Genomic DNA, 456008 nt, shown 5'->3' with positions numbered 1-456008 from the left:
GGAGCGGCGCGTACTTGATCGTCGCCTGGTTGACCGACAGTCGCGGATGCGGCGCAGCACCGGCGGACCGCACCGGCGCGACGGCGTCCGCCGCGGTCGTCACGCGACCACCTCGGCGACGGTGCGGTCGACGGCGGGTGATCCGGGCCTCCCGGTCGGCCCTGTCTCCACGCCGGCCACCGCGAGCAGCGCGTGCCAGCGCGAGGCGGCGAGGTCCGGGTGTTCGAGGGCGCCGCAGGCGTTCGCGAGCCGGACGGTCTCGGACAGGTGCGGCAGGGAGCGGCCGGCGTGCTGGCCGCCGACCATCTGGAAGGCGGGCTGGTGGCCGTTCAGCCAGGCGAGGAACGCGATGCCGGTCTTGTAGTGCCATGTCGGGGCGCTGAAGACCTGGCGGGAGAGCGCCTCGGTGGGGGCGAGGAGGGCGCGGTAGGCGGTCTCGTCGGGCAGGGCCCGGACGGCGGCGGAGGCGATGGGGGCGACGGCGGCGAAGGCGCCGAGGAGGGCGTCGGAGTGGGCTCGGCCGTCTCCCGCTACGAGGTCCACGTAGTGGAAGTCGTCGCCGGTGAACATGCGGGCGGTCGCGGGCAGCTGGGAGCGGAGGGCGACCTCGGCACGGGCGTTCAGCAGGCTCATCTTGATGCCGGAGACCTTCGGCCCGGCGTCGCGCATGATGTCGAGCACGGTGTCGGGGCCCTGCTGCCCGCCGAAGTAGCCGGCGAGGGCGGGGTCGAAGGCCTCCCCCAGCCAGTGCAGGACGACGGGGGCGCTCGCCTGCTCGATGACCCGGCCGTAGATGCGGCGGTAGGTGCTGGCGGCAGCGTTGCTGCTGGGGCTGTCGCTGTCTGCGCGCTGCGCGAGTCGCGCCAGGTGGCGGCTCGCCATGAGGACGACACCCGCGCCGGCGTCCTCGGCGTGGTGGAGCTGGGCGACGTACGCGTCGACGACCTGCTGCTCGGTGGGCAGGTCGTCCCCGTCGTCCGGCAGGTCGTCGGTGTTCACGCCGACGACGATGCGACCGCCGACGGACTGCGCCTCGCGGGCGCTGCGGGTGATGAGTTCGCGCGTCGCGGCCGGGTCGAGGCCCATGTTCCGCTGCGCGGTGTCCATCGCGTCGGCGACGCCGAGCCCCCACGACCACAGGTGGTGGCGGAACGCGAGGGTGGCGTCCCAGTCGAGGTCGGCCGGGGCACCGGGGGTGTTGTCGGCGGCGGCGCGCGGGACGACGTGGGCGGCCGCGTAGACGAGGCGCTCGGTCAGGGGCGCGGTCGGCTTGGCGGCGGCCGTGACTGCCGGAGGGTTCAGGGTCGCCCGGCTGGTCGAGCCGTCGGCGGCGAGGAGGGTGAGGCCGGTCATGCGCGTGCGCCGACCGTCCCGGTGTGCTGGGCGACCTCCGGTGTCTCGACCTGGAGGCGCGGCTCGGCCCCCGTGGGCAGGTGCAGCTCCGGCAGGTCCACGCGTCGACCCTCGGTGCTGGACCGCAGGCCGGCCTCCGCCAGCGCCACGCCGCGGGCACCGGACAGCAGGTCGTAGGGGTGCGGGCGGCCGGCGACCAGGTCCTGCAGGAAGTCCTCCCACTGGGCGCGGAACCCGTTGCCGAACACCTCGTTGTCGGGGACCTCGAGCCACTGTGCCTTGTAGTCGCGGTCGTCCTTCAGGTCCGGGTTCCACACCGGCTTCGGCGTGGCCGTTCGTGGCTGGATCCGGCAGCCGAACAGTCCCGCGACGGCGCTGCCGTCGGTGCCGTCGACCTGGAACTCGACGAGTTCGTCACGGTCGACCCGGACCGCCCAGCTCGAGTTGATCTGCGCCGTGATGCCGCCGGCGAGGTCGAAGACCCCGTAGGCGGCGTCGTCCGCGGTCGCCGGGTACTCGTGGCCCTGCTCGTCGGTGCGCTGCTCGATGTGGGTGACGGCGCGGGCGTACACGGACTCGACGCGGCCGAACAGCTGCTCGAGCACGTAGTTCCAGTGCGGGAACATGTCGACGACGATCCCGCCGCCGTCCTGCTGCCGGTAGTTCCAGCTCGGGCGCTGGGCACTCTGCCAGTCCCCCTCGAACACCCAGTAGCCGAACTCGCCGCGCACGCTGAGGACCTTCCCGAAGAACCCGGAGTCGATCAGGCGGCGCAGTTTCCGCAGGCCCGGCAGGTAGAGCTTGTCGTGCACGACGCCGTTCGGCACCCCGGCCTCGGCGGCCAGTCGGGCGAGCTCGAGCGCTTCGGCGGAGGTCTCGGCGGTCGGCTTCTCGGTGTAGACCGCCTTGCCGGCGGCGATCGCCTTGCGCAGGGCGTCGGCACGGGCGCTCGTGACGGCGAAGTCGGCGAAGACGTCCCAGCGCGGGTCCGCGAGGGCGGCGTCGAGGTCGGTCGTCCAGTGCTCGAGGCCGTGGCGGGTGGCGATCTCCTCGAGCTTCGCGGCGTTGCGGCCGACCAGGATCGGTTCGAGCTGCACGCGGGAGCCGTCCGGCAGCCGGAGTCCGCCGTCCTGTCGGATGGCCAGGATCGACCGGACGAGGTGCTGGCGGTAGCCCATGCGTCCGGTGACGCCGTTCATGATGATGCCGATGGTGCGCGTGGTGGTCAACGCGTGCTCCCTTGCTCGCTGTGGCCTGCTCTCCGCGTGGTGGAAAGCGCTTGCCCGGAACGGTACACCACGGTCGGCGCGCTGCAGTAGTACCCGAACACGAACGCACACGCGCGGCTGGGGTCCGGCTCCGGCGGCCCGCGCCCGAGGTTCCGAAATCTTGGAGTCTCGGGGCTCTGGGCGGCACTCCGTGGAACCTCGGCGCCGGACCCGCGGCGTGTTGTGGAACCTCGACGACCGGCCGACGGCGTGTCGCACCCCTCGAGCGCTACAGCCCGCGCCGCGCCCGCGCCGCGCTACCGCGCCGTGCTCGCGCGCAGCACGACCTCGCCGTCGATGGCACCGTCGGCCTCGAGACCCAGCGCCCGCCGCACCGCCCGCTCCCCGATCTCCTCCAACGGGAGCCGCACCGTGCTGAGCGCCGGCACGACGTCGGCGAGCATCTGCACGTCGTCGAACCCCGCGACGCCGACGTCCACCCCGGGGACGAGCCCACGCTCCCGGATCGCCGCGACCGCCCCCACCGCCATCAGGTCGGTGACCGCGAACACGCACCGCGGCAACGTCCACGCGCCTCCCGCCGCCCGGTCGAGCAGGGTCACCATCGCGTGGTACCCGCCGTCGCGCGTGAACGCCGACGGCACCACCGAGTCGTCCGGCACCCGGATGCCGTGGGCGGCGAGCCCTGCGACGAAACCCTCGACCCGCGCGTGCGCCGTGGCCAGGTCCGGGTCGCCGGACAGGACGGCGAACGAGTCGTGCCCCTGTTCGACGAGCGCTCCTGCCAGGGCCGCGGCACCACTGAGGTTCCGGATGACGACCCCGTGCACGCCGGGCACTCCGGCCGCGGCACCGTCGAGGTCGGACACGAGCGCGGACACCCCGGCACCGGCGGCGACGAGCGCGCCGACGGCAGCTGCGGAGTCCGACGCTCCCGACGTCTGCCGGGCACCGAGTCGACGACTCACGGCGAGCACCACGGCCCGCGGTCGGAGTCCGGCGACCACCCCGAGCACCGCGGCCTCGCGCGAGGGGTCCCCGCCGGTCGAGGTGATCGTCACCACGAGCCCGGCGTCGTCGGCAGCCCGGATCGCCCCGGCGGCGATCGCGGCGAAGTAGGGGTCGGCGATGTCGCCGACGACGAGCGCCAGGGTCGTGGTGGTCCCGCGAGCGACCGCCTGCGCCTGCACGTTGGCGGTGTACCGGAGCTCGTGGGCGGCGGCCTGCACCCGGTCCACCGACTCCGGTCGAACCTTCCGCGTGCTGCCGTTCAGCGCCCGCGAGGCGGTCGCGAGCGACACGCCTGCGAGCTCGGCCACGTCGGCCAGGGTGACGGTGCCTCGCTCGGGCATGTCGTGCCTCCAGTCCGGTCCGCGCCGTGCGCGGTCTGTGGTGAGGATAGCGATTTCCCGGGAGGCCCGACCAGCGTCCGCGCCGCCGGCGCGGCCTTCCGAGACGGCTGGTCACATTGTCAGAACATCGCGCAGGAAAGCGCTTGCCATGAGCGCTCACGTCGTGTAGACCTGGGGTCCTCGGCCGAGACACCCCGAACGCTCGCCCACGGCAGACGCCAGTGGTCCCGAACGAAAGCAGTGACGATGAAGTCATCCAAGAGAATGCTCGCGCTCGCCGGCGGCATCGCCGCACTGGCCCTGTTGAGCGGCTGTGCCTCCGGCAGCTCCGGCGACGGCGGCAAGGTCGATCAGCTGACCTTCTGGCTCTCCACCTCCACCGCGCAGGAGAAGGGCTACCAGGACCTCGCCACCGCGTACGAGAAGAAGACCGGCGTCACGGTCAAGATCGTGAACCTGCCGTACGACGGGCTGCAGACCAAGCTCCGCGAGTCCGCCCAGGCGAACTCGCTGCCCGACGTCGTGCGCGCCGCCGGCATCGACCCGATCTGGACCGGCAAGACCGTCGACCTGGCCTCGATCGTCGACGACGACGCGAACAAGATCGACCAGGACATCATCGCGAAGGACGACGACGGCAAGGTCACTTCGATCCCGTCCGACGTCACCGCTGCCGGCCTGTTCGTGAACAAGTCGCTGTTCGAGAAGGCCGGCGTCGACTACCCGACCGACCCCGCGAAGGCGTGGACCTGGGACGAGTTCCTCACGGCCGCCGACAAGGTGAAGGCGAAGACCGGCGCGAAGTACGACATGGTGTTCGACTCGTCGCCGTCGCGTCTGCGTGCCTACATGTTCACCAAGGGCACCGACTTCATGCAGCAGGAGAAGGACGGCTCCTTCCCGACCGACGCGAAGACCGTGGACGCGCTGCAGGACTTCGCCGACATGAACGACGACTCGGTCATGCCGAAGTCGGTGTGGACGAGCGGCCAGGACCCGAACGCCCTGTTCAAGAGCGGTCAGGTCGTCGCGTACTTCTCGGGTGTCTGGCAGTCGTCGGACTTCGCGTCGAACATCACCGACTTCGACTGGGCGAGCGCCGCCACCCCGGCCGACCCGACCCACGCCACCGAGATCAACTACGGCGGCAACATCGTCGGCTTCGACAACTCGGACGCCCGCGGTGCCGCGGCGAAGAAGTTCATCGACTACATGTACGACCCGACGAACTACGCCGAGCTCGTGACGACGAACGGCTTCCTGCCGGTCGAGACCGGGCTGGACATCCAGTACCCGTTCGAGTCGCAGGCGGCGAAGGACTCCTTCGCGCTCTACCAGAAGGAGATCGACGCAGCCGACCCGATCTCGAGCTCCTACGCCAAGGAGAGCGCGAAGTGGGCGGTCGAGGGCAAGGAGCTCGGCACCGATCCCACCACCGCCGAGGTCGGCAAGCTCATCAACGGGCAGCAGTCGGCGAAGAAGACCCTCGAGACGATCACGAAGTACTACGAGGAGCACGTCGGCTGACGGAACGGGGCCGGACGCACGCGTCCGGCCCCGCCCTGTCCGGCGTCCCGCGCCCTGTCCGCTCCCCAGCAAGCGACGAACGAAGAGGATCACCGTGAGCATCCCCACCGCAGCCGGTGACGTGCAGACCGCCGTCCCCACCCCGGTGCCGCCCCGCCGGCCCGGAGCCGCGAAGACGACGAAGCGCCGACGCTCCGGCGTCAGCAAGCCCGTCCTCGCCCCGATCCTGTTCGTGAGCGTCAACGCCGTCCTGTTCGTCGTGTTCTTCGTGTGGCCCGCCGTCATCGGTCTCGGCTACTCGTTCACCGACTACAACGGCGTCGTCGACCCGAAGTTCATCGGGTTGGCGAACTACTTCGAGCTGTTCGCCGACGACACCTTCTACGCAGCCCTCGGGCGCACCTTCCTCTACGCGATCGTCGCCGTCCCGCTCGGCTTCGTGCTCGCACTGTCGATGGCGCTGATGCTGACGAGCCCGGCGGCGAAGGGCCGCAGCGTCGCCCGCATCGTGTTCTTCGTGCCGTGGCTCATCTCCCCGATCGTCACCGGTGTCATCTGGCGGTGGATGTTCGGCGAGAACTTCGGCCTGGCGAACTTCGTCATCGAGTCCCTCGGTGGCAAGGCCGTGCCGTGGCAGTCGAACGCCGACCTGTCGCTGCTCGTGGTGGTGTTCGCCACCGCGTGGGCCGGAGCCGCCTTCAACATGCTGCTGTTCGTCGCTGCGATCCGGAACGTGCCGCAGTCGTACTACGAGGCGGCGTCCCTCGACGGGGCCGGCGCGTGGCACCAGTTCCGGTACATCACGCTGCCGAGCATCGCGCCGACGTCGTTCATCGTGATCCTGCTGTCGTCGCTCGGTGCGTTCAAGGAGTTCGCCACCATCCAGGCGCTCAACGGCGGCGGACCCGGCACCGACAACAACCTGCTCGTGCAGTACATCTACACGAACGGGTTCCAGAACGCCCACATCGGCTACGCGAGCGCGGCGTCGATGGTCCTCATGCTCATCCTCATGGCCATCGCGCTCATCCAGCTGGCCGTGAACCGTCGGACGGAGGCCCGTCGATGACCGCCACCCTGCCCAGCGCCCCCGGCGCACCCGCAACCGACAACACGACCAAGAGCAAGAGCAAGAGCACGCGCAAGAGCACGACCAAGCGCCTCGACGGCCCGCCCCGTCCGAAGGCCATCGCCGCCACCGCCCTGCTCTGGGTCTTCATCATCGCCTTCGGCTTCCCGGTCCTCTGGTTCGTGCTGAGCGCCTTCAAGCCCGGCGGCGAACTGTTCTCGTACCCGCTGACCCTGCTGCCGAAGAACTGGTCGGTGAGCGGCTTCACCGAGGCGTGGGCGAGCTACGACTTCGCCCGCTACTTCGGCAACACCGTCATCGTCGCGCTGGTCACCACCGTGCTCACCGTGCTGGCGAGCGCCGCCACCGGCTACGCCCTGGCGAAGTACGACAACAAGTGGCTGAAGGTCTTCTTCGTCTGCATCCTGGCGACGACGATGCTGCCGACCGAGGTCATCCTCGCGCCGACGTTCATCGTCATCCGCGACCTCGGCATGTACGACTCGTTGGCCGGCATCATCGTGCCGTCGGTCATCACCGCCACCGGCATCTTCATGTTCCGGCAGTTCTTCATCACGGTGCCCGACGACCTGGTCGAGGCCGCGCGCATCGACGGTGCGAGCGAGTTCGGGATCTTCTGGCGGATCATGCTGCCGATCTCCCGGCCGATCATGCTGACGCTCGCGATCTTCTCGTTCCAGTGGCGGTGGAACGACTACATCTGGCCGCTCCTGGTGCTCAACGACCCGCACCAGTTCACGATCCAGATCGCGCTGCAGAGCATCGTCGGTGCCGAGAACGTCAACTGGACCGTCCTGCTCGGCGCCTCGGTGATCTCGATCATCCCGCTCGTGCTCATCTACCTGGTGTTCCAGAAGTACGTGAACGGCGCGGACCTCAACGCGGGACTCAAGGACTGATGGGGTTCCACGAGGCGATCGGCCCGGCCGCGGACGCCGCCGTCGCGCGCCTCCGGCTCGCCGACGACGATCCGGCTGCGCTGCAGCACCGGGAACTGATGGCGCGTGCCCTCACGCTGGTCGGGGCGTGGGTCCGGAACGAGCGGACGGGAGGCTGGGCCCACGCCGCCGGTCCCCGGACGACGTGCCAGCGGCGTCCGGGCCGTGCCGGTGGGGAGGATCACCTTCCCGACGACGACCTTGCGACCGCGCACCGCTGGGTCCGGCACCTCGCGGCCCGGCAGTCCCCCGGCGGCACGTTCGTCGGCGGCGACAACGTGCTCTCCCCGCCGGACTCGGCGTTCACCGTGAACGACGTCTGCGACGCCCTCGAGCTGCTCGCGCCGTACCGGGCGTCGGTGCCGGCGGCCGCGGTGCTGGCCGACGACCTCGACCGGATCGTGCACCGTGCGACGCCGGCGCTGCTGACGGGTGGCGTGCACACGCCGAACCACCGGTGGGAGGTCTCGGCCGCCCTTGCCCGGATCCACCGGCTGCACCCGGCACCGGCGCTGGTCGAACGGATCGACGAGTGGCTCGCCGAGGGCGCAGACATCGACGACGACGGGCTGTGGTCCGAGCGCAGCCCGAACTACGCCGCGGCCGTCTCGTGCCCGTCGTTCGTCGTCCTCGCCTCGGTGCTGCAGCGGCCGGAGCTGCTCGACCCCGTCCGCCGGTCCCTCGACGCCACCCTCGCACTGCTGCTGCCCGACGACACCGTCGAGACCGTCCAGTCCCGTCGCCAGGACCAGTCGCAGGCGTTCGGCATCGGCGCGTTCGCTCCCCTGCTCTGGCACGTGGCCGTGCTCGACGATCGTGCCGACCTCGCCGCCGTCGCTGCACGAGCTGCCGTCGCCGAGATGTGGCAGCCCGGTGCGGTCGCCGCCCGCGCGATGACGGATCCGCTGCTCGCCCGTCCGTTGCCCGTCGGTGCGCCGCTGGAACCGGCCGAGCACACCTTCGCCGAGGCCCGGCTCGTGCACGTCCGCGAACAGGACCGCAGCGTCGTGCTGTTCGCCGGCTCGGACGTGCCGTCGCAGGGCCACGTCCGATCGGGCCTGGCGAACAGCCCCACGTTCCTGCGGGTGTTCGCCAGCGCAGGTTCGGTCGTGCTGTCCGACGTCCGGCTGTCGCGGGAGTTCTTCGGGCTCGGACCGTTCCGTCCGACCTCGCTGGAGTCCCTCGGCGACGGGCGGTACCGCCTCTCCGAGACCGTGTCCGCCGGCTACCACCAGCCCCTGCCCGCCGCGGCTCGACGCACCGACGGCGCCTACGCGCTCGGTGACGAAGGCCGGTTCTCGGCGTCGATGTCCTTCGGTGCGCGTGCGGCGGACACCGTCTCCCTCACCACCACGGTCGACGTGACCGTCACGCCGGACGCGGTCTCGCTCGACGTGACGACCGAGGGCGCCGACGTGCCGTGGTCGCTCCAGCTGACGTTCCGCGGCGGGGGTACGTTCACCGGTGTGAGCACCGACGCCGCGACCGGGGAGACCGTCCTCGCCGACCGGACCGGCACCTACCGTGTCGTCGACGACGCCGTGTCCTTCGGGGCAGGCAACGGCAGCGGCCCGGCCCAGCCGGCGTTCTACGCGCCCGGACAGGACTACGCGTTCCTCGGCGGCACCGACCGACCGGACGGCGAGCACGTCCACGTGACCGGGCGCTCCCCCGGCACGACGCGCATCGTGATCGGCACCGCTCGATGACCCTGCCCGGAGTGGTGCTCGTCGGTGCGCGTGGGTACGGCCTGCACCACCGCGCGAACATCGACCGGCTCGTCGCCGCGGGGGTCTGCACGCTGACCGCCGTCGTCGACCCCACACTGGGCACCACCTCCGACGACGGGGCGGTCGTCGTGGCCGACGTCGTGGCAGCGCTCGACCACGGCCCGGTCGACGTCGTCGTCATCGCTGCCCCGATCGCCGCGCACCTGCCGCTGGCGCTCGCTGCCCTCGAGGCCGGGGCAGACGTCCTGCTCGAGAAGCCCCCCGTGACCACCCGCGACGCGCTCGACACCCTGCTCGACGCCGAGCAGCGCACCGGCCGCGTCGTGCAGGTCGGGTTCCAGAGCCTCGGGTCCGAGGCGCTGCCGGCGTTCCGTGACGGGTCGCTCGTCGGTCCGGTCCGCTCCGCCGCGGCCGTCGGCACGTGGACGAGGAACCAGGCGTACTGGGACCGTTCCGGGTGGGCCGGACGGCGTCGGGTCCAGGGCGTCGACGTCCTCGACGGCGTCGTGACGAACCCGCTCGCCCACGCGGTCGCGACGGCCCTGGCGCTCGTCGGCTGCCGTCGGGCGTCCGACGTCAGGCGCGTCGAGGTCGAGCTGTTCCGGGCGAACGACATCGAGGGCGACGACACCTCGGCCGTCCGGGTCACGACCAGCGCCGGACGCGAAGCCACCGCGGCCCTGACCCTCTGCGGTCCGTCCGAGGTCCTGCCGACCGTTCGGGTCCGCGGCACCGCCGGGAGCGCCGTGCTGCACTACACGGCTGACGAGGTCACCGTCGGCGACACCACCCGGACGCTCGGCCGGACGGACCTGCTCGAGAACCTGCTCGCCCACCGGTCCCGCGGGGACGATCTGCTCGTCCCCCTGGTCTCCACGGGTGCGTTCGTCGAGGTGCTCGAGGCCGTTCGTGCCGCCGAGCCCGTCCGCATCGACCACCCCTGGGTGACGTGGCAGGGCGAGGGGACTGCCCGTCGTCCGCTCGTCGCCGACGTCGAAGCGATCGTCGACCGCGCCGCCGACGCACGTGCGTTGTTCTCCGAGGTCGGTGCGCCCTGGGCCCACACCACCCGCGACGAGGTGCTGCAGGTCCTGCGCGTCGACGGGGCCCCGGTGGCCACGGAACTCGACGGCTCCGGGACCATCGCGACGTCGTCGCCGCGACCGTACCTGCACCCGGTGCGGGCCCTCGGCGGCACCCTCCTGAGCGCCCACCACCCGGCCGACCACGACTGGCACTGCGGCGTCGGGGTCGCGATCCCGGACGTCGACGGCGTGAACTGCTGGGGCGGCCGCACCTACGTGCACGGTCCGGGCTACGTCTGGCGCGACGACCACGGCCGCGTCGACGTCGCGCGCTCCGAGCAACACCCCGCTCCGCACGGTGGCGGCACGGTCCAGGAACTCGTCTGGCGCGCGCCCGACCACACGGTCGTCCTGCACGAGGACCGTACACTCGCCTGGCGCGCCGTCGACTCCGGGTGGGAGCTGACCTGGTCGTCCTCGTTCCGAACCCCCGGCGACGCCGTCGTGCACCTCGGCGGTCCGGGCAGCAACGGCCGGGTCGGTGCCGGGTACGGCGGCTTCTTCTGGCGCTTCGCCGACTGCACCGACGTGCTCGTCCGGACCGCTGACGCACAGGGCGAAGCGGCCGTGCACGGCTCGGTCACACCGTGGGTCGAGTGGTCGGCGGTGTTCGAGGGAGCGCCGGCCACGATCCGGCTCGAAGCGCTCGACCACCGCGATCCCTGGTTCGTCCGGGCCGCCGAGTACCCGGCGATCGGTTCGGCCCTCGCCTGGCGTGCGCCGGCGCTCGTGCACCCCGGCGTCCCGCTCGTCCGGTCCTTCCGCGCGACGATCACCGACGGTGCGACGATCGCCGACGGTGCGACGCCGGGCGGCAATACGCTGGACCGATGAGCACCGCAGACTGGGAAGCCCGCGTCGCCGCACTCTGGGCCGACGACACGATCGACGACCAGGAGCGCATCGACCGCATGCGCGAACTCGCCGACGCTGCGCCGCACCCGGCCCTCGGCGCGTTCGAACTCGGCGGCGCGAACGACTCCGGCGGCCACGAGGCCGAGGCCGACGTCCACTACGCAGCCGCCACCGCCACGGGACTCGCCGACGTCGATCCTGCCCGGGCTGCGCAGATGGTCGTACAACACGCCTCGACCCTGCGGAACCTCGACCGCGTCGACGAGGCCATCGCGATGCTCCGCGACGCCCCGGAGCACCCGTCCACCGGTGCCGCGCCGAAGGTGTTCCTCGCGCTCGCCCTGCACAGTGCAGGCCGTCACGACGAGGCTCTCCGTGTCGCGATCGAGGCCGTCGAACCGACACTCCCCCGCTACCACCGGTCCGTCCGCGCCTACGCGGCTGCCCTCACCGAGTGAACTGCACGAGCCGGGCGACGGTGACGACCCGGCTCGCGGGGACGCGGACGTCCCTCCCGTCCGGTCGCGACACCCGAATCGCGGCGGGACGAGCTCCGGAACAGGACAGGAAGGAAGCGTCGACGCTCGACTGAGGCCCAGAGAGGCGCTCCCTCCCCGCGGGCCGATCGCGCTTCGACCACTTGCGGATTCGGGTTCCGTTACCTCGCACAGCATGCGCTTGCGCCGCCTGAACCGATAGGGGCAGTGCCCGATCAGCCGGGATCGGCATCGCGCCCCGCCGACCCCGTGCCCGCGCCCGCCGGCACCCGATCCCGCCGTCCGAACCCGCGAACGGGCGAAACATCCGGGTCAGCTCGGCTACACACGTCGGCATTTCGCCCGCTCGCGCGAGCGAGCGCTCGTATTCCAACGGATGCATGTGAGTTGCGGCATGCGCCCACGAACGGGCGAAATGCCCGGGTCGCGGGGCGCGCAACCCCGGTATATCGCCCGCTCGGCGTCCGGTGCTCGGCGTCCAGCGTGCACCGAGAGCGCGCGAGCAAGCAGGCCGGCGGGAGGCGCGCGGGCAGGCGGCCGTCCGTGGGCGGGACCGACGCACGGGACGCGACCGCGGGGCGGACGGGAGGCGCGGGGCGGGCCCGCACCGGGCCTCCCGTCCGCCCCGCGGCGACCGTCTAGGGCCGCGCGCCCTCCTGCTGCCTCGTCACCTGCGCGACGGGCAGCGAGTCGCTCGTCGTGCGGAGCGACTCCTGCCGGATCTCGAGCTGCGTCACGGCGAGGGCGGCCAGGTCGTGCAGGTTGGCGAGGTCGGCCTCGGTCGCCTGCCGCGGCTTCGTGTCGAGCACCGCGAGGGTGCCGATCGGGACGCCGTCGTGCCGTACGAGCGGCACGCTCACGTAGAACCGGATGCCGAGCGCGCCGGTGACGAGCGGGCTGTGCTGCATGTCGGGGTGGATCGACCCGTCCGGGATCACGACGGGGACCGCGACGGGCGCGAAACCGTTGCCGAAGTTGATGTTGCGCGCTGCCTCGTCGACTCCCTCGGCGATGTACGACTGCGACCAGGCGCGGTCCTCGTCGAGCACTTCGACCAGGGCGATGGGCGCGTCGAACAGGCGGGCGGCCATGGCGGTGGTGCGGTGCAGGGCCTCGTCCGGCAGGGTGTCGAGCGTCGCCGGGCGGGCCGTGTCGGCGTCGGCTCGCGGTGCTCCGGCTGACGCGGCCGGAGCCGCCGTGGTGTCCACGACGTGGTCGGTGCCGGCGGTCTCGGCGATGACGACGTCGCGCAGCATCGTGACCAGCTCGGCGCCGGCGGGGCGCGCGGCCGGGTCCTGCGCGGTCATCGCACGGAGCAGTTGCTTCCAGTGCTCGGGCAGGGGCTCGGGCACGACGGGGTCGCGGGACAGCCGGGCGACCGCGGACTCGACGAGCGAGCCGGGGAACTCGCGGCGGCGGGTGAAGCACTGCAGCAGCACGAGGCCGAGCGAGTAGACGTCGCTCGGGCTCCCGACGTCACCGCCGCGGGCCTGCTCGGGGCTGAGGTAGGCGGCGGTGCCGGTGGTGACGCCGTCGGCGGTCATGCGTTCGACGCCCGCGGCGAGCGCGATGCCGAAGTCGGTGAGCCGCGCGCGGGCACGGTCGGAGTCGTGGCCGTAGTCGACGAGCAGGATGTTCGACGGCTTGATGTCGCGGTGCACGACGCCGTGGCTGTGGATGTAGTGCAGCGCCTCGGCCATGTCGTAGCCGATCTCGGCGATGTGGCGGGAGGCGAGCGGGCCGACGGACAGGCGTTCCTCGAGGTCCTGGCCGACGACGAGCGCCATCACGAGGTACCGCTGGGGGGTGCCGTCGTGGCCGGTGACGACGCCGGTGTCGAGCAGGCTGACGAGGTTGTGGTGCTCGAGCGAGGCGAGCACGCCGAGTTCGGCCTCCTGCCGGGCGATGTCGACGGTGCCGGCGTGGAACACCTTGACCGCGACGGGGCGGTGCAGGCTCTCGTCGATGCCGCGGTAGACGACGGACATGCCGCCCTGGCCGATGGCGTGTTCGAGTCGGTAGCGCCCGTCGAGCAGTGGGGCCGCGGACTGGGGGTCCTCGGTCGGACTCATCGAACCTCGTTCTCGGTGCGGGCAGGCGTCGGTGCATCCTCCCATCCCGACGGGGATCGTGGGGGCTCGCGGCGTTCTCCGGATGGACGGCGCCGGCGTGCGCGGCGCGTCAGACCGTCACCGCCGGTGCGTCGCCACCGTGCTCACCCGCAGGTCCTCGAACGTGCTGGTGAACCCGGCACCGCCGAGCGAGATGAGCCCGATCCTCGGCGCGCTCCCGAGGCCCGCCGTCCAGGTCCCGCCTCGGACGAAGTGCCGCCCGTCGACACTCGTGTACGCCGTGTACCGGTGCTCGCCGCCGACGACCCGGTGCACGATCCGGAGCGTGGTGGTGTCCCCGACCGGTCCGACGACCGTGTTGCCGTAGCTCGGCGCCCCGGCCGGTTGCCCGGACACCTGCTTGCCGAACTCCGTCTGCCGGGTGTTGAAGATCGAGTTCGACGTCAGCCGGACGTAGTTCCCGTCGTCGCCCCACACGATCAGTCCGCCCTGCACGTAGTTCACGCCGTCGCCGGTGGCGGGGGTGTCCACCGCGACGGTCGTCTGCAGCACGTAGTCGCCCCGCGGCGCCGGTTCGGACAGGACCGAGGCGAGTGGTGTCGCCGGTGGGTGGATGTCGGCGTCCTGCGTCTGCCATCGGAACGTACCGCCGCCGACGGTCCAGGTCGAGCGGTCGGGTTCGCGGGTCCAGCGGAGCGCCGTGGGGAGCGTGGTCCCGTCGAACGACGTCGACAGCGCACGGATGGTCCGTCCGGGAACGTCGACCGGTGCAGTGGTCGCCCGGTAGGTCGCACGCTGCCCCGGCTGCGCGACCGGCCCCGGCTGCACCGTGTCGGACGGTCCCGCCCCGCCCCGTACGACGGGCCAGCCGTGCCGCCAGTCGAGCGGGTCGATGAGCGCCGGCCGCTTCGTGTACGTCGGTTGCCCGGCGTAGTACGGGTCGCCGCGGTCGACCGCGTGGTAGATGATCCAGTCCTGGCCGGCGAGGTCGGTGACCACGGTGTTGTGCCCGGTGCCGACCCAGCGGTTGCCGTTCTGCGCGAGCAGGGGTGTCCCGCCGACCCGCGTGCTCGTGATCGCGACACCGTCCTGGTCGGTGAAGGGTCCGAGTGGGCTGCGCGACCGGGCGACGAAGACGCCGTACCCGGTGAGTGCGCCGTTGCAGCAGTTCGTGGCGGAGCCCGTGAAGTACCACCAGCCGTCGTGGCGCATCAGGTACGCACCCTCGTACCGGTTGTCGATCGCGATCTGCCGTTCGCTCGCGGGGTCCGACCGGAGTCCGTCGGCGCTGAGCGTGCGGACGTTGACGCCGCCGAAGTAGCTGCCGAAGTACAGGTACGTGGTGCCCTCGTCGGTGATGACCTCGGGATCGAACGCCCAGCGCGCCCCGGTGCCGTTCGCGGCGGTCTGCGGTGCCACGACCGGGCCACCGGAGTCCGTCCACGGTCCGGTCGGGCTCGAGCTCGTCGCGACGCCGACCGCGGATCCCCCGCCGGTCGGTGCCGATGCCGATGGTGTGTCCGACGCGGCGTAGTACAGGTACCAGGTACCCGGCCGACCACGGTCGCCGGCGCGGTACACGACGTCCGGCGCCCAGATCCCGTTGGCGGACCCCACCCACGCCGGTCGCGTCGGGAACGCGTCGTTCACGTACGTCCAGTGCGTCAGGTCCGTCGACCGGTAGGTCGGCACCCCGTGCTGCACGAGCGATCCGTCGGCGTTCTGCTCCGTCGCCGTCAGCGCGTCGGTCGTGCAGTACAGGTACCAGTCGCGGTCGCGCCCGACGCCGCGGATCGCGGTCGGGTCGGCGCAGCTCGCCGCCGTCTCGCCGTCGGGCAGGCTGAGCGCGACCGGGTTCCGGTGGGTCGGCGCAGACGCGCCGTGTCCCGAGCCGCTGTGTCCGGTGGTCCGGTCCGCCGCGGGCGTGGACGCTGCGGCGGGGCCGACCGGGAGGCCCGTGGTCGCGACCGCCGTGAGCGTCGCGACGGCGAGGATGGTTGCGACTGTTCGGCGCACGGGGTCCTGCTCTCATCGTCGAGGAAGGGCTGCGTGCGCGAGCGTACGCTCGCGGGCAGCGGACCGGGACGGTTCCGTCCGGTTCCGCGTGACGAGGGAGTCAGCGATGCCCGCGAGGTTCGTGTACTGGATGAACGTGTCGATCGACGGCTTCGTCGAGCGCGACGCCGGAGAACTCGGCGACGTCGAAGGGCCCGAGTGGATGCGGATCGACGAGCCGCTGCACCGCGAGTTCAACGCCCGCGCCGCCGCGATGACCCTGTCCGTCGAGGGGCGGGTCGTCCGCGACATGATGGACCCGTTCTGGCCGGACGCCCGCGCCGACGAGTCGATGCCGGCGTTCATGCGCGAGTACGGCGAGGTCTGGACCGACCAGCCGAAGGTCCTGGTCTCGCGCACCCGGACCAGCGCCGACCACAACACCCGGGTCATCGGGGGCGACGACGCCATCGCGCAGCTCGCCGTCCTGCGCGAGGAGTCCGAGGGCGACATCGGCGTCGGCGGCCCGAACCTCGCGACGCAGTTGCTCGACGCGGGGCTGCTCGACGAGCTGTTGCTCTACACGCACCCCGCGGTGCTCGGCGCCGGTCGGCCGCTGTTCGACCCGCCGGAGACGGGCGTGCGACCGCCGTTGCTGCTGGACCTGCTCGAGCAGCGGGAGTACCACAACGGGGTCACGCTCCACCGCTACCAGGTGCTGCGGTAGTCACTCCCCCGAGGGGCCTGGACCGACGATGACCAGGCGCCACGCGCTCGGCCGGTCGCTGTCGAAGTCGTTGAAGCCGATCGCATCGACGTCCTTGCTCGCCATCTCGGTCAGGTCGATGCGGTGCGGACTGTCCCGGCACGCCATCGCGGCCAGTTCGAAGCTCCCCGACGCCTCTGCGGCCGTCGTCCGCACGATGCCGCGCATGTGTCCGTTGCCGTAGCAGGAGAACTCGAGGTGGTCGATCGTCCGCGAGTCCGGGAACTGCAGCCGGACGCCCGGCTCCACGTCCTCCGGATCCTCGTTGCCGGGGGCGGCATCGGCGCTCAGCACCCCGAGGACGGCGTCGTCGGTCTCGGTCGCCGCTTCCTGCTTCGCCTGCCACGCACTGAGGGCCTCTTCGTCGACGGGCGGCGCCGACGTGCAGCCGGCGAGCAGGGCCACGACGGCGAGCGCCGGCAGGGCCAGCGCGGAGAAGCGGCGGCCGCGTGACATCAGTCGGTGTCCGTGCCGGCGCTGACGACGAGCACCTGCCATGCGCTGTCGCGGTCGCTGTCGAAGGCGTTGAACGAGATGCTGTGCACGTCACGCTTCCAGGTGCGCGGGAGGTCGACGCGCTGCTGCCCATCGCTGCACCGCATCGGGTCGGTCGACGTGGTCCGGGACGTCGCCTCGGAGGTCGTCGTCACTTGGCCGCTCATCCGGGCGCCGCCGAAGCAGGAGAACTCGAGGTGGTCGATCTGCTCGGGGTGCTCGAAGGTGATCGTGATGCCGCGCTGGAGCTCGCCAGAAGCATCGGTCTGTCCCTCGCCGGTGTCGACCCGGGAGTACAGCGTGGCGAGCGCGTCGTCGCCAGCCCCGGACTTCTCCTGTGTGTGCTGCCACGCGCTGAGGGCCTCTTCGTCGACGGGCGGCGCCGAGGTGCAGCCGGCGAGCAGGGCCACGACGGCGAGCGCCGGCAGGACCAGGGCGGGGAGGTGTCGCACGGTGCGAGCCTAGCGATGCCGCGGGTTGGTCGATGCGTGCACAACGAGCGACGTCCCACCCGTCGATCGACAGGTGGGACGTCGCAGAACGCGTGCGCAGTCGGTCGGGTCAGACGTCGCGTCGACGTGCGACCGTCAGCGCGAGTGCACCCACGACGAGCACCTCAGCCGCCAGGACACCGAAGCCGCCCCAGCCGTTCAGGACGATGTCGTCCTGGCTGGCTTCCTGTCCGTCGTAGGAGTACGCGAAGAGCTGGCTGCCGGCCTGGTCGGGCAGGAACTTCATGATGTTGACCGGCCACTCGAGGTTCATCAGCCCCGCCATCAGCGACAGGACCACCGGCAGCACCAGCAGGATCCCGAGCGTGATCGCGATGCCGCCGGCGCTCGACCGGACCAGCAGGCCGATCCCGTACGCGAGCAGCGCGAGCAGCGTCAGGTAGACGGACGACCCGAGGATCGGCAGGAACACCGACGGGTTGCCGATCTCCGGCTCCACCCCGTTGCCGGCCAGCAGCGGCAGCGAGATGAGCACACCGATCCAGGTCGCGACGGCACTGACGACGAACGTCGTGACCGCCAGCACCACGGCCTTCGCGAGGATCACACCGGTGCGCCGGGGGTCGGCCGTGAACGTCGAGCGGACCTGACCGGTGCCGTACTCGCCGGTGATGATGAGCACGCCGAGCACGCCCACGACGAGCGACGAGAGCAGGACGCCCACGGTGTTGACGTTCACGAGCGTGCCGTTGGCGATGTCCGTCGGCATCTGGTCGCCACCACTGTTGGTGTTCGCACCGACGAGTGCGGCCATGCCGATCGTCACCAGCACCAGGATCGCGTAGCACCAGAACGTGGACCGGATGCTGCGCAGTTTGATCCACTCGCTCCGCACCAAGTGCGGGAACGACAGACGGGTCGCGCCGTGCATGCGGGTCGACGGCGTGGTGGGCGAGGTGGTGGCGCTCATCGGGTGCCCTCCGATCGGTACTCGACGTCGTCGCGGGTGAGAGCCATGTAGGCCTCCTCCAGGCTCGCGCCGGTCGGGGTGAGTTCGTGCAGTGCAACGCCGGCCTGGGCCGCGATGTTGCCGACCGTCGGTGCGTCGGGACCGACGACCAGGAAGGTGCCGTCCTCGCGCGGGGTGACGGTCGCGTTCGGGCCGATGGCCTGGAACAGCTGCTCGGGCGACGGCGTCCGGACGATGACCCGGCTGCCACCGCCAGCGGCGCCCGGTGCGGCTCCCCCACCGGCGACGAACTCGGCGATCGGGGCGTCGGCCAGGACCTTGCCGCGGCCGAGCACGACCACGCGGTCGGCGGTCTGCGCCATCTCGCTCATCAGGTGGCTGGACAGGAACACGGTGCGACCGTCGGCGGCCATGCGTCGGGCGAGCTGCCTGACCCACAGCACGCCGTCGGGGTCGAGGCCGTTGACGGGCTCGTCGAGGATCAGGGTCTTCGGGTCGCCGAGCAGTGCGGCAGCGATTCCCAGGCGCTGCCCCATGCCGAGCGAGAAGCCGCCGACGCGCTTCTTCGCCACGGACTCGAGGCCGGTCATGTCGATGACCTCGTGCACGCGGGCCTTCGGGATGCCGTGGGTCGCCGCGAGCGAGAGCAGGTGGTTGTAGGCGCTGCGGCCCGAGTGGACCGCCTTCGCCTCGAGCAGGGCGCCGACCTGTCGGAGCGGGTCGCGGAACGTCGTGTACGGCTGGCCGTTCACCGTCGCGCTCCCCGCGGTGGGCCGGTCGAGGCCCATGATCATGCGCATCGTGGTGGACTTCCCGGCGCCGTTCGGCCCCAGGAAGCCGGTCACACTGCCGGGTCGGACGACGAACGAGACGTCGTCCACGGCGGTCTTCGGACCGTACTGTTTGGTGAGGTGGCTGACTTCGATCACGGCGGCCACGCTATTGCAGCGGTGTCCGGCGGCGCGTCCGTCGGAAGGGGGATGTGTCAGGTGCGCGGCGGCCGGATCCGCCCGACCCGGCGACGGGTCCGGTCGGTGAGCTCGAGCCTGCCACTACTGTGCAGCACGAGCAGGAGCAGTCCCAGCGCGACCGGAGCGGCGATGACGCCCGCGGAGCCGCTCTCGGAGAGGATCCCGCGGATCTCGTTGCCGACGACCGTGAGAATGTACGGGGTGAGGCCGAGCGTGATCGTGAAGACGACGGTCCACATCCGCGCCACCGCGAACCCGACGGCCACGACCTCGAGCACCCCGACGGCGTACCACGCCCACAGGTTGCCGTCCCACAGGCTCCGGCTGATCATCCACTCCCCCGTGAGGTGCCGGACGCTGCCGTAGCTCGCGACGCCGAGCAGGAACCACCCGACCGCGGCCGCAGCGGTGTGGTGACTGCGGATCGGCCGACCGACGAGGGCGATGAGCGCGCAGGCCGCGAAGAGGGCGAGGGTGCCGCGGTCGACACTCCAAACCCCCGGGAACCGGACGAACCAGTACGGGGTCACGACGGCCGCGAGGATGCAGACGACCAGGGCAACCCGCCCGACCGCCCACCGACCCGCGAGCGCCGCGACGAGTGCGACGAGCCAGAGCGCGGCGAACACGAATCCGGTGTCGCGGAACGGCCCGACCTGCACCAGCGACTCCGGCACCGGGTTGCCGTGGATCCACGGCGCCCAGCTGCTGACGAGGAACTCGGCGAGCGCGAAGCCGGTGCCCATGGTGAGAGCGATCGTGCTGCCCGCGTCGCGGACGTGCGGCACGACGATCCGGTCCAACCGTGCGGAGACCGCGTGCCCGACGATGTCCAGCCGCTCCTGTCGCGTCGGAGCGGCACGGCCCTCGGCGTCCGCGACGTCGAGGAGCGTCCCGACGAAGGCGTCTTCGTTCGCTGCTCGCCACGTGCGCGGGTACCACCTCGTGAGCCGGCGGTACCGGGCTTCGAGCGGTGGGCGGCTCCGCTCGGCGGTCACGCCGCTCCCCCGGACGTCGCCGTCGACGCACGCCCGAGTCGGGTGCGGAGGACGCGGAGCTTCGCGTCGAGCCGTGCTGCCTCGTCGGCCAGACGCTGCTCGCCCTCGCTCGTGATCGCGAAGTAGCGCCGGAGTCGACCGCTGACGACCTCGTCACCGTCGCCCTGGACCAGCCCGTCCTTCTGGAGACGCTCGAGCGACGCGTACAACGTGGTGACCGCGAGTGCGACGCGTCCTTCGGAGAGGTCGGCCACCGCTTGGATGATCGCGTACCCGTGCTGTCGACCGCCCGTCAGACTGGTCAGGATCCAGAAGACGGGTTCGCGGAGTTCCCCACTGCTCATGACCGGAAGCATATACCCGCAGTGGGAGTATTCCCAGAACAGGACGTGCAGGAGGGATGCTCGTGCACGCGACGCACCGGGGGCTAGCCTGTCGCCGTGAAGCAGGCACAGGACGACGGACCGTTCTTCCACGGCACGAAGGCCGACCTCGAGCCGGGCGACCTGCTCACCGCGGGGTTCCGGTCGAACTACCGGCCCGAGGTGGTCATGAACCACGTCTACTTCACGGCGGTCTCCGACGGCGCCGGGCTCGCGGCCGAGCTCGCCGCCGGTGACGCCGAACCGCGGGTCTACGAGGTCGCGCCGATCGGCCCGTACGAGGACGACCCCAACGTCACCGACAAGAAGTTCCCCGGCAACCCGACCCGGTCCTACCGCAGCACCGAACCAGTACGGATCGTCCGCGAGGTCACCGACTGGCCCCGACTCACGCCCGACGCGCTCCGCCTCTGGCGCGAGCGCCTGGCCGCACTCCGCGCGGACGAGCGCGGCGAGATCATCAACTGAGCGCCTGACGGACGGGAGGCCCGGGGCGGGGCCGCCACGGGCCTCCCGACCGCTTCGCCCCATCTCAGGGCCCCGAACACGCCCTGCGGACGTCAGCGGCTCAGCGCGTCGCTCGTCGTGACGGTCGCGAAGCTGCCGTCGAGCGCCGCCATGAAGGCGGCGTGGACGCTCGCACCCGGGACGGTGACGCCCCCGAGCGCCAGGTCCGGCGCGGCACACGCGTCGGCGACGACGGTCGCGGTGAAGCCGAGTTCGTGCGCGGCCCGGGTCGTCGAGTCGATGCACATGCTGCTCATCATCCCGACGATGGTCACCTCGTCGACTCCGGCGTCGGTCAGCAGTTCCTGGAGTCCGGTGCCGATGAAGCTGTTCGGCGCGTGCTTCTCGAGGACCGGCTCGCCGTCGACGGGCGCGACCGCCGGGTGGAAGTCGAGGCCCGGCGTGCCCGGTACGAAGAACGTGGCGTCGGGGTCGGTGGACACGTGGAAGACGTGCACCACCAGGTCGCCGGCAGCGCGGAAGGAGTCGAGCACGGTGCGCGCTGCGGTGGCAGCGGCCTCGGGTTCGACGAGGGGGAAGGCCCCGCCCGGGAAGTAGTCCAGCTGGATGTCGACGAGGAGCAGCGCGCGGGTCATCGGTTCAGTATGGCGGGCGGCGGGCTCCAGGCCGGGCCGTGTCCGGGCTGTTCGTCGCCGGGATCGCGGGCGAAGGCGAGGCTCTCCGCGATGATCGAGAGCACGACGTCCACCTCGTGGTCGTAGCGCGGCCCGTAGACGAGGAACTCGGTGCCGTGGTCCTCGTACTGGTGCGGGGTCGCCCACCCGAGAGCGGTGAGCTCGACGCCGCGAGCCGCCGGCAGGCACAGGTGCACCGAGGTGTCGTCGACACCGTGCAGGTGCACGGGTTCGAGGCGCCCATCGGGAGCGAGCGACGTCCACGGCACGACGTGCTCGGCACGGTCGCGGAGGAACAGTGCGCGCGACGACGCCGGCGAGACCTGACTGTGCCCCTCGACCACGTCCGGCAGTGCCAGTGCGTCCGCGACGAGTCGTCCCCACCGCTCCGGGGTCGCGCGGTCAGTGAGCTGACGCTGTGGCCCGTCGTCGGACACGGACGGGCGGACACCGGGGCGAGGTGTGGAGATCACCGTTCGACGCTACCGGCGCGCTCCGCCGCCGCGGGTCACGGTTTGGCGCCGTTGCCGAACGAGCCGTGCAGGGTCGTGTCCGCGAAGGCCGTCGCGTCGATCACGGCGCGGACGCGGTCGAGGACGCCCTGGTCCTCCGAGTCCACGCCGATGACGAGCGAGCCGTAGTCGACGCGCATCGTGTACGGGATCGAGGCCTCGAGCCCGGTCACGTGCGGGGTCGCAGCGAGGGTCGCCAGTCCCTGCGCCACCGCAGTGGACGTCGACGTCGGGATCTGCTGGTCGAACGTGCCGTCGTAGTGGACAGTGCTGGCGATGTGCCCCTCGTCCGCCGGCACGGTCAGCGTCAGGGAGACGCCGGTCCACGCCAGCTCGGTGGCCATCGTCGTCGGCACGGCTCCGGCCTGAGCCGGGGTCGCGCCGGCGTCCATCGTGACCGTGAACCGCGATGCGAAGTGGTTCGACGTGACCCACCGGGTGGAGCAGGTCGGGTCCGGGGCGGAACTGGGGGTGTTCGTGGTCGTCTGCGTCGCCTCGGCGACGGCCGGGAGCGCGCGGACCTGCCGGAGTGCGGTGCGCACCTGGCTCGCGACGGCGGGGTCGAGCGTCGGCGCCGGGGTGACGAGACGAGAGAGCTGCCCGTCCGGTGCCTGACCCGAACAGGGCCGGACGGACAACTCCTGATCCCGTTACTGCGAGTTGTTCGGAACCGGGCGCCGGATCGATTGCCCGGACGTACGAACGCGCCCACGTCGAAGTTCGGGTCGACGACGAGGGCGCGTCCTGTAACGGGTCATGAACGACCGAACTCCTTCGGAGCCCCCGTTCGAGGGGTTTGGTCCGGACCGATCTCCGGCTCAGCGCTGCTGGTCGTCCAGGTCGAGTGATGAGGTCAGTTCCGGGAACGCCCGCGCCTGTTCGACGAGCTGCTGCGCCTTCCGCACGACCCCCTCGACGCTGTCCGCACCGGCGACGAGGCGCACCGGCGGTGCGGACATCTCCGTCAGGGCAAGGAGCGTCCGGGCGAGCTTCGCCGGATCGCCACTCTGCTTGCCCTCCATGCCGCGGAAGAACTCCTTGGTCTGGTCCGACGAGGACCGGTAGTCGTCGAGGTGGACGTCGCCCCAGAACGTGGAGCTGCCCTCGGCGAGCAGGTCGGTCCGGAAGAAGCCGGGCTCGACGACCGTGGTGTGGATGCCGAACGGCAGGACCTCGTCGTACAACGCCTCCATCCACCCCTCGAGCGCGAACTTCGACGCGGCGTACGCGCTCCCACCGGCACCGGCGACGATGCCCGCGGTCGAGCTGATGCTGATGACCCGACCGGAGCCCTGTGCCCGCATGACGGGGAGCACCGCGCGGGTGACGTTCATCGCACCGAAGAAGTTCGTCTCCATCTGCGCGCGGAACTGCTCCGGGGAGACCTCTTCGAAGAACCCGCCCTGGAAGCTGCCGGCGTTGTTCACGAGCACGTCGATGCGGCCGAACCGTTCGATCGCGGCGTCGACCGCGCTCCGGACGGTGCGCTCGTCCGTGACGTCCAGCGCGACGGCGAGCAGCTCATCGTGCGTGCCCACCGCTGCGACGACGCGTTCCGGATCCCGCCCCGTCGCGACGACGTGGTGTCCGGCGTCCAGGGCTGCGCGCGCGAACTCGGTGCCCATGCCGCGGCTGGTCCCGGTGATGAAGAAGGTCTGGGGTTCGGTCATGTGCCCAGCGAAGACCACTTTCGTGCAGAGAGTGAGGCTCTGCCGAAACGGGGTCGAGCAGAACCTCCCTTCCGACGCTCGAGCCGCCCTAGCGTCAGGGACATGGACCCCCTCGTGACCACGACCCCGTCGAACCACCCGACGGCCGCACCCGCTGCCGACGACCGACTTCCGTGGTTCCCGCTCGCACTGCTCGCGGCGATCGGGTTCGTGCTCGTCGCCATGGAGACCATGCCCGCGGGGCTCCTGCCGGTCATCGCGGACGGCATGGGGACGTCCGAGGGCACGGTCGGACTGTTCGTCAGCGCCTACGCGATCGGCACCGTCATCGCCACGGTGCCGGCGATCGCACTCACGCGGGGCCTACGCCGCAAGCCGTTGCTCATGACGGCCATCGCCGTGCTGGTCATCGCGAACACCCTCACCGCGTTCGCGCCGAACGTGACCGTCGCGCTCGTGACACGGTTCGTCGCCGGCGCGGCGTCCGGCGTCATCTGGGGCATGTTCGCCACCTACGCGCGGCGCATCAGTCCCGCGCGGTTCGCAGGCGTGTCCCTCGCCATCGTCTCCACGGGCGCGCCCGTCGGCTTCGCGCTCGGCACGCCGCTCGGGTCGTTCATCGGCACCGCCCTGGACTGGCGCTGGTCGTTCATCGGCCTCAGCCTCGTCGGGGTCGTCATCCTCGCGTTGATCGCCGTGTTCGTGCCGGACGCACCCGGCCAGACGGGCACCGCGAAGCTGTCCGTGGTCAAGGTGTTCCGCATCCGTGGGATCGCGATCATCCTCGCTGTCATCGCCGCGTGGATGGTCGCGCACAACACGATCTACACCTACATCTCGCCGTACCTGCGGGTGACCGGCACCGACCTCAGCGCCGGATTCGTCCTCCTCGTCTACGGCATCGCGGCGATCCTCGGCGTCGTCGTCACGGGCGCCCTCCTCGATCGACATCCCCGGCCGCTGCTGCACCTGAGCGTCGGACTGTTCGTCGTCACCGGCGTCGTGCTGCTCGTCGGCCACGCATCGCCGGTCGCCGTCCTCGTCGCCGCCGTCCTGTGGGGTGTCAGCTTCGGTGGTGCCTCGACGCAGCTGCAGGCGGCGCTCACCACGGCCGGCGGGGAGAACGCCGACGTCGCCAGCGCGTTCCTACCGGTCGCGTTCAACATCGCGATCTTCGTCGCCGGGATCTTCGGAGCCGCGCTGTTGACCGTGTTCGACGGACTGGTCCTGGCCGTGGTGATGATCGTCTTCGGGGCGATCGCGGCGGTGCTCACCCTGGTCGGTCGGCGATCGGCGTTCCCCGCGCGTCTCTAGTCGGAGACCTGTAGCAGCGGTCGAGGCCGCCGGCACCGCCACGGTTCACCCGTTGACGGGATCGCCGCCCCACGTCAGGTCGCTGTCCTCGTCGACCGGGAAGGCCTCGAACCGGTCGTCGGCCAGGACCGCGTCGACCAGGGCACGTGACCCGGCGACGATCGTCGAGTCCCAGTCGATCTCCGACGCGAGCACCCATGAGTGGTCTTCCGGCCAGAGCATCTGCGGGGTGTGGTGCAGGTCCGCGACCGTCCCGATCCGGGCACGGTCCAGCCACGCCGGGTCGGCGAGCTGCAGCAGGGTCATCGAGAGGAGGAGGCACTCGCGGTAGGGCCAGTCGAAGCGTTCGACCGCGAGGGCAGCACGGATCGCGGCCTGCGCATCGTCGTGCTGCGCCTGGATCTCGAGCGCGTAGCGGCGCATCACCTCGATCTCCTCCGCAGTCGCCTGATCGGCGCCCTGCCACCCGACAGCAAGCGTCGAACCCCCGCTCAGTTCGCTCCACCCGCTCCAGATCGCCGCGACCAGGTCGTCCGATGTCGAGGTCGATGCCGCGAGGTGCTCGGTGAGCGCAGCAAGCAGGATCGGCTCGAACCAGCCTTCCTCGGGCGGGTGGACGCGCCAGCCGTCCTCGAACACCAGGTCGGACTCGTCGGTCCGGCCGGTCAGGCTCCGCCACTGGACGAGTGGGTGCACGATGCCGCCCGTTCGCGATGCGACGTCGGACCACCGCCACCGGGCGGACTCGAGGACGGGGTGGTCCTCCCATTCGTCCACGGTCGAACGGTCCTCGCGGTCCGCCGACACCGGGTGGAGGATGCGCGCAGAGGCCTCGAACCCGGTTCCGGCTGTCCCGCCCACGGTGCCGAACGTTCCCGCCCGGGCGAGCAGCCAGGCGCCGCGGGACACGTCGGTGATCAGTTCCACGTGCCGAGCCTAGGACGAGCCCCGACCGACACCGTCCGCGTGCACCGGCAGCGTCGGCAGAGCCGGGGCCGGATCCGTCGCGAGCCGAGCGTGGGTCTCCACGTCGAAGCGTTCGACGCCGTACCGCAGCTTCTGTCGCTCGGTGCCCTCCGCGGCGAACCCGGCGGCACTGGCGACCCGGCAGGACGCGGGGTTGTTCACCCGGTGCCCGAGCTCCAGGCGGAACAGCCCGACGCCGAACGCCCAGGACGAGACACTCGCCAGCGCCGCCGTCGCCAGTCCGCGTCCGCGTCCCCCACGCGCCAGCCAGTAGGACGCCCAAGCCGTCCCGTGCCGGAACTCGATCGCGGTGAGCCCGACGTTCCCGATCGCGACACCGTCGTCCACGACCGCCCAGTTCTTTGCGCGGTCGCCGAATCCGAGGGAACGGCTGATGTGCTCGCGCGACTGCGCCTCGTCGCGCAGATCGGCGTCGGGGAACTGCGTGTCCAGGTCCGGCGTCGTCCGCCGGGCGAGGAGCAGCGCGGGTGCGTCGTCGACCGACCACGGGCGCAGGGCGACCACCTTGTGATCAGCCGACGGCGGGCGGCCGCGGACGGGACGCGCGCAGTGCCGGGAACTGCTCGTCGCGCCACTCACCGTCGATCGGCGTGCCACTTGCGGCCGCACGTTCTTCGCGCTCCCGCAGCTCCACGCGTCGGATCTTGCCCGAGATGGTCTTCGGCAGCTCCGCGAACTCGACCCGACGCACGCGTGCGTACGCCGGAAGCGCAGTCCGCGCGTACGCGAGCACCTGCTCGGCGGTGTCCGCCGTCGCCTCGAACCCGGCGGCGAGGGTGACGTACGCCTTCACGACGTTGAGCCGGGCGTCGTCCGGGGCGGGAACGACGGCGCTCTCGGCCACGGCAGGGTGCTGCAGCAGGGCGCTCTCGACCTCGAACGGTGACACCTTGTAGTCGGACGACTTGAACACGTCGTCGGTCCGGCCGATGAACGTCAACTCCCCGTCGGCGTTCCGGACCGCGATGTCGCCGGTGTGGAAGAAGCCGTCGCGCATCGATGCCGCAGTCCGGTCGGGGTCACCGAGGTACTCGGCCATCAGGTTGACCGGCCGCTCGTCGAGGTCGAGGCAGACCTCGCCCTCGTCGCCGGGCTGCCCGGTGACCGGGTCCAACAGCGTCACGGTGACACCGGGCAACGCGCGGCCCATCGCACCGGGGGTGACGGTACTGCCCGGGGCGTTGCCGATGATCGCGGTGGTCTCGGTCTGCCCGTAGCCGTCGCGGATGGTCAGACCCCACGCGCGTTCGACCCGGTCGATGACCTCGGGGTTCAGTGGTTCTCCGGCCGACACGACCTCGCGCAGTGCCCGTGGGCGCGCACCGAGGTCGGACTGGAGCATCATCCGCCAGGCGGTGGGCGGTGCGCAGAACGTGCTCACCTCGGCGGCGTCCAGCTGCGCGAGGAGCGCGGCCGGATCGAACCGCGGGGTGTCGTGGACGAAGACGGTCGCCTCGGCGATCCACGGCGCGAAGAAGCAGCTCCAGGCGTGCTTGCCCCAGCCGGGCGAGCTGATCGCCAGGTGCACGTCCCCAGGCCGCAGGCCGAGCCAGTGCATCGTGCTGAGGTGTCCGACGGGGTACGACGTCTGGGTGTGCACGACCATCTTCGGCTTCGAGGTCGTGCCCGACGTGAAGTAGACGAGGCAGGCATCGGTGGTCTTGGTGACGACGACCGGTCGTGACTCCCCCGCGGGCGCTGGTTCGCCGAGGTCCGAGGGGTACTCCGTCCAGCCGTCCACAGCGCCGCCGATCACGATGCGGGAGAAGCCCCCGCGGACGTCGTCGTACTTCGCCGTCTCACTGCGGTTCGTGACGACGTGCGCCACGGCTCCGCGGTCGACGCGGTCCTGCAGGTCGGCGGTGTCGAGCATCGTCGACGTCGGCAGGATCACCGCCCCGAGCTTGATCACCGCGAGCATCGTCTCCCACAGCTCGAGCTGGTTGCCGAGCATGACCAGCACGTGGTCGCCCTTCCGGACGCCGTGCTCGTGCAGGCGCACGGCCAAGCGGTCGGACCGGGCGGCCATCTCCGCGTAGCTGAGCCGCTGTTCCGAGCCGGCCGCGTCGACGATCCAGAGCGCGATGCGATCGTTGCCGGCCGCGATGACGTCGAACCAGTCGTCGGCCCAGTTGAAGGTGTCGCCGAGGTCCGGCCACCGGAAGGCGGCGCGGGCGGCTTCGGCGGACTCTGCGGAGAGCAACTGGTCACGGGCAGCGCGGTACGCGGCGGTCACGTTCGGGTTGGGCACGGACCGATCATGCCGCATCCGTCTGGTGGCCGATCCCGAACAGCCGGCGTGCGTTCCCCGACGTGAACGCATCGCGGGCCGTGTCCGAGGGGAACTCCCGCAGGAACGCCTCGATCTCGTCCGCGGAGGGCCGCCGGAACGGGTGGTCGGTGGAGAACAGCAGCCGGTCGGGCGTCGTGACGTCGAGCGCGTGCCGGAGCAGCGTGGGGTTGAGCATGCCCGAGCTGGTGATGTGGACGTTGGAGCGGACGGTGTCGGAGACCTTCCGCTCGAGTCCGGCGATCCGCGAGAGGCTGTCCGCGCGGTCGAGCCAGAAGAGCAACAGCTCGCCCCAGTGGCCCAGCACGATCTGCAGGTCCGGGTGCCGGTCGAAGGTGCCACCGACGATGAGGCGAAGTGCCGCGCGTGCCGCCTCGAGGTGCCACCCCCACCCGAAGGTCGCCAATCCGAGCTCGACCATCGGGTCGAACCCCTCGTACGCCGCTTCGCGCAAACGCTTCGACGGGACCTGCGGGTGGATGAAGACCGGCTGCCCCAGCGACGCTGCGGCGGCGAAGAGGTCGTCGTACCGGCGATCGTCGAGCGGCACCTCGCCGGTCCGCCCGTAGACCATCGCCCCCACGCAGCCGAGGCCGGCGGTGCGCTCCAGTTCGGCGACGGCAGCGCCCGGTTCGGCCATCGGCAGGGTCGAGAACGCGCGGAACCGGTCCGGGTGGTCCGCAACCGCGGCGATCGCGATGTCGTTCGCCTGCCGACTGAGCGGGATCGCGTCCGCGGCATCGAGCGGCTGCGCTCCGGGCGGCGCAAGGGACAGCACCTGCACGTCGATCCCCTGCTCGTCCATCGCGGCGAGCCGGGCGTCGCCGAGGTCACGGAGCAGCTCGCCGTTGTCGCCGAGTTCGTCCAGCGCCGTGCTCGGGTCGCGGCGGTCCTCGGGCAGGGCGTTGACGGCGTCCGTCAGGGCCGGGTGGTTCCAGTGCTCTTCGATCGCGATCAGGGTCATCGGGGTTCCTCCGTCAGGTCTCGCACCGACGCGTTCACTCATCGGCGTTGAGTGAACCGTACACCTCGCTCAACGCCGTAGAGTCAGACGCATGGCCGAGACCTCACGCGACGCGAAACGCGCACAGACCGCCGAGCGCATCCGCGCGGCTGCTCGTCAGCAGTTCGGTGCGAACGGGTACGAGGGCACGACGATCCGGAGCATCGCCGCAGCGGCCGGCATCGATCCGTCGCTCGTCATGCAGCACTTCGGGTCGAAGGCAGCGCTGTTCGCGACCGCCGTGCAGCTGCCGACCACGTCAGACGGTGGGAACCAGCGTGCGGCCGCTGACCACCTGCTCGACGTCCTGGGGATCCGTTTCGACGCGCTCCCTGCCGAGACGGCCGCGCTCGTCCGGTCGATGCTGACGGTGCCCGAGGCGGCGGACACCATGCGCGGCTACCTCGACGAGCGGGTCGAGAACCTGGCGCGCTCACTCGACGGCGACGACGCCCGGCTACGGGCGTTGCTCACCGTGAGCGGCATCCTCGGCATCACGATCACGCAGCACTTCCTGCGCCTCAGCGCGTTCGAAGGCGCGTCACGTGACGACCTGCTCCGCGCGGCGCAGGGCTGGGTCGAGTCGCTCACGACGGAGGCCGGGTCACCCACTCGCTGAGCCGGGTCCGCCCAGACTGTTCAGCCACCCCTCGAGCCACGGCACGACGTCCGACAGGTCCGCCGTGTCGATCGCGGTCGATGCTGCCGCCCTGGCCGCTCCGGTCGCATTGAGAGCCAGCGCCGCGGGGACCACCTCGAAGAGTGGAATGTCCGACCGACTGTCCCCGATCGCACAGCACCGCTCGATCGGCACGCCACGGGCCAGCGCGTACCGGAGCGCACGGTCTCGCTTGTCGAACTCGTCGAAGTGCTCCGCCACCGCCCCGTCGTAGGTGCCACCCGTGACCCCGACCCGCGGTCCGCCGTGCGCGACGAATCCGAACCGCCGCGCGAGCGACCGAGTGACCGGCTGCCACGCGAGCGACGCCAACACGGGGACGACCTGGTGCGTGCGGCACCACGCCACCACGAGCTCCACACCGGGGAGCACCGGTAGGTCGTCGAGCCAGCGGTCCACGGTCGTCGTCGATGCGCCGCGCCAGCCCGCGGCATCGATCTCGCTCACCTGTCGATTCGTGAGCGAGCCGTCGGCGTACCGACGCTCGGCCTCGTCCAGTGCGTCCCGGTGCCCGAATCGCTCCGCGAGATGACTGCTGCTCGAACCGGTCGACACGAGCGTCCCGTCGACGTCGAAGAAGACGATGCCGCGCACCGGCTCCGTCACTGCTCCCGATCCTCCGGCATCGCGGCGCGGATCGCTGCGATCGTGTCCGCAGTCTCGACGTGCAGGTGCGCCCGGATCCCCATCGCCCGCGCAGCCTCGATGTTCTCCGGTACGTCGTCGATGAACAGGACATCCGCGGGTGCGGCGTCGAGCCGGTCGAGTGCGATCCGGAACGCCTCGGGTTCCGGCTTCGTGACGCCGATCTCGTGGCTGTAGCAGATCGGGTCGAACACGGCCGCGAACCCGAACCGTCGCTCCTCTTCCTGACGGGCGCCGTCACCAGAATTGGACAGGATTGCGAGCCCGACCGTCCCGCGCAGACCGGCGACGAAGTCGAAGAGCGGCTCGTTCAAGGAGCCGCAGTACGCGTCCCAGAAGTCGGCTCGCATCGACGCGAGCACCTCGGCCGAGGCGCCGAGTGCGGCGCCGATCTTCCCCCAGTACTCGTCGTCGACCCCGGTCCTCCGCGCGGCATCGGGCAGGTCGGCGTCCGACAACCGCGTCGAGAACTCCTCGTCGGTCAGACCGAACGCAGCCGCCCACCTCGTGCGGAACTGTCCGGGCCATGCCGCGTCGTCGACCATCTCGAGCACGCCACCGACGTCGAGCAGCAGCCACCGCACCCCATCGCCCGTCATGCGGAGACCCCGCCGAGTCGGCGAATCATCTCGAGCTCCCGCTCGTCGGGCGCGAGGACGTACGGCTCGGTCACCCCGGTCGGCTCGTACCCGCGCCGGGCGTAGAAGGCCTGAGCCCGCAGGTTGCGCTCGTGCACGTGGAGTCGGAGCGTGGTCCCGTGGCCGGAAGCCCATGACTCGATGGCGTCGAGCAACGCATCGGTCACGCCGGCCGCACGGCCGCGGTGCGACGGCGCGACGTACACCCCGACCAGCAATGGCCCGGTCGCGGCGTCGGGTATGAACGACCCCATCGCACCGGCCCAGCGTCCGTCGGTGTCGATCGCCACGAGCGAGGTGCCCCCGGTGTCCTGACCTCGGCGGCCCCGCGCACGCCACTCCGTCTCGTCGAGCTGCTCGGCGTCCGCCAGGTGCTCCGCGTAGGCCATCGGGGTGTCCCGGAGCATCTCCAGGCGGAGCGCTCGGACGGCCTCCCAATCGGCTTCGGTCGTCGGTCGGATGGTGATCCCCTGCATGGACCGAGCCTAGGACAGCGGGCGGTCGGCGAAACTCGTCCGAACTGGTTCCAATCGACTTCGGGCATGGCACCGAATCACCTGCACAGACCGGGAACCACCCGGAGCGCTCACCAGCCGCACATTGCTGGTTCTCCACCCTGCACCAGGGTGTGTTCGGCGCGCACACAGCAGCCGCGCCGAGCGCGACACCTCAGCAAAGGACAGATCACCATGCGCAAGAGCCTGAAGACCTCCATCACCCTCGCCACGACCGGCGCCCTCGTGCTCGGCGGTGCCGCGTTCGGCATCTCCTCCGCCCAGGCCTCCACCCCGACCATCCACACGGTCTCGTCGTCGTCGTCGAAGATCCCCGCACCGGTCGCCTCCGTCCCCGAGGTCCTCGGCGGGTCCACCGCCGTGAAGCTCGACTCCGGCTTCACCGACGCCCTCACCGCCCTCAAGCTCACCCCCGGCGTCTCGGGAGATGCGACCCTCGCTGACGGGTCGGTGTCGTTCCCGATCACCGCCGGGTCGGTCACCTACTGGTCGCCGGACGGCAACTACAAGCCCTACGTGCAGGGCCTGCTCAACCACGACGACTCCGGCCTCACCCTGAAGGCCGGCGACACCACCGTCACGCTCGAGAACTTCGTCGTGAACCCGGGCTCCTCCAAGCTCTACGGTGACGTCCTGGTCAACGGCAAGGTCGCCGCGTCCAACGCGTTCCTGTTCGAGCTCTGGGGCGGCTCCCTCAAGCCCCTCCAGCTCGAGGGCGACAACGCCATCCTGACCGGCACCACCGTCCACGTCTCCGAAGACGCCGCCGGCCTGCTGAACAAGACCTTCGGCACCGACGCCGTCAAGCGCGGCCTCCTCGTCGGCACCGCCACCATCACCGCACAGATCAAGTAACACCCCACGTACTCCGGCTGTGCATGGCAGACCGGAACGGCCAACGCCCCGTCGCTCGCGACGGGGCGTTGCTCGTGCGTGGAGACACCGGGTCAGCGAGCCCGTGCCCGGTACGCTCCCGGCGCAGTCCCGCAGGCACGGGTGAAGTGCGCGTAGAAGCTCGACTGCGACCCGAAGCCCGCGGCGTGCGCGATCTCCGAGGTCGTCATCGACGTCGTCGCGAGCAACCGCTGCGCCTCGGCCACCCGGCACCGTGTCAGGTACTCGACGATCGTGGTGCCGACGTCCTGTCGGAACACCGACATCGCGTAGTGCGGGTGCAGGTGTGCGGCCGCTGCGACGTCAGCGACCTCGATCGGTTCGCGGAACCGGTCGACCACGAACCGCACCATGTCGATCACCCGGTGCATGGCATCCGCGGTGCCGTGCCCGCCGCCGGGCCGCAGGTCCACGGCGTCGCGGTGGTGCCGGAGCAGGCGACGCACGAGCGCCTGCGCCTCGAGGTTGGCGATGATCTCCGCACCGTCGTCCGCGAAGTCCCGCTGCCACGACCCGAGCATCGACTCGACGTCACGGCCGGCAGCTGCGGTCGGCACGACGACCGGGCGGTTCAGGAGCATCGCTCCGAGGTCGTGGTCGGGTAGTCCCCACGCCAGCACCTCGGCCAGGGGGATGTGCACCCAGCGGAACTCGCCGGTACCGGTGCCGTCGCCCACGAGCTGGTGCGGGGTCCAGCCCCAGAACAGTGCGATCTCGCCCGCGTGCACACTGACCGGCGCCCCGCCGAACCGGTAGTCCAGGTGCCCGTCGAGCACCAGGTTCATCTCGAGGTCGTCGTGCCGGTGGGAGGACGCCATGAGCGGGGCCGGGCCGCGGTGGCTCCAGTACGCCGCTTCCATCGTCTCCACGTCGAGCACGTTGCTGAGCCTACGTCAGCGAGCAGCCTCCCCACACAGGACCTCCGTCAGGGGGTCGCTTCACGAGACCAGTAGTCGGCCCTGATGATCAGCAGTTCTCCGTCCACTTCTGCGCTCAGGTTGACGGTCCGCGGGTCCCACAGTGTCCCGCGCTGACGAGCTTGCGGAGTCATCCCCAAGCTCGTTGCGAGATCCTGCGGACTCACTCCCTCGGGCGGTCGGACCGAGAGCACGGCCCAGCACCCACCTGAAGCGCACTCCTTCTCCTCCGCGATCAGCTCGCTGCCCGCGGGTAGCGAGACCGAGGAAGCGGGTGGCACATCCCCCTCGGTTGCGAACGCGAACAGGGACACGAGGCGAACACCGGCGAGCAACGCGACGACCGCGAGCGTCACCACGACCGTCACCACGACCGATCGCTTCCGTCTCCCTGTGGCCGTCACGAGCGCCACCCTACGGCTTCGGCGCAGCAGCCTGTCCTGGTACTCACTCGACGGTGTGGAGCACTTCGATGCTGACGGGCACGTTCCCAGAGCACGTCGTACTCCTCACGACTTGCCACAGGCTCCGCCGCCTACTTGTCCCACGCCGTCACGGACGCGAGACCTCGGGCGGCACGTTCCTCATCGAGGAGCTGCTGCACCACCCGGCTCTTCGCGGCCGTGTACGCACGACCATCCGACGATCGCGCTGCTCGGGTCTTGACCTCCCGGTACCGCGCAACGGCGGTGGGGTCGCGCAGCAGTTTGTCCCGGAAGAGCCGTTGGTTGCATTCGTCCCACTGGTCCGAGGCGAAGACGTGGAGGATGTGGGTTCTCGCCCCGTCGTCCCGCTCGCGGGTGTACACCCCGTGGTTCTCCGGACCGGCACGGTGCTGCGTGTAGCCAGTCGCAGCGAGCAACGGGCCGAGCGCCAACGGATCCGTGTCGACTGCGACCCGGACCGCGATGTCGATGACCGGCTTCGCTTCGAGACCCGGGATGGCCGTGCTGCCGATGTGTTCGACCGCGAGGACGCGGTCTCCGAGCGCGGTGACGAGCCGCGACGCCTCACGCTGGTAGTCGGTCTCCCAGGAGTCGCGGTGTGCTTCCAGCTGCACCGCGGCAGGCGCTCCCACGGACCGGATCGTGGCCATCGCCGCTGGCCACAGCGCGTCCAACCGCGGTCCCCACGGATCCGCCATCACGCCGCTGTGACGGAGTTCGACCACCTCGGACGCGGGGAGCCACTTCCAGGCCATCACCTCGGCCGGAGCTGGCCGCACGGTCGAGCCGGCAGGTTCCCGGACGATGAAGAGATCCACCAGCGCAGAGTCCTCGGTGAAGCGACCGACCCACTGCAGCGCGTCGGGCGCGACGTCGAGGGAGGTCTCCTCGCGGAGTTCACGGCAGGCCGCCGCTGTCCCCGACTCGCCGGCGAGCGCGCTGCCACCGGGGAACTCCCACCCGTACGCGAACTCCTTCGTCGGAGCTCGCTGCGTGACGAGGACGGTCCCGTCGGCGCGGTGGACGCAGACCGTGACCACGAGGTGGAAGGACCCGACGGGCCAACCGCTGTCGCCTCGCCGGAACGTCGTGCCCGTCGCTCCACCGCCCGCATCGACCACGTCCCACCACTCGTCCACGACCGCCAGCGTACGACGACCGTCGCGACCCGGGTCGTGCCACCGCACGAGTCGTGATCGTCGAGACCCCAGACGCCTAGGGGCGCGCAGCGACGACGGCGACCAGACCGCGCCAGTCGGGGTGGTAGTCCTCGTCGACGGCCGCACGGCTCTCCGAGTAGAAGGAGGCGACGCGCAACGCGAGGGACGGACTCAGCGCTCCGGACAGAGCCGTCAGGCTCTCGGCCGCGGCGAGGTCCGTGGCGGAGCCGAACCGGTGGTGCACCGTCCCCTCCCGCTGGTCGGCGAGGACCATGCTGTGCACGAGCGCCCCGCGGACCACCCCGAGCACGAGGTGCAGCCCGATGACGTCCGCTCCGCGTCCGAGCCGCGTGGCGGCCAACGCGAGGTCGAACCGCTGACTGTTGTCCGGAGGCTCCGGAGGAAGCTCGAGCGTCGCGCCTCGCGTCGCGAGGTCCACGCGGCGGCCGTCCGCGAGCACTGTCCGAACGTGCTGCACACCGTCGTCGAGGGTGCTCTGCCACGCCCACGGCTCACCTCCGAGGAGTGTCCGCGCGTCGACGTCCGCAACGAGATCGAGCTCGACGTCGAGGTCGCTCCACCGGTCCAGCTCGTCGGGCGTGAGGACGGAGCCGTACGGACGGACCGCGCCGACCGCCGGTGCCGTGCGGAGCCGCTCGAGGAGTGACTGCTGCCAGCGCATCACCGAACCCTCCGAGCGTCGGCGACCGCGAGGTGACGGACCAGGTCGGCCGGATCAGTGCACATGGCCTCGAACAGTCGGTAGAGCGTCTCCGAACGGTCAGCCGGCCCCACGGCGTAGCAGGACTTGCCGAGACCGTAGGCGATCCCGGTCTCGATGTGCGCCGCTGCTCCGGCAGGGAGGACGAGCACGAACCGGTCGGCGGAACGGAGCGCTGCGAGGTCCTGTTCGAAGAGACTCCGGATGCCAGGTTCACCGAGCCGTGCTGCGTCAGCGCCACCGGGCACTGCGAAGGCCAACGCCTCGTCGTCGTACTGCGCTCGAACGAAGCTGTAGCACTGCGCGCCTGCACCGTCGAGCGCATCCACGACCTCGGCGACCGCGTCCCGGTTCCGCCAACTCCCTGCGACGAAGAAGTCCATCAGGCGAAAGTACTCGTCGGTAGCGTGGTGGGATGGTGTACACCCCGCACGAGCCGTACCGGACGAGCATGATCGCCGTGGACGGTGGGGCATCCATCTTCCGCGAGGAATCGGGCACCGCGGACGGCGTTCCCGCGCTATGGCTCCACGGCGGGCCCGGAGGATCACTCGGCAGTGGCTGGTACCGCACGCACTTCGACCCCGCCCGCTACCGACTCGTGGGGATCGATCAGCGCGGAGCCGGGCGCAGCCGCACCCCGGAGGACGACCTCGCCGAGGCGCTGGTCCGGCAGACCACGCAGCAGCTCATCGACGACATCGAGGCGGTCCGCACCGCGCTCGGGATCGACACCTGGGTCGTCGCGGGCATCTCGTGGGGAACCACACTCGCCCTCGCGTACGCGCAACGGCACCCCGAACGTGTTCGCGCGCTCACGCTCGTGGCCGTCACCACGACCAGTCGCAGCGAGGTCGACTGGATCACGGAGGGCATCGGCCGCCTGTTCCCCGCGGAGTGGGACGAGTTCGAACGTGCGAGCCACCGGCGCCCCGACGAGCGCGTCGTGGACGCGTACGCCCGGCAACTCGCGTCGCCGGACGCCCGGGTCCGCGAAGCCGCGGCGGCGGCTTGGGATCATTGGGAGAACGTGCACGTCTCGCTCGACCATCCCGAGCTCCGTGGGCACGGACACCTCGGGCCGGCGCGACGCGAGTCGTTCGCACGGCTGGTGACGCACTACTGGAGCAACGATGCCTTCCTGCCCGGCGACCAAGCGGTCCTGGCACGCCTCGACCGGATCCGTCACATCCCCACCACGCTCGTGCACGGACGGCGCGACGTCAGCGGTCCTGTCGTGACGGCCTGGCGTCTCCACGCTGGCCTCCCGGAGAGCACGCTGACGATCGTGGAAGACGAAGGACACGGCGGTCCGGAGCAGAGCGACGTGCTCAGCCGAGCGCTCGACCAGCACGCCGACAGGACCTCGACCGCTCCGGAGGCGTCCGCCGTGATCTGACGACCGATCCGAGGATCCTGGAACCCCACCATCCGAAGCCGGAGGACCGCACACCCCCGCGCTTCCTACCGTCGACACATGACCAAGATCACCATCATCGGCGCCGGCGGCTTCGTCTTCCCCTTCCGCCTCATCGGCGACCTCGTCTCCTTCCCCGCCCTGCAGGACGCGACGTTGCACCTCATGGACCTCGACGCGGGCCGGGTCGCCCGCACCGCGACGGCCGCCCGCGAGCTCGTCGCCCACCACGGCCTCGGCGTCGAGGTCCTCGAGACCACGGACCGGCGTGCGGCCCTGGCGGGTGCGGACGTCGTCATCATCACGTTCCAGGTCGGCGGCGTCGAGTCGTACAAGTGGGATGTCGAGATCCCCCGCAAGTACGGCATCGACCAGGCGGTCGGCGACACCGTCGGCCCGGGTGGTGTCTTCCGCTTCCTGCGGTCGGTCCGCGCGTACGAGGACATCGCCCGCGACGCCCTCGAGCTCTGCCCGGACGCCCAGTTCATCAACTACGCGAACCCGATGGCGATGGCCACGGCGTTCCTCAACGCGAAGGGGCTCCGGACGGTGGGGCTCTGCCACAGCGTGCAGGGCACGACCCGCATGCTGGCGCGCACGCTCGGCGTGCCGTACGACGAGGTCGAGTTCGTCAGCGCCGGCATCAACCACCAGGCGTGGATCCTCGAGTTCACGCGCCGCAACGGCGAGGACCTGTACCCGCGTCTGCGCGAGGTGATGACGGCGAAGCACCAGCGGGGCGTCGCGGCGTCCGACCTGCACGACGACGACGGCGACCACAGCGAGGCGGCTGCCGCGGCGAGCAACTACGAGGGCGGCAACGAGCAGGTCCGCACCCAGTTGATGCGCTCGTTCGGGTACTTCGAGACCGAGTCGAGCCACCACGCCAGCGAGTACGTGCCGTACTTCCGCAAGGACCCGGAGACGGTGCTCGAGTACATCCCGGAGCGCTGGGACTACTACGAGATCTGCCTGGCGCACGACGAGCAGGGCGACGTGGACACGCAGCTCGAGAAGCTCAAGGCCGACCTGACGCCGAGCGTCGAGTACGGCGCGAGCATCGTGAACGCGATCGTGACGGGTGTGCCCGCGGTGGTCTACGGCAACGTGCCGAACGCCACGGGCGTCATCCAGAACCTGCCGTCCGACGCCTGCGTCGAGGTCGCGTGCCTGGTCGACGGCAAGGGGGTGCAGCCGACGTCGTTCGGTGAACTCCCGCCACAGCTCGCCGCGATCAACCGCACGAACACGAACGTGCAGACCCTGGCGGTGCGCGCTGCGCTGACGGGCGACGTCGAGCACGTCCACCACGCGGTGGCGCTCGACCCGCTGACGGCGGCGCACCTGACGCTCGACCGCATCGCCGAGATGACCGACGAGCTCCTGCACGCCCACGCGGCGCTGCTCCCCGAGTCGCTGCGTCCGGCGGACGCGGTCACCGCAGCACCGGTGGCCGACCGGGAGGCCCGCCCCGCGCTCGTCTGAACCGTCGCGCCCGACGTGGGGTCGGGTCCAGGACGCGACCCCCCGTCGGACGCGAGGCACGCCGTGTGCGCACCCCGCGCCTCCCGGCCGACCTGAACGGCACCACGACCTCAAAGGAGAGGACCATGCCGACCCGACCATCCCCCCAGCTCGCCAGACGGGGGTTCCTCGCCCTCGCCGGCATCTCGCTGACCGGCGCGCTGGCTGCGTGCGCCGGCGGCGGCACGACCGGCCGCGGCGGGACGAAACACATCCGCCTGTCCACCTGGAACATCCCGACGGACATCACGAGCTACCAGGCGATCGCCGACGAGTTCGTCGCGGCGCACCCCGGCACGAGCGTCGCCGTCGAGGTGACCACCGGGCAGTTCCACCAGTGGTTCATCACCCGGCTCGCCGCCGACCTGGCGCCAGACGTCATCCGGATCACCCCGCAGCAGATCGGCCGGTACGCCGCGAACGGCAGCCTCGTCGACATCTCGGGGTCCGTCCCGGCGGACTACCGGCAGGACTACAGCGACCCGTTCTGGGCGATCGGCGCGCGGGACGACGGCGTGTACGGCGTGTTCCAGCACACCGACAACTTCATCACCTACTACAACCGCGACGTCATGGAGCAGATCGGCGTCACGCCACCGCAGGCGCTGGCCGACGCGTGGACGTGGGACGAGTTCCTCGACGTCGCGAAGGAGGTCAAGCAGGTCACCGGCAAGTACGCGTTCGGGTACGGCTGGTCGTCGCCCGAGACGGCGTACCGGTGGCTGCCGCTGGTCCACCAGAACGGCGGCGCGTTCCTCGGCGAGGACGGCGCAACCCCGTCGATGGACACCCCGGAGGCGATCGACGCCTTGGCCTTCGGCCGGAAGTGGTACGCCGAGGGACTCGCCACCACGGGCAACCTCAGCAAGAGCGGCGGCGGTGACGTCTCGCGGAACCTGTTCCTGACCGGGCAGATCGGCATGATGCTCAACAACCCGGAGTCGATCACGCAGCTCGACACCGACATGCCGGACAACTGGGGTACTGCCCCGATGATCCGGAACGTCGGCGAGGCGAGCGACCTGGGCGGCAACGCCCTGGCCGTCACGAAGTCGAGCAAGCACCCGGAGCTCGCGGCCGAGCTCGTGGCGATGATCACGTCACGGTCGAAGATGCAGCAGTTCTGCCACGACGGCAACTGGCTGCCCGCCCGGAAGTCCCTCGACGCGAAGGACATCGGGTACGCCGCGAACACCGACACGATGCAGCGGTTCATCGACCAGGGGACGACGATCCCGCTCTCGATGGTGAAGGCCGAGAGCGGCGAGTACTTCAGCTCGCTCAACGCGGTGTTCGCCGACTACCTCGACCTCTGCCTGCTCGGGCAGCTGAGCCCGAAAGAGGCCTCGAACCAGATGATGGAGGCGATGCGCAGTGTCACTGCGAACTGAGACCGCGCCGGTCCGCACGACGGCGTCCACCGCCCCTCCGACCGGCGGACTCCCCGCGGGCGGCGGTGCCCGCCGAAGCCGGGGCCGCTTCGTCCCGTACGTGTTCATCGGCCCCGCGGCGCTGCTGTTCCTCGGCTTCTCGCTCGTCCCGATCATCACGGCGATCGCGCTGAGCTTCCAGGACTCCAGCACCTCGCTCGGCGACGGCACCTGGGTCGGCGGGAAGAACTTCGTCGACATGGGCACCGACCCACTCATCGGCACGGCGCTGCGGAACACGCTCGTGTTCACGCTCGGCACCGTGCCGACCTCGATGGCGATCGGGCTCGCCTTGGCGGTCGCCCTGAACCGACCGCTGCCCGGGCGCTCGGTGTTCCGCGCCCTGTTCTTCGTGCCGATGGTCGCCGCCGGCGTCGTGGTGGGCGTCATCATGTCGTGGATCTTCAACGGCGACTACGGCGTCGTGAACAACCTGCTCGAGGCGCTCGGGATGGGGCGCGTGCCCTGGCTCACTGCTCCGGGGTGGGCGATGGCGACCCTGGTGGTCGTCGTGGTCTGGACCCGGATCGGCTTCTGCATGGTGATCTACCTCGGCGCGCTGCAGTCCGTGCCCGCCGAGCTCAAGGAGGCCGCCGCGATCGACGGCGCCTCGCGCTGGGTGCGGTTCCGGACCATCACGTGGCCGCTGCTCCGCCCGACGACGTCGATCCTGCTCATCCTGAACGTCGTGTTCTCGTTGCAGGCTTTCGACGTCATCTACGTGATGACCGGCGGTGGACCCGGCTTCTCGACGACCGTGCTGATCCAGTACGTGTTCCGGTCCGCGTTCATCGATGCCCGGATGGGCTACGCCGCGGCGCTCGGACTGGTGCTCGTCGCGATCCTGCTCGTGTTCACGCTGCTCCGGCAGCGCGCCAACCGCAAGGCGGAGGAGATGCTCTGATGGCCGTACTCGATGTCCGTGGTCCCCGCCGCCGTCCGGCTGGAGCCCGCTCCCGGCGCCGGCCTGGTCGCTGGGTGCTCGTCGCCGGGCTCACCGCCCTGGCCATCCTGATGGTGTTCCCGCTGTACTGGATGGTCGTCTCGGCACTCACCCCCGGCGGGCAGTCGCAGAGCGGGACGTTCTCGCTGTTCCCGACCCGGCCGACGTTCGAGAACTACACGCAGGTGTTCAGCACGCAGCCGGTCTGGCGGTGGCTCGGCAACTCGGCGCTCATCACCAGCGTCGGCACCGCGTTGAGCGTCGTCGTCTCGCTGATGGCCGGGTACGCCCTCGCCAAGTTCCGGTTCATGGGCCGGGGGCTGCTCTACTCGGCGTTCCTCGTCACGATCATGATCCCGATCCAAGTCACCCTGGTGCCGAGCTTCCTGGTCGTCGCGAAGATCGGCCTGGTCGACTCCCCCTGGGCGGTGATCCTGCCGACCGTGTTCGACGTCGTCGGGATCTTCATCGCCCGGCAGTTCATGCTCGGGGTGCCGGACGCCCTGATGGAGGCCGCTCGGCTCGACGGCGCCGGCGAGTTCCAGACGTTCTTCCGGGTGGTGCTGCCCTCGTGCGGCCCCCTGGTCGGTGTGCTCGTGATCCTCGGCTTCATGACCCGGTGGAACGACTTCCTCTGGCCGCTCGTCGTGCTGCAGGGCAACGAGAACCTGACCGTGCCGGTGGCCCTGTCGACGCTGACGAACAACCCCGCGTTCAGTTCGCCGTGGGGTGCCGTGATGGCCATCGCGACCGTGACCGTGCTGCCGCTGCTCGTGGTGTTCCTGGCGTTCCAACGACAGTTCGTGCAGGGCATCGCGTCGACCGGCATCAAGTAGCGCGGCGACGGCGGCGCGGGCGGGCGGGCGGCGTACCTGGCCGAATCGGGCGTACCTGGTCGGTTCTTTCGACCAGCTACGCCCGGTTCCGCGTACCAGCGCAGTGGCCATGGGAAAGAAACGACGGGAGGCACGGTGCCAGCTGGCACCGTGCCTCCCGTCCGTCGTCCGCGTCAGCGGATGATCGAGATGTTGTCCGCCTGCGGGCCCTTCTTGCCGGGGCCCACGTCGTACTGCACGTGGTCGTTCTCCTCGAGCGACCGGTAGCCGGTCGTCGCGATGATGCTGGAGAAGTGGGCGAACAGGTCCTCGGACCCGTCGTCGGGGTGGATGAAGCCGTACCCCTTGGCGTGGTCGAACCACTTCACGGTGCCGGTCGGCATGGTCGACAGCACGGCGTCAGTGGATGCGCAGTTGCGCGACCATCGGGCAGGCGAACGGGTCACGGGCAGCGAGCCCGACCCGGTTCAGGTACCGGACGACGATGCCGTAGGAGCGCAGCAGGGTGGTCTCGGTGTAGGGCACGTCGAGCGTGTCGCAGTGGTCGCGGACGAGCAGGCGGGCCTGCTTCAGCGCCGGACGGGGCATCGACGGGAACAGGTGGTGCTCGACCTGGTAGTTCAGGCCGCCCATCAGGAACGAGACCCACCAGCCGCCGCGGATGTTGCGCGACGTCCGGACCTGACGCGAGAAGAAGTCGACCTTGGCGTCGTGCGCGATGGTCGGCATGCCCTTGTGGTTCGGGGCGAACGAGGCACCCATCATGACGCCGAACACGGCGAGCTGCACACCGAGGAACGCGCAGGCCATGCCGAACGGCAGGAACCAGAACACGACCGTCAGGTAGATGCCGAAGCGGGCGACGAGCAGCGCGGCCTCGAGCCAGCGGTGCTTCACGTCGGCCTTGGTGCCGTTGCCGGTGACGATGCTCTGCACGGCGTACCGGTGCAGGTTCAGGCCCTCGAGCGTCAGCAGGGGGAAGAACAGCCAGCCCTGGAACCGCATGAACGTCGTCATGAGCGGCCCCTTCACCGCGGCGGCGTCCTCCGGCAGGAACCGGATGCCGTCGGGCGAGATGTCGGGGTCCTTGCCGACGGTGTTCGGGTTGCCGTGGTGGCGGGTGTGCTTGTTCATCCACCACGAGTAGCTGAGGCCGACCATGAACGTGCCGAGCCAGCGGCCGGCGTGGTCGTTCCACTTCTGCGAGGCGAAGACCTGACGGTGCGCGGCTTCGTGCGACAGGAATGCGAACTGCGTGAACAGCACACCGAGCGCGCCGGCCACGATGAGCTGGAACCAGGTGTCGCCGAGGAACGCGAACGCGACCCACGCGAGGGCGAAGGTGACGATGAGTGTGCCGAACAGCGACCAGTAGAACCCGGTGCGGCGGCGGAGGAGTCCGTTCTCCTTCACCTGCGCGAGCAGAGCGGAGTAGGTCGAGGTGCCCTTGGGGCTTCCTGTTCCTGGACAAGTACGTGTGTAGCCCGGAGCGAGCGGAGTGGTGGTCAAGTGGACCGACCTTCCTGACGGACCGGCCCTTCAGCCGGTTCGAGAGAGTTCACGCGATTGCGCTTGTCGCGACCCTAGGGCCTGAAGTTGCGTTTCCACCTGACAATCAGCCGCCCGCTACGGTGATCGGATGGGCAAGGTCACGCTGCAGGACGTCGCCGTGCACGCCGGCGTCTCGATGAAGACCGTGTCCAACGTCGTGCGCGGCTACCAGCACGTCAGTCCGCCGATGCGCGACCGGGTGCAGGCCGCCATCGACGAGCTCGGGTACCGCCCGAACGTCTCCGGTCGGTCGCTCGCCACCGGCCGGTCGAACATGCTCGCCTTCGCGTTCCCCGACCTGCGTCGGCCCTACTTCGCCGAACTCGCGCACGTGTTCTCCCGCGTCTGTGCGCAACGCGGCTACCAGCTGCTGCTCGAGGAGACGCTCGGCGAGGCCGACGGCGAGCGCTCCGCCGTGCGCGGTCGCGAGGCCGGGGTGGTCGACGGCGTCGTCATCCACCCCCAGGTGATGACCCCGGAGGCGATCGACCGGATCCGCGGCGACACCGCCGTGGTGTTCCTCGGCGAGGACGTCCGTCCCCAGCACTCCGACCAGGTGGTCATCGACAACGCGGCCGCGGCGGCGCAGGCGGTCGCCCACCTGGTCGCGCTCGGCCGCCGACGCATCGGTTTCTTCGGGCACGAGACCGGGCCGGAGTCCAGCACCTCCGGCCTGCGGCTCGACGGCTACCGGGCCGGACTCGCAGCCGCCGGCCTGCCGGTCGACGACGCGCTCCTGGTTCCCCGCGAGGTCGGTGACGCCGCAGGTGCCGAGACCGCGTTCGGTCGAGCGCTCGACGCCGGACTCCGGGTCGACGCACTGCTCTGCCGCGACGACCTCGCCGCCCTCGGGGTCCTGCGCGCGATGCGGTTGCGCGGACTCGACGCCCCGCGGGACATCGCGGTGGTCGGGTGGGACGCGATGGGACTCGGGTCGAGCCTGGTGCCGAGCCTGACGTCGGTCGCGCCGGACACCGTCGCGCTGGCGGACACCGCCCTCGACCTGCTGCTCGAGCGGATGGACGGCTCTGAGGTGCCGGGCCGCCTGGTCACGGTCGGGCACCGGCTGCTGGTGGGCGAGAGCGCGCCGTTCCCGGATGGTTCGGTCGACCGCGGGCAGGCGCAGGGCCGAGTCTCGGCCTGAGCGACACTCCTCGTGGCGATCCGCCCGAGAAGTGTCGCCCAGCGCGAGTCTCGAGGCCGCTCAGCGCTCGCCCGGGTGCACGCTTCCCAGCAGCTCGACGACGACGGCACGCAGCGTCTCGGGCAGGTCGACGGTCCCGAGCTCGACGATCCGGTCGGCGCGCGGCAGGTCCTTCGACACGATCTCCCACGCGGTGAGCTTCTCCGCGTTGCCGGCCTGCGCGCGTTCGAGGGCTCGCCGGACGGCCTCGCGGGGGTCGACGCCGACCACCGGCGATCCGGTCAACGTGACCGCTCCGCCCGCAGTCGAGTCCACGGTCAGGTCGACCGAGAACCGGTCCTCGCCACGAGCGGACACGATCTGCCCGTCCGCGGGGGCGGCGAGGAACGTGATCCGCCAGTCGCGACGGGCCGGGACGACGTCGACCGCGCCCGTGGTGGCGTGCACGCGGAACTCGGCGAGCGCCGCGTCCCACGTCAGTCGGGTCTCGGCACCGCGGCCGGCGTCGCTGGCGGGGTCCTCCTGGTCCTCGACCAGGGTGAACGAGCCGGAGGCACCGGGGGCGACGAGGACCTCGAACGCGGTCGGGTTCGCGGTGGCGTCGAGTTGGTCTTCGGCGGCGAGGGGCAGCAACCCGCCCTCGCGCAGCAGCACGGGCACGGTGTCGAGGGTGCGGTGCAGGTCGACGAACCGGTCGCCGGAGTACACGGTGCCGGTGAACACGTCGGTCCAGGTCCCCGGCGGCAACCAGGACCGTGCGGTCCCGTGCAAGGTGACGGGGTCGCGCGGTTCGACGATCGGGGCAACGAGCAGTTCTGACCCGAAGGCGTACGTGTTCGGCACCCGGTACGCCTCGTCGCGCCGTGGTTCCAGGTGGTACAGCGGGCGGACGAGCGCGGTGCCCTCGGCGGTCCGGTGGTTCATGGTGTGCAGGTACGGCACCAGGCGGTGGCGGAAGCGCAGGGCCTCCCCCATCGCGGTGCGTGCCTCGGCCGGGAACACCCACGGTTCCTTGCGGATGAACGGGTTGTTGGCGGAGTGCAGGCGCATGATCGGTGAGAACACCCCGAACTGCACCCAGCGCGTGGCGAGTTCGTCGTCGCGGACGCCGCGGGTGTGGCCGCCGATGTCGTGGCTCCACCAGGGGTAGCCGATGTTCGCGGAGGTGGCGGTGAACTCGGGCTGGAACGCCAGCGACGCCCAGGACACGACGGCGTCGCCGGAGAACCCGACGGCGTAGCGCTGGCTGCCGGGGCCGGCGTAGCGCGAGAAGGTCATCCCCTGGTCCCCCGAGCGCGCCGAGTCGAGCAGGTGGAAGTGGTTGAGCAGCCAGAGCGGGTCGACGCCGGGCAGACCGCTCTCGCTGCCCTGCTGCCAGTCGATCCACCAGAAGTCGACGCCCTGCGCTTCGAGCGGTCGGTGCAGCTGGTCGAAGTACACCTGCAGGAACCGCCGGTCGGTCGGGTCGAACGGGATCGGCTGCTCGGTCGCCGGGTCGATCCCCATCGCCTCGGCCACCGCGGGGTAGGCGTCCTCGAACGCCCGGACGCCGTCGGCGGGGTGCAGGTTGAGCGTCGTGTGCATCCCCCGCCGGTGCAGTTCAGCCAGGAAGGCCTGCGGGTCGGGGAAGAGCGACGGCTCCCACGAGTAGCCGGTCCAGCCGTCACCGAACTGCGGCGGTACGGAGTCGACGCGGTGCCAGTCCATGTCGATGACCGCGACCGAGAACGGCAGGCGTTCCGCGGCGAACCGGTCCATGAGCTCCAGGTACGAGGTGTCGCTGTACGGGTGGTAGCGGCTCCACCAGTTGCCGAGCGCCCACCGGGGCAGGCGCGTGGGGGCGCCGGACACCTGGTGGAAGGCGCGGAGGGCTGCGGCGAAGTCGCGGCCGTGGGCGAACACCGTGACGTCGCGGCGGCCGGGGACGCGCGTGCCGATCCAGCCGTCGTCCTCGAACAGGAACGACTCGCTGTCGTCCAGCGCGGTGATGCCGTCGCGGGCCAGGATGCCGGGTTCGAGCACCATCCGGCCGTCGACGTCGTCGAGGGTGCGGCCGGTGCCGCCGAGGTCGCGAGGCTCCTGCCCCCAGCGCCAGCGGTTCGCGTCCGGGCCGATGGTCTCGACGACCAGGCCGCTCGGGCTGAACGGACGGCCGTCGTACCGGAGCCGGGCCCGTTCGGTGGTGACGACGAGGCCACCTTCGCCGACGCGCTCCACGGTGAACCCCGGCACCGGCAACCGCCGCCGGATCGCGAACGTCGAGGCGCGGTCCTCGAACCCGCCGTCGTCGCTCCACTCGATGCGGTACGTGCCGGCGTCCAGCACCGTGATCCGCCAGTGCTCGCCGGTGACGACGGCGGCCGGGTCGGCGACCGGGTCGGATCCGGGGAACGGCCGGATGGTCGGGAGTGTGGTGGTCGTCATGGTCACGTCGTACCCCTCAGCTCTTGACCGCGCCCTGCGTCACGCCGCTGATGACCCAGCGCTGCGCGAACAGGTAGACGATGATCGTCGGCGCCATGGCCATCAGGTACGAGGCGAAGGCGACGTTGTAGTTCGTGCCGAACTGGCTCTGGAAGATGTTCTGCACCACGGGCAGGGTCTGCAGGGTCGGGTCGGCGGTGATGAGCGACGGCATCATGAAGTCGTTCCACGACGCCAGGAACGCGAAGATCCCGACGGTGGCGTTCATCGGTCCGAGCAGCGGCAGGATGATCCGCCAGAAGATCTGCCACGTCGAGGCGCCGTCGATGCGGGCGCTCTCCTCGAGCTCGACCGGGATCGACCGCAGGTACGCCGAGTAGAGCAGCACGCTGAACGACAGTTGGAACATGGCGTGCAGGATGCCGACGCCGATCGGGTTGTCGAGGCCCATCTGGGCGGTCAGCTTGATCTGCGGCAGTGCGACGACCGGGAACGGCAGGAACATCGCCGCCAGCAGGTAGACGAACGACCACCGGAAGAACCGCTTGTGCCAGTTCCGGACGATCGCGTACGAGGCGAACGAGCTGAGCAGCAGGGTCGCGACGACGGTGAGCGCTGCGACGCCGAGCGACACCGAGAACGAGACGGGGAAGCGCGTGAGCTCCCAGGCGGACGCGAACGAGCCGGGGTTGAACGGGAACGGCAACGACAGGGCGTTGCCGTCGACGGACTGTTCGCTCGTCTTGAACGCCATGGCGACGGTGACGTACAGCGGGATGAGGACCGTCAGCGCGGCCAGTCCGAGCACGACGGTCAGGGTCCAGTTCGTGCCGCCGAGGCGTCGCCGGTGCCCGCGGCCCGGTCGTCGCGCGTCGCCGGTGGTCACCGCGCGGGTGTCGGTGGGTGGGCGGGTGTCGATGGCGGTCATGCGAGTCGCAGGTTCCTTCCGCGGGTCGCCGCGAGCTGCAGCACGGAGATGAGGACGGTGATGATGAAGAACACGGTCGCGTTCGCCATCTGGTAGGCGTAGTCGCCCCCGGTGAAGCCGCCGAAGATGGTCATCGCGACGCTGCTCGTCGCGCTGCCCGGGCCGCCGTTCGTCAGGCCGACGATGACGTCGTAGGCGCCGAGGTAGCCCTTCACACCGAGCACGGTGTTGATGACGATGAAGCCGCCGAGCAGCGGGAGCGTGATCGCGCGGAGCTGCTTCCAGCCGGTCGCGCCGTCGAGGGAGCTCGCTTCGTACAGCTCCTCGGGGATCGAGGTGAGCCCGGCGGTGTAGATGAGGAGGGCGCCGGGCACGGTCTGCCAGGCGGAGACGATCACGATCGCGACCCAGGCCAGGTTCGGGTCGCCGAGGATGCTCTGCTCCAGCGGTCCGAACCCGACGCTCGTGGCCAGTGCCGGCACGGTGTTCGAGAACAGGAAGTTGAACACGTAGGCGACGATGATCCCGGAGATCACCATCGGGATCACGAAGATCGACCGGAGTCCGGCGGCGAACCGGATCTTCTTCGCCAGCGCGATCGCCAGTGCCAGCGCGATGACCTGCGTGACGATCACGGTGACGACGGCGAACCCGAGGGTGAAGCCGTACGAGGCGAGGATCGCCGGGTCGGACACGAGCGCGCGGTAGTTCTCGAGCCCGAGGAAGTCCCACCGCCCGAAGCCGAGGTAGTCGGTGAAGCTGTAGAAGATGCCGACGCAGGCGGGTGCGACGACGAAGGCCGTGAACGCGATGAGGGCGGGCACGAGGAACAGGTAGTACATGCCCTCGGTCCGACGGAGGGAACCCGGGCGACGCGAACGGGCGACGGACGTCGCCGGGTCGGTGTCGCGGGAGAGCGGGGTCTGCATGGTCATGGTGGCTCCTGGAGTCCTGGTCCGGCTCAGACCGTCGCCGAACGGCCGGCGAGACGCCGCCAGTCCGAGTCGAGCCGCTGCAGCATCGAGGTGAAGTCCCCGCTCCGGATCGCCGACTGCAGGTAGTTGCCGAGCGGGATCGAGGTGGGGATGAAGGTGCCGGCGCCCTGGTAGAACGCGGCGTCGTCGACGTACTGCTGCAGCCCGGCGAGTCGCTCGTCCTGCTGCGGTGGCGCGTCCTTGGTCGGCGAGTACGCCAGGTTGTCGCGGTTGTACGCGTCGATGACCTCGGGCTGCATGAGGAACTCGACGAGCTCCTTCGCCTCGTCCGGGTGCTGCGACGCGGTCGGGATCCACAGGCCGAGGTCGATGTTCACCCGCGCCTGCCGGTCGCCGGGATCGTTCGACACCGGCAGCGCGAACGTCCCGACCTCGAGGTCCTCGTCGACCAGCGCGATCTGTCCGAGCGCCCACGGCCCCTGCAGGTACATCGCGGCCTCGCCCTTGCCGAACGCCAGGTTCCCGTCGGCGTAGGCACGGGTGGCGTGGTCGGGGTTGAAGAACGTCGAGATGGTCTTCGCACGCTCCATCGGCACCGCGAAGTCCTTCTCGAACGACACCGCGGAGTCCGGGCCGACGTCGGTGCCGAGTGCCTTCATCTTCGTGAAGAACGACCCGGTGTCGACCAGGCTGCCCACGGAGTAGTCGAACAGCCCCTGCCACAGCGTCCAGGTGTCGCGGTCCGTCGCGTAGATCGGGGTGATGTCGGCCTTCCGGAGTGTCCGGCACACCTCGACGAACTCGTCCCACGTCGTCGGTACGGGCAGGTCGTGGTCGGCGAAGATCCGCTTGTTGTAGATGACCCCGGCGGCGGCGAGCGAGTACGGCAGCACGCTCGTGCGGTCCTCGAACTTCGCGTACTGGTTCGTCAGGGTGTCGATGTCCGGTCGGACCCGTGCCGCCGACGGCAGGTCTCCGAGGTCGCTGAGCACGCCGCGGGAGATGTAGCGCGCGAGTTCCAGGTTGTCGTTGAAGCAGCCGACGTCGGCCGGCTCACCGCGGACGAACTGCGGCGCGATGGCCGTCGTGCTGTCGTGCACCACGGACAGCCCGGAGTGCCCCTTCTCGAAGCGCCGCAGGAGCGCGTCGAAGTAGGCGATGACCTCCTGCTTCTGCTCGTAGAAGCGCAGCGTCGTCGCACCCCCTGCGGCTGCGCGCGGTGCTGCGCACCCCGCGAGCGCCATCGTGCCGAGCGCAATCCCGCCAGCGGCTCCGGCGAGAAACCCCCGCCGGCTCACGGCCGCGCCGATCGTTCCGGTCCTGCTTCCCACCATCGGGCAACTCCCTCGTGCGCGTCGTCGCGCACGTCCTGTTTACAGCGCTGTAAAACAGAAGTCAACGTTGTAATCGCACCTGACGGGGTGAACGCGACCACAAAGCGGACGGGAGGCGCGGGTCGACCCCGCCCCGCGCCTCCCGTCCGATCGCGGCCGACGCCACCACCGCGCGCACCGCGCGCACGCCGCCATCCGGTGCGACACGCCTGAGCGAACGCACAGAGCCGCCGCCGGGCACCATGGAATGCATGCCAAGCACCACCTCCGCTCCCCCGCCCAGCCCAGGAACGACGACCTCGGAGGTCCGGCGGTGGGTGTTCTGGCCCGCCGCCGTCCTCGTGCTCGGGTTCGTGGCGTTCACGCTGGTCTCGCCGTCGAGTGCCGAGGCGATGTTCGTCGGCCTGCAGGACGGCATCGTCCGGAACTTCAGCTGGTACTACGTGCTCATCGCGGCGTTCTTCGTCGGCTTCTCGGTGTTCGTCGGCTTCAGCAAGTTCGGCGACATCAAGCTCGGCAAGGACCAGGACGAACCGGAGTTCACGACGGGCTCGTGGTTCTCGTTGCTCTTCGCCGCCGGCATGGGCATCGGCCTCGTCTTCTACGGCGTCTCCGAGCCCCTCAGTCACTTCGCCTCACCGCGCCCCGGCGTCACCGGCACCGAGAGCGAGCTCGCGCAGCAGGCCCTCACCCAGACGTTCCTGCACTGGGGACTCCACGCCTGGGCGATCTACGTGGTGCTCGGGCTCGCGCTCGCGTACGCCATCCACCGCCGAGGGCGTCCGGTGTCGATCCGCTGGGCGCTCGAGCCGCTGCTCGGCAACCGTGTGCGCGGCGGGTGGGGCAACCTCATCGACGTCCTCGCCCTGGTCGGCACGGTCTTCGGCGTCGCGACCTCGCTCGGCCTCGGGGTGATCCAGATCGGCGCCGGGCTCGAGAACGCGGGCATCGCCGACAGCGGCATCGTCAGCCAGATCGTCATCATCGCCGCGATCACCGCCGTCACCATCGTCTCGCTCGTCACCGGGGTGGCGAAGGGCATGAAGATCCTGTCGAACTTCAACCTGCTGCTCGCCGCCGCGCTGCTGCTGTTCGTGCTCATCGTCGGCCCGACCCAGTTCCTGCTCCGCGACTTCGTGCAGTCGATCGGTTCGTACCTGCAGAACGTCGTCGGTCTGTCCTTCAACGTCACCGCGCAGCAGGGTGCCGAGGGTGAGGCCTGGCAGGGCGCCTGGACCACCTTCTACTGGGGCTGGTGGATGTCGTGGGCGCCGTTCGTCGGTGTCTTCATCGCGCGCATCTCGAAGGGCCGCACGGTCCGCCAGTTCGTCTTCGGTGTCCTGCTCGTGCCGACCGTGCTCACGTTCCTGTGGTTCGCGGTCCTCGGCGGAGCGGCGATCCACCGCGAGACCGACGGCTCCGGCGGCCTGGTCGGCGCGGACGGTTCCGTCGACGTCGAGGGCTCGCTCTTCACGTTGCTCGGTGACCTGCCCGCCGGCACCGTCCTGGTGTTCGGCGCGATCCTGCTCATCGGCGTGTTCTTCGTCACCTCGTCGGACTCCGGCGCCCTGGTCATGGCGATGATCGCGTCCGGCGGCGACATCGAGCCGAAGAACTGGCTGCGGGTGTTCTTCGCGTTCGTCTCCGCCCTGCTCGCCGTCGCACTGCTGCTGAGCGGCGGACTGGACGCCCTGAAGACCGCGGCCATCACCACGGCGTTGCCCTTCAGCGTCGTGCTGCTGCTCACCTGCTGGTCGACGATCATCGCCTTCACCCGCGAGCGGCGGGCGTACGACAAGGCCGAGCGCGAGGTCCTGCTCGAACACGTCGGCGCCTACTACGGGCTCGAGGTCGAAGGGCCGTCGGAGCGCGCACCGCGGTCGGCCTTCGGTCGGCCTTGGGCAGCCGTCAAGAAGCGCGTGCGCGGCGGGCAGGTGCCACACTCCGCCACGACGGCCGTCGACGACTTCCCGATCCGGACGCAGACGGTGGCACCCGACCCCGCGGTCGACGCGAGCCTCGATGACGCGCCGGCTGCGGAGAGCGCGTCGCGCCCGACGGACGGATGACGACCGAGTCAGAGGTGCTTCTCCATGCAGTAGCTCGTCGGGTCGTCGGCGTACGGCCCGAACCGCGGGATCTGCCGGTACCCGAGCTTCTCGTACAGGGCGATCGCCGCGACCTGCGGCAAGCCCGTCTCCAGTTGCATCGTCGAGATGCCCCCGGCCAGCGCATGCGCTTCGAGCGCCTGGAGCAGGGCACGGCCGACGCCGAGTCCTCGAGCCTCGTCGGTGACGAACATGCGCTTGACCTCGCCGGATCCGTCGCGCCGATCGACCAGTGCCGCCGTACCGACGGCCACGTCACCGACGCGAGCGACGAACAACGAGACCCCGTCGGACTCCAGAGCGTCGACGTCCAGGCCGTGGTAGTTCTCGGCCGGGTACAGAGCCAGGGCGAAGGCGTCCCCCTGGCGGAGCAGGCTGAGGACGTCGTCGCTGCGAGGGCTCTCGATCTGGATGGAAGGCACGGCCGATTGTACGAGTTCAGTCGGCCACTGGGCGTCGTCCCGCCGAGGATTGGAACCGCACCAGGTACCCGTCCGGGTCCTGCACGAGGAACTGGTCCACGCCGGCCTGCTCGCTCCCGACGTCGTACCACTTCGTCTCGGGCTGCATGAAGAGTTCGATCCCGGCACGGAGCAGGGTGGCGGCCAGTGCGCGGCTGTCGGGCACGGTGACCTGGAAGTTCACGCCTCGGCCGAGCGGGCGCTCGAGCGGACCGGTGATCCAGTTCCGACCGACCCCGGCTTGTTCGAACATGATGTGGGCGGGGCCGAGGGCGACGTACGCGAAGCGCTCCTCGGGCCGCGAGTAGCGGATCTCGAAGCCGCACCGGCCGCACCAGAACACGAGGCTCCGGTCCAGGTCGGCGACGAGGAGTTCGGGGACGAGTGCGGGCTCGGGGACGAGTGCGGGCTCGGGAGGCATGCTCACCGGAACAGGTCGAGGTGCGGTGTTGCACCGGGATCGGCCATCTGCGCTTCGGTCTCGCGTACCAGCTCGTCCACGCGAGCTCCCCACTTGCGCATGAAGACCACGCGGACGATGCCGATGACGGCCCACAACGCTGCCACGACCCCGCGCCCGATGCCCGCCGGGTCTCCCTGCAAGACCTCCGGCACGGCGAGCGCGGCCCACAGGATGCCCAGGCTGATCCAGACCCACCCGGTGACCGCGCCCTGCGACGTCTGGCGGCGCAGGAAGCGCCTCCGGATCACGACCGGGACACCGGTCGGGTCGGCTCCACCGCGCAGCCACCGGTTCATCGCCCGGTACGAGCCGTAGCCGCCGAAGCGCGACCAGCTGCCCAGGATGAGCGCGAAGCCACCTGCGGCGAGGACGGCCACGACGACGAGGACGACCGTCTGGGACATCTCCGGGAAGTGGAGGCCGACCAGCATGAGCCACAGCCCCACGAACACAGCAGGGGTGCCGAGGAGCTGCGCCCACCCGATGGCGTCGAGTTGTCTGATGCTCACCATTGCACTCTACGCACGCCCACTACCGCCGTCAGATGCCGGGACAGGAATACGTCGATGCGGCGTCGTGCGAGGATTCGTCGACCACGTCGACGAAGGGCCAGATCATGACCACCGCGCGCACGTTCCACCTGATCAGCACGCTGCTGCTGGCCGTCGGGTTCCTCGGCGTCGGCGCGCTGATGTTCGACGTCTACTACGGACCGGAGGGTGGGGGTGCCAACATCGGCCTCGGGCTCGTGATGCCACTGTGCCTCGGCTCCGGCGTGGTCGGCATCGCGATGGGGATCGCGGCCCTCGTGACGACTTGGCGGACCACCCGCGCCGCACGCTCGCACCAGCCACGCCCGGGGCACCTCCCCGAGGTTCCATGACATGCCGCGTGGACGTCGCCGAGGTTCCACGGGCAGGCTCCGCGGCGCGTGAGATGCCCGGATTTTGGAACCTCGAGCGCGCTCACCAGCCCGGCACGGCCACCCGCACCGCGCTGATCCGCCCCGCACGCGTCTGCGCCGTCGTCGCCGGGTCGCAGCTGTCCGCCGTCGCCAGGTAGAGCGTGCGGCCGTCCTCGCCCCCGAGCGCGCAGTCGATCGCGCACAGCCCGGGTGCGTCGATCCGGTCCGTGACCTCGCCGCCCTCGAGGACCCGGAGGAACTCGCCCGTGTCGACGGAGCAGACCCAGACGGCGCCGTCGCGGTCGACCGTGCTGCCGTCCGGCGTCACGCCCCCGGGCAGCGCTGCCCACTCGCGCCGTCCGGTCAGCGAACCATCGGGCTCGATGTCGAACGCGGTGAGCCGGCCGCCCCACGTCTCACTCACCACCAGGGTCCGGGTGCCGGGCAGGACGTTCGCGCTGTTCGGGAACACCAGCCCCTCGGCGGCGAGACGGAACGAGCCGTCCTGCTCGATCACGTACAGCGGTCCGGGGCGGAGCTCCTCGCCGCCGTAGAGGTCGTAGCCGAAGGCCCCGATGTAGGTCCGACCGGTCGCCTCGTCGACGACCAGGTCGTTCAGGAGCGACGACTCCTGGACGGACAGGTCAGCGAACACCGACGCCTCTCCACGGTCGTCGACGGCGACGACCGTGCGGGACTCCATCGAACTGACGATGAGCCGGCCGTCGGCGAGCCACCCGAGCCCCGACGACTGCCCGTCGACCGTGGCCTCGAGTCGGGGACCGTCGGTCGAGCCGGGGTCCACCGAGAAGACCTCGCCGGTGTGCATGTCCGAGTACCAGAGCCGCCCGTCGTGCCAGCGGTTGCCCTCCGGGAAGCGGATGCCGGAGATGACGATGTCGGTCGCAGAATCCAGGGTGATGTGCACGGATCCACCCTGCCAGCCGGACCCCCGCGCCACCCGATGGTCTGGCACGATCGACCCATGCCCCTCGACGGAACTCCCCTGGAACGGCTCGGCTTCCTGACGATCGGGTCGTTCGACCCCGGCCGGCCATCGCAGGGCCACGAGGACACGCTCCGGGTCATCGAGCGCGCGGAGGCGCTCGGCTTCGACAGCGCGTGGCTGCGCCACCGGCACCTGCAGCACGGCATCTCCTCCCCCGTCGCGGTGATGGCCGCCGCGTCGCAACGGACCTCGCGGATCGACCTCGGCACCGCCGTCACGCCGATCGGCGCCGAGAACCCGTTCCGGCTCGCCGAGGACCTCGGCACCGTCGACGTGCTGCTGGGTGGGCGGCTGAACCCCGGCTTCTCGGTCGGCACCCCGATGAACTTCGACCTGTACCGCGAGGCGCTCTACCCCGACACCGCCGAGCACGAGGACCTCGGCAACGACCGACTCCTGCGCTTCCGTGACCTCGTGCGCGGAGAAGCGGTGACCGGAACCGGGACCGGAACCGGCACCGTCGAACGCCGCGGGATCGAGGAGTTCGCGAGCACCGTCCAGCCCCACAGCGCTGGCCTGTCCGACCGCATCTGGTACGGCACCGGCAGCACGAAGTCGGCGGTCTGGGCCGGCGAGAACGGCTTCCACCTGCTGACGTCGAGCGTCACCCGCAGCGAGAACGGCACGGACTTCGCCACCAACCAGCGGGCCCAGATCGACGCCTACCTGGACGTCCACCCTGACCGCAGCGCTGCGCGCGTCTCGCAGGGGCTGGTCGTCATCCCGACCGACACGGCGACCCGCGAGCAAGAGGCCCGCTACCGCGCCTACGTCGACAGCCGCTCGGGGCGCGTGGGCAAGCCGATGGGGCCCGCCGGGATGCTCTTCGCCGCCGACCTCGTGGGGACCTCGGCCGAGATCGCGGACCGGTTGCGCGCCGACGCCGGCTACCAGGCGGTCACCGAGGTCGCCTTCGCGCTGCCGTTCTCGTTCGAGCCGGACGACTACGCGCAGATCACCACGGACATCGCGGAGCACCTGGGACCGCAACTCGGCTGGGCGCCGCGCCCCGCGGCCTGAGAGCGGCGCCAGACCACCGGACGGGAGGCACATGGCCAGCTCTCGCCGTGCCTCCCGTCCGCCTCGGGGTCGCGCCCAGGGCGCGTGATCAGTCCTGCTGGTCCGCCTCCACCGCATCCCGCAACCGGTCGAGCACGTCCGGCACGGCCGAGCGCACCCGGCTCCAGCTCGGGATGAACGGCTTGTCGTCCGGGCGCGCGCTGAAGGCGCCGCCGGCGTCGAGGATCGCCTTGGTGAAGAGCTCGACCGCCGCTTCCTCGGCGTGCTGGTCGAAGCCGAGGCCGCTCATCTCCGCTTCGTGCCGGTAGACCTCGACGATGTCCAAGGCGTTCCGGTAGTACGTCGCCTTGAGCACTCGGAACGAGTCCGAGGTGAGCGGCACGCCCATCGTCGCGAGCTTCCGCAGCAGCGACTGCACGATGTCGTTGCCCATCCGTGCGAGTCCGCCGGTGCCGTCGGCCTCGGCGAGGGGCTGGTGCTTGTGGTCGTACGCGTCGGCGATCTCCACCTGGCACACCTGCCGCGTGGCGTAGTCGCGGTAGACCTCGGACAGCATGCCGATCTCGAGGCCCCAGTCCCCCGGGATCTTCAACCCGTTCAGCACGTGCGCGCGCATCGCGAACTCGCCGGACAGCGGGTAGCGGAAGCTGCTGAGGTACTCCAGGTACTCGGACTCCCCGTAGACCTGGCGGAGCGACCGGAGCAGCGGGCCGACGAGCAGCCGCCCCACGCGACCGTTGATCCGGCCGTCCGCGACGCGGGCGTAGAAGCCCTTCGAGAACTCGTAGTCGAACGCCGGGTTCGCCACCGGGTAGAACAGCCGCGCGAGCATGCCCCGCTCGTACGTGGTGATGTCGCAGTCGTGCAGCGCGATGCACTCCGCCCGCTCCGACGCGAGCGCGTAACCGGTGCAGTACCAGACGTTCCGGCCCTTGCCCGGCTCCCCCGGTGCCAGCCCCTCGCGCTCCAGCTCGGCGTCGAGTTCCCGCAGGCGCGGCCCGTCGTTCCACAGGATGCGGTGCCGCTGCGGCAGCCGAGCGAAGAACTCCCGCGCGTGCTCGAACTGCGAGCGGTCGGCGCGGTCCAGGCCGATCACGATCTCGCTGAGCCAGTCGGCCTCGGCCAGCTCGTCGACGATCCGCGACAGCGCCGGACGCTCGAGCTCCGAGTACAGCGCCGGCAGGATCAGGCTCATCGGCCGCTTCTCGGCGAACCCTCGCAGGTCCTCCTCGATGCTCGCGGTGCTGCGGCGGCCGAGGTCGTGGAACGTCGTGATGACGCCGTTCTGGTGGAAGTCGCTCATCGGTGGCTCCTGACGGACGGGGTGGTGAATCGGGTGAGGCCCTCGGCCCAGCCCTGCGGGCCGGGGGCGGTCGTGCGGTGGACACGCTCGGGGCGGTCGTCGGCGAGCGGCCCGGGTGCCGGGCCGTGGCCGCGCACGACGACCGCCAGGTCGACGGCGTCGAGCAGCGCGGTGTCGTTCGGGCCGTCGCCGAGCCCGATGGTGCGCGGGACGGTGCCGGTGCGGCGTGTGTGGTCGGCGACGAGCAGGCGGACCGCGGTGCCCTTGTCGCGCCCGGCCGGCAGCACGTGCCAGAAGCGGCCACCGCGGACGAGCTCGAGGCCGGCTGCGGCGAGCGCCGTGCGGAACGCGTCCGCCCGGTCGTCGTCCTCGGCGTGCCAGAGCAGGACCTCGGAGGCTTCGCGCCGCCGGGCATCACCGGCTGCATCGAGGTCGAGGCCGGTCCAGGCGGCGACGACCTCGTCGGTCACACCGCCGAAGGTCGCGAAGTGCAGGTCCAGGTCCGCACGGGTGCGGTCGAGGGCTGCGCGGAGACGCGCGAGATCGGCGCCCGCCGCTCCGGCGCCGGCGTCGGCGATCCCGTTGCCGTCGGGTCCCACGACGATCGCGCCGTTCTCCGCGACGAACGCCTGCCCGTCCAGACCGGTCCGCCGCTGCAGGGCGGTGATCTCGGCCCGGGTCTTGCTGCTGCAGAACACCACCGGCACACCGTCCGCGCGCAGCCGCTCGAGCATCGGCAGGGCAGCGTCGAACGAGTAGTCGTGGTGGTCGAGGAACGTCCCGTCGAGGTCCGTGACGACCATCAGGTCGGGTGGTGGCATCGTGCTCCGCTCGCGGCTGGCTGGGCTGCGGGCGACTATGCCCCGGACCACCCTGCCATGTGCGGGAGTCCGGTTGGTGAACAGGGGCGGCTCGGTTCCGTGGTGCGCGCTACGCGCCCGGTCGCTACAGTCGTGGTGGGGCGCCGGGGACCAGGCGCAAGGGGGAACACCGTGGGGGAAGTCCAGTACGACGACGCGGCAGCCGATCTGCTCGCGCAGGCAGTGTCCAACGCTGCTTCAACTCTGCGTGTCCAAGGCGGCGCTCCGCGCGCCGCCGCTCCGATCGAACGAATGCAGCAGGGCGACCTACACGCCTGGCAGGTCCGCCACGACGAACGCACCCGAGCAGCCGCCCCGTCGGACTTCCTCCGGCGGCCGGGACTCCGAGGCGTCGCCCGCCCCAGCATCGGTGTCGGCGTCATGCTGACTGCGGCGCTCCTCGTGTCCGGTTGCAGCAACGCCCCTGGAGGCAACGCAGTGGACCCGTCCGAGGCGAAGAAGTCGATCGTCGACGCCGTCAAGGAGTCGACCGACGCCGTCGGCGGCGAGTGGACGGTGTACCGCGGCCCCGCTGCCGAGGTGTGCACCCAGTCGGGCGGTGGGGACGGCGCCCGTTTTGTGTACGTCCTGGAGCGGAGCCGCACCGACGGCACCGATCCTGCGGCCGACATCCGTACGGTCGAGGAGCTTTGGAAGTCCAAGGGGATCACGACGAAGCGGTTCGAGAGCGGCGGTTCAGACCCGCTCACCGGCATCCGGGGCGCGGACGGGCCCGTCACCTCCATCGGATTCAACGCGTACCCGCAGCGGTACAGCATCACCGGAGTCTCGGAGTGCTCCGACGGGGATGTGCAGGACCTGCGGAGTGCGGAGTGAGGCCGGCGTCATGATGATCCGGCACGCGACCGTTGACGACGCGGAGTCCATCGCCCACGTCCACACCACGTCCTGGCGTGAGACGTACGGCCGGTTCGTGGACGACCCGGCCACCAACCCGTGGTTCGACGTCGAGCGACGGATCACGATGTGGCGATCGAACCTGGAACACGAGACCTTCGCGACCCTGATCGCCGAGGGCGAGATCGGGATCATCGGCTTCGCCGCGGCACACGTCGTGACCGAACCCGATGCGGTCCGGCCGGAAGAGCTCAGCATGCTCTACGTGCTGGCGTGCGCTCACGGGAGCGGTGCTGGCCAGGCACTCCTGGACGCCGTCCTCGAGGGCCGTCCGGCTTCGCTCTGGGTCGCGGCCGACAACCCGCGAGCGCACTCGTTCTACCGCCGGAACGGCTTCGTCGCCGACGGCGCGACGTCGAGCTTCGGCCCGATCGGGACGACCGTCCGGCTCGTCCGCTGATCGCCTGGTGACACCGGCCGGGACGGGAGGCCCGGTGCCAGGTAGCACCGGGCCTCCTGTCCCGCTCGTGGGGACGTCTACCGAGACACGCCGTCCAGAGATCCGTCCTGGCGCCCGGCTGCGCGTTCGATCGGCGAAGGATCGCCGAGCAGTCGTCGGGTCCAGTCCGCGAGGGCCGCGGTCGCGGTCCTCGAGATGGCGGCGTCGGGCACCATGCTCGTGAACCCGTGGAAGGCACCGGGCCAGACGTGGAGCTCCGCGTCGACCCCCGCTGCCCAGAGGCGGCTCGCGAAGGCGACGTCCTCGTCGCGGAAGACCTCAGCACTGCCGCAGTCGATGTAGGTGCGCGGCAGCGCCGACAGGTCTGCAGCACGAGCCGGAGCGGCGTACTCCGAGACGTCAGGGGTGGCGCGGCGTGGTCCGAGGTACGCGTCCCACGCGAAACGGTTCATCTGGCGGTCGGCGACCCCGACGCCGTCGATCTGCTGGGTCGAGACGGTGTCGTCACGGTCGTCGAGCATGGGTGACACCAGGATCTGCGCCATCAGGTCGGGACCCTGCCGGTCACGGGCGAGCAGGGCCGTCCCCACGGCGAGTCCACCGCCGGCGCTCTGCCCCGCGATGACGATCCGTGCCGGGTCGATGCCGAGCTCGTCGGCGTGCGCCGCCACCCAGACGAGACCGGCGTAGCAGTCCTCCACCGGGTACGGATCGGGGTACTCGGGTGCGAGGCGGTAGTCGACGCTGACGAGGACCACGTCGTGGTCGAGCAGCCAGTCGTCGAACGATTCGAGGTTCCCGAGGTGGTGGCCGAACATCATGCCGCCGCCGTGGATCGAGTAGACGGCCGCGGTCGCACCGGTCGCACCGGTGCGCTCGACGCGGTCGATGATCGCGAGGTCGATGGGATCGCCGTGGTACCCCGGAACCGTGACGTTCCGCCGCTGGTACCCGCGGGAACGCAGGCGCTCGTCGACCACGTCCTCGGGCACATCGAGCTGCCGCATGCGGGGCAACATCTCAGCGGTGAGGGTGAACGGACCGCGGGCCTCGAGCGCCGCCAGGAAGGTCGCGAGTTCGGGGTCGAACGGAGGACGGATGATGGTGTCGGACACGGGCACACTCCTTCGATGAAGAAGTGACGACTCCCGTGAGACGCGTGTGCGGTCCCGTCTGCCGGAGCAGCGCGGGATTTTTTCCCTCTGCCGACGACAGTAGTGCACGCGACGCTCCGGAGCGCGCACCGCACTGTGCAAGAAGCCGCGGAAACGAGGTACTGAACGCCGACGTTCCTGGTGCGCAACCGGGACGCCGTCCTTCCCCACCACTCGCACGACGCGTACAGTCCCCCGCAAGGTACGACTGGTGGGCGGGGAACGCGATGCGACTGATGACGGGAACGACACTGGTCGTGGCGCTTGCCGCAGCAGCGATGGTCGGCCTGGCGCCGCCAGCGGCCGCGGCCGGGTCGGGGACGATCGCTGTGCAGCTCGCGACGCCGGACGGCACCCCGATCAGGTTGGCCGACGTCGAACTGGCTGCGATCGGCATCGACGCCGTCGTCGGGACCGCCACCACCGATGCCGACGGCACCGCGACGTTCACCGGCATCCCCGCCCCGGACACCGTGACGGTCACCACACGGCAACTCCCGCCGCGCGGAACGCAGACCTACGCCCCCGGACTCCGCTCGGCCATCGTGGTCCGCGGCGGCACGACGGTCGCGGTCACCGTGCCGCTCGTGATCGGCGCCACCGTGCAGGGCGGGGTGGTCGGCCCCTCGGGTCCCGCTGCTGGACGCTTGATGTACGCCTGGAACGAGGACACCTCGCAGGTGTTCCGAACGACCTCGGACAGCGCGGGCCAGTACCGGTTCGTCGGGTTGAGCACCGGGAAGTACCGCATCGAGGCGTACGCCAGCGGCACGGCGTCGCCCGCCGTCTGGAAGACCCGGGTCTACCAGCAGCGCGGGACCCTCCCGGCGTCGCAGGTGACGTTGTCGCAGCACTACGCGCACAGCGACTACGACCTGGTCGTCTACGCCGACACGGCGTCCCGCACCCCGTCGCCGCTGCTCAGTGGCGCGCGCGTCACGGTGACGAACGCGACGACCGGTGCGTCGTTCTCGACCCGGTTCTCGACGCTGCTCGACAGCGAGCAGACGGCGCAGTTCCAGATCCCCTCCGGGCAGTACGTGGTCGAGCTCCGGACAGTGGCGACGACCGCGACGCCGGCGCGTGTGCTGTGGCTCGGACGCCCCGGCGGCGTGTACCGGTACGTGACCGACCGGGCGCAGGCCGTCCCGGTGCGGGTCGTGTTCGGTGGGTTCAACGGCTGGGGTGGGGCGGTGCCGGAAACGTCCGTGGCCGTGGCCGCTTCGACCGCAGCAACGTCGTGATCCACAGGACGGCGCTCCGGGTGACCGAAGCGGAAACGAGCGGAAGCGGCGACGCCGGGCGCGTGGCTGAGTCTGGCTGAGCGGCGCATCGCGCCAGCGGGGCGACGGCCGTGACGGGAGGTGGGCCCCACCCGCCGGTACCAGCGCACCGCGCCAGCGGGGCGACGGCCGTGACGGGAGGTGGGCCCCACCCGCCGGTACCAGCGCACCGCGCCAGCGGGGCGACGGCCGTGACGGGAGGGACGGTGTCAGCTGGCACCGGGCCTCCTGTCCGTCTGGAACACGTACCGGCGCAGCGTTGCGAGGGGGCGGGGACTAGCCGAGGGTGGTCCGTCCGGCGAGGACGGCGAGGGCGACCTCGGCGAGCGGGAGCTGGTTCCGCCGCGCGTGGTCGCGCAGCAGGGAGAACGCGGTCGCGGTGTCCACCCCGTTCCGGTTCGCGATCCACCCCTTCGCCTGCTCGATGACGGTACGGCTGTCGAGTGCTGCTTGCAGTTGCCCCTGCGTCGTCACCGCGTCGTCGATGGTGCGCTGCTGCATGAGCGAGACCGCTGCGATGTCGGCCAGTGCCCGCGCAGCGATGAGGTCGTCCTCGTCGAACGCGCCGGCGGACTCGCCGAACAGGTTGAGCGATCCGATGACGGTGGTCCGGAGCCGCAGCGGGATCGAGTGGACGGCTGTGTACCCGGCGTCAGCCGCGGCCCGGCAGAAGTGCGGCCATCGCGGCTCGGCCACTCGGACGTCGGGGATCGAGACCACGCTCCCCGTCCGCGCTGCCTCGAGACAGGGCCCGTCGCCGACTTCGAGCTGCAGGAGCTCGAGCAGTCCGCTGTGGTGTCCCACCGAGGCGGTGATCTGCAACCGGTGATCCGAGCCGAACAGCATCAGCCCGGCAGCGTGGACGTCGAACAACGCCGCCGACTCGTCCACCAGGTGCTGCAGTCGGCCGGTGAGGTCCTCTGAGCTGGTGGCACTGCCGACCAGCGCGATGATGGTCTGCAACAGTCTTCGTTCGCGGTCGGCGCCCACGGGGGTCACTCCAGATGCTGTGATCAGAAGTGGCCGGTCGTGCCCTGCTCCAGCAGTCGAAGACCGCGTGCCGCCACACTACGGCCCGGGGATGCGAACACGCCTGGCGCCACGGTGACTCCCCGCCGCGACTCTGTGTCAGATCGTGCCGGCGTCGAGGACGAATCGGCACCGGACGTCGCTCCTGAGATCCGGGAACGCTGCCACAGCATCCAGCAACTCGACCACCCCGCGGTCGGCCAGCTCGAGCTGCAGGTCGAGTCGTTCCGCGTCGCAGGGGAAGAGGACAAGAGCCTCGTCACCTAGCGAGCCACGCCAGGATCATCGACGCACGTGGCCCTGCAACAGCTGCGCGCGGCAACCGGAGCGTGAGTCCGGCCACCTCGACGACGTGCTCCAAGTGGAGGTGGAAGTAGAGGTCAACCCATCGACGGACGGGAGGCCCGGCGCGAGCTGGCACCGGGCCTCCCGTCCGACCGTGGTCGCGCTGCAGATCCCCGACCGCGTATCCGGGGCTCGGTCACGACCGAACACGTTGCTCGACAAAGCGTTCCACCTCTGACATGTTAACCACTGACCGGTTGGACTTCACCGTTCATGGAGGGAGCAGTCAATGAGCAAGATCGGTCAGCAGGCTCGTCGAGTTGCTGCAGGCTTCGCCGCAGTAGTTGTCGGTGGGACGGTGTTCCTCGGCGCGATCCCTGCGCATGCGCAGGGTGAGGGAGAGGGGGTCGTCGGCGGGTGGTCCGAGAGCGCCGGGACCATCGATGGTGCAGACACCGGGATGTCGGTGTTCGCGGTGAACCACCGTGGTGCAGCGGAGCGGAAGACGATCAACGGGACGACGCACAAGCGCTCGCACGGTTGGACGACCTGGGCAGGCGTGCAGCACTACACCCGTGCGCGGCTCGAGCACGGCAGCCGCATCATCGCGGACTCCGGCCGGAAGTGGGGCAAGTCCGTCACCGAAGCAGTGACCGTGTGGAAGCCGTTCCGGCCGAACCAGCCGGGCAGCGGTGTCGGCACCGCGAAGACCTACTACGGCAAGTGACACATCGCAGCGGGTGCGAGCCGACAGCTCTCACCCGCTGCGGCGTGAGGAGACGACGTGACGAAGCGACAGCTCACGGTGACAGCTGGCCTGGTCTTGCTGGCCATGCTCCTGACCGTGCTGATCGGAGTGTTCGACGCTCGTCGACGTGTCGTCGCCGTGGAAGGCAACGACCTCCGCGCTGGCCAGAGCGCGTGGGTGACCGCGACGCTCGACGAACTCCGGCGTGCCAGGAGCGCGTTCGAACCGGGAACGAAGGTGTTCGTGGACCTCGAGGAGAAGGTCCGCGCCGTTGCGGTCCTGTCGGGACGGTGGGTGGATGTTCCGCTGCATGACGGGCACTCATTGTCGGGGCGTCCCGGCGAAGCTCTCGTCGGCGCTGACGTCGCCGTCCGCGGTGACGACCTCGCTGTCGGTGGCAAGACGTACACCGTGGTGGGACGCCTTGGCGTGCGGGCGGACAGTCTGCTGTCCGGTGATGTGGTCCTCGCCGATCCGTCGCAGTTCTCGGGGTCACCACAGCGGCTGCTCCTGGACGGCCCGAACAGTGTCCGCCACTACAACGCACAGTTCCCTGGCCGAAGCGTCGAGATCATCGACGACGGCACGAACCGCAGGACGAACGTCGACGCCGTGTCGCCGGTCCTGGTCGCGCTCAGCGCGCTCGTCGTCGTGCTCATCGCCGTGGTCGCAGGTCTGCAGGCTGGACGATGGGAACTCCGCACCGCCGCCGTCCGCTTCACCACCGGGTTCCGACCGCTGAACACCCTTCGCAGCGCTGCCGCCAGAGTCGCTGTGATCGGCACCGCCGCCTGTACGACCGCTCTCGCGGGCGCGGCGGTCGTCAGGCAGACCATCACCCTCGACCTCGACGTCACCACCGCCGTCATCGCGGTCGGAAGCGTCGTGTTTGCCGTGTCCGTCGCTTCGTTCTGGCAGGGAAGCCGTCGATGGAACTGCTGAACGACCTCCGGTCCAACTGGCCGATCATCGTCGCCAAGATCGTCCTGCTCGTGCTGCTCGCACTCTGCTGGTACAACGTGGCGTCGTTCACCCAGTCCGCATCGCAGGCCGTGGCCCAGGGACTGTCCGCTGATGCCGACGTCGACCTCTACACGGTGGTCGACGATCTCGACCCGGACGCTTTCGAAGCGATCCGGCAAGACCAGCACGCGCTCGACGAAGTCGCCTCGTTCGTCGACCGCATCGACGACGAGCCCGGATTCGACCTCATCTCCTCGTACGACCAACCCGTCACCGTGCAGGACTTCCGCGGCGACGACCGCTTCGACGTCGGTTACGGCACCGAGTACACACTCAACGGGAAGTACCAGGACGAATCGGGGCGAAGTGTTCAGGACATCAAGTCAATCCAACTCAACGAGACCGCGTACGAGTTCGCGGGGCTCTCCGTGCAGGACGGCGAGCCGATCGAGTGGGATGCCGTCGACTGGGGGTCCGGCCAGATGCCGGTGCTCCTGGGCGCTGAGTACCGCGGCGTGTACGAGCTCGGACAGCGACTCACCGGCTCGGTCATCCTGCAGGAGCAGGAGCTTGAGGTCGTCGGTTTCCTCGAACCGAACAGTGCGATGTACTTCCGCGGTGATGCCAACCACTACCTCGACGACACCGCCATCGTGCCCTACCCGCCGACACTCGCCGGACTCGACCGAGTAGCACTCGACCGGCTGGATCCCGAGCTGTTCGGACGCCTGGTGTTCCAGGTACTCAACGCCGACCTCGCCGTCGATCGCAGCCTCGATTTCGGTGGCGTCGTCGCGCGACTCGACGCGATCGGAGACGACACCGGTTTCCGGTCGTACAGGTTGCTCGGAGTACCGACCTACCTCGTGCAGCTCTCCCTCGTCCGCCAGCTCATCCAGGACAACCTGGTGCTCGTCACCGCGCTGCTCGTCTCGCTCACCGCGGGAGTGGGCATCATCACGGCGTTCCTCAACCGGCTCCTGCATCACCGTCGAGCGCCAGTCGCGCGGGTGCACCATCTCCTCGGCAAGAGTCCGGACCGCACGAACCGACTGTTCCGCGCGAGCCGCCTCACGGAGTTCACCGCCGCGATCGGGCTGTTCCTCGCGACGAGCGCGGTGCTCCCCAACGACAGTGCGCTGGCTCGATTCGGCGCGGGTGCCGCCCTGCTCCTCTGGTGCGTGGTGGACGGCGCATTCAGCCGACGAGCCGTCCGCATCGAACTGACCACCCGACATCGAAGAGGTACCCCACGATGATCACGCTGCGCGACGTCTCGAAGACGATCACCGAGCCTGACGGATCGACCAGAACGCTGTTCGACCGACTGAACTTCGCCCTTCGCGAGGACGATCGCTCAGTCGCGATCACTGGGCGGAGCGGATCCGGCAAGAGCACGCTGCTCCGGATCCTCGCCGGTCTCGACACCGACTTCACGGGGACCTACGAGCACGACGGGCGCGTGCTCGAGCGCACCGCACGCAGGATGGCGGAACACCGGCTCCGACACATCGGCATCGTCACACAGGACCACAGCCTGCTCGGCGACCGCAGTGTGCTCGACAACGTCCGACTCGGAGCCCCTGCTCGTGCTGACTCGGCAGACCGAGCGCGTGACGCCCTCGAGGCAGTCGGCATCAGTCACCTCGCTGGCAAGCGCCCACGGCGGCTTTCGGGAGGAGAAGCGCAGCGCGTCGCGATCGCTCGAGCCATCGCGAAGCGCCCCGCCGTCGTCCTCGCCGATGAGCCCACCGGCGCACTGGACGAGACGACCGAAGACGACGTGCTCGCCCTCTTCGATCAGCTGCAGCAAGCCGGCACCAAGTTCGTGATCGTCACCCACAGTGCGCGCGTTGCGCAGCGATGCGGACGGCAACTCCACCTGCAACACGAACAGCTCATCGAGTGCGGTGTCTGATCGAAGCAGGAGCCAACCATCACGGGCGCAGTCATCACGAGGGGCAGCATTGTGTTCGTTCGATCGGGGCCGCTTCCGAGTCCCCACGCAGCGAGCGCAGACCGTCAACGAGCTCTTCCGGATACGCCTGAGCACCGTCCGGTCACCCCCGGGTCAATCGCTGTTCACCCGCTGCCGCTAACTCTGTTTGTCGGACCGCCGCCCGAGGGTCCCGATACCGGAGAGCCCATGAACACCCGCACTGCACTGTCCTGCGTCGCCGTCGCTACCCTCGCCTCGCTGATGCTCGCGGAACCGGCGCACGCCGCCGACGACGCCGCCAGCTTCTACAGCAGCAAGCAGCCCTACATCGCCCCCAGCCAGTCGGACATCGACGCCTATTCGCCGGCACCGACGGGCTACGCACCCGTCGCTACGGAGTCGGTCTCCCGGCACGGATCTCGGGGGCTCTCCGCGTACAAGTACGACGCGCTGCTACACCGTCTCGCCGCGACCGCGCAGGCCGAGAACGGGTTCCTGACTCCTGAGATCGGGAGGGAGTTCTCCGCGAACCTCGACGCCATCACCGCGGCGAACGTCGCGAACGGCTACGGCATGCTCACCGGTCAGGGCGCCGCTCAGCACCAGGGCATCGGAGCGCGAGCCGCACAGCGCAACAAGCAGCTGTTCGCAGCTGCGGCCAAGACGGGCGGGCGCGTCGTCGCCGAGACCTCGGGTGAGTCTCGCGCCACGGAGTCGGGCGAGAACTTCTTGCGGGGCTTCGGGGCCGCGGGCGTCAAGCTCGAACCGCGCCCCGACCTGCTCTACTTCCACGAGGTCGAGAACCCGGACGGCACCGACAAGGCCGAGGGGTCACCCGAGCGCAAGCGCGCACAGGCGTACGAGGACTACATCGCCCAACAGACCGGTGACGGCGGCACGATCGCGGCGGCCTTGCAGTACATCGAGGCGAAGCCGCGATCGGTCGAGGCGGCGAAGGACCTGCTCTCCGGCATCTTCACGCCCGAGTTCATCTCCGCGATCGGCACGGACAAGGCACACATCTGGTACAACACCGCCGACGGCTCGAAGGGCGGCGCGGTGGCGTGCGCGCCCGGCGCCGACACGAAGGCCGATCCCGATGCCTGCGGCGATCCGAAGAAGTCGATCAAGAGCACCGTCGATGCGGCGATGGCGCTGTACAACCTGTACATCATCGCTGCCGACATGCACGAGGAGAACGTCGCTCCGCACGAGTTCGACTTCGCGCAGTACTTCGCTGGCCGACCGGCGGATGCCGAGTGGTTCGCGTACTTGCTCGACGCCGAGGACTTCTACGAGAAGGGCCCGAGCCTCACCGGTCACGACGAGACCTACTCGATCGCCAAGCCCCTGCTCGACGACTTCTTCGCCACGATCGACGCCCGCGTCGCCGGCGGCGACGTGGTCGGGACCTTCCGCTTCGCACACGCCGAGACGATCATCCCGTTCGCTGCGCTGTTGCGTCTGCCAGGATTGACCGTTGCTGCGCCCGACAACGCCGCTCCGGCATCGGACGCGGACATCTACGACTACGCCACCAACCCGTGGCGAGGTTCTGCGGTGACGCCGATGGCTGCGAACGTGCAGTGGGACGTCGTGTCGCGAGCGGGCATCGACCCCGCTACCGGAGCGGCCTACACGCCGCTCGTGCGCATGCTCTACAACGAGCGGGAGATCGCGTTCGCCTCCGGGTGCCGTGCAGTCGCCGCAGGGTCGAACTGGGTCAAGGAGACCGAGCTCAAGCACTGCCTCACCGGCACGGCGATGACCGAGAGCCCGCTGATCGCCGCAGCCACGCCGGGACCGACCGCGACACCCACTGCGGAGTCCACGCAGACCCCGACCGTGACACCAGCGACGCAGGGCACCGGCACACCGACGGCCCGGGCGACGGGCACGCTGGCCGCGACCGGAGCGCAGTCGCCCGTTGGACCGGCGTTGCTCGCGACACTACTCCTCCTGGCCGGTGCCGGGACGCTGGCACTGCGTCGCCGGCGTCGTCAGACCGAGTGACACCGATGCGGAGTGGCGGCTTCCCTCGGTGACCGAGCCACTACCGGTCACCGTGGACGAGGGGTGGTCATCGGGGTGCCCCTGCGAGACTCGCCAGATGGACCTCGACGACCTCGGCCAGCGGATCTGCATCCTGGGGCCATCGAACAGCGGCAAGTCAACCCTCGCGGCAGCCATCGGCCGAGCCCGCTCGCTCCCTGTGATCCACCTCGACCAGTACCGCCACCTGCCCGGAACACAGTGGGTCGAGCGCCCGGACACCGATTTTGAGCGCATGCACAACGAGGCGATGAACAGCGATCAGTGGGTCATCGACGGCAACTACTCGCGCTGGCTCCCCGGCCGGTTACGGCGAGCGACTGGTCTGGTGCTCCTGGACGCCTCGACGGCAGCAAGCATCGTCCGTTACTTCCGTCGCAGTCTCTTCGAGCCCGACCGTGCTGGGAGCTTGGGCGGTACTCGCGACCGTGTCCGCATCGAGATGGTCCGGTTCTTGCTCGGACCCGCCAGGAAGCACCGTCCCCGGTATCGGCATGTCTTCGACGAGTTCGATCGGCCGAAAGTGTCCCTGCCGAACCGTGCGGCCTTGGAGGAGTACTACCGCCGGAACAACCTGGCTCGGCGAAGTCCATGACCACTGACCCCTCCGATAGACGATCGGGTACCGAGACAGAAACGGGTGGTGTGCGAACTGTCTTGCTCGCAGCGTTGCGCTCTGCCAGCGTTGGCGCATGGGCGACGACGTGACCACGCTGCGTCGAGTGCCCGGGTTCCGCGCGTACTGGTCTGCCGCGACCGTCTCGTCGTTCGGATCGGCAGTGAGCGCGGTCGCCGTACCGGTTCTCGTGGTGACGGTTCTGCACGCCAGCCCCCTCGAGGTGGGGCTGGTGAACGCTGCCCAGTTCCTGCCGTACGCGTTGTTCGGTCTGATCATCGGCGCGTACGTCGATCGGTTCCGGCGCAAGCCACTTCTGATCTGGGCGAGCGTCGGTCGTGGCGTGTGCCTGGGCGCGATCCCGGTGCTCTGGTCGACCGGGCTCTTGAACCTCTGGGTGACCGCGGCGGCCTTGTTCGTGTTCGGCATCTTGTCCGTTGTGGGATTCGCCGCGACGCAGTCCCTCCTCCCCCGGATCGTGCCTCGCTCTCTCCTCCTGGCGGCGAATGCACGGGTGGATCAGAGTGACGCGGCAGCGCAGACGGCGGGTCCGGCTCTCGGAGGTGTCCTGGTCAGCATCGCGACCGCGCCGTTCGCGATCGCTCTCGACGCGGTCAGCTACTTCGTCGATGCCGTCCTCATCGCGCGAGTCCGCGTCATCGAGCAGCAGCCAGCGCGTCCCGCGGGTACGAGGTTGCGGAGGGACATCGCTGAAGGCCTGCGGTGGACGTACGGCCATCCGATGCTCGCACCGCTGGCGCTGTCGACACATCTCTGGTTCCTGGCCAACGCCGCCGGGTTGACGGTGTTCGCGACACTCGCGCTCCGCACCCTCGCGCTCCCAGCGGCCGTGTACGGGGGCATCCTCGCCCTCAGCGGCGTCGCGATGCTCCTCGGCGCCACTGCGGCGCCGCGCCTCGGCATCCGCTTCGGTGCCGGCCGGACGATCATCGCCGCTCGAGCCGCGTACCCGATCGCGTGGGCGGCCATCGCGCTCGCGACCGTTGGCATCGCCGTCGCAGCACCGCCGGCGACCGTCGTGGTCTTGTTCGCCGCCTTCGCCGTCCACGGCCTCGCGGCGGGGTGCGAGAACGCGAACGAGATGAGCCTCCGGCAGACCGTCACACCCGATGCGCTCCTCGGTCGGGTGAACGGCACGATGCGCAGCGCGAACAGAACCCTTGCGGCTGCGGGAGCAGTGAGCGGCGGCGCTCTGATGACCGTCGCTGGGGATGGCGTCGCGCTGTTCGCGGTGGCCATCGTGTTCGCTGGCGCCGTCGTCGTGGCGATGTCCTCACCGCTCAGGACGAACTCCGGTCGATAGAGAATCGACTATCGAACGGCAGGCACTCGACTGTCCTTTTTTCGTGCGCCGGTACCGGCGCACCGCGCCAGCGGGGCGACCGCCGTGCCGGGAGGGACGGTGCCAGCTGGCACCGGGCCTCCCGTCCGCAGTTTCAGCCTTCAGACCCCGCGACCGGTGGCGATCACCGGTCACCTTCTGATCGCTCCATCGCGCGGCGTTCACGACTGAAGAACTCGGCGAACATCTCCCGTTTCGCCGCGTGCGAATCGGGCTCGAGTTCGAGTCCCTCCATGTTGAGGCCGGTCCCGAAGAGTCGCAGGATTCCCGGACCATTCCGACCCGTGGTCTCGAGGGACACCGAGAACAGCGTCGGCGACATCGCCGGTACCCTCTCGCAATGGCTGGTCGCCACCAGGGACAGCGTCGTCGAGTGGGCATTGGTCTGTCTCGCTGCGACCCGCCGCGGTGATGTCCTCGCCCTCCTGCGACCCGTCGAGCAGGCTCACGGCTCGTCTGGAGACGCGGGCACCGTCGTCCTGTCCGCCCTTCGTGGGAGACCTGCAATGTAGGCGGTCAGGACGGCGACTGGGTCGAGCGGTGCAACCGCGGCCGTGCGGTACAGCAACATCGCGTCGATGAGGCCGACGAGATCGACCGCCGCGCGGTCAGGGTCAGCCACTCGGAGCGCGTCGAGGAGCGATCGAGCTGCTTCGTTCAGCCGGGCGCGCACCGGGTCGGCCCCGGTGAGCGGCGTGCGGAGTTCCTCGTCCTCTCGGAGGTCGAGCAGGAGTGCGAGGCGAGCCGCCTGCGCTTCTGCTCGTGCTGCGAGTTGTTCGAGGAACGCGGCCGCGATGTGCACGACAGCAGCGTCGTCGAGGTCGTCGGGGATCTGCAGTGCGCCGAGCTCGGCGGAGAGTTGCGCTGTGACGCGGGCGACCACGAGGGCTGTCAGCTCACGGCGCGTGCGGGCGTAGTACGACGTCGACCCCGCGGCAAGCCCGGCCTCGGCGTCGACTGCGCGATGTGTGAGCGCGCGGACACCTCCGCGCGCTGTGAGCCTGATTCCCGCATCTGCGAGCAGTTCCCGCCGATCCATACCTGTCCCTTCGGCCTCTACTATCGTAGTGTTCTCTACGGACGTAGAGGATGGGTGGGCTCATGCGAGTAGTAGTTGTCGGCGGCGGGATCTCCGGTGCCGCGATCAGCCGGGCGGTGGAAGCACGAGGATGTTCGGTCACGCAGCTGTCCCGGTCGACGGGTTTCGACGTGTTGCGCGACGACGCAACCGCTGCGCTTGCCGGTGCGGACGTGATCATCGAGACGACTGGACAGTTCACGACGAGCAGGAGAGCGGCCACGCAGTTCTTCACGGGGTCGACCCGCGCGATCGGCACGGCAGCCGGTGCGATCGGGGCGCACCACGTGCTGCTCTCCATCGTCAACTGCATGCGTCCCGAGGTGCAGGGGTACGGCTACTTCGCCGGCAAGACCGCGCAGGAAGCAGTCGGGCGTTCCGTGAGCCCGCACCTCACGATCGTGCGCTCCACGCAGTGGTTCGAGTTCGCCCGGCAGAACCTCGAGCGGATGCGCGTCGGACCCATCGCCCTGGTCCCGAGCATGATGATCGCTCCGGTTGCACTCGATGCCGTGGCAGCGGTGGTCGCCGACGTCGTGGTCGGCGAACGCTCCGCGCGAGAGGTCGAGGTCGCTGGTCCCGACACCACGACGCTGTGGACGATGACGAAGGCGCTGCCCGACCCCGGGGTGATCCCGGTGCCCCTGCCGATCCCGGGCCGGATGGGGCGAGCGTTCCGCGGTGGCGTCCTCCTGCCGGCTCGCGAAATCGAGATCGTCGGCCCGGGCTTCCGCGACTGGATCACCGAGACGTGAATCTCGACGACGGACCGGCCGGTTCGGCATTGACCACCGGACCGCTGACCATCTCGCTGCGCATTCGGGAACAGCGGATCAGAACGGTCGCTCCTCAGACCGGGTCGGCCTGCCGCGGGAAAGCGCTCCGAGGTGGGATTCCAGTGTGTGAAACGATCGACGGGTGGAAGATCGGCAGCTGACCCAGGAACTTGCTTGGCGTGGAAGAACTGTCCGATGGGACCGCATCGGGTCAGGGCCGGCGCTGGTGTTCCTGCACGGGACGCCGTGGTCATCCTGGCTCTGGCGTCCGATCGCGCTCGCGATGGCCGGGCGGTTCACGGTCTACCTCTGGGACATGCCGGGGTACGGCGCGTCGTCCAAGGATCCGTCGCATGCTGTCGACCTCGGGACGCAAGGCGAACTGTTCGCAGCGCTCCTCGAACACTGGGGACTCGATCGGCCGCACGTCGTCGCGCATGACTTCGGCGGCGCCGTCGCGCTCCGAGCGCGTCTCCTCCACGGAGCCAAATTCGCCTCGCTGTGCCTCGTCGACGTGGTGGCGCTCGCTCCCTGGGGATCGCCCTTCTTCAAGCTCGTCCAAGAGCACGCTCGGGTCTTCGAACAACTTCCTTCAGCGGTGCACCGAGGTGCCGTAGAGGCCTACATCAGCGGCGCCAGTCACAAGGGCCTCCGTGTCGACGAGCTGCGGATGCTCGTCGATCCCTGGTCGGACGAGGAAGGTCAGCCGGCGTTCTACCGTCAGATAGCGCAAGCGGACGAGCGCTTCACGACCGAGATCGAAACGGAGTTGGGCAGGCTCACCGAGCCCGTGCACATCGTCTGGGGGACGGAGGACACCTGGATACCCGCGGACCGAGCTCGTCGACTCAACGACGCCATCCCGCACGCCTCGGTCACGCTCATCCCGGAAGCAGGACACCTCATCCAGCTCGATGCGCCAGCAGCGCTGTCCGCCGAGCTCACCAACTGGATGGCCACCACCGACGCTCGCACCGCGATGCGCGAAGCTGCCGTTCCCATCGCGGAGTAGCGACGAAGAGGTGTCCCGGCGCGCCATCATCACACGGACGGAGTCCGTGCTCGGCTCAGATCGGCGTGACCTCGTGAGCGCGGAAGAAGTAGCCGTCCTGCCCCGGTGGGTACGGCTCGACGTCGAACCGAACGCGATCCCCGGGCTGGAGCGTGTGATTCCCGCCCGTGCTCAGGTTCGCGAAGTGCACGAACACCTCAGACGCGACATCGTCCGAACGGAGCGCACCCCACCCGTTCTCATCACTCCACCAGACACACTCGCCCCCGACGTTCCGCATGAGCAGACGCTATCGCTCGGTGCGATCCGGTGAACGATCGGTCAGCGATCAGAACTGTCGTACGGTCCGCACGACGTTGGGCAACGTGATCGGATCGAGCACCCCGTGGTGGACTGCCCACACCACCCACAGCATCTGGGCGGGCAGGGCGACGACGACCAACACCGTCATCGCGGCCATCACTCTGACGGTCCATCGCAGGACAGCTTGCGGGCCGAACCGTGCGGACGGATCGAGCCGCTCGGAAAGTTGCCACCCGATCACCGCGGCCGCGCCGGTGATCGCAACCAGCCACCATGTCGGATGCGACTGGAAGTCGAACTCGCTGTCTGGCACACCGGGCTGTGTCGCCGAGACCTGCCATGCCGACGCGACGGCCTGCACGACCACGAACATCACGGCCCATCCGGCCAGGCGAGGCCCGTCGATCGCCACCGGACCGATTCGGCGTCTGCCGCCGTGCCGCGCATCGGTCGTCGTCGTCGTGGACATGAGATGAGCATGGCAGAACGACCACCCGTTGCAACGACCCATTCGAGCCGAAGAGTCGGCGTCAGATGGGTCGGTGCTGAGCTGCTCCGCGGGTTAGCATCGCCCTGGGGCGGATGGTCTGCCACCAAGGGGGACACAGTGTCGGACATCATCGCGGTCGGGGAACACAAGAAACGGGTGCAGTTCAAGCTCCGCATCCAGATGGTCGCGTTCATCGCAGCGGTCGTCGGCGGCGGAGCATTCGGCATCAACGGCGCCGCTCACCTGAACAGTGCCGCGCTCGGGGCCATCGGCCTCGTGGGACTGGGCGTGGCGATCATCGCGTACGTGTGGTCACGCATCTACGGGCTCGTCATCATCGCGAAGCACCAGGGACCGCCGAACCTGCGCTGACCGCGGTCCGGGTGCCGCACTGCAACGTGCTCAGTGACAGGCCGTGTCGAGGGCGACGATCCGGCTGGTCGAGCCGATGCCGTCCCCCCACGTGAAGCTTCCGTGCAAGTCCGGAGACCCGGACACGTCGTCCGTGAACTCCAGCCGGCCCGAGCTGGCATCGACCTTCTGCTGCTGCAGATCAGCACCCGGCACGGTCGCCTCGACCGCTGCCCGGACCGCCGCAGCGGCGCGGACTGGGTCGACGGAATCATCGAGGAAGAGGTCCCACCGGTAGAACACGCCCGCCTTCGGACCGTATCCCGCATCGCATTGCCCCGTGGACGGGGTGACGCGGACAGACCGCGCCGCGGCCGACCCCGTCGGCAATGGCTGCCCCGCCGGGACGATGTCGTCCGGTGTGATCGCCAGCGCATCCAGTAGGGCCTGGCTCACCGCGTCGAGTCGCTGCTTCGTCGCGGCCCGGCGTGCGGGAGCGTCGCGCTCCGCAGCCCGACCCGCCGGCGAGGCCGCGCTCTCCGATGCTCGGGCCTCGGCTCTCGCCGTCGCCAGCACCTCTGACCGCGGGTTCTCCCGCTCGTACGCCGCCTGCAGCCGCACCGAGGTCCGGATGATCGTCACCGACCCGGGGACGATCGTGCAGAGAGCGATACCCAGCGCCACAGCTCCGACCAGGAGCGCTGCACCCGGTGTCCCACGAGTCCGCCGCACGTCGACGATGCCCCAAACCAGCGCCCACCCGGGGATCCCGACACCGAGCACGATCGCGACGATTCCGTAGCCAGCGAACCCACCGGGACCGCCGCCGTCACCACCGTCGCCGCCGTCCTGCCCGTAGCCGGCCAGGAGACCGCCGAGGAAGTACGGCACGAACGCCACCAACAAGGCCACCGGAGCCGCGATCGCGAGGACGACGGAAACCCCGCTCACCCGTCGTCTTGCTCCCGGCCCACTGCCCGACACTTCGGTCACACCACTCCCCCGTCACTCTCTCCCGTCGCCAATCATGATGGGTGTTTCCGAGCGCGTACAGCGCTACCCCTCGACCCGTTCGCCGATCGACCTACGGACGCGCGAACGCATCGGGACCTGATTCTCAATCGTCGTCGCGCTCCGCGCGAAGCGCTCGCTGGCCTGCGATCCGCTGGATCAGCTTCCTCAAGAAGACGAGCTCGAGCGCCACTATGACGGCCAGGCCGAAACTCGCGAATGCGATTCGTGCGGAGCTGATGCCTCCGCTGAGCACGACTGCTGGCAGACCGATCATCAATGCAGCACCGGCGATGACGTTCCACCACGACTCGATGATTCCGGCCGGAGTGCGGTTCGTCAGATCCGCGCGATCCGATGGATCGGTGCGATCCCACCATGACGTCATGCGTGCACGTTACCTGCGCCCTTGCCCCCAGAACTGAGCCACGGTCAATGCGGCGACCAGCGAAACGGACATCGCCGCAAGCGCACTCCGCGATGACCCGTCAGCGGATCCTCTACCGGCCGTGCTTCGCCTTCCGAAGCGCGAAGCGCCACAACCAGGCGCCAGCGCCGAGCCAGAAGAGGCCGAGCGCGATCGAGCCCAGAACCTTTGCGCTCAAGACGTCCATTGGGTCAAACTCACTCGCGACGGCGTCAGTTGGGCGATCTTCTACCGGGCGACTGTCAACCTGATCGCTCGAGGATGTTCCGGGACGACCCGTGCGCAGCCGCCTGGTCGGCGTACCAGTCCCGGAGCTCGTGGTCATCGAGCCGGTCGAGGAGCACGGTGATGTGTCCCCAGGGCAGTTGTCCAAAAGCCTGTTGGAAAACCGAACCCGCCGACCACTCCCCCGCGAACCGGCGCATGTACAACAGCTTCGTCCGTGCTCCCCCACTCCTCATCGCCCTGGCGCTGCAAGATCGTCGCGCCGATCCCCCAGTACAGGCGAATGAGTTCCGTCACGGTCCAGGCTGCCCGACCAACGAAGCGTTCTACGGGACCAGATTTGCCAGGGTGGAGATCCCCCCTCCCCCGAGCGAAGGGCGCCCCCCCCCCCCCCCCCCCCCCCCCCTGGCGCAGAAATTCAGCACGCACCTCGTCGACGATCTCACCGGCAACACCATCGAACGGCAAGGGCTGCACAGTCACGTTCGGTTTCGACGGCGCTTGGGAACTCGCGAACATCCGCGAGTGGGCGAACGCGAACGGCCACGAAGTCTCCTCCCGCGGCCGCATCAGCCAGACTGTCCGCGACGCGTACGAGGCCGCGCACTGACCCCGCTCCCCTTTACGAAACAGCCGCCCCCTCGTGATGACCGGCTCTTCTCATTCACGCCGATACGGCGAATTTCTGTGAAAGCAGCAAGGGTGCGCGTCAGCGGGTGGAACCCGATAATCTCCAGCCGAGACGAAAGTTCATGCCGAGGGGCGGTATGACTCGTCCGTGAAATGGGGAAAAGTGAATACTCCGTTTGTGCTGCCCAGATCGAGAAATCTCTGGCGGACACTCGTCCTGATCGTCATGATTACGGCGCTTGCACTCGCCTCAATCGTGGCGATGTCACCGCCTCGAGCGGAAGCAGCTGGCGCTTGCGGCACCGCCTGCGACGACATCTCTGCCGACCCAGCAACGCTCGCGAAGCAGCTCGGAGGGTTCGTCACAGCAGGGAGCTTCACCGCGACAGCCGGTGGCGCGGGGAACACCAACGACCTGTACCGGAACGAGATCCTGCCGATCGCGAACGGTAACCCGGCGCCGGGCTGCCAGCTCGACACTCGTGTCCTGCAGACACTCGTCATCGTGACCAAGAAGTTCGGGTCGTTGCGGGTGAACGACCTCAACCGTCGCTGCCCAACGATGACGCACCCGTACACCTGCGCGCAGAACGAGGGCTCGCTGCACTGCGTTGATCCGAGTGTCGCGATCGACTTCGGATCCGTCGGCGGATCGACCGTCGAGGGTTCCAATTCGCGAACACGTGAGTTGCTGACGTTCCTCGACACCTTCGTCCCGTCAGGCACGCAGGCCGGTCAGTCACAATGCAGGTCCACATGGTCCTTCACGAACATCACCCGTCAGTTCGACGACACCTGCAACCACCAGCACGTCGACTTCAGCAACGTGACCAGCCCGCTCGCGATCGCGCCATCGTCGTACTCGAACGGCACCGCCGTTGCGGTCCGTGCGAACACCGGCACGCTGTGGACGTGGACCGGCAGCGCCGGCACCCCGGGCTTCGCCGCGAACTCCGGCCGACAGATCCAGGACGGCACCTCCCCCGCACTCGCACGGGACGGCTCCAACGCCGCAGCCGCCTACGTCGACCCCAGCGGGACGCTCTGGACCTGGAAGGGCAAGGCCGGTACGACCGGCACCGCCGCTTCTGCTGGAGTCGGCGTCAAAGCAGGCACCAGCCCGGACATCATCTCGCTCGGCGATGGGAACTTCGCTGTCGCGTTCCAAGCGAACACCGGCGATCTCTGGACCTGGACGGGTACTGCAGGATCGACGGGCTACGCGAAGTCCACCGGCCGAGGCATGAAGGACGGCACCAACCCATCCATCACCGCCGTCGGTAGCGGCGTCTCCGTCGCCTACCAAGCCGACAGCGGAAGCCTCTGGACCTGGTACGGAACCCCCGCAACCGCCGGCACTGCCGCGAACGCAGGCCTCGGCATGAAGGACGGCACAAGCCCGGCGATCACGCGAGTCAACGGATCCACCGTTGCAGTGTCCGCGCAGGCCAACACCGGCAAGCTCTGGGTCTGGAGCGGAACCCCGCGCACCTCCGGGGTCGCCATCCAGACCGCTCTCGGGATGAAGGCCGGCACGAGTCCTTCGATCACGCTCGTCGGGTCGCAGCTCGCCGTGGCCGCGCAAGCGAACACCGGAGACCTCTGGACGTGGCGCGGAGCCCCCGGAGACTCCGGGTTCGCTCACTCCGCCGACGTCGGCATGAAGACGGACACCAGCCCATCAGCGGTCACCGAGGGCGACCACCTCGCCGTCGCCGTCCAGGCGAACACTGGCTCGCTCTGGACATGGACCGGCGACGCAGGCACCGACGGCTTCGCTTCCGCCGGCAACCTCGGCATGCGGAACGACCCCGGAATCGGCTAAACCCCAAACATCGGAGCCCGTTCCACTCCGACAACCGATGAAACGCCCTGTCTCCGCTCGCTCGGAGACAGGGCGTTTCCCATCAAGCCCTGACCCAGCGGCTCTTGCGCCGATACGGCGCTCTTATGTCAGTTTTGAACGGCACGTACGGCTTCAGAAGCCATACATGTAGCGGCGAGAGTTGAATGCATCACGTCCGCCTTCAAGGAGCTCTTCCACCCAACCTTCCAGTTCAGGGTGGTCAATTGACCCGAGGCCGCCAGGGGCAATCTTTCCTATGACTTCGCTGCCGTTATCTTCCGCTTGAAGAACTACAAGTTGGTCGGCGTCGCCTAGGACAGGGATATTCGCATTGTGACTCGAGAAGATGATTTGCCTGCCAGTTTTCTCGCGAAGTTGAGGAACAATATCGGCGTTGATGAATCGATTATCCAGGTCATCTTCGGGCTGATCAATCAGCAGTGGACCCGCCCCCCTCTTAAGAAGCAGGAGGAGAAGAGCAGTGGCCCGTTGCCCTGTTGAGAGATGATCAAGGCTACGCCAAATCGGCGAATCCTTCGAGCCAACATTCAGCTGCAAGTCCGTCGTGAGTGGGAATTCCAGCTCCTCCATTTCCATGAATACACCCTCACCCGCGGATGCCAACTCGCCAGCTTGCTTAGTAGTCACGTTAGGGTAGACCTCCCGAATTCGATCGGCGCCGCTTCTACATACCGACGCAAAGGCGGCAACGCTGAGAGTCTCCGCGGTGTCAATAGCAGCTCGAATCAGATCAAAGCGCCCGCCCAGCGAACGAATGAGGTCAGTCAAGGGAGTACGGTCCGCACCGTCATGAAGAGTGGCCTGCAACGTCGCCGGCAAAGCGCGGCGTACTTTCTTTGCCGCCGCCTTCAGATTCCGAATACGAGCAGCACGAGCATCGGCCACTGCGGCCAACAGGTCGGTTCGTTCATCTCGGAGCTTTTCCAAGGTCACGCGCGCGGCTTGCAACTGTTCGGGGTAGCCGCTGAGCGCCTGTTCTTCTCGCTTGAGCGTGAGATACTCGTTCCCGTCAATCCCGTCGGGCTGTAACTCGCGTAGCACCTTGTCAAGCTCCGCTACAATACTCCCCGTTTCGCCCGACCATCGCGACCTAATGGCAGCAAGCTGGGTTTCTGCCGATGCCTTCGCTTCCGATAGCTCTAATTCGGCCACACGAATGGCGTCATTGAATCCAGCGATCACGGCTTCAGCTTCAACCAAAAGATCATCACGAGTCGAGCCCGGCTCCCGCGCAACCGCGGTCAATTGCAATTTGGGAATGACGCTGACTTTGGCACCCGTTAGCGCGTCGCGAGCGCTGTTGAAGAAGTCCTCTTCTCGTTTTACGGTGTTTTGCGATTCGAGCCGCTCCCCAACACCAGCCGCCTCAAATCTGGCGAGCCGCTCAGCGATGATGGGCAACCGCGCAGTCTGACTTGAGAGTTTATCTATTACGTCGAGTTGTTCGACGATTGCTTCACGCGATTTTTTGAGGGCATCACTTGGGGTGGCACTTTCCTCCAACGTCCCCGAGGGCAGAAAAAGTGCTAGAAGACGGGTGAGTTGCTCTCCATCACGCGCGAGGTCGGCAAGTTCCCGTTGGCCGTATATAGCGACATCTCCAAGGACGTCCAATGGTGTCGAATGTAGTGTCTTTCCTTGCTCATCGCGAACCCGTGGCTCCTCCCCATACACGCGACTGATTGTGTAAATGGCCCTCGTGGGAGTTCGAACCTCGATCTCGAGCGTAATCTCGGTTCCGGCGCCGAGAACTTGCTTTGTCATTGAGTCGTGTTCGGTCACAGATCTGGACGCAGTGGGTCGCGCGCCGAGGCAGTAGCGAATGCTTTCTAAGACGGTTGATTTACCCGTTCCTCGCCCTCCAATAAGAACATTGAGTGAATTATTGAAGCGTATCCGCGTATTGCCAAGAAAGCCGCCCTTCCACTCGATCCCGAGGATCCTAGGGTGATCCTGCCTATCGGGATCTTCTCGCGACACTCGAGTCGACGGTGTCCGGAAAGCCAGGTCCAGCCCGCCGGCAGTTCGGCTAGAGAGCTTCACCCAGCTACTCGATCCGGGCTTTGCAACGTCACTCGGGGAGCTGATGTCGGCTGCGCTCAACACTGCAAGTCTATTTTGGCGCTTGTACCCGGCATCCTTGTTAGCCAGAATTGCCGCCTGCCCTTGGGATGGCTTTGCCCCTCCCGGCGCCACCGCATGCAGTAGATCATTTGTCCAAGCCGTGACGGCCGATTGTCCGGTCAACTTGAGAAGGAGGCCTCCCCCCGTAGTCACGTGCGGCGCGATCACGACGGCACTCCACTGCCGCGCTCGTTCTAGGAGATCGACGGCAGAGAATTTACATGGGACCGACTCGTGGCAATCATCCGGAATGCCACACTCCCCTAATCGGCGGTTGATTGCACTTGCCGTCGTCGCCGGGTCGAAGAGAATCAGTAGATGGACACCCTCGGAACTGGTGGCTTCAAATCCCGGAAAGACCAAGAGGCCCGCGGCTTCAGCCTCCGTACGAAGGTCGGCGCCCGTATCAACTGACCAGTGGTCCGTGATCCCAATGGCTTCAATGCCAGCGTCAGTGAGAGCACTCACCATCGCCTTGTTGTATTCAGCCTCGGTTTGGAGGTCCGGTTGGACCTTGCCATTTGCCTTCAGATAGGCGTAGGGGTTCACTTGGAAAGCGCAACGCACCCACTCCGTTCCCCCTGCAAGCTTCGAAAAACGCGACGTCATGACAGTCATCCCCACGGCTAATCGGGACCCGACAGCGGCGTCGGATCCTCAGTAGATATTCTGTCGGACCAACCGGAGCAAAGTGAGGGTTCCGCGTGCCGCGTTCGGGGGGCTTCGCTCGTCGGCACTGGTGGACCCACCGTGGCGGAGCATCCGCGCAGGGCCGCGTATCGCGAATATGGCACCGAGCGTTGACCACTCACATCGAGTAGGTACGGCAAGCGAAGGCGCGGAGGCGAAAGACCGCAGGCCCTAAGCGCCCCGTCGCACGGGGTATGCCTCAGCACCACAGCGCTGATCAACGAGATCTGCGTGGCGTTGGGGTTGAGGTCGCGATTTCCGCTACAGATCTGAGCATGGGTCTGGACCCATCCGCATCAGCCGAGCTGCGCGGCGGCCTTCCGGTACGCGGCGTCAACGATTTGCTGCACCTCGGCGTCCTTTGGGACATCGAACGAGAACGCGGCACCAACGACCACCATGACGCCGAACCCGTCCCCGGCGATCATGCAGGTCGTTCCCGCGACCGTTGTGGCTCCGCGCGCTTCAAATCCGCCGCAGTACGTGGCGGAGCCCCAGGAGCCGAGGTCCTTCACCGTGGTGACGATGGTTTCCTCGGCACCGTCAATGGTGAAGGTGCTTCCCTCGGTTGGGCACCCTCGCACAGCATTCGTGATCGCTTGTACATGCTCGGCGGCGGCTGGGTCGGCGAACGTACCGACGTTGAGGTATGCACCGGTGGACTCTCGGGTCCAGTCCCGACCGCTCTGTGCAGTGTTCTCGAGATCCTCGCCGAGTTCATCGGAGAAGTCGGCGCCACATGCACCGGGCCCCTCCGCGTCGGTCGACGTCGCACCGTCACTGGCGGAGGCACTGCTGGGTTTTTCGGCCCAGCCGCCAACCGGTAGTTCCGCTGTGGTGAGCACCGCCTCAGAGAGCACGCTCTCCGTCATACTGGCATGTGCGGACGGCGTTGCAGTCGCCGTCTTCGTTCCCTCGCCCCGGTCAGTGTCGGCGTTGCCGCTCGAGGCACATCCGCTGAGTGCGCATCCCACCGTGATGGTGATGGCGGCTCCGATGGCCCACGTTCGCTGCTTAATATCCCCCATGGGCCCATCCTGCCAGCGTGAGGGGAACCAGGACAGGTTGCACCGTCCGAACAATTCGCACGTGCGAAGCGGCTACCGCACTCGCCGTACATCTCACGACCCCAACAGGTAGCAGCCTCGGTGCTGAATAGCAGCCCAGTCCGGTAGCCGATCGTCAACCGGGCGGTTCGCACTCCGCTGTCGCAGTGCTCACGGTGACGGTGCGAGCATTCCACTGCACCGCGGGTTCTGGCATTGTCGAGCCGTGCGCCCGTCGACGATCCTCCTCGCCGCCATCACCGTCGTCTTCGGCGCCGCGACGATCGTCCTCGCGGTCTTGATCGGCAACGACGAGGGACGAGCCCTGACCACCGAGCTCCGTCTCGGCATCCTCATCACGTTCGGGTTCGGCGTCGCCTGCGTCACCACCGAGATCAACCACCGCCGGCGGGCGCGCCTACAGCAGAAGGCCGAGATCCATCCAGGTACCGCGTTCGTCACCGCGCACGCGACAGATACGACGGCCGCCGACCTCGCGGCTTGGAGCCCGAGGCTGCGCATCTGGTTTCCGTGCGACCTCGGCTTCGACCGGACGGGCATCACGAGCTGGTCGACGCGCAACGACGGGCAGGGGACACCGATCGCCCTCCGCTCGGAGGTGCTCGGCTTCGATGTGTTCAGCGAGCCCACACCGCGCGGCGTCGCGTACAGATGGGGGATCGTGGTCCACCTTGCAGCCAGAACATCGGGGCCCGGAGCAGTCCACTTGTGGGTGGCCGACGACCAGCCGGCGCAGGACGAGTACGCGATGCGCCGGACGATCAGCCGGATCGAGTCCGCGCTCGGCAGAGGCCGCTGACCAAGCCCGTGCGGTACCGGCGGCTCCGAGCCATGGGGGTCTACCGCTCGAGGCGGTCAGCCCGTCTGGTTGACGATCCCCTTCAGGACAGGATCGTGAGGAGGCGATTCCCGAAGAGTGCTGCGTAGCGTCCCTGCCTCTGAAGAATCTGCTGCACGGAGTCGGCGGTCCGTGGGAGTCGTTGAGCGAAGTGGTCGAAGCCGGAGAGGATCAGGACGAGGCCAGTCTCGGATGCATCCCATCCGTAGTCCGCCTCGGCGACGTCTGACATGCAGTCGTTGAGCGCGTCCAAGTTCTTCCCGAAGTGGCGAGGGAACTGAAGGCCCTTCGCGAAGGCCATGAGCATCTGCTCGTCGTCACTCCAGGCCCCGGCGTCCATCGCTATGACCCGGTAGCCCTCGCGCCGAAGCCACGTCTCAGCGTTACGCAACACAGCATCGTTTCGCAGCCTGCCGACGAACCCGTCCCGGGCGATCTCGAAGTCCAGCCTGTTGCCGAGGATGTTGTCAGTGGAGAATGCTGGCACGCTCGAACCGTAGTACGCCAACAGGTCGCAGTAGGGCCGTGCACGAGGCGCAGAGAGTGGCCGTCGCTGCCCGTCCGCGTCTCTGATGGAGGTCCCGATGGACGTCCGCCAGCCGGTCCCGTCGCGGAACGCGGTGCGTCGATCACGTGAATCCGAGGGGCGCCATGTGACTGCCTTGCACAGCTGCCACCCAACAACGAAGAAGCCCACCGAGATCCTCGGTGGGCTTCTGTCGTCGTGTCAGACACGTTTCGGTCGGGCTGACAGGATTTGAACCTGCGACCCCTTGACCCCCAGTCAAGTGCGCTACCAAGCTGCGCCACAGCCCGCGAGTTCCGGAGAACTCAGGATCCCGGAGGATCCTCGCCCGCTTCCGACCGGAGCGCGAGCGACCGGTCCAGCATAGCGGACGTCAGACCCCCTCCGTGCCACGGCGAGTCGGTCGCACCACCTCACGCCGCGCCGCCAACCACGGCAACCCGAGCCCGACGAGCAACCCCCCGGCCCCGTCTGCCGCCAGGTCCCCGATGGTGTCGTCGTACCCGACGTAGATCGCCGAGTCGACGAAGTTGTGCCCGAGCCACTCCCCCATCTCCCACGCGGCCCCGATGGCGAGCCCCGCGCACAGTCCGAGGACCGCGACGACCACCCGCCGCTCCCCGTCCGGCGCCGGCACCGCGCGCAGGTCAGCGCCGATGACGTAGAGCACGGCGGCGAGCAGCCCGGTGAGCACGACGTGCATGAACTTGTCCCACAGGAACACGCTCGTGTACCACTCGAGCACGCTCGACCACCCCGCGAGGAGCACGAGCACGCACACCGCCAGGTCGAACGCGGGCCGGAGCCCGAGCATCCGCGGCACCACGACCCCGAGCAACGACAGTGCCATCACCGGCAGCGCGGTCCCGCCCCACCCGATGCTCGCGACGACCAGGCTGACGAGCGTCAGGGCACGCACGACGTCGGCCACCAGGAACTTCGGCCGCAGGAACGTCGGCCCGAGCGTGGCGATCACGACGCCCACCGCACGACCGCGTGCACGGCCGCGTGGTCAGAGGGCCACACCCCGCCCGGCCGCCGGTTCGACACGGCGACCCGCTCGACGGTCGCGTCCGGCGTCACGAGGACGCCGTCGATGCGCCGGCCTCCGACGCGTGGACTCCCGTAGTGCGGGTACGTCCCGTACGGCTCACCCATCTGCCGGGAGGCCCGCCCCCAGCTGTCGACGACACCAGCGTCCGCCAGTGCTCGCCAGGGTGCAGACCCTGCCGGACTGTTCCAGTCGGCCATCACGACGGCGGGCAGGCCGCGCTGTCGCACGATCCGGCCGAGGAGTTCGGCGGACCGCAGTCGGGCCCACGGCGAGGCGACGTCGAGGTGCGTCGCGATGGCCAGGAACCGGGCGCCGGTCGCGCGGTCGTCGACGACGGCTCCGACGGCGTGCCGGGGGAAGGACGTGGCCCACGAGCGGGATCCTGGACGGTGCGGCGTGCGGGAAAGAGCCCACGTGCGGCGCTCGACGATGTCGAGGCGCGAGCGGTCGAGGAAGAGCCCGACCTGTTCGCCACCGCCGCGCGCGCCGCGCCCGGCCAGGACGGGCTCCCAACCGGATCCGAGGCCGGCCGTGAGGTCGTCTGCCTGCGTGGGGAGGGCCTCCTGGACGGCGAGGACGGTGGGCGCTTCGGAGGTGACGAGCGCGGTGATGGCATCACGGCGACGCTCCCAGGCGTCCGGGTGTGCGGACGGTCGCGGCACGCGGCGCCGCACGTTGAGGGTCATGCAGTGGACCTCGGGCGACCGGACGGCTCCGATGAGCGGGTGGTCGTCGGGGTGGTGGGGCATGCCTCCCTTCTACGAGACGACACCCGTCGGATTCCCAGGGACCTCTCCGCGTGGCTCGTAGGGTGGCCCGATGCGTTCTCGTCCCACCCCTCGTGTCCTCGTCGCGATCGCGGTCTCCGGACTGCTGCTCGGAGCCGCCGGGTGTACCTCGAGCGGGCCGGACACGAGCCGCCCGAGGTTGGCGAAGGCGTCGGCCGACACCGTCACGGTGGCCGATGCCTCGGACGCCGCAGCCCGGTCCGTCCGCGTCAGCAAGGCCCTGTTCGCGAGTGCTCCGGGAGCGGTCGTCGCCCGGGCCGGCGACACCGACGGGGTCCGTGATGCCGCCAAGGCTGCGGCGAGCGCCCACGTCCCGGTGCTGCTGACGACCAAGAACAAGAGCGCTGCCGTCGCCCGCGAGCTCGATCGGCTCGGGGCTGACTGGTACCAGGCCGAGGGCGATGTGTCGGTCGACACGGACGTCGAACAGCGGAAGGCGTCTGAGGGCGGCGACGCGCCGGAGTCGAACCGGGCCTCCCGGCAGGCCACCGTGGTGGTGGCGGACGCGAGTGCGGACGCTGCCGCCGTGGCGACCGCCAAGGCCGCAGGAGCGAAGCTCGTGACCATGCCGGAGGGCGTGACCGACCCGGCTGCCGCACCCGACGTGGTGACGGCGCTGCACGAGCGGAGGCAGCACCAGACGGTCCTGGTCGGTGCGGCGTTCGACGCGCTGCAGGACCCGGAGTGGACGGTACGGGCGGCCGAGGGCGGCTTCCAGCTGCGGAACGGCGGCCAGCGGCCGTTCGACGGGCACCGCTACGTGGCGCTCTACGGGGCTCCCGGCGCGCCGGCGCTGGGCGTGCTCGGCGAACAGGGGCCGGAGGCCACCGTCCAGCGCGCCGAGCAGGTCGCGAAGCCGTACCGGGCCGAGTCCGACGAGCTCGTGACGCCCGCGATGGAGGTCATCGCGACCGTCGCCGCGGGTGACGCCGGGGCGGACGGCGACTACTCGACGGAGCTGCCGGTGTCGACGCTCGAGCCCTACGTCGACGCCGCACACGACGCCGACATGCCCGTGATCATCGACCTGCAGCCGGGCCGCTCGGACTTCCTGTCGCAGGCGAAGAAGTACGAGTCGCTGCTGAAGAAGCCCGGGGTCTGGCTCGCGCTCGACCCGGAGTGGCGGCTGACGGAGGACCAGGTGCCGCTCGAGCAGATCGGCAGCGTGTCGGCGTCCGAGGTGAACGAGGTGTCCTCGTGGCTGGCGTCGCTCGTCGAGAAGGAGGGGCTGCCGCCGAAGGCGCTCGTGCTGCACCAGTTCCGGCTCTCGATGATCCAGGACCGTGATGCGCTCAAGACGCACCCGGAGCTCGACATGCTCGTGCACGTCGACGGGCAGGGCTCGCAGCCGGACAAGCAGGCGACGTGGAAGGCGCTGCACCAGGGCGCGCCCGAGGGCCTGCACTGGGGCTGGAAGAACTTCACCGATGAGGACACGCCCATGCTGACGCCGTCGCAGACCATGCAGGACGTGCAGCCGACGCCGTCGTTGGTCACCTACCAGTAGCGGCTCGCCTGTCAGCGTTGTCCACAGACGGGAGGCGGTGCCTCCGTTTCGTCGGATGCTCCTGACAGCATGGGGGTATGGAAACCACCGCCCCGCCTTCTGCAGACATCGCCGCCGAGGCACAGCAGGCGCTCGCTGCGCTCACGGGGCGCCCCGACGCGGTCTTCCATCCCGGCCAGCTCGAGGCGATCTCCGCCCTGGTCGAGCACCGGCAGCGCGCCCTGGTCGTGCAGCGCACCGGGTGGGGCAAGTCCGCCGTGTACTTCCTCGCGACCCTGCTGCTCCGTCGCCGTGGTGGCGGCCCGACCGTCCTGGTCTCGCCGCTGCTCGCCCTGATGCGCGACCAGGTGGCTGCGGCTGCCCGCGCGGGGGTCCGTGCGGTGTCGATCAACTCGGCGAACGCACACGAGTGGGGCGAGACTCAGGCGGCGCTCGCCCGTGACGAGGTCGACGTGCTCCTCGTCTCCCCCGAGCGCTTGAACAACCCGAAGTTCCGCGACGAGCAGATGCCGACCCTGATCGCCCGGATGGGCATGCTCGTGGTCGACGAGGCGCACTGCATCTCGGACTGGGGCCACGACTTCCGACCGGACTACCGGCGGTTGGCCGAACTCATCCGGTCCCTCCCCCACGGGGTCCCCGTCCTGGCGACCACCGCGACGGCGAACGAGCGCGTGGTCGAGGACGTCGCCGAGCAGCTCACCGCCGGCCCGGCCGACCCGGTGTTCACGATCCGCGGGTCGCTCGCCCGGGCGTCCCTGCGGCTCGGGGTGCTGACGCTGCCCGACGCACGGCAGCGGCTCGGCTGGCTGCTCGCGCACCTCGGCGACCTGCCCGGCAGCGGCATCATCTACACGCTCACGGTCTCGGCTGCCGAGGACATCGCCCGCCTGCTCCGCGACAACGGGTACGCCGTCCGGGCCTACACGGGGCGCACCGACACCGACGAGCGGGAGCAGCTCGAGCAGCAGCTCAAGGGCAACGAACTGAAGGCCCTGGTCGCCACGAGTGCGCTCGGCATGGGGTTCGACAAGCCGGACCTCGGGTTCGTCGTGCACGTCGGTGCTCCGTCGTCGCCCGTCGCCTACTACCAGCAGATCGGTCGTGCGGGTCGTGCCACCGACAACGCCGACGTGCTGCTGCTGCCCGGGCGTGAGGACCGCGAGATCTGGCAGTACTTCGCCAGCGCGTCGATGCCGACCGAGGCCCGCGCGTCGGCCGTGCTCGGCGCCCTGTCCACCGACACCGCGATGTCGACGGTCGCCCTCGAGGGCCTGGTCGACATCAAGCGTTCCACACTCGAGCTGCTGCTCAAGGTGCTCGACGTCGACGGGGCGGTCCGGCGCGTCACCGGCGGCTGGGTCTCCACCGGGCAGCCGTGGCAGTACGACGCCCCGCGGTACGAGCGGGTCGCTGCGGCACGCGCTGCCGAGGCAGCGTCGATGCTCGACTACGAGTCCACCTCGGCCTGCCGCATGCAGCTGCTGCAGCAGGACCTCGACGACCCCTCCGCGGAGCCCTGCGGCCGCTGCGACAACTGTGCCGGGGCGTGGTTCCCGACCTCGGTCTCCGACTCGGACTCGTCCGGTGCGGCTGCTGCGCTCGACAAGGTCGGCGTCGAGATCGCCCCGCGTGCCCAGTGGCCCTCGGGGATGTCGTCGCTCGGGGTCTCGGTGCGGGGCAAGATCGGCGCCGACGAGCTCGTGCAGCCCGGCCGCGCGGTGGCGCGGCTGACCGACCTCGGCTGGGGCGGACCGCTGCGTGCACTGTTCTCGCCGTCCACACCCGACGCCTCGATCTCCCGCGAGCTCGTCGACGGCTGTGTCCGGGCGCTCAAGGACTGGCCGTGGGAGACCCGGCCGACCGGGGTCGTGGCGATGTCCTCGCGGTCACGGCCGCAGCTCGTGGGGTCGCTGGCCCAGGCGCTGTCGACGATCGGACGGCTGCAGTTCCTCGGCACGCTCGACCGGAACGGCGGCACACCCCGCGGCGACGGTGCGACGAACAGCGCGTACCGGTTGTCGGGCGTGTGGGACACGTTCCAGGTCGGACCCGAGCTCGCTGCGGCGTTGCAGTCCCACGAGGGTCCGGTGCTGCTCGTCGACGACCTGGTCGACAGCCGGTGGACGGTGACCGTCGCGGGCCGCGAACTCCGGCGTGCCGGGGCCGCCGCCGTGCTGCCCTTCGCGCTGGCCACGGTCGCGTAGCCGCCGCGGGCGCTAGCGGTGGGCGGGCTTGGGGAACGTGGCGCGCATGTGGTCGGTGGTGAGCACGTCGCCGATGCCGATCATGAGCAGTGAGAACACGATCTGCTCGATCACCATCCAGAACGGGTACAGCCCGGGGATCGCCGCCACGATGAGCGTCACGATCGGGAAGATCCGGCTGAACAACCGCACCCGCTGGTACGCCCAGTAGTACCCGAGCTGCGCCCGCCACGCGAACACGTAGAGCGTCAGGGTGATGAGCAGCACGACCGTCGCCCGGAACCACACCGCCCACGGCACGGTCTCCCCCGCGCGCGTCAGCAGCACGGCCACGACGATGGCGGCGAGTCCGACGATCGTCTCCGCGACGAGCAGCCACCGGATCCACCGGAAGGAGCGCACGGTGTCGGGGTGCTCGAGCATGTCCTGGCGGATGACGTACCCGCCCTGACGGCCTCCGGCCAACCGGTCGAGCCGCAGCCGGCACCACAGACGGTCGGCGAGGCCACCGAGTCCGTCGTTGCGCTGCGTCACCAGTACATCGTGCCGCATCGAGCGACCGTCGGAGTACCGCGCCGTCGCCGACCCCGAACGACGTCCTCGAGGTCGCACGACGTCGACGACGTCGTTCCGGGTCGGCGCAGGAACGCTGACCCCGAACGCTCAGTCGCTCGGCACGAGCGCCGCGCCGCCCAGCACGGTGCCGGTCGCCGCATCGAGCAGGACGAGAGAGCGGACCTCGTCGGGCAGCGTCCACGGCTCGCCGAGCACGACGGTCAGCCCCTCTTCGAGACCCGCGGCCTGGAACACGTCGAAGGACTCCCCCGCCGGCGTCCACTCCGGGTCCTTGCCTCCGGTGACCGTCCCACCGGACAACACGACGTCGACCGGACCCGTCGTTCCCGTCTTCAGGTGCGCGATCTCGACCGCGAGGGTGGAGTCACCCGTGTTCCCCGCGATGTGGACGTGGCCCGAGGCAGCGGCGCCGTCGATGCCGACGATGTCCCCGGAGACCGGCGGGACACGGCGCCACCACGGCTCGATCGGCGACGAATCGACGGGTTGCACGGCCGGGGACTCCTCGGGCAAGGGTTCGCCGAGGCCGTTGGACGGTCGCAGCCCCTCCGCGGGCGACTGCGCGGGTTCGGGGACGGCTCGATCGGAGCGGGTGACTGCGTCGTCCTCGGCTGGTGCGTGCGAGACCGTCCAGAGTGACACCGAGCCGACGACGACCACGGCGACGAGGGCACCCACCAGGGTGAGCCGACGTCGATCCGTTCCCCACCGCCCGATGCGCACGCTCCCATGATGCCGCGCCGACGCTGCGGACGCGCTCCGGGCCTCCCGGCCGAACGCGCCGGACAGTGCGACGAACGCACAACGCGCCCCGTGCAGACGGGACGCGTTGTGCGTGATGGAGCTGCGACTCAGCGCTTCCGGCGCTCGCGCACGCGCATGTTGACGTTGATCGGGGTGCCGGAGAAGCCCCAGACCTCGCGGAGTCGACGGGTGATGAACCGTCGGTACTGCGGGTCGAGGAACGCCGACGTGAAGAGCACGAACGTCGGCGGCTGGCTCGACGCCTGGGTCCCGAACAGGATGCGGGGCTGCTTGCCGCCGCGCACGGGGTGGGGGTGTTCCTGGACGAGCTCGGCGATGAAGGCGTTGACCTTGCCCGTCGGGATGCGGGTGTCCCACGACGCGAGGGCGGTCTCGAGCGCCGGCACGAGCTTCTCGAGGTGGCGGCCGGTGCGGGCGGAGATGTTCACGCGCGGGGCCCAGGCGACGTGCGCCAGGTCCTGCTCGATCTCGCGCTCGAGGTAGCGGCGGCGTTCGTCGTCGAGCAGGTCCCACTTGTTGTAGGCGAGGACGAGCGCACGGCCCGACTCGAGCACCAGGTCGATGATCCGCAGGTCCTGCACGGAGACGGGCTCGGTGACGTCGAGGACGACGACGGCGACCTCGGCCTTCTCGAGCGCGGCGGTGGTGCGGAGCGAGGCGTAGAAGTCGGCGCCCTGCTGCATGTGGACGCGCTTCCGGATGCCGGCGGTGTCGACGAACCGCCACACCTTGCCGCCGAGCTCGATCTGCTCGTCCACCGGGTCGCGGGTGGTGCCGGCGATGTCGTTCACGACGACGCGCTCTTCACCGGCGGCCTTGTTGAGCAGCGAGCTCTTGCCGACGTTCGGGCGGCCGAGGATCGCGACGCGGCGGGGGCCACCGACCTCCTGCTTGGCGACGGCCGAGGTGTCGGGCAGCGTCTTGATGATCAGGTCGAGCAGGTCCGCGACGCCACGGCCGTGCAGGGCCGACACGGGGTGCGGCTCGCCGAGCCCCAGGTTCCAGAGCTCGTAGGCGTCGAGTTCGCGGCGCTCGTCGTCGGCCTTGTTCGCGACGACGATGACGGGGCGGTCGGTGCCGCGGAGCATCTTGACGACGTGCTCGTCGGTGGCGGTGATGCCGACTGTGACGTCGACGACGAACAGCACGGCGTCGGCGAGGTCGATCGCGACCTCGGCCTGCGCGGCGACCGAGGCGTTGATGCCCTCGGCGCCGGGCTCCCAGCCGCCGGTGTCGACGAGCGTGAAGCGCTTGTCGTTCCAGTCGGCCTTGTAGCTGACGCGGTCGCGCGTGACGCCGGGGACGTCCTGCACGACGGCCTCGCGACGACCGAGGATGCGGTTGACGAGCGCGGACTTGCCGACGTTCGGGCGGCCGACGATCGCGAGCACCGGGTAGGCGGGCAGGTAGTGGACGCCGTCCTCGCCGACCTGACCGGCCTCGAGCAGGGCGAGGTCCTCGTCCTCGAGGTCGTACTCCTCGAGTCCGGCGCGGAGCGCGGTCGCGCGCTGCTCGGCCTCGGCCTCGTCGAGTCCGGCGAGCCGCTCGCCGAGGGCGTCGTCGTACTGGGGGAAGTCGTCGTTGTCCGGGTTGTCCAACTGAGCCATGGTGGGTTCCTCGCGAGCGGCCGGAGCCGCGGTGTCGGTGGCCGTTCCCGGCCGGGCCGGAGATCCGGCCGTGGTGTGACCAGGCGGCCGAGGCCGTCCGGTCGTGCGTCAGTGCGTGGCCGCGCGGGCCAGGTCGACGACCGCCTGCACGGTCTGGTCGAAGTCGAGGTCGGTGGAGTCGAGCGTCGTGACGCCGTCTGCGGCGTTCATGAAGTCGACGACCTTCGCGTCCGCCGCGTCTCGACGAGCGAGTGCGGCGGAGGTCTCTGCGGCCGACTGGGTCGTGACCTCCGCCGAGCGCCGGGCCATTCTAACGGACTCGTCGGCCGTCAGCAGGATCCGGACCTCGGCGTCGGGTGCGACCACCGTGGTGATGTCCCGACCCTCGGTGATGATGCCCGGTGCGTCGGTCTTCCGCATGACGTTCCGGAACAGCTGCACGAGGCGGTGTCGGACGTCGGGGAGCTTCGCGATGTGGGCCACCGCGCCCGTCACGTCCGGGGTGCGGATCGCGTCGGTGACGTCGGTCTCCCCCACGCGCACGTAGTAGTCGTCGGGGTCGGTGCCGATGGCGTAGTCGAAGGTGTCCCAGCTCGCCAGGATCGCCGCCGCGTCGTCGAGGTCGACCCGCTGCTGCAGGGCGTGCCAGGCGAGGGCGCGGTAGGCGGCGCCGGTGTCCTGGTAGCCGTAGCCGAGGGCACGGGCGGCCGCGCGGGAGACGCTCGACTTGCCGCTGCCCGCGGGGCCGTCGACCGCGATGACGATCTTCGCGACGTAGGCACCGTCGGTGAGACCGGCCGGCACCGGAGCGCTGGTCGAACCGGGCTCGCCGCCGGGTTCGCCGAGGCCACCGGCCGGTCCGCCGAGTGCGCCGCCGTCGCCGCTGCCGCTGAGCGGGCCGCCGGCACCACCCTGGCCCGGCGTCGGCAGACCGGTGTCGGGCCCGTCGGGTCCGCCGGTCACACCGGAGTCGTTCGTCGCTGCGTTCGTGTCGTTCAGGCCCATGCTGCTGCGATCCTCCATCCGCGACCCTCGAGTTCCTCGACGAGTCGCTGTTCCTGCTCGGGCAGGACCGACACCTCGACGATGCCGATCTGCGCGCCCGGTGAGTGCTCGAGGCGCATGTCCTCGAGGTTGATGCCGATCTCCCCGATGAACGTCAGGAGCGCGGCGATCTGCCCGGGGGTGTCGTCGACGAGGACGACCACCTGGGCGAAGCGCTTGGTGGTGCCGTGCTTGCCGGGCAGCCGTTCGACCCCACGGTTGCCGGCGGCGATCGTCTCGGCCAGGGTCCTCGGTGCCCCGGCGGCGGCGGGGTCGTCGAGCGCCCCGATCACTCCGCTCAGCTCGTCGCGCAGGTCGGCCAGGACCCGCCGGACGTTGGCCGCGTTCGCGCCGATGATCTGCACCCACAGGCCGGGGTCGCTCGCGGCGACACGGGTGACGTCGCGGACGCCACCGCCCGCCAGCCCGAGGGAGCCGTCCGGGGCGTCACGCAGCCGCGAGGCCATCAACGTCGACACGAGCTGCGGCACGTGCGAGACGTAGGCCACGGCCAGGTCGTGCGACGCCGGGTCCATCGGCACGACGGTCGCGCCGACGTCGAGCGCCAGGTCCTCGACCACCGCGGCGCGCTGGTAGCTGATGGCGTCGTGCCCGGCGATCACCCACGGGCTGCCGACGAACAGGTCGGCGCGGGCGGCACTTGGTCCGCTGCGTTCACGTCCGGCCATCGGGTGCGACCCGACGTAGCGGCTGACGTCAGCACCGGCGGCCACGAGCTCGGCCAACGGTCCGGCCTTGACGCTCGCGACGTCGGTCACGATGGCGTCCGGGTACGCCGACAGTTCGCGGGCGACGACCGTCGCCACGACGTCCGGCGGGACCGCCACCACCACGAGTTCCGGCTGGTCGCCGGGATCGGGCCGGCGGCCGGCCCCGTAGTCGACGGCGAGCGCCAGCGCACCGGGTGAGACGTCGTCGAGGACGACGTCGACCCCCTTCTCGCGCAGCGCCAGACCGATCGAGGTGCCGAGCAGCCCGGTGCCGACGACCCGCACCGGGCCGCGCACGCGGCGGTCGATGTCGGGTGGGGTCAGGTCGGTCACCGGGCAAGCCTACCGACCGACACCCGGGCGTCGGTCGACGCCCGGGTGTCGGTCACGGCCCGTGTGTCGGTCAGGGCCCGAGGGCCTGCGGCGGTCAGTCCGCGGTCTCGTCGTCCCATTCGTCGTCCTCGCCTTGGTCGAGGGCGACGTCGCGGTCGTCACGAGCGGAGGGCTTCGCGTCACGGACGGTGCCGAGCAGCTTCCCGACCTCGACCGTGCCCAGCTCACGCATCTTGCCCGGCGGCAGGCTGCCGAGGTGCAGCGGCCCGAACGAGCGCCGGACGAGTTCGAGGACCGGGTGGTCGACGGCCTCGAGCATGCGACGGACGATCCGGTTGCGGCCGGAGTGCAGCGTGATCTCGACGAGCGATTCACCCCGCGAGGACTCGAGCAACCGCACCTTGTCGGCCTTGATCGGACCGTCCTCGAGCTCGACGCCCTCGGTCAGACGCTGCACCACGGCGGGGTTCACGTTGCCGTGCACCTTCGCGATGTAGGTCTTCTGCACGCCGAACGACGGGTGCGCCAGCACGTGCGCCAGGTCGCCGTCGTTCGTCAGCACGAGCAGCCCCGAGGTTTCGGTGTCCAGGCGGCCGACGTTGAACAGGCGCTCTTCGTAGCGGTCCACGAACTCGGTCAGGTCGCGGCGACCGCGCTCGTCCTGCAGGCTCGAGACGACACCGGTCGGCTTGTTCAGCACGATGTACCGCCGCGAGGAGTCGATCTGCACCGGCACACCGTCGACCGAGATCGCGTCCGTCGCGGGGTCGACACGACGCCCGAGGGCGTCCACCACCTGGCCGTTGACCGTCACGCGGCCCTCGACGATCAGGTTCTCCGCGACGCGGCGAGATGCCACGCCCGCAGCGGCGATCACCTTCTGCAGGCGCTCCCCCTCTGCCTGGAGGCCCGGCTCGGCCCCGGCAGACGTCGTCCCGTCCGCCGCGTCCCAGTCCTCGATGATCGGGCGTTCGGGCGTGCCCTCCACCGGGGCGCCGTGGCTGTCGCGCTCACCGCTCGGCTTCGGCGTGGTGCGGCCGTTGGCGGCGTTGCTGCTCTTGCCGGGGCGGTCGCTGTTGCGGACGCTCGTGGTGCCGCCGACGTACCGGCGGCCGTTGTGCCACACGCGGCTCTGCTGGCCGTCGGGGCCGCGGCGGTCGTCGCGGCGGTCGTCACGGTTGTCGCGGGGTGCCGAACCGCGGTCATCGCGACCCCGGTACCCACCACGGTCGTCACGCGGAGCAGAGCTGCGGTCATCGCGACCCCGGTACCCACCACGGTCGTCACGCGGGGCCGAGTTCCCGCGGTAGCCACCACGGTCATCGCGCGGAGCCGGGCTGCGGTCGTCGCGGCCGCGGTACCCACCACGGTCATCGCGAGGCGCGGAGCTGCGGTCGTCGCGACCCCGGTACCCGCCACGGTCATCACGCGGCGCAGAGTTCCCGCGGTACCCGCCACGGTCATCACGCGGGGCCGAGCTGCGGTCATCGCGACCCCGGTACCCCCCACGGTCGTCACGCGGAGCCGAGTTGCCGCGGTAGCCGCCGCGATCGTCACGCGGCGCAGAGTTCCCGCGGTAGCCACCACGGTCATCGCGCGGAGCCGAGCTGCGGTCGTCGCGCCCGCGGTAGCCGCCGCGGTCATCGCGCGGAGCCGAGTTGCCGCGGTATCCACCCCGGTCGCCGCCGGCGCGGTCATCGCGCCCGCGGTAGCCACCACGGTCATCGCGCGGAGCCGAGTTGCCCCGGTACCCGCCACGGTCGTCACGCGGCGCCGAGCTGCGGTCGTCACGACCCCGGTACCCCCCACGGTCATCACGCGGCGCCGAGCTGCGGTCGTCGCGACCCCGGTAGCCACCACGGTCATCACGCGGAGCCGAGTTGCCCCGGTAGCCACCACGGTCGCCCCCGCGGTCGTCGCGCGGCGGGTAGCCGCCACGACGGTCGTCGTCACGCGGCGGACGTGCGCCCCCGCGGTCGTCGCGACCGTACCCGCCGGAGCGGCCACCGGCACTGGAGCCGGCCCCGCCGCGGCCGGGAGCCGAACGCCCGGGGCGATCCGGGCCTCCTGAGCGTCCGTTGCGGTCGTCTCGGTCTCGGGGCGCGCCGCGCCCCCGGTCGTCAAACCCGGCCATCGGGGATCCCTTCGTTCTGCCCGAAGCCGTCCGCACCGTCGTCCAGGAGGGGCGAGATGAGCGGCAGCTCGTCGAGCGAGTTGATGCCGAGCTGCTGCAGGAGCAGATCGGACGTGACGTAGTTGATGGCGCCGGTCTCGGAGTCGGTGAACGACTCCTCGATGAGACCGCGCGCGACCAGCGTTCGGACGACGCCGTCGACGTTGACGGCGCGGATCGACGCGATCTGGGATCGCGTGATCGGTTGCTTGTAGGCGACGACCGCGAGGGTCTCGAGTGCGGCCTGCGACAGGCGCGAGGGACGCTCGGCCTCGACGAACTGCTCGACGACGGCGTCCAGGTCCTGGCGGACGTAGAAGCGCCAGCCGCCGCCGACCTCGCGGAGTTCGAACCCGCGGCGGGTGGTGCCGTCGACGCCGTCGAAGTCCGCGACGAGGCGCTCGACGGCCTGCCGGACGGCGGGGACGGGGGCGTTCACGGCGGCGCCGAGTGCGACGAGCGACTGGGGCTCGTCCGCGATCATCAGGATCGCCTCGAGCTGGCGGTCGATCGGGATCGCCGGGTGCGCCTGCGGGGCGTGGTCGTGGTCGTGGTCGGCACGCGCGTGGATCTCGTGCTCGATCGCGCGGGCGTCGGCCATCTCGTCGGCGCCGCCGGGTTCGGCGCTGGACGTGTCGTGCACGTCATCCGTCATAGTCGGCTCCCAGGTTGGCGAGGCTCTCGTCGGACCAGTCCTCGGCGGTCCATCGGAGCGTGAGTTCCCCGAGCGGCTCGAGTTGTTCGAACGAGATCGATGCGTTCCGGTACAGCTCCAGGATCGCGAGGAAGCGAGCCACCACGATACCCGTCTGGTCGACGCCCGCGACCAGTTCGCGGAACGAGACGCCCTCGCCGTCGCGTGTCCGCAGGATCGAGACGACGATCGCGGCCTGTTCGCGGATGCTGATGAGCGGCGCGTGCAGGTGGTCGAGTCCGACCGTCGGGATCTCCCGCGGGGCGAACGCCAGCGCAGCCAGAGCGGCGAAGTCCTGCACCGAGAGCGTCCACACGAGCTCGGGCGTGCGGGCGCGGAACCGTTCCTCGAGCCGGACGCTCCGGACGTGCCGACGCGACTCCACACCCCAGCGTTCGCCGAACCAGTCGGCGGCCTGCTTGAACGCCCGGTACTGCAGCAGCCGCGCGAACAGCAGGTCGCGGGCCTCGAGCAGGGCGACGTCCTCGGCGTCGACGAGCTCGCCCTGCGGCAGCAGCCCGACGATCTTCAGGTCGAGCAGTGTCGCGGCGACGACGAGGAACTCGCTCGCCTCGTCGAGCTCGTCCGCCGACTCGGCCTGACGCACGTACTGGATGAACTCCCCCGTGACCGCGCCGAGCGAGACCTCGGTGATGTCGAGCTCGTGCTTCGTGATGAGCGACAGCAGGAGGTCGAACGGGCCGTCGAAGTTGGTGAGTCGGACCCGGAACCCCGACTCAGGCGACGGCGCCACGCTGGACGAGCTCTCGTGCGAGCTGCCGGTAGGCGTGGGCGGCGGCGTGGTCCGGCGCCGTCTGGGTGATCGGCCGAGCGGAGACGGTGGCGTCCGGGAACTTCACGGTGCGCCCGATGACGGTGTCGAGGACCCGGTCGTCGAAGGTGTCGACGACGCGCTCCATGACCTCGCGCGAGTGCAGGGTGCGCGAGTCGTACATGGTCGGCAGGATGCCGTCGAGCGTCAGCGCCGGGTTGAGGCGGTCACGCACCTTGTCGATCGTCTCGATGAGCAGGGCGACACCGCGCAGGGCGAAGAACTCGCACTCGAGCGGGATCAGCACGCCGTGCGCCGCGGTCAGGGCGTTGACGGTGAGCAGCCCGAGCGACGGCTGGCAGTCGACCAGGATCACGTCGTAGTCGTTCGCGACCTTGCGGAGCACGCTCGCCAGGATCTGCTCACGGGCGACCTCGTTGACCAGGTGCACCTCGGCCGCGGACAGGTCGATGTTCGCGGGGATCACGTCGAGCCCCGGGGTGTTCGTCGGCTGGATGACCTGGATCGGGTCCTTCACGGCACCCATGAGCAGGTCGTAGACGGTGTGGATGTCGTGGGTGCGGACACCGAGGCCCGCGGAGAGCGCACCCTGCGGGTCGAAGTCGACGGCCAGCACCTTGCGGCCGTACTCCGCCAGCGCCGCACCGAGGTTGATCGCCGTGGTGGTCTTGCCGACGCCGCCCTTCTGGTTGCAGAGGGCGATGATGCGCGCGGGGCCGGTGCTGTCGAGTTCCTCGGGCACGGGGAACTCCCGGACAGGACGACCCGTCGGACCGATGGAGGTCGCGCCGGTGGGGTTGGTCGTCGGGTTCGTGCTCACCCGGCCATCGTACCGGCGACGTCGGCCAGCCCGGGGCCGCACCGCCGTGCGCGGCCGGGTCTGCGTTGCTCGTGGCAGGGCGGACCCGGCCGCCGCGCGCGGCTCAGGCTGCCCGCAGGGCCACGCGCATGCTGTCGACGCGTTCGGCGATGACGGCGTCCGTCGACCACCGCTGCTGCAGGCGTCCGACGAGCTCGCCGACCTGCTCACGGTCGAGCCCCGGGTGCAACGCCAGTCCGACGGTCAGCTCCGGGCCGGCGAAGCGTCCGACCGGGTCACCGGGGGTCAGTTCGACGCGGGCGACGCTGCGCTCCCCAACGACCGAGTCGGCGAACGCCTGGGCGACCTCGGGGTCCTCGAAGCACGGGGTCCACGGCAGGTCCTGGCCGAGCGCCCACACCGCGGGACGGCGCAGCACGAACTCGGTCGCCGACTTCGGGTCGAGCACGACGAGCTGCGTCTCCTCGCTCGCCGCGGCCATCGCCACCCGGCGTGACTCCACGGGCACGGGCCGGGCAGCGGCGTCCCAGGCGTGCATCGCGTCGACCGAGGTGAACGCGGGCATCACGCTCCGCCCGTCGGGCCCGGCGACCGTCACGATCGAGAGCTCCTGGGTCTTGTCCACGAGCTTGCCGGCGTCGGTCTCACCGAGGTCGCCGGCCTCGGCGATGAGCGGGATGAGCAGGCGGGCGGTGCGCAGTGCCGCGACGACCGCCGCCTGCGATGCACCGGCGGCCACGCCCGCGATCGCCGCGGTCAGCGCAGGGTCGGCCAGCCCGTCGTCCTCGGCGAAGGCGGTGTCGTGGTGGTCGAACGTGCGGCCTTCCCACGCGAAGCCGGCCGAATCCGCCGCGCCACCCGGGGTGTGCGCGTCGTCGGGACCGGTTGCCGCGTCCGGACCGGTTCCGCGCCCGTTCGAGATCCCCGCCACGCCGCTACTCCGAGGCGATGTCGAGTGCGGCCGGCAGCGTGAACGCCCCGGAGTACAGCGCCTTGCCGATGATCGCGCCCTCGAGCCCGAACGGCACGAGCTCGCGCAGCGCCCGCAGGTCGTCGAGCGTCGAGATCCCGCCAGAAGCCACGACGGGCTGGTCGGTCCGGTCGCACACCTGGCGCAGCAGCTCGACGTTCGGGCCCTGCAGCGTGCCGTCCTTCGTGACGTCGGTGACGACGTACCGGGCGCACCCCGCGGCCTCGAGCCGGTCGAGGACCTCCCACAGGTCGCCGGCGTCCTCGGTCCAGCCACGGCTGGCGAGGGTCGTGCCACGCACGTCGAGCCCGACGGCGATCTGCTCGCCGTACTCGCCGATCACCCGAGCGGCCCAGTCCGGGTTCTCGAGCGCCGCCGTGCCGAGGTTGACCCGTGCGGCCCCCGTGGCGAGCGCGGCTTCGAGCGAGGCGTCGTCGCGGATGCCACCAGACAGCTCGACGGAGACGCCGTCGACCTCGCGGATCGCGTGCGCGATGACCTTGCGGTTGTCGCCCCGACCGAACGCCGCGTCGAGGTCCACCAGGTGGATCCACTCCGCGCCCTGGTCACGCCAGGTGCGCGCGGCGGCGACGGGGTCGCCGTAGCCGGTCTCGCTCCCCGCCTCGCCCTGGGTCAACCGGACGGCCTGGCCGTCGACGACGTCGACGGCAGGCAGCAGGACGAGGGGCGAGGTGTCGGTGAGGTCGGTCATGGTCCTGTCGGTTTCGTCACGGTGGAGAAGGTGCGGTGGAGAAGGTGCGGGGTTCGGCCTGGAGGCCCGTGGCGCGTCCGGCGGCGCCGTCGCGCCCGTCGCGGGCCGGGTTCAGAGCGAGCGCACCCAGTTGGTCAGCAGGCGGATGCCCGGCTCGCCGGACTTCTCGGGGTGGAACTGGGTCGCGGTGAGCGGCCCGTTCTCGACCGCGGCGATGAACCGCTGCCCGTGTTCGGCCCACGTCAGGCCGGGAGCACGGAACGGCCCGTAGGCGTCGAGCGGGAAGTCGGTCACGCCGTACGAGTGCACGAAGTAGAACCGCTCGTCGTGCAGCCCGTCGAACAGCACGGAGTTCTCCGGTGCCTGGACGGTGTTCCAGCCCATGTGCGGCAGGACCTCGGCCTGGAGCTGCTCGACGGTGCCGGGCCACTGTCCGAGCCCCTCGACGTCGGCTCCGCGCTCGATGCCGCGGGAGAACAGCACCTGCATGCCCACGCAGATGCCGAGCACCGGGCGGCCGCCGGCCAGACGGTGGTCGACGATCTCGCCACCCTGGACGCCCTCGAGCTGGTCGATGACCGCGGCGAACGCCCCGACCCCGGGCACGAGCAGGCCGTCGGCACGCAGCGCCGCCTGCTTGTCCGAGGTCAGCGTGACCTGGGCTCCGGCACGCTCGAGTGCCTTGGCGGCGGAGTGGACGTTGCCCGACCCGTAGTCGAGGACGACGACGTTCGGCTTCGCGGTCACAGTGCGCCCTTGGTGGAGGGGATGCCGTCGACGCGCGGGTCGAGCTCGACCGCCTTGCGCATCGCACGCGCGAACGCCTTGAACTCGGCTTCGGCGATGTGGTGCGGGTCGCGGCCACCAAGCACCCGGACGTGCACGGTGATGCCCGCGTTGAACGTGATCGCCTCGAACACATGGCGGATCATCGACCCGGTGAAGTGACCGCCGATGCGGTGGAACTCGAACCCTTCGGGCTCACCCGAGTGCACGAGGAACGGACGCCCGGAGACGTCGACGACCGCCTGGGCCAGCGCTTCGTCGAGGGGCACGAGGGCGTCGCCGTACCGGCCGATGCCGGACCGGTCGCCGAGGGCCTGCTTGAGCGCCTGCCCGAGCACGATGCCGGTGTCCTCCACCGTGTGGTGCACGTCGATGTCGGTGTCACCGGTCGAGCGCACGCGCAGGTCGATGAGCGAGTGCTTGCTGAACGCGGTGAGCATGTGGTCGAAGAACGGCACGCTCGTCGAGATGTCGGACGAGCCGGTGCCGTCGAGGTCGAGCTCGAGTTCGACACTCGATTCGCTCGTGCTGCGGCTGATCGAGGCGGTACGGGCGGTCATGCCCCAACCCTAACCGGCGGCTGCTCGGCGGCGACCTGCCGCATGGCGTCGAGGAACGCGGTGGTCTCCTCTTCGGTGCCGGCACTCACCCGCAGGTGGTTCGGGATCCCGAGGTCGCGCACGATGACGTCCCGCTCGAGCAGTGACTCGAACGCGGCGTGCGGGTCGGCGACCCCGCCGAACAGGACGAAGTTCGACCAGGTCTCGTACGTCCGGTAGCCCATGGCCTGCAGCTCGGTCACCATCCGGTCGCGCTGTTCCTTGATGTCGTCGACCATCGCGAGCATCTCGGGCGCGTGGCGCAGTGCTGCGACGGCGGCTGCCTGCGTCAGGACGGACAGGTGGTACGGCAGCCGCACGAGCCGTACGGCGTCGATCACGGCGGGGTGCGCCGCCATGTAGCCGACCCGTGCGCCGGCGAACGCGAACGCCTTGCTCATGGTCCGGGAGACCACGAGTCGCTCCCGCCCGGGCAGCAGCGTGAGGGCGCTCGGCACGTCGGCCGGCATGAACTCGGCGTAGGCCTCGTCCACCATCACGATGCCGTCGGTCGCGGCGTACGCGGCCTCGATCGTCTCGATCGGCAGCGGTGTGCCCGTGGGGTTGTTCGGCCCGCACAGGAACACGATGTCCGGTCGGTGCTGCTCGATCGCCGCCACGACGGTCTCGGGTGCGATGCGGAACTCGTCGTCGCGCTCCGCCGGGATCCAGGTCGTGCCGGTGCCGGAGGCCAGTATCGAGTGCATCGAGTAGGTGGGCGGGAACCCGAGGACGGAACGCCCCGGGCCACCGAAGGCCTGCAACAGCTGCTGGAGGACCTCGTTCGAGCCGTTCGCCGCCCACAGCTGTTCTGCAGTGAGGCCGTGGCCGAGGTACCCGGCCAGCGACTCGCGGAGCTCCGTGAACTCGCGGTCCGGGTAGCGGTTCACCGTCGCGAGCGCCTGTCGGATCGAGGCGACGATGTCGTCAGCCACGTCGTCCGGTACGGGATGCGTGTTCTCGTTGACGTTCAGCTGGACGCGGACGTGCTTCTGCGGAGCGCCGTAGGGGCTCTGACCGCGCAGGTCGTCTCGGATCGGGAGGTCTTCCAGCGTGAATGCCACCGATCCATCGTAGGCCGCTGTGGCCACCGGACGACCAGCCGTCCGGACGGGACTGCCCTCGACCACTCGCAGCGGCTACTGGCCGGAGGTGTACTTCGTCGGGATGGCGATCTGCTCGCCGGCCTGCAGCCCGGAGCCGTCGAGGGCGTTGAGGCTGATGACGTCCTGCACGAAGTCGCGCGGGTCGGCGTTCGGCGCGGTGTCCTCCGCCAGCTGCCAGAGCGTCTCGCCCGGCTGGATCGTGACCGTGTCGAACTGCGTCCGGGCGCCACCAGCGGCGGCGTCACCGGCGGACGCCTGGCCGCCGTTCAGGACGAAGAAGGCGACGACGATGAGGAGGGGGAGCGCGGCGAGCGTCGTGAAGACGATGCGGCCGCGGCGCGTCAGGCGCAGGCGGACGCGCACGGCGGGGGCCGCGGTGCGCTGGATGTCAGCGATGGCGATGGTGCTCATGTCGTTCTTGCCTTCCCGTTCGGGTGAACCGAAGTCGCGTACCGAACATAGTTTCGAATCTGACGACGCACAAGTCCTGGGAGCGGATTTCTGCGGGGTTTTCTTGCGACACGCTCGAACAGGTGTTTGTCCGGGGTTGACCGGTCGGATACTGTTTCGATCGACTGGGACAAGTCAAACGGGGACCACCGACATTCCCGCCACGGCCGCTCAGCATCGACGAAAGCGAGACGACGTGGTGGACGAACTGCGGGGCCAGAAGCCGCTGACCGCGAAGCAGCAGACGATCCTCGACGCCATCCGCGCGTCCATCGCCTCACGGGGCTACCCGCCGAGCATGCGCGAGATCGGCGACGCAGCCGGGCTCTCCTCGCTGTCGAGCGTCTCCCACCAGCTCGGCCAGCTCGAGCTCGGCGGCTGGATCCGCCGCGACCCGAACCGTCCCCGTGCACTCGAGGTCCTGGTCGACGAGCCCACGCCGGACGTCACCGGGCCCGACGTCGACGCCACCACGCTCGTGCCCCTGGTCGGCCGGATCGCCGCCGGTGTCCCGATCACGGCGGAGCAGCACGTCGACGAGATCGTCCCCCTGCCCCGGCAGCTCGTCGGTACCGGCGACCTCTTCATGCTCAAGGTCGTCGGCGAGTCGATGATCGACGCCGCGATCTGCGACGGCGACTGGGTGGTCGTCCGCTCGCAGCAGACCGCCGAGAACGGTGACATCGTCGCCGCCATGCTCGATGAAGAGGCCACCGTCAAGGTCTTCCGTCAGCGCGACGGTCACACGTGGCTGCTCCCCCGCAACACCGCGTTCGAGCCGATCCTCGGCGACGCGGCGTCGGTGCTCGGCAAGGTCGTCGCGGTCCTCCGCTCGCTCTGAAGCACGACGGCCACTGACCCGCGTTGAACGGAACCGCGGCCGGAGCGACACCCGCGCGACGGACGCGGGGCGGGCCTCCCGGCCGTCAGTCGGTGCCGACCGTCAGGACGTGACGGGGGCGACCACGTACGGATCGAGCTCCGCGACCTGGCGCTGGAAGACGCGCACGCGCAGGCGCGTGCCGTCCTCGACGTAGTCGACCGAGTCGACCGCGCCGGCGTCGTGCAGCGTGGAGACGAGGTCACCGCGGTCGTAGGGCACGACCACCGTGAGCTCGACGTCGGGCTCCGGCAGGCGCTCCTCGATGGTGCGGAGGAGCTCCGGGATGCCCTCGCCCGTGCGGGCCGACACGAAGACGGCGTCCGACGCGAGCCCGATCAGGACCAGGCGCTGTGCGTCGTCGATCAGGTCGGCCTTGTTGAACACGACGATCTCGGGGATGTCGTGCGCGCCGACGTCGCCGATGACCTCGCGCACGGTCGCGAGCTGCGCCCCGGGGTCGGGGTGCGAGCCGTCGACCACGTGCACGATGACGTCGGCCTCGCCGACCTCCTCGAGGGTGGAGCGGAAGGCCTCGACCAGCTGGTGCGGCAGGTTCCGGACGAAGCCGACCGTGTCCACGAACGTGAACTCGCGGCCCTTGGTGCTCTCGGTCCGGCGGACCGTGGCGTCCAGCGTCGCGAACAACTGGTTCTGCACCAGCACGCCGGCGCTCGTCAGACGGTTCAGGAGCGAGGACTTGCCGGCGTTCGTGTAGCCGGCGATGGCGACGCTCGGCACCTCGTTGCGGTGGCGGTCGGCACGCTTCGCCTCGCGCGCGGGACGGAACCCGGCGATCTGGCGGCGGAGCTTCGACATGCGGGTGTGGATGCGACGTCGATCGAGCTCGATCTTCGTCTCACCGGGACCACGCGAACCCATGCCCGCACCGCCGGAGACCTGACCACCGGCCTGCCGGGACATCGAGTCACCCCAGCCGCGCAGTCGGGGCAGCAGGTACTGGAGCTGCGCGAGCTCGACCTGGGCCTTGCCCTCTCGGGTCTTCGCGTGCTGGCTGAAGATGTCGAGGATCACAGCCGTGCGGTCGATGACCTTGACCTTCACCACGTCCTCGAGCGCACGGCGCTGCGACGGGGCGAGCTCGGTGTCCGCGATCACCGTGTCGGCGCCGGTGGCCTTGACGACCATCGCGAGCTCTTCCGCCTTGCCCTTGCCGAGGTAGGTCGCCGGGTCGGGGTTCGGTCGACGCTGGAGGAGCCCGTCGAGGACCACCGCGCCGGCCGTCTCGGCCAGGGCGGACAACTCCCGCAGGGAGTTCTCGGCGTCCTGCGCGTCACCGTGCGGGTACACGCCGATCAGGACGACCTGCTCGAGCCGCAGCTGGCGGTACTCGACCTCGGTGACGTCCTCGAGCTCGGTGGAGAGGCCGGCGACGCGGCGCAGGGCCGCCCGGTCCTCACGGTCGTACTGGTCGCCGTCGCCGTCCCAACCGTGCTCGTCGACCGAGCGGGTCTGGATCGCCTGGGCGGGGGCGAAGATGGACGATGCTGCGCGGCGGTCGGCGTTGCGCAACACCCGTTCGACGACACCGTCTGCGCTGTCGTCGTTGGTCTGGTCGTTCTGCTGATGGGTATCCGTCATCCTGTCCACAGGGTACCTCCGGCGGGCCTCGGACACACCGGGTTCCCGCTACGGTTCATCCATGGCGAACGACCACTACTTCTCCGCGAACCCGTCATCGGACACCCGCGAACGCCAGATCGACGTCACCCTCGACGGCCGGTCGCTCACGCTGACCACGGCAGCAGGGGTCTTCAGCCCGGACGGCCTCGACCGCGGCACCCGCGTGCTGCTCGGTTCCGTCCCGCCGCCCGCGCACGACGGCGCGCTGCTCGACATCGGCTGCGGCTGGGGCCCGATCGCGATCACGATGGCGCTGCACTCCCCCGACGCGTCGGTGTGGGGCGTCGACGTCAACGAACGGGTGCTCGGCCTGGCGCGGGCCAATGCCGAGGCCGCCGGTGCGTCGAACGTCACGATCGCCCTGCCCGACGACGTCCCGGACGACCTGCGCTTCCGGACGATCTGGTCGAACCCGCCGATCCGCGTCGGCAAGGACGAACTGCACGAGATCCTGCTGACGTGGCTGCCCCGGCTCGAGGTCGACGGCGACGCCTGGCTCGTCGTGTCGAAGGACCTCGGGGGCGACTCGTTGCAGAAGTGGCTCGTCGGTGCGCTCGGGGCCGGGTTCCACGTCGCGCGGGCGTCCACCGACAAGGGGTTCCGCGTCATCCGCGTGCACCGCACGGCGTAGGCTGCCCGGGCGCGCGCCGCGCCGGGCGCCCGGGCCGCGCGCCCGGGCCGCTTCCACGCGCGCCTCCCTGCGTCAGACCGTCAGGTCCCCGGAGAACACCAGCTCGGCCGGCCCGGACAGCGACACGTGCTCGCCGTCCTCCGCCGCGAACATCCGCACCGTCACGACGCCGCCCGGAACCCGCACGCGCCAGGTGTCCGGCGCACCGGAGCCGACCCAGTACCGCGTCGCCAGGGCAGCAGCCACCGCGCCGGTGCCGCACGACAGCGTCTCGCCGCTGCCCCGCTCGTGCACCCGCATCGTGATCTCGCCGACGCCGTCGTTGATCAGGGGGTCGCCGGGCAGCACGAACTCGACGTTGGCGCCGTGCTCGGGCGCCGGGTCGAGCACGGGCAGGAAGGTCAGGTCGAGGTCGGCGAGTTCGTCCTCGGTCGCGACGGCGACGACCACGTGGGGGTTGCCGACGTCGATGCCGATGCCTGGCCGGGCGCCGTCGAGGTTCTTGGCGCGCACCATGACGTCGTCGGAGCCGCCGTCCTCGATGCCCAGCCCCCACCGGCCGAGGTCGGCAGCGAAGCCGTTGGTGGTCCGCTGGATGTCGACCAGGCCCTTGCGGCTGCCGACGGTCAGGGTCTCACCGGGTGCGAGCTCGACCAGGCCGGACTCGGTCAGGTACCGCGCGAACACCCGGATCCCGTTGCCGCACATCTCGGCGACGGTGCCGTCGGCGTTGTGGTAGTCCATGAACCACGTCGCCGCGGGTTCGACGGCCACCAGCGCGCGTCCTTCGGGGATCGCTTCGGACCGCACCGCACGGATCACGCCGTCGCCGCCCACGCCGAAGCGTCGGTCCGCGATCGCGCGGATCCGCTCGGGGGTCAGGTCGACGGTGGCGTCGGGGTCGGCGAACAGGACGAAGTCGTTGCCGGTCCCCTGGCCCTTGGTGAAGTGCAGCTCGGTCACGGGACGATCCTACGGGCCAGTTCCGCCAGGTCCCCGCGGTCGGCTCCGGTGACGTCGAGGGTCTCGGCGTCGGCGTAGCGCCGGAACCACGACACCTGCCGTCGGGCGTACTTGCGCGTCGCGATGCCGGTCGCCTCGACCGCGGCCTCGATCGTCGAGGTCCCCCGCAGCACGTCGAGCGCCTGCGAGTACCCGATCGCGGCCCGCGCGGTCTTCCCGTCTTCGATGCCCTGCTCGCGCAGCGCTGCGACCTCGTCGACGAGCCCGGCGGCGAACATGCCCGCCGCACGCGCGTGCAGCGCCGCGACGAGCTGCTCGCGGTCACGCCGCAGGTGCAGGATCCGGGACGGTCGCCAGGCGCGGGGCGCGGACGGGAGGCTCGGGGTCACGACCTCGGATCGGCTCGCGATCTCGAGTGCTCGGATCAACCGCCGTGGGTTGCGTGCATCGATCGTCGCTGCGGCCGCCGGGTCCATGCCGCGGAGCCGCTCGAGCAGGGTGCCCGGACCGAGCTCGTCGTGCTCGCGCTCGAGCTGCGCGCGGAGTTCCGGGTCGGTGCCGGGGAACGCCAGGTCGAACAGGACGGAGGACACGTAGAGCCCACTGCCGCCGACGAGCACGGCGACGCCGCCGTCCGCCTGGATCCGGTCCACGTCGGCTCGGGCGGCCACCTGGTACGCGGCGACGCTGGCCTCGTCGGTGACGTCGAGCACGTCGAGTTGGTGGTGCGGGATGCCGTGCCGTTCGTCGAACGACAGCTTCGCGGTGCCGATGTCCATGCCGCGGTACAGCTGCATGGCGTCGGCGTTGACGATCTCGGCGTTCCGGCCGGCGGCGCGGAGGCGTTCGGCGATCGCGATCCCGAGGTCGGACTTGCCCGTCCCCGTCGCACCGACGACGGCGATCAGGTCAGCGGCCGACACGGAGCGTCGGCAGCCCGAGCGACACCGGGCGCGGACCGTCGCCGGGCGCCGCCGCGGTCGGCACGCCGCAGCTCTCGGCCTCGGCGCGGTCCCAGGCGTCGCCCGCTCGGGTGCGTCGGATGCGCAGCGGAGCATCGTCGTCGGCGATCAGGAAGTGCGGGGCCGCTCGGGTGATCTCGACCGTCACGACGTCGCCGGGTCGCGGGACCGCGGAGCCCTCCGGCACGGCGAAGTGCACGAGCCGCGAGTCTTCCGCGCGTCCGGACAACCGGCGGGTCGCGTCGTCCTTCCGTCCCTCGCCCGTCGCGACCAGGACCTCGACGCTCCGGCCGACCTGCGCGGCGTTCTCTTCAGCGGTGATGCGTTCCTGCAGCGCGACGAGCCGCTCGTACCGCTCCTGCACGACGTGCTTCGGCAGCTGGTCGTCCATCGTCGCCGCCGGGGTGCCGGGGCGGATCGAGTACTGGAACGTGAAGGCGCTGGCGAACCGTGCCTGCTCGACGACGCGGAGGGTGTCCGCGAAGTCCTCTTCCGTCTCGCCGGGGAAACCGACGATGATGTCGGTCGAGATCGCCGCGTTCGGGATCCCGGCGCGCACCCGGTCGAGGATGCCGAGGAACCGCTCGCTCCGGTAGCTCCGGCGCATGGCCTTGAGGACCCGGTCGGACCCGGACTGCAACGGCATGTGCAGCTGCGGCATGACGTTCGGGGTCTCGGCCATGGCGTCGATGACGTCGTCGGTGAAGGCCGCCGGGTGCGGGCTCGTGAAGCGGATGCGCTCGAGGCCGTCGATGGTGCCGGCCGCGCGCAGCAACTTGCCGAACGCCTGCCGGTCGCCGAACTCGACCCCGTACGAGTTCACGTTCTGCCCGAGCAGCGTGACCTCGATCGCGCCGTCGTCGACGAGCGCCTGGATCTCGGCGAGCACGTCACCCGGTCGGCGGTCCTTCTCCTTGCCACGGAGCGACGGGACGATGCAGAACGTGCACGTGTTGTTGCACCCGACCGAGATCGACACCCACCCACTGTGGGTCGAGTCGCGCTTGGTCGGCAGTGTCGACGGGAACACGTCGAGCGCTTCGAGGATCTCGATCTGCGCCTCGTCGTTGTGCCGCGCACGTTCGAGCAGCGTCGGCAACGACCCCATGTTGTGCGTGCCGAAGACCACGTCCACCCACGGCGCCTTCTCGAGGATGACGTTCTTGTCCTTCTGCGCCAGGCACCCACCGACGGCGATCTGCATGCCGGGGTGGTCGCGCTTGATGCCCGCGAGCTGCCCGAGGTTGCCGTACAGCCGGTTGTCGGCGTTCTCGCGCACCGCGCAGGTGTTGATCACGACGACGTCGGCCTGCTCGCCGTCCGCCGCCGTGTAGCCCGCCGCCTGCAGCGACCCGCTCAGCCGCTCGGAGTCGTGCACGTTCATCTGGCACCCGTAGGTGCGGACTTCGTAGGTGCGCTGGCGCGCTGCGACGGTGGCCATGGTCGTCCCAGTGTAGGTCGGGGCGACTACTCGAAGCGCACGGTCCCGCGGCCCGTCGGAGGCCGGCGACCGCCGCCGTCGAGGGCCCGCTGGACGGCGATCCGCACCACGCCCGAGCCGTAGCCCTTGCGCATCAGGAACCCCGACAACCGACGCTCGGCGGTCGCACGGTCGAGGCCACGCATCTGCGGCGCACGCTTGTCGGCGAGCTCCTGGGCGCGGATGAACTCGTCGTCCTCGTCGTCGGCGGCCTCATCGAGCGCGGTGTCGATCGCGATCTGGTCGATGCCACGACGACGCAGCTCGGTGACCACGCCCTGCCGCCCCAGACCCTTGCGGGCGTGCAGGCGGTCCACCAGGTCGGTGGCGAGGGCGACGTCGTCGAGCAGCCCGACGCGGGTCAGGCGTTCGATCTCGTGCTCGACCACGTCGGGGTCGAGGTCCTGCTGGGTGAGCAGTGTCCGCATCTCGGACTCGCTCACGCCCTTTCGTCCGAGCGCCCGCATGCTGAGCCGCTCGGCGTCGGCGCGCTGCTCGTCCAGGGGGCGCGGAGCGTCCGCAGGGTCGAGTTCTTCGCCACCGGCGATCGAGAAGACCGACGCCGTCGTGGCGTCTGCCCCGTCGTCGTCGTAGCCGTCCTGCTCGGCCCGCATGCTCCGACCGGAACCGTCGCCGATGACCGGCGAGACCCAGTCGGCCTGTGCGCGTGGCCCGCGGATGGGCAGCGGGACGGGCGTGTCCGCATCGTCCTCGAGCACGGGCTCCGGAACGCTGGGCACCGTCTGCTCGGGCTCGGGGGTGGGCTCCGCAGCTGCCGGGGCCCGACGACGGGACCTCGCACCGAACAGGTCGGTGACCGGTGCGAGGCCGTCGTCGTCGTGGTCGGTGCTCACGCGCCCTTGCGCTCCGCGAGCTTCGGCGCGATCGACTCGACCGGGGCCTCTTCCGCCTTGGCACCACCGACGCCGAGCTTGGCGAGGATCTTGCCCTCGATCTCAGCCGCGGTGTCGGGGTTCTGGATCAGGAAGGAACGCGAGTTCTCCTTGCCCTGCCCGAGCTGGTCGCCGTCGTAGGTGTACCAGGCACCCGACTTCTTGACGATGCCGTGGTCGACACCGAAGTCGAGCAGCGAGCCTTCGCGCGAGATGCCGACGCCGTACAGGATGTCGAACTCGGCCTGCTTGAAGGGCGGCGCCATCTTGTTCTTGACGACCTTGACACGCGTGCGGTTGCCCACCGCGTCGGTGCCGCTCTTGAGCGTCTCGATGCGACGGATGTCGAGGCGGACGGACGCGTAGAACTTCAGCGCCTTACCGCCCGAGGTGGTCTCCGGGGAGCCGAAGAACACACCGATCTTCTCGCGCAGCTGGTTGATGAAGATCATCGTGGTCTGCGTCTGGTTCAGCCCACCGGCGAGCTTGCGCAGCGCCTGGGACATGAGGCGGGCCTGCAGACCGACGTGGGAGTCACCCATCTCGCCCTCGATCTCGGCGCGCGGCACCAGTGCTGCGACCGAGTCGATCACGATGAGGTCGATCGAGCCGGAGCGGACGAGCATGTCCGCGATCTCGAGCGCCTGCTCGGCGGTGTCCGGCTGCGACACGAGCAGGGCGTCGATGTCGACACCGAGCTTCTTGGCGTACTCCGGGTCGAGCGCGTGCTCGGCGTCGATGAAGGCCGCGATGCCACCGGCGCGCTGGGCGTTGGCGATGGCGTGGATGGTGAGGGTCGTCTTACCCGAGGACTCCGGGCCGTAGATCTCGACGATGCGGCCGCGGGGCAGTCCGCCGATGCCGAGCGCGACGTCGAGCGCCACCGACCCGGTCTGGATGACGTTGACGGGTGCGCGTTCGTCCGAACCGAGGCGCATGATCGCACCCTTGCCGAACTGCCTGTCGATCTGTGCGAGTGCGGTCTCGAGGGCCTTTTCGCGGTCTGCCGGTGATGGCATGGAGTGCTCCTTCGTGCTCGTGTTCGGCCGCCTGTAGGCTGTCGCGTCCACGCCGGCCGGTGGTGCAAGGCCGATGGTTCTGCGACAAGGCTTCGGGCTGTTCCCGATGTCCATCAACCTATGGCTGGCCACCGACATCTCTGCCGACGATCACGCGATCTGTGGATGGAACACCTGGGCGATGCCGCTGTGGAGGAACGTACCACCGATCGAACACCCGTTCGAGCAACACGCCGAACACAGTTTCGGGTGGTCGAGGCAGCGCGACTGAGGGCTGCCGCCTCAGTTCTGCGGCTCGGCCAGCCCCTTGCCGTGCCGCCGGTCGAGCGGGACGTCCTGCGAGTCGCAGAGGGCATCCCACACCCGGCGGGCGTCGATGCCGGCGGCGAGGGCGTCCACGGCAGAGCGGCCTCCGAGGTCCTCGAGCACGACGTCACGGCTGACCACGGACCCGTAGGCCTCGCCGAACACCTGGTCGACGGCACGCCAGAATTCACTCACCCGCATCCGACAAGCCTAAAGCGTCCCCGAACGCAGAACGCCCCCGCCGGGAGGTTCCGGCGGGGGCGTTCAGTGCGAGGCGCTCAGCGCACCGCGAGGTCGTTGTCGAACTCGGCGACGAGGTCGTCCGGGAGCGTGTCGGGGACGGGAGTGAGTCCCTCGACGATCGCGAGGCGGTCGCCCACCTCGCGCATGATCGTGGAGATGGGGGTGTCCAGCGCGTCCGCGACGGACGCGAGGATCTCCGAGCTGGCCTCTTTCTGACCACGCTCGACCTCACTGAGGTACCCGAGAGCCACACTGGCCTTGGACGCGACCTGACGGAGGGTCCGGCCCTTCTGCAAGCGGAAGTCCCGAAGCACATCGCCGATTTCCTGACGAACGAGAACCATGAGAACTCCTCCTCTCTGTCGTCTCCGCGCCCGCCCGATCCGGAGGATCGAGTTCGGGTTCAGCAACTTTAGCGTTGCCGGTTGAAGCATGCTAACCAGGCTGGCTGCCGTCCTGCTGGAGATTGCGTGAGATGTAACCCAGTGGAAACGGGACCTATTCCCGGCCCCGGACCACGGACGACATCCGTGTCAGGAGTTCGGAGACGGACGCCATGCGGATTGCACCGCGGTCCCCGTCGAGGTGGAGTTCCCAGGCAGTGGCGCCGTCCGCTGACGCGATGCCGACGTAGACGGTGCCGACCGGCTTGCCGTCCTGCGGGTCCGGCCCGGCGACCCCGGTCGTGCTGATCCCCCACGTCGCCGGCTCACCGTCGACGGACAGCGCGATCCGGACACCGGCCGCCATCTGCCGCGCGACCTCGGGATCGACGGCCCCGTTGGCCGCCAGCAACGCCGACGACACCCCGAGCACGGTGTGCTTGACGGGCGTCGCGTAGGCCACGACTCCCCCGCGCACCACGGCGCTCGCCCCCGGAACACCGACGAGCGTCGACACCACCAACCCGCCGGTGAGCGACTCCGCCACGGCGACGGTCGCACCGCGACGCGTCAGGTCGGCGACCAGGTCCTGCGCGATCGCGTCGACCGTGTCGGCAGGGCCGGGAGGCACGGCGCCGGTCGCGTCGTCGACCTGCGTCACGCGGTGGTCCGGTTGTGCTTCCACGCCTGGTACAGGTAGTCGATGCCGCTGAGCACGGTCGCCAGGAAGGCGGCGCTCATCAGCACCACGTTCACCCAGTGCGCCCAGTCACCGACGAGCTCCCACCACGGGAACAGAGCCGACGTCAGGGCGACGGCCTGCAGCACGGTCTTGATCTTGCCACCGCGACTGGCCGGGATCACCCGGTCCGACAGCACCGCGAAGCGGAACACCGTGATGCCGATCTCGCGCACCATGATGAGCACCGTCACGTACCAGGGCAGTTCATGCAGGATCGACAGGGCGACGAGCGCGCCGCCGATCAGGACCTTGTCGGCGATCGGGTCGACGAGCTTGCCGAAGTCGGTGACCAGGTTCTGCCGCCGGGCGATGATGCCGTCGGCGCTGTCGGTCACGATCGCGACGACGAAGACGATCGCCGCCCAGATGCGCAGCGGGCCGTCGTCGCCGGCGTCGGCGAGGAGCAGCACGAAGAACAGCGGCGCCATGAGGATGCGCACCACGGTGATGATGTTCGCGACGTTCGCCGTCGATGCGGGGCCGGGACCCTTGCGGAGCAGTCGCCCGCGCCAGGGGAACTTCGCGCCGTGTGTCGTGTCCGTGCCGTCCGAGGCGGTCATCGCCTTCACTCCCTGCCCGTCAGTCCCCACGCGTCCTCATCGGGCTCGTCGTGCACTTCATCGTACCCGCGGGTCATGTCGCCCACGGGGTTGGCGCCGTAGCGGTCGCCGTCGTCACTCGGGCCGGGCACGGGGACCACGGGCGCCGGAGCAGCCGGCGGCTCCTCGCCGCGGAGCTTCGCGAGCACCGCGGGCAGCTGGTCGGTGGTGACGAGCACGTCGCGGGCCTTCGAGCCCTCGGACGGCCCGACGATGTCGCGGGACTCCATCAGGTCCATCAGGCGACCGGCCTTGGCGAAGCCGACCCGGAGCTTGCGCTGCAGCATCGAGGTCGAGCCGAACTGCGTCGAGACGACCTGTTCGACCGCCGCGAGCAGCAGTTCGAGGTCGTCGCCGATGTCGGCGTCGATCTCCTTGCGCTCGACCACGGCCTGGACGTCCTGGCGGTACTCGGGCTGGGCCTGGCGGGTGACGTGCTGGACGACCTCGGCGACCTCGCCCTCCTGCACCCACGCTCCCTGCACGCGCAGGGACTTCGACGACCCCATCGGCAGGAAGAGCGCGTCGCCCTGGCCGATGAGCTTGTCCGCGCCGGGCTGGTCGAGGATGACACGGGAGTCCGTGACGCTCGTCACCGCGAAGGCGATGCGGGACGGCACGTTCGCCTTGATCAGGCCGGTGATGACGTCCACCGACGGGCGCTGCGTCGCGAGCACCAGGTGGATGCCGGCAGCACGGGCGAGCTGGGTGATGCGGACGATGGACTCCTCGACGTCGCGCGGGGCGACGAGCATGAGGTCCGCGAGCTCGTCGACGACGACGAGCAGGTACGGGTACGGCTTGAGCTTCCGCTCGCTGCCCGCGGGCAGGACGATCTCGTTGTTCTCGATCGCCTTGTTGAAGTCGTCGACGTGGCGGAACCCGAACGACGCCAGGTCGTCGTACCGCATGTCCATCTCCTTCACGACCCACTGCAGCGCTTCGGCCGCCTTCTTCGGGTTCGTGATGATGGGCGTGATGAGGTGCGGGACACCCGCGTAGATCGAGAGCTCGACGCGCTTCGGGTCGACCAGGACCATGCGGACCTCGGACGGCTTCGCCCGCATGAGCAGCGACGTGATCATCGAGTTGATGAAGACCGACTTGCCGGAACCGGTCGAACCGGCGACGAGCAGGTGCGGCATCTTCGCCAGGTTCGCGACGACGAAGCCGCCCTCGACGTCCTTGCCGACGCCGATCGTCATCGGGTGCTTCGACTTCCGCGCCGCGTTCGACCGCAGCACGTCGCCGAGGGACACGATCTCTCGGTCGGAGTTCGGGATCTCGACGCCGATGGCGCTCTTGCCTGGGATCGGCGAGAGGATCCGGACCTCGTTGGACGCCACCGCGTAGGACAGGTTCTTCGACAGTGCCGTGACGCGCTCGACCTTGACGCCCGGGCCGAGCTCGATCTCGTAGCGGGTGACCGTCGGGCCGCGGGAGAACCCGGTGACCTTCGCGTCGACCTTGAACTCCGTCAGCACACCGGTGATGGCGGCGACGATGTCGTCGTTCGCCTGGCTGCGGGCGACCGAGGGGGTGCCGGAGCTCAGGGTGGTGGCGGCCGGCAGGCGGTACGGCTTCGACGGGTCGTCGTCGGTCGCCGCCGCGGAGAGTTCCTCGGGCTCGTCGACGACGGGGTCCTCGACGAGGGGGGCCGCGACCACGTCGGGCACCGCGGGGCGGATCGCCGCGGTCGGCTCCGGACGCGCGGGGACGTCGGTGCCGAAGTCCCGCAGGGCCTGCTCGGCGACCTGCAGGTCCTGTTCGACGGAGTCGTTGAGGTTGACCGAGGCGGGTTCGGCCGGTGTCAGGTCCACGAGACCGGCAGCAGCGCCCGCGTTGGGGTTGCCCACCGGGGCAGCGGGTGCAGCCGCCGCGGCGGGCGGCGCCGTCGGTGCGACACCGGTGGCCGGGGGCAGGACGGGGCTGTCGTACGCCGGGTCCTCTTCGCGCCCGGACTTGTTCCGCCGCCACCACGGCACGTTGTCGCCCCCGGTGTCACCGTCGGCGGCGGCCTGCTCCTCGCCGAAGCCGAGGTCGTCGAACAGCTGGAAGTCGGTGTCGCCCTTCTTGCCGCGCTTGGCCGTCTTGGTGCGGGTGGCGGGCGCAGCTGCTGCCGCTTCGACCTCGGGTTCGGCGGCCGGGGCAGGGGCGCCGAACAGGTACGCGTACAGCTCGTGCAGCCGACGGCCGACCTTGTTCGGCGGCGTCTTGGTGATGATGAAGAGGGAGAGCACGAGCAGCACGATCGCCACCGGGACCGCGACCCACGCGGTCGCGATCGTGACGAGCCAGCCGATCACGACCCAGCCGAGCACACCGCCGGCCGCAGCCAGGGCGGGCATGCCGTCCGCTGCGCTCGGCTGCCCGCCGAAGACGTGGCAGAGCGAAGCGATCGCGACGAGCAGGATCCCGAGGCCGATGCCGATCCGGGTGTTGTCGTGCACCGAGGCCGGGTGCCGGAACAGCCATCCGGCGAAGACGATCATGATCACCGGCAGGGCGAACGCCAGCCGGCCGAACAGCCCGCCGAACGTGTACGCGTCGAGTGCGACCGACACGCCGTTCGTCGGGTTGAGCCACTCGACGACCGCACCGGCGATGGCCAGCACGAACAGCAGGAACGGGAACCCGTCACGCCGCTGGTCCTTCTCGAGGGACTCCTTGCCGAGCAGTCGGAACATCGCGCCGACGCCGTGCGCCATCGCGAGCCAGAACGTCACGAGCGGGTTCTGCTCGCGGAACACCGGGGTCGGTGCCGCCTGCGGCAGCTTCTTCGTCGTGGCCTGGGTGCGCGACGAACCGCGCGTCCCGTTCCCACGGGACGACGTGGACGCGCGCGAGCGCGTGGTCGACTTGGTGCCTCCGGCCATGGGCAGAACCCTAATCCCCTCCCAGGACAAACCAAGGGAGGCCCGCCGCAGCATCCGTGACGGACGCTGGACGGGCCTCCCGGTCGACCGCGATGAACGCGACTGACGCGACGGACGCGCTACGCCTCGATGACCACCGGGACGATCATCGGACGACGGCGGTGCTTGGTGTTGACCCAGCGGCCGACCGTGCGGCGGACGACCTGCGCGAACGCGTGCGAGTCGCGCGTGCCGTTGGCGGCCGCCTCGGCGATCGCCTTGGCGATCTGCGGACGGACGTCGTCGAACACCGAGTCGTCCTCGGCGAAGCCGCGCGACTGGATCTCCGGGCCGATGACGCACTGGCCGGTGGTGAAGTCCACCGCGGCGAAGACCGAGATGAAGCCCTCTTCGGACAGCACGCGGCGGTCCTTGAGGTCGGCGTCGGTGATCTCGCCCACGGTCGATCCGTCGACGTACACGTAGCCGATGTCGAGCTGCCCGGCGACCGTCGCGACGCCGTCCTTCAGGTCGACGACGATGCCGTCCTGCCCGAGGATCACGTTGCGCGGCGGCACACCCGTCTGGATCGCCAGGTCGGCGTTCGCGTAGAGGTGACGGTGTTCGCCGTGCACGGGCAGGACGTTGCGCGGGCGCAGGATGTTGTAGCAGTAGAGCAGTTCGCCAGCCGAGGCGTGTCCGGAGACGTGCACCTTCGCGTTGCCCTTGTGCACGACCTTCGCGCCGAGCTTCGTCAGCCCGTCGATGACGCGGTACACGGCGTTCTCGTTGCCCGGGATCAGCGACGAGGCGAGGATGACGGTGTCGCCCTCGCCGATCTCGATCTGGTGCTCGAGGTTCGCCATCCGCGCGAGCACGGCCATCGGCTCGCCCTGCGACCCCGTCGACATGTAGACGATCTGGTCGTCGGGGACGTTCTTCGCCTTCTTCGTGTCGATGAGCACGTTCTCCGGCACCCGCAGGTACCCGAGGTCGGCGGCGATGGTCATGTTGCGGATCATCGAGCGCCCCATGAACGCGACCTTGCGGTTCGCGGCCGCGGCGGCGTCGAGGACCTGCTGCACGCGGTGCACGTGCGACGAGAAGCTCGCCACGACGACCTTCTTGCGGGCGCGCGTGATGATGTTCTCGAGCACCGGGCCGATGTCGCGCTCGGGAGCGGTGAAGCCCGGCACGTCGGCGTTCGTGGAGTCCGGCAGGAACAGGTCGACGCCCTGCTCCCCCAGACGCGCGAACGCACGGAGGTCGGTGATGCGGTCGTCCAGCGGGAGCTGGTCCATCTTGAAGTCACCCGTGTGCAGGACACGACCGGCGGGGGTCGTGATCGACACGGCGAGGGCGTCCGGGATGGAGTGGTTCACGGCCACGAACTCGAGGTGGAACGGGCCGAGCTGCTCGGTCTGGTCCTCGGCCACGACGAGCGTGTAGGGCTTGATCCGGTGTTCCTTGAGCTTCGCCTCGACGAGCGCCAGGGTCAGCGTGGAGCCGATCAGCGGGATGTCGTCGCGGAGCTTCAGCAGGTACGGGACGGCACCGATGTGGTCCTCGTGGCCGTGCGTGAGCACGACACCGAGGACGTCGTCGAGACGGTCACGGATCGGCGCGAAGTCCGGCAGGATCAGGTCGACCCCGGGCTGGTGCTCCTCGGGGAAGAGCACGCCGGCGTCGACGATGAGCAGCTTGCCCTCGTACTCGTAGACGGTCATGTTGCGACCGATCTCGCCGAGTCCCCCGATGGGGATGACGCGGAGGGTGCCGGGTTCGAGCGGCTGCGGTGTGGAGACTTGTGTGGGCATTCGGTCCTACGGATTCAGGCGACGCGCGAGGAGCGCGCCGCGGTGTTCGCTAGCGGGTGGTGCCTGGCACCTTTGGCAGTGCGCCGCCGGCCGCAGCGTTGCGGTCGGGGCGGAAGTTCGAGAAGTCGGCGCCGGGCACGTCGCGCACGGCTTCGAGCGAGGTCTCGATGGCGTACGCCTCGGAGTCCTCGGGGCCGACGAGCGGCAGACGGACGCGCGGGCTGCCGATGCGGCCGAGCCCGTGCAGGATGTACTTCGCCGCGACCGTGCCGGGCACGTGGGTCATCACGGCGCGGACGAGCGGCTCGACGCGCTTGTGCTCGGCGGTGGCGGTCGCCAGGTCGCCGCGGTTCACGGCGTCGATGATGGTGCGGTACGGCGTGCTCGTGATGTTCGCGGTGACGCCGATCAGACCCGTCGCGCCGATCGACAGGTGCGGGAGCACGTTGGTGTCGTCGCCGGAGAAGTACATGAGGTCGGTGTTGTTGAGCACGCGGGACACCTCGGCGAAGTCGCCCTTGGCGTCCTTCACGGCGAGGATGTTCGGGTGGTGCGACGCCCGCACGATCGTCTCGTACGTGATCGGGATGCCGGTGCGCCCCGGGATGTCGTACAGGATCACCGGCAGGTCGGTGGCGTCGGCGATCATCCGGAAGTGGGTGAGCACACCCGACTGGGTCGGCTTGTTGTAGTACGGCGTGACGATCATCACGCCGTCCGCGCCGGCCTTCTCGCTCTGCTTGTACAGGTGGATCGCGTGCGCGGTCTCGTTCGACCCGCCCCCCGTGATGATCTTCGCGCGGCCCGCGGCGACGGACTTGCCGACCTCGACCAGACGGAGCTTCTCGGGGTCGGTCAGGGTGCTGGTCTCGCCGGTCGTTCCGGTGACGACGATGCCGTCGGCGCCGGCGGTGATGCAGTCGTCGATGTGCTGCTCGACGCCGGGCCAGTCGACCTCGCCGTCGGCCGTGAACGGGGTCACGAGGGCGACGAGGACCTGACCGAAGGGATTCTCACGCGGGGACACGGGCACCAGCGTACCGGGGATGGGCGCGATGGCCGCCGTCCGGGTGGACGGTCGCCTGCCTGCGGCGCGGACGGGAGGCCCGGATCACGTCCGTCCCGCCGCTCACGCCCGGTGGGAACCAGGTTCCGGACTCACGCGCTGCGGCGCTGCCACTCGAGGAAGCGGTAGCGGGTCCCCGTGCGCGACACCTGCCAGGGGCCCTCGTCGGTGAGCGTCCAGCCAGCCGGTTCGCCGAGCGTCGGTGCGACGGTGTCGCCGGGCACGTCGACGTCGATCACGGTCTCGGACACGCGCTCGGCACGGTCCAGCGCCGCGGCGTAGACCTGGCCGCCGCCGATGACCCAGACGGGGCCGTCGGCACCCTCGAGCGCGGTCGCGAGGTCGTGCTCGACCTCGGCGCCGTCGGCGGTCCAGGACGCGTCGCGGGTGAGCACCACGTTGCGCCGACCGGGCAACGGGCGGAAGCGCTCCGGCAGGGACTCCCAGGTGCGACGGCCCATGAGCACCGTCGCGTCGCCGGTGACCTGCTTGAAGTGCGCGAGGTCCTCGGGCACGTGCCAGGGCATGCCGCCGTCGGCCCCGATGACCCCGTCGGTCGACCGGGCCCAGACCATGCCGATCATCAGACGGCGACCGCGGCCTTGATCGCCGGGTGGTGGTGGTAGCCGACGACGGTGAAGTCCTCGTACTCGTAGTCGTCGATCGAGTCGCGCGGCGCGAGCTCGAGCGTCGGCAGGGCGTACGCCGTGCGGGACAGCTGCTCCTCGACCTGCTCGACGTGGTTGTCGTAGACGTGGCAGTCGCCGCCGGTCCAGACGAAGTCGCCGACCTCGAGCCCGGTCTGCGCGGCGATCATGTGGGTCAGCAGGGCGTAGGACGCGATGTTGAACGGGACGCCGAGGAACATGTCGGCGCTCCGCTGGTAGAGCTGGCACGAGAGCTTGCCGTCGTTGACGTAGAACTGGAAGAACGCGTGGCACGGTGCGAGCGCCATGTCCGGGATGTCGGCGACGTTCCACGCCGAGACGATGAGCCGGCGGCTGTCCGGGTTCGTGCGGATCTGGTCGATGACCTGGGCGATCTGGTCGACGTGCTCGCCGGACGGGGTCGGCCACGAGCGCCACTGCACGCCGTAGACGGGGCCGAGGTCGCCGTCCTCGTCCGCCCACTCGTTCCAGATCCGGACACCGTGCTCCTGCAGCCAGGTGGCGTTGCCGTCGCCGCGCAGGAACCAGAGCAGCTCGTACGCGATCGACTTGAAGTGCACGCGCTTCGTGGAAACGAGCGGGAAGCCCTTCGACAGGTCGTAGCGGAGCTGCGCGCCGAACAGGCTGCGGGTCCCGGTGCCGGTGCGGTCACCCTTCGGCGTGCCCTCGGTCAGGACCCGGCGGAGCAGGTCCTCGTACGGGGTCGGCACGGTGGGGTCGGGCTGCACGGTCTCGCTGTCGCTCACACACAGAAGCCTACGTCGGCGAAAGCCGACGGCAGCATGAGTAGCGTTGCCGGCATGGCAGACACGGCGGCAGAGCCCCTCTCGATCCTGATCGCCGGTGCGTCCGGTTTCATCGGCACCCCGCTCGTCCGCGCGCTGCGCGAGGCGGGCCACCACGTGACCACGCTCGTCCGACGCGAGCCGCACACGGCCACCGAGTTCCGATGGGCTCCGGGTCGCCGGCCGCTCGACCCGGCCATCGTCGACGGTGCGGACGTGGTGATCAACCTGGCGGGGGCGAACATCGGCAAGCTGCCCTGGACCGCGAAGTACCGCGAGGAGATCCGGCGCTCCCGCGTCGACGCGACCGACACCCTGGTCGAGGCGATGCGGCACGCCAGCACTCCCCCGGCACTGTTCCTGTCCGGATCGGCGTCCGGCGTGTACGGCGACCGACCGGCGGACGTCCTGCAGGACGACGCGGCGCCCGGCACCGGGTTCCTCGCCGAGGTCTGCACCGCGTGGGAGGCCGCGGCGAACGCTGCCCCGGACGGCGTCCGTGTGGTGACCCTCCGCACGGGCATCGTGATCGGCGAGGGCGGCGGCGCGCTCGCACCCCTGATCCCGCTCACCCGGGCAGGGCTCGGCGGTCGCCTCGGAACCGGCGGGCAGCACTGGCCGTGGATCGCGCTCGAGGACGAGGTCGGGGCGATCGTGCACCTGGCGACGAGCCCGTCGGCGTCCGGGGTCAGCGGGCCGGTGAACCTGGCCGGACCGGAAGCCGTCGTCGCCGACCGCATCACCAAGCGCGTCGCCGAGGACCTGCACCGGCCGTACCTGTTCCGGATCCCGGAGTTCGCGCTGCGCCTGGCGCTGCAGGACGCCGCCGACGAGATGCTGCTGTCGAGTCAGCGGATGGTGCCGATGAAGCTGCTCGAGTCCGGCTACGTGTTCCGGTACACGCGTGCGGTGGACGCGGTCGACGCGGTCCTCTGACCAGGTCTCAGGCGCTCGACCGCGAGAGGGCCGTCCGCATCGCGGCTCGAGCGCGCTTGCGGTCCCCCGCGGCGTCGTAGACGACCCCGAGCCGGTACCAGGCGCGCCAGTTCGCCGGGTCCTGCTCGACGGCGGCCTTGTACTGCGGGAAGAGTTCGTCGGCGGCCTCGCGCGTCGGACGGCCGGACGGACGCACGGGCACGACGTCCTCCGGTGCACCGCCCTCGGCCTCGAGCCGGGATCCGAGCCGGGTGATCCGGATGCCGAAGCGGAACTCGAGCACGAGCAGCAGCGCCCCGATCGCGGCGACGACGAACAGTGCGACGCCGATGCCGATCCCGATCGGGATGCCGGTGGCGATGAAGGCCACGGCCCGCTGCCCGACGAGCGCGATGTAGAGCGCCAACAGCAGGGTCATCAGCGCTGCGCCCCAGAACGGCGACCGGATCGCGCGGCCGGCCCGCGCTGCACGTCCCACCGGGTCAGCCGATGCCGAGGACGCTGCCGAGGCCCACGGTGAGCCCGCGGGCGGATCCGAGCGCCGACAGCGCCGCACGGATCCCGGCGACGTAGGCGACGTCGTCGTTGGTGTCGTGCCGGATCGTCAGGGTCTCGCCGGGGCCGCTGAGCAGGACGTCCTGCACGGCCTTCACCCCGGGCAGCCGGAGCGAGTGGATCGGCACGCTCGCCACCTGCTGGCCGCGGGCGCGCTGGTCGACGTGCGGAGCCTCGACCGGGCCGACGTCGCGACGGGCCTCGGCGATCAGCTCGGCGGTGCGCACCGCGGTGCCGGACGGCGAGTCGATCTTGCCGGCGTGGTGCGTCTCGACGATCTCGACGGAGGGGAACCACGGCGCCGCGATGGTGGCGAGGTGGGTGCCGAGCACCGACCCGATCGAGAAGTTCGGGACCACGAGGACGCCCTGGTCGGGACGCTCCTGCAGGGCGGTGCGGAGCTTCGCGAGACGGTCGGCGGACCATCCGGACGTGCCGACGAGGACGTTCGCCCCGCTCGACAGCGCGTTCTCGACGATCGCGGGGCTGAGCGCCGGCACCGTCACGTCCACGACGAGCGCGGCACCGCCGAACACCGACGGCGGTGCTTCGTGGGCACCGTCCTTCGACGACAGACGGGCGACGAGCTCGAACTCCGGGAGTTCCTCGACGACGGAGGCCACGAGGCCCCCGAGACGACCGGTGGCGCCGACGACGGCGACGGGAGTGACCATGCGGTCCATCCTAGGATCGACGCATGTCAGTCGAGGTCAGGACCGTGCCGGCCGATCTGCCCGAGGTCGACGTCCTGCTCGGCGCGTACCTCGACGAGCGCGAGGCGACGTTCCCCAGTGCGCAGGGCGCGTACTCGCGGAAGCGCACCCCGGCGGCGGAGTTCACGCCGCCGAACGGGGTCTTCGCTGTGGCGTACGACGGCGGGGTCGCTGTCGGCTGCGGCGGCCTGCGGCGGATCGCGGACGACCCCGACGCGACCATCACGGACGTCCGGTTCGAGGTCAAGCACGTCTTCGTCACCCCGGCGGGACGGGGCAAGGGCGTGGCCACGGCGCTGATGGACGCGCTCGAACAGGACGGCGCCGCGCTGGGCGCGACGAGCATCGTGCTCGACACGAACGACTCGCTCGTCGCTGCGGGCGCGATGTACCGCAGCCGGGGCTACGAGCGCGTCGCGCCGTTCAACGAGAACCCGAACGCGACCGCCTGGTACCGCAAGCCGGTCTCCCGCTAGACGGGCTGGTCGACCGGCAGCCCGGTGCGGAGCTCCACCGGCAGGTGGGCCAGGTCGTTCAGGGCGACCACCTCGGCCGGCTTCGCGGAACGGATCCGGATGATCGTGAGCGCGGTGTGCGCGACGTTCGTGCCCATCCAGCGCCACTCGGGCGCCTGGAACGCCTCGCGCACGAACCAGCCGATCACGGCGTTGTGGGTGATGAGCAGGTCGTGCCGGTCCTCGCGCGCCGGGGTGAACCACTCGGAGACGGCGTCGCCCATCTGCGCCTGGCCGGCGATGATCTCCTCTTCCGTGACGCCGCCGTACCAGCCCTGGTAGGCATGCGGCATGTCCGGGGTCGGGCCGGAGGGGACGCAGTCGAACAGCAGCGTCGACGGTTCGGGCTGGATCGACGGCAGTCGCTGCGCCAGGAACGCGGCGGTCTCGCTCGGGGCCTCCAACGGGGAGTGGTACACGCCGTCGAACGGCAGCCCGCCGAGGCGATCGGCGACGAGCATGGCCTGGCGCTTGCCGCGTTCCGACAGCTTGCCGTCGCGGAGGCCGTGCTCGGCGTCCTGGTGTTCGCCGTGCCGGACGAGGTACAGGTAGTGCGACATGTCGGTGCTCAGCTGCCCATCCCGATCGCTGCGGCGAGCTCGCCCTGCTGCACCGCCCCGACCACCGACGTGATCGTCGGGCGGGTCAGGAGATCGCGGGCGAGTTCGAGCACGCCGTCGGTGGTGACGCGGTCGACCCGCTCCAGTGCGGTCGACAGGTCGGTGTACTCCCCGGTGCCGAGCTCGGACCGGCCGAGGCGGGTCATCCGGGCGTCGGAGTCCTCGAGCGAGAGCGTCAGGGCCCCTTCGATCTGGCCCTTCGCACGGCGGAGCTCGTCGTCCGTGATGCCGTCGTCCACCATGCGGCGGAACTCGGCGTCGATGATCTCGATGACGCCGGGGACGTTGTCGGGCGCACAGCCCGCGTAGACGCCGAAGGCGCCGTTGTCGAGGTAGGCGGGCGCGAAGGACGACACCGCGTAGGCGAGGCCGCGTCGCTCGCGGACCTCTTGGAAGAGCCGGGAGCTCATGCCCCCGCCGAGCACGGCGTTCAGGACGCTGAGGGACGGTCGGCGGTCGTCGCGCAGGTCGAGCCCCTGCGAGCCGCGCAGCATGCTGACCTGCTCCGTCGGACGGTGGACCACCGACAGCTTCGGTTCGATGGGGTCGGCGACGGTCTGGGGCGTCCGGCGCGCGAGCGGCTCGGCGTGCGGGGCGTCGTGGAACACGGCAGCCACCGTGTCGCAGAACCGGTCGTGGTCGACGGCACCGGCGGCGGTCACGACGATGCCGTTCGGTGCGTAGTGCTCGCGGTAGTGGGCCAGGACCTCGTCCCGCTGGACCGCGCGGATGCTGTCCGGGGTCCCGCCGATCGGGCGACCGAGCGGGTGTCCGCCGAAGGCCGCGGCGAAGAACGCTTCGCCCGCGACGTCGGCCGGGTCGTCGGCGGCCATCGCGAGTTCTTCGAGGATGACACCGCGCTCGACCGCGAACGCCTCGGGGTCGAGCACCGAGCCGGTCACCATGTCACCGATCACCTGCACGGCCATCGGGACGTCGGCGTCCCGCACCCGTGCGTAGTAGCAGGTGTACTCCTTGGCCGTCGCGGCGTTGTGCTCGCCGCCGACCGAGTCGAACGCGATCGCGATGTCGAGCGCCGACCGGGTCTCGGTGCCCTTGAACAGCAGGTGCTCGAGGAAGTGGGTCGATCCGAACTGGCCGTCGCGTTCGTCGCGCGAACCGACGCCGACCCAGAACCCGATGCTCGTCGAAGCGGCACCGGGCACGGCTTCGGTCAGCACACGGACACCCGACGGCAGCACGGTGCGGCGGACGAAGGCCCCTCCGGACGTCAGGAAGGACGTGTCCGGGGCCCCGAGCGGCAGTGGCACTGGCTGGTTCATCGCAGACGAGCCTACTGATGCTCCGGAGCCCACCGCCCAGTTTCCACAGGCCCACGGACTGTCACTCGAAGAGGGGTACAGAAATTGCGGACAGACCGACTCGTCTGTCTGTCCTCCTTGTGGTACAGTCGTTCACGCCGGATCGAAAGCCCCCCTAAGTTCCGATCCGGCGGCTCGGGACATCAGTCCTCGCGGCCACGAGTCCCCCCACTTGTCCGCGGAGCCGATGAACCAAGGAGCCACGCTGTGACGGTCGATTCCCCCCAACCGGCCGTCCAGCGTCTCCCTGGTCCGAGCACGAACCTCGCGTCGCCGGACGGGTCGAGCGTCCCCCCGACTCCCCGCTCCGGCGGCGCGAAGGTCCGCATCCTCGAGACGGCCACGCGACTCTTCTACGAAGAGGGCATCCACAGCGTCGGCGTCGACCGCCTCATCTCCGAGGCGAGCGTCACGAAGGCGACGTTCTACAAGCACTACGGGTCGAAGGACAACCTGATCCTCGCCTACATCCGCACGCAGCACGAGCGGGTGCAGGAACGCCTGGAACAGCTCGTCACCGACGCCGGCTCCCCCGCCGCAGCGGTCCGCGCCTGGGTCACCGCCCTGGCGGACGAGGTCAACGACCCCGACTTCCGCGGGTGCGCGTTCCTCAACGCCGCCGCCGAGTACCACGACCCCCGCGACCCCGTGCGCGAGGTGGTCGCCACCCACCGCGACTGGTACACCGACCGGCTCGCCACCCTGCTGCAGGAGTCCGGCCACCAGCTGCCGGGCGACGGCGCCGACGAGCTCATGCTCGCGCGCGACGGCGCGATGGCCGGCGCCTACGCCGGTGACGCCATCGCGGCGACGGCAGCGCTCGGTCGCGTCGTCGACCGCGTCCTCGCCGCCTGACGCCCGGCTGCCGCCGACGCACAACGACACCCCCGATGTCGCACGACGTCGGCTCTGTCGCTCCACCGCGGCCGCACCAGTTGCAGGCGCGCACGAACGACGGAGCCGACGTCGTACGACGTCGACCTTGTCGCGTCAGCCGTCGGCGCCAGCCCGGCGCGACCATCTGAGCGACGGGAGGCCCGTGCCGGCCTGACACCGCGCCTCCCGTCCGCCCGTGCGCACCCGCGCACCCGCGCACCCCGCGCGACCTTCCGCGCACCGAGCGCAGGCCGAGGCTGCGGGTGTTGGCTGGGGACATGGCCAACGACCCCAACTGGAACCTCCCCGAGGTCCCCTCGTTCACCCTGACCAGCCCCGACTTCACCGACGGCGGCGCACTGCCGACCTCGGCGCGCGGCACCGACGCGGGTGGCGAGGACCGCTCCCCCGCACTCGAGTGGTCCGGCGCTCCCGAGGGCACGAAGAGCTTCGTGCTCACCGTGTACGACCCCGACGCCCCGACCGGTTCGGGCTTCTGGCACTGGAGCCTGACCGACATCCCGGGCTCGGCGACCTCGCTGCCCGCCGGCGCCGGAACCGACGACGCCCTGCTGCCAGCAGAGGCACTCCGCCGCCGCAACGAGTTCGGTACCGACACGTTCCTCGGCGCCGCTCCGCCCGCCGGCCACGGCGTGCACCGTTACTTCTTCACGCTGAGCGCCCTCGACGTGCCGCTGCTCGAGGCACCGGCCGACGCGACCCCCGCGGTCGTCGGGTTCGTGCTGCGCGAGCACCTGCTCGGTCGCGCGCAGCTCGTCGGCACGCAGGAGACCCCCGCCGCCTGACCCCGCGCCAGGCGCCGGTCCGAGTCTCGCGCTCGGCGACACTTCTCGCGCTCCGGCGCCCGATAAGTGTCGCTCAGGCCGAGACTCGGGCCAGCGCAAGACCCCGCAACGACGAACGGCCGCCGCCCCGGAAGGGACGACGGCCGTTCGTGTGCCAGGGGTGGATCAGACGGTGGCGTCCGTCGACTCCTCGCGGGCACCGCTGGAGTCGGTGTCCGACTCCTCGGCGACGACCGGCGCGAGCGACAGCTTGCCACGGTCGTCCACCTTGGTGACCTCGACCAGGACCTTCTGGCCGACGCCCAGGACGTCCTCGACGTTCTCCACACGCTTGCCACCGGCGAGCTTGCGCACCTCGGAGACGTGGAGCAGACCGTCACGGCCCGGGAGCAGCGACACGAAGGCGCCGAACGTGGCGATCTTCACGACGGTGCCGAGGAACTGGTCCCCGATCTCCGGGTTGGTCGGGTTCGCGATCGCGTTGACCGACGCACGAGCGGCCTCGGCCGACGGTCCGTCGACGGCACCGATGTAGACGGTGCCGTTGTCCTCGATCGAGATGTCGGCACCGGTCTCGTCCTGGATGCCGTTGATCGTCTTGCCCTTCGGGCCGATCAGCTCGCCGATCTTGTCGACGGGGATCTGCACCGAGATGACGCGAGGAGCGGTGTCCGCCATCTCGTCGGGGGCGTCGATCGCCTCGTTCAGCACACCGAGGATGGCCGAGCGGGCCTCCTTGGCCTGCTTCAGCGCCGCGTCGAGCACCGTCGACGGGATGCCGTCGAGCTTGGTGTCGAGCTGGATCGCGGTGACGAACTCCGAGGTACCGGCGACCTTGAAGTCCATGTCGCCGAGGGCGTCCTCGGCACCGAGGATGTCGGTCAGTGCCGCGTAGCGGGTCTGGCCGTCGACGGTGTCGGACACCAGGCCCATCGCGATGCCGGCGACCGGGGCCTTGAGGGGCACACCGGCGTTGAGCAGCGAGAGGGTCGAGGCGCAGACGGACCCCATCGAGGTCGAACCGTTGGAGCTGAGCGCCTCGGAGACCTGACGGATGGCGTACGGGAACTCCTCACGCGTCGGCAGCACCGGCACGAGGGCGCGCTCAGCGAGGAAGCCGTGCCCGATCTCGCGACGCTTCGGCGAACCCACACGGCCGGTCTCACCGGTCGAGTAGGGCGGGAAGTTGTAGTGGTGCAGGTAGCGCTTCTTCGTGACGGGCGACAGCGAGTCGATCTGCTGCTCCATCTTGAGCATGTTCAGCGTGGTGACGCCGAGGATCTGCGTCTCGCCGCGCTGGAAGATCGCCGAACCGTGGACGCGCGGGATCACGGCGACTTCGGCGTCGAGCGGACGGATGTCGGCCAGGCCGCGGCCGTCCATGCGGACCTGCTCGGTCAGGATGCGGCCGCGGACGACCTTCTTCGTGACCGACTTGTACGCGGCACTGACCTGCGAGTTGGCGACCTCGGGCAGTTCGCCCGCCGACACCTTCGACGCGATGGCCTCCTTGACGCGCGACTTGAGTGCGTCGTCGGCGTCCTGGCGCTCGGTCTTGGCGGCGATCTTGTAGACGTCACCGAGCTCGGAGAGCGCGAGGGCCTCGACCGCGGAGTAGACCTCGGGCGCGTACGGCGGGAAGACCGGGTAGTCCTGGATCTCCTTGGCCGACTGCGCGGCGAGCTTCGCCTGGGCGTCGACGAGGGACTTGAGGAACGGCTTGGCCGCCTCGAGACCCTGCGCGACGACGGCCTCGTCGGGCTTGGTGGCGCCGCCCTGGATGAGTTCCCAGCTGTGTTCGGTGGCCTCGGCCTCGACCATCATGATGGCGACGTCCTCGTTGCCCGCCTCGTCGGTGACGACACGGCCGGCGACGGTGAGGTCGAAGACCGCGTCGGCGAGCTGCGATGCCTTCGGGAACGCGACCCACTGGCCGTCGATGAGCGCGAGGCGCACACCGGCGATCGGGCCGGAGAACGGCAGGCCGGAGATCTGCGTCGACGCGGACGCGGCGTTGATCGCCAGCGCGTCGTAGAACTCGTCCGGAGCGATGCTCAGGACGGTGATGACGATCTGGACCTCGTTGCGCAGGCCGTCGACGAACGACGGGCGCAGCGGCCGGTCGATGAGTCGGCAGACCAGGATGGCCTCGGTCGACGGACGGCCTTCGCGGCGGAAGAACGAGCCGGGGATCTTGCCGGCGGCGTAGGAGCGCTCCTCGACGTCGACGGTCAGCGGGAAGAAGTCGAATCCTTCACGCGGGTGCTTGCCGGCGCTGGTGGCCGAGAGGAGCATCGTTTCCTCGTCGAGGTACGCGGCGACCGCGCCCTGCGCCTGCTGTGCGAGCCGACCGGTCTCGAACCGGACGGTGCGCTTGCCGTACTTGCCGTTGTCGATGACGGCTTCGGCGAACTTGATCTCGGGACCCTCCAAAAGGGTGCCTCCTTGATGTGTGTTCGGCAGGCCGTGGCGACGGCACTCGATGGTGCGTGCGCGCCGATCGTTCCGGACGCATGTCTGGCCAGCAGTAGAAGCACTCGGGAAACCGTTCCGGCCCGCGAGCCACCACCGATGACCAGCTCCGTGCCCGGCCTGCGCAGTGTTGTGTCGAACATCCGGGGAAACGGTCCTCGGACACGATGGACTTTACCAGTCCACAGGGAATCGGCGGCGCGGCTCGCTGACGGCCGGGCGAGCCTCGGTAACCTGCTGCCATGCGTCTCACCCCCTCGCGGGGCGTGCTCGTCGCGGCCGCCGTGGTCGTCGGCGCGCTCGTCGCCCCGGTCCTCACCGCTGTCCCGGCGTCCGCGACGGAGTACCCGACCTGGCAGGACGTGCAGCAGGCCAAGGGGAACGAGACCGCCAAGCGCGCCGAGGTCACCAAGGTGCAGGCCGCGCTGCAGTCGGCGCAGGACGAGGCCGCGGCGAAGTCGCAGGCCGCGCTGACGGCCTCGTCGAAGGCGGACGCGGCCGAGGCGGAGCTGGCGGAGGCCACCCAGGCCGCCACGAGCCTCCAGGCCCAGGCGCACCGCGCGTCCGAGACGGCCGAGCGCGCGCAGACACGCGCCGGGCAGCTGGCGGCGAACCTGTACCGCGACGGCAGCACGAACCAGATGACCACCCGGATCGCGACCGCGGGCAACCCCGACCAGCTGCTCTACCAGCTGGGCGCCCTCGACCAGCTGTCGTCCACGTGGTCCGGCGTGATGGACGAGGCGTCCGTCGCGGCCGGCACGGCATCGTCACTGCACGAACAGGCCGAACGTGCCGAGACCGAACGCGCGACGCGTGCGCAGGCGGCCGAGGAACGGTCCGCGGCGGCGGAGTCCGCCGAGGCCGTGGCGAACGCCGCGGTCGAGTCGACCGAGCAGCACAGCGACGAGCTGTACGCGCAGCTCGCGTCACTCCGGGACACCACCGCCGAGCAGGCCGCCGGGTACGAGCTCGGGCAGAAGGTCGCGGCGCAGAAGGCCGAACAGCAGCGCAAGCGTGCGGCGGCCGCCGCGGCACAGGCGGCGGCATCAGCCTCGGCGAGCGCCGACACCGGCAGCGGCGGGAGCACCAGCGCCAGTGGCGGCGGGGGCACGAGCTACCCGAGCACCGGCGGTGTCGTGGTGGACCCCGCGGCCGCACAGGCGTACGCGCGGAGCGCCCTGGGCTCGTACGGTTGGGGCGACGACCAGTTCTCCTGCCTGGTGTCGCTGTGGACGCAGGAGTCCGGCTGGCGGGCGAACGCGCTGAACGCCTCGAGCGGCGCCTACGGCATCCCGCAGTCGCTGCCCGCTGACAAGATGTCGGCGGCCGGGGCGGACTGGCGGACGAACGCGAACACGCAGATCAACTGGGGACTCGCCTACATCAAGAGCGCCTACGGGTCGCCGTGCGGTGCGTGGGGCCACGAGATGAGCGTCAACCCGCACTGGTACTGAGAACCCCGGCTCACCGCTCCACCAGTCGCAATGCCTGCAGCGGGCACATGGCCACCGCGTCCGCAGCGGCGGCGCGTTCGTCCGGCCGCACCGGCACGTCGCGGGTGCCGCCGCCGTCCCGCGCGATCGGGTAGCCCCACTCGTCGCGCGCCAGCCGCTCGGCGAAGAGTTCGGTGCACAGGCCGCGTCCCCGGCAGCGGGTCCAGTCGACGTGCAGTGCGACGGGACCGACGGCGGTGGCACCGCTCGGTGCGCCGCTCACCGTCGTCCCCCGACCAGGCACGCGCCCCGCAGGTGCGCCTGCACGTCGTCGTGGAACACGTCGAGGGCGCTCCGCACCATCCGCGCGACGCCGTCCGGGTGGTGGCAGGCCCCGCGTCCGTCGACCAGGGCAGCGATCCGCCGGACCTCGCCGGCCAGGTCGCCCGCCCGACGCCCGGAGGCCAGGTCGGCGACCACGTCGGCGATCCGCGGCAACCCGTTCACGCACGGCCCGCAGCGGCCTGCGGACGCCCCGGCGAGCGCTGCGGCGAGGCCTGCGGTGACCCCGACCGGGCAGGTCCGGTCGTCGAGCACGGCCAGCATGCCCGCCCCGGGCGCCGCACCCCACGGTGCGAGCCCGTCGACGTCGAAGGGCGCGTCGAGCGCTGCGGCCGGCACCCAGGTGCCGCCCCACCCGCCGAGCAGGACGGCTCGCGTCCGTCGCGGGTCGGCCGCCGGCAGCCGGGAGGCCCCCAGCAGCTGCCCGAGCGGCGCACCCCCGGCGGTCTCCAGCACCACGGCACCACCCGGGTCGGTCACGTCGCTGACCGTCACGAGACGGGTGCCGGGAGCACTCGCGCTGCCGACGCTCCGCGCCCACGCCGCCCCGTACCGTGCGACGAGTGCCGCCTGGGCGAGGGTCTCGACGTTCGACACGAGGGTCGGGTGACCGCTCGGTCCACGGTCGGCGAGCCGTACGACACGGTCCTCCGGCAGGCCTCGTCTTCCGGCGACGGCCGAGGCGAGCGCCGTGGCCTGCCCGGCGACGAAGGTGGTGTGGGTTAGTGCCCGGACCTCGATGGCGACCGGGTCGGTGCCGGTGGCGCGCCGGCCGTCGGTGCGTTCGGCGAGTGCCTGCCGGACCCGGTCGGCGAGCCGCGCACTCGTGGCGACCACGGCCTCGGTCGCACCGATCGCGAGCGCCGCGACGACGATGCCGTCGAGCACCAGGTGCGGTGCGCGTTCGAGCAGGACGGCGTCCTTGCGGCTGGCGGGCTCCCCCTCGGCGCCGTTCGCGATGACGATCGGGGCACCGCGGCTGCCGCGCCGGGTCCGGCCCGCCACGGCGTCGAGCTTGCGGGCGAGCGGGAACCCGGCTCCGCCGCGGCCGTCGACCCCGGCGAGACCGATCTCGTCGATGATCCCGGGTCCCACGTGCGGCAGCGGCCCGTGCGTGCGGTGGTGGGCGTCGAGGCCTGGGCCGGGGGCGGCGAGGAGTCGCTGCGTGCCGGTCGGAGGTGACACGGTGAGCGGGTGGGTCAGGGTCATCGGAGGGCCTCCTTCGGGGTCGGACGGAACGTGGTGACGCCGGCCGTGCAGCGCCAGGCGATGGCTCCGAGGACGGCGGCGGCGCAGACCCCGGCGACCACCAGGAACCAGGCGGAGGTGCCGTCGGTCCCGGTGCCGATCGCGTGCGCCATCGCGATCGGCCACATGGCGTAGGCGGCCCAGTGCACGGCGCGGAACACCCGCGGACCGATCACGCGGCGGAGCATCGCCGTGACGACGAGCACCACGAGCAGGTCCACCGCCAGGGTGCCGAGCCCGAGCCAGAACCAGCGGTACGCACCGACGAACGGCACGACGGCGTCCAGCAGGCGGAGTTCGGCCTCGGTGTCGAGCAACAGCGTCACCACGTGCACGGCCACGAACACGGTGGACGCCAGGGCGACGTCCCGGTGCACGAGCTGCACGCCGAACCGCGGCAGGCCGGGGAGCGGTCGTCCGCCACGGGTCACAATGCCGAGCAGGACCGTCAGGGTCAGGAGCACGACGGCGGCGACACCCGTCCCGCGGCCGATCACCCAGAGCGCGGTGTCCATCAGGCGGCGTCCGCCCCGTCGACGGTGACGGCACCGTCGGCAGCCTGGTCCTCCGGCCAGCCGCCGAGCCGCAGCACCGAACCGTCGGCGGCGACGAGTCGGGCCGCACGGCCGCTCTGCCGGAGCCACTCGACCGCGCCGTGCCCCCGGACGACCGCGGCGGTGGTCATCGTGTTGGCGGCGGTGCACGACGGGGCGACGACCGTCACCGACCGCCACACCGGGTCGGCGGGCAGGCCCCACCGCGGATCGAGGATGTGGTGCCGCGCCGTCCCGTCCTGCTCCCAGCGGCGCTTCTGCGTGCTCGAGGTCGCGACGGACCACCCGGAGGCGATGCGGACGTCGTCGACGGGGTCGTCCGCCAGGTCCTGCACACGCACCTGCCAGCCGCCGGAGGGGTCCGGGCCGGCCGTGGCGACGTCCCCGCCGAGCGAGACGAGGGCACCGACGCCGAGCCGCGCGGTGATGCTCGCGGCCGCCATGTCCGCGGCGGCGGCCTTCGCCGTGGCACCGAGGTCGAGCGTGACGCCCTCGGGGACCCGCAGGAACGTGCCGGACAGCAGGATCCGCTGCCACGCGGGGCGGTCGTCGAGCGCGCGGGCCACGGCGTCGGGCGACGGGACCGGTGGCGCGTCGGCGAACGCGGCGTCGTACCCGAGGGACACCATCCGTCGGCCGAGCGTCGGGTCGACGTCCCCGTCGGACAGCCGTGCGGCGTCGACGGCCTGGTGCACGAGCGTCGCCAGCAACGGCGAGACCTCGGTGCCGCGCAGCAGCTCGTCGGCGCGGGACAGCAGCTCGGAGTCGTCGCGGAACCGGCTGCACGCGGCGTCGACGGCGGCCGTGACGTCGCGCACGCAGGACTCGGCGGCGGCGAGGTGGCGGCGGTCGCGGTGGTCGAGGACGACCCGGGCGGTCGTGGTCCAGAGGTCCCACTCGGCGGCGGCGCGCACGGTCACGATCCCGTCGTCGTCGTGTCGGACGACCCACCGGTGGTGCCCTGCGAGACGCCGGTGTCGCTGCTGCTCGTGCCGCTGTCGGTCGACGAGTCGGTCGACGAGTCGGTCGACGTGTCGTTCGATGTACCGGTCGACGTGTCGTTCGACGACGAGGAGGACGAGGACCCGGAGCCGGTGGTGGCGTCGCTCGACGTCCCGGTACCCGAACCGGAGTCCGTCGTGGTGCTCGTGCTCGTGGACGTGTCGGTCGTCGTCGTGCTGGCCTGCTCGTGCCCGAACCACAGCCCTGCACCCGTGACCGTCGCGACCGCGAGTCCGCCCAGGCTCACGAGCGCACTCGTCACCCGTGCGGATCGCTTGCCGTTGCCTCTGGTGTCCATCGGTCCTCCTCGTCGTCATGACGAGGTTCCCGAGCCCACCGATGAGCGAGCCGCCAGCCGGCCGCACTCCGACCCCACGAACCCTGTGGTCCGCCTAAGAGCGGGCCACGGGGTCAGCGGTCCGCGTCAGTGGCCGAGGCCACCGAGCAGGCTCGCGAAGTCCGCGGTCGCGGGGAGCGCGTCGGCTTCCTGCGGGGCCCGCCGGGAGGCCCGGATCGCCCAGGCCAGGTCCGCTCCGGCCCGGCGGATGCGTCCGTCCAGGGCCGCGGCGTCGCCGTCGCTCCCCCAGTCGTCGGTCGCGGCGAACACGCCGGTCGGCACCACCGCGGCGCGGAGGTACGCGAAGACCGGACGCAGGGCGTGGTCGATGGCGAGCGAGTGTCGCGAGGTCCCGCCCGTTGCGCCGAGCAGGACGGGCAGGTCGGCGAGCGCGTCCTTGTCGAGGACGTCGAGGAACGACTTCGCGAGACCGCTGACGCCGGCCGTGAAGATCGGCGTGACGAACACGACGGCGTCGGCCTCGACCACCGCGGCGATGGCGGCGGACAGCGCGGGCGCCGCGAAGCCGGTGAGCATCGCGTCGGTGATCTCGTGCGCGAGCGGCCGGAGCTCGACGTGCAGGACGTGCGCGGGCGTGCCCTCGGCGATGAGCGCGGCGACGGCGGCTTCGCCCAGGCGGTCGGCGAGCAGGCGGGTGGAGCTGGGCTCGGAGAGTCCGGCGGAGACGACGGCGATGGTGGTCATGGTGGTTCCCGACTTTCGATGCGTTTGCATGAACATCGTACCGAACCGTGCGCCGCGCGCAACCATTCCCGCAGAACGGAGAACGCCCCGGTCCTCGCGAGGAGGACCGGGGCGTTCCGTCAAGCCGTGAGGCGTCGACTAGCGGCGCAGGCCGAGGCGCTCGATGAGCGCACGGTAACGAGCGATGTCGACGTCGGAGAGGTAACCGAGGAGACGGCGACGCTGACCGACCATGAGCAGCAGACCACGACGCGAGTGGTGGTCGTGCTTGTGCTCCTTGAGGTGCTCGTTCAGGTCGTTGATACGACGCGTCAGAACGGCGACCTGGACCTCGGGGGAACCGGTGTCGCCCGGGTGGGTCGCGTACTCTTCGATGATCTCCTGCTTGACCTTCGCGTCAAGTGCCATGCGTAGATCCCCTTTCAGTCCGTTGCGCGGTGCCCGTGCCTGATGCACGAGCGCTCTTTGTCCGCGGCCGTTCGACGGCAACCGCGCAAGACTACCAGAGTCCTAGGCGGTCCTGGCGCGCAGGCGACGACGACGCGGCGCCGGCAGCAGACTGCGGACGAGTCCGACGAGCGTCGCGCCGAGCAGTCCACCCAGGCCGTTCGACAGCACGTCGCGGGGGTCGGCGACGCGGTAGGGCAGGTAGGTGGCCTGCGCGAACTCGATGCCGGTCGACAGGGCGACCGCGACCAGGGCCCCGAGGATCCACCAGCGCCGAGGCAACCAGAGTGCGGCGAGCATGCCGACCGGGACGAACATCGCGATGTTCGCCAGGAACTCGGTGCGCTCGTACGTGAACCAGGCACCGTGCGGCAGCTGCTGCACCCAGGCGATCGCGTGCAGCACGAACGAGTTCTGTGCCGAGGTGAACACCTGTGGGGTCAGCGTCATCCGCCAGATCACCCAGGCGTACGCCGCGGTCACGGCGAGGAGGAGGAGTCGACGGAACATCCGGGTATTGTGCAACACCGTCCTGCGGGGTCGCTGGAGCGCTCCTGGCAGAAGCCGTCGGCAGACCTGAACGAACACCCCGGTGTCCTGGTCAGGACTCCCCCGCACCTGTCAGCATGGGTGCGAACAGGGAGGACCGCCGGATGCCGGAGCACCAGGGGAAGCGTGCGTCCGCGCGACGTCAGTGGCTGTGGATCGCGGCAGCGGTCGTCGGTGTCGCGGCGGTCGTGACGACGCTCGTGGTCGTCGTGCCGCACGGCGGCGGGCCGGATGCCGACCCGCCGAAGAGCGGACGGGACGTCGTGACGCGGAAGACCGTGGAGCAGGCGTTCCCCGGCGGCCTCGCGCACCAGCCGTCGGACGTGAACCAGCCGGGCATCCGCGAGCGCCAGGCCCGCGCCGCCGGGCACGACGACACCGCGGCGCAGATCGCCCGCATCGCCGACCAGCCGATCGCGACCTGGCTCACGAACACCTCGCGGTCCGAGACGCGCGCGACGATCCGCACCGTCGTCCGGAACGCCGAGCAGCAGCGGGCCACCCCGGTGTTCGTGCTGTACACCGTGCCGGACCGCGACTGCGGCAGCTACTCGAAGGGCGGCACCGCCGACGACGCGTACCTGCCGTGGGTCCGCTCCGCCGTCCGCGCGATGGCTGGCTCGAAGGCCGTCGTGATCGTCGAACCGGACGCGATCGCACAGATCCAGAACTGCGAGCGCCTCCGCGACTCCAGGCTCCCGCTGCTCCGCAAGGCCGTGGACGCCCTGACCGGGCACGGACTGACGGTGTACCTCGACGGCGGCAACGAGAACCGTGTCCCGACCGCGACGATGGCCGACTGGCTGCGTCAGGCGGGTGTCGACGAGGTGCAGGGCTTCTTCACGAACGTGTCGAACTTCTACCGCGTCGACCAGGAACGCGCCTACGCCGACGAACTCGCCGACGCGATCGGTGGTGATCCGCACTTCGTCATCGACGTCTCCCGGAACGGGCAGGGCTGGCGCGGGACGTGGTGCAACCCCGAGGGTGCGGGTCTCGGCCAGGCGCCGCACGTCACCGGCGGATCGAGCCGGCTCGACGCCCTGCTCTGGGTCAAGACGCCGGGGCTCAGCGACGGCACGTGCAACGGTGGACCGGCCGCCGGGCAGTGGTGGGAGTCCTACGCGCTCGGGCTGGTCGAGAACCGCAAGCGCGACTGACCCGCGGCCGGGGTGTCGGTGCCCGGTGGTTGCATGAGCGCATGACCCCGACCGACAGCCGGCGCTCCGTCGTCCCGCCCTACCTGCTCCACGCCGTGGCCCAGGCGGCTGAGTTCCCCCGTGCGGCGTCTGCCGCGCGCACCGCACTGGCGTCGCTCGAGCTCGTGCAGAGCCCGAAGCACCAGCACCTGGTCGCCCCGCGCCGTGTCAGCGGCACGGTCGACCGGTCGCCCCAGCGCACGATCGCCGACGCCCGCGGCACGACGACCCTGCCCGGCACGGTCGTCCGGAGGGAAGGCGACCCCGACACCGGCGACGCGGCCGTCGACGAGGCGTACGCGGGCCTCGGTGCGACCCACGCCTTCTGGCTCGACGTCTTCGGCCGGGTGTCGATCGACGGTGCCGGACTCCCCCTCGACGCCACGGTCCACTTCGGGCAGGACTACGACAACGCCTACTGGGACGGCAGCCGGATGGTGTTCGGCGACGGCGACGACGAGGTCTTCCGGCGCTTCACGATCGCGCTCGACGTCATCGGGCACGAGCTGGCGCACGGCGTCACGCAGTACACCGCCGACCTGACCTACCAGGGGCAGTCCGGGGCGCTCAACGAGTCGATCAGCGACGTGTTCGGCTCCCTCGTCGCCCAGTACGCGGCCGGGCAGACCGCCGAGCAGGCGAGCTGGCTCATCGGCCAGGGGCTCTTCACCGATGCCGTGCACGGCGACGCCCTGCGCTCGATGCGGGCCCCGGGCACCGCCTACGACGACCCGGTGCTCGGCAAGGACCCGCAGCCCGCGACGATGGCCGACTTCGTCGTCACGACCGACGACGCCGGTGGGGTGCACACGAACTCCGGCATCCCGAACCACGCGTTCTTCCTGGCGGCGACCGCGATCGGCGGGTACGCCTGGCAGGGCGCCGGTGCCGTGTGGTGGGACGCCCTGACCTCGGACGCCGTCACCGCCTCGATCGACTTCGCCGGGTTCGCCGCCGTGACGGTCGACGCCGCTGGGTCCCGGTTCGGCGCCGGTTCCGCGGAGCACACCGCGGTGCAGGATGCCTGGCGGACGGTGGGCGTCCTCGACTGAGACGATCGAGCGCCACGCACCGGCGTACGGTCGGGAGCATGCGCATCGAGGTCCGTCGTTCCGGGGGCTTCGCCGGTACCACGCGGCACTGGCGGGTCGACACCGACACGAGCGCCGACCCCGCGGCGTGGTCCGAGGTCGTCGACGCGCTCCCCCGGACCCCTGCGACGGCGACGGCCGGGCCGCCGGTCCCCGACGACTTCACGTGGACGATCACCGTCGAGCGCACGACCGTGACGATCCCCGGTCGCCGCCTCGACGGCGCGTGGGCCGACCTCGTCGCGCGCGTCCGCTCTGCAGGCGACCCGTCCTGAGCCAGCAGGCACGTGCCGGAGCCGCCACGGGCCTCCCGTCTCAGGCCACGTCGATGACCGTCAGCCGACGTCGATGACCGTCAGGCGCCGCGTCGGACGGGTCATCGCGACGTAGACCGCGGCCGCCGGGCGCGCAGCGTCGGCACCGACCCGGTCGGGGTCGACGAGCAGCACGCCGTCGAACTCGAGGCCCTTGGCGTCCGCCCCGGTCAGCACCGTGAGCGACCCGGCGTGCGGCGAGGCGAGCCCGCGGACGTCGGCCTCGGTGCGGGCAAGGCGCTGCCGGACCGCGTCGACCTCGGACTCGGGGACGATCACGCCGATGGTGCCGGCACCGATCCGCGACCGTTCGGCATCGGCGACCGACACGACGGTGTCGAGCAGGTCGGCGCGGGCGACGCGGACGCGCTCGACGGGGTCGCCGTCGCGCACGGCCTCGTTGCGGGTGACGGTCAGGCCAGCACCGTCGGCGAACACGCCGGCGGCCTCGACGATCGACCGCGGGGTGCGGTAGTTCACGGTGAGCTGCTCGATGCGGTGGTCGAGCGGCACGAGCGGTGCCCGGCCACGGCGTCGGCGGGCGAGCGCGCCGAGCACGTCGTCCCAGGTGCGCGCGGCCCCGGGCGAGGAACCCTGCGCCATGTCGCCGACGATCGTGAAGGAGCGCAGCGGGTTGCGGCGGGCGAGCACGCGCCACTGCATCGGCGAGAGCTCCTGCGCTTCGTCGACCACGATGTGCCCGTAGGTCCACTCGCGGTCGTCGGCAGCGCGCTCCGCGGTCGAGCGGGGGTCGCCGCCCTCGACGAACGAGCCGGCGACCTGTTCGGCGGTGACGATGCCCTCGACGCCCATGTTCTCGATCGCCTGCCGCGCGTTCTCGATGTCGCGGTTCCGGCTGGCCTTCGCCGCGCGCTTGGCGGCGCCGCCGGTCGGGTCGAACGGGCCGAGCAGTTCGGCGGCCTCGTCGAGCAGGGGGACGTCCTCGACCGTCCAGGCACCACCGCGTGCGCGCTGCAGCAGGGCACGGCGCTCCGGGGTCCAGTCCGGGGTCAGCGAGGCGAGCCAGTTCGGACGGGCGTACAGGTCCTCGAGGAACTTCTCCGGGGGCAGCGGCAGCCAGGCGGTGTTGAGCAGCACCCGGGCGTCGTACGAGCTCCGGATGTCCTCGCGCAGGACCTTCTCGTCGGCCTCGTCCACCGTCGTCCCACGCTCGCGCAGCTGTTCGGCGAGCAGCCGGGTCATCGCGTCGAGCGCGAGCTTGTTGAACGTCACGCGCGCGGCGTTGTGGGGCTTGCCGCGGTCCTGTGCGCGCTTCATCGCGTCGGCCACGAGCTGCGGCGGCACCACGAGCCGCTCGCCCTCGACGTCGAGCGTCACCGACTCGGTGGGCACCACCTGGCGGGAGCGCACGGCGCGGCGCAGGAGCGCAGCCATCTGCGCGGAGCCCTTCACGGCGGCGACGTCGCGGGAGTCGTGCGTCGTCGCGTGCACGCCCGGGTAGAGCGAACCGAGCGACGCCATCACGACGCCGGTCTCACCGAGCGACGGCAGCACCTGCTCGATGTACGTCAGGAACGCCGGGGACGGCCCGACCATGAGCACGCCGGAGCCCCGCAGCCGCTCGCGGTACGAGTACAGCAGGTACGCGGCACGGTGCAGCGCCACGGCGGTCTTGCCGGTGCCGGGGCCGCCCTGCACGATGAGGACGCCCTCGAGCGGTGAGCGGATGATCCGGTCCTGCTCGCCCTGGATGGTGGCGACGATGTCGGTCATCCGGCCGGTGCGCTCGGCGGTCACCGCGGCCAGCAGCGCCCCCTCGCCCTGCAGGTGGGTGCGCTCGTCGTCGTAGAGCGAGGCGTCGAACACCTCGTCCTCGACACCGACGACCCGACGGCCCTCGAGCGACAGGTGGCGACGCGAGCGCATGCCCATCGGGTGCGCCGCGGTGGCCTGGTAGAACGCGCTGGCACCGGGCACACGCCAGTCGAGCAGCAGCGGGCGGTGGTCGGCGTCGCGGAGCCCCACCCGGCCGATGTAGCGGAAGGCGTCCTCGGAGCTGTCGGGCTCGGAGACCTCGAGCCGGCCGAAGACCAGACGGTCCCCCACGCGCTGCAGGGTGGCCACGGTGTCTTCGTAGAGTCGGGCGTACGCGTCGCGCTCGCTGCGGCTCTGGTGGTTCCCGCCGACCGCCTGACGACGGGTCTCGGCGAGACGCTGCTCGGCCTCGGCGGTCAGCTCGTCGAGACGGCGGAAGAGGCCGTCCACGTAGCCGCGCTCGCGGTCGATCTCGGTCGGTTCGGACACACGCAACCCTTCGGGAAGAGGGGAATCCAGTGTACTGCCCGCTGGAGCCCCGCAGTTCCCGAAGGGTCGTCGATCACATCTCCTCGTGCGTGTCCGGGTCCGCGTCCCAGAGCCGGCCGCGCTCGAGGCCGGAGATGGCCTGCACCTCGGCGTCGGTCAGCTCGAAGCCGAACACGTCGAGGTTCTCGCGCTGCCGGGTGGCGTCGGCCGACTTCGGCACCGGCACGGCACCGAGCTGGACGTGCCACCGCAGCACGACCTGGCCCGGGGTCACGCCGTGGGCCGCTGCGGCGTCCGTGATCGGCTGCTCGGTGAGGAGCTCCGACCGGACGGCGAGCGGGCTCCAGCTCTCGGTCACGATGCCGAGCTCCTGGTGCACCTTCCGCAGTTCTGCCTGCGGGAAGTACGGGTGCAGTTCGACCTGGTTCACGGCCGGGGCGACACCGGTCGCGTCGATGATGCGACGCAGGTGCTCCGGGGTGAAGTTCGAGACACCGATCGAGCGGACCTTGCCGCTGTCACGCAGGTCGACGAACGCCTTCCAGGTGTCGACGAACCTGTCCACCGACGGGTTCGGCCAGTGGATCAGGTACAGGTCGACGTGGTCGAGCCCGAGGTTGCCCAGGGTCTCGTCGATCGAACGGTGCGCCTCGTCGTAGCCGTGGTGGCGGCCGGGGAGCTTCGACGTGACGACGAGGTCCTCGCGCGCGACGTCGGACTCGCGGACGGCGCGGCCGACGGCGTCCTCGTTGCCGTAGTTCAGCGCCGTGTCGAGCAGCCGGTAGCCGCTGGCGATGGCGGTGCCGACAGCAGCCGCACCCTCGTCGCCGTTCAGGCCGTAGGTGCCGAGGCCGAGCTCCGGGAACCGGTGGCCGTCGTTCAGCTCGATGGTCGGGGCACCGACCTGCATCAGCGCACCCCGAGCAGGTCGATCACGAAGATCAGGGTCTTGCCGGACAGGAAGTGGCCACCACCGGCGGGACCGTAGGCGAGCTCCGGCGGGACGACGAGCTTGCGGCGACCGCCGACCTTCATGCCGGGGATGCCCTCCTGCCAGCCGCGCACGAGCGCCGCGAGCGGGAAGTCGATGGGCTCACCGCGGTTCCACGAGCTGTCGAACTCCTCGCCGGTCTCGTACTCGACGCCGGCGTAGTGCACCTTGACGGTCGACCCGGCGCTCGCGACGTCGCCGTCACCCTCGACGATGTCGGTGATGACGAGATCGGTGGGGGCCGGGCCCTCGGGCGCGTCGAACTCGGGCTTGCTGTTGAGGTCAGTCATGCGATCCAGTCAACCAGAGCGCGGCAACGGCAGACGCAACGGCCGCCCAGGCCGCAGAATGGTTCCACCGTGACACGACCCACTCCCGCACCGCCGCGCCGCCGCCTGCTCGCCGACCTCACCCCGCTCCGCCGATCCCCCGCCTTCGCCCGGCTCTGGGCGGGCACCGCCATCGCCGGCATCGGCACGCAGATGACCACGGTGGCGGTCGGGCTCGAGGTGTACGAGATCACGCACTCCACCTTCGCGGTGGCGCTCGTGGGGGTCATCGCCCTGCTGCCGATGGTGGTCGCCGGCCTGTACGGCGGCATGCTCGCCGACGCCTTCGACCGCCGCACGGTCGCGCTCGTGTCGTCGATCATCGCCTGGGTCGCGGTCGCCCTCATCGCCACCCACTCGTGGCTCGGGCTGCACAGCGTCGCCCTGCTCTACGTCCTGGCGACCGTGAACGCCGTCGCAGCGACCGTCAGCAACGCCTCGCGCTCGGCGATCGTCCCGCGACTCGTCGGCACCGACCTGCTGCCCGCGGCGAGCGCCCTGGGCGGCATCGCCTCGGGGTTCCAGGTCACCGTCGGACCGGCCGTCGCCGGCGTCCTGATCGCGAGCGTCGGCTTCGCGCCGACCTACACGATCGACGTCGTCCTGTTCACCTTCGCGTTCCTCGGGGTGTTCACGCTGCCGCGGATGGCGGCCGACCACGGTGCCCTCCGCCCGGGGCTGAGCTCCCTGGTCGAGGGCGCGCGGTTCCTGCGGAGGTCGCGCAACATCACCATGACGTTCGTGCTCGACATCGTCGCGATGACGTTCGGCCAGCCCCGCGTCCTGTTCCCCGCGATCGGGGCGCTCGTGATCGGCGGCGGATCGATCACCGTCGGTACGCTCACGGCCGCCTACGCGATCGGCGCGCTGCTGTCGAGCGTCTTCTCCGGGCCCCTCGGGCACGTGCGCCGCCAGGGCGAGGCGGTCGGCTGGGCCATCACCGCGTACGGCGGCGCGATCGCGGCGTTCGGCGTCGTCATCGCGCTCGCGCACGTGCTCGGCGGACGCTCGGGCGAGTCGTTCTCCGTCGGGATCCTGCCCGCGCTCGGGTTGGCGGCGCTGTTCCTGGCGGCGGCCGGCGGTGCGGACAACGTCAGCTCGGTCTTCCGGAACACGATCCTGCAGGCGGCGTCGCCGGACGGGATGCGCGGGCGGCTGCAGGGCATCTTCATCGTCGTGGTCACCGGTGGACCGCGGCTCGGAGACCTCTACGCGGGCCTGGTCGTCGCGGCCGGCATCGCGTACCCGCCGATCATCGGCGGCGTGCTCATCGTGGCGCTCGTCGCGCTGCTCCTCCGCCTCGTCCCCTCCTTCCGCCGCTACGACGCCCTGCACCCCCACGCCAACTGACCCGCCGAGACTCGGGCCCACTGCGCCGAGTCTCGGCCTGAGCGACAGTGCTCGGCCCGCGGAGCGCGTGACCTGTCGCTCAGCCCGAGTCTCGGCAGCGGCCACCGGACGCGACCACGGGCCGGCCTGGAGGCGCGGGGCGGCGCCGCCCCGCGCCTCCAGGCCGTCACGTGTCGGGTACCGTACAACGCATGCCGGACAGCGCATCGCGCGATCTCCAGCGGACGGGAGTCCGCGCCGTCGTCCGGCGCACCTACCACTCGGTCATCCGGCACCGCGTCGTCGACGCGGCCGCGTCGCTGACGTTCTTCGCACTGCTGACCGTGTTCCCGACGGCGCTGACGGTGGTGTCCGCGCTGTCGATCGTGGACCGCGAGGGCGACAGCCTGTCCGACATCATCGGCGTGCTCGGGTTCATCCTGCGACCGGAGACGGCGGAGCACCTCGAGACCCCGCTGCGGCAGCTGCTGACCCTCGACAACCCGTGGCTCGGCTTCGCGATCGGTGTCGTGCTGACGCTGTGGTCGTTGTCCGGGTACGCGACGGCGTTCGGGCGCGCCATGAACACCTCGTACGAGGTCGAGGAAGGGCGGCGGATCTGGAAGTTCCGCAGCATGATGCTGCTCGTCACGCTGCTCGTGATGGTGGGCGGGGCGATCGCGATCGTCATCCTGCTCGGCACCCCGACGATCTCGGCGGCGATCGTCGCGTCGTTCGGTTGGGCGCCGTGGATCGACGACGTGTGGAACGTCGTGAAGTGGCCCGTGCTCGCCGCCGACCTGGTCGTGATGGTCGCGGTCCTGTACTACGCGACCCCGAACGTGAAGACGCCGCAGCTGCGGTGGGTGTCCGCCGGTGCCGCGTTCGCCATCGTCACGTGGGCCCTGGCGACGGTCGGCTTCGCGGTCTACGTCGAGACGATCGGCGGCGGCAACCGTGCGTACGGGTGGCTCGGCGGCGGGATCCTGCTGCTCGTCTACCTGTACATCTCGAACTTCGTGCTCGTGGTCGGCGGCGAACTCGACTCCGAGGTGATCCGGATGCGGCAGCTCCTGGCCGGCATCGAGGCCGACGAGTCGATCCGGTTGCCGCTGCGCGACGTGACGCGGAACTTCACGCTGGCCCGCTGGCGCGACGCCGACATCGCCGCGGCGCGGAACGTCCGGACCGCCGCGGCCCAGGTCGCCGCCGACGAGGACGCCGAGCCGACCCCGGCGCAGGAACACCTGCGCGACGTGGCCCAGCAGGTGCGCGTCGGCGAGGCACCGATGCCTTGAGGTGGTTGCGCTGGTTGCGCGGGTTGCGCGGGTTGCGCGGGTTGCGCGTCAGCGCTCGCGTGCCGCTTGGTCCAGCATCTCCTCGGTGACCACCGGGATCGCGCCGGTCGCGAGCTCGATGCCGGACAGCCGCGCCGGGCTCAGCACGCGCTGCACCTGGTCCTCGTCCATCAGGCCGGCCGCGACGACGAGCGTCGAGATCGGCGTCGACGTCGTCAGTGCCGTGTGCGCGATCGACGCCGCAGCCGCGTAGCCGATGTACGGGGTCAGTGCCGTGACCACCCCGACGTTCGTGTCGACCTGCGCCGCGAGCTTCGCCTCGTTCGCCTCGATGCCCGTCACGCAGTGCTCGCGCAACGTCGCACAACCCCGTGACATCCACTGCAGCGACTGCAGGATCGAGTGCGCGATGATCGGCTCGAACGCGTTGAGCTGGAGCTGGCCGCCCTCGGCCGCCATCGTCACGGTGGTGTCGGCGCCGACCACGGCGAACGCGATCTGGTTCACGACCTCGGGGATCACCGGGTTCACCTTGCCCGGCATGATCGACGAGCCCGCCTGGCGCGCCGGCAGGGTGATCTCGCCGAGACCCGCCTGCGGCCCGGACGCGAGCAGCCGCAGGTCGTTGCAGATCTTCGAGAGCTTCGCGGCACTGCGCTTCACCGTGCCGGACAGCGTCATGAAGGCGCCGGCGTCGCTCGTCGCCTCGATCAGGTCCGGCGCCGTCACGACGTCGATGCCACTGGCGTCCTGCAGCTGCCGGCGGACCTCGTCGCGGTAGAGCGGGTCCGCGGTGATCCCGGTGCCGATCGCCGTCGCACCGAGGTTCATCTCGGCCAGCAGCGGCAGGACCTTGCGGAGCAGGTCGGCGTCCTCCTGGATCGTGTGCGAGAAGCCGGTGAACTCCTGCCCGAGGGTCATCGGCACGGCGTCCTGCAGCTGCGTCCGGCCGACCTTGAGCACGTCGGCGAAGGCGTTCCCCCGCTCGGCGAACGCCGCGGAGAGCTGCTCGAGCTGCTCGATGAGCCGCCGGGCGGAGAAGATCATCGCGATCTTGATGCTCGTCGGGTACGTGTCGTTCGTCGACTGGCTGCGGTTCACGTGGTCGATCGGGTGCAGGTACCCGTAGTCGCCCCGTTCGCGGCCGAGGAGCTCGAGTGCCCGGTTCGCCAGGACCTCGTTCGTGTTCATGTTCGTGCTCGTGCCGGCACCGCCCTGCACGATGTCGACGACGAACTGCTCACGCAGGGCACCGTCCCGCACCTCCTGCGCAGCGCGGTCGATGGCGTCGGCGCGCTCGTCGTCGAGGACCCCGATCGCCCGGTTCGCCCGCGCCGCCGCCTGCTTCACGGTGGCGAGCGCCTCGATGAGGTCCGGGTACACCGAGATCGGCACCGACGTGATCGGGAAGTTCTCCAGGGCCCGCAGGGTGTTGATGCCCCAGTACGCGTCGATCGGGACCTCGCGCGACCCCAGCGAGTCGCTCTCGGTACGGGTCTGCGCCCCGGTGGGGGCCTGTGCTGCTTCGTTGCCGGTCACACGTCGAGGCTAACCCAGTCCGTCCGGCCGGTCCGGGAACGAACTCGGGGTGTGCCGGGGGCGTGCCGGGCGGAAGCGCGCGCATGGTGAGCAGGAATGGTCGGGTCGCCGGACGGCACTCGACCGTTTCTGCTCACGAAGCGTCGACCGCGTCAGCGGGCGACCGCCCGCGTCAGTGGAACTGGGGGACGATGAGGTAGATGCCGTACAGCACGACGGCACCGCAGACCGCGTAGCAGAGGATCGCGAGCGCACGGAAGGCACGCACCGCGGTCGTCGCTCCGGCGGGGTTCGGGAACCCGGCGGTCGCCGGACCGATCGTGCCGTCGTCCTTCACGGTGAACTTGCCGGCGCGGGTGTCCGCGGCGCTCCAGAACCGGAGACCGACGGAGTACACGGCGACGACGAAGCACGACGAGACCACGGCGACGAGCGCCACGGTGAGGAACGCGAACCAGTCAATTCCCATCAGCGACGGCCTCCCTTGCGTGCGGCCATGCGGCGGAGCGTGCGCTCGCGGCTCAGCGCTGCGCGGCGGTCCGCGACGGCGTCGGCGCGCTTCTTGCGCTGCAGGTCGCGCAGTTCCTTGCGGGTGTACACGGCGTTCGCGGCGACGTCGACCTCGATGGCCGAGGCCTGCTCGTGCGGCTTCCGGAGCGACCACAGGTACAGGCCGAGGATCACGGCGGCACCGACGATCGCGTCGATGACGAGCCCGATGACACCCAGGCGTGCGATGCCCGAGGCCACCGCGCCCACGGCTGCGGCGGCGGGCAGCGTGATGAACCAGGCGATGACGATCTTGCCGGCGGTGGACCACTGGATCTTCGAGCCGCGGCGGCCGAGCCCGGCACCGATGATCGAGCCGGAGGACACCTGCGTGGTCGAGAGCGCGAAGCCGAGGTGGCTGGACGCCAGGATCGTCGCGGCGGTCGAGGCCTCGGCAGCGAAGCCCTGGGTAGCACGGATCTCGGTGATGCCGGACCCGAGCGTGCGGATGATGCGCCACCCGCCCGTGTAGGTACCGAGGGCGATCGCCAGGGCACAGGCGACGACGACCCAGAACTGCACGCCCTGGTTCGACGACTGCGCCCCCGAGGCGATCAGCGTCAGCGTGATGACACCCATCGTCTTCTGGGCGTCGTTCGTGCCGTGGGCGAGCGACACCATCGACGAGGTGAAGATCTGCCCGACGCGGAAGCCGCCGCGCTCGTTCGGGAAGACCGGGCGCTTCGTGATCCGGTACGCGATGCGTGTCGACAGGAACGACACCAGCGACGCGATCACCGGGGACGCGAACGCCGGGATGATGACGACCGTCAGCAGCGCGACGTAGTTCACGGACTGGAACCCGGCACCGACGATCGCGGCTCCGATCAGTCCACCGAACAGCGCGTGCGACGACGACGAGGGCAGCCCGCGGAGCCACGTGATCATGTTCCACACGACCGCTCCGATGAGCCCCGCGAAGATCATCTCCGGTGAGATCGCGACGCCGCCCGGGCCCTCGTTGATGAGGCCGTGCGAGATCGAGGTCGCCACCGCGGTGCTGAGGAACGCACCGACGAGGTTGAGCACCGCGGCGACCGTGACCGCGACCTTGGGCTTCATGGCCCCGGTCGCGATCGGAGTCGCCATCGCGTTGGCGGTGTCGTGAAAACCGTTTGTGAAGTCGAAGAAGAGGGCCAACGCGATGACCAGGACGACTATGAGTGTGATGTCCACCGCGGGCCAGTGTTCCCCATCGACGGCCTCCGGAGCAAACCTGATCGGCAACCTGCTGTTCACCGGAGCTTCAGACTCGTTCAGATTCGGGACCATGCCGATGCGAGAATGAGTCCCATGGACACCGTCGAGCTCCTCATCCTGTTGGTCGGATCGCTCGCGGTGACCGGGTTCGCACGGGCGAAGGGCCTCCCCGCTCCCCTGCTCGTGACGGCGGTCGCGCTCGCAGCGTCGTTCCTGCCGGGGCTGCCCGCGATGGAGATCGACTCCGAGGTGATCCTGACGGTGATCCTGCCGCCGCTGCTCTACTCGGCGGCGCTCGACGTGTCGTGGCAGAGCTTCCGCACGTCGATCAAGCAGATCCGGCGTCTCGGCATCTTCCTGGTCATCGTGACGGCACTCGTGGTCGGCGCGGTGGCGTACTTCCTGATCCCGGACATGACCCTGCCCGCGGCGATCCTGCTCGGTGCGATCGTGGCCCCGCCGGACGCCGTGTCCGCCGCCGCGATCGGTCGCAAGCTCGGGCTCCCCCGCCGGGTGATGACGGTGCTGTCCGGCGAGAGCCTGATCAACGACGCTGCCTCCCTGACCCTGGTGCGCGTGTTCACCCTGATCATCGCGGGGACGTCGCTGACCATCTGGCAGGACCTCGGCATCTTCGGCCTGGCGATCGGCGTCGGCCTGGCCGTCGGCATCGTGCTCGGTGTCGTCGTGCACTGGATCCGGATGCGGCTCAACGACCCCGTGGTCGAGACGATCATGAGCATCCTGCTGCCCTTCGTCGCCTACATCCTGGCCGAGGACCTCTCCGGTTCCGGCGTGATCGCGGTCGTCACGGCCGGCCTGTACATCGGCTACAACTCGCCGAAGGAGGGCTACGCCACCCGCCTGCAGGAGCGCCCGCTGTGGACCAGCATCGACGTCATCCTCGAGGGCTTCGTCTTCGCCCTGATCGGCCTGCAGCTCAACACCGTGGTGCAGGACCTGGTCGAGAGCGAGCGGAGTCTCGGCCAGACGCTCACCGCCGCCGCCGTGGTGCTCGGCGTCGTGATCCTGGTGCGGCCCCTCTTCATCTTCGAGTCGTACGTGCGCAACCGCTTCAACGGGCGATGGCTCCGTCCGCTGCGCATCAAGCTCTCCCGCGGCCACCCGTCACTGCGGTGGATGCGCGGGACGGCCGAGCCGAAGCTCAACTGGCGCGAGCTCACCGTCATCTCGTGGACGGGCATGCGCGGCGTGGTGACCCTCGCCGCAGCGGTGTCCGTGGTCGCGAGCCCGACGCAGATCCCCGCGCAGGACACGATCTTCATCATCGCGTTCTTCGTGACCGTCGGCACCCTGCTGTTGCAGGGCCTGACCCTGCCCTTCGTCATCCGCGCGCTCAAGGTGCAGGACCCGGCCGAGGGCGAGGAGGACGTCCGCAGCGAGATGCGGCTGAACCAGCGCACGACCGAGGCCGCGATCGAGCTGCTCGAGAAGCGACGGCCGGACTGGTCGAAGCAGTACGGCGCCGTCGCCGTGGACTCCGTGGTGAACCGGCTGAAGGCACGGCTCGAGCGGCAGGTCGAGACCTTCCGGCAGGACGCCGAGGAAGAAGAGGTCGAGGAGCGCAACGCCCCGATGCGCCTGCGTGGCTCGCAGATCCAGGACATCCGGCGCGAACTGCTCGACCGACGGCGCGAGATCGTGCTCGAGGAACGCGAGAAGGGCAACCTCGACGAAGAGGTCATGCGTCGCGTGCTCGTGACCCTCGACGCCGAAGAACTCGCGATGGACTCGGCGCAGGCGTCACGCAGTCGCTCCTGAGCGGCTCGGCGTATCCTGGCGCTCCGTCCGAGAACAGGAGCACAGCGCGAACGTGAGCACGCCGCGGAACGACGTCAACAGGAACGACGACACCCCGGAACGTCCCGGAGCGTCCCGGCCGACGTCGGCCCCGAAGCCACGCAGCACCCGCCCCTCGGCCCGTGGCACGAAGCCCCGTCGCGGCGCGAAGGTCGCCGGTTCCACCCGACCGACACCGCGTCGCCAGGCCCCCGTTCCGGAGCCGCAGCAGCACGGCGCGTACCGCCGCTGGTACTCGACGTTGCACCCGTCGCTCCAGCTCATCGGGTTGCAGCTCTGGATGCCGCTGTTCTTCATCGTCGGCTTCTGCCTCTGCTACGTCTTCGCGTTCCACGCCCCGCACCCGCACGACGTCCCGATCGCGCTGATCGGCAGTGACCCGACCCTCGTCGCCGCGGTGCAGAAGGCCTTGCCGGGCGAGTTCGTGTTCCACACCTACGACTCCCTGGCTGCGGCGAAGCGGGACGTGCTCGCCGGCTCGATGGCGGTCGCGTACGACCCGTCCACGAACGAGTTCTTCAAGGCGAGCGCGCACCAGTTCCAGGTCGCGAGCCTCGTGCCGGCGACACTGAGCGCGGTGCTCACGGGCATCGGCGTCGCGACCCCGAAGACCACCGAGCTCGCTCCCCTGCCCGCGTGGGACGAGTACGGCACCGTCCCGATGTACGTGATGCTCGCCTGGTGCATCGGCGGCTACATGGTCGCGATGTTCATCGGGATCATGGGCGGTCCGCTCCGGCACCGCACCCGCATGACCGTCATCGTCGTCGGCGGCCTCGTCATCTCCCTCATCACGAACACGCTCGCCGGTCCGGTCGTCGGCGCCATCCACGGCCACTGGATCCAGCTCGTGCTCATCGCGTGGGGGTGGATCGTCGCGATCGGTCTCGCCGTCAACGGGCTGAGCTACTTCGTCGGCCGGTTCATCGCCGCCCCCGCCATGATCTGCTTCGTGTTCCTGTCGATGCCGTCGTCCGGCGGGGCGTACCCGAAGTGGTTCATGCCGGAGCCGTTCGCCTGGCTGAACAACGTCGTCGTCGGGTCGAGCATGGTCGACATGATCAAGCACCAGATCTACGGCGTCGGCCCCGGCCCCGCCCGCGGTCTGATCACGATGGGCTGCTACGCCGCGGTCGGCCTCGTGCTCATGTACTTCGGCAAGAAGTGGTGGGAGCGGCGACGCATCCGCGCCATCGTCACGGGCCGGACCACGATGTTCCAGGACGCCAACACCGCGAACCGTGAGTTCCTGGGCAAGGAACGCGACGCCGAGCTCGAGCGCCACGGCCTCGAGTCCACCGAGACGGGCACCCTGAGCGTCCTGAGCGACGACGACTGGGAGGACGCCCGCGTCGGCGGTGACGTCTTCACGGGTGGCCGCGACGGCCTCGAGACCGAGACCACCCCCACCGGCCGCATCCCCGTGGTGCGGACCGGGGAGCGGGCGGGAGGCGCGGGGACCGGACCGCGCACGCGTCCCGTCCCACGCACCGGGGGCTCCAGGGCACCGGCTCGGTCCGACACGTCGGCCCGAGTCGACACGTCGGACGGGCCGCCGCACGGCCGCCACGCGGACCGGTGAGGCGTCGGCGGCGCGTATCCTGGGGGGCATGAACCCCCGCATCACCTGGCACCGCGTCCTCGTCACCGTCGTCGTCGTGCTCCTCGTGCTGACGGTCGGCTTCTACGTCGCGAGCATCGTGCTCGCGCCCGCCGACGGCCGGAACACCGCCGGGCTCTTCGTCGGCTGGGCGATGTTCGCCATGGTCGGCGCCATCGTGTTCGGGATCATCGACTTCTTCGTCCGGCCCCTCGGTGGTCGCAGCGGAGACGCCGAGGTCATCGCCGCCGCCGAGGAAGCACGCACCGGCAGCACCCGCACCCAGCAGACCCGCTGACCGGCTCTACGCGGGTGTCTCGACACCCGTCCCGGTGAAGCCCGCGACCGTCGCGTCGTCGTCGGCGAACGTGAAGCGTGCACGCACCGAGCCCCCACGGAGCACCCCCGGCAGCCAGTACTTCGCGTCGTCCCACATCGCCTCGTAGGGGACGTCGGCGACGGGGATCCACCGCGGCTCGAGCTCGTCGGAGCCCGACGGGATGCCCTGCCAACGGCGGCACACGAAGACGTCCGAGACCTGGGACCAGGACGGCCGGTACGGGAACCGGTAGTCCAACGTGCCACGGGCCTCCAGGTCGACCGTCTCGAGACGCAGGCCGACCTCTTCGCGCACCTCGCGCACGGCGGTCTCGACCGCCGTCTCACCGGGCTCGCGCTTGCCGCCCGGGCCGACCAGCCGGCCGGTACCGAGGCCGCGGCGCTTCTCCCCGAGCAGGACCTCCGGCCCGCCGTCGCCGTCGCGCAGCAGGTAGACGACGACCACTCGGGGGTGCTGGGACTTGCTCTCGTCGCGCGGGGTCACCCGTCCAGTCTGGCCGAAGATGTGTCGTACGCTCTTCCCATGGCAGGCGTGCTGCGGGGGCACCATGGCTGAGCCCCGCAGGACCGGGCGCAGCCTCGAAGTGCTGCGCGCCGAGGCTGCCGAGGAGATCTCGATGCTCGTCGAGCACCGGAGCCGCCAGGGCGAGGACCCGTGGGAGTTCATGCCGACGCTCCCCACGGTGGACGAGCAGGTCGTGCTCATCCTGCGGGCCGACGCGGTCGACCTCGACGCCGCGATCGGCAAGCGGCATGCCCAGTGGTCGATGCACCCCGCGTCCGGTCAGGGCACCGTCCTCGGCGAGGAGTACCACCGGTTGCGCCGCATCGCGCTGCAGCACCCCGAGTTGACGCCGGCGGTGTGGAAGCTCATGGGTGCCCTGCCCGACGCGAGCTGACGTCCACGCACAACGTGCGCGGACGCGCGTGCGGTTGGATGGACGCATGACCGAAACCGTGCTCGCGATCCTCAACCAGCCCTCCCGCGACGCCGCGCCGCACGACCCCGCAGCGGACGCCTTCACCTGGGCGAAGCCGCTCGAGGAGCACCTGCAGGTGCAGGACCTCGGCGTCACCCGGGGCGACGGCGTGTTCGAGACGATCACGGTGGTCGACGGTCGTCCGCAGGCCCTGGAGGCGCACCTCGCCCGGTTCGGCCGCTCCGCCGCGTTGCTCGACCTGCCCGCGCCGGACCCCGACGCCTGGCGGCAGGCGATCGAGGCCGTCTGCGCCCGGCTCGACCCGGTCCGCGAGGCCTTCGCGAAGACCGTCCTGACCCGTGGCGTCGAGGGCACCGACCGTCCGACCGGCTGGGTCTACGCCGCGCCGTCCGCCGACTCGACCGCCGCACGCACCGAGGGCATCTCCGTCGTCGTGCTGGACCGCGGCTACCGCCATGACGTCGAGCGCACCTCGCCGTGGCTGCTGCAGGGCGCGAAGACCCTGTCGTACGCCGTCAACATGGCCGCCCTGCGCGAGGCCGCCCGGCGCGGTGCCGACGACGCCCTGTTCGTGTCGAGCGACGGCTACGTGCTCGAGGGCACGCGCGCGAACCTGATCCTGAAGGTCGGCGACCGGCTCGTCACGCCGCGCACCGACATCGGGATCCTGGCCGGCACCACGCAGGCCGACGTCTTCCGCTTCGCCGAGCAGGAGGGCATCGAGACCGCCTACGAACTCGTCACGCTCGCCGACCTGCAGGCCGCCGACGCACTCTGGCTCGTGTCGAGCGTCCGGCAGGCGGCACCGATCCGCTCCGTGAACGGCGACGCCCGTGCGATCGACGCGGACCTGACGGACCGCATCAACGAGTTCCTGCTCGCTCGCGAGGTCTGAGCCGGCCGGGTCCGCCGGCCGTCACCACCCAGCGCCCCCGGCGCCACGGACGGGAGGCCCGGATCGCGACGTGCAGGCACGTCGCGATCCGGGCCTCCCGGCTCTCCCCCGCTACCAGCGCGGGGTGGTGACGCCGACGCCGTCCGCCCACTCGAAGACCTGACGGCCGTCGATCCAGACGCGCGTCGCGCGACTGGTCGCGTCGAGCGGATCGCCGTCCCAGAGCACGAGGTCCGCGTCGTGGCCCACGGCCAGCCGACCGACGCGGTCACCGAAGCCCAGGAACTCGGCCGGGTTGACGGTGAGCGCCTCGAGCGCGGTCTGCGCGGGCAGACCCTCCTTCACCGCGGCCGTGGCCTGGTCGACGAGCATGCCGATCGGCACGACGGGGGCGTCGGTGGTGATCGCGACCCGGACGCCGGCGGCGGCGATGGTGGCGAGGTTCGGGATGCCTCGGTCACGGAGCTCCACCTTCGAGCGGCTCGTGAACAGCGGGCCGTAGATGACCGGGATGTCCTTCTCGGCGAGCAGGCTGGCGATCTTGTGCGCCTCGGTGCCGTGGTTCACGACGAGTCGGTACCCGAACTCCTCGGACAGCCGGATGGCGGTCGCGATGTCGTCGTGGCGGTGGGTGTGCTGGTCCCAGACGAGTTCGCCGTCGAGGACCCGGACCAGTGCCTCCTTCGTCAGGTCACGCGCGAACGGCTCACCCTTCGCGGCGGCGGCGTCACGGGCGGCACGGTAGTTCTGGGCCTCGACGAAGGCGTCACGGATGATCTTCGCGACGCCGAGGCGCGTCGACGGCGTCTGGCCCTTGCCGCCGTACACCCGCTTCGGGTTCTCGCCGAGCGCGCTCTTGATGCTCACCGAGTCCGAGATGAGCTGTTCGTCGACGGTGCGCCCGCCCCAGGTCTTGATGGCGACGGTCTGGCCGCCGATCGGGTTGCCGGACCCCGGCTTCACGACGATGCTCGTGATGCCCCCGGCGAGCGCGTCGCGGAAGCCCTCGTCGTCGATGTCGATCGCGTCGATCGCGCGGACCCCGGCCATGTTCGGGCCGGTCATCTCGTTCGTGTCGTTGCCGGCCTCACCGTTCGCCTCCTCGTGGATGCCGACGTGGCCGTGCGACTCGACGAACCCGGGGACGAGCCACGCACCGGCTGCGTCCACCACGGTGATCCCCGGGGGCGGTGTGACGTCCGGGCCGATCGCGGTGATGCGGCCGTCCTCGACGACGACCGCGCCGCCGTCGAAGGCGGGAGCGGAGACGGGGACGACGTGGGCACCGGTGATCGCGAAGGAGTTGCTCATGCCACCAACGCTACGCGGACGGCACGCACGCGAAATACGAACTCCTGGCGTCGGGCATCCGGAGGTCCCTACGCTCGCGGCATGGCACATCGGATCGAGCCCGCGCACCTCCTCGGCACGTCGCCCGCACCCGGCAGCTGGCCCGTGCACGGCAGTGCCGAGCGTCCGTGGCGCAGTTCCCGTCGGGGCTCCCGTGCCGACCGGATGACCACGTCGGTCCGGGTGTCGCTGCCGCCGCGGATCGCCCACGCCCGGTGGGTCCCCTGCGCCGACGACGAGGCGCTCCTCGACCGCGCCGCGGCGGCCCTGCGGTCGCTCGACGTCCACCACGGTTCCCGGCTCGCGCCCCTCGGGTCGGTGATCGGTCGGACCGAGGCCGTCGCTTCGTCGCGGATCGAGGACGAGTCCGCGTCGCTCGACGACTGCGCCCGAGCACTCGTGGGCATCCGCGCGAGCCCGACTGCGACCATCGTCGTCCGCGCCGCCGGTGCGATCGAGGGGTTGGTCGCGGCAGCGGACACGGGCGTGATCACCGAGGCCGCGCTGCTCGAGGCGCACCGGCTGCTCATGCGCGACGACCCGGTCGACGGGCCGGACGCCGGGCGCTACCGCAGCGTCCAGAACTGGATCGGTGGCGGTGACACCCCGCGGCTGGCGACGTACGTCCCGCCGCCGCCGGAGCTCGTCGCGCCGCTCATGACCGACCTCTTCGCGTTCCTGCACCGGACGGACCTGCACCCGATCGCCCAGGCTGCGATCGGGCACGCTCAGTTCGAGTCGATCCACCCGTTCACCGACGGCAACGGCCGGATCGGACGGGCGATGATCAGCGCCGTGCTGCGACGCCGGGGCGTCACGACGACGGTGACCGCACCGATCGCCACCGCGCTCGCAGCGGATCGGAGCCGGTACTTCCGGCACCTCGAGCGGTACCGCGACGGGGTCGTGGACGCCCTCGTGGCAGACGTCGCGATCGCCATCGGCACCGTGTGCGACGAGGCGACCGTGACCGCCCTGCTGCTCGACGAGCACGCGGCCGACCGGATGGCGGGTCCGTGTGCCACGAGAGCCCACGCAGTCGTCGGGCGGGCGCTGTCCGACGACCCGGTCCTGACCGAGACCCGGCTGCAAGGCCTCCTCGCCGGTGTCGCCGGCGGACCGGTCGACGACGACCTGGCCGGCACCGTGGCCACAGACCTCGTCCGCGCCGGAGTGCTGCGTCCGGTCACCGAACGGCGGCGTGACCGTGCTTGGGTCGCACCGGCCGTCGTGGACGAGCTCGAGGCCTTCGAGCAGCGGGTCCGCGCGGGGATGGCCGGGCGGACGCGGTCCGACCGGTTCCGGGCGGGGCGGCCGGGCGGACGCGGTGCGACCGGTTCCGGGCGGCGGCGTGACGCCCTGCTCGCCACGGGGCCGTGCGCATAGGGTGGGACGGTGAGCACCGAGCACTCCCAGGCCACCCCGCCCACCGCCGCCAAGCGGCCCGTGACGCGGACCCACCATGGCATCGACTTCGTCGACGACTACGAGTGGCTGCGTGACAAGGAGTCGCCGGACACCCTCGCCTACCTCGAGGCCGAGAACGCCTACACCGACGCTGCCACCGACCACCTCGCCCCGCTGCGCGACCGCGTCTTCGCCGAGGTCAAGAACCGGGTGCAGGAGACGGACCTCTCGGTGCCGGTGCGCATGGGCGACTGGTGGTACTTCACCCGCACGGCCGAGGGCAGCCAGTACGGCGTGCATTGCCGCGCGCCGATCGCCGGTCCGGACGACTGGACCCCGCCGGCCGTCGTCGAGGGCGAGTCGACCCTCCCCGGTGAGCAGGTCGTCCTCGACGGCAACGCCCTGGCCGACGGCCGCGAGTTCTTCTCCCTCGGCACCTACGACATCAGCGACGACGGCACCCGCCTGGTCTACGGCATCGACGTCGAGGGCGACGAGCGGTACACCCTGCACGTGCGCGACCTGGCCTCCGGCACCGACCTCGGCGACGCCATCCCGAACACCGGGGCCGGCGCGACGTTCGACCCGGCCGGCCGCTACGTCTTCTACCCGACGGTCGACGAGTCGTGGCGTCCGGACAAGATCTGGCGGCACGCAGTCGGCACGGCAGCGTCCGACGACGTCCTGGTCTTCGAGGAACCCGACGACCGCTACTGGGTCGGCGTCGGCGTCACCCGGTCGTCGCAGTACATCGTCATCGAGCTCGGGTCGAAGATCACGTCCGAGGCCCTGGTGCTCGACGCCGCCGACCCGACCGGCGAGTTCCAGGTCGTGTGGCCGCGACGCGACGGCGTCGAGTACGAGATCGAGCACGCCATCGTCGGCGGCAGCGACCGGTTCCTGGTGCTGCACAACGACGGTGCCGAGAACTTCGAGCTCGTCGACGTCCCCGCCGACGACCCCACGTCCGAGCGCGACCGCCGGGTCGTGGTGGCGCACCACACCGAGCGCCGCATCGAGTCCGTCGACGCCTTCGCCGGGCACCTCGCGCTCGAGTACCGCTCCGAGGCGCTCCCCCGCATCGCGATCATCCCCATCGAGGGCGACGGGTACGGCGACGCGCACGAGGTCCCCTTCGACGAAGCACTGTTCTCGGCCGGGCTCGGCGGCAACCCCGAGTGGGACCAGCCGACGCTCCGCATCGGGTTCACGTCCTTCGTGACCCCGTCCGAGGTCAGCGACCTGGACCTGGCGACCGGCCAGGTGACGGTCCTGAAGCGCCAGCCGGTGCTCGGCGGCTACGACCCCGCCGACTACGCGCAGGAGCGCGACTGGGCCACCGCGTCGGACGGCACCCGCGTGCCGATCTCGCTCGTCTGGCGCCGCGACGCCGTCGACGCGGACGCCCCCTCGCCGCTCCACCTGTACGGCTACGGCTCGTACGAGCACTCCATCGACCCGGGCTTCAGCGTCATGCGCCTGTCGATGCTCGACCGCGGCGTCGTCTTCGCGGTCGCCCACGTGCGCGGTGGCGGCGAGATGGGCCGGCACTGGTACGAGAACGGCAAGACCCTGACGAAGAAGAACACGTTCACCGACTTCGTCGCGGTCGCCGACCACCTGATCGAGTCCGGCCGCACCACGGCGGACCGGCTCGTGGCCGAGGGCGGCAGCGCCGGCGGGCTCCTGATGGGTGCGGTGGCGAACATCGCACCGGACCGGTTCGCCGGCATCGTCGCCGCCGTGCCGTTCGTCGATGCGCTCACGAGCATCCTCGACCCCGATCTGCCCCTGACCGTCATCGAGTGGGACGAGTGGGGTGACCCGCTGCACGACGCCGAGGTCTACCGCTACATGAGCGAGTACACCCCGTACGAGAACGTCCGCGACGACGTGCAGTACCCGCGGATCCTCGCCGTGACGTCGATCAACGACACCCGTGTGCTCTACGTCGAGCCGGCGAAGTGGACCGCGAAGCTGCGCGAGGTCGGGGCGCCGGTGCTGCTGAAGACCGAGATGTCCGCGGGTCACGGTGGTGTGAGCGGTCGGTACGCCTCGTGGAAGGAGCGGGCGTTCGAACTGGCTTGGCTGCTCGACGTGCTCGGGCTCGCAGACGAAGAGCCCGCGCCCGCGAGCGGCGCGCCCCTCGCACTCGGATGAGCACTGCCCTGCTGGTGATCGACGTCCAGGCCGGGGTGGTCCGCTCCTGCCTCGACGCCGACGCCGTGGTTGCACGTATCCATGCCCTCGTGACGCGAGCTCGCTCCGAGGGGGTCCCCGTCGTCTGGGTGCAGGACGAACAGGACTTCCCGTACGGCACCGACGACTGGCAGCTCGCGGGCCCGCTCGTCCGCGATGCCGTCGAACCGCTCGTGCGCAAGACCTACCGGGACTCGTTCGTCGACACGGACCTGCGCGCTGTCCTCGACCGGCTCGACGTCACGCACCTCGTGATCGTGGGGGCGCAGACGGACTACTGCGTCCGCACCACCGCGGGGCGAGCGGCGGCTGAAGGGTACGACGTCTCACTCGTCGCCGACGCCCACACGACGACCGATGCCGAACACGACGGCGTCACGGTGCCGGCGGCGCACGTCATCGCCCACACCAACATGTACTGGTCGGGGCTGCGCTACCCGGGTCGGCGGTTCCGGGTGCCGGAGTCGGCGTCGGTCGACTTCGGCGACTGAGCGCCACGCTCTTCGTGAGCAGGGATGGTCCGCTGCCCACAGGCAACCGACCATTTCTGCTCACCGAGCGAACGCCCGCGGCGAAGCGCAGCGCGCGGCTCACACGCGGTTGAGCGCGTGCACCGCCTCGTCGTAGGACTCCTCGGCCAGGCGTACCCGGTCCCCCGCGAGCACGCCGTACCCGAACGTCCCCTCGCCACCGCGTTCGGCGATCGCCGCGTTGGTCCGCAGCGCATCGAGGGCGTGCAGCGACCGGACGCGCTCGGTCAGTACATCGGCCGCGCTGCCGATCCGCTTCCAGAGCGCGTGCGGGAACGCGTCGTCGCCGAGGACGTCCATCGCCATCCGCGCCCGCATCGTGCCCTGCCAGGCGGCTTCGGTGGTCGCACGGTCGGCGGCCTCACGCTCGGCGGCGGTGTCCGAGGTGTCATCGGCGACCGCGGCCCGGACGAGCTCGCGGATGTGCGGCTTCACGACGGCGCCGACGTCCTGTGCGACCTTCTTCGGCGAACGGAGCGACCACTCGGTCGGGGTCGGTCGTTCGACGGCGTCGTCGAGCGCGTCGAGCAGTTCGAGGAACGGCTCGCCGTGCACGAACGCGACGACGTCCCGCACCGACTGGTCGCGACGCTCACGGGTCGACGCCAGGATGCGTTCGCGGGTCATCGAGTCGACCAGGTCGTCCTGCGCCGGGGTCGACGCTCGCGGCAGCCGGTCGATCAGGTACTCGTTGAGTGCTGCGCGCGCGGTCACGGCAGCCAGTCCGTCGGCCGCTTCGGCGGCACGGTCGACGGCGGCGCTGGCGGCGAACGCCGGACGGTACGCACCGAGGATCGAGGCGATCTCGAGGGCGGTCTCAGCCGTTTGCCGGAGGTCGGCCGCATCGCCGGCGCGGAGGCGCGATTCCTGGCCGAGCAGCGCAGCGCGCAGCTTCCGCAGCCGCTTCGCGAGGACGCGCGCGGTCGTGCCCTTGTCCGGCTTCTCCTCGGTCTGGAGGCGCGGTGCCGGTGCTCCTGCCAGCCCGCGTGCCAGCTTGGACGCGACGGCGGCGGGGCCGGCGCCGACGGCCGCGAAGCGCCCGTCGAGGGCCGCGAAGAGCTCGTGCGCGACCTGCGGGTCGACGTCGGCGACGGCCTCGACCTCGACCTCGCGCCAGGTGCGCGGCGTTTCGGGAGCGTCGTCGTCGAGGCGCTGCGCGGTCACCTGGTCGTCGGCGAGTTCGGCGACCTGGTCGCCGTCCTCGTCGAGCAGGCGGGTGACGGTGCGAGTGGTCGTGATGCGGACCACGGGGCGCAGGCCACGGCCACGGCGCTCGGTGAAGAGCGCCGCGAGGACCTCGGTCGGAACCGTGTCGGCGTCGTCGGTCAGCGGGAAGTGCTGCTCGTGGCGGACCGTGTCCGATTCGGAGCGCTTGATGTGCCACCCGGCATCGGGACCGCCGGTCCGGCGCCGGACCGTGACGCGCGCCGCCACCAGGTCGTACCGCTCGGTGTCCCAGTACGTCGCATCGAGCTCGAACGGCTCCTGGTGCTCGGTGCGGAGGATGCCACCGGCGCCGACGAGGTCGGGCAGGGCACCGCCCTCTGGCAGGTCGTAGGTGCGCTCGATCTCGAGGTGGGTGTCACTCACACGGTCTTGTCTACCAGGGCTTCGCCGTGCGCCTCGACCACCGCTGGCGCATCTGTGGAGAACCGTGACGCCACCACGGCTCCGACGACGGCGACCAGGAACGGGACGAGCTGCCCGATCCACGACACCAGCGCCATGGCGGAGTACGGGATCCCCGAGCCGTTCGCTGCTTCCGCGAGCGGGAACACCAGCACGGCAGCGACGACGGGCAGGACGAGGAGCGAGTACGTCCATACCGGTCGGTGGAGCACCACGAGCCAGACCGCGAGCAGCCCAGCCGCGATGACGCCGACCTGGACCGGGGCGTACACGGGGACGTTGAGCGAACCGGTCGTGATCGCCCACCACACGGCGGCGATGGCGAACACGGCAACAGCGCCGAGGACCCGGCGGCGGCGTGCGACGTCCGACACCAGGAGGACGCTCGTTGCGACAGCGGCGCCCGGCACCACCGCGAGCCCGATCCCGACCATGTCGAAGACCGGACGCGCCTCGGGCAGGCCGTTGTACCGCTGCAGGAGCGCGAGGACGCCCACCGAGACGACGAAGGACAGGACCGCGAGCGCGATGAGGACCGGGATCGTGCGGATGGTGTGCGGTGCAGAACGGACGGGTGTCGGCAGTGCGGTCATGGTGTCCCCCCAGGTGGAACGGTGGCCGGCACGTCGGTGGAACAGCGCCGTGGTGAAGGCGCCGAACGCGAGTGCGGTCGGCGAGAGGTCGAGTTCATGGGCATCGCGGACGTCGGCGAGCCACTGCTCGCGGCGGGCGGCGCGGTGTGCTGCGGGCGAGACCGCGACCGCGACCCCCACGAGCGCCCGGTCGAGCGCGCTCACGAGGTCACCGGCCGGTGGGCCGAGCGAGCCGGACGAGCAGGCGTCGCGGCGGACGGACGCGCCGCGACGAGGTCGCGTGCGGCGTCGACCCCGTCGGGCGTGAACTCGTAGAGCCGACGGCGCGGCCCGGGGCGGTCGGTCTCGTCGTCCCACGACGACGTGATCCACCCCTGCCGCTCGAGTCGTTCGAGGATCGGGTAGACGGTGCCGGCCTGGCGCCCGGTGGCCTTGATGACGAGCAACCCCCATGCCGGGCCGTCGACGGTCAGCAGTGCGTCGAGCACGTCGAGCGTCGGGGCGGTGATGCGTTGGATCGGATCCATGCGGCTTAACCTAGCTATATCGGATAAGCACGTCAAGGGCGTCCAGAAAGCGGGGTTAGCCTGACGCCATGAGCGACACGATCACCCGCGAGCAGTTCACCCCCGAAGCCGGCGGCGTCACGATGTTCACGACCACGTGGTGCGGCTACTGCGCCCGGTTGAAGAACCAGATGGCGAAGGCCGGCGTGCCCTTCACCGAGGTCGACATCGAGCAGACACCGGGCACGGCGGAACTCGTCGCCGAGGTCAACGGCGGCAACCAGACCGTTCCGACGCTCGTGTTCCCCGACGGCACCACGGCGACGAACCCGTCGCTGGCCGAGGTGCAGTCCCGCATCTGAGCGACGCCGCCTGGCGCGGCGACGCGGCGACGCGGCGACGCGGCAAAACACCGGTGTTCCCGCTCCGAACACGCGCATGACGCGGTTCGAAGTGCGAACACCGGTGTTGAGCGGCCGGAACAGCCGCGGAACTAGCCCCCGAGCGCCTCGGTCAGCAGCGCGGACATGGCGTCGAGCTGGATGTCGCCGGAGTCGACGAGTTCCTCGTCCGATCCGTCGAGCGCGCGGGCGGCCAGGGACGCCTTCGAGTCGATGAGCTCGGCGATCTTCGTGTCGATCGTCTGCGCGGCGATGATGCGCCACGCGGTGACGGGCTCTTCCTGCCCGATGCGGTGCACACGGTCGATCGCCTGGGTCTGCTCAGCGCTCGTCCACGACAGCTCGGCGAGCACGACGTTGGACGCCACCTGCAGGTTCAGACCCACGCCGGCCGCGGTGAGCGAGCAGACGATCACGGCGACATCGGGGTCGTTCACGAACGAGTCGATCTGCGCCGTGCGCTGCGTGGCCGTCTGGTCGCCGCGGATCGTGGCGGTGCGCAGGCCCCGTCGAGCGAAGACCTCTTCCGCCTGGTCCATCACGTCGAGGTGCTTGGCGAAAAACACGACCTTGCCGACGTTCGACGCGAGCTGCGCGGCGTAGTCGGCTGCGAGCTGGGCCTTGGCGCGGCCGATGCGTCGGACCATCGAGAACACGTTCTCGCCGGTCGACGAGGCGTCCTGGTCCTCGAGCTCCCAGCGGGCGACCTGCCGGACGAGCTTGTGGTCGATGCCGACGACCGGGTCCTGCCCGGTGCGGGCGTCGAGCGCCTGGTGGTACCGGCGGACGAGCTTGGCGGTGAGCTCGCGCTCGGCGTCGCGGATGGAGCGACCCTCGTCGCCGTCGAGCTCGACGGGGATGTCGGCGATCCGGCGGGCCGGGATGTCCGCGGCGACGTCGACCTTGCGGCGTCGGACGATGCCCTGGTCGATGACGGCACGACGAGCCTCGACGAAGAAGCCCTGGTCGGCGGGGGTCAGCCCGATCTCCTCGAGCTCGTTCATGAGCTTCGCGCGGGGCTTCTTGTCGTCGATCCAGCCGAGGTACTCCCAGATGGTGCGGAAGTCCTCGACCGAGTTGATGAGCGGGGTGCCCGTCAGCGCCATGAGCAGCGGTGCTGCGGTGCGCTGCCGGATGCGATCGGCGATCTGCAGCACGAAGCGGGCGCGCTGCGAGTCCTTGTTCTTGATGAAGTGCGCCTCGTCGACGACCATGCCCTTGAAGCCGAAGCCGCCGAGCCAGCCCGCGTGCCGGTCGAGGATCTCGTAGTTCACGATGATGATGTCGGCGAACCCGTCGAGGTCGTTGCCGTCCCCGTGGATGACGGTGGCGCGGTGGTTCGGCACCCAGCGCTCGGCTTCGCGCGCCCAGTTCGTCTTGACGACGTTCGGCACGACGACGAGCAGCGGGAACGCGTTCGCAGCGTCGGCGGCGAGCAGCGACTGCGCCGTCTTGCCGAGGCCCGGCTCGTCGGCGAGCAGGAACGTGCGGTGGCCCTGCGACGCGGCGGCGACCAGTTCGGCCTGGTGCTTCATCAGCGTGGTGCCGGAGCGGGAGTGCAGCGACGTCGGCTCGGGCAGCGGCATCGTCGCCGTTCCCCCGCCTGCGCCGTACTCGAACGACTTGAACAGCGGACCGAAGAGCTCCCAGTTCGCCAGGCGACGCGGGTGCGCGACGGGCTGGTCGGCGAGCGCGAAGTCCGGCGGCAGGAACGGGTTGGCGAGCTGACGCTGCACGACCGCCTGCGGGGTGACCGCGCGCACCGGGGTCTCGGCGACCGGGGTGGGCTCGGCCGCGATGACGAGGTCCTCCGGCTGCAGCTCCATGCCGCCGGCGATCATCATGTCGCGCTTGACGGCGCGGGTCGCCTCGGAGACCTGCACCTCTTCCGCGAGCAGCTGGATGACGCTGGTGTCGCGGGCCGCGGTCTTCGCGAGGATCGTCGCCACGCCGTCCAGCCGCTTGAGCTGCTCGGCACGCTGCGAGTCGGTGAGGTCGGTGTCGCCCTTCACCCGTGCGCGCTCTTCGCGCATGAGCAGTGCGACGGCCTGGAACTTCGTCCGGTTCGTCGCCTTGAGCGGTCCGCGCTGCGCCGCCGCCTCGACCTCGCGCACCGCGCGGGCGAGGACGGGGATCACGCCGTCGTTGTCCAGCGGCCTCGTCCGACGTGACGCGGTCCGCGTCCCGCCGGCAGCTCGCCGGGTGCCTGATCGAGCCAACGCTCCTCCTGTTCCGCCCACGCATCGGGGCGAGCCGCCCGTGGGGCGGAAGTCCTGCACCGGGGCCTGACACGGCTCCGGTTCGGCTGCGGGCCACCGTGGCCCACCGCATCGCCGGTCCCCGCTTCGGGACGTCCGGTGGAGTCCCGCGGACCGTTCCACCGCGAGCGCCTGCTCGGCGCCGGGTGCGACGGTCCGCGCCGGGATCCGGCGTCGTCACACGCACGTGACGCCCCCGCGGGGCGGTCACGGCCCGGTTCCCGCGTCGATCAAGTGATCGACGGCTGCGTCCGGAATCGACGCGGCACGCGGGAACGCGGTGCGTGCGCGCTCAGTTTACTCCCCGACCCCCGACAGAGGCGACTCCACGTCGCCCGCGCGCGTCGCGCCTCCTGGAACGCCCCGCGTGACGGCCGGGAGGCACGGTGCGGGGCCGCCACGCGCCTCCCGTCCGACGCCGGGCGCGTCCACCCCGTCGACGCGGGCCGGCAGAGGCGAGCCGTCAGACGCGGGGTGCGGACCGCGGGCGGACCAGGCCGGCCGCCGGCAGGACCGGAGCCGCCTCGGCCAACGCGGCCCGGGTCGCCGCGAGGAGCTGCTCGGCGGTCTGGATGCCGTTCGCGGAGCCGGTGGTCGCCTGACCGCCGGCGTGGGCGAGCAGCTGGGCGCCGATGGCGGGCCCGATGCGGTCGGCCTCGCGCGGGTTGCGGGCGACCCAGTCGCGCGCGATCGCGTCGGCGAGGCGCTCGGCCGCGGCTCCGCGGTCGGCGTCTCCGCGCGACCGGTGCCAGAGGCCGGTGACGACCAGGTGGGCGACGACCGCGCCGATGTCGCGGACCGGGAAGCCCCACCCCGCGGTGTCGATGTCCAGGAGCCCGGAGATGCGCCAGGGCTCGTCCTCGTCGACGAAGACCTGCTCGAGGTGCAGGTCGCCGTGCACGACCTGCTTCGTCGCGCTCGTCCAGCCGATCGACCGGCGGCCGATGGCGTCGTACAGGCGGTCGATCTCGTCGGCGTCCTGCGGCAACGCGGCGATGAGCGTGCGGCGGTGCCAGTCGGCGTGGTCCATCGCGTCGGCACGGGCCTGCTGGGTCATCGGGACGGTCGCGACCCGACCGCTCAGGGCGGCCAACGACGCCACGAAGCGCGGGTCGTCAGCGATGTCGAGGATGCGACTGCCTGCTGGCACGCCACGGATCCGCTCCAGCACGAGGAGCCCGTCGCCGCGGCTGGACAGCACACGGGGCACCGGCAGGCCCGCCGCCACGAACTGCTCGTGCGACTTCACGATCGGCGCGACCCGGTGCGGACGGACGATCTTCAGGAACAGGGTGCGCTCGGGGGCGTCCACCCGCACCACCGCGCGCTTGCCCGGTCGGTACGCGGCCACCGTGAGCACCGGGTCGGTGACGGGCATGCCGAGCGTCGTCAGGAGCTCGGCGACCGCGTCGCGGTAGGTCACTTGCGGCAGCACCGGCAGACCCGGGTCGTTCGGGTACGCCCACACCGAGACCGGCTCCCCGGTCGCGGGATCGGTGACGATCGCACTGTTCTGGTCGTGCGCGCCGCCGGTGTCGACGTACGTCAGGACGGTGGCGCGCTGACCGTTCCGGTCGACCGTGTCGACCTCGTAGCCGTACAGGTAGCCGTTGCCCGACGGCTCGACGGAGTGCGCCCGCGCGGCCACGACGGAGGTCCCGGAGCCGGCGAAGGCCTGCGGGATGACGCGCTCATGGTTGGGCCACACGACATCAGTCAACCGTGTCCGGACCTTTTCGTCGCGTTCGTGCACGGCTCGGCGTGCGGGCGGTGGCTAGCGTGGTCGAGGTGAACCCGGTCGCGCGTCTCCGCAGCTCCAGTCGCACGCCGTTCCTGCAGGTCGTGAAGACCGCGGTCGCGGTCGTCGCGGCGGTGCTGCTGTGCCGGCTGCTGATCCAGGGACCGTTCCCGACCTTCGCCGCGATCGCGGCGCTGCTCGTCGTGCAGCCGAGCATCAACCAGTCGTTCGTCAAGGGCCTCGAGCGGAGCGCCGGTGTCGTGCTCGGCGTGCTGCTCGCCACCGGGTTCCACCTGCTGCTCGGCGACTCGGTGTGGGTCGTCCTGCTCGTGGTCGTGCTCGCCATCCTCATCGCCTGGGTGCTCCGGCTGACCCCGACCTCGGCCACCCAGGTCAGCATCAGCGGGATGCTCGTGCTCACCGCGGGGGTCGTCACGCCGAACTACTCGGCCGACCGGATCCTCGAGACCGTGATCGGTGCGGTCGTCGCCCTCGTCGTGAACGCCCTGATCATCCCGCCGGTCCTGCTCGAGCCCGCGCACCTCGCCGTCGCCCGACTCGCCCGCGACACCGCCGTGGCGTTCGAACGGGTCGCGATCGGCCTGACCGAGGGGTGGGACCGCGACCGCTGGCAGGACGCCCTGGTGCGTGCCCGCGCGCTCCGGCAGCAGCACGCGAAGACCGAGGCATCACTGAACGCGGCTCGCGAGTCCCTGACGATGAACCCGCGAGGCGGCCGGCACCGCACGATCCTCGACCGCGACGTCGCCATCACCGAGCACCTGCGCGTCCTGGTCACGCGCGTCACCGGCATGACCCGGGCGATCCACGACAACACCGCACCAGACCTGCGCGCAGACCCGGTGGTCGGCGGCATCGCGACCGAGGTGGCACGGATCGGCGCGGACGTCCGCGCCCTGAGCGCCCGGGTCGAGTCGACGCGGCTGGACCCGTCGACCGCCGCGGGTGCCGGTGCGGACGATGCCGAAGCGTCGACCGCCGAACCCGCGCTGACGGCACCGATGGAGATCGTCCGACCGAACTCACGGCACTGGGTGCTCATCGGTGCCCTGCTCGAGGACGTCCGGCGCGTGCGCGAGGAGCTGCTCGGCGAGGACGACTGAGGCCGGTCAGGCGCGGCGTGCCGGTGCCGGCGTCGGCGTCGGCGTCAGCGTCGGCGTCGACGTCGGGCGCGGCGTGCCAGTGCCGGTCAGCGCGTGGCGCGTGCGGCTTCGGCCGCCGTCTGCACGACGTCGTCCCAGATCACCGCGGCCGGCACGGCGGGATCGGTGCCGGGCACGCCCACGTCGGCGAACCGGCTGATCTCCGCGACGACCGCCTCGGTGCCGACCTCGCGCGCCGCGCGGCTCGCCACGTCGGGGACGGCCGTCCGCAGTTCGGCGACCACGCGGTCGCGGCGGACGCCCTCCATCTGGCCGAGTGCGCCGATGCCCTTCCACGCGGCGTCGAGCTCCGCGCGGAGGCGGACGATGGCCGGGTGGTCGACGGACGGGTGGTCGACGGACGCGTGGTCGATCGGGTCGTTCATGGTGCCCCCTGGTGCAACGGACCGCCCTTCGGGTAAGCGCTGTCCGCCAGGTGATCCTACCAATGAAGCAAGAAGTCCTCATGTCCCTAGAACGCGGGACAGACCGTTCTGCCCGGTGGCCTGGCAGCAACGGTACCCGCTCCTGTGACGAGATTCAGTGAGTTCGGCCCGGGCATCGACCCTCGACGACAGTTCGATGCCACGATGGGTCCGAGGAGGTCCACTATGCGGCTGTTGGTGGTCGAGGACGACGACGAGATGCGTGCCCTGATGGAGCGCGGTCTCGCTGCCGAGGGGTACCGCGTGACGGCGGTGGAGAACGGGGTCGAGGCGCTCATCGCCCTCGGCGAGCAGGCGTTCGACCTGGCCGTCGTGGACGTGATGATGCCCGGCATGTCCGGGTTCGAGCTCGCACGACGCATCCGCGAGCGCGAGGACCCCGTGCGGATCCTGCTCGTCACCGCGCGCGATGCCGTGGACGACCGCGTGTTCGGCCTCGACGCCGGCGCGGACGACTACCTCACGAAGCCGTTCGCGTTCGCCGAGCTCACCGCCAGGCTCCGCGCCCTCGGTCGTCGCGAGTCCGCCGGGGCACCCCGCACGATCGAGGTCGGCGACGTCTCGATCGACTCCGAGGCCCGTCGCATCTCGATCAAGGGGCAGCGCGTCGCCGTCAGCCCGACCGAGTTCGCGCTGCTCCGCCTGCTGGCGCGCTCCGCCGGCAGCGTGGTCGACCGGCCGAAGATCCTCGAAGAGGTCTGGGACGGCTCGCAGCACGTCGACCCGAACGTCGTCGAGCAGTACATCTCGTACCTCCGCAAGAAGCTCGTCGCCCACGAGGCCACCGTCGCGATCGCCACCGTGCGCGGCCGCGGGTACCGCCTGGATCTGCTCGGGGCGTGAGCGGGGCCTCCGCTCGCCCGGCGCCGGACCGCCCACGACGCGGTCTGGTCCGCCCCCTGCGCCTGCTGTCCCTGCGGGCACGTATCACGATCGGCTCGACGGCGATCGCCGCGGTCGTGATCGTGCTGCTCGTGCTGGTGATGCGGTTCCAGGTGGTCAGCGTCGTCGCGAGTGCGACCCGGACCCTGCTCGACGCCGACGCCGACCCGTACGTCGCCACGCTCGAGGTGGACAGCGATCCCGATCTGTCCCCGCCGGGCAACGCGCAGCTCGTCGCCGTGGTCTCACCGTCCGGCGACATCGTGCTCTCGACGATGCCCACCCGGGTGGAGAGCGCCCTCGGCAGCCTGACCTCCACACCGGCCGGCACTTCGATCATCCGGGTGTCCGGGTCCGAGTACCGCGTGGTCGTCGAACACCCCGTGAACCAGGCCGGCCGGTGGACGGTCGTCGCCGCCAGGAACTCGCAGGCCGAGGCGATCGTGGTCGACGACCTCACCTCGACCCTGTCGCTCACCGGCGTCGCGATCCTGCTCGCCTTCGGCGTCGCTTCGTGGATCCTGGCGACCGCGGCCCTCCGCCCCGTCAACCGCATGCGCCGTGAGGCCGAGCGGCTGTCCGTCGCGCCCGAACGGGCCGAGCTGCCCGTCGGCCCCGCGCAGGACGAACTCGCGTCCCTCGCCACGACCCTCAACGCCTTCCTCGCCCGCACGCGCCAGGCCACCGAGCGGGAGCGGCAGATGGTGTCCGACGCCAGCCACGAGCTCCGCACACCGCTCGCCATCCTCACCACGCAGCTCGACCTGGCGTCGCTGGACGGTGACGACGCCGCTGCCCTGGCCGCGCACATCGAGCGCGCCAAGCACAGCGTCGCCCGGCTGTCCCGGCTGGCGAACGACCTCCTCGCGCTGTCCCGGATCGAGGAGTCCGAACGGCGGGAACACGACGGCGACCAGCGCCCGGAGACCGGCTGGTCCGACCTCGGTGACGAGGTCATGGCGGCCGTCGACCGGGTCCGACTCATCGCGTCGGCCAAGGACGTCACCGTCGACTTCGACCTCGAGGCACCGGTGGCCGTCGGTGGCTCCGGGCCCGGTATCGGCGGTGGGACCCACGAACCCCGCTACCGGCTCGACACCGGCGGCATGGCGCAGCTCGTCACGAACATCGCGGGCAACGCGGTGTCGGCGCTCCCCCGCGGCGGCGGCATCTTCGTCTCCTGGCGCAGCACCGGGGGCGAGGGCGTCCTGCAGGTCACCGACGACGGCCCCGGCGTCCCCGAGTCGTTCATCCCGGTCGCGTTCGACCGGTTCACCCGACCGGACGAGGCCCGGAAGTCGCGCCCGAACCCCGATCCGGCCACCGGTGCGATCGCCCTGCCAGGTGGATCCGGGCTGGGGCTCGCGATCGTCCGCGCGGTGGCCGAGCGCGCCGGTGGGACGGCGTCGCTGCGGAACGTGCGCTCCGGCGGACTCGAGGTCACGGTGCGACTGCCCGAGGTCGAGTAGCCGCGCGCCCGTTCCGCGCCCTTCGCCCGCGACCGCTCACTGGAAGTCCCGCGAGCGCGTGCGCACGGACAGCGACAGGTGCTCGATCCGGTCAGCCACCAGGTTGACCACGCCGTCGGGTGATCGCTCGAGGATGCCGCGGACGATCACCGCCGGGGATTCCCGGGCGACCCGGCGGTAGCGCCCCCACACCCCGACGCTGCAGATGACGTTGACCAGCCCGGTCTCGTCCTCGACGTTCATGAACGTGATCCCCGACGCCGTCGCCGGACGTTGCCGGTGCGTGACGATCCCGCCGATCTCGACCCGCCGCCCGGTCTCGGCCGTCGCGGTGTCCTGCACGCTGAGCACGCGGCGGGCGGCGAGCCGGTCGCGCACGTGCCGGACAGGGTGGTCGTCGGTCGTCATGCCCGTCGACCACATGTCGGCGATCAGGACGTCGCCGCTCGTCATCTGCCCGAACAGCGGCGGTTGGACGACGACCTGCGTGTCCGGCAGCTGGTCGGCGCGCTCCGCAGCGGCCTGCGCCGCCGACCACATCGCACCGCGGCGGTCGATGTCGAACGGGGCGAAGGCGTCGGCGGCGGCGAGCGCCTCGAGCTGCGCCGTCGTCAGCCCCACCCGGCGGGCCAGGTCGGACATGTCGACGAAGGGACCGTTCGCGTCACGCTCGGCGACGATCTTCTCGGCGCTCTTCCGGCTGAGCGAGGCGACCTCGGCGAGTCCGAGCCGGACCGCGAACGCGCCGTCGCGGCGGTGCCGTGCGGTGTCGTCGGGCAGTGCCTTGTCGAAGGGCAGCACCGGCGGCTGCTCCGTGACCAGGCAGGCGTCGTCACCGCACGGGGGCACCACCTGGTCGTCGCCGAGCGGTTCGAGCGTGGCGTCGACACCCGAGCGCAGGATGTCCGGCCGGAGCACCTGGACGCCGTGCCGACGGGCGTCGGCGACCAGGGTCTGCGGTGAGTAGAACCCCATCGGCTGCGCCCGGAGCAGCGCGGCCAGGAACGCCCCCGGGTAGTGCAGGCGCATCCAGGCGCTCGCGTAGACGATCAGGGCGAAGCTGATCGAGTGGCTCTCCGCGAAGCCGAAGTTCGCGAACGCCTGGATCTTCGCGTAGATCGCGTCGGCGTCCTCGCCGTGGATGCCGTTGTCCGACATGCCCGCGTAGAGCTTGTCGCGCAGCCGGTCGATCTTCTCGTGGCCGCGCTTCGACCCCATCGCCCGCCGCAGCAGGTCGGCGTCGTCGCCCGAGCAGTTGCCGACCGCGATCGCCATCTGCATGAGCTGCTCCTGGAACAGCGGCACCCCGAGGGTGCGTTCGAGCACCGGCTCGAGTGACGGGTGGATGTACGTGATCGGTTCCTCGCCGGTGCGCCGCCGGATGTACGGGTGCACGGCGCCGCCCTGGATCGGACCGGGGCGGACGAGGGCGACCTCGATCACCAGGTCGTAGAACCGCCGTGGGAGCAGCCGGGGCAGCGTGCCCATCTGCGCGCGGGACTCCACCTGGAACACCCCGATGGTGTCGGCTCGGCAGAGCTGGTCGTAGACGCCCTGCTCCTCCTTCGGCATGGAGTGCATCTCCCAGCGCTCCCCACAGTGCTCCGCCGCCAGGTCGAACGAGTACTGCAGCGCCGCGAGCATGCCGAGGCCGAGCATGTCGAACTTCACGAGCCCCATGAAGGCGCAGTCGTCCTTGTCCCACTGCAGCACCGTGCGGCCGTCCATCCGCGCGTGCTCGATCGGCACGACCTCGCCCACCGGCCGGTCGGTGAGCACCATGCCGCCCGAGTGGATGCCGAGGTGGCGCGGGAAGCCCAGGACGTCGCTCGCCAGCCCGACGACCGCCGGCGGGATGTCGTGGTCCTGGCTCTCGGTCACCGACCCCCATCGTTCGACCTGCTTCGACCAGGCGTCCTGCTGCCCCGGGCTGTGGCCGAGGGCCTTCGCCATGTCGCGGACGGCACCCTTCGGGCGGTACGTGATGACGTTCGCGACCTGGGCGGCGTTGTACCGGCCGTACTTCTCGTAGACGTACTGGATCACCTCTTCGCGGCGGTCCGAGTCGAAGTCGACGTCGATGTCGGGTTCCTCGTCGCGCATCGCCGACAGGAACCGCTCGAACGGCAGGCCGTAGCGGATCGAGTCCACCGCGGTGATCTCGAGCAGGTAGCAGACCGCGGAGTTCGCGGCGGAGCCCCGCCCCTGGCAGAGGATCCCCCGGCCGCGGGCGTACTGCACCATGTCGCGCACGATCAGGAAGTAGCCGGGGAAGTTCTTGTCCTCGATCACCGCGAGCTCGCGTTCGATGCGCTCGCGCTTCTGCGGGTCCACGCCGTCGGCGCTGCCGGGGTAGAGCCGACGTGCACCCGTCCAGGTGAGTTCCCGCAACCAGGACATCGCGGTGTGGCCGTCCGGCACGTCGAGGTCGGGCAGCCCGGGCTTGACCGTGCGCAGCCGGAACCCGAGTTCGTCGGCCAGCGCGACGGTGTTCCCGATCGCCCCCGGGTAGCGCCCGAACCGCCGGGCCATCTCGGCGCCGGAGCGCAGGTGCGCGGTGTCTGCGGCTGGCAGCCACCCGTCGATCTCGTCGAGGCTGCGCCGGGCCCGGACCGCGGCCAGCGCCGTCGCCACCGGGAACCGGTCCGGGGTCGCGTAGTGGACGTTGCCGGTCGCGACCAGGGGCAGCGTGTACCGCTCGGCGAGGGTCGCGAGCACGTCGTTCCGCGCACTGTCGAGCGGGTCGCCGTGGTCGAGGAGCTCCACCACGACGTTGCTGCGCCCGAAGCGGTCGAGCAGCACGCGCAGCGCGGTCTCCGCCGCGGACTCCCCGCCCTGCTCGAGCGCCTGCCGGACGGTGCCCTTCCGGCACCCGGTGAGCACCCGCCAGTGTCCGTCGGCCCGCCCTGCGAGCTCGTCGAGGTCGTACCGCGGGCTGCCCTTCTCGGACCCGGCCACGAGGTGCGCACTCGTCACCGCGCCCGCGAGCCGGTGGTAACCGTCCTGCCCGTCGGCGAGCAGGAGCAGGTGGGAGCCCTGCGGATCGGGGACGCCGTTCTGCGGTTCGGTCAGACCCAGCGAGAGCTCGGTGCCGTAGACGGTGCCGACCTGCGGGTACGCCTCGGCGACCTCGGCCATCCGGGCGGCACCGTAGAAGCCGTCGTGGTCGGTGAGGGCGAGGGCGTGCAGGCGCAGCCGTGCGGCTTCCTCGAACAGCTGCTCGGGCTGGCTGGCACCGTCGAGGAAGCTGAAGGCCGAGTGCGCGTGCAGCTCGGCGTACGGCACGACCGGAGGGCCGTCGTCCGCAGCCACCGGCTGGTCCGTGGGCACGTACGGCTCGCGCTTCCGCGACCACGCCGGGCTGTCCCCGCCGTCGCCGGCCTTCGCCGTCCCCGGACTGCGCTTGTCCGACAGGGCGCGTTCGAACTGCGACCACGGCACGGGTGGGTTGCTGTAGCCCATCAGGTCCTGCTCCTGGATCGGTTCACGTGGCGATCGCCTCCGCCCACCACCGGTGGTCCGCCAGCACCAGGTACCAGGCACGACCCTCGGCGTCGACGAGCTGCAGTCGGTGCAGTCGTCGACCGCCGGACTCCCACCACCGCACGACGAGCGGCCAGGGGCCCGCCCAGGCCGTGACGGGCGCGAACCCACCGCCCCGGTCCCCCTCGGCGCGGAAGTGTTCGGGCGCGCCGGACAGCACGCCGCGGTCGTCGACGTCGACGCTCTCGCCACCGGCGGTGACGACGTCGACCGGCCGGGGACGCTCGAGCACCGTGGCCGGCGGCGGGCCGGGCAGCTTGCCGGGCCAGGGGCGGTCGCGCACGGTGGCCAGGGCACGCTCGCCGCCGGGCGGGGCGTCACCCCACGGCACGAGCACCACCCGCTCGGACAGGGTCCGGCCACCGCCGACCCGCGGGCTCACCACACCGTCGTGCCCGACCATGCCCTGGATGCGGGCCAGCCCGTGGTGCACGCGCTCGTCCGGCCCGGAGCCCCAGAGCCCGCGCTCGTGGTTCGCCATGTCGTCGACGGCGACCGGTTCGAGCACGACCGACGTGACCGGGGCTTCGAGCCCGGTCGGGTCGACCCCGCCGGCGAGCTGCCACCGCACCCGGTCGACGACGTCGGCGGCGTCGAACCACCGGGGGTGCGCCCAGGTGCGTTCGAGCAGGATGTCCCGCTCGTCGACGATCCCCACCCGGATGGTCGTCGCGACCAGCCCCGCGGCACGGAGGCGCGCGGCGAAGTCGTCGGCGGAGCGCCGGAACGCGAACGCGATCTGGTCGGCACGGTCGAGCGGGGGCTCGAAGGCGGCCTCGATCCGGAGCTCGGGCGGGATCGCGCGTGCCGAGATCTCCCGCGGGTCGCGTCCGCCGGCCAGCCGGTGCAGGAACGCCCCGGCGACCCCGAACCGGTCGCGGACCTGCTCGTCACTGAGCGACGCGAAATCGCCCAGCGTGGTGATGCCGAGCCGATCGAGCACGGTCGCGAGCTCGGGGTCGCCGAGCACACCGAGGGGCAGGGCCGCCAGGAAGTCCGACGAGCCGGAGACCGGCACGATCCGTACCCGTTCGCCAGGACGCACCGGCCGGGCCCGTGCTGCCTGCTCCGCCGCGAACGGGGTGTCCGCCACACCGGCCCGCACCGCCGGGGCGCCGTGGTCGGCCGCGATCCCCGCCAGGGTCGCCGCGGCCGCCCGCTCGCCGCCGTAGTACCGCGCCGGCCCCCGGGCACGCAGGGCGAGGGTGCCGGGCCGCAGTACCTCGACCCCGGGGACGGCCGCCTCGACCGCGCGGATGACGGGTTCGAACGCACGGTGGTCGAGCGCGTCGTCGTAGGGCTGCACGACGAGCTCCGGACAGCGCGCCTGCGCCTCGCGCACCCGGAGGCCCCGGACGACACCGTGCTGCCGGGCGGATGCGGAGCTCGCGAACACCAGGCCCTTCGCGACCACGGCGAAGGGCAGCTCCGGCGGCGCACCGGCCGCGCGGGCTGCCGCGATCACCGGCCAGTCCGGGCACCAGAGCACGATGGTGCGGGTCGGTGGCGGCTCGGGCAGCGCCCCGCCGCGGGCGATCGCGTCGGCCCGGACACGCCCCGGCGCGATCACGACGCCACCGCCGCGCACCACGACACCACGGCGATCACGACGCCACCGCCACGGGGCGCAGCACCCGGGTGTCGCCGGAGCCCACCGTCGGCACCGGGGTGGCTGCCCGGACCGAGCCGTCGGCCGCCGGCAGCAGCAGCTCGGTGCTCGTGGGGCGCACCGCACCCGCTCGACCGGTCGCCGTGATGGTGGCGCGACGCTCGGTCAGGTGCCCGTGGCCCTGTCCGATGCCGCTCCACACCGACGCCGTGATCCGCAGCGTGACGTCCGCGCCCGGCCAGGACCCGAGCGCGACGAGGGCCCCGCCGCGTTGCCGGAGCCGTGCCGACAGCCGGGCGACGTCACCCGGCACGACCCGACCGAGCGGTCGGGTGAGCACGATCTGGGCGACGTCCGCCATCGCCGCGGTCACCGCGAGCCACTGGTCGCCCGGGTCGGGGACGAGGACGAGCCGCTCGAGGTCGATGCCCGCGGCGGCCGCGGCCTCGATCCCGAAGGAGGGCACCCCGACGACCGCACACCACGCACCGGACGCCGAGGCCGCCTGCAGCATGGTGATCGCGAGCAGCACCGACTCGGGGACGGCGTAGGTGCCGCCGACCCGGATCGCCCCACCGGGCAGCAGTGGTTCGAGGGCGGGGGCGGTCGGGAGCCCCGCGGTGTCGACGCGGGTGGACTCCATGTCGGTGACCCGGGACCGCAGGGACGTGATGCGGTCGAGCGCCGCCCGGGCGTCGCCGAGGTGGTCGGCGCCGCCCCCACGCGCACCGCCCGCGCCGTTCCCGCGCGTGGGACCGTCACCCCCGCGTGCAGCACCGCTCCGCCCGCCCCGGTCCGGGCCGGGCGACCGGAGTGCCGCCGCCGTCTGCATGCCCTCATATTCGAACATGTGTTCGATGATGTCAATCGCGTCCGACATCCGCGGACAGAACGGGTCGAACGTGCGTTCGACACGCCGGGAGCCTGCCGGGATCCGCCCATCCTGCAGCGGACGACCGACACGCACCCGTGCAACGACAGCGCCGGGCACCCTCGTGGCGAGGATGCCCGGCGCGTCAGGCAGACGGTGTCAGCGTCAGTTCGCGGCGACCCGGAACGTCACGTCGACCGTGGTCGGAGCCGCACCACCGGTCGGGGTCTGCGTGACCCACAGGCGGTACGCGCCGTTCCCCAGGTCGAAGTCCGACGGGACCGACCAGGTTCCGTCCTCGACCGTGGTCGTCGCCACCTGACGGCTCGACCCCTTGATCACGACCGAAGCACCCTCGGCACCGGTGCCCTCGAACACCGGACGCTTCGACGTCACCGTCGACCCCTCGGTCGGCCCGGTCACCACGACCGGCGCGGCGGCGGCATGCCGCACGGTGAACGAGAGGACGACCGGGAGGGTCGGGACGCCCTGGGTGGGCTCCTGCACCACCAGCAGGCGGTAGTCACCGTTCCCGAGGTCGAAGTCGGCCGGCACGGACCACTTGCCGTCGACCACCGTGGTCGTCGCCACCGTGCGGCTCGAACCCCGCACCACGATCGTGGCACCCTCGTCACCCGTACCCGAGAACACCGGACGCTTCGACGTCACCGTCGACCCCTCGGCCGGTCCGGTCACGACCACCGGTACCACCGGTGCGACCGCGTGCCGCACCGTGAACGTGATGACGACCGGGTCCGTCGGAGCACCGCGAGTGGGCTCCTGCACCACCAGCAGGCGGTAGTCACCGTTCCCGAGGTCGAAGTCCGCCGGTACCGCCCACTTGCCGTCGACCACCGTGGTCGTCGCCACCTGGCGGCTCGAACCCCGCACCACGATCGTGGCACCCTCGTCACCGGTGCCCTCGAACACCGGACGCTTCGACGTCACCGTCGACCCCTCGGCGGGCGAGGTGACGACCACCGGGGCGACCGGCGTGCCGTCGTCCGACGTGAACGAGACGTCCTGCATCGTCGAGGTCCGGCCGTCCGGGGTGGTCTGCGTGAACGTGACCTCGAGCGCACCCTTCGGCAGGTCGGCGTCCGCCGACCAGGTCCCGACGCCGGCCTTCGCGCCCGTGGCCTCGGTCGAGAAGAGCTCCGTGCCGTCGGCGTCGCGGGCGACGATCGTCGCACCGGCCTCGGCCGACCCGGAGAACGTGTTCGTGCCCGGGACGAACACGTTGTCCCCGTCGGTGACGCCGTCGACAGACAGGAGCCGGGGCAGCGCGGTCCGCGCCGAGATCTTGCCGAGCTGCATCGTCACCATGTCGATCTGCTGGTCGGTGAACTGCGAGCCGATCGTGTAGGAGATCCCACCGTCGGTGGGCGTCCCGGCCACGACCCGGTCGCCGTGCATGAACCACGTCGCACCGGGGGCGTTCGCGTCCGCGGTCACCTGGATGCGTCCGTCCGGCAGGTTGAAGACGTCGCGGACCGTCGGTGCGGCGATGCTCGAGTCCTCCTCGGCGGCGCGCAGGACCACCTCGATCGGCGCGGACGTGTCGGCGCCGGAGCGCGAGACGACGGTCGCGGTCTCCCCGACGAACCGCTCCGGGACGGTGACGCGGAAGTGCCCGCCGTCCTGGACGTCGGCGGTGTACTCCTCGCCGCCGACGGTGACGACGGCAGTGCCGGTACCGGTACCGTCCACGAAGAACCGGCCGTCCACGCCGCGTTCGATCCCGTCGACGACGGGTGCGGCGATGCCCTCGGCGTCGCCCGGCTCGAACCGGACGCCCTCGACGGTGGTCGTGATGCCGGACGGCGCCGTCTGCGTGAACGTCAGCACGTGGCTGGCGTCGGTCAGGTCGGCGGACGTCGACCACTGCTGCACGTCGGCCTTGGTCGCGGGCACCTCGGTGCGGAACACCTCGGTGCCGTCGGCTTCGGTCGCGGTGATCGTCGCACCGGCCGTGGCGGTCCCGGAGAAGTCGACCGTGCCGGGGGTGAAGGTGGTGGTCGCCGAGACGTCGTCGAGCTGCAGGGTGCGCGGGAGCGGGACGGGCTCCGAGCGGACGGTCTCGCCGTCGACGACGCGCGATGCGACCATCGTCAGCGGCGTGTCCTTGTAGCGGTCCGACACGGAGATCATGAAGAGGCCGGCACCACCCGGCCAGGCGCTGACGACGGTGTCGCCGTCGAGGACCTTCGACGCGATCGGAACCAGCGGTGCCGAGCATCCGCTGGGTGCCGTTGAGCTCGGTCTCGATGTTGCGGATGACGGGCGCGGGCACGACCGTCTCGGTGGTGCTCGCCGCGGAGGCGGCGTGCGCGGCGCTCGCGGGAGCAGCGGCGCGGGTGGCGTCCGTCGTCGCCGCGACGGCGCCGGTCGAGCCGACCGAGCAGCCGAGGCCGACTGCGACGACGACCCCGAGGGCCGTCAGGCGTGCTGTGCGTGGGATTGCCAAAGGGAACTCCTTGATGTGGGGGGACCGCGAGACGCGGCGACCACATCGTAACGCACGGTATTTTACATATTGCCGTTCCATGATGCCGTCGCTCCGACCGCGCCCAGCACCGACCGTGTCTTCGTCACGACCTCGTCCGCCTCGTCCGCCGCGACCGACGACCACGTCACCGCTCCCCCGGCCCCGAGTGTCCGCGAGCGGACCTGACCTGCGGCATCCACCACCGTCACCAGCGTCCGGATCACCACCGACAGGTCGACTGCTCCGCTCGCCGAGAAGTACCCGATCACGCCCGAGTACACCCCGCGCGGCGCTCCCTCGAGCCGGTCGGCGATCGCCATCGCACTGACCTTCGGCGCCCCGGTCATCGACCCCGGAGGGAACGCCGCCCGCACCACGTCCGCCCGCGACGTCGCCGCCGGCAGCTGCGCGCCGATCGTCGACACCATCTGGTGCACGCTCGCGTAGGTCTCGACCGCGCACAGCCGGTCGACGTGCACCGACCCGGGCGTCGCCGTCCGCAGCAGGTCGTTCCGCAGCAGGTCGACGATCATCACGTTCTCGGCACGGTCCTTGGCGCTCACCGCGAGGTCGTCCCGCACGGCAGCGTCGGCGGCAGCGTCGGCGACGCGCCGCCGCGTGCCCTTGATCGGTTCTGCCAGCACGGCACCGTCCGCGTCGATCCGCAGGAACCGTTCCGGGGACCGGCTCGCCACGCGCAGCGGGCCAAGCCGCAGGTACGCACCGAACGGGACCGGGTCCGACGCCCGCATCCGCACGTAGTCGGCCAGGTGCGGGTCGTCCCGGTGCGGATCCGCACCGGGGTCGACCCGGGCCTCCCGGTCCCCGCCCGGCACGGAGAAGGAGGTGGTGAGGCAGACCTGGAACGCGTTCCCCTCGCGGATCTCGGCGCGGCACGCGTCGACCGCGCGTTCGTGGTCGGCACGCGACACGCGTCCGACCGCTGACGACACCCCGGACGGGAGGCCCGTGGCCGCGTCCGCCACGTCGACCTGCGATGGAGCCCCGGTCGCCGTCTCGAGCCACACCCGGTTCTGCGCGCTGGCCGCCGGTTCGGCGTCGGCGACGAGCGTCAGCGCCCAGGCACCGTCGGTGTGGTCGACGACCACGGCGCGGTCCACGAACCGCAGGTCGGCGTCGGCGTGGCCGTCGGCGGTGCGGTCCGGGCCGCCGGACTCGCGACCGAGCTCGTACCCGAGGAACCCGACCCAGCCGAGCGCGAAGCCGCAGCCGGCGATCGGCTCGGGCAGGTGCGGCGTCCGGTCCAGCAGTCCCGCCAGCACGGCGAAGGCCGGACGGTCGTCGGTGGACGACGGACCGAACCACCCGGCGGCGGGCGCAGCGACGTCGACGGACGCCTGCCGGTCCTGGTGCCGGAACCGGGCTCGGAACGGCCCGTCCGTCCATGCCAGGACCGACCACCGCGCGCGTGGTCGAGCGGTGTCCGGCGCACCGTCCGGCAACGCGGAGTCGAGCCACACCAGGTCGCCGCCGGCCTGCGCGGCCAGCACGCCGAGGTCGGGGGCAGGGTCGAGCCGGCGGACCTCGATGCGCACGCCGGCCGACGGACCGGTCAGATCGCGGAGATCGTCCATGCGGCGGCGTGGGACGCACCCGGGGCGAGCACCACGAGACCACGGTCGACCCCGTCGTTGAAGGCGTCGGGCGCGCACGTCATCGGCTCGACCGCCAGCCCAGCGCGGTGGTACTCGGGGACCACGTGGTCGGCCGTGTGCACCTGCACCCACGGGCACTCAGGCCCGAAGGCCACGCGGACACCACGGCCGTCGGCGGCGGTCAGCGCGATGGTCGCGGTCTCGTCGGCGTCGCGGTCGAAGCCCGTGAAGGCGTGGTCGATGAACCGGTCGCCGATGAGGGTGGGCGTGCGCAGGTCGAACTCGTCGTGCACGGGGACCAGGTCGGTCGGGACGAGCCGGTCAGGGGTGACCTCGAGCACCTCGGCCGCGGGCAGGGTGAGGGTCCAGTCGTCGACCGTGCCGGCGCCCGCGACCAGGTACGGGTGCGGGCCGGTCCCCCACGGGGCGTCGTCGGCACCGGAGTTCGTACCGGTGATCGTCGTGTGCAGCCCGGTGGCGTCGAGTCGGTACTCGACCAGGACCTCGACGCGGTACGGGTAGCCCGCCTGGGCCTGCACGGTGGTGGTGAGTGCCACGCGGTCGGGCTCCTGAGCCTCGACCCGGAAGTCGGTCCAGGCGACCAGTCCGTGCAGGGCGTGGTGCCGTGCCGGCTCGGTGAGCGCGAGCTCGTGGTCGACGCCCCCGAAGGTGTACTCGCCGTCGACGACGCGGTTCGGCCACGGAGCGAGGACCGCACCGCGGAAGGCCGGGCGGACCTCGTCGGCGTCGAACGGCACGATCAGGTCGCGACCCTCGTGCCGCAGGGTCCGCAGCGTCGCACCGACCGTGGCGATGTCGGCCGTGTACCCGGCGGCGGAGATCGTCAGCGGGGTTCCGGACAGCGGCGCATCGTTGCTCATGCGCACAGCGTATCGGGCACGTGCGGCCACTCGCACCACGAGGAAACCCCCGCCGTTCCGGGGAACGACGGGGGTTGTTGGTGGATCTGAGGGGACTCGAACCCCTGACCCCCTGCATGCCATGCAGGTGCGCTACCAGCTGCGCCACAGACCCAGATTGTGTTGCTTCGGTGCCGACCGGTTCCCCGGAGGCACCATAGAAGCGTACACCATGCGAACGCCGGGCAACGAAATCGAAGCCGTCACCCGGGCGCGTCGCTGATCAGGCGGTGTGGTCCACCGGGAGCTCGAGCGGGATCGTCGGGCAGTCTGCCCAGAGCCGCTCGAGCGAGTAGTACTGACGGTCCTCGTCGTGGAAGACGTGCACCACGATGTCGCCGACGTCGATGAGGACCCAGCGGCCCTCGCTCCGGCCTTCGCGGCGGAGGGTCTTGGCGCCGAGCTCGAGGAGGCGCTCCTCGACCGCATCGGCGATGGACTGCACGTTGCGCTCGTTCCGACCGGTTGCGAGCAGGAACACGTCCGTGAGCTGCAACGGCCCGGTCACATCGAGCGCGACGAGGTCCTCGGCCTGCTTGGCGTCGGCCGCGAGAGCGGCGGCCTGCACGAGTTCCAGTGCGCGAGTGGAGGCGGTCACGGATTCCTTCCGGTCGTCGACCCGGCAGGGAGCCGGATCGCTTGGTGGGTCACGATCATAAGACACCCCGCCGACGCACGGCCAGGCCGCGGCCGACGCAGGTGTCGGGATCGGTGGTTCGGGTCGGGGCGTCAGCCGCCGAAGGTGTGGGTCGTGACGAGCGCGACGATGATGACCGCGGCTGCGGCGACACCGACGGCGCCGACCGTGACGCCGAGGATGAGCGGCGTGCGCGACTCCTTCGGCTTCGCGGCGGCGAGGACGACCTGGCGGGTCGAGGTGTGGCTGGACACCGCGCGGCTGGCGCGCACCGGGCTGGCGTCGGTCTCCGGCTGCTCGTCGTGCTGCTCGAGCAGGCGGTCGACCTCGGCACCGTCGATCGGTCGGTGTGACCCCGTCGAGGACAGCGACGCGGGCAGGTCGATGGACCCCGTGAGGATCACTTCGCCCGTCGCGTTCAGTGCTCCGGTCGGGTCGGCGAGGGCCGAGTTCGGCAGGATGATCGCGTTGGTGTCGGTCACCGCGATCCGGCGGGTGCCGGTCGAGTCGTCGTGCACCTCGGCGTCGTTCGAGCCGTGCGCCTGCTGCGACCAGTGCCCGACGGGCGGCTCGAAGGCCGTCGTCATCGGCTTCGGCTCGGCCGGCCGCTGGAAGGACGCGGGGACCTTCGGGGGGTCGGTCCGTGCGGGCTCCGGGATCGGGACCTCGTTGGTGTCGTCGTCCTCGGGGTCGAGGGACAGTGGGAACACCGCCGGGGTCGACGGCGCGCCGTCCGGGATCCCCGGGAGCGGCGTGGCCGAGGGGTGCTCGGGCGCGGCGACGTCGACCGGGGCGTCCGCGTCGGTCTGCGCCTCGTCGGCGCCCGTCTCATGAGTGCCCGTCTCGTCGGTCTGCGTCGAGTCCGTGCTCGCCTGGTCGGTGCTCGTCAGGTCGCTGGACGTCCCTGCGGGAGCCTCGTCCGTGGACCCGGCTGCGGGCTGTGCGTCGGATGCGTCGTCGGCGGGCGGCGACCAGGTCGACCGGTGGCGCCGGGGCTCCTCGGCGTGCGCAGCGGCTTCGTCGAGCGGCTCGAGGGCGTCGGGCGACCCGTCGGCCTCGGTGGCCTGGGCGACCGCTGCCTCGTCGAGCACCGTGGGGGTCTCGGAACCGGACGGCTCATCCGCGGCGCGCGGCGCCGAGGTCGGCTCGATGGTGTCGACCGACCCGAGGACGTCCTCGACGGTGCGGTCGGAGGACTGCGGCGTGGGGTTCTGCAGCGGGACCGGCAGGACCGCCTGGTTCTCGGCGGCGCGCTGCTGGCGGATCTGGCGGCGGGTCAGACCACCGCTGCCTGGCACGATCTCGGTCGCCGAGGCGGGCGGGAACGGCGACACCCCGGCCGCGGGGACGGAGGTCACCGGCACGGAGGGCGCCGAGGCTGGCGTGCCCGTCGGGGCCGACGTGCCTGTCGCGGCAGACGCCGGAGCGGAGGACTGGGTCGGACCGCCGGGGGCGGGTGCCACGTGCGAACCGGGCCGAGGACGGGGGTCCGTCGACTCGGCTGGGGCGGCGACGGTCGGCGGCGGCGTCGCGGGCTGCGAACCGGCTGCTGCGGCACGCTCCCGCTCGCGCGCCTGGCGCCGCGACAGGGGCGGCTGCGCGTCGGACGAACTCATGCAACGCTCCGATACAGGTGGTGCTTGGAGATGTACTGGACGACCCCGTCGGGGACCAGGTACCAGACGGGGGAACCACGTCTCACCCGGTCGCGGCAGTCGGTCGACGAGATGGCCAGTGCGGGGACTTCGAGCAAGCTTACGTCTCGCTCGGGGAGTCCGCTGATGCTCAGGTCGTGTCCCGGACGCGTCACGGCGACGAAGTGCGCGAGGTCCCAGAGACCATCATGGTCTTTCCAGTCGACAATCTGCTGAACGGCGTCTGCGCCCGAGATGAAGACGAGCTGCGCGTCGGGCCGCTGTTCGTGCAGGTCGCGGAGCGTGTCGACCGTGTACGTCGGGCCGGGGCGGTCGATGTCGACGCGGCTCACCGTGAACATCGGGTTGGACGCGGTCGCGATGACCGTCATCAGGTAGCGGTGCTCGGCATCCGTGACACCGGACTTCATGTACGGCTGACCGGTGGGGACGAACACGACCTCGTCCAGGTCGAACGCCCGAGCGACCTCGGACGCCGCGACGAGGTGACCGTGGTGGATGGGGTCGAACGTGCCGCCCATCACCCCGATGCGCGGTCGTCCGGTGCTCTCGAGCATCGCGTGCAGATCAGATCTTGGTGTGGCCGAACTCGTCGACACCCGTCTCGTGGTGGCGGGTCGCCTCGAACTTCTGCGAGTGGCGGTACGCCACGTCGCGGAAGCTCCAGGTGACGAAGCCCAGGAAGACGAAGAACAGCGCACCGACGAGCGGGAACACGAACGCCGGGGCCCCGGAGGCGTGCTCAGCAGCTTCTGCGAGGAAGGTCATCGTTCGGTGCTCCGTTCGGTCGGGGAAAGACGCCGTTCAGTCTAGCCGCGGATCTGGCCGTTCCCGCGCACGATCCACTTGGTGCTCGTGAGCTCCGGCAGCCCCATCGGGCCACGCGCGTGCAGCTTCTGCGTCGAGATGCCCACCTCGGCGCCGAACCCGAACTCCCCGCCGTCGGTGAAGCGCGTCGACGCGTTCACCATCACGACCGCGGAGTCGACCGTCGCCAGGAACCGCTCGGCCGTGTCGACGTCGTTCGTGACGATCGACTCGGTGTGGTGGGTGGACCAGTGCGCGATGTGCGCCATCGCGGCGTCGACGTCCGGCACGACCCGGATCGACAGGTCGAGGTCCATCGACTCGGTCGCCCAGTCCTCGTCGGTGGCGCGCAGCACGCCCGGCACGATCGCCCGCGTGGCGTCGTCGCCGCGCAGCGTGACACCGGAGGCGCGGAGCCGGTCAGCGAGCACGGGCAGCAGCCGCTCGGCCGCCTGTTCGTGCACCAGCAGCGTCTCGAGGGCGTTGCAGACGCTCGGACGCTGCACCTTGCTGTTCAGGACGATGTCGACGGCGCGCTGCTCGGGGGCCGACGCGTCGAGGAACACGTGCACCACGCCGGCGCCGGTCTCGATCACGGGGACCTGCGACTCGGTGACGACGGTCTGGATGAGCGAGGCGCTGCCGCGCGGGATGAGCACGTCGACCAGGCCGCGGGCGCGCATGAGCTCGGTGGCTCCGGCACGGCCGAACTCGTCGATGGTCTGCACGAGCTCGCGCGGCAGGCCGACCGACTCGACGGCGTCCTGGATGCGGGCAACGAGCACGGCGTTCGTCCGCTGGGCCGCCGACCCCCCGCGGAGCACGACCGCGTTGCCGGACTTCAGCGCGAGCGAGGCGATGTCGACCGTGACGTTCGGTCGTGCCTCGTAGATGGCGCCGACGACACCGAACGGCACCCGCACCTGGGTGAGCTGCAGGCCGTTCGGCAGCAGCGAGCCCCGCAGGTGCTCCCCCACCGGGTCCTGCAGGCCGACGACGTCCTCGACCGCGGTGGCCAGCGCCTCGATGCGTGCGGGGTCGAGTCGGAGGCGGTCGACGAGGCCGGAGGACAGGCCGCTCTCCTCGCCCGCGACCAGGTCGCCGTGGTTCGCGGCGACGATCTCGTCGGTGGCGGCACGGACCCCGGCGGCGATCGCCACCAGGGCGGCGTCCTTGACCGCCGTCGTCGCGGTCGCCAGGGCCGACGATGCGGTCCGGGCCGCCACGAGCGTGTCGGTCAGGGTCGGGGCGGGCGCGATCGACGACATGGACCGATTCTAGGTCCGCTCGTCGGCCCGTGACGGGCGTGACGGCGTCTCGCCGGCCGACCGGTCACGACACGTCGTACCACCAACGCCGAGCGGTCGCGCCGCGTCGCTCCGCGCCGACCCCGTCGACTGGTCCCGACCGTTCGACGCAGTCCGTCGGTGAGTCGTGACCGCCTGGAGGCCCGCACCGGTCTCCGGGACACGCGCCGGGCCTCCAGGCGGTCGCGTTCACCACGCCGACCGGTCACCACACGTCGTCCTGCGCCACGCGAGTGGTCGCAGACCGCCGCTCCGCGACCCCGGCGCCGACGGTCTCTGACCAGTCGGCGCCGTCCCGACCGCGAGTCGTGACCGCTCCGGGCGCGGTCCGACCCGTGTCAGGGACGCGGCGCGGCGTGGAACCAGGTGCCGACGTGCTCGCCCGACAGGGCGCGGTCGACGAGGGCCGTGGCGGTCACCAGGACCGACGTGCCCGCCTCGGCCGCGAGTCGCGCTGCCGCGACCTTGGTGCCCGCTCCCCCGGTCCCCACGCCGGACTTGCCGACGGAGCCGAAGGTGACGCCGGCGAGCTCGTCGCCGAACGGTACCGCGTCGATGCGCTCGGCGCCGGGCTGCTCCGGCGGCTTCGTGTACAGGGCCTCGACGTCGGACAGCAGCACCAGGGCGTCGGCACCGAGCAGCCGCGCCACCAGGGCGGCGAGCCGGTCGTTGTCGCCGAAGCGGATCTCGTGCGTGGCGACCGTGTCGTTCTCGTTCACGATCGGCAGCACCCGCAGGGCGAGCAGCCGGTCGATGGCGCGCTGCGCGTTCACCCGGTGCGTGGGGTTCTGCAGGTCGCCGGCGGTCAGCAGGATCTGCGCCGCGACGACCCGGTGCCGGTCGAGTTCCTTCTGGTACCGGAACATCAGGACGTTCTGGCCGGTGGCCGCGGCGGCCTGCTGCGTGGCGAGGTCGTCGGGACGGCCCTCGAGCCCGAGGAACGGGAACCCGGTCGCGATCGCACCGGACGACACGAGCACGACCTCGGTGCCACGGCCGTAGGCGCCGGCCAGGGCGTCCACCAGCGGACCGATCTGGCCGGCGGCGTCACCGCTGACCGAGGACGAGCCGACCTTGACCACGATCCGCCGCGCACGCGGGATGTCCTCTCGCCGGGTGACGGGTCCGAGGTCGGTGCGGGCGGTCGTGTCGGTCATGCCGCGGTCAGTCCTTCTGGTCGCTGGTCTCGAAGTCGCCGGTCTCGAGGTCGCCGGTCTCGAGGTCGTCGCTGGTGACGACGTCGTCGTTCACCCAGAGCCCGGACACACGCTCCTGCTCGAGCTCGGCACGGGCGGCCGCCTTGGCGTCCATCCGCTCGAAGTACTCCTCGCGACGCTCGTTGCGGGTCGGACGCGAGGTCGCACCGATGCGGGCGTCGGTACCGCGCGCGCTCGTGATGAGCTCCGCGGTGGACGTGAGCGTCGGCTCCCAGTCGAAGACCATGCCGCCGTCGCCACCGATCACGACGGTCGAACCGGCGACCGCGCCGGCCTTGAACAGGCCGTCCTCGACGCCGAGCTTCGCGAGCCGGTCGGCCAGGAACCCGATCGCCTCTTCGTTGGTGAAGTCGGTCTGCTGGATCCATCGCTCCGGCTTCGCGCCGCGGACGCGGAAGAAGCGGTGCTCCTCACCGCCCTCGGCACGGACCGTGAAGCCCTGGTCGTTGACCGCGCGGGGGCGGATGACGATGCGCTCGACGACGGGCTCGGCCGCGCGCTTGGCACGACCCTGCTCGACGACCTCGGCCAACGCGAACGTCAGCTCACGCAGCCCCTTGTGCGACGCCGTGGAGATCGGGAACACGCGGTAGCCGCGGCCCTCGAGCTCGGCGGTGACGAACTCGGCGAGCTCCGCGGCGTCCGGCACGTCGATCTTGTTGAGCGCGATCAGCTGCGGACGCTCGAGCAGCGGCACCTGACCCTCGGGGACCGGGTAGCGCTCGAGCTCGCCGAGGATGACGTCGAGGTCGCTGATCGGGTCGCGACCCGGGTCCATCGTCGCGCAGTCGATGACGTGCAGCAGGGCTTCGCAGCGCTCGACGTGGCGCAGGAACTCGAGGCCGAGGCCCTTGCCCTCGGACGCGCCCTCGATCAGCCCGGGGACGTCGGCGACCGTGAAGCGGCTCTCGCCCGACTCGACGACGCCGAGGTTCGGGGTGAGCGTGGTGAAGGGGTAGTCGGCGATCTTCGGCTTCGCGGCCGAGATCGCTGCGATGAGCGAGGACTTGCCGGCGCTCGGGAACCCGACGAGGGCGACGTCGGCGATGGTCTTCAGCTCGAGACTGATGTCGCCCGCCCAGCCCTCGGTGCCGAGGAGCGCGAAGCCGGGGGCCTTGCGCTTGGTGGTGGAGAGCGCCGCGTTGCCGAGGCCGCCCTGGCCACCGGGGGCCACGACGACACGCATACCGGGTTCGGTCAGGTCGGCGATGACCTCGCCGGCCTCGTCGTACACGACGGTGCCGATCGGGAGCGGGAGTTCCTGGACCTCGCCGCTGACGCCGCTGCGGTGGTCGCCCATGCCCGGCTGACCGTTCTTGGACGAACGGTGCGGGGAGCGGTGGTAGCCGAGCAGCGTGGTGACCTGCGGGTCGGCCACGAGCACGATGTCGCCGCCGTCACCGCCGTTGCCGCCGTCGGGCCCGGCGAGGGGCTTGAACTTCTCACGGCGGACCGAGACGCAACCGTTGCCGCCCTTCCCCGCGCTGAGGTGCAGGGTCACGCGGTCGACGAAGGTCGCCATGGTTCCACTCCTGGAAGGTCGTTGCGCCGACGAGATCCGTCAGCGCGTTGTGCCGACGTGATCCGTCAGCGCGTTGTGCCGACGTGATCCGTCGGCGGGAAAAGCGAAGGAGGGGCGGGCACTCGGCCCGCCCCTCCCGCTGAAGCTGATCGTCGCGACTACGCGTTGACGATGTTGATGACCTTGCGGCCACCCTTGGTGCCGAACTCGACCGAACCGGCCGAGAGGGCGAACAGCGTGTCGTCGCCACCGCGGCCGACGTTGGCGCCCGGGTGGAAGTGGGTGCCACGCTGGCGGATGATGATCTCGCCGGCGTTGACGACCTCGCCACCGAAGCGCTTCACGCCGAGGCGCTGAGCGTTCGAGTCACGACCGTTGCGAGTGGAACTCGCACCCTTCTTGTGTGCCATGAGCTGACTCCCTTACGCGATCTTGGTGATCTTGACGCGGGTCAGTTCAGCGCGGAAACCCTGGCGCTTCTTGTACCCGGTCTTGTTCTTGAACTTCTGGATTATGACCTTCGGACCGCGCAGGTCGTCGAGCACCTCGGCGGTGACGGTCACGTTGACGAGCTCGGAAGCCGCCGACGTGATCTTGTCACCGTCCACGAGGAGCACGGGGGCGAGGTCGATGTTGCCCTTGTCGTCCGCCTTGACACGGTCGACGGTCAGGATGGTGCCGACCTCGACCTTTTCCTGACGGCCGCCGGCGCGCACTACTGCGTAAACCACGTGGAAATCCTTACGTAACTCTGCTTGAGGGAAGTCTCGGGTGCCCACTTCTGCACGAGCGGCTCCCGGAGGGCCGGGCCCGATCGGCGACGCAGGCAGAACGGCCCGCTGACACCAGGGATCGAGAATACTCGATCCCCATGGGTCCGGTCAAACGGCGACACACGTACGATTGCACGGTGACCGTGTTGATCGACCCACCGACGTGGCCCGCTCACGACACTCTGTGGTCGCACCTCGTCAGTGATGAATCCTACGCGGAACTCCACGCGTTCGCTGCACGCGCCGGTGTGCCGCGTCGTGCGTTCGACCACGACCACTACGACGTGCCGCTCGCGAAGTACGACGAACTGGTCGCCGCGGGGGCCTCTGCGGTGTCCGGCCGGGAGCTCGTGCTGCGGCTGATCCACAGCGGCCTGCGCGTGGCGCAGCGCGACAAGCGCGCCCACTGACGCGCCGCGCGCGTGCGTCCGGCACGCATTGTGCGAGGTTCTGGAATCGGTGCGGGGCATGCTGGCTCGCACGGTTTCTGCAACCGCGCACGGTGCGGACGGGAGGCCCGGCGCGCCCCCGCCACGCCAGTCCCGCCACACGGTGCGCGGCCGCGTCTCGGGCACGACCGCACGCGCGACCGCGTCGCGAGCGACGACCCGAGGTCAGCGAGGCGCTGGACCGCCCCAGGGGGCGGCCGGCGGCTGCTGCTGGTCCGGACAGTGCTGTGCGCCGTACTGGCCGCCGTACTGCCCGTGGGGGTCCGGCTGGACCAGACCCTGTCCGTACGGGCCCTGCTGCGGCTGCTGCGGCCCCGGCTGCACGGTCGCGGGCGGGACGGCGTCAGCGGGCCGCACCGTCCCCGGTAGGCCGGACGTCGGCGCGGTGCCACGGTTCCGTCGCGGGCGACCGAGCCACAGCCACGCCGCGGTCGCGCTCGCCAGGAGCATCACCGTGAACGGCACGCCGTTGCGGAGCGGGTTCGTGACGACGTCGATGACCAGGCGCGACCCGCCCGAGGTGATCGCACCGAACGCGCCCGTGAAGACACCGACGAGCGCGAGGGCGATCGTCCCGGCAGCCCCGGCGAGCACGGCGCGGAGCAGCACGGTCGGCAGCGGGCTGCGGCGGGCGATCGGCGTCAGGAACGCCAGCGCCAGGAACGCCCCCGCGTAGAACGGGAACGGCGCCAGGAACACCGAGGCGATGAAGCTGCCGACCAGGCTGGCCCCCGCTCCGTAGTGCGCGAACGGGCTGACGACGAGCGACGTCCCGATGAGGCCGACGATGCCGGACACGAACTCGACCAGCACGAGGGACACGACGGCGATGAGCGCCCCGGCGGTGTTGTTCACCGAGGCGCCGGGCGCGAAGGCCCGACGTGGATCGGCCGGTGCACGCGGCGGTCGCGGCGGGGCGTAGGGCACCCCGGCAGCGGGCTGGACGCCGTGCCGCGGCGCGGAACCACCGGCTCCCCCGGGTCCGGGCGGTGCGGGCTGGTGCCAGCCCGCACCGTAGTACCCACGATCCTGCTGCGGGTCACCGGGGTTCGTCACGCTCAGTTCCCCAGGATGACGGAGCCGTCGGTGTCCTCGCCGGATGCGCCCTCGGTCGTGGCCGGGGCACTGATGCTCGGCGACGACACCCGGCGGGACCGCGAACGGCCCTGACCCGGCTGCTTCGGCTCGGGCAGCGCCTGGAGCACGGAGTCCAACAGCGACTCGGCGTCCGGGGCGACCTGCCGCGGCTCGCGCTTCGGGGCGGCGTTGAGCGGGATGTCCAGGATCGCGACCGTGTTGTCGGTCGGGGTCACCGTCGCGCTGGAGCTGACCCGACGGCGGGCCGGGGCCTTGGCCTTCGGCTCGGCGGCAGGAGCAGCAGCCTCGGCGACCGCCTGCTTCGGCTCGGCCTGCTTCGGCTCGTCGCGCTTCGGCTCGGCCTGCTTCGGCTCGACAGCCGCCTCCGCCTCGACTGCGACGGGCGCCGACTCGGTGACCTCGGTGGTCTCGGTCGCGGCAGCGTTCGACTGCTCACCGCTCCGTCCACCACGGCCACCACGGCGCCGACGCTTCGACCCGGTGGGCTGCTCGCCCGCACCGGAGTCGTCGGACGCGGACGTCGCTGCGGGGACGTCGGCCGAGGTCGGTGCCTCCGCCGACGTCGGCGATGCCGGCGAGTCCTCGTGCGGGATCGTCGAGGCGGCGATCCGCGACAACGCGTTCTTCACGTCGTCGGTGATCTGGTGCGCCTGGCTGGACTGGCCGTTCGACGAACCGGGACCCGAGCCACCGCCGGAGTTGCCCCCGCCGTTGCCGTGCCCGTTGCCGCCGTTCCCGTTGCCACCGGTGCCGCTGCCGTTGCCGTTGCCGCCGGCACCGCTGCGCCCCTTGCGACGTCCCTTGCTCGGGCCCGGGTCGGCGTTGTTGTCGTTGACCTTCGCGTTGACCTCGTCGAGTGACTCGCGCAGGCCGACGCCGATTTTCTTGCGGGTCATCTGCACGAGGCCGAGCGAGGTGACCTCGGCGACCTGGTGCTTCGTGCGGTCGCGGCTCAGGCACTCGATCAGGCGACGGAGCACGAGGTCGCGGTTCTCCTCGAGCACCATGTCGATGAAGTCGACGACGATGATGCCGCCGATGTCGCGCAGGCGGAGCTGGCGGACGAGTTCCTCGGCGGCCTCGAGGTTGTTCTTCGTGACCGTCTCCTCGAGGTTGCCCCCGGAGCCGACGAACTTGCCCGTGTTGACGTCGACGACCGTCATGGCCTCGGTGCGGTCGATGACGAGCGAACCGCCGGAGGGCAGCCAGACCTTGCGGTCGAGCGCCTTGTCGATCTGCTCGTTCAGGCGGTACTCCTCGAAGGAGTCCGGGCCCTCGTAGCGGACGACGCGGTCCTTCAGGTCGGGCGCGACGGCCGACAGGTACTCGTCGATGGTGCCGCCGGCGGCCTCGCCGTCGATGATGAGCTTCGTGAAGTCCTCGTTGAAGACGTCACGCACGATCTTGACGAGCAGGTCCGGCTCCGAGTGCAGCATCACCGGGGCCTGGCCACCGGCGACCTTCTTCTGGATGGCCTCCCACTGGCTGGTCAGGCGCTGCACGTCGCGGGTGAGCTGCTCCTCGGTCGCACCTTCGGCAGCGGTGCGCACGATGACGCCCGCGTGCTCCGGCAGGACCTCCTTCAGGATCTTCTTCAGGCGCGCACGCTCGGTGTCGGGCAGCTTGCGGGAGATCCCGTTCATCGAGCCGTTCGGCACGTAGACCAGGTACCGACCGGGCAGCGAGACCTGGCTGGTCAGACGGGCACCCTTGTGGCCGACGGGGTCCTTCGTGACCTGCACCAGGACCTTGTCGCCCGGCTTGAGCGCGGCCTCGATGCGACGGCCGTGGCTGGTGTCGACCGAGTTCCAGTCGACCTCGCCGGCGTACAGCACGGCGTTGCGGCCGCGGCCGATGTCGACGAAGGCGGCCTCCATCGAGGGCAGGACGTTCTGCACCTTGCCGAGGTACACGTTGCCGATCAGCGACACGTTCTCGGACTTGGTGATGTAGTGCTCGGCGAGGATGCCGTCCTCGAGCACGCCGATCTCGATGGTCGACGAGCTGGAGCGGACGATCATCTGGCGGTCGACGCTCTCGCGGCGGGCGAGGAACTCGTCCTCGCTCACGACCTGGCGTCGGCGTCCGGCGTCACGGCCGTCGCGGCGGCGCTGCTTCTTCGCCTCGAGCCGGGTGGATCCCTTGATGCGCTGCGGCTCGGTGATGAGCTCGGGCTCGCGGCGGCGGGGCTCCTGGTGGTCGCGCGGCTCGCGGGGCGCACGGGCCTCGCGGTCGGCGCTGCTCCCCCGACGACGCGAGCGCCGGCGGGATCCGCCCTGCTCCTCACGCTCGTCGGTGTCGTACCGGTCATCGCGGTCGAACCGGTCCTCGCGCTCGGAGCGGTCGTAGCGGTCGTCTCGGTCGTCCTCGTCGCGCTCGTACCGCGCGGCACGGCGCGGCAGCTCCGGCAGGACGGGGGCGTGGAAGATCAGGCTGAGCGTGCTCGTCGCCTTCGGGACGAACGGCTCGGCGGGGGCGGCGGGTTCGCTCGCCTCGGCCGTCGGCTCGGGCTCGGCCGGACGGGAGGCACCACTCGGTTCCGCCACGTCGGCTGCGGGCTCGGTCGGCTCGGCCGTGACCACCGGCAGGTCGCCGGTCAGCGTGCTCACGTCGTCCGGCTCGGCGCTCTGCGCGGAGACGGCCTCGACCGCGACGGACACGGCCTCGGCCGGTGCCCCGTCCGTCAGTGCGAGGGGTTCGTCGACGGGGGGTGCCTGCACGGCGCCACCCTGGCCCTGCTGGCCGGACGACCGGGCGCGGCGTCCGCCGAACAGGCGGGTCCGACGCTTCGGGGCGTTCTCGTCGTTGGTCGTGTTGTCGTTGTTCTGCTCCACCATGGACTGGCGCACTCCTCGGCCCCACTCGCACCCTTGTCAGGCGGCGGGAATTCTTTGGTTGTGGCGGTGGCGTCGACGCCCCGCGCTCGCTGTCTTCGTGGTCGGTCTGCGTCAACTTCTCGTTGCGTCCGCTGCCGTTCCGGTCCGGGCACCCGGCCCGGGTCGGCTCGGCGTCGGAGTGACGCTGTCCCGACCACGGTGCGCTCTCACCGCACCTGATCGTCCGGACACTGCCCCGTGGGGCACTGCCCGGAAAGCTCTCTTCGGTCTGCGGTTGCCCACACGACCTCCGGCCAGTATCGCACGCCGCTCCCGGAAAGGACCGGAAGCCGCATGCGATGATGACGGCGTGAGCACGTCAGCGCCTGCCCCCCGTCGTCCGATCGCGATGGCCGTCTTCCTCTTGATCACCGGGTTCGTCGGCCTGTACGGGTCCTTCTCCCTGGTGCTCGACGAGTTCAAGAAGTACGCCGACCCCGACACGGTGCTCTCGTGCGACGTGAACCCGTTCATCAGCTGCTCGGACGTGATGGCGAGCTGGCAGGGCCATCTGTTCGGGTTCCCGAACCCACTGCTCGGCGTGATGGGCTTCGTCGCGCCGATCGCCGTCGCGGTGATGATGCTCGCGGGCTTCCGCAACGGTTCGCGGTGGTTCTGGATCGCGTTCAACGCCGGCGTGTTCCTGGCCTGGGTCTTCGTGACGTGGCTCTTCACCCAGACCGTGTGGTTCATCGGCGCGCTCTGCCCCTGGTGCATGCTCGTGTGGTCGATGACGATCCCGATGTTCTGGGTGTTCACGATCTGGAACGCCGCGCAGGGCCGCTTCGGCGCTCGCACCCAGCGGATCGGCCGAGCACTGCTCCCGTTCTGCTGGGCGTTCCCGCTGGCGAACTACCTGTTCATCATCGTGACGATCATCATCAAGTTCCCGACCATCCTGACGGTCTTCTGATCCGCTGCTGGGCGTCCTCGATGCGGTTCCGATGACACATCGATGACGCGTCACCGAATTCCTGGACGCTTCCCAGGCAGCACGCCCGATCGGCGTCCGGGCAGCACCTACGCTCGATCTCGATGAGCGAGAACGAGAGCAAGAAGGTCCGTCGCGACGCCGCCCGAGAGCGGGCTCGCGAAGCCCGGGTGCAGGAACAGGCGCGACGTCGCCGCAACAAGACGCTGGGCATCAGCGGCATCATCGTCGGCAGCCTGGCGGTCGTCGCCGTGGTCGTCCTGGTGATCGCGAACTCGGTGCAACCCGCGGGGCCGGGACCGCGCAACATGGCGAGCGACGGCATCCTGTTCACCGGGCAGAGCGGCAAGATCGTGCCCGTCGAGACGAAGGCCACGCCCGACGGTGGGACACCGGCGGCGACGAAGCAGGACGACTCGGTGGCGAACATCACCGTGTACTCGGACTACATGTGCCCGTACTGCAACCAGTTCGAGACGGCGCAGATGGACCAGATCGAGCAGTGGGTCAAGGCTGGCACCGCGACGCTCGAACTGCACCCGTTCAACCTGCTCGACCGGGTGTCCCTCGGGTCGAAGTACTCCACCCGCTCCGCCGCCGCGGCCGCCTGTGTGGCGAACTACGACCCGGACGCGTTCCTGGCGTACAACACGTCGCTCTACGAGAACCAGCCGTCCGAGAGCACCAAGGGGCTGACGAACGACGAGTTGGCGTCGCTGGCGAAGGACGCCGGCGCGACGAACAGCAAGGTCGCCTCGTGCATCACCGGGCAGGACTTCGCCGGGTGGGTCGCCGACGCCACGAACCGGGTGATGAACGACCCGATCCCGAACTCGTCGCTCGACAAGGTGACGAGCACCCCGACGATCATCGTGAACGGCAAGCAGTTCACCGGTTCCCTGACCGACACCGACGCCTTCGCGTCCTTCGTCGAGCAGAACGGTGGCGCCGCGTAGGCGCGAGGCAGCGCGACGACGAAGGCCCCCGCTTCCGGATGGAAGCGGGGGCCTTCGCTCGTGCGGGTGGTGCTACTTCGCCGCGGCGTCGATCGCGGTGATGACCGTGCTGAGGTCGTCGAGGCGCTTGCCGTTCACGACCACGGTCGGCGTGCCGAAGCCCTGCGTGCCCTGCAGCGCCTCGTCCGCGGTGACGAGCTTCGTGGACTTCGTCACCCAGCCCTTGAACTGCTCGGTCGACAGGCACTCGGAGACGCTCGACCCGGTCGCGCCGCCCGCCTTCACGAGCTTCGCGATCTCGGCGTTCGTCAGGCCCGAGGTGCCCTCGGTGGGCTGGTTGTCGAAGAACTGCGTCTGGACGTCCAGGAACTTGTCCGGCGCGTAGTTCGCGACGCACATCGCGGCGTTCGCGGCCCGGCTGGCGTAGCGCGAGCTCTGGTAGCTGCGGTCGAGGATCGACACCGGCTGGATGGCCAGTGTCGCGTCGCCCGACTGCACCTTGTCCAGGATCTGGTCGGCGTAGGCGGCCTCGAACTGCTTGCAGACCGGGCAGGCCCAGTCGACGTACTCGGTGACCGCGACCGCACCGTCGGTGTTCGACGTCGGGACTGCCGACGGGGTGCCCTTCGCGGTGACGGCCTTCGTGGTCACCGGGGTGACCTCGCCGCCCTCGCCGGTGAACTGGATCGCGCCGGTGGCCATGTTCTTCGGCCCGGCAGCGGACACGGCGGGTGCGTTGTTCACGTTCACCACGACGAGCGTGATGATCGCGGCGATCGCGATGATGCCCAGGCCGATGCCGCCCTGCAGGAACCACTTGTTGCGGCGCTTGCGGCGCTTCTCGGCGTCGGCGCGCTGGCGCGAGACCTCACGCGCGTGCTGGCGACGCTCGTTCTTGGTGGGTCGGTCGTTGTTCGTCACGAGTCGTTCCCCCGGCGTCTCAGGCGAACCAGAGCGCGAGCTCGCGCGCCGACGACTCGGTGCTGTCCGACCCGTGCACCAGGTTCTGCTGCACCTTGAGGCCCCAGTCGCGACCGAGGTCGCCACGGATGGTGCCGGGTGCGGCGCTGGTGGGGTCGGTGGTGCCGGCGAGCGACCGGAAGCCGGCGATCACGCCGTTGCCGGCGACGCGCACGGCGACGACCGGACCGGACTGCATGAACTCGACGAGCGGCTCGAAGAACGGCTTGCCCTGGTGCTCCTCGTAGTGCGCGTCCAACAGGTCGCGCGGCGCGGTGAGCATCTTCAGGTCGACGATCTCGTAGCCCTTCGACTCGATACGGCGGAGGATCTCACCGGTGAGCTGGCGGGCGACGCCGTCGGGCTTGACGAGGACGAGGGTCTCTTCGAGGTCGGACACGCAGTACTCCTAGTGTGTTCGCGGGATCGGAGGGGTGGTCAGTCCTCGCCCATGGCGGCCCGGCGCGCGGCGTTCTGACGGTCGAGCTGACCGCCCTTGACGAAGCAGAAGACCCACAGCGCCAGGAACACCACGGCGACCGCGAACATGAACGGTTCGATGAACCCGGTGGCGAGGATGGCCGCCTGCAGCAGCCACCCGAACCCTACACCGGCGGGGTTGCCGGTCAGGCGTGAGGCCAGCGCCAGCACGATCATCGCGCCGATGCCGCCGCCGAACGCCAGGGCCGGCGGCAGGGTCCCCTTGCCGAACACGACGAGCATCGGGAAGAAGAACATGATCGCCTCGAGCACGAGCGCGATCGACAGCAGGCTCTCCTGCGCCCCGCGGTCGCGTCGCGGCTTCCGGGTGCGCGGTGCGCGCCCCGGCCGGGAGGCCCTTGGTGCGTTCGTCACTTCGTCTCGCCTTCCCGGTGGACCAGGTCCATGACCGCACCCACCATCACGATGGAGCCCGCGACGAGCACGAGGGCGTCCTCGGCGTCCGCCTCCTCCGCCAGGTCGCGTGCCTGCTGCAGCGCGGCGGCGAGCGACGGTTCGACGACGACACGGTCCGCGCCGACCTCGTCCACGACGACCTTCGCGAAGGCGTCGGCGTCGAGGGCACGCTCCCCCGGGGGCTGCGTGACGACGAAGGTCTCGACGGTGCCCTTCAGCGCGCGGACGAACCCTCGGGCGTCCTTGTCGCCGAGGATCCCGACGACGCCGACGACGTGCTCGGACGGGAACGCCACGAGCAGGGCCTCCGCCAGGGCCTTGGCACCGTGCGGGTTGTGCGCCGCGTCGACCACGACGGTCGGGTCGGTGGCGATCGGCTGGAGGCGGCCGGGGCTGGTGGCACCGGCGAGGCCCTCGGACAGGACGTCCTCGTCGAGCGCCTGGGTGCCCCGACCGATGAACGACTCGACCGCGGCGATCGCGACGGCCGCGTTGTGCGCCTGGTGCCGGCCGAACAGCGGCAGGAACAGGTCGTCGTAGCGGCCGGCGATGCCCTGCACGGTGATGAGCTGACCGCCCACCGCTGGGGTGACGTCGACGAGCGAGAACCCGGTCCCCTCGACCGCCAGCGTCGACTCGGTGAGCTCGGCGGCACGCTCGAGTTCGACGAGCGCCTCGGGGACCTGCTCGCTCGACACCACGGCGGACGACGGCTTGATGATCCCGGACTTGGTCCGCGCGATCTCCGCCACGGTGCTGCCGAGCTGCTTCGCGTGGTCGATGGCGATCGGCGTGAACACCGCGACCTGGCTCTGCACGACGTTGGTGGAGTCCCACTCGCCGCCCATGCCGACCTCGATCACGGCGACGTCGACCGGCGCCTCGGCGAAGCACGCCAGGGCCAGGACGGTCAGGGCCTCGAAGAAGGTGAGCGGGAGCTCACCCTTGGCGGTGAGCTCCTGGTCGGTCAGTTCGAGGACCGGGGCGATGTCGTCCCAGTTCTCGACGAGCCGGCTCGGCTCGATCGGCTGTCCGTCGATGACGATGCGCTCCCGGATCGACACCAGGTGCGGGCTCGTCATCAGGCCGGTGCGCAGACCGTGGGCACGGACGATGCTCTCGGTCGTGCGCGCGGTGGACGTCTTGCCGTTCGTGCCGGTGATGTGGATCACCGGGTAGGCCAGGTGCGGATCGCCGAGCAGCTCGACGGCGCGACGGGTCGCGGTCAGGCGGTGCTCGGGCGACTGCTCGCCGATCCGGGCGTACAGGGCGGCCTCGACGCGCTTGACCTCGTCGTCGTCACCGCCGTACGGCACGGCCTCGACCGGGGCGTCACCGGACGGCCCCACCGGGATCCGGATGCCGTCCTCGTCGTGCTGGTCGTGTTCGTCGTGCTGGTCGTCGTCGCTCATGCGCGTGACACCTCCACGGTCACCTTCGCGCCGTCACCGACATCGGTGGTGGCGCCTGCCCCGAGGGGCACGATCTCGACGCTCGTCGCCAGGGTCTCCCCCGCGATGAGCTGCTGGTGGGTGCGCACCGACGCGTCGGCGGCATCGTCGACCCCGAGGGTCAGGACGATGCGGTCGCTGACGTCCAGGTCGGCGTCGCGTCGGGCCTGCTGGACGGCGCGGACGACGTCGCGGGCGAGTCCCTCGGCCTCGAGCTCGGGCGTGGTCACGGTGTCGAGCACCACGAAGCCGCCCTCGTCGAGGAACGCCACGGCGACCGACGGGTCGGCGACGGTGAGGTCGAGCGTGTACTCGCCCTCGACCAGGTCGACACCGCCGACGGTGACGCCGGACTCGGTCGCGGTCCAGTCGCCCTTCTTCGCGGCCGGGATCACCTGCTGCACGGCCTTGCCGATACGCGGGCCGGCGACGCGGGCGTTGACGGTGAGCTTCCGCTCGATGCCGTACTGCGCCAGTGATTCCTCGGCCTGCGCCTCGAGCAGGACCCGCTTGACGTTCAGCTCGTCGCGCAGGATGTCGGCGAACGGTTCGACCGCCGCCGGGTCCGGCACCACGAGGGTGAGCGTGGCGAGCGGCAGCCGGACGCGCTTGCCGGTCGCCTTCCGGAGCGCGAGGCCCTTCGAGGCGACGTCGCGCACGCGGTCCATCGCCGCGACGAGGGCGTCGTCGGCGGGGAACTCGGCCGCGTCGGGGAAGTCCGTCAGGTGCACGCTCCGACCACCGGTCAGGCCCTTCCAGATCTCCTCGGTGACGAGCGGGGCGAGCGGGGCCGCCACACGGGTCAGGGTCTCGAGCACCGTGTACAGCGTGTCGAACGCGGCACGGGCGTCGTCCGCTGCCACGCCGTCGGCTCCGGTCCAGAACTTGTCGCGCGACCGGCGGACGTACCAGTTCGTCAGCACGTCGGCGAAGTCGCGGACCGCTTGGGCCGCGAGCGGGGTGTCGAGCGCGTCGAGGTGCTGCTGCACGTCGGACACGAGCACCCGGGTCTTCGCGAGCAGGTACCGGTCGAGGACGTCGGTGCTGTCCGTTCGACGGGACGCCTGGTACCCGTCGGGTCCGGAGGCGTTCGCGTAGAGGGTGAAGAAGTAGTACGTCGACCACAGCGGCAGCATGAACTCGCGGACGCCCTGGCGGATGCCCTCTTCGGTGACGACGAGGTTGCCGCCGCGGATCACCGACGAGGACATCAGGAACCAGCGCATGGCGTCGGCACCGTCGCGGTCGAACACCTCGGAGACGTCCGGGTAGTTCCGCAGCGACTTCGACATCTTCTGCCCGTCCGAGCCGAGGACGATGCCGTGGCTGATGACGTTCTGGAAGGCCGGTCGGTCGAACAGCGCGGTGGACAGCACGTGCATGACGTAGAACCAGCCGCGGGTCTGCCCGATGTACTCGACGATGAAGTCGGCCGGGTTGTGCGACTCGAACCACTCCCGGTTCTCGAACGGGTAGTGCACCTGGGCGTACGGCATCGACCCGGAGTCGAACCAGACGTCGAACACGTCGGTGATCCGGCGCATCGTCGAGTTCCCCGTGGGGTCGTCGGGGTTCGGGCGGGTCAGGTCGTCGATGAACGGGCGGTGCAGGTCGACCTCGCCGTCGGCGTTCAGCGGCAGGCGGCCGAAGTCGCGCTCGATGTCCTCGAGCGAGCCGTACACGTCGGTGCGCGGGTACTCGGGGTCGTCGGACTGCCACACCGGGATCGGCGTGCCGAAGTAGCGGTTGCGCGACACCGACCAGTCGATGGCGTTGCCGACCCACTTGCCGAACTGGCCGTCCTTGACGTTCTCCGGCACCCAGTTGATGTCCTGGTTGAGCTCGCCCATGCGGTCGCGGAAGTCGGTGACCCGCACGAACCACGACGACACGGCCTTGTAGATGAGGGGCTTCCGGCACCGCCAGCAGTGCGGGTAGCTGTGCTCGTAGGACGCCTGGCGGAGCAGTCGACCGGCGTCACGGACGGCCTTGGTGAGGGGCTTGTTCGCGTCGGACCAGAGCATGCCGGCGACCTCGCCGAACTGCGAGGTGAAGACCCCGCCCTCGTCGAGGGAGAGCACCACGGGGATGCCGGCGGCGGCGCAGACCACCTGGTCGTCGGCACCGTAGGCCGGGGCCTGGTGCACGATGCCGGTGCCCTCGCCGGTCTCGACGTAGTCGGCGACCAGGATGCGCCAGGCGTGCTCCATTCCCTCGGTCTCGGCGAGGAAGTCGAACAGGCGCTCGTACTCGACGCCGTCGAGCTCAGCACCCGTCAGGGTGCGGACGACCGCGGCAGCGGCGTCCTCGGCCGTCTCGTAGCCGAGGTCCTTCGCGTAGGCGGCCACGGTGTCCGAAGCCAACAGGTAGTGGACGGAACCGGCGTCCGCACCGTCAGCTGCGCCTCCCGGCCCCGCAGGGAGCACCACGTACGAGACCGCAGGCCCGACGGCCAGCGCGGCGTTCGTGGGAAGGGTCCAGGGGGTCGTCGTCCAGGCGAGCGCACGCACGCCGGCCAGCCCGAGCGACTCGGCACGCGCTCCCTGCAGCGGGAACGACACCGTGACGGACTGGTCCTGGCGCATCTTGTAGACGTCGTCGTCCATGCGCAGCTCGTGGTTCGACAGCGGCGTCTGGTCGTTCCAGCAGTACGGCAGGACCCGGAAGCCCTCGTACGCCAGGCCCTTGTCCCAGAGCTGCTTCCACGCCCACAGCACGCTCTCCATGAACGTGGTGTCGAGCGTCTTGTAGTCGTCCTCGAAGTCGACCCAGCGCGCCTGGCGGGTGACGTACTGCTGCCACTCGTCGGTGTACTGCAGCACGGACTTCTTGGCGGCGGCGTTGAACACGTCGACGCCCATCTCGTCGATCTCGTGCTTCTCGGTGATGCCGAGCTGGCGCATCGCCTCGAGCTCGGCGGGCAGCCCGTGGGTGTCCCAGCCGAAGCGGCGGTGCACCTGCTTGCCGCGCATGGTCTGGTAGCGCGGGAAGACGTCCTTCGCGTACCCGGTCAGCAGGTGACCGTAGTGCGGCAGGCCGTTCGCGAACGGCGGGCCGTCGTAGAAGGTCCACTCGTCGCAGCCCTGGCGCTGGTCGATCGACGCCTGGAACGTGTCGTCGCTCTTCCAGAAGGCGAGGATCCCCCGCTCGACGGCGGGGAAGGACGGCGAGGGGACGACGCCATCGGCATCGGCGTTCAACGGGTACGGCACCGGGACTCCTTGTGGGTTCGCTCGATCTCCACGAGGACGGAGCACGCTCCGCGGTACCACCTCGCTTGCCACGACGTGCTGTCCGCACGTCACGACCGCTCGTGTTCGGGTTCGGTGCGGCCCGGTCCGCCCGGTTCTACTGACGAGCCGCTCGCGCGGACCGCGTTCTTCCGGGAGCTCCCCGGTGATGGCCGGATCGACGCTCGTGTGACACGAGTTTAGCGGACGGGAGCATGCTGGAGGGATGCCCGACGACTCTGCCTCCGGCGAACGCCCGGAGTCCTCCCTCACCGTCATCATCGCCTTCGGCGCGAACCTGCTCGTCGCGATCGCGAAGACCATCGCGTCGCTCATCTCGGGTTCGGCCTCGATGGTGGCCGAGGCGGCGCACTCGTGGGCGGACACCGGCAACGAGATCTTCCTGCTCGTCGCCGAACGACGGGGCGCGCGGAAACGCGACACCGCACACCCGCTCGGGTACGGCCGCGAGACCTACATCTGGTCGATGTTCGCCGCGTTCGGGCTGTTCACCGCCGGCGCCATCGTGTCGATCTACCACGGCATCTCCGAGCTCGGCGAGACGGGTCCGGCCGAGGACGTACTGCTCAACTACATCGTGCTCGCACTGTCGTTCTGCCTCGAGGGCACGAGCTTCCTGCAGGCGTACCGCCAGGCCCACGGAGCGGCGACGAAGCGCAAGGTGCCGGTGCTGCGCCACGTGCTGCAGTCCTCGAACCCGACGCTGCGGGCCGTGTTCGCCGAGGACGCCGCTGCGCTCATCGGCCTCGTCGTCGCGTTCCTCGGGGTGTTCCTGCACCAGATCACCGGCCTGGCGATCTTCGACGCGATCGGTTCCATCGCGATCGGCGTGCTGCTCGGGGTCGTGGCGATCATCCTCATCGACCGCAACCGCCGCTTCCTGCTCGGCGAGAGCACGTCGCCCGAGCTCGAGAACGCCGTGCTCGTCGAGCTGCTCGGCCGCTCGCAGATCGAGCGCGTCACCTACCTGCACCTGGAGTTCGTCGGACCGTCGCGGGTGTACCTCGTCGCCGCCGTCGACCTGACGGGCAACGAGAACGAGGAGCACGTCGCGGTGCGGTTGCGCGACGTCGAGAAGTCGCTCGAGGACAGCCCGTACATCGAGGAAGCCGTGCTGACGCTGAGCTACCCGGGCGACGCCTCGCTGCGGCCGACGAGCGACGAGGTGCCCGAGGTCGTGCGCGACGGGACGGCCTCGGACGTGGCCGCCGGCGGCGCCGGGACGCTGCGCACCGACTGACGCGCGGGCGAGTCTCGGCCTCAGCGACACCTCTCGGGGCCCGACGCGCGAGAAGTGCCGCTCACCACGAGACTCGGGGCGCCCGTCGTCGGCGTCAGCGCGCGTCGAGGCCGGCGACCACCGGGGTCAGCGCCGCCGCGACGTACTCGACGAGCGGCCGACGAGCCACCCCGTCGGCGACCCACACCCCGAACGCCGCAGCAGCCGCCCCGAGCACCGCGCCCGACACGGTCTGCGGCCAGAGCGACCCCGGCTGCTCCCCCGTGCGCCCCGCCACGAAGGCGGCGACGGCCCCGTGCTGCGCCATCACCCGGACGGCGACCCCGGCGACGAGCTCGGAGCCGATGCCCATCACCTCGGCCTGCGCGACCGCCCACGGCACCCGCTCGGGGTCGTGGGCCCGGGCCGCGGCGAGCAGGGCCTGCTCCACCGCACGCACCGCACTGGGTTCGGTCGAGGCCGCCAGGTACCCGGGCAGCCCCGCGACCGCGGCGTCGAGCTCGAGCCACATCACGTCCGACTTCGCCGTGAAGTAGTTGAAGAACGTCGCGCGACTGACCCCCGCACGCACGGCGATCTGGTCGACCGTGGTGCGTCCGTACCCCTGCTCGAGGAACAGCTCGGCAGCGGCGTCCGCGAGGACCTCGGCGCTCGAGCGTCGAGGTCGGCCACCGCGGCGGATCGGTTCATCCATGGGCCCCAGTAAACCGCTAGACTCGTCCAGCCATGATCTTGGACTCAGTACAGAAAACCGTCGCCGCCGTCGCGAGCGCCACCGCCGTCGTCCTCGTCCTCGCGGGCTGCAGCGGTGCCGGGACGAGCACCACGAGCAGCAAACCGGTGAGCGGTGGGACCCTGACGTACGCCTCGGGCGACGCCGAGCCCACCTGCCTCGACCCACACGTCGGCGGCAACTACCCGCAGGCGCTCCTGGCGACGCAGTACATCGAGGAGCTCGTCGGGCTCGAGGACGGCGAGCCGACGCCCGAGCTCGCGACGAAGTGGACCACGAGCGACGACGGCAAGACCCTCACCTTCACGCTGCGCGACGACGTCACCTTCACCGACGGCACCCCGTTCGACGCCGCCGCCGTCGTGGCGAACATCGAGCACGTGCAGGACCCGGCCACCGCGTCGAGCACCGGCTACCTGGCGCTGCAGTCCATCACGAAGGCGACGGCCACCGACGACCACACCGTGACGCTCTCGCTGAGCCGTCCGGACAGCGCGCTGCTCGAGTCGTTCTCGCAGCCCTGGGTCGGCATGGAGTCCCCGAAGGCGCTCGAGCGCAAGCAGGCGACGAACTGCGAGTCCCCCGTCGGCACCGGCCCGTTCGAGGTCACCGGATGGAAGCACGGCGACCGCGTCACCCTGACGAAGAACAGCGACTACTGGGGGAAGACGAAGCCGCGGCTGTCCGGCATCACGTGGCGATTCCTGCCCGACTCGACGTCGCGCTACGCGGCGCTGCAGTCCGGCCAGGTCGACGTCATCGACAACGCGCAGCCCGACCAGCTCAAGGCTGCGTCGGCGAAGGGCGCCATCCGCGACCTCGACGCCCCGCGCCCCGGTGCCTCGAACCGCCTCGAACTGAACTCCGGCAACGGCGTGTTCCGCGACGAGGCCGTGCGCCAGGCGTTCATCGCCGGCGCGGAGATCGACCCCGGCCTGCAGTCGCTGTTCCTCGGCACGGCGAAGCGCTCGTACTCCGTGCTCTCGAGCGCCGAACCGCTGGCGTACTCCGAGAAGAGCCGGTTCGACTACTCGCCGTCGAAGGCGAAGCAACTGCTCGACGACGCCGGCTGGAAGGTCGGGTCGGACGGCATCCGGCAGAAGGACGGCAAGCAGCTCACCGTGACGTTCCCGGTGTCGACGAACCAGTCGGTGCCGGCCGAGCGCAGCCTGTTCCAGCAGATCCAGGCGTCCGAGAAGGCCGTCGGGTTCAAGGTCGTGCTCGACGAGCTCGACCTCTCCAGCTGGTACGCGGCCCTCGCGGCGAACGAGTACGACGTGGTCAGCGCCCCGTACACGAAGGTCGGCCCCGACGTCCTGCGGATCCTGTACGACAGCGCGAGCATCGAGCCGGCGCCGTCCGGGTACTTCGCGAACCTCGCGCAGCTCGACGACCCCGCGCTCGACACCCTGCTCGAGCAGGCGGCCCGCACCTCGGACGCCGACGAGCGCGCCGACCTGTACCAGCAGGCACAGAAGACGATCCTGGCGAGCGACACCGTGCTGCCCCTCTACGACCAGCAGAACCACTTCCTGGTGCGCTCGGCCGTGCACGGCATCCAGACGACCTCGGTGTCCACGCCCTGGTTCGGCACGGCCTGGATCGACCGCTGACGCGGATGCCCTGGGTGTGGTGGGCCGTCCGACGGCTCGCGGGCGGGATCGGCGTGCTCTGGGCCGTCGCGACGATCGTGTTCGTCGCGATCCGGCTCATCCCCGGCGACCCCGCACTCGCGATCCTCGGCGGCCCGGGCTCGCAGGCCTCCGCCGAGGCCGTCGCCCAGGTCCGGCACGAGTACGGCCTCGACCAGCCGGTGCTCGTGCAGTACGCGGTGTTCCTCGGCCGCCTCGCCACCCTGCAGCTCGGTGACTCGTACGCCTTCCGCACCCCGGTCGCGACGCTGCTCGGTCAGCAGCTCCCCGTCACGCTGACCCTGGCGGTCGCCGGGCTCGTCGTGGCCTGGGCTCTGGCGATCGTCGCGGCGTGGTGGTCGACGCAGCGCGGTCGGTTCGCCGCAGGACTGACGAGCGCGCTGAGCGTCACCGCGAGCGTGATGCCGCACTTCTGGCTCGGCAGCGTGCTCATCGTGGTGTTCGCGAGCGCCCTCGGCTGGGTGCCGGCGGTCAGCGACGGCACCGCGCGGGGTTGGGTGCTCCCGGTGCTGACGGTGGCCGTGCCGGTGGCCGGGTACCTCGCCGAGACCGTGCGGGACGGGGTGGTCGACGCGCAGCGGTCCGCGTTCGCCCTCGCCGCCCGGGGCCGCGGTGAGACCCGCCTCGGGCTCTTCGCCCGGCACCTGCTCCGCCACGCGGCGCTGCCCGGGATCGCCCTGTCCGCTTGGGCCTTCGGGTCCCTCGTGTCCGGCGCCGTCGTCGTCGAGTCCGTGTTCGCGCTGCCCGGCATCGGTCGCGCCCTGGTGACCGCGGTGACGCAGCGGGACATGCCGCTCGTCGCCGGCATCGCGCTGGTGTCCGCCGCCGCCTACGTCGTGGTGCTCGCGGTTGCCGACCTCGTCGAACGTGTCGTCGACCCGCGCACCGGCGGCCCGCGCACCGGCGCCCCGCGCGCCGGCGGCCGGCGCACCGGAGGCCCGCGCACCGGCGCCCCGCGCACCGGAGGCCCGCGCACCGGCGCCCCGCGAGCCACGCGACGCCGTGGACCCGGCCCCGAGGCGGCGGCGCGGTGAGCGGCATCGCCGAGCCGAGCCTCCTGGCCGGTGAACCGGTCGACGGACGTCCGGCAGCAGCACGTCGCCGGCGGCGGGGCCTCGGCGTCCCCGGCGCCGTCGCGGGCGCCGTGGTCCTGCTCGCCGTCGTGGCGGCCGCGTGGCCGGCGCTGCTCGGCGGCGCGGACCCGCTCGCGGTGCACCCGTCCGAGGCGCTCCTCGCACCGAGCGGCGCGCACCCCTTCGGCACCGATGAATCCGGACGCGACGTCCTGTCCCGGGTCGTCGCCGGCACGCGGGCCTCGCTCGTGGTCGGTGTGGCCGCGACCCTGATCGGCGGCGGGACCGGCGTCGTCCTCGGGGTCGTCGCCGGACTGGGCGCCGGCGCCGGACGTGTCGGCCGACTGCTCGACGCCGTGATCGGCCGCGTCACCGAGGTCGCCTTCGCCCTGCCGCTGCTGCTCGTCGCCCTGGTGGGCATCGCCGTCACCGGGCCCGGCCCGGTCCCCGCCGTGCTCGCCGTCGGCTTCGCCACCGCCCCCGGCTACGCCCGCATCGTCCGTGGTCTGGTCCGCGCGGCCCGGTCGTCGCAGGTCGTCGAGACCGCCGTGCTGCTCGGCCGCTCCCCCGTCCGCATCGTGGTCCGGCACGTCCTGCCGACCGCACTCTGGCCCGTCGTCGCCGTCGCCACGCTCGGCGTCGGACAGGCGATCGTCTGGGCCTCGGCGCTGAGCTACCTCGGTGTCGGGACACCGCCCCCGGCTCCGGAGTGGGGCGCGATGCTCGCCGACGGCCGGACCTACCTGCAGACCGCACCGTGGATGAGCACCTTCCCCGGGCTCGCCATCGTGGTGCTCGCGACCGCCGTCACCGTGCTCGGTCGCGCGATCCGCCGAACAGGAGTCGTCCGATGACCACCGTCCTCGAGGTCCAGGCGCTGCACGTCGCCATCGCGGGCACGCCGATCGTGCGCGACGTCGCCCTGCGGGTCGACGCCGGCGAGTGCGTCGCCCTGGTCGGCGCGTCCGGCTCCGGCAAGACCGTCACCGCCCGCGCCGCGCTCGGTCTGTCCGCACCCGGCTCCGCCGTCCGCGCCGACGCCCTCACCGTCGCTGGCCTCGACGTCCGCGCCTTCTCCGATCGTCGGTGGCGCCAGGTGCGCGGGTCGCGGGTCGGCTACGTCGGTCAGGAGGCCCTGGGCGCGTTGGACCCGCTGCGCCCGGTCGGGCGCGAGGTCGCCGACAGCCTCCGCCTGCACACCGAGATGGGTGCGGCCGAGCGCGTGGACGCCGTGCGCGATGCCCTGCGTGCGGTGGGCCTCGACCCGGACATCGCGACCGACGGCCGACTCGCCGGCACGCTGTCGGGCGGGATGCGGCAGCGAGCCCTCATCGCGGCGGCCACCATCGGGTCACCGGCGCTCGTGGTCGCCGACGAGCCCACGACCGCACTGGACGCCGGGGTCGCGGTCACCGTGATGGAGCAGCTCCGGGCGGCGCAGCAGCGTGGGGCGGGACTGCTCGTCATCACGCACGACCTCGGGCTCGTCGCAGGGTGGGCCGACCGGGTGGCCGTCATGCACGAGGGGCGGATCGTCGAGCAGGGGCCGGTCGCCGCGGTGTTGCAGGATCCGCAGCACGCCGCGACGCAGGCCCTGGTGCGCGCTGCCTCGCACGGTGCGAGGTCCCGCCGCGATGCTGTCGTCCGGTGCGAGGTTCCGGACATGGTGCGAGGCGCTGCGGATCGCACGGAACACGGAACCCCGCACGGAACAGAGGCGACCTCGCACGGTGCGAGGGGCGTCCTCGTCGCCGCGGGCCTCGCGCGCGGGTACGAGGGCGTCCGCGCCGTCGACGACGTGTCGTTCGGGCTCGACCGCGGGCGGGTGCTCGGGGTGATCGGCGCCTCCGGGTCGGGCAAGACCACCCTGGCGCGGATGCTGCTCGGGCTCGAGACGCCCGACGCCGGCACCGTCGCACTCGACGGAGCGCCCTGGGTGCCACTCCCCGAACACGACCGACGACCCCGGCGCCACCGCGTCGCGGCCGTCGTGCAGGACCCCGGTGCCACGTTCGACGAACGGTGGTCGGTCGAACGGGTCCTCGCCGACGCGTTCTCGCGGGGCGACGACCGCCGCGCCCGTGGCTCCCTCGCCGCCCGGGTGGACGCAGCGCTGCGACAGGTCGACCTCGACCCGGCGCTCCGGCCGCGGTCGCCGCTGACCCTGTCCGGTGGGCAACGGCAGCGACTCGCGATCGCCCGGGCGTTGGCCACCGACCCGGAGGTGATCGTCCTCGACGAGCCGGTCACCGCCCTCGACGCCACCGTGCAGGACGCCGTGCTGACCCTGCTCGAGCGACTCCGCGACGACACCGGCGTGGCGATGGTGTTCGTGTCGCACGACCTCCGGGCCGTGCGCCGGATGGCCGACGACGTGCTGGTCGTACACCGGGGCGCGGTCGTCGAGCACGGGGCCGCCGCGACGGTGTTCGCGCGCCCGGCGCACCCGGTGACCGCGCACCTGCTGCAGGCGGCCGAGCGGCTCGCCGCCGGGCCCGGACCACGGCCCTGAACGTGATCGGAGGCCCGGTGCGCGTCCGTGGCGGACGTGCACCGGGCCTCCAGGGCGGGTGTGACCGGGGTCAGGAGTCCGCGGACTCCTTCTTCGCCGCGTCACCCGAGATGATCGGGATCTCACTCGTCGCGAACTCCTTCGCCCAGTCGGACTGCGCGAACTCCGACGTCGGGTCGTTGTAGTCGTCGATCACGCCGGCGACCTCGTCCTCGGAACCGACCGTCGGGCCGGAGCCCATGAGCGGGGTGGCGGCGGTCTCCTTGGTGAAGTACACCGCGACGAGGCCGATGACGGCGGCCAGCATCAGGTAGAACGCGGGGATGTCCTCGGCCCAGCCGTAGCCGGCGTCCTTCGCGGCGTTGATGAGCGCCGAGGTCGCGAGCGGGGTGGTCCCACCGAACAGCGACACCGAGACGTTGAACGCGATCGCCAGGGCGCCGTAGCGGATGATCGTCGGGAACAGCGCGGGCAGCGTCGACGGCATGGTCGAGGTGAACGTCACGAGCACCACACCGAGGATGAGCAGGCCGGAGAACACCCCGACGCCCGTGCCGGTCTGGACGAGCTTGAGCGCCGGCCAGGACAGCAGGATGAAGCCGATGCAGCCGGCCGCGAGGACCGGGCGACGACCGAACTTGTCGGACAGCCGGCCACCGAACGTGATGACGACCATCATGAGCAGCATCACGACGACGATCAGGATGAGGCCGAACGTGGCGTTCTGGCCGAGGTTCTGCTCGAGGTAGGTCGGCATGTACGACAGCAGCATGTAGTCGGTCACGTTGAAGACCAGGACCAGGCCGATGCAGATGATGAGTGCGCGCCAGTTCTCGGCGAAGAGCTTGAGGAACGGGGTCTTCTGTCCCTCGCGCTCGGCGGCCTGCTCCTGCTGCTTCTGGAAGGCCGGGGTCTCCTCGAGCTTGAGCCGCAGGTACAGGCCGATCAGTCCGAGCGGGCCCGCGATGATGAACGGGATGCGCCAGCCCCAGCTGAGCAGGGCGTCCTCGGACAGGCCGAACTGCAGGCCGGTGACGATCGACGCGCCGAGCACGTAGCCGGCGAGGGTGCCGAACTCGAGCCACGAGCCCATGAACCCACGACGCTTGTCGGGCGAGTACTCGGCGATGAAGGTCGCGGCGCCGCCGTACTCACCGCCGGTCGAGAAGCCCTGCACGAAGCGGGCCACGAGCAGCAGGACCGGAGCCCAGAAGCCGATCGAGTCGTACGACGGGATCAGGCCGATCATCAGCGTGCCGGCGGCCATCAGGATCATCGTCAGCGCGAGGACCTTCTGCCGGCCGATCCGGTCGCCGATCGGACCGAAGACGGCGCCACCGATCGGTCGGACGATGAACGCCGCGGCGAAGAACCCGAAGGTCGCGACGATGTTCGCGGCCGGGTCGCCCTGCGGCAGGAAGACCTGCGAGATCGTGACGGTCAGGTACGCGAAGATGCCGAAGTCGAACCACTCCATCGCGTTGCCGAGGGCGGCGGCCGCCACGGCGCGCTTGAGCAGCGACTCCTCGACGACGGTGACGTCGTCCTTCGTCAGCTTGCGCCGAGCGCGCTTCGCAGCGCCCTTCGAGCGCAGCGGTCGGTCGCCGTGCGGCTGCGGCCGATCGCCGTGCGGGTGGGGTGCGTCGTTCGGTGCCAAGTCGTTCCTCCGGTGTGCGGTGCGTCCTTCGGGCGTCCGGCGGACGGCAACGGTGCAGTTCCTGCGAACCCGCGCTCGCCGGACAAACTCCGACAGACTACCAGGTCTCCGGCGTGTCCGACAGGTCGGTGTGGTAACCGCCGCTCCCGGCACTCGTGAGCCGCGTCGGTCCCGCCCGCTACGATTGGGGCACCTCGCATCGAGCGGGGACACTCAGGCACCTCATCACGGACTCGGTGCCGCACACACGCACGGAAGGCGCAGCCATGACCAAGCCCATGCCCGAGAAGCCCAGCGTCGACGGACTCGAGCAGGTCTGGGGGCCGGTCTGGGAGCAGGACGGCACCTACCGCTTCGACCGTGACGCCGCCGGCCACCGCGACGCCGTCTACTCGATCGACACCCCGCCGCCGACCGCCTCCGGATCGCTGCACATCGGGCACGTCTTCTCGTACACGCACACCGACCTCAAGGCGCGGTTCGAGCGCATGCGGGGCAAGCACGTCTTCTACCCGATGGGCTGGGACGACAACGGCCTGCCGACCGAGCGCCGCGTACAGAACTACTACGGTGTGCGCTGCGACCCGACCCTCCCCTACGACCCCGACTTCACGCCGCCGTTCGAGGGCGGCGACGGCAAGTCGTCGAAGGCCGCCGACCAGCTGCCGATCTCGCGCCGCAACTTCATCGCGCTGTGCGACCAGCTGACCGTGCAGGACGAGCAGCAGTTCGAGGAGCTCTTCCGCACCCTCGGCCTGTCGGTGGACTGGACGCAGTCGTACCGCACCATCGACGACACCTCGCGGGCCAGCGCCCAGCGAGCCTTTCTCCGCAACCTCGAGCGCGGCGAGGCCTACCAGGCCGACGCCCCGACCCTGTGGGACGTCACGTTCCGCACCGCGGTCGCGCAGGCCGAGCTCGAGGACAAGGAGATGCCCGGCGCGTACCACGGCATCGCGTTCCACCGTGCGGACGGCGGCGACGACGTCGTGATCCAGACGACCCGTCCCGAGCTGCTGCCGGCGTGCGTCGCCCTCGTCGCACACCCGGACGACGAACGGTTCCAGGACCTGTTCGGCACCACGGTCCGTTCCCCCCTGTTCGACGTCGAGGTCCCGGTGCTCGCACACCACCTGGCGCAGAAGGACAAGGGCGCCGGCATCGCGATGGTCTGCACCTTCGGCGACACCACCGACGTGGTCTGGTGGCGCGAGCTGCAGCTGCCGAACCGCGCGATCCTCGGCTTCGACGGCCGTGTCCGTTCCGACGAGCCCGCGTGGATCGAATCGGCGACCGGCAAGGCGCTCTACGCCGAGATGGCCGGCAAGACCGTGTTCTCGGCGAAGAAGGTCGTCGTGGACGCCCTGACCGAGTCCGGCGAGCTGGTGGGCGACGTCAAGACGATCAACCACCCGGTGAAGTTCTTCGAGAAGGGCGACAAGCCCCTCGAGATCGTCTCGACCCGCCAGTGGTACATCGTCAATGGTGCCCGCGACGAAGCCCTGAAGACGACGCTCCGCGCCCGCGGCGAGGAGATCGCGTTCCACCCGGACTTCATGCGCGTCCGGTACGACAACTGGGTCGGTGGCCTGTCCGGCGACTGGCTCATCTCGCGCCAGCGCTTCTTCGGCGTGCCGATCCCGGTCTGGTACCCGCTCGACGCCGACGGTAACCCGGTGTTCGACCAGCCGATCGTCCCGACCGAGGCGCAGCTGCCCGTTGACCCGTCGTCCGACCCGGCGCCCGGCTACTCCGAGGACCAGCGCGGCGTCGCCGGCGGGTTCCAGGGTGAGCTCGACGTCATGGACACCTGGGCCACCTCGTCGCTCACCCCGCAGCTCGCGGGCAAGTGGGAGACCGACCCGGCACTGTACGACCTGGTGTACCCGTACGACGTCCGCCCGCAGGCGCAGGACATCATCCGCACGTGGCTCTTCACGACGGTGCTCCGCAGCCAGCTCGAAGCGGACACCGTGCCGTGGAAGCACGCGAGCATCTCGGGCTTCATCGTCGACCCCGACCGCAAGAAGATGTCGAAGTCGAAGGGCAACGTCGTCACGCCGCTGTCGATCCTCGAGCAGCACGGCGCCGACGCGGTCCGCTACTGGGCGGCCTCGTCCAAGCTCGGCACCGACGCGGCGTTCGACCCGCAGAACCCGAAGCAGATCAAGGTCGGTCGTCGTCTGGCGATCAAGGTGCTGAACGCCGCGAAGTTCGTCTACGGCTTCCCGCTGCCCGAGGGCGCCACGAGCGTGACCGAGGCGCTCGACGTCGACATGCTCGCCGAGCTCGGTGCGGTCGTCGAGCAGGCCACCGCCGCGTTCGACGGGTTCGACCACGCCCGTGCGCTCGAGATCACGGAGCGGTTCTTCTGGACCTTCTGCGACGACTACCTCGAGCTCGTGAAGGAGCGTGCCTACGGCACGGCCGCCGACGCGACGCACGAGACCCAGGCGAGCGCGGTCCTGGCCCTGCGCGGCGCGATCGACGTGCTGCTCCGACTGCTGGCACCGTTCCTCCCGTACGCGACGGAAGAGGTGTGGGCCTGGACCCACGAGACCAGCGTGCACCGGGCCTCCTGGCCGACCGCGGCCGACCTGCCCACCGACGCGGCCCCCACCGGGCTGCTCGCGGCCGTCGGACAGGCGCTCATCGGGATCCGTGGGGCGAAGACGTCGGCGAAGGCGTCCCAGAAGACGCCCGTCACGCGTGCCGTCGTCGAGGCGCCGGCCGAGACGCGGGCGCTCATCGAGCGCGCGGCGGTCGACCTGGCGGCCGTCGGCCGCATCGAGAACCTGTCGTTCGTCGACGGCGACGAGCTCGCCGTCACCGAGATCGAGCTCGCGGAACAGCAGGCGTAACGTCGGTCGTCCGGCCGGGTCGCCTCGGCGATCCGGCCGGTCCACCACCGGACAGGAGGCACGGATGCAGTTGGGCACACGATGGAGCGTCGGTGGGGAGCCGCCTGCGCGACTGCCCGAGGCGATGGTCGTCGCCGTGCGCGGGGTCGAGGACGAGCTGGCGGCCGAGTCGGTCGACACCGGTTCGTGGGGTTGGACCCTGACGTTCTTGGAGGGCAAGCCGATCGTCGAGCTCGACGACGGCACCTCGATCCACCTCGACGATGCCGGGCACGCGCAGGTCACGAACCCCGACGACGCCGCGGAAGAGGACTAGCGCGGGGCGTGTTCGCTCGGTGAGCAGAAATGGTCGGGTCCCCGGTGGGAACCCGACCATCCCCGCTCACGATGCGGGCGCCGCGGGACGCCCGCCGCTCGCGCCTACTCGGCGAGCCAGGTGAGCAAGACCTCGTTCACCTCGGCGGTGTGCGTGGTGAGCAGGCCGTGCGGGGCGCCCTCGATCTCGACGTACTTCGCGGCCGGCAGGGCCTTGGTGAAGCGGCGGCCGGTGGCGTCGATCGGCAGGATGTTGTCCGCCGTGCCGTGCACGATGAGCGCCGGGACGGTCACCTTCGGGATGTCCTGACGGAAGTCGGTCGGCCAGGTCAGCGGTGCTGCGGCGGACGCGATCGCACCCGAGCCGGCGGCGACGTTCCAGGCGTTGCGGACGGCCTCTTCCGAGATGCGCGAGCCGAGGTTCTCCGACAGGTTGAAGAAGTCCTGGTAGAAGTTCGTGAAGTACGCGTACCGGTCCTTCTTGACGTCGGCGGCGATGCCCTCGAAGAACGACATCGGGCCGGCACCGTCGGGGTTGTCGTCGGTGATGGCCAGGAACGGCTCGAGCGAGGCGAGGAACGCGACCTTGGCGATCCGGTCCTGTCCGTGGCGGCCGATGTAGCGGGCGATCTCACCGGTGCCCATCGAGAAGCCGACCAGGATCACGTCGCGCAGGTCGAGGGTCTCGAGGACGGTGTGCAGGTCATCGGCGAAGGTGTCGTAGTCGTAGCCGGTGCTCGGCTGCGAGGACTGCCCGAAGCCGCGGCGGTCGTACGTGATCACGCGGTAGCCGGCGTCGAGCAGGGCCGGGGTCTGTCCCTCCCACGAGTTGCCGTCGAGGGGGAAGCCGTGGATCAGCACGATCGGCTGACCGGTTCCCTTGTCCTCGTAGTGGAGTTCGATGTCGACGCTGTTCTCGGTTCCGACGGTGATGGCACCCATGATCGTTTCCTTCCCTGAGCCTCGCGGAGAACGTCCGTTCTCCGTCGATGTGCCCTACACTAGAGAACGATCGTTCCCGGCGCAACTCGGGAACGGTGACCACGCAGCGAACGGGGTACGTCATGGCAACCAGCACCATCAGCACGGTCGACGCCGACGTCCGCGCACACATCGTGGACGTCGCCGACCAGCTGTTCTACGCGCGCGGCATCCAGTCGGTCGGCATGGACGAGATCCGCACCGGCGCAGGCGTCTCGCTGAAGAAGCTCTACGCGGCGTTCCCCGGCAAGGAGCAGCTCATCGCGGCCGTCCTGTCCGGGCGGCACGACCTGTGGGAGCGCGGCGTGCACGGCGCGGTCGAGGCGGCAACGGCCCCGCGCGACAAGCTGCTCGCCGTGTACGACTTCCTCGAGTCGTGGTTCGGCGACGACACGTTCCGCGGTTGCGGGTTCATCAACGCCTTCGGCGAGCTCGGCGCGACCTCGCCCGCGGTCGCCGAGATCGCCCGCGACCACAAGGACTCGTTCCAGCGGTTCGTGCAGGAGCTCACCGCCGAGGTCGTCACCGAACCCGACCGTGCCGAGGAACTCGCCGCACAGCTCGCCCTGCTCGCCGAGGGCGCGCAGACCACCGCGGCGATCGCCGGCACCACGACGCCAGCGGCGCACGCCCGCCGTGCCGCGTCGACGCTGATCGACGCCGCGACCCGCTGACCGAGAACGCACCCACAGGGCGGACGGGAGGCGCGGGGCCAGGCCGCCACGGGCCTCCCGTCCGCCCCGTCACGGCGCGACGTCCGTAGGGTGGTTGCCATGGCAACCCCGTTCGACGTCCCGAGCACCCTCCCCTACGCCCTGCCGCCCTTCGGCGACGTGCGACTCGAGCACTACCGACCGGCCTTCGAGGCTGGCATGGCCGAGCAGCGCGCCGAGGTCGAGGCCATCGCCACCGATCCGCACGCACCGACGGTCGAGAACACCCTCATCGCCCTCGAGCGCTCCGGGCAGCTGCTGACCCGTGTCAGCCACGTGTTCTTCACGCTGTCGTCGGCGGACTCGACACCGGAGCTGCACGACCTCGAGGCCGAGGTCTCGCCGTTGCTCGCGGCCCACCGCGACGCCATCACCCTGGACTCCCGGCTCTACGCCCGCGTGCAGTCGGTGCTCGACGGCGCCGCAGCCGCCGGGCTCGAGGGCGAAGCGCTCCGCCTGGTCGAGCGCACGCACGCCGAGATGACCCTGGCGGGCGCCGGGCTCGACGACGCCGGCAAGGAGCGCCTCACCGCGATCAACCAGGAGCTGTCCACGCTCACCACGACGTTCGAGCGCAACCTGCTCGAGGACACCAACGACTCCGCCGTGCACGTGACCGACGAGGCCGAGCTCGAGGGCCTCGACGACGGTGCGAAGTCCGCCGCAGCCGGGTCCGCCGCCGACCGTGGGCTCGAGGGGTGGCTCATCACGCTGCCGCTCTACACCGGCCACCCGTGGCTGCCGTCGCTCGCGAACCGCAGCCTGCGCGAGCGGATCATGCGCGCCTCGCTCGCCCGCGGCCGCCGCGGCAACCAGTACGACAACCGCGAGGTCCTGCTGCGCATCGTCCGGCTCCGTGCCGAGCGCGCCGAACTGCTCGGGTTCCCGAACCACGCCGCCGTCGTCACTGCCGACGAGACGGCGAAGACCCCCGAGGCCGTCGACGGGCTGCTGTCGTCGCTCGTCGGCGCTGCGGCACGGAACGCCGACGACGAGCGCGCCGTCCGGTCCCGCACCGTCGGGTTCGACATCGAGTCGTGGGACTGGGCCTACGCCACCGAGATCCTGCGCGGGGAGCAGTTCGCCGCGGACAGTTCGGCGCTCCGACCGTACTTCGAGGCCGACCGGGTCCTGCACGACGGCGTCTTCCACGCCGCGGGTGCCCTCTACGGCCTGACGTTCACCGAGCGTCCGGACCTGCACGGCTACAACGACGAGGTCCGGGTCTTCGAGGTCACCGGCGACGACGACGAACCGGTCGGGCTCTACCTGCTCGACCTGTACACGCGCGACGGCAAGCGCGGTGGCGCGTGGATGAACCCCGTCGTCGAGCAGTCCGAGCTGCTCGGCACGCTGCCCGTCGTGGTGAACAACCTCAACGTCGCGAAGCCGGCCTCCGGGTCGCCGACACTGCTCATCCAGGACGAGGTCGAGACGCTCTTCCACGAGTTCGGCCACGCGCTGCACGGTCTCATCGCCCGCACCACCTACCCCCGGTTCTCGGGCACGAACGTCGAGCGCGACTTCGTCGAGTTCCCGAGCCAGGTGAACGAGATGTGGGTGTCGTGGCCGTCGGTGCTGGCGAACTACGCGAAGCACCACGAGACCGGCGCACCGCTGCCGCCCGAGCTCGTCCTGGGCCTGAGCGAGTCCGAGGGCTTCAACGAGGGCTTCGGCACGACCGAGTACCTGGCCGCGGCGCTGCTCGACCAGGCCTGGCACCGGCTCTCCGCGGCAGAGGCCGCCGCGGTGGCGTCCGTCGAGGACTTCGAGCGCTCGGCGTTGGAGGCCGCCGGCATCGCGGTCGAGGCCGTGCCGCCGCGCTACTCGTCGACGTACTTCGCGCACACGTTCTCGGGCGGGTACGACGCCGGGTACTACGGCTACATCTGGTCCGAGGTGCTCGACGCCGACACGGTCGAGTGGTTTCGCGACAACGGCGGGCTGGACCGTGCAGCCGGTCGACGCTTCGCGGAACGGCTGCTGGGCGTCGGTGGCTCGAAGGACCCGCTCGAGGCCTACCGCGACTTCCGCGGCCGTGACGCCGAGGTCGGCCCGCTGCTGCGCCGCCGCGGCCTCGAGTAGGGCGCGCGGGGACCGGGCGCTTCCGGGCGTACTGCGTCGATTCGGGCGTACCTGGTCGGAACTTTCGACCAGGTACGCCCGATCTCACCTTCCATCGCAGCCGTCATGGGAAGAACCAGACGCCGACCCGCGGGCCGTGCCGACCGCCCCACCGCGACGAAGCCCCGCACCGATCCGGTGCGGGGCTTCATCGTGAGCGGAACGCTACGCCGACTTCTCGACGCGCTTTGCCCGCGGCCGGGGCACGATGGTCGGCGCCGCGTTCTCGAGCACGGACTCGCGGGTGATCACCACGCGCGCCACGTCGTCGTCGGACGGGACATCGAACATCACCGGGCCGAGCACCTCTTCGAGGATGGCGCGCAGACCACGGGCACCGGTCTGGCGCAGCACGGCCAGGTCGGCGATCGCCTCGAGTGCGCCCTGGTCGAACTCGAGCTCCACGCCGTCGATCTGGAACATCCGCTGGTACTGCTTGATCAGCGCGTTCTTCGGCTCGGTCAGGATCTGCATGAGGGCTGCCTGGTCGAGCTGCGACACCGTGGTGACGACGGGCAGACGACCGATGAACTCGGGGATCAGGCCGAACTTGTGCAGGTCTTCCGGCAGGACCTCGGAGTAGAGGTCCTGGTGGTCGGTCGCACTGTGCAGCGGCGCCCCGAAGCCGATCCCCCGCTTGCCGACGCGCGAGGACACGATGTCCTCGAGCCCGGCGAACGCACCGGCCACGATGAACAGGACGTTCGTCGTGTCGATCTGGATGAACTCCTGGTGCGGGTGCTTGCGACCACCCTGCGGCGGGACCGACGCGACCGTGCCCTCGAGGATCTTGAGCAGCGCCTGCTGCACGCCTTCGCCGGAGACGTCACGCGTGATCGAGGGGTTCTCGGCCTTGCGGGCGATCTTGTCGACCTCGTCGATGTAGATGATCCCGGTCTCGGCGCGCTTGACGTCGTAGTCGGCGGCCTGGATCAGCTTGAGCAGGATGTTCTCGACGTCTTCACCGACGTAGCCGGCCTCGGTCAGGGCGGTGGCGTCGGCGACGGCGAACGGCACGTTGAGGCGCTTCGCCAGGGTCTGCGCCAGGTAGGTCTTGCCGCAGCCGGTCGGGCCGATGAGCAGGATGTTCGACTTCGCGATCTCGATGTCGTCGCGGTCTTCGGCAGCGGTGATCTGCCCCTGCGCACGGATGCGCTTGTAGTGGTTGTAGACGGCCACGGCGAGGGCGCGCTTCGCCGGGTCCTGCCCGATGACGTACTCCTGCAGGAAGTCGAAGATCTCGCGCGGCTTCGGCAGTTCGAAGTCACCGCTCGAGGTGTCCTCGCCCGCTTCGGCCAGACGCTCCTCGATGATCTCGTTGCACAGCTCGACGCACTCGTCGCAGATGTAGACACCCGGACCGGCGATCAACTGCTGGACCTGCTTCTGGCTCTTGCCGCAGAAGGAGCACTTGAGGAGGTCCCCGCTCTCTCCGATGCGTGCCATTGCCGTGCCTCCCTGGTTGGACATGCCGGCCCGCGCACTCGCACCGGCCGCTGGTGCACCGCTGCTGGTGGGCACCTCGTCGTGGACACGAGCCTAACCGCAACCGGTGACACCGACCGTGCGGCGCCGCGGGATTTCGCGCGCGCGTTCGCCCAGGGCGTTCGGGCCTGCTACCGTGATCCAGTCTTCTCTACAAGTTGTAGAAACACCGTCCCGACCATCGAAGGATCCCCATGCAGAAGCGTCTCGCCGCCGGCGGCGCCGTCACCCTCGGCGCCGTGGCCGTCATCGTCCTCGGCACCGCCGGCGCAGCCAGCGCGCACGTGTCCGCGACGGCCACCTCGACCGCCGCGAACTCGTACACCACGGCGACCTTCTCGGTCCCGCACGGCTGCGACGGCTCCCCCACCACGAAGCTCGAGTTCCAGGTGCCCGAGTCCGTCATCGAGGTCACGCCGACGGTCAACCCGAACTGGAAGATCTCGAAGACGACCGAGCCCTCCACGAGCGCGTCCGCGTCGGCCGACGGCGAGCACGCCGAGGACGCCGCCGAACGCGTCACGAGCATCACGTACACGGCGAAGACCCCCCTCCCCGCCGACGAGCGCGACACCTTCTCCTTCTCCTTCTCCCTGCCGGACGGCAAGGCCGGCGACCTCGTCGAGTTCCCCGTGCTGCAGACCTGCGAGAAGGGCTCGGTCGAGTGGAACCAGGAGCAGCAGGACGGCGAGGCCGAGCCCGAGCACCCGGCCCCCTCGATCACGCTGACCGCGGCCGAGGCCACGGACGACGACGGTGACCCGATCGCCGCCACCCCGACCGCCGAGGCCGCAGCCGGCTCGACCGCCCCCGCGGACCCCGACCTCGTCGGCCGCTTCCTCGGCCTGGGCGGTCTGGTGCTCGGCGCCGTCGCCCTGGTCGTCGCCGTCGCCGGCACGCGCCGCCGGAGCTCCGCCAAGTGACGCAGCGCGGCTCGCGTCGGACTCGGCTGCGGTCCTCTGCCTGGAGGCTCGTGGCCGGGTCCGCCGCGGCCGTCGCGATCGCGGGCGGTGCGGTCCTCGGGCTCGCGGGTCCCGCCAGCGCGCACAACTACCTGATCGCGTCCACCCCGGAGGTCGACGGCACGCTCACGAGCCTGCCGAAGGCGTTCGAGATCACCACGAACGACAAGCTGCTCGACATCGGCGACTCCGGTTCGGGCTTCGCCTTCCGGGTCGTGGGTCCGGACGGGAAGTACTACGAGGACGGCTGTGTCGACATCGACGGCCCCTCGATGACCACGCCCGCCGCGCTCGGCGACTCGGGGAAGTACACCGTCGAGTGGCAGATCGTCTCCGCCGACGGCCACACCGTCTCCGACGAGTACGCCTTCACGTGGAAGGCCCCGGCCGGCTTCTCCGCGGCCTCGGGATCGGCCACGCCGCCCACCTGCGCCACCGAGGGAGACGACTCCACCGAGGCCGCCACCACCGGCACCGCCTCGGGCGACACCGACTCAGCCGCGGCCGACGCGCTCTGGATCGGCGCCGGAGGTGTCGTCCTCGTCGCCGCGGTCGTCGCGGTCCTGCTGCTCCTGCGGCGCCGCCCCGCGCCCGAGACGGACGACACCGACGACTGACACCGCTGCACGACGAAGGCCCCACACCGATCGGTGCGGGGCCTTCGTCGTTCCTGCTGGTGCTACTTGACGAGCGCCGGCAGGTTCTTGCGGCTGGTGAGGACCTGGTCGATCAGGCCGTACTCCACGGCTTCCTGCGCGGACATGATCTTGTCGCGCTCGATGTCGTGGTTGATCTCCTCCGGCGTCTTGTTGGAGTGCTTCGACAGCGTCTCCTCGAGCCAGGTGCGCATGCGGAGGATCTCCGCCGCCTGGATCTCGATGTCCGACGCCTGGCCGCCACCCTGCTGGACGGCGGGCTGGTGGATGAGCACGCGGGCGTTCGGCAGGGCCAGACGCTTGCCTGGCGTCCCACCGGCGAGGAGCACCGACGCGGCCGAGGCGGCCTGACCGAGGCAGACCGTCTGGATCTGCGGGCGGATGTACTGCATCGTGTCGTAGATCGCCGTCATCGCGGTGAACGAGCCACCGGGCGAGTTGATGTACATGACGATGTCGCGGTCGGGGTCCATCGACTCGAGCACGAGCAGCTGGGCCATGACGTCGTCAGCCGACGCGTCGTCGACCTGGACGCCGAGGAACACGATGCGGTCCTCGAAGAGCTTCGCGTACGGGTCCTGGCGCTTGTAGCCGTAGGCCGTGCGCTCCTCGAAGCTCGGCAGGATGTACCGATCGGAGGGAGCCGGGACGTTCTGCGCGCCACCGAGCATTGGGAGATGCATTCTCGTTTCCTTTTCTTCGGTGGGGGTCAGGACTGGGCGTCGGGGTCGGCAGCCGCGGTCGGCGTCGCGCCGTCACCGACGGTGCCACCACCGCCGACGACCTCGGCCGACGAGGCACGCAGGTGGTCGACGAAGCCGTACTCGAGGGCCTCCTGAGCGCTGAACCAGTTGTCGCGGTCGTTGTCCTTGAGGACCTGCTCGATCGACTTGCCGGTCTGCTCGGCCGTGAGCTCCGCCATGCGCTGCTTCATGTCGAGGATGACCTTGGCCTGCGTCTGGATGTCGGCAGCGGTGCCACCGAACCCGCCGGACGGCTGGTGCAGCAGGACGCGGGCGTTCGGCGTGATGTAGCGCTTGCCCGGCGTGCCGGAGGACAGCAGGAACTGTCCCATCGACGCGGCCAGGCCGATGCCCACGGTGACGATGTCGTTCGGGACGAACTGCATCGTGTCGTAGATCGCCATGCCGGCGGTGATCGAGCCACCGGGCGAGTTGATGTAGAGGTAGATGTCCTTCTCAGGGTCCTCGGCGGCGAGCAGCAGCAGCTTGGCTGCGATCTCGTTCGAGTTGTCGTCGCGGACCTCGGAGCCGAGCCACACGATCCGGTCTCTCAGAAGGCGGTCAAAAACACTGGGGTTCAGTGTTGCTTCGGCCATGGAAAAGCTCCCGTTCAGTTGTCGCTTGTTGTCGAACTTATCGGTTGCAACGCACCACTTCGCGTGTGTTCGCCGACAGCAATGCGGTGGTGCGGAAAACACGAGACGGGAGGCACGGTGCCAGCTGGCACCGTGCCTCCCGTCCGTCTTGCTGGTGGCGTCGAGTTCGTTACTCGGCGTCCTCAGCAGGGGCCTGCGCGACGCCCGCCGTGAAGGCGGACAGGTCGACTGCGTCGCCGTTGGTGTCCTTGACGGTCACCTTCGACAGGACGGTCGCGACCGCCTTCGAGCGGGCGACCTCGCCGACCATGCCGGGGATCTGGCCGTTCTGGTCGATGACCTTGATGAACTCGGCCGGCTCCATGCCGTACTGCGCAGCAGCCTGGATGAGGTACTGGGTCAGTTCCTCCTGGGAGACCTGGATCTCCTCCTTCTCGGCGATGGAGTCGAGGAGGATCTGCGAGCGGAAGGCCTTCTCGCTGGACTCGGAGACCTCCTTGCGGTGCTCCTCGTCCTCGAGGCGGTTCTCCTGCTCGAGGTGACGGTGCACCTCGTCCTCGATGAGCTGCTCCGAGATCGGGATGTTGACGTCCTCGATGAGCTTCTCGACGAGCTTGTCGCGAGCCGCGGCGCCCTGACCGAAGGTCTTGGACTTCGCGATCTGCTCCTTCAGGTCCGCCTTGAGCTCGTCGATCGTGTCGAACTGGCTGGCGATCTGGGCGAACTCGTCGTCGGCCTCGGGGAGCTCGCGCTCCTTGACGGCGGTGACGGTGACGGCGATCTGGGCGGTCTCGCCCTCGCGGTCGCCACCGACGAGCTTCGACTCGAAGTTCGTCGACTCACCGGCGGTCAGGGACTCGAGCGCCTCGTCGATGCCCTCGAGCAGGTCGCCGGAGCCGATCTCGTAGGAGACGCCGGTGGCCGAGTCGACCTCGTCGTCGCCGATGCTGGCGGTCAGGTCGATCTGCGCGAAGTCGCCGGTCTTCGCCGGACGGTCGACGGTCACGAGCGTGCCGAAGCGGGTGCGCAGGTTCTGCAGCTCCTCTTCGATCTCGTCGTCCGACACCTCGACGGCGTCGACGGTGAGCTCGTACGCGGAGTAGTCCGGCAGGTCGAACTCGGGGCGGACGTCGACCTCGAAGGTGAGGACGAGGTCGCCCGCGAAGTCGGCGAGGTTCGGCAGCTCGGCGACGTCGGCCTCGGCACGGCCGAGGATGCGCAGCTCCTGCTCTTCGACCGCCTGGCGGTAGAAGTTGTCGATGGCGTCACCGACGGCGTGGTTCAGGACCTCGCCACGGCCGACGCGCTGGTCGACGATCGCCGGCGGGACCTTGCCCTTGCGGAAACCGGGGATGTTGATCTGCTCGGCGATGTGCTTGTACGCGTGGTCGATGCTCGGCTTGAGATCTTCCGGCGTCACGTTCACGGTGAGCTTGACGCGGGTGTCGCTCACCTTGTCGACGGTGCTGGTGGCCACGGGATGTTCTCCTGTTGGTTGACGTTCGTGTGGTCGATGGTTCTCGAGGACCTGGTCGGGGCGACAGGAGTTGAACCTGCGACCTCCCGCTCCCAAAGCGGGCGCTCTACCAAGCTGAGCTACGCCCCGTTTGACTGGGCCAGGGTGTTCGCGCACGCCGAACGGCGCACGCGACGCCGATGAGTCTAGCGGTCCGGGGCCGGGCGGTTCCCGGGAGGGACGTCGTCGTGTTCCGCAGCGCGTCGCAGGCCATTCCGCCACTGCACCCCGACCGCCACCTGGACCCCGAGCGCAGCCACCCCGAGCACGATCCCGACGACGATCCGCCACACGTGCAGCAGGGCGTGCGCGGGCTGCGACTGCGGATCGCCGAACAGCTCCGGGCGCATCGAGAACACGATCGCGGCGAGGACCACCAGCGCGTACGAGACCACCCGCGACCGCTTGATCCGCCGTGCATCGGCGTCGGTCGGCGGGAGCATCACACGGGGTGGCATGTCGGTACTCGTTCGTCCGCTACGATGGTCGGGCTGCGACACGTGCGCAGCGCGGGGATGTAGCTCAATGGTAGAGCCCCAGTCTTCCAAACTGGCCACGCGGGTTCGATTCCCGTCATCCCCTCTGTTGCTTCAGCTGGTGCGCGGTCGCACGCTCGGTGCGAGGTTGTTCCGGCGCACCGAGTGATCAACCTCGCACGGAGTGAACACGCGCGCGCCTAGCGTGGTCAGGGGCCGCCGAGTTCGAGTGTGATCTGCGGGGTGTCCCCGAGGTCCACGTGTGCGCGCTTGCGCTCGGCCGCCCGGAGCGGCACGAGGTACCCGCCGTCCTTCGGGAACAACGAGGTCGTCCAGGTCACGGCGCCGATCGTCACCCGGGCCGGGATCACTCCCCACCCGTAGGTGAGCATCGGCGCGAGGTCGGCGATGACCTCGGCGGCGTCCGGCGGCACAGCGGCGAAGAAGAACGGCGAGGGGCCGCGCCACTCGATGACCTCGCCGCGGAACTCGAGCTCCATGCGGCGATCGTACGGCCGCACCCCTCGCACGGTGCGAGGTCGGCCGAACACCGTGCGAGGTTCCACACTCGGTGCGACGGTCGGGGGCTCGCACCGAGTGCGGAACCTCGCACCAGGCCGAGCCCCCAGCCGCTTCCGTCAGGGCGAACGCGTCAGCGGTACGTCGCGGCCTGACCGTAGAGCTTCTGCGTCAGGGCGGAGACGTAGGCGGACTTGTCACCTCCCGGCAGGTTGTACGTCATGAAGACGCCGTACCCGTCGGCCTTCGTGCGCTGCGCGAGCGACACCGCCGTCGACTGCGCGGTGTTCTGGATGTCCACAGCGGCAGCGGACAACCGGTCCTTGCCGAGCCCCGGGATCGACGGCGCCGAGTACGTGCCGTAGTAGGGGTTCCAGGCGTAGTCGAGCTTCGAGCCGATGGTGCTGCTCGACGACGACAGCGAAGACGAGGCCGGGCCGATGTCGTAGAACGAGATGAGCTTGCCGGGCATCTGGGCACGCAAGGCGGTGATGAGCCAGCCGATGGACTGCTGGTTCGGCTGCGGGGTGCCGTTCGCGCCGTAGTCGGAGTACTCGTCGTCGAGGTCGACGCCGTCGAGTCCGTACTTCGACACGGTGGCAGCGATCTGGGACGCGAAGTCCGACGCGGCCGCCTGGGTCGGGAAGTTGGCGATGCCCGCACCCTGGTGGTTGCCGAGGACCGACAGCGACACCTTGATGCCCTTCGCCTGCAGCGGCTTGATCTGCGTGGCGGCGTTGTCGAGGGTCGCCTGCACCTTGTCGTTGTTGACCAGAACAGCCTTGGAGCCGTTCCAGTTGATGTTCGCCGCGAAGATGATCGCGACGTCGAAGGCGTTCGCACCGCCGGACAGCGTGTAGCGGCCGACGTTCGCGAGCTGGTCGTTGTTGACTTCGACGTAGGCGATGCTCGTCGGCCCGGACTTGGTGGCAGCGGCCGATGCCGGTGCTGCGGTGGCTGCGGACGGCACGAGCGGCGCCGCCACCATCGCGGCGATGGCCGCCACGATCCCGAACTTCATGGACTTCTTCATGTCATTCCTCCTTGAATGGGTCGGTCGTTCAGTTGTGTGGGAAGCGGAAGGTGCGGACCTCGTAGGCGTCGACGGCGAACGAGGACGCGTCGACGGTCCCGGCCGAGGCCAGCGGCTCTTCGAGCAGGGTGACCTCGGCAGCCGGTCCGAACGGCCCATCGACCGCGATCCCGCCGGTCCCCCGCCGCCCCACCGGCTCGTACACCCGCACGACCAGGTCGCCGGAGCGGTCGTCGGCGAGCTTGACGCTCGACAGCACGACCCCGCCGGACACCCGCACGAGCGGCGCGAACCCGTGCGCCCCGGTGACGGTCCGCGCGCTGGCGTTCATCCGGACGCCCGCCGCGGTGGCCCCGAGCTGGTCCGTCCCGATGACGATGCCGTACCGGTGCGTCTGCACGCCCTGGTCGGTCTCGGGGTCTGGGAACCGCGGTGCCCGCAGCAGGGACAGCCGCACGGTGGTGGTGACGTGCCCGTCGACGGCGTCGCGGGTGGTGTCGAAGCCGTGGATCGAGTCGTTCACGAGCGCGACGCCGAACCCCGGCTCGGACACGAGCACGTAGCGGTGCATCGAGGTCTCGAACTTCGCGGCCTCCCACGAGGTGTTCGTGTGCGTCACCCGCTTCTGCGCCCCGAACTGCGTCTCGGCGACGGTGTGCTCAGCGCGGACGTCGAGCGGGAACGCGACCTTGAGGAACTTCTCGGTCTCGTGCCAGTCGGTCGTCTGGTCGAACTCCAGCATGCGGGAGTCCGGTGCGAGGACGATCTCCTGCCGCACGGTCGAGTCGCCGAAGGACCGCGACACGACGACCCGGGCGACGCCGGCGTCGTCGACCGAGGCCTCGAGCGACGAGACGTCCACCAGGTCCTCGACCCGGTTCCGGTAGTACCGGTCGACGTCCCACGCGTCCCACATGTTCGGGAAGTCCTGGTGCAGCTGCAGCAGGTTCGCGGCCTGTCCGGCGGCGATAGCCTCACGCCCGCTGGCCAGGTCGACGGCGCTCGTGACGAGTCCCTGGTCCGTGACGGTCACGCGGACCAGCTCGTTCGCCAGCACGTACCCGCCGTCCTGCTCCGTCAGCGTGACAGCGGTCGGTTCCGCCACGTCGGTCGCCAGGACGGCGCCCTGCGCGGGTGCGCCGGCCTGGAGGAACGGGGCCGGGTTCACGACGACGGCCGCGTCGCCGGCACCGGCGAGCGCCGAGAGCGCCTGGTCGATGATCGCGGTCAGCGCCGCGGCCGTCTCGGCGTACTTCGCCTCGGCCTCGCGGTGCACCCAGGCGATCGAGGTGCCCGGCAGGATGTCGTGGAACTGCTGGAGCAGCACCTGCTGCCACAGGTCGTCGAGCTCGTCGTACGGGTAGGCGAAGTGGCTGCGTGCGGCGGCGGTCGCGGCCCAGAGCTCGGCCTCGATGAGGAGCTGTTCGCACCGGCGGTTGCCCTGCTTCGTGCCGTGCTGGCTGGTCAGGGTGGCGCGGTGCAGCTCGAGGTACAGCTCGCCCACCCACACGGGCGGGTCGGGCAGCTCGGACTTCGCACGGTCGAAGAACGTGTCGGGGTGTTCCCAGCGCACCTTCGCGCTGCCCTCGAGGTCGGCGAGCCGTGCAGCCGTGCCGGTCATCTCGCGGGTGGTGCCACCGCCGCCGTCGCCCCAGCCGACCGGGGCGATCGACCCGGTGGCGAGCCGGTTCTCACGGAACTGGCGGGAGGCCTTGGCGACCTCGCTGCCGGACAGGCGCGAGTTGTAGGTGTCCATCGACGGGAAGTGCGAGAACACCCGTGAGCCGTCGATGCCCTCCCACAGGAACGTGTGGTGCGGGAACTTGTTGACCTGGTTCCACGAGATCTTCTGCGTGAAGAACCACTCGAAGCCCGCACGGCGCATGAGCTGCGGCAGCGCCGGCGAGTACCCGAAGCTGTCCGGCAGCCAGACGCCCTTGGGTCGGATGCCGAACTCGCGCTCGAAGAACCGCTGCCCCTGCGAGAACTGGCGGACGATGCTCTCGCCGGTCGGCATCACGGTGTCGGACTCGACCCACATGCCGCCGATCGGCAGGAACCGGCCGGCCTGGACGGCGGCCTGCACCCGGGCGTACACCTCGGGCCGGTGTTCCTTGATCCAGGCGTACTGCTGGGCGCTCGACATGCCGTACAGGAATTCGTCGGTCTGGTCGATGAGCTCGGTCATCGTCGAGGTGGTGCGGGCGACCTTGCGGATCGTCTCGCGGACGGGCCAGAGCCAGGCGGAGTCGATGTGCGCGTGGCCGATCGCCGAGATCGTGTGCGCGGACGATTCGGCAGGTGCGGCGAGCACGTCGGCGAGCGCCGCACGCGCGTCACCCGCGGTCGCAGGGATGTGCTGCAGGTCGAGCCGGTCCAGCGCGTCGTCGAGGGCCTGCAGGATCCGCATCCGTCGCGGCCCCTCGGGCAGCTCGGCCTGCAGTTCGAGCAGGACGTCGATGTCGAGCGCGAGCTCGTGCACCTCGGACTCGAAGACGGCGAGGTCCATCCGGCGCGAGGTGTACAGCCGCTTCGACGACGAGGTCTGGATGTCGCCCTCGTGGGTGACCAGGAAGGGGTGGTAGTCGAGCAGGACGGGGTTCGACGCGGCCTCGACGAAGAGCTCGATCGTCTCGCCACCCTCGGCCCGTTCCGTCAGCAGCACCCACTGGTTGCGCGGGTTGATCGACTTCACCGGCGTGCCGTCGGCCAGGTAGACGAGCCCCTCGCACTGGAACCCGGGCATGTTCTTGTCGAAGCCGAGGTCGACGACGGCTTCCACCCGGCGGCCGGCCCACTCGGTCGGCACGGTCCCGGTCAGCCGGAACCACGTCGTCCCCCAGGCCGCGCCCCAGGGCGTGCCGACCTCGTACGGCGTGAACTCGAGCGCGAGTCCCTGCGCCGGCGGGATCGGCTCCCCCGGCAGCTCGTGCCAGGCGGTCGCGAGCGGCGTCGCGGTGGCGTGCACCGCCGGCGTGATGCGCTCGTCGAGGACCCGGCGGGCCCGTCCGGTGGTGAGGGGGATGTCGTCGTGCATGGGGCCTTCCAGGGTCGGGGCGTGGGCGCGGGTCAGCGCGTGGTCGCGGGGTGTGCGACGCGGATGGAGGTGGAGTCGAGCTCGGCGGGCACGTCGACGCACCGGTCGATGCCACGGGCGGCGAGCATCCCGGTGTCGCCGAGCCGCGACCGCAGGACGACCTGCGGGCCGCGACCGTCCGGTTCCGCCGACGCGACCGCGAGCCAGGCGGCGGCGAACCGTCCGCCGGGGGCGCAGTCGGCACGCATGCCGTGTCGGTCCGAGCCGTCGGGCAGCACGTCGTCGAGCACGAGCGCCGTGGCCGGCGGCGCAGCAGCGGTGCCGGTGGCACCGGACCGTGCGACGGCGGCGAAGGCCTCGCCCGCCGGCTTGATCCGGCCGTCGTTCGTGAAGAGCCCGAGGTCGTACTCGAGCTCCGGGAAGTCGGCGAGCGACCTGGCGACGTCGTGCGAGCACCACCACGTGACGCCGAGCACCTGTTGCGCCCCGAGCACGTGCCGGATGGTCTGCTCGGTGAACGAGGCGGCGTCCTCCGGGGCGACGACGTTGGTGGGCGCCCCGACTTCCTGCAGCCAGTTCGGCCGTGCGGGGTCGCGGTTCCAGGCGGCGGCGAGCTGGAGGAGGTACTCCCCGTGCCGCACCGACCCCGGCCCGAGTGCGCCGTGCAGGGCCGCCGAGCCGTTGAACACCCACGAGTGCGTGACGGTGGCGTCACCGTGGTCCGCCGCGTGCTCCGGTCCGAACGGCTGCGCGTCGTCGTACCAGGCCGCGTCGTACTGCGCGACGGTGACCAGCGGCCGTGGACGCGACCCGGAGCCGGACGGGGCCGACGCGGACGAGTCGACCCGGGCCTCCCGGCCGGACGAACCGGACGAACCGGACGAACCGGCCGAACCGGACGAACCGGCCGAACCGGCCGAACCGGCCGCGAGCCCGGACCGCGCCGCCGCGACCATCGCCGCCGCCCACGCGTGCCCCTGCTCCGCCGTGATGTCGTGCGGGGCGGGGTGCGGCGCGTGCGCGAACTGGTTCACCTCGTTGCCGATGGTGATGCCGAGCAGGTTCGCCTTGTCCGCGACCGCTGCGGCGAGCGCCCGGACGTACGCCGCGGTCGACGCGACGACGTCCGGGTCGGTGAACATGTTCCGACGGTGCCAGCTGTCCAGCCACGAGGGCACGAAGTCGAAGCTCGACAGGTGCCCCTGCAGGGCGTCGACGTTGACGTCGAGCCCGAACGAGCCGGCGATGTCCACGACCGTCGCGACGTCCTGCAGCGCCGACGCCCGGATGAGGGTGCGGTTCGGCTGCACCACCGGCCAGAGTGGGAAGATCCGCACGTGGTCGGCGCCGAGCGAGGCGATCGCCTCGAGGTCCCTGGCGGTGTCCGACGGTGAGAAGTCGAGCCACGAGTGGAACCAGCCGACCGAGGGCGTGTAGTTGACCCCGAAGCGCATCAGCCCTTCACACCGCCCTCTTCGACGCCCTTGAAGAAGAAGCGCTGCAGGACGGCGAAGATCACGGCGATCGGGATGAACGCGATCATGGTGCCGGCGGCGATCATGCGCTGGTCGGTCGCGAACGTGCCCTGCAGGTACTGCAACCCGACGGTCAGGGTGAGGTTCTCCGGCGACTGCAGCACGATGAGCGGCCACAGGAAGTCGTCCCACGCCCCGATGAACGAGAAGATCGCGATGACGGCGATGGTCCCCTGCACGGCGGGCAGCGAGATGTACCGCAGCCGCTGCATCGCGTTCGCACCGTCCATCACCGCGGCCTGGTCGATCTCCTCGGGGATCTGCCGGAACGCGTTGAACATGAGCAGCACGTTGAGTGCGGCGATCATGCCGGGCAGGGCGACGCCGACCAGGTTGTCGGCGAGGCCGAGGTCCTTGACGGTGACGAACTGCGAGATGATCGTCGCCTCGCCGGGCAGGACGAGGGTCGCGAGGAACAGTCCGAGCACGAGCTTGCGGTGCCGCCACTGCAGCCGCGCCAGGGCGAATCCGGCGAGCGTCGCGAAGACGATGTTGCCGAACACGTCGATCGCGGCGACGAGCAGCGAGTTGCCGATGTAGCGCCAGACCGGGATCGCGGCGGCCACCTTGAGGTAGTTCTCGATGGTCGGCTCGGTCGGGATGAACGACGGGTTCGCGGTGTAGATGTCCTCGCCGGCACCCTTGAGCGACGTGGACAGCTGCCACAGGAACGGGCCGATCGTGATGAAGAGCACCACGATGAGCAGGACGTAGCGCACGACCTTCTCGCGGGTCGACATGACACCCCAGACCGCGCGACGGCGTTTGCGAGGAGGCCGGGAGGCCCGTCCCGCGTCCGCCTGGCCGGTCACGTCCGGCGTCGGGCTGGCTGCACCGCGCGCCCCGCCCAGGGCGGGTTCGGTGGTCGTCGTGTTCGTCACTTGTCCGCCTTGCTGTTCATCCGCGCGAGGGCGAGCATCGGGATCAGGGTCACGACGAAGAGCAGGAGGCTCAGGGCGGACGCGTACCCGAGGTTGCCGGTGAAGCCGCGGGCGTACTGCTGGATGAGCATGACGAGCGAGTTGTCCTGCCCGCCGGGTCCACCGGTGCCGTTGGTGAGGATGTAGAGCTCGCTGAACACCCGGAGCGCGGAGACGCAGACCAGGATCCCGACGAGCGTCATGGTGCCGCGGACCCCCGGCATGGTGACCGACCAGAACCGCCGCACCGATCCGGCGCCGTCGAGGGCGGCCGCTTCGTGCAGGTCCTTGCCGACGTTCCCGAGGGCCGCGAGGAAGATGATCATGTAGTAGCCGAGGCCCTTCCAGACCGTCAGGCTGATCGCGCTGAGGAGCAGCAGCCACCGGTCGGTCAGGAACGGGACGCTGCCCTGCACGACGCCGAGCGCCTGCGCCATCTCGTTGATGACGCCGCGGTCGTCGAGGATCCAGGTCCAGATGAGTCCGACGACCACGGCCGACGCGATGACCGGCGTGTAGAACGCCGTGCGGAAGAACGCGATCCCCGGCAGCTTCTGCTGGACCAGCACCGCGATGAGCAGCGGCAGCACGGTCAGCAGCGGCAGGCAGATCGCCATGTAGATGACGCTGTTGAGCAGCGCTTCCCACACCTGCGGGTCGGCGAGCAGGGTCTCGAAGTTCTTGAGCCCCACCCACTGGCTCACGCCCCCCAGCGGGCTGGCGTTCGTGAACGACAGCCGGACGGTGTTGATCGACGGCCAGAGGCTGAACGCGACGAGCCAGACGAGGGCCGGCAGGACGAGCAGCCAGGGCGTGAACCAGCGGTTGGCGCGCATCAGCCGTTGGCCAGCAGGCTGTTCATCTTGGTCTGGGCGGTCTGCAGCGCCTTCTCCGGCGCGACCTGGCCCTTCATGGCGAGGGCGATCTGCTGGTCGAGGAAGTCCGTCATCGCGGAGTTCGCCTCGACCGGGTTGAGGACCTTCGCGGTCTTCAGGGCCTCGTTCGCCAGGACACGGGCCTCGCCGTTGACGGTGCCGTCGTCCTTCGAGAAGTACGGGTCGGACTGCGACGACGTGGTCGACGGGAAGATGTTGACCTTGTGCGCGAACGCTTCTTGGTTCTCCGCGTTCGTCATGAACTTCGCGAACGCCTCGGCGGTGGCGAGGTGCTTCGACTTGGCCGACACCGACAGGCCCTGCACGTACAGCGGCGGGGTGTCGAGGGCCGGGCTGACGGTGACCTTTCCCTTGAGCGACGGGTTGTTCTTCTCGAAGTCGGCGAGCGAGGTGGCGCCGCCCGTGGTCCAGGCGACCTTCTGCTGCGTGAACAGCGTCGAGTTGCCGAGGTAGTCGCTGTTCAGCACGTTCGAGGGCATGTAGCCGTCCTGGTACGCGTCCGTGTAGCGCTCGATCAGGTCGGCGGCCTTCGACGAGTCGGCGAAGGTGAACTTCGTGCCGTCCGCGTTGAGGACCTTCACGCCGGCCAGGGTGAAGTCGCCGAGGCCGGGCTTCCGGCTCATCAGGTAGTCGGTCGGGCAGTTCTCGTGCATGGTCTTCGCCTGCGTGAACAGCTCGTCGGTGGTCTTCGGCGGGTTCTTCGCGTCGAGGCCGCACTTCGCGAACATCGTCGCGTTCCAGTAGTCGACGTCGGTGTTGAGGTACCAGGGGTAGCCGAACGTGCCGTCCACGCCCTTGTACTCGTACGAGTCCAGGGCGCCGGAGACGTAGGTGCTCGCGAGCTTGGTGTCGTCCTTCGCGACGTCCTGCAGGAACCCGCGCTTCGCGAGCGGCAGGGCGATGTCCGGCGGCAGGTTGATGACGTCGGGCAGCGAGTTCGACGATGCCTGGCTGAGCACCTTGTCGGCGTAGCCGTCGCCCGGCTGGTCCTGCAGCTTGACCTTCGCGTCGGGGTGGGCCTTCTCGAAGTCGGCGATCACCCCGTTCAGGTAGCCCGTGTACGTCGGCGTGAGCGCCCACGTCTGGAGCGTGATCGACCCGCTGATCTCCCCGCTGCCGGTGTCGGCCGCGTTGCCGCCGCTCGAGCAGCCGGTCAGGACGAGTGCCGTGGCGGCAGCTCCTGCGAGCAGCGCTGCGGCGCGGCTCCTCGTCGCACGTGTGGTGGTCCTCATGGCGTCTGACTCCCTCGTCATCCTGCTCGGTCATCCTGCTGAACCGGTTCAGTTCCTGTCCCTGAACCCGCTTGTGGCAGTGACTATGGAGGACTAAAACGCTATAGTCAAGCCCGTGGCCACGAACCGTCGAACGACGATCTCCGACATCGCCGCGCGTGCCGGCGTGTCCGTCAGCGCGGTCTCGTTCGCCCTCAACGACCGCCCCGGCGTGTCCGACGAGACCCGCGAACGCGTCCGCGCGATCGCTCGCGAACTCGACTGGCAACCGCACACCGCAGCACGCGCCCTGGGCGGTGCGAAGGCCGGCTCGATCGGCTTCGTGCTGAACCGGCCGGCCCGCACACTCGGCACCGAGTCGTTCTTCGGCGACCTGATCTCCGGCATCCAGCTCGGGCTCGCCGGCACCCACGTCGGGATGAACCTGCTCGTGGCGCGCGACGCGGCCGAGGAACTCGAGACCTACCGGGCGTGGTGGCGCGGGCACCGGGTCGACGGCGTCGTCGTCATCGACCCGCGGCGCGACGACGACCGGCTCGCCCTGCTCGCCGAACTCGGCATGCCCACGGTCGTCGTCGGCTCCCACCCCTCACCCGAGGGCTCCGCACCGAGCGTGTGGATCGACGACGGCGACGCGACCGACACGGTCCTGCGGTACCTGCACGCGCTCGGGCACCGGCGGATCGCGCACGTCGCCGGGCGCCCCGAGTTCGAGCACACCGCCATGCGGATCGGACGCGTCCGGGCGTTCGCGGCGGCCGAGGGGCTCGCGGACGCCGTGTCGATCCCGACCGACTACTCGGCCGAGGCCGGCGCGAGTGCGACCCGGACCCTGCTGTCCCGCACCAGTCGGCCGACGGCGATCGTGTACGACAATGACGTCCTGGCGGTCGCCGGGCTCGGGGTCGCGAGCGAGATGGGCGTCGCCGTGCCGACCGACGTCTCGATAGTGTCGTTCGACGACTCGGCGATGATCCAGCTCGTCAGACCGTCCATCACCTCGCTGACCCGCGACACCGTGGAGCTCGGGCAGCGCGCGGCGACACTCCTGCGCGCACAGATCGACGCCGATGCCCCGTTGCCGTCACGCCCCGGGCCGCCACTGACCCTCAGTGTCCGGGAATCGACGGCACGCGCGGGGTCCTGATACGCCGCTCCAGCACTCCTGGCGTTCCACGACGACACGCCCAGCGGGCGTCCGGCCGAGGTCCACGGCGCGCGGCGGACTTGACTCGCGTTCGAACACACGTTCGAATACCGTCGTGGGACGGCGTCGCGAGAACCGGTGGCAGCCCCCGGAACACCCGGAGGTCGAACGTCCGCGCGCCTACTCGCTGTCCGAGGACGCCCGTGGGCCCGACGTCTGCCACGCCGTCACCCCCGTGCCGGTCTGGGCGTGGATCCAGTTCCCGACCTTCCACGTCCGGGTGAAGGCCTTCGCCAAGAGCTGGACCCGCGATGCCGTCATGGTCGAGTGGGCGCAGTTCGGACAGCAGGCGGACGCGTGGGTGTGGCGGTCCGCCGTGAAGCACCGCACCCTGCGCGCCGACCAGGCGGAACGCGCCGTCCGGAGTCCGCAGAACGCAGCGCGTTGACTTCCGGCCAGACCCCGAGGATCGTTTATCGAACACCGGTTCGGCGAGTAACTCACTGGTCAAGGCATTCGGTCGAGTACCCCGACGGAAGAGGAGGCACCATGAAGAACACCGCGGTGCCGTCCTGGGTCGCCCACGTGCTCACCCCGCCCGAGGTCATCAGCGCCTACGTCGAGGCCCGGGTCAACGATCCGGCCCTGTTGTCGGGCGAGCACACGGAACCCACGTACGCCGACTTCCTCGGCGACGAGTAGACGGTCGTTCAGCGGCGTCGGCGGCGCGCGGACAGCGTGACGCCGACGCTCGCAGCGGTGACGCACACCAGCGCCACCGTCTCGAGCACGGACAGCCCCTCGCTGAGCACGACGAGGCCGGCCAGCGCGGCGATCGCCGGGCCGAGACTCTGCAGCACGCCGAACACCCGCGTCGGCATCCGCCGCAACGCCAGCATCTCGAGGGCGTAGGGCAGCACGCTCGACAGCACCGCGACCGCGCCGAAGACGAGCAGGAGCACGGGTTCGCGGACCACGCCGTCGATCGCGGACGGCAACCCGAACGGCAGCGACACGAGCATCGCGACCACCATCGACACCACCAGGCCGTCGACACCCGGGATCGCGGCGCCGACGTGCCGGTTCATCACGATGTAGCCCGCCCAGCACGCCGCCGCGAGCACGGCCCAGACGACGCCGCCGACCTCGGTCACGGCGCTCGGGCCGACCCCGAGCAGCACGACGCCGGCGAGCGCCAGCGCGGCCCAGAGCGCATCCCGCCACCGTCGGGTGTGCACGAGGGACAGAGCGAGCGGGCCGAGGAACTCGATCGTCACCGCGACACCGATCGGGATGGTCGCGAAGGCCAGGTAGATGAAGACGTTCATCCCGCCGAGCGCCAGCCCGAGGCCGACCGCGCCGAGCCACTGCGCGCGCGTCCAGTGCCGGACGCGAGGACGGACGACCAGCGCGAGCACCACCGCGCCGATGACGAGCCGGAGCGTCGCGGCCCCGACCGCGCCGACGTCGTCGAAGTGGGTCTTCGCGATCGCGGCACCGAGCTGGACGGACACCATCGCGGTGAGGGCGAGCAGCGGAGCCGGGATCCGGTCGGTGCCGCGGGCCTGGTTCATCCGCGGGACCGGCTCATCCGAGGTAGGCGAGCACGGCGAGGACGCGGCGGTGGTCCTCGCCGGTGTCCTCGAGCGCGAGCTTGCCGAAGATGCTCGACACGTGCTTCTCGACGGCGCCGGTGCCGATGACGAGGGCGCGGGCGATGGCCGCGTTCGTGCGACCCTCGGCCATCAGGCCGAGCACGTCGCGTTCGCGCGGGGTGAGCGCGGCGAGCGGGTCGCGCCGCCGGCTCATCAGCTGCGTGACGACCTCGGGGTCGAGCACGGTGCCGCCGGCGGCGATCCTGCGCACGGCGTCGTCGATCTCCTCGAGCCGGGTGACGCGGTCCTTGAGCAGGTAGCCGATGCCCGTCGCACCGGCGGCGAGGACGTCTTCGGCGTAGGTGGCCTCGACGTACTGCGAGAGGAGCAGGACCCCGGTGCGCGGGGCGATCCGGCGGGTCTCGACGGCTGCGCGGACGCCTTCGTCGGTGAAGGTCGGCGGCATCCGGACGTCCATGACGACGACGTCGGGAGCGCCGTCGGGCAGCGTCGCGAGGAACGCACGGGCGTCGGCGTACTGGCCGATGACGTCGATGCCGGCTTCGTCGAGCACGCGGGCCAGGCCCTCGCGCAGCAGGACGGCGTCGTCGACGACGACGGCCCGGATGCGTGCTGCATCCGGGCCGTCTGTCATGCCGACCAGCCTAGTGGGAGCGCGGGCGCTCCCGTGGGGTCACGACCGCGGGTTCGCCGTCGTGGGGACGCCGTTCAGGGCTCCGAGCGGGATCCGCGCCGTGGCCTCGGTCGGGCCGCCCTCGGGGCTCGCGACGACCAGGTCGCCGTCGAGTGCGCGCATCCGGCCGATCAGGCCCTCGATGCCGTGGCCCTGCTGGGGTCGTGCTCCGCCGCGGCCGTCGTCGGTCACGCTGACGGTCAGGTACCAGAGCCCGGAGGCGTCGACCACGAGACCGAGGTACACCCCGGCGGTCGTGGCACCGGCGTGCTTCATGGTGTTCGTCAGGAGCTCGCTCACCGTGAAGTACACGTTGCGCTGGATCTCCGTCGCGAGCTCGAGGCCCTCGGGCAGGCGGACGTCGAGGCCGACCGGGATCGGGGTGCGGGCGACGAGTGCCTCGAGGGCCGCCACGAGCCCGCGGTCGAGCAGGATCGGCGGGGCGAACCCGCGGGAGAGCGCACGCAGCTCGTCGAGGGCGTCCTGCGCGTGCTCGGAGGCCTCGCCGATGAGCTGCTTCGCCTTCTGCGGGTCCTTCTCGAACGCGCGTTCCGCTGCCGACAGGTCCATCCGGAGCCGCACCAGGCGCTGCTGGGGGCCGTCGTGCAGGTCGCGCTCGATCTGGCGCAGGGCCTGGCCCTCGGCGGTCACCGCACCGGCACGGGAGGCCTGGAGTCCGGCGACGCGCTGCTCGAGCTGCTCGGCACGGAACCCGCCGAGCAGGCCGAAGTCCACCCAGTAGTGCGCGATGACCGATCCACGGGCCCAGAGCGGGAACAGCACGACCGAGGCGGCCATCGACAGCAGTCCGAGGAACCCGAACCCGACGACGGAGGTCATGTCCCACCCGAAGTACTGCGCACTCAGGCCGTTCGCGAACGCGACCACCGCGAGTCCGACGGGCCAGAGGAACCCGGCGAGCAGCAGGACGCCGGCGCCCACGGTGAAGAGCGCGACGAGCGGGTACACGACCGCTGCGTGCAGCAGGTAGAGCCAGTAGTGCGGGTTGGCGACCGCGGAGCCGGTGCGCGTCCACCAGTTCTGCTGCCAGCGGGGCGTCCAGTCCACCGGGCGGATCGGACGCCGGTCTGCCCATCCGATGCGGAGCTTCTCGAACTGTCCGAGCCACCGCGCCACGAACAGTGCGATGAAGAACATCAGCAGCACGAACGGGTTGAACAGGTCGCGGAAGCCTCCGCCGAAGATCGCCGCGGGGAACGCGAAGTAGAGCGTGCAGAGCAGCACCCCGGTCAGGGCCATGTAGCCGAAGTCGCGCGGCAGGCGCTTCCACGACTCGCGGTAGAACGCGCCGGCGGTCATGCCGGAGCCCGCACTGCCGCCACGACCGCCCCCCGGCTCCGATCCGTTCGGCGGGGTCGCTCCCCACGACGCCGGCGGCGTCTGCTGGTCGTGCTGTCGCGGGTACTGCGGCATCGGCTTGGTGGCTCCAGGTGGGACGGAGTCGCCCAGCGGGACGGTCTGGGCCTGGTCGGGCGAGGGCGTGACGTCGTCCAGCGGGACGGTTCGCGCCTGGTCGAGGCGGTCGGTGTCGGTCATGACTCCAGCCTCGCGATCACGGGGCCGTTCCCCCATCCTGCCCCCTCCCCACCCCGGGTGGGGTTATCCCCCCGTTCCGCCGACTACCGGGGCACCATCGCGGCGTGACGGGTGCGGGAGTAGTGTCCGGGTGTGCAGGACATCACGGGGGTTCGGGTGGTCTCGGCCGCGGCGGTCGTCGCAGCGGTCGTGTTCGGGGCGCGCGGACTGGTGGGGACGATCTGGCTCGCGCCGTGGGACCTGCCGAACGGACTGCTCCTCGTCGCCACGGCGCTCGCCGGGCTGGCGGGTGCGGTCGTGCTCGTCGCCGCGGTGCGCGCTCGGGACCGCCGGGCGCTCGCGTTCGCGGTGTCGGTCCTGGCGTTCGCGCTCCTGTGGCCGGCGCCGGGCTGGGCCACCGCGGTGCTCGTCGTCGTCGCGCAGGGTGCACTCGTGGCGTTCGGCGTGCTGACCGTCCGGAACGAGGACGGCGTGCAGCGGGCCTTCGGCTGGGTCGTCGCCGTGGCGGCGTCGCTGTGGTTCGTCGCCGCGCTGCTGTCGAACACGGTGCTCCTGACGGCGCTGCCGCAGGAAGCACTCGGCATCACGTTCTCCGTCCCGGGGCTGCTGCAGACCGTGGCCTACCTGGCGGCGACGGTGCTCGTCGCCGTCCCGCTCCTGCGTCCGGTGGGCCGGGGCGTGAACGCGCTCTGGGCCTCGGCCGAGGTGCGCTGACTCCGCAACGACGCTGAAGCCGCAGGGCCACAGGGCCGCTGAGGCCGCAGGGCCACAGGGCCGCAGGGCCGGCGAGCGCCCCTCAGCCGGCCCGTGCCGCCAGGCGCTCGGATCGGCGCACTGCCTGCTCGTCCGGGTCCGGCACCGGCGCGGCTTGGATGAGTCGACGCGTGTAGGGGTCCTGCGGCGACCGAAGGATGGCGTCACGACTCCCCTGCTCGGCGACCTTCCCGCCGTGCAGCACGACGACCCGGTCGCACAGCGTGTCGACCACGGCCAGGTCGTGGGTGACGAACAGGCACGCGAAGCCGAGGCGTTCCTGCAGCTCACGGAAGACGTCGAGCACCCGCGCCTGCACCGAGACGTCGAGGGCGCTCGTCGGCTCGTCGGCGATGAGCAGTGCGGGGTCGAGCGCGACGGCGCGGGCGATCGCGACGCGCTGCCGTTGTCCGCCGGAGAGCTCGTGCGGGAAGCGCTCGCGGTACCCGCCGTCCAGGCCGACGTCGGCGAGGAGCCGGTCCACCCGTTCGTCGATCTGGGCAGACGGCAGGCGCAGGATCTGCCGGAGCGGCTCGGCGACGGTCTGTCCGACCGTGTAGCGCGGGTTGAGCGACCGGAGCGGGTTCTGGAAGACCACGCCGACGTGTCGCCGCATCTCGCGACGAGCTGCTCGCCGGGCGACCGCCACGTCGGTGCCCTCGACGACGACCGAACCGGACGTGATCGGTGCGAGCCCCACGGCGGCGCGGCCGATGGTGGTCTTGCCGCTGCCAGACTCGCCCACGAGTCCGACGATCTCACCGCGACCGACCGTGAACGACACGTCGTCGACCGCGCGGAACCGCCCGCGCAGTGCACCGCCGTACTCGACCACGAGGTGCCGGACGTCGAGGACGACCGACGGGGCCTCCGTGACGGGGTCGACCCGCGCCTCCCGGCCGACCTCGGTGCCCATGCGTGGGACCGCAGCGAGCAGGTCACGGGTGTAGTCGGCGGATGGTGCGGCGAAGACCGCGGCGACGGTGCCCGTCTCGACGACGCGACCGCGGCGCATGACGACCACGCGGTCGGCGATGTCGGCGACGACGCCCATGTCGTGGGTGATGAGGAGGATCGCGGTGCCGGTGCGTTCCCGCAGCGCACGCAGGACGTCGAGCACCTCGGCCTGCACCGTGACGTCGAGTGCGGTCGTCGGCTCGTCGGCGATGAGCAGGTCGGGGTCGGCGGCGAGCGCCATCGCGATCATCACCCGCTGCGCCTGTCCGCCGGAGAGCTCGTGCGGGTACTGGCCGAGCCGGCGTTCGGGTTCCGGCACCTCGACGGCACGCAGGAGTTCGAGCGACCGCTCGCGGACGGCGGCGCGGTCGTGCGAGGCGTCGGCGCGGCGGACGGCCTCGGCCAGCTGGAACCCGACCGTGAACACGGGGTTGAGCGCGGCCGACGGGTCCTGGAAGATCATCGACACGCTGCGGCCGCGGACCCCGCGCAGGGTGCGTTCGTCGGTGCCGAGCACCTCGAGGTCGCCGAGCCGGATGCTGCCGGAGGACCGCGCCCCGTCCGGGGCGATCCCCATCGCCGTCATCGCCGTCATGCTCTTGCCGGATCCGGACTCCCCGACGACGGCGACGACCTCGCCGCGGCCGACCGTGAACGAGGCGTCGTCGACCGCGCGGACCTCGGCGCCGTCGACGTCGAAGGTCACGGACAGGTGGTCGACGGTCAGGACGTCGGTCATGGGGTCTCCGAGCGGTCGGTGCGGTCGCGGGCGGCCTTGAACGCCTCCCAGTCCTCGAGCATCTTGTGGTGGTGGCCCCGCAACCACTGCATGTAGTCGCGGCCGTTGAGCAGGCGCTCGCGGACCTCGGCGTCGACGTCGCCCGCCCCGGTGCGGCCGGCGTGCTCGACGACGGCCAGGCCGTGTCCGATGATGTCGCGCTGCCGGTCGAGGTACTTCCGTTCGCCGGCGAGCCAGGAGCCCCAGACGTCGGCCTCGGCGCGGAAGTAGTGGCTGCGTTCGCCGGCGACGATCTGCCGCTTCACGAACCCGGAGTCGACGAGCCGTCTGGTGGCCATCGAGACCGAGCCCGAGCTGGCGCCGAGGGCGCGTTGGAGATCGGCGGACGACGAGTGCGGCGCGCGGGTCATCATGAGGTAGCCGAGCACGCGGGCGTCGGTGAGCGCCATGCCCGCACCGTCGTTCAGCATGAGGGCGAACTCCTCGACGAACGCCTGACGCTCGGGTTCGAGCACGACGTCGTCGCGCCGGGCACCGTCGTCGTGCCCGGCACCGTCGCCCCGACCGTCGACGTCGCTCACGGTGCCAGCCCCGCCGCGACCTCGGGCGACTCGGTCGGGATCGCCCAGGGTTCCTCGGTCATGCCACCACCGGCGCGGATCGACCGGACGGTACGGTCGGCGTCGCGCGTGAAGGTGATGTCCTCGTCGATCGAGCCGAAGCGGTTGCCGTGCGTCATCCGGAGCGTGTCCGCGTCGACGACCTCGAGTCGGGTGGGGGTGTCGAGCGGTTCCGGTCCGGACGGGTCGACCTCGACGAGCCGGTCGCCGATCCGGGCGATGTCGCTGACGCCCCACGGGTTGGCGAAGCGGCCGGTGTAGGCGGTGGTGTCGACGTCGTCGGGCACGGGGGTGCCGGGCGCGGACGTGTCCGCCGCGGCGTCGAGCATCTGCACGATGGCGGTGGCGATGAGGGTGGCGGGACCGGCGGCGGCGCTCGTCAGCACGGACACGACGAGTCCGGATGCCGGGTCGAACAGCGACTGCGTGATGTGCCCGGGGAACCCGCCGGAGTGACCGCGGACCTCGCGGCCGCCGATGCGGTCGACGATGAACCCGGCGCCGTAGCCGCGGGCGGCCGGGTCGTCGGTGGCGCTCCAGGCCTTGCGCTGCGCGAGTCGCTTCGAGTGGTCGTCGAGCAGGCTGCCGGCCCCGATGACGTGCTGCGAGAAGTACTTGACCAGGTCGGAGGCGGTGCCGTGGAACCCGGTGGCGGCGGCCATGGCGTGGGTGTCCACGTGGTCGATGCGCTGCCGCTGCCGCGCGGTGTGGAACCCGGTGTAGCCGACCACGAAGTCGTCGGCGCGCGTGGGGTCCCAGTCCGGGCCGGTGTTCCGCAGGCCCAGGGGTTCGGTGATCGACTCGCGGACGAAGTCGTTGTAGGACCGGCCGGAGACCGCGGCGATGACGAGCCCGAGCAGCGAGTAGCCGAGGTTCGAGTAGTTGAACGACGACCCGGTGGGGACCTTCTGCCCGCGGTCGAGCACGAGTGCCAACAGTTCCTGCTCGTCGGGGAACGGGCGCAGGAGCGACCAGTAGTCGCCGTCGTGGCCGTCGCGGATGACCCCGGCGCCCATCTCCATGAGCTCACGGATCGTGGCGTCGGCGAGCGGAGATCCGCCGTCGACCAGCGCCGGGATGTACGTGCCGACGGTGTCGTCGAGCCGGAGCGACCCACGCTCGGCGAGCTGGAGCAGTGCCGTCGCGGTGAAGGTCTTCGAGTGCGAGGCGATGCGGAACAGGTCGGTGGTGGTCAGGCGGCGCCCGGCTTCGACGTCGGCGTAGCCCCAGGCCTCGTCGAACAGCACCTCGCCGCCGAACCCGATGGCGACCTGCACGCCCGGCACCCGCAGCTGCCAGACCTTGTACGACACCCACTCGTGGACGTAGGGCAGGGTCTTCCGGTACGCGGAGAGGGTGTCGGTCACGGTGGTCCTTTCGAAGGGCGGTGGTTCGAGTCTGGCGCGTCGGCCGCGATGGTGCCCGCCGCGACGCGGCGCGCGCCGTGCAGGTCAGCGCCGACGCGGGTCGAGCGCGGCGCGCAGCGTGTCGCCGAGCGCGATGACGGACAGCACCGTGACGGCGAGGAACGCCGCGGGTGCGATGAGCATGTGCGGGGCGCGGAGGAACTGCGACGTCGCGGCGGAGAGCTGCAGCCCCCACGAGATCGCCGGGCTCTCGAGCCCGATGCCGAGGTAGGTCAGCGACGACTCGGAAACGATGACCCCGCCGACGGTGATGGTCGCGAGCACGAGCAGCGGCGAGATCGACGACGGCAGCACGTACCGGGTGGTGATCCGCCAGGTGGACAGCCCCATCGTGCGGGCGGCGAGCACGAACTCGGCGTTCCGCACGCTGCGGACGCTCGACCGCACGAGCCGGGCCATCGTCGGCCACCCGAACAGCGCGAGCACGAGCGACACCGTCAGCACGGACCGCTCCCCCACGCTGTTGAGCACCACGACGGCGCCGAGCAGGAACGGGAAGCCGAGGAACACGTCGGTCAGGCGGGCGAGGACGGCGTCGACCCACCCGCCGACCATGCCGGCGATCGTCCCGACGACGACGGCCACCATGCCGGCGAGCACGGTGGTGAGCACCGCGACGGCGATCGACGACCGGGTGCCGTACACGACGTTGGCGTACACGTCGCAGCCCTGCAGGTCGAAGCCGAACGGGTGCCCGCTGGTCGGCGACGCGCCGCTCTGCCCGAGGTCGCACACCCGGGGGTCGCCGTGGCCGAACAGTCCGGCGAACAGCTGCGGGAACGACGCGACGAGCAGCACGACGACCAGGACCGAGGCGGGGACCCAGAAGCCGGGGGTCCGGGCCGCGGCCAGCAGGGGTCGGCGGCGACCGCCGACGACGGGTTCGACGGTGGCGCTGAGCGCTGAGGTGGTCATGCGGCTGCTCCGGTCCGGACGCGGGGGTCGAGGGCGGCGTGCAGCAGGTCGACGAGCACGCTCGTGACGAGGAACACCAGGATGAGCGCGGTCGAGATGCCGACGACGACCGCGCCTTCGTGCGACCGGATGCCCTGGAACAGCAGGTTGCCGACGCCGGGCAGGTTGAAGATGCCCTCGATGATCACCGTGCCGCCCATCAGGTACCCGAGGTCGGTCGCCAGGTAGGTGGCGGTGGGGATGAGCGAGTTCCGCATCACGTGCACGCCGACGATCCGACCGGGCGTGAGCCCCTTGGCCCGTGCGGTGCGGACGTAGTCGGCGTCGAGGGTCTCGATCATCGAGGTGCGGGTGAGCCGGGACACCGCGGCGAGGCCGAACAGCGCGATGACGAACGCCGGCAGGATGTACGCCGTCGGCCAGCCCGCGGTGACGCCGGCGACCGGGAACCAGTGCAGCCGCACCGAGAACACCAGTTGCAGGGCGACGCCGAGGACGAACACGGGGATCGCGCCCACGACGATGGTGCCGACCAGGATCGTCTTGTCGAGGGCGGTGCCGCGCTTCAGGGCGGAGAGCACCCCGAGCCCGATGCCCAGGACGATCTCGAGCGCCCAGGCGGTGAGCGCCAGGGTGATCGTGACGGGCCACCGCGAGGCCATCTGCTCGCCGACGGACTGCCCGTTGAAGTCGGTGCCGAAGTCGCCGCGGAACAGCCCGCCGAGGTACTGCACGTACTGCAGCCAGAGCGGCTGGTCCAGGTGGTACTCGGCCCGGAGCGTGCGGACGACCGCGTCGCTGAGCGGCCGGTCGCCGCCGAGCGCCCGGATGGGGTCGCCCGGCAGCGCGAACGTCATCGCGTAGATGAGGAACGTCACCCCGAGGAACACGATGGCCAGGCCGCCGAGCCGACGACCGACGGCGAGCGTCGGACGCATCACGCGCCTCCCGACACGGCCGCCGACACCGGACTGGGCCCACGCCGCCGGTTCCCGGCCGACGCGCCAGCGGCGGACGGGCCGTGCCGGTGGGGAGAGGCCCGGGTCGGGTCCGCCACGTGGCTCGCGCAGGCGAGGATCGCCCCGTACTGCACCCCCACCAGTTTCCGCACCGGGATCGGGTCCGCCTCGGTGGCGGCGTCCGCCTGCCAGTGCGCGTAGCGCTCCGCCAGGCGGTCGCGGAGCCGCCGGAGCGGCGCGGACGCCGTGCCGGCGGTGGTCTCCGCCTCGAACGCGCGGAGCAGCATGCCGCCGTAGCGCAGCCGGAAGCAGCGGACCAGGTCCTCGCAGCCGAAGCGCTCCGCGACGGTGGCCCGCCGGTCGGCCGGCTCGCGGTCGGCCCGGCGGCGGTCGGTGTCCGCCGTGCTGGCGAGCATCGGCACGAAGGCCCGCGACGCCTCGAGGAACGGCGACTCGATCGACAGCATCGGCGACGCCTCGTCGAACAGCTGCTGGAGTTCCTCGCCCGAGGCACCGAGCTCGGCGGAGCAGCGCCGGAGCAGGTCGGCGTACGACTCGTCGGTCGAGGTCTGGTCGTCGGCGTCCGGGTGGCTCCAGTACGGCAGTTCGGCGACCATGCACAGTGCCCCGTGCCGCATCGCCCACGCCGCGCTCGACGCCCCGTGGATGTGCTCGCCCGGGTCGACCCCGAGTCCTTCGAGGTAGTCGTACGCGGTCTCGATCCCGTCCATCGCGAACACCGCAGGGGCGAGTTCGCGCAGGAACGGTGACTCGGGCTCCCCGGTGTCGAGCGGGAGCCCGAGCGCGGCGGGGACCGCGTGCAGGGTGTCGACGACGTCGGGCAGGTCCTCGGACAGGTAGTAGTAGACCCCGCCCATCTCGCCGTTGTGCAGCGACACCAGCAGGTCCGGCTCGGTGTCGTCGATGAGCCGCATGAACGCGAGCGTCTCCGGCAGCACCTGGTCGAAGTACACCGACTTGTGGCTGTTCGGGAACGTCCACTCCACCTGGCTGTCCGGTGCCGGGCGGTAGAAGTGCCTCGAGTAGAACACCCGGTCGTGCGGGTCGTGGAACCACGCCTCGTTGAGCCGCATGCCGTCCGGGTCGATCGTCGGGACGATGTGCCAGGTGACGTCGAGTGCACGGGCGTCGTCGTCGGTGAGCATCGTCTCGGCGAGGTGCAGGGCCGTCCACGAACCGATCGGTTCGTTCGGGTGCACGCCGCCGACCACGACGGCGGCGTGCGACCCGGTGCCGATCCGGTAGGAGTGCAGCGGTTCACCGAGCCGGCTCGTGCCGATCCGGGTGACCGTGACCCGGTCCGGGTGGGCCGCGGCGAGCGCGTCGAACCGGGCGTGCAGGTCGTCGACGAGCGGGAAGCCGTCGCGGTCGGGGACCTCGGCCGCCAGACGGAGGATGGTGCGCTGGTCCATGCGGTGCCCTACTTCACGGCGATCTGCGCGACGACCGGGCTGCCGGCGACCGCGGGGAGCTTCGTGACCTTGTCGCTCGTCACGTAGGAGTACTTGTCGAAGAAGGTCGGGACGACGGGGAAGTCCTCGAGCACGGCCTCCTGCGTCTTCGTGTAGTACTCGTTCGCCTCGTCCTGCGAGCCGGCCGAGTCGGCCTTCGCCAGCAACGCGTCGACGGTGTCGGACTGGTAGTACCCGGTGCAGGGCGAGCAGCCGCCGGCCAGGGTGAACAGGGCACGGAGGGTGTTCTGCTGGCTGATGTACAGCGCACCCCAGTGACCGAAGTGCGGGCCGGCGACCTTCTTGTCCGTCAGCTCGGAGTAGTACGAGGCCCAGTCGGTGGTGGCCTTCGCGACGGTGTCCACGCCCAGGTTCTGCCGGATCTGGTTGGCGTACGCCTCGTAGAGCGAGTCGAGGCCGCTGCCGCCGGGGTAGACGAGCGTGATCGTCCCGTCGAAGCCGCCGGACTTCGCCAGGAGCTTCTTGGCCGCGGCGGGGTCGAACTCGCACGCGTCGCCGCAGATGCCCTCCTCCGTGCCGGACATCGACGGGGGCGTGAGTGCGGTGGCCGGATCGTACAGGCCGCCGTAGATGGCGGTGTTCACCTCGTCGCGGTCGATCGACATCGAGATCGCGCGTCGGACGTCGGGGTCGGAGTAGCGGTCGTCCCAGAGCGGGAAGCCGAGGTAGTCGATGCCCGGGGCGTCGAAGGAGTGCAGGCGGTCACCGAAGTCGGCCTTCGCGCTCGTCATCTTGTCGGTCGGCAGGAACAGCACGTCGGCGTTGCCCGCGAGGACGTCGGTGTACGCGGTGTTCATGTCGGAGTAGCTCCGGAACGTGACGTCCTTGGTGACCGGCTTCGTGCCCTCGTAGTCCTTCCACGCGGTGACGGTGAACTCCTTGTCCGCCTTCCACGCCGACTGCATCTCGTAGGGGCCGTTGCCGATCGGCTTCTTGTCGTACGCCTTCAGGTCGTCGTACGCGGCGGACGGCATCGGGTAGAACGCCGTCTGGGCCTGGCTGAGCTGGAGCGGGAACTGGCTGTCGGCGTGGGTGAGCGTGACCGTGAAGGTGTCCTTGCCGGTGACCTTGAGCCCCGACATCTCCTTCGTCTTCGGGGTGCCCTTCGCCGGGTTGAGGTCCGTGTACCCGACGATCGCGGCGAGCTGCCCGCTGTTCTCCCACGCGTTCGGTCCGTAGGCGACGTGGTTCCAGGCCTTCACGTAGCTCTCCGGGGTGACGGCCTCGCCGTTCTGGAACGTCCAGCCGTCCCGGAGCGTGATGGTCCACGTGGTGGCGTCGTCGCTCTCGACGCTCTTCGCGGCGACGTCGTGGAGCTCGCCCTTCGCGTCGGTCTGCGTCAGCGGTGCGAACAGGCTCTGCACTTGGTCGAACGCGACGGTCTGTCGTCCGGGCGTCAGGTGGTCGGGCTCGCCGGTGGCGTACACCAGGCTCGATCCGCCGGCGGAGTCGGCCGTGCCGCTCGCCGAACAGCCGGTCACCACGAGCGCCAGTGTGGCTGCCGTGGCCAGGGCGGCGATGGTCCTGCGTCGCATGGGGGTCTCCTCGGGTCGTCGTTGATGAGTGAAGCTAGGCCCGTTCGAGCACCCGGCACAATGCTTCTTTCAATGAACTCTGAAACTTTTACCGTTCTGAAACACTCGCGAAACGACAGGTGTCGCGCTCGACCGGGGCCGTGTGCCACGCTCGGACCATGCGGCACACACCCCACTTCCTGATGACGGACGTCGACGAGGTCAAGCGCCTCGTCGCCGGCAACCCGTGGGCCACGATCGTGTCGCACACCGACGCCGGGATCGTCGCGTCGCACTACCCGTTCCTGCTCGAGACACCCGGGCCGGACGACGACGCCGACATCGACGACGACGCGATCGTCCTCGTCTCGCACGTCGGCCGCCCCGACGAACTCGCGCACGAACTCGGCCGCCACGAGGTCCTGGTCGTGGTGCAGGGTCCGCACGGCTACGTCTCCCCCGCCTGGTACCCGCCGGAGCAGTTCGTGCCGACCTGGAACCACGTCACCGCCCACCTGTGGGGCACGCCGGAGCTGCTGTCCGACGACGAGAACTTCCGGGTGCTCGGCGAGCTCGTCGACCACTTCGAGCGCGTCATGCCCGAGCCGGTGTCCCTCGAGATCGACGAGGAGACCGCACGCCGGATGGCGAAGGGCACCGTCGGCATCCGGATCCGGGTCACCCGGTTCGACGCCCGCGCGAAGCTCTCCCAGAACAAGGCACCCGAGGTCGTCGACCGCATCATCGCCGGCCTGCGCGGCGACGGCCCCTACGCGTCGCCGGCGCTCGCCGACGAGATGGCACGGGCGCACGGTCTGGAGGAACGATGAGCGAGATCCTGCTCCGCACCGTCCGCAGGGTGGGCACCTCCGGGGCCCCCGCCGACGTCCGCATCACCGACGGCCTGGTCACCGAGATCGCGCCGGCCGGCACGCTCGACCCCGCCGGCCCCGACACCGAGGTCGTCGACGCCGCCGGCGCCTGGCTCGGCCCCGGCCTCCGCGACCACCACACGCACTTCGACCAGTGGGCCCTGGTGCGCCGCCGCGTCGACGTCTCCGGCTGCGACTCCGCGGAGTCGACCGCCGACCTCCTCGCCGCGGTCGCGCGGACCGGGGTGCCGGACCGCGTGCTGATCGGACACGGCTACCGCGACGGGTTGTGGCCGACCCCCGCACGACGCGAACTGCTCGACCAGGCCGCACCGGGCCTCCCGACCGTCGTCATCAGCGGTGACCTGCACGCCGTCTGGTGCAACGCCCTCGCGCTCGCGCACTTCGCACGGGTCGTCGGCCGGCCGCTCGAAGCGGGTGACGACGGGATCCTGCGGGAGCAGGACGCCTTCGACGTGACCGGCGCGCTCTCGCAGGTGCCGGACGACCTGCTCGACGGGTACGTCGCCGACGCGGTGGAGGCCGCTGCCGCGCGCGGTGTGACGGGCATCGTCGACCTCGAGATGCGCTTCGGCCTCGACCGCTGGGCGCGCCGGATCCACGCCGGCACCGACGCGCTCCGGGTGTCGTCGGGCGTCTACCCGGCGGAACTCGACGCCGTGATCGACCGCGGACTCCGCACCGGCGACGTCGTCGACCGGACCCGGGGCCTCCTCACGATGGGGCCGTTCAAGGTCGTCACCGACGGCTCGCTCGGCACCCGGACCGCAGCCATGACCGACGGGTCCGGCGTGCTGGCGTGGGAGTTCGACGACCTCGTGGCCATCACCCGCCGAGCCGTCGACGCCGGACTCGTGCCCGCGATCCACGCCATCGGCGACCGGGCGAACACCCTCGCGCTCGACGTCTTCGAAGCCGTCGGCGCCCGCGGCACCATCGAGCACGCGCAACTGCTCGTCGACACCGACGTCGACCGGTTCGCGCGGCTCGGGGTGGCCGCCTCGGTGCAGCCCGAGCACGCCATGGACGACCGCGACATCGCCGACCGGCACTGGGCGGGCCGCACCGACCGCGCCTTCGCGTTCGCGTCGCTCGCCCGAGCCGGTGCCCGGCTGCTGCTCGGGTCGGACGCCCCCGTCGCGCCGCTCGACCCGTGGATCTCGATGGCCGCGGCGGTCGGACGCGACCGGGACGGCCGCGACCCGTGGCACCCCGCCGAACGGCTCTCCGCGCTCGCCGCGTGGCAGGGCTCGACGGACGGTCGAGTCAGCGTCGCGGTCGGTGACGTCGCAGACCTGGTGCTCGTCGGGTCGGACCCGCTGGCAGCGTCGTCGTCCTCGTTGCGGTCGATGCGGGTGCTCGCGACCGCGATCGCCGGGCGCTTCACGTACTGCGAACTCTGAAGCGCGCTACTTCTGGTCCTTCGGGCACCAGTAGAGCTTCCGGCCGGCCATGTCGGCCATCCGGATCTCGGTGCCGCACACCCGGCAGGGCTCACCCTGGCGGTGGTACACCCAGTGCCGGTCCTTCCGCGACCGCTGTGCCTTCTTGTACTCGGCGTCGGACAGGCCGTCCATCGTCATCATCAGGCCGTCACGGACGCCGTCGTGCAGCAGCTTCGACCAGTCCGCCCACAGCGCCTTCGCCTGCTTGACGGTGATCTTCTTGCCGACCTTGTACGGGTCGATGCGCTGCCGGAACAGCAGTTCGGCCCGGTAGATGTTGCCGATGCCGCTCACCACGGACTGGTCCATGAGCAGCTGGCCGATGGCGACGTTCCGCTTCCGGACGTTGTCGACGAAGGTCTCCTCGGCTTCGGGACCGTCGTCGTTCATCGGGTCGGGGCCGAGCTTGTCGAGGGCACGCTGCACCTCGGCCGGGGTCTCCACCACGCCGGCCGTCGGGCCGCGCAGGTCGGCGACGGTGTCCTCGGTCAGGATCCGGACCCGCACCTGGCCGACGGGGTCCGGCGGGAAGGACTCGATCGGGTCCTCGACCTTCTCCTGCTCGGCCATCCGGTAGCGGGCCAGGCGTGGAGCACCGATGGAGGTGAGCGACTCCTCGCGGTCGTCGTCGTCCGACAGCGCCTCGGCGGTGGAGATCACCCCCGCGAAGTCCCACGCGCCGTAGAGGCCGAGGTGGACGCGGAGGAACAGGTCGCCCTCGAACTCGAGGAACATCTGCTTCGCCACGGCACGGGCGGCGATCATCCGCTTGCCGTCGAGCTGGGCGGCCCCGGCGGCGAACCGCCCCTGCGGACTGGACACCTCGCAGCGCTTGCCGACGAAGTGCCGGGTGAACTGGTTGGCGATTCGGTGGACGGAGTGACCCTCGGGCATGGGACCTGTCTACTCGGCCGAGCCGTCGATCTGCTTGCCGGCGATGTGCCCCGTCTGCTCGTACTCGGCCAGCTGCGCGATGCGGCGTGTGTGACGCTCCTCGCCCGAGAACGGCTCGGCGATGAACAGGTCGACGAAGCGGATCGCTTCGTCCTCGGTGTGCTGGCGGGCACCGATCGAGATGACGTTCGCGTCGTTGTGCTGGCGTGCGAGGAGTGCGGTCGACTCGTTCCAGACGAGCGCTGCGCGGACGCCCTCGACCTTGTTCGCGGCGATCTGCTCGCCGTTGCCGGAACCGCCGAACACGACGCCGAGCGCCTGGACGCCGGCACGCTGGTCCTGCACCACGGCGTGCGCGGCGTTGATGCAGAACGAGGGGTAGTCGTCGAGCGCGTCGTACTCGGTCGGTCCGTGGTCCACGACCTCGTGCCCGGCTTCGGTCAGGTGCGTTGCGAGGGTCTGGTTGAACTCGAGGCCGGCGTGGTCCGTTCCGAGGTGGATGCGCATGGAACCGATCCTATTCCTGCGGCTACTGCCCCCGGACCACCACGACGACGTACCGCGTGGGCACCTCGCCCGGGTTCCGGTAGACCACGTCGGCGGGGTCACCGAGCTCGATCCGGTCGCCCGCGGCGAGCCGCGTCGGCTCGCCGCCGACGACGAGCTCGAGCACGCCGTCGACCACCCAGATGCAGTGCCGCAGGAACGCGTAGGCGGACGCCGGGTAGGCCACTTCGCGGCCGGCCGGGAGGCGCACCTCGGTGACGTCCGCGGGGAACGCCGCACTCGAGACCGGACGGCGGCGGTACCCGGTGTCGGGATCGGTCCAGGACTCCGCGGTCGCGCCGCGTTGGATGCCACGTGCGTCGTCGGGGTCGGTCGCCCTGGGCACCTCGTGTTCGAGGGCCTCGTCGAGGAGCTGCGAGATCGTCAGGCCGAAGGCGCCGGAGAGCCGGCCGAGGATCGTCGCGGTGGGGCTCGACACCCCGCGCTCGACGCGGTTGATCATCGCGCGGGAGACACCGGACTCCTCGGCGAGTTCGGTGAGGCTCCACTTGCGTTCTGTGCGTAGGCGTTGGAGGCGCTCGCCGAGGGCACGTTCCGCGAGGCCCGGCTCGTCGTCTACGATGTGAGACATGACGACAGCATATGCGACGAACGGGGTCGTGGTCCGCGACTGCACCCCGGCCGACCTCGACGTCGTGCACGCCCTGCACGTCGACGCCGTGCTGCACTCCACCGCCATCTGGCAGGAGACCCCGCACCCCCGCGCGTACTTCGACGGCTGGCTGGCCGAACGGCACGGCGACGGGTACCCCGTGCTCGTCGCCGAGGTCGACGGCACCGTGGCCGGGTACGCCACGTACTCGCAGTGGCGGCCGCACCACGGGTACCGGCTGACCGTCGAGCACAGTGTCTACGTGGTCGAGTCGTTCCGCGGTCGGGGCATCGCCTCGACCCTGATGCGATCGCTCGTCGAGCGGGCGACCGCCGAGGGCCGGCACGTCATGATGGCGGGGATCTGCAGCACGAACACCGGGTCGATCGCCCTGCACACCAAGCTCGGGTTCAGCACGGTCGCGGTCGTGCCCGAGGTCGGACGCAAGTTCGACCGCTGGCTGGACCTGACGCTCATGCGCCTGCCCCTCGCTTGACGCGAGCCGAGGGGCGGGGGCGAGCCGCGCCTCCCGTCAGTCGGTGGTGTCGAAGACCGGGCCGACGGTGCGCGAGCGCTTGAGCTCGAAGAAGCCGGGGTACTTGGCCACCGCGACGACGCCGTCCCACAGGTCGAGCGCCTCCTGGCCCTTGGGTGCCGGGGAGATGACCGGGCCGAAGAACGCGGTGCCGGCGACGGCGATGACGGGCGTGCCGACGTCCTGTCCGACGCGGTCGATGCCGTCCTGGTGGCTGACACGCACGGCGGCGTCGACCTCGTCCGTCCAGGCGTAGTCGAGCAGGTCGGCGTCGAGGCCGAGTTCCGCGAGGACGGCGGGGACCACCTGGTCGGGGTCCTGCTCCTGGCGGTGGTGGACGTGCTCACCGAGGGCGTCGTAGAGCGGCTTCACGATGTCCTGGCCGAGCCGGAGCCGCGCCGCCGTGACGATGCGCGGGTAGAGCTGCCCCTTGTGGATGCGCTCGCGGTACTCGTCGGGGATGTCCTGGTCCTCGTTCAGGACGAACAGGCTCATCACCTTCCACGTGACGTCGAGGTCGCGGTGCTCGGCGACCTCGCCCACCCAGCGGCTCGTCATCCAGGCCCAGGGGCAGTTCGGGTCGAACCAGAACTCCACGGTGGTGCGTTCGGTCGGGTGTTCCGTCGTGTTGTCCACAGTCGTCTCGCTCACGCTCCGAGCGTACGCGGCGTCGCTAGGCTGGGGATGACCGTCCCGCCGGTGCACGACGCCGTGCCGGGACTCCCCCTCGCGGACCACGATCGTCCGCGTCCTCAGCGAAGATGGAGCGTTGCGTGCCCGGAGAGAACCTCACCAGAACCGAAGCCCAGGAACGTGCCGGCATCGTCAGCGTGCAGACGTACGACGTCGAGCTCGACCTGACCCGCGGCGCCGAGACGTTCGGCAGCACCACTCGCGTGCGCTTCACCGCGACCGCCGGTGCGTCCACGTTCATCGACGCGATCACGAAGACCGTGCACTCCGTCACCCTGAACGGCACGGCGCTCGACGTCGACGCGGTGAACGACGGCGTCCGCATCCAGCTCGACGACCTGCAGGAGCAGAACGAGCTCGTGGTCGTCAGCGACGCGCTGTACACGAACACCGGCGAGGGCCTGCACCGCTTCGTCGACCCCGTGGACGACGAGGTGTACCTGTACTCCCAGTTCGAGGTCCCCGACTCGCGCCGCATGTTCGCGGTGTTCGAGCAGCCCGACCTCAAGGCACAGTTCTCCTTCACCGTGACGGCGCCGTCACGGTGGCAGGTCGTGTCGAACTCCCCGACGCCCGAGCCCCACGTCGACGGTGAGCACGCGACCTGGGCCTTCCCGCCCACCGCGACCATCTCGAGCTACATCACGGCGCTCATCGCCGGCCCGTACGAGGTCGTCCGCGACGAACTGACGAGCAGCGACGGCCGCACCATCCCGCTCGGCGTCTTCGCGCGCAAGTCGCTGGCCGAGTACCTCGACCCCGAGTACGTGTTCGAGACCACGAAGAAGGGCTTCGCCTACTACGAGGAGAAGTTCGACGTCCCGTACCCGTTCGAGAAGTACGACCAGCTCTTCGTGCCGGAGTTCAACGCCGGCGCGATGGAGAACGCGGGCGCGGTCACGTTCACCGAGACCTACGTCTTCCGCTCGAAGGTGACCGACGCCATCAAGGAGCGCCGGGTCGTCACGATCCTGCACGAGCTCGCGCACATGTGGTTCGGCGACCTCGTCACCATGAAGTGGTGGAACGACCTGTGGCTGAACGAGTCGTTCGCCGAGTGGGCCTCCACGATCGCCACCGCCGAGGCCACCGAGTGGACCGAGGCCTGGACCACGTTCCAGGCGATGGAGAAGTCCTGGGCCTACCGCCAGGACCAGCTCCCCTCGACCCACCCGATCGTCGCGACGATCAACGACCTCGAGGACGTCCAGGTCAACTTCGACGGCATCACGTACGCCAAGGGCGGCTCCGTCCTGAAGCAGCTCGTGGCGTGGGTCGGCATCGACGCGTTCTTCGCCGGTGTCTCGGCCTACTTCAAGAAGCACCACCACTCGAACACCGAGCTGCGTGACCTGCTCGTCGAGCTCGAGGCGACCAGCGGCCGTGACCTGTCCGAGTGGTCGAAGCTCTGGCTCGAGACCGCCGGGGTCAACACGCTCCGCCCGGAGATCGAGGTCGATGCGTCCGGCGCGATCACCTCGTTCGCCGTCCTGCAGGAAGCGCCGGCCGACTACCCGACGCTCCGCCCGCACCGCCTCGCCATCGGCGTCTACGCCTTCGGGACGGACGACTCCGCGCCGTTCGGTGCCGACACCGCGTCGTCCGGCGGCAAGCTCGAGCGCGTGCACCGCGTCGAGATCGACATCGACGGCGCACGCACCGAGGTCCCCGAGCTCGTCGGCGTGCATCGCGGCGACCTCGTGCTCCTCAACGACGACGACCTGGCCTACGCCAAGATCCGTCTCGACGAGCAGTCCCGCACGACGGCGATCGAGCACCTCGCGGCCATCGCGAACCCGCTCGCCCGCTCCATCGTTTGGGGTGCGATGTGGGACGCCACGCGCGACGCCGAGTCGCCCGCCAGCGACTACGTCCGGCTCGCGCTCGGCAACATCGCGACCGAGTCCGAGTCGACGACCATCCGCACGACCCTGTCGCAGCTGCTCCTGACGACGCGCAACTACGTCGCGCCGTCGAAGGTCGACGCCACGGTCCGCACGGTGGGCGAGACGCTCTGGCAGCTCGCGGCCTCGGCCGAGGCCGGGTCGGACGCCCAGTTCCAGTTCGTGAAGTTCTTCGCACAGATCGCGTCGACGCCCGAGCACGTCGCCACCCTGCAGGGGCTGCGCGACGGTTCGGTCACGCTGAACGGGCTCGAGATCGACACCGACCTGCGCTGGGAGCTGCTCGAGGGCCTCGTGCTCGCCGGTGCCGCCTCCGATGCCGAGGTCGACGCCGAGCTCGCGGCCGACAAGACCGCGTCGGGTGAACAGGCCGCGGCCCGCGCCCGTGCGACGATCCCGACCGCCGAGGGCAAGCTGGCCGCCTTCGCGTCGCTCGTCGACTCGTCCGAGCTGCCGAACGCGATCGTGCGCCAGACCACGGTCGGGTTCCAGCACGTGAACAGCCCCGTCGTGCTCGAAGGCCTCGTGCCGAAGTACTTCGAGGTGCTCACCCGCATCTGGGCCGAACGCAGCTACCACATGGCCGACACCATCGTCTCGGGCCTCTACCCGGCGCCGCTCGCGTCGGCCGAGCTCCGCGACGCCGCCCACGCGTGGCTCGAGGCGCACCCGGAGACCCCGGCGCTGCGGCGCATCGTGTCCGAGAGCGTCGCGGGCACGGAGCGTGCGCTCCGGGTGCAGGCGGCCGACGCTTGAGTCGCTCGTGAACACGGGCGGGGTCTCGGCGTTCCTCATGGAACGCCGAGGCCCCGCCCGTAGCATCGACCGGATATGACCTTGGCTGCAGAGACCTCCGACGTCCCGAAGTGGGCATCCAACGCGTTCACCCAGTTCGTCGACGCCTGGCACATCCCGATCACGATCGTGATCACGATCATCGCGGCGATCATCCTGCGCGTGATCCTCCGCCGCATGATCAAGCAGATCGTCGACCGTGTCGTGAACGGCGTGAAGAAGCGTCAGGGTGCCGAGGACACGCAGGCACTCATCGCGTCGCCGGTCCAGACCGCGCGCGTGGTGCAGCGGACCCGCACCCTGGGCAGCGTGCTCGAGAACCTCGCAACGGTCATCGTCGTGGTGGTGGCCCTTGCGATCATCATCCCCGTGGCGATCCCGAACGCCGCCGTCGGCATCGTCGGTGGCGCCTCGCTCGTCGCCGCCGGCCTGGCCGTCGGCGCGCAGTCGATCGTGAAGGACCTGCTGTCCGGCATCTTCATGATCCTCGAGGACCAGGCCGGCGTCGGTGACGTCGTCGACACCGGGCAGGCCACGGGTGTCGTCGAGAACGTCGGGCTCCGTGTCATGCAGGTGCGCGACGTCAACGGGATCCTGTGGTTCGTGCCGAACGGCCAGATCCTGCGCGTCGGCAACCTGTCGCAGGGGTGGTCGCGGGTCCTCGTCGACATCACCGTCCCCTACGACACCGACATCGACGCCGTGCAGGACGCCCTGCTCAAGGCCGCCGTCACCATGTCGCAGGAGCCCCGCTGGCGCCAGCGCATCGTCGAGAAGCCCGAGATCTGGGGGCTGCAGTCGGTCTCCCCTGACGGAATGGTCTTCCGACTCGTCGTGAAGACCCGCGCCTCCGAGCTCGACGTCGTCGGCCGCGAACTCCGCGCCCGCCTGAAGCACGCCGTCGACGAGCTCGGCATCACCCTGCCGGCGATGGCGATGATCATGCCCGAGGGCTGGGAGAACGCGACCTCGATCAACGGCCTGCGATCCGTGCAGACGCGGCCCACCCCGGCGCCGACCAAGCCGCGCCGCCCCAAGCGCAACGTGCTCGGGCAACCCATCCGGACCGACGACCACCGCGACGGTGGGAAGGACTCCCAGTGACCGATCCCACACCCCCGAGCAGCGGCCCCGGCGGGGCTGGTCTCGGCATGCCCGGGGTCCCCGCGCAACCGATCACGCTGCGGGTCGGCGAGCACGGGGTCTCGGCCACCGGCTCGCTCTTCGACCGCATCGGCGGCGCCCCGACCTTCGATCGGCTCGTCCGCCGCTTCTACGAGGGTGTGCAGCAGGACGACGTCATCTGGCCGATGTACCCGGCCGACGACCTCGAGGGCGCGATCTGGCGCCTGTCGGCCTTCCTGCAGCAGTACTGGGGCGGGCCGGGCACCTACAGCGAGGAGCGCGGACACCCCCGGCTCCGGATGCGGCACAACCCGTTCCGCATCACGTCCGAGGCCCGCGAGCGCTGGCTGCACCACATGCGCGAGGCCGTCGAGTCCCTGCAGCTCGCGCCCCTCGACGAGGCCGAGCTCTGGGCGTACCTCGACCGCGCCGCGCACGCCATGACGAACACCTTCGACTGACGCCCGCTCGTCAGCCGCCCACGTTCCGACTGCCGTTCAGGTTCCGGGATCTGCACATCTCGGCGGCCTCTCGCGCCGTTCGTGGAACCTCGGCGAACGGTGCGCGGCGTGTTGTGGAACCTCGGCGGCGCTGACGCCGTCATCGAGGGCCGTCCGTCGTCCTCAGCGCGCGTACGAACCGGTGGCGAGGTCCTGGACCAGGGACGGGTGCGTCGGGTTCCAGCCGTAGGCGGAACGGGCGTGGGCGCCGGACGCCTCCTGGTGCAGGAACAGCGCGTCGGCGAAGGCCCCGCCGAGTCGCTCACGCGAAGCATCGACGCTCTCGGGGACGACCGGTGCGCCGTGCGCCCCCGCTTCGGCGAGTTCGCGCACCGTCGGGTTGTCCCCGGTCGCGGCGACGATGTACCCGTCCTGCTCGGCACGCTCCAGCGCGAGGACGTAGAGCTCGCCGAGGTCGTCGACGTGCACCGTGGTCCAGCGCTGCGAGCCGTCACCGACCAGCGTGACCGGCTGGGTGCCGTCGCTGACAAACATCGCGGGGATGCCGGCACCTCGCCCGTACACGATGCCCGGGGCGACGATCGTGGTCCGCACGTCGCTCGTCCGCACGGCAGCCTCGTTCGCCGTGCGCCACGACGTCAGCTCGGGCGGATCGATCGGCGACTGCTCGGAGATGTCCGTCGAGTTGCCGAAGGTGAAGATGCCGCCGGTGTGCACGAACGGCTTCGGTGTGCCGGCGGACGCGCGCAGGACCGTCGCGGTGAAGTCCGGGTCGACGTCGGGCGCGGACGCCGTGTGGACGACGCCGTCGGTCTCGTGCAGCAGTCGTTCGACGACCTCGGTGTCGGTGACGTCCCCGACGAGGGCGTGCCCACCGGCGTCACGCACGTGCTGCGCCTTCTCGTCGGAGCGGACGATGGCGGTCACCTCGTGCCCGTGGGCGACGAGGGCGCGGAGGACAGAGGAACCGATGTACCCGGACGCACCGGTGAGCAAGACGTGCATGCGGCCAGCCAACCACCCGGCCCGGACGTGACGTTCGCTACAGGTTCAGGGTCCAGGCGCGGCGTTTGACGAGCACGTGCCCGCGCGACGTCGTCAGACGGCTCCACGGACCGGTCTCGAACAGGCGGACCGGGTCGTGCCCGAGGAAGCCGAGGCTCTCCCCCGCGAAGCCTGCACCAGCGGGCAGGTGCTCGATGCCCGGCACCGGACGGCCCCAGACCTCGGAGCGCACCTTGCGGATGATCGCCTCGCCCGCGTTGGTCGGGACGGCGTCGGCGACCTCGGCGATGCCGTCACGGGTGGCGCGGCGCAGCAGCTCCGGCGAGACGTCGGGCAGCGGCACCCATCCGCCACGGGGCGGGGAGATCGCCGCCCACGTCACGGTGTGGACCTCGTGAGGGAGCTCGACCTCGATCGGGGTGGCCCGCGTCGGGTCGGCGCCGTCGGCGTGCTCGGCGTCCTGTGCCTCGGCGAGGAGCCGGAGCCGCTCGAGCAGGGACTGCAGCGGCACCACGGCGTCGATCGTCGCGGGCTCGGTGAGCGAGAACGTGCGGAGGCCGAGCACCGTCGGCAGCTCGTCGAGGAGTCCGAGGGGGTACAGGATCGCCGTGTAGACCGCGAGGACACCGGAGTCGGCGATGAACCGGACCGAACCGTCCTCGATCCGAGCGGCACGTCCGAGGTACGTACGGAGGTCTCCGAGGGAGGCGGCGTCGGGAAGCGTGAACGAGGTGCCCATGTCCAACCGATCCTACCGGCGCACCCTGTGTTCGTAGACTGCACCACGTGAACGGCGAACCCGACTTCCTGCGGACACTCCGACTCGAGGACACCGGTGCGAGCACGGGTGAGACGATCCTCACCGGCGCGAACCACTGGTCCCCCGGCGGGCGGGTGTTCGGCGGCCAGGTGCTCGCCCAGTGCATCGTCGCTGCGCAGACCACCATCGAGGGGCGTGACATCCACTCGATGCACGGGTACTTCCTGCGCCCCGGCGACATCGACGTACCGATCACCTTCGGCGTCGAACGCATCCACGACGGTCGGTCCTTCGCGACGCGGCGCGTGCAGGCCTACCAGCGCGGTGTGCCGATCTTCTCGATGATCGCGTCGTTCCAGGTGCCGGACACCGGGGTCGAGCACCAGGACCCGTACCCGGTGGACACGCCGTCACCGGAGTCGCTGCCGTCCGCCGCGTCGATCCTCTCCACCATCGACCACCCCGTCGCCAAGGCCTGGGCCGAGCGCTCGATCGACCTGCGGCACGTCGAGGGACCGGTGTTCGTCGACGTGCAGGGCGAGCACGTGCCGCACCAGGCGGTCTGGTTCCGTGTGCAGGGCGACCTGCCGGACGACCCGGCGCTGCACCGTGCGGTCCTCGGGTACGCCAGCGACCTGTCGATCCTCGAACCGATCATGCGGCGGCACGGCGTCGCCTGGGGCACGTCCGGCGTGAAGAGCGCCAGCCTCGACCACGCGATGTGGTGGCACCGCGACGGTCGGGCCGACGAGTGGATCCTGTACACGCAGGAGTCCCCCAGCGCGCAGGGCGGCCGGGGGCTCGCGTTCGGCCGGATGTTCTCCCGCGACGGACGCCTGCTGGCGACCGTGGCGCAGGAGGGCATGATGCGGGTCCCTACGGGCGGCTGAACTCCACCGGGGCCTCGAGGTACTGCTCGCACGCCGCACGCTCGGCCGCGGTCAGCCGCCGAGGACGGTTCGTGGAGGCGTCCACCATGACGAGCGCGGTCGTCGCCCGGGTGTAGAGCTCGGCCGGCTGCTGCCCGACCGGCGACCAGACCTCGTACGACACGTCGACGCTCGCCCCACCGAGCCGCCCGATCCACATCTGGATGTCGAGCGGCTGGCGGAGGTACGGGATCGACGCGAGGTACTCGAGGCGCTGTCCGGCGATCACCGTCATCGTGCCGGAGCCCGGCCGACCGTCGATGATCGGCTCGGGCAGGCTGCCGTCCGCCGACAGCTCACCCGCGTCCGGACCCCAGAACCCCACGATGCGCGCCTCTTCGAGCAGGCGCAGCATCGCGGAGTTGTTGACGTGGCCGTAGGCGTCGATGTCGCTCCACCGCATGCGGATGGGAGCGTGCAGTCTCGCCACGCGGGTCAGTCGCGGGTGAGCTTGCGGTACGTCGCGCGCCCGGGCTTCGCGGCGTCCGCACCGAGGCGCTCGATCTTGTTCTCCTCGTACGCCTCGAAGTTGCCCTCGAACCAGTACCAGTTCGGCGTGCCGTCCTCGTTGAGGCCTTCCCACGCCAGGATGTGGGTCGCGATGCGGTCGAGGAACCACCGGTCGTGGGTGATGACCACGGCGCAACCGGGGTACTCGAGCAGGGCGTTCTCGAGGCTGCCGAGGGTCTCGACGTCCAGGTCGTTCGTCGGTTCGTCGAGGAGCAGCAGGTTGCCGCCCTGCTTGAGCGTCAGCGCGAGGTTCAGACGGTTGCGCTCACCACCGGACAGGATGCCGGCACGCTTCTGCTGGTCCGGGCCCTTGAACCCGAACTGCGAGACGTACGCGCGGGACGGGATCTCGGTCTTGCCGACCTGGATGTAGTCGAGCCCGTCGGACACGACCTCCCACAGGTTCTTGTTCGGGTCGATGCCACCACGGCTCTGGTCGACGTAGGAGATGTCGACCGTGTCGCCGATCTTGAGCGTGCCGCCGTCGAGGGGCTCGAGCCCGACGATCGTCTTGAACAGCGTCGTCTTGCCGACACCGTTCGGGCCGATGACGCCGACGATGCCGTTGCGGGGCAGCGTGAACGACAGGTCACCGATGATGACGCGCTCACCGAACTGCTTGTGCAGCTTCTCGGCGTCGATGACCTGCGAGCCCAGACGCGGACCCACGGGGATCACGATCTCCTCGAAGTCGAGCTTGCGGGTGCGCTCGGCCTCGGTGACCATCTCTTCGTACCGGGCGAGACGGGCCTTCGACTTCGCCTGACGACCCTTGGTGTTGCTGCGGACCCAGTCGAGCTCGGAGGACAGGCGCTTCGCGAGCTTCGCGTCCTTCTTGCCCTGCACCTCGAGGCGCGCGCGCTTCTTCTCGAGGTACGTCGAGTAGTTGCCCTCGTACGGGTAGAGGCGACCACGGTCGACCTCGGCGATCCACTGGGCGACGTGGTCCAGGAAGTACCGGTCGTGGGTCACGGCGAGGACGGCACCGTGGTACTGCTGCAGGTGCTGCTCGAGCCACTGCACGCTCTCGGCGTCCAGGTGGTTGGTGGGCTCGTCGAGCAGGAGCAGGTCGGGCTTCTGGAGCAGGAGCTTGCAGAGTGCGACACGACGCTTCTCACCGCCGGACAGGTGCGTGACGAGCTCGTCCCCCGGGGGGCACTGGAGCGCGGCCATGGCCTGCTCGAGCTGCGAGTCGAGGTCCCACGCGTCGGCAGCGTCGATCTCTTCCTGCAGTGTGCCCATCTCGGCGAGGAGCGCGTCGAAGTCGGCGTCGGGCTCGGCCATCAGCGCGGAGATCTCGTTGAAGCGGGCGAGCTTCGCGTGGATCTCGCCGACGCCTTCCTGGACGTTCTCGAGCACGGTCTTCGTCTCGTCGAGCTCCGGCTCCTGCATGAGGATGCCGACGGTGAAGCCCGGCGTGAGCTTCGCCTCACCGTTCGACGGCTGGTCGAGACCGGCCATGATCTTCAGGATCGTCGACTTGCCCGCACCGTTCGGTCCCACGACGCCGATCTTGGCGCCGGGGAGGAACGACATCGTGACGTCGTCGAGGATCAGCTTGTCGCCGACCGCCTTGCGGGCGCGGACCATCTGGTAGATGTACTCAGCCATATCGGCCCCAAGTGTAGTGACCCCGTCGGTGCGTCGCGCGCCCGGAACGGGATCGCCGCTTCGCGCACCCGGCAGGAAGGGGGTCTGTCGGGATCCCTGGCGACGACGTAGGTTGTCCTCGCCAACCACCTCGGGGCCCGTCGCTCACCACGACGCGGACCGACTCAGGATCACGGACGGGATGACAACCATGACCAGGCACGCCACACGACTGCGCCGACTCGCGCTCCCCTTCGTCGGAGCGATCGCGCTCACCGTCGCCCTCGTCGCTCCGGCTTCGGCCGCCGGAGCCGTCCCGAAGGGCGACCCCTACCTGCTCTACACGGCGAGCATCAGCGCCAGCGGGTCCGGCACGGGGTACTCGTCGTACATCAACGTCCACGACGCCCACAACAACGCCTACTCGTTCGGCATCCAGTCGGACAAGGGGTCCCCCGAGAGCAAGGGCAAGCCGCGCTACATCTGGGAGCGCGTGCAGAACGGCAAATTCACCTACGGCTACCTCGGTCCGGCGACGAACAAGCTTACGCCGATCGGGATGCGCTGGTACAAGAACGACGTCGCGACGATGATCGTGAACCACAAGACGATCGGCACCCTCAAGCTCAACCTGGACGGCCGGCTGTTCTTCAACGCCGAGGCGAACGCCCGCCTGAACGGTGACGTCGTGCACTCGACCGTGCAGAACACGCGCATCACCGTCGGCGACCGCAAGGGCCAGATCGGGCTGAACGGCAAGTGGGACACGAGCTTCTCGTTCCACGGGCTGAAGGCGACGCAGACGAACAAGCCACGGATCCAGGGCGCGAGCTTCAAGATCGACGGCCGGGTCGCCGGGCTGCCGCGCGGTGGGAACTGGGACACCGAGCAGGTGTCCGGCATCGCGATGATCGCGCAGAAGTGGTGACCGTCCGGCGCGTCTGACCGGGTTCACGCCGCGACCCTGGCGAGGGGTCCGTCGTCGTCCGGTGACTCGGGGTCGAACGCGGCGCCGTCCTGTTCGAGCATGCGCTCGGACGGCCCGACCGGGTCGGCGTCGTCGAGTCCGTGGTCGATCCCGGAGTCGTTCCCCTGGTCGGCCCCTGGGTCGACCCCGTCCTCGTCCTCGCCGTCGGCACCGGCCTCGTGCTCGGTGTCGTGCTCGTGCCGCGGGCCGTCGAGCGCAGGAGCAGCGCCCAGGCCGCCGCCGTGCACCTCGCCGGTCCGGGGATCGACGCCCCGCACCCCGCCGTGTCCCGAGGTCGTGTCGTTCACCTGCCGCGGCACCCGGACCCAGTTGCTGATGCCCCACGCCAGGTCGTGCCCGATGCCGTCGGCGTCGATCTCGACCGACGTGCCACCCCGGCCGTCGCGCTCCCAGGTGCGGATCCGGACGCGGCCGGAGACGACGATGCGGTCGCCCTTCTTCAGGGACTTGAACACGTTCGACGCGAGGGAGCGGAACGCGGTGACGGTGTACCAGTTGGTCGCACCGTTGACCCAGGCCGCGCTGGCCCGGTCCCATCGACGTGACGGTGAGGCGAGGCGCAGGCTCGTGATGGCGATGCCGGTCTCGGTGACGAGGTGACGGGGTTCCGTGGCGACGATTCCGCAGACGGTGATGATGTCGTTCATGCGTCGATCGTCATCGATCCCGGGGCTGCGGGAGCAGCCCCGGGATCGATCTGTGGCGTGTGGACCCGACCAGGCGACCTGTGGAGGACGAGTCCCCCGGGCCTCCTGTCCGGCCCTGGACCGCTAGTGCGCTCGGAACTCGGGCCGCGCCGCGAGCGGTCCGAGCGCGGCGTGGACCGCACCCTTCGCCGACTCGAGCGACGGGTAGAGCCCGCCGGTGCGCCCTCGTCCGTAGAGCTCGACCTGGAAGCCGTCCGCGGCACGGTGGATGCTGCCCACCGCACCTGCCGGACCGATCGCGACCCAGGTCCCGGTGTTGTTCGTCATCGTTCGACCACCTCCTCGTGGCCCCGACGCCCGAGGATCAGGACGCCAGGATGTACTGACTGTAGGCCTTGCGGACCTTGTTCACCTTGGGCAGTGCGACTGCGAGGCAGTAGCCCTGACCGGGGTTCTTCGCGAAGAAGTCCTGGTGGTACTCCTCTGCCGGGTAGAACGTCGTGAACGGCTCGATCGTCGTGACGATCCCGCCGTCCCAGATGCCCGATGCGCGCTGGATCGCCTGCTCGAAGAGTGCGCGCTGCGCGTCGTCCGCCGGGAACATCGCCGAGCGGTACCGCGTGCCGACGTCGGCGCCCTGCCGGTTCAGCTGCCGCGGGTCGTGCAACGTGAAGAAGACGTCGAGGATGACCTCGGCCGGGATCACCGTCTCGTCGAAGGTGACCGCGACGGCCTCGGCGTGACCGGTCGAGCCGGTGCACACCAACTCGTACGACGGGTTCTCCACCCGACCGCCGATGTAGCCGGACTGCACGTCCTGCACGCCCTGCAGCGTGCGGTACACGGCATCGAGACACCAGAAACATCCACCTGCGAGCACGAACGTGGTCATGGCGACAACCTACCTCGTCGACATCCGGCGGGGCCGAGCAGGGGACATCCCCTCCACAGCGCGCACCGCCCGTCCCGCCTTCCACGATGCGTCGATAGAGCCCCGGCGTGTCGGTGGTGGCCCGTAGCGTCGAGACCACACCGACCAGGAGGCCACGATGCAGACCACGACCGAACCCGCACTGCGGATCCGCACCGTCCCGCTCTCCCGGTCGCGCGGCGACTACCGCATCCTCGACGTCCGCGACGACCTGAGCCGCGTGACCCGCGCCAACGGCGAGATCGTCGGCTACGTCGACCGCATCGACGTCGCTGGTGACACCGCCTACCGTGCCCGTCGCTACGTCGCCACCGAGCGTCGGTTCGTCGAGCTGCCGAACGTGTGGTCCGCCGATGACGCCGTGGACTGCCTTCGCTGGTCATGATGTTCCAGATTGGAATCATCTCGGATCGGATGCGCGGAACGCCGTTCGTCCTCCCCGGGGCCTGACCGTTTCGTGAGTATGGTGCGCGCATGGACTGGTGGAACGACCTGACCGACTGGACTTCGTCCGACGACGGGTGGCGGGTGATCTCGGGTGCCGTGATCCCCTTCGTCGCCATCGTCGTCGCCGGCGTCATCGCGGCGCTCATCGGACGGGGTGCGACCAAGCGGGTCGTCGCCCTGCAGGAGCGCGAGTCGAAGAACGCCGCCGTCGCGGCGATCATCTCCGCGGCACGCAAGGCCGCTGCTTGGGGTTCGCTCGGGCACGACGAACGCGGCTACGCGGACCACCTGGCAGAGGACGCTGACATCCGGCTCCGGCTGCTCCCCGTGCAGGGTGCGCCCCTCGCCGCCAGCTGGGCGCAGCACGAGATCGCCGACATCAAGAAGAACTCGTCGACCTTCAGCTTCCAGGCCGACCAGTCCCTCGCCGAGTTCCGCGACCGCCTGCTCGAGTGGCAGGCCCGTCCGGGCCGCGCACGCAAGCTCTTCAAGGCCGACCTCGAGCGCTGGAAGTTCGAGTCCCCCGACCCGGACGCCGACCTGATCAAGCGCCAGCAGGACTGGAACGCCGACCAGAACGGCACCGCCCGACCGCAGACCCCGCCCCAGGCAGCAGCCCCGGCGGCTCCCGTCGAGCGCCCCACACCGACGACGACCTCCCTGCGTCCGGCGCAGCGTCCGGGAGGCACGCCCGCCTCCGCGACGTCGGCCCCAGCCAACGCCGGGTCGGCCCCCGCCGGTGGCGTCCCCACTGCCGCAGCCGGGTCGGCGTCCGCTGCCGCCGCAGGACCCGGGTTCTCGGTGAACCGCGGTGGGTCGGACGTCAACGCCACCCGCTCGTACGGCGAGAACACCACCCGCGTCTACGGTGACGACGCCGCGCCGGCCGTGCGCCCGGCACTCGGAACGCCCACGTCACCCGCACGCTCGACCCCGATCCGCGGGACCGACGACACCGAGGTGGTGGACGACGACACCGTCACCAAGGCGTTCGGTGACACCGACCGGGTGACCCCGGCCCGCGGCACCGACCGTCCCGCATCGTCCACCGTCGCGACACCGGCGCCGACCTCGGCCGACGCCCACGTCAACCGGACGCCCGCCAACGACATGCCGACGACCCCGGGCACACCGACGACCCCGGCGTCCGCTCCGGCTCCGAAGGTCGAGACCCCGGGCACGACGAACACGACGTCGATCCCGACCCGCATCAACCAGGCCCCAGCGGAGCCCACCGACGCGAGCGAGACGTCCGAGGCGCCGTACACGCAACCGATCAGCGCCTCCGAACTCCGTCGCCGCGCCGCGGACGACGACGAGTAGCGGGCACGGACACCAAGCACGCAGCACCCAGCACCCCGCACGAACGAGCAACGGGCCGCCATCCGATCGGATGGCGGCCCGTTCGCGTCGTGCCCCCGGCAGGAATCGAACCCGCGGCACGGTGGGTAGAAACCACCTGCTCTATCCACTGAGCTACGGAGGCGAGCGACGTCGATTCTAACCGGGACCCGACGGTCGAGCGGTTCCGGAACGGTTCGGCCGTCGTCTGCCCGCAGTTCGCCTCCGGGACACCCGCGCTTCGTACCGTCCGGGGGATGCACTCCTCTGCCACCGTCCTCGCCGTCGTCCCCGCACGCGCCGGCTCGAAGGGCATCCCGGGCAAGAACCTCCGGACGGTCGGCGGTCGGTCGCTCGTCCGTCGGGCCGTGGAGTCGGCACGCAGCGCAGCACTGATCGACGCCGTGGTGGTCACGACCGACGGTGACGCCATCGCCGCCGAGGCCCGCGCGGCCGGCGCCGACGTGGTCCGACGGCCGGCCGACCTCGCGGGCGACCAGGCGTCGTCGGAGTCCGCGCTGCTCCACGTGCTCGACGAACTCGAGGCCGCTGGCGATGCGCTGCCCGAGGTCCTGGTGTTCCTGCAGGCGACCTCGCCGTTCATCGACCCGGACGACCTCGACACGGCGATCCGGCGCGTCTCGGAGGGGCACGCCGACGTCGTGTTCGCCGCAGCGCCGTCGCACGCGTTCCTGTGGCGGGTCGCCGACGACGGTTCCGCCGTCGCCGTGAACCACGACGCGGCAACTCGCCCACGTCGTCAGGACCGTGCCGCCGAGTACCGCGAGACCGGCGCCTCGTACGTCATGCGGACCGACGGCTTCCGGCAGCACCGGCACCGCTTCCACGGCCGCGTCGAACTCATCGCCGTCGACCCCGCCGGCGCGATCGACATCGACGACGAGACCGACCTGATCACGGCCGAAGCCACGGCCGCAGCCACGGCCGCGACCGAAGACGACGCCACGGCGGACGCCCGCGCAGCCGCCGTTCCGATCCACGCCCCGCACCACGACCCATCCCCGACGCGGGCAGCCCCCGCACTGAACGGAGCACCATGACCGTCACCATCGGCACGTCCACGATCGGCGCGGGCCACCCCGCGTACCTCATCGGCGAGATCGGCCTCAACCACAACGGTGACGTCGACATCGCCAAGCAGCTCATCGACGTCGCCGCCGACGCCGGGCTGCAGGCCGTGAAGTTCCAGAAGCGGACTCCAGCCATCTCCACCCCGGAGCACATGAAGAACACGCCCCGCAGCACCCCGTGGGGCGAGATGACCTACCTGGAGTACCGCTACCGCGTCGAGTTCGACCGCGACCAGTACATCGAGATCGGCGACCACGCGACGCTGCGCGGCCTCGACTGGTTCGCCTCCCCCTGGGACGAGCCGTCCGTGGACTTCCTCGAGGACCTCAACGTCGTCGCGTACAAGATCGCCTCGGCGTCGGTGACCGACCTCGGGATGCTCGCCGCCGTCGCCGCGACCGGCAAGCCCGTCATCCTGTCGACGGGCATGTCGACGCTCGAGCAGATCGACGCCGCCGTCGACACCCTCGGAACCGACCGCCTCGTGCTCATGCACGCCACGTCGACGTACCCGCTCCCCGCCGAGGAGGCGAACCTGCGCATGATCGACACCCTCGCGCACCGGTACTCGGGCGTGCCGGTCGGGTACTCCGGCCACGAGCCGGGGTTGCAGATCTCGATCGCCGCCGTGGCCCTCGGTGCGACCGCGGTCGAACGGCACATCACGCTCGACCGCACGATGTGGGGCTCGGACCACGCGGCCTCGCTCGAGCCGCACGGCCTGAAGACCCTGGCGCGGGACATCCGGATCATCGAGACCGCGCTCGGTGACGGGGTGAAGCGCATCTTCCCGGGCGAGCGGGCGCCGCTCGCCAAGCTGCGCCGCGTCGGCGCGTGAGCGCATGCAGCACCCATCCGACCGCCGGCGAGCGGGCGCCGCTCGCCAAGCTGCGCCGCGTCGGCGCGTGAGCGCATGCAGCACCCATCCGACCGCCGGCGAGCGGGCGCCGCTCGCCAAGCTGCGCCGCGTCGGCGCGTGAGCGGAGACCACGTGAGCAGAGGGCACGTGAGCGGCCCGGTCGACGAGACCCGCGCCCTGGACGTGCCGACTGACGGGGGTGCGTCGTCCGTCGGACGGGAGGCGCGCCTCCCGTCCGGCCCGTCACCCCGCGGCCGACGGGTGGTCGCCCTGGTCGACACGGACTCGTTCGCCAAGTGGGGCGCCCACCTGCTCGCGGCGGCACCAGCAGGCTGGGACCTCGACCTGCGGACCGTCGCGACGCCGCGTTCGGCCAGCGCGAAGCAGCTGCGCTCGGCGTTCCGCGGGCTCGACGCACGACTCGAACACCTGCGGACGGCTCCGCCGACGCCGAAGGACGTCGATGCGGTCGTCGAGGAGCTCCGCGTCGATCCGCCCGACGCCGTCCTCGTGTCCCTGATCGGCCCGGTCGCCGAACTCGTCATCGACGAGGTGCACCGCCGGATCCCGGACCGGCCGGTGCTGGTGTCCGGCCTGCCGGGCATCTCGTTCCCGGCGAAGTGGAAGGGCATCTTCTTCCGCGCGCGTGCCGACCTGTTCGTGCTGCACAGCCACCGCGAGGTGCGGGCGTACGAGGAGATGGCGATCGAGGGCGGTGTCGAGCCGCACTTCGCGCTCGCCACACTGCCCTTCGCCCGGAGCGCGAGCGCGACCACCAGCGCCAGCACGGGCGCGCCCGATGCGACCGGTGTGAACGTCCGTGACGCCGTCGTCTTCGCCGCCCAGCCGAGCGTCCCGCTGGAGCGCGTCGACCGGGCCCTCGTCGTGGAGTGGCTCGTCGCGACCGCACGGCAGCACCCGGAGTGGCGCGTCGTGATCAAGACCCGCGCGGCCGCCGGCGAACACCAGACGCACCGTGAGGAACACCCCTACCCCGACCTCGTGCCGGCCGACGCACCGGCGAACCTCGTGGTCGAGAGCGGGCCGATGGCCGAACACCTCGACCGTGCGGTGGCCCTCGTGACGATCAGCTCGACGGCGGTGCTCGAAGCGGCCGCACGTGGCGTGCCCGCGCTGACGCTGACCGACTTCGGCATCGGCCGCCACCTCATCAACGAGGTGTTCGTGTCGAGCGGCCTCGAGGGCGACTCGGTCGACCTGGTGGACGGCCGGTTCGGAACGGTCCGACCGAGCTGGATGCAGGACAACTACTTCCACCCGGCGTCGGACGACGACTGGCAGCGCCGACTCACGGAGCTCATGGTGCGGCGGGACGCCGGGAAGCTCGTCGACCGGGAACCCGCACGCCGCAGCCGGGGCGGTGTGCTGCGCCGGGCCTGGGAGCGGAAGAACGCCCTGGGCGGAGCGGACCGCTCGGCGCTGGGCTGGCTCGCGCTCGTGATCGGGGCGCCGATCCGGACGACGAAGCGGCTGGCGCGGAAGGCCAGGGCGCTGATCGACCCGCCGGAGCCGGTCGTGGTGGCGGCGCCGACGTCGCAGCGCGCGGCGGGCGGCACGGGCGGCGACCGCGTGGCGGGCGCCGGGTCAGAGGGCCTTGGCGATCGCCAGCAGGAGCTGGTCGCGGGTGGGGACCCCGGGTGAACGGAAGACCTCGGCACCGTCCTCCCGCCGCACGATGATCGTGGGCGTGGAACGGATGCCGAAGTCCTCTGCGTCGTCGGGGTACGACGCCACGTCGCGTTCGGTCACGGCGAGCCCGGGGACGAGCGCCGACGCCTCGGCCGACACCCGGCGGGCGGCGGCGCACGGCGCACAGAAGGCGGACGTCCAGAGGTCGAGCTGCATGTGACCGTGCAACGCGGCGGCGTGGGGTTCTACTCCCGGTCGAACTCGCCGCTGCGGTCGCCGCGGTCGGCCAGGTCGTCCACCGGGTCGGACTCCCCCGGCTCGTAGGTGAACTCGACCGAGGTCTGGTCGAGGACCTGACGGGACTTGGTGGCGCGGTAGGTGAAGGCGGTCTGCAGGCCCTCGACATCGGCGAACACCGTGACCTCGTCGTCCAGCGCGTCGCTCGTCGCGGTGCGGGTGTCGGTCGTGCCGTCGAAGGGTCCGCCGTGGAAGATCGCGGTGTACTCGTCGCCTTCGTGGATGGTGATGTCGCTCATGCGTCCCTTCTACCAGGCGCCCCCTGGCTGCGGTCTGTTGCGCAATGCATAGCATCGCTATATAGTTCAGCTATGGAACCGATGCGCGCGCAGACGATCGAGACGCTCCTCGTCTCCGTCAACCGCCTGATCCGCAGCGCCGCGCAGTCGACGGGCAACACCACGTCGGCCGCGGTCTGGCGCACGCTCGGCATCCTCGAGTCCGACGAGCCGCTCCGGCTCGGTGAGCTGGCGATCGCCTCGCGCGTGGCGCAGCCCACGATGACCCGGCTCGTCACGGGCATGCTCGCCGACGGCCTGGTCACGCGGAGCGTCGACCCCGACGACTCCCGCGGGCAGCTCATCGAGATCACCGACGCGGGCCGCGCCCGGCTCACCGCCTGGCGCGCCACGCTCACCGACACGGTCGGCCCACTGTTCGCCGACCTCACCGACGACGACTGGGACGTGCTGCACCACGCGTCCGTCCTGATCGCCCAGCGCACGACCACCAGAACGGAGACCACCGCGTGAACGCCCACGCACCTGCCGGCCAGTCCGGCTCCATCCTCAAGCAGTCCTCAGCGGTCTGGGCGATCGCCTTCGCCTGCGTCGTCGCCTTCATGGGCATCGGCCTCGTCGACCCGATCCTCCCCGCGATCGCTGGATCGCTCAAGGCGACCCCGGCGCAGACCGAACTGCTCTTCACGAGCTACCTGGCCGTCACCGGCGTCGCGATGTTCTTCACGAGCTGGGTCTCGAGCCGCATCGGTGCGAAGCGCACGCTGCTCATCGGCCTGGCGCTCATCGTCGTGTTCTCGGTCCTCGCCGCGACGTCGAACAGCGTGTGGAGTATCATCGACTTCCGTGCCGGCTGGGGCCTCGGCAACGCGCTCTTCATCTCCACCGCCCTGGCGACCATCGTCGGTGCAGCGTCAGGCGGGACCGCCTCGGCGATCATCCTGTACGAGGCAGCACTCGGCCTCGGCATCGCCGTCGGCCCGCTCGTCGGCGGCCTGCTCGGGTCGGTCAGCTGGCGCGGCCCGTTCTTCGGTGTCACCACGCTGATGGCCGTCGCGTTCATCGCCATCGTGGCGCTGCTCAAGACCGGCAGCCTCGAGAAGCCCACGCCCACGAAGCTCTCGGCGCCGTTCCGTGCTCTCGGCCGTCCCGCGCTCGCCGCACTCGCCGCGACCGCGCTCTTCTACAACATCGGCTTCTTCGTCCTGCTCGCCTACACGCCGTTCCCGCTCGGCTTCGGCGCACTCGGCATCGGCTTCACGTTCTTCGGCTGGGGGCTCGGTCTCGCGATCACCTCCGTCTGGGTCGCCCCGATGCTCACCGCTCGTCTCCGCAGGACGACGGTGCTGAAGATCGCGCTGCCCCTGCTGGCGCTCGACCTCTTCGCCGCGGCCGTCGTCGTGGACTCGCAGGTCGGCCTCATCATCTGCGTCATCGTCGGTGGTCTGGTCCTCGGTGTGCTGAACACCGTGCTCACGGAGTGCGTCATGGAGGCCACGGACCTGCCCCGCTCGGTCGCCTCGAGCGCCTACTCGGCCGTCCGCTTCATCGGCGGCGCCATCGCCCCGCCCGTCGCGACCCTGCTCGCCGACGCGTACGCCCCCTCGGCCGCGTACGTCTTCGCCGGAGCGTCCGTCGCCGTCGCGTTCGTCGTCATCCTCTGCACCACGAAGATCCTGCGCCGCGTGGACGACGGTGCCGAGCCGGAGCGCGTCGAGGCCGAGGCGATCGGCGCCGGCGAGATGTCCTAGCTCCCCCGCGCGCTTCCCCCGCCGCGCCGCGCCGCCTCCACCTCCGCCTCCGCCTCCGCCTCCGCGAGCGGGCGAAACACCCGGGTGCCTCCCGACTCGGCCCGGGCATTTCGCCCGCTCGCCGTGCACGCACTGGGCGCGACCAGCCTGGAGGCGCGGCGCCCGCCCGGCGGACCGCCAGCGGGCCTCCAGGCGGTCACCGTCACCACCCGGCGTGCGTTCGCCTCATCCCGGCCGGCCCGCCCGCTCGCCGAGCGGGCGAAATGCCCGTGTCACCCCGCCGCCGGGCCGCGGCATTCCGCCCGCTCGCGGTGGCGCGGGGCGGCCAGAGCGCGGCTCCCCCCGAGCGTCTCGCCGAGCGGGCGAAATGCCCGTGCCACCCCGCCGCCGGGCCGCGGCATTCCGCCCGCTCGCGGTGCGCGCACTGGACGCGACCAGCCTGGAGGCCCGGTACCCGCCCGGCGGACCGGCACCGGTCCTCCAGGCCGTCACCACCACCGCCGCACGCGCCTCCGGTCCCGCCGCATCCGCGAGCGGGCGAAACACCCGGGTGCCACCCGACGCGACCCGGGCATTTCGCCCGCTCGCGGGTTCGGGGGACGCGACCGCGCACCGGCCGCGCACCGGCCGCACGCCACCCGCGCACGGGGCGCGCGCGGGCCGGGAATAGGATCGTGCACATGGCAACCGCGAATGACCGCCTCGTCTGGATCGACTGCGAGATGACCGGCCTCGACCTCGAGGTCGACGAACTCGTCGAGGTGGCCGTGGTCATCACCGACTTCGACCTCGAGCCCGTGCACCCCGGATTCGACATCGTGATCAAGCCGGACCAGTCCGCGCTCGACAACATGAACGAGTTCGTGACGAACATGCACGTCACGTCGGGACTCATCGACGAGATCCCGAACGGCGTCAGCCTGGCGGACGCCGAGTACCAGGTACTCGAGTACATCCTCGAGCACGTCCCGGCCGAGGGCACCGCTCCCCTGGCCGGCAACACCATCGGCACCGACCGCGCGTTCCTGTCCAAGTACATGCCCCGCGTCGACGGTCACCTGCACTACCGCAGTGTCGACGTGTCGAGCATCAAGGAGCTCTGCCGCCGCTGGTTCCCGCGCGTGTACTTCAACTCGCCGGAGAAGCACGGCGGGCACCGGGCCCTGGCGGACATCCTCGAGTCGATCCGTGAGCTCGAGTACTACCGTCGCGCCGGCTTCGTCGCCGGGCCTGGGCCGACCACGGACGAGGTGCGCGCCGTCCAGGCCGAGGTCGTCGAGAAGTGGGAACCGCGGCTGTCGCAGCCCGCAGCCGAGTGACGACACGGGTGGTCGGCACCGCCCGCAGCATGTACTACTATTGAGTGGTCGCGCCGGTCTGCTGGCGTGTGCATGGTGGATATAGCTCAGTTGGTAGAGCGCCTGGTTGTGGTCTAGGAGGTCGCGGGTTCGAGACCCGTTATTCACCCCAGTGCTGACGAAGGTCAGCAGAAAGCCCCGTCCGATCGGACGGGGCTTTCGTCGTCATGGGTGCTTTCCTGAACATCTGAAATACTTGCTGAGAATATCACGCAATGGATATCCTGTTCGCGTGCACACCCGAACTCTCCGCCCCGACGTCCAGGGGCTCCGCGGCATCGCGGTGGCAGCAGTCGTCCTCGACCACGCCTTCCGCTGGCCGAGCGGTGGGTTCCTCGGCGTCGACGTCTTCTTCGTGCTCTCCGGCTTCGTCATCACGGCCGGATTGCTACGCGAACGTACCCGGACCGGTCGGATCAACCTGCGCGACTTCGCCGTCCGACGGGTACGTCGCCTCGCGCCGGCTTCGATGCTCGTGCTCGTCGCGACCACCGCAGCGGCGTGGGTGCTGCTCCCCGCGACACGCTTCGGGACCGTCGCGACGGACGCCCTCTGGTCCGCAGTCGCGGTGCAGAACTGGCGGCTCGCGTCCGAGGGGACCGACTACTTCGCTGCGACGACCTCGGCGTCGCCGTTCCAGCACTTCTGGTCCCTCGGGGTCGAGGAGCAGTTCTACCTGGTCCTCCCGGTCCTGATGCTGCTCCTGCTCGGGCGCTCGGCCGGCACCGGGCGCAGCGCCGAGGTCGGACGGGCCGGCCTGACGACCATGGTGATCGCCGTGCTGACCATCTGCTCGCTGGTGTGGGCTTTCCTCTCGGTCACCCGCGACCCTGGGGCGGCGTACTTCTCGACGGCGACCCGCGCCTGGGAACTCGGCCTCGGCGTCGTGGTGGCCCTGCTCGTGCGCCGAGGACGCGCACTGCGCCCGTGGCTCGCCGAGACCCTGGTGATCATCGGGACAGCCTCGATCCTCGGGTCGATCGTCATCGGACGCGAGTCGATCGGCGTCCCGGCTCCGCTCGCCGTCGTCCCGACGATCGGCACCGCCCTGGTCCTGATCGCAGGGGCCGGGCCCGGACGCGGTGCGTGGGCCGCCGCTCCGCTTCGGTGGCGACCCCTCGTCGGGCTCGGCGCCATCAGCTACTCCCTGTACCTCTGGCACTGGCCGTTCATCGTCCTGCTGCCCCTGTTCACCTCGCTGCCGATGCCCGCGATCGTGGCGCTGTCCCTGCTGGCCGCGATCGCCAGCTACGCGACGGTCGAGACCGCCTTCCGACACCGCGGACTCGTGTCGACGCTGCGTGAGCACCGTCTGCGGCTCCAGCTCGGCGGACTGACCGTGCTCACCGTGCTGACGCTGATCACCGTGTCCGGCACCGCGGAACGACTGAAGCCGCTCCCCGCGGTGCCTGCCGCGGCGGCCGATGCAGGTCCGGCCGAGGACGACGACGCCTTCCCCGCGCTCCGGGCGCGTGCCGATGCCGTCGCCGCAGGTCTGGCCGCGCGTGCGTGGCCGGACACCCTCACGCCGAGCGCCGACGCCATCAGCGCGGCCGGCTACGCGGACTCGCTCACCACCGCCTCGGACTGGGCGTCGACCATCGGGTGCTCGCGGATCGGCGCGGACTGGCGTGCCGCGGGCTGCACGTGGGGCCCGGAGGCCGAGACCAGTACCGACATCGTGCTCGCCGGCGACTCGACGGGGGCGTTCTCGGCGCCGGGGTGGCGTGCCCTCGCCGATGTCTCCGAGGCCGGCGTCCGGGTCCGCAACGCCGCAGAGATCGGCTGCCCCTTCTCGACGACCGCGCTCCGGTCAGACGCCGCGACGTGCGCCACGCACAACGCCGAGGTGCTCGCCGAACTCGAGCGGACCAGCCCGGACGTCCTCGTCGTCACCAACCGGTTCTGGGACGAGAACGACCCGAGTCTGGAGTCGATCGACGAAGACGCCTACCAGGACGGCGTCCGCGAGATGATCGAGGCAGCCCGCGCCCACGTCGGCCGCGTCGTCGTGGTGCCGGCGACGCCGCCGGGGTACGCCCCCACGAGCTGCACCTCGGGCACCAAGGGGCCTCAGGACTGCCGGACCAGCGACGGCGTCGCCCGCTCGCAGATGCGCTCGCTCACCTCGGCGCTGAAGGGTGTCGAGGGGGCCGAGGTCCTCGACACGACCCCGCTCTGGTGCGTGTACGGGTCTTGCCCGCTGCTCATCGGCGATGTCTTGACACGGTTCGACCCGGTGCACGTCACACCCGAGGCATCGCGAGCGTCCGCACCGGCCCTGCTCGACCTGCTCCGTCAGCAGGAGGTCCTGCCGGGTGTGACACCATCGGACCCGTGATGGAGATGTCCGCCGACGACTTCGAGCAACTCGTGACCGACGAACTCGATCTACTGCCCGACGAGATGGTCGACGGGCTCGACAACGTGGTGTTCGTCGTCGAGGACGAACCGGAGAACGGCGAAGAGCTCTTCGGCGTGTACGACGGCATCGCGGCCACCGAGCGCGGGCAGTACGGCTTCGGCGAGCTGCCCGATCGGATCGTGGTGTTCCGCAAGCAGCACCTGGCCGAGTGCGACACCGTCGACGAGCTCAAGGACGAGGTGCACACGACCCTCGTCCACGAGATCGGGCACTTCTACGGCATCGACGACGAGCGGTTGCACGAGCTCGGCTGGGCGTAGGCAGCGCCCGAGACTCGTCGGGCGTCGGTCGAGACTCGTCGGGCGTCGGTCGAGACTCGTCGGGCGTCGGTCGAGACTCGGGTTGAGCGACACTGCTCGGCGCACGGGACGCGAGAAGTGTCGCGCACCCCGAGTCTCGGCAGCGCCCGCGGCAGCCGCCGCTGCGGGGCTGACGCCGCTGCTCGCCGCGGGGTTCGTGGAGCTCGGTGGGGCTCGCCGTGGATCCGGTGTGGGTACGTCGGGGTGTACGCGGTGCTGACCATCGTGGCGGCGGTCTTCGCGGTGGACCCGGTCGCGCGTGCGCGGGGCCGCGCGGCGGGCAGGGCCGAGTTTCGCGGTGAGCGACAGTTCTCGCGCTCGGGCGTTCGAGAACTGTCGCTCAGCCCGAGACTCGGCGCAGCCAGCCCGAGACTCGGCACAGCCAGCCCGAGACTCGCGGCGACCCGCTACGTCCGCAGCACCACGTCGGCCAGGGACGCCGGGTCCTCGGCGGCGATGAAGTCCTGCTCCTGCGCCGCCCACCGGTCCCACTCGCGCGCGAAGGTGTCGCCGTCGCGGCCGATCGCCCGGTCCCAGCGGACTGCGTCGTCCGCCTCGAGCCACACCGCCAACGAGGCCAGCTCCACCGACGCCCGTGAAACCGCCCCGCAGCCCTCGATCACGATCGGCAGGTCGGGGTCGACCGCGGCCCACTCCGCCGGGCCGTCGGCCACCCAGTCCCACCGGCGGTACCCACTGGGAGGCCCGAGCACGTCGCGGACCACGGCGTCGGCCGCCGCGCGCAGTCCGTCCCACCCCGGGTAGACGTCGTCGAGGTGCACGACCTGCGCCCCCAGCAGCTGCGCGAGCTGGTCACCGAGGGTCGTCTTGCCGGTGCCGGAGCGGCCGTCGACGAGGACCACGAGGCGCCCGCCCGATGCCACCGCAGCACCGGCTGCGGCCGCGGCGACGCCCGCGGCGAGTCCCTCGCCGTCCGCCGGGTCCGCCGGGTTCGCCGGGTCCGCCGACTCACGCACGCCAGGTCCCCGCTGCCACGGCGACCGCGATCGACGCGACACCGATCCCGACGAGCACCGCCACCATCGCCCACTCCGGCCACGCGAACCGTGCGACCCGCGCCCACGTGCGTCGCCCGGGAGCCCCGAACCCGCGCGACTCCATCGCCACCGCCAACGTCGTCGCCCGTCGCAGCGCCAGGACCAGCAGCGCGAACGCCATCGACGCCCCACGCCGCAGCCGTCCGGTGTCGGCCAGCCCCCGAGCGCGCCGCGCCATCGCGAGCTGCCGCCAGTCGTCCACCAGCAACGTCATCATCCGGATGGCCGCGAGGGCCCCGAGCACGAACCGCGCCGGCAGCCGCAGCACCTGCGCGAGCCCGTCGGCCAGGTCGGTGGGGTCGACGCGGACGAACAACGCGACCGCGGGCAGCCCCACGGCGAGCACGCGGAGCGCCGTCGCCAGGGCGAGCATCAGCGACCCGTCGGTGACGTGGGCGAAGCCGAAGTCGAACCACTCCCGTCCGGAAGGTCGTCCGTACAGCGCGATGCTCACCGCCGTGAGCGGCACGGCCACCAGGACCGGTGACACCCGCAGCAGCAGGGTCCGCACCGGCAGCCGCAGGAGTGGCAGCAGCGCGAGCTCGACCGCGAGGGCGACGGCTGCGGACACGACGTCCAGGCTCAGCACGAGGCACACGCCGAGCGCGAGGACGCCGACGAGTGAGGCCACCGGTTGGACGGCGCGGACGCCGCGGTGGTGGTCTGTCGGGTCGGTGGCGGTCGTTGCGTCGGTTCGGCCTGGAGGCGCGGTCCGGCCTGTCGACGTCGGCCCCGTCTCCGGGGTGGTCGCCGTCGCACCCCCCTGGTCGCGGTCCACGCGCCGGGCTCCGTCCGCCCCGAGCACGACCTCGTCGGCGTCGAGCGCCCGGATCAGGTCGCGGTCGTGCGTGACGGCGACGACGGTGGTGCCGGCGTCGGCGAGTGCTCCGAGGTGCCGGACGACGGCGTCCCACGTGGACCGGTCCTGCCCGGAGGTCGGTTCGTCGAGCACGACGACCGGCGGCCGCGCGGCGACGACAGCGGCGATGGCGAGCCGTCGCTGCTCGCCGCCGGAGAGCGTGAACGGGTTGGCGTCGGCGAGGTGGGCGAGGCCGAACTCGCCGAGGAGCGCGTCGGCCCGACCCGCGGCGTCCGCAGCGCCGATCGCGCGGGGGCCCGCCTCGACCTCCTCGCGGACCGAGCCGGCGACGAACTGGTGCTCAGGGTCTTGGAAGACGGTGCCGATGCGGGCGGCGAGTTCGCGGCTCGACCACGTGTGCGGCGCCGGGTCGAGGCCGGCGGCGAGGTCCGTCGTGGCGGCGAACTCCCCCGCGACCGGAGGCAGGAGCCCCGCGAGCGTGAGGCCGAGCGTCGACTTGCCGACCCCGTTCGGCCCCGTGATCGCCAGGACCTGTCCGGCTCGGAGTTCGAGCTCGATCCCGCTGCCCACTCGCTGTCGCTTACCCCGGCCGGTCCCGAGGTCCCGCGCCTCGAGCAGCGCGCCAGCCCCCGTGCCCGCCCCCGCCCCGACGCCCGCGCCCGCCCCCTCGCCGAGCGGGCGAAATGCCACGGTCCCCTCGGCGGCCGACCCGGGCATTTCGCCCGTTCGCGCAGCCGGACGCAGCCGCCCGCGGGCCGCGCCACGCTCTGGCTCGGCGCCGGGCACCCACACCCCGGCCGCGGTGAGCGCGGCGCCGTGGCGGGCGAGCACCTCGGCAGGCGTGCCGTCCGCGACGACCCCGCCGCCGGGCTCGAGCAGCACGAGCCGGTCGACCAGGTCGAGCCAGGTGCCGATCCGGTGCTCCACCACGAGCAGGGTCGCCCCCGTCTCGTCGAGCAGCGCGCGGACGGCGTCGTGCACCTGGACCACGCCGGCCGGGTCGAGGTTCGCACAGGGTTCGTCGAGCACGAGGGCTCCCGGCCGCATCGCGAGCACCCCGGCGAGCGCCAGTCGTTGCCGCTGGCCGCCGGAGAGCATCGCGGTCGAACGGTCGAGGGGCAGGTCGAGCCCGACGACCGTGAGCGCCGACCGCACCCGTGCCCAGGTCTCGTCGCGCGGGACGGCGAGATTCTCGCACCCGAAGGCCACGTCGTCGCCGATCCGCGACATCACGGTGTGCGCCTCGGGGTCCTGCATGACGAGTCCGACACGCCCGCGGACCGCGCGGGGGTCGGCACCGTCGACCAGGACCGAGCCCTGCACGGAAGCAGCGGTGTCGTCGGTGGGGTCGGGTTCGTCGGGCAGCACGGCGGCGACCGCCCGGAGCAGCGTCGACTTGCCGGAGCCGGACGGCCCGACGACCGCGACCCGCTCCCCCGGCTCGACGGTCAGGTCGACGCCACGGACGGCCCACTCGGCGCGTTCGGGGTAGCGCCACCCCCAGTCGCGGAACGCGATGCGCGCGGCGCGCACGCCGACGACGTCCGGGGACGTCGACGACGGAGCCGACACCGTCACACCAGTTCGCGCGGCCGACGCCGGCTGTGCTCCCGGCCGGCCGCGAACGAGGACAGCACGCCGGTGCGTGCGAGCGCGCGGACGATCAGCCACGAGCCGGCGCCCGCGATGACGGCACCCGACACGATCGCGCACACGACGTAGACGACCTTGAACGCGGCGTCGAGACCCGGGTACCACAGCACGGTGTCGTTGATGCCGAGCGCGAGGCCGGCTGCGGCGCCCGCCAGGACGACGACCGGCAGCCGGTACACGCGGTACAGGAAGAGTGCGAGGACGATCTCGGCGCCGAGACCCTGGACCAGTCCGGCCTCGAGCGTCAGCCACCCCCACTGCGTGCCGAACAGTGCCTCGACCGACGCGGCGACCATCTCGCCGTAGAGCGCGGCACCGGGCTTGCGGACGACGATCGCGACGAGCGGGCCGGCGAGCAACCACACTCCGCCGAACAGGGCCTTCGTGCCCGGCAGGACGAGGTCCATGACGGCGCTGATGGGTTCGTAGCCGAACTCCCACAGCCGGAAGACGACGCCGAGCGCCACCGCGAGCACGCTCGCGACGACGATGTCGACGACCCGCCAGCGCAGCGATCGCCGCGGAGCGGTGTGGACGGTTGATGACGTGCCAGAAGACATGGTGCTGGACTCCTCCCTGCGCCGGCATGATCCGGATCAGGTTCGACGGTCGGAGCGCCACTCGCTCCCTCTCAGCCCGGCGGTCCCGGACTCCCGTGTGTGTCCCAGCAGTCTAGACGGGCTACTTCTTCAGGACGCGCACCAGTTTGCGGAGCACGGTGCCGGTCACCCAGACGAGCGGGATGCTCACGGCGACGAGCGAGATGAGGTTCGGCTCGAACTCGAGGTCCTTGCCGGGACGACGGATGTAGGCGCCGACCGGGATCGACGCGCCGCCGCCACCGCCGCCGCCGTTCTCGTCGTCCCCGCCGCCCCCGAAGCCGAACCAGCCGAGGGACACCGGGATGAGGGTCTGGTCGCCGACCTCGACGGGGTCCCCGTAGTTCGTGGAGACGCCGATCGGGCGTACCTTGTCTGCGATCTGCGTGACGATGTTGGCCATGCGCGCGACGCTACTCGTCCGTTCCTCCACAGGCCGGGCCACGCGCGCACGGGTACACAGCTGGCGCTTGTCTGCGGACGCGGACGGGTGTCACCGATATGTTGGCGCGACCATCACCTGGAGGACCGTTTGCACACCTGGCCCGGCAATCCGTACCCGCTCGGGGCGACCTACGACGGAAGCGGCACGAACTTCGCGCTCTTCAGCGAGGTCGCCGAGCGCGTCGAACTCTGTCTGTTCGACACCGACGGCAACGAAGAGTGCATCCCCCTCGTCGAGGTCGACGCCTACGTCTGGCACGCCTACCTGCCGAACATCGGCCCCGGGCAGGAGTACGGCTTCCGTGTCCACGGCCCGTACGACCCCGACAGCGGGGCACGCTGCAACCCGTCGAAGCTGCTGCTCGACCCCTACGCCAAGGCGACGAGCGGCGAGATCGACTGGGACCAGTCACTCTTCGCGTACACGTTCGGCGACCCGGACTCGACGAACGACGACGACTCCGCGGCGCACATGATGAAGGGCGTCGTGATCAACCCGTTCTTCGACTGGCAGGGCGACCGCGCACCGCGCACGCCCTACGGCGAGACGGTCATCTACGAAGCGCACGTCAAGGGCCTCACCGAGACCCACCCCGACGTGCCCGAAGAGCAGCGCGGCACCTACGCCGGCGTCTCGCACCCGGCGGTCATCGAGCACCTGCAGCGACTCGGCATCACGACGCTCGAGCTCATGCCGGTGCACCAGTTCGTGAACGACTCGACCCTGCAGGACAAGGGGCTGTCGAACTACTGGGGCTACAACACCATCGGCTTCTTCGCGCCGCACTCCTCGTACTCGTCCTCGGGCGACCAGGGCCAGCAGGTGCAGGAGTTCAAGACGATGGTGCGGGAGCTCCACCGCGCCGGCATCGAGGTCGTGCTCGACGTCGTCTACAACCACACCGCCGAGGGCAACCACCTCGGGCCGACGCTGTCGTTCCGCGGCATCGACAACGCGGCGTACTACCGCCTGGTCGACGACGACAAGAAGTTCTACATGGACTACACGGGCACCGGGAACTCGCTCAACGTCGGGCACCCCCACTCGCTGCAGCTCATCCTCGACTCGCTGCGTTACTGGGTGACCGAGATGCACGTCGACGGCTTCCGCTTCGACCTCGCCTCGGCGCTCGCCCGCGAGTTCTACGAGGTCGACCGGCTGTCCGCGTTCTTCGAGCTCGTGCAGCAGGACCCGATCGTGTCGCAGGTCAAGCTCATCGCCGAGCCCTGGGACGTCGGCCCCGGCGGCTACCAGGTCGGCAACTTCCCGCCCCAGTGGTCGGAGTGGAACGGCAAGTACCGCGACACCGTGCGCGACTTCTGGCGCGGCGAGTCGTCGACGCTCGGTGAGTTCGCCTCGCGCATCTCCGGCTCGGCCGACCTGTACGAGCACGACGGCCGCACGCCCAAGGCCAGCATCAACTTCATCACCGCGCACGACGGCTTCACGCTGTACGACCTCGTCGCCTACAACGAGAAGCACAACGAAGCCAACGGCGAGGACAACAACGACGGCGAGAGCCACAACCGGTCCTGGAACTCCGGCGCCGAGGGCCCGACCGACGACGAGACCGTGAACGCCCTGCGGCTGCAGCGACGCCGGAACTTCCTGGCGACGCTGCTCCTCAGCCAGGGCGTGCCGATGATCGCCCACGGTGACGAGCTCGGCCGTTCGCAGTCCGGCAACAACAACGTCTACGCGCAGGACTCCGAGCTCAGCTGGATCGACTGGGAGTCCGCGGACGACGACCTCGTCCAGTTCACCGCCGACGTGGTCAAGCTGCGCCACGACCACCCGACGTTCCGCCGCACCCGGTACTTCAACGGGCGCCCGGTGCGCCGTGGTCAGGACGAGCCGCTGCCCGACGTGGTCTGGCTCACGCCCGAGGGCGACGCGATGTCGCCGGAGGACTGGGACTCCGGTTTCGGCAAGAGCGTCGGCATGTACCTGAACGGCGACGGCATCCGTGGGCGCGACTCCCGAGGCGAGCGCGTCACCGACGTGGCGTTCATCACGTACTTCAACGCCCACGACGACGTCGTGACCTTCACCCTGCCGCCCGAGGAGTACGCACCCGGCTGGACGGTCCGCATCGACACCGCCGAGCCCGGCGCCCGTGACGAGATCGTCGAGGCGGGCACGCCGCTCGACGTCCCCGCCCGGTCGATGATCGTCCTGCGTGCCGAGCCGAACCACGAGGTCTCCGTCGCACCGGTCGAGGTCCAGCACCACGAGGGCGATCCAGAGCTCCGGTCCCCGCAGGACGCCGTGACGCCAGCGAACCCCGCCGGTTCCACCGCGCCGAGCGGCACCGCACGATGAGCGCCGGCACACCGGGAGCCGGGCGTCGCGTCCCGGTCTCGACCTACCGGCTGCAGGTCTCCGCCGACTTCGACCTGGCCGCGGCACGCGACCTCGTCGACTACGTGCACGACCTCGGCGCCGACTGGCTGTACCTGTCGCCGGTCCTGCAGTCGGAGCCCGGCTCGGACCACGGCTACGACGTCGTCGACCACACGCACGTCGACACCGACCGTGGTGGGGACGAAGCCCTCCGGGTCCTCGCCGAGGCCGCGCACGCGGTCGGGCTCGGCGTGCTCGTCGACGTCGTCCCGAACCACGTCGGGGTCGCCACCCCGGCGGTCAACCCGTGGTGGTGGTCCCTGCTCGAACTCGGGCAGGGCTCGCCCGTCGCCTGGGCGTTCGACGTCGACTGGGACGCCGGCGACGGCAAGGTCCGGGTGCCGGTCCTCGACGACCGGCTGCTCGAAGCCGTCACGCTCGACACGTCAGACGCCGAGCACCCGGTGCTCCGGGTCGGCGAGACCGCGTACCCGACCGCGCCGGGCAGCGCCCACCCGGGCGACTCGGTCGAGGCCGTGCACGCGCTGCAGCACTACGCGTTCGTGCACTGGAAGCGTGCCGACCACGACCTGAACTACCGCCGCTTCTTCGCGGTGAACACGCTCGCGGCCATCCGGGTCGAGGAACCCGAGGTGTTCGCGGCGTCGCACGGCGTCATCGGCGGCTGGTTCCGCGACGGCCTCGTCGACGGCCTGCGCATCGACCACCCCGACGGCCTGTACGACCCCGCCGGCTACCTGCAGGACCTCGCCGAGCTGACCGGCGGTGCGTACACCCTCGTCGAGAAGATCCTCGAACCCGGCGAGGAGCTCCCGAGCTCGTGGCCCGTCGACGGCACGACCGGGTACGACGCCCTGGGCGTCCTGGACCGCGTGCTCGTCGACCCCGCGGGCGAACCCTCGCTGACCGCGGCGTCGGGCGCGGAGCCCGCGGACTGGCAGCAGCTCACGCACGACACCCGCCGCGGCATCGCCGACGGGATCCTGGGCAGCGAGGTCGAACGACTCGCCCGACTGCTCGCCCCGGTCGCCGCCGGAGCGGACGCGATCACGCACGAACGGCTCGTCGACGCCCTCGCCGAGGTCGTGGCGTCGTTCGACGTGTACCGCACCTACCTGCCCGAGGGCGCGCACCACCTCATCGCGGCGCTCGAACGCGCGGCAGAGGCCCGTCCCGACCTCGACGACGTCATCGACCGCATCGCCCCGGCGCTCGTCGACCCGGAGAACGCCGCCGCGATCCGCCTGCAGCAGACGAGCGGCATGGTGATGGCCAAGGGCGTCGAGGACACGGCGTTCTACCGCACGTCACGCCTGACGTCCCTGAGCGAGGTCGGTGGTGATCCGAGTGTCTTCGCGGTCTCCGTGGCCGACTTCCACCAGGCGCAGCGCGACCGGCTCGGCAGCTGGCCGCACACCATGACGACGCTCACCACGCACGACACGAAGCGCAGCGAGGACACCCGCGCACGCATCGCGGTCCTGGCCGAGCTCGGCAGCGAGTGGGCCGACACGCTCGATCGGTTGCAGTCCCTCGTCCCGCTCGAGGACCGCGTGTTCGCCGACCTCCTCTGGCAGGCGATCGTCGGTGCCCGGCCCGCGAGTCGTGAGCGGCTGCACGCCTACGCCGAGAAGGCATCACGCGAAGCCGGCGACAGCACCACCTGGACCGAGCCGGACACGGCGTTCGAGGAGCGCATGCACGCCCTCGTCGACGCGGCGTTCGACGAGCCCGCGGTGGTGGCCGTGCTCGATGCCCTCGACGAACGGATCGACGCGGCGGGGTGGTCGAACGGGCTCGCGCAGAAGCTCGTGCAGCTCACGGCACCCGGCGTCCCCGACGTCTACCAGGGCACCGAGTTCTGGGACCGGTCCCTCGTCGACCCCGACAACCGCCGAGCCGTGGACTACGCCGAACGGCGCCACGTCCTCGCCGAGATCGACGGCCCGGACGACGACGGCCCCGAGGACCTTCCGGCGATCGGGATCGACGGCGCCGCGAAGCTCCTCGTGACAGCCCGTGCACTCCGTCTCCGCCGCGACCACCCGGAGCTCTTCACGCGGTACCTCGCGCTCGAAGCGACGGGCAGCGCGGCGGACCACGTCGTCGCGTTCGACCGCGGCGGTGCCGTCACGGTCGCCACACGACTGCCGATCGGCCTCGAGCGGGTCGGTGGCTGGGGTGACACCCTCGTGCACGCCGTCCCCGTCGACCGGGTCGACCTGCTCACCGGCAGGACCTTCCCGGCCAGCCGGGGCATCGCGCTCGCGGACCTGCTCACCACCTACCCGGTCGCGCTGCTCGTGCCGGCCACCACGGTCGGGGAACCCGGCCACGCTGACACGGTGACCGACGCGTCCGGCGCGGGACGGGCCTCCCGGTCCACCGGTGGAACCGTCCCGGCGGCGACCGAGTCCGACGCGCAAGCGGAGATCGACACCCTGGAGGGTCACGCATGACCGCACCCGACCGCTACGCCGTCTGGGCGCCCGAGCCGGACCGCGTCCGGCTGGTCGTCGACGACGTCGAGTACCCGCTGACCCGGGGCGACGACGACTGGTGGTCGACCGACGCGATCATGCCGGTCGTCGGTGCCCGCTACGGGTTCCGCCTCGGCGACGACGACGCGGTCCGGCCCGACCCCCGCAGTCGCTTCCAACCGGACGGCGTGCACGGCACCTCGGCAGTGGTCGACCCGGCGCGCTTCGCGTGGACCGACGAGTCGTGGACCGGACGTCCGGGACGCGGCGCCGTGATCTACGAGATGCACGTCGGCACGTACACGCCGGAGGGCACCCTCGACGCGGCGGCGCAGAAGCTCGACCACCTGGTCGAGCTCGGCGTCGAGTTCGTCGAACTGCTGCCCGTGAACGGTGTGAACGGCGAGTGGAACTGGGGCTACGACGGGGTCGCCTGGTACGCGGTGCACGCCCCGTACGGCGGGCCCGACGCCTACGACCGGTTCGTCGACACGGCGCACTCACTCGGCCTGGGGGTCATCCAGGACGTCGTCTACAACCACCTCGGGCCGAGCGGCAACTACCTGCCGCTGTACGGGCCGTACCTGGTGCAGGGGCTCGCGAACACGTGGGGCGACTCGGTGAACGTCGAGCACCCCGAGGTCCGTCGGTACGTCCTCGACAACGTGCGCATGTGGTTCCGCGACCACCACGTCGACGGGCTCCGGCTCGACGCCGTGCACGCGATCCGCGACACCACGCGGCCGCACGTCCTGGCCGAGATGGCCGACGAGACGGACGCCTACGGTTCCTTCGTCGGTCGTCCGCTGTCGCTGATCGCCGAGTCGGACCTCAACGACCCGGTGATGTTCCGCCCGCGGGAAGCCGCCGGGTACGGGCTCGCCGGACAGTGGTCCGACGACTTCCACCACGCCGTGCACGTGGCGCTGACAGGCGAGACGAACGGCTACTACGCCGACTTCGCACCGCTGTCGGCGCTCGCGAAGGTGCTCGACCACGGGTTCTTCCACGACGGCACGTGGTCGTCGTTCCGTGGCCGACGCCACGGGCAACCGATCGACCGTGGGACTTCCGCGGCCACGGCCCTGGTGGTCACGAACCAGAACCACGACCAGATCGGCAACCGCGCGGCGGGCGACCGTCTGGCGGCGACGCTCGACGACGAAGGCCTCGTCATCGCCGCGGCACTGACGCTGCTGGGCCCGTTCACACCCATGCTGTTCATGGGCGAGGAGTTCGCCGCGACGACGCCGTGGCAGTTCTTCACGTCGCACCCGGAACCCGAGCTCGGCAAGGCGACGGCCGAGGGCCGCATCCGCGAGTTCGCGGAGCACGGCTGGGACGAGTCGGCCGTGCCGGACCCGCAGGACCCGACGACGTTCACGAACTCGAAGCTCGACTGGGCCGACGTCAGTTCCGAGCGGGGTGCGGCGATACTGCGTGCCTACCGGGTGCTCGTCGCCCTGCGCCGGACGGACCAGGCCTTCGTCGACCACCGGTACGAGGCGAACGCCGTGCGGTTCAGCGAGGACCGGCGGTGGCTGGTGCTCACGCGTGGGCTGCTCGGACCGGACGTGGCTCCCGTGCACGTCGTGGTGAACTTCCTCGACGACGCAGCCGAGGTGCCGGTCCCCGGTGCCACCGGCGAAGAGCTCTACCGGTTCGGAGCGGCTGAGGTCGCGACGGACTGCGTGCGGTTCCGCGGGCGGGGCGTGGTGGTGCTGCGCTAGTCGCTGCGGTGTCACCGAACCGAGACTCGGGGTGGGCGACGGCGTTCGTGCTGCACAGCACGGGCCCTGTCGCCCACCCCGAGTCTCGTCGAACGGTGGGGCCGCGGGTCAGGCCGCGTGGTCGGCCACGGCGTGCGCGTTGGTGCGCACGGACGGCAGCTTCCGGTGGTCCTTGACCAGGGAACGGGTCTCGCGGATGCGGCGGTCGATGCCCCACTTCGTCACGAGGGCCAGGCTCTCGCGCACGATGTTGCCGCTCATCTTCGAGACGCCGAACTCCCGCTCGGTGAACGTGATCGGGGTCTCGACGACGCGCAGACCGGCCTCGAGTGCACGCCAGCACAGGTCGACCTGGAAGCAGTAGCCCTTCGAGGCGACGCCGGCCAGGTCGATCCGCTCGAACGCCCGCGAGGTGAAGACCCGGAACCCGCCGGTGGCGTCGCGGACGGCGATGCCGAGGGCCAGGCGCGTGTAGAGGTTGCCGCCGCGGGAGAGCAGTTCGCGGTACCAGGGCCAGTTCTCGACCTTGCCGCCCTTGATCCAGCGGGACCCGAGCACGAGGTCGTTCGTGTCCGCGAGCTCGAGCATCCACGGCAGGTACTCGGGGTGGTGCGAGCCGTCGGCGTCCATCTCGACGAGCTTGTCGTAGCCGTGCTCGAGGCCCCAGGCGAACCCGGACAGGTACGCGCCGCCGAGGCCGTCCTTCACGGTGCGGTGCATGACGTGCACGCGGTCGGTCTCGCGGGCGATGGCGTCGGCGATGTCACCGGTGCCGTCGGGCGAGTTGTCGTCGACCACGAGCACGTGGACGCTGTCGTCGGTGGCGGCGAGCGTGCGCTCGACGATGGGACGGACGTTCTCCGCCTCGTCGTAGGTCGGGATGATGACCAGGGTCTCGCTCATGGTGCTCCTCGTGCTCCACATCGAATGTATCGGTCGGTCGTGGGTCAGTCCGACGAGAGGTCTGCGAACACGATCAGATTGTCCGTGTAGTGCCCGGTGGCGGTGTCGAACACGCCGTCGCAGGTGATCAGTCGGAGCTGGGGGGTCGGGGTGGTGCCGTAGACGTCGCTCGTCGGGAACGCCGACTTGGCGGCGCGTTCCGAACGGTCGACGGTGAAGGTGCGGGTGCTGCCGTCGGACATCGCGACGTGGATCTCGTCGCCGGCGACCAGTTCGTCGAGCCGGAAGAACACCGCGGCGCTCGTCGGGCTGTCGACGTGGCCGGCGATCACGGCCGGGCCGACCTCACCGGGGACGATGCCGTCGCTGAACCACCCGGCGCTGTCCCAGTCGACGGGCGGGTCGAGTTCGCCAGCCGTACCGCGGTGGAGGTCCTCGAGGTTCGACTGCACGCCGATCGCGGGGATCGAGACGCTGACGGGGGTCGCCGCGGATCGGGCAGCGGGTGCCGCCGGGTCCTGGAATCCCTCGATGCCCGAACCGGCAGAACCCGACCCCGCAGAACCCGAACCGGCAGAACCCGACCCCGCAGAACCCGAACCGGCAGAACCCGACCCGGCAGAAGCTGAAGCCGAACTCGACGGCGCCGAACCGGCCCGCCCGTCCGACCCGTCGCTGCCGACGGTCGACGCGAGCGCCACACCGGTGACACCGCCGCCCACGACGACCGCGGCGAGCACCGCCCCGATCACCACGCCACGACGTCGGAACACCGAACCGCGCCCGGCGGACCGCCGGCCGGTCACGATGCCCCTCCGGCCGTCGTCGCGCAGCCGCCGAGCACGTCCGAGGTGAGCATGGTCGAACCGAGCGCCGCCCAGGCGTCCCCGTAGTAGGTCGGCGTGGTGGCGGCCGTCCGGTCTGCACGCTCGAGGTCGTCGGCGGCCGCACCGGAGGAACCGGCCGCGTACTCGGCGGCGGCACGAGCGGTGTACGCCAGGGCGTTCGTGTCCCCGGTCACGGCGGTGCCGCCCAGGTCGAGCTGCGCCGCGAGCTGCGTCGTCCGACGCAGGGTCGGGGCGAGCGACCCGGCCAGGGCGCGGTCGTCGGCGGAGCAGGCCTCGGCGTAGCGGACGGGCGTCCGCATCGCGTCGTAGCCGTACAGCACGCGCTGGTCCCCGCCCGTGGCGGGCATCGGGTCGACGGTGCCGTCGGCGTGCACCTGCGACCAGTCGCTCGGCAGCTGCGACTCGTCGAGCACCGCCGCGGTCGCCGCGCGAGAGCCACGTTTCAGCGCGGTCCAGCGGTCGTCGCCCGTGGCCTTCGCCAGCACCGCGAAGGCTGCCGGCGACGCGTACGAGGCGTTGTACCGGTACGGCTCGGAGTCCGCCCACGGTCCGGGCAGCAGGATCGTGCCGAGTTCCGTGGTCGCGGTCTCGTGTTCCAGGATCGCCGAGGCGATGCGCTTGCCCGCTGCCGTGTAGCGGTCCTCGCCCCACGCGTCGCCGGCGAGCACCAGGGCCCGCGCGGCGTCGAGGTCGGCGTCGCTCGCCGGCTGCTCGTCGGCGACACCGTCGTCGGGCGTCCAACGCCAGGCGAGCAGGTCGTCGTCGGTCAGCATGTGCGTCTTCGTCCACTTCCAGATGTCGTCGAACCGGTCGCGGTCACCGTTCGCGAAGGCGATGAGCAGCCCGTAGGCCTGTCCCTCGCTGACGGTGTCGTCGCCCTGGTCGGTGCGGACGACGCGGCCGTCCTGCACGTACCGGTCGAGGAACTCCGTGCGGAGCTCCTCCGGGGAGCGCGCCGCGTCGGGCGCGCTGGTCGAGGTCGGGGTGGCGACCGAGCCGCGCTCGGCGGCGGTGTCCTGCCCCCACGGGCGCACCGCGATGAGCGCGACGCCGACGGCGACGACCACCGCCGCGGCGGCGGTGACGGGTATCCAGGTCCTGCGGGTCATGCTGGCCTGCCTTTCCGTGGATGGTGACGAAGGATCTGGACGGGAGGCCCGGATCACGTGAGCGTGTCAGCGCACGTGATCCGTGCCTCCCGACCAGGGCGTCAGCGGTACAGCGAGCGGAGCGCTGCGATGGCCGTGTGGACGGCCTCCGTCATCGGGCGGTCGGCGGCTGCGCCGCCGCCACCCGTCTGCACGCCGCCGGTCGGCGTCGCGGCGGTGGCTGCGGCGTCCGTGACCGGCACGACCGTCAGGTCACCCTTGCTGTCGTCGAGGACGAACAGGGTGGAGACGGTGTTGCCCGCGAGGTCGACACTGGCGGTGCCCTGCTGGCCGCTGCCGGAGACGTCGAGCGTCCACTTGCCGGAGTCGACGGTGGCGTACTTGGTGGCGGTGCCGAACTTCGCGCCCTCGGCGATGGCGGTGCCCTCGGAGGTGCTCACGTCGACCTGCTTCGCCGTGGTGGCGGCCTGGACGAGCCGGAGCTTCGCCTTGCCGTCGCCGGGCTGCTGCAGGTCGTCGGTGAACGCCGTCGTCTTGAGGTCGGTGTTCTTGCCGTACGCGACGACCGTGCTCGCGTCGCCCTTGTCGACCTTGACGTCGGTGGAGATCACCGGCGTGGAGTCCGGGGCGTCCGAGGCCCGCATCGACAGCACGTAGGTGCCGACCGGGAGCTCCTGGTACTTGCTGACCTGGCCGTACGTGACGTCGTCGAGCTCGAAGACCGTCTTGCCACCGGACAGGCTGGACAGTTCGACGTCGACGCCCTTGGTGTCGGGCGAGAGGTGACCGACGCGGAGCCAGCCCTCGTCGGCGGTGGCGGCGGAGGCCTTCTGGGGCGCTGCGAGTCCGACGGTCGCGGCGACGAGGGTCGCTGCGAGTGCGCCGACGACGACGGTGCGGCGTCGCTGGGTGTGTGCGTTCATGGTCGTGCTCCTTCGGGTCGTGGTGCTGGTCGGGTTCTGTGCGGCGGTGCTGCGGGCGTTCCCGGGGGCATCGCCGCGAGCGGCCCCGCGAGCCGCGCCGCGAGCGGCCCCGCGAGCCGAGCCGCGAGCGGCCCCGCGAGCGGGCGAAATGACGGGGTCGGCGTCCGGAGCACCCGGGTGTTTCGCCCGCTCGGCGATCCCGCGTGTGCGGGTGGTGCGGGCCGCCCCGCGAGCGGGCGAAATGACGGGGTCGGCGTCCGGAGCACCCGGGCATTTCGCCCGCTCGGCGATCCGCTCGGCGGACGGGGCGGCGGGTCGGCGGCTCACGAGGCGCTCGTCGCGGTCGTGGTCGGGTCCGCCGGGGTGTAGGTGACGGTGAGGCGTTCGCCCGCACGCTCGACTGACGCCGGCCGGAACGAATCGGGCATCGCCTCGAGGGTGGCGGCCACGCGCTCCGCCGAGGCAGCGTCGCTCGTGTGCAGGACGGCGGTGCGGAACGGCTGGCCGGTCTCGCCCGTGAGTGGGGTGAACCGGTCGACGCGGACGTCCTGGTCGGCGAGCACCTGGCCGAGCGCGATCATCGCTCGCGAGTCGACCTGACCCGCGCGGAACTGCGACTTCGTGCCGTCGTCGGCCCGGAGCGCCGGGTTCGACGCCAGCTCGGTGCCCATGGTCTTCCGCAGGTCGCTGGCCCGGGTGATCGCGGTCTGTGCGGCCGTCGATCCCTCGGCGTGGATGCGTCGGACCTCGACCTGCTGGTCACCGGACCCGAAGGTCGCGACGGCCGTCGAGTTCTCGATCGCCTGGCGGACGTCGGACGACGAGTTCCCGCCGGTCCGCATGGAGTCCGTCGTGATGACGTAGTCCGAGTCCTTCCACCCGTTGGGCGACTGGCGCTCCACGGCTCCGTCGGTGTCGAGCTTGTAGTACCAGACCACGTTGTTCCGGGCGAAGCCGTCCTCGACGAGGTCGACCCACATGGCGTCGTCCACCAACAGTCGGGAGGACTTCGAGACGTTGTCCCCAACCCACTGCTCGGCCTGCTGCATCGGCAGGTCGAGGTTGCCCAGGACGAAGCCGCGCAGCTGTGTTCCCCAGAGCGGCACCGCCACGACGAGTGCGACTGCGGTGGTGACGGCCCAGGTGATGCCGAGACCACGACGGGTCCCGGCGCCGAGGCGGGTTCGGGTGCGGACCCGACCGGCGATCGCCAGGACGGCACGCTCGGCCGTGTAGGCGACCAGCAGGGCGGCGAAGGGGATGAGCATGATGACGTACGGCACCGGCAGGTACCCGTTCGGGCGGAACATCATCGCGAGCAGGAAGACGAGCATCGCGGCGATCGGACGGACCCGGCGCAGGAAGAGGCCGACGACCGCAGCGGCCGAGCCGAGCACGATGAACACCGGGTCGAGCGCCCACCACTGCGACGCGGCGGCGTTGGCCAGGCTGCCCGGGTCGAACAGCGAGCCCGATGCCGAGCGCGAGCCGAGCTGGTAGGTGATGCCCTCGAACAGGCTGACCCGACCGCTGCTCGGCAGCAGCTCGCCCTTGACCGCGGCGAGCAGCAGGTACCCGCCGCCGATGATGACGAGGACGGCCCCGGCGACGCTCAACGTGTACCGGCGGGTGCTCTTGTCGGCTCGACGGATCGCCATCCAGATCAGGAACGGCAGGGCGAGCAGGTACGTCTCCTTGGAGAGCACCGCGATGCCGAGGCACGCAGCGGCTCCGGCGAACCCGGCGAGCTGCTGGCGACGGCTCAGCACGAGGACGAACGCGGCGAGCAGCCACGGCGTCGCGACGTTGTCGATGTAGACCGTGCGGTGGTACTGCAGGGCGAGCGGCGACAGCGCGAAGACGAGTCCGGCTGCGGCAGCGGTGATCCGGCCGGCACCGAGGCGGCGGGCCAGGACGAACAGCAGGATGCTCGAGACGGCGGAGAAGAAGACCATCGCCTCGCGGCCGGCCTCGACGGCGAACGGGTAGCGCGCGAACGCCCCGGTCAGACCGGTGTAGCCGGCGATCTGGATCCAGCCCAGCGGCGGGTGGTCGTACCAGTACGTGTAGTGCGTGATCTCGCCGAGGTGCATGATCGCCCAGGCCTGCGCCGTGTACGTGCCCTCGTCGTCGATCCGCTGCGGGGTGCCGGACATGTTCCAGGCCTGCACGATGACGGTGACGGCGACGACGGGCAGCAGCCACGTCAGGCTCACGGCGTGCCGGCGGAACCAGGCGCCGATGCCGGTGTGGTTCCCCGCGACGGCACCGCGGATCGGGATGCCGGTGGTGTTGGTGATGCTGGCGGTCATCGGGTCCCTCCTGTGGTCGTGCCGGCGAACTCACGCTCGGAAGACGAAGACGAAGACGAAGACGAAGACGAAGACGTCGCGCCCGCGGACCCGGTCAACTCCGACGCGAAGCCGACGACCTCGGTCGGCTGCTCGGCGTTCCGGTGCTGGCCGGTGTGCTCCGTCTTCTCCCAGCCGTTCTGTCCCTTGGCGTGGCGGACCACGGCTCGGACGGCTGCTGCGGCGAGGAAGATCTGGTACGGCACGAGACCGAGCACGAGCTTCACGTAGTCGCGGAACCGGACCTTCTCCTTGTAGATGCGACCGAACTCGTTGAGGCCGACGACCTCGACGGCCAGCAGCATGAGCGTCGGTGCCACCGGGATGAACGACACCAGGGCGATCGCCGTCGGCACCTTGACGAACAGGATCATCAGGACGCTGAGCGGGATGAGCAGACCGGTGGCCGCCTGGATGAACGGCATGGTCAGCATGTACCGGGCGAAGAAGCGCTGACGGAACGACGGCAGCTTCTTCCACTCCCCCTTGCCGAGCACCTGCAGGAAGCCCTGGTTCCAGCGCGTCCGCTGCTTGAGCAGCGAGGCGAAGGTCGGCGGGGTCTCCTCGCGGGTGACGGCCTCGGGGCTGTACGCGACGACGACCTTCGCGCCGTCGGCGGACAGGCGAACGCCGAGCTCGCAGTCCTCGGCGAGGCAGTGAGCGTCCCAGCCGTTCGACCAGTCGAGGCGTTCCTTCGTCACGAAGACGGTGTTGCCGCCGAGCGGGATGAACTTCGAACCGGCGTGGAAGTGCAGGCGCGAGCGGAACCAGAAGTAGTACTCCAGGACGTTCCGGAGCGACCACCAGCTGGACTTGAAGTTCATCAGCTGGACGCCGCCCTGCACGACGTCGGCGCCGGTCTCCTGGAACCGCGAGTCCACCAGGGTGAGCAGGTGCGGGTAGACCTCGTCCTCGGCGTCGAACACGCCGACGACGTCACCGGTCGCGTACTGCAGCGCCAGGTTCATCGCCTTCGGCTTGTTCTTCGGCAGGGTGTCGTCGACGACCACCCGGATCAGTTCGGGGTGGCGGGCTGCGGCGGCGCGGACGACGGCGTCCGTCTCCGGGTCGTCCTCGCCGACGATCGCGATGATCTCGAAGTCGGGGTGGTCCTGCTTCGCGAGCATGTCGAGCGTCTGGCCCATGACCTCCTGCTCGTGCCGTCCTGGCACCAGCAGGGTGAAGCGGTGCGCGGCCGGGCGCGGGGTCTGGCTGAAGCTCGTCGACTTCAGCGCGTCCCGCGAGCGCCACGCGTGCAGCATCCACCAGAGCGTCGTCAGCGCGACGATCGTGAGCAGCACGGAGATCGCGATGAGGGCGGAGTAGCCGATCCACTCACCCAGCGACCACGCGGCCTGCTGGACGGCACCGGAGCCTCCGGTCGGGACGTCGGTGGTCCCTCGGTTCGGGACGCTCGACGGAGCGGTCCCCTCGTTCGGCTGGAGCAGCGGCCCTGCGGCCGTCAGCAGCGTGGCGGAGATGGTCATGCGGCGAGCCCCTTCGTGCGACGAGCATCGGTGGAACGGAAGACGAGGGCCTTGTACGCGGCGAACCGGAAGGCGGTTCCGAGCACGAGGCCGACGCCGTTGCCGGCGACGTTGTCGGCGAGGGTCGAGGTGAACCCGAGGACGTAGTGCGAGACGAACAGGCAGGCCGCGGCGATGCCGAGCCCGATCAGGTTCGTGGCGGCGAAGAGCAGGCCCTCGCGCACGGTCTCGCGGCGGCCGGTCTGGCGCTCGGCACGGAACGTGATGAAGCGGTTGCCGATCCACGCCACGGCGGTCGACACGACGGCCGACACGATCTTCGCGGCGATGGGACCGTCGGGCATGACGGTGGCGCGCAGCAGGTTGTAGATGCCCAGATCGATGACGAAGCAGACGGCACCGATCGTGCCGAACGACGCGAGTTGCCTCGCGGTGGCGAGCAGGCGCCGGACCGTGCCGGGTCGCACGGTCGGCACCGCACCGGTGTCGGGTGACACCAGAACGGGGGTATCAGTTCGGGTCATGCCCCCGATTCGGGGGTAACCGGATTGCGGTTTGGAAGGGGTACGGACTTACCCAGGCTTCTGCCAGTTCCACGACACGTGCCGTTCATCCGGGGTACGGACGGCCGGTCTGTGCAGACCGGACCGGTCTGTGCAGGTGGCCAGCAGAACGGACGGGAGGCCCGTGGCGGCGTCGCCACGGGCCTCCCGTCGGATGGTGGGTCGCGTCTCAGGCGGGGCGCTGCGCCGGGGACACGGTCTTGCCCGCGTCGCGCTCCGGGAGGCCACCCAGTGCCTTGTCGATGGCGGCGAGCGCGTCGGCGTCGAGCGTGACGCCCGCTGCCTTGACGTTGTCCGTGACCTGCTCCGGACGCGACGCGCCGACGATGGCGCTGGCGACGTTGTCGTTCTGCAGCGTCCACGCGATCGCGAGCTGCGCGAGCGTGAGGCCGGCCTGGTCGGCGACGGGCTGCAGGCGCTGCACGGCCTCGAGGACCTCGTCGCGCATGAACCGCTTGATCATGTCCGCGCCGCCCTTCTCGTCCGTGGCGCGTGAGCCCTCGGGCAGCGGCTGACCCGGCTTGTACTTGCCGGTCAGCACGCCCTGCGCGATGGGCGACCAGACGATCTGCGACAGGCCGAGCTGCTTCGAGGCGGGGACGACCTCGCCCTCGATGACCCGCCACAGCATCGAGTACTGCGGCTGGTTCGAGATGAGCTGGAAGCCGAGCTCCTTCGCGAGCGCTGCGCCGGCGCGGATCTGCTCGGCGTTCCACTCGCTGACGCCGATGTAGAGCGCCTTGCCCTGACGGACGACGTCCGCGAACGCCTGCATGGTCTCTTCGAGCGGGGTCTCGTGGTCGTAGCGGTGCGCCTGGTAGAGGTCGACGTAGTCGGTCTGCAGGCGGGTCAGCGAGCCGTTGATCGACTCGAAGATGTGCTTGCGGGAGAGTCCGACGTCGTTGTGCTGCTTGGGGCCGGTGGGCCAGTAGACCTTCGTGAAGACCTCGAGCCCAGCACGCCGCTCGCCCTTGAGTGCTTCGCCGAGGACGGTCTCGGCGGCGGTGTTGGCGTACGTGTCCGCGGTGTCGAACGTGGTGATGCCGGCGTCGAGCGCTGCCCGCACGCACTGGGAGGCGACGTCGTTCTCGACCTGCGAGCCGTGCGTCAGCCAGTTGCCGTAGGTGATCTCGGAGATCTTGAGTCCGGAGTTGCCCAGGTACCTGAATTCCATGGTCCCGACGCTACTGGAGCCCGCCGACACGTGAGGGGTCCCGCGAGTGCCTGCCGCTCGCCGCGGGGTGCGGTGGGGTGGGGTGCGTCGCGGGGGGTCCGTCGCCGCGGGCGTGGCTCCCGCCAGCGTGGCCCCCGCGAGCGTGGCTCCCGCCAGCGGGCGAAATGCCGGCGTGCCCGACGGCGGCACCCTGGCAATACGCCCGCTCGCGTCGTCGCTGAGGTCGTGGCCGCGGCAACCTCCCCGCGACGGGCGGGCTGACGCCGTCGCCGCGATCCCGACCGCTGCACTGTCGGGCGGCGGGCAGCACTGCGGTCCGCGCCGGCGGGCGCCCCCGCGAGCGGGCGAAATGCCGCGGTCGCCACGCAGCCGGACCCCGGTGTTTCGCCCGCTCGGCCGCGGTGCGATTCCTCCACAGGGCGCCTGGACCGCGGGCCGTCCACACTGGAGGCGCGACTCACCACCGTCGCACCCGCTCGGCTCCACGATGTGGAGATGACCGCCAGACGCCGACTCCCGTTGGCACTGCGGGACGCCTCGTTCCGCGTCCGTGACGCACTGCATAGGGGGGTGTCCCGCGGCCGCCTCGAGGCCCGTGACCTCGTTCGCCCGTTCCACGGCACCCGATCCGCGGTCCCGCCGCGAACCGTCGACGAACGCGCCCGGGCGCTGGCTCCCCGACTGCGCCCCGACCAGGTGTTCAGCCACGTCACAGCCGCCGCGATCCTCGGCATCCCACTCCCCCGCCGGTTCGAGGGCACACCGCGGCTCCACGTCACGACGATCGGGGTCGACCAGGCGCTCCGTGTCCGCGGCGCGGTCGGACACCGCGCCCACCACGGCAGGGTCAGTGCGACCAACAGCCGAGGTGTGCGTCTGACGACGCCAGCGGACACGTTCGTCGCGCTGAGCACGATGTTGACGCTCGACGAACTGATCATCGCGGGTGACGCCCTCGTCGGGTGGCTCGGATGGGTGACGCTCGACGAGCTCATCCGGGCAGTCGGCCGGCGGCGCGGCCTCCGGGGCGTCGTGAAGCTGCGCCACGCTCTCGCGGAGATCAGGCCGGGTTCTCGTTCCCCGGGTGAGACCAGGGCCCGGCTGGCCCTCGTCCGCCGTGGACTCCCGGAACCCGCCCTGAACCACGACGTGATCGTGGACGGCAGGTGGATCGCGTGCGTGGACCTCGCGTACCCCGCGGCACGGGTGGCGATCGAGTACGAGAGCGATCTCCACCGCACCGACCCGGCCACCTTCCGGAAGGACCTCACTCGCGGTGAGCACTTGAAGGACGTGGACTGGTGGTTGGTCCGGGCCACTGCGGACGACGTGGGCCGAGGTGTCGATCGGTTCGTACAGCGTGTGAGACGCCTTCTGCAAGCCGGGTTCCGCGCACCGCACGACCACCGCTTCACGACGCTTCGGTGAACAATGGTTGACGCTTCAACCAAAAGGGTGCACACTGGCGTAGTATCAGGTTGATGCAGGCGCATGGATCGCGTCGCACCACAGACTCTCGTTCGGAAGAAGGACCACCATGACGCTCACCGCCACGACCATCCCCGGCTACCAGACCGGCACCTGGAAGATCGACCCCACCCACTCCGAGGTCACCTTCTCGGTCCGCCACCTCGCCATCAGCAAGGTCAAGGGCAAGTTCGAGACGTTCGACGCCACCGTCGTCACCGCGGAGAACCCCCTCGAGTCGACCGTCGAGGCGAACATCGACGTCGCGTCGATCAACACCGGCCAGGAGCAGCGCGACCAGCACCTGAAGACGAGCGACTTCTTCCTCACCGAGGAGCACCCGCAGCTCACCTTCCGCTCGACGAGCATCGAGGCCAAGGGCGACGACCTGCACATCGCTGGCGACCTGACCCTGCGCGGCGTCACCAAGCCCGTCGTCCTCAAGGCCGAGCTCGGTGGCTTCACGACCGACGGCTACGGCCAGGTCAAGTTCGGCGCCGAGGCGACCACGAAGATCGACCGCACCGAGTTCGGCGTGAACTGGAACGCAGCGCTCGAGGCCGGTGGCTTCACCCTCGGCAACGACGTGACCATCAACCTCGACGTCCAGTTCGTGCTCCAGGCGGCCTGAGTCCCTTCGGACTCGCCGCCTGACTGAAGGCACCGAACAGCACCACCCGAACCCGAGACACGCGCCCCGGCTCCCCATGGAGCCGGGGCGTTCGTCGTCCCCGCCGTGCTCCGGGCGGCCGCGCGTGCCCGCCGCCGGCCGCCCGCCGCCCGCCGCCCGCCGCTGCGACCCGAACGGGCGCCCCGTCGCGAGCGCAACCGGGCGAACGGGCGAAATACCGGCCTCATCTCGAACTCGACCCCGGCATTTCGTCCGCTCACCCAGGGACCACGCGCTGGCACGCCCGGTGTGAGCAAGTGCAGTGCGCACCGATCCCCCGCGCGGGCGTGAACGGGCGGAAACGTCGGGTGGGTACGCGCACGACTGCGGCATTTCGCCCGCTCGGCCGGGCTCCGCGGCGTAGCGTTGGGCAGCGGACAGGGGCACGCCCACACGCACGGGAATCCGCACACCAGCCTCCGAGTTACAACGAGACACGCACCCCGCACCACACGCACGAAGCACCGCACGCCAGCCCGACGAACAGGAGCACCACCATGGCCACCGACTGGATCGCGATGCAGGCCCTCGCGGCAGCCGAGTTCGGCCGCCGCGTCGCCGCCGTGACGGACTGGGACGCCGCCACCCCCGACTCCGAGTGGACCACCCGCGACCTCGTCACCCACGTGGTGGACGAGCAGCGCTGGATCCCGAAGCTCCTCACCGGGTGCGACTACGCCCAGGCGGAGGCCGACCTCGAGTCCATCGGCGACGACCTCGTCTCCGAGTGGCAGCGCTTCGCGACCGCGGCGACCGATGCCTGGCGGAACGCCCCGCAGGACACCCCCGTGCACCTCAGCACCGACGTCGTGCCGGCTGGCCAGTACCTCACCGAGCAGACCAGCGACATCACCATCCACACGTGGGACCTGGCGCGGGCGACCGGCACGGACGAGTCCCTTCCGGACGAGCTCGTGCAGGCGGTGTGGGAGTACTTCGAGCCGCAGATCGAGGACCTCGCGGCCACCGGTCTGTACGCCGCCCCGGTCGACGTCGACGAGGACGCCCCGCTCCAGGTCCGCCTGCTCGCCGTCACAGGCCGCGATGCCAAGGTGAGCGCATGACCAACGCAGCACCGAGCAACGCAGTCACCACCACCCGCCTCGGCGCCTCCGGCCTCGAGATCAGCACCGTGATCCTCGGCATGATGTCCTACGGCGCCCCGGACCGCGGCTCGCACGCGTGGAGCGTCGGCATCGACGAGGCTCGCCCCTTCGTCCGTCGCGCGTTCGACGCCGGCATCACCACCTTCGACACGGCGAACGTGTACTCCGACGGCTCCAGCGAGGAGATCACCGGCACGCTCCTCAAGGAGCTCGCCCCGCGCGAGGACGTCCAGGTCCTCACCAAGGTGTTCAACCGGATGCGCCCTGGTCGGAACGGCGCAGGGCTCTCCCGCGCCGCGATCATGCACGAGATCGACGCCTCGCTGACCCGACTCGGCACCGACTACGTCGACCTGTACCAGATCCACCGCTTCGACCCGGTGACCCCGATCGAGGAGACGATGGAGGCGCTGCACGACGTCGTCAAGGCCGGCAAGGCCCGCTACCTCGGCGCGAGCAGCATGTGGACGTGGCAGTTCGCGCAGATGCAGCACGTCGCCGACCTGCACGGTTGGACCCGCTTCGTCAGCATGCAGGACCAGTACAACCTGCTCGAACGCGAGGAAGAACGCGAGATGCACCCCTTCGCGCACGCGACCGGCGTCGGCGTGATCCCGTGGAGCCCCCTCGCCCGCGGCAAGGTCACCCGGCCGTGGGACGCCGACGGCTCCGGTTCGCGCGCGAGCACCGACGAGTTCGGCAAGACGCTCTACCGCCAGGACGAGGACGCGAACCGCGCGATCGTGGGCGCCGTCGAGTCCATTGCGAGTGACCGCGGCGTGAGCATGGCGCAGATCGCCCTCGCGTGGGTCGCGGGCAAGCCCGCGGTGAGCGCGCCGATCGTCGGTGCGACGAAGGAGCACCACATCGACGACGCGGTCGCGGCCGCCGCGATCACGCTGACCGACGACGAGGTGACGCGACTCGAGTCCGCGTACACGCCCCGGGTGCCGTCCGGTTTCTGACGCCCCCACCAGGCGGACGGGAGGGCCGTGGCCAGCTGGTCACGGGCCTCCCGTCCGCTTGTGGTCGCGTCTCGTGCACGTGACACGCCGTCGGGTCAGGCGACGGCGCCGCGCTCGCGTTCGAGGCGCGCGATGCGCACGAGCGCAGCGCGCTCGGTGCCCGTCTGGTTGCCGAGCACCCCGCCGATCCCGTCGAGCACGAGTCCGGTCGCCCGGCCGACGGGCAGTTCGACGGGGCCGATCGCGGGCGCCCGCAGGCCGAGCATCGAGCGGTGGCGGGGGTCGAGCGTCGAGACGGCCCCCTGGAACAGCGCCTGGTAGCCGGGCCGCAGCATCAGCGCGAGCGGCGGGTTCTTGATGAACTTGACGACGTCGCGGGTGCGGGCCGTGACCGCGAGTTCGCCGCGGTCGAGGTACCCGTCCATCTGGGCGCGGAGCTCGGCCTCGGACTCCGGGGCGTCCTCGACGCGCATGAGCCGGCCGGCGATCGCCCACTCGCGGACGTAGGCGTCGGCACCGCCGGGGATCGGGCCGCCCCAGCGCTGCGCGGCCCGGAGGAACGCGTCGGTGAAGGCGAGGTGCACCCAGCGGGCCACGTCGGGGTCGTTCGCCGCGTAGTCGCGTGCGATGCCGTGGCCGTCGACGTACTGGCCGCGAACCCGCTCGTGCAGGCGCAGCACCCACTCGCTCGCACCACGGGCGGTCGCGGTGTCGCCGTGCGAGACCGTGTAGATCCACCGGATGGTGCCGGCGAGTCGGCCGAACGGGTCCTCGCGGTAGCGGGAGTGGTCGGCGACGCCGGCGAGGGCTCCCGGGTGCAGGGCCTGGACGAGGAGTGCGCGGACCCCGGCGACGATCGTCTGCTTGCCGCCGTGCACCGCCCACGTCGCGGAGCCGGGGCCGAAGAAGCCGGCGTCGGCGCCGTCCTCGAGTTCGTCGATCCACTCCGGCTTGCTCGTCGCCCCACCGGTGAACGTGTCGTTGAGGCGGGAGCGGAAGGCATCGGAGACGGAGGGCATGGCGTCATCGTCCGTCCGCCCCCTGGGAGCGCGCTCGGCTTCGTGCACCCCGACGCCTCTCAGCGGGCGCGGGGGTGGCCCGCTAGGTTGGGACGCGTGAGCATCGACACGCCTCGTCCCTGGCTTGCCTCGTACGCCTCGGGGGTCCCGCACGACATCGAGGAACAGCACGGTTCCCTGATCGACCTGGTCGAGGAATCTGCACGACGGTTCCCGGGCAGGGTCGCGCTCGAGTTCTTCAAGCGGACCACCAGCTACGCCGACCTGCAGGAGCAGATCCTCCGCGCGGCGAACGGGCTCCGCAAGCTCGGCGTCGGCGCCGGCGACCGGGTCGCGATCGTGCTGCCGAACTGCCCGCAGCACATCGTGGCGTTCTACGCGGTCCTGCGCCTCGGCGCGATCGTGGTCGAGCACAACCCGCTGTACACGCCGCGCGAGCTCCGCCACCAGTTCGAGGACCACGGCGCCAAGGTCGCGATCGCCTGGGACAAGTCCGTCGCGACGCTGCAGGACTTCCCCACCGACGTGAAGCTCGACGCGATCGTGTCGGTCGACCTGACCCGCGCGATGCCCCGCAGCACCCGGCTCGCACTGGCCCTGCCGGTGGCGAAGGCCCGCGAGTCGCGCGCGAAGCTCACCACCGCGGTGCGCGGCACGACGAAGTGGGACGACCTGGTCGGCACCCGCAAGCTGTCGAAGCGACACCCGCGCCCGTCGACGGACGACGTCGCCCTGATCCAGTACACCTCGGGCACCACCGGCACGCCGAAGGGTGCCGTGCTGACGCACCGGAACCTGCTGGCGAACGCCGCACAGGCCCGCGCCTGGGTGCCGCAGATCCGTCGGGGCGACAACGTCGTGTACGCGGTGCTGCCGATGTTCCACGCCTACGGCCTCACGCTGTGCCTGACCTTCGCGATGAGCATGGCCTCGCGGCTCGTGCTGTTCCCGACGTTCGACCCGGCGCTCGTGCTCACCGCGATCAAGAAGCACCCGCCGACGTTCCTGCCGGCCGTCCCGCCGATCTACGCCCGACTGCAGCACGCCGCCGACTCGGCGAAGGTCTCGCTCGAGGGCATCGAGATCGGCATCTCGGGCGCCATGCCGCTGTCGCAGGACATCGTCGAACCGTGGGAAGCCCGGACCGGCGGGTACCTGGTCGAGGGCTACGGGCTGTCCGAGTGCTCCCCCGTGCTGATGGCCAACCCGGTGTCCCCGGAGCGTCGCCTCGGCTCCATCGGTCTGCCGTTGTCGTCCACCGAAGCCCGCGTGGTCGACCCCGACGACAGCACGAAGGTCCTCGGCGTCGACGAGCCCGGTGAACTGCAGGTCCGAGGGCCACAGGTGTTCCGCGGCTACTGGGGCAAGGCCGAGGCAACGGACGAGGTCTTCACCCCCGACGGCTGGTTCCGCACCGGCGACATCGTGGCGATCGGCGCCGACGGCTACGTCCGGATCGTCGACCGCCTGAAGGAGCTCATCATCACGGGCGGCTTCAACGTGTCGCCGTCCGAGGTCGAGGACGCCCTGCTCAAGCACCCGAGCGTCAAGGAGGTCGCGGTCGTCGGCATCACGCAGGGCGGTAACGAGCAGGTCGTCGCCGCCGTCGTGCCGAAGGACCCGTCCTCGTTCGACGCCGCGGCGCTGCGGGCGTGGGCGCGTGACCAGCTGGCGGCGTACAAGGTGCCACGTCGGGTCGTCGTGGTCGAGGACCTGCCGCGCTCGATGATCGGCAAGGTGCTGCGGCGGAAGGTGCGGGACCAGATCCTCGCCGACGACTGACGGCTGACGGCTGACGTCGTCAGTGCTCGCCGCGCGTCAGCGCAGGCGTCGCCCCGGCACCGCGAGCACGGCGAGCCCGGCCACCACGAGCGCGATGCCGACCCACCCCGTCGTGCCGAGGTGCTCCCCGACGACGAGCACGGCGAGCACCGCCGCGACCACGGGCTCGAGCAAGGACACCAGGGTCGCGACCGAGGCACCGACGGACCGCGACCCGACGGCGTACAGCGAGTGGCCGAGGACCGTGGGCACCAGGGCCAGGTACAGGAACACCGGCCAGTTGCCGCCCTCGCCGAGGTACGGTGCGCCGGCGACGACCACGAGCACGACGAGCGGCACGGCAGCGATCCCGAACACGGCGCCGACGAGCCCACGGCCGTTCGGCAGCCCCGCCACGACGGCTTCGACCCCGGGCCCGCCGGGTACCGACACCGCCCCGGCAGCCGCGTGCAGTCCCCGCGCCACCGCCCACGAGTACAGCGCGTAGGTGAGTCCGGCGAGCAGGGCACTGGCGATCCCGAGCGCGAGCGCACCACCACCGCCGTCGTGCTCCGACCGCGCCAGGGTCACGACGACCATGCCGGCCACGCTCACCAGGGTGGCGACGATCCACCTGCCGGTGACGGGCCTCCTGTCCGACACCCACTCCACGAGCCCCGCGAACACGGGTGACGACCCGATGGCGATGGTGGTGCCGAGGGCGACACCGGCGTCGGCGAGGGCCGCGTAGAAGGCGACCGCGTAGACGACGAGCGCGGCCGCGCCGAGCAGTGCCCACCCCCGCGTGCGGCGCTCGGCGACGGCGCGGAGCGTGCCACGTCCGGCCAGGGCGGCGAGCACGAGACCACCGATCCCGAACGTGACGGCGCCGAAGACGAAGGCGGGGACGCCGGGGGCGAAGTGCGTCGCGGTGCCGGTGGTCCCCCAGACCGCGGCGGCGACGACGACCGCAGCGAGCCCACCGGCGGGCGTCGGGACCCGGCGCGCGCTGGCGGGACCCGTCACGAGACGTGGATGGACGGCCGGCGGTGGACGTCCGGCTCGGCTTCGCGCAGGACCTCGCGCGTGACGGGCGCGACGTCACCGGCACCGGTGAACACGAACCGCAGGGCGTTCCGGATCGGGCTGCCCTCGTTCCACTCGAAGTAGATGCTCGGGACGACCCCGGCGGTGTCGCGGATCGCGAGCAGGGTCGAGGCGATGGTGTTCGGCACGTTGCCGGACCGGACCCGGAGCACACGGTGTCCGTGCACGACGTGCCCCTCGACCAGCAGGTCCTCTTCGAAGTCGGACGAGTCGGCGGGCAGCACCTCGAGGAACATCGTCGGGACGCGCGCCGGGATGCCGGAGTCGCGCCGTTCCTCGCGCCCCTTCGCCCGGTACGCCTCGGCGGTGCCGGCACCCGGCTCGTTCGCGATGATGCAGACCGCGCTGAACTGGTCGGCGTCCGCCTCGACGAACTGCCGGGCCGTCGCGTCCAGCTCGATCGACGACGCGCGGAGCTCGAACGACCGGCGCACCCGTGAGACGAGCGACACCACGACGATGGCGATGATGAAGATCGCCGCGATCCGGACGCCGTCGGGCCGCTCGATGACGTTCGCGACCGTCGTGTAGACGAACACGACGGAGATGACCCCGAACGCGATGGTCCGCTTCTTCTGCTGCCGGCGACGGGCCGACAGGGTGACCGCGACCGCGGCGCTCGTGATCAGGACGAGCACGCCGGTGGCGTACGCCCCGCCCTGGGCGTCGACGTTCGCGCGGAACACGATCGTGATCAGGAAGGCGATGAGCGTGAAGATGATGACGAGGGGCCGGGTCGCCCGCGCCCACTGCGGCGCCATGCCGTAGCGGGGCAGGAACCGCGGCACCAGGTTGAGCAGGCCGGCCATCGCGCTCGCGCCGGCGAACCACAGGATCGCGACGGTCGAGAAGTCGTAGATCGACCCGAACACCCCGCCGAGGTACTGGTGCGCCAGGAAGGCCAGGGCCCGCCCGTTCGCACCGCCGCCCGGCTGGAACTCGTGCTGCGGGATGAGGAACGTCGTCGCGATCGACGAGGTGATCAGGAACGAGCTCATGATCACGGCTGCGACGGTCAGGAGCCGCTTCGTGCCGCGGATCCGACCCTCGGGCCGGGCACTCGTGTCGTCCGACGCGTCGCCGCGCACCTGCGGCATCACCGCGACGCCGGTCTCGAACCCGGACAGGCCAAGGGCGAGCTTCGGGAACACGATGAGCGCGATGCCGACCATCACGAGGGGGTTGCTGTGCTGCGCCGTGAGCCCGGACCACCAGTCACTGGCGACCATCGGGTGCTCGAACACGTGCCAGAGCGCGACCACCACGACGACGGCGTTGAGCGCGAGGAACACCGCGACGAGGCCGACGGCGATGCCGATCGCCTCCTTGAACCCGCGGAGGAACACCACGCCGAGCAACAGCAGCAGCGCGAGGGTGAGCGGGACGGGGATCTCGGTGAACCAGTGCGGCGTGTACGGGTTCTCGGCGATGTGCGCCGTGGCGTCTGCCGCCGACAGTGTCATCGTGATCATGAAGTCGGTGACGGCGAACCCGAGCAGGACGAGCACCAGGAGCTTGCCGGCCCACCACGGCAGGAGCTTCTCGAGCATCATGATCGACCCGGCACCGCGGAAGCTGTCGCTCGCGACCCGGCGGTACACCGGCAGCGCCCCGAACAGCGTGACGAGCACGAGCACGATCGTGGCGATCGGCGACAGCAGGCCGGCGGCGAGCGCCGCGATCGCCGGCTGGTACCCGAGGGTCGAGAAGTAGTCGACGCCGGTCAGGCACATGACCCGCCACCACGGGTGGGTCTTCTCGACCTCGACCTGGTGCGGACCCTGGTGGGATGCCCCCTGGTGGGCGCCCTGCAGCATCCAGCGACGCAGTCGGGTGCTGCGGTCGAGGGGTGGCTCGGTGGCGTCGCGCTGGGCGGCCCGCTCGGCGTCTGTCGCGGTCACGTGGACGATGCTAAGCCGTCCGGGTGACGCACGCGCGCACCCGGACGGCCCCTGTGGAGGACTGCTACTTCGCGCTGATCCTGGTGTACTTGTTCACGGCCCACGGCACGAACACGACGAGCATCACGGCGATCCCGATCAGCACCGTCACGATCGGGTGCTGCATCGTCCAGATGTCCGGCACCGGCGCCGACCCGACGTTGCCGAAGAGTTCACGGGCCGCCTGCACGAGTGACGACACCGGGTTCCACTCCGCGAACACCCGCAGCACCAGGGGCAGCGTGTCGCTCGGCACGAAGGCGTTCGAGATGAACGTCAGCGGGAACAGGATCATGAACGAGGCGTTGTTGATGACCTCCGGCGTCTTGACGCTCATGCCGAGCAGCGCCATCACCCAGCTGAACGCGTAGCTGAACAGCAGCAGCAGGGCGATGCCGGCCAGGAACTCGAGCGGCGACGAGTTCACCCGCCACCCGACGGCCAGTCCGGTGAGCATCATGATCGCCATCGAGATCGAGTTGAGCACGAGGTCGGAGTTGGTCCGGCCGACGAGCACCGCGGACGCCGACATCGGCAGCGTGCGGAACCGGTCGATCAGGCCTTCCTTCAGGTCCTGCGCCATCGCCGACCCCGAGAAGGTCGCCCCGAAGACGACGGTCTGCGCGAAGATCCCCGCCATCAGGAACTGCGTGTAGTCGGTGCCCTCGACCGCGATCGCGCCGCCGTAGACCTGGCTGAAGAGCAGGACGAACATGATGGGCTGGAGCACGGCGAACACGAGCATGTCCGGCGACCGCTTGATCTTGATGAGGTTCCGCTTGGTGACGGTCCAGCCGTCCTCGAGCCAGATGGCGACCGGCGAGGTGACGACGACGGGCAGCTGCCGACCCGGCGCGATGGTGGTGGCGGTCATCGGGCCGTCTCCTTCTGCTTGGTGGCGGCGGCCCCGTCGGCCTCGTCCTCCGTCGCGGCGTGACCGGTGAGCCGCAGGAACACGTCGTCGAGGGTCGGTCGGCGCATGCCTGCGTCGTGCAGCTCGATGCCGGCGTCGCCGAGGTCGGCGAGCACCCGTTGCAGCGCGGTGGGGCCGGCCTCGACCGCGATGGCGTGGGTGCGGCCGTCACCAGAGGCCTCGACGTCGCCGACGCCGTACCGCCGCAGGACGGTCGTCACGGCGTCACCGTCGGTCTCGTCCACCAGCGTCACGACGACCCGGTGGCCGCCGACCTGCGCCTTGAGGTGGTCGGCGGTGCCCTCGGCGATGACCCGGCCGTCGTCGATGACCGCGATGTCGTCGGCGAGCCGATCCGCTTCTTCGAGGTACTGCGTGGTGAGCAGGACCGTGGCGCCCTGGGCCACCAGGTCCTCGATGATGCCCCAGAGCGCCAGCCGGCTGCGGGGGTCGAGGCCCGTGGTCGGCTCGTCGAGGAACAGCACGCGCGGGTTCATCACGAGGGCGCCGGCGAGGTCGATCCGTCGCCGCATGCCACCGGAGAAGCCCTTCACCGGGCGGTCCCCGGCCTCGGCGAGGTCGAACACGTCGATGAGCTCACGGGCACGCTCCCGCGACGTCTTCCGGCCCAGGTGGTAGAGCCGCCCGATCATCTCGAGGTTCTCGAAGCCGGTCAGGTTCTCGTCCACCGCGGCGTACTGCCCGGACACCCCGATGGACCGCCGGGTGGCCTGCGGATCGGCGATCACGTCGATGCCGTCGATCGTGGCCGTCCCGGAGTCCGGGGTGATGAGGGTGGTGAGCACCTTCACGGTCGTGGTCTTGCCCGCGCCGTTCGGCCCGAGCAGTGCCTTCACGGTGCCCCGCGGCACGGACAGGTCGAGTCCGGCCAGTGCGTGCACCGGTCCGGACTTCGACCGGTAGGTCTTGGTCAGCCCGGAGGCTTCGATGATGGCCATGTCGCTCCTTCGTCGGACACGGTGGGTACCGGGGTCCGGTGGAGCGACGGCCGTCACTCATATGCCGAAGTCACCACCGAAGTCGCTGGAACCACCGCCGAAGTCGGATCCGCTGTCGTCCCAGCCCGCGCTCTCGAACCCGCCGCCGTCGGACGCGCCACCGTCGGACGCACCGCCGTCACCGGAGTCGGCTCCAGTGTCCTCCGAACCACCGTCGCCCGCAGCGTCAGTACCGCCATCGAACGATCCGGGGTCCGGTAGGAAGGCGCTCATGATGGCCGAACCGATGACGTAGCCGGCCACGGTGCCGAGGATCGAGGCACCGATCATGCTGCCGAACGACGGTCCGCCGCGCTGCCCGCCGAAGCGGCCAGCACCGCCGACGCCACCGCCGACGCCACCGAGCGAGCGCTCCATGAAGCCCGGCTGGCGGATCTCGGACCGCGTCGCCGACTGCGCGAGCGAGCGGGGGTCGTCGCCGCGAGGGGCCTCGCCGGGAGGCGCCGTGCGGGTGAACTCGTCGTAGACCATGCGGCGCTGTTCGTCGGTCAGCTTCGCGAACGCCTCGGCGTGCACCTCTTCGATGCGCTCGGGCGGCGCCGTGCGGAGCAGGTAGCGGTACCGCTCCACCGCGCGCTCGTCGTCGGTCGTCGCGCCCTGCTGCTGCGCGGGTGCGCCGCCCCTCTGCGGCACGCCGTACTGGCCGCTCTGCTGCTGCCCGGCCGGCACCCCCGTCGGCGCGGGCTGGTGGTACGACTGCTGGCCGTACCGGTAGCCCTGCTGCTGCGGTTGCTGTGGCTGCCCCCACTGGTTCTGCTGCGCGTCGTACTGCTGCGCGTCACCGGTGCGATCGCGGTCCGGACGTCCGAGCAGGCGGTCGAGGAATCCCATGGTCGATGCTCCTTCAGGTGCACGGGTGATCCGGTCGGAACGCCCGTGGCCTGCCACCCTATGGAGCGGGGTCGGCCGCTGACTGAGCGCCCGCTCAGAGTCAGCCGTGCGCCGGCCGCGCCCGGCCGCGCGCCAGCTCAGCCCGCCGCCGCGCCCGCGGCGAGCGCGGCCGTCCACACCGCGTGCAGCTCGTCCGCGGCCCCGGGGTGCGCCACCAGGAACGGCTCGCCCACGGGCGGGAAGCCCTCGACCGGGCCGGAGCGGGTCAGCACGATCCCGCCGGCCTCGTGCACGAGCAGCACGGCGGCCCCGTGGTCGACCGGGTTGAACGCCGACACGCACCCGCCGATCCCCCGGCCTGCCGCGACCTGCGCGATGGTCAACGTGCCGGAGCCCTGTACCCGCAGCGTGCACGACCGGTCGGCCAGGGCGTCGAGGAACGCGCCGAACCCGGGCCACGGCCGGTGCCCGTCGAGCTCGGTGCCGACGACCGCCCCGGCGAGCGGCCGCGGGGTGTCGTCCAGCTGCAGCGGACGGTCGCGCAGGGTGGCACCGCGTCCGCGCCGCGCCTCGAGGACCTCGCCCCGCCACGGGTCGGCGACGACCCCGACGAGCGGACGGCCACCGCGGGTCAGGCAGAGCGACATCGACGTCCAGGGCACGCCGTTCGCCAGGTTCGTGGTGCCGTCGACGGGGTCCAGGTACCAGCGGTGCCGGTCGCCGGGTGCGTCGCCGTACTCCTCGCCGGTGAACCCGTGCGTCGGGAACGCCATCCGGACGCGGGACCGGACGTGCTGTTCGACCAGACGGTCCACATCGGTGACGAGGTCTGCGGGGTTCGCCTTGGTCCGCACCTCGCTGACGGGGTGCTCGCGGGTGAACGCGATGACCTCGTGCGCGATGCGGTGCGCCAGGGCTTGGGCGCGCGAGGCGACCTCGGTCTCGGTCGGTTCGCGGTCCCGTTCCGGCCAGCCGTCCCGCTCCGCCGACGACAGCGCGGCGCCGATCGCACCGACGTCGTTCGTGGTGATCGAGTCGACGCCGAGCCGTGCCGCCCAGAGCGCTGGCTCGGCCTCGTCGACGGTCCAGACGGCGACCCGCAGCCCCAGGGCGTGCGCGGCCTCGATCGTGCGCGGGGTGAGGAACGCGATGTCGAGGTTCAGGGTGGACGGGGTCAACGCCTCGAGGTCGGCCGGAGTGGGCGGGTCGAGCGACTCCCATGCGAGCCACACGTCGGCGTCGGGCAGCACCGAACGGACCGCCGCCATCGCCGCCGGCGCACCGCACCACGCCACGGTGGTGGACGCGGTGGACCCCGCGACGGTGCGGGCAGCGACGAGTCCGTCGGCCGCGTCCGTCAGGTCGACCAGCAGCACCGAGTGGCAGCCGTCGAGCCGTTCGAGGGCGGCGTCGAGCCGCGGGATCCGGTCGAGGCCGTTGCCGAGCCGGGCGACGTCGCACCACGCGACGTCGGACACCCGTCGGGCATCGCCCCACATCCGGCCGAGGGTCTCGTCGTGCAGCAGGACGGCGACGTCGTCGGCCGTGCGACGGACGTCGACCTCGATGACCTCGGCGCCGAGCGCCTCGGCGACCGCGATGGCGGGCAGGGTGTTCTCGCGCCGGACGCGCGGCGCACCGCGGTGGGCGGCGAGCCGTGGCGGACGCACGCCGGGCCTCCCGGCCGGGCTGGTGGCGACCACTTGGTCTGCGGGTGCCGACACCGGGGCGCTCATCGCGCACCCCCGAGCAGCGCGCCGTCGCGGTAGACGAGCACCTCGCCGAGGCGGACCCCGGTCTCGGTGCCGATCGTCGGGGGTGCTCCGGTGACGAACGCGCGGAGCTCGGTGCCGTCGGCGGCCAGCACCACCTCGGCGAAGTGCCCGCGCATCAGCACGCGGGCGACGGTCGCACGGATCGGCGAGTCGTCGGTGAGCACGACCTGCTCGGGTCGGATGAGGACCGTGTCCGCCACGGTGGGGCTGACCGACGTGCCGGCGAGGAACCGGCCGGTGACGGGGCTCGTCGACCCGATGAACGACGCGACGAACCCGGTGGCGGGGCGGGCGTACAGCTCGGTGGGGGTCGCGATCTGCTCGATGCGGCCGTCGTGCATGACGGCGATCCGGTCCGAGATGCTGAGCGCTTCGTCCTGGTCGTGCGTGACGATCACGGTCGTGATGCCGAGGCGCTGCTGGATGCGCCGGATCTCGTCGCGGACGCTCACCCGGAGCTTCGCGTCGAGGTTCGACAGCGGCTCGTCGAGGAGCAGCACGTCGGGCTCCTGGACGATCGCCCGCGCCAGGGCGACCCGCTGCTGTTCACCGCCCGAGATCGCCGTCGGCTTCGACCCGGCGTGGTGGCTCAGACCGACGAGTTCGAGCGCCTCGCGCACCCGCTCCGCCACCCGCTGCTTCGGCACGCGTCGGGTCCGCAGCGGGAACGCCACGTTCTGCGTCACCGTCATGTGCGGCCAGAGCGCGTAGTTCTGGAACACCATCGCGCTCGGCCGACGCTCCGGACCGATCGACGTGACGTCGCGGTCCCCCATCGTCACGACGCCGCCGTCGGCGGGCAGGAACCCCGCCACCATCCGGAGCGTGGTCGTCTTGCCGCACCCGGACGGCCCGAGCAGGGAGACGAGCTCGCCCTTGGCGACGTCGAGGTCGATGCCCGCCACCACGTCGCGTCCGCCGAGCGTCTTGCGCAGTCCGCGGATGGTGAGTCCGCCAGCGCGGGCCTGGTCGGTCGTGCTGCCGTCGGCCGGGAGGCCCGTGGTGCGTTCCGCGACGAGGGTCGTGTCCGTCATCTGGTCGCCTTTCGTGCTGGTGGTGGTCATCGGTGTCTGTCGCTTCATCGGATCTGGAAGCCGTCCGCCAGGCGGCCGCCCATGATGTGCTTCCGGGCGAGCAGCAGCAGGACCACGGACGGGATGCTCAGCGCGATCGCGAACACCGCGGAGACCTGGCGTGGGGAGTTGAGGACGAGCGAGTACATCGCCGTCGGCATCGTCATGTAGGTCGGGGCGCCGACCAGGTACGTGGCCTGCGCCTCGTCGAAGGACGCCAGGAACGACATCACCATCGCGACGAGGATCCCCGGCCACGCGATCGGGAACGTCACCCGCCAGAAGGTGCGCCAGCGACTCGCTCCGGCGTCGCGTGCTGCTTCCTCGAGGGACCGCGGCACGGCCGAGAACGCGGCGGCGGGCAGCCAGGTCATGAACACCACGCACCCGAGGACGTGCACGATGAGGATGCCCGTCACCGTGTTCATGAGGTTCAGCGCGGTGAACATCGCCGACATCGTGACGAAGAGGCCCATCTTCGGGAACGCGTTCGTGGCGAACAGCCCGACCAGGACGAGCCGCCGCCCGGGGAACTCGATGCGGCTGATCGCCCACGCGGCCGGCAGGCAGACCACCGCGGCGATGAGGACCGTCAGCGGGGCGAGGACGAGCGAGTTCTGGACGGCGACCGCCAGGCTCCGGTCCTCGAACACGGTGCCCCACCACTGCAGCGTCCACCCGTCGGGCAACAGGTTCGGGTACGTCCAGGTCGTGGCGAAGGCACGAGCCGCCAGCCAGAGGAGCGGACCGAGCACGAAGACGGCCAGCACGACGGCGGTGGCCCAGACGAGGGTGTTCCCGGTGAGTCGCTTGATCACGGCTGCTCCTGCTTCTGCTGCTGCTTCCGCAGCTCGCCGGCGTTCGCCCGGACCGTCGAGCGGAGGTAGAACACGCTCGCGGCCGCAGCGAAGGCGAACACGATGAACGCCATGGCCGTCGACTGCTGCGGGCGGTTGTAGGCCTGGAAGTACTTCGAGATGTCGACGCCCAGCATCGTCGGGGCGTTCGGACCGGTGAAGTACGGCACGGTGAACGACCCGAGGACCCCGATGACGGTGAACGTCGTCGCGATGACGAGCGGGGTCGCCGCCATCGGCAGGAGCACCTGCCAGACCACGCGCCAGGTGCTCGCACCGGCGTCCTTCGCAGCCTCGACCAGGGCGTCCGGGGTGCCCTGCAGCGCGCCGGCGATCATCAGCACGGCGAACGGCAGGCTCGTCCAGACACTGCCGAACACCACGGCGACGAGGGTGTAGCCCCACACCGGGACGTCGAGGCCGAACTGGGCACCGAGGCTGCGGAGGAAGCCCTGCGCATCGGTGAACGTCAGGACCGACCAGCTCGCGATGACCACCGGCACGAAGAGCGGGACCACGGCGAGGACGCTGAGGCTCTTGCCGACGAGACCGCCCCGGAGCCGGAGGATCACGGCCACCGCCACGGCGAGCGCCACGGTCAGGCCGGTCGACAGCGCGGTGACGCCGAGCGTCGCGACGAGGTCGCGCAGGAACGTGGCGTTGCCGAGCAGGGTGCCGTACACCGCGAACGAGAACCCGTGAACGGTGTCGCCGCCGATGTCGGCCAGCGCCTGGTTCAGTCCGCCGGTGAACCCGAGGCTGAACAGGGCGGCGTTGACGACGGGGACGCCGACGAACAGGACCACGACGAGGACGGGCGCCGCGACGAGGGCGAGGCCCTGCCACCGCCGACGGCGGTCGAGCCGCTCCTGGACGGACAGCCGACCTGCGGCGTCCGCCGTGCCGTGGGCGGGCGACGGGACGGGCGGGAGGCCCCTGGCGGAGTCGCCACGGGCCTCCCGGTCGGTCGCCGGGCCGTCCTGGACGGTCTGGGTCACTGCGGGACCTTCGCGTCCCACGCCGCGTTCATGTCGGCGGCGAAGTCGCTCTGGAACCCGAGGCGCAGCTGCGAGGGGTTCGCGTCGGCGAACTGCTCCGCGACCGACGCCGGCAGGCTGTCGAGCGGGATGACCGGGTAGCCGGAGACGGCGCTCGCGACGAGCTGCTGCCCCTTCGAACTCAGGACGAAGTCGGCGAGCTGCTCGGCTGCGGCCTTCTTGGCCTTCGGCTCGGTCTTCGGGAGGCCGAGGAAGCTCGCGCTGCCGGTGAACGACGGGTCGGTGATCTGGATCGCCTTGACGGTCTTCGGGATCACGCCGGTCTTCTGCGAGGTGATGAACTGGTCGCTCCACACCGGCGCCATCGCGATCTGGCCGCTGCCGAGCAGCTGCACGACCTGGTCGTTGCCGTTCGGGTAGACGCCCTTCTGGTACGTCGAGGGGCCGAGGTCCTTGAGCGCTGCGAAGCCCTTGTCCCACTTCGACTCGAGCGACTTGTCGTACGTCGTCTGCATGGTCTCCTGCTCATCCGCGGTCAGGTACTTCGCGAGCACCGTGGCGACGAACGAGCCGCCGGAGCCGCCGGACGACGGGGAGTTGTAGGCGAACTGGCCCGGGTTGGCTTTGATCCAGGCGAGGAGGTCGTCGAGGGTCTCCGGCGGGTCCGTCACCTTGCTCGAGTCGTACGCGAGCAGGACGCTCGAGGCGCGGTACGGGATCGCACTGTCGCCACCCTGCTGCTTCGTGGCCTCGGGGACGTCCTTCAGGTTCGGGATCGTGCTGTCGCTGACCGTGCTGAGGAGCCCGGCCTTGCCGGCGGTGGAGACGAAGCCGGCGTCGACCAGGTCGTACGCGACGGACTTGCCGGCCTTGACCGCGGTGGCCAGGTTCGCCTGGGTCTGCGCATCGTGCTCGCCGTGGAGGTCGATGCTCGTGGTCACGTGGATCTTCGGGTGCGCCTTCTCGAAGGCGGGGATGAGCGACTTGTCCCAGAGGTCCTGGACGTTCGTGTCGCCGCTGATGAACACCGTGAGGTTCGTGGTGCCACCGCTCGTGTCTGCGGCGTTCGAGGCGTTGGCGCTCTGGACGCAGCCGGACAGTGCGACGGTCGCGGCCGCCGCGATGGCGAGGCCGGCGAGGACTCGGGTCTTCACGTGGGTTCTCCCTGTTCCGTGGGGTGGGGTCGTGCGGGGTGGGGTCGTGCGGGGTGGGGTCGTGCGGGTCGTGTGGGAACGTTCCCGCGCCGAGCTCGAGTGTGGCGCTGCCGGGTGAACGCCGGGTGCCGCGGGCGTCGCCGACGGGTGAACTCCGGGGTGCTCGGCCGCGCTTCGCTCTGGTGCGAGGTTCCGTACTCCGTGCCCGTCGCACGCCCCCGCACCGAAGACGGAACCTCGCACCGTTCGCGCCGGCCCTCGCACCGTGCGAGGTCACCGCGACATCGGCACCCGCGCGTTCCGGAGCTTCGCGCGGAACGCGGACTCGTCCCACACGTCCTTCCAGCCGTACCGGATCACACCGCGCACCTCGGGGAACGACCGCAACCGGTCCTCGCGGTGCTTCTCCGCGATCACGACGTCCTCAGCCGTCCGACCTCCGCGCAGGCGCGGATCGCGGTACTTCACCTCACCGTCGAACTCGATCACCACGCCGTGGTCCGGCAGCCAGAAGTCCACGACGATGTCCGGCTCGCCGAACGTGGTGAAGCGTCGTTGCAGCACCGGGGTGGGTGCGCCGTACTCGTCCAGACGGACCCGGACCAGGGATTCCCCGACCGAGTCGGCGGCAGCGTCCGCGAAACCGACGGACTGCGCGGCACGGCGCCGGCCCTTCCGTCCCCGCCGCGCGACCCCGTCCAGGACGGCGTCGCGGTCAGCGCCGAGGGCGAGGAGTCGGTCGAGGGCGACCACTGCCTCGGCCATCGGCAACGTCATGGCGAGGTCCACCGCGGTCCGGTCGAAGTCCGTCAGGGTCAAGTCGTCCGCGCGGAACCGCCACGTACCCGCCATCGACGGGTCGAAGTCGGCGTGCACGATGAACGTCGCGTTGGTCGTCCGCGCATCCTGCCCAGGTCTCATCAGGTGGACTCGCTCCGGCCAACGGCCCACGTGCGGCACGCCGATGACCGCCGCCGCCGAAAGGTGCGACACGACGAAGCGCGGTCGGATCCTGTCGACGAGCGATCGCACGAGCACGTGGTGCCGCTGCTCGGGTCGGAGGCCCTTCCACCGCTCGGCGTCGGCGTACCGGCCGTGCGCGATGCGGACCAGTTCCCCGGCTCGCGCTCGGACGCGGATCGCCGCAGCCTCGTCCGGCCGTGACTCGTGCGCGACGAGGACCTTGCAGTCGGGGACGGCGGGGAAACGTTGAGGAGCAGCCATGCACGGATGGTGGCCGTTGCCTCGCACGGTGCGAGGACCGCGGGATCAAACTGTGGACAGCCGCGCCCGTCCACAGTCGCGAGGGGATAAATCAACAGCTGCGAGACTGTCCGGGTGAACACACGCACCTGGGGTTGGCTCGCAGCGGTCATCGACGTCGTGCTCATCGTCGTCTTCGCACTCATCGGGCGTTCGTCGCACGGTGAAGCCAACACGGCGCTGGCACTCTGGATCACCGCGTACCCGTTCCTGGCGGGCTGGGCGATCGGGTACGTGACGAGCGGAGCTTGGGCCCGGCCGCTGCGCTTCTGGCCGACCGGCGTCGTGGTCTGGATCCTCACGGTCTTCGTCGGTCTGGCGATCCGTGTCGCCACCGGCCAGGGCGACGTCGACGGCAATCCGCTGCCGATCTCGTTCGTCATCGTCGCGACGATCGTGCTCGGGGTGTTCCTGCTCGGCTGGCGCGCGATCGCCCGCGGTGTGCTCCGCTTCGCCGGCTCCCGTTCCCGGCAGGACGCTGCAGCGTCGGACGCGTGAACGGCAGCCGCGGTTCCCAACCGACCATCCTCGACGTCGCCGCACGTGCGGGCGTCTCGAAGTCGGCGGTGAGCCGGGTCCTCTCGGGCACGGGGCGGTTCTCGGACGAGACCCGTGAGCGCGTCGAACGCGCAGCAGCCGAACTCGGGTACGTCGCCAACGCCATGGCTCGCGGGCTCGTCAGCGGTCGGACGCACACCATCGGCATGCTCGTCCGCGACGCGTCGTCGATGGTCTACACCGCACTGCACGCCGTGATGGAGCGCCGCGCATCGGAGCTCGGCTACCGCGTCGTCACCACCACGGGTGTCGGCCGTGTCGAGGACGAGAAGTCCGCGCTCGCCGCACTCGTGTCGATGCGGGTGGACGGCCTCGTGGTCTGCAGCGGCCTGATGCCGTCGGCCGACATCGCTGAGTTCGCCCCGCGCATCGCCACCGTGGTCGCAGGTCGGCCCGAACTCCACCCGGCATTGTCCAGCGTGTACTGCGACGAGGTGGACGGTGGCGCGACGATCGCCGACGCCGTCGCCGATGCCGGTCACCGCGCGGTCGTGGTGCTCACCGTCCCGCTCGACAACGCGATCACACAGCACGCCCGCTCGACGGCGATGGTCGAACGGCTCCGAGCGCGTGGTGTCCGGGTCATCGACATCGACGCCAGCTTCGTGCGGCCACCGGACGACCTCGCTGCCGACCTGGTCGACGCGATGCACGAATCGGATGTGACCGCGGTGATGTGCCCGACGGACCGGCTCATGCTCGACGTGTGCGAGGCACTCTCCCGCCGTGGTGTCCGGGTCCCGCACGATCTGTCGGTCACCGGGTTCGACGGTGTGTACCCCCTCGCGAGCGACTGGATCGGGTTCACGACACTCGAGCAGCCGATCGAGCGGATCGGCCGCGAGGCGATCGACCTCGTCATCGGCCGGATCGACGACCCGACCCGTGCCGTCGAGCACCGCTCACTGCGGGGCACCGTCGTGCCCGGTCGCACGCTGCTCCCCCGCTGACTTCGCGGACCTCGCCGACCTCGCACCGTGCGAGGAGCCTGCGCGAACGGTGCGAGGTTCCGTACTCGGTGCACGGTGCTGCGCCTCGCACGGACGACGGAACCTCGCACCAGACGCACGACGCACAGCGTCAGAACAAGCCCGAGCGCGGCCCCTCGTCCGGACCGTCGAACCCGCGGAACATGTCGGACACGAGCGCCTCGATCTGCGGCTCGACGAGGCGCTCGACCGCCTCGGCGATGCGCGGCCGGTGGTCGATGAGCGCCAGGCACACCGCCGTCCCGGTCGAGCGAGCGCACTCGTCGGACAGCTCGATCTCCTGCCGGAGCGCCGCCTTCGCCTCGTCGGACAAGGGCTCCCGCGGTGTCTGCTCCCCCGCGCCCGTCCCCGCCAGCTCCCCGAGCGTGAAGAGGAACGGCGAACCCGGCGAGGGCTCGGGATCGACGTCGAGGCCCTGGAACTCGGGCGACAGCCCCTCCGCCGGCTGGTACCCGGCGTGCCGCTTCCGCGCCGCGGCCCGCTCGAGCTCGCGCTGCAGCAGCGGCAGGTTCTTGGCGGTGTAGTCGTCGACGGCGTCCTCGACGATGGTCGAGATCCGGCCGATGAGCGCGTGCTGGACGGCGTGCGGGACGTCCTGCCCGAAGCCGGCGGCACTCGCGATCGGGGATCCGGTGCACTTCCGGCAGATGCGGGTACGCGGGCGGGCGGTGCCGATCTGCCAGCGCGGCAACCAGCGCAGCCAGACGTCGACAGCGCTGCGTACGCGTCCGTCGATGCCGTCCATGCCCCAACGATACGGACGGTGGGCCCACACCGCCGGTACCGACGCGTCGCGGAGCCTGCGGAGCGACGTGGCGGCCGAGCCGGTGGGGAGGCACGGATCACCCCCGGCGCTCGGGGCCAGTTGAGGAATCGGCCGGGTTCTCAGGCCTTGGGTTCCGTCACGAAGTCGATGAGCTCCTCGACGCGGCCGAGCAGCTGCGGCTCGAGGTCGGCGAAGGTGCGCACCTGCCCGAGGATCCGCTGCCACGCCCGGGCGATGTCGGCCTGCTCGGCGTTCGGCCACCCGAGCGCCTGGCAGATCCCCTTCTTCCACTCGATCGACCGCGGGATCGTCGGCCAGGCCTGCAGTCCGACGCGTGCGGGCTTCACGGACTGCCAGACGTCGACGAACGGGTGCCCGACCACGAGCACGTGTGCGCCCCACTTGCCGCGCATCACGGCCTCGGCGAAGCGGGACTCCTTCGACCCGGGCACCAGGTGGTCGACGAGCACGCCGACGCGACGGTCACGGGTCGGCTGGAACTCGTCGAGGACGTCGGCCAGGTTGTCGACGCCGGAGAGCTCCTCGACGACGACGCCCTCGACGCGCAGGTCGGCACCCCAGACCTTCTCGACGAGCTCGGCGTCGTGCTTGCCCTCGACCATGATCCGGCTCGGCAGGGCCACCCGGGCACGCTGCGACTCCACCGCGAACGATCCGGACGCGGTGCGGAGGCGACCACCGTCGGACGCCTGCCGCACGGCGGGCGCTGCCCCGGGCCTCCAGTCAGTGTGGACGGAACCCAGCGAACCAGGTGAGCCGGCAGCAGCTGCGGCAGACCGGCCGACCGGCGCCTGCGGGCGGCCCAGCGTGACGAGCTCGCCCTCGAGCAGGAACTGCCCGGTGAAGGGGAAGGAACGGGTGCGGCCCTTCCAGTCCTCGAGCGCGATGTTGCCCGCCTCGAGTCCGACGACGGCACCGGCCCACCCGGAGTCCGGGTCCTCGAGCACCATGTCGCGTTCGAGCGGCACCTGCCGCACCTTCTTCACCCCGCGGGAGCGCCAGTCTCCCGAGAGCACGTCCCCGCCGTACCGGTCGTCGTCCACCCGCACGAGGGTACTGTCGACGTCGGCCCGGACGACGTCGACCGCGCCGACACCCACCATCTCGACGGAAGGCCTCCCGTGCGCGCAGCGATCATCCACGCCCCGAACGACATCCGCGTCGAGGAGCGCGACCGCCCCTCGGTCCTCACCCCGACGGACGTCGTCGTCAAGGTCGTCGCGGCGTGCGTGTGCGGCTCGGACCTGTGGCCCTACCGCGGCATCACGAAGACGAAGGAGCCCCGGCCGATCGGGCACGAACTCGTCGGCGAGGTCGTCGCCGTCGGCGACGCGGTCACCGACCTGCACGAGGGCGACTTCGTCATCTCCCCCTTCACCATGAACGAGGGCACCTGCCAGGCCTGCCGCCACGGGATGACCAGCGGCTGCGACCACCTGTCCGGCTTCGGCGGGAAGGACGCGTACGGCGACCCGGTCGGCGGCGCGCAGGCCGAGTACGTCCGCATCCCAGACGCGTCCGCGACGCTGGTGGCGGTGCCCGGCCCCGTCGACCCGGCACTCGTGCCGTCGCTGCTGACCCTGTCCGACGTCTTCTCCACCGGGCACCACGCCGCGGTGTCGGCGGCGGTCGGTCCGGGCAAGACGGTCGTGGTGGTCGGCGACGGCGCGGTCGGCCTGTCCGCCGTGCTCGCGTCGAAGCGACTCGGTGCCGAGCGCATCATCGCCATGAGCCGGCACGCCGATCGCCAGGCGCTGGCACGCGAGTTCGGCGCGACGGACATCGTGGCTTCCCGTGGCGAGGAGGGTGTCGCGGCGATCCGCGAGCTGCTCGGCGGCGACCTGGCCGACTGCGCGGTGGAGGCCGTGGGCACCGAGGAGAGCATGGACCAGGCGCTGCACTCGGTGCGCGCGGGCGGCAACCTCGGCTTCGTCGGGGTCCCGCACGGCGTGCCGACCATCGGGACGCGCTACCTCTTCGACACGAACATCGCGATCGCGGGCGGGATGGCGCCGGCGCGGAAGTACATCCCGGAGCTGCTACCCGACGTGCTGTCCGGTGCGATCGACCCGGGCCGCGTGTTCGACCTCGAACTGCCGCTCGACGAGGCCGCCGAGGCGTACCGGGCGATGGACGAACGTCGGGCGATCAAGGTGCTGCTGCGGCCGTAGGCGCCGGTCGCTCGCGCGTGCCCGGCCAGCGTCCGGCGCACCTCCGTCGGGGCGGCACGTTTCGCGCAGCAGAACGCGTGTTTCGAATCGGTAAACAAACCTTTCAGTAAAGAAGGTTGTCCGTTACAGTCCTCGACATGACCACACGAGGACGCACCCCCGGCCAACCCGGTCTGCTGCGCGTCCTGAACGACCGCGCGGCGCTCGAGCTGCTACTCGACGACGGCCCGCTCACCCGCAACGAGATCGCGCAGCGCACCGGGCTGAGCAAGCCCACCGCCGCCGAGATCATCCGCCGGCTCGAGTCGGCTGCACTCATCCGCCAGGCCGGCACGGACACGCAGACCGGGCGCCGCGGGCCGAGCGCCGTCGTGTACGAAGCGATCACCAACCGCGACCTCGGTGTCGCGGTGGACGTCCAGCTCGTCGACGTCCGGTCGACCGTGGTGGACGCCGCCGGTCGCACGTTCCCGGTCGCCACCCACCGGATGTCCGAGGCCGAGGTGCGCTCCCCCGGGTCGGACATCGTGGCCGCAGCGATCTCCCGCGCAGCCGCCGCGGCCGGCGTGGACCCCGAGCTCGTGACCGCCGTCGCGGTGGGCGTGCAGGCGAGTGTCGACCACGCCACCGACACCCTGATCTTCACCGACGGACTGCCCGGCTGGCCTCGTGAGCAGGTCAGCGCGACCCTCTCGGCCGAGCTCGGCGTCCACGTGGTCGTCGAGAACGACGCCAACCTCGCCGCCATCGCCGAACGCAACATGGGCGCCGGTCGGGCTCCCGGGTCCTTCGCGCTCTTCTGGATGGCCGAGGGCCTCGGCATGGCCCTCGACCTGCACGGTCACCTGCACACCGGCGCCTCCGGTGCCGCGGGTGAGATCGGCTACCTCAGCGTGCCCGCCGACGCACGCTCCATCGACCCGACGGCCACGATCGTCGCGGACCTCATCTCCGAGTCCGCGATCATCGCCCTGGCCGCCGAGCACGGGATCACGGCACCGGACGGCACCGCAGCCGACTGGCGCCAGGTGCTCCCGCAACTGCCCGGCCTGCCCGAGCAGCACCCCTTCACCGTCGCCCTCGGCGAGCGCGTCGGGCACAACGTGCTCCCCGCCCTCGCCGTGGCCGATCCCGAGACGGTCGTCCTGCACGGCCCGACCGGGATCGCCGGCGGCCCCGCCCTGGCCGCCGCCGTGACCGCCTGGCTCCGGACCCGCTCGCGCTGGTCCACCGCCGTGGTCGCGCCCGGCGTCCCCGACACCCCCGTCCTGCACGGTGCGCGGCACGTCCTCATCGACGTCGTCCGCACCGCGCTCGCGGACCGGCTCGAGCGCATCAGTGACGATGCCCCGACGCCGGACCCCGTCGAGCGCCCCTGAACGTTCCACCCGCACCACTCGAGGCACCATCACCCAGCCCTGTCACAGGGCTCTTCGTCGCGCCCGGAAACGGGCAACGCCCGGAAACGGACGGCGACGGAGCGAGACCAGAGAGCGAGTACCGCCTTGTCCCTCCCCGAACCGAACGTCCCGCGCCGCCGGGTGTTCCGCCGCATCGCCACCGCCACGGCCGTCGCCGCCGTCGGCGCCCTCGTCGTCGCCGGCTGCAGCTCCGGCAGCAGCGCCGACTCGATCGAGAAGAGCGCCCCGAAGGAGCTCAAGGGCACCGTGTCCCTGTGGCACTTCTTCACCGGCCGTGAAGCCGGCGTCGTGAAGACCGCCGTCGAGGGCTTCGAGAAGGCCAACCCCGACGTCACGGTCGACATCCACGCCGGTCAGGACGACGAGAAGCTGCAGAAGGCGATCTCGTCCGGCCAGAACATCGACGTGGGACTGTCGTACTCGACCGCCATCGTCGGCAGCTTCTGCTCCTCGGGTGCCTTCCGCGACCTGTCGCCGTACATCGAGCGCGACAAGGTCGACCTGTCCGACATCCCGAAGGCCGTGCAATCGTACACGCAGTACAAGGGCACGCGCTGCACCCTGCCGGCCCTCGCCGACGTCAGCGCCCTCATGGTCAACAAGCCGCTGCTCGAGAAGGCGGGCATCACGACTCCGCCGAAGACCCTGGACGAGCTGAAGACCGACGCGCTGAAGCTGACGACGTACAACGCCGACGGCTCCATCAAGCAGCTCGGCTTCAACCCGCTCATCGACTTCTACGAGAACTCCCCCGAGCACTGGGCGCCGATGGTCGACGGCTCGTGGTTGGACAAGGACGGCAACAGCGTGATCGGCACGTCCGACGCGTGGAAGAAGCTGATCACCTGGCAGAAGGGCTTCGTCGACGAGATCGGCTACGACAAGCTCAAGGCCTTCACCTCCGGCCTCGGGCAGGAGTTCGCGGCCGACAACGCGTTCCAGACCGGTCAGGTCGCGATGCAGATCGACGGCGAGTACCGCACGGCGTTCCTCAAGGACCAGAAGCCGGACCTCGACTACGGCACGTCCCCGACCCCGGTGATGGACGGCCTCGGCAACTACGGCTCGACGTACATCGCGGGCAACGTCGCAGGCATCGCGAAGGGGTCCAAGAACCCCGAGCTGTCGTGGGCGCTCCTGAAGTACCTGTCCACCAACACCGACGCGCAGGTCACGATGGGCAACGGTCTGAAGAACATCCCGACGCTCACCTCGGCGCTGGAGTCCCCCGACCTCGAGGTCGACGAGAACTACAAGACCTTCGTCGACGTCGCGGGCAACGAGGACACGATGACCTCGCCGGGCACCGCGGACGGTGCCGCCTACATCGGCACCTTCACGAAGTTCTGGCAGGCCTACCAGCAGAACGGCGGCGACCTCGACGCGAAGCTCAAGAAGCTGGACTCCGACATCGACAACGCGAACCAGCTGGCTGGTCCGTGATGAGCCTCACCACCAAGACGACCGGCCGGGAGGCGCGGCTCGCCCGCGCCGCCCGGCCCACGGACCCGACGGGGTCCGGTCCGGTGCCCCCGACGGCTCCGCGACGTCGGCCCCGCTCCGCAGAATCCCGGCGCCGCCTCGTCGCGCTGACGATGCTCGCGCCGGCCCTGGCGGGCCTGGTGATCTTCTTCGCCTACCCGCTCGTCGCGTCGATCTTCTACTCGTTCACGCGCTACAACCAGCTGCAGGAGCCCGAGTTCGTCGGGCTGCTGAACTACAAGTTCCTGTTCACCCAGGACCCGCAGATCGGGCCCGCGGTCGTGAACACGCTGTGGTTCGTCGTCATCCTGGTGCCGGTCCGGATCGTGTGCGGACTCCTGGCGGCCGGCCTGCTCAGCCGGGCAAAGACGGCCACCGGCTTCTGGCGGACGCTGTTCTACCTGCCCGCCCTGGTTCCGCCGGTCGCGAGCGTCGTCGCGTTCGTGTTCCTCTTCAACCCGGGCACCGGGCCGGTGAACCAGATCCTCCGGGTCTTCGGCATCGACGGCCCGCTGTGGTTCAACGACCCGGCGTGGTCGAAGCCCTCGCTGGTGATCCTGGGCGTCTGGGTGATGGGCGACATCATGATCATCTTCCTGGCGTCGCTGCTCGACGTGCCGCGCGACCTGTACGAGGCCGCGTCGCTCGACGGTGCGAACGGCGTCCAGCAGGTCCGGCACATCACCCTGCCGACGATCGCCCCGGTGATCGGGTTCGCCGCCGTGACGGGGGTGATCGCCGCGCTGCAGTACTTCACCGAGGCGGCGGTCGCCTCGGGCGTCGCGAGCGGCAAGGCGACGATCGGTGGCGGGACCGCCGCCCAGCTCGGCTACCCGGGCACCTCGCTGCTCACGTACACCGAGCTGCTCTACCAGCACGGTTTCGCGAACTTCCAGTTCGGCTACGCGTCCGCCATGGCCGTGGTCCTGTTCGTGATCACCGCGGTGGTGCTCGTCTTCACGATGCGCCGGATCAGTGTGTTCCGGCCGGAGGAGTCCTGATGACCGCTGTGTCCCAGTCCCCGCTCGCCCGGGCGCCACGGGGTCCAGCGCCCCGCACCGGCAGGCCGCGTGGTCGCTCCCTGGTGTGGATCGCCGAGCACGCCGCTCTGGTGGCCCTCGGCGTCCTGACCATCGCCCCGATCGTGTTCGTCATCCTGACCTCGCTGATGTCGAGCAACCAGGCCCTCACGGCGTCGATCGTGCCCCGGCCGTTCGACTTCTCGAACTACGCGCGGGTGTTCACCGAGCTGCCGCTCACGCAGTGGTTCGGCAACTCGTCGATGTACGCCGTCCTCGCCACCGCGTTCATGCTCCTCAGCTCGGTGCCGGCGGCCTACGCACTCGCCCAGATCAAGTTCAAGGGCGCGAACCTGATCTTCACGGTGATCATCGTCGCGATGCTCCTGCCCCCGCAGGTCACCGCGGTGCCGGTCTACGTGATGTGGTCGCACCTGCACCTGACCGGCACCCTGTGGCCGCTCATCCTGCCGAACCTGCTCGGCGACGCGTTCAGCATCTTCCTGCTCCGCCAGTTCTTCATGACCATCCCGAAGGAGTACGGCGACGCCGCCCGCATGGACGGCTGCAGCGAGTGGGGCGTGCTCTGGCGCGTGGTCGTCCCGATGGCCCGCCCGGGCATCGCGTCGGCGGCGATCTTCATGTTCTTCCACTCGTGGAACGACTACTACGGCCCGCTCCTGTACGCGTCCGAGAACCAGGCCGCCTGGCCGGTGGCGTACGGACTCGCCACGTTCCGCGGACAGCACGGCACCGACTGGTCGATGACGATGGCGATGACCGTCGTCGTCATGGTCCCCGTCGTCATCATCTTCTTCTTCGCACAGAAGGCATTCGTCGAGGGCATCGCGCTCACCGGCGTGAAGGGATAGCAGCTCCAGTGAAACTCACAGTCGTCGGTGGCGGATCCACCTACACCCCCGAACTCGTGGACGGCTTCGCCCGGCTCCGCGACCAGCTCCCCATCGACGAGCTCTGGCTCGTCGACCCCGACCCGGTGCGCCGCGAACTCGTCGGCGGCGTCGCCAAGCGGATGTTCGCGCACGCCGGGCACCCCGGCACGATCCACGTCACCGACGACGTCGTCGCCGGGGTCACCGACGCCGATGCCGTCATGTTCCAGCTCCGCATCGGCGGACAGGCTGCGCGGCAACAGGACGAGACGTGGCCGCACGAAGCCTGCTGCATCGGCCAGGAGACCACCGGTCCCGGCGGCTTCGCGAAGGCGCTCCGCACCGTGCCCGTGGTCCTGGAGTACGCCGAACTCGTCCGGAAGCACGCCAAGCCGGACGCCTGGATCGTCGACTTCACCAACCCCGTCGGCATCGTCACCCGCGCCCTGCTCGAAGCCGGGCACCGCGCCGTCGGTCTGTGCAACGTCGCGATCGGGTTCCAGCGACGCTTCGCGAAGGAGTTCGGCGTCGCCCCCGACCACGTGCGGCTCGACCACGTCGGCCTGAACCACCTGACGTGGGAGCGCGGCGTGCACGTCACGGGCGCGGACGGCGTCGAGCGCGACGTGATGGCGGACTTGCTCGCCGAGTCGGCCGGTGCCCTCGGCCGGACGGCGGAGAGCGTGCACATGCACCCGGACCTCCTCCGTCTGCAGCACGCGATCCCCTCGTACTACCTGCGCTACTTCTACTCGCACGACATCGTGCTGCAGGAGCAGCTGCACGAACCCACCCGTGCCGAGGCCGTCATGGAGACCGAGCGGGCCCTGCTCGCGAAGTACGCCGACGAGTCCGTCGTGACGAAGCCCGCCGAACTCGAGCAGCGCGGCGGCGCCTACTACTCCGAGGCGGCGATCGACGTGCTGTCCTCGATCCTCGGCGACCGCGGCGACGTGCAGGTCCTGAACGTGCGGAACGACGGCACGTTCCCGTTCCTGCCGGACGACCACGTCATCGAGGTGCCGTCGCGCGTCACCCGCCAGGCGATCACGCCGTTGCCGGTCTCCCCGCTCGACCCGGACATGGTCGGTCTCGTGTCGCACGTCGCCGGGTACGAGCGGCTCGCGCTCGACGCCGCGGTGCACGGCGGCCGCGACCGGGTGCTCCGTGCGATGTGGGCCCACCCGCTCGTGGGGCAGGTCGACAAGGCGGAGCAGCTCACCGACCTGCTCCTGGCCGCGAACGCGGAACACATCCCGTGGGCGCGATCGGAGCAGGTGACGTGGGCGGGCTGAGCCGGACCGGCGAGGCGGGCCCGGCGCGAGCCTCCCGTCCGCCCGCGCCGGTCCCACCGGACGCGACCGACGTCGTGCTCGCCGTCGACGGGGGCGGGAGCAAGACCGACGTCGTCGCGATCGCGCTCGACGGGACCATCGTCGGCCACGCGCGCGGTCCGGGGTCGAACCCGCAGACGCGGGGCTGGGACCTCGCCGGCCCGATCCTCGACGACGTCCGTGCGCGGGTGGTGGGCGAGCTGGGCGACCGCCGCATCCGCACCACGCACGTGTACCTGGCCGGGCTCGACCTGCACGACGAGCTCGTCGCGGCGACCGCGGCCCTCGCGCACTGGGCCGAGGACGGCGGCGAACCGCACGTCCTGGACAACGACCTGTTCGCGCTGCTGCGGGCCGGCACCCTGTCCCCCGACGCCGCGGCCGTGGTGTGCGGCACCGGGATCAACGCCCTCGCGGTGCGGGGCGACGGCACGACCGCACGGTTCCCGGCCATCGGGGACGTCTCCGGCGACTGGGGTGGCGGCGCGTGGCTCGGCAACCGGGCGCTCTGGCACGCGGCGCGGGCCGACGACGGGCGCGGTCCGGCGACGGCGCTGGTCGACGCGGTGCCGGCGGCGGTCGGTCTCCGCAGCGTCCGCGAGGTCACCGAGGCCATCCACTTCGGCCGCCTCGACCAGCGCGTGTTCAACCGGCTCTGCCCGGTGCTGTTCGACGTGGCCGGAGCCGGAGACGTGGTGGCCCGGAGCGTCGTGGAGCGGCAGGCCGAGGAGATCGTCCTGCTCGCCGCGGTCGCGCTCGAGCGGTTGGGCCTCGGAGGTTCGGCGGCCGAGCCGGTGCCCGTCGTGCTCGGCGGCGGGGTGCTCGCTGCTCGGCACCCGTTGCTCGTGGACGGTGTCGTCGACGGGCTCGCTGCCCGGGTCCCCGGAGCGGTGCCGACCTGGGTCACCGATCCCCCGGTGCTCGGCGCAGGGCTCGCGGCGCTGGAGTCGGTCGGTGCCGACGACGCGGCGCTCGAGCGGTACCGCGAGGCCGTGCGCTCCCGGGCGTTCGCGAGCACGACCGCGCTGATCCGCTGACGCGCTGCTGACGTCACCCGAGACTCGGCCTGAGCGACACGGTTCGCGCTCCAGAGCGCGAGAACTGTCGCTCAGGCCGAGTCTCGCGGCCCGCGGCCCGCGGCTCGCGGCCCGCGGCCTACGCGCGCGCCAGCATCCCGAGCGTGTCGACCACCCGGTTCGAGAAGCCCCACTCGTTGTCGTACCAGGCGACGACCTTCACGTGCCGGCCCTCGTCCACGCGGGTGAGCAGCGAGTCGAAGATGCTCGACTCCGGCCGCCCGGTGATGTCCGTCGACACGAGCGGGTCTGCCGTGAACGCCAGGACCCCGGCGAGCGGACCGGCAGCCGCGACGCGGTAGGCCTCGTTCACCTCGTCCACGGTCACGTCCCGCGAGACGACGGTGTTCAGCTCGACGATCGACCCGACGGGCACCGGCACGCGGATGGCGTCACCGGACAGCCTGCCCTCCAGGCGGGGCAGCACCAGGCCGATGGCCTTGGCCGCCCCGGTCGTCGTCGGCACGATGTTCACGCCGGCAGCGCGGGCCCGACGCATGTCGCGGTGCGGCCCGTCCTGCAGGTTCTGCTCCTGCGTGTACGCGTGCACGGTGGTCATGAACCCGTGCTCGATCCCCGCCAGGTCGTCGAGCACCGACGCCAGGGGTGCGAGCGCGTTGGTCGTGCACGACGCGTTCGAGATCACCGTGTGCACGGCCGGGTCGAACGTGTCCGAGTTCACGCCGTACGCGATGGTGGCGTCCGCTCCGGTGGCCGGCGCACTGATCAGGACCCGTCGGGCGCCGGCGGTCAGGTGGCCGGCTGCCGCGTCGCGTGCGGTGAAGCGTCCGGTGGACTCGAGGACGACCTCGACGCCGAGCTCGGCCCAGGGCAGGTCCGCTGGCGAGGTCGACGCGAGCACGCGGACGCGGCGGCCGTCGATGACGAGCGTGTCGCCGTCGACCTCGACGGTGCCGTCGAACGGCCCGAGGGCGGAGTCGTAGCGGAACAGGTGCGCGAGCGTGTCGGGGGCGGTCAGGTCGTTCACGGCGACGACCTCGAGGTCGTCACCGCCCCGTGCGAGCAGGGCGCGGAGCGTGTTGCGGCCGATGCGGCCGAAGCCGTTGATGGCGATGCGGGTCATGTGGAGTTCCTTTCGTTCCGTGGTCCATGGTCACGGGCCGGGAGGCACGACTCCAGTGGCAGGGAAGCCAGTGTCCGAAAGGATGTCGCCACCAGGGCGGCGACGGCGCGGTCAGTCCTGGAACGTTCGTCGGTACTCGGTGGGCGAGGTCCCGAGGATCCGCCGGAAGTGCGTCCGCAGGTTCGCGTCGGAACCGAGGCCCGCTCGCTCGGCCACCTGGTCGACGCCGAGGTCCGACTGCTCCAGGAGCTCCCGGGCGAGGTCGACGCGCGCCCGCAGCACCCACTGCATCGGCGTGTACCCGGTGTCCTCCACGAACCGGCGTGAGAACGTCCGTGTCGACACCGTGGCGTTCCGCGCGAGCGCTTCGAGCGTGAGCGGCTCGGCGAGGTGCCGGAGCGCCCACTCCCGGGTGTCGGCGAACACGTCGCCGAGCGGTTCGGGCACGCTCCGCGGTACGTACTGCGCCTGGCCGCCGCTGCGGTACGGGGCGCTGACGAGCCGTCGGGCGACGTGGTTCGACAGCGCCACGCCGTGGTCCTGTCGGACGATGTGCAGGCAGAGGTCGATGCCACTCGCGGCACCGGCGCTGGTCAGCACCGAGCCGGCGTCGACGAACAGCACGTCCTCGTCGACGTCCACCTCGGGGTACCGCTCGCGGAGCACCCGCGTGTAGTGCCAGTGCGTCGTCGCCCGGCGGCCGTCGAGCAGCCCGGCTGCCGCGAGCGCGAACGCTCCGGTGGAGATCGCCGCGATGCGGACGCCGCGCTCGTGCGCCCGCGCGAGTGCCGCGACGACGTCGGCTGGTGGCGCCGAGTCCGACGGGCGGCGGTAGCCGGGCACGAAGACGGTCTCCGCCCAGTCCAGTGCCTCCAGCCCGTGGTCGACCGCGTAGGCCAAGCCGTCGCCGCCGGTGATCCGACCGACTCTGGGGCCGCACACGCGGACCTCGTAGGGCATGCTCGGCCGGTTCGAGAACACCTGCGCGGGGATCCCGACGTCGAGCGGTTTCGCGCCGTCGAGCACCAGGACCGCGACGCGGTGCAGTGGGGACGCAACCATGCCGACGACGCTAGCGGACGCGATCGCCCGGCTCGCGGAGTGCCCTGACCGTCAGGCGTCGCGGACGGCCAGCACCCGGTGCGGCGACGCCCGTTCCGCTCGCCACCCGATCGGCAGCGTGTCCCGCAGCTCCGCCAGGGTGAAGGACCGGCGGATCGACCGCAGGCCGTCGACCCGGACGAAGGTCCCCGCGGACACCAGCGGCGACGCCAGCGCGTACGCCCGGTAGGCCTCGCGTGACCGACGGATGTCCGAGTGCACACTGCGACCCGACGCGAGCGCCTCCGAGTCCGCCAGGAACCCGTTCCGCTCGTCGTCGCCCAGGTGGTGCAGGACGTGGTTCGACACCACGACATCGAACCGCTCGCCCGCCGTCACCAGGTCACCGCTCGACTGCTGCCGGAAGGTGACACCCCGCGGTGCCCGCCGGTTCGCCGCGTCGATCGCCCGCGGGTCCGGGTCGACCCCGACGACCTCGACGTCGAACCCGTCGCTCGCCGCCCACCGCACGACGGCCCGGGCCAGGTCGCCGCCGCCGCACCCGAGGTCGAGGACCCGAGCGCGTCCGTTCACCGGCAGGGCCGGCACGACGTGGGCCCGCCACACCGAACGCCAGCCGCTCACCAGGGCGTTGACGAGCGCGAAGCGCCGGAATGTGCGCGCGAGCGCGTGCGGGTCGCAGTCCGGGTCGTCCATGAGTTCGGTCAGGTCGACTGCGCGTGTGCGCAGGTCGAGGACCGGGAGGCCCGTGGAGCCGCCGTCGGGACGGCTCACGTGCGCACCATGGTCAGTCGCGCACTCTCGACCGTGAGACCGGGGCCGAAGGCGAGCGCCACGACGGCAGCGCCGTCCGGGATCCCGGCGTCGAGTGCCTCGCGGAGCACGAACAGCACGGTCGCGCTCGACATGTTCCCGTGGTCGCGCAGCACCGTCCGGCTCGCGGCGATCGCTGCGTCCGGCAGGTCGAGCGCCTGCTGCGTGCGGTCGAGGATCGCACGCCCACCGGGGTGCACGGCCCACACCGGCACGTCGGCGGCCGGTCCGTCGAGCAGTGACCCGACGGCCTCGGCGACGCTGCTCCCGACGAGCTTGGGGACCGCGGTGCTCAGGACCATCTCGAAGCCCTCGTCGCCGATGTTCCACGCCATCTCGCCGGCGCTCTCGGGCACGACGGCGGTGGCGAACGCGTCGAGGCGCAGGCCGGGGCCGTCGGCGGTGACCACGACGGCGGCGGCACCGTCCCCGAAGACGCTGTTCGCGACGATCTGGTCGGGGTCGTCGCTCGCGCGGACGTGCAGGGTGCAGAGCTCGGCGCAGACGACCAACACGACGGCGTCCGGGTCGGCCTCGGCGAAGGCGGCGGCGATCCGGAGCGCCGGGAACGCCGCGCAGCACCCCATGAACCCGATGTGGTGCCGGAACACGGAGCGCGGCAACCCGAGCGCGGTCACGATGTCCAGGTCCGGACCGGGCTGCGTGAACCCGGTGCACGACACCGTGACGACGTGCGTGACCGAGGCCGCGTCGACGTCTGCGCGGACGAGCGCGTCTCGGGCGGCGTCGACGAACAGCGTCGGTGCGAGCTCGCGGTAGCGGTCGTTGCGGGTGCCCGTCGAGGGCGAGTGCAGCGCGCCGTCCGTGTCGCGGAACGCGCCCGCTGGACGACTCCGGTCGAGTTCGGCCAGCACGGTGTGCCGGTGCTCGACCGCCGAGGCGTCGAAGGCTGCGGGGACGAGCCGCCGGCCGAGACGACCGAGCTCGGGCTGCGCAGCGAAGAGGTCTCGCACGGCAGCCTGCTCGAGCGTCGTCTCCGGGACGGCGGTTCCGATGGCGCGGATCGTTGCGGACACGACTCATCCTGTCACCGGGTCGCTGACGCGTCCCCAGGATCGACGGGAGGCGCGGTGCCAGCCGGCACCGCGCCTCCTGTCCGTCAACGGATCCCGTCTACGCCTGCTGCGCGCGCTCCAGCACCAGCTCGCGGACGCGGGCGGCGTCCGCCTGGCCCTTCATGGCCTTCATGACGGCACCGATGATGGCGCCGGCGGCCTGGACCTTGCCGTCCTTGATCTTCGCGAGCACGTCTGGCTGGCCGGCGAGTGCCTCGTCGACCGCGGCCGTGAGCGCCGAGTCGTCGGACACGACCTTGAGCCCACGGGCCTCGACGACCTGGGCCGGCGAGCCCTCGCCGGCGATGACGCCCTCGAGCACCTGGCGTGCCAGGCGGTCGGTCAGGTCGCCGGACTCGACGAGCGCGATGACCTCGGCGACGTGCTGCGGCGACACGAGGTCGCCGGGCTCGGCGTCCTGCGCGTTCGCGACACGGCTGATCTCGCCGGTCCACCACTTGCGGGCCGCCTGCGGCGCGGCTCCGGCGGCGACGGTGCCCTCGACCTGGTCGAGCAGGCCGCCGTTCACGACGTCCTGGAACTCCAGGTCGGCGAAGCCCCACTCGCCCTTGAGGCGACGGCGGCGAGCCACCGGGGCCTCGGGCAAGGACGCACGGAGCTCCTCGACGACCGCGGGGTCCGGCACGACCGGCAGCAGGTCGGGCTCGGGGAAGTAGCGGTAGTCGTCGGCGTCCGACTTCGGACGGCCGGCCGAGGTGCGGCCGGTGTCCTCGTGCCAGTGACGGGTCTCCTGCGTGATCGAGCCGCCGTCGGCCAGGATCGCGGCCTGGCGCTGGATCTCGTAGCGGATCGCACGCTCGACGGCACGGAACGAGTTGACGTTCTTCGTCTCGGTGCGGGTGCCGAGCTTCTCCTGGCCACGGGGGCGCAGCGAGATGTTGGCGTCGCAGCGCAGGTTGCCGCGCTCCATGCGGGCCTCGGAGACACCGAGTGCACGCACGAGGTCGCGGATGACCTGCACGTACGCGGCACCGAGCTCGGGGGCACGGTGCTCGGCACCGAAGATCGGCTTCGTGACGATCTCGACGAGCGGCACACCGGCGCGGTTGTAGTCGACGAGCGAGTACTCGGCTCCCTGGATGCGGCCGGTGGCACCACCGACGTGCGTCAGCTTGCCGGCGTCCTCTTCCATGTGGGCGCGCTCGATCGGGACGTTGAAGATCGTGCCGTCGGCGAGTTCGACCTCGACCTCGCCCTCGAACGCGATGGGCTCGTCGAACTGCGAGACCTGGTAGTTCTTGGGGTTGTCCGGGTAGAAGTAGTTCTTCCGGGCGAACCGCGACGACTCGGCGATCGAGCAGCCGAGCGCGAGCCCGAGCTGGATCGAGTACCGGACGGCCTGCGCGTTGACGACGGGCAGCGACCCGGGCAGCCCGAGGTCGACCGGTGTCACGTTCGTGTTCGGCTCGCCGCCGAAGAAGTTCGGCGCGTCCGAGAACATCTTGGTCTTCGTCGCGAGCTCGACGTGCACCTCGAAGCCGAGCACCGGCTCGTAGCGCTCCAGTGCTTCGTCGAAGTCCATGAGCGCGTCCTTCTGCGCCATCAGATCACACCTTCCTGCGCAGCCGACTGCTGACTCTGGTCGAGGTCCGGGATCCGGTCGATGAGCGGGGCTCCCCACTGCTGTTCGAGCAGACGCTCGAGCGCCGCACCGTAGCGGTACAGGCGGGCGTCCTCGCGCTGCGGGGCCATCAGCTGGACGCCGACGGGCAGGCCGTCCTCGGGTGCGAGGCCGTTCGGGATGCTCATGCCGGGCACGCCCGCCAGGTTCGCCGGGATCGTGGTGAGGTCGTTGAGGTACATCGCGAGCGGGTCGTCGATGCGCTCACCGATCGGGAACGCTGTCGTCGGGGCCGAGGGGCTGATGAGCAGGTCGACCTGGTCGAACGCAGCCTGGAAGTCGCGCTGCACGAGCGTGCGGACCTTCTGCGCCGAGCCGTAGTAGGCGTCGTAGTAGCCGGCGCTCAGGGCGTAGGTGCCGAGGATGATGCGACGCTTCACCTCGGGACCGAACCCGGCTTCGCGCGTGGCGGCCATGACGTCCTCGACCGTCGCACCGTTCTCCGGCGTGACGCGCAGGCCGAAGCGCACCGAGTCGAACTTCGCCAGGTTCGACGAGGCCTCGGCCGGCAGGATCAGGTAGTAGGCGCTGATCGCGTAGGCGAATGACGGGGCGTCGATCTCGACGACGACCGCACCGGCCGACTCGAGCAGCGCGACGGTCTCCTGGAAGCGCTGGGTGACCCCGGCCTGGAAGCCGTCGCCCCCGGCGAGTTCCTTGACGACGCCGACGCGCAGGCCGCGCAGCGTGTCCGCCTGCAGTCCTTCACGGGCGGCGGCTGCCATCGAGGGCCAGGCGTCGGGGATCGAGGTGGAGTCGCGCGGGTCGTGCCCGCCGATGACGTCGTGCAGGAGCGCGGCGTCGAGGACGGTGCGGGCGACCGGGCCGATCTGGTCGAGGCTGGACGCCAGGGCGATCGCGCCGTAGCGGCTGACCCCGCCGTACGTCGGCTTCACACCGACGGTGCCGGTGACGGCGCCGGGCTGACGGATCGAGCCACCGGTGTCCGAGCCGAGGGCGATGGGCGCCTCGTGCGCGGCGACGGCAGCGGCCGAGCCACCGCCGGACCCGCCGGGGATGCGGTCGAGGTCCCACGGGTTGTGGGTCGGTCCGTACGCCGAGAACTCGGTGGTCGAGCCCATCGCGAACTCGTCCATGTTGGTCTTGCCGAGCGGCACCAGGCCGGCGGCGCGGAGCTTCGCGACCGGGGTGGCGTCGTACGGCGGCATCCACCCTTCGAGGATCTTCGAGCCCGAGGTGGTCGGCATGTCCTGCGTGCACAGGACGTCCTTGATCGCGATCGGGACACCGGCGAGGGGCCCGAGGTCGTCGCCGGCCGAGCGACGCGAGTCGATCGACTTCGCGACGGCGATGGCGTTCTGGTTGACGTGCAGGAAGGCGTGCACGTCGCCGTCGACGGCGGCGATGCGGTCGAGGTGGGCCTGCGTGGCCTCGACGCTCGAGACGTCGCGCGCCACGAGGGCGTCGGCGAGCGCCGCGGCGCTCATCCGCGTGATGTCGGTCACTGTTCTTCTCCCAGGATGGCGGTCACTCGGAACCGTTCGCCGTCGGAGTCCGGCGCTCCGGAGAGCGCCTGCTCCTGCGTCAGCGTCTGGCCGACGACGTCGGGTCGGGTGACGTTGCCGAGCGGCACGGGGTGGCTCGTCAGCGGGACGTCGTCGGTCGCGACCTCGGCGACCTTGGCGACGCTCTCGACGATGTGCGACAGCTCCCCGGTCAGCTTCTCGATCTCGTCGGGCGTGAGTGCGATACGTGCGAGGTTCGCCAGGTGCGCGACCTGCTCGCTCGTGATGTCAGGCATGGTGCTCCGTCGATCGGTTCGTGGACGTCCGACAGTCTATTGGCTGCGGTCGATCACGCAGGCGCGGCCGTGGACGGCTGCCTGGAGGCCCGCCACCCGTCCGCCGGACCGGTGACGGGCCTCCAGGCGGCGTGGACCCGAGCCGTCACTTCCCGTTCTGGTCGCCCGCTGTCGGAGCCGCCGTGGCGGCGGGTGCCGCCGGCGCCGCGGGCGCAGCCGGAGCAGCCGGAGCCGCCGTCTGCGTCGTCGTGGTCGGCGTCGCCTGGTCGGCCTGCGACGCCCCCGATCCCGACGACGCCGAGGACTGCGACTGCGACTGCGACGCGTGGCTCGCCTGCCCGATCATCGCCTGGCTCGGCGTGGGCAGAACGTCCCCGCCGACCGTCTGGTCCAGGTACGCCATCATCGACTTCCCGACCCCGAACTTCGCGCTGTACCCGGTGGTGCCCTGCAGGAACGGCCAGTTCGCCAGGCTCACGTTCCCCTGCACGTTCCCGATCCAGGTGGCGTTCGTGTACTTCGTCGACGACGCGACCAGCCAGTTCTGCACGTCGCCGTCGGTGGTGCCGGTCTTCGCGAACTTCGGCACGCTGTCGCCGGGGTTCGCACTGGCGGCGGTGCCGGAGCCGGACAGCACGCCCTGCAGCGCGTAGTCGACGGTGCCGGCGACATCCGCCGAGACACCCTGCGTGCAGGACGACGGCGTCGGGGTGATCTTCGTGCCGTCCGACTCGGTGACCGAGTCGATCGCGGTCGGCGTGCAGACGACGCCGCCATTCGCGAAGCCCGCGTACGCCTCGGCCAGGTCGATCGGCGACAGCTCGTTGACGCCGAGGATCGACGACGGGGTCTGCCCGAGGGCACCGCCGTCGGCGCGGTGGATCCCCATCGACTGCGCGAGCTGCGCGATCTTGCAGAGGTCGAGCTGCTTCCCCATCGCGCCGAAGGCGGTGTTGATCGACTCGACGGTGGCTGCCTGCACGGTCATCGACGCCGGCACGGACTCGGCGTTCGCGACCGGCCACGTCCCGCCGCTGACGTTCTGGCAGGAGTTCGTGAACTCCGAGTTCTGGAACGTGTGCTCGGTGGTCGACACGGATTCGGAGAGCGTGTGGCCGGTCGCGAGCCACTCGGCCAGGGTGAACACCTTGTAGGTGGAGCCGGTCTGGAACCCGCCGGAGTTGCCGTAGCCGGAGTCCGCGCTGTAGTCCACCGCGGTCGACCCGGCTGCGGCGTTGTCGCCCTGCGTGTACGACGTGTTCTGCACCATCGACATGATGCGCCCGGTGCCGGGCTCGACGGTGACGTTGGAGCCGCCGACGTCGACGCCTGCCATCGTGGCGGGCACGTAGGTCGACAGTGCGGTCTGCGCCTGGCCCTGCAGGTCGAGGTCGAGCGAGGTGTGGATCTGCAGGCCCTTGGTGTCGAGCGTCGCGATGCGTGCCGCGGCGGTCTTGCCGAACGCCGGGTCCTGCAGCACCTGGTCGCGGACGTAGTCGCAGAAGTAGCCGGCGTCGTAGTTCGTCGCCGCGGTCGAGCAGCCGTTCGCGGTCTCGGTGATCTTCGGTGTGACCGGGGTCGCGATGGCCTTCGTCATCTCGGCCTTCGTGATCGACCCGTGCGCCTGCATGCGGCGGAGCACGTAGTCGCGTCGCTCCTTGGTGAGCGCGTAGCCGTTCGCCTGCCCGTTCGCCTTGTCACCGGGCACGTCGATGCGCAGGTTCGAGGGGTTGTTGAGGATCGCCACGAGCGTGGCCGACTGCACGAGCGACAGGTCCTTCGCGTGCACGCCGAAGTAGTACTCCGCACCGGCCTCGGCGCCGTACACCCGACCGCCGAGCCCGACGATGTTCAGGTACCCGGTCAGGATGTCGTCCTTCGAGTACTTCTTGTTCACGGCGATCGCGTACCGCATCTCCTGCAGCTTCCGCTGCGGGGTGACGCCGGCCGCGTCCTCGTAGCAGGCCTCCACCTTCTTCGCCGTGGCGGCCTGGTCCTTGCCGGTGAGCTCCTCGCACTGCTGCACGAGGACGTTCTTGACGTACTGCTGCGTGATGCTCGATCCGCCCTGGACGTCGCCGCCGACGACGGTCGCGGCGACTCCGCGCAGCGTGCCGAGGACGTCGATGCCGCCCTCGTCGTAGTAGCGGGGGTCCTCGGTGTCGATGGCGGCCTGCTTGAGCGTGTCCGCCATCTGGTCGGCCGTGACGTTCGTCCGGTTCTCGGCGTAGAACGACGCGATCTTGACCTGCTTGCCGCCCTTCGTCGCGTACACCGACGACACCTGCTGCGGCGTCTGCACGTCGAGGTAGCTCGGCAGGTCCTCGAAGAACGCGACCGCACCCGAGGTGCCCTCACCCGCGACGGCCACCGCGGGCGTCACCGCGACGGCGACGAGCATGCCGGCGAGCACGGACATCACCACGAACATCAGGAGAGCACCAGGCCATCGCACCACACGCATGCCCCGAACCGTAGGGAGGCGGGCTGTACTGGTTCTGCCGTGGAACCGACTGAGGCTGCGCCGTCGCTCAGGTTGCCGCTCAGGCAACACCTGTCGCGGGTCGCGATCCGCGCGGGGCCGCGGATCCGGCCGGGAGGCCCGGTGCGGCCCCGGCACGTCGGCCACCGGTCACGATCCGGTCACGCCCAGGGCCTCACCCCGTCAGTCGCGCGGCTGCAGGTCCTGCGGGCGGACCAGGTACATGTCGACCGACGCACCGACGACACCGTCGTCACCGGTGCTGCCGCGTCGGACCTGCTCGCGGACGAGGTCACCACGGCCGATGCCGATCAGGGCGACGTCGTGCAACGATGCGGTGCCCGGCTTGAGGTAGTCGTTGTGCCCGACCGGACGACGGAACAGCTCCCCGGCGGCCAGCGCATCGGCACCGCCGGCCAGGTTCATCACGGTGGCGCCGAACGCCGAACCGCCCGGGTCCGTGCCGTAGTACCCGGACCCCGCGATCGGATCGCTGTGCGCGACACCGACGAACACCTCGTCCGAGGCGACGTCCAGGTCCGCCGCCGACCGGACGTCGCTGCCCGGTGACCCGAGCACGGTGAGGGTGTCGGCGCTCATCCGTCCCGAGGCGAGCGCCATGAGCGCCATCGTCGACCCGTACGAGTGCGCCACGATGTTCAGCCGGGGCTGGTCGCCGTCGCGGATCTGCCGCAGGCCGTCGACGGTGCGCTCGAGTCGCTGCGCCCCGGAGTCGGCGAGGCTGAGCGACATGATGTTCGACAGGTCGGGCGTGCGGTAGCCCATCCACGCCACGACGGCGACGCCCGTCCCGTCCCCGGAGCCACCGGCGGCCAGCGGGGCGAGGGTCGCTTGTTCGCTCGCCAGGTCGTTGGCGGTGTTCGTGAAGTCGGCCATCTGCCCGGTCACGGTGAAGAACATCCCGGGGACGATGACGGTGACGTCTGCCGCGGTGTCGAGGTCACCGATGCTGATCGCCGCTCGGCCCGCCGCCCGGGTGTCGAGCGTGATGAGGAACCGCTGCGGGTCACCGGGTTCGCGCCGCAGCGAGTCCCGCACCTGACCGAGCATCGCGGCGTGCGCGGCGCCGGTGTCGGGGTCGGCGAGCCCGGCGGTCAGGGTCGACCGGTTCGCGCGGTCGCGCACGGCGTACGGCACGCCCTCGAGGTTGCCGATGATCGACGGCGCGTGGACCAGGAGCGTGCCCTGTTCGTCGGCGCCGAGTCCCGCCCACCACTGCGCGACGACGGGCGCCGCAGGCGGGTCGTCCTGTGCGGTCGCCACGACACGGCGGTCGTCGGCGGCGCGGCGCAGGTCACCGGCGCCGAGGACGCCGAGGTCGTCGAGGAACGCCCGACCGTGCGCGTCGGCGACCGTGTCGACGTCGATCTGTCCCCCGGTCATGACCGGCTGCGGCACCGTGTGGCGCTCGGAGACGAGTGCGACCGTCACGGTGGCCCTGGCGGCATGGGTCGGGGGCGCGACGGGGGCCTCGACCACTCCGAGCGAGTGCATCGAGGCGGTGAGCAGAGCCGCGGCGATGAGCAGCAATCGGGTCTCCCCCTGGAAGGCCGTCCCGCCGTCTCCCTGCAGACGACGGGTGATGCTCTGTCGAGTGTAAGGAGAATGCCCGAGGATCGGTCATGCGCGATGCAACTTGTCCCCCGAACTGGGTGCGTCGCACGGCGCGCCGCTACGTGCGGCCGCGTCGCCGGCGTGCTCGGCGCCCCGGCTCAGCCCTCGGGCGCGGTGACCTCCGGCTCGGGGAGCGCGCTCGGCCCCTCGGTCACGAGCAGGTGGAACTGCTCGGCGTCGATGATCCGGAGCCCCAGCTGCTCGGCCTTCGTGAGCTTCGACCCGGCCCCGGGACCCGCGGCCACGAAGTCGGTCTTCTTGCTGACGCTCGACGCCGCCTTGCCGCCGGCGGTGATGATCGCCTCCAGCGCACCCTCGCGCGTGTACCCCTCGAGCGATCCGGTCGCCACGACCGTGACGCCGCTCAGGACACCGCCCTCGACCGCCGCGCCGCCGGGTCCGGGGTGGTCCGGCATGGTGAACTGCACGCCCGCCGACGTCCAGCGGTCGATGATCTCGCGGTGCCAGTCGACCTCGAACCACGCGAGCAGGGCGTCGGCGATGATCCCGCCGACCCCGTCGACCGCCGCGAGTTCCTCGCGCGAGGCGCTGCGGATCCGGTCGAGCGACCCGAAGTGGTTCGCGAGCGCCCGCGCCGCGACCGGTCCGACGTGGCGGATGCTCAGCCCGACCATGATGCGCCAGAGCGGCTTCGTCCTCGCCGCGTCGATGTTCGCGAGCATCTCGAACGCGTTCTTCGACGGGTAGCGGCTCGGCTCACCGGTGTAGTCGGCCCCGCGGGCGTCGGCGTCGAACGGCGGGTCGGTCTTCTTGCGCGCGCGGCTGAACGGGGTCACGCGCTTCGGGGCACCGGCGTCGTCGACCTTCTCCATGCCGGTCTCGGCGTCGCGGACGATCACCTCGATCGGGACGATGTCCTGCATCGTCAGGTCGAACAGCCCGGCCTCGGTCACGAGCGGCGGGGTCTCCGGGTGCAGCGGCTGCGTGAGCGCTGCGGCTGCGACCTCGCCGAGGCCCTCGATGTCGAGCGAGCCGCGCGATGCGATGTGCTCGACACGACCGCGGACCTGCGCGGGGCAGCTCTTCGCGTTCGGGCAGCGGAGGTCGATGTCGCCTTCCTTCGCGGGGGCGAGCTCGGTGCCGCACTCCGGGCAGTGGGTCGGCATCACGAACTCGCGCTCCGTGCCGTCACGCAGGTCGACGACCGGCCCCAGGACCTCGGGGATGACGTCGCCGGCCTTCCGCAGCACGACGGTGTCGCCGATCAGGACGCCCTTCGCCTTGACCACCTGCTGGTTGTGCAGGGTGGCCTGGCGGACGACCGACCCGGCGACCTCGGCCGGGGCCATCACCGCGAACGGGGTCGCACGCCCGGTCCGCCCGACGCTGACGACGATGTCGACGAGCTCGGTGTGGACTTCTTCCGGCGGGTACTTGTACGCGATCGCCCACCGGGGCGCCCGAGACGTCGAGCCGAGTTCTTCGTGCAGGGCGAGGTCGTCGACCTTGATGACGACGCCGTCGATCTGGTGCTCGACCGAGGCACGGCGGTCGCCCGTGGAGCGGACGAAGGCGTTCACCTCGTCGATGGTGTCGAAGACCCGGTAGTGGCTGCTCGTCGGCAGCCCCCAGGTCTCGAGCAGCTCGTAGACCTCGGACTGCGAGCGGACGTCGGTCTCCTGCTCGAGCTCGCGCACGGGCCACGCGCCGATGCCGTGCACGAGCATCCGCAACCGCCGGAGCCGGTCGACCATGAGTGCACGCTTCGCCTCGGACTTGCCCTCTTCCTTCTGGCGGAGGGACCCGGCGGCGGCGTTGCGCGGGTTGGCGAAGACGCGCTCCCCCGCCTCGCGCTGGTTCGCGTTGAGCTCGTCGAACTCGGCGACCGGGAAGAAGATCTCGCCGCGGACCTCGACCAGGGGCGGGTGGCCCGTCGCCGCCAGCCGGTCCGGGATCGTGCCCATCGTCCGGACGTTGCCGGTGACGTCCTCGCCCACGACACCGTCACCACGGGTCGCCGCTGACACCAGGCGGCCGTGCTCGTAGCGCAGGTTGATCGCGAGGCCGTCGATCTTCAGCTCGGTCAGGAACCGGACACGCTCGGCGCCGGCGTCGCGCTGCACCTTGACGGCCCACTCGGTGAGCTCGTCGGGGCTGAAGACGTTGTCGAGCGAGAGCATCCGCTCGGCGTGCTCGACCGGGGCGAACTGCGTGGTCTGCGCCTGCCCGCCGACCGTCTGGGTCGGGCTGTCCTCGGTCAGGAGCTCCGGGAACCGCTGTTCGATCGCGTCGAGCCGGCGGACGAGCACGTCGTAGTCGGCATCGGCTTCCGGTGATCCGTTGTCACCCTGGTAGTACGCCTGCCGGAGTTCGTTGATGCGGGCCCGCAGCCGGTCGACCTCACGCCCGGCCTGGGCGGCGTCGAGCCCGTCGGGGTCGATGGTCTCGAACGTGGCGTCGGTCTCGCTCATGCCCTCAGTTCTACCGTGTGCCACCGACGGCGCGTGCAGCGGACCCACCGCCCGGGAGCGGCGGTCTCAGGCGCCGACGGGGACGGCGCTGACGGTGCTGTCGATCGTGCACTGTCCGAGCACCCGGGTGCCGACGTAGACCACGGCCGTCTGGCCGGGGGCGACCCCGTGCAGCGGCTCGTCGACGTCGATCACGAGCACGTCGTCCTGCACCCGCGCGGTCGCCGGCACCGGGTCGGCGTGCGCCCGGATCTGCACGTCGCACGCGAACGGTGTCTGCGGCTCGGCCGGTGCGGTGCCGGCCCACGTGAACCGGGAGCCCGACATCGACGACACGGCCAGGGCCTCCTTCGGGCCGACCACGACGGTGTTGTCCTTCGGGCGGATCTCGAGCACGAACCGGGGCTTGCCGTCGGCGGCGGGGCGCCCGAGCGACAGTCCGCGGCGCTGCCCGACCGTGTAGCCGTGCGCGCCGTCGTGGGAACCGACGACGGTGCCGTCGCGCTCGACGACGTCGCCGGTCTCGCTGCCGACGCGGTCCGCGAGCCAGCCGCGGGTGTCGCCGTCCGGGATGAAGCAGATGTCGTAGGAGTCGGGCTTCTGCGCGACCGTCAGCCCGCGCTCGGCGGCCTCGGCCCGGACCTCGTCCTTCGACGGGGTCGCCCCGAGCGGGAACATCGCGTGCTGCAGCTGCTCGGCGGTCAGGACCCCGAGCACGTAGGACTGGTCCTTCGCCCACGCGGCCGAACGGTGGAGTTCGCGTGCGCCGTCCGGGCCGGTGACGATCGAGGCGTAGTGCCCGGTCGCGACGGCGTCGAAGCCCAGGGCCAGCGCCTTCTCGAGCAGGGCGGCGAACTTGATGCGCTCGTTGCACCGCATGCAGGGGTTCGGGGTGCGGCCGGCCTGGTACTCGGCGACGAAGTCGTCGACGACGTCCTCCTTGAACCGGGCCGAGAAGTCCCACACGTAGTAGGGGATGCCGAGGGCGGACGCGGCGCGCTGGGCGTCCATCGAGTCCTCGATCGTGCAGCACCCGCGACTGCCGGTGCGGAGCGTGCCCGGCATCCGGCTCAACGCCAGGTGCACGCCGACCACGTCGTGCCCGGCGTCGACCGCCCGGGCAGCAGCCACCGCCGAGTCGACCCCACCGCTCATCGCCGCCAGAACACGCATGCCTCCAGGGTAACCCGCCGACGAACCCGTACCGCTGGCGTACCGTTGGTCGAGCGATGGCCACGACGGGGAACGACTCATTCGACTTCCGGTCCGTCCTGTTGTCCGGGTTCCTGCCCGCGGCGCTCTTCGCCATCGGCGAGGGCGCGATCATCCCGATCATCCCGATCGCCGCGGACTCCCTCGGCGCGACCCTGGCGTTCGCGGGCTTCGTCGCGTCGCTCATCCTGGTCGGCGAACTCATCGGCGACGTGCCGTCGGGCATCGTCGTCGCGCGGATCGGCGAGCGGAACGCGATGATCGGCGCCGCCCTGGTGTCGGTCGGCGGCCTCGTCGTCTGCACGACCGCGGCGAACGCGTGGGTGCTCGCGCTCGGGGTGTTCCTGGTCGGCGTCTCGACCGCGGTGTTCGCCCTGGCACGGCATGCCTACATGACCACAGCGATCCCAGTCCGCATCCGTGCCCGGGCGCTGTCGAGCCTGGGCGGGGTCTTCCGCTTCGGGTACTTCGTCGGGCCGTTCCTCGCCGCCGGCGTGATCCACCTGACCGGCACCACCGCGAGCGCCTTCTGGATCCACGTCGTGTGCTGCCTGGCGGCGGCGACCGTGCTCCTGGTGCTGCGCGACCCCGCGACGGGCGCACGCGGTCTGCGGTTGCCACCACGGGCCTCCCGGTCGGGGTCGGACGCGACCGGCGTGACGGAGCCGTCCACCGACACCGGAGCGGTCTTCGTCGGCAAGGAGGCACACGGCCTCTTCCGGACCCTACGCACGAACCGGGCTGTGCTGCTGCGGCTCGGCAGCGGCGCCGCGCTCATCGGCGCGATGCGTGCCGGGCGCCAGGTGATCCTGCCGCTGTGGGCGGTCAGTGTCGGGCTGGACGACTCGACGGCCGCTCTGATCATCGGCATCGCCGGTGCCGTCGACTTCGCGCTGTTCTACACGAGCGGCCAGATCATGGACCGCTGGGGGCGGTTGGCGAGCGCACTCCCCTGCATGCTCGGGTTGAGCATCAGCTACTTCCTGCTCGCGTGGAGCGGGCACCTCGACGCGCGGGTCGGCTGGTTCGTCGGGATCGCGATGGGGATGTCGCTCGCCAACGGCGTCGGCTCCGGCATCCTCATGACGCTCGGCGCCGACCTCGCCCCGCGCGACGACCCGGCGCCGTTCCTCGGAGCCTGGCGGTTCACCGGCGACTTCGGGTCGGCAGCGGCACCGCTCGTGATCTCCGGTGTGACGGCCGTCGCGACGATCGCGGTGGCCAGCGGTGTGATGGGCGTGCTCGGCCTGATCGGTGCCGGTGTGCTGCTGCGGTACGTGCCGCGGTACCTGCCGCGGCAGCTCCGCTGACGCGCGCGCTGCGCTGTCGCGCGCGCCGCGCCGCGCCGCGCTGTCGTCCCGTGCGAGGTTCCGTACTCGGTGGCACTCGAGCCGCCCCGCACCACGTCCGGTACCTCGCACCACATCACGTCCGGCGCACGGCCTGGAGGCCCGGCGCGCGTCCGCCGACCAGGGACCGCTCGGTAGACTGCCGCTGCTCGCGGGAGTGGTGGAATCGGTAGACACGCAGGATTTAGGTTCCTGTGCCCCAGGCGTGAGGGTTCGAGTCCCTCCTTCCGCACCGACCGTTGCGTGCTCGCGCATCTCATACCACCGAGGGACGTTCCGGTCACGCGCGGACGGTACCCTCGTCGTGCGGGTGACCCTCCCGTCACCGCATCTGCACGACCGGAAGAGACATGCACTCCGTCGCACTCGCCCTGATCCCATGGCTGGATCCGCAGTACATCCTCGACCACTTCGGGGCCGTCGCCGTGCTCGTCGTCTGCGCGATCGTCTTCGCCGAGACCGGCCTGCTGATCGGCTTCGTCTTCCCGGGCGACAGCCTGCTCGTCATCACCGGCCTGTTCGCGTTCGACCGGGGCGGCGAGATCGGCGGCATCCCGATCTGGGTCGCTGCCCTGATGATCGGCGCCGCGGCGTTCCTCGGCGGAGAGCTCGGGTACTACATCGGCAAGAAGGCCGGTCCGCCGATCTTCGAGCGCAAGGAGAGCGGTCTGTTCTCCAAGGCGAACGTCGAGCGGACCAACGCGTTCTTCCACCGGTTCGGTCCGCTCGCGGTGATCCTGGCGCGCTTCGTGCCGGTCGTCCGCACCTTCGCGCCGATCGCCGCCGGCGTCGGCCGCATGGACTACAAGAAGTACTCGCTCTACAACGCGATCGGCGCCGTCGTCTGGGGCGTCGGCGTGACGTTCCTCGGGTACTTCATCGGGCACATCCCGTTCGTCGCCCACATCGTGCGCGAGTACATCGACATCATCCTGCTGGCCGCGGTCGTCGTGACCGTCGTGCCGATGGCGCTGACCTACATCCGGAACGCCCGCAAGGCGAAGAAGCACGAGCACCAGGCCGAGTCGACGGCCGTCGACCCGCAGCTGTAGCTGTCGCCGGACCGGACGCGACAGGCCCACACCGTTCGGTGTGGGCCTGTCCTCGTCGCGGGTGGGCGGTTCAGAGCCCGAAGTGCTCCCGCACGACCGGCGCGATGCCCCGGAACGCCTTGCTGCGGTGCGACAGGGCGTTCTTCTCGTCGCGGGTGAGCTCGGCCGACGACCGGTCGGCGTCGTCGGGCCGGAACACCGGGTCGTAGCCGTGTCCGCCGTCGCCGACCGGCGCGGTCAGCACCTCGCCGTTCCACACCGCCTCGACCACGTGCTCGAACCCGTCGGGCGTGACGAACGCGGCCGCGCACACGAAGGCGGCGGTGCGCTCCACGACGCCGTCGAGGTTCTGCAGCAGCAGCGCGATGTTGTCGGCGTCCGACCGGGTGCCCGCGTACCGCGCCGAGTGGATGCCCGGGGCGCCGTCGAGCGCGTCGACCGCGATGCCGGAGTCGTCGGCGAGCGCCGGCAGTCCGGTGTGGGCGACCGCGGCACGGGCCTTGATCAGGGCGTTCGCGGCGTAGGTGTCGCCGTCCTCGACCGGCTCGGGGCCGTCGTAGCCGACTAGCTCGACACCCTCGCCCAGTGCCGACCCGAGGATCTCGCGCAGTTCCACGACCTTGCCCTGGTTGTGGGTGGCCAGGACGACGGTGCCGCTCACGCCAGCCCCAGCACGGTCTTCTGGATCGCAGCGAGCGACTGGTTGCCGGCCAGGCCCAGGTCGAGCAGGACGTTCAGCTCGTCGCGGTCGAAGGGCGCGTGCTCGGCGGTTCCCTGCACCTCGATGAACTTGCCCGACCCGGTCGTGACGATGTTCATGTCGGTGTCGGCGGCGGAGTCCTCGGTGTACGCCAGGTCGAGCATCGGCTCGCCCGTGACGATGCCGACCGAGATCGCCTGCACGCTGTCGGTGAGCGGGGTGGCCTTCTTGCCGATGAAGCCCTTGCCGCGGCCCCACTCGATCGCGTCGACCATCGCCACGTAGGCGCCCGTGATCGACGCCGTGCGGGTGCCGCCGTCGGCCTGCAGCACGTCGCAGTCGATGACCAGGGTGTTCTCGCCGAGGGCCTTCGTGTCGACCACGGCGCGGAGCGAACGTCCGATCAGCCGGGAGATCTCGTGGGTGCGGCCGCCGACCTTGCCCTTGATCGACTCGCGCTGCATGCGCTCGTTCGTCGACCGCGGCAGCATCGAGTACTCGGCGGTGACCCAGCCGGTGCCCTTGCCGGCGAGCCAGCGGGGCACACCGTTCGTGAACGAGGCGGTGCAGAGCACCTTGGTGTTGCCGAACGAGATGAGCGCGCTGCCCTCGGCCTGCGTGCTCCACCCCCGCTCGATGGTGACGGGACGGTGTTCCTCGGCCTGGCGGCCGTCGATGCGGGTGGTCATGGTGTCCTTTCGGTCCGGCCTGGAGGCGCGGTGCGGGTCGTCGGGGCGGGCGGCGGCTGGCGGCTGGTCGCCGCTCAGGCCCGCCCACGGGGCAGCGTGATGGCGCCGGTCTCGAGGTGGCCGACGCGGACGATCTCGGGGCCGAGGAACCGGCGAGCGAGCCGCAGGAACCCGTCCTCGTCGTCGCCGGTCGACTCGAACGAGTACGTCGGGGCGGTGGTGGAGGTGCGTTCGAGGCCGTGCTCGACGAGCCGGCGGTACACGTCGTTGGCGGTCTCCTCGGCACTCGACACCAGGGTGACGTCCGGGCCCATCACGTACTGGATGGCCGCGGACATCAGCGGGTAGTGGGTGCAGCCGAGCACGAGGGTGTCGACGTCGGCGGCACGGATCGGGTCGAGGTACCCGGCGGCGACCTCGCGCAGCTGCGGCGACGAAGTGTCCCCCGCCTCGACGAACTCGACGAACCGCGGGCATGCCGCCAGGGTCAGGCTGACGTCCGAGGCCACGGCGAAGGCGTCCTCGTAGGCGCGCGAGGTGATGGTGCCGACCGTGCCGATGACGCCGATGCGCCCGGTCCGGGTCTGCTTCACGGCGGCGCGGGCAGCGGGCTGGATGACCTCGACCACCGGGATGCCGTACGCCTGCTCGTACCGTTCGCGGGCGTCGCGGAGCACGGCCGACGACGCGGTGTTGCAGGCGATGACGAGGGCCTTGACGCCGAGTTCGACCAGGTCGTCCATGACCTCGAGCGCGTAGCGGCGGACGTCCGCGATGGGCTTCGGGCCGTACGGCGAGTGCACGGTGTCGCCGACGTACCGGATGCTCTCGCGCGGCAGTTGGTCGATGATCGCGCGGGCCACCGTGAGCCCGCCGACCCCGCTGTCGAAGACTCCGATCGGTGCATCCGTCACGGTGACCAGCGTACCGACGCTCGCAGTAGTGTCGGGGAGGTGACCAGCGCGCTCCTGACGGACCAGTACGAACTCACCATGGTCGACGCGGCCCTGAAGGACGGCACCGCCCACCGGCGGTGCGTCTTCGAGGTGTTCGCCCGGCGGCTGCCCGACGGTCGTCGCTACGGCGTCGCGGCCGGCCTCGGCCGGTTCCTGACCGCCCTCGGCGACTTCCGCTTCGGCGACGACGAGATCGGGTTCCTGCGCGACCGCGGGGTCATCGACGAGGGCACCGCGGCGTTCCTCGCCGACTACCGGTTCACCGGGGACGTCCGGGCCTACCGCGAGGGCGAGGTCTACTTCCCCAACTCCCCGATCCTGCAGATCGAGGGCACGTTCGCCGAGGCCGTCGTGCTCGAGACGCTCGCCCTGTCGGTCTTCAACGCCGACTCCGCCATCGCCTCGGCCGCCGCGCGCATGGTCTCCGCTGCCGACGGTCGTCCGCTCGCCGAGATGGGTTCCCGCCGCACCGGCGAGTGGAACGCCGTCGCCGCAGCACGGGCCGCGTACATCGCCGGCTTCGGCGCGACGAGCAACCTCGAGGCCGGCCGCACCTGGGGCATCCCGACGATGGGCACCGCGGCGCACGCGTTCACCCTGCTGCACGACTCCGAGGAAGAGGCGTTCCGGTCGCAGCTCGACGCCCTCGGCAACGGCACGACGTTGCTCGTCGACACCTACGACATCGAGCAGGCCGTCGAGACCGCCGTCCGACTGACCGACGGCAAGCTCGGCGGTGTCCGCATCGACAGCGGCGACCTGCCCTCGGTCGTCGCGGCCGTCCGGGCGCAGCTCGACCGGCTCGGCGCGACCGACACGAAGATCACGGTCACGAACGACCTGGACGAGTACACGATCGCGGCCCTCCGTGCGGCCCCGGTCGACTCGTACGGCGTCGGCACCTCGGTGGTCTCCGGCTCCGGACACCCGGCCGCCGGCATGGTCTTCAAGCTCGTGGCGCACCAGTCCGCCGACGGCGACGACTGGGTCGCCGTGGCGAAGAAGTCAGCGGACAAGGCCTCGATCGGCGGGCGCAAGGAAGCCGGGCGACGCCTGCGCAACGGTGTCGCCACGGCCGAGGTCGTGCTCACCGCCGGGCAGGTCGGCCCCGACGAGCGCGCCCTGCTCGTGCCCGTGGTCACCGGCGGCGTGGTCGATCCGGCGTTCCTCGGAGCACCGGGCGTCGAGGCCGCGCGGGCGCACCACAAGCGGGCAAAGGCCGAGCTGCCGGCGGACGCCGCGCGCATCGGTCGCGGCGACCCCGCCATCCCCACCCTGGTGATCTGAGCGGTCTGCGGACGCAGACGACGGACGGGAGGCCCGTGGCGGCGTCGCCACGGGCCTCCCGTCCGTCCTGGGGTCGCTGCTACTCGGACTTCATCTTCTCGTAGATGGCCTTGCAGTCCGGGCACACCGGGAACTTCTCCGGGTCGCGGCCCGGGATCCACTTCTTGCCGCACAGCGCCTTGACCGGCTTGCCGGACAGGGCGGACTGCAGGATCTTGTCCTTCTTGACGTAGTGCGAGAACCGCTCGTGGTCGCCGGGTTCGATCGCTTCGTCTTCGAGGAGCTTCTCGAGCTCCCGGTCCATCACGTCGAGGCCGCCGCCTGGTTCCGTCATGCTCATGGGTCCAGGGTACGACGGTCTGCGCGCGTTGGTCTGCGCACCGTGCGCTCGTTCCGGAACGCTAGTTGCGCTGCGCCGCGGCCAGCAGGTCCGGGCCGCGCCGGTCGAACAGCCGCCCGCCCGCGAAGATCCCGATGACGAGCACGACCACGCCGACCCCGATGCCCACCGCGAGCGTCAGCATCGACCACGGCTCGGCGCCGCGGACGAAGGCCAGCACCGCGAGCCACGCCGCCGGGACGGTGCAGAGCACGATGCCGATCACCATCATCGACTGCGCGACCGTCGCCGTCACCCCCGCGGCCTGTGGCTGCTGGAACGGGTGGTCCCCCGGCCGCACGGTCGGGTAGGGCAGCAGGACGGACACGACGCTCGACAGCCCGAGTCCGGACAGCAGGGCGCTGGCGCTCACGCCGATCAGCAGCGGGAACACCGTCCAGTCGTCGAACAACCAGGCGGACACCGCCGAACCGGCCACGATCGCCGGCGCACCGACGACGAGCACCGGGACGACACGGCCGAGACGGTCGCTCCACCCGGGAGCCCCGGAGGCGACGTGCAACCACACCGCGGTGTTGTCGTACGAGACGTCGTTGTGCGGCAGGAACCCGGCGATCAGCGCCATGAGCGGCAACGGCACGAGCGCGGTCCAGTGCCACGGCACCCCGGCGACCCCGAGCGGGATGACGACGAGCGGGACGAACAGGATGATCAGGTACGAGGTGCGGTACCGCGGGTCGCGCACCCAGTAGGTCAGGGCGCGGGCGGCGACGGCGGCGACCGGGGTCGAGCCGAGCCGGTCGAACCAGCCGAGCCCCTGGTAGCGCCGGGTCCGGGTGCGACCGTCGACGGTGTCGAGCGCCCGACCGACGAGCGCCCACCACGCCCAGGTCAGCAGGGCGACGACGGCGATCGCGACGAGCAGCTTGAGGAACCCGGTGCCGACGTGGCCGCTGGCGACCTCGGCGGGCACGGCCCAGGCGGCACCCCACGGTGTCCACCCCGCGACGTCCGCGACGCGTTGCATCTCGGCGCCCTCGGGGTCGAGCCAGTCGACGCGCAGCAGCAGCGAGACCGCCGGGATCGCGAGCACGATGATCACGAGCGCGACGAGCCACCCGGCGTCGCGGGACCGGTGCGGACCGATCAGCCGCGAGCCGACGGTGCAGCACACGCGGACCAGGAGCGCGCAGGTGGCGATCGCGAGCAGGCCGCCGATCACCGCGAGCACACCGGTGCCGGCGTCACGCGCCCAGGCGATCGACTGGGCGACGGCCACGACGACGACCCCGATCACGGGGACGCCGATCAGGCCGGCGACGACGAGGCCGATCGCGAGCCCGCGACGGCCGATGCCGAACACCGCGAAGCGCCGCGGGTCGAGCTGGTCGCTCCGTCCGACGACGAGCGGGACGACGGTGAACGCGAAGGCGATGAGCGTGCCGACCGGCACGGTGACGGCGCGGGCCGTGTCGGGGTCGGCGGAGCGCAGCGCGACCGTCTGCGTCGCGACGAACACGGCGGCGAGGAGCCCGACGAGGCTGCCGAGCACGACGAGCACGGACCGGCGGGCGCTGCCGCGGACCTCGCCCGCGAGCAGGTCGGCCCTCAGCCGGAGAAGCTGTGCAACCATTCCATGCTCTCTGCCACGACGCGGCCGCCCGCGAGTTCGACGAACTTGTCCTCGAGGCTCTTGCGACCGCGCACCTGGGCCATGGTCCCCGAGGCGAGGACCTTGCCGCCGACGATGATGGCGACGGAGTCGCAGGTGCGCTGCACGAGCTCCATGGAGTGGCTGGAGAGCACGACGGTGCCACCACCGCGCGTGTAGCGGCGCAGGATGTCGGTGATGGTCGCAGCGCTCACGGGGTCGACGGACTCGAACGGTTCGTCGAGCACGAGGACCCGCGGCGAGTGGATGAGCGTGGCGGCCAGGGCGATCTTCTTCGCCATGCCCACCGAGTAGTCGGCGACCTGGCGACCGAGCGCCTCGCCGAGCCCGAACGCCTCGGCCAGGTCGGTGCTGCGCTCACGGGCCGTGGCACCGTCGAGACCGCGCAGGGTGGCCGAGTAGTAGAGCAGCTGCGCACCGGTGAGGCGGTCGAACAGCCGCAGGCGGTCCGGCAGCACGCCGAGGCTGCGCTTGGCGGCCGTGGGGTCGGCCCAGACGTCGTGGTCCAGGACCGTCACGGACCCGGCGTCGGGACGCAGTAGACCGGTGATCATCGACAGGGTGGTCGTCTTGCCGGCGCCGTTGGGGCCGACCACGCCGAAGATCGAGCCCTGGCGGATCTCGAGGTCGACCTCGTCGACGGCGAGCGTCTGCCCGTACCGCTTGACCAGGCCGTCCGCGGCGAGCACGACGGGCTGCAGCTTCTGCGGGGCCTTGGGTGCGGTGGCCCGGGGAGCACGCTTCTTCGCGGCGGGGCTGGTCGCGGTGTCGGTCTCCGGTGCGTCGGTCTCCGGTGCGCCCTGCACTGCGTGCTCCTGTGCGCCCTGCGCTGCGTGCGCGGTCGAGTCCGTCGCGGACGTCGCGTCGCTCGCCGTGGGGCCGGGAGGCACGGTGCCGGTCGCGCCGGCGGCCTTCGCCGGTCGCTTGGTGCGTTGCTTCGTCGTGCGGGGCTTGGCAGGTCGGGCGCCGGTGGTCGTCGTCGGGGCCGCTGCCGCGGCACGCACTGCGGTACCGGGCGCTGCGTCCGACTGCGGCTCGGTGACCGGATCGGCGTCGCTGGCCGAGGCGTCGGTGGCCGTGGTGTCGTCGGTCATCTCGTCATCAACGGAGGCGTCGCGCGCATCCGGTTCCCCCATGTCGTCGTCGTCGGCGTCGTCCCCCGCCGCGGCGTCCACCCGGTCGGCGGCACGCTCGTCGGCGTCCTGCTCGTCGGTGTCACTCGCTTCGGTCATCCAGGCAGCGTCGGTCGTGGCGTACACGTCCTCGTTCTCTGCTCTGGCGGCCATCGCCCAACCGTACCAACGCTCTCCGGACAGCGGGGAACCGCCCGCTCCAGTGTCACGAAATGAGTACGAAGCGCGGCGGACCTACCTCTTGAGCGGGTGTTTCCGTATCATTCACCAGGGCACGAAGGAGTGTTCACCACTTGGAAACCTGCTCCGGCGGGCTCTCCGACACCGTGCAGCAGCCGGCCCTCGTGGCCCGTGGCGTCCGGTTCTCGGCGAACTCGGACGTTCCGCGAGCAGACTCGACGAGGCCCGCCCGTGCCCCAGGGCGCGCGGGCGGACACCAGAAGGGACCAGCATGACCACGCAGATCGTGATCCTCGCAGCGGGGATGGGCAGCCGGCTCGGCCGCAGCCTGCCGAAGCCGCTCACGGAGCTCAGTGACGGCCGCACCATCATGCAGCAGCAGTTCGACAACATCCGCGCCGCGTTCGGTTCGAGCGCCCGCGTGACGATCGTCGTCGGCTACAAGTCGGAGCACATCGTCGAGGCCTTCCCCGACGCGTCCTTCGTCTACAACGAGTCCTACGACTCCACCAACACCTCGAAGAGCCTGCTGCGTGCCCTCAAGGCGACCGGCAAGAGCGGTGTCCTCTGGATGAACGGCGACGTGGTCTTCGACCCGATGGCGCTCGTCCGTGCGGCCGACATGATCGACGAGGACCACTCGTTCGTCAGCGTCAACACCGACAAGGTCTCCGACGAAGAGGTCAAGTACACCGTCGACGCCGAGGGCTTCATCCACAAGCTCTCCAAGCAGGTCGTCGGCGGGCTCGGCGAAGCCGTCGGCATCAACTACGTGTCGGCGAACGACAAGCAGGCCCTCATCCGCCAGCTCGGTCGCGTCGACGACCAGGAGTACTTCGAGGGCGGCATCGAAGCTGCCATCGCCGAGGACGGGCTACGCTGGTCCCCGATCGACATCTCCGACCTGTACGCGGTCGAGATCGACTTCGCCGAGGACCTCGAGCGCGCGAACAACCTGTTCGCCTGAACCTCCGTCAGGACCCCTTCGGCGGTTCCGCCCGAAGGGAAACCGTGACCACAGCGAGTGCGCCGACCGTGCCCGCGGCTGCCGCACCGGCGGCGACCCGGAGCGCCGGTCGGCGCTATCGTCATGCCCTCTGGCTGCTGACCGTCCGCGATCTCCGGGTCCGGTACTCGACGTCGGCGCTCGGGTACGTCTGGTCGATCCTCGACCCGCTCGTGATGTCGGCGATCTACTGGTTCGTCTTCACCCAGGTGTTCCACCGCGGTTCGGTCGGTGAAGACCCGTACATCGTCTTCCTGCTCTCCGCGCTGCTGCCGTGGATGTGGTTCACCGGGGGCGTCTCGGATTCCACGCGGGCGTTCATCAAGGAGTCGAAGCTCATCCGCTCGACGACGATCCCCCGCACCATCTGGGTCGCGCGGATCGACGCGTCGAAGGGCATCGAGTTCCTGCTGAGCCTGCCGGTGCTGGCGGCATTCGCGATCGCGACGGGTGCGCACCTGCACTGGCAGGTCGTCTTCTTCCCGCTGGCGATCGTGCTGCAGTGCGCGCTGGTGTACGGCCTCGGCCTGATCGTCGCGCCGCTCGTCGTCTTCTTCCGCGACCTCGAGCGTGCGACCAAGCTCGTCCTGCGCTTCCTGTTCTACGCATCGCCGATCATCTACGGCACGCACGCGCTGCCCGACGCCCTGCGCCCCATCGCCGCGGTCAACCCGCTCACCGGCATCTTCGGGATGTACCGCGCCGCGTTCTTCCCGAGCCAGCTCGACTGGTTCGAGGTCGGGGCGTCGGTGGTCATCACGGGCATCGTCCTGGCGATCGGCTTCGCGGTGTTCCGACGCAGCGAGCACCGCGTGCTGAAGGAGCTGTGATGACCGCCACCGACCAGACCCGACGCACCGAGACCGTCGCGCCGGTGATCTCCGTGCGCGACGCCGGCATCTGCTTCAAGCGCAACCGACGGGCGAGCCGCAACTTCAAGGACCTCTTCGCCGGACGCGGCCGCCGCAAGCGTGCCGACGAGTTCTGGGCGCTCCGCAACGTGTCGTTCGACGTCCGTCCGGGCGAGGCGATCGGCGTCGTCGGTCGCAACGGTCAGGGCAAGTCCACGCTCCTGAAGCTCGTGGCGCAGGTGATGCTGCCGGACGAGGGCCGGATCGACGTCGGTGCCGGTGTCGCGCCGCTCATCGAGATCACCGGCGGGTTCGTCGGCGACCTGTCCGTCCGCGACAACGTCTACCTCACCGCCGGCCTGCACGGCATGTCGCGCGCCGAGATCCGTGCCGCCTTCGACGAGATCATCGACTTCGCCGAGATCGCGGACTTCGTCGACACCCCGTACAAGCACCTGTCGAGCGGCATGAAGGTGCGCATCGCGTTCGCGGTGATCTCGCGGCTCGACGAGCCCGTCATCCTGGTGGACGAGGTCCTCGCCGTCGGCGACAAGGCCTTCCGCGAGAAGTGCTACAAGCGGATCGAGGAGCTCCTGGCCGGCGGTCGGACGCTCTTCTTCGTGTCCCACAGCGACAAGGACCTGCGCCGCTTCTGCGACCGCGGTCTGTACCTCGACAAGGGCCGGCTGCAGCTCGACGGCACGATCGAGGAAGCGCTGGCGCAGTACTCCGCCGACTACGGCGTCTGACCGGTCGGGTACTCCCCCTCCACAACCAGGGCACCACGGTGCCCCCTCCACAGCGACGGGTTCCCGGGTGCTGCGCCGGGGCCCCACCGTCGGACCCTCCCCCTACCGTTCCCCTCATGCACCACCCAGCACCCGCGTACGCCGTCCCGTTCACCATCGACCGCTCGCAGGCCCCGCGCCGGTACGACCTCGTCAACACCGGGGACGAACCGGTCGACGGCCTGACCCTCACCCACCTCGGCAACGGCTACAGCCCGCCGCTGGCGGTGCACCGGCTCGAACCGGGTCGACGTCTGTCGGTCGCCGTGTTCGGCGCGGATCCGCAGGACACCGGCGTCGTGATCGTCCGCTGGCGCCGTCCGGACCGCTCCGAGTACGTGTGGCGGATGTCACTGGTCGGTCAGGGGCTGCACCCGTGACCGTGTCCAGCGGGGCTCAGCGTTCGCCGCGCTCGGCAGCGACGGTGCGCCAGCGCTCCAGCAGCCACTCGACGGCGGCGTGGAACCGGGCCGTCGCGGCACCGGGCGTGGTGTCGCCGAAGTAACGCGCCACCCACTGCTGCAGCTTGGCGAGCTCGGCGGCGTCCCCCACGGCGGCGTCGATCCGCGCGAGCACCGACGGTGCGTCGGCCGCGGTCAGCCAGTTGGCGTCGCTCAGGTAGCCGCGTTCGTCCACGTCGGCCTCGGGCGACACCGGCCGGGTCACGATGAGGGGCTTCCCGACCGCCAGGCGGTCGTAGATCATCGCGCTGATGTCGGTGATCGCCACGTCTGCGTCGGCCAGCTGCCAGCCGAGCTCCCCGCCCTCGTCGTGGACGTGGTGCGCGGTGGGGTCGGCCGCGTTCGCCGCCGTGATCGCCGCGACGATCCGCTCGTGTGCCGTTCGGTACGCCGGGTCGAGCACGCCGCTCCGCGGGTGCGGTCGGTACACCAGGCGGTGCCGGGGCGACGCGAGCACCTGCTCGGCGATGGTGGTGCCGTGGGACGCGATCGAGCCGTACGCAGCGGCGCCGCGGTCGCCCTCCCACGTCGGTGCGTACAGCACGACGGTGCGCTCGTCGGCGGGGTACGGTGCCGCGCCGGCGAAGTGGTCGGCCTGGGGGCGGCCGATCGCGATGGTCCTGGCGTCGAGGTCGTAGTCCCACAGTGCCTCGGCGAGCCGGCCACGCGCGGCGTCCCCGGCGATCAACGCGTAGTCGTACGCCTTGAACTGGTTCGTCGTCATGTACATCTTGTCGCTCTCGCCGTGGTTGACGAAGACGTGCCACATGCGCCCGTACCGCATCATCTGGAAGTTGCGGGCGTTCTGGTTGACGTAGAGCACCACCTTCGGCGCCTGGGTCTCGACGAACTGCTCCAGGTCGACGACCTGACGGGCGTACACGGCGGGGACCGGCGACTCGTCGATGAGCGTGGTCATCGTGCCCGGGCTGCGCGCGATGATCGCGACCGGGTGCGTCTTCGCCAGTTCAGCGAGCGGCGCGTACCACTGGCGCACCTGGTACATGTTCACGGGGCCGTCGGCGAAGTAGACCGCGATCTCGATCGTGCCGGGCGCCGGCGCCGCGACCGAGGGCAGGCGACGGGCGAGCTCCCGGCGGCTCCGGCGCGAGGCGAGCAGGCGCTGGGCCAGGCGCACGGCGGTCCGCACGTCACTGGTGATCGGCATGGACTGTCTCCCGTTCTGCGGTGGCGGTGTGGTTCGGGGTGGTCAGACGACGGGCGGGCGCCCGGCGAGCGTCATCCGGGCGACGGTCACCCAGCTCATCGGTCGGGTCGGTCCGCAGTCGGTGGTCCGTCCTTCGCGGATGCCGGCGAACCACGTCGTCAGGCGCCGCGGGTGTCGCCACCAGCGCGCGACCTGGATCGCGGCCCACGAGCCGACGTAGAGCGGTCGGAGCGGTGCCGGCAGGTTCCGTCGGGCCAGCCACACCCGGTTGCGGGCGTTCAGGCGGTAGTACTCGGTGTGCCGCGCCGGGTCGATGGCCGGGTGGTGGGCGACCAGGTCGCCGGCGTACCAGGCACGTCGGCCGGCGTCCCACACGCGCCACGCGAGCTCGATGCCCTCGTGCGCGTAGAAGTACTCAGCGCCCCATCCCCCGACGACCCGGTACACGTCCATCGGCAGCACGACGGCGCCCTCCCACACCGAGAACACCGGCGACGAGTGGTCTGGCTCGCCCTTGCGGATGCGCGGGACCCAGCGCCGCGGGTTGGCAGCGCCGGTCGGGTCGACCACCCGCGGCTGGAGCAGCCCGAGCGAGGGGTCGCGTTCGAAGCGGCCGACGGCGTCCTGCAGGAACGTGACCGAGGGGATCGAGGCGTCGTCGTCCAGGAAGAACACGTAGTCCCCGTCGACGACCTCGGCGCCGGCGTTGCGGCCGGCCGGGATCCCGAGGTTCTCCGGCAGCGCCAGCGTCCGCACCTCGTCCGGCAGGCCGGTCGGCTCCCAACCGTTGCCGACGCAGACCACGTCGAGTTCGACGCCCTCCTGCGCGAGCACGCTGTCGAGCCCGCGGCGCAGGTCGTCGGGCCGGGTGCCCTGCGACAGGCTCACGACGGCGACGCGCGGTCGCTGCGGGTGCGCGACCGCGTGGCGACGAACGGTGCTCGGGGTCACCGTGTCGTCGGTCACCGCGTCGTGCGTCACGCCTTGACCCGCTTGGACGCGATGATCGCCAGGAAGTGCCCGACGGTCGCCAGGACGGCCAGCGGCAGCAGCGCGCCGACCAGGATCCGGCTGGCGAGCGTGTCGCCGATCGCCAGTCCGATGAGCGCGAACAGGAACGCGAGCATGCTCAGCTCGACCGAGTGGTACAGGCGGTGGAACGGCAGGAACCGGGCCAGCCGGCGGAGCGAGGCGAGCTTCCGACCGGACGGCGCGGTCGAGGCGTCGCGTCGGTCGACGAGCTTGTCGAGCCCCGCGTTCGCCCGGGCGACGTGCACCATGTCGTTGAGGGCCTTGTTCAGCACGATGACCAGACCGAGCGCGCAGCCGATCGTGGTCCACATCCAGTCGGCGCCGTGGATCGGCCAGGTGGCGGCTCGGATGCCCAGCGCGACCGGGATCAGTCCCTCGGTCGTGTAGTGCCCGACCTTGTCCAGGAACACCCCGGCGGGCGAGCGGGTGCCACGCCACCGTGCGACCTCGCCGTCGCAGCAGTCCACGAGCATCTGCAGCTGTCCGAGCACCAGGGCGAGCGCTGCACCCCAGATGCCGGGGATGAGCAGGGCCGCGGCGATGCTCCACCCGACCAGGATCATCAGGCCGGTCACCTGGTTGGCGCTGACGCGGGTCTTCAGCAGCACCCAGGTCAGGTACGGCGAGACGTCGCGCAGGTACAGCGACGCCGTCCAGTGCTCGGCGTTGGCGCGGGCTCGGACCTCGTCCGGCTGGGCGACGGACCGCAGCTCGGCGATCGACGTCGGGCGTGCGGATCCGCGGCCGTGGGTGGCGTGGTCGGTCATGGGGTCACCGTCCGGTGTGGGTGGTCAGCTCGGAGGTGCGGGTGAGGAACCCGATGATGAAACCGAGCCCCCATCCCACGTGGATGCAGGGCAGCACCACGAGCAGCCAGAGGAAGGTCGCCACCCCGGACCGGCGCGCGACGGCGACCGACCCGAGGACGACGAAGAGCAGGTACACGGCGGGCACGGCGAACCCGAGGAGCGCCCATGCGACCGGGCTGCCGAGGGCCGCGCCGACGACACCGACGATGCCGGCGAGGATCCCGACGGCCATGGCGGCGACCATCGCGGGCGGCACGAAGTACCGCAGGCCGTTGTTCGCGGGGAACCGACGGGCGAGCTCGCCCCGCCACAACCCGGTCGCGACGAACTGCCGCACCAGGCGCTTCAGGCTCGGTCGCGGGCGGTAGGTGACGACCAGCTCGGGCGTGAACCACACCGTGCCGCCGGTCTGGCGCAGGCGTCGGTTGAGTTCCCAGTCCTGGCCGCGCTTGATGCCCTCGTCGAACAGGCCGACCTCGAACAGGCGGTCGCGGCGGAAGACGCCGAGGTACGCGGTCTCGGCGGGGCCGGCGGTCCCACCGACGTGGTGCGGGGTGCCGCCGAGTCCGACGCGGCTGCCGTACGCCAACGCGACGGCCCGCTCGAACGGGCTGCGGCCCTCGGCGCGCATGATGCCGCCGACGTTGTCCGCACCGGACTCGAGCAGGGTGCGGACGGCGATGCGCGTGTAGTCCGGGGGCAGCACCGAGTGCGCGTCGACGCGGACCACCACGGGGTGCACTGACGCCGTGATCGCGACGTTCAGTCCGGCCGGCGTGGACCCGACCGGGTTGTCGATCGCCCGGATGCGTGGGTCGGCCGCGCTCATCTCGGCCACGAGTTCGTTCGTGCCGTCGATCGAGGGGCCGAGCGCGAGGATGACCTCGAACACGCCGGTGTAGTCCTGGTCGAGCAGGCTGGCGACCGCAGCGCGGACCTCGGTGACCTCGTTGAGCACGGGCATCACGTACGAGACGCCCGGCAGGGGCTGTCCGTCTGTCTGCATGCGTACCTCGGGGTGCTGGCTGGGTGCACGGGACGCACCGGGGCGGTGCCGCCCCGCAGAGCGACCATGAGCCTATCAAGACCCGAACCCGGAACCTGCGGGGCGTCCGCGACGCGACCCGCAGACGGACGGGAGGCCCGGCGCACGTCGTGCACCGGGCCTCCCGTCTCGTCCGTGGTGGCGTCAGCCCTTGCTGTCGTACGTGCCCAGGGTCACGTCCGCCTCGCGGGACTGCCCGTTCCGGAGGTAGCTGATCGTCGTCGACGCGCCGCCCGCGAAGTAGCGGACCTGTGCCGTCAGGTCGGTGGCGTCCGAGACGGTCGCCGAACCGATCTTCGTGACGACGTCGCCCTTCTGCAGACCGGCCTTGGCCGCCGCACCGCCGGACGAGACCGACTTGATGAGCGCACCCATCTGGGTCGCGCTCGCGTTCTCCGAGGCGTCGCCGACGGTGGCACCGAGCAGGCCGTGCGTGGCCGAGCCCTTGTCCTTGATCTCGTTCGCGACGCGCTTCACCAGGTTCGACGGGATCGAGAAGCCCACGCCGATGCTGCCGGCCGCCGAGTCCGACGACGACGAGCTGCCGGCCGAGGCGATGGCCACGTTGATGCCGATCAGCTTGCCCTTCGCGTCGAGCAGCGCGCCACCGGAGTTGCCCGGGTTGATCGACGCGTCGGTCTGGATGACGGGCAGCGAGACCGTGGTGTTCGCGGACGAGCTGCTGCCGTTGTCGCCGTTGCCCCAGAAGTCGAACGGACCGCTGCCGCCGTTGCCGCCCTCGTTCGAGTCGCCGCCCTCGCTGGGAGCGCTCGACGTGACCTGGATGCTGCGGTTCAGGGTCGAGACGATGCCGTCCGTGACCGTGTTCGACAGGCCCAGGGGCGCACCGATCGCGACCGCGGTGTCACCGACGTTGAGCTTCGTGGAGTCGGCGAACTCCATCGGCTTCAGGTCGGTCGCGTCGATCTTGATGACCGCGAGGTCGACCGTCGGGTCGGTGCCGATGAGCTTGCCCTCGTAGATCTTGCCGTTCGAGGTCGTCACGGTGATCGAACCGTTCGAGCTGTCGCCGTCGAGCGTCACCACGTGGGTGTTCGTGACGATGTAGCCGTCCTTGCTCATCACGACGCCCGAACCGGTGCCGGCCTCGTTGCTGGACGACACGTTGATCGTCACGACCGACGGCGTCGCCTGAGCAGCGACCGCGGTGACGACGGTCGCGGAGTCGTAGTCGTTGACCGTGAGGTTGCCGCCCTGCGACGAACCGGACGACGACGCGACGGTGCCGCCCTGCGACGACGCGGCGAGCCACCCGGCGCCGCCGCCGACCAGACCCGCGAGGACCAGTCCGGCGATGATCGGCAGGACGAGCTTGCCGCGGCCGGAGCGGGTGCTGGTCGTGGTGGCCGCTGCACCCGCTGTTCCGTCGGCGAAGTAGTGGCCGTTGCGCTGGTTCGCGCCGTCCACGTCGCCGAAGGCGCTCGTGGCCGACTGCGGCGCCTGCGCCGACGCCGTCGCGTACTCCGACGAGGACGCGGGGGCAGCGGCGGAGGCCGGCTGGGCGTACTCGCCGTACCGCGGCTGGCTCGCGGTCGGCTGCTGGCCGTACTGCGGCTGCTGGGCCTGGCCGTACTGGCCCTGCTGGCCGTACTGGCCCTGCCCGTACTGCGCCTGCTGGCCGTACGGGGACTGCTGGTTCGGCTGGTTCGGCTGGTTCTGACCGTACTGCGCCTGCTGGCCGTACGGACTCTGCTGGGCCTGGCCGTACTGCGGCTGCTGGTTCTGGCCGTACTGGCTCTGCTGGGACTGGTCGTACTGGCTCGTCTGGTCGGCCGAGGGCTGCTGGCCGTACTGGGCCGCCTGCCCGTACGGCGAGGTCTGTTGGCCGTACCCGGCGGGCTGCTGGCCGGCGTCGCGCTGCTGGTCGCCCGAGAGCGTGGGGTACGGAGCCGTGTAGCGGTCCGTGGGGTGGTCGGTCGCCGACGGGATCACGTCGGTGTGGTCGGCGCTCGTGGCGTCGTCGGACCGCTCGGCGTTCTCGGACTGCTCGGCGTCGTTGAACTGCTCGGCGTCGTTGAACTGCTCGGAGTCGTTGAACTGCTCGGAGTCGTTCGGCATCGACGTGTTCCCCTTCGTGGCCGCTGCGGCGGCGTCCTCACTGGCGGCAGGCGATGCCGCATCGTCCGGACGGCGGTCGTCGCCCTGCCCGTTGGGCGTGGTGTCGGTCATGCTGGACGTGCTCCTTTCAAGCTCGTGCAGTCTGTCGCAACCACCTGAGCGGTGCTTCTGGCGACGCTGGAAGCATCCTCTGCCGATCTTATGCGTGGGCTGTGGGTCCGTCCCCGGATCGCCGTCGGACGGCCAGCTAGGTTGGGGTCCGTTCAGCGCGACACGTCGTCGCCGTCACCGGAGGGAACCACATGCGGCAGGCAGGACCCTGGTTGCGAGCAGCCGAGGGAGCGATGCTCCTGGGACCCGACGGCGTCCCGGCGCCCACCGTCTTCGCCGAGATGAGCGCCCTCGCCGCGAGTACCGGCGCGATCAACCTCGGGCAGGGCTTCCCCGACCAGGACGGCCCCGCCGAGGTGCTCGAGGCCGCGGTCCGCGCCATCCGGGACGGCGTCAACCAGTACCCGCCCGGACGCGGGACGGCCGACCTCCGCAACGCCGTGGCCGAACACCAGCAGCGGTGGTACGGCCTCGAGGTCGATCCCGACCGGCAGGTCCTGGTCACCGCCGGCGCCACCGAAGCACTCGCCGCGACGCTCCTCGCCCTGGTCGAACCGGGCGACGAGGTCATCACGTTCGAACCGTTCTACGACGCCTACGGTGCGCTCGTCCGGCTCGCCGGCGGCACCCACGTCACCGTGCCCCTCACCGCTCCGGACTTCCTGCCGGACGAGGACACCCTGCGCGCCGCGTTCACCGACCGCACCCGCGTCGTGCTCGTCAACACGCCGCACAACCCGACCGGCCGGGTCCTGCCCGACCAGGTCCTGCGCACGATCGTGGAGCTCGCGACGCGGTACGACGCCCTCATCGTCACCGACGAGGTCTACGAGCACCTGACGTTCACCGTCCCGCACACGCCGATCGCGACACTGCCCGGAGCCGCCGAGCGCACGGTCTCGATCTCGAGCGCCGGCAAGACCTTCAGCACCACCGGTTGGAAGATCGGCTGGCTCACCGCTCCCCCGACGCTCGTCGACGCGATCACGACGGTGAAGCAGTACCTGACCTTCGTCAACGGCGCACCGTTCCAGCCGGCCGTCGCCGTCGGGCTGCGGTTGCCCGACGCCGTCTTCGCCGGGATCGCCGCCGAACTCGCCGCCAAGCACGAACTGCTCGCCTCGGGGCTCCGGTCAGCGGGCTTCGACGTCTTGTGGCCGGACGGCGGGTACTTCGTGATCGCCGACTCCGCGCCGCTCGGGTACGACGACGCACGGGCCTTCTGTCTGGAGCTGCCCGCCCTGGCCGGGGTCGTCGGCGTGCCGGTGTCGGCGTTCGTCCGGCCGGACCACGCCGCGGGCTACCGGTCCCTCGTGCGCTTCGCGTTCTGCAAGCGGCGCTCCGTCCTCGAGGACGCCGCCGACCGCCTGGCACGCCTCCACGCGCCGTCCTGAGCCCGACCCCGCCACCGGCGCAGCCGCGACCACGCACCGGACGGGACTTGTCGGTCAGGGGCGAGCCGTGCCTCCAGGCCGGGCGCGCAGCGCGACGTCGTACCGGCGGAGTGCCAGCGACGGGTTGACCTGTCGGACCGCGTCGGTCACGGCGGTGTCGACGGTCGCGACGAGCGTGCCGGGCGTGGAGCCTGCCGACGCCACAGCGACGCCGGAGGGGTCGAGCACCACCGAGGCGCCGATGCCGATCGGCGGCGTCTGCCCGACGCCGACGACCCAGACGGTGTTCTCGATCGCCCGCGCGGTGAGCAGGGTCCGCCAGTGGTGCTCCTTGCCGGGGCCACGCACCCACTCGGCCGGCAGCACGACGACGTCGGCCGCACCGTGCTCGGGCGCTGCCAGCCGGCGGGTGACCTCGGGGAAGCGCAGGTCGTAACAGGTCTCGAGTCCGATCCGGAGGCCCTCGAACTCGAACACCGGCAGCTGCTCCGGGTCGCCGGACTCGATGCGGTCGGACTCCCGCGATCCGAAGGCGTCGTAGAGGTGCACCTTCCGGTAGGCCGCCGCGAGTTCGCCGCTGGGGAGCACCGCCACCAGGGTGTTGCGGAACCGCGCGGGGCCTGCCGGGGTCACCGCGTCGGACGTTGCTGCGTCGGACGTCGCTGCTTCCGTCGTCTCGGCGATCCCGACGACGAGCGCGAGTCCGGTGTCGCGGGCGATGTCGCGGAGCCCGGAGACGAACGGGCCGTCCAACGGTTGCGCTGCGGCGACGAACCGGTCGTCGATGTCGGCGGTGAAGTACGACGAGTACTCCGGCGTGACGAGCAGGGCTGCTCCCCGCGCCGCTGCGTCGCCTGCCGCGGTCCGGACGGTCTCGAGGTTGGCCACCGGGTCGTCCACGGGAGCGAACTGCGCGGCGGCGATCGTGAGGGTGCCCATCCGCCGAGCGTACCGGCGGGATCCGTCGCACTCCGGCACCCTCGGGTGCGCTCCGCATGCACGAGTCCAGGAATGCGTCCACGAACGAGGAAAGCCCCGGTCCTTTCGGACCGGGGCTTTCGTGTGACGCTTGGTTGCGGGGGCAGGATTTGAACCTACGACCTCTGGGTTATGAGCCCAGCGAGCTACCGAACTGCTCCACCCCGCGGCACGTTGAATAGCCTACACACGGTCGTGGCGGGGCACAAATCGTGTGCCCCGCCACGGCGTGTCAGCTGCCGTCTTCGGCTGCGGTCGCGGCCTCGATCGCCTCTTGCAGGCGCTTGTCGGCCTCGGCTGCAGCGACCAGGTCGTTGTCGGCGTAGGCCTGCTGGCGGTCCTGCAGGGCGTCGTTCGCGTCGGACAGCGCCTGCTGCAGTGCGTCGTTGTCCGTGGTGCCCGAGCCGGTCGAGCCGCCGGTCGACCCGGAGCCCGAGTCGGAACCGGAGTCGGACGAGCCCGACCCGGACGAACCGGAGTCGCTCCCCGAACCACTGGCATCGGAGTCTCCGGCAGCAGCACCCGAGTCACCGCCGAACAGCGAGTTGAGCGCCTCGTCGAGCGTGTCCTCGAACGCGATCTTGTCGCCGAACGCGACGAGCACCTTCTGCAGCAGCGGGTACGAACCGCTCGACGTCGACTGCACGTACACGGGCTGCACGTACAGGAAGCCGCCGCCGACCGGCAGGGTGAGCAGGTTGCCCTGCTTCACCGTCGAGTTGCCGCGCTTCAGGATGTTCAGCTCCTGCGACACCGTGGTGTCCGAGTTGAACAGGTTCTGCACCTGCGCCGGGCCCGGGATGTTGTCGGTCTTCGGCATCGTCAACAACGTGAGCTTGCCGTAGCCCGACGCCTTCTTGCCCTTGCCCGCACCTCCTGCGTCGGAGTCGGCGGCCAGGTACCCGGTCAGCACGTTGCGGTTGTTCGCCCCGGCGGACTGCTGGGGGATGTAGGTCGTGTACAGGTTGTACGCGGTCTCCTGCCCCGGCACCTTCATCGTCAGGTAGTACGGATCCTGCAGGTTCGCCTTGCTCGCCGTGGTCGTCGTCTGCGCGCCCAGGGCGTTCGTGGTCGTCGACGTGTCGGCGGCGCTCGCATCCGTGTCGGTCGACCCCGTGGTGGTGGGTTCCTGTGGCGTGTTCCACGCGTCGTCACCCGAGTAGAACGAGTTCGCGTTCGTCACGTGGTAGGTGCCGAGAATCGACCGCTGCACCTTGAACAGGTCCGTCGGGTACCGGACGTGGTCCAGCAGCTCGGCGCTCATGCTCGACACCGACTTCACCGACGTCGGGAAGATCTTCTCCCACGTCTTCAGCACCGGGTCCTTGGTGTCCCACGCGTAGAGGGTCACCTTGCCCGTGTAGGCGTCGACCGTGGCCTTCACCGAGTTGCGGATGTAGTTGACCTGGTCCGTGCGGTACGCCGAGGACTCCGAACCGGCGATGCTGTCCGACAGGCTCTGGCTCTGCGAGTACGGGTAGGCATCGCTCGTCGTGTAGCCGTCGACGACCCACTGGATGCGGTGGTCGACGATCGCCGGGTAGGCGTCGCTGTCGACCGTCAGGTACGGAGCCACCTTCTGCACGCGCGTGATCGGGTCGCGGTCGTAGAGGATCTGCGAGTCCTTGTTGACCGCGTCCGACAGCAGGACCTGCTCCGACTGGAACTTCGCTGCATAGACGAGTCGGTTGAAGAAGTTGCCCACACTCGGTCCGCCGTCGCCGGAGTACGTCGTGGTGGCGTTGCCGCCGTTGTCGTCGTCGGATCCGGACGGGTAGTCGAGCTCGACGTCCTTCGAGCCCTTCGGCGCGCCGACGATCGAGTACGCCGGCGAGGTCTCGCCGAAGTAGACGCGCTGCTGGAAGTCACCCAGCGCACCGTTCGAGGGGATCCCCGACTCGAGGAAGACCGGCTTGCCGTCGCTCGCGCGCTGGTTGCCGAAGGCCGCGGTCACGCCGTACCCGTGGGTGTACACGAACGCCCGGTTGTACTGGGTGTTCGCGGCCGAGCTCAGGCCGTCGAGGTCGATGTCGCGCACCGCGATGACGGTGTCCTCGGTCTCGCCCTTGACGTCGTAGCGGTCGACGTCGAGCTCGTCCGGGAACTGGTAGTACTGCCGGTACTGCTGCAGCTGGCTGAAGGTGTCGGAGACGATCTTCGGGTCGATGAGGCGGATGTTCGCCGTCGTCTGGGCGTCCTGAGCGAGGGCGCCGGAGCTGGCCTCGGTCGTGGCGTCGTAGTTCTGTTCCTTGACGTCGGAGACACCGTAGGCGTCACGCGTGGCCTTGATGTTCCGCTCGATGTACGCGGACTCGTAGGTACGCTCCGAGGGCTTGACCTGCAGGCGCTGGACGATCCAGGGGTAGATGCCCCCGATGACGATCGCGGCGACGAGCAGCAGGCCGGTGCCGACGATCGAGATGCGCCAGCGGCCGATGACCGCGGTGACGATGAAGAGGATCGCCACGATCGCCGCGATGCCCGCCATGATCTCGCGACCCGGGATGACCGCGTTGACCTCGGTGTACTGCGCACCGGTGATGAGCGAGTTCGACTTGGTGAGCGCCGCGTACTGGTCGAGCCACAGGCTGACCGCCTGCAGCGCGATGTAGAGCGCAGCGGTGACGGCGAGCTGGATGCGCGCGGCACGGGAGATCCGGACTTCACGTCCCCCGAAGCGCAGCGCGCCGTACAGGTAGCAGGCAGCGAGGGCGGCGAGCCCCGCGATCAGCACCACGGCCGACGAGTACGCCACGATCGAGCGCCAGAACGGCAGCTCGAAGACGTAGAAGCCGATGTCCAGGCCGAACTGCGGATCCGTCTTGCCGAACGGGGTCCGGTTGAAGTACTCGAGCACCATGCTCCAGCGCCCCGAGGTGGACAGCCCGGCGAAGATGCCGAGCACCACCGGGATGCCGATCATGACGGCGCGACGCAGCGGTTCGATGACCTGCTGGTACCGGTCCAGCTGCGAGTTGAGCTTCGCGTAGACCGGGCGGTACCGGAAGGCCAGCCCGATGCTCAGGAAGACGGGCACCGCCATGCCCAGGAAGCCCGCGAGGAACATCAGGGTCCCTGCGATCCACCGCGTCGTGAGGACCTGCTGGAACCCGAGCTGCGCGAACCACGCGTAGTCGGTGTACAGGCTGGCGAAGATGAAGAAGCCGATCACCAGTGCGGCCAGCACGATGATCGTGACCACGATCGGGACCCGCGGCGAACGCCGCCCCGAGGTGGACGAGGTTGTCGTCACTTGATGTGCTCCAGACGTGTCGGACCGGCGGGCCCGGCTCGCGGCGGGCCGTCAGTGCACTGATCCTATTGGACCGGGCGGACTGTGAAACTGTGCGAGGACTCAGGATCCCGGTCAGGAACCGCAGCGGGCGAGCTTCGCGGTGCTCTTCCCGTCGGCGATGGTCTGCAGGTCGGTGACGGCCTGGTCGAGCGTCGACACCTTGTAGACGTCGAGCCCGTCCGGCACGTGCCCGACGACCTCGTCGCAGTTGTCGGCCGGGGCGAGGAACACCGTCGCCCCCGCTTCCCGCGCTCCGTAGAGCTTCTGCCGGATGCCGCCGATGGCTCCGACCTCGCCGTCGGCGGTGATCGTGCCCGTCCCCGCGACGTGCTTGCCGCCGTTGAGCTTGCCGGGCGTGATCTCGTCGATGATCCCGAGCGCGAACATCATGCCGGCAGAGGGGCCGCCGACGTCCTGTAGCTTGATCGAGACGTCGAACGGGAAGTCGTATTTCTCCGTGACGCCGACGCCCAGGAGCGCGGTGCCCTGCTCGTCGCGCGGGGTCACCCGGACGTCCTTCGTCGCACCGTCGCGCTCGATGGTGACGGTGGCCGGGGTCGACGTGCCGTGCTTCGCGACGAGCTCCCGCAGCGAGGTGGCGTCGGCGTTCGTCGTGAGCGAGGTGCCGTCGAAGGCCGTGATGACGTCGCCCTTCTCGATCGGACCGTCGGCAGCCGAGCCGGGCTGCACGGTACCGACCTCGAGTTCGGTCGGCAGGTCGTTCCCCTGCTGGATCAGTGCTGCCGCCACGGCGGACTGCTGCGACGCCTGCATGTCGGCGGAGTCCTGCTGGTTCACCTGCTCGGTCGTGGTGCCGGTCGGGTAGATCGCCTCGACCGGGATCACGGCCTCGGACTTCGTGAAGATCGCCCGGACGACGCTGGTCCAGGACGGACGGTTCGTCGCGTCGCCCTGGATGCCGACCGTCAGCATGTCGAGCGCTCCGGCGGTGGGGTAGGTCTCGTGCCCGGAGACCTGGATCAGCTTGACGTCCTTCGCGTCCTTGCCCGTCCCCTGCTTCTGGGTCCCGATGGTGTTGTAGACCGGTCCGGGGACCTCGATCAGGTACGGGCTCGGCAGCACGCTCGCCAGGATCCCCAGCACGACGGCACCGATCACGAACGCCCACCCGACGGTCCTGGCACGCGAACGACGACGGGGCGCGGGGGTGAAGAGGGTCACGCGGGGTCCTTCCAGGGGCGGTCGCCGGGCCTGACGGCGGGGCGGTCGTCCTCGCCGTGCGGCGGGACTGTTCGCCCTCGGCGCAGCGGTTCGGGCGTTCCCACGGGGGCATCCCAGGTGCGGCCCCGTGAGCAGCGATTAGCGTAGTCGGCATGCCTGATGAACCACAGCCGGGGCCGGACGACGACTTCCAGGAGATGCTGCGCAAGCTGCTCTCGGGCGAGGGCCAGATCGACCCGTCGCAGCTCGCCGGTGCGGCCGGCCTGCCGAACGACCCGGCCTTCGTCGCGAACCTGATGAGCCAGCTGCAGCGGGCCGCGCAGTCCGGCGGCGACGGCATCGACTTCTCCGCGACCGCCGAGCGCGCCACCGCGATCGCCCGTGAAGGCGGCCACGCCGTCGACCCGGTGGCGTCGCAGGCGGCCGACCAGGCGTTCCAGGTCGCCGCCCTCTGGTTGGACGAGGTCACGACCGTGGCCGAGCTCACCGCCACCCCGAGCCTGTACACGCGGGAGCAGTGGGCGAAGGCGACGGTTCCGGTGTGGACCCAGATCGCCGAGCCCGTCGCGTTCAGCATCGCCGATGCGCTGACCGAGGCCATCGACCAGCGTGCTCCGGAAGAACTCAAGGCGATGCTCGGCGACGTCTCGAAGGCGATGCGCGGTGTCGGCGGTGCCCTCTTCGCCATCCAGCTCGGCCAGGTCGTCGGTCAGCTGTCGAAGGAGGTCGTGTCCGGCGGCGACGTCGGTGTCCCGCTGCTGGACGAGCAGGTCGCTGCACTCCTGCCGCAGAACGTGGCCGAGTTCGCCGAGGGACTCGACGTCTCCGAGGACGAGGTCCGCATCTACCTGGCGGTCCGCGAACTCGCCCACGCACGGCTCTTCCGCTCGGCGCGGTGGCTGCGACTGCACATCATCTCGTCGATCACGGACTACGCCCGGGGCATCCACATCCCCTTCGACCGCGTCGAGGAGCTCGCCGCGGACATCGACCCGACCAACCAGGAGCAGCTGCGGGACGCGCTCGCCTCGGGTGCACTCATCCCGCCACGCACCCCCGAGCAGGACGCCGCGCTGGCACGACTCGAGACCATGCTCGCGCTCGTCGAGGGCTGGGTCGACACGGTCACCGCCGCCGCCACCGTCCGGCTCCCGAAGAGCGGCGCCATCGCCGAGATGGTCCGCCGTCGCCGGGCAGCCGGTGGACCCGCCGAGTCCGCGTTCGCGACGCTCGTCGGCCTCGAACTGCGACCCCGCCGTCTGCGCGAGGCCGCCGCGATGTGGCAGCGGGTGACGGACGAGCTCGGTGCCGAGCAGCGTGACGCGCTCTGGTCGCACTTCGACCTGGTCCCCACGTCCGACGACGTCGACGCGCCGGACGCCCTGGTCGCCCGACTGCGGAACCCCGCGCAGACGGAGGAGGACGACGCGTTCGACAAGGCGCTCGAGGACCTGCTCAACGACGCCACCGGCACCCGTCCGCACGAGGACGAGTCCGGCCGGATCGACGACGGCGCCCCGGGCACGGACGGAACGGGTACGGACGGAACGGGCATCGACGAGAGCGGCACCGACGAGGACCGTCCCGGCGACCAGCCCCGCTGAGTCCAGCGCCGCCGAGTTCTCCACAGATCCACCACCCGGCCCCACGCGTGCCCCCGACTCGGGCACCGTGGGGTCATGGGCATCCGCATCGATCCGACACTCGAGTTCGTCTGGCGCGACCCGACGACGGTGCAGCTCGGGGTCGATCCGCCTCGTGCCGTCGTCGACGTCCCGACCACGGGCGAGGAACGGTTCCTCAGTGCCCTCCGGCGTGAGACGGGGCGCGAGGCCCTGAGCGGCCTCGCCGTCACCTCGGGCTGCCCACCGGACGTCGCCGCGCGGGTGCTCGGTGCGGCGTCCCCCGCGGTGATCGACGTCCTGCCCGAACCGCTCGAACGGGTCGAGGTGCACGGGGCCGGCGTGCTGGCTGACACGATCGCGGCGCACCTGTCCGGCGAGGGCGTGACCGTCGCCCGGACCTCGTCCCCGCGGGGCGGCCCCGTCGACCTGCCGGAGCACGAACCCCGACTCGCCGTGGTGGTCGCCGACCACGTCGTCGACCCGGCGCTCCGCGCCGCCTGGACCCGCAGGGGCGTGCCGCACCTGGCCGTGGTGGTGGGCGACGGCCGCATCCGCCTCGGGCCGTTCGTGGTCCCGGGGGCCGGCCCGTGCCTCCAGTGCGCGGAGTTCGCACGCGTGGACGACGACCCGGCGTGGCCGGCGATCGCGTCGCAGCTGTGGGGACGACCACCGGCGCCGCTGTCACCGTGGCGGTCCGCCGCGGTGGCCGCGGCCACCACCCGGCTGCTCGTGCAGCGCCTGCCGCTCCGGTCGCAACGTGCCGACCCGGACCAGGTGGTGTTCGACCGCGACGACCTGGCCGTCAGCCGGTGGTCGGTGCCGCTCCATCCGCGGTGCGCGTGCCGAGCGCTGCCAGGAACCGACTCGGAGCGCGGGCTCCCCCACGCGTGGAACCCTGTCTCGACCACGTGATCGTCACGGTCCGCCGGGCACGGGTCAGGCCGACGTAGAACAAGCGCCGTTCCTCGTCGACCTCGGTGTCCGTGGTGGCGTGCGAGATCGGCAGGAGTCCCTCGGCCGCACCGGCGATGACCACGTTCGGCCACTCGAGCCCCTTGGACGAGTGCAGGGTCGCCAGGGTCACGGCGTCGACCTCGGGCTCGTGGTGGGTCGCGGCACGGTCCACCAGGTCCTGGGTGAACTGCTGCATGGTCGTGCCGGCGGGGGCGTCCTCGGCCAGGCCCATGATCGCCTGCAGCGCTTCCCACTGGTCGCGGACGGCGCCGGTGCCCTCGGGGGCGGTCGACGTCCACCCGCTGACCTGCAGCACGAGGCGGACACGGCGGGTCAGTTCGTCGTCGGTCTGCCGGATCGCCTCGCCGCGCATGTGGTGCACCGCGAGCTTCACCTCGGGCCGGTTGAAGAAGCGCGTGCCGCCCTGCACCCGGTAGGGGATGCCGTTGCGGCCGAGTGCGGACTCGAGGGCCGCGGACTGGGCGCCGACGCGGAACAGCACCGCGCAGTCGCCGTACGACGCTCCGCCGGCGACGAGTTCCGCGATCCGTCGAGCGATGGTCTGCGCCTCGTCGCCGTCGTGCACGCACGGCACCACGACGGGGTCGGGGCCGGGCTCTTCCGTCTGGGCGACCAGGTCGAGCGCGCCCGGTTGCCCGCGCATCAGGGCGTTGGCAGCGTGCACGACCTCGCGGGTGGAGCGGTAGTTCCGCTCGAGCCGCACGACCGAGCCGCGGGGGAACTCCGAGCCGAAGCCGAGCAGGTAGTCGCTCGACGCACCGGCGAACGAGTAGATCGTCTGGCTGGCGTCGCCGACGACGCACAGGTCGTCGCGGCCGCCCAACCAGGCGCGCAGCAGGTCGTGCTGCACGGGCGAGACGTCCTGGTACTCGTCGACGACGAAGAACCGGTACTGCTGCCGAACGTAGGACGCCACCCGCGGCTCCGACTCGACCATGCCGAGCGTGGCGAGCAGGACGTCCTCGAAGTCGAGCTGCCGGCGGTCGTCCTTCAGGCGCTCGTAGGCCTTCATCAGGTCGATCACCCGTCGCGGCGAGGTGTCGCGCGGCATCACGCGTTCGGCGGCGGCGGCCTCGTACTCCTCGAGCGAGAGCATCTGCACCTTGCGCCACTCGACCTCGGCGGCCAGGTCGCGCAGCACCGGGGTGTCGACCGACATGCCGACGGTGTCCGCGGCGTGCGCGATCATCCGACCCTTGGACTCGACGATCTTCGGTGCGTGCCCGCCGACGGTGTCCGGCCAGAAGTAGCTGAGCTGCGCCATCGCCGCGGCGTGGAAGGTCCGCGCCTGCACCGTGCCGGCGCCGAGTGAGCGGAGCCGCGACCGCAGCTCCCCGGCGGCGCGGGTGGTGAACGTCAGCGCGAGGACGTGGTTCGGTGCGTAGGTGCCGGTCGCGACGCCGTAGGCGATGCGGTGGGTGATCGCACGGGTCTTGCCGGTGCCGGCGCCCGCCAGGACCGCGACGGGGCCGAGCAGGGTCCGGGCGACGGTGCGTTGCTCGGTGTCGAGAGCGGCGAGGAGTTCATCGGGCGACGGCGGACGGACCTCGGGCACCCCGCTCACGGCAGGTCCAGCGGCCCGCCGTACCACTCCTCGATGATGGCGCGGGCGATCGAGGTCCGACCCGGCAGCAGCAGGGTGTCCCCCGCACGCTCCCGGATGTCCTCGCGCGAGAACCAGCGCACGTCGAGGATCTCGACGCCGTCGGGCCGCGCGGTCGACGGGTCGCCGTCCACCGCACGGGCACGGAAGCCGACCATCAGCGACGCGGGGAACGGCCACGGCTGCGAGCCGAGGTACTCGGGCTCCTCGACGTGCACGCCGGACTCCTCGAAGACCTCGCGGCGGACGGCGTCCTCGAGCGACTCCCCCGGTTCGACGAACCCGGCGAGCAGCGAGTAGCGGTCGGCGTCCCACGCGGCGTTCGAGCCGAGCAGGATGCGGTCGTCGGCGTCGACGACACCGACGATGATCGCGGCGTCGGTGCGCGGGAAGTGCTCGTGTCCTTCGGGGTCGCGGCGGACCCAGCCACCGGTGACGACGTCGGTCGCGGACCCGGTGCGGGGCGAGAAGCCGTGGACGGCGTGCCAGTTCGCCATCGCCACGGCCTCGACCGCCAGGCCCTGGTCGCGCGGGGACAGCTCGGTGCCGAACATGCGCAGGCTCTCCCACGCGTCGTCGGACGGTTCGATGGCCGACGCCGTGGCGTCGTCGACGAGGGCCGCGACGAAGCGGGTGCCGGCGGGGGCGTCGGCAGCGTCGGACACGGCGCGGCCGAGGTACAGCGTCACGGTGCCGTCCGGCACGTCGGCAGCGGTCACGAACCGCAGGGTGCCGTCGGCGTTCCGGAGCATCTCCGAGCCGTGCACCGGCAGGTACCGGGTCGCGGAGTCCTCGCGCAGGACCCGGTCGAGGTCCGGCGTCGTACGGAACTCGGCGTCGCGGTCGAGTTCGTTGCGGGACAGCGGGAGCCGGGAGGCGAACTCGACGGTCACGGCAGAGGGCTCCTCGGTTCAGGTGCAGGCGAGGCCTGCGGGCAAGGCGTGCTGGGAAGGCTTCGGGAACAGCGTGGCGTGCACCGGTGCAGGCGTCACGCACCTACCCTGAGGGGCATGGCGGGATCCCAGTTCACTCTAGCCGCGTTGGCGACGACGGCCGTGCCCGGTCTCGTCGTCACGGGCACGCGCACGCTCGGCTCGGCCGCGGCCGGCGACTACGAGTCGGCTCTCCTCCGCGACGCCGACGGCGCCGAGACGGTCATCCGACGTCCCCGGAACCAGCGGGCGGAAGCCCGGCAGTCGGCCGACCTCGTCGCGATCCGTGCGCTGAGCGCCGGGATCCGCACGCGCCTCCCGTTCGGTGTGGCCGAGTACCGCGGTCAGGCGCCGATCGGATCGACCCGCGCCATCGTCACCACCCGTCTGCCGGGCGCGCACCCGACGCTCGCGTCGTTCGCCGAGCGCCCCGAGCTCGCCACGAGCGTGGGCCGCGCCCTCGCCGCGATCCACCAGCTGCCGACGAGCTTCGTCTCCGACGCCGGCCTGCCGTCGCTCACCCCGTTCGAGGTGCTGCGCTCCGCCGTGTCCGTGATGGACCGCGTCGTCGCCACCAAGCTCGTGCCCGCCGCCCTGGTCGAACGGTGGGAGGGTGCCGCGCGCGACCAGCAGCTGTGGCAGTTCACCCCGACCGTCGTGCACGGATCGATCGGCACCGGCGTGCTGCTCGTCGACGGCGACGCCGTCAGCGGGATCCTCGACTGGGGCGAGCTCCGACTCGGCGACCCGGCGAAGGACCTCGCCTGGGTGCTCGCCGGCCGACGCGACGCCTTCGACACCGTCCTGAGCGCCTACGAGGCGAACGGCGGCGGCCGCGACCGTCAGCTCGCGCAGCGCGCCCGCGTGCACCACGAACTCGAGACGGCGCACTGGCTGCTGCACGGCGTGCAGGCGAAGAGCACCGAGGTCGTCGACGACGCGGTCGCGATGATGCACCGGCTGGTCGACGCGGTGCACGCGCCGAGCGCGGAGCCGCTGCAGTCGGTGTCCCCCGAGACGATGGAGATCGGCGAGGTCGAGCAGTTGCTGTCGTCGACCGAACGCCGACACGGCTGACCCCACGCGTCGGTCGGGCGGCCGACGTCGGTCGCCTGGGACGCGGTGTCCGCGACCGCCTGGAGGCCCGGTGCCGGTCCGGCGGGCCGGCACCGGGCCTCCAGTGCGTCGCCGGACGGGCGCGGGGCGCTCCGCCGAGCGGTCACGTCTGTCGGGCGGTCACGGCCGCGACCCGGCAGCCAGGCGGCTCGGTGGCCCGTCACCCGATCGCGGCCGTCCAGGCGCGCTCGAGTCCGGCACGGTCCAGCAGCTCGGTCGGACGCACCTCGAGGTCGTCCGCGACGAAGTAGAACACGGCATCGACCTGGTCGAGCGGTCGACCGGTGAACTCGGCGTACGCCACCCGGTACAGGGCGAGCTGCAGCGTCCGTCGGGCCAGGTCGTCGGCACCGGTCGGCGCCTTGCCCGTCTTCCAGTCGACGACCTCGGCACGCCCGTCGATCTCGTAGACGGCGTCGAGCTTGCAGACGACGCTGTGCCCGAGGAACGGGATGTGGATCTCCCGCTCGACCTCCACCGGCGTGCGGCCGGCCCACCGTGAGCGGGCGAAGGTGGCCTGGAAGTCCGCCAGCCGTCGGGCGTCGTCGTCCGTGACCACGGCGTCCGTCGAGGCGTCGACCAGGTCGTCGGCGTCGAGGTCGAGCTCGTCGCCCCACACGTCGAGGGTCTCGAGCGACCCGCCCGTGCGGGCACGCTGCTCCACCCACTGGTGGAAGAGCGTGCCGAGCCGGGTCGCTCGGTACGGACGCTCCGGCATCGGCCGACGCAGGCGGTCGGCCACCTTGTCCGGCTCGGTCAGGTAGTCCTTGAAGCCGGACGCCGGCACGCGGTGCGGGACCACGACCGCGTGCTTCGCGTTCCGGGTCGCGCGTCGTTCGGCGAGCAGCAGGTCGATGTCGGCCGCGTACCGGCCCGACGCACCGGGGTTGGCGTTCCGCACCCGCTCGGCCGCCGCCAGCACCCGGGGCGCCCGCTGCCCGAACGGCACGTGCGGCCAGAGCTGCTGGGCGCCGTCCTCGCCGAGGGGGTTCTCCTCGTGCACGGTGGTCTCCGGGATCGCGGTGCCGTCGACGACCCCGGCCTCGACCAGGTCGTGCAGGTACCGGCTCGGCTCGGTGGGGCGCACGCCGCCGGCCCAGAACGAACCGGACACGAGCAGGTCGTGGCGGGCACGGGTCAGCGCGACGTACGTGAGTCGGCGTTCCTCGTCCTCGTTGCGGGCCTTCACCTGCTCCTTGAAGGCATCGATCGCGGTCGTGACGTCCTTCTGGGTCTCCTGCCCACGCCACGCCAGGCCCGGCAGCTCGGCACCGTCCCCGCGGAACTCGTACGGCAGACGGCCGAAGCCGAGCCATCCGGACGAGCCCTCCTGCGGCCGGGCGGGCAGTCCGCCCTCGACCATGCGCGGCACCGCGACGGCGTCCCACTCGAGGCCCTTCGACCCGTGGATCGTCAGGATCTGGACCGTGCCCGCTTCGGGTTCCTCGGAACGCGGGCCCATGTCGTCACGACGGGCGGCGGCGTCGATCCACCCCAGGAAGGAGCCGAGGTCGGCACGGTCGTCGGTGGACACGAACCCGGCGAGCTCGTCGATGAAGGCGTCGAGGTACGCCCCGCTGCCCTGCTCGTGCGCCGCGACCTCGATGTCGAGCCGCATCTCCTGCACCACGAGCGTCACGAAGTCGACCAGGTCACTGCCGGCCCGCGACCGCAGCATCGCGAGCTGCGTGCCGAGCGCCCGCATCCGGCTGCGGCCGGCGGGCGTGATGCCCTCGAGCGCGCCGTGCTCGTCCGGTGCGGTCGCCACGAAGTCCAGGGCGTCGACGATCGAACCGTGCTCCCCCGCAGCCACCGAGGCGCGGAACGCCGCCGTCAGTTCGTCGTCGAGCCGCTGCTGCGTGTGGTCGCGCTGGAACAGCCACCGCGCGAGGTGGTGCAGGGCGACGACGTCCGCGGCGCCCACCCGCCACCGTGCTCCCGCGAGCAACCGGATGAGGTCGTTGCCGGCAGCCGGGTCGTGCAGCACCCGCAGGCAGGCGACCAGGTCCACGATCTCGGGACGCTGGAGCAGGCCCCCGGTGCCGAGCACGTGGAAGGGCACCGCGCGCGCTCCGAGCGCCGCGGTGAACGACGCCAGGTCCTTGCGAGCGCGGAGCAGCAGGGCCATCGACCCGGTCGGGTTCCGCTTCCGGTGGTCCTGGAACCACGCGGCGACCTGGTCGGCCTCTTCCGGCAGGGTCTCCGGGAACACCGCCCGGACCGTCCCGGCGTCCGCACCGGGTCGCGGTGACAGGCGCTCGACGTCGACCTCGGACGCCTCGGACAGCGGCGCCACGATCGCGTTCGCCCCCGCGAGGACGTCGACCGGGTTCCGCCAGCTCGTCGACAGCGCGAACGTCACGGGCCGGACCGCATCCGGCTCGGTGCCCCCGAAGTCGTGGGGGAAGCGTGCGAGGTTCGCGGCGCTCGCACCGCGGAACCCGTAGATCGACTGGTGCGGGTCGCCCACGGCCATCACCGAGTGCCCGCGGAACAGCCGGGCGAGGAACCGGGTCTGCACCACCGAGGTGTCCTGGTACTCGTCGAGCAGCACGACGCCGAACCGCTGCCGCAGGTCCGTGACCACCCGCGGCGCGGACTCGGCCGCGGCGAGCGCCAGGGCGATCTGGTCGGAGAACTCGACGAAGCCGCGGTCGACCTTCTGCCGCCGGAACTCCGCGACCAGGTCGGCCAGGGGCTCCAGCGCACCGATCGCGGCGACGGCGTCGGTGATCGCCTTGTACGGCTTGCCCCGGTTGCCGGGCAGTTCGAGCAGGTCGGAGAACTCGACGGCGAACCGGCGGAGGTCCTCCGGTTCGACGAGGTGCTCGGACGTGGCCCCGGCGAGCGCCACGACGGCCGCGGTGAGGGTGTCGACGTCGCGGTCGAGTCCGGCCAGTCGGTCGTCACGCGCGGCCACCACGACGCGGCGGGCCAGCTGCCAGGCGGACGGTTCGGTCAGGACCTGGGACTCGCCGTCGCGCCCGACGAGCAGGGCGTTCTCGCGGAAGACGGCGTTCGCGAACGCGTTGTAGGTCGAGACCGTGGGCGCTTCGAAGGCGTCGCCCGGGGTGATCAGGCCGACGTCCTCGAGCGCACGGATGCGGTCGTTGATGCGCACCGAGAGCTCGCCGGCGGCCTTGCGGGTGAAGGTCAGACCGAGGACCTCGTCGGGGCGGACCATGCCGTTCGCGAGCAGCCAGACCACCCGCGACGCCATCGTCTCGGTCTTGCCGCTGCCGGCTCCGGCGACGACCAGGGCGGGGGCGAGCGGGGACTCGATGACGGCGCGCTGCTGTGCGGTCGGGCGCGGGCGGCCGAGGGCGTCGGCGATGGCGTCGGCGCCGTGCCGGATCGCGGGCGAGACGACGACGTCGGTCGTGTCGGTCGTGCCCGTCGTGTCGGTCGTGTCGGTCACCAGGTCACCTCCGAGACCACGTGGATGCGGCACTCGACGCCGGTCCGGGCCTTCTCGCAGTGGTCGTCCACGTTCGCCAGGAAGGTCCGTCCGGCCATGCCGCGCGCGACCCCGTGCAGGCGCTCCCGGTAGGCGTCGCGCGCCTCGGCGTCGAACGCGTGCTGGGTGCGCTCCGAGTAGGCGTGCCCGCCACGGGGGTTCTGCACGAACACCAGTCGGGCGTCCGTCATCACCGAGCCGGCGGGCACGCCCTCGACCGCGCCGTCCTCGATCGCCAGCTGGTACGCGCCGAGCTGCGGGTGTTCCGGCATGTCGTTCTTCTCGCTCGGCATCGAGCGTCCGGTCTTTAGGTCCACGACGCTCACACGGCCCTCGGGGTCGACCTCGATGCGGTCGATGCTGCCGCGCATCCGGGCGGGACCCGTGACGAGGGCGAACGAGGTCTCGGCGCCGAGCAGCCGACGGCCCGCCCCTGCGAAGGTCCGCAGGTAGTCGCTGAGCCCCTCGATCATGCGGCGGGTGCGCGCGCGCTCTCGATCGGCCACCCACGGCGACTCGAAGGTCAGTTCGTCCCACCGGGCCTCGACCCGCTCCCACAGCGACTCGACGTCGATCTCGGTCGCGTGCTCCATCGCCTCGTGCACGATCGTGCCGATCCCCATCGCCGGACTCGGTGCGCCGCCGCCGAAGGTCTGCACGAACCAGTGCACGGGGCACTCCTCGAACGTGCCGATGCGCGACGGCGAGACGGACACGGTCGGCGCGACGGGTTCGCCGCCCTCGACCTCGGGGGCCGGGTCGGCGTCGAGGTCGACCAGCGGCTCGTCGGTGGTGGGCTCGGCGAGGCCGTACCAGTCGTCCGGTGCGGCCCCGGGGACCTCGGCTTCGGCCAGGCGGGCCAGCGCCGATGCGGCCTCGTGGTCGCCGGACAGGACGACCCGCCGGCGCAGGGACCCGGCCAGCCCACGCAGGGACAGGGGGTGCACGGTCGGCTGCCGGTCCGGCGGCACCGGCACCAGGCGGACGAACGGCGACGGGGACTCGTCGTCGTTGGCGACGGTGCCGATCACGACCTGCGTGGTCGCGCGGGAGGCGGCGCGGGCGAACAGTCGGAGTTCGTCGGCGACCACCGCGGCGCGGTCGTCGATCGGCGATCGCTCGGCCCCCGACGCCGCACGGACCAGGCCGTCCGGGTCGAGCAGACTTCCGCGCACCCGGGTGTTCGGCCACACGCCGTCCTGCAGTCCGAGCACCACGACGACGTCGCACTCGAGTCCGATGGTCGCCGAGGGGGTGAGCACCCGGACGCGGCCGGCGGTGCGATCGGGGCCGATCGAGTCCTCGGGCAGGTCGGCCCCGAGCAGGTCGTCGACGAACACGCGGGCCGGGGCGTCCGGGGTCCGTTCGACGAACCGCTTGGCGGCGGTGAACAGGCCGACGACCGCGTCGAGGTGCCGGTCCGCCTCGCCCGCTCCGACGCCGCCGGCTGCGGACTGCCCGCCCCACGACTTCGCGAGGCCGCTGCGCTCCCACAGGCCCCAGAGGATCTCCTCGATGCTCGATCCGGCCTCGGCGTCGGCGTGTGCCCGCACCAGGCTGCGTGCGAGTCGGGTCGCCCGTCTGGCGAAGCCGGCGTCGACCGTGGCCAGACGTTCCGGAGCACCGAGCGCGTCGATCAGGAGTTCGTCGGCCGTGCGGGTGCCGTCACCCGCGAGCTCTTCACGCCGCAGGGCGAGCCGCAACCGGCGCATCGCCAGGGTGTCGAGCCCGCCGAGCGGCCCGGTGGCGAACGCCGTGGCCAGGGCGGCGTCGAGGGGCAGGACCCCGAGGGCGACCGCCGCGGCGTCGAGCAGCGCCCGCGCCGCCGAGTCGTCACGGGGGCGGACGGGCGCGGCACCGGCGGTCGCGGGGACCTCGGCCACCGAGAGCGCACGCACGAGCTCGGGGATCGCGGCGCCGCTGCGGGTGACGACGGCCATCCGGTGCCACGGCACACCGTCGAGCAGGCGGTGCTCCCGGAGCCTCCGCGCGACGGCCACGAGCAGCGCCGACCGGCTCGCCGCCTCGAGGTGCACGACGGCGTCGGCTCGGGCGTCCTCGTCACTCGCCGTCGCCGCGCGCTGCCGGCCGGCCGCTGCCGTGCCGATGCGCCCCGTGATCCCGGAGACCAACGACCGGATCGGCGCGGGGTACCGGTGCACGGTGCCGAGGAAGAGTTCGTCGACCCGGTCCACGCCGAGCCGGACGGCCAGGCGCCCGAGCACGTCCGGTTCGGCGCCGCGGAACGCCGAGGCGGCGATGTCCGGGTCGCCGAACGCGACGACCTGCACGCCGGACCGGGCGAGCGCACCGAGCAGCGCCACCTCGCCCTCGACGAGTTCCTGGGTGTCGTCGACCACGATGAGTCCGAGGGCGGCGATGCTCGCAGGCAGTTCACCGCGCAGCACGGCCGCGGTGGCGAACGCGACGAGCTCACCGGAGTCGAGGCTGGTCGCGCGGAACGCGGTGACCGAGGCCCGGTACTCGTCGACGAAGTCACCGACGGCCCGCCACTCGGGTCGACCGCCCTCGTCGCCGAGCTCGCGCATGTCCTCGGGCTCGACGCCCGCCGCGACCGCACGCATCATGACGTCGCGCAGCGCGGTCCGGAACCCGGCGCGCTCGCGCACCACCGCGGTGATGGGTTCGGGCCAGTCCGGACCGGTGCCGTCGAGCTCGTGGCCGGCGAGCAGGTCGGCGATGATGCGGTCCTGCTCGCCACCGGTCAGCAGCGTGGGCGCTTCCTGCCCCTGGACCGCGGCGGCGTGCGCGACGATCTGGAAGGCCAGTGAGTTCACGGTCCGGGCGAGCGCTCCGGGCACCACGCGGTCGACGGCGGCGGCGAGGCGGTCACGCAGGGCGGTGGCAGCGGTCCGCGACGAGGTCAGCGCCAGCACGGTGGCGTGCCCGTCGGGGCTGATCGCGTCCGGTCGGCGCAACCGGTCGGCGACGAGCCGGGCGAGCGTGGTCGTCTTGCCCGTGCCGGGAGCGCCGATGACCGCCGCGTGCCGGCCGTCGGGCAGCGCGAGCACGGCGGTCTGGGACGGGTCGTCGACCAGGGCGCGTGCGACGCCGACGTCTGCGGGGGCTGGCGTCAGCGTGGTCTGCGGCACGCTCGTACGGTACCCACGACCGCCGACACCACCCGGCCCGACGCGGGCGCGGCGCGCACCCGGGCCGCCGAGTGCGCCCGCGGCGAACGTCCGATGTCCTCCGGGACCGCTCGGATACGCTGTGCTCGTGGACATCAAGATCGGCATCATCAACAGCCCGCGCGAGATCGCGTTCGAGACCGCCCAGACCGCCGACGAGATCGAGAAGGCCGTGTCTGAGGCCCTCGCGTCGAAGGCGACGCACCTGTCGCTCCAGGACGAGAAGGGCCGTCGCTTCATCGTTCCGGTCGCCGCCCTGGCGTACGTCGAGGTCGGCGCGGAAGAGGCACGCCGCATCGGCTTCGTCGCCTGACGACGTGGAACTGCTCTTCGCCGTCCTCGGCGGCCTGATCATCGGCGGGATCGCGCACGTGGTCCTGCCGTGGCGCGACAGTCGTGGCGTCCTGATCGGGCCCGCCGTGGGCGGCATCGCCGCTGCCGTGCTGTGGGAGGCACTGACCTGGGCCGGATGGCAGTACGACGCCACCTGGATCTGGGTCGTGGCCCTGGTCGGTGCGGGCGTCGTCGCCCTCGTCGTCGAGTGGCTGCTCGGGACGCGCCGCGACAAGAGCGACGTCGAGTACTACGAACGACTCAAGGCCCGCGGGGCCTAGGCCGTCAGTCCGAGGGCGTCCATCCGTCGGGTGTGCGCCGCGATCAGTTCGGTCCAGACCGGCTCGAGCCGCTCCTGGTCCTCCCGAGCGTGCGACGCCAGCGCCGACCGTGCCACGAGCAGGGTGTCGCCGACCAGACGTCGACCCCACATCGCCAGGCGCGAACCGACCTCGGGGTCGTCCTCGATGCGGGCGGTCAGTTCCTCGACGACCGCGGGTTCCTCACGCGCGTCGAACACGGAGCGCAACCGCTGCCGCACGTCGTTCGGCAGCGACCGCAGCAGGTTGCCGAACAGGTCGTTCAGGATGCCGGCCGTGACGTAGCCGGTCAGCATCGACTCGTACCAGTCGGCGCCGCTCGTGCGCTCGAGGAACCGGTCGATCGCCTCGCGGTGCGGCGCCATCAGTTCCGCCGGGTCCGAACCGTTCCGTTCGATCTCGGCGACGATCGTGCGGTGCCGGTCGAGCGCCGTCGTCGCGAGCACACCGGTCACCAGGCGACCGGACAGCGTCGGCGCCGAGGCACCGGCACGACCCATCGTCTCGTAGACGGAGAGCTGCAGGTACGCGGCCTGGCCCAGGTAGACGTCGAGCTCGGGGGTGACGTCGTCGAGCGCCAGACGCTTGACCTGGCTTGCGTTGCGCGGGTTCCGCGACGCGAGCCACGCTGCTGCGAGCTGCGCCGCGCGCTTCCGGTTCCACCACGACACCACCCGGAGAGCATAGCGGGAACCGCCTCGCGCCCCGCTCCACCCGCCCATCGGTAGACTGGCCCGGACTTCCACCAGAACTAAGGTGATTCTTTGACTTTCGCAGACCTCTCCATCGAGCAGGACATCGTCGACGCGCTCGCGGGCAAGGGCATCCTCGAGCCCTTCCCGATCCAGCAGCAGACGATCCCGCTCGCCCTCACCGGCCAGGACATCATCGGCCAGGCCAAGACCGGTACCGGCAAGACCTTCGGGTTCGGCCTCCCCCTCATCCAGCGACTCGGTGCCGACCCGGCCCCCGGCGTCAAGGCCCTCGTCGTCGTCCCGACCCGCGAACTCGCGGTCCAGGTGACCGAGGACCTCGAGGTCGCCACCTCGAACCGCCCGACCACCGTCGCGGCGATCTACGGCGGCAAGGCGTACGAGGGCCAGATCGAGCAGCTCAAGGCCGGCGCCCAGATCGTCGTCGGCACGCCCGGGCGCCTCATCGACCTGCAGCGCCAGCGACTCCTCGACCTGTCCCACGTGCAGGAGGTCGTCCTCGACGAGGCCGACCGCATGCTCGACCTGGGCTTCCTGTCGGACATCGAGCGCATCTTCCAGGCCATCCCCGAGGTGCGGCACACGATGCTGTTCTCGGCCACGATGCCCGCGCCGATCGTCGCCCTCGCCCGCCGGTTCATGAGCCGTCCCGTGCACATCCGGGCGACCGACCCGGACGAGGGCCTCATGCAGGCCAACATCAAGCACCTCATCTACCGCGCGCACTCCCTGGACAAGGACGAGGTCATCGCCCGCATCCTCCAGGCCGAGGGCCGCGGCAAGACCGTGATCTTCACCCGCACCAAGCGTGCGGCGGCGAAGCTGGTCGAGGAGCTCAAGGACCGCGGGTTCAACGCCGCAGCGGTGCACGGTGACCTCAACCAGGAGCAGCGCGAGCGCGCGATGGCCGCCTTCAAGGCCGGCAAGCGCGACGTGCTCATCGCCACCGACGTCGCCGCCCGCGGCATCGACGTGGACGACGTCACGCACGTCATCAACCACACGATCCCGGACGACCCGGACACCTACCTGCACCGCGCCGGCCGCACCGGCCGTGCCGGCAAGACCGGCATCGCGGTCACGTTCGTCGACTGGGACGACCTGCACAAGTGGACGCTGATCGACAAGGCCCTCGAGTTCGGCATCCCCGAGCCCGTCGAGACCTACTCGTCGTCGCCGCACCTGTTCGAGGAACTCGACATCCCGAAGGGCACCAAGGGCCGTCTGCCCGGTGCCTCGTCGCACGCCGCGTCGGCCGGCGCCCCCGCCGAGAAGCGCAGCAGCGACCGTCCGGCCTCCGGTCCGCGTGACGCGTCGCGTTCGCGGTCGCGCAGCCGCACTCGGCCAGCAGGGTCTGAGCAGCCCGCCTCGCAGGCTCCCGCCACCGAGTCCGCGGCTCCGACCTCCGCGCCCACCGACGACACGTCGGCCACCGAGGGCGGGACCACCGACGGCGCCGCGAAGCGTCGCCGCCGTCGCCGCCGTCGCGGAGCCGGCACCGGCGATGCCTCGGCGACCGCCTCGGCACCGCAGGGTTCGTCGGACGGCGAGTAGCGCCTCCAGACCGAAGGGTCCGTCGCTGACGCGACGGGCCCTTCGTCGTCCCCACCCCCGAGACTCGGGCTGAGCGACATTCCTCGCGCCCGCGGACACGAGAACTGTCGCTGAACGCGAGTCTCGGGCTGGTGGTGACGGCCCTCGGGTCAGGACAGGCGCGAGCCGGGGCCGACCACGGGCGCGCTGCCGGTGGCCTCGGACAGGATGGCGTCGAACGCGACCCGCGCCGTCCGGTGCTCGCCGAGCCGGTTCGGCTTGCCCGTGCCGTGGTAGTCGCTCGAACCGGTGACGAACAGGCCGTAGCGCGACGCCCAGTCGAGCAGGGTGCGCTTGCCGTGCGCGAGGTTCTCGCGGTGGTCGACCTCGAGCCCGCCGAGCCCGGCGTCGACGAGGTCACGGAGCATCGGCTCGTCGATGACGATCCCCCGCGACGAGGCTGCCGGGTGCGCGATGACCGGCACGCCGCCCGCCTGTCGGATGAGTTCGACGCCGCGCAGGGGCGACGGCGCCTCGTGCGGTTCGTAGTAGCCGGACGCCGGGTGCAGGATGCCGCGGAACGCCGCGCTCCGGTCGGACTCGAGGCCCCGCGCGACGAGCGCGTCGGCGATGTGCGGGCGGCCGATGGTGGCCCCGGGGCTCGCCTGCGCCAGGACGTCTGCCCAGGTGATCGGGTGGTCCTCGCCGATGCGGTCGACCATGCGGTGCGCGCGGGAGAGGCGGCCGGAGCGGATGCGGTCGGTCTCATCGACCAGGCCCGGGTCGTGCGGATCGACCAGGTAGCCGAGGACGTGCACGCTGCGGAAGCCGATGCGCGTGCTGAGCTCGAGACCCGGCAAGAGCGTCAGTGGCAGCTCGTGTGCGGACCCGGACGCGTCGGCCCAGCCGGCGGTCGTGTCGTGGTCGGTCAGCGCGACGGCGTCCAGGCCGGCGGCCGCGGCCGCTCGGACGAGCTCCGCGGGTCGCTCGGTGCCGTCGGAGACACTCGAGTGCGCGTGCAGGTCGATGAACGGGTCGGGCACGTCGACAATGCTATCCACAGGTGCGGGGCCGCACAGGACGCCGGTACAGCGCGGTGCGATGATGGGGGCATGGCCGACACGACTCCCCGCGCGACGAGCAACCGTTCCACGACCCCCGGGTCCTCGACCTTCAAGGACTTCATCGGGTCCCAGTGGGCCGACCGCGAGCAGACGGTCCCCGAGCCCCGCGAGCAGGCCGCCTTCGCCGCCGAGCGTCGGGCCCGCATCTCCGAGCTGCACCCGGGCCGCACGATCGTCGTCCCCGCCGGGCAGGCCAAGGTCCGCTCGAACGACTGCGACTACCCGTTCCGCCCGCACTCCACGTTCGCGCACCTGACCGGGTGGGGCACCGACACCGTCGTCGGCTCCGTCCTCGTGATGACGCCGAACGGCTCCGGGCACGACGCCACGCTGTACTTCCGCGCCACGGCCGGTCGTGAGTCGGAAGAGTTCTACGCGAACCCCGAGATCGGCGAGTTCTGGGTCGGCCCACGTCCCTCGCTCGACGCCGTCGCCGCCGACCTCGGGCTGGCCACGGCCGACCTCGGTGCCTTCTCGGACGTCGCCGACGGGCTCGACGCCTCGGCACTGCTCGTGCGCGAGGCCGACGACGACCTGACCCGCACCCTCGACGCACGACTCGGCAGCGCCGTCGGCGGCGCACCGGAGACCGACGACGCACCGGCGACCGACGACGTCCTCGCCCGTGACCTGTCCGAGCAGCGCCTGGTGAAGGACGCGTACGAGGTGGGCGAGCTCCGCAAGGCCGTCGACGCGACGAAGCACGGCTTCGACGACGTGATCGCCGACTTCGACGCCGTCCTGGCACACCAGCGGGGCGAGCGCATCGTCGAGGGCACCTTCAACCGCCGGGCCCGCGCCGACGGCAACACGGTCGGCTACGACACGATCGCCGCCTCGGGCCACCACGCCTGCATCCTGCACTGGACCCGGAACGACGGTGCCGTGCAGCCGGGCGACCTGATCCTCATCGACGCCGGGGTCGAGGTCGACTCGTTCTACACGGCCGACATCACCCGCACGCTGCCGGTCAGCGGCACGTTCTCCCCCGTGCAGCGCATGGTCTACGACGCCGTGCTCGAGGCAGCGGATGCCGCGTTCGCCATCGTCAAGCCGGGCATCACGTTCCGCCAGGTGCACGCCACCGCGATGGAGGTCATCGCCCGCAAGACCGCCGAGTGGGGCTTCCTGCCCGTCTCGGCAGAAGAGTCGCTCGAGCCGGACAACCAGTTCCACCGCCGCTACATGGTGCACGGCACGAGCCACCACCTCGGCCTCGACGTGCACGACTGCGCGAAGGCCCGTCGCGAGATGTACATCGACGGCGTCGTGCAGCCCGGCATGGTGTTCACGATCGAGCCCGGTCTGTACTTCCAGCAGGACGACCTGACCGTGCCCGAGGAGTTCCGCGGCATCGGCGTCCGGATCGAGGACGACATCCTGGTCACCGAGGACGGGGCCGAGAACCTGTCGATCGGCATCCCCCGGACCCCCTCGGAAGTGGAGGGGTGGATCGCCCGCTCCGGCCGCTAGCCTGAGCGGGTGACGACGCCCGACGCCTCCACCGACTCCCGCACGCCGCAGTTCTCGATCGAGGTCGAGCACTTCGACTCCCCCGACGCGCAGCGGCTCCGGGCCGCGCAGCGCCTGGAGATCGACCGTGCCTACGGCGGCGACACCGAACCCGGCGACAAGCCGACGGCCGACTCCATCGCGGTGTTCTTCCTGGCGCGCGACGAGGCCGGCACTCCGCTGGCGTGCGGCGGACTGCGGGTCGTCGACGACGGCATCACCGAGATCAAGCGCATGTACGTCCGGCCGGAGTCCCGTGGCTCGGGTGTGGCGGCCGCGCTGCTGCGCCGGCTCGAAGAGGCCGCGCTCGACCTCGGGTCACCGGCGCTCGTGCTCGAGACGGGGAACGAGCAGAAGCGCGCCGTCGGGTTCTACGAGCGCGAGGGCTTCACGCGCATCGCCAACTTCGGTCCGTACGTCGGCGCCCCGCTGTCGATCTGCTACTCGAAGGTGCTGTAGACCGAGCACATCGAGACCGAGCACATCGAGCCCGAGCACATCGAGCCCGAGCGCATCGCCCCTGCACACGTCAGGCGCGGTCGTCGCCCTTCGGGGACGACGGGGACGACGGGGACGACGAAGACGACGGTGCCGGCGGCGTCGCACCGGGCACCCGCTCGCCGTACTGCGGCGGGTCCTGCGGACGACGCTCGGGGATCGCCGGCCCACCCGAGGTGGGTCGGTCCGCGGGGGCGGCGGATGCCGGGTCCGCGTTCTCCCCGTACCGGGGCCCGTCGTTCGTGCCGTACCGCGGCGGGGCCGTGGGCGCATCCGTCTGCCCGCCGGGGGCCGACGTGCCGGGCTGCTGCGGGCCTCCCGGCTGCTGGTGGGGCGTGGCGTGTCCGCCGTACGGCGACTGCTGCGGCGGGGCGGGACGCCACGGCTGCTGTCCCTGCACGGGCGCACCGGGAGCGCCCTGCTGGGGCTGCTCGTTCCAGTGCGTGGACGGCGTCGCGCCGTGCTCGCCGAGGATCCGCTGCGCCTGACCGGTCAGCTGTGGGTTGACGACGATCTGGTAGTTGGTGGCGAGCACCTGGTGGACGCTCGTGAAGTCGCGCTGCCGCTTGGTGATCGCGAACGAGACGATGCCGTAGAGCATGCCGAACGCGGCGCCGATGATCGCGGCGGCGAGGATCAGGCCGCCGGCGCTCGGCGAGAACAGGGTGAGCACGATGCCGAAGAAGATGCCGAGCCAGAGCCCGGACAGGGCCCCGGCGATCGCCGCACGGCCGTAGGTCATCTTGCCGGTGACGCGCTCGACGGTCTTCAGGTCGTTGCCCACGATCGAGAGCTGGTTGACCGGGAAGTCGGCGTCGGCGAGCTTCGCCACGACACGCTGCGCATCGGGGTAGCTGTCGTACGTGCCGAGGACGTCGCCCTTGGGCAGCGTCGGGAAGGCCTGGGCGGTCCTGCCGGCGAAGGGACTCTGATTGCTCACACAGCCATCATTCACCGCGCACCTTGCAATCGCACGTGCACCGCCGGGGAAGCGCCAGCACGCAACCGACTACGCTGGGTCGGGTGAGCGCCACGAAGGTCTTCGTCGCCCGCCTCGCCGGGTGCTCCGTCTTCGACCCCGCGGGCGACCGCGTGGGCAAGGTCCGGGACGTCCTGGTGGTCTACCGCCGGGCCGATCCCCCGCACGTCGTGGGGTTGATCGTCGAGGTGCCGGGCAAGCGCCGCATCTTCGTCAGCGTCGGCCGCATCACCTCGATCGGTGCCGGCCAGGTCATCACCACCGGGCTCGTCAACATGCGCCGCTTCGAGCAGCGCGGCGGCGAGGTCCGGGTGATCGCCGAGATGCTCGGTCGCAAGGTGCTCATCAAGAACCAGCGGATCCGCGCCACGATCGAGGACGTCGCGATCGAGGACCGCGGGCAGGGCGACTGGGAGGTCGCGCAGCTCTTCCTCCGCAAGCCGAAGACCACTCCGTCGCCGTTCGGCAAGGGGCCGACGACGTTCGCGACGTGGAACGAGGTCACCGAGGACGAGCTCCCCGGCGAGGCCCAGTCCGCCGAGCACGTCATCGCGGCCTACTCCGACCTGGTGCCCGCCGACCTGGCGAGCACGCTGCTCGACCTGCCGGAGGAACGCCGGTTCGAGGTCGCCGAGGAGCTCCCCGACGACCGACTTGCCGACGTGCTCGAGGAGATGCCCGACCAGGAGCGCGTCGAGATCCTGTCGCGGCTCGAGGACTCCCGCGCGGCCGACGTGCTCGACCAGATGCAGCCCGACGACGCCGCCGACGTGCTCGCGCAGTTCTCCGACGAACGGAGCGAGGCGCTCCTGCAGCTCATGGAGCCGGAGGAGGCGCAGGACGTCCGCATGCTCCTGGAGTACGAGCCGGACACCGCCGGTGGTCTGATGACCACCGAGCCCGTCATCGTCTCCGCCGACGCGACCGTCGCCGAGGGGCTCGCACTCGTCCGCCGACACGACCTCGCCCCGGTGCTCGGCGCCGCGGTGTGCGTCACGCTGCCGCCGTACGAGCCGCCGACCGGTCGGTTCCTCGGGCTGGTGCACTTCCAGCGCATGCTCCGCTACCCGCCGAACGAACGGCTCGGCACGCTCATCGACCAGCAGACCGAGCCGGTCCGGGTCGACGCGAGCGCCGCCGAGGTCACCCGCGTGATGGCGACCTACAACCTGCTGTCCGTCCCCGTGGTCGACGACGCCCACCGCCTCGTCGGGGTGGTGACGATCGACGATGTCCTCGACCACGTCCTGCCGGACGACTGGCGAAGTCAGGGCGAGGGGGAACCCTCACCGCTTCCACGCCAACGCCCGCGCAAGACACCCGTGACGACGGGAAGGAGGACCACCCGTGGCCCGAACGGATGAGAACCGTCGTGATCGCGAGCGCTCCGACGTCCGCCTCGACTCCCCCAAGGGCATGCGCACACGCGTGCTCCCGACCCGCCGTCGCGGCGGACGCGGTGACACGTTCGGTCGCGCGACCGAGGGCATCGCACGGGGCATGGGCACGCCGTGGTTCCTCATCGGCCTCACCCTGTTCTGTGTGGTCTGGATGGGCTACAACACCCTCGCGCCGAAGCCGTGGCAGTTCGACTCCGCCGCGATCGGCTTCACCGCGCTGACCCTGGTGCTGTCGTTGCAGGCCTCGTACGCCGCCCCGCTCATCCTGCTCGCGCAGAACCGGCAGGACGACCGCGACCGCGTGCAGTTCGAGCAGGACCGGCAGCGTGCGGAGCGCAACCTGGCGGACACCGAGTACCTGGCGCGCGAAGTCGTCGCGCTCCGGCTGGCGATGCGCGACATGGCGTCGAAGGACTTCATCCGTGCCGAGTTGCGATCCCTGCTCGAGGAACTCGACCGGCGCGACGCCGACGACGCCGGCTACGCGAACGAGCCCGGCAGCTCCACCCGTGGCTGACGCGGCTCCCGCCGACGAGCAGCTGGGCACGGCGGTCCTCGCTGCGCTCGGCCGCGTGATCGACCCCGAGATCCGTCGGCCCGTCACGGAGCTCGACATGATCCGTGGGGTCGACGTGCAGCCAGGAGGCGCGGTGCGCGTCGACCTGCAGCTCACGATCGTGGGGTGCCCCGCCGCCGACACCATCGAGCGCGACGTGCGCGTCGCCGCCGGTTCCGTGGACGGGGTGTCGTCGGTCGACGTCGACGTGTCGGTGATGGCCCCCGCGACGCGTGCCGCGCTGACCGAACGCCTGCGGGCCGGCCGGCCGAACGGCATCCAGTTCACGGCGGACTCGCTCACCCGGGTGATCGCCGTCACGAGCGGCAAGGGCGGTGTCGGCAAGTCGACGGTCACCGCCAACCTCGCCGTCGCGCTCGCCCGCCGGGGCTTGCGGGTCGGGATCGTCGACGTCGACGTGCACGGCTTCAGCATCCCCGGGCTGATGGGTCTGACCGACGAGCACGGCGTCGCGCCGCGTCCGACCCGGGTGGACAGCATGATCCTGCCGCCCGTCGCCCACGACGTGAAGGTCGTGTCGATCGGCATGTTCGTCGACGACGCCTCCACCGCGGTGTCCTGGCGCGGCCCGATGCTGCACCGCACCGTGAACCAGTTCCTGACCGACGTGTTCTTCGGCGACCTGGACCTGCTCCTGCTCGACCTGCCGCCCGGCACCGGTGACGTCGCGATCTCGGTCGGTCAGCTCCTCCCGCACGCCGAGGTCCTGGTCGTGACCACACCCCAGGCGGCCGCGGCCGACGTCGCCGAGCGCAGCGGGATCGTCGCACGGCAGACGGGCCAGCGGGTGATCGGGGTCGTCGAGAATATGGCCGGGCTCGTGCAGCCCGACGGCTCGGTCCTGCACCTGTTCGGCGAGGGCGGCGGCGCCGAGACCGCGGCCCGGCTGTCCCGCGGGCAGGACGCCCCCGTGCCGGTGCTCGGCAGCGTGCCGCTCTCCGTGCCGCTGCGCGAGGGCGGGGACACCGGTCTGCCGGTCGTGCTCGGCGCGCCGGAGGACCCCGCGGCCGTCGCACTCGCCGCGATCGCCGACGGCATCACGACGATGGGGCGCGGACTGGCCGGACGGAAGCTGGGCCTGTCACTGTCCTAGGCTCGTCAGCATGAGCATGGATCACGTCAGCGTCGACTGGGACCGCGCCCGCGACACGAACCGGGCGAACTGGGACGACCGGGTGCCGATCCACGAGGGTGCCTACGCCATCGACGAGCTGTCCGACCCGGCGCACCGCTCCGACGTCGTGCGCGACGATCTGCCGGCACTGACGCCGTGGCTGCCGAACGGCTCGCTCGCCGGCCTCGACGTCTGCCACCTGCAGTGCCACATCGGCACCGACACCGTGTCGCTCGCCCGTGAGGGCGCCCGGCTGATCGGCGTCGACTTCTCCCCCGCGGCGCTCGCCTCTGCCGCCGGCCTCGCGACGCGGCTCGGACTCGACGTCACCTGGGTGGAGACCGACGTGCTCGACGCCCGCGCTGCCGTCCCCGGCGACTTCGACCTCGTCTACACGAGCATCGGCACGATCTGCTGGCTCCCCGACCTGGACCGCTGGGCAGCGCAGGTCGCCGGCTTGCTGCGCCCGGGCGGGGTGTTCTTCATCCGCGACGGTCACCCCGCGCTCTACGCCCTCGACGAGACCGCCGACGAGCTCGTCACCCGGTACCGGTACTTCCCGGACGGCACCGCGCAGCAGTGGGACGACGCCGGCACCTACGCCGGCGACGGCACCGTGGCGAACACCCGCACGTTCGAGTGGCCGCATCCGCTGTCCGAGATCGTGAACGCCCTGCTCGGCGCCGGACTCCGACTCCGCCGCCTGGACGAGGGGCGCACGCTGCCCTGGCGCTTCAGTCCCCGCATGGAGGACACCGGCGACGGCTCGTGGGCGTGGCCCGACGCCGATCGCGACCGGGTTCCCCTGACCTACACGATCGTCGCCACCCGCGACTGACGACGGGCGTCCTGCCGTCCGCTCGGCGCACACCTGTACGTTCGTTCATGGACAGGTCGTTCCACCCCGGAGCATTATGCAAGGGCATTGCACAATGCCCTTGCGGAATGTGACCGCCTGGGCTCCACCCGCCGGACGACGACGTCCGGCCGAGGACAGGAGAACCGTGTGAACCAGAACACCCGAGTACGGATCGGCCTCGTGGCCACCGTCGCCGCAGTGATCGCCGGGGGATCACTCGCCGCAGCACCGGCCATCGCCGCGACACCGTCGTGCGCGACCGCGTGGACCGCCGGCACCGCGTACTCCGGCGGTGCCACCGTCAGCGAGAACGGATCGAACTACACCGCGAACTGGTGGACGCAGGGCGACGACCCCGCGACGCACGCCGGGGCGACGGGCAGCGGCCAGCCGTGGACCTCGACCGGCGCCTGCTCCGGCACGGGCAGCGGCACCACTCCTCCCGGTGGGGGAACGACGACCCCGGGCACGGGCGGGAGCGGCGGCACGGCCAGCGGCCTGGTGTTCAGCCCGTACAAGGACATCACCGTGAACCTCGACTGGAACACGAACGTCATGAACACCGCGGTCACCGGGACGCGGATCCCGGTGGTCGGCTCGAGCAACAGCCTGGTGTCGACCCGCGAGCCCGGCCTCAAGGCGATCACCCTCGCCTTCGCGACCGGCACGTGCGGCAGCGAGAACTGGGGTGGCGTCGCGGCGGATGCCTTCGCGAACGCCAACATCCCGAAGCTCGACGCCGCCGGGGTGAACTACATCGTCAGCACCGGTGGAGCCGCCGGTTCGTTCAAGTGCTCGGGCGCCGCACTGCAGTCGTTCATCGCCCGGTACGCGACCCCGCACATGATCGGCGTCGACTTCGACATCGAGAGCGGTCAGTCCGCCGCCGACGTGCAGAACCTGGTGAGCGCCGCAGCCCTCGCCCAGGCGAAGTACCCCGGCATGCGTTTCTCGTTCACGCTCGCGACCCTGGCCGCGAGCGACGGCTCGTACGGCGGGCTGAACAGCACCGGCGACGCCACCGTGAAGGCGATCAAGGCGTCGACCCTGACGAACTACACGATCAACCTCATGACGATGGACTTCGGCCGCGCAACCGCCGCGAACTGCGTGCTCTCCGGCTCCACCTGCCAGATGGGCAAGTCCTCGATCCAGGCCGTCACCAACCTGCAGCACACGTACGGCATCGCGTCGTCGAAGATCGAGGTCACCCCGATGATCGGCGTCAACGACACCACCGACGAGGTCTTCACCCTCGCCGACGTCGACACCCTGTCCGCCTACGCGAAGGCCAACGGCCTCGCCGGGATCCACTACTGGTCGCTCGACCGGGACACGCCCTGCGCCTCGACCACGGCGTCGTCCACCTGCAGCTCCGTCCCGAGCGCACCGGCACTCGCCTGGACGGATCGCTTCCTCGCCGACCTGAAGTAGTCGTCACCACTCCGAGGACGGGAGGCCCGGTGCCAGCTGGCACCGGGCCTCCCGTACGTCTCGTGGTCACGTGACGGGCGTCAGGTCGCTTCCGCGTCGAACGGTGGCGCTTCTCCCGCGGCCAGCGGCACGACGGGAGCGGTCGCGCGCACCTTGGAGGCGGTCACCTGCGCGGTCTGGACCGCGGCGGCACTGCTGGCGCTGCCGGAGTCGAGGAGCGCGTCGCGGATGATCCGGCGGGGGTCGTACTGTCGCGGGTCGAGCTTCTGCCACTCGATGTCGTCGAACTCGGGGCCCATCTCGTCGCGCATCCGCTCCTTCGCGGTGTCGGCGAACCGGCGGACGGCCTTCACGAACTCGGCCAACTTCTGGGCGTACATCGGCAGGCGCTGCGGCCCGAGCAAGAGCACGGCAATGATCCCGATGATCAGGATCTTGTCGAGCGGGATGTTCACGTGAGCGAGCCTAACCCGTACGGCTCCGATGCACCCCTAGAGTTGTCAACCGAACGGAGTGTGCGTGTCAGAGAAAGAGTCGAACTGGAAGTTCGCCGAGGACATCGTCTCGGAGTCCGAGGCGATCGCCCGCGCTCGTGAGCACTCCCTGGAGCTCGGTGTCGAGGCGATCTCGCCCGCGATCGGCGCGCAGATCGGCGTGATCGCCGCAGCCTCCCGAGCCACGAGCATCATCGAGATCGGGACGGGCCTGGGAGTCTCCGGGCTGTACCTGCTCGGCGGCGCGCCGAACGCGACCCTGACCACGATCGACGTCGAGGTCGACCACCAGCAGTTCGCCCGCGACGCCTACATCAGCGCCGGCACCGCCCCCGCTCGGATCCGGCTCATCCCGGGCCGCGCGAACCAGGTGCTCCCCCGGATGAACGAGGCGTCGTACGACGTCGTCCTGGTCGACGCCGACCCCGAGCACGTCATCGAGTACGTCGAGCACGGGCTGCGGCTCGCGCGCCTCGGCGGGACCGTCCTGGTGCCGCACGCACTGTGGCGCGGACGCGTCGCCGATCCGGTCAAGCGCGACCGGGCGACCACGGACTTCCGGCTGCTGCTCACCGAGGTGTCGACGTCGGGTGCGGTGCGCAGTGCGCTCTCGCCGGCTGGTGACGGGCTGCTGCAGCTGACGAAGGTCACCGCGTAGCGCACGCTGCGTCACCCTCGCCGTCGGTCACTCGAGGTGCCGGAGGTACCGCTCGGGTGACTCGAGGAACGAGCGCTGGTTGCGCACCAGGTCGAGCTCGTCCCACTCGGTGCGCCGGAACCCCCACTCGCCGACCTCGTGGATCGTCGCGCCCGGGAACGCCGCCAACACCGGCGAGTGCGTCGAGAGCACGACCTGTCCGACCCCGCTGTCGACGATCGATCGCAGCAGCGCGATGAGCGTCAGGCACCCGGAGAAGGACAGCGCCGACTCGGGTTCGTCGAGGATCCAGAGCCCCGGCCACTGCGCGCGGTCGATGACGAAGTCGAGGAACGCCTCCCCGTGACTGCGTTCGTGGAACACCGGCTCCGGGCGGGAGTGGTTCGGGTGGTCCTCGAGGTAGGTGAAGAAGCCGTGCATGGTCTCGGCGCGCAGGAAGAACCCGCCGCGGGGCGCACCGAAGTCACGGCGGAGGACGATGTGCTCCCACAGGTCCGACTCGGACGGGCGCGTCGAGTGGTTCGCCAGGGTGGAGCCGCCCTCCGGCGACATCCCGAAGCGGAGCGCGATGGCCTCGATCAGGGTCGACTTGCCGACACCGTTGTCGCCGACGAACACCGTCACGGGGTCGAGGTCGAGCCCCTCGTCGAGCAGCTGCCGCACCGGGGGCAGCGTCGCCGGCCAGACGTCGCGCGGCATCGGGTCCGGGTCGCGGTACTCCTCGACGCGGCGGATCGGCATGTGGGTCCTCGGCACGAGGCCATCCTGCCGGACGCAGACGACGGGCCCGGCGCGTACACGCTCCGGACCCGTCGTTCTGGTGCTTTCGACTACTAGGCCGAGACGACCTCAGCGAGTGCGTCATGGAGTTCCTTGGCCTCGGCATCGTTGACCGAGACGACCAGGCGGCCTCCTCCTTCGAGCGGAACCCGCACGATGATGAGTCGACCCTCCTTAACAGCCTCCATCGGCCCGTCACCGGTCCTCGGCTTCATGGCTGCCATCAGATGTCCCCTTTCGTGCAGTACATGCCCGCTCATTATCTCGTATTGATGGGGCAACTGCGAAACCGCCCAGGTTGGGGGTGTCGGATCGGCGGTTCTTCGCGGGTTCCGTTCGTAACCTTGGCGGATGCCGAACATCCGCTCCATGCGCCGTCAGTCCCCCAGCGGACGACCCGAGCCGACCGGCGGCTCCGACGACGCGGTGCCTGCCGGTCTTCGGATCGGCGCGGCGTTCACCTGGCGCATCCTCGTCGTGGGTGCCGGCCTCGCCGTCCTGGTGGCGCTGGTCGTGCTGCTGCAGGACATCGTGGTGCCGTTCCTCATCGCGCTGCTCGTCTGCGCACTGCTCATGCCGATGTCGTCGTTCCTGCAGCGGCACCGGTGGCCGAAGTGGACGGCGGTGTTGTCGAGCCTGGTGGCGCTGGTGCTGGCGCTCGGCGGACTGGCGCTGCTCGTCACCGAGCAGGTGCGGTCCGACCTGCCGTCGCTCGAACGCCGGCTCCACCACAGCGTGCAGTCCCTGCGGACCCTGCTCGACGGCGAGCCGTTCGGGATCACGGCGAAGGACGTCGACTCCTGGGTGTCGAACGGCTTCGACTACCTGCAGGCGCACGCCTCGACGATCTTGTCGGGCTTCCAGGCCGCCGGCACCGGCGCCGTGCACGTGCTCGAGGGGCTGTTCATCATCGTGTTCACGACGCTGTTCGTGCTCATCGACGGCCCGCGCATCTGGGGGTGGGTCGTCCGGCTCTTCCCGCGCCGGGCTCGTGCTCGCATCGACGTCGCCGGGCACGCGGGCTGGAAGACGCTGACGAGCTTCATCCGCGTCCAGCTGGTGGTCGCCGTCACCGATGCCCTCGGCGTGACGATCGGCGCGCTCGCCCTGCAGATCCCGCTGGCGATCCCGATCGGCGTCATCGTGTTCTTCGGTGCGTTCGTCCCCGTCGTCGGGGCGATCGTCGCCGGTGCGGTCGCGGTGCTCATCGCCCTGGTCTTCAACGGCTGGGTGCCGGCGCTCGTGATGCTCGGCATCGTGGTGGTCGTGCAGCAGCTCGAGAGCCACGTCCTGCACCCGTTCCTGACCGGCACGGCCGTCAAGGTCCACCCGCTCGGGGTCGTCCTCGGGGTGACCGCGGGCACGACGATCGCGGGGGTCGTCGGTGCGTTCTTCGCGGTGCCGTTCATCGCCACCGTCAACGCGATGGTCGTGGCGGCGGCGAACTGGCGGCCCGGTGACCCGGAGCCGATGTCAGCGACGGTGCCGAAGCGCGAGCGGAGCGGTCCCGCCGCACGACTCCTGGCGCGCGCGCAGGCCCGTGAGCGCCGTGCCGATCACGGCGGGGTCCAGTCGTAGCCGTCGATCCACCAGCAGGAGTACAGCCAGACCCACTGCAGTCCGACGAACGCCACCACGACGGCCACCCGGTACACGCGCGACCGCGGCAGCGCCACGATGCCGAGCAGCGGCGCGATCGGCACCAGGATCCGCCACGTGCTCGACTGCGGGAAGAACACGGCGAGCAGGTACACGACGTAGGCGATGCCCCAGAGCCGCAGCTCGATCCCGATCCGTCGTGCCGCGGGCATGCAGACGAACGCCGCGAAGCCGACGACCACGACGGCCAGCAGGATCCCGCCGGCCGGCTGGTGGAACCACCACCCGAAGCCCTGGATCCACGGCGCGAACGGCACGAGCTCCTGCCACCCGACGTACGACGACCGCCAGGCGAGCTCGGTGTCGGTGTAGGCCTTGGGCACCCCGGTGACCGCCCAGGCGATCGCCGGCCACGCCAGGCCGACCAGTCCGGACACGAGCGCGACCACGGCGGGCGGCACGAGGCGGCGCAGGGTGAGCGGCTCCGACGACCGCACCCACGCGGGCCGGATCGCCCACGCGCCGACGAACAGCACGACGAGCAGCGCGAACGCGAGTCCGGTCGGCCGGGTCATGCCGAGCAGCAGCACGACGGGCAGCATCGTCCACCACCGCCGGTCGACCATGAGCAGCAGCGCGACGAGCAGCAGGAACAGGCCCATGGACTCGGCGTACGCCACCTGGAACATCGCCGACACGGGCGCGACGCAGAACAGCACGGTGGCGAAGGTCGCCCGCGCCGGGTCGAGGAAGCGCCCCATCAGGCGACGGAACACGAGCGCAGCGCCGAGTCCGGCGAGCAGCGAGACCGCCACCGCGACGAACTCGAACGACGCCCCGGTGAGCAGCATCAGGCCGCGCACCAGGAACGGGTACGCGGGCATGAACGCCCACGCGTTCTCGGTCACGTGCCCTGCCGCGTCCACGGGCAGGGTCGACGGGTAGCCGCCGGTCGCGATCACGCGGTACCACGCGCCGTCCCAGATGGACGCGAACGACAGGTACGCCGGGTGCTGGACGGTGAACGAGTTCGCCGCCTGCACGCTCGCGAAGGCCTGCATCATCAGTCCGGTGACGAACCGGGCGAGCACGTAGACGACCGTGATGCGGACCCACCACGGCACCACCCGGTAGCGGGCGCGCCAACGGGTGCGTGCAGGGGTCGGCCGGGTGGCCCCGGCCGTCGTCAGGCCGTCAGCCACCGACGGAGGCCGGCCTCGACCGCGGTGATCTGCGCGACCGGGACCTGCTCGTCGTCGTGGTGGGCGAAGACGGGTTCACCGGGGCCGTAGTTGACCGCGGGCACCCCGAGCGCTGAGAAGCGGGCGACGTCGGTCCAGCCGTACTTCGGGCGGGGCTCCGGGCCGCCGACCGCCGACACGAAGTCCTGCGCGAGCGGGGCGTCGAGGCCGGGGCGGGCACCGGCGGCGAGGTCGACGATGGTCACGTCGTAGCCGTCGAAGAGCTCGCGGATGTGGGCCACGGCCTCGTCTGCCGAACGCGACGGCGCGAAGCGGTAGTTCACGTGCACCATCGCCTCGTCCGGGATGATGTTGCCCGCGATGCCGCCGCTGATCCCGACGGCGTTGAGGCCCTCGCGGTACTCGAGCCCGTCGACCGTGACCGTGCGGGGCTCGTAGGCGGCCAGCGTGGCGAGGATCGGTGCCGTCTTGTGGATCGCGTTGTCGCCGATCCAGCTGCGGGCGCTGTGCGAGCGCTTGCCGAACGTGCGGATCTCGGCGCGGAGGTTGCCGTTGCAGCCACCCTCGATCTGCGCACCGGACGGCTCCCCCAGGATGGCGAAGTCGGCGGCCAGCAGTTCCGGACGGGTCCGGGCGAGACGGCCGAGGCCGTTCAGCAGGTCGCTGACCTCTTCGTGGTCGTACCAGACCCACGTGACGTCGACCGAGGGTTCGACCAGGTCGTACGCGAGCTTGAGCTGCACTGCACAGCCCGCCTTCATGTCGACGGTGCCGCGACCCCACAGGATCTCGGTGCCGTCCTCGGTGGTGCGGAACTCGGTCGGCAGGTTGTCGTTGAGCGGCACGGTGTCGATGTGCCCGGCGATCACGACACGGCGGTCGCGGCCGAGGTTCGTGCGGGCGACGATCGCGTCGCCGTCGCGGATCACCTCGAGGTGCGGCAGCGGTGCGAGCACCGCCTCGATCGCGTCGGCGAGGGCCTGCTCGTTCCCCGACACCGATTCGATGTCGCAGATGGCACGGGTGATGTCGATGGACGAGGCGGTGAGGTCGAGCTGCTCCGGCATGCGGTCACCTTATCTGCCGTCGCCCCCGTCGCGCTGGCCCACGGCACGGCGGCCGGGAGGCACGGTGCGGTTCCGCAGCGTCCGTCCGGTCGGTCCGGTGCTCCCGTCCAGTGCGTCGGTACCCTGGTGCAGTGACCGACACGACCGCTGCCACCGACCCGACCGCCACCGCCGATCGCCCGACGCACGCCTGGGGCCACGGCCTCGCGACGATCGCCGCCGACGGCACGACGCTCGACACCTGGTACCCGGAGACCCACCTCGGCCCGTTGCCCACCGACGCGGTGTTCCCCGCCGAACTGCAGGCGCACGTGGGTGACGACCCCCGCCGCGAGGTCCGGATCGAGGCCGTCACCACCGAGGTCACCATCGACGCCGCCCCGACCAGCACCGAGGACGCGTACCTGCGCCTGCACCTGCTGAGCCACCTGCACGTGCGTCCGAACACCATCAACCTCGACGGTGTCTTCGGGTACCTGCCGATCGTCGCGTGGACGAACGCGGGGCCGGTCCACCCGGAGTCCCTGACCCGCCTGCGCCCGTCGCTGCAGCGCGCGGGCATCGCCGTGCACGCCATCGACAAGTTCCCCCGTCTGGTCGACTACGTCGTGCCGGACCGCGTCCGCATCGGTGACGCCAACCGCGTCCGTCTCGGTGCGCACCTGGCGCCGGGCACGACCGTCATGCACGAGGGCTTCGTGAACTTCAACGCCGGCACCCTCGGCGACGCAATGATCGAGGGCCGCGTCTCGCAGGGCGTCGTCGTCGGCAACGGCACCGACATCGGCGGTGGCGCGTCCATCATGGGCACGCTCTCCGGCGGCGGCACGCACCGGGTCTCCCTGGGCGAGCGCGCGCTGCTCGGTGCGAACGCAGGTCTCGGCGTCTCCCTCGGCGACGACTCCGTCATCGAGGCCGGCCTGTACGTCACGGCCGGCACGAAGGTCGTCCTGGTCGGCGCTGCGCCGAACCCGGACGGCACGCCGAAGACCGTCAAGGCGGCCGAGCTGTCCGGCACCCCGAACGTCCTGTTCCGGCGCAACAGCCTGTCCGGCGCGGTCGAGGCCCTGCAGCGCAAGGGCGAGGGCATCCAGCTCAACACCGCGCTCCACGCGTAGGCCGACTCCACCGCGAGAGCGACAGGACCCCGCGAACCGTTCGCGGGGTCCTGTCGCTCTCGCAGAGTGGAGCGTGCGTCAGCGCGCGGGGAGATCCCGCTTCGACGCACCCACGTAGAGCTGCTGCGGGCGACCGATCTTGTTGAGCGGGTCGTTGTTCAGCTCGCGCCACTGCGCGATCCAGCCGGGCAGGCGGCCGATCGCGAACAGCACCGTGAACATACGCGGCGGGAAGCCCATCGCCTTGTAGATGATGCCCGTGTAGAAGTCGACGTTCGGGTAGAGCTTGCGGTCGATGAAGTACTGGTCGCTCAGCGCGATCTGCTCGAGCTCCTTCGCGATGTCGAGCAGGTCGTCCTGCACGCCGAGGGACTCGAGGACCTCGTCCGCCGACTCCTTGACGAGCTTCGCGCGGGGGTCGTAGTTCTTGTAGACGCGGTGTCCGAAGCCCATGAGCTTCACGCCGCGCTCCTTGTTCTTCACCCGCTCGACGAAGCGCTGCACCGGCTCGCCGGAGTCCTTGATCTGCTGCAGCATCTCGAGCACGGCCTCGTTCGCGCCGCCGTGCAGCGGCCCGTACAGGGCGTTGATGCCGGCAGAGATCGAGGCGAACATGTTCGCCTTCGTCGAGCCGACCAGGCGGACCGTCGCGGTGGAGGCGTTCTGCTCGTGGTCCTCGTGCAGGATGAGGAGCCGGTCGAGGGCCTTCGACAGCACCGGGTTCGGCTGGTAGGTCTCGGCCATGGTGCCGAAGTTCAGGCGCAGGAAGTTGTCGACGAACGACAGTCCGTTGTCCGGGTACAGGAACGCCTGCCCGATGGACTTCTTGTGCGCGTAGGCGGCGATCACCGGCAGCTTGGCGAGCAGCCGCACGGTCTGCAGCTCGACCTTCTCCGGGTCGTCGACGTCCATGTCGTCCTCGTAGTACGTCGACAGGGCGCTGACGGCACTGGACAGCACGGACATCGGGTGCGCGGAGTGCGGGAGCGCGTCGAACAGGCGCCGGAGGTCCTCGTGCAGCAGGGTGTGCCGACGGATGCGGGCGTCGAAGTCGGCGAGTTCGGACTCGTCGGGCAGCTCGCCGTAGATCAGGAGCCACGCGACCTCGAGGAAGGTGCAGTTCGACGCGACCTGGTCGATCGGGTACCCGCGGTACCGCAGGATGCCCTCGTCGCCGTCGATGTAGGTGATCGCGCTCTTGGTCGACCCGGTGTTCACGAACCCGTAGTCGAGCGTGTTCATCCCGGTCTGCTTCTTGAACGTCGAGATGTCCATGGTGGACGCGCCGTCGACGCTCGGCAGGATCGGGAACTCCGCGCTGCCACCCGGGTACGTCAGCGTCGCGGTCTCGCCCGTCTGTTCGGCGGCGGGACTCACGGGCACGGGCGTCGTGGGCGGTGTGGCCGTCTTCTGAGCGTCGTTGGCAGTGTCAGTCACGGTGACAGCCTAATCGCGGCGTCTGTCGCTCGTGCACACCCCGGAGGTCACGACTTGGTGGGAACCCCCGATTGCGCTGCGGGCTACGCGGTGCCGAGCCGGCGGCTGCTGGCGAGTCGTTGTGCCGCCGCGGCGATGCGCTCGTCGGTCGCGGTGAGGGCCACCCGGACGTGCTCCCCGCCCGCCGTGCCGTAGAACGTGCCCGGTGCGACGAGGATCCCGCGGTCGGCCAACCACGACACCGTGTCGAGCGCGGGCTCACCGCGGGTCACCCAGAGGTACAGGCCGGCCTCGCTGTGGTCGATGCGGAAGCCGGCGTCCTCGAGTGCCCGTCGGAGCATGTTCCGGCGCGCCCGGTAGCGGGCCTTCTGCTGCTGCACGTGGGTCTGGTCCGCGAGTGCGACGATCATCGCTTCCTGCACCGGCAGCGGCGGCATCAGCCCCGCGTGCTTCCGGACCGCGAGGACGTCGGCGAGGATCCGGGCGTCACCGGCGACGAACGCCGCGCGGTACCCGGCCAGGTTCGACTGCTTCGACAGCGAGTACACGCTGAGCACACCGTCAACCGAGTCGCCGACGACGCGGGGGTCGAGGATCGTGGGGGTCGGGGTGGTCGCGTACTCCGGGTCCCAGCCGAGCTCGGCGTAGCACTCGTCACCGACGATGACGGCACCGAGTTCGCGGGCACGGGCGACCGCGACGCGCAGGTCGTCGATCGAGAGCACGCGGCCGTCGGGGTTGCCGGGCGAGTTCAGCCACACCAGCTTCGTCGTCGTCGGCCACGCTGCTGGGTCGTCCGATGCGAGGGCGTCCGCGCCGACCAGGGCTGCCCCGAGCTCGTACGTGGGGTACGCGGCGGCGGGGAAGACCACGGTGTCGCCGGCGCTGATGCCGAGCCAGAGCGCCAGGCCGGCGATGAACTCCTTCGACCCGATCGTCGGCAGGGCGTGCGCCTCGGTCAGCTGCACCCCATGCCGGCGGCCGTACCAGTCGGCGATTGCCTGCCGCAGCGCCGGGGTGCCGGCGACCTGCGGGTAGGCGTGCGCGTCGGTGGCGTCGGCGAGGGCGCGTCGGACGACCTCGGGGGTGGGGTCGACGGGCGACCCGACGCTGAGGTCGACGATGCCGCCTTCGTACCCGGCCGCGCGCTGCTTGAACGGGACGAGCTGGTCCCAGGGGAAGTCGGGCAGGTCGAGCGCCACGTGCGAGTCCGGCTCAGCCGCGGGGCGGTTCGGCCATGACGACCGGGTGGTCCTTGTGGATCACACCGACCTTCGCGGCGCCACCGGGCGAGCCGACTTCCTGGAAGAACTCGACGTTGGCCTTGTAGTAGTCGGCCCACTCGTCGGGCAGGTCGTCCTCGTAGTAGATGGCCTCGACCGGGCAGACCGGCTCGCACGCACCGCAGTCGACGCACTCGTCGGGGTGGATGTACAGCGAGCGGTCGCCCTCGTAGATGCAGTCGACGGGGCATTCGTCGATGCAGGCACGGTCCTTGACGTCGACACAGGGCTGGGCGATCACGTAGGTCACGGTTCGGGTGCTCCCTTCGACGAGCGGGTTCGAGTCTACTCGCGGCCCGGGGCCGTCCGGGACCGCAGCCCCGACAGGTCCGGCCACGCGAGCACCAGGGCGGCGATGACGGCGGGGGCGAACGTCCAGACGTACCCGGCCGCGTTCGCCAGCACGAGCGGCGAGCCCTGGCCGCCGACGGAGACGAGCACCTGCGTGGCGACGAGGATGCCGATGCCGATCGCGGCGACCATCGCCCGCGACCGGTACAGCAGCCGGATGCCCACGGTCAGCCCGACCACGAGCAGCGTGGTGATCACCATGCCGATCGGGAACGCGGCGGCGCCGACGGTCTGCTGGTGCGTCACGGTCCCCAGTCCGCCGGTGACGAGCCCGAGCACGAGCGCGACGGCGACCGCGGCGACCTTGCCCTGACCGGACATCTCGGCGTACGTCTGCGGCGCCGGGGGCTGCGGGTCGGCGTCGTGCCGGAAGGCCTCGACCGCGGGGGCGTGCTCGCGGACGCCGTGCGGCATCACCCACGACAGCGGGGTCGGGTCGGCGGGGTCGACCGGGTCGACGGTGACCTGCGAGCGGTACTGCTCGACGGCGGCACGCACCTTCGCCCGCACCGGCAGGACGTCGACGGTGACGTCGGCGTCCCCGGTGTCCGGGGCGACGATCATCGAGAACGCCACCTCCTCCGCCCGGGCCGCGTACCGAGCAGCGTGGTGCACACGCACGTGGTCGGGGTGGCCGTACCCGCCGTCGTCGGCGTAGCTCACGACCGCGTCCGCACCGGTGGAGCGGATCGCGGCACGGACGTCGTCGACGACCTCGCCCAGGTCGGCGGCGGTCAGCGAGTCGACGGGCGCGTCGTCGGCGGCGGTCGCCCGGCCGTCGGGCCCCCACTGCATGCCGGAGTCGACGTACCGTCGTTCCGGCAGGTCGGTGGGCCGCGCACCGCGACCGCCGAGCCACAGGTGCGCCGGGCCACCGAGGGCCGCGAGTGCCGCGTCGATCTCGGACTCACGATGCGCGGCGACGCGCTGCGCGTCGCCGGCCAGGGGTGCGAGCCGCTCGGTGAGCATCTCGCCGCGCTCACCGCGGGTCGCCGTCAACACGGTGACCTCGGCGCCGAGCTCGAGCAGGGTCGCGATCGTCCCGCCGGACGACAGGGTCTCGTCGTCGGGGTGGGCGTGCACGAACAGGACGCGCTCGGGGCGCGTGACGGAGGCCTTCGACATCGCCCCCAAGGGTACGGGACTAGCGGGCCGTGACGATGTAGGTCGCGGTGACGCCGTCGTCGCCGTCCGAGAACGTGAGCACGACGCGGTACCCGTCGCTGCGGAACATCCCGAACGCACTCGACGAGTCGGCTCGCTTCGCCGACTCGGTGTAACCCGCGTCGGCGAGCTGCTGCGCGGCGGAGGCGAAGTCGTCGACCGACCCGGCGCGCACCTGCACGACCCATCCGGAACCGTTCGGTCCCGCTCCCCCGCCGAGCACCGTGCCGTCGACGAGCGGCACGTCGGACGACGGGAACCCGTCGGGGACCTTGCCGTCGGAGGTCACGTTCGCGCCCTTGAGCGCCGTGTCGAGCGCCCCGTCGATGCCGCCCGCGACCGAGGACATGCCGTCCTGGATCGCCTTGCCGTCGATGCCCGCGACGCCGTCCGCGACCGTCGAGGCCACCGAGGACCCGAGGTCCGTCGCCTGCTTCACGGAGTCGGACGAGCAGCCGGTGAGTCCGGCCAGGGCGATGCCGGCGGCGACGGCGGCGATCAGCGGGGTACGGAGGGAACGCATGCGCCGACGGTAACGGGTGAGCCGGGAGGCACGGCGCGAGTTGGCTGTGAACGTCCTGTCCCCGGGACGGTCACCCGCGCGGCGGGGCCGCCCCGCGCCTCCCGTCCGCCCGTCAGGCGACGTAGGCGCGCGTCGCGGCGACCAGGGCGTCGACGCCCACCGGGATCGCGGTCTCGGCCTGCGGCGCGTAGAACGGCGAGTGGTTGCTCGGGATGTCCTCGCCACGGCGGAACAGCTCCGGGTCGGTGATCCCCGTGAACCAGTACACGAGCGGGACGCCCGCCGCCGTCGCGAGCTGCCCGACGTCCTCCGACGCCATCGCCAGCCCGATCTCCAGCTCGCGCGCACCCGGCACGGCGGCGCTGACGGCCGCGAGCACCCGGGCAGCGGACTCCGCGTCGTTCACGGTCACCTCGGCACCGGGCGACCGCACGATCGTCGGCTCCGGCAGCCCGCCGGCGTCGCTCTCGGCACGGACGATCCGCTCGATCGACGCGATGATGCGCGCACGGGTCTCCTCGTTGCGGGCACGCGTCGAGATCTCGATGACGGCCTGGTCGGGGATGATGTTGGCGCGCGTGCCGGCGTGGAAGCTGCCGACGGTGACGACACCGGCGTCGCTCGGCGAGACCTCGCGCGAGACGACGGTCTGCAGCCGGACGACGGCGGACGCGGCGGTGACGACCGGGTCGAGGGACGCCTGCGGTGCGGACCCGTGCGCCCCGCGACCGTTGAAGGTCACCGTGAGCCGGTCACTGGACGCCATCACCGGGCCGGAGCCGATCGCGACGATGCCGACCGGGGCCGGAGCCGAGTGCTGCCCGAGCACCACGTCGGGCTTCGGGAACCGGTCGACCAGGCCGTCCTCGACCATGGCGCGGGCGCCGGAGATGACCTCCTCCGCCGGCTGGAAGACGCCGACGACCGTGCCGCTCCACTGGTCCCTGGTGGCGACGAGGCGCTCGAGCGTGCCGAGCAGCCAGGTGACGTGGATGTCGTGGCCGCAGGCGTGCATCGTCGGGACGTCGTTGCCGTCCTCGTCGGTGCCGCGGTGCTGGCTGGCGTAGGGCAGCCCCGTGCGTTCCTGGACCGGCAGGCCGTCCATATCGGCGCGGAGCCACACGACCGGGCCCTCGCCGTTCGACAGGACGCCGACGACACCGGTGCCGCCGACGCCGGTGGTCACCTCGATGCCACCGAGCTCGGCGAGCCGGTCGGCCACGATGCCCGCAGTGCGGTGCTCCTGGAAACCGAGCTCGGGGTGGGCGTGCAGGTCCTGGTACAGCGAGAGGAGGTCGAGGGTCACGGCATCCACCGTAACCCCCGACCTCCTCAGGTCGTGCTCTTGCTGACGCGACGCGTCGCTTGCTGCTTACGCGTCCTGACGCTTCAGGCGGGCGTACGAGCGCTGGCGGGCCTGCGCGTCGAGCTCGACCTTGCGGATGCGGACGACCGCCGGGGTGACCTCGACGCACTCGTCCTCGCGCGCGAACTCCAGGCACTCCTCGAGGGAGAGCTGGCGCGACGGCGTCATCGACTCGAAGGAGTCGGCGTTCGCCGAACGCATGTTCGTGAGCTTCTTCTCCTTCGTGATGTTGACGTCCATGTCGTCGGCGCGCGAGTTCTCGCCGATGACCATGCCCTCGTAGACCTCTTCGGTGGGGTTGACGAAGAACGTCATCCGCTCCTGCAGGTTCGTGATGGCGAACGGCGTGACGACACCCGAGCGGTCGGACACGATCGAGCCGTTGATGCGGGTCTGGATCGGGCCGGCCCACTCGTCGTAGCCGTGCGAGATCGCGTTGGCGATGCCGGTGCCGCGGGTCTCGGTGAGGAACGACGTGCGGAAGCCGATCAGGCCGCGCGACGGGACGATGAACTCCATGCGCACCCAGCCGGTGCCGTGGTTCGTCATGTTCTCCATGCGGCCCTTGCGAGCGGCCATGAGCTGCGTGATCGCGCCCAGGTACTCCTCCGGCGTGTCGATCGTCATGTGCTCGTACGGCTCCTGCAGCTTGCCGTTCTCGTCACGCTTCGTGACGACCTGCGGCTTGCCGACGGTGAGCTCGAAGCCCTCACGACGCATCTGCTCGACCAGGATGGCGAGCGCGAGCTCACCACGGCCCTGGACCTCCCAGGCATCGGGGCGACCGATGTCGAGGACCTTGAGCGAGACGTTGCCGATGAGCTCGCGGTCGAGGCGCTCCTTGACCATGCGGGCGGTCAGCTTGTGGCCCTTGACCTTGCCGACGAGCGGGCTGGTGTTCGTGCCGATCGTCATCGAGATCGCCGGGTCGTCGACCGTGATGGTCGGCAGCGGGCGGACGTCCTCGGGGTCGGTCAGCGTCTCACCGATGGTGATCGTGTCGAAGCCGGCGACGGCGACGATGTCACCGGGGCCCGCCGACTCGGCCGGGTAGCGCTCGAGGGCCTTGGTGATGAGGAGCTCGGTGATGCGGGCGTTCACGACGGTTCCGTCGTGCTTGACCCACGCGACCGTCTGGCCCTTCTTCATCGTGCCGTGGAAGATGCGCAGCAGCGCGAGACGACCGAGGAACGGCGACGCGTCGAGGTTGGTGACGTGGGCCTGCAGCGGGTGCTGGTCGTCGTACTTCGGCGCGGGGACGTGCTGCAGGATCGCTTCGAACAGCGGCTCGAGGTCGTCGTTGTCGGGCAGCGAGCCGTCGGCCGGCTTGTTGCGCGACGCGGCACCGGCACGGCCCGAGGCGTAGACCACGGGGACGTCGAGGATCGCGTCGAGGTCGAGGTCGTCGACCTCGTCCGACAGGTCGGACGCCAGGCCGAGGAGCAGGTCCTGCGACTCGGAGACGACCTCGTCGATGCGGGAGTCGGGGCGGTCCGTCTTGTTGACGAGCAGGATCACCGGGAGCTTGGCGGCGAGCGCCTTGCGGAGCACGAAGCGCGTCTGGGGCAGCGGCCCCTCGGACGCGTCGACCAGCAGCACGACGCCGTCGACCATGGAAAGGCCGCGCTCGACCTCACCACCGAAGTCGGCGTGACCCGGGGTGTCGATCACGTTGATGGTGATGGGGCCGTCCGCGCCGAATTCGGTCGCGTGCTTGCCGTTGTAGAGCACCGACGTGTTCTTCGCGAGGATCGTGATGCCCTTCTCGCGCTCGAGGTCGTTCGAGTCCATCATGCGGTCTTCGCCCTCGAAGTGGGCGTCGAACGAGTTGGTCTGCGTGAGCATCGCGTCGACGAGGGTGGTCTTGCCGTGGTCGACGTGTGCCACGATGGCGACGTTGCGCAGGTCGGACCGGGTGGCGAGCGCCATACAGGACATCCTTCAATTTCTGGGAGAGTGTCGGGCCAGTGATTTGTCGGCACCGCACCCGCGGGCAGAACGCCCGACACGCCAGTCTACCGGTAGTTCGCAACCGTCAGGAGTACTGCAGATGAGCCGACGGCGAACGTGGGTCGAGATCACCATCGTGCTGCTGCTCTCACTGGGCGCCAGCGCGCTGTACTCGATCCTCCAGATCATCGACGACCTGTCGCAGACGACCCCGCTCGGCGAGCAGTCCACGGCGCTCAACACGTCGTCGACGACGGTGCAGTACGTCGACCTGGCCCGCCAGCTGCTCGGCATCGCGGTGGACCTGGCGCCGGTCGCGCTCGTCTGCTTCCTGCTGTGGAGCACGTCCCGCCCGCACCTGTCCCGGCTCGGCATCGACCGGTTCCGGGTGAAGCCCGACCTCGGTGGTCCGGCGCTCATCGCGCTCGGCATCGGGATCCCCGGGCTCGCCCTGTACTTCGCCGGGCGCGCCCTCGGCATCACGGTGGACGTCGACCCCGCTGCCCTGAACTCGTACTGGTGGACGGTGCCGGTCCTGCTGCTGTCCGCGATCCGCTCCGGCCTGCAGGAAGAGGTGATCGTGATCGGGTACCTCTACGCCCGGCTCGGCGACCTCGGGTGGGGGCGGTGGCAGGTGATCCTGTCGACGGCACTGCTGCGCGGGAGCTACCACCTGTACCAGGGCTTCGGCGCGTTCGTCGGCAACGCCGTGATGGGCATCGTGTTCGGCTGGATCTACACGAAGTGGGGCCGCTTGATGCCCCTGATCATCACGCACTGCCTGCTCGACGCCGCGGTGTTCGTCGGCTACCCCTGGGTCGCGAACGCGTTCCCCCAGTTGTTCTCGTAGCGTGAGCACATGAGCATCCCCGAGGTCGGCGAGTCCGCGCCGACGTTCACCCTGCCGGGCATGATCGTCCGCGACGGGGTCCGCACCGACGACGAGTACGACCTGTCGTCGGAGATCGGCCGGACCGTGGTGCTCGCCTTCTACCCCGGCGACGCGACGGCCGTCTGCACCGCGCAGCTCTGCAGCTACCAGGCGGAACTCGACGAGTTCGACGACCTCGGCGCCGTGGTGTGGGGCATCAGCCCGCAGGCCCTCGACTCGCACGAGACGCTCGCACGCGGCTCCTCGCTCACGTTCCCCCTGCTGAGCGACACGGCCGGCTCGGTGATCCGCGACTACGGCGTGCGCGCGCCGGGGATCGGACTGCGTCGGTCGGTGTTCGTGATCGGCCCCGACGGGGTCGTGCGGTGGCGGCACGTCGGTCTGGTCGGTCTCCGGTTCCCGAAGGCCGAGACCATCCGTGAACAGATCGAACTGCTCGTCTCGTAGCCGGATCCCACGGCTCCCGCCGTTCCCGCCGTTCCCGCCGTTCCCGCCGTTCCCGCCGTTCCCGGCGTGGGGAATCCCGGAATCCGTCGCCATGGGGTATTGACACCCGAACTGGGGGCGACGACCATTGTCGGCACGAGAGGTCCATGAAGGATCTGCCTCCCCGGGGAATCGGGTCGTCCGGAGATACGCGCTGGTGTGTCACACCCGCTCCCCGGGCGTCTCCGGGGAGGCATCTCGTAACCTCGTCCGGTGCACACCACCATCGTCGCTCCGGGTCTCCGCCGTCTCGCCATCGTCCTCTGGGTCGTCGCGGTGGCGCTCGTCCCCCTGGCACTGCTCGGTGGCAGCAACCCGTTGCTCGTCCCGGTCCCGAGCATCTGCATCGCGTTCGTGGCGTGGGCCGCACTCTGGCGTCCGCGGATCGAGCTGACGCCCGAGCACCTGCGGATCGTGGACGTCCGCCGCACCAGCACCTACACGTGGTCGCGCGTCACCGAGGTGCGCACCAAGTACGGCATCGAGGTCGTCTCGAGCGAGGGCGTCCGCCGCGTGTGGATCGCGACCCGCCCGACCGCGCGGCTCACCGCGCAGGTCCAGGGCCGACCGGGAGGCCCGGCTCACCTCGACGTCGACGCTGCGGCCGCGCGGATGGTGGCCCTCGTGCCCGCCCCGGCTCCGCAGGACGGCCCGCCTCCGGCGACCGTCGTCGCGGCGCCGATCACCCACCGGGTGCACGGGTGGACGGTGCTGGCGTTCGTCGTGCTCGGGATCGCGGCGTCGCTCGCGGCGGCCCGGCTGTAGCGCCAGGCGTCCACGCCCCTGCCGACGCAGAACGACACCCCCGACGTCGTGCGACGTCGAGGGTGTCGTTGTGGGTCGTGCGGCCGCGGGACTACTTGGTGTAACCCACGTCCTGCCACTTGACCGAGTACTGCTGGAACTGCGCGGGCCCGTAGTTCACGAGGTCCTTGCGCACACCCCAGGCGTACGGCTCGGCGAACAGCGGGATGGTGCCGGCGACGGCGACGATCTTCTTGTCGATCGCCTGCGCGTCCTTGATGCGGGCATCGGGGTCGAGCTCGGCGTTCGCCTTGTCCCAGGCCGCGCCGAGCGAGTCGTCCGTCACACCGGTGTAGTTCTGGCCGGCGTCGGCGGGGTAGTAGATCGACTTGAGCGACGAGATCGGGAACGGCGTGCCCTGCCACGCGAAGTACGTGGCGTCGAAGTCACGGCCGTCGGTGGTGATGTACTTCGTGAAGAAGTCGTCCGAGGGGACGGTGTCGATCGTGACCTTGAAGCCGGCGAGCTTCGTCTGCTGCTGCACGAGCTGCGCGACGTTCGCCGAGTTCGGGTTGTCCGACGGGATCACGAAGCGGACGTCGAGTTCCTTGCCGCCCTTGGTCGCGTAGCCGTCCGAACCGACCTTCCAGCCGGCGTCCTCGAGCTTCGACTTCGCCTTGTCCGTGCTGTAGCCGTAGACGCTCGACACGTCGTCCTGGTAGCCGTCCTGACCGGGCAGGTACGTCAGGTTGTTGAGCACGTCACCCGGGCTCTTCACCGGCGACAGGATCGCCTGGGCGAGGACCTTGCGGTTGATGGCCTGCGCGAACGCCTGGCGCACGTCCTGGTCCTTGAAGACGTCCGACGTGCCGTTCAGCGTGATCTGCCGCTGCGTGGTGCCGAGCGAGCGCTCGATCTTCGAGTCCGAGCGCGAGTTCGCCGTCTTGAGGTTGTCGGCGCTGCCGTTCAGGTTGAACGCGTCGAGTTCCTTGTTGCCGTACGCCTGCGCGACGCCGTCACGCGAGACCGTCTTGAAGACGATGGTGTCGAGCTTGCCCTCGTCGCCCCACCACTTCGGGTTCTTCTCGAAGGTGAGCACGCCGCCGTTGGCGTCGAAGGACTTCACGATGTACGGGCCACCGGAGACGTAGGTCTTGCCGTCAGCGGCGTACGGACCCTTGGCCCAGGCGGTGTTGAAGTGCTCGGGGGTGTCGACCGCCCAGTACGGGTAGATGGTGCCGAGGACACTCGCCCAGTCGGCGTTCGTCTTCGAGAACGTCATGATGACGTCGCGCTCGTCGGAGCCCTGCTTGACGGAGTCGACGTCCTCCCACACGTTGGTGGCGAGGGGTGCGAAGGCCTTGTTCGTGCCGTTCAGCGCCTTCCAGTTGGCGATGACGTCCTTCGCGCTGATCGGGGTGCCGTCGGACCACACGGCCTTCGGGTTGATCTTGATCTCGACGGTCTGGGGCGAGTCCTTGGTCAGCTCGACCGAGGTCGCGAAGTCCTTGTTCGCCTCCCACTCGCCGTTCTCCTTGAACTGGATGAAGCTCGGCAGGTAGGTCCCGGCGATCGTCTGGTCGTCGACGGTCCCGGAGTCGAGGTTGTTGATCTGGAAGTTCGCCGGCGCGGTGTCGATCGGCAGGGTGATCGACCCGCCGTCCTTGACGTCCGCGCGGTCGGCGACGGTCCAACCGGTCGACTTCAGCGACGACTCGGCGACCGCGGAGCTGCTGTTGCCCGCCTGTCCACCGCCGGAGCAGCCGGCCAGCACGACGGCCGCAGCCGCAGCGGTGGCCAGCACGGCGATGCCCTTGATCCTCTTTCGCATGGCGAGGATTCCCTTTCGTTGTGGTTCGCGCTGATCGCGCTGGAACGCGACGACCCCCGCCGCCACGCCTGTTGGTTGAGAACCCTAGTCACATCCGAAGGCTCCACAAGGGTTGATGTGGGGAATCGAAACATGCTCGTAACGAATGTTGCATAGCGTCACAACGCCAAGTCCCATCCCTCCGCCGCGAGCGGCTAACCTGTCGCCACCGACAACGCCGTCCGGACGGATGGCCGCACCCCACGAGGTCCCAGTACATGCTTGCCTTCATCGCAAAGCGGATCGTCAACTACATCGTCCTGACGATCGTCGCGACGACCCTCGGCTACATCCTCGCCAGCACCACGCTGAACCCGGCTGCCCGGTTCCTGGGCCGGAACCCGGCCGTGCCGCAGGGCACGATCGACGCGTCCCTGCGGAAGCTCGGTGCCGATCCGGACACCCCGCTCATCGTCCGCACCTGGACCTGGTGGTCGAACCTCGTCACGCACGGGTCGCTCGGCATGAGCACGCGCGGCACCGAGGTCACGGCCGACATCGTCGCCCGCTCCGGCACCAGCCTGCGCTTGCTGGTCATCGGCACCCTGCTCGGCGCGATCCTCGGGGTGCTGCTCGGCGTGTGGAACGCCGTCCGCCAGTACCGCACGTCGGACCAGGTCTCGACGTACCTGTCGTTCGCGGTGCTCGCCACCCCGACCTTCGTCATCGCGGTCGTCCTGATGATCCTGGCGACCGCGATGAACCAGGGCCTCGGCACCCAGGTGATCCGCTTCACGGGTGAGTACACGCCGGGCGTGAACGGGTTCTTCCCGGTGCTCGGCGACCGACTGATCCACCTGTTGTTACCCACGATCTCGCTGACCATCGGCGCCGTCGCCACGTACTCGCGGTACCAGCGCTCCGCGATGCTCGACGTGCTGTCGAACGACTTCATCCGCACCGCGCGATCGAAGGGCCGGACGCGCGGATCGGCCATCATGCGCCACGGCGTCCGCGTCGCCCTCATCCCGATGTCGACGTTCTTCGCGTACTCGTTCGGGCTGATCCTGACCGGGGCGAGCATCACCGAGCTGGTCTTCAGCTGGCACGGCATGGGCGAGTACTTCGTCCAGGGCATCACCAACAACGACATCAACGCGGCATCGGGCACGATCCTCTTCACGGCGATCCTCGTGCTCATCGCAGGAACCCTCGCGGACCTGCTCTACGCCGCGCTCGACCCGCGAGTGAGGGTGTGACCCGTGTCTGTTCTCGACCCCACGACCACGACCACCGCCGGTGACCCCGGTGACGGCAACGCCGGTGTGCCGGCGCACGTCATCGAGGTCAAGGGCGGCCGCACGCCGCTCTGGCGCAAGGTGTTCGGCACCTGGCGTGCCCGCATCGGTGGCGGCGCCCTGCTGCTCATCCTGCTGTGGGCCTTCGTCGGCCCGCACCTGTACCACTGGAACGCCGTCGACTCCGACGGCCTGGCGTTCGGCATGCCGCCGAGCGCCGCGCACTGGTTCGGCACGAACGACATCGGCCAGGACATCTACGCGCAGACGCTCGTCGGCCTGCAGAAGTCGCTGCTCATCGGCCTCATCGCCGGTCCGGCCGCCACGCTGATCGCCGGCATCGTCGGTGCGATCGCCGGCTACTTCGGCGGCACCGTGGACCGCGTGCTCGTGTGGGTCATCGACCTGCTGCTCGTGATCCCCTCGTTCTACGCGCTCGTGCTCCTCAGCCCGGTGTTCAAGAACCTGACGTGGGTGGCGCTCATCGTCGGCCTCGCGGTGTTCAGCTGGATGGTGATGGCCCGCGTGATCCGCGGCCAGACGATGTCCCTGCGCGAACGCGACTACGTCAAGGCCGCCCGCTTCATGGGCGTCCCGGCGTTCACGATCATCCGACGGCACATCCTGCCGAACGTGGCGTCCCTGCTCATCATCGACGCCACGCTCGGTGTCGGGGCCGCGATCCTGGCGGAGAGCTCGCTGAGCTTCTTCGGCTTCGGCATCCAGATCCCCGACGTCTCGCTCGGCACCCTGCTCGCCGCCGGCAGCCAGTCGGCCGTCACCCGCCCGTGGCTGTTCGTCCTGCCCGCCGCGACCCTCGTCGCGACCGTGCTCTCGACCAGCCTGCTCGGCGACGCCCTGCGCGACGCCATCGACCCCACCTCCGGAGCCAACCGTGACTGAGCCGCTGCTGACCGTGTCCGACCTGTCGGTCACGTTCAACCCGAAGAACAAGCCCGTCTACGCCGTCCGCGGGGTCGACTACACGGTGGCCCCCGGCGAGTTCCTCGGGATCGTCGGCGAGTCCGGCTCCGGCAAGTCGGTGTCCTCGATGGCCGTGATGGGTCTGCTCCCGTCGTCAGCCCACGTCGAGGGCAGCATCCGCTTCGACGGCCAGGAGCTCCTCGGCAAGAACGACCGCGAGATGTCCCGCCTGCGCGGCGGCGACATCGCGATGGTGTTCCAGGACCCGCTGTCGGCCCTGACGCCCGTGTACACGATCGGTCAGCAGATCATCGAGGGGCTGCGACTGCACGACCGCTCCCTCACCCAGCACGCCGCCCGCACCCGCGCCGAGGAGCTGCTGCGCGTCGTCGGCATCCCGAACCCCGCTCGGCGCCTCGACGCGTTCCCGCACGAGTTCTCCGGCGGCATGCGGCAGCGCGCGATGATCGCCATCGCCATCGCGAACGACCCGAAGCTGATCATCGCCGACGAGCCGACCACCGCGCTCGACGTCACGATCCAGGCGCAGATCCTCGACGTGCTGCAGACGGCGAAGGACATGACCGGCGCCGCCGTGGTCCTCATCACGCACGACCTCGGAGTCGTGGCCGGCAACGCGGACCGCGTCGCCGTGATGTACGCGGGCCGCATCGTCGAGACGGCACCGGTCGAGCCGCTCTTCCGCGAGCCCGTCATGCCCTACACGATCGGGCTCCTGCGCTCGATGCCGAACATGACCGCGGCCCGCACCGAACGGCTCGTCCCGCTCGAGGGCCGCCCGCCCCTGCTCACGCAGAAGCCGACCGGCTGCCCGTTCGCCGACCGCTGCCCGGCGGTCATCGACGCCTGCCGCGACGGCGAGCCCGCGCTCATCGCGCCGACCATCACGCAGGCCGGTGCCGGCGCCATCACGAACGCCGGCGGCGACACGGTCGCCGACATCGCGACCGGCGCAGCGGTCTCCGCGCCCGCCGTCCTCGTCGACCACACCGCCGCGTGCATCCGTCGCGACGAGATCGCAGCCGGCACCCTCGAGCGGTCGGAGATCTTCCCCCGCCCCGAGGACGTCCCCGAGGCGGCGGTCGACCACGGCGACGACGTCGTGCTCGAGCTCACCGACGTCGTCAAGACGTTCCCGCTCACCAAGGGCGCGCTCTTCCGCCGGCAGATCGGCGAGGTGCACGCCGTCGACGGCATCTCCCTGACGCTCAAGCGCGGGCAGGTGCTCGGTCTGGTCGGGGAGTCCGGCTGCGGCAAGACCACCACGATCATGGAGATCCTCGAGCTCGCCGGCGCGCAGCAGGGCACCATCCGGGTGAACGGCGTCGACACCGCCTCGCTGTCGAAGAAGGACCGCCTGGCGATCCGCCGCGACATCCAGGTCGTGTTCCAGGACCCGATGGCGTCGATCGACCCACGGCTCGACATCGGTTCGGTGATCGGTGAACCGCTGACGGTGCACGGCGTCGCGAAGGACGAGATCCGCCGCCGGGTCCGCGAGGTCCTCGAGCTCGTCGGGCTCGAGCCGAGCTACATCGACCGGTACCCGCACGAGTTCTCCGGCGGCCAGCGGCAGCGCATCGGCATCGCCCGGGCGCTCATCGTCGAGCCGAAGATCCTCGTGCTCGACGAGCCGGTCTCGGCGCTCGACGTCTCGGTGCAGGCCGGCGTGATCAACCTGCTCGAGGACCTGAAGCACCGCCTCGGCCTGTCGTACCTGTTCGTCGCGCACGACCTGTCCGTCGTCCGGCACATCGCCGACGACGTCGCGGTCATGTACCTCGGCCGCATCGTCGAGTACGGCGACGGCGACAAGGTGTTCTCCGACCCGCAGCACCCGTACACGCGGGCCCTGCTGTCGGCCGTGCCGGTACCGGACCCGTCCGCCGAGGCCGCCCGCGGGCGGATCCTGCTCGACGGCGACCTGCCCTCCCCCACCGAGCGCATCGACGGCTGCCGGTTCCGCACCCGCTGCCCGCTCTACCAGCTCCTCGACGAGGGGCGGCAGGAACAGTGCCGCACCGTGGACCCGCGCCTGCAGGACGTGCACGGCCGCGGGGTCGCCTGCATCCAGACCGACCAGGAGCACCTGCTCACCGAGCGGGTCGGCGCGGTCGTCTGACGACGCGGGCCACGTGGTGGACGTGACCAGCAGACGGACGGGAGGCCCGGCGCACGTCGTGCGCCGGGCCTCCCGTCCGTCCTGTCGTCGCGATCGCGAGCCGCGTCAGCCACCCAGCGACAGGCTCAGCAGCGAGGCCACGAGGAGCGCCAGCGCGACCGCGCCGACGATGACGGCGGGTCGGTCCCAGCCGCGCACGGCGTCGCCGTCACCGGCGACGGCACGCTGCTCAGCCCACCGGTCGAGCAGCACGGTCATCTCGTCCGGCTGGCGTAGCACGGCACGCTCGCCGCGCCGAGCCGGCTTCGGCCGGGGCAGCGACGGGCCGCCCCAGCACTGCATGCGGCGGCCGGCGACCGTCTCGATGACGATCTGCCAGCGGAGCTTGACGTCGGCGACCGCGTGCCACGGCACCACGGTGCGGCGGAGCGGGTTGACGACGGTGACGGCCGTGTCGTCGATGCGGATGCACGGGCGGTAGGTGAGCACCCACAGGACCCAGACGAGCACGGCGATCGGTCCGACGGCGTCGAGCACCACGATCCAGCTGCCGCGCACCGCCGCGTCGACCAGCAGGAAGAGGCCCAGGACGGCGACGAGGCCGGCCGCCACGGCGCCTCCGCGACCAGCGCGGAGGACGACGGGACGTCCGGCCTCGTTCGTGTCCAGCAGGATCAGCGTCCGAACTCGAACCCGGCGCCGGGGATGGCGGCCAGGAGGTCCTTCGTGTACTGCTCCTTCGGGGCGGCGAAGACCTCGTCGGTCGTCGCCTTCTCGACGATCTTGCCCTGGCGCATGACGCACACGTTGTCCGCGACCAGGCGGACGACCGCCAGGTCGTGCGTGATGAACAGGTAGGTCAGGCCGAGTTCGGTCTGCAGCTCCGTCAGCAGGTCGAGGATCTGCCCCTGCACGAGCACGTCGAGCGCGGAGACGGCCTCGTCGAGGACGATGACCTCCGGCTTGAGCGCGAGCGCGCGGGCGACGGCGATGCGCTGCCGCTGCCCACCCGAGAGCTCGTTCGGGTAACGGTTGACCATCGACTTCGGCAGCGCGACCTGGTCGAGCAGCTCGAGCACGCGGGCCCGACGCGATGCCTTGTCGCCCACCTTGTGCGTGGCGAGCGGCTCGGCGATCGTGTTCCCGACGTTGTACATCGGATCCAGGGAGCCGTACGGGTCCTGGAACACCGGCTGCACGCGGCGGCGGAAGTCGAAGAGGTCCTTGCCCTTCAGCGCGCCGATGTCGATGCCGTCGAACTGCACGGTGCCGCTCGTGATGCTCTCGAGCTGCAGCACCAGCTTGGCGACGGTCGACTTGCCCGAACCGGACTCGCCGACGAGCGCCGTGGTGGTGCCCTTCGGGATCGCGAAGGACACGTCGTCGACGGCCTTGAGCTCGCGGGTGGCGAGGCTCTTGCCACGCAGCTTGTAGACCTTCTCGAGGTTCTTCACCACGATGAGGTCCTCGGCGGGACGGTGCTCGCGCTCCTGCGCCCGGGCGATGAGCTCGGCGTCGTCGCTGCCGGCGTCGGCGATCTCGATGCGCTCGTGCTGCACCTTGCTCTGGATGCGGCGGCTCGCGAGCGAGGGCGCCGCGGCGACCAGGCGCTGCGTGTACGGGTGCTGCGGGTTGGCCAGGATCTCCTTCGAGGGACCGGCCTCGACGACCTGGCCCTTGTACATCACGACGAGCTTCTCGGCGCGCTCGGCGGCGAGGCCGAGGTCGTGCGTGATGAACAGCACCGAGGTGCCGAAGTCGCGGGTCAGGCTCTCGAGGTGGTCGAGGATGACGCGCTGGACCGTGACGTCGAGCGCGCTCGTCGGCTCGTCGGCGATGAGCAGCTGCGGGCGGCTCGACAGACCGATGCCGATGAGCACGCGCTGCCGCATGCCGCCGGAGAACTCGTGCGGGTACTGCTTGAGGCGGTTCGAGGCGTCGCCGAGCCCGGCCTCCTTCAGGACCTCGATCGCACGGTCGCGGACGGCCTTCTTGCCGGTGGCCATGCCGTTCGCACGGATGGCCTCCTCGACCTGGAAGCCGATCGACCACAGCGGGTTGAGGTTCGACATCGGGTCCTGCGGGACGTAGCCGATCTCCTTCCCGCGGATCTCGGACATCTCCCTGTCGGTCAGCCCGACGAGCTCACGCCCGTTGAACTTGATCGACCCGCCGGTGACCTGGCCGGTGCCGGGCAGCAGCTTGATGATCGCCTGGGCGCTCGTCGACTTGCCGGAACCGGACTCGCCGACGATGGCCAGACGCTCGCCCTGCTCGAGGGTGAGGTCGACACCGCGCACGGCCTGCACGAGACCGGACTGCGTCTTGAAGCCGACCTGCAGGTCGCGGATCTCGAGCAGCGGGGCGCCGTCGGCGTTGGTGCGTCGGCCGGTGGGGTTGGTCAGCGTCTCGCTCATCGGCGGGCCCTCGCCTTCGGGTCGAGCGCGTCGCGCACCACGTCACCGAGGAGCAGGAACGCGAGCACGGTGATGGACAGCGCTGCCGACGGCCAGAAGATCGTCGACGGGTTGGTGCGGATCGACGTCTGCGCCGTGCCGATGTCGAGGCCCCAGCTGAGGGCCGACGGCGGCAGTCCGATGCCGAGGAACGACAGGGTCGCCTCGGCCACGATGAACGTGCCCAGCGACACGGTCGCGACCACGATGACCGGAGCCAACGAGTTCGGGATGACGTGGCGCACGAGCGTCTTGAACCGGCTGACGCCGAGAGCCGCCGACGCCATGACGTAGTCGGCCTGCTTGGCGCTCAGGACGGCACCGCGCATGATGCGGGCGATCTGCGGCCACGCGAAGGCCGCGAGCACGAGCGCGACGGTGATCGCGTTCCGAGCGGGGATGACCGACATGATCACGATCGCACCGAGGACGGTGGGGATCGAGAAGAAGATGTCACCGATGCGAGACACGATCGTGTCGAGCCAGCCGCCGTAGAACCCGGCCAGCGCACCGATCACGATGCCGACCAGCGACACCAGGACCGTCGCGACGATGCCGACGATGAGCGAGTTCTGGGCGCCCCAGATCACGCGGGCGTAGACGTCGGAGCCCTGACGCGTGAAGCCGAGGATGTGCCCGGCCTCTGGTCCGCCGTCGCTGTTGTCGAGGTTCGACGCACGCGGGTCGACGTGGGCGAAGAGCCCCGGGAAGACCGCGACGACGATGATCAGCAGGATCAGGATCGAGGAGATCCAGAACGTCGGGCGGGTCCGCATGGACTCCCAGGCGTCGGTCCACAGGGAACGGGTCTTCTCGTCCTCGTTGACCTGGTCGATCGCCTGCAGGGGCGTTTCCTCCAGCGGGGCGACGAAGTGCGTCGCCGAGCGGGGTGCGGCGTTACTTGGCATAGCGGATCCTCGGGTCCAGGACGGCGTAGAGCAGGTCCACCAGGAGGTTGGCGAGCATGAAGATGATGACCATCACGGCGACGAAGGAGACCACCGTCGGGCCCTCGCCGAGCTTGACGGCGCGGAACACCGTGCCGCCGACACCGTTGATGTTGAAGATGCCCTCGGTGACGATGGCACCGACCATCAGGTTGCCGATGTCGACACCCAGGTAGGTCACCACGGGGATCAGCGAGTTCCGGAAGATGTGCACGCCCACCACGCGACGACGGGGCAGGCCCTTCGCGGTCGCGGTGCGCACGAAGTCCGCCGTGGTGTTCTCCGCGACGCTCGCGCGGGTGAGCCGCACGATGTAGGCGAACGACACGGACGCCAGCACGATCGCCGGCAGGATCAGTTCGTCCCACGGCGCTTGCCCGGACACCGTGACCCGGAACAACCCGAGCTTGATGCCGAACACGTACTGCAGCACGAACCCGACGACGAAGGTCGGCACCGAGATGAGCAGGAGCGACACGACCAGGGCGGTGGCGTCGAACAGCTTGCCCTTGCGCAGACCCGCGATGACACCGACGACGATGCCGGCGACGGCCTCGAACACGAGCGCGAGGATCGCGAGACGAGCGGTGATCGGGAACGCCGAGGCGAGCTGCTGGCTGACCGGCAGACCGGAGTAGGTCACGCCGAGGTCGCCGCGGAACACCCCGCCGATCCAGAGCAGGTACTGGACGATGAACGGCTTGTCCAGGTTGTACTGCTGGCGCAGGGTCTCGATGACCTGCGGCGACGGCTGGCGGTCGCCGAACAGCGCTGCGATGGGGTCGCCGGGCAGCGAGAACACCATGAAGTAGATGAGGAACGTGGCCCCGAAGAACACGGGGATGAGTTGCAGGAGGCGCTTGCCGAGGTACCAGAGCATCAGATCCCTGCCCGGTCCGGAGCGATGTCGATCAGGTTCATTGTGGTGAGGGGTGGACGTTCCGAGGGTCGGCACGGATGTCCGGTTCGGGCGGCGGCGCCCGATGTGGTGGGGAGGTGTTGCCGCCGAGGTACGGGGGTTCGGGGACCGTTGTGGTCCCCGAACCCCCGTCCGGTGGTCGCGAGGCAGGATACCTGCTCGCGCTTTGGTCTCTGGGAGACCTAGATCAGTTCTTGACCTCGATGTCGTAGTACAGCGGCACCGAGTTCCAACCGAACTTCACGTTGGACACGTTGTCGGCGTTCCAGACACCGGTGACGTTCGAGTACCAGAGCGGGATCTCCGGGAGGTCCTTGAACAGGAGCTCCTGGGCCTGGTCGAAGGCCTTGTTGCCCTCTTCGACCGTGGCGGCCGAACGGCCCTCGGCGAGCAGCTCGTTGTACTCCTTGGAGTCGTACCGCGAGTAGTTGTTCGACGAGCCCTCACCCATGGTCGGGCCGAGGAAGTTGTACAGCGACGGGTAGTCGGCCTGCCAACCGGTGCGGCTGCCGCCCGTGAGCTTGTCGTTCGTCTGGAGGTCGAGGGCCTCCTGGAACGTCGGGATCGCGTTGCCCTCGGCCTTGATGCCGAGCGTGTTCGAGATCGAGTTCGTGACCGCGGTCACCCAGGCCTCGTGCCCACCGTCGGCGTTGTACGTGATGGTGAGGGTGTCGTCGTACTTCGAGATCTTGTCGGCCTCGGCCCACAGCTTCTTGGCCTCGGACTCGTTGTAGTCCAGGACGTCGGAGCCGTCGAGGTCGTCGTTCCAGCCCGCGATGACCGGCGACGTGAAGTCCTTCGCCGGGGTGCGCGTGCCGTCGAAGATCTTGTCGGTGATCTGCTTGCGGTTGATGGCCATCGAGATGGCCTCACGACGCAGCGTGCCTTCCTCGCCCTTCCAGTGGTCGAGGTAGTACGGCAGGTAGATCGCCTGGAAGATGGCGGCCGGCTGGTTGACGTTCGAGTCCGGGAAGTCCGACTTGTACGTCTTGAAGGCGCTGTCCGGCACGGCGTCGAGGACGTCGAGGTTGCCGCCCTGCGCGTCGGAGTACGCGGTGTCCTGCGAGGCGTAGAACGTGATCGTCAGACCACCGTTCTTCGGCTTGCGCTTGCCCTCGTAGTCCTTGTTGGTGACGAGCTTGATGGACTGGTTGTGCGTCCAGGCCTTCTTGCCGTCGAGCTTGTACGGGCCGTTGCCGATCGGGTTCTCACCGAACGCCTTGGTGTCGTCGTAGAACGAGGACGGCAGCGGCACGAACGCCGAGTAGCCGAGCGACAGCGGGAAGTCCGACTGGGCCGACTTCAGCGTGACGGTGAACTCGTCGTCGTCGACGACCTTGAGGCCCGTGAGCTCCGAGTCCTTGTCGGCGTTGTAGCCCTCGATGTTCTCGAAGAAGTAGCTGGCGCCCTGGGCGTTCGACTTCTGCGCGGCCCAGTTCCAGGCCTTGGTGAAGGACTCCGCGGTGACCTTCTCGCCGTTCGTGAACGTGTAGTTGGTGTTCAGCTTGATGTCGAAGGTCTTCGAGTCATCGGTGTCGATGCTCTTCGCGACCTCGTTGACGGACTTGCCGTCGGCGTCGTAGGACACGAGGCCCTCGAAGAGCGAGTCGATGATCTTGCCGCCACCGGTCTCGGTGGTGTTCGACGGGATCAGCGGGTTCTGCGGCTCGCTGCCGTTGGTCGTGACGATGCCCGAGGCGTTGGACGAGCCCGAGCCACCCCCACTGTTGCTGTTGCTGGAGCAGGCGGTCAGGGCGAGTGCTGTGGCCCCGAGCACGGCGAGGGCTGTGAGCCCGGCGCGCTTCTTGATCAAGGTTCCTCCTGGTGCATGGGACGCGCAGGGCACAGCGGTGTCACCCGGGCGCGTTTGACATCTGCACTGTAGGCAAGGTGGACAGCAGCCTCCAAACCCTGGAGCGAACGGTTACAAGCCGGTAACCAACTTGCACGATCCTTGCGAGAAGATGCAAGATTCGCGCGCTTGCTGAACGCCCTCGCGCTTTTGTTGCATCTGCATGAAATTCGTTGCAGTGCGGCACAGTTCTGTGCAAGGAAGTCCTGCTCCGAGTCCCCCTCAGGACCCGGTCATCCGCGCCGCACCAGCCGTACCGTGAACACGTGCTCGCGAACGACATCCCCCATCTCCACGTCCCCTCCTCCCCCACCATCAGCGGTGATCCCGGGGACGGCGGAGCGGCCTTCGTCGCCGTCTCGCGTCCGGACCTCGAACAGGACGCGTACCGCAGCACCATCGAACGCGTGACCGCCGAGGGCGCGGTCCGCTGGACGTCCGGCGACCGCGACTCATCGCCAGTCCTGTCCCCCGACGGTCGCTCGCTCGCCTTCCTCCGGTCCGTCCAGGACGACCACGGCGTCGCACACCCGCAGCTCGCCGTCGCGCCGGTGCACGGCGGCGAGGCCCGCGTCGTCACCGCGCTCCCCCTCGGTGCGAGCGACCCCGTCTGGTCCCCCGACTCGACACGTGTCGCGGTGACCGCACGGTTCCCCGAGCCCGGGCGCTACGGCTCCGAGGTCACCGGCGGCGACCGTCGTCCGGCAGCGGACGCCGAGGCGCCGCGGCTCGTGTCCCGGCTCGACTTCCACGTCGACGGCACGGGGTACCTGCTCGACAAGCCGCAGCAGCTCGTGGTCGTCGACGTCACCGACCCCGCAGCGGCACCGGTGGACTCCCCGCTCACGAGCGCGCCCTGCTCGGTCTCCGCACCGGCCTGGTACCCGGACGGCGGCGCGCTCCTCGTCGTCGCCCCGCGAGACCTCGGTGCGCGTGAGACCCACGACGACGACCTGTACCGCGTCGACGCGTCCGACGGCACGATGGCGCTGGCGATCCGGACCGAGGGCTCGGTCAGCTCGATCGCGATCACCCCGGACGGCACCGTCCACTACGTCGGGGCGTCGCACCGCGACGGGCGGCTGGTCGGCGAACCCGAAGGGCTGTGGGTCGTGGCGCACGACTCCGAACCGTTCCGACTGACCGCCCGCGAGACGGTCGACGTCACCGGGACGCCGGTGTTCCACCGCGACGACGTCCTCGTGCAGGTACTCGACCGCGGCACCGTCACCGTCCGTCGTGTCCCCGCCGGCACGACGGCTCCGCTCCGGCTCGACGAGCTCGGGGTCGTCCTCGGCGGCCGTCTGGTCGTCTCGGACTTCGACGTCGACGGGGACGTCCTGGTCGCCACGGCTGCCACGACGGACTCGCCCGGCGAGGTCCACGTGGTCGACCTGACCGCGACCGACGATGCCCTCCCGACGGTGCTCACCGACTACGCGGCCCCGCTCCGGTCCGAGGCATCGGGCCCCGGTGTCCGCCGCATCGAGGAGCTCACCGGCACCGCTCCAGACGGCACCCCGGTGCACGGCTGGGTCGTCCTGCCCGAGGGCGCGGGGCCGCACCCCGTCCTCCGGGTGGTGCACGGCGGACCGTTCGGCCAGGACACATGGGCGTTCTTCGACGAGGCGCAGGTCTACGCCAGTGCCGGGTACGCCGTCGTCATCGGCAACCCGCGCGGGTCCGCTGGCTACGGGCTCGACCACGGCCGCGCGGTCATCGGGGAGATGGGTACCGTCGACGTCGACGACGTGCTCGCCCTGCTCGACGCAGCGCTCCAACGCCCCGATCTCGACGCGTCACGCGTCGGCATCATGGGCGGCTCGTACGGCGGGTTCATGACGAGCTGGGTCGCCGCCCACCACGGCGAGCGGTTCGTCGCCGCGTGGAGCGAACGCGCCGTGAACGCGTGGGACTCGTTCGCGGGCAGCTCCGACATCGGCTGGTACTTCGCCGACGCCTACGTCGGCGCCGACCCGGAAGAGCAGCGTCGCCGGAGCCCGCTGACGTACGCCGCGCAGGTCACCATCCCGTTCATGGTCGCGCACTCGGAAGCGGACTGGCGCTGCCCGATCGAGCAAGGGCAGCGCCAGTTCGTGGCCCTCCGGCGCGCCGGCGTCGACGCGTCGTTCCTCGTGTTCCCGGGCGAGGGCCACGAGCTCTCCCGCTCCGGCACGCCGTGGCACCGCGTGCAGCGGTTCGAGCACGTGCTCGCGTGGTGGGCGGAGCACCTGCCCGTCACGCCGGTCGCGTGAACTGACCGAGGGGTGACGGGAGGCCCGTGGCGGATCCGCCACGGGCCTCCCGTCATCTCGGTGGTGCGTCGAGGACGCGGGTCGCTACGCGAACGCCTCCACCGGCGGGCACGCGCACACCAGGTTGCGGTCGCCGTAGGCCTGGTCGATCCGGCGCACCGGCGGCCAGTACTTGCGGCCGCTGATGCCCGGCAGCGGGTAGACGGCCTGCTCGCGGGTGTAGGCGTGCTCCCACTCCCCCGAGATCACCGACGATGCCGTGTGCGGGGCGTGCACGAGCGGGTTGTCCTCCGCCGGCCACTCCCCGCGCTCCACGGCCGAGGCCTCGGCACGGATGGCGAGCATCGCGTCGACGAAGCGGTCGAGCTCGGCCAGGTCCTCGCTCTCGGTCGGCTCCACCATCAGGGTGCCGGCGACCGGGAACGACATGGTCGGGGCGTGGAAGCCGTAGTCGACCAGGCGCTTCGCGACGTCGTCGACGGTGATGCCGGTGGTGTCGCGCAACGGCCGCAGGTCGAGGATGCACTCGTGCGCCACGAGGCCGTCCTCGCCCGTGTAGAGCACCGGGAACGCGTCGCGCAGTCGTGCCGCGATGTAGTTCGCCCCGAGCACGGCGGCTTCGGTCGCACGGGTGAGGCCCTCGAGCCCCATCATCCGGACGTAGGTCCACGTGATGGGCAGGATGCTCGGGCTGCCGTACGGTGCCGCGCTGACCGGGCCGCCGGCGTGCGCCAGGCGGTCGTCGGCCTCGGCCGCGGTCGAACCGGGCCGCCGGTCGGCCTGCTGGGCGAACGGGTGCCCCGGCAGGTACGGCGCCAGGTGCGCCTTCGCCGCGACCGGACCGACACCGGGTCCGCCGCCGCCGTGCGGGATGCAGAACGTCTTGTGCAGGTTGAGGTGCGACACGTCGCCACCGAAGTCGCCGAAGCGGGCGTGGCCGAGCAGGGCGTTGAGGTTCGCGCCGTCGACGTAGACCTGGCCGCCGGCGTCGTGCACGGCGTCGCAGATCTCGCGGATGTCGTGCTCGTACACGCCGTGGGTCGACGGGTACGTGATCATCAGCGCCGCGAGGGTGTCGGCGTGCTGTTCCGTCTTCGCGCGGAGGTCGGCGAGGTCGACGTTGCCGTTCTCGTCGCAGGCGACCACGACGACCTTCATGCCGGCGAGCACCGCGGACGCGGCGTTCGTACCGTGCGCGCTCGACGGGATGAGGCAGACGGTGCGCTCGGTGTCGCCGTTCGCCAGGTGGTACCCGCGGATCGCGAGGAGTCCGGCGAGCTCGCCCTGGCTGCCCGCGTTCGGCTGCAGGGACACGGTGTCGTACCCGGTGACCTCGGCCAGCCAGGACTCCAGGTCACCGATCATGTCGAGGTAGCCCTCGACGTCGCCGCGCGGCGCGAACGGGTGGATGTTCGCGAACTCCGGCCACGTCACCGCGGCCATCTCGGTCGCCGCGTTCAGCTTCATCGTGCAGCTGCCGAGCGGGATCATGCCGCGGTCGAGCGCGTAGTCCTTGTCCGCCAGGTGCTTGAGGTACCGCATCATGCGGGTCTCGCTGCGGTGTGCGCTGAACACGGGGTGCGTCAGGTACTCGCTCTTGCGTACCAGACCGGCCGGGAGGCCCGTGGCCGCGTCACGCACGGCCGCCTCGGTCGCGGGGACGGTCACGTCCACGGCCCCGAACACGCCCGCCAGTCGGGTGACGTCGTCGGGCGTGGTCGTCTCGTCGACGGAGAGCTGGAACACGTCCTCGTCCACCTGGTGCAGCAGGAAGTCGGCGTCCTGCGCTGCGGCGACGACCGCCCCGGCGCGACCGGTGGCCCGCAGGGTGAGCGTGTCGAAGAACGCGTCGTGCACCACCTGGAGGCCGGCGTCACGGGCGACCGCGGCGAGCGCCGACGTCGTCCGGGCGACCCGGTTCGCGATGAAGCGCAGTCCCTCGGGCCCGTGGTACACGGCGTACATCGACGCCATGACGGCGAGCAGGACCTGCGCGGTGCAGATGTTGCTCGTCGCCTTCTCGCGGCGGATGTGCTGCTCGCGGGTCTGCAGGCTGAGGCGGTAGGCCATCGCACCGTCGGCGTCGAAGGACACCCCGACCAGACGACCGGGCAGCTGGCGTTCGAGCCCGGCGCGGACAGCGAGGTAGCCGGCGTGCGGGCCGCCGAAGCCGAGCGGGACGCCGAAGCGCTGGCTCGTCCCCACGGCGACGTCGGCACCCAGGTCACCGGGGCTGGCGAGCAGGGTCATGGCGAGCAGGTCGGCCGCGACGACGGCGATGCCGCCGCCGGCGTGGACGCGCTCGATGATCGACGACGGGTCGACGATCCGGCCGGAGGCACCGGGGTACTGCACGATCACGCCGAAGGCACCGTCGAGCTGCTCGTCGGTCGGCCCGGTGACGGGGTCGAACGCACGCAGCGTGATGCCGACGGCGTCGGCGCGGTGGTCGAGCAGCGCGCGGGTCTGCGGCAGCAGGTCGTCGTCGACGAGGAACGCGTCGCCGTTGACCTTGGACGCGCGGCGGGCGAGGAGCATGCCCTCGACCACGGCGGTGCCCTCGTCGAGCATCGAGGCGCCGGCGGTGGCCATGCCCGTCAGGTCGGAGACCATCGTCTGGAAGTTGATGAGCGCTTCGAGCCGGCCCTGCGAGATCTCCGGCTGGTACGGCGTGTAGGCCGTGTACCAGCTCGGGTTCTCGAGCACGTTCCGCTGGATCACGGCGGGGGTGTGGGTGCCGTGGTACCCGAGCCCGATCATGGCGCGGCGGACGGTGTTGCGCCCGGCCTTGGCGCGGAGTTCGGCGAGCGCCTCGGTCTCGCCGACGGCGGCGGGGATCACCGAGTCGGTGACGGGGGCCGCGTGGATCGACTCCGGGATCGCGGCGCGGACCAGGGCGTCGAGCGACGGCCGGCCGACGGTGTCGAGCATCGTCTGCTGGTCGGCCGGGGTGGTGCCGATGTGGCGGTCGGCGAACGAGGTCTGCAGGTTCTGGAACACCTGCTGGTCGTCGGGGCCGGTCATGCGATGGACGCCCGGTACGCGTCGTGGTCCATCAGGTCCTCGGGGAACGAGGTGCCGTCGACCTTGATCTTGACGAGCCAGCCGGTGCCGAACGGGTCCTGGTTGACCGTGTCGGGGGCGTCGACCACGGCGTCGTTGACTGCGACGACCTCGCCCTCGATCGGCGCGAAGAGCTCACCGACGCTCTTGGTGGACTCGATCTCGCCGATCTGCTCGCCCGCGGTGGTGGCGGTGCCGACGGCGGGGAGCTCGACGTAGACGACGTCACCGAGCTGCTCGGCGGCGTGGTCGGTGATGCCGACGGTGACGGTGTCGCCCTCGACGAGGAGCCACTCGTGGTCGGCGGTGTACTGGAGTGCGGTCTGGTCGGTCATGACATCAGCCTTTCGAGGCGCGGCGGTAGAAGGGGAACGCGGTGACGGTGCTGGGGATGGCCGTCCCGCGGACGTCGATGTGCAGGACTTGTCCCTCCGCGGCGAGCGCGGGGTCGACGAAGGCCATCGCGACGGGGTGACCGAGCGTCGGCGAGAGGGCACCCGAGGTGACGGTGCCGACGACCGTGCCGTCGTGCACCACGTCGTAGCCGGCACGCGGGGCGCGGCGCCCCTCGGTGACGAGCCCGACGAGCACGCGGGCGTCGTCCGACGGCGCGACACCGGCAGCGCCGACGAAGTCACCGCTCTTGGCGACCACGCGGCCGAGCCCTGCCTGGGCGGGGCGCACGTCGGTGCCGAGCTCGTGCCCGTACAGGGGCATGCCGGCCTCGAGCCGCAGGGTGTCGCGCGCCGCGAGTCCGGCGGGGACGACACCGCGGTCGGCGCCGGCCTCGAGCAGCGCGTCCCAGATCGCCGGGGCGACCTCGGGTGCGCTGTACAGCTCGAAGCCGTCCTCGCCGGTGTACCCGGTGCGGGCGACGAGCACCTCGGAGCCGTCGAACACGGCGTGCAGGGCGCGGTAGTAGCCGAGGTCGTCGAGGGGGCTCTCCGGCTGCAGGCGGTCGGCGACGACGAGGGCGTCGAGCGTGCCGGCGGCCGCGGGGCCCTGGATCGCGACGAGTGCGGTGCTGTCGGAGTCGTCCGACACCGCGACGTCGAACCCGTCGGTGCGCTCGGACAGTGCGGCGACGGCGACCTCGCGGTTCGAGGCGTTCGCGACGACGAGGAACACGTCGTCGTCGGTGCGGTACACGACGAGGTCGTCGAGGATCCCGCCGTCCTGGGCGAGCAGCAGGGAGTACTTCGCGCGGCCGAGCGGCATCGCGCCGAAGGAGCCGGCGAGCGCGTGGTCGAGGAACGCGACGGCGTCCGGACCGGTGACGCCGATCTCGGCCATGTGCGACAGGTCGAAGACCCCGGCCGACTGCCGCACGGCGTGGTGCTCGGCGAGGTCGGACGAGTAGCGCACGGGCATGCGGTACCCGGCGAAGTCGGTGAAGGTCGCACCGGCGGCTTCGTGCGCGGGTTCGAGCGGGGACGAACGCAGTGGCGTCGGACTCATGGCGGAGTTCTCCTGGCATCAGCAGGACCCGGCGACGATCGCCGGGTGGAACTCCCCCTCTGTCATGGGCCTGAGAGTTTCACCGCGGCCCGTGAGGTCCGGCGGCTTTCACCGTGGGCGAGACGACTGAGCGTCTGCTTTTCAGAGTGGCCTGTCCGCTGCGGTGTGGGACCTGAGAGATTGACGGGGGGATTGCTCCTTCGGTGCCGTGCGTGCGCCCGAGGGCACGATGTACCCGAGGGCACTGCACGGCGTCTCCCGCGACGGATGAACGGCCGGTGTGTTCAGTTGTCCGCGCCGAGCATACCGAGACCGCGTTACGAACGTGTGTCGCGTGCCGGCCTTCGACATCTCGTAGAATGCGGGGATGGCCGGACAGCGATCACGCCCCAGGGGGCAGCTCGAGCAAGCGGTGCTCGACGCGCTCCGCTCCGTGACCGACGGCCTCACCGCCCGCCAGGTGCTCGACGCCTTCCCGGAGCCCCGTCCGGCACTGACCACGGTGCTCACCGTCCTCGACCGGCTCGGCCGCAAGGGCCAGGTGGAACGGCAGGAGCACGACGACGCCCCGCTGAGCTTCCGCGCCGTGCACAGCCGCGACGAACAGACCGCGTCCCTCATGTCGAGTGCGCTCGCCGCCTCGGCCGACCGTGAAGCAGCGTTGCTGCAGTTCACCGGCTCGCTCGCCTCCGACGACCTCGAGGCCCTGCGTCGCGCCCTCGACGCCCGCGCACGTTCCTGACCGGGGTCACTCCGTGGTCGTCGCCGGCATCGCGCTCATCGTCCTCGCCCTGCTGGTGGTCGTGTTCGCCCCGAGGGTGCTGACCCGCTCCGCCTGGACCATCGACCGCCCGCGCACCGCCCTGGTGTGCTGGTCGCTCGCGGTGCTGCTCGGCGTCGTCGGGTTCGTCGCCGGCATCGCCCTCGTCGTGCTCGCCGACCGCCCGCTCACCGAGCTCCTCGGCGGCGACGGCTCCCCCACGCACGGCTTCAACGTCGGCGTCGCACTGCTCGCGGTCATCGCGTTCGTCGTCGCCGTCCGCGTCCGCCCCGGACCCGAGCACGAGGCCGTCCGCCAGGCCATGCGCTCCGGCGTCGCGCCGCACCGCGAGATCGACGGCACCCCGGTGGCCGTCGTCGACGCGGACCACGCCCTCGCCTGCGCCGTGCCCGGGCGGAGCGGCGGTGTGCTGGTCAGCACCGGCTTGGCAGACCGGTTGCGGACAGACGAACTGGAGGCCGTGGTCGCCCACGAGCGCGCCCACCTGACCCAGCACCACGCGGCTGCGGTCGCGGTCGCCGAATCGATCGAGCGTGCGGTCCCGTGGGTGCCCGGTGCGCGCGCCATGGCGCGCTCGACGCGCGTCCTCGTGGAGTTCGCCGCCGACGACGCCGCAGCCCGACGTGTCGGACGCGATGCCCTGCGCCGGGCCGTCCTGGTGGCGGACGAGAGCAGCGCGCTCGGGGCGATCCGGGCCTCCCGTCTCTCCTGAGCGGGGCGATCCGCGACCGCGCCGTCGCCCGCACGTCGCTCCTGACGCACCACGTGTCGGAGGCGAGGCATATGGTGATCGGACCGTGAAGCCACTGACCGAAGCCGACATCCGATCCTCGTTCGTCAACGCCACCCCCGACGAGCTCGAGCAGCTGCCGATCCCCGGCCTGCACGAGATGCTCTGGGACGAGCGCGAGTTCCTGGGCTGGCGCGACCCGCAGGCCGCCCGCCGCGGGTACATCGTGTCCTGGATCGACGACCGCCCCGTGGGCATCGTCGTCCGGTCCGCGGGCGGGTCCCTGCGCGCCGGCATCGCCGCGATGTGCTCGTTCTGCCACTCACCGCAGCCGGCGACGCAGGTGCGGCTGTTCTCGGCTCCCCGTGCGGGCGAGGCCGGGCGCAACGGCAACACGATCGGCACCTACATCTGCGAGGACCTCGGGTGCTCGATGCTCATCCGCACCGCTCCGCCGCACCTCAACCCGCCGGCGACCATCGCGATGCGCGGTGCCTCGCTGCTGCAGCGCGTGCAGAACTTCACCGCGGACATCATGAAGTCGGCGTGAGCCGCTTCGGCACCGCCCGCTGGGCCGTGGTCGAGGAACTCGGCGACGGCCGTTGGCGCCTCACCCTGCGCGACGAGGCCGACGACGAACTCGGTGCGTTCGGCCTCGGGGTCGAGGGGCCGTGGGACCCGGACGTCGAACCCCACGTCGGATTCGTGCTCGTGCAGCTCGGGCTGACCCTGCGGGGTGCGCGGCCGTGGCACGTCGACGAGCTCGGCGACCACCGGGCGCCGGTCCTCGCGCTCGGCTGAGCAGAGCGCTTCCCGCCGGGCGTCGCTCAGTCGGCTTCGACGAAGTTCCGCAGGATCTCGCGGTCGTCGTCGGCGCGCATCGCCCAGGACAGCTCGCTGCGGTGGTCGCTGTCGGTCAGCGGCAGCAGCACGACGGTGTCCGGCGCGGCGAGTGTGGCACTCTCCGGAGCGACGGTCACGCCGAGTCCCGCACCCACCAGGTGCAGGACGGTGGCCCAGGTCGTGGCCTCCTGCACGACCACGGGCCGCCGACCACCGGCGGTGACCGGTGCGAGGTTCCGCTCGGTGGCGAGCGAACCGGCGACGGCGGGGAAGAACACGAACGGCTCGTCGACGAGCTCGGTGCCGCGGATGGCTTGACGGCCCGCGAGCCGGTGTCCGCGCGGGACCGCCGCGACGAACGCCTCGGCCCGGAACGGCAGGAGCCGCACGGTGGGGTCCGGATCCGGGTCGCGCACGACGGCCAAGTCCAGCTCGCCCCGCACGATCCGCGCGAGGAGCGTCGACGAGTAGCCCTCGGTCAGGTCGACGCGGACCAGCGGGTACCGCTCCCGGAACGCCTGCACCCGCTCGATCGGCCCGAGGGGCAGCGCGGAGACGACGAACCCGACGTCGAGCCGGCCGGCCTCACCCCGCCCGACCCGGACCGTCTCGTCGACATCGCGGCGCACCTGCCCGAGCAGCGACCGCGCACGCCCCCGCAGCACCTGGCCGGCGGCGGTGAGGGCGACGCTGCGACTCGTCCGGACGAACAGGTCGACGCCGAGTTCGCGTTCGGTGCGGCGGATCTGCTGGGACAGCGCGGGCTGCGCGATGCGGAGCCGGTCGGCAGCGCGCCCGAAGTGCAGTTCGTCGGCCACGGCCAGGAACGCGCGGAGCTGGCGGAGGTCGACGTCCGGATCCCGATCCATGCACTGAGCTTATCGATCGAAGCGAACGAGTATTGGACATGACCTCATCCGACTCGGAGGATGGAGCCATGCCCGAAGCGACCTCCACCGTCACCATCGCCGACCTCGCCACCCCTGCTGACGCCGAGGCGTTCCGCGTCCTCAACGAGGCCTGGATCACGCAGTTCTTCGCGCTCGAGGACGAGGACCGCAAGTTCCTCGGCGACCCCGTCGGTCACGTCGTCGACCCCGGCGGCGCCGTGTTCGTCGCCCGACTCGACGACCAGGTGATCGGGTGCATCGGCATCGTGCCGACGACGCCGGGGGTGTTCGAGCTCGTGAAGATGGCCGTCGCGCCCGGCCACCAGGGGCACGGCACCGGACGGAAGCTCATCGCCGCAGCGCTCGACCGCGCCCGGGAGCTCAGCGCGCACCGGATCGACCTCGAGAGCAACGCGCAGCTGGCCAGCGCCGTGCACCTGTACGAGGCGTTCGGCTTCCGGCACCTGCGCGAGGACGAGCTCGTGCCGAGCCCCTACGTCCGCGCCGACGTGCACATGACGCTCGAGCTGCACTGACGTTGGAGCTGCACTGACAGCGGCCCGGTTTCGGTACGCTCGCGGCATGGCGACGTACGAGGTGCAGGCGGTCCGTGAGCGCGGCGCGTGGCAGGTGTTCATCGACGGCTTCATGGTCACCGAGGTCGACCGATGGCCGGCCGTCGGTTTCGTCGCCCGCGAGGTCCTGGCGATGGACCGTTCCGACGACCTGCAGATCCGCGTCGTCGGGCGCAACCAGTACATCGACTGACCCGGTCAGCGAGCGGCGGCGACCAACTGCTGTGCTCGCTGGTGCGACACGTGGAGCAGCGGCCCGATCTCACGCACCGTGAGTCCGGACTCGTGCAGGACCAGCGCCGCGGCGGCCGTCTCCTTCGCCGCTTCGATGCGCGCTCGCTCGGATTCCTCGCGGAGCGCCACCGCCCGGTCCAGGTGTGCTTGCGCCGCTTGGGGCATCGCCACCTCGACGACGAGCTCGAACGACTCCGGATCGCGGTCGTCGTTCATCAACGAGAGCCAGTCTCGGGCCATGAGCTCGATCTCACGCTCGCGCTTCGCCTGCGTCCGGACGACTCCGTCGATCCAGATCACCCAGTACTTCTTGCCGCGCTCTGCACGCACCGTGTGTCGGCTCATCGTCGCCCATCTCCTTGTCGGTCGCAGTCACGGAGAATGCCGCGCGCCGTCATCTCCTCCACCTCTCGGTGCCTCGGAACGACGATCGTGTTCCGACCGAAGCGGAACAGGTCGTGATTCCCGCCATGCCGGTGGAACACGAATTCGACACCGTTCTCGTCAGCCTTCCGAGCGAGCCTGCGGAGCAACTCCGTACGCTTCACCGTAGTTGGCCAACCACTGCTAGGCAAACTTGTCTATCGCGGTTGGACAGAAACGGCTCGTATCGCTGCATGTGCCGACTGTGGCGGCCCGCGGACTGCGGTTCAGGAGGAGCGACGTGATCTGTGGACAGGCTCCGGCCGGGGCGAGTTGTGAGGGAACGGCCGGTGGCACTCGCGCCGGGGAGACGCCACCATGGACCGCATGAGCACCACCACGTTCGACGACCTGATCGCGATCGGCGAAGCCGCCGACGTCACCGGCTGGGACTTCTCGTGGCTCGACGGCCGCGCCACCGAGGAACGCCCGCCGTGGGGCTACGCGAAGATGCTCGGCGAGCGACTCGGTCGCCTCGCCGGGGTCCCCGGCACCGCCAGCCTCGACGTGCAGACCGGCGGTGGCGAGGTCCTCGCCGAAGCGCCGGCGTTCCCAGCCACCGCGGTGGCGACGGAGTCCTGGGCACCGAACGTCGCCACCGCCACACGACACCTGCACCCGCGCGGCGTGGTCGTCGTCGCGGACCCCGACGAGCCGCCGCTGCCCTTCGCCGACGGCGCGTTCGACCTGGTGACGAGCCGGCACCCGGCTGCGATCCACTGGGACGAGCTCGCCCGGGTCCTCGCACCCGGGGGCACGTACTTCGCCCAGCACGTCGGCCCGGCGAGCGTCTTCGAGCTGATCGAGTTCTTCCTCGGCCCGAAGCCCGTCGAGCGGCGCGGCCGGCACCACGACGACGAAGCCGACGCAGCACGTGCCGCCGGACTCGAGATCGTCGAGCTGCGGACCGCGCGGACCCGGATCGAGATCCACGACGTCGCCGCGGTCGTCTACCTGCTCCGCAAGGTGATCTGGTGGGTGCCGGACTTCACCGTCGAGCGGTACCGCGACCGCCTGCTCGACCTGCACGAGCTGATCCAACGAGACGGATCGTTCGTGGCGCACTCGACGCGCCACCTCATCGAGGCGCGCCGACCCGTGTGAGCCGAACCGGGCCTCCTGGACGCATCACCGCCACGCGCTCACGCGACGTGCCAGACCAACCCCTCCTGCGCACTCGACGGGTACGCCGAGGCGATGCGGAACACGGCCTCGCGCAGGGTCTCCGGTGAGCACGCCAGGTTGAGGCGGACGAATCCACGCCCCTCGCTCCCGAACCCGAGACCGGAGTTGAGCGCGACGTACGCGTTCTCGCGCAGCGGCACGGCCGGGTCGTCGCCGAGCCCGATCCCCCGGAAGTCGAGCCACGCCAGGTACCCGGCTCGGGGCCGCGTGTAGACCACACCGGGCAGGTGCTCGGCGAGGAGCTTCGCGAGCAGCCGGTCGTTGGCCACGATCTGGGACACCACGTCGTCGAGCCACGTGGTCCCGACGGTGAACGCGGCGAGGTTCGCGTGCAGCCCGAGGATGCTCGTGCGGCAGGCGACCTCTTCCCACAGGGTGTCGAGGAGCGCGGCGGTGCGGTCGTCGCCGGCGACGATGATCGAGCACTTCACGCCCGCGAGGTTCCAGCCCTTGCTCGCCGAGGTCACGCAGACGCTGCGGGCTCCGACGGGTCCGGCGACGGCCGCGAACGGGGTGAACTGCACGCCAGGGTGCGTGAGGGGCGCGTGGATCTCGTCGCTGATGACGAGCACGTCGTACTTCGCCGCGAGTTCGGCGATCGCGAGCAGATCGGCGCGGTCGTGCACGAGGCCGACGGGGTTGTGCGGGTTGCAGAGCAGGAAGACGCCGACCCCGCCGGCGAACGCCCGCTCGAGTCCCTCGAGGTCGAGTCGGTACTGCCCCCACTGCTCGAGCAGCGGGACCTCTTCCACCTGACATCGGGCCTCGTCGACGAGTTCGAAGAACGGCGGGTACACCGGCGGCGTGATCGCGACGCGACCGCCGTCGGGCAGCGCGAGCCGCAGCGACTCGACGATGCCGACACTGACGTCGGTGGCGAGGTGGATGCGGGACGGGTCGATCTCCCAGCCCCAGCGGTCGAGCGCGAACTGCGCGAACGCGGGCGCGAGCGGCCCGGGTCCGTCCAGGTAGCCGAGGTCGGACTGCGACACGCGCTCGATCAGGGCCTGCCGGATCTCCGGCGCGACGTCGTGGTCCATCTCGGCGACGAACAGGGGCAGCACGTCGGGTGCGTACCGCGTCCACTTGATGCTCGTCCGGACTCCGCGGAGCGTGCCGACCGGGTCCTGCTCGTCGCTCGCCATGCGTCCCAGCATGCACCGACCGGGAGGCCCGGCGCGAGCCCGCCTGTCATCCAGCGTCGTCTTCCGCGCACCCTGGGACGCGGGGCGTCGCCCCGCCTACTGTCGGTCCCATGAGCACGAGCACCGCCGACAAGGCCACCACCCTCAAGCAGCTGCACGAAGCCCCGGAGATCCTCCGCGTCGTGAACGTGTGGGACGCGATCACCGCGAAGGTGGTCAGCGACCTGCCCGGCACGAAGGCGATCGCCACCGCCGGGCACTCGATCGCTGCGTCGTACGGGTACGAGGACGGCGGGATGCCCCTCGACCTCGCACTGTCGGGCGCCGCGATCGTGGCTGCCGCGACCGACCTGCCGGTCACCGCGGATCTGGACGATGGCTACGAGGACCCGGCCGAGACCATCCGGCGCGCGATCGCCTCCGGCATCGTCGGCGCCAACGTCGAGGACCGCCTGCGCCCCTTTGACGAGGCCGTCGCCCGGGTCGCCGCGATCACGGCCGCTGCCCAGGCCGAGGGCGTCGACTTCCAGCTGAACGCCCGCACCGACGCGATCGCCCGCGGCGGCGATCGTCCACTCGACGAGAGCATCGCGGACGCCATCGCACGCGGAAAGGCGTTCCTCGACAACGGCGCGGCGCTCGTCTTCGTGCCCGGCGCGATCCAGCGCGACGTCGTCGAGCAGCTCGTCGCGGGCCTCGGCCGCGGCAAGCTGTCGGTCATCGGCCTGCCGGGAGCCCTGCCCGCGGCCGAGTACGAGGCCCTCGGCGTGGCCCGCATCTCGTACGGTCCGCTGACGCAGCGCGTCGCGCTGCGCGCGCTCCGCGACCTGGCGACCGACTTGTACGCGGACGGCGTCGTGCCGGAGGACACCCCGACCCTGAACTGACGAAGCGGACGGACGGGAGGCCCGTGGCGGTGTCGCCCCCTCCCTCGCAGGCTCGGTCGGCGCGCCCCGCGCAACGCTTCGCGTTGCCGCTGAGCGGGGCGCGCCCGTCCGTCCTGTGGTCGCGTCACGCGACCCGCTCAGCTCAGCCGAGCGTCGGGTACAGCGCGGGCGTGGTGCGCGCCTTCGTCTCCTGCTCGAAGGCGTAGCCCAGGCCGATCAGCGTGCTCTCGTCGAACGAGCGGCCGAGGAACTCGAGGTTCACGCCGGCGCCGGTGATCGCGCCGTCGGCCGCGGTCGCCTGCCCCATCGGGACGGTGATCGCCGGCATGCCGGTGTTCGGGCTCAGACGCATGTTCGTCGACTGCGTGCCGTAGGGCGTGCCCGACGGGTAGATGAGCGAGTCGAGGTCCTGGTCGTCGAGCATCTGCGTGACGAGCTGCTTGCCGGTGGCGAGCTGCGTCGTGTGCGACCCCGTCGGCCCGGCCCACGCCTGGTACTGCGCGTCGGTGATCAGGTCGCGGGACTCGTAGGTCGACTTGCGGCTCGGCACGTACTCGCCCGAGGCCAGGATGCCCTGCAGCGACCGGGCGGTCACGTCGGGGTCGAGGTGCTTCGCGACGTACTCGTCCAGGTCGTGCTTGAACTCGTTCGTGCTGCCGCTGCCCTCGGACAGGACCCGGTTGAACGCGGTCGTCGCGGTGATCGGGACGACGGTGGCGCCGGCGGCCTCGAGCTTCGCGACGGACGCGTCGAACAGCCGCTTGGCCGTGGCGTTCGTGCCGACCATCGACGTGACGTAGCCGATGCGGGCGCCCTCGAGCGAGTCGGCGTCGAGCGACGACGTGTACGAGGTGGGCACCTTGCCGGACTGCGCGCTCGTGACGGGGTCGGCCGCGTCCACACCGGTGACGGCGTCGAGCGCGACCGCCGCGTCGGTCACCGACCGGGCGATGGGCCCACCGGTGTCCTGCGACAGCGCGAGCGGGATGATGCCGTCGCGGCTGGCCAGGCCGACCGTCGGACGGATACCGACGAGCTGGTTGTACGTCGACGGGATGCGGATCGAGCCACCGGTGTCGGTGCCGAACCCGATGCCGGCCAGGTTCGCCGCGATCGCTGCACCGGTGCCGCCGCTGGAGCCGCCGGCGGTCTGCGCCGTGTTGTACGGGCTGGCGACCAGCAACGACGAACCGGCGGGCTGGTTCGACGAGAACTCCGAGACGAAGCCGTAGGCGAACTCGTCGAGGCTGGCCTTGGCGAGGATCACCGCACCGGCACCGCGCAGGCCGGCCACCATCGTGGCGTCGGTGTCGGTCTGGTTGTCGTCCCAGCAGCCACAGCCGCCCGTGGTCGGCATGTCCTTGGTGTCGTAGTTGTCCTTCACCGCGATCGGCACGCCCAGCAGCATGCTCGTCATGCCGTGCTCGGCCCGCTCGGCGTCCGCCGTCTTCGCCGCGGCGAGGGCCTCGGCGTTCGTCGTGACGATCGAGTTGAGCGCGCGACCGGTCGACGCGGTGTCGACCTTGGTGCGGTCGTACGCGGCGATGCGGTCGAGGTAGTCCTGCGTGATGGCGACCGAGGTGGTGACCCCGGCGTTCATGGCGGCCTGCATGTCGATGGTGGACGCCTCGACGAGCGTGAACGGGCCGTCGTCGTAGATCATCCGCTGGGACAGCGCAGCGAGGTCCGCGACGGTGATCGTGCCGTCGGCGTCGGTGTCCGCGGCGCTGACCGTCGCCCAGTCGTCACTGGCGCTCGTCGTGCCCAGGTGGTCGGTGAGCACCGCGAGGTCGGACTTCGTGACCTGGTCGTCGCCGGTCAGGTCGAGGTCCGTGTAGTACGGCGCGAGCATCGCGGCGGGGCTGGCGTCCACGGATGCCGGTGCTGCCGCGGCCGTGATCGCGGGGGTCGCGGCGAGGACGGTGCCGACGAGGGCGATGAGCGAGGCGCCCGCGACGGCGGTGCGCTTCCGGCTGGTCGTGGGCGTTGCCGCGACCTGCTTGCTGGCGGCCGGCTTCTTGGCGGTCATTCGGCTGCTCCGGTGCGCTCGCGGCGGGCGCGGCGCGCACGCAGGGTGATCAGGGTCCCGCCGGCGGCGAGGAGGGCCAGCGATGCGGCGATCCACGGGGCGACGTCGGCGCCGGTCCAGGCGAGTTCGCCGCCGGTCGGACGGTCGCCACCAGCTGCGGCCACGGCGGTGGCGCCGTTGGTCGGGTCGGAGGGGTCGCTCGGGCCGGCCGTGGCCGTCGGATCGGGGTCGCCCGCGCCGGCGCCCGGATCGGCCGTGGCGGTGGCGCCCGGGGTGGGCGTGGCCGTCGGGGTGGGCGTCGGCGTGGCCGTCGCCGCTGCAGCGATCGAGATCGAGGTGCTCGCCGGGTCGGTCAGGGTCGTCGAGGTGCCGTCGGAGCCGACGAGCGTGATGCTCGTGACCGCCAGGTCGACGCTGCCCGGTGCGGTCGGCGTCAGGCCGATCGAGGCAGCGAGGTCGCCGCTGAGCGCCGGGGAGGTCCCGAGGCGGGTGTGCACGATCGTCAGGGCGTCGCCGTCCTGCTCGACGCTGTCGAAGCCGCCGTCGGGGCCGGTGACGCTGTCCTCCACGTACGACACAGAGTCCGCGTCGGCGTCGAGCGTGATCTCGAACGCGTAGACGTCGGTCGTCGCCGGGATCGTGAGGTCGACGTCGAACGCGGTGCCGACGGTCGCGGTGGTGGGGGCGTCGATGGTCGCGGTCGTCGCGGTCGGTGCTGCCTGTGCCGGTGCGGCGGTCAGGGCGGCGAGGCCGATCGCCCCGGCGGCGACGAGTGTCGAGGACACGATCGTCGCGCGGGGGCGCAGCCGGAGGCGGTGCTGCATGGGTGCAGGTCCTTCGGGAGGAGGTCGGGTGCTGAGCGGGTACTCAGTGATCCGAAAGCTAACGGTGCGCTGTTTCCGGCTCGGGCCCGGCACGTTTCCGTGCCGTTACGGCTCCGTCGCACCGCTACTGTCGTGCCATGCCGCTCGACGTCGAAGCCCTGCTCACCCCGCCCTCCCCAGTCGCCGCACGGGCGTTGGACGTCGTCCGCACCTGGTCCTCCCCCGCGCTGGTGAACCACTGCCTGCGCTCGTGGGCGTGGGCGGTCCTGCTCGCACCGACCGTCGACCTCGAGCCCGACCGCGAGCTGCTCTTCGTCGCCACGATGCTGCACGACCTCGGCGTGACACCGTCGTTTGACGCCCACGCCGTGCCGTTCGAAGACGCCGGCGGCGCCGTGGGCTCCGTCTTCGCCCTCGGCGCCGGGTGGGACGCAGCCCGCGCTCGACGCGTCGGTGAGGTCATCGAGCGGCACATGTGGACCTCCGTCGACCCCGCGCTGGATGTGGAGGGGCACCTGCTCGAGGTCGCCACCTCGCTCGACGTCTCCGGTGCCGGGTTCTCCCGGTGGTCCACCGACGATCTGCACGCCGTCGCCACCGCACTGCCCCGCCTCGGGTTCTCCGGCTCGTTCGACGAACTGATCCACGCGCAGGCTTCGCGCAAGCCGGCCTCCGCCGCTGGACGACTCGACGGCTCCGGCAACGTGGCTGCCGGTGGCGCCCGTTGGGACGCGTTCCTGGCCTCCTGAACCGTCTTCCGGCCGTCGCTGGACTTCTTCGCTTCGAGTGCGTATAGTTCTTGGTTGGTGCACTGCCGCGAACCCATCTGACTCGCGCACACCAACGTCTCGACACCGACTCACCCGAGTCGCATTCCAAGCGAGACCCCCGCTTGATCCGAACGGATCAGCAGCACGTTGAAACTCGACGTGCGCGCCCCGCACTCGATGCGTCGCGCCGGACTGAGACGTCCGCCGACACCGAGTCGCCCTGGCGCCGAATGACCAGGAAGTACAGCACCATGACCAGCAACGAACGAATCACCGTGTTCGGGACCGCGCTCGCGGCCCCGACGATCACCCCGGACCGCATCGCCGAGTTCCCCGTGCGTGACGACCGCTCGCAGCGCGAGTACCTCGTCCGCATCGCGGCCGACGACCTGCAGACCTTCGTCACCCGCGGCACCCGTCTGGACGCCGTCGGCGAGGCCGGCTGGACCGTCCCGGGCCGCTCCTGGGCGGGCGAGGCCAGCCGCACTCTGCTGCAGGCACAGTCCGTGCACGCGGGCGACATGGCCCTCGCGGCCTAGGCTCCACCAGTACGAACGCGAAGCGCCGCCGGGCTACCCGGCGGCGCTTCGTCGTACCTGCGACCGGCCGTGCGACGGTCACACACCTCGACGGGCCGCAGCGACGACCTGCGATGCCGCCCCGAGCACGCCGGGCACAATCGCTGCGAGCGCTCCGACGGTGTGACCGGCCGAGATGAGGATCGCCCCCGCGATGAGCGCTCCGACGGTGAGCACCTGCGCCCCGATGACACCCGTCAAGACGGCGACTGCCTCCGCTCTGCTCAGACGCTCGACGGCGTCAGCAGCGACGGCTTCGGAGCGGAGGTGGCAGCCGATCATCCGCTCGGCCGCTCCTGGAACGAGCCGCTCGTACTCGGCCAGGACGCGCGGCGACGCTACCGGTCCACTGAACATCTCCGTTGCAGCGATGTTGAGGACGTCGGCGTCCGCCTCTCCTCGGCTGCCGCCCGCTGTGCCGCTGACGCCCGCTTCTCGTTCAACAGCTCCCGCATCGCCCGCGCTCGAGAGCTGTCCCCCGTGAACCCGACGTACAGGCCGTGCATCACCGCAGTCTTCACCAGAGTCGCCGCCATAGCCCATGCCCCTCCCTTCATCACCGGTTCGTGGTGACCAGGGTCGATCAGCGTAGCCCGCCGTACCAAACATTTCGCATGCACGGGAACTTCACGACGTCAGTACTCGCCCTTCACGACGAAGAACGAGCCGCGGATCGTGCCAGCGAGCTTCGACTTCTGCCGTGCGAACTTGAACTTGTCGGCGAGTTCCTCGGGCACGTCCATGCCGTCGGACAGCTTGAAGCCGACCGCACGCTTGCCGCCCGGTTCGAGCGTGTAGAGCACGTTGATCGCGAGACCGGACTCGTAGAACACGTACGTCCAGCGCACGCCGTCGACGAGCGCTTCCGTCGCTTCGAGCGGTGGTGACGCGATGACCAGCCCGCGCTCCTCCTCGAGCACCCGCCGCACGTACTCGACGAGGTCCGGCACGTCAGCTGCGGCGTGCGTGGTGAACACGTGGTCGTACTTGTTCGCGAAGTACCGCGCCTCGTTGGCCCGGAGCCCGGCGAGTGCGTCGGCGACCGGCGAGGACTCCAGACCCACCGTGGACACGTTCACGAAGTCGACGACGTACGACATGGGGGCCTCCTCGGCATTCGGACGGTCTGAATCTAGCCCCTCAGCTCCCTCCCGAAGCCGACACGATCCTCCTACAGTCGATGATCGTGGAGGAAGCGACGACGCGAATCGACCGCGCCGCGGAACTCATCCGTGCTGCGCGCGAGGACATCGGGTTCTCGCGGGTGTTCGAGGTCACGACACCGATCACAGCGACATCGACCTCTTGGTCAGCCTGACGCCCGTGGCTTCGCTGTTCGACCTCGGCGGATTTGCCCACGTGGTCGAGCACATCACCGGGTTCGAGGTCGATGTCCTCACCGATGACATCGAAGAGGACGAGCACTTCGCACACGTCCTCGACGAAGCTGTGCCGCTCTGACCATGTGCGCCATCAGCCGGTCCTGGGTGCTCAGTTGATCCGCTCGAACACCATGGTGGCCTGCAGTCGATCTCCGCCACCGAACCCCGTGCTGCCCGACGAAGCCGTCGTGATCGTGTGGAGCCGGTAGCCGAGCGCAGCCTGCGCGTTGATCGCCTTCTCCAACTCGGTGAGGTTGCCGGAACCCGTGCCGAAGAACTTCTCCCGCAGCACCACCTGCAGGACCACGTAGCTCATGCCGTTCTGAGCCGGGCGAGGCTGTCCGCCCGCGGCGGCCTCGGCCTGGATCCGACCGATCACCCCACCGATGCCGGACGCCGCGGGTGCTGGCGGCTGCACCTGCTCGGTCCACGCAGAACCGTCCCACCACCGCATGGTGCCGGAACCGTCGTCGTACCAACCTGCCTGTGGGTTCGTCATGCGCTCATCCTGGCGCACGCGCGGCGAGGTCAGTTGTTGAAGCGGAACTCCACCACGTCGCCGTCCTGCATGACGTAGTCCTTGCCCTCGATGCGGGCCTTGCCGGCAGCGCGGGCCTCGGCGATGGAGCCGGTCTCGACCAGGTCGACGAACGAGATGACCTCGGCCTTGATGAAGCCCTTCTCGAAATCGGTGTGGATGACGCCGGCAGCCTGGGGTGCCTTCCACCCCTTGCCGATCGTCCACGCGCGGGCTTCCTTCGGGCCGGCCGTCAGGTAGGTCTGCAGCCCGAGGGTGTCGAACCCGATGCGGGCGAGCTGGTCGAGCCCGGACTCGGTCTGCCCGGTCGACTCGAGCAGCTCGGCGGCGTCGGCGGGGTCGAGGTCGATGAGCTCCGACTCGACCTGGGCGTCGAGGAACACTGCCTGTGCGGGGGCGACCAGCGCGGCCAGCTCGGCCTTGCGGGCGTCGTCGGTCAGGATCGCCTCGTCGACGTTGAACACGAAGATGAAGGGCTTGGCGGACAGGAGTCCGAGCTCGGCGATCGGCGCGAGGTCGATCTTCGTCGCGGACAGCAGGGTGCCCTGCTCGAGCGCGGCACGGGCCTCGCGAGCGGTCTCGAGCACGATCGGCTCGGCCTGCTTGAGCTTCACGGTCTTCTCGTACCGCGGCAGAGCCTTGTCGATCGTCTCCATGTCGGCGAGGATCAGCTCGGTGTTGATGACCTCGAGGTCGTCCTTCGGGGACACCTTGTTGGCGACGTGCACGACGTCGTCGTCGGTGAAGCCGCGGACGACCTGCGCGATGGCGTCGGCCTCGCGGATGTTGGCGAGGAACTTGTTGCCGAGCCCCTCACCTTCGCTCGCGCCCTTGACGATGCCGGCGATGTCGACGAACGACACCGGCGCGGGCACGGTCTTCTCCGAGTGGAAGAGCTCGGCGAGCTGGTCGAGCCGCGAGTCGGGCAGGTTCACCACCCCGACGTTCGGCTCGATCGTCGCGAACGGGTAGTTCGCGGCGAGGACCTGGTTCTTGGTCAGGGCGTTGAACAGGGTCGACTTGCCGACGTTCGGGAGACCGACGATTCCGATGGTGAGAGCCACGGAAGAACAGCCTACCGGCGGCGGCCTGTCGGAGCCGACCCGGGCCTCCAGTCCGTCCGTCAGTCCAGCGGTGGCGACCCGCCCATCCGGGGCCGCAGGGCGGTGATGCGACGCTCGACGACGTCGAAGACGTCGGCTTGCAGCCGCTGCGAGCGCCGCCAGTCGCCGGCCACCTGCAGCGAATGGTCGGCACGGTCGACGGTCTGGAGGCGCGGAGCAGTCCCCGAGACCCGCTCGGGCCGCCACATGGTGTCGCCTCCACCCCCGATCGCGTCGTGCGCATCGGTGGCGGCGGCGAGCGCCGTGGCCACGTCGTCGTGCGTGAGGACCGGCGTGAGCCAGACCCCGGGGACGCCGTTCCGGATCGCCCACGGCAGCGCGAAGCACCCGAACGACTTCGCGATGACCAGGTCGGGCAGGCGATCGTCCAGCGCAGCCCCGATCGCGGCCTCGACGAACGCCACCGGGTCGGCCCCGGCGTCGGCGTCGATGATCCAGGCCGGTGCCACCACCTCGCACCCGGCCGCCGACGCGATGGCCTGTGACCACCACAGCAACGGTGCCTGCTGCCCGTAGCCGGCCCCGGCGAGCACCAGCACGAGCGGCCGACCGTCTCCGTCGTTCCCCATGCGCGCACGCTACCGCGCGGAACGCGCCACGACGGCTTCTGGCAGCGTGGTCCCCGTCGTCCGGACCGGGCGACGGAACAGGAGGACGTCGATGTGGTTCGAACGCGACGAGCGCGGTGTGCACTCGGTGGGCATGGGAGCGCCGGCGCTGCGGCAGCGCTTCGCACCGGAGACCCTCGCCGCACTCGAGCAGGCCTCCCGCGCTGCGCTCGAGCAGCTGCACGACGCGATGGCCGAGCTCGAGGCGGACGTCCTGGTCGTCTACGACCCCGAGGACGACACGATCGACTACGCCGAAGAGGACCGGTTCCGCGGGATCCCGCTCCCCCGGGACTCCGGCTTCCCGGTCATCACGGGCGACCTGACCGCCGGACTCACCGAACACGTCGAGCGCCTGCCGCTGCGCTGGCGTCTGGACGGCGTCGCGGTGGCCTTCGAGATGGTGGGCACCCTGCTGGCCCCCTACTGGAAGCGCGAACGAGCCCGTCGGACGGCGACCTGGCGCGCGACGGCACGACGCCGGCGCAGCAGCTCCCGCTCGGCACGACGCCGCTGAGCGTCCGGCCGCAACGCCGAGGCGGCTTCCGGCTATGTCGGCGCCCCGTGCGACGATCGGAACCGTGCCGTTGAACTTCACCGCGATCGACTTCGAGACCGCGAACAGCTCGCCCGCCAGTGCGTGCTCCGTCGGACTCGTCAAGGTCCGCGCGGGCCGGGTCGTCGACCGGGCGTCGTGGTTCATCCGCCCGCCGTTCGGACACGACGCGTTCCTCGAGTGGAACACCCGGATCCACGGGATCGTCGCCGAGGACGTCGTGCACGCGAAGACGTGGGAGCAGCAGTACCCCGACCTGGTGGCCTTCGCCGAGGGTGACGTCCTGGTCGCGCACAACGCCCGGTTCGACATGGGCGTCATCGCCGGCGGCTGCTCGGCCACCGGCATCGACCTCGCCGAACACCACTCGATGTGCTCGCTCGCGGTCGCCCGCAAGACCTACACGCTCGACTCCTACCGACTGCCGGTCGCCGCGATGGCCGCCGGGTTCGAGGGCTTCCAGCACCACGACGCCGCCGCCGATGCCGAGGCGTGCGCCGCGATCGTCATCCACGCCGCCGGCCACCACGGCACCGACACGGTCGAGGCCCTGGGGGCAGCGACCCGCGTGACGATCGCCCCGGTCCGGGCCCGTGCCGAGAAGCCCAAGGCGTCGACGCCGCAGCCGCGGCTGTCGAACCGCCCGATGGTCTTCGCCGACTGAGCTGACCGCGCCGGCCCGGCCGGGCCGAAGGTCCCTGTCGCCGCCTCGACCGCAGCACTACGCTCAGCGCATGGCTGCTCCCACCACGATCGAACGCGAGACCGTCATCACGGCTCGCGCCGCGGACATCACCCCGTACCTGGCGGACCTGCACCGCTGGGTCGAGTGGTCGCCGTGGGAGGGGCAGGATCCCGCGCTGCAGCGGACGTACACCGGTGAACCGGGGACGGTCGGCTCGACGTACGCCTGGAAGGGCAACCGAAAGGCCGGTGCCGGTGCCATGGCGATCACTCGGGTCGATGCCGCCGAGGTCGACGTCGACCTGCAGTTCACCGCACCGTTCCGGTCGTCGAGCGCGGTCGCGTTCCGGCTCGACGAGCTCGAGCGAGAAGGCGGCACGCGGGTCGTCTGGTCGATGACGAGCCCGCAGAACCTGATGTCGCGCGTGATGGGTGTGTTCGTCAACATGGACAAGTTCCTCGGTGGCGACTTCGAGAAGGGCCTCGCCAAGCTGAAGGCTGCGGTCGAGCGCTGACGGGAGTGGCACACCGGGGCGCAGGGCACCCGATGGTATTGTCACGACAATCCCTCGGCATCGCTGCCGAACCCGCAATTCCCCGAAGGACCGCGATGACCAACGAAGGCCAGCTGCCGTCCGACCTGTTCATGGACCTGGACCGGTCGGGTCCCATGCCCCTCTACTTCCAGGTGGCCTCGCGCATCGAGGAGTCGATCCGCTCCGGTGTGATGCCTCCCGGCGCCCGTCTCGAGAACGAGATCGCGCTCGGCGAGCGCCTCGGGCTGTCCCGCCCGACGATCCGCCGGGCGATCCAGGACCTCGTCGACAAGGGTCTGCTCGTCCGCCGCCGCGGCATCGGCACGCAGGTCGTGCACGGCCCGGTGACCCGCAAGGTCGAGCTCACGAGCCTGTACGACGACCTGGCCCAGGGGTCACAGGCACCGGCGACGAAGCTCCTCGAGCGCAACGACGTCCCTGCCTCGGACGAGGTCGCCGCAGCCCTCAGCATCGAGCCCGGCACGATCGTCGCGCACATCCGTCGCGTGCGGTTCGCCGAGGACGTCCCGATGGCGATCCTCGAGAACTACCTGCCGCCGGAGTTCCTCGAGATCTCCGACCAGGACCTGCAGGACCACGGTCTGTACCAGCTGCTCCGCGGTCGCGGTGTGACGATGCGGGTGGCGAAGCAGCGGATCGGTGCCCGCGCGGTCACCGACGAAGAGGCCGGTCTGCTCGAGATCGAGGACGGCGACCCCGTGCTCACCATGAGCCGCACCGCGTACGACGCCTCGGGCCGCGCGGTCGAGTACGGCGTGCACTGCTACCGCCCCGACCGCTACTCGTTCGAGGTCACCCTCGTCGACAAGTAGGCGGTTCGCGCTGCCGGTCTGACGTCGAGGTTCCACGACCTGCCGCACGAGTGACGCCGAGGTTCCACGGATGGCCGCCGAACGCCTCGAGATGCCGAGATCTCGGAACCTCGGGGCGGACGGTCGGGACGGGCGGGCTCGCGCGGGCGCTCAGGCGAGGGCGGGCACGCCGAGCTCGCCGGTCACGTACTGGGCGCGGCCGAAGCCGAACGACCAGTCCTGCGGGCCGTTCTCGACGTAGCCGATGAAGACGTCCTCGGACGCGACACCGATCGCCGCCAGGGCGTCGTGGATGGCCGCGTACAGCGCCGTCTTCGCGTCGTCGGTGCGCCCGCGCTGCGTGAAGACCTGGATCATGACGACGCCCTCGGTGCGCTCGAACCCGAGGCCGGCGTCCTCGGCGATGATCTGCTGCGCCGGGTGCTCGGTGATCACCTGGAACCGGTCGCGCACGGGGATCGCGTACACGTCGACGATGGCCTGGTGGATCGCGTCGGCGATGGCGCGCACCGCCTGCGGCGTGCGGCCGGTGGCGAGGTCGATACGGACGAGCGGCATGGTGCCTCCTGCAGTTCGGGACTTTGTCCTGACAAACTAACATGGACCGAGGCGCAGCAACAGACGGACTGGAGGCGCGGTGCCAGCTGGCACCGCGCCTCCCGTCCGTGGTCCGCGACCGTCTAGAGCACGGGGGTCGCCGCCGCGTAGGTGAGCGGCCCATCGACGCGCGCGACGTCGTGCCACGCGCCGTCGGCGAGGGACGCCTCGGCCGCCTCGACGATCGACGCAGCGGCCAGTCCGTCGGCGACGGACGGGGCGAGCTGCTCCCCGCGGCGGACGCTCGCGATGAACTGGGCGGCCTCGATCGTCTTCAGGTCGTCGTAGCCCATGGCCGTGCCGGCGCCGGGCTGGAAGCGCGCGAACTCGCCGTCACCCGAGGCGACGTAGTGCGTGGCGTAGCCGTCGACCTCTTGGCCGTCGAGGTACACCTCGAGCTCGTTGAGACGCTGGAAGTCCCACCGCACCGAACCCTTGGTGCCGTAGATCTCGAGCGTGTACTCGGCGTGCGGTCCCCGCATGACGCGGCTCGAGTCCATGGTGCCGACGGCGCCGTCCTCGAAGCGGAAGAGCAGGGCTGCGTAGTCCTCGTTCTCGACGCGGCCGAGCTCGCCGGTGGCTGCGGCGCTCCGGTCGACGATGCCCGCGGCCGGCTTCGGGCGCTCCTGGATGAACGTCTCGGCCAACGCGCTCACGCTGGCGATCCGACCGACGACGTACTGCGCCAGGTCGAGGCCGTGCGAGAGCAGGTCGCCGAGCACGCCCGAACCGGCACGCTCCCGCTCGAAACGCCAGGTCAGCGGTGCTGCGGGGTCGGACGAGTAGTCGGCGAGCAGCGACCCGCGCACGTTCGTGATGCGGCCGAGGCGGCCGCTGCGGACGAGTTCGCGGGCCCGCTCGATCGCCGGGGCGTGCCGGTAGTTGAACCCGACGCTCGTGATGACGCCTTCGCGCTGCACGGCCTCGTGGATCTCACGCGAGTCGCTGGCGTAGCGGCCCATCGGCTTCTCGATCCAGAACGGCTTGCCCGCTTCGGCAGCAGCGACCGCCATCTCGCGGTGCAGGAAGTTCGGCGAGCAGATCGAAACGACGTCGACGGCCGGGTCGGCGAGGACCTCGTGGTAGTCGGCAACGGCCCGCTCGTAGCCCAGGCGGGTGACGGCCTGGTCGCGAGCGGCCTCGATCGGGTCCGCGGCGACGACGAGCCGGGGGTGCACGCCGAGCTCCGGGAAGTGGTCCGGCAGGGCGCGGTAGGCGCGGGAGTGCAGCCGCCCCATCCAGCCGACCGAGATGAGACCGACGCCGATGCTGTCCGGTGCAGCGGTGTCCACGGCGGTCATGCGGCGGGGACGATGATGTCGCGGACCAGGGCGTCGAGCTGCGCGTCGGCGTCGAGGAACTGGCGCAGCGTCGTCACCGTGGCCCCGAACCGGTCGAACTCGTCGATCGTCATGCCGTCGACGTCGTACCCGCGCGCGAACTCGGGCGTCGCGGCACGCAGGGCCGCGATGACGTCGGCCGGCACCTCGTCGTGGATGGCGTCCGGACGGAACGGGAACGCGTTCGCGTTGATGTCCTTCGTCCACTGGAACGGCGGCGAGACGACGAGGTCTCCGCCCTGGAACTCCGACCACTGCAGCGCGTTGCGGAAGGCGGCGACGAGCACGCGCGACCGGAAGCCACGCTCCTGGAACACCCGGTAGGCGTTCTTCACCGCGGCGACGCCGGCCCACTCGAGGATGCCGGGGTCGACCATGACGTGGTCCCGCTTGACGACGGTCTTCAGCCAGTCGTCGAACCGGCCGGCCATCAGCGTGACGACGTGGCCGAACTCCTGGTCGGGCAGGCCGTCAGCGGCACGACGGTCGAGCGCACGCTCGATGGCCGCACCGACGGCGACGACCTGCGGCACCGTGAAGGACACCGTCGCGTTGATCGAGACCCCGCGGTAGGCGGCCTCCTCGATCGCGGCGATGCCGACCTTTGTGGCGGGGATCTTCACGATGATGTTCGGGGCGAGCTGCGAGAACCGCACGGCCTGCTCGACCAGGGCATCGGCGTCGCGGTGGAAGCGTGGGTCGGTCTGCATCGACAGGCGACCGTTGCGGCCCCCTGATGCCTCGAACGCGGGCAGCAGCTGCTCGGCCGCCGCGATGGAGAGCTCCTCGACGGCCTTCCAACCGATCCAGGACTCCCCCGCGGTCGGGTGCTCCGCGGCGATCTCGCGGATGCGCGGCACCCAGGTCTCCGGGTCCTGCTTGATGCAGGTGTACGCGATCACCGGGTTGCAGGTCGCCCCGACGGCGCCGTACTCGTGGATCGCGGTGGACAGTTCGCGCGGGTCGGCGGAGTCGTTCCACAGGGCGGTCGCGGTCTGCGACGCGGCCTGCAGCGTGACGGGTCGGACGTCGGCGTCGGTGATCGCCGGTGACGAGAGGGTGTCGGTCATCGTGTGAGTCCCTTCTTGATCGTGTCGAGCTGGAAGCGCGAGACCTGGTCGGCGTTCTCGTCCTCGGCGAAGACGCTCGACACCGCGACGGTGTCCTCGCGCGCCGTGAAGCCGACCCGGTCGAGGGCGGCCCAGAAGGCGTCGAAGTCGACGTCCGCCTGGCCGACCGGCAGGTGCTGGTGCACGCGGACCGGGTTGCCGGGCGGGTTGGTGATGTAGCGCAGGCCGTGCGACCGGTGGTGGTCGTAGGCGTCGGCGACGTGCACGAGCTGCAGTGAGTCGCCCGCAGCGTCGATGATCTCGTCCATGTTGCCGCCGTAGTGGAACGTGTGGCAGGCGACGTAGACGAAGCCGATGCTCTTCGAGTTCAGCCCGCGGATCACCCGGAGCGCCTCGAGCCCGTCCTCGACGAAGTCGTCGGGGTGCGGGTCGATGAGGACCCGGATGCCGGAGTCCTCGATGATCGGCAGGAGCTCCTCCATCGCCCAGTGGAACTGGTCCTCGGACTCCTCGGCACGCTCGGGGCGGCCGGAGAACTCCGTGTTGATCGTGTCCACGCCCAGGCGCTTCGTGATCTCGATCACCCGCTTCCACTTCTTGACGGCGGCCTCGCGGGCCTCCTTGTCCGGGCCGGCCCAGCGCAGGACGGGCAGGACCGACGCGACCTGGACCCCGGCCGTCGTGCACGCCGCGGCGAACGCGTCGACGAGGTCGTCGTCGGCCGTGGGGTGCCGGTAGAAGGGGATGAAGTCCTTGTGCGGGGTGAGCTGCAGGTACTCGTAGCCGAGGTCGGCGACCTTCTGCGGGAACTCCAGCAGCGACAGGTCGTGGTGGTACGGCGTGGGGTCGAGCGCGATCTTCGGCATCGATCAGGCCGTCTCGTAGAACGCGGGCTTCGCGGTGGCGTAGGCAACCTGCTCGAGCGCACCGGACTGCTGCGCGCGCACGGCGACCTCGGCGACGACCGAGGCGGTGTACCCGTCCCAGGCGCTCGGGCCGTCGATGCCACCGGCGCGCGCGGCGTCGACCCAGCGCTGCACCTCCTCGTCGTACGCGGCACCGAAGCGCTCGACGAACGACGGGGTGACGCCCTGGCCGGAGACGCCCTGCGACACGAGGGTGAGCGAGGTCTCGCGGCCGATGTACGCGACCCCGGACTCGAACACCGCGTCGGTCGTGACCTGGTAGCCGAACTGGGCGTTCACGTTGATCTCGACGATCGCCATGGTGCCGGACTCGGTGGTGAACAGCACGAACTGCGGCTCGGGCAGGTCGGCCGGCGCCAGCGAGTTCTTGCGGGGCTTCTTGACCTCGACGCTCGTGATCGCCTCGCCCGTGA

The 456008-nt window shown here is 70.8% G+C and carries 427 protein-coding genes, 8 tRNA genes and 3 riboswitches (2 of these 438 only partly in view); of the genes, 165 read left to right on the top strand and 270 right to left on the bottom strand.

Features of this window, described 5'->3' with window-relative positions:
* From DEJ14_RS06810 to DEJ14_RS06795, 4 genes are all read right to left on the bottom strand, one after another.
* On the bottom strand, window positions 1-103 hold the start of the coding sequence (locus tag DEJ14_RS06810; protein ID WP_258373358.1) for a sugar phosphate isomerase/epimerase family protein. Its footprint begins 803 nt before the window's first position; 103 of the gene's 906 nt are visible here — the first part of the coding sequence; its start codon is at window positions 101-103; its stop codon lies beyond the left edge, outside the window.
* Window positions 100-1353 (bottom strand): DUF993 family protein, encoded by a 1254-nt coding sequence (locus tag DEJ14_RS06805; RefSeq protein ID WP_111086525.1) that lies wholly within the window; start codon window positions 1351-1353, stop codon window positions 100-102. Before DEJ14_RS06805 ends, DEJ14_RS06810 begins: the two co-directional genes overlap by 4 nt.
* Window positions 1350-2552: a Gfo/Idh/MocA family protein gene (locus tag DEJ14_RS06800; RefSeq protein ID WP_258373361.1), complete on the bottom strand. Its 1203-nt coding sequence runs from the start codon at window positions 2550-2552 to the stop codon at window positions 1350-1352. Before DEJ14_RS06800 ends, DEJ14_RS06805 begins: the two co-directional genes overlap by 4 nt.
* Before the next feature lie 326 nt (window positions 2553-2878).
* Window positions 2879-3934, bottom strand: coding sequence for a LacI family DNA-binding transcriptional regulator (locus DEJ14_RS06795; RefSeq protein ID WP_111086523.1), 1056 nt, complete (start codon window positions 3932-3934; stop codon window positions 2879-2881).
* 246 nt (window positions 3935-4180) lie between these two features.
* Between DEJ14_RS06795 and DEJ14_RS06790 the strand changes: the two genes are divergently transcribed.
* From DEJ14_RS06790 to DEJ14_RS06765, 6 genes are all read left to right on the top strand, one after another.
* Window positions 4181-5461: an ABC transporter substrate-binding protein gene (locus DEJ14_RS06790; RefSeq protein ID WP_258373357.1), complete on the top strand. Its 1281-nt coding sequence runs from the start codon at window positions 4181-4183 to the stop codon at window positions 5459-5461.
* A 94-nt stretch (window positions 5462-5555) separates the two neighbouring features.
* A complete protein-coding gene (locus DEJ14_RS06785) occupies window positions 5556-6530 on the top strand; it encodes a carbohydrate ABC transporter permease (RefSeq protein ID WP_207895555.1) in 975 nt (324 codons plus the stop codon).
* Window positions 6527-7450, top strand: coding sequence for a carbohydrate ABC transporter permease (locus DEJ14_RS06780; protein WP_258373356.1), 924 nt, complete (start codon window positions 6527-6529; stop codon window positions 7448-7450). Before DEJ14_RS06785 ends, DEJ14_RS06780 begins: the two co-directional genes overlap by 4 nt.
* Window positions 7450-9198 (top strand): hypothetical protein, encoded by a 1749-nt coding sequence (locus tag DEJ14_RS06775; protein WP_111086521.1) that lies wholly within the window; start codon window positions 7450-7452, stop codon window positions 9196-9198. The genes DEJ14_RS06780 and DEJ14_RS06775 overlap by 1 nt, the downstream gene beginning before the upstream one ends.
* The gene (locus tag DEJ14_RS06770; protein WP_111086520.1) at window positions 9195-11138 is read left to right on the top strand and encodes a DUF6807 family protein; all 1944 of its coding nucleotides are present in this window, start codon (window positions 9195-9197) and stop codon (window positions 11136-11138) included. The genes DEJ14_RS06775 and DEJ14_RS06770 overlap by 4 nt, the downstream gene beginning before the upstream one ends.
* A complete protein-coding gene (locus DEJ14_RS06765; protein ID WP_111086519.1) occupies window positions 11135-11617 on the top strand; it encodes a tetratricopeptide repeat protein in 483 nt (160 codons plus the stop codon). The genes DEJ14_RS06770 and DEJ14_RS06765 overlap by 4 nt, the downstream gene beginning before the upstream one ends.
* Window positions 11618-12294: 677 nt before the next feature.
* Here DEJ14_RS06765 and DEJ14_RS06760 read toward each other — a convergent pair.
* Window positions 12295-13728: a protein kinase domain-containing protein gene (locus DEJ14_RS06760; RefSeq protein WP_181437636.1), complete on the bottom strand. Its 1434-nt coding sequence runs from the start codon at window positions 13726-13728 to the stop codon at window positions 12295-12297.
* Between the two features lie 117 nt (window positions 13729-13845).
* Window positions 13846-15744, bottom strand: a complete 1899-nt coding sequence (locus DEJ14_RS06755; RefSeq protein ID WP_111086518.1) for a glycoside hydrolase family 43 protein — start codon at window positions 15742-15744, stop codon at window positions 13846-13848.
* Window positions 15745-15850: 106 nt separating this feature from the next.
* Between DEJ14_RS06755 and DEJ14_RS06750 the strand changes: the two genes are divergently transcribed.
* Window positions 15851-16450, top strand: coding sequence for a dihydrofolate reductase family protein (locus tag DEJ14_RS06750; RefSeq protein WP_111086517.1), 600 nt, complete (start codon window positions 15851-15853; stop codon window positions 16448-16450).
* Here DEJ14_RS06750 and DEJ14_RS06745 read toward each other — a convergent pair whose 3' ends face one another.
* From DEJ14_RS06745 to DEJ14_RS06720, 6 genes are all read right to left on the bottom strand, one after another.
* Window positions 16451-16945: a hypothetical protein gene (locus DEJ14_RS06745; protein ID WP_111086516.1), complete on the bottom strand. Its 495-nt coding sequence runs from the start codon at window positions 16943-16945 to the stop codon at window positions 16451-16453.
* The gene (locus DEJ14_RS06740; RefSeq protein WP_111086515.1) at window positions 16945-17436 is read right to left on the bottom strand and encodes a hypothetical protein; all 492 of its coding nucleotides are present in this window, start codon (window positions 17434-17436) and stop codon (window positions 16945-16947) included. The genes DEJ14_RS06745 and DEJ14_RS06740 overlap by 1 nt, the downstream gene beginning before the upstream one ends.
* 109 nt (window positions 17437-17545) lie before the next feature.
* Window positions 17546-18406, bottom strand: coding sequence for an ABC transporter permease (locus DEJ14_RS06735; RefSeq protein WP_111086514.1), 861 nt, complete (start codon window positions 18404-18406; stop codon window positions 17546-17548).
* Window positions 18403-19335 carry an ABC transporter ATP-binding protein gene (locus DEJ14_RS06730; protein ID WP_111086544.1) on the bottom strand — a complete coding sequence of 311 codons (933 nt, stop codon included), beginning with the start codon at window positions 19333-19335 and terminating at the stop codon, window positions 18403-18405. The genes DEJ14_RS06735 and DEJ14_RS06730 overlap by 4 nt, the downstream gene beginning before the upstream one ends.
* Before the next feature lie 56 nt (window positions 19336-19391).
* Window positions 19392-20375: a hypothetical protein gene (locus DEJ14_RS06725; protein WP_111086513.1), complete on the bottom strand. Its 984-nt coding sequence runs from the start codon at window positions 20373-20375 to the stop codon at window positions 19392-19394.
* On the bottom strand, window positions 20372-20719 hold the full coding sequence (locus DEJ14_RS06720; RefSeq protein WP_111086543.1) for a PadR family transcriptional regulator: 348 nt from the start codon (window positions 20717-20719) through the stop codon (window positions 20372-20374). Before DEJ14_RS06720 ends, DEJ14_RS06725 begins: the two co-directional genes overlap by 4 nt.
* 96 nt (window positions 20720-20815) lie before the next feature.
* Between DEJ14_RS06720 and arr the strand changes: the two genes are divergently transcribed.
* Window positions 20816-21226, top strand: a complete 411-nt coding sequence (arr, locus tag DEJ14_RS06715) for an NAD(+)--rifampin ADP-ribosyltransferase (RefSeq protein WP_111086512.1) — start codon at window positions 20816-20818, stop codon at window positions 21224-21226.
* A gap of 92 nt (window positions 21227-21318) precedes the next feature.
* Here the strand turns inward: arr and DEJ14_RS06710 are convergent, their stop codons facing one another.
* The 4 genes from DEJ14_RS06710 to DEJ14_RS06695 all read right to left on the bottom strand — a co-directional run bounded on the left by DEJ14_RS06710 (window position 21319) and on the right by DEJ14_RS06695 (window position 24082).
* Complete coding sequence (locus DEJ14_RS06710; protein WP_111086511.1) at window positions 21319-21861, bottom strand: cysteine hydrolase family protein; 543 nt, start codon at window positions 21859-21861, stop codon at window positions 21319-21321.
* Window positions 21858-22373 carry a luciferase domain-containing protein gene (locus DEJ14_RS06705; RefSeq protein ID WP_181437635.1) on the bottom strand — a complete coding sequence of 172 codons (516 nt, stop codon included), beginning with the start codon at window positions 22371-22373 and terminating at the stop codon, window positions 21858-21860. Before DEJ14_RS06705 ends, DEJ14_RS06710 begins: the two co-directional genes overlap by 4 nt.
* 35 nt (window positions 22374-22408) lie before the next feature.
* Window positions 22409-23050, bottom strand: a complete 642-nt coding sequence (locus DEJ14_RS06700; protein WP_111086510.1) for a hypothetical protein — start codon at window positions 23048-23050, stop codon at window positions 22409-22411.
* A gap of 180 nt (window positions 23051-23230) precedes the next feature.
* Window positions 23231-24082, bottom strand: a complete 852-nt coding sequence (locus tag DEJ14_RS06695; RefSeq protein ID WP_111086509.1) for an SDR family NAD(P)-dependent oxidoreductase — start codon at window positions 24080-24082, stop codon at window positions 23231-23233.
* Window positions 24083-24184: 102 nt separating this feature from the next.
* Here DEJ14_RS06695 and DEJ14_RS06690 point away from each other — a divergent pair, with 102 nt between their 5' ends.
* Window positions 24185-25396 (top strand): MFS transporter, encoded by a 1212-nt coding sequence (locus tag DEJ14_RS06690; protein WP_111086508.1) that lies wholly within the window; start codon window positions 24185-24187, stop codon window positions 25394-25396.
* Window positions 25397-25441: 45 nt separating this feature from the next.
* Here the strand turns inward: DEJ14_RS06690 and DEJ14_RS06685 are convergent, their stop codons facing one another.
* From DEJ14_RS06685 to DEJ14_RS06670, 4 genes are read right to left on the bottom strand one after another with little or no spacing between them, the layout of a single operon-like run.
* On the bottom strand, window positions 25442-26323 hold the full coding sequence (locus tag DEJ14_RS06685) for a hypothetical protein (RefSeq protein ID WP_111086507.1): 882 nt from the start codon (window positions 26321-26323) through the stop codon (window positions 25442-25444).
* Window positions 26324-26332: 9 nt separating this feature from the next.
* Window positions 26333-26887, bottom strand: a complete 555-nt coding sequence (locus DEJ14_RS06680) for a GNAT family N-acetyltransferase (RefSeq protein WP_111086506.1) — start codon at window positions 26885-26887, stop codon at window positions 26333-26335.
* 7 nt (window positions 26888-26894) lie between these two features.
* The gene (locus DEJ14_RS06675) at window positions 26895-28652 is read right to left on the bottom strand and encodes an AMP-binding protein (protein ID WP_111086505.1); all 1758 of its coding nucleotides are present in this window, start codon (window positions 28650-28652) and stop codon (window positions 26895-26897) included.
* A complete protein-coding gene (locus DEJ14_RS06670; protein WP_111086504.1) occupies window positions 28642-29637 on the bottom strand; it encodes an amidohydrolase family protein in 996 nt (331 codons plus the stop codon). Before DEJ14_RS06670 ends, DEJ14_RS06675 begins: the two co-directional genes overlap by 11 nt.
* Before the next feature lie 91 nt (window positions 29638-29728).
* On the opposite strand from DEJ14_RS06670, the gene DEJ14_RS06665 reads away from it, so the two are divergent.
* Window positions 29729-30295 carry a TetR/AcrR family transcriptional regulator gene (locus DEJ14_RS06665; RefSeq protein WP_111086503.1) on the top strand — a complete coding sequence of 189 codons (567 nt, stop codon included), beginning with the start codon at window positions 29729-29731 and terminating at the stop codon, window positions 30293-30295.
* Here DEJ14_RS06665 and DEJ14_RS06660 read toward each other — a convergent pair.
* Genes DEJ14_RS06660 through DEJ14_RS06650 form a run of 3 tightly spaced genes read right to left on the bottom strand, consistent with a single transcriptional unit; the run spans window position 30281 to window position 32114 of the window.
* Window positions 30281-30961, bottom strand: a complete 681-nt coding sequence (locus DEJ14_RS06660) for an HAD family hydrolase (protein WP_111086502.1) — start codon at window positions 30959-30961, stop codon at window positions 30281-30283. The genes DEJ14_RS06665 and DEJ14_RS06660 overlap by 15 nt on opposite strands.
* Complete coding sequence (locus tag DEJ14_RS06655; protein ID WP_111086501.1) at window positions 30958-31599, bottom strand: HAD-IA family hydrolase; 642 nt, start codon at window positions 31597-31599, stop codon at window positions 30958-30960. The genes DEJ14_RS06660 and DEJ14_RS06655 overlap by 4 nt, the downstream gene beginning before the upstream one ends.
* On the bottom strand, window positions 31596-32114 hold the full coding sequence (locus DEJ14_RS06650) for a GNAT family N-acetyltransferase (RefSeq protein ID WP_111086500.1): 519 nt from the start codon (window positions 32112-32114) through the stop codon (window positions 31596-31598). Before DEJ14_RS06650 ends, DEJ14_RS06655 begins: the two co-directional genes overlap by 4 nt.
* Window positions 32115-32327: 213 nt before the next feature.
* Between DEJ14_RS06650 and DEJ14_RS06645 the strand changes: the two genes are divergently transcribed.
* Window positions 32328-33008 carry a hypothetical protein gene (locus DEJ14_RS06645; RefSeq protein ID WP_284180084.1) on the top strand — a complete coding sequence of 227 codons (681 nt, stop codon included), beginning with the start codon at window positions 32328-32330 and terminating at the stop codon, window positions 33006-33008.
* A 92-nt stretch (window positions 33009-33100) separates the two neighbouring features.
* Here DEJ14_RS06645 and DEJ14_RS06640 read toward each other — a convergent pair whose 3' ends face one another.
* The 5 genes from DEJ14_RS06640 to DEJ14_RS06620 all read right to left on the bottom strand — a co-directional run bounded on the left by DEJ14_RS06640 (window position 33101) and on the right by DEJ14_RS06620 (window position 36674).
* Entirely contained in the window at window positions 33101-33925 is an 825-nt protein-coding gene (locus tag DEJ14_RS06640; RefSeq protein ID WP_111086695.1) for a helix-turn-helix domain-containing protein, read from the bottom strand.
* A 47-nt stretch (window positions 33926-33972) separates the two neighbouring features.
* Window positions 33973-34368, bottom strand: a complete 396-nt coding sequence (locus DEJ14_RS06635) for a hypothetical protein (protein ID WP_146249836.1) — start codon at window positions 34366-34368, stop codon at window positions 33973-33975.
* A gap of 131 nt (window positions 34369-34499) precedes the next feature.
* On the bottom strand, window positions 34500-35549 hold the full coding sequence (locus tag DEJ14_RS06630) for a GrpB family protein (protein ID WP_181437652.1): 1050 nt from the start codon (window positions 35547-35549) through the stop codon (window positions 34500-34502).
* A 76-nt stretch (window positions 35550-35625) separates the two neighbouring features.
* On the bottom strand, window positions 35626-36252 hold the full coding sequence (locus DEJ14_RS06625; RefSeq protein ID WP_111086698.1) for a hypothetical protein: 627 nt from the start codon (window positions 36250-36252) through the stop codon (window positions 35626-35628).
* Entirely contained in the window at window positions 36252-36674 is a 423-nt protein-coding gene (locus tag DEJ14_RS06620) for a hypothetical protein (protein ID WP_111086699.1), read from the bottom strand. Before DEJ14_RS06620 ends, DEJ14_RS06625 begins: the two co-directional genes overlap by 1 nt.
* Window positions 36675-36706: 32 nt before the next feature.
* On the opposite strand from DEJ14_RS06620, the gene DEJ14_RS06615 reads away from it, so the two are divergent.
* The 5 genes from DEJ14_RS06615 (at window position 36707) to DEJ14_RS06595 (ending at window position 42441) form a co-directional block, all read left to right on the top strand.
* A complete protein-coding gene (locus DEJ14_RS06615) occupies window positions 36707-37690 on the top strand; it encodes an alpha/beta fold hydrolase (RefSeq protein WP_111086700.1) in 984 nt (327 codons plus the stop codon).
* 78 nt (window positions 37691-37768) lie between these two features.
* Window positions 37769-39193 (top strand): alpha-galactosidase, encoded by a 1425-nt coding sequence (melA, locus tag DEJ14_RS06610; protein WP_111086701.1) that lies wholly within the window; start codon window positions 37769-37771, stop codon window positions 39191-39193.
* Window positions 39194-39318: 125 nt separating this feature from the next.
* Window positions 39319-40623: an ABC transporter substrate-binding protein gene (locus tag DEJ14_RS06605; RefSeq protein WP_258373380.1), complete on the top strand. Its 1305-nt coding sequence runs from the start codon at window positions 39319-39321 to the stop codon at window positions 40621-40623.
* Window positions 40607-41566, top strand: coding sequence for a carbohydrate ABC transporter permease (locus DEJ14_RS06600; RefSeq protein WP_111086702.1), 960 nt, complete (start codon window positions 40607-40609; stop codon window positions 41564-41566). The genes DEJ14_RS06605 and DEJ14_RS06600 overlap by 17 nt, the downstream gene beginning before the upstream one ends.
* On the top strand, window positions 41566-42441 hold the full coding sequence (locus DEJ14_RS06595; RefSeq protein WP_071252441.1) for a carbohydrate ABC transporter permease: 876 nt from the start codon (window positions 41566-41568) through the stop codon (window positions 42439-42441). The genes DEJ14_RS06600 and DEJ14_RS06595 overlap by 1 nt, the downstream gene beginning before the upstream one ends.
* A gap of 173 nt (window positions 42442-42614) precedes the next feature.
* Here DEJ14_RS06595 and DEJ14_RS06590 read toward each other — a convergent pair whose 3' ends face one another.
* Both DEJ14_RS06590 and DEJ14_RS06585 read right to left on the bottom strand, forming a co-directional pair.
* Window positions 42615-42824 carry a cold-shock protein gene (locus DEJ14_RS06590; protein ID WP_111086735.1) on the bottom strand — a complete coding sequence of 70 codons (210 nt, stop codon included), beginning with the start codon at window positions 42822-42824 and terminating at the stop codon, window positions 42615-42617.
* A gap of 16 nt (window positions 42825-42840) precedes the next feature.
* Window positions 42841-43950: a fatty acid desaturase family protein gene (locus DEJ14_RS06585; RefSeq protein WP_111086704.1), complete on the bottom strand. Its 1110-nt coding sequence runs from the start codon at window positions 43948-43950 to the stop codon at window positions 42841-42843.
* 130 nt (window positions 43951-44080) lie between these two features.
* Between DEJ14_RS06585 and DEJ14_RS06580 the strand changes: the two genes are divergently transcribed.
* Window positions 44081-45136 (top strand): LacI family DNA-binding transcriptional regulator, encoded by a 1056-nt coding sequence (locus DEJ14_RS06580; protein ID WP_111086705.1) that lies wholly within the window; start codon window positions 44081-44083, stop codon window positions 45134-45136.
* A 60-nt stretch (window positions 45137-45196) separates the two neighbouring features.
* Here the strand turns inward: DEJ14_RS06580 and DEJ14_RS06575 are convergent, their stop codons facing one another.
* Genes DEJ14_RS06575 through DEJ14_RS06560 form a run of 4 tightly spaced genes read right to left on the bottom strand, consistent with a single transcriptional unit; the run spans window position 45197 to window position 50757 of the window.
* On the bottom strand, window positions 45197-47560 hold the full coding sequence (locus DEJ14_RS06575; RefSeq protein ID WP_111086706.1) for a glycoside hydrolase family 31 protein: 2364 nt from the start codon (window positions 47558-47560) through the stop codon (window positions 45197-45199).
* Between the two features lie 16 nt (window positions 47561-47576).
* A complete protein-coding gene (locus DEJ14_RS06570; protein ID WP_111086707.1) occupies window positions 47577-48488 on the bottom strand; it encodes a carbohydrate ABC transporter permease in 912 nt (303 codons plus the stop codon).
* Complete coding sequence (locus DEJ14_RS06565) at window positions 48485-49423, bottom strand: carbohydrate ABC transporter permease (protein WP_111086708.1); 939 nt, start codon at window positions 49421-49423, stop codon at window positions 48485-48487. Before DEJ14_RS06565 ends, DEJ14_RS06570 begins: the two co-directional genes overlap by 4 nt.
* 26 nt (window positions 49424-49449) lie before the next feature.
* On the bottom strand, window positions 49450-50757 hold the full coding sequence (locus tag DEJ14_RS06560; protein ID WP_284180436.1) for an ABC transporter substrate-binding protein: 1308 nt from the start codon (window positions 50755-50757) through the stop codon (window positions 49450-49452).
* 251 nt (window positions 50758-51008) lie between these two features.
* On the opposite strand from DEJ14_RS06560, the gene DEJ14_RS06555 reads away from it, so the two are divergent.
* Window positions 51009-52826 (top strand): BCCT family transporter, encoded by a 1818-nt coding sequence (locus tag DEJ14_RS06555; RefSeq protein WP_258373381.1) that lies wholly within the window; start codon window positions 51009-51011, stop codon window positions 52824-52826.
* Between the two features lie 8 nt (window positions 52827-52834).
* On the opposite strand, the gene DEJ14_RS06550 is transcribed toward DEJ14_RS06555, so the two are convergent.
* From DEJ14_RS06550 to DEJ14_RS06540, 3 genes are read right to left on the bottom strand one after another with little or no spacing between them, the layout of a single operon-like run.
* Window positions 52835-53287, bottom strand: coding sequence for a GNAT family N-acetyltransferase (locus DEJ14_RS06550; RefSeq protein ID WP_111086711.1), 453 nt, complete (start codon window positions 53285-53287; stop codon window positions 52835-52837).
* Between the two features lie 16 nt (window positions 53288-53303).
* Entirely contained in the window at window positions 53304-53747 is a 444-nt protein-coding gene (locus DEJ14_RS06545) for a bleomycin resistance protein (protein WP_111086712.1), read from the bottom strand.
* A 2-nt stretch (window positions 53748-53749) separates the two neighbouring features.
* Entirely contained in the window at window positions 53750-54298 is a 549-nt protein-coding gene (locus DEJ14_RS06540; RefSeq protein WP_146249837.1) for a hypothetical protein, read from the bottom strand.
* Between the two features lie 35 nt (window positions 54299-54333).
* Between DEJ14_RS06540 and DEJ14_RS06535 the strand changes: the two genes are divergently transcribed.
* Window positions 54334-54672: a hypothetical protein gene (locus tag DEJ14_RS06535; RefSeq protein WP_111086714.1), complete on the top strand. Its 339-nt coding sequence runs from the start codon at window positions 54334-54336 to the stop codon at window positions 54670-54672.
* 82 nt (window positions 54673-54754) lie between these two features.
* Here DEJ14_RS06535 and DEJ14_RS06530 read toward each other — a convergent pair whose 3' ends face one another.
* Window positions 54755-55621, bottom strand: a complete 867-nt coding sequence (locus DEJ14_RS06530; protein ID WP_181437653.1) for an SMP-30/gluconolactonase/LRE family protein — start codon at window positions 55619-55621, stop codon at window positions 54755-54757.
* Window positions 55622-55678: 57 nt separating this feature from the next.
* Here DEJ14_RS06530 and DEJ14_RS06525 point away from each other — a divergent pair, with 57 nt between their 5' ends.
* Window positions 55679-56722 (top strand): LLM class flavin-dependent oxidoreductase, encoded by a 1044-nt coding sequence (locus DEJ14_RS06525; RefSeq protein ID WP_111086715.1) that lies wholly within the window; start codon window positions 55679-55681, stop codon window positions 56720-56722.
* Between the two features lie 88 nt (window positions 56723-56810).
* Here the strand turns inward: DEJ14_RS06525 and DEJ14_RS06520 are convergent, their stop codons facing one another.
* The gene (locus DEJ14_RS06520; protein WP_111086716.1) at window positions 56811-58025 is read right to left on the bottom strand and encodes a glycosyltransferase family protein; all 1215 of its coding nucleotides are present in this window, start codon (window positions 58023-58025) and stop codon (window positions 56811-56813) included.
* Window positions 58022-58846 carry an HAD-IIB family hydrolase gene (locus tag DEJ14_RS06515; protein ID WP_111086717.1) on the bottom strand — a complete coding sequence of 275 codons (825 nt, stop codon included), beginning with the start codon at window positions 58844-58846 and terminating at the stop codon, window positions 58022-58024. Before DEJ14_RS06515 ends, DEJ14_RS06520 begins: the two co-directional genes overlap by 4 nt.
* Before the next feature lie 171 nt (window positions 58847-59017).
* Here DEJ14_RS06515 and DEJ14_RS06510 point away from each other — a divergent pair, with 171 nt between their 5' ends.
* The gene (locus tag DEJ14_RS06510; RefSeq protein WP_284180435.1) at window positions 59018-59722 is read left to right on the top strand and encodes a hypothetical protein; all 705 of its coding nucleotides are present in this window, start codon (window positions 59018-59020) and stop codon (window positions 59720-59722) included.
* A 10-nt stretch (window positions 59723-59732) separates the two neighbouring features.
* Window positions 59733-60203 carry a GNAT family N-acetyltransferase gene (locus DEJ14_RS06505; RefSeq protein WP_181437654.1) on the top strand — a complete coding sequence of 157 codons (471 nt, stop codon included), beginning with the start codon at window positions 59733-59735 and terminating at the stop codon, window positions 60201-60203.
* A 77-nt stretch (window positions 60204-60280) separates the two neighbouring features.
* Here DEJ14_RS06505 and DEJ14_RS06500 read toward each other — a convergent pair whose 3' ends face one another.
* Window positions 60281-61318: an alpha/beta hydrolase gene (locus DEJ14_RS06500; RefSeq protein ID WP_111086738.1), complete on the bottom strand. Its 1038-nt coding sequence runs from the start codon at window positions 61316-61318 to the stop codon at window positions 60281-60283.
* 275 nt (window positions 61319-61593) lie between these two features.
* Here DEJ14_RS06500 and DEJ14_RS06495 point away from each other — a divergent pair, with 275 nt between their 5' ends.
* Window positions 61594-62601, top strand: a complete 1008-nt coding sequence (locus DEJ14_RS06495) for a carboxypeptidase-like regulatory domain-containing protein (protein WP_146249838.1) — start codon at window positions 61594-61596, stop codon at window positions 62599-62601.
* Window positions 62602-62916: 315 nt separating this feature from the next.
* Here DEJ14_RS06495 and DEJ14_RS06490 read toward each other — a convergent pair whose 3' ends face one another.
* A complete protein-coding gene (locus DEJ14_RS06490; protein ID WP_131845526.1) occupies window positions 62917-63603 on the bottom strand; it encodes a GAF and ANTAR domain-containing protein in 687 nt (228 codons plus the stop codon).
* A 162-nt stretch (window positions 63604-63765) separates the two neighbouring features.
* On the opposite strand from DEJ14_RS06490, the gene DEJ14_RS06485 reads away from it, so the two are divergent.
* From DEJ14_RS06485 to DEJ14_RS06450, 8 genes are all read left to right on the top strand, one after another.
* Window positions 63766-63936 carry a hypothetical protein gene (locus DEJ14_RS06485; RefSeq protein WP_165901340.1) on the top strand — a complete coding sequence of 57 codons (171 nt, stop codon included), beginning with the start codon at window positions 63766-63768 and terminating at the stop codon, window positions 63934-63936.
* Between the two features lie 307 nt (window positions 63937-64243).
* Window positions 64244-64681, top strand: a complete 438-nt coding sequence (locus tag DEJ14_RS06480) for a hypothetical protein (RefSeq protein ID WP_146249839.1) — start codon at window positions 64244-64246, stop codon at window positions 64679-64681.
* Window positions 64682-64738: 57 nt separating this feature from the next.
* Window positions 64739-65644 carry a hypothetical protein gene (locus DEJ14_RS06475; RefSeq protein WP_111086722.1) on the top strand — a complete coding sequence of 302 codons (906 nt, stop codon included), beginning with the start codon at window positions 64739-64741 and terminating at the stop codon, window positions 65642-65644.
* Complete coding sequence (locus tag DEJ14_RS06470; protein WP_111086723.1) at window positions 65632-66924, top strand: hypothetical protein; 1293 nt, start codon at window positions 65632-65634, stop codon at window positions 66922-66924. The genes DEJ14_RS06475 and DEJ14_RS06470 overlap by 13 nt, the downstream gene beginning before the upstream one ends.
* Window positions 66921-67583 (top strand): ABC transporter ATP-binding protein, encoded by a 663-nt coding sequence (locus DEJ14_RS06465; protein WP_111086724.1) that lies wholly within the window; start codon window positions 66921-66923, stop codon window positions 67581-67583. The genes DEJ14_RS06470 and DEJ14_RS06465 overlap by 4 nt, the downstream gene beginning before the upstream one ends.
* Window positions 67584-67811: 228 nt before the next feature.
* Window positions 67812-69617: a histidine-type phosphatase gene (locus DEJ14_RS06460; RefSeq protein ID WP_111086725.1), complete on the top strand. Its 1806-nt coding sequence runs from the start codon at window positions 67812-67814 to the stop codon at window positions 69615-69617.
* 97 nt (window positions 69618-69714) lie between these two features.
* A complete protein-coding gene (locus DEJ14_RS06455; protein ID WP_111086739.1) occupies window positions 69715-70251 on the top strand; it encodes a P-loop NTPase family protein in 537 nt (178 codons plus the stop codon).
* 97 nt (window positions 70252-70348) lie between these two features.
* Complete coding sequence (locus DEJ14_RS06450; protein WP_111086726.1) at window positions 70349-71596, top strand: MFS transporter; 1248 nt, start codon at window positions 70349-70351, stop codon at window positions 71594-71596.
* A 163-nt stretch (window positions 71597-71759) separates the two neighbouring features.
* Here the strand turns inward: DEJ14_RS06450 and DEJ14_RS06445 are convergent, their stop codons facing one another.
* Both DEJ14_RS06445 and DEJ14_RS06440 read right to left on the bottom strand, forming a co-directional pair.
* On the bottom strand, window positions 71760-71990 hold the full coding sequence (locus DEJ14_RS06445; protein WP_284180434.1) for a hypothetical protein: 231 nt from the start codon (window positions 71988-71990) through the stop codon (window positions 71760-71762).
* A gap of 90 nt (window positions 71991-72080) precedes the next feature.
* Window positions 72081-72518 (bottom strand): hypothetical protein, encoded by a 438-nt coding sequence (locus tag DEJ14_RS06440; RefSeq protein ID WP_220036467.1) that lies wholly within the window; start codon window positions 72516-72518, stop codon window positions 72081-72083.
* A 218-nt stretch (window positions 72519-72736) separates the two neighbouring features.
* On the opposite strand from DEJ14_RS06440, the gene DEJ14_RS06435 reads away from it, so the two are divergent.
* Both DEJ14_RS06435 and DEJ14_RS06430 read left to right on the top strand, forming a co-directional pair.
* Entirely contained in the window at window positions 72737-73468 is a 732-nt protein-coding gene (locus DEJ14_RS06435; protein WP_111086740.1) for an SDR family oxidoreductase, read from the top strand.
* 163 nt (window positions 73469-73631) lie between these two features.
* A complete protein-coding gene (locus tag DEJ14_RS06430; RefSeq protein WP_111086729.1) occupies window positions 73632-74501 on the top strand; it encodes an alpha/beta fold hydrolase in 870 nt (289 codons plus the stop codon).
* Window positions 74502-74556: 55 nt separating this feature from the next.
* Here DEJ14_RS06430 and DEJ14_RS06425 read toward each other — a convergent pair whose 3' ends face one another.
* Together DEJ14_RS06425 and DEJ14_RS06420 are read right to left on the bottom strand one after the other, a co-directional pair.
* Window positions 74557-74781: a cold-shock protein gene (locus DEJ14_RS06425; protein WP_111086730.1), complete on the bottom strand. Its 225-nt coding sequence runs from the start codon at window positions 74779-74781 to the stop codon at window positions 74557-74559.
* Window positions 74782-74829: 48 nt separating this feature from the next.
* Window positions 74830-75273, bottom strand: coding sequence for a hypothetical protein (locus DEJ14_RS06420; protein WP_146249840.1), 444 nt, complete (start codon window positions 75271-75273; stop codon window positions 74830-74832).
* A 138-nt stretch (window positions 75274-75411) separates the two neighbouring features.
* Here DEJ14_RS06420 and DEJ14_RS06415 point away from each other — a divergent pair, with 138 nt between their 5' ends.
* Window positions 75412-75666 carry a hypothetical protein gene (locus tag DEJ14_RS06415; protein WP_111086732.1) on the top strand — a complete coding sequence of 85 codons (255 nt, stop codon included), beginning with the start codon at window positions 75412-75414 and terminating at the stop codon, window positions 75664-75666.
* 30 nt (window positions 75667-75696) lie between these two features.
* Here the strand turns inward: DEJ14_RS06415 and DEJ14_RS06410 are convergent, their stop codons facing one another.
* From DEJ14_RS06410 to DEJ14_RS06400, 3 genes are all read right to left on the bottom strand, one after another.
* Window positions 75697-76596: a hypothetical protein gene (locus DEJ14_RS06410; protein ID WP_111086733.1), complete on the bottom strand. Its 900-nt coding sequence runs from the start codon at window positions 76594-76596 to the stop codon at window positions 75697-75699.
* 166 nt (window positions 76597-76762) lie between these two features.
* Window positions 76763-77044: a hypothetical protein gene (locus DEJ14_RS06405; protein WP_146249841.1), complete on the bottom strand. Its 282-nt coding sequence runs from the start codon at window positions 77042-77044 to the stop codon at window positions 76763-76765.
* 281 nt (window positions 77045-77325) lie between these two features.
* On the bottom strand, window positions 77326-77508 hold the full coding sequence (locus DEJ14_RS06400) for a DUF1016 N-terminal domain-containing protein (protein ID WP_258373384.1): 183 nt from the start codon (window positions 77506-77508) through the stop codon (window positions 77326-77328).
* An 83-nt stretch (window positions 77509-77591) separates the two neighbouring features.
* Here DEJ14_RS06400 and DEJ14_RS19485 point away from each other — a divergent pair, with 83 nt between their 5' ends.
* Window positions 77592-77918, top strand: coding sequence for an Lsr2 family DNA-binding protein (locus DEJ14_RS19485; RefSeq protein WP_502868810.1), 327 nt, complete (start codon window positions 77592-77594; stop codon window positions 77916-77918).
* Between the two features lie 198 nt (window positions 77919-78116).
* The gene (locus DEJ14_RS06390; RefSeq protein WP_284180433.1) at window positions 78117-79763 is read left to right on the top strand and encodes a hypothetical protein; all 1647 of its coding nucleotides are present in this window, start codon (window positions 78117-78119) and stop codon (window positions 79761-79763) included.
* Window positions 79764-79916: 153 nt separating this feature from the next.
* On the opposite strand, the gene DEJ14_RS06385 is transcribed toward DEJ14_RS06390, so the two are convergent.
* The gene (locus tag DEJ14_RS06385) at window positions 79917-82538 is read right to left on the bottom strand and encodes a TrlF family AAA-like ATPase (RefSeq protein ID WP_349775266.1); all 2622 of its coding nucleotides are present in this window, start codon (window positions 82536-82538) and stop codon (window positions 79917-79919) included.
* A gap of 377 nt (window positions 82539-82915) precedes the next feature.
* On the bottom strand, window positions 82916-83647 hold the full coding sequence (locus tag DEJ14_RS06380) for a hypothetical protein (protein WP_146249703.1): 732 nt from the start codon (window positions 83645-83647) through the stop codon (window positions 82916-82918).
* A 244-nt stretch (window positions 83648-83891) separates the two neighbouring features.
* On the opposite strand from DEJ14_RS06380, the gene DEJ14_RS06375 reads away from it, so the two are divergent.
* Window positions 83892-84485, top strand: coding sequence for a hypothetical protein (locus DEJ14_RS06375; protein ID WP_111084621.1), 594 nt, complete (start codon window positions 83892-83894; stop codon window positions 84483-84485).
* Between the two features lie 82 nt (window positions 84486-84567).
* Here DEJ14_RS06375 and DEJ14_RS06370 read toward each other — a convergent pair whose 3' ends face one another.
* The 4 genes from DEJ14_RS06370 to DEJ14_RS06355 all read right to left on the bottom strand — a co-directional run bounded on the left by DEJ14_RS06370 (window position 84568) and on the right by DEJ14_RS06355 (window position 86853).
* Window positions 84568-85011 (bottom strand): barstar family protein, encoded by a 444-nt coding sequence (locus DEJ14_RS06370; protein ID WP_111084620.1) that lies wholly within the window; start codon window positions 85009-85011, stop codon window positions 84568-84570.
* Window positions 85012-85266: 255 nt separating this feature from the next.
* Window positions 85267-85340 (bottom strand) — tRNA-Pro (locus DEJ14_RS06365).
* 83 nt (window positions 85341-85423) lie between these two features.
* A complete protein-coding gene (locus tag DEJ14_RS06360) occupies window positions 85424-86026 on the bottom strand; it encodes a DUF2238 domain-containing protein (RefSeq protein ID WP_146249702.1) in 603 nt (200 codons plus the stop codon).
* Window positions 86023-86853, bottom strand: coding sequence for an endonuclease/exonuclease/phosphatase family protein (locus DEJ14_RS06355; RefSeq protein ID WP_111084618.1), 831 nt, complete (start codon window positions 86851-86853; stop codon window positions 86023-86025). Before DEJ14_RS06355 ends, DEJ14_RS06360 begins: the two co-directional genes overlap by 4 nt.
* 70 nt (window positions 86854-86923) lie before the next feature.
* On the opposite strand from DEJ14_RS06355, the gene DEJ14_RS06350 reads away from it, so the two are divergent.
* Entirely contained in the window at window positions 86924-88399 is a 1476-nt protein-coding gene (locus DEJ14_RS06350) for a hypothetical protein (protein WP_111084617.1), read from the top strand.
* A 77-nt stretch (window positions 88400-88476) separates the two neighbouring features.
* Window positions 88477-90606, top strand: coding sequence for a RecQ family ATP-dependent DNA helicase (locus DEJ14_RS06345; protein WP_111084616.1), 2130 nt, complete (start codon window positions 88477-88479; stop codon window positions 90604-90606).
* 12 nt (window positions 90607-90618) lie between these two features.
* Here DEJ14_RS06345 and DEJ14_RS06340 read toward each other — a convergent pair whose 3' ends face one another.
* The 15 genes from DEJ14_RS06340 to DEJ14_RS06270 all read right to left on the bottom strand — a co-directional run bounded on the left by DEJ14_RS06340 (window position 90619) and on the right by DEJ14_RS06270 (window position 104726).
* Entirely contained in the window at window positions 90619-91140 is a 522-nt protein-coding gene (locus DEJ14_RS06340; protein ID WP_111084615.1) for a hypothetical protein, read from the bottom strand.
* Window positions 91141-91269: 129 nt separating this feature from the next.
* On the bottom strand, window positions 91270-91905 hold the full coding sequence (locus tag DEJ14_RS06335; RefSeq protein ID WP_146249701.1) for a hypothetical protein: 636 nt from the start codon (window positions 91903-91905) through the stop codon (window positions 91270-91272).
* A 128-nt stretch (window positions 91906-92033) separates the two neighbouring features.
* Window positions 92034-93554, bottom strand: a complete 1521-nt coding sequence (der, locus tag DEJ14_RS06330; RefSeq protein WP_111084613.1) for a ribosome biogenesis GTPase Der — start codon at window positions 93552-93554, stop codon at window positions 92034-92036.
* 108 nt (window positions 93555-93662) lie between these two features.
* A complete protein-coding gene (cmk, locus tag DEJ14_RS06325; protein WP_173169681.1) occupies window positions 93663-94358 on the bottom strand; it encodes a (d)CMP kinase in 696 nt (231 codons plus the stop codon).
* A 191-nt stretch (window positions 94359-94549) separates the two neighbouring features.
* On the bottom strand, window positions 94550-95662 hold the full coding sequence (locus DEJ14_RS06320) for a prephenate dehydrogenase (protein WP_111084612.1): 1113 nt from the start codon (window positions 95660-95662) through the stop codon (window positions 94550-94552).
* A gap of 94 nt (window positions 95663-95756) precedes the next feature.
* Window positions 95757-96548: a pseudouridine synthase gene (locus DEJ14_RS06315; RefSeq protein WP_228510267.1), complete on the bottom strand. Its 792-nt coding sequence runs from the start codon at window positions 96546-96548 to the stop codon at window positions 95757-95759.
* A 1234-nt stretch (window positions 96549-97782) separates the two neighbouring features.
* Window positions 97783-98490, bottom strand: coding sequence for an SMC-Scp complex subunit ScpB (gene scpB / locus DEJ14_RS06310; RefSeq protein WP_258373207.1), 708 nt, complete (start codon window positions 98488-98490; stop codon window positions 97783-97785).
* Complete coding sequence (locus tag DEJ14_RS06305; RefSeq protein WP_111084610.1) at window positions 98480-99283, bottom strand: segregation and condensation protein A; 804 nt, start codon at window positions 99281-99283, stop codon at window positions 98480-98482. The genes scpB and DEJ14_RS06305 overlap by 11 nt, the downstream gene beginning before the upstream one ends.
* Window positions 99267-100142 carry a ParA family protein gene (locus DEJ14_RS06300; protein WP_111084609.1) on the bottom strand — a complete coding sequence of 292 codons (876 nt, stop codon included), beginning with the start codon at window positions 100140-100142 and terminating at the stop codon, window positions 99267-99269. The genes DEJ14_RS06305 and DEJ14_RS06300 overlap by 17 nt, the downstream gene beginning before the upstream one ends.
* 103 nt (window positions 100143-100245) lie before the next feature.
* Window positions 100246-101073, bottom strand: a complete 828-nt coding sequence (locus DEJ14_RS06295) for an SseB family protein (RefSeq protein ID WP_111084608.1) — start codon at window positions 101071-101073, stop codon at window positions 100246-100248.
* A 4-nt stretch (window positions 101074-101077) separates the two neighbouring features.
* Window positions 101078-101824, bottom strand: coding sequence for a bifunctional 1-(5-phosphoribosyl)-5-((5-phosphoribosylamino)methylideneamino)imidazole-4-carboxamide isomerase/phosphoribosylanthranilate isomerase PriA (gene priA, locus DEJ14_RS06290; protein ID WP_111084607.1), 747 nt, complete (start codon window positions 101822-101824; stop codon window positions 101078-101080).
* A gap of 111 nt (window positions 101825-101935) precedes the next feature.
* The gene (gene hisH, locus DEJ14_RS06285; RefSeq protein ID WP_111084606.1) at window positions 101936-102571 is read right to left on the bottom strand and encodes an imidazole glycerol phosphate synthase subunit HisH; all 636 of its coding nucleotides are present in this window, start codon (window positions 102569-102571) and stop codon (window positions 101936-101938) included.
* Window positions 102568-103170, bottom strand: a complete 603-nt coding sequence (gene hisB, locus DEJ14_RS06280; RefSeq protein WP_111084605.1) for an imidazoleglycerol-phosphate dehydratase HisB — start codon at window positions 103168-103170, stop codon at window positions 102568-102570. Before hisB ends, hisH begins: the two co-directional genes overlap by 4 nt.
* Window positions 103167-104273: a histidinol-phosphate transaminase gene (locus tag DEJ14_RS06275; protein WP_111084604.1), complete on the bottom strand. Its 1107-nt coding sequence runs from the start codon at window positions 104271-104273 to the stop codon at window positions 103167-103169. The genes hisB and DEJ14_RS06275 overlap by 4 nt, the downstream gene beginning before the upstream one ends.
* A gap of 75 nt (window positions 104274-104348) precedes the next feature.
* On the bottom strand, window positions 104349-104726 hold the full coding sequence (locus tag DEJ14_RS06270; protein ID WP_111084603.1) for a LysM peptidoglycan-binding domain-containing protein: 378 nt from the start codon (window positions 104724-104726) through the stop codon (window positions 104349-104351).
* A 235-nt stretch (window positions 104727-104961) separates the two neighbouring features.
* Here DEJ14_RS06270 and lexA point away from each other — a divergent pair, with 235 nt between their 5' ends.
* On the top strand, window positions 104962-105606 hold the full coding sequence (gene lexA / locus DEJ14_RS06265) for a transcriptional repressor LexA (protein ID WP_111084602.1): 645 nt from the start codon (window positions 104962-104964) through the stop codon (window positions 105604-105606).
* A 102-nt stretch (window positions 105607-105708) separates the two neighbouring features.
* On the opposite strand, the gene hflX is transcribed toward lexA, so the two are convergent.
* The gene (gene hflX / locus DEJ14_RS06260; RefSeq protein ID WP_111084601.1) at window positions 105709-107247 is read right to left on the bottom strand and encodes a GTPase HflX; all 1539 of its coding nucleotides are present in this window, start codon (window positions 107245-107247) and stop codon (window positions 105709-105711) included.
* A gap of 61 nt (window positions 107248-107308) precedes the next feature.
* Here hflX and DEJ14_RS06255 point away from each other — a divergent pair, with 61 nt between their 5' ends.
* On the top strand, window positions 107309-107920 hold the full coding sequence (locus tag DEJ14_RS06255) for a class I SAM-dependent methyltransferase (protein ID WP_111084600.1): 612 nt from the start codon (window positions 107309-107311) through the stop codon (window positions 107918-107920).
* A gap of 72 nt (window positions 107921-107992) precedes the next feature.
* Here the strand turns inward: DEJ14_RS06255 and dapF are convergent, their stop codons facing one another.
* From dapF to DEJ14_RS06185, 14 genes are all read right to left on the bottom strand, one after another.
* A complete protein-coding gene (gene dapF / locus DEJ14_RS06250) occupies window positions 107993-108883 on the bottom strand; it encodes a diaminopimelate epimerase (protein ID WP_111084599.1) in 891 nt (296 codons plus the stop codon).
* The gene (miaA, locus tag DEJ14_RS06245; RefSeq protein ID WP_111084598.1) at window positions 108880-109806 is read right to left on the bottom strand and encodes a tRNA (adenosine(37)-N6)-dimethylallyltransferase MiaA; all 927 of its coding nucleotides are present in this window, start codon (window positions 109804-109806) and stop codon (window positions 108880-108882) included. Before miaA ends, dapF begins: the two co-directional genes overlap by 4 nt.
* A complete protein-coding gene (miaB, locus tag DEJ14_RS06240; protein ID WP_111084597.1) occupies window positions 109793-111286 on the bottom strand; it encodes a tRNA (N6-isopentenyl adenosine(37)-C2)-methylthiotransferase MiaB in 1494 nt (497 codons plus the stop codon). The genes miaA and miaB overlap by 14 nt, the downstream gene beginning before the upstream one ends.
* Window positions 111287-111312: 26 nt before the next feature.
* Window positions 111313-112179: a regulatory protein RecX gene (locus DEJ14_RS06235; protein ID WP_111084596.1), complete on the bottom strand. Its 867-nt coding sequence runs from the start codon at window positions 112177-112179 to the stop codon at window positions 111313-111315.
* A complete protein-coding gene (recA, locus tag DEJ14_RS06230) occupies window positions 112176-113237 on the bottom strand; it encodes a recombinase RecA (RefSeq protein WP_111084595.1) in 1062 nt (353 codons plus the stop codon). The genes DEJ14_RS06235 and recA overlap by 4 nt, the downstream gene beginning before the upstream one ends.
* A 282-nt stretch (window positions 113238-113519) precedes the next feature.
* Window positions 113520-113744, bottom strand: a complete 225-nt coding sequence (locus DEJ14_RS06225; RefSeq protein ID WP_111084594.1) for a DUF3046 domain-containing protein — start codon at window positions 113742-113744, stop codon at window positions 113520-113522.
* A gap of 77 nt (window positions 113745-113821) precedes the next feature.
* Window positions 113822-114130 (bottom strand): helix-turn-helix domain-containing protein, encoded by a 309-nt coding sequence (locus tag DEJ14_RS06220; protein ID WP_027464765.1) that lies wholly within the window; start codon window positions 114128-114130, stop codon window positions 113822-113824.
* Window positions 114131-114284: 154 nt separating this feature from the next.
* A complete protein-coding gene (locus DEJ14_RS06215; protein WP_258373206.1) occupies window positions 114285-114830 on the bottom strand; it encodes a CinA family protein in 546 nt (181 codons plus the stop codon).
* Window positions 114827-115471 carry a CDP-diacylglycerol--glycerol-3-phosphate 3-phosphatidyltransferase gene (gene pgsA / locus DEJ14_RS06210; RefSeq protein ID WP_181437447.1) on the bottom strand — a complete coding sequence of 215 codons (645 nt, stop codon included), beginning with the start codon at window positions 115469-115471 and terminating at the stop codon, window positions 114827-114829. The genes DEJ14_RS06215 and pgsA overlap by 4 nt, the downstream gene beginning before the upstream one ends.
* A gap of 5 nt (window positions 115472-115476) precedes the next feature.
* Entirely contained in the window at window positions 115477-118386 is a 2910-nt protein-coding gene (locus DEJ14_RS06205; RefSeq protein WP_111084592.1) for a DNA translocase FtsK, read from the bottom strand.
* Window positions 118387-118505: 119 nt separating this feature from the next.
* Window positions 118506-120182: a ribonuclease J gene (locus DEJ14_RS06200; protein WP_111084591.1), complete on the bottom strand. Its 1677-nt coding sequence runs from the start codon at window positions 120180-120182 to the stop codon at window positions 118506-118508.
* 49 nt (window positions 120183-120231) lie between these two features.
* Window positions 120232-121209 (bottom strand): 4-hydroxy-tetrahydrodipicolinate synthase, encoded by a 978-nt coding sequence (gene dapA, locus DEJ14_RS06195; protein WP_111084638.1) that lies wholly within the window; start codon window positions 121207-121209, stop codon window positions 120232-120234.
* 131 nt (window positions 121210-121340) lie between these two features.
* Window positions 121341-121832, bottom strand: coding sequence for a dihydrofolate reductase (locus DEJ14_RS06190; protein WP_111084590.1), 492 nt, complete (start codon window positions 121830-121832; stop codon window positions 121341-121343).
* Window positions 121832-122662, bottom strand: a complete 831-nt coding sequence (locus tag DEJ14_RS06185; protein WP_111084589.1) for a thymidylate synthase — start codon at window positions 122660-122662, stop codon at window positions 121832-121834. The genes DEJ14_RS06190 and DEJ14_RS06185 overlap by 1 nt, the downstream gene beginning before the upstream one ends.
* 54 nt (window positions 122663-122716) lie before the next feature.
* On the opposite strand from DEJ14_RS06185, the gene DEJ14_RS06180 reads away from it, so the two are divergent.
* A complete protein-coding gene (locus DEJ14_RS06180; RefSeq protein WP_111084588.1) occupies window positions 122717-123637 on the top strand; it encodes a TIGR01777 family oxidoreductase in 921 nt (306 codons plus the stop codon).
* A gap of 7 nt (window positions 123638-123644) precedes the next feature.
* Here the strand turns inward: DEJ14_RS06180 and DEJ14_RS06175 are convergent, their stop codons facing one another.
* Together DEJ14_RS06175 and DEJ14_RS06170 are read right to left on the bottom strand one after the other, a co-directional pair.
* Complete coding sequence (locus DEJ14_RS06175) at window positions 123645-124115, bottom strand: tetratricopeptide repeat protein (RefSeq protein ID WP_502868809.1); 471 nt, start codon at window positions 124113-124115, stop codon at window positions 123645-123647.
* A gap of 4 nt (window positions 124116-124119) precedes the next feature.
* Entirely contained in the window at window positions 124120-124866 is a 747-nt protein-coding gene (locus tag DEJ14_RS06170) for a 4-hydroxy-tetrahydrodipicolinate reductase (RefSeq protein WP_228505012.1), read from the bottom strand.
* A gap of 23 nt (window positions 124867-124889) precedes the next feature.
* Between DEJ14_RS06170 and DEJ14_RS06165 the strand changes: the two genes are divergently transcribed.
* Window positions 124890-125381 (top strand): GNAT family N-acetyltransferase, encoded by a 492-nt coding sequence (locus DEJ14_RS06165; RefSeq protein WP_111084586.1) that lies wholly within the window; start codon window positions 124890-124892, stop codon window positions 125379-125381.
* Here DEJ14_RS06165 and DEJ14_RS06160 read toward each other — a convergent pair.
* Both DEJ14_RS06160 and DEJ14_RS06155 read right to left on the bottom strand, forming a co-directional pair.
* Window positions 125378-125980, bottom strand: coding sequence for a histidine phosphatase family protein (locus DEJ14_RS06160; RefSeq protein WP_111084585.1), 603 nt, complete (start codon window positions 125978-125980; stop codon window positions 125378-125380). The two genes, DEJ14_RS06165 and DEJ14_RS06160, sit on opposite strands and share 4 nt — an antisense overlap.
* An 8-nt stretch (window positions 125981-125988) precedes the next feature.
* Complete coding sequence (locus DEJ14_RS06155) at window positions 125989-127323, bottom strand: M16 family metallopeptidase (protein ID WP_111084584.1); 1335 nt, start codon at window positions 127321-127323, stop codon at window positions 125989-125991.
* A gap of 246 nt (window positions 127324-127569) precedes the next feature.
* Between DEJ14_RS06155 and DEJ14_RS06150 the strand changes: the two genes are divergently transcribed.
* A complete protein-coding gene (locus tag DEJ14_RS06150) occupies window positions 127570-128217 on the top strand; it encodes a TetR/AcrR family transcriptional regulator (protein ID WP_111084583.1) in 648 nt (215 codons plus the stop codon).
* Between the two features lie 299 nt (window positions 128218-128516).
* Window positions 128517-129044 carry a YbhB/YbcL family Raf kinase inhibitor-like protein gene (locus DEJ14_RS06145; protein WP_111084582.1) on the top strand — a complete coding sequence of 176 codons (528 nt, stop codon included), beginning with the start codon at window positions 128517-128519 and terminating at the stop codon, window positions 129042-129044.
* A gap of 165 nt (window positions 129045-129209) precedes the next feature.
* Here DEJ14_RS06145 and DEJ14_RS06140 read toward each other — a convergent pair whose 3' ends face one another.
* A complete protein-coding gene (locus DEJ14_RS06140; RefSeq protein WP_111084581.1) occupies window positions 129210-131477 on the bottom strand; it encodes a polyribonucleotide nucleotidyltransferase in 2268 nt (755 codons plus the stop codon).
* Window positions 131478-131758: 281 nt separating this feature from the next.
* On the opposite strand from DEJ14_RS06140, the gene DEJ14_RS06135 reads away from it, so the two are divergent.
* Window positions 131759-132973, top strand: a complete 1215-nt coding sequence (locus tag DEJ14_RS06135; protein ID WP_111084580.1) for an aggregation-promoting factor C-terminal-like domain-containing protein — start codon at window positions 131759-131761, stop codon at window positions 132971-132973.
* Window positions 132974-132983: 10 nt separating this feature from the next.
* On the opposite strand, the gene DEJ14_RS06130 is transcribed toward DEJ14_RS06135, so the two are convergent.
* From DEJ14_RS06130 to DEJ14_RS06095, 8 genes are all read right to left on the bottom strand, one after another.
* A complete protein-coding gene (locus tag DEJ14_RS06130; RefSeq protein WP_258373205.1) occupies window positions 132984-133235 on the bottom strand; it encodes a ferredoxin in 252 nt (83 codons plus the stop codon).
* Window positions 133232-134503 carry an NADH-ubiquinone oxidoreductase-F iron-sulfur binding region domain-containing protein gene (locus DEJ14_RS06125; RefSeq protein WP_111084579.1) on the bottom strand — a complete coding sequence of 424 codons (1272 nt, stop codon included), beginning with the start codon at window positions 134501-134503 and terminating at the stop codon, window positions 133232-133234. The genes DEJ14_RS06130 and DEJ14_RS06125 overlap by 4 nt, the downstream gene beginning before the upstream one ends.
* Window positions 134500-135057 (bottom strand): ferric reductase-like transmembrane domain-containing protein, encoded by a 558-nt coding sequence (locus DEJ14_RS06120; protein ID WP_111084578.1) that lies wholly within the window; start codon window positions 135055-135057, stop codon window positions 134500-134502. Before DEJ14_RS06120 ends, DEJ14_RS06125 begins: the two co-directional genes overlap by 4 nt.
* Complete coding sequence (locus tag DEJ14_RS06115; RefSeq protein WP_181437446.1) at window positions 135057-136016, bottom strand: FAD:protein FMN transferase; 960 nt, start codon at window positions 136014-136016, stop codon at window positions 135057-135059. Before DEJ14_RS06115 ends, DEJ14_RS06120 begins: the two co-directional genes overlap by 1 nt.
* A complete protein-coding gene (locus tag DEJ14_RS06110; protein WP_181437445.1) occupies window positions 136013-136396 on the bottom strand; it encodes a hypothetical protein in 384 nt (127 codons plus the stop codon). Before DEJ14_RS06110 ends, DEJ14_RS06115 begins: the two co-directional genes overlap by 4 nt.
* A 126-nt stretch (window positions 136397-136522) precedes the next feature.
* A complete protein-coding gene (locus DEJ14_RS06105) occupies window positions 136523-137140 on the bottom strand; it encodes a CE1759 family FMN reductase (protein WP_111084576.1) in 618 nt (205 codons plus the stop codon).
* 138 nt (window positions 137141-137278) lie between these two features.
* On the bottom strand, window positions 137279-137548 hold the full coding sequence (gene rpsO, locus DEJ14_RS06100) for a 30S ribosomal protein S15 (protein WP_070416523.1): 270 nt from the start codon (window positions 137546-137548) through the stop codon (window positions 137279-137281).
* Between the two features lie 102 nt (window positions 137549-137650).
* Window positions 137651-138097, bottom strand: a complete 447-nt coding sequence (locus DEJ14_RS06095) for a VanZ family protein (protein ID WP_111084575.1) — start codon at window positions 138095-138097, stop codon at window positions 137651-137653.
* 143 nt (window positions 138098-138240) lie between these two features.
* On the opposite strand from DEJ14_RS06095, the gene DEJ14_RS06090 reads away from it, so the two are divergent.
* From DEJ14_RS06090 to DEJ14_RS06080, 3 genes are read left to right on the top strand one after another with little or no spacing between them, the layout of a single operon-like run.
* Window positions 138241-139296 (top strand): glycoside hydrolase family 6 protein, encoded by a 1056-nt coding sequence (locus DEJ14_RS06090; protein WP_181437444.1) that lies wholly within the window; start codon window positions 138241-138243, stop codon window positions 139294-139296.
* 41 nt (window positions 139297-139337) lie between these two features.
* On the top strand, window positions 139338-140387 hold the full coding sequence (locus DEJ14_RS06085; RefSeq protein ID WP_111084573.1) for a M4 family metallopeptidase: 1050 nt from the start codon (window positions 139338-139340) through the stop codon (window positions 140385-140387).
* A 38-nt stretch (window positions 140388-140425) separates the two neighbouring features.
* Window positions 140426-140701, top strand: coding sequence for a protealysin inhibitor emfourin (locus tag DEJ14_RS06080; RefSeq protein WP_111084572.1), 276 nt, complete (start codon window positions 140426-140428; stop codon window positions 140699-140701).
* 60 nt (window positions 140702-140761) lie between these two features.
* Here the strand turns inward: DEJ14_RS06080 and DEJ14_RS06075 are convergent, their stop codons facing one another.
* The 3 genes from DEJ14_RS06075 to DEJ14_RS06065 all read right to left on the bottom strand — a co-directional run bounded on the left by DEJ14_RS06075 (window position 140762) and on the right by DEJ14_RS06065 (window position 144286).
* Entirely contained in the window at window positions 140762-143005 is a 2244-nt protein-coding gene (locus tag DEJ14_RS06075; RefSeq protein WP_258373204.1) for a HelD family protein, read from the bottom strand.
* A gap of 73 nt (window positions 143006-143078) precedes the next feature.
* Window positions 143079-143915, bottom strand: coding sequence for an aldo/keto reductase (locus DEJ14_RS06070; protein WP_111084570.1), 837 nt, complete (start codon window positions 143913-143915; stop codon window positions 143079-143081).
* Window positions 143915-144286, bottom strand: a complete 372-nt coding sequence (locus DEJ14_RS06065) for an FKBP-type peptidyl-prolyl cis-trans isomerase (RefSeq protein WP_111084569.1) — start codon at window positions 144284-144286, stop codon at window positions 143915-143917. Before DEJ14_RS06065 ends, DEJ14_RS06070 begins: the two co-directional genes overlap by 1 nt.
* Window positions 144287-144355: 69 nt before the next feature.
* On the opposite strand from DEJ14_RS06065, the gene DEJ14_RS06060 reads away from it, so the two are divergent.
* A complete protein-coding gene (locus tag DEJ14_RS06060; protein WP_111084568.1) occupies window positions 144356-145675 on the top strand; it encodes an MFS transporter in 1320 nt (439 codons plus the stop codon).
* Window positions 145676-145866: 191 nt separating this feature from the next.
* Window positions 145867-146952 (top strand): YihY/virulence factor BrkB family protein, encoded by a 1086-nt coding sequence (locus tag DEJ14_RS06055; RefSeq protein WP_111084567.1) that lies wholly within the window; start codon window positions 145867-145869, stop codon window positions 146950-146952.
* 48 nt (window positions 146953-147000) lie between these two features.
* Here the strand turns inward: DEJ14_RS06055 and DEJ14_RS06050 are convergent, their stop codons facing one another.
* The 3 genes from DEJ14_RS06050 to DEJ14_RS06040 form a co-directional block, all read right to left on the bottom strand.
* The gene (locus DEJ14_RS06050; RefSeq protein WP_111084566.1) at window positions 147001-148491 is read right to left on the bottom strand and encodes an aspartate ammonia-lyase; all 1491 of its coding nucleotides are present in this window, start codon (window positions 148489-148491) and stop codon (window positions 147001-147003) included.
* A 172-nt stretch (window positions 148492-148663) separates the two neighbouring features.
* Window positions 148664-148960: a hypothetical protein gene (locus tag DEJ14_RS06045; protein WP_111084565.1), complete on the bottom strand. Its 297-nt coding sequence runs from the start codon at window positions 148958-148960 to the stop codon at window positions 148664-148666.
* A complete protein-coding gene (locus DEJ14_RS06040; protein WP_123673409.1) occupies window positions 148960-150216 on the bottom strand; it encodes an inorganic phosphate transporter in 1257 nt (418 codons plus the stop codon). The genes DEJ14_RS06045 and DEJ14_RS06040 overlap by 1 nt, the downstream gene beginning before the upstream one ends.
* A gap of 117 nt (window positions 150217-150333) precedes the next feature.
* Here DEJ14_RS06040 and DEJ14_RS06035 point away from each other — a divergent pair, with 117 nt between their 5' ends.
* The 3 genes from DEJ14_RS06035 to DEJ14_RS06025 are packed head-to-tail and all read left to right on the top strand — an operon-like array spanning window position 150334 to window position 153959.
* Complete coding sequence (locus DEJ14_RS06035) at window positions 150334-152022, top strand: cation:proton antiporter (RefSeq protein WP_111084564.1); 1689 nt, start codon at window positions 150334-150336, stop codon at window positions 152020-152022.
* A 52-nt stretch (window positions 152023-152074) separates the two neighbouring features.
* Window positions 152075-153643 carry an ABC transporter permease gene (locus DEJ14_RS06030; protein WP_111084563.1) on the top strand — a complete coding sequence of 523 codons (1569 nt, stop codon included), beginning with the start codon at window positions 152075-152077 and terminating at the stop codon, window positions 153641-153643.
* A 28-nt stretch (window positions 153644-153671) separates the two neighbouring features.
* Window positions 153672-153959 carry a hypothetical protein gene (locus DEJ14_RS06025; protein ID WP_111084562.1) on the top strand — a complete coding sequence of 96 codons (288 nt, stop codon included), beginning with the start codon at window positions 153672-153674 and terminating at the stop codon, window positions 153957-153959.
* Between the two features lie 6 nt (window positions 153960-153965).
* On the opposite strand, the gene DEJ14_RS06020 is transcribed toward DEJ14_RS06025, so the two are convergent.
* Window positions 153966-154484 carry an 8-oxo-dGTP diphosphatase gene (locus tag DEJ14_RS06020; RefSeq protein WP_181437443.1) on the bottom strand — a complete coding sequence of 173 codons (519 nt, stop codon included), beginning with the start codon at window positions 154482-154484 and terminating at the stop codon, window positions 153966-153968.
* Between the two features lie 64 nt (window positions 154485-154548).
* On the opposite strand from DEJ14_RS06020, the gene DEJ14_RS06015 reads away from it, so the two are divergent.
* Together DEJ14_RS06015 and DEJ14_RS06010 are read left to right on the top strand one after the other, a co-directional pair.
* Complete coding sequence (locus tag DEJ14_RS06015; protein ID WP_111084560.1) at window positions 154549-154899, top strand: tryptophan synthase subunit alpha; 351 nt, start codon at window positions 154549-154551, stop codon at window positions 154897-154899.
* 46 nt (window positions 154900-154945) lie between these two features.
* The gene (locus tag DEJ14_RS06010; RefSeq protein ID WP_111084559.1) at window positions 154946-155836 is read left to right on the top strand and encodes an aminodeoxychorismate lyase; all 891 of its coding nucleotides are present in this window, start codon (window positions 154946-154948) and stop codon (window positions 155834-155836) included.
* A 111-nt stretch (window positions 155837-155947) separates the two neighbouring features.
* Here the strand turns inward: DEJ14_RS06010 and DEJ14_RS06005 are convergent, their stop codons facing one another.
* A complete protein-coding gene (locus tag DEJ14_RS06005) occupies window positions 155948-157147 on the bottom strand; it encodes an amidohydrolase (protein ID WP_111084558.1) in 1200 nt (399 codons plus the stop codon).
* An 81-nt stretch (window positions 157148-157228) separates the two neighbouring features.
* On the opposite strand from DEJ14_RS06005, the gene DEJ14_RS06000 reads away from it, so the two are divergent.
* Genes DEJ14_RS06000 through DEJ14_RS05990 form a run of 3 tightly spaced genes read left to right on the top strand, consistent with a single transcriptional unit; the run spans window position 157229 to window position 161283 of the window.
* Window positions 157229-158572, top strand: coding sequence for a Fic family protein (locus tag DEJ14_RS06000; protein WP_284180406.1), 1344 nt, complete (start codon window positions 157229-157231; stop codon window positions 158570-158572).
* Window positions 158573-158581: 9 nt separating this feature from the next.
* Window positions 158582-160753 carry a S9 family peptidase gene (locus DEJ14_RS05995; protein ID WP_111084556.1) on the top strand — a complete coding sequence of 724 codons (2172 nt, stop codon included), beginning with the start codon at window positions 158582-158584 and terminating at the stop codon, window positions 160751-160753.
* Window positions 160750-161283: a cysteine hydrolase family protein gene (locus DEJ14_RS05990; protein ID WP_111084555.1), complete on the top strand. Its 534-nt coding sequence runs from the start codon at window positions 160750-160752 to the stop codon at window positions 161281-161283. Before DEJ14_RS05995 ends, DEJ14_RS05990 begins: the two co-directional genes overlap by 4 nt.
* 99 nt (window positions 161284-161382) lie before the next feature.
* Here DEJ14_RS05990 and DEJ14_RS05985 read toward each other — a convergent pair whose 3' ends face one another.
* Genes DEJ14_RS05985 through DEJ14_RS05975 form a run of 3 tightly spaced genes read right to left on the bottom strand, consistent with a single transcriptional unit; the run spans window position 161383 to window position 164071 of the window.
* On the bottom strand, window positions 161383-162912 hold the full coding sequence (locus DEJ14_RS05985; protein WP_181437442.1) for a CYTH domain-containing protein: 1530 nt from the start codon (window positions 162910-162912) through the stop codon (window positions 161383-161385).
* Window positions 162909-163748 (bottom strand): hypothetical protein, encoded by an 840-nt coding sequence (locus DEJ14_RS05980; protein WP_181437441.1) that lies wholly within the window; start codon window positions 163746-163748, stop codon window positions 162909-162911. Before DEJ14_RS05980 ends, DEJ14_RS05985 begins: the two co-directional genes overlap by 4 nt.
* Window positions 163745-164071, bottom strand: a complete 327-nt coding sequence (locus DEJ14_RS05975; RefSeq protein ID WP_111084553.1) for a PadR family transcriptional regulator — start codon at window positions 164069-164071, stop codon at window positions 163745-163747. The genes DEJ14_RS05980 and DEJ14_RS05975 overlap by 4 nt, the downstream gene beginning before the upstream one ends.
* Window positions 164072-164139: 68 nt before the next feature.
* Here DEJ14_RS05975 and DEJ14_RS05970 point away from each other — a divergent pair, with 68 nt between their 5' ends.
* On the top strand, window positions 164140-164412 hold the full coding sequence (locus DEJ14_RS05970) for a mycoredoxin (protein WP_111084552.1): 273 nt from the start codon (window positions 164140-164142) through the stop codon (window positions 164410-164412).
* A gap of 131 nt (window positions 164413-164543) precedes the next feature.
* On the opposite strand, the gene DEJ14_RS05965 is transcribed toward DEJ14_RS05970, so the two are convergent.
* Together DEJ14_RS05965 and DEJ14_RS05960 are read right to left on the bottom strand one after the other, a co-directional pair.
* A complete protein-coding gene (locus DEJ14_RS05965) occupies window positions 164544-166670 on the bottom strand; it encodes a DEAD/DEAH box helicase (RefSeq protein WP_181437440.1) in 2127 nt (708 codons plus the stop codon).
* Between the two features lie 502 nt (window positions 166671-167172).
* A complete protein-coding gene (locus tag DEJ14_RS05960) occupies window positions 167173-168417 on the bottom strand; it encodes a phosphotransferase (protein WP_111084551.1) in 1245 nt (414 codons plus the stop codon).
* Between the two features lie 80 nt (window positions 168418-168497).
* Here DEJ14_RS05960 and DEJ14_RS05955 point away from each other — a divergent pair, with 80 nt between their 5' ends.
* The gene (locus tag DEJ14_RS05955) at window positions 168498-169571 is read left to right on the top strand and encodes an FUSC family protein (RefSeq protein WP_111084633.1); all 1074 of its coding nucleotides are present in this window, start codon (window positions 168498-168500) and stop codon (window positions 169569-169571) included.
* A gap of 86 nt (window positions 169572-169657) precedes the next feature.
* Here the strand turns inward: DEJ14_RS05955 and DEJ14_RS05950 are convergent, their stop codons facing one another.
* A complete protein-coding gene (locus DEJ14_RS05950) occupies window positions 169658-169996 on the bottom strand; it encodes a hypothetical protein (RefSeq protein ID WP_111084550.1) in 339 nt (112 codons plus the stop codon).
* Between the two features lie 225 nt (window positions 169997-170221).
* On the opposite strand from DEJ14_RS05950, the gene DEJ14_RS05945 reads away from it, so the two are divergent.
* Together DEJ14_RS05945 and DEJ14_RS05940 are read left to right on the top strand one after the other, a co-directional pair.
* Window positions 170222-170899: a response regulator transcription factor gene (locus DEJ14_RS05945; protein ID WP_111084549.1), complete on the top strand. Its 678-nt coding sequence runs from the start codon at window positions 170222-170224 to the stop codon at window positions 170897-170899.
* Window positions 170896-172407: a sensor histidine kinase gene (locus tag DEJ14_RS05940; protein WP_111084548.1), complete on the top strand. Its 1512-nt coding sequence runs from the start codon at window positions 170896-170898 to the stop codon at window positions 172405-172407. Before DEJ14_RS05945 ends, DEJ14_RS05940 begins: the two co-directional genes overlap by 4 nt.
* 36 nt (window positions 172408-172443) lie before the next feature.
* Here the strand turns inward: DEJ14_RS05940 and DEJ14_RS05935 are convergent, their stop codons facing one another.
* The 16 genes from DEJ14_RS05935 to rplU form a co-directional block, all read right to left on the bottom strand.
* Entirely contained in the window at window positions 172444-175869 is a 3426-nt protein-coding gene (locus tag DEJ14_RS05935) for an error-prone DNA polymerase (RefSeq protein WP_111084547.1), read from the bottom strand.
* Between the two features lie 22 nt (window positions 175870-175891).
* Window positions 175892-177520: a DNA polymerase Y family protein gene (locus DEJ14_RS05930; protein ID WP_111084632.1), complete on the bottom strand. Its 1629-nt coding sequence runs from the start codon at window positions 177518-177520 to the stop codon at window positions 175892-175894.
* 34 nt (window positions 177521-177554) lie between these two features.
* Entirely contained in the window at window positions 177555-178409 is an 855-nt protein-coding gene (gene imuA', locus DEJ14_RS05925) for a DnaE2-dependent mutagenesis accessory factor ImuA' (RefSeq protein WP_146249699.1), read from the bottom strand.
* Window positions 178410-178595: 186 nt separating this feature from the next.
* Window positions 178596-180581 (bottom strand): hypothetical protein, encoded by a 1986-nt coding sequence (locus DEJ14_RS05920; RefSeq protein WP_111084545.1) that lies wholly within the window; start codon window positions 180579-180581, stop codon window positions 178596-178598.
* 378 nt (window positions 180582-180959) lie between these two features.
* A complete protein-coding gene (locus tag DEJ14_RS05915) occupies window positions 180960-182513 on the bottom strand; it encodes an anthranilate synthase component I family protein (protein WP_111084544.1) in 1554 nt (517 codons plus the stop codon).
* Window positions 182492-183415 carry an aldose 1-epimerase family protein gene (locus DEJ14_RS05910; protein ID WP_111084543.1) on the bottom strand — a complete coding sequence of 308 codons (924 nt, stop codon included), beginning with the start codon at window positions 183413-183415 and terminating at the stop codon, window positions 182492-182494. The genes DEJ14_RS05915 and DEJ14_RS05910 overlap by 22 nt, the downstream gene beginning before the upstream one ends.
* Window positions 183416-183493: 78 nt before the next feature.
* A tRNA-Ala gene (locus tag DEJ14_RS05905) sits at window positions 183494-183569 on the bottom strand.
* 108 nt (window positions 183570-183677) lie between these two features.
* Window positions 183678-184052, bottom strand: a complete 375-nt coding sequence (gene rsfS / locus DEJ14_RS05900; protein WP_111084542.1) for a ribosome silencing factor — start codon at window positions 184050-184052, stop codon at window positions 183678-183680.
* Window positions 184053-184183: 131 nt separating this feature from the next.
* Window positions 184184-185707: a hypothetical protein gene (locus tag DEJ14_RS05895; protein ID WP_111084541.1), complete on the bottom strand. Its 1524-nt coding sequence runs from the start codon at window positions 185705-185707 to the stop codon at window positions 184184-184186.
* Window positions 185704-186303: a nicotinate-nucleotide adenylyltransferase gene (gene nadD, locus DEJ14_RS05890; RefSeq protein ID WP_111084540.1), complete on the bottom strand. Its 600-nt coding sequence runs from the start codon at window positions 186301-186303 to the stop codon at window positions 185704-185706. Before nadD ends, DEJ14_RS05895 begins: the two co-directional genes overlap by 4 nt.
* 10 nt (window positions 186304-186313) lie before the next feature.
* Complete coding sequence (locus tag DEJ14_RS05885; RefSeq protein WP_111084539.1) at window positions 186314-186514, bottom strand: hypothetical protein; 201 nt, start codon at window positions 186512-186514, stop codon at window positions 186314-186316.
* Window positions 186515-186555: 41 nt separating this feature from the next.
* A complete protein-coding gene (locus tag DEJ14_RS05880) occupies window positions 186556-187821 on the bottom strand; it encodes a glutamate-5-semialdehyde dehydrogenase (RefSeq protein WP_111084538.1) in 1266 nt (421 codons plus the stop codon).
* A gap of 377 nt (window positions 187822-188198) precedes the next feature.
* Window positions 188199-189017 (bottom strand): glutamate 5-kinase, encoded by an 819-nt coding sequence (gene proB / locus DEJ14_RS05875; RefSeq protein ID WP_258373202.1) that lies wholly within the window; start codon window positions 189015-189017, stop codon window positions 188199-188201.
* Window positions 189018-189024: 7 nt separating this feature from the next.
* The gene (gene obgE / locus DEJ14_RS05870) at window positions 189025-190599 is read right to left on the bottom strand and encodes a GTPase ObgE (protein ID WP_111084537.1); all 1575 of its coding nucleotides are present in this window, start codon (window positions 190597-190599) and stop codon (window positions 189025-189027) included.
* Window positions 190600-190757: 158 nt separating this feature from the next.
* Window positions 190758-191009, bottom strand: a complete 252-nt coding sequence (rpmA, locus tag DEJ14_RS05865) for a 50S ribosomal protein L27 (protein ID WP_071257351.1) — start codon at window positions 191007-191009, stop codon at window positions 190758-190760.
* Between the two features lie 12 nt (window positions 191010-191021).
* Window positions 191022-191330 (bottom strand): 50S ribosomal protein L21, encoded by a 309-nt coding sequence (gene rplU / locus DEJ14_RS05860; protein ID WP_111084536.1) that lies wholly within the window; start codon window positions 191328-191330, stop codon window positions 191022-191024.
* Between the two features lie 179 nt (window positions 191331-191509).
* Between rplU and DEJ14_RS05855 the strand changes: the two genes are divergently transcribed.
* A complete protein-coding gene (locus DEJ14_RS05855; RefSeq protein ID WP_111084535.1) occupies window positions 191510-191782 on the top strand; it encodes a DUF4031 domain-containing protein in 273 nt (90 codons plus the stop codon).
* Between the two features lie 204 nt (window positions 191783-191986).
* Here DEJ14_RS05855 and DEJ14_RS05850 read toward each other — a convergent pair whose 3' ends face one another.
* The gene (locus tag DEJ14_RS05850; protein ID WP_111084534.1) at window positions 191987-192877 is read right to left on the bottom strand and encodes a hypothetical protein; all 891 of its coding nucleotides are present in this window, start codon (window positions 192875-192877) and stop codon (window positions 191987-191989) included.
* A gap of 2 nt (window positions 192878-192879) precedes the next feature.
* Window positions 192880-195756, bottom strand: coding sequence for an Rne/Rng family ribonuclease (locus DEJ14_RS05845; RefSeq protein WP_111084533.1), 2877 nt, complete (start codon window positions 195754-195756; stop codon window positions 192880-192882).
* A gap of 349 nt (window positions 195757-196105) precedes the next feature.
* Here DEJ14_RS05845 and DEJ14_RS05840 point away from each other — a divergent pair, with 349 nt between their 5' ends.
* Window positions 196106-196708 (top strand): vitamin K epoxide reductase family protein, encoded by a 603-nt coding sequence (locus DEJ14_RS05840; RefSeq protein ID WP_243837081.1) that lies wholly within the window; start codon window positions 196106-196108, stop codon window positions 196706-196708.
* 122 nt (window positions 196709-196830) lie between these two features.
* On the top strand, window positions 196831-197682 hold the full coding sequence (locus DEJ14_RS05835) for a DsbA family protein (RefSeq protein WP_111084531.1): 852 nt from the start codon (window positions 196831-196833) through the stop codon (window positions 197680-197682).
* 72 nt (window positions 197683-197754) lie between these two features.
* Here DEJ14_RS05835 and DEJ14_RS05830 read toward each other — a convergent pair whose 3' ends face one another.
* The 5 genes from DEJ14_RS05830 to ileS are packed head-to-tail and all read right to left on the bottom strand — an operon-like array spanning window position 197755 to window position 204202.
* On the bottom strand, window positions 197755-198603 hold the full coding sequence (locus tag DEJ14_RS05830) for a DsbA family protein (RefSeq protein ID WP_111084530.1): 849 nt from the start codon (window positions 198601-198603) through the stop codon (window positions 197755-197757).
* Window positions 198604-198622: 19 nt separating this feature from the next.
* Window positions 198623-199042, bottom strand: a complete 420-nt coding sequence (gene ndk / locus DEJ14_RS05825; RefSeq protein WP_111084529.1) for a nucleoside-diphosphate kinase — start codon at window positions 199040-199042, stop codon at window positions 198623-198625.
* 38 nt (window positions 199043-199080) lie between these two features.
* The gene (locus DEJ14_RS05820; RefSeq protein ID WP_111084528.1) at window positions 199081-199497 is read right to left on the bottom strand and encodes a DUF4233 domain-containing protein; all 417 of its coding nucleotides are present in this window, start codon (window positions 199495-199497) and stop codon (window positions 199081-199083) included.
* Entirely contained in the window at window positions 199494-200951 is a 1458-nt protein-coding gene (locus DEJ14_RS05815) for a bifunctional folylpolyglutamate synthase/dihydrofolate synthase (RefSeq protein ID WP_258373199.1), read from the bottom strand. Before DEJ14_RS05815 ends, DEJ14_RS05820 begins: the two co-directional genes overlap by 4 nt.
* Window positions 200948-204202, bottom strand: coding sequence for an isoleucine--tRNA ligase (gene ileS / locus DEJ14_RS05810; RefSeq protein ID WP_111084527.1), 3255 nt, complete (start codon window positions 204200-204202; stop codon window positions 200948-200950). Before ileS ends, DEJ14_RS05815 begins: the two co-directional genes overlap by 4 nt.
* A gap of 244 nt (window positions 204203-204446) precedes the next feature.
* Between ileS and DEJ14_RS05805 the strand changes: the two genes are divergently transcribed.
* Window positions 204447-205481 (top strand): cation diffusion facilitator family transporter, encoded by a 1035-nt coding sequence (locus tag DEJ14_RS05805; protein ID WP_111084526.1) that lies wholly within the window; start codon window positions 204447-204449, stop codon window positions 205479-205481.
* A 94-nt stretch (window positions 205482-205575) separates the two neighbouring features.
* Here the strand turns inward: DEJ14_RS05805 and DEJ14_RS05800 are convergent, their stop codons facing one another.
* Entirely contained in the window at window positions 205576-206175 is a 600-nt protein-coding gene (locus DEJ14_RS05800) for a TetR/AcrR family transcriptional regulator (protein ID WP_111084525.1), read from the bottom strand.
* Between the two features lie 32 nt (window positions 206176-206207).
* On the opposite strand from DEJ14_RS05800, the gene DEJ14_RS05795 reads away from it, so the two are divergent.
* Genes DEJ14_RS05795 through DEJ14_RS05780 form a run of 4 tightly spaced genes read left to right on the top strand, consistent with a single transcriptional unit; the run spans window position 206208 to window position 211451 of the window.
* Window positions 206208-207827 (top strand): ABC transporter substrate-binding protein, encoded by a 1620-nt coding sequence (locus DEJ14_RS05795; protein ID WP_111084524.1) that lies wholly within the window; start codon window positions 206208-206210, stop codon window positions 207825-207827.
* Between the two features lie 5 nt (window positions 207828-207832).
* Window positions 207833-208900: an ABC transporter permease gene (locus DEJ14_RS05790; protein WP_258373198.1), complete on the top strand. Its 1068-nt coding sequence runs from the start codon at window positions 207833-207835 to the stop codon at window positions 208898-208900.
* Window positions 208897-209793, top strand: a complete 897-nt coding sequence (locus DEJ14_RS05785; protein ID WP_258373197.1) for an ABC transporter permease — start codon at window positions 208897-208899, stop codon at window positions 209791-209793. The genes DEJ14_RS05790 and DEJ14_RS05785 overlap by 4 nt, the downstream gene beginning before the upstream one ends.
* On the top strand, window positions 209790-211451 hold the full coding sequence (locus DEJ14_RS05780) for an ATP-binding cassette domain-containing protein (RefSeq protein WP_111084523.1): 1662 nt from the start codon (window positions 209790-209792) through the stop codon (window positions 211449-211451). Before DEJ14_RS05785 ends, DEJ14_RS05780 begins: the two co-directional genes overlap by 4 nt.
* A 70-nt stretch (window positions 211452-211521) precedes the next feature.
* Here DEJ14_RS05780 and proP read toward each other — a convergent pair whose 3' ends face one another.
* Window positions 211522-213108, bottom strand: coding sequence for a glycine betaine/L-proline transporter ProP (gene proP / locus DEJ14_RS05775; protein ID WP_248704603.1), 1587 nt, complete (start codon window positions 213106-213108; stop codon window positions 211522-211524).
* A 266-nt stretch (window positions 213109-213374) separates the two neighbouring features.
* Here proP and valS point away from each other — a divergent pair, with 266 nt between their 5' ends.
* Complete coding sequence (valS, locus tag DEJ14_RS05770) at window positions 213375-215969, top strand: valine--tRNA ligase (RefSeq protein WP_258373196.1); 2595 nt, start codon at window positions 213375-213377, stop codon at window positions 215967-215969.
* A gap of 64 nt (window positions 215970-216033) precedes the next feature.
* Window positions 216034-216285, top strand: coding sequence for a hypothetical protein (locus DEJ14_RS05765; RefSeq protein WP_111084522.1), 252 nt, complete (start codon window positions 216034-216036; stop codon window positions 216283-216285).
* 104 nt (window positions 216286-216389) lie between these two features.
* On the opposite strand, the gene DEJ14_RS05760 is transcribed toward DEJ14_RS05765, so the two are convergent.
* The gene (locus DEJ14_RS05760; protein ID WP_111084521.1) at window positions 216390-217226 is read right to left on the bottom strand and encodes an alpha/beta fold hydrolase; all 837 of its coding nucleotides are present in this window, start codon (window positions 217224-217226) and stop codon (window positions 216390-216392) included.
* A gap of 122 nt (window positions 217227-217348) precedes the next feature.
* Here DEJ14_RS05760 and DEJ14_RS05755 point away from each other — a divergent pair, with 122 nt between their 5' ends.
* Together DEJ14_RS05755 and DEJ14_RS05750 are read left to right on the top strand one after the other, a co-directional pair.
* Window positions 217349-217939: a TetR/AcrR family transcriptional regulator gene (locus DEJ14_RS05755; protein WP_111084626.1), complete on the top strand. Its 591-nt coding sequence runs from the start codon at window positions 217349-217351 to the stop codon at window positions 217937-217939.
* Window positions 217940-218038: 99 nt separating this feature from the next.
* Complete coding sequence (locus tag DEJ14_RS05750; protein ID WP_111084520.1) at window positions 218039-220063, top strand: M3 family metallopeptidase; 2025 nt, start codon at window positions 218039-218041, stop codon at window positions 220061-220063.
* Between the two features lie 204 nt (window positions 220064-220267).
* Here DEJ14_RS05750 and clpX read toward each other — a convergent pair whose 3' ends face one another.
* Window positions 220268-221548 (bottom strand): ATP-dependent Clp protease ATP-binding subunit ClpX, encoded by a 1281-nt coding sequence (clpX, locus tag DEJ14_RS05745; protein ID WP_111084519.1) that lies wholly within the window; start codon window positions 221546-221548, stop codon window positions 220268-220270.
* 233 nt (window positions 221549-221781) lie between these two features.
* Here clpX and DEJ14_RS05740 point away from each other — a divergent pair, with 233 nt between their 5' ends.
* A complete protein-coding gene (locus tag DEJ14_RS05740) occupies window positions 221782-222510 on the top strand; it encodes a YcnI family copper-binding membrane protein (protein WP_111084518.1) in 729 nt (242 codons plus the stop codon).
* A 50-nt stretch (window positions 222511-222560) separates the two neighbouring features.
* The gene (locus DEJ14_RS05735) at window positions 222561-223166 is read left to right on the top strand and encodes a copper resistance CopC family protein (RefSeq protein ID WP_258373195.1); all 606 of its coding nucleotides are present in this window, start codon (window positions 222561-222563) and stop codon (window positions 223164-223166) included.
* Window positions 223167-223228: 62 nt separating this feature from the next.
* Here the strand turns inward: DEJ14_RS05735 and DEJ14_RS05730 are convergent, their stop codons facing one another.
* The 5 genes from DEJ14_RS05730 to DEJ14_RS05710 all read right to left on the bottom strand — a co-directional run bounded on the left by DEJ14_RS05730 (window position 223229) and on the right by DEJ14_RS05710 (window position 226518).
* Complete coding sequence (locus DEJ14_RS05730) at window positions 223229-223888, bottom strand: ATP-dependent Clp protease proteolytic subunit (protein WP_111084516.1); 660 nt, start codon at window positions 223886-223888, stop codon at window positions 223229-223231.
* A 26-nt stretch (window positions 223889-223914) separates the two neighbouring features.
* The gene (locus DEJ14_RS05725; protein WP_111084515.1) at window positions 223915-224544 is read right to left on the bottom strand and encodes an ATP-dependent Clp protease proteolytic subunit; all 630 of its coding nucleotides are present in this window, start codon (window positions 224542-224544) and stop codon (window positions 223915-223917) included.
* 169 nt (window positions 224545-224713) lie between these two features.
* A complete protein-coding gene (tig, locus tag DEJ14_RS05720) occupies window positions 224714-226021 on the bottom strand; it encodes a trigger factor (protein WP_181437438.1) in 1308 nt (435 codons plus the stop codon).
* Between the two features lie 52 nt (window positions 226022-226073).
* Window positions 226074-226150: transfer RNA gene (locus tag DEJ14_RS05715), tRNA-Pro, on the bottom strand.
* Window positions 226151-226206: 56 nt separating this feature from the next.
* On the bottom strand, window positions 226207-226518 hold the full coding sequence (locus DEJ14_RS05710) for a hypothetical protein (RefSeq protein WP_146249698.1): 312 nt from the start codon (window positions 226516-226518) through the stop codon (window positions 226207-226209).
* Between the two features lie 53 nt (window positions 226519-226571).
* Between DEJ14_RS05710 and DEJ14_RS05705 the strand changes: the two genes are divergently transcribed.
* Window positions 226572-226642, top strand: a tRNA-Gly gene (locus DEJ14_RS05705).
* A 103-nt stretch (window positions 226643-226745) separates the two neighbouring features.
* On the opposite strand, the gene DEJ14_RS05700 is transcribed toward DEJ14_RS05705, so the two are convergent.
* The 7 genes from DEJ14_RS05700 to DEJ14_RS05670 form a co-directional block, all read right to left on the bottom strand.
* Window positions 226746-227036 (bottom strand): DUF1905 domain-containing protein, encoded by a 291-nt coding sequence (locus tag DEJ14_RS05700; protein ID WP_111084512.1) that lies wholly within the window; start codon window positions 227034-227036, stop codon window positions 226746-226748.
* A 152-nt stretch (window positions 227037-227188) separates the two neighbouring features.
* The gene (locus DEJ14_RS05695; RefSeq protein WP_111084511.1) at window positions 227189-228088 is read right to left on the bottom strand and encodes an endo-beta-N-acetylglucosaminidase H; all 900 of its coding nucleotides are present in this window, start codon (window positions 228086-228088) and stop codon (window positions 227189-227191) included.
* Between the two features lie 28 nt (window positions 228089-228116).
* Window positions 228117-231125, bottom strand: a complete 3009-nt coding sequence (locus DEJ14_RS05690) for an alpha-mannosidase (RefSeq protein ID WP_111084510.1) — start codon at window positions 231123-231125, stop codon at window positions 228117-228119.
* A 32-nt stretch (window positions 231126-231157) separates the two neighbouring features.
* The gene (locus DEJ14_RS05685; RefSeq protein WP_111084509.1) at window positions 231158-232579 is read right to left on the bottom strand and encodes a glycoside hydrolase 5 family protein; all 1422 of its coding nucleotides are present in this window, start codon (window positions 232577-232579) and stop codon (window positions 231158-231160) included.
* On the bottom strand, window positions 232579-233541 hold the full coding sequence (locus DEJ14_RS05680; RefSeq protein WP_220036393.1) for a carbohydrate ABC transporter permease: 963 nt from the start codon (window positions 233539-233541) through the stop codon (window positions 232579-232581). Before DEJ14_RS05680 ends, DEJ14_RS05685 begins: the two co-directional genes overlap by 1 nt.
* Window positions 233538-234416, bottom strand: coding sequence for a carbohydrate ABC transporter permease (locus DEJ14_RS05675; protein WP_111084508.1), 879 nt, complete (start codon window positions 234414-234416; stop codon window positions 233538-233540). Before DEJ14_RS05675 ends, DEJ14_RS05680 begins: the two co-directional genes overlap by 4 nt.
* Window positions 234416-235708, bottom strand: coding sequence for an ABC transporter substrate-binding protein (locus DEJ14_RS05670; RefSeq protein ID WP_111084507.1), 1293 nt, complete (start codon window positions 235706-235708; stop codon window positions 234416-234418). Before DEJ14_RS05670 ends, DEJ14_RS05675 begins: the two co-directional genes overlap by 1 nt.
* Before the next feature lie 115 nt (window positions 235709-235823).
* Here DEJ14_RS05670 and DEJ14_RS05665 point away from each other — a divergent pair, with 115 nt between their 5' ends.
* From DEJ14_RS05665 to DEJ14_RS05655, 3 genes are all read left to right on the top strand, one after another.
* Window positions 235824-236855, top strand: a complete 1032-nt coding sequence (locus DEJ14_RS05665) for a LacI family DNA-binding transcriptional regulator (protein WP_111084506.1) — start codon at window positions 235824-235826, stop codon at window positions 236853-236855.
* A gap of 115 nt (window positions 236856-236970) precedes the next feature.
* The gene (locus DEJ14_RS05660; RefSeq protein ID WP_111084505.1) at window positions 236971-237303 is read left to right on the top strand and encodes a hypothetical protein; all 333 of its coding nucleotides are present in this window, start codon (window positions 236971-236973) and stop codon (window positions 237301-237303) included.
* Between the two features lie 101 nt (window positions 237304-237404).
* On the top strand, window positions 237405-237557 hold the full coding sequence (locus DEJ14_RS05655) for a hypothetical protein (protein WP_159572741.1): 153 nt from the start codon (window positions 237405-237407) through the stop codon (window positions 237555-237557).
* Between the two features lie 8 nt (window positions 237558-237565).
* On the opposite strand, the gene DEJ14_RS05650 is transcribed toward DEJ14_RS05655, so the two are convergent.
* The 3 genes from DEJ14_RS05650 to DEJ14_RS05640 are packed head-to-tail and all read right to left on the bottom strand — an operon-like array spanning window position 237566 to window position 240701.
* On the bottom strand, window positions 237566-238429 hold the full coding sequence (locus DEJ14_RS05650) for an EamA family transporter (RefSeq protein WP_111084504.1): 864 nt from the start codon (window positions 238427-238429) through the stop codon (window positions 237566-237568).
* Window positions 238430-238442: 13 nt separating this feature from the next.
* Window positions 238443-239105 carry a response regulator transcription factor gene (locus DEJ14_RS05645; protein ID WP_111084503.1) on the bottom strand — a complete coding sequence of 221 codons (663 nt, stop codon included), beginning with the start codon at window positions 239103-239105 and terminating at the stop codon, window positions 238443-238445.
* A gap of 39 nt (window positions 239106-239144) precedes the next feature.
* A complete protein-coding gene (locus DEJ14_RS05640) occupies window positions 239145-240701 on the bottom strand; it encodes a sensor histidine kinase (protein WP_111084502.1) in 1557 nt (518 codons plus the stop codon).
* Window positions 240702-240833: 132 nt separating this feature from the next.
* Between DEJ14_RS05640 and DEJ14_RS05635 the strand changes: the two genes are divergently transcribed.
* A complete protein-coding gene (locus DEJ14_RS05635; protein ID WP_146249846.1) occupies window positions 240834-241415 on the top strand; it encodes a hypothetical protein in 582 nt (193 codons plus the stop codon).
* 82 nt (window positions 241416-241497) lie between these two features.
* Here the strand turns inward: DEJ14_RS05635 and DEJ14_RS05630 are convergent, their stop codons facing one another.
* The 7 genes from DEJ14_RS05630 to DEJ14_RS05600 all read right to left on the bottom strand — a co-directional run bounded on the left by DEJ14_RS05630 (window position 241498) and on the right by DEJ14_RS05600 (window position 250099).
* The gene (locus DEJ14_RS05630) at window positions 241498-243150 is read right to left on the bottom strand and encodes a dipeptide ABC transporter ATP-binding protein (RefSeq protein ID WP_111086774.1); all 1653 of its coding nucleotides are present in this window, start codon (window positions 243148-243150) and stop codon (window positions 241498-241500) included.
* A complete protein-coding gene (locus DEJ14_RS05625) occupies window positions 243147-243731 on the bottom strand; it encodes a GbsR/MarR family transcriptional regulator (RefSeq protein ID WP_111086775.1) in 585 nt (194 codons plus the stop codon). The genes DEJ14_RS05630 and DEJ14_RS05625 overlap by 4 nt, the downstream gene beginning before the upstream one ends.
* Window positions 243728-245137 (bottom strand): serine hydrolase, encoded by a 1410-nt coding sequence (locus DEJ14_RS05620; protein WP_258373388.1) that lies wholly within the window; start codon window positions 245135-245137, stop codon window positions 243728-243730. The genes DEJ14_RS05625 and DEJ14_RS05620 overlap by 4 nt, the downstream gene beginning before the upstream one ends.
* Window positions 245138-245221: 84 nt before the next feature.
* A complete protein-coding gene (locus DEJ14_RS05615; RefSeq protein ID WP_111086776.1) occupies window positions 245222-246112 on the bottom strand; it encodes an ABC transporter permease in 891 nt (296 codons plus the stop codon).
* Window positions 246109-247050 (bottom strand): ABC transporter permease, encoded by a 942-nt coding sequence (locus DEJ14_RS05610; RefSeq protein WP_111086777.1) that lies wholly within the window; start codon window positions 247048-247050, stop codon window positions 246109-246111. Before DEJ14_RS05610 ends, DEJ14_RS05615 begins: the two co-directional genes overlap by 4 nt.
* On the bottom strand, window positions 247050-248504 hold the full coding sequence (locus DEJ14_RS05605; protein WP_258373389.1) for a M14 family zinc carboxypeptidase: 1455 nt from the start codon (window positions 248502-248504) through the stop codon (window positions 247050-247052). The genes DEJ14_RS05610 and DEJ14_RS05605 overlap by 1 nt, the downstream gene beginning before the upstream one ends.
* A gap of 8 nt (window positions 248505-248512) precedes the next feature.
* Window positions 248513-250099 carry a peptide ABC transporter substrate-binding protein gene (locus DEJ14_RS05600; protein WP_258373390.1) on the bottom strand — a complete coding sequence of 529 codons (1587 nt, stop codon included), beginning with the start codon at window positions 250097-250099 and terminating at the stop codon, window positions 248513-248515.
* 158 nt (window positions 250100-250257) lie between these two features.
* Here DEJ14_RS05600 and DEJ14_RS05595 point away from each other — a divergent pair, with 158 nt between their 5' ends.
* Together DEJ14_RS05595 and DEJ14_RS05590 are read left to right on the top strand one after the other, a co-directional pair.
* On the top strand, window positions 250258-250908 hold the full coding sequence (locus DEJ14_RS05595; protein WP_111086810.1) for an FMN-binding negative transcriptional regulator: 651 nt from the start codon (window positions 250258-250260) through the stop codon (window positions 250906-250908).
* Window positions 250905-252374: an amidohydrolase gene (locus DEJ14_RS05590; protein ID WP_111086778.1), complete on the top strand. Its 1470-nt coding sequence runs from the start codon at window positions 250905-250907 to the stop codon at window positions 252372-252374. The genes DEJ14_RS05595 and DEJ14_RS05590 overlap by 4 nt, the downstream gene beginning before the upstream one ends.
* 6 nt (window positions 252375-252380) lie before the next feature.
* Here DEJ14_RS05590 and DEJ14_RS05585 read toward each other — a convergent pair whose 3' ends face one another.
* Genes DEJ14_RS05585 through DEJ14_RS05575 form a run of 3 tightly spaced genes read right to left on the bottom strand, consistent with a single transcriptional unit; the run spans window position 252381 to window position 254448 of the window.
* Window positions 252381-253310 (bottom strand): Fpg/Nei family DNA glycosylase, encoded by a 930-nt coding sequence (locus DEJ14_RS05585; protein ID WP_111086779.1) that lies wholly within the window; start codon window positions 253308-253310, stop codon window positions 252381-252383.
* A gap of 9 nt (window positions 253311-253319) precedes the next feature.
* Window positions 253320-253817, bottom strand: coding sequence for a ribose-5-phosphate isomerase (locus DEJ14_RS05580; RefSeq protein WP_111086780.1), 498 nt, complete (start codon window positions 253815-253817; stop codon window positions 253320-253322).
* Between the two features lie 22 nt (window positions 253818-253839).
* Window positions 253840-254448 (bottom strand): XRE family transcriptional regulator, encoded by a 609-nt coding sequence (locus DEJ14_RS05575; RefSeq protein ID WP_111086781.1) that lies wholly within the window; start codon window positions 254446-254448, stop codon window positions 253840-253842.
* Here DEJ14_RS05575 and DEJ14_RS05570 point away from each other — a divergent pair.
* Window positions 254447-254965, top strand: a complete 519-nt coding sequence (locus DEJ14_RS05570) for a GNAT family N-acetyltransferase (RefSeq protein WP_111086782.1) — start codon at window positions 254447-254449, stop codon at window positions 254963-254965. The two genes, DEJ14_RS05575 and DEJ14_RS05570, sit on opposite strands and share 2 nt — an antisense overlap.
* Before the next feature lie 36 nt (window positions 254966-255001).
* Here the strand turns inward: DEJ14_RS05570 and DEJ14_RS05565 are convergent, their stop codons facing one another.
* Entirely contained in the window at window positions 255002-255655 is a 654-nt protein-coding gene (locus tag DEJ14_RS05565) for a mycothiol-dependent nitroreductase Rv2466c family protein (protein WP_111086783.1), read from the bottom strand.
* A gap of 122 nt (window positions 255656-255777) precedes the next feature.
* Between DEJ14_RS05565 and pepN the strand changes: the two genes are divergently transcribed.
* The 3 genes from pepN (at window position 255778) to DEJ14_RS05550 (ending at window position 259982) form a co-directional block, all read left to right on the top strand.
* Window positions 255778-258357 (top strand): aminopeptidase N, encoded by a 2580-nt coding sequence (gene pepN / locus DEJ14_RS05560; RefSeq protein ID WP_111086784.1) that lies wholly within the window; start codon window positions 255778-255780, stop codon window positions 258355-258357.
* A gap of 75 nt (window positions 258358-258432) precedes the next feature.
* A complete protein-coding gene (locus DEJ14_RS05555; RefSeq protein WP_111086785.1) occupies window positions 258433-259500 on the top strand; it encodes a mechanosensitive ion channel family protein in 1068 nt (355 codons plus the stop codon).
* Complete coding sequence (locus DEJ14_RS05550) at window positions 259497-259982, top strand: globin (protein WP_284180393.1); 486 nt, start codon at window positions 259497-259499, stop codon at window positions 259980-259982. Before DEJ14_RS05555 ends, DEJ14_RS05550 begins: the two co-directional genes overlap by 4 nt.
* Before the next feature lie 162 nt (window positions 259983-260144).
* Here DEJ14_RS05550 and DEJ14_RS05545 read toward each other — a convergent pair whose 3' ends face one another.
* Window positions 260145-260987, bottom strand: a complete 843-nt coding sequence (locus DEJ14_RS05545; protein ID WP_111086786.1) for an NAD-dependent epimerase/dehydratase family protein — start codon at window positions 260985-260987, stop codon at window positions 260145-260147.
* 37 nt (window positions 260988-261024) lie between these two features.
* Window positions 261025-261726: a DUF8185 domain-containing protein gene (locus tag DEJ14_RS05540; protein WP_111086787.1), complete on the bottom strand. Its 702-nt coding sequence runs from the start codon at window positions 261724-261726 to the stop codon at window positions 261025-261027.
* A 47-nt stretch (window positions 261727-261773) separates the two neighbouring features.
* Between DEJ14_RS05540 and DEJ14_RS05535 the strand changes: the two genes are divergently transcribed.
* Entirely contained in the window at window positions 261774-262637 is an 864-nt protein-coding gene (locus DEJ14_RS05535; protein ID WP_111086788.1) for an acyl-CoA thioesterase, read from the top strand.
* Here DEJ14_RS05535 and DEJ14_RS05530 read toward each other — a convergent pair.
* Together DEJ14_RS05530 and ettA are read right to left on the bottom strand one after the other, a co-directional pair.
* Window positions 262624-263079 carry an acyl-CoA thioesterase gene (locus tag DEJ14_RS05530; protein ID WP_111086789.1) on the bottom strand — a complete coding sequence of 152 codons (456 nt, stop codon included), beginning with the start codon at window positions 263077-263079 and terminating at the stop codon, window positions 262624-262626. The genes DEJ14_RS05535 and DEJ14_RS05530 overlap by 14 nt on opposite strands.
* A gap of 32 nt (window positions 263080-263111) precedes the next feature.
* Window positions 263112-264797: an energy-dependent translational throttle protein EttA gene (ettA, locus tag DEJ14_RS05525; RefSeq protein ID WP_111086790.1), complete on the bottom strand. Its 1686-nt coding sequence runs from the start codon at window positions 264795-264797 to the stop codon at window positions 263112-263114.
* A 190-nt stretch (window positions 264798-264987) separates the two neighbouring features.
* Here ettA and DEJ14_RS05520 point away from each other — a divergent pair, with 190 nt between their 5' ends.
* Window positions 264988-265704 carry a hypothetical protein gene (locus DEJ14_RS05520; RefSeq protein ID WP_111086791.1) on the top strand — a complete coding sequence of 239 codons (717 nt, stop codon included), beginning with the start codon at window positions 264988-264990 and terminating at the stop codon, window positions 265702-265704.
* Window positions 265705-265727: 23 nt separating this feature from the next.
* On the opposite strand, the gene DEJ14_RS05515 is transcribed toward DEJ14_RS05520, so the two are convergent.
* From DEJ14_RS05515 to msrA, 3 genes are all read right to left on the bottom strand, one after another.
* Window positions 265728-266411: a single-stranded DNA-binding protein gene (locus tag DEJ14_RS05515; RefSeq protein ID WP_111086792.1), complete on the bottom strand. Its 684-nt coding sequence runs from the start codon at window positions 266409-266411 to the stop codon at window positions 265728-265730.
* Window positions 266412-266534: 123 nt separating this feature from the next.
* On the bottom strand, window positions 266535-266738 hold the full coding sequence (locus DEJ14_RS05510; protein WP_111086793.1) for a methyltransferase: 204 nt from the start codon (window positions 266736-266738) through the stop codon (window positions 266535-266537).
* Window positions 266739-266775: 37 nt separating this feature from the next.
* Entirely contained in the window at window positions 266776-267303 is a 528-nt protein-coding gene (gene msrA / locus DEJ14_RS05505) for a peptide-methionine (S)-S-oxide reductase MsrA (RefSeq protein WP_111086794.1), read from the bottom strand.
* A gap of 157 nt (window positions 267304-267460) precedes the next feature.
* On the opposite strand from msrA, the gene DEJ14_RS05500 reads away from it, so the two are divergent.
* Window positions 267461-267727, top strand: coding sequence for a hypothetical protein (locus DEJ14_RS05500; protein WP_111086795.1), 267 nt, complete (start codon window positions 267461-267463; stop codon window positions 267725-267727).
* 89 nt (window positions 267728-267816) lie between these two features.
* Window positions 267817-269112, top strand: coding sequence for a hypothetical protein (locus DEJ14_RS05495; RefSeq protein WP_284180392.1), 1296 nt, complete (start codon window positions 267817-267819; stop codon window positions 269110-269112).
* A gap of 90 nt (window positions 269113-269202) precedes the next feature.
* On the opposite strand, the gene DEJ14_RS05490 is transcribed toward DEJ14_RS05495, so the two are convergent.
* A tRNA-Arg gene (locus DEJ14_RS05490) sits at window positions 269203-269275 on the bottom strand.
* A gap of 112 nt (window positions 269276-269387) precedes the next feature.
* Between DEJ14_RS05490 and DEJ14_RS05485 the strand changes: the two genes are divergently transcribed.
* From DEJ14_RS05485 to DEJ14_RS05475, 3 genes are all read left to right on the top strand, one after another.
* Window positions 269388-270191, top strand: coding sequence for an acylneuraminate cytidylyltransferase family protein (locus DEJ14_RS05485; RefSeq protein ID WP_111086797.1), 804 nt, complete (start codon window positions 269388-269390; stop codon window positions 270189-270191).
* Window positions 270188-271060 (top strand): N-acetylneuraminate synthase family protein, encoded by an 873-nt coding sequence (locus DEJ14_RS05480; RefSeq protein WP_111086798.1) that lies wholly within the window; start codon window positions 270188-270190, stop codon window positions 271058-271060. The genes DEJ14_RS05485 and DEJ14_RS05480 overlap by 4 nt, the downstream gene beginning before the upstream one ends.
* Before the next feature lie 153 nt (window positions 271061-271213).
* A complete protein-coding gene (locus tag DEJ14_RS05475; RefSeq protein WP_181437657.1) occupies window positions 271214-272743 on the top strand; it encodes a DUF6716 putative glycosyltransferase in 1530 nt (509 codons plus the stop codon).
* On the opposite strand, the gene DEJ14_RS05470 is transcribed toward DEJ14_RS05475, so the two are convergent.
* Both DEJ14_RS05470 and DEJ14_RS05465 read right to left on the bottom strand, forming a co-directional pair.
* Window positions 272687-272947: a thioredoxin family protein gene (locus DEJ14_RS05470; RefSeq protein WP_111086800.1), complete on the bottom strand. Its 261-nt coding sequence runs from the start codon at window positions 272945-272947 to the stop codon at window positions 272687-272689. The genes DEJ14_RS05475 and DEJ14_RS05470 overlap by 57 nt on opposite strands.
* A 29-nt stretch (window positions 272948-272976) precedes the next feature.
* Entirely contained in the window at window positions 272977-273267 is a 291-nt protein-coding gene (locus tag DEJ14_RS05465; protein WP_111086801.1) for an oligoribonuclease, read from the bottom strand.
* A gap of 72 nt (window positions 273268-273339) precedes the next feature.
* On the opposite strand from DEJ14_RS05465, the gene DEJ14_RS05460 reads away from it, so the two are divergent.
* From DEJ14_RS05460 to DEJ14_RS05435, 6 genes are all read left to right on the top strand, one after another.
* Entirely contained in the window at window positions 273340-273780 is a 441-nt protein-coding gene (locus tag DEJ14_RS05460; RefSeq protein ID WP_111086802.1) for a MarR family winged helix-turn-helix transcriptional regulator, read from the top strand.
* Window positions 273777-275018 (top strand): MFS transporter, encoded by a 1242-nt coding sequence (locus DEJ14_RS05455; protein WP_111086803.1) that lies wholly within the window; start codon window positions 273777-273779, stop codon window positions 275016-275018. Before DEJ14_RS05460 ends, DEJ14_RS05455 begins: the two co-directional genes overlap by 4 nt.
* 680 nt (window positions 275019-275698) lie before the next feature.
* Window positions 275699-276337, top strand: a complete 639-nt coding sequence (gene orn, locus DEJ14_RS05450; RefSeq protein ID WP_111086804.1) for an oligoribonuclease — start codon at window positions 275699-275701, stop codon at window positions 276335-276337.
* A gap of 75 nt (window positions 276338-276412) precedes the next feature.
* A tRNA-His gene (locus tag DEJ14_RS05445) sits at window positions 276413-276488 on the top strand.
* Between the two features lie 120 nt (window positions 276489-276608).
* Window positions 276609-278717 (top strand): acyltransferase family protein, encoded by a 2109-nt coding sequence (locus DEJ14_RS05440; RefSeq protein ID WP_181437658.1) that lies wholly within the window; start codon window positions 276609-276611, stop codon window positions 278715-278717.
* Complete coding sequence (locus tag DEJ14_RS05435; RefSeq protein WP_111086806.1) at window positions 278717-279061, top strand: metallopeptidase family protein; 345 nt, start codon at window positions 278717-278719, stop codon at window positions 279059-279061. Before DEJ14_RS05440 ends, DEJ14_RS05435 begins: the two co-directional genes overlap by 1 nt.
* 446 nt (window positions 279062-279507) lie before the next feature.
* On the opposite strand, the gene DEJ14_RS05430 is transcribed toward DEJ14_RS05435, so the two are convergent.
* The 4 genes from DEJ14_RS05430 to DEJ14_RS05415 all read right to left on the bottom strand — a co-directional run bounded on the left by DEJ14_RS05430 (window position 279508) and on the right by DEJ14_RS05415 (window position 283633).
* A complete protein-coding gene (locus tag DEJ14_RS05430) occupies window positions 279508-280077 on the bottom strand; it encodes a nucleoside/nucleotide kinase family protein (RefSeq protein ID WP_258373392.1) in 570 nt (189 codons plus the stop codon).
* Window positions 280070-282550, bottom strand: a complete 2481-nt coding sequence (locus DEJ14_RS05425) for an ATP-binding cassette domain-containing protein (RefSeq protein ID WP_284180391.1) — start codon at window positions 282548-282550, stop codon at window positions 280070-280072. The genes DEJ14_RS05430 and DEJ14_RS05425 overlap by 8 nt, the downstream gene beginning before the upstream one ends.
* A gap of 2 nt (window positions 282551-282552) precedes the next feature.
* On the bottom strand, window positions 282553-283191 hold the full coding sequence (locus DEJ14_RS05420) for an ECF transporter S component (RefSeq protein WP_111086839.1): 639 nt from the start codon (window positions 283189-283191) through the stop codon (window positions 282553-282555).
* Window positions 283187-283298, bottom strand: a riboswitch (TPP riboswitch). (Overlaps the previous gene by 5 nt.)
* 14 nt (window positions 283299-283312) lie before the next feature.
* On the bottom strand, window positions 283313-283633 hold the full coding sequence (locus tag DEJ14_RS05415) for a hypothetical protein (RefSeq protein WP_111086838.1): 321 nt from the start codon (window positions 283631-283633) through the stop codon (window positions 283313-283315).
* A 129-nt stretch (window positions 283634-283762) separates the two neighbouring features.
* Here DEJ14_RS05415 and glgX point away from each other — a divergent pair, with 129 nt between their 5' ends.
* Genes glgX through treZ form a run of 3 tightly spaced genes read left to right on the top strand, consistent with a single transcriptional unit; the run spans window position 283763 to window position 290249 of the window.
* Window positions 283763-285997, top strand: coding sequence for a glycogen debranching protein GlgX (gene glgX, locus DEJ14_RS05410; RefSeq protein WP_111086837.1), 2235 nt, complete (start codon window positions 283763-283765; stop codon window positions 285995-285997).
* The gene (gene treY, locus DEJ14_RS05405; RefSeq protein ID WP_111086836.1) at window positions 285994-288498 is read left to right on the top strand and encodes a malto-oligosyltrehalose synthase; all 2505 of its coding nucleotides are present in this window, start codon (window positions 285994-285996) and stop codon (window positions 288496-288498) included. The genes glgX and treY overlap by 4 nt, the downstream gene beginning before the upstream one ends.
* On the top strand, window positions 288495-290249 hold the full coding sequence (treZ, locus tag DEJ14_RS05400; protein WP_111086835.1) for a malto-oligosyltrehalose trehalohydrolase: 1755 nt from the start codon (window positions 288495-288497) through the stop codon (window positions 290247-290249). The genes treY and treZ overlap by 4 nt, the downstream gene beginning before the upstream one ends.
* A 108-nt stretch (window positions 290250-290357) precedes the next feature.
* On the opposite strand, the gene DEJ14_RS05395 is transcribed toward treZ, so the two are convergent.
* From DEJ14_RS05395 to DEJ14_RS05360, 8 genes are all read right to left on the bottom strand, one after another.
* Window positions 290358-291152, bottom strand: coding sequence for a polyprenol monophosphomannose synthase (locus DEJ14_RS05395; protein ID WP_111086834.1), 795 nt, complete (start codon window positions 291150-291152; stop codon window positions 290358-290360).
* A 44-nt stretch (window positions 291153-291196) separates the two neighbouring features.
* Complete coding sequence (locus DEJ14_RS05390; RefSeq protein WP_111086833.1) at window positions 291197-291958, bottom strand: class F sortase; 762 nt, start codon at window positions 291956-291958, stop codon at window positions 291197-291199.
* Window positions 291955-293109 (bottom strand): family 8 glycosyl hydrolase, encoded by a 1155-nt coding sequence (locus DEJ14_RS05385; RefSeq protein ID WP_111086832.1) that lies wholly within the window; start codon window positions 293107-293109, stop codon window positions 291955-291957. Before DEJ14_RS05385 ends, DEJ14_RS05390 begins: the two co-directional genes overlap by 4 nt.
* Window positions 293110-293210: 101 nt before the next feature.
* Complete coding sequence (locus DEJ14_RS05380; protein WP_111086831.1) at window positions 293211-294032, bottom strand: DUF4397 domain-containing protein; 822 nt, start codon at window positions 294030-294032, stop codon at window positions 293211-293213.
* A gap of 323 nt (window positions 294033-294355) precedes the next feature.
* The gene (locus tag DEJ14_RS05375; protein WP_111086830.1) at window positions 294356-296344 is read right to left on the bottom strand and encodes an ArnT family glycosyltransferase; all 1989 of its coding nucleotides are present in this window, start codon (window positions 296342-296344) and stop codon (window positions 294356-294358) included.
* On the bottom strand, window positions 296341-297870 hold the full coding sequence (locus DEJ14_RS05370) for a glycosyltransferase (protein WP_181437660.1): 1530 nt from the start codon (window positions 297868-297870) through the stop codon (window positions 296341-296343). Before DEJ14_RS05370 ends, DEJ14_RS05375 begins: the two co-directional genes overlap by 4 nt.
* Window positions 297867-298367 (bottom strand): GtrA family protein, encoded by a 501-nt coding sequence (locus DEJ14_RS05365; RefSeq protein WP_258373398.1) that lies wholly within the window; start codon window positions 298365-298367, stop codon window positions 297867-297869. Before DEJ14_RS05365 ends, DEJ14_RS05370 begins: the two co-directional genes overlap by 4 nt.
* Before the next feature lie 235 nt (window positions 298368-298602).
* Complete coding sequence (locus DEJ14_RS05360) at window positions 298603-299607, bottom strand: aldo/keto reductase family protein (protein ID WP_111086828.1); 1005 nt, start codon at window positions 299605-299607, stop codon at window positions 298603-298605.
* A 495-nt stretch (window positions 299608-300102) separates the two neighbouring features.
* Between DEJ14_RS05360 and DEJ14_RS05355 the strand changes: the two genes are divergently transcribed.
* The 4 genes from DEJ14_RS05355 (at window position 300103) to DEJ14_RS05340 (ending at window position 303815) form a co-directional block, all read left to right on the top strand.
* Window positions 300103-301035: a putative endonuclease domain-containing protein gene (locus DEJ14_RS05355; RefSeq protein ID WP_146249849.1), complete on the top strand. Its 933-nt coding sequence runs from the start codon at window positions 300103-300105 to the stop codon at window positions 301033-301035.
* 109 nt (window positions 301036-301144) lie between these two features.
* Complete coding sequence (locus DEJ14_RS05350) at window positions 301145-301705, top strand: YceI family protein (protein ID WP_111086826.1); 561 nt, start codon at window positions 301145-301147, stop codon at window positions 301703-301705.
* 536 nt (window positions 301706-302241) lie between these two features.
* Window positions 302242-302808: a TIGR03086 family metal-binding protein gene (locus DEJ14_RS05345; protein WP_111086825.1), complete on the top strand. Its 567-nt coding sequence runs from the start codon at window positions 302242-302244 to the stop codon at window positions 302806-302808.
* Window positions 302805-303815 carry an aldo/keto reductase gene (locus DEJ14_RS05340; RefSeq protein WP_111086824.1) on the top strand — a complete coding sequence of 337 codons (1011 nt, stop codon included), beginning with the start codon at window positions 302805-302807 and terminating at the stop codon, window positions 303813-303815. Before DEJ14_RS05345 ends, DEJ14_RS05340 begins: the two co-directional genes overlap by 4 nt.
* A gap of 95 nt (window positions 303816-303910) precedes the next feature.
* Here DEJ14_RS05340 and DEJ14_RS05335 read toward each other — a convergent pair whose 3' ends face one another.
* Window positions 303911-304834: an oxygenase MpaB family protein gene (locus tag DEJ14_RS05335; RefSeq protein ID WP_111086823.1), complete on the bottom strand. Its 924-nt coding sequence runs from the start codon at window positions 304832-304834 to the stop codon at window positions 303911-303913.
* A gap of 96 nt (window positions 304835-304930) precedes the next feature.
* Here DEJ14_RS05335 and DEJ14_RS05330 point away from each other — a divergent pair, with 96 nt between their 5' ends.
* Window positions 304931-306616 carry a long-chain-fatty-acid--CoA ligase gene (locus DEJ14_RS05330; protein WP_111086822.1) on the top strand — a complete coding sequence of 562 codons (1686 nt, stop codon included), beginning with the start codon at window positions 304931-304933 and terminating at the stop codon, window positions 306614-306616.
* A gap of 36 nt (window positions 306617-306652) precedes the next feature.
* Here the strand turns inward: DEJ14_RS05330 and DEJ14_RS05325 are convergent, their stop codons facing one another.
* From DEJ14_RS05325 to DEJ14_RS05275, 11 genes are all read right to left on the bottom strand, one after another.
* Window positions 306653-307621: a DMT family transporter gene (locus tag DEJ14_RS05325; protein ID WP_111086821.1), complete on the bottom strand. Its 969-nt coding sequence runs from the start codon at window positions 307619-307621 to the stop codon at window positions 306653-306655.
* Window positions 307618-309519 (bottom strand): APC family permease, encoded by a 1902-nt coding sequence (locus tag DEJ14_RS05320; protein ID WP_258373400.1) that lies wholly within the window; start codon window positions 309517-309519, stop codon window positions 307618-307620. Before DEJ14_RS05320 ends, DEJ14_RS05325 begins: the two co-directional genes overlap by 4 nt.
* Window positions 309520-309667: 148 nt before the next feature.
* Window positions 309668-310516 carry an ABC transporter permease gene (locus tag DEJ14_RS05315; RefSeq protein WP_111086819.1) on the bottom strand — a complete coding sequence of 283 codons (849 nt, stop codon included), beginning with the start codon at window positions 310514-310516 and terminating at the stop codon, window positions 309668-309670.
* The gene (locus tag DEJ14_RS05310) at window positions 310513-311514 is read right to left on the bottom strand and encodes an ATP-binding cassette domain-containing protein (RefSeq protein ID WP_111086818.1); all 1002 of its coding nucleotides are present in this window, start codon (window positions 311512-311514) and stop codon (window positions 310513-310515) included. The genes DEJ14_RS05315 and DEJ14_RS05310 overlap by 4 nt, the downstream gene beginning before the upstream one ends.
* A gap of 57 nt (window positions 311515-311571) precedes the next feature.
* Window positions 311572-312405, bottom strand: coding sequence for a hypothetical protein (locus DEJ14_RS05305; RefSeq protein WP_258373397.1), 834 nt, complete (start codon window positions 312403-312405; stop codon window positions 311572-311574).
* Between the two features lie 137 nt (window positions 312406-312542).
* Window positions 312543-314075 carry an inositol monophosphatase family protein gene (locus DEJ14_RS05300; protein WP_181437659.1) on the bottom strand — a complete coding sequence of 511 codons (1533 nt, stop codon included), beginning with the start codon at window positions 314073-314075 and terminating at the stop codon, window positions 312543-312545.
* A gap of 62 nt (window positions 314076-314137) precedes the next feature.
* A complete protein-coding gene (locus DEJ14_RS05295) occupies window positions 314138-315214 on the bottom strand; it encodes an ABC transporter ATP-binding protein (RefSeq protein ID WP_258373396.1) in 1077 nt (358 codons plus the stop codon).
* A 44-nt stretch (window positions 315215-315258) separates the two neighbouring features.
* Window positions 315259-316071: an ABC transporter permease gene (locus DEJ14_RS05290; RefSeq protein ID WP_111086815.1), complete on the bottom strand. Its 813-nt coding sequence runs from the start codon at window positions 316069-316071 to the stop codon at window positions 315259-315261.
* On the bottom strand, window positions 316068-317108 hold the full coding sequence (locus tag DEJ14_RS05285) for an ABC transporter permease (RefSeq protein WP_111086814.1): 1041 nt from the start codon (window positions 317106-317108) through the stop codon (window positions 316068-316070). Before DEJ14_RS05285 ends, DEJ14_RS05290 begins: the two co-directional genes overlap by 4 nt.
* Window positions 317105-318262 (bottom strand): extracellular solute-binding protein, encoded by a 1158-nt coding sequence (locus DEJ14_RS05280; RefSeq protein WP_111086813.1) that lies wholly within the window; start codon window positions 318260-318262, stop codon window positions 317105-317107. Before DEJ14_RS05280 ends, DEJ14_RS05285 begins: the two co-directional genes overlap by 4 nt.
* A 273-nt stretch (window positions 318263-318535) precedes the next feature.
* Window positions 318536-319486 (bottom strand): hypothetical protein, encoded by a 951-nt coding sequence (locus DEJ14_RS05275; RefSeq protein WP_111085036.1) that lies wholly within the window; start codon window positions 319484-319486, stop codon window positions 318536-318538.
* Between the two features lie 114 nt (window positions 319487-319600).
* Here DEJ14_RS05275 and DEJ14_RS05270 point away from each other — a divergent pair, with 114 nt between their 5' ends.
* Window positions 319601-320023, top strand: coding sequence for a DUF3054 domain-containing protein (locus DEJ14_RS05270; RefSeq protein ID WP_258373241.1), 423 nt, complete (start codon window positions 319601-319603; stop codon window positions 320021-320023).
* On the top strand, window positions 320020-321033 hold the full coding sequence (locus tag DEJ14_RS05265) for a LacI family DNA-binding transcriptional regulator (protein WP_111085034.1): 1014 nt from the start codon (window positions 320020-320022) through the stop codon (window positions 321031-321033). The genes DEJ14_RS05270 and DEJ14_RS05265 overlap by 4 nt, the downstream gene beginning before the upstream one ends.
* Window positions 321034-321163: 130 nt before the next feature.
* On the opposite strand, the gene DEJ14_RS05260 is transcribed toward DEJ14_RS05265, so the two are convergent.
* Together DEJ14_RS05260 and DEJ14_RS05255 are read right to left on the bottom strand one after the other, a co-directional pair.
* Complete coding sequence (locus DEJ14_RS05260; RefSeq protein ID WP_111085033.1) at window positions 321164-321817, bottom strand: spermidine/putrescine ABC transporter substrate-binding protein; 654 nt, start codon at window positions 321815-321817, stop codon at window positions 321164-321166.
* A 140-nt stretch (window positions 321818-321957) separates the two neighbouring features.
* Window positions 321958-322902 carry a DUF3097 domain-containing protein gene (locus tag DEJ14_RS05255; protein ID WP_111085057.1) on the bottom strand — a complete coding sequence of 315 codons (945 nt, stop codon included), beginning with the start codon at window positions 322900-322902 and terminating at the stop codon, window positions 321958-321960.
* A gap of 78 nt (window positions 322903-322980) precedes the next feature.
* Between DEJ14_RS05255 and DEJ14_RS05250 the strand changes: the two genes are divergently transcribed.
* The 7 genes from DEJ14_RS05250 (at window position 322981) to DEJ14_RS05220 (ending at window position 331216) form a co-directional block, all read left to right on the top strand.
* Entirely contained in the window at window positions 322981-324030 is a 1050-nt protein-coding gene (locus DEJ14_RS05250; protein WP_111085032.1) for an alcohol dehydrogenase catalytic domain-containing protein, read from the top strand.
* Between the two features lie 137 nt (window positions 324031-324167).
* A complete protein-coding gene (locus tag DEJ14_RS05245; protein WP_111085031.1) occupies window positions 324168-325409 on the top strand; it encodes an ROK family transcriptional regulator in 1242 nt (413 codons plus the stop codon).
* A gap of 126 nt (window positions 325410-325535) precedes the next feature.
* A complete protein-coding gene (locus DEJ14_RS05240) occupies window positions 325536-326894 on the top strand; it encodes an extracellular solute-binding protein (protein ID WP_258373240.1) in 1359 nt (452 codons plus the stop codon).
* The gene (locus DEJ14_RS05235) at window positions 326894-327934 is read left to right on the top strand and encodes a carbohydrate ABC transporter permease (protein ID WP_220036412.1); all 1041 of its coding nucleotides are present in this window, start codon (window positions 326894-326896) and stop codon (window positions 327932-327934) included. Before DEJ14_RS05240 ends, DEJ14_RS05235 begins: the two co-directional genes overlap by 1 nt.
* Window positions 327934-328824 (top strand): carbohydrate ABC transporter permease, encoded by an 891-nt coding sequence (locus DEJ14_RS05230; protein ID WP_111085029.1) that lies wholly within the window; start codon window positions 327934-327936, stop codon window positions 328822-328824. Before DEJ14_RS05235 ends, DEJ14_RS05230 begins: the two co-directional genes overlap by 1 nt.
* An 8-nt stretch (window positions 328825-328832) precedes the next feature.
* Window positions 328833-330140, top strand: a complete 1308-nt coding sequence (locus DEJ14_RS05225) for a 6-phospho-beta-glucosidase (protein ID WP_111085028.1) — start codon at window positions 328833-328835, stop codon at window positions 330138-330140.
* The gene (locus DEJ14_RS05220; RefSeq protein WP_258373239.1) at window positions 330128-331216 is read left to right on the top strand and encodes an N-acetylglucosamine kinase; all 1089 of its coding nucleotides are present in this window, start codon (window positions 330128-330130) and stop codon (window positions 331214-331216) included. Before DEJ14_RS05225 ends, DEJ14_RS05220 begins: the two co-directional genes overlap by 13 nt.
* Before the next feature lie 118 nt (window positions 331217-331334).
* Here DEJ14_RS05220 and gap read toward each other — a convergent pair whose 3' ends face one another.
* The 11 genes from gap to mnmA form a co-directional block, all read right to left on the bottom strand.
* Window positions 331335-332339, bottom strand: a complete 1005-nt coding sequence (gene gap / locus DEJ14_RS05215) for a type I glyceraldehyde-3-phosphate dehydrogenase (RefSeq protein ID WP_111085027.1) — start codon at window positions 332337-332339, stop codon at window positions 331335-331337.
* Window positions 332340-332450: 111 nt separating this feature from the next.
* Window positions 332451-333401: a GlxA family transcriptional regulator gene (locus DEJ14_RS05210; RefSeq protein ID WP_111085026.1), complete on the bottom strand. Its 951-nt coding sequence runs from the start codon at window positions 333399-333401 to the stop codon at window positions 332451-332453.
* A 51-nt stretch (window positions 333402-333452) separates the two neighbouring features.
* Window positions 333453-334175 (bottom strand): methyltransferase domain-containing protein, encoded by a 723-nt coding sequence (locus DEJ14_RS05205; protein WP_111085025.1) that lies wholly within the window; start codon window positions 334173-334175, stop codon window positions 333453-333455.
* Window positions 334172-335251: a type III polyketide synthase gene (locus DEJ14_RS05200; protein WP_111085024.1), complete on the bottom strand. Its 1080-nt coding sequence runs from the start codon at window positions 335249-335251 to the stop codon at window positions 334172-334174. The genes DEJ14_RS05205 and DEJ14_RS05200 overlap by 4 nt, the downstream gene beginning before the upstream one ends.
* Window positions 335252-335348: 97 nt before the next feature.
* Entirely contained in the window at window positions 335349-336854 is a 1506-nt protein-coding gene (gatB, locus tag DEJ14_RS05195; RefSeq protein WP_111085023.1) for an Asp-tRNA(Asn)/Glu-tRNA(Gln) amidotransferase subunit GatB, read from the bottom strand.
* Window positions 336854-338398 (bottom strand): Asp-tRNA(Asn)/Glu-tRNA(Gln) amidotransferase subunit GatA, encoded by a 1545-nt coding sequence (gene gatA / locus DEJ14_RS05190; RefSeq protein ID WP_111085022.1) that lies wholly within the window; start codon window positions 338396-338398, stop codon window positions 336854-336856. The genes gatB and gatA overlap by 1 nt, the downstream gene beginning before the upstream one ends.
* A complete protein-coding gene (gatC, locus tag DEJ14_RS05185; RefSeq protein WP_111085021.1) occupies window positions 338395-338694 on the bottom strand; it encodes an Asp-tRNA(Asn)/Glu-tRNA(Gln) amidotransferase subunit GatC in 300 nt (99 codons plus the stop codon). Before gatC ends, gatA begins: the two co-directional genes overlap by 4 nt.
* Before the next feature lie 145 nt (window positions 338695-338839).
* On the bottom strand, window positions 338840-341158 hold the full coding sequence (locus tag DEJ14_RS05180) for a transglycosylase domain-containing protein (protein WP_111085020.1): 2319 nt from the start codon (window positions 341156-341158) through the stop codon (window positions 338840-338842).
* Window positions 341159-341359: 201 nt separating this feature from the next.
* Window positions 341360-342727 carry an alpha/beta hydrolase gene (locus DEJ14_RS05175; protein ID WP_111085019.1) on the bottom strand — a complete coding sequence of 456 codons (1368 nt, stop codon included), beginning with the start codon at window positions 342725-342727 and terminating at the stop codon, window positions 341360-341362.
* Between the two features lie 182 nt (window positions 342728-342909).
* A complete protein-coding gene (ligA, locus tag DEJ14_RS05170; RefSeq protein ID WP_111085018.1) occupies window positions 342910-345243 on the bottom strand; it encodes an NAD-dependent DNA ligase LigA in 2334 nt (777 codons plus the stop codon).
* A 66-nt stretch (window positions 345244-345309) separates the two neighbouring features.
* Window positions 345310-346416, bottom strand: a complete 1107-nt coding sequence (mnmA, locus tag DEJ14_RS05165) for a tRNA 2-thiouridine(34) synthase MnmA (protein WP_111085017.1) — start codon at window positions 346414-346416, stop codon at window positions 345310-345312.
* 56 nt (window positions 346417-346472) lie between these two features.
* Here mnmA and DEJ14_RS05160 point away from each other — a divergent pair, with 56 nt between their 5' ends.
* From DEJ14_RS05160 to DEJ14_RS05150, 3 genes are all read left to right on the top strand, one after another.
* Complete coding sequence (locus tag DEJ14_RS05160; protein WP_111085016.1) at window positions 346473-347765, top strand: MFS transporter; 1293 nt, start codon at window positions 346473-346475, stop codon at window positions 347763-347765.
* A gap of 190 nt (window positions 347766-347955) precedes the next feature.
* Window positions 347956-348036: transfer RNA gene (locus DEJ14_RS05155), tRNA-Leu, on the top strand.
* Window positions 348037-348154: 118 nt separating this feature from the next.
* Window positions 348155-348856, top strand: coding sequence for a DedA family protein (locus tag DEJ14_RS05150; RefSeq protein ID WP_111085015.1), 702 nt, complete (start codon window positions 348155-348157; stop codon window positions 348854-348856).
* Window positions 348857-348926: 70 nt separating this feature from the next.
* Here the strand turns inward: DEJ14_RS05150 and rdgB are convergent, their stop codons facing one another.
* The 3 genes from rdgB to murI form a co-directional block, all read right to left on the bottom strand.
* A complete protein-coding gene (rdgB, locus tag DEJ14_RS05145) occupies window positions 348927-349517 on the bottom strand; it encodes an RdgB/HAM1 family non-canonical purine NTP pyrophosphatase (RefSeq protein ID WP_111085014.1) in 591 nt (196 codons plus the stop codon).
* Window positions 349514-350245, bottom strand: a complete 732-nt coding sequence (gene rph, locus DEJ14_RS05140; protein ID WP_111085013.1) for a ribonuclease PH — start codon at window positions 350243-350245, stop codon at window positions 349514-349516. Before rph ends, rdgB begins: the two co-directional genes overlap by 4 nt.
* Before the next feature lie 74 nt (window positions 350246-350319).
* Window positions 350320-351159, bottom strand: coding sequence for a glutamate racemase (gene murI / locus DEJ14_RS05135; protein WP_111085054.1), 840 nt, complete (start codon window positions 351157-351159; stop codon window positions 350320-350322).
* Between murI and DEJ14_RS05130 the strand changes: the two genes are divergently transcribed.
* Window positions 351151-352488, top strand: a complete 1338-nt coding sequence (locus tag DEJ14_RS05130; RefSeq protein ID WP_111085053.1) for a nicotinate phosphoribosyltransferase — start codon at window positions 351151-351153, stop codon at window positions 352486-352488. The two genes, murI and DEJ14_RS05130, sit on opposite strands and share 9 nt — an antisense overlap.
* A gap of 79 nt (window positions 352489-352567) precedes the next feature.
* Here DEJ14_RS05130 and DEJ14_RS05125 read toward each other — a convergent pair whose 3' ends face one another.
* The 3 genes from DEJ14_RS05125 to DEJ14_RS05115 form a co-directional block, all read right to left on the bottom strand.
* Entirely contained in the window at window positions 352568-352828 is a 261-nt protein-coding gene (locus DEJ14_RS05125; RefSeq protein WP_111033217.1) for a DUF3039 domain-containing protein, read from the bottom strand.
* A gap of 61 nt (window positions 352829-352889) precedes the next feature.
* Entirely contained in the window at window positions 352890-354461 is a 1572-nt protein-coding gene (locus DEJ14_RS05120; RefSeq protein WP_111085012.1) for an ABC transporter permease, read from the bottom strand.
* Window positions 354437-355786 carry an ABC transporter ATP-binding protein gene (locus tag DEJ14_RS05115; RefSeq protein WP_258373237.1) on the bottom strand — a complete coding sequence of 450 codons (1350 nt, stop codon included), beginning with the start codon at window positions 355784-355786 and terminating at the stop codon, window positions 354437-354439. The genes DEJ14_RS05120 and DEJ14_RS05115 overlap by 25 nt, the downstream gene beginning before the upstream one ends.
* 298 nt (window positions 355787-356084) lie before the next feature.
* Here DEJ14_RS05115 and DEJ14_RS05110 point away from each other — a divergent pair, with 298 nt between their 5' ends.
* From DEJ14_RS05110 to DEJ14_RS05095, 4 genes are all read left to right on the top strand, one after another.
* A complete protein-coding gene (locus tag DEJ14_RS05110) occupies window positions 356085-356780 on the top strand; it encodes a phosphocholine cytidylyltransferase family protein (RefSeq protein ID WP_111085011.1) in 696 nt (231 codons plus the stop codon).
* A gap of 44 nt (window positions 356781-356824) precedes the next feature.
* On the top strand, window positions 356825-357649 hold the full coding sequence (locus tag DEJ14_RS05105; protein ID WP_416371912.1) for an ABC transporter permease: 825 nt from the start codon (window positions 356825-356827) through the stop codon (window positions 357647-357649).
* Window positions 357649-358419 (top strand): ABC transporter ATP-binding protein, encoded by a 771-nt coding sequence (locus DEJ14_RS05100; RefSeq protein WP_111085010.1) that lies wholly within the window; start codon window positions 357649-357651, stop codon window positions 358417-358419. The genes DEJ14_RS05105 and DEJ14_RS05100 overlap by 1 nt, the downstream gene beginning before the upstream one ends.
* Window positions 358420-358535: 116 nt before the next feature.
* Complete coding sequence (locus DEJ14_RS05095; RefSeq protein ID WP_111085009.1) at window positions 358536-358838, top strand: hypothetical protein; 303 nt, start codon at window positions 358536-358538, stop codon at window positions 358836-358838.
* 16 nt (window positions 358839-358854) lie between these two features.
* On the opposite strand, the gene DEJ14_RS05090 is transcribed toward DEJ14_RS05095, so the two are convergent.
* The 5 genes from DEJ14_RS05090 to DEJ14_RS05070 all read right to left on the bottom strand — a co-directional run bounded on the left by DEJ14_RS05090 (window position 358855) and on the right by DEJ14_RS05070 (window position 365163).
* On the bottom strand, window positions 358855-360087 hold the full coding sequence (locus DEJ14_RS05090) for a CDP-glycerol glycerophosphotransferase family protein (RefSeq protein WP_111085008.1): 1233 nt from the start codon (window positions 360085-360087) through the stop codon (window positions 358855-358857).
* 42 nt (window positions 360088-360129) lie between these two features.
* Window positions 360130-361038, bottom strand: coding sequence for a glycosyltransferase family 2 protein (locus DEJ14_RS05085; RefSeq protein WP_258373242.1), 909 nt, complete (start codon window positions 361036-361038; stop codon window positions 360130-360132).
* Between the two features lie 26 nt (window positions 361039-361064).
* Entirely contained in the window at window positions 361065-361886 is an 822-nt protein-coding gene (locus tag DEJ14_RS05080) for a CDP-alcohol phosphatidyltransferase family protein (RefSeq protein WP_111085007.1), read from the bottom strand.
* A 4-nt stretch (window positions 361887-361890) separates the two neighbouring features.
* Window positions 361891-362934, bottom strand: a complete 1044-nt coding sequence (locus DEJ14_RS05075; RefSeq protein WP_111085006.1) for a glycosyltransferase — start codon at window positions 362932-362934, stop codon at window positions 361891-361893.
* Window positions 362935-363117: 183 nt separating this feature from the next.
* Window positions 363118-365163 (bottom strand): S1C family serine protease, encoded by a 2046-nt coding sequence (locus DEJ14_RS05070; RefSeq protein WP_258373236.1) that lies wholly within the window; start codon window positions 365161-365163, stop codon window positions 363118-363120.
* 191 nt (window positions 365164-365354) lie between these two features.
* Here DEJ14_RS05070 and DEJ14_RS05065 point away from each other — a divergent pair, with 191 nt between their 5' ends.
* On the top strand, window positions 365355-366557 hold the full coding sequence (locus DEJ14_RS05065) for an aminotransferase class I/II-fold pyridoxal phosphate-dependent enzyme (RefSeq protein ID WP_111085005.1): 1203 nt from the start codon (window positions 365355-365357) through the stop codon (window positions 366555-366557).
* Window positions 366558-366611: 54 nt separating this feature from the next.
* On the opposite strand, the gene DEJ14_RS05060 is transcribed toward DEJ14_RS05065, so the two are convergent.
* The 4 genes from DEJ14_RS05060 to DEJ14_RS05045 form a co-directional block, all read right to left on the bottom strand.
* Window positions 366612-367496, bottom strand: coding sequence for a carbon-nitrogen hydrolase family protein (locus DEJ14_RS05060; protein WP_111085004.1), 885 nt, complete (start codon window positions 367494-367496; stop codon window positions 366612-366614).
* 131 nt (window positions 367497-367627) lie between these two features.
* Window positions 367628-367704, bottom strand: a tRNA-Met gene (locus tag DEJ14_RS05055).
* A gap of 63 nt (window positions 367705-367767) precedes the next feature.
* A complete protein-coding gene (locus DEJ14_RS05050) occupies window positions 367768-370788 on the bottom strand; it encodes a UPF0182 family membrane protein (RefSeq protein ID WP_284180371.1) in 3021 nt (1006 codons plus the stop codon).
* A 114-nt stretch (window positions 370789-370902) separates the two neighbouring features.
* Window positions 370903-372012, bottom strand: coding sequence for a YlbL family protein (locus tag DEJ14_RS05045; protein ID WP_258373235.1), 1110 nt, complete (start codon window positions 372010-372012; stop codon window positions 370903-370905).
* A 152-nt stretch (window positions 372013-372164) separates the two neighbouring features.
* Between DEJ14_RS05045 and DEJ14_RS05040 the strand changes: the two genes are divergently transcribed.
* Both DEJ14_RS05040 and DEJ14_RS05035 read left to right on the top strand, forming a co-directional pair.
* Entirely contained in the window at window positions 372165-373616 is a 1452-nt protein-coding gene (locus tag DEJ14_RS05040) for a zinc-dependent metalloprotease (protein WP_111085002.1), read from the top strand.
* Between the two features lie 75 nt (window positions 373617-373691).
* A complete protein-coding gene (locus tag DEJ14_RS05035) occupies window positions 373692-374549 on the top strand; it encodes a hypothetical protein (RefSeq protein WP_146249719.1) in 858 nt (285 codons plus the stop codon).
* Here DEJ14_RS05035 and DEJ14_RS05030 read toward each other — a convergent pair.
* Complete coding sequence (locus DEJ14_RS05030) at window positions 374440-376176, bottom strand: ATP-dependent helicase (protein ID WP_258373234.1); 1737 nt, start codon at window positions 376174-376176, stop codon at window positions 374440-374442. The two genes, DEJ14_RS05035 and DEJ14_RS05030, sit on opposite strands and share 110 nt — an antisense overlap.
* Entirely contained in the window at window positions 376173-377108 is a 936-nt protein-coding gene (gene nudC / locus DEJ14_RS05025) for an NAD(+) diphosphatase (RefSeq protein WP_111085001.1), read from the bottom strand. The genes DEJ14_RS05030 and nudC overlap by 4 nt, the downstream gene beginning before the upstream one ends.
* Before the next feature lie 117 nt (window positions 377109-377225).
* Here nudC and DEJ14_RS05020 point away from each other — a divergent pair, with 117 nt between their 5' ends.
* Window positions 377226-378224 carry a phosphotransferase gene (locus DEJ14_RS05020; RefSeq protein WP_111085000.1) on the top strand — a complete coding sequence of 333 codons (999 nt, stop codon included), beginning with the start codon at window positions 377226-377228 and terminating at the stop codon, window positions 378222-378224.
* 199 nt (window positions 378225-378423) lie between these two features.
* Here the strand turns inward: DEJ14_RS05020 and DEJ14_RS05015 are convergent, their stop codons facing one another.
* Together DEJ14_RS05015 and DEJ14_RS05010 are read right to left on the bottom strand one after the other, a co-directional pair.
* On the bottom strand, window positions 378424-381681 hold the full coding sequence (locus DEJ14_RS05015) for an ATP-dependent helicase (protein ID WP_258373233.1): 3258 nt from the start codon (window positions 381679-381681) through the stop codon (window positions 378424-378426).
* Window positions 381678-384833, bottom strand: a complete 3156-nt coding sequence (locus tag DEJ14_RS05010) for a UrvD/REP family ATP-dependent DNA helicase (protein WP_181437482.1) — start codon at window positions 384831-384833, stop codon at window positions 381678-381680. The genes DEJ14_RS05015 and DEJ14_RS05010 overlap by 4 nt, the downstream gene beginning before the upstream one ends.
* A 127-nt stretch (window positions 384834-384960) precedes the next feature.
* Here DEJ14_RS05010 and DEJ14_RS05005 point away from each other — a divergent pair, with 127 nt between their 5' ends.
* Both DEJ14_RS05005 and DEJ14_RS05000 read left to right on the top strand, forming a co-directional pair.
* Window positions 384961-385185 (top strand): DUF3107 domain-containing protein, encoded by a 225-nt coding sequence (locus tag DEJ14_RS05005; RefSeq protein ID WP_111084998.1) that lies wholly within the window; start codon window positions 384961-384963, stop codon window positions 385183-385185.
* A 4-nt stretch (window positions 385186-385189) separates the two neighbouring features.
* A complete protein-coding gene (locus tag DEJ14_RS05000) occupies window positions 385190-385486 on the top strand; it encodes a hypothetical protein (protein ID WP_111084997.1) in 297 nt (98 codons plus the stop codon).
* Here the strand turns inward: DEJ14_RS05000 and DEJ14_RS04995 are convergent.
* Complete coding sequence (locus DEJ14_RS04995) at window positions 385483-386199, bottom strand: ferritin-like fold-containing protein (RefSeq protein ID WP_235035842.1); 717 nt, start codon at window positions 386197-386199, stop codon at window positions 385483-385485. The genes DEJ14_RS05000 and DEJ14_RS04995 overlap by 4 nt on opposite strands.
* Window positions 386200-386289: 90 nt before the next feature.
* Between DEJ14_RS04995 and DEJ14_RS04990 the strand changes: the two genes are divergently transcribed.
* Window positions 386290-387792: a DEAD/DEAH box helicase gene (locus DEJ14_RS04990; protein ID WP_111084996.1), complete on the top strand. Its 1503-nt coding sequence runs from the start codon at window positions 386290-386292 to the stop codon at window positions 387790-387792.
* 149 nt (window positions 387793-387941) lie between these two features.
* On the opposite strand, the gene DEJ14_RS04985 is transcribed toward DEJ14_RS04990, so the two are convergent.
* The gene (locus tag DEJ14_RS04985; protein WP_111084995.1) at window positions 387942-388814 is read right to left on the bottom strand and encodes a PHP domain-containing protein; all 873 of its coding nucleotides are present in this window, start codon (window positions 388812-388814) and stop codon (window positions 387942-387944) included.
* 69 nt (window positions 388815-388883) lie between these two features.
* On the opposite strand from DEJ14_RS04985, the gene DEJ14_RS04980 reads away from it, so the two are divergent.
* Together DEJ14_RS04980 and DEJ14_RS04975 are read left to right on the top strand one after the other, a co-directional pair.
* A complete protein-coding gene (locus DEJ14_RS04980) occupies window positions 388884-390368 on the top strand; it encodes an aminopeptidase P family protein (protein WP_111084994.1) in 1485 nt (494 codons plus the stop codon).
* 9 nt (window positions 390369-390377) lie between these two features.
* Window positions 390378-390866 (top strand): GNAT family N-acetyltransferase, encoded by a 489-nt coding sequence (locus DEJ14_RS04975; protein WP_111084993.1) that lies wholly within the window; start codon window positions 390378-390380, stop codon window positions 390864-390866.
* A 70-nt stretch (window positions 390867-390936) separates the two neighbouring features.
* On the opposite strand, the gene DEJ14_RS04970 is transcribed toward DEJ14_RS04975, so the two are convergent.
* Complete coding sequence (locus DEJ14_RS04970; protein WP_111084992.1) at window positions 390937-391845, bottom strand: YflT domain-containing protein; 909 nt, start codon at window positions 391843-391845, stop codon at window positions 390937-390939.
* An 83-nt stretch (window positions 391846-391928) separates the two neighbouring features.
* On the opposite strand from DEJ14_RS04970, the gene DEJ14_RS04965 reads away from it, so the two are divergent.
* From DEJ14_RS04965 to DEJ14_RS04945, 5 genes are all read left to right on the top strand, one after another.
* Complete coding sequence (locus tag DEJ14_RS04965) at window positions 391929-393248, top strand: magnesium transporter MgtE N-terminal domain-containing protein (RefSeq protein WP_111084991.1); 1320 nt, start codon at window positions 391929-391931, stop codon at window positions 393246-393248.
* Window positions 393249-393300: 52 nt separating this feature from the next.
* A complete protein-coding gene (locus DEJ14_RS04960) occupies window positions 393301-393801 on the top strand; it encodes a DUF1003 domain-containing protein (protein WP_111085044.1) in 501 nt (166 codons plus the stop codon).
* Entirely contained in the window at window positions 393794-394954 is a 1161-nt protein-coding gene (locus tag DEJ14_RS04955; RefSeq protein WP_111084990.1) for an Mrp/NBP35 family ATP-binding protein, read from the top strand. Before DEJ14_RS04960 ends, DEJ14_RS04955 begins: the two co-directional genes overlap by 8 nt.
* Window positions 394955-394964: 10 nt before the next feature.
* A complete protein-coding gene (locus DEJ14_RS04950; RefSeq protein ID WP_111084989.1) occupies window positions 394965-395813 on the top strand; it encodes a class I SAM-dependent methyltransferase in 849 nt (282 codons plus the stop codon).
* A gap of 168 nt (window positions 395814-395981) precedes the next feature.
* A complete protein-coding gene (locus DEJ14_RS04945; protein WP_220036411.1) occupies window positions 395982-397268 on the top strand; it encodes a carbohydrate-binding protein in 1287 nt (428 codons plus the stop codon).
* An 80-nt stretch (window positions 397269-397348) separates the two neighbouring features.
* Here DEJ14_RS04945 and DEJ14_RS04940 read toward each other — a convergent pair whose 3' ends face one another.
* Window positions 397349-397723, bottom strand: a complete 375-nt coding sequence (locus tag DEJ14_RS04940; RefSeq protein WP_111084987.1) for a twin-arginine translocase TatA/TatE family subunit — start codon at window positions 397721-397723, stop codon at window positions 397349-397351.
* 64 nt (window positions 397724-397787) lie between these two features.
* On the opposite strand from DEJ14_RS04940, the gene DEJ14_RS04935 reads away from it, so the two are divergent.
* Window positions 397788-398420, top strand: a complete 633-nt coding sequence (locus tag DEJ14_RS04935) for an O-methyltransferase (protein WP_111084986.1) — start codon at window positions 397788-397790, stop codon at window positions 398418-398420.
* 27 nt (window positions 398421-398447) lie between these two features.
* On the opposite strand, the gene DEJ14_RS04930 is transcribed toward DEJ14_RS04935, so the two are convergent.
* Complete coding sequence (locus DEJ14_RS04930) at window positions 398448-399176, bottom strand: AAA family ATPase (RefSeq protein WP_111084985.1); 729 nt, start codon at window positions 399174-399176, stop codon at window positions 398448-398450.
* 77 nt (window positions 399177-399253) lie between these two features.
* A complete protein-coding gene (locus tag DEJ14_RS04925; protein WP_017887054.1) occupies window positions 399254-399424 on the bottom strand; it encodes a DUF3117 domain-containing protein in 171 nt (56 codons plus the stop codon).
* A gap of 127 nt (window positions 399425-399551) precedes the next feature.
* On the opposite strand from DEJ14_RS04925, the gene DEJ14_RS04920 reads away from it, so the two are divergent.
* Entirely contained in the window at window positions 399552-400778 is a 1227-nt protein-coding gene (locus tag DEJ14_RS04920; protein WP_258373232.1) for an AI-2E family transporter, read from the top strand.
* Here the strand turns inward: DEJ14_RS04920 and DEJ14_RS04915 are convergent.
* Window positions 400757-402001 carry a hypothetical protein gene (locus tag DEJ14_RS04915; RefSeq protein WP_111085042.1) on the bottom strand — a complete coding sequence of 415 codons (1245 nt, stop codon included), beginning with the start codon at window positions 401999-402001 and terminating at the stop codon, window positions 400757-400759. The two genes, DEJ14_RS04920 and DEJ14_RS04915, sit on opposite strands and share 22 nt — an antisense overlap.
* Entirely contained in the window at window positions 401986-403068 is a 1083-nt protein-coding gene (dapE, locus tag DEJ14_RS04910) for a succinyl-diaminopimelate desuccinylase (RefSeq protein WP_111084984.1), read from the bottom strand. The genes DEJ14_RS04915 and dapE overlap by 16 nt, the downstream gene beginning before the upstream one ends.
* Window positions 403069-403199: 131 nt before the next feature.
* Between dapE and dapD the strand changes: the two genes are divergently transcribed.
* On the top strand, window positions 403200-404186 hold the full coding sequence (dapD, locus tag DEJ14_RS04905) for a 2,3,4,5-tetrahydropyridine-2,6-dicarboxylate N-succinyltransferase (RefSeq protein ID WP_111084983.1): 987 nt from the start codon (window positions 403200-403202) through the stop codon (window positions 404184-404186).
* A 78-nt stretch (window positions 404187-404264) separates the two neighbouring features.
* On the opposite strand, the gene DEJ14_RS04900 is transcribed toward dapD, so the two are convergent.
* From DEJ14_RS04900 to typA, 7 genes are all read right to left on the bottom strand, one after another.
* Window positions 404265-405563, bottom strand: coding sequence for a citrate synthase (locus DEJ14_RS04900; RefSeq protein WP_111085041.1), 1299 nt, complete (start codon window positions 405561-405563; stop codon window positions 404265-404267).
* Window positions 405564-405706: 143 nt separating this feature from the next.
* Window positions 405707-406825, bottom strand: a complete 1119-nt coding sequence (gene dapC, locus DEJ14_RS04895; protein WP_111084982.1) for a succinyldiaminopimelate transaminase — start codon at window positions 406823-406825, stop codon at window positions 405707-405709.
* Window positions 406826-406838: 13 nt separating this feature from the next.
* Window positions 406839-407156 carry a ferredoxin gene (gene fdxA / locus DEJ14_RS04890; RefSeq protein ID WP_069711637.1) on the bottom strand — a complete coding sequence of 106 codons (318 nt, stop codon included), beginning with the start codon at window positions 407154-407156 and terminating at the stop codon, window positions 406839-406841.
* 35 nt (window positions 407157-407191) lie between these two features.
* The gene (locus DEJ14_RS04885) at window positions 407192-408382 is read right to left on the bottom strand and encodes a PIG-L family deacetylase (protein WP_111084981.1); all 1191 of its coding nucleotides are present in this window, start codon (window positions 408380-408382) and stop codon (window positions 407192-407194) included.
* Window positions 408383-408401: 19 nt separating this feature from the next.
* Window positions 408402-408944: a hypothetical protein gene (locus DEJ14_RS04880; RefSeq protein WP_123673112.1), complete on the bottom strand. Its 543-nt coding sequence runs from the start codon at window positions 408942-408944 to the stop codon at window positions 408402-408404.
* A 112-nt stretch (window positions 408945-409056) separates the two neighbouring features.
* Entirely contained in the window at window positions 409057-410250 is a 1194-nt protein-coding gene (locus tag DEJ14_RS04875; protein ID WP_181437481.1) for an amidohydrolase, read from the bottom strand.
* A 66-nt stretch (window positions 410251-410316) separates the two neighbouring features.
* Window positions 410317-412239, bottom strand: coding sequence for a translational GTPase TypA (gene typA, locus DEJ14_RS04870; RefSeq protein WP_111084979.1), 1923 nt, complete (start codon window positions 412237-412239; stop codon window positions 410317-410319).
* A gap of 121 nt (window positions 412240-412360) precedes the next feature.
* Between typA and DEJ14_RS04865 the strand changes: the two genes are divergently transcribed.
* The 3 genes from DEJ14_RS04865 (at window position 412361) to DEJ14_RS04855 (ending at window position 414403) form a co-directional block, all read left to right on the top strand.
* Window positions 412361-413110, top strand: a complete 750-nt coding sequence (locus DEJ14_RS04865) for a CPBP family intramembrane glutamic endopeptidase (protein WP_111084978.1) — start codon at window positions 412361-412363, stop codon at window positions 413108-413110.
* 9 nt (window positions 413111-413119) lie between these two features.
* Window positions 413120-413599: a peroxiredoxin gene (locus tag DEJ14_RS04860; RefSeq protein ID WP_111084977.1), complete on the top strand. Its 480-nt coding sequence runs from the start codon at window positions 413120-413122 to the stop codon at window positions 413597-413599.
* A gap of 252 nt (window positions 413600-413851) precedes the next feature.
* Window positions 413852-414403, top strand: a complete 552-nt coding sequence (locus DEJ14_RS04855; protein WP_111084976.1) for a PH domain-containing protein — start codon at window positions 413852-413854, stop codon at window positions 414401-414403.
* 91 nt (window positions 414404-414494) lie between these two features.
* Here the strand turns inward: DEJ14_RS04855 and DEJ14_RS04850 are convergent, their stop codons facing one another.
* Entirely contained in the window at window positions 414495-416213 is a 1719-nt protein-coding gene (locus tag DEJ14_RS04850) for an ABC transporter family substrate-binding protein (RefSeq protein ID WP_111084975.1), read from the bottom strand.
* Window positions 416214-416470: 257 nt separating this feature from the next.
* On the opposite strand from DEJ14_RS04850, the gene DEJ14_RS04845 reads away from it, so the two are divergent.
* Genes DEJ14_RS04845 through DEJ14_RS04835 form a run of 3 tightly spaced genes read left to right on the top strand, consistent with a single transcriptional unit; the run spans window position 416471 to window position 420557 of the window.
* Window positions 416471-417451, top strand: a complete 981-nt coding sequence (locus tag DEJ14_RS04845; RefSeq protein ID WP_111084974.1) for an ABC transporter permease — start codon at window positions 416471-416473, stop codon at window positions 417449-417451.
* Window positions 417452-417454: 3 nt separating this feature from the next.
* The gene (locus DEJ14_RS04840; RefSeq protein WP_111084973.1) at window positions 417455-418393 is read left to right on the top strand and encodes an ABC transporter permease; all 939 of its coding nucleotides are present in this window, start codon (window positions 417455-417457) and stop codon (window positions 418391-418393) included.
* Window positions 418386-420557: a dipeptide ABC transporter ATP-binding protein gene (locus DEJ14_RS04835; RefSeq protein ID WP_111084972.1), complete on the top strand. Its 2172-nt coding sequence runs from the start codon at window positions 418386-418388 to the stop codon at window positions 420555-420557. The genes DEJ14_RS04840 and DEJ14_RS04835 overlap by 8 nt, the downstream gene beginning before the upstream one ends.
* A gap of 105 nt (window positions 420558-420662) precedes the next feature.
* Here DEJ14_RS04835 and DEJ14_RS04830 read toward each other — a convergent pair whose 3' ends face one another.
* The 5 genes from DEJ14_RS04830 to DEJ14_RS04810 all read right to left on the bottom strand — a co-directional run bounded on the left by DEJ14_RS04830 (window position 420663) and on the right by DEJ14_RS04810 (window position 426692).
* The gene (locus DEJ14_RS04830; protein ID WP_111084971.1) at window positions 420663-421169 is read right to left on the bottom strand and encodes a PH domain-containing protein; all 507 of its coding nucleotides are present in this window, start codon (window positions 421167-421169) and stop codon (window positions 420663-420665) included.
* A gap of 62 nt (window positions 421170-421231) precedes the next feature.
* Window positions 421232-422974, bottom strand: coding sequence for a dipeptide ABC transporter ATP-binding protein (locus DEJ14_RS04825; protein WP_111084970.1), 1743 nt, complete (start codon window positions 422972-422974; stop codon window positions 421232-421234).
* Window positions 422971-423921, bottom strand: a complete 951-nt coding sequence (locus tag DEJ14_RS04820; RefSeq protein WP_111084969.1) for an ABC transporter permease — start codon at window positions 423919-423921, stop codon at window positions 422971-422973. The genes DEJ14_RS04825 and DEJ14_RS04820 overlap by 4 nt, the downstream gene beginning before the upstream one ends.
* Complete coding sequence (locus tag DEJ14_RS04815; protein ID WP_111084968.1) at window positions 423911-424840, bottom strand: ABC transporter permease; 930 nt, start codon at window positions 424838-424840, stop codon at window positions 423911-423913. Before DEJ14_RS04815 ends, DEJ14_RS04820 begins: the two co-directional genes overlap by 11 nt.
* Window positions 424841-425066: 226 nt before the next feature.
* The gene (locus DEJ14_RS04810) at window positions 425067-426692 is read right to left on the bottom strand and encodes a peptide ABC transporter substrate-binding protein (protein ID WP_111084967.1); all 1626 of its coding nucleotides are present in this window, start codon (window positions 426690-426692) and stop codon (window positions 425067-425069) included.
* Window positions 426693-426997: 305 nt separating this feature from the next.
* On the opposite strand from DEJ14_RS04810, the gene DEJ14_RS04805 reads away from it, so the two are divergent.
* Window positions 426998-428986: a S9 family peptidase gene (locus tag DEJ14_RS04805; protein ID WP_111084966.1), complete on the top strand. Its 1989-nt coding sequence runs from the start codon at window positions 426998-427000 to the stop codon at window positions 428984-428986.
* 84 nt (window positions 428987-429070) lie between these two features.
* On the opposite strand, the gene gcvP is transcribed toward DEJ14_RS04805, so the two are convergent.
* Genes gcvP through gcvT form a run of 3 tightly spaced genes read right to left on the bottom strand, consistent with a single transcriptional unit; the run spans window position 429071 to window position 433507 of the window.
* Window positions 429071-432010, bottom strand: a complete 2940-nt coding sequence (gene gcvP / locus DEJ14_RS04800) for an aminomethyl-transferring glycine dehydrogenase (RefSeq protein WP_111084965.1) — start codon at window positions 432008-432010, stop codon at window positions 429071-429073.
* Window positions 432007-432384, bottom strand: a complete 378-nt coding sequence (gene gcvH / locus DEJ14_RS04795) for a glycine cleavage system protein GcvH (RefSeq protein WP_111084964.1) — start codon at window positions 432382-432384, stop codon at window positions 432007-432009. Before gcvH ends, gcvP begins: the two co-directional genes overlap by 4 nt.
* A 4-nt stretch (window positions 432385-432388) precedes the next feature.
* The gene (gene gcvT / locus DEJ14_RS04790) at window positions 432389-433507 is read right to left on the bottom strand and encodes a glycine cleavage system aminomethyltransferase GcvT (RefSeq protein WP_111084963.1); all 1119 of its coding nucleotides are present in this window, start codon (window positions 433505-433507) and stop codon (window positions 432389-432391) included.
* Window positions 433508-433556: 49 nt separating this feature from the next.
* Window positions 433557-433658, bottom strand: a riboswitch (glycine riboswitch).
* Window positions 433659-433778: riboswitch (glycine riboswitch) on the bottom strand.
* Between the two features lie 96 nt (window positions 433779-433874).
* Between gcvT and DEJ14_RS04785 the strand changes: the two genes are divergently transcribed.
* The 4 genes from DEJ14_RS04785 to DEJ14_RS04770 all read left to right on the top strand — a co-directional run bounded on the left by DEJ14_RS04785 (window position 433875) and on the right by DEJ14_RS04770 (window position 435819).
* On the top strand, window positions 433875-434249 hold the full coding sequence (locus DEJ14_RS04785) for a BlaI/MecI/CopY family transcriptional regulator (protein ID WP_111084962.1): 375 nt from the start codon (window positions 433875-433877) through the stop codon (window positions 434247-434249).
* A gap of 13 nt (window positions 434250-434262) precedes the next feature.
* Entirely contained in the window at window positions 434263-435000 is a 738-nt protein-coding gene (locus DEJ14_RS04780) for a M48 family metalloprotease (protein ID WP_111084961.1), read from the top strand.
* 85 nt (window positions 435001-435085) lie between these two features.
* Entirely contained in the window at window positions 435086-435568 is a 483-nt protein-coding gene (locus DEJ14_RS04775; protein WP_181437480.1) for an FBP domain-containing protein, read from the top strand.
* The gene (locus tag DEJ14_RS04770) at window positions 435565-435819 is read left to right on the top strand and encodes a hypothetical protein (RefSeq protein WP_111084959.1); all 255 of its coding nucleotides are present in this window, start codon (window positions 435565-435567) and stop codon (window positions 435817-435819) included. Before DEJ14_RS04775 ends, DEJ14_RS04770 begins: the two co-directional genes overlap by 4 nt.
* A gap of 26 nt (window positions 435820-435845) precedes the next feature.
* Here the strand turns inward: DEJ14_RS04770 and DEJ14_RS04765 are convergent, their stop codons facing one another.
* The gene (locus tag DEJ14_RS04765; protein ID WP_111084958.1) at window positions 435846-436730 is read right to left on the bottom strand and encodes a LysR substrate-binding domain-containing protein; all 885 of its coding nucleotides are present in this window, start codon (window positions 436728-436730) and stop codon (window positions 435846-435848) included.
* Window positions 436731-436798: 68 nt separating this feature from the next.
* Between DEJ14_RS04765 and DEJ14_RS04760 the strand changes: the two genes are divergently transcribed.
* Window positions 436799-437287, top strand: a complete 489-nt coding sequence (locus tag DEJ14_RS04760) for a GNAT family N-acetyltransferase (protein WP_111084957.1) — start codon at window positions 436799-436801, stop codon at window positions 437285-437287.
* A gap of 46 nt (window positions 437288-437333) precedes the next feature.
* Window positions 437334-437519: a hypothetical protein gene (locus DEJ14_RS04755; RefSeq protein WP_111084956.1), complete on the top strand. Its 186-nt coding sequence runs from the start codon at window positions 437334-437336 to the stop codon at window positions 437517-437519.
* A gap of 5 nt (window positions 437520-437524) precedes the next feature.
* Here the strand turns inward: DEJ14_RS04755 and DEJ14_RS04750 are convergent, their stop codons facing one another.
* Window positions 437525-437905 (bottom strand): hypothetical protein, encoded by a 381-nt coding sequence (locus DEJ14_RS04750; protein WP_111084955.1) that lies wholly within the window; start codon window positions 437903-437905, stop codon window positions 437525-437527.
* A 405-nt stretch (window positions 437906-438310) separates the two neighbouring features.
* Between DEJ14_RS04750 and DEJ14_RS04745 the strand changes: the two genes are divergently transcribed.
* On the top strand, window positions 438311-439087 hold the full coding sequence (locus DEJ14_RS04745) for a class I SAM-dependent methyltransferase (protein ID WP_111085039.1): 777 nt from the start codon (window positions 438311-438313) through the stop codon (window positions 439085-439087).
* Window positions 439088-439125: 38 nt separating this feature from the next.
* Here the strand turns inward: DEJ14_RS04745 and DEJ14_RS04740 are convergent, their stop codons facing one another.
* On the bottom strand, window positions 439126-440313 hold the full coding sequence (locus tag DEJ14_RS04740; protein WP_258373231.1) for a MalY/PatB family protein: 1188 nt from the start codon (window positions 440311-440313) through the stop codon (window positions 439126-439128).
* A 110-nt stretch (window positions 440314-440423) separates the two neighbouring features.
* Between DEJ14_RS04740 and DEJ14_RS04735 the strand changes: the two genes are divergently transcribed.
* On the top strand, window positions 440424-441200 hold the full coding sequence (locus DEJ14_RS04735) for an isocitrate lyase/PEP mutase family protein (protein WP_111084953.1): 777 nt from the start codon (window positions 440424-440426) through the stop codon (window positions 441198-441200).
* A gap of 142 nt (window positions 441201-441342) precedes the next feature.
* Here the strand turns inward: DEJ14_RS04735 and DEJ14_RS04730 are convergent, their stop codons facing one another.
* Together DEJ14_RS04730 and DEJ14_RS04725 are read right to left on the bottom strand one after the other, a co-directional pair.
* On the bottom strand, window positions 441343-443229 hold the full coding sequence (locus DEJ14_RS04730; protein ID WP_111084952.1) for an amidase family protein: 1887 nt from the start codon (window positions 443227-443229) through the stop codon (window positions 441343-441345).
* The gene (locus DEJ14_RS04725; protein ID WP_111084951.1) at window positions 443226-444053 is read right to left on the bottom strand and encodes a hypothetical protein; all 828 of its coding nucleotides are present in this window, start codon (window positions 444051-444053) and stop codon (window positions 443226-443228) included. Before DEJ14_RS04725 ends, DEJ14_RS04730 begins: the two co-directional genes overlap by 4 nt.
* A 137-nt stretch (window positions 444054-444190) precedes the next feature.
* Between DEJ14_RS04725 and DEJ14_RS04720 the strand changes: the two genes are divergently transcribed.
* Together DEJ14_RS04720 and DEJ14_RS04715 are read left to right on the top strand one after the other, a co-directional pair.
* Window positions 444191-444802, top strand: coding sequence for an HD domain-containing protein (locus DEJ14_RS04720; RefSeq protein WP_111084950.1), 612 nt, complete (start codon window positions 444191-444193; stop codon window positions 444800-444802).
* 272 nt (window positions 444803-445074) lie between these two features.
* On the top strand, window positions 445075-445362 hold the full coding sequence (locus tag DEJ14_RS04715) for a hypothetical protein (RefSeq protein ID WP_111084949.1): 288 nt from the start codon (window positions 445075-445077) through the stop codon (window positions 445360-445362).
* 78 nt (window positions 445363-445440) lie between these two features.
* Here DEJ14_RS04715 and DEJ14_RS04710 read toward each other — a convergent pair whose 3' ends face one another.
* Window positions 445441-445758 carry a hypothetical protein gene (locus DEJ14_RS04710; protein ID WP_146249716.1) on the bottom strand — a complete coding sequence of 106 codons (318 nt, stop codon included), beginning with the start codon at window positions 445756-445758 and terminating at the stop codon, window positions 445441-445443.
* A gap of 278 nt (window positions 445759-446036) precedes the next feature.
* Complete coding sequence (locus DEJ14_RS04705; protein WP_111084947.1) at window positions 446037-446501, bottom strand: DUF8821 family protein; 465 nt, start codon at window positions 446499-446501, stop codon at window positions 446037-446039.
* Window positions 446502-446724: 223 nt separating this feature from the next.
* Here DEJ14_RS04705 and DEJ14_RS04700 point away from each other — a divergent pair, with 223 nt between their 5' ends.
* Window positions 446725-446862, top strand: a complete 138-nt coding sequence (locus DEJ14_RS04700; RefSeq protein WP_181437479.1) for a hypothetical protein — start codon at window positions 446725-446727, stop codon at window positions 446860-446862.
* 30 nt (window positions 446863-446892) lie between these two features.
* Here DEJ14_RS04700 and DEJ14_RS04695 read toward each other — a convergent pair whose 3' ends face one another.
* From DEJ14_RS04695 to DEJ14_RS04685, 3 genes are read right to left on the bottom strand one after another with little or no spacing between them, the layout of a single operon-like run.
* A complete protein-coding gene (locus DEJ14_RS04695) occupies window positions 446893-447282 on the bottom strand; it encodes a DUF2510 domain-containing protein (RefSeq protein WP_111084946.1) in 390 nt (129 codons plus the stop codon).
* 29 nt (window positions 447283-447311) lie between these two features.
* Entirely contained in the window at window positions 447312-448385 is a 1074-nt protein-coding gene (gene ychF / locus DEJ14_RS04690; RefSeq protein WP_111084945.1) for a redox-regulated ATPase YchF, read from the bottom strand.
* A 59-nt stretch (window positions 448386-448444) separates the two neighbouring features.
* Window positions 448445-449014, bottom strand: a complete 570-nt coding sequence (locus tag DEJ14_RS04685) for a hypothetical protein (protein ID WP_111084944.1) — start codon at window positions 449012-449014, stop codon at window positions 448445-448447.
* A gap of 91 nt (window positions 449015-449105) precedes the next feature.
* Here DEJ14_RS04685 and DEJ14_RS04680 point away from each other — a divergent pair, with 91 nt between their 5' ends.
* The 4 genes from DEJ14_RS04680 to DEJ14_RS04665 all read left to right on the top strand — a co-directional run bounded on the left by DEJ14_RS04680 (window position 449106) and on the right by DEJ14_RS04665 (window position 451662).
* The gene (locus DEJ14_RS04680) at window positions 449106-449570 is read left to right on the top strand and encodes a hypothetical protein (RefSeq protein WP_111084943.1); all 465 of its coding nucleotides are present in this window, start codon (window positions 449106-449108) and stop codon (window positions 449568-449570) included.
* A 64-nt stretch (window positions 449571-449634) separates the two neighbouring features.
* Window positions 449635-450273: an exonuclease domain-containing protein gene (locus tag DEJ14_RS04675; protein WP_111085038.1), complete on the top strand. Its 639-nt coding sequence runs from the start codon at window positions 449635-449637 to the stop codon at window positions 450271-450273.
* A gap of 70 nt (window positions 450274-450343) precedes the next feature.
* Complete coding sequence (locus tag DEJ14_RS04670) at window positions 450344-450808, top strand: SRPBCC family protein (protein WP_111084942.1); 465 nt, start codon at window positions 450344-450346, stop codon at window positions 450806-450808.
* A 95-nt stretch (window positions 450809-450903) separates the two neighbouring features.
* Entirely contained in the window at window positions 450904-451662 is a 759-nt protein-coding gene (locus tag DEJ14_RS04665) for a GntR family transcriptional regulator (protein WP_111084941.1), read from the top strand.
* A gap of 150 nt (window positions 451663-451812) precedes the next feature.
* On the opposite strand, the gene DEJ14_RS04660 is transcribed toward DEJ14_RS04665, so the two are convergent.
* The 5 genes from DEJ14_RS04660 to DEJ14_RS04640 all read right to left on the bottom strand — a co-directional run.
* On the bottom strand, window positions 451813-452220 hold the full coding sequence (locus DEJ14_RS04660; RefSeq protein WP_111084940.1) for a tautomerase family protein: 408 nt from the start codon (window positions 452218-452220) through the stop codon (window positions 451813-451815).
* Window positions 452221-452342: 122 nt separating this feature from the next.
* Window positions 452343-453560, bottom strand: a complete 1218-nt coding sequence (locus DEJ14_RS04655) for a Gfo/Idh/MocA family protein (RefSeq protein WP_111084939.1) — start codon at window positions 453558-453560, stop codon at window positions 452343-452345.
* Window positions 453557-454669, bottom strand: a complete 1113-nt coding sequence (locus DEJ14_RS04650; protein WP_111084938.1) for a transaldolase family protein — start codon at window positions 454667-454669, stop codon at window positions 453557-453559. The genes DEJ14_RS04655 and DEJ14_RS04650 overlap by 4 nt, the downstream gene beginning before the upstream one ends.
* Window positions 454666-455535, bottom strand: a complete 870-nt coding sequence (locus tag DEJ14_RS04645) for a sugar phosphate isomerase/epimerase family protein (RefSeq protein ID WP_111084937.1) — start codon at window positions 455533-455535, stop codon at window positions 454666-454668. The genes DEJ14_RS04650 and DEJ14_RS04645 overlap by 4 nt, the downstream gene beginning before the upstream one ends.
* A 3-nt stretch (window positions 455536-455538) precedes the next feature.
* A protein-coding gene (locus DEJ14_RS04640) for a Gfo/Idh/MocA family protein (RefSeq protein ID WP_111084936.1) crosses the window boundary here: on the bottom strand, window positions 455539-456008 show its 3' end. It continues 562 nt past the right edge of the window; 470 of the gene's 1032 nt are visible here — the last part of the coding sequence; its start codon lies off the right edge, out of view; its stop codon occupies window positions 455539-455541.

This window comes from Curtobacterium sp. MCJR17_020, assembly GCF_003234365.2.
GTDB lineage: Bacteria > Actinomycetota > Actinomycetes > Actinomycetales > Microbacteriaceae > Curtobacterium.
Note: the sequence above shows the minus strand (reverse complement) of the source record. Positions and strands in the feature narration are given on the sequence as shown.

What these genes read in the sequence shown, in the direction of transcription:
- der (WP_111084613.1), bottom strand. Translation starts at nt 93,554, where the DNA reads ATGGCTCAGTTGGACAACCCGGACAACGACGACTTCCCCCAGTACGAC.
- DEJ14_RS05210 (WP_111085026.1), bottom strand. Translation starts at nt 333,401, where the DNA reads ATGGTTGCGTCCCCACTGCACCGCGTCGCGGTCCTGGTGCTCGACGGC.
- DEJ14_RS04820 (WP_111084969.1), bottom strand. Translation starts at nt 423,921, where the DNA reads ATGCCAAGTAACGCCGCACCCCGCTCGGCGACGCACTTCGTCGCCCCG.
- DEJ14_RS05065 (WP_111085005.1), top strand. Translation starts at nt 365,355, where the DNA reads ATGCGGCAGGCAGGACCCTGGTTGCGAGCAGCCGAGGGAGCGATGCTC.
- DEJ14_RS05650 (WP_111084504.1), bottom strand. Translation starts at nt 238,429, where the DNA reads ATGAACCAGGCCCGCGGCACCGACCGGATCCCGGCTCCGCTGCTCGCC.
- proB (WP_258373202.1), bottom strand. Translation starts at nt 189,017, where the DNA reads ATGACCGACACGACCGCCCGCACCGACCTCGGACCCGTCACCCGGCGA.
- DEJ14_RS05160 (WP_111085016.1), top strand. Translation starts at nt 346,473, where the DNA reads ATGGCCACGACGGGGAACGACTCATTCGACTTCCGGTCCGTCCTGTTG.
- DEJ14_RS06015 (WP_111084560.1), top strand. Translation starts at nt 154,549, where the DNA reads ATGGCTGAGCCCCGCAGGACCGGGCGCAGCCTCGAAGTGCTGCGCGCC.
- DEJ14_RS06460 (WP_111086725.1), top strand. Translation starts at nt 67,812, where the DNA reads ATGAACACCCGCACTGCACTGTCCTGCGTCGCCGTCGCTACCCTCGCC.
- DEJ14_RS05670 (WP_111084507.1), bottom strand. Translation starts at nt 235,708, where the DNA reads ATGAGGACCACCACACGTGCGACGAGGAGCCGCGCCGCAGCGCTGCTC.
- DEJ14_RS06580 (WP_111086705.1), top strand. Translation starts at nt 44,081, where the DNA reads ATGGGCAAGGTCACGCTGCAGGACGTCGCCGTGCACGCCGGCGTCTCG.
- DEJ14_RS05975 (WP_111084553.1), bottom strand. Translation starts at nt 164,071, where the DNA reads ATGGATCCGATCCAACGCATCACCGCCCCGACGCTCGACGTGCTCGAC.
- DEJ14_RS05530 (WP_111086789.1), bottom strand. Translation starts at nt 263,079, where the DNA reads ATGCGGTGGAGCGACATCGACGCCTACGGCCACGTCAACAACTCCGCG.
- DEJ14_RS04960 (WP_111085044.1), top strand. Translation starts at nt 393,301, where the DNA reads ATGCGCACACGCGTGCTCCCGACCCGCCGTCGCGGCGGACGCGGTGAC.
- DEJ14_RS05895 (WP_111084541.1), bottom strand. Translation starts at nt 185,707, where the DNA reads ATGAGTTCGTCCGACGCGCAGCCGCCCCTGTCGCGGCGCCAGGCGCGC.
- DEJ14_RS05575 (WP_111086781.1), bottom strand. Translation starts at nt 254,448, where the DNA reads ATGTCTCACATCGTAGACGACGAGCCGGGCCTCGCGGAACGTGCCCTC.
- rpmA (WP_071257351.1), bottom strand. Translation starts at nt 191,009, where the DNA reads ATGGCACACAAGAAGGGTGCGAGTTCCACTCGCAACGGTCGTGACTCG.
- DEJ14_RS05600 (WP_258373390.1), bottom strand. Translation starts at nt 250,099, where the DNA reads ATGCGACGCAGGACCATCGCCGCCCTGGCCACGGCAGCCACACTGGCG.
- DEJ14_RS06655 (WP_111086501.1), bottom strand. Translation starts at nt 31,599, where the DNA reads ATGACGGGCGATGGGGTGCGGTGGCTGCTGCTCGACGTCGGTGGCGTG.
- DEJ14_RS05580 (WP_111086780.1), bottom strand. Translation starts at nt 253,817, where the DNA reads ATGCGCATCCACCTCGGAACGGACCACGCCGGCCTCGAGTTCAACCAG.
- DEJ14_RS05655 (WP_159572741.1), top strand. Translation starts at nt 237,405, where the DNA reads ATGAAGAACACCGCGGTGCCGTCCTGGGTCGCCCACGTGCTCACCCCG.
- ligA (WP_111085018.1), bottom strand. Translation starts at nt 345,243, where the DNA reads ATGAGCGAGACCGACGCCACGTTCGAGACCATCGACCCCGACGGGCTC.
- DEJ14_RS05790 (WP_258373198.1), top strand. Translation starts at nt 207,833, where the DNA reads ATGCCCTGGGTGTGGTGGGCCGTCCGACGGCTCGCGGGCGGGATCGGC.
- DEJ14_RS05780 (WP_111084523.1), top strand. Translation starts at nt 209,790, where the DNA reads ATGACCACCGTCCTCGAGGTCCAGGCGCTGCACGTCGCCATCGCGGGC.
- DEJ14_RS05485 (WP_111086797.1), top strand. Translation starts at nt 269,388, where the DNA reads ATGCACTCCTCTGCCACCGTCCTCGCCGTCGTCCCCGCACGCGCCGGC.
- imuA' (WP_146249699.1), bottom strand. Translation starts at nt 178,409, where the DNA reads ATGTTCGAATATGAGGGCATGCAGACGGCGGCGGCACTCCGGTCGCCC.
- DEJ14_RS04925 (WP_017887054.1), bottom strand. Translation starts at nt 399,424, where the DNA reads ATGGCAGCCATGAAGCCGAGGACCGGTGACGGGCCGATGGAGGCTGTT.
- DEJ14_RS06760 (WP_181437636.1), bottom strand. Translation starts at nt 13,728, where the DNA reads ATGAGTCCGACCGAGGACCCCCAGTCCGCGGCCCCACTGCTCGACGGG.
- rpsO (WP_070416523.1), bottom strand. Translation starts at nt 137,548, where the DNA reads ATGGCACTTGACGCGAAGGTCAAGCAGGAGATCATCGAAGAGTACGCG.
- DEJ14_RS05420 (WP_111086839.1), bottom strand. Translation starts at nt 283,191, where the DNA reads ATGTCTTCTGGCACGTCATCAACCGTCCACACCGCTCCGCGGCGATCG.
- DEJ14_RS05095 (WP_111085009.1), top strand. Translation starts at nt 358,536, where the DNA reads ATGCACCACCCAGCACCCGCGTACGCCGTCCCGTTCACCATCGACCGC.
- DEJ14_RS06470 (WP_111086723.1), top strand. Translation starts at nt 65,632, where the DNA reads ATGGAACTGCTGAACGACCTCCGGTCCAACTGGCCGATCATCGTCGCC.
- DEJ14_RS06070 (WP_111084570.1), bottom strand. Translation starts at nt 143,915, where the DNA reads ATGCAGGTCGGTGCCCCGACCATCGAGCTGAACGACGGCCACCGGTTC.
- DEJ14_RS06515 (WP_111086717.1), bottom strand. Translation starts at nt 58,846, where the DNA reads ATGCCACCACCCGACCTGATGGTCGTCACGGACCTCGACGGGACGTTC.
- DEJ14_RS06350 (WP_111084617.1), top strand. Translation starts at nt 86,924, where the DNA reads ATGCGTTCTCGTCCCACCCCTCGTGTCCTCGTCGCGATCGCGGTCTCC.
- DEJ14_RS04685 (WP_111084944.1), bottom strand. Translation starts at nt 449,014, where the DNA reads ATGGGGAACGACGGAGACGGTCGGCCGCTCGTGCTGGTGCTCGCCGGG.
- DEJ14_RS06205 (WP_111084592.1), bottom strand. Translation starts at nt 118,386, where the DNA reads ATGGCCGGAGGCACCAAGTCGACCACGCGCTCGCGCGCGTCCACGTCG.
- DEJ14_RS06420 (WP_146249840.1), bottom strand. Translation starts at nt 75,273, where the DNA reads ATGTCCACGACGACGACGACCGATGCGCGGCACGGCGGCAGACGCCGA.
- DEJ14_RS06495 (WP_146249838.1), top strand. Translation starts at nt 61,594, where the DNA reads ATGACGGGAACGACACTGGTCGTGGCGCTTGCCGCAGCAGCGATGGTC.
- priA (WP_111084607.1), bottom strand. Translation starts at nt 101,824, where the DNA reads ATGACCGACCTCACCGACACCTCGCCCCTCGTCCTGCTGCCTGCCGTC.
- DEJ14_RS06045 (WP_111084565.1), bottom strand. Translation starts at nt 148,960, where the DNA reads ATGGGAATTGACTGGTTCGCGTTCCTCACCGTGGCGCTCGTCGCCGTG.
- DEJ14_RS04655 (WP_111084939.1), bottom strand. Translation starts at nt 453,560, where the DNA reads ATGACCGCCGTGGACACCGCTGCACCGGACAGCATCGGCGTCGGTCTC.
- DEJ14_RS05460 (WP_111086802.1), top strand. Translation starts at nt 273,340, where the DNA reads ATGGAACCGATGCGCGCGCAGACGATCGAGACGCTCCTCGTCTCCGTC.
- DEJ14_RS06385 (WP_349775266.1), bottom strand. Translation starts at nt 82,538, where the DNA reads ATGACGTCGCGTTTTTCGAAGCTTGCAGGGGGAACGGAGTGGGTGCGT.
- DEJ14_RS05910 (WP_111084543.1), bottom strand. Translation starts at nt 183,415, where the DNA reads ATGAGCAACGATGCGCCGCTGTCCGGAACCCCGCTGACGATCTCCGCC.
- DEJ14_RS04650 (WP_111084938.1), bottom strand. Translation starts at nt 454,669, where the DNA reads ATGACCGACACCCTCTCGTCACCGGCGATCACCGACGCCGACGTCCGA.
- DEJ14_RS05595 (WP_111086810.1), top strand. Translation starts at nt 250,258, where the DNA reads ATGCGGCACACACCCCACTTCCTGATGACGGACGTCGACGAGGTCAAG.
- DEJ14_RS05060 (WP_111085004.1), bottom strand. Translation starts at nt 367,496, where the DNA reads ATGGGCACCCTCACGATCGCCGCCGCGCAGTTCGCTCCCGTGGACGAC.
- DEJ14_RS06765 (WP_111086519.1), top strand. Translation starts at nt 11,135, where the DNA reads ATGAGCACCGCAGACTGGGAAGCCCGCGTCGCCGCACTCTGGGCCGAC.
- DEJ14_RS05630 (WP_111086774.1), bottom strand. Translation starts at nt 243,150, where the DNA reads ATGACCGACGTCCTGACCGTCGACCACCTGTCCGTGACCTTCGACGTC.
- dapE (WP_111084984.1), bottom strand. Translation starts at nt 403,068, where the DNA reads ATGCCGGAGCAGCTCGACCTCACCGCCTCGTCCATCGACATCACCCGT.
- DEJ14_RS05480 (WP_111086798.1), top strand. Translation starts at nt 270,188, where the DNA reads ATGACCGTCACCATCGGCACGTCCACGATCGGCGCGGGCCACCCCGCG.
- DEJ14_RS06525 (WP_111086715.1), top strand. Translation starts at nt 55,679, where the DNA reads ATGCCCCTCGACGGAACTCCCCTGGAACGGCTCGGCTTCCTGACGATC.
- DEJ14_RS06735 (WP_111086514.1), bottom strand. Translation starts at nt 18,406, where the DNA reads ATGAGCGCCACCACCTCGCCCACCACGCCGTCGACCCGCATGCACGGC.
- DEJ14_RS05230 (WP_111085029.1), top strand. Translation starts at nt 327,934, where the DNA reads ATGACCGCTGTGTCCCAGTCCCCGCTCGCCCGGGCGCCACGGGGTCCA.
- gap (WP_111085027.1), bottom strand. Translation starts at nt 332,339, where the DNA reads ATGACCCGCATCGCCATCAACGGCTTCGGCCGCATCGGCCGCAACACG.
- DEJ14_RS06710 (WP_111086511.1), bottom strand. Translation starts at nt 21,861, where the DNA reads ATGACCCGCGCGCTGCTCCTCGTCGACATCCAGCTGGACTACTTCCCG.
- DEJ14_RS05610 (WP_111086777.1), bottom strand. Translation starts at nt 247,050, where the DNA reads ATGCGTCCGACGCTCGCCGTCGGTCGTCGGCTCGGCGGCCTGGCCATC.
- DEJ14_RS05350 (WP_111086826.1), top strand. Translation starts at nt 301,145, where the DNA reads ATGACGCTCACCGCCACGACCATCCCCGGCTACCAGACCGGCACCTGG.
- DEJ14_RS05120 (WP_111085012.1), bottom strand. Translation starts at nt 354,461, where the DNA reads ATGGTTGCACAGCTTCTCCGGCTGAGGGCCGACCTGCTCGCGGGCGAG.
- DEJ14_RS06270 (WP_111084603.1), bottom strand. Translation starts at nt 104,726, where the DNA reads ATGAGCACCATCGCCATCGCTGACATCCAGCGCACCGCGGCCCCCGCC.
- DEJ14_RS06035 (WP_111084564.1), top strand. Translation starts at nt 150,334, where the DNA reads ATGGACACCGTCGAGCTCCTCATCCTGTTGGTCGGATCGCTCGCGGTG.
- DEJ14_RS05260 (WP_111085033.1), bottom strand. Translation starts at nt 321,817, where the DNA reads ATGGACGGCATCGACGGACGCGTACGCAGCGCTGTCGACGTCTGGCTG.
- DEJ14_RS06690 (WP_111086508.1), top strand. Translation starts at nt 24,185, where the DNA reads ATGGACCCCCTCGTGACCACGACCCCGTCGAACCACCCGACGGCCGCA.
- DEJ14_RS06800 (WP_258373361.1), bottom strand. Translation starts at nt 2,552, where the DNA reads ATGAACGGCGTCACCGGACGCATGGGCTACCGCCAGCACCTCGTCCGG.
- DEJ14_RS05180 (WP_111085020.1), bottom strand. Translation starts at nt 341,158, where the DNA reads ATGCGTGTGGTGCGATGGCCTGGTGCTCTCCTGATGTTCGTGGTGATG.
- DEJ14_RS05675 (WP_111084508.1), bottom strand. Translation starts at nt 234,416, where the DNA reads ATGCGCGCCAACCGCTGGTTCACGCCCTGGCTGCTCGTCCTGCCGGCC.
- DEJ14_RS05335 (WP_111086823.1), bottom strand. Translation starts at nt 304,834, where the DNA reads ATGCCCTCCGTCTCCGATGCCTTCCGCTCCCGCCTCAACGACACGTTC.
- DEJ14_RS05835 (WP_111084531.1), top strand. Translation starts at nt 196,831, where the DNA reads ATGAGCGAGAACGAGAGCAAGAAGGTCCGTCGCGACGCCGCCCGAGAG.
- DEJ14_RS05605 (WP_258373389.1), bottom strand. Translation starts at nt 248,504, where the DNA reads ATGGACCAGCGCACCATCCTCCGTCTGGCGGCCGAGGTCCCCGACCGC.
- DEJ14_RS04815 (WP_111084968.1), bottom strand. Translation starts at nt 424,840, where the DNA reads ATGCTCTGGTACCTCGGCAAGCGCCTCCTGCAACTCATCCCCGTGTTC.
- DEJ14_RS05380 (WP_111086831.1), bottom strand. Translation starts at nt 294,032, where the DNA reads ATGAACGCACACACCCAGCGACGCCGCACCGTCGTCGTCGGCGCACTC.
- DEJ14_RS06665 (WP_111086503.1), top strand. Translation starts at nt 29,729, where the DNA reads ATGGCCGAGACCTCACGCGACGCGAAACGCGCACAGACCGCCGAGCGC.
- mnmA (WP_111085017.1), bottom strand. Translation starts at nt 346,416, where the DNA reads ATGCGTGTTCTGGCGGCGATGAGCGGTGGGGTCGACTCGGCGGTGGCT.
- DEJ14_RS06625 (WP_111086698.1), bottom strand. Translation starts at nt 36,252, where the DNA reads ATGCGCTGGCAGCAGTCACTCCTCGAGCGGCTCCGCACGGCACCGGCG.
- DEJ14_RS06565 (WP_111086708.1), bottom strand. Translation starts at nt 49,423, where the DNA reads ATGACCATGCAGACCCCGCTCTCCCGCGACACCGACCCGGCGACGTCC.
- DEJ14_RS04765 (WP_111084958.1), bottom strand. Translation starts at nt 436,730, where the DNA reads ATGGATCGGGATCCGGACGTCGACCTCCGCCAGCTCCGCGCGTTCCTG.
- DEJ14_RS06170 (WP_228505012.1), bottom strand. Translation starts at nt 124,866, where the DNA reads ATGGTCACTCCCGTCGCCGTCGTCGGCGCCACCGGTCGTCTCGGGGGC.
- DEJ14_RS04850 (WP_111084975.1), bottom strand. Translation starts at nt 416,213, where the DNA reads ATGCGAAAGAGGATCAAGGGCATCGCCGTGCTGGCCACCGCTGCGGCT.
- DEJ14_RS05510 (WP_111086793.1), bottom strand. Translation starts at nt 266,738, where the DNA reads ATGACGAACAACACCGGGACCTGGGTCGCGATCGGTCCGGCAGGTGCG.
- scpB (WP_258373207.1), bottom strand. Translation starts at nt 98,490, where the DNA reads ATGACGGATGACGTGCACGACACGTCCAGCGCCGAACCCGGCGGCGCC.
- DEJ14_RS04885 (WP_111084981.1), bottom strand. Translation starts at nt 408,382, where the DNA reads ATGTCGAAGGCCTCCGTCACGCGCCCCGAGCGCGTCCTGTTCGTGCAC.
- DEJ14_RS05370 (WP_181437660.1), bottom strand. Translation starts at nt 297,870, where the DNA reads ATGACCATCTCCGCCACGCTGCTGACGGCCGCAGGGCCGCTGCTCCAG.
- DEJ14_RS04825 (WP_111084970.1), bottom strand. Translation starts at nt 422,974, where the DNA reads ATGAGCGAGACGCTGACCAACCCCACCGGCCGACGCACCAACGCCGAC.
- DEJ14_RS05115 (WP_258373237.1), bottom strand. Translation starts at nt 355,786, where the DNA reads ATGGCCGCCAGAGCAGAGAACGAGGACGTGTACGCCACGACCGACGCT.
- DEJ14_RS05545 (WP_111086786.1), bottom strand. Translation starts at nt 260,987, where the DNA reads ATGCACGTCTTGCTCACCGGTGCGTCCGGGTACATCGGTTCCTCTGTC.
- obgE (WP_111084537.1), bottom strand. Translation starts at nt 190,599, where the DNA reads ATGGCGACCTTCGTCGACCGCGTGACCCTGCACCTCAGCGCGGGGAAG.
- DEJ14_RS19485 (WP_502868810.1), top strand. Translation starts at nt 77,592, where the DNA reads ATGAGTTCCGTCACGGTCCAGGCTGCCCGACCAACGAAGCGTTCTACG.
- DEJ14_RS05040 (WP_111085002.1), top strand. Translation starts at nt 372,165, where the DNA reads ATGCCTGATGAACCACAGCCGGGGCCGGACGACGACTTCCAGGAGATG.
- DEJ14_RS06055 (WP_111084567.1), top strand. Translation starts at nt 145,867, where the DNA reads ATGCCGGACAGCGCATCGCGCGATCTCCAGCGGACGGGAGTCCGCGCC.
- DEJ14_RS05020 (WP_111085000.1), top strand. Translation starts at nt 377,226, where the DNA reads ATGGCGGGATCCCAGTTCACTCTAGCCGCGTTGGCGACGACGGCCGTG.
- DEJ14_RS05340 (WP_111086824.1), top strand. Translation starts at nt 302,805, where the DNA reads ATGACCAACGCAGCACCGAGCAACGCAGTCACCACCACCCGCCTCGGC.
- DEJ14_RS06590 (WP_111086735.1), bottom strand. Translation starts at nt 42,824, where the DNA reads ATGCCGACCGGCACCGTGAAGTGGTTCGACCACGCCAAGGGGTACGGC.
- DEJ14_RS04695 (WP_111084946.1), bottom strand. Translation starts at nt 447,282, where the DNA reads ATGACGAACCCACAGGCAGGTTGGTACGACGACGGTTCCGGCACCATG.
- DEJ14_RS06675 (WP_111086505.1), bottom strand. Translation starts at nt 28,652, where the DNA reads ATGCGGCATGATCGGTCCGTGCCCAACCCGAACGTGACCGCCGCGTAC.
- DEJ14_RS05700 (WP_111084512.1), bottom strand. Translation starts at nt 227,036, where the DNA reads ATGGAGCTCGAGTTCCGCGGCGAGGTCATCGAGTGGCGCGGCCCCTCG.
- DEJ14_RS06090 (WP_181437444.1), top strand. Translation starts at nt 138,241, where the DNA reads ATGCCGGAGCACCAGGGGAAGCGTGCGTCCGCGCGACGTCAGTGGCTG.
- DEJ14_RS05590 (WP_111086778.1), top strand. Translation starts at nt 250,905, where the DNA reads ATGAGCGAGATCCTGCTCCGCACCGTCCGCAGGGTGGGCACCTCCGGG.
- DEJ14_RS04980 (WP_111084994.1), top strand. Translation starts at nt 388,884, where the DNA reads ATGGCCGACACGACTCCCCGCGCGACGAGCAACCGTTCCACGACCCCC.
- DEJ14_RS05615 (WP_111086776.1), bottom strand. Translation starts at nt 246,112, where the DNA reads ATGACCACCTCAGCGCTCAGCGCCACCGTCGAACCCGTCGTCGGCGGT.
- DEJ14_RS06135 (WP_111084580.1), top strand. Translation starts at nt 131,759, where the DNA reads ATGCGTCTCACCCCCTCGCGGGGCGTGCTCGTCGCGGCCGCCGTGGTC.
- DEJ14_RS06225 (WP_111084594.1), bottom strand. Translation starts at nt 113,744, where the DNA reads ATGCGGGTGAGTGAATTCTGGCGTGCCGTCGACCAGGTGTTCGGCGAG.
- pgsA (WP_181437447.1), bottom strand. Translation starts at nt 115,471, where the DNA reads ATGACCGCCTCGGACGGCACGGACACGACACACGGCGCGAAGTTCCCC.
- DEJ14_RS05470 (WP_111086800.1), bottom strand. Translation starts at nt 272,947, where the DNA reads ATGCAGCTCGACCTCTGGACGTCCGCCTTCTGTGCGCCGTGCGCCGCC.
- DEJ14_RS06355 (WP_111084618.1), bottom strand. Translation starts at nt 86,853, where the DNA reads ATGCCCCACCACCCCGACGACCACCCGCTCATCGGAGCCGTCCGGTCG.
- DEJ14_RS05845 (WP_111084533.1), bottom strand. Translation starts at nt 195,756, where the DNA reads ATGGTGGAGCAGAACAACGACAACACGACCAACGACGAGAACGCCCCG.
- DEJ14_RS05685 (WP_111084509.1), bottom strand. Translation starts at nt 232,579, where the DNA reads ATGCGCTTCGGGGTCAACTACACGCCCTCGGTCGGCTGGTTCCACTCG.
- DEJ14_RS05540 (WP_111086787.1), bottom strand. Translation starts at nt 261,726, where the DNA reads ATGGGCACCTCGTTCACGCTTCCCGACGCCGCCTCCCTCGGAGACCTC.
- DEJ14_RS06095 (WP_111084575.1), bottom strand. Translation starts at nt 138,097, where the DNA reads ATGTTCCGTCGACTCCTCCTCCTCGCCGTGACCGCGGCGTACGCCTGG.
- DEJ14_RS05235 (WP_220036412.1), top strand. Translation starts at nt 326,894, where the DNA reads ATGAGCCTCACCACCAAGACGACCGGCCGGGAGGCGCGGCTCGCCCGC.
- DEJ14_RS06435 (WP_111086740.1), top strand. Translation starts at nt 72,737, where the DNA reads ATGCGAGTAGTAGTTGTCGGCGGCGGGATCTCCGGTGCCGCGATCAGC.
- melA (WP_111086701.1), top strand. Translation starts at nt 37,769, where the DNA reads ATGACCAAGATCACCATCATCGGCGCCGGCGGCTTCGTCTTCCCCTTC.
- DEJ14_RS05080 (WP_111085007.1), bottom strand. Translation starts at nt 361,886, where the DNA reads ATGACCGACCACGCCACCCACGGCCGCGGATCCGCACGCCCGACGTCG.
- DEJ14_RS05920 (WP_111084545.1), bottom strand. Translation starts at nt 180,581, where the DNA reads ATGATCTCCGTGTCGGACCGCTACAAGGACACGCCGCTGACGATGGTC.
- DEJ14_RS06450 (WP_111086726.1), top strand. Translation starts at nt 70,349, where the DNA reads ATGGGCGACGACGTGACCACGCTGCGTCGAGTGCCCGGGTTCCGCGCG.
- DEJ14_RS06400 (WP_258373384.1), bottom strand. Translation starts at nt 77,508, where the DNA reads ATGCGCCGGTTCGCGGGGGAGTGGTCGGCGGGTTCGGTTTTCCAACAG.
- DEJ14_RS05710 (WP_146249698.1), bottom strand. Translation starts at nt 226,518, where the DNA reads ATGCCACCCCGTGTGATGCTCCCGCCGACCGACGCCGATGCACGGCGG.
- DEJ14_RS06165 (WP_111084586.1), top strand. Translation starts at nt 124,890, where the DNA reads ATGTCAGTCGAGGTCAGGACCGTGCCGGCCGATCTGCCCGAGGTCGAC.
- DEJ14_RS05355 (WP_146249849.1), top strand. Translation starts at nt 300,103, where the DNA reads ATGACCGCCAGACGCCGACTCCCGTTGGCACTGCGGGACGCCTCGTTC.
- DEJ14_RS06805 (WP_111086525.1), bottom strand. Translation starts at nt 1,353, where the DNA reads ATGACCGGCCTCACCCTCCTCGCCGCCGACGGCTCGACCAGCCGGGCG.
- DEJ14_RS04665 (WP_111084941.1), top strand. Translation starts at nt 450,904, where the DNA reads ATGACCAACGAAGGCCAGCTGCCGTCCGACCTGTTCATGGACCTGGAC.
- DEJ14_RS05755 (WP_111084626.1), top strand. Translation starts at nt 217,349, where the DNA reads ATGGCAACCAGCACCATCAGCACGGTCGACGCCGACGTCCGCGCACAC.
- treZ (WP_111086835.1), top strand. Translation starts at nt 288,495, where the DNA reads ATGACCGCACCCGACCGCTACGCCGTCTGGGCGCCCGAGCCGGACCGC.
- DEJ14_RS05075 (WP_111085006.1), bottom strand. Translation starts at nt 362,934, where the DNA reads ATGCAGACAGACGGACAGCCCCTGCCGGGCGTCTCGTACGTGATGCCC.
- DEJ14_RS04710 (WP_146249716.1), bottom strand. Translation starts at nt 445,758, where the DNA reads ATGTTCAGTGGACCGGTAGCGTCGCCGCGCGTCCTGGCCGAGTACGAG.
- DEJ14_RS04705 (WP_111084947.1), bottom strand. Translation starts at nt 446,501, where the DNA reads ATGTCGTACGTCGTCGACTTCGTGAACGTGTCCACGGTGGGTCTGGAG.
- DEJ14_RS06255 (WP_111084600.1), top strand. Translation starts at nt 107,309, where the DNA reads ATGGCGAACGACCACTACTTCTCCGCGAACCCGTCATCGGACACCCGC.
- DEJ14_RS06560 (WP_284180436.1), bottom strand. Translation starts at nt 50,757, where the DNA reads ATGGTGGGAAGCAGGACCGGAACGATCGGCGCGGCCGTGAGCCGGCGG.
- DEJ14_RS05150 (WP_111085015.1), top strand. Translation starts at nt 348,155, where the DNA reads ATGCACTCCGTCGCACTCGCCCTGATCCCATGGCTGGATCCGCAGTAC.
- DEJ14_RS06465 (WP_111086724.1), top strand. Translation starts at nt 66,921, where the DNA reads ATGATCACGCTGCGCGACGTCTCGAAGACGATCACCGAGCCTGACGGA.
- DEJ14_RS05275 (WP_111085036.1), bottom strand. Translation starts at nt 319,486, where the DNA reads ATGGCTGCTCCTCAACGTTTCCCCGCCGTCCCCGACTGCAAGGTCCTC.
- DEJ14_RS04720 (WP_111084950.1), top strand. Translation starts at nt 444,191, where the DNA reads ATGCCGCTCGACGTCGAAGCCCTGCTCACCCCGCCCTCCCCAGTCGCC.
- DEJ14_RS06775 (WP_111086521.1), top strand. Translation starts at nt 7,450, where the DNA reads ATGGGGTTCCACGAGGCGATCGGCCCGGCCGCGGACGCCGCCGTCGCG.
- DEJ14_RS06555 (WP_258373381.1), top strand. Translation starts at nt 51,009, where the DNA reads ATGCCAAGCACCACCTCCGCTCCCCCGCCCAGCCCAGGAACGACGACC.
- DEJ14_RS06535 (WP_111086714.1), top strand. Translation starts at nt 54,334, where the DNA reads ATGCCGGGACAGGAATACGTCGATGCGGCGTCGTGCGAGGATTCGTCG.
- DEJ14_RS06545 (WP_111086712.1), bottom strand. Translation starts at nt 53,747, where the DNA reads ATGCCTCCCGAGCCCGCACTCGTCCCCGAGCCCGCACTCGTCCCCGAA.
- DEJ14_RS05245 (WP_111085031.1), top strand. Translation starts at nt 324,168, where the DNA reads ATGACCACACGAGGACGCACCCCCGGCCAACCCGGTCTGCTGCGCGTC.
- DEJ14_RS06025 (WP_111084562.1), top strand. Translation starts at nt 153,672, where the DNA reads ATGAACCCCCGCATCACCTGGCACCGCGTCCTCGTCACCGTCGTCGTC.
- DEJ14_RS06065 (WP_111084569.1), bottom strand. Translation starts at nt 144,286, where the DNA reads ATGACTGACCTCAACAGCAAGCCCGAGTTCGACGCGCCCGAGGGCCCG.
- msrA (WP_111086794.1), bottom strand. Translation starts at nt 267,303, where the DNA reads ATGACCACGTTCGTGCTCGCAGGTGGATGTTTCTGGTGTCTCGATGCC.
- clpX (WP_111084519.1), bottom strand. Translation starts at nt 221,548, where the DNA reads ATGGCACGCATCGGAGAGAGCGGGGACCTCCTCAAGTGCTCCTTCTGC.
- DEJ14_RS06005 (WP_111084558.1), bottom strand. Translation starts at nt 157,147, where the DNA reads ATGAGCAACTCCTTCGCGATCACCGGTGCCCACGTCGTCCCCGTCTCC.
- DEJ14_RS06620 (WP_111086699.1), bottom strand. Translation starts at nt 36,674, where the DNA reads ATGGACTTCTTCGTCGCAGGGAGTTGGCGGAACCGGGACGCGGTCGCC.
- DEJ14_RS06650 (WP_111086500.1), bottom strand. Translation starts at nt 32,114, where the DNA reads ATGCAGGGGATCACCATCCGACCGACGACCGAAGCCGATTGGGAGGCC.
- DEJ14_RS05520 (WP_111086791.1), top strand. Translation starts at nt 264,988, where the DNA reads ATGACCAGGCACGCCACACGACTGCGCCGACTCGCGCTCCCCTTCGTC.
- DEJ14_RS04730 (WP_111084952.1), bottom strand. Translation starts at nt 443,229, where the DNA reads ATGACCGCCAAGAAGCCGGCCGCCAGCAAGCAGGTCGCGGCAACGCCC.
- DEJ14_RS06770 (WP_111086520.1), top strand. Translation starts at nt 9,195, where the DNA reads ATGACCCTGCCCGGAGTGGTGCTCGTCGGTGCGCGTGGGTACGGCCTG.
- hisB (WP_111084605.1), bottom strand. Translation starts at nt 103,170, where the DNA reads ATGACCGCCCGTACCGCCTCGATCAGCCGCAGCACGAGCGAATCGAGT.
- DEJ14_RS06695 (WP_111086509.1), bottom strand. Translation starts at nt 24,082, where the DNA reads ATGACCGAACCCCAGACCTTCTTCATCACCGGGACCAGCCGCGGCATG.
- DEJ14_RS05090 (WP_111085008.1), bottom strand. Translation starts at nt 360,087, where the DNA reads ATGCCGATCACCAGTGACGTGCGGACCGCCGTGCGCCTGGCCCAGCGC.
- DEJ14_RS04740 (WP_258373231.1), bottom strand. Translation starts at nt 440,313, where the DNA reads ATGGCGAGCGACGAGCAGGACCCGGTCGGCACGCTCCGCGGAGTCCGG.
- DEJ14_RS04950 (WP_111084989.1), top strand. Translation starts at nt 394,965, where the DNA reads ATGAGCATGGATCACGTCAGCGTCGACTGGGACCGCGCCCGCGACACG.
- DEJ14_RS04845 (WP_111084974.1), top strand. Translation starts at nt 416,471, where the DNA reads ATGCTTGCCTTCATCGCAAAGCGGATCGTCAACTACATCGTCCTGACG.
- DEJ14_RS06405 (WP_146249841.1), bottom strand. Translation starts at nt 77,044, where the DNA reads ATGACGTCATGGTGGGATCGCACCGATCCATCGGATCGCGCGGATCTG.
- DEJ14_RS05805 (WP_111084526.1), top strand. Translation starts at nt 204,447, where the DNA reads ATGCCCGACGACTCTGCCTCCGGCGAACGCCCGGAGTCCTCCCTCACC.
- DEJ14_RS04860 (WP_111084977.1), top strand. Translation starts at nt 413,120, where the DNA reads ATGAGCATCCCCGAGGTCGGCGAGTCCGCGCCGACGTTCACCCTGCCG.
- DEJ14_RS05740 (WP_111084518.1), top strand. Translation starts at nt 221,782, where the DNA reads ATGCAGAAGCGTCTCGCCGCCGGCGGCGCCGTCACCCTCGGCGCCGTG.
- DEJ14_RS05110 (WP_111085011.1), top strand. Translation starts at nt 356,085, where the DNA reads ATGACCACGCAGATCGTGATCCTCGCAGCGGGGATGGGCAGCCGGCTC.
- ettA (WP_111086790.1), bottom strand. Translation starts at nt 264,797, where the DNA reads ATGGCTGAGTACATCTACCAGATGGTCCGCGCCCGCAAGGCGGTCGGC.
- DEJ14_RS05690 (WP_111084510.1), bottom strand. Translation starts at nt 231,125, where the DNA reads ATGCACGACGACATCCCCCTCACCACCGGACGGGCCCGCCGGGTCCTC.
- DEJ14_RS06480 (WP_146249839.1), top strand. Translation starts at nt 64,244, where the DNA reads ATGAGCAAGATCGGTCAGCAGGCTCGTCGAGTTGCTGCAGGCTTCGCC.
- DEJ14_RS05345 (WP_111086825.1), top strand. Translation starts at nt 302,242, where the DNA reads ATGGCCACCGACTGGATCGCGATGCAGGCCCTCGCGGCAGCCGAGTTC.
- DEJ14_RS05645 (WP_111084503.1), bottom strand. Translation starts at nt 239,105, where the DNA reads ATGACAGACGGCCCGGATGCAGCACGCATCCGGGCCGTCGTCGTCGAC.
- gcvP (WP_111084965.1), bottom strand. Translation starts at nt 432,010, where the DNA reads ATGACCGGCCCCGACGACCAGCAGGTGTTCCAGAACCTGCAGACCTCG.
- DEJ14_RS05495 (WP_284180392.1), top strand. Translation starts at nt 267,817, where the DNA reads ATGGACTGGTGGAACGACCTGACCGACTGGACTTCGTCCGACGACGGG.
- DEJ14_RS05360 (WP_111086828.1), bottom strand. Translation starts at nt 299,607, where the DNA reads ATGGAATTCAGGTACCTGGGCAACTCCGGACTCAAGATCTCCGAGATC.
- valS (WP_258373196.1), top strand. Translation starts at nt 213,375, where the DNA reads ATGACCAAGCCCATGCCCGAGAAGCCCAGCGTCGACGGACTCGAGCAG.
- DEJ14_RS06745 (WP_111086516.1), bottom strand. Translation starts at nt 16,945, where the DNA reads ATGTCACGCGGCCGCCGCTTCTCCGCGCTGGCCCTGCCGGCGCTCGCC.
- DEJ14_RS06085 (WP_111084573.1), top strand. Translation starts at nt 139,338, where the DNA reads ATGACCCCGACCGACAGCCGGCGCTCCGTCGTCCCGCCCTACCTGCTC.
- DEJ14_RS06750 (WP_111086517.1), top strand. Translation starts at nt 15,851, where the DNA reads ATGCCCGCGAGGTTCGTGTACTGGATGAACGTGTCGATCGACGGCTTC.
- DEJ14_RS04750 (WP_111084955.1), bottom strand. Translation starts at nt 437,905, where the DNA reads ATGAGCCGACACACGGTGCGTGCAGAGCGCGGCAAGAAGTACTGGGTG.
- DEJ14_RS06105 (WP_111084576.1), bottom strand. Translation starts at nt 137,140, where the DNA reads ATGACCACCATCGCCGTCGTCTCCGCCGGACTCTCCGAGCCCAGCTCC.
- miaB (WP_111084597.1), bottom strand. Translation starts at nt 111,286, where the DNA reads ATGGCCACCGTCGCAGCGCGCCAGCGCACCTACGAAGTCCGCACCTAC.
- DEJ14_RS06520 (WP_111086716.1), bottom strand. Translation starts at nt 58,025, where the DNA reads ATGAGCGACTTCCACCAGAACGGCGTCATCACGACGTTCCACGACCTC.
- DEJ14_RS06670 (WP_111086504.1), bottom strand. Translation starts at nt 29,637, where the DNA reads ATGACCCTGATCGCGATCGAAGAGCACTGGAACCACCCGGCCCTGACG.
- DEJ14_RS05315 (WP_111086819.1), bottom strand. Translation starts at nt 310,516, where the DNA reads ATGACCGCCACCACCATCGCGCCGGGTCGGCAGCTGCCCGTCGTCGTC.
- treY (WP_111086836.1), top strand. Translation starts at nt 285,994, where the DNA reads ATGAGCGCCGGCACACCGGGAGCCGGGCGTCGCGTCCCGGTCTCGACC.
- DEJ14_RS06605 (WP_258373380.1), top strand. Translation starts at nt 39,319, where the DNA reads ATGCCGACCCGACCATCCCCCCAGCTCGCCAGACGGGGGTTCCTCGCC.
- DEJ14_RS06345 (WP_111084616.1), top strand. Translation starts at nt 88,477, where the DNA reads ATGGAAACCACCGCCCCGCCTTCTGCAGACATCGCCGCCGAGGCACAG.
- DEJ14_RS06080 (WP_111084572.1), top strand. Translation starts at nt 140,426, where the DNA reads ATGCGCATCGAGGTCCGTCGTTCCGGGGGCTTCGCCGGTACCACGCGG.
- DEJ14_RS06720 (WP_111086543.1), bottom strand. Translation starts at nt 20,719, where the DNA reads ATGAGCAGTGGGGAACTCCGCGAACCCGTCTTCTGGATCCTGACCAGT.
- DEJ14_RS05375 (WP_111086830.1), bottom strand. Translation starts at nt 296,344, where the DNA reads ATGACCGCCAGCATCACCAACACCACCGGCATCCCGATCCGCGGTGCC.
- DEJ14_RS06795 (WP_111086523.1), bottom strand. Translation starts at nt 3,934, where the DNA reads ATGCCCGAGCGAGGCACCGTCACCCTGGCCGACGTGGCCGAGCTCGCA.
- DEJ14_RS06380 (WP_146249703.1), bottom strand. Translation starts at nt 83,647, where the DNA reads ATGGGGGATATTAAGCAGCGAACGTGGGCCATCGGAGCCGCCATCACC.
- gcvT (WP_111084963.1), bottom strand. Translation starts at nt 433,507, where the DNA reads ATGAGTCCGACGCCACTGCGTTCGTCCCCGCTCGAACCCGCGCACGAA.
- DEJ14_RS05385 (WP_111086832.1), bottom strand. Translation starts at nt 293,109, where the DNA reads ATGACCCGCAGGACCTGGATACCCGTCACCGCCGCCGCGGCGGTGGTC.
- DEJ14_RS05100 (WP_111085010.1), top strand. Translation starts at nt 357,649, where the DNA reads ATGACCGCCACCGACCAGACCCGACGCACCGAGACCGTCGCGCCGGTG.
- DEJ14_RS06190 (WP_111084590.1), bottom strand. Translation starts at nt 121,832, where the DNA reads ATGATCGGCATGGTCTGGGCCCGGTCGACCGACGGGGTCATCGGGGCC.
- DEJ14_RS05815 (WP_258373199.1), bottom strand. Translation starts at nt 200,951, where the DNA reads ATGAGCGACGACGACCAGCACGACGAACACGACCAGCACGACGAGGAC.
- DEJ14_RS05945 (WP_111084549.1), top strand. Translation starts at nt 170,222, where the DNA reads ATGCGGCTGTTGGTGGTCGAGGACGACGACGAGATGCGTGCCCTGATG.
- DEJ14_RS05320 (WP_258373400.1), bottom strand. Translation starts at nt 309,519, where the DNA reads ATGCTGCAGGGCGCCCACCAGGGGGCATCCCACCAGGGTCCGCACCAG.
- nadD (WP_111084540.1), bottom strand. Translation starts at nt 186,303, where the DNA reads ATGCTCGAGAGCACCGGACGACCGCGCATCGGGGTGATGGGCGGCACG.
- DEJ14_RS06595 (WP_071252441.1), top strand. Translation starts at nt 41,566, where the DNA reads ATGGCCGTACTCGATGTCCGTGGTCCCCGCCGCCGTCCGGCTGGAGCC.
- DEJ14_RS05500 (WP_111086795.1), top strand. Translation starts at nt 267,461, where the DNA reads ATGCAGACCACGACCGAACCCGCACTGCGGATCCGCACCGTCCCGCTC.
- DEJ14_RS05640 (WP_111084502.1), bottom strand. Translation starts at nt 240,701, where the DNA reads ATGACCGACACCGACCGCCTCGACCAGGCGCGAACCGTCCCGCTGGAC.
- DEJ14_RS04760 (WP_111084957.1), top strand. Translation starts at nt 436,799, where the DNA reads ATGCCCGAAGCGACCTCCACCGTCACCATCGCCGACCTCGCCACCCCT.
- typA (WP_111084979.1), bottom strand. Translation starts at nt 412,239, where the DNA reads ATGGCGCTCGCCACCCGGTCCGACCTGCGCAACGTCGCCATCGTGGCA.
- DEJ14_RS05295 (WP_258373396.1), bottom strand. Translation starts at nt 315,214, where the DNA reads ATGACGGACACGACCCTCGTCGCGGAACGCACCACGGGCCTCCCGGCC.
- DEJ14_RS05305 (WP_258373397.1), bottom strand. Translation starts at nt 312,405, where the DNA reads ATGGGATTCCTCGACCGCCTGCTCGGACGTCCGGACCGCGATCGCACC.
- DEJ14_RS05800 (WP_111084525.1), bottom strand. Translation starts at nt 206,175, where the DNA reads ATGGATGAACCGATCCGCCGCGGTGGCCGACCTCGACGCTCGAGCGCC.
- DEJ14_RS06180 (WP_111084588.1), top strand. Translation starts at nt 122,717, where the DNA reads ATGGCAGACACGGCGGCAGAGCCCCTCTCGATCCTGATCGCCGGTGCG.
- DEJ14_RS04755 (WP_111084956.1), top strand. Translation starts at nt 437,334, where the DNA reads ATGGCGACGTACGAGGTGCAGGCGGTCCGTGAGCGCGGCGCGTGGCAG.
- DEJ14_RS06110 (WP_181437445.1), bottom strand. Translation starts at nt 136,396, where the DNA reads ATGGACACCAGAGGCAACGGCAAGCGATCCGCACGGGTGACGAGTGCG.
- DEJ14_RS04715 (WP_111084949.1), top strand. Translation starts at nt 445,075, where the DNA reads ATGACCAGCAACGAACGAATCACCGTGTTCGGGACCGCGCTCGCGGCC.
- DEJ14_RS05310 (WP_111086818.1), bottom strand. Translation starts at nt 311,514, where the DNA reads ATGGCCATCATCGAAGCCTCCGGGCTGACCAAGACCTACCGGTCGAAG.
- DEJ14_RS04735 (WP_111084953.1), top strand. Translation starts at nt 440,424, where the DNA reads ATGAGCACGAGCACCGCCGACAAGGCCACCACCCTCAAGCAGCTGCAC.
- DEJ14_RS05885 (WP_111084539.1), bottom strand. Translation starts at nt 186,514, where the DNA reads ATGACCTTCCTCGCAGAAGCTGCTGAGCACGCCTCCGGGGCCCCGGCG.
- DEJ14_RS06780 (WP_258373356.1), top strand. Translation starts at nt 6,527, where the DNA reads ATGACCGCCACCCTGCCCAGCGCCCCCGGCGCACCCGCAACCGACAAC.
- DEJ14_RS04660 (WP_111084940.1), bottom strand. Translation starts at nt 452,220, where the DNA reads ATGCCGCTCGTCCGTATCGACCTCGCCACCGGCCGCACGCCGCAGGCG.
- DEJ14_RS04745 (WP_111085039.1), top strand. Translation starts at nt 438,311, where the DNA reads ATGAGCACCACCACGTTCGACGACCTGATCGCGATCGGCGAAGCCGCC.
- recA (WP_111084595.1), bottom strand. Translation starts at nt 113,237, where the DNA reads ATGCCATCACCGGCAGACCGCGAAAAGGCCCTCGAGACCGCACTCGCA.
- DEJ14_RS06790 (WP_258373357.1), top strand. Translation starts at nt 4,181, where the DNA reads ATGAAGTCATCCAAGAGAATGCTCGCGCTCGCCGGCGGCATCGCCGCA.
- hflX (WP_111084601.1), bottom strand. Translation starts at nt 107,247, where the DNA reads ATGACGGATACCCATCAGCAGAACGACCAGACCAACGACGACAGCGCA.
- orn (WP_111086804.1), top strand. Translation starts at nt 275,699, where the DNA reads ATGGCAACCGCGAATGACCGCCTCGTCTGGATCGACTGCGAGATGACC.
- DEJ14_RS05990 (WP_111084555.1), top strand. Translation starts at nt 160,750, where the DNA reads ATGAGCACTGCCCTGCTGGTGATCGACGTCCAGGCCGGGGTGGTCCGC.
- DEJ14_RS04785 (WP_111084962.1), top strand. Translation starts at nt 433,875, where the DNA reads ATGGCCGGACAGCGATCACGCCCCAGGGGGCAGCTCGAGCAAGCGGTG.
- DEJ14_RS05915 (WP_111084544.1), bottom strand. Translation starts at nt 182,513, where the DNA reads ATGGACGATCTCCGCGATCTGACCGGTCCGTCGGCCGGCGTGCGCATC.
- DEJ14_RS05555 (WP_111086785.1), top strand. Translation starts at nt 258,433, where the DNA reads ATGACCTTGGCTGCAGAGACCTCCGACGTCCCGAAGTGGGCATCCAAC.
- DEJ14_RS05515 (WP_111086792.1), bottom strand. Translation starts at nt 266,411, where the DNA reads ATGAACGACATCATCACCGTCTGCGGAATCGTCGCCACGGAACCCCGT.
- DEJ14_RS04725 (WP_111084951.1), bottom strand. Translation starts at nt 444,053, where the DNA reads ATGCAGCACCGCCTCCGGCTGCGCCCCCGCGCGACGATCGTGTCCTCG.
- DEJ14_RS05035 (WP_146249719.1), top strand. Translation starts at nt 373,692, where the DNA reads ATGGGCATCCGCATCGATCCGACACTCGAGTTCGTCTGGCGCGACCCG.
- DEJ14_RS04645 (WP_111084937.1), bottom strand. Translation starts at nt 455,535, where the DNA reads ATGCCGAAGATCGCGCTCGACCCCACGCCGTACCACCACGACCTGTCG.
- DEJ14_RS05125 (WP_111033217.1), bottom strand. Translation starts at nt 352,828, where the DNA reads ATGAGCATGACGGAACCAGGCGGCGGCCTCGACGTGATGGACCGGGAG.
- DEJ14_RS05570 (WP_111086782.1), top strand. Translation starts at nt 254,447, where the DNA reads ATGACGACAGCATATGCGACGAACGGGGTCGTGGTCCGCGACTGCACC.
- DEJ14_RS04880 (WP_123673112.1), bottom strand. Translation starts at nt 408,944, where the DNA reads ATGCGTTCCCTCCGTACCCCGCTGATCGCCGCCGTCGCCGCCGGCATC.
- DEJ14_RS06155 (WP_111084584.1), bottom strand. Translation starts at nt 127,323, where the DNA reads ATGAACCAGCCAGTGCCACTGCCGCTCGGGGCCCCGGACACGTCCTTC.
- DEJ14_RS06645 (WP_284180084.1), top strand. Translation starts at nt 32,328, where the DNA reads ATGCGCAAGAGCCTGAAGACCTCCATCACCCTCGCCACGACCGGCGCC.
- DEJ14_RS04865 (WP_111084978.1), top strand. Translation starts at nt 412,361, where the DNA reads ATGAGCCGACGGCGAACGTGGGTCGAGATCACCATCGTGCTGCTGCTC.
- DEJ14_RS04670 (WP_111084942.1), top strand. Translation starts at nt 450,344, where the DNA reads ATGGCTGCTCCCACCACGATCGAACGCGAGACCGTCATCACGGCTCGC.
- DEJ14_RS06455 (WP_111086739.1), top strand. Translation starts at nt 69,715, where the DNA reads ATGGACCTCGACGACCTCGGCCAGCGGATCTGCATCCTGGGGCCATCG.
- DEJ14_RS06160 (WP_111084585.1), bottom strand. Translation starts at nt 125,980, where the DNA reads ATGTCGCACTACCTGTACCTCGTCCGGCACGGCGAACACCAGGACGCC.
- DEJ14_RS06615 (WP_111086700.1), top strand. Translation starts at nt 36,707, where the DNA reads ATGGTGTACACCCCGCACGAGCCGTACCGGACGAGCATGATCGCCGTG.
- DEJ14_RS05795 (WP_111084524.1), top strand. Translation starts at nt 206,208, where the DNA reads ATGATCTTGGACTCAGTACAGAAAACCGTCGCCGCCGTCGCGAGCGCC.
- DEJ14_RS06200 (WP_111084591.1), bottom strand. Translation starts at nt 120,182, where the DNA reads ATGCCCACACAAGTCTCCACACCGCAGCCGCTCGAACCCGGCACCCTC.
- gatC (WP_111085021.1), bottom strand. Translation starts at nt 338,694, where the DNA reads ATGCCTGACATCACGAGCGAGCAGGTCGCGCACCTGGCGAACCTCGCA.
- DEJ14_RS05730 (WP_111084516.1), bottom strand. Translation starts at nt 223,888, where the DNA reads ATGCATCTCCCAATGCTCGGTGGCGCGCAGAACGTCCCGGCTCCCTCC.
- gcvH (WP_111084964.1), bottom strand. Translation starts at nt 432,384, where the DNA reads ATGACCGACCAGACCGCACTCCAGTACACCGCCGACCACGAGTGGCTC.
- rph (WP_111085013.1), bottom strand. Translation starts at nt 350,245, where the DNA reads ATGACCACCCGCATCGACGGCCGCCAGGCCGAGGAACACCGTCCCGTC.
- DEJ14_RS06120 (WP_111084578.1), bottom strand. Translation starts at nt 135,057, where the DNA reads ATGGACACCGCGCTCTGGGTGATCGGCCGCGGGACGGGTGTCGCCGCC.
- DEJ14_RS05970 (WP_111084552.1), top strand. Translation starts at nt 164,140, where the DNA reads ATGAGCGACACGATCACCCGCGAGCAGTTCACCCCCGAAGCCGGCGGC.
- DEJ14_RS05880 (WP_111084538.1), bottom strand. Translation starts at nt 187,821, where the DNA reads ATGTCGTCGATCGCGCCCGCCCCGACCCTGACCGACACGCTCGTGGCG.
- DEJ14_RS05935 (WP_111084547.1), bottom strand. Translation starts at nt 175,869, where the DNA reads ATGGGCTACAGCAACCCACCCGTGCCGTGGTCGCAGTTCGAACGCGCC.
- DEJ14_RS05950 (WP_111084550.1), bottom strand. Translation starts at nt 169,996, where the DNA reads ATGAACGACCCGATCGACCACGCGTCCGTCGACCACCCGTCCGTCGAC.
- DEJ14_RS06125 (WP_111084579.1), bottom strand. Translation starts at nt 134,503, where the DNA reads ATGACCCTGACCCACCCGCTCACCGTGTCACCTCCGACCGGCACGCAG.
- gatB (WP_111085023.1), bottom strand. Translation starts at nt 336,854, where the DNA reads ATGGCGCAGAAGGACGCGCTCATGGACTTCGACGAAGCACTGGAGCGC.
- DEJ14_RS05725 (WP_111084515.1), bottom strand. Translation starts at nt 224,544, where the DNA reads ATGGCCGAAGCAACACTGAACCCCAGTGTTTTTGACCGCCTTCTGAGA.
- DEJ14_RS05070 (WP_258373236.1), bottom strand. Translation starts at nt 365,163, where the DNA reads ATGACCGACACCACGCCCAACGGGCAGGGCGACGACCGCCGTCCGGAC.
- DEJ14_RS05435 (WP_111086806.1), top strand. Translation starts at nt 278,717, where the DNA reads ATGGAGATGTCCGCCGACGACTTCGAGCAACTCGTGACCGACGAACTC.
- DEJ14_RS06145 (WP_111084582.1), top strand. Translation starts at nt 128,517, where the DNA reads ATGGCCAACGACCCCAACTGGAACCTCCCCGAGGTCCCCTCGTTCACC.
- DEJ14_RS06220 (WP_027464765.1), bottom strand. Translation starts at nt 114,130, where the DNA reads ATGGTTCTCGTTCGTCAGGAAATCGGCGATGTGCTTCGGGACTTCCGC.
- DEJ14_RS05415 (WP_111086838.1), bottom strand. Translation starts at nt 283,633, where the DNA reads ATGGCCAACATCGTCACGCAGATCGCAGACAAGGTACGCCCGATCGGC.
- DEJ14_RS06505 (WP_181437654.1), top strand. Translation starts at nt 59,733, where the DNA reads ATGATGATCCGGCACGCGACCGTTGACGACGCGGAGTCCATCGCCCAC.
- DEJ14_RS04680 (WP_111084943.1), top strand. Translation starts at nt 449,106, where the DNA reads ATGTGGTTCGAACGCGACGAGCGCGGTGTGCACTCGGTGGGCATGGGA.
- DEJ14_RS05760 (WP_111084521.1), bottom strand. Translation starts at nt 217,226, where the DNA reads ATGGGTGCCATCACCGTCGGAACCGAGAACAGCGTCGACATCGAACTC.
- DEJ14_RS04920 (WP_258373232.1), top strand. Translation starts at nt 399,552, where the DNA reads ATGCCGAACATCCGCTCCATGCGCCGTCAGTCCCCCAGCGGACGACCC.
- DEJ14_RS06570 (WP_111086707.1), bottom strand. Translation starts at nt 48,488, where the DNA reads ATGACCGCCATCGACACCCGCCCACCCACCGACACCCGCGCGGTGACC.
- DEJ14_RS05465 (WP_111086801.1), bottom strand. Translation starts at nt 273,267, where the DNA reads ATGAGCGACATCACCATCCACGAAGGCGACGAGTACACCGCGATCTTC.
- DEJ14_RS05395 (WP_111086834.1), bottom strand. Translation starts at nt 291,152, where the DNA reads ATGAGCGAGACCCTGGTCATCATCCCGACCTACGACGAGGCGGAGAAC.
- DEJ14_RS06000 (WP_284180406.1), top strand. Translation starts at nt 157,229, where the DNA reads ATGGCACATCGGATCGAGCCCGCGCACCTCCTCGGCACGTCGCCCGCA.
- DEJ14_RS05695 (WP_111084511.1), bottom strand. Translation starts at nt 228,088, where the DNA reads ATGAAGAAGTCCATGAAGTTCGGGATCGTGGCGGCCATCGCCGCGATG.
- DEJ14_RS05585 (WP_111086779.1), bottom strand. Translation starts at nt 253,310, where the DNA reads ATGCCCGAGGGTCACTCCGTCCACCGAATCGCCAACCAGTTCACCCGG.
- DEJ14_RS06010 (WP_111084559.1), top strand. Translation starts at nt 154,946, where the DNA reads ATGACCGAAACCGTGCTCGCGATCCTCAACCAGCCCTCCCGCGACGCC.
- DEJ14_RS05765 (WP_111084522.1), top strand. Translation starts at nt 216,034, where the DNA reads ATGCAGTTGGGCACACGATGGAGCGTCGGTGGGGAGCCGCCTGCGCGA.
- DEJ14_RS06425 (WP_111086730.1), bottom strand. Translation starts at nt 74,781, where the DNA reads ATGCGGAACGTCGGGGGCGAGTGTGTCTGGTGGAGTGATGAGAACGGG.
- DEJ14_RS05750 (WP_111084520.1), top strand. Translation starts at nt 218,039, where the DNA reads ATGGCAACCCCGTTCGACGTCCCGAGCACCCTCCCCTACGCCCTGCCG.
- DEJ14_RS06575 (WP_111086706.1), bottom strand. Translation starts at nt 47,560, where the DNA reads ATGACGACCACCACACTCCCGACCATCCGGCCGTTCCCCGGATCCGAC.